The following is a 459,904-nucleotide window of genomic DNA, read 5'->3' as shown; positions in this document are numbered from 1 at the left end:
GGTTGGCGCGGACTTCGATTTCGATTTCACGCTCGTCCAGATCACCTTCACGCAATTTCTTGCGGAATGTGTCGCGTGTAGCAGGGCTTGCATTGGCACCGACCAGCGCATCCAGAACGCGCTCTTCCGCCAGAACATGCGCTTTTGCTTCCACGTCTTTGCGGCTCTGCTCGCGGACCAGTGCGATAGCGGATTCCACCAGATCGCGGATGATCTGTTCTACATCACGACCGACGTAGCCGACCTCTGTGAACTTGGTAGCTTCAACTTTTGTGAAAGGAGCATTCGCAAGTTTAGCCAGACGGCGGGAGATCTCAGTCTTACCAACACCGGTTGGACCAATCATGAGAATGTTCTTTGGCTGAACTTCTTCGCGCAGTTCTTCATCCAGTTGCTGACGGCGCCATCTGTTGCGCAGCGCAATTGCTACGGCGCGTTTCGCATCATGCTGGCCGATGATGTAGCGATCAAGTTCACTAACGATTTCCCGTGGAGAGAAATTTGTCATTTTCTTACTTTCTAGTTCCGGATAGGTGGCAGATATGTAGTGAGTGTGGTTCCTGCAAGAGGGCGCATGACGATCCGTCGCGCCACGTTCCAGCCCGAACCGAGCAGCAATACAAAACTCCCAAGCAATACAAGGGAGATAGCAGTCAACTGCGATGCTGAAAAGTCAGCGGACTCCAGCAAATAGGCTAATGCAAAGCCGAGATAACTCAGCGCTGCAACCAGCATTGCACGGCGATCAATGACAAGGGCAACCGCGCCAAATGCCAGCACAACAGCGATAGAGACCACTGCGTAGGTTTCTGTCAGCTCCTCAAAATACATGCCGCTTAGGATTGAGTGCACGATGAGTGGAGCTGCAAGCAGATGAAGCCAGAAGGCTTTGTCCGTATTAAGCGTTTCGCGCCGTGTGTCCTTGGTATCGAAATACATGGCACAGGCGAAAGCGAACAGGCCGCAGACCAGAGATACCCATGAGAGGTAATCTAGGATTTGCGTGTCAGTCACATAGGTCAGAACACCAACGATCATGCCCATGATCCCAGCGACAATCACCGTCAGCGTGATGGGCACTTTGAAGCGCCAGTAGAATAGTGACGCACCGCCGAGAGCGAAGATTGAACTCAGGATAACCTGAATAGCTTCAGACTCATCGTTCAAAACAGAGGGCGTAAACAGGCCAAAGCCAACAAGGGCGATGGCACCGCCGAAAATTCCCGTCAGCAGAATGGATGGCAGAGCGAGTTTTTTGATCTTGGTGAACCACTCAGCCAGCACCCATGAGATGATTGCTCCAGCACCGGCAACAGCAGCAGTTGGCAGGCCGCCTTGTGTCAAAGGTTCGCCCAGGCCAATGCCATAGCCAGCGAAGACAATCAGAATTCCGAGGCTGATGAAGATGTCATGAAAGCCACGTGTGAAACGGACCTCTTCGGGATCATGCGTGTTTTCCTGATCCTGCTGCTTTTGAATATTAGCGGCCTGAAGAGATAAATAGGAGACGAGCTTATCAGCTTGATCTGCGCTGATAATTCCTGCGGAGACGGCTCCGGTAAGGGATGCTCTTGATATCATCAGATCCTCGTCAAATCCAAATGGGACGTAAAGACTTCAAGTATCCTCGGCTTAGCAATTTAAGCTGATCTAAAAGTGTCCTGAAAAACGGGCTGGAGATCCCAAATCACTGACCTCCAGCTGGTTCTTTTACAACGCTTACTCTTCGTCGAGTATTTCGACTGTGACGTTGCTGTTTGTGTAGACGCAGATGTCTGCTGCGATTGTCATGGACTTGCGGCAAATCTCTTCTGCGGTCAGATCCATATCAACCAGCGCACGAGCTGCAGACAGGGCGAAGTTTCCGCCGGAGCCGATGCCCATAACGCCGTTTTCTGGCTCAAGTACGTCACCGGTACCTGTCAGCACTAGAGAGTGCTTTTTGTCGGCAACCAGCATCATAGCTTCCAGACGGCGCAGGTAGCGGTCTGTCCGCCAATCCTTTGCCATTTCCACGCAAGCGCGCATCAGCTGGTCCGGGTATTGTTCCAGCTTTGCTTCAAGGCGCTCAAACAGCGTGAATGCATCAGCAGTGGCACCAGCAAAGCCTGCAATGACTTTGCCGCCAGCCAGTGGGCGGACCTTACGAGCAGTGCCTTTAATAACCGTTGATCCAAGAGATACCTGACCATCTCCAGCAATTACGACTTTGCCGCCTTTGCGCACGGTCAAGATGGTTGTGCCGTGCCACTGTTCAGGTTCACTCATTCATTTTTCTCCAGAGTTCAATTGGCAGTGGAGCAAACTCCCGCGCAACTCATTTTCAAATTTGTGTCTGCGGTATTATGTATGTAGTCCTTTGCGCATTGCCAATGCGACAAGCCAAAAAAACTCAGTTATCCTGTAGCTTTACGTGGCTCGCCTCGCTCACGAAGCGTTCAATAAGCTTATGCAATCGCTTGATCTGGTGGTCTTTTGTGAGGTCACCATTCTCATCAAAGGATTTGCCGGCAAAGTTTATTGAGATCATATCGGGCAGAACCAAACACCCCAAAGAGACCTCCATGATCGTTCTGAGATGCATTAGTCCGCGCAAAGAGCCATGCGCTCCGGGGGAAGCACCACCAACCGCATAAACGGATGTATGAAAGAGCTGGAGCGGCTCTTCTTCCGGCAGCTGGATGCGGCTGATCCAGTCGAGAGTGTTTTTGAGCAGTGGGGTGATGGAGGAGTTGTATTCAGGGCTGGCAATGAAAATGCCATGGTGGGTTTCGATCAGCTTCCTCAGCTTGAAGGCGTTCTCGGGGATACCGGTTTCGTCTTCCAGATCACCGTCGTAGATGGGGAGAGGATAGTCAGCGAGGCTGATTGTTGTAACGTCTGCATTTGCGATTGTCAGATGCTTTGCCACCAGTGCAGCCAACATCTTGTTGTAGGACCCTTTACGGGTTGAACCTGAAAACACCAGTATCTTTGGCTTCATAGGGCTATCCTCACGACAGGGCTCAGCACTCTCGCGCTTAAGAGTGGGAAGATCTCGGGTAAATCCGGCACGCAGAATACCCCATACTACCCAAGCGTAAGGTTTATGGAAGACATGTGTTTTTAGGTGTTTGCCCGCTTAAAGCGCTCTATCTGAAAATCAAAAGGGCTTGCGATAGATCCAGACCCGCGCAGGCGGAATGTTCTTCACGATCCATCCGGTTTTCGACCAGCTGAACATCTTGGATTTCAGCGAAACCGGAGAGGCCAGAGAGTAGGAAAACTGAATGAACGGTGCACCCGGTCTCATCAACGCAAAGGCATCACGGATGCACTTCAAGCGGAACTCCATAGGACGAGAGATCAACGGAAGGCTGGAGACAACAGCACAAAGCGAGTTGGGCTCAATGTGCCCCAGACTCGGATGCATGTTGTAGGCGTCACCCTGTACAACATTCAGGCCTTCAAATTTTTCGCTGAGATGCTCGCAGAAGTCGGGGCTGTACTCCAGGCAGGTCAGGCGTTCTTTGGAAATGCCAGCTTCCAGAATAGCCTTCGTCACCGGGCCTGTACCAGGACCGAGTTCTAAAACCGGATTTTGAGATTGGACGGGAACGAACTCTGCCATTCTCTGTGCGAGAACGGGACCGGAGGGAGCGACTGCTCCGGTCGTGAGTGGTGCTTCCACCCACGCCCGAAGAAACTTGGAAGGTTCACGAAATTTGTTCAAGGCGTTTTCAGCCCGGGACCGCGTTTCGTGAAACATTCAACTCTCCGTAGCAACAACAAAGGGTACTACTGAGATATTACTGCTTGATGGCCTTTTAAAGTCCTAAGCTTTGAAATTTTCCAAAAAATCTTTGGCCTTCGCGAAAAAGCCCGTAGATTCAGGATGGTTTTCACCAGAAGATTCACCTTCAAATTCTGAGAGAAGCTCTTTCTGCCTCTTCGTAAGGTTTGTTGGTGTCTCAACGGCAACCTGGATATACATGTCGCCCTTCTGGCTAGACCGCATAACCGGCATGCCTTTACCACGCAGACGGAACTGTTTGCCGGTCTGAGTGCTTTCAGGGACCTTTACGCGAGCCGTGTTGCCATCCAGTGCCGGAACTTCAAACTGACCACCCAGAGCAGCGGTTGTCATAGAAATCGGCACGCGGCAGAAGATGTCTGCGCCATCGCGCTGGAAGAACTCGTGCGGACGGATGGACAGGAAGATGTAGAGATCGCCAGCTGGACCGCCGCGAGCACCTGCTTCACCCTCACCTGACAAGCGAATACGAGTGCCATCCTCGATGCCTGATGGAATGTTGACAGAGAGCGTGCGCTCTTTTGTCGTCCGGCCTGTACCGCCACAGCTGTCACATGGATCGGTGATGATCTCACCACGGCCCTGACAGGTTGGGCAGGTGCGTTCCATGGTGAAGAAGCCCTGAGCCGCTCTTACGCGTCCTGCACCGCCACAGGTTGGGCAGGTGGACGGACGGGTTCCGGATTTTGCACCAGAGCCGCTGCACGGTTCACATGTTACGGAAGTTGGAACCTCGATCTCGACGGACTTGCCTTCGTAGGCTTCCTCAAGAGAGATTTCCAGATTGTAGCGCAGGTCAGCACCGCGTTCACGACCGGAACCGCGACGGCCACCGCCACCACCGAAGAACTCATCAAAAATGTCTGCCATGGAAGAAGCAAAGTCGCCCGGACCTGCTCCACCGCCACCACCAAAGCCGCCGTTTTCAAAGGCTGCATGGCCAAATCGATCGTAGGCTGCGCGCTTTTGCGGGTCTTTCAGGGTTTCGTAAGCTTCGCTTACTTCCTTAAAGTTTGCTTCCGCTTCATCATCACCAGGATTGCGGTCCGGGTGGTATTTCATCGCAAGTTTGCGATAAGCGCTCTTAAGTGCCTTTTCGTCGACCTCCCGTGCTACCCCCAGCACCTCGTAGTAGTCGCGTTTAGACATTATGAAATAAGCTCCAAAGACGTGATGTCTATCTGCGTTTTGAAGCCTCAGGAGAACGTCAGCTCAGTCTGAGGTAACTGGTGGCAGTCGAAGCCATTCTTGCCTTACAGCGAATTCACTCGCGGACTGCACTCTTCTTCAAAACAAAACTGTTTACTGTTCAGCTGGTCAATCTGGTGCAGCTTCAAGCACAGCGCACACATTCCCAGCACCCCATATGTAGGAAGCAGTTCCTTCGAATGCAATTGCACCCCAAAGGTTCTGTTTAACTCAAATCTTCCATACAGTCGGGAAATACTTCAATAAAGTTCACCTCGCAAGCCCGTTGGAGCTTGCGAGGTGAAAGTATTAGTTAGCTGGACTTTTTGTCGTCGTCGCGAACTTCTTCGAAGTCTGCATCAACAACATCGTCAACTGGCTTTGGCTCGCCATCGTCTTCAGCGCCTTCGCCAGCTTCTTCAGCTGCCTGAGCGTCTTTGTACATAGCTTCGCCAAGCTTCATGGAAGCTTCTGCAAGAGCCTGTGTCTTCGCCTGAATGTCTTCGAGGTCTTCACCTTCGAGAGCCTGCTTCAGAGCTGCCAGAGCGCTTTCGATTGCAGACTTGTCTTCTTCAGAGACCTTATCGCCGTACTCTTTCAGAGACTTCTCAGTGGAGTGGTGCAGAGCTTCACCCTGGTTTTTCGCTTCAACCAGTTCCTTACGCTTCTTGTCTTCTTCAGCGTGGGACTCAGCGTCTTTCACCATCTGCTCGATGTCGTTGTCGGACAGACCACCAGATGCCTGAATGCGGATCTGCTGTTCTTTACCGGTGCCCTTATCCTTAGCGGATACGTTCACAATACCGTTGGCGTCGATGTCGAAGGTAACTTCAACCTGTGGCACACCGCGTGGTGCTGGTGGGATACCAACCAGATCGAACTGACCGAGGATCTTGTTGTCCGCAGCCATTTCACGCTCACCCTGGAAGACGCGGATGGTCACTGCAGTCTGATTGTCTTCAGCTGTAGAGAACACCTGGCCCTTCTTGGTAGGGATTGTGGTGTTGCGGTCGATCAGACGTGTGAACACGCCACCAAGGGTTTCGATGCCGAGGGACAGAGGCGTAACGTCGAGAAGCAGAACGTCTTTAACGTCGCCCTGCAGAACGCCAGCCTGAATTGCCGCACCCATTGCAACAACTTCGTCCGGGTTCACGCCTTTGTGCGGCTCTTTACCGAAGAACTGCTTAACAACTTCCTGAACCTTAGGCATACGGGTCATACCACCGACGAGAACGATTTCGTCGATTTCACCAGCTGCCAGACCTGCGTCTTTCAGAGCTGCTTTCATTGGGTTCACGGTACGCTGTACCAGATCGTCAACGAGCTGCTCGAACTTCGCACGGGTCAGTTTCAGGGTAAGGTGCTTAGGACCGGTTGCGTCTGCTGTGATGAACGGCAGGTTGATTTCGGTCTGGGAAGAAGAAGACAGCTCGATCTTTGCTTTTTCAGCAGCTTCTTTCAAGCGCTGCAGAGCCAGCTTGTCGTTCTTCAGGTCAATGCCCTGTTCTTTTTTGAATTCGTCTGCGAGGTAATCAACCAGACGCATGTCGAAGTCTTCACCACCGAGGAAGGTGTCACCGTTGGTGGACTTCACTTCAAATACGCCGTCACCGATTTCCAGGATGGAAACGTCGAAGGTACCACCACCAAGGTCGTAAACTGCGATGGTCTTACCATCGTTTTTGTCCATGCCGTATGCAAGGGCAGCAGCAGTTGGTTCGTTGATGATACGCAGAACTTCAAGACCAGCGATCTTACCGGCATCTTTGGTTGCCTGGCGCTGAGCGTCGTTGAAGTATGCAGGAACGGTGATAACTGCCTGGGTGACGGTTTCACCAAGGAAGCTTTCAGCGGTTTCTTTCATCTTCTGCAGGATGAAAGCAGAAATCTGGGATGGGGAGAACTTCTCACCCTCAGCTTCAACCCATGCGTCGCCGTTGTCGGCTTTTACGATTTCGTATGGGACGAGCTTTTTATCTTTTGCAACAGTCGGATCATCAAAACGACGACCGATGAGGCGCTTAACAGCAAACAGGGTGTCTGTTGGGTTGGTTACAGCCTGACGCTTCGCTGGCTGGCCTACAAGGCGCTCACCATCATCAGTAAAAGCAACCATAGAAGGGGTAGTACGCGCACCTTCTGCGTTTTCAATTACCTTGGCGTCTTTGCCGTCCATTACAGATACGCACGAATTTGTCGTGCCGAGGTCGATACCGATGACCTTTGCCATGTTTTTCACTCTCCTTTCGGCAGACCGCCCGAACCCCGAAGGCCTTCGGATAATGTCGGATCAGCTTCCAACCGGTCCCCAATACATTGCACTTGCGTGAGTTGTCGCAAACACGCAAGAAAACTTCAATTGGCTATATAAGAGGGGTCCCTTGCCCCTGCAAGGGACAGGACCCGATATATCGACACAAGACCTATCCGAAGCCTTTTTCTGAGTTAAGAAACCGAAATTTTCTTTGGAAAACCACCCAGAAACACCTCTATTGCATCCCGCTTTTCTGCGTTACCCCCATTTCTAAGAGGGTGTTTGTGGATAGAGTTCTTCGAGAGAGACTGAGTTCCCATTTTCCTGGACGATGCGCACGTGCTCCCGTGAAAGCTGTCTTGCAGCATCTACGCCGCATGCGTGAGCGATCATGTCCACTTCCATACGCACGCTATGGCAGTAGGCAGCAACGCGGTGGCTTTTCTCGGTGGGATCGAGGCCAGCCTGCAGCGCTTCGTTGTGAGTGGTGATGCCGGTTGGGCATGTATTCTTATTGCACCGCATGGCCTGAATGCAGCCCAATGAAAACAGGAAGCCGCGTGCTGTTACGGTGAAGTCGGCTCCTGCACACAAAGCCAGAGCGACAGCTGAGGGGGTGATGCGTTTGCCTGAGACGATGATGCGGATACGGTCCCGCAGGTCATGTTTTCTCAGAACATGGTCCACAATCGGCAGGGATTCGGAGATACGCAGGCCTACGTTGTCCATGAGCGGCATTGGTGCTGCGCCTGTGCCGCCATCTGCAGAGTCGATGGTGATAAAATCAGGAGCGTGCTCAATACCGCGGTGGTTGATTTCGTGGCAAAGTTCTTCGATCCAGTGAGCTGACCCAATTACCGTCTTAAAGCCAACTGGCTTCTTTGCGATAGCTCGGACTCTGCTGATGAAGTCAAGTAGCTCACCAGTGTTGCTGATCTCAGGGTGACGATTTGGAGAGTGAGAGGGCTGGCCGACTTTGATGCCCCGGATTTCAGCGATTTCTGGAGTTACCTTGCCGCCGGGAAGAAGTCCGCCCTTGCCGGGCTTGGCCCCTTGCGCCAACTTGATTTCGACCATCTTGACCTGTGCATGGTCCGTGATCGCTTTCAGCTTATCTTCATTGAGCGTGCTGTCTTCATTTCGGCAGCCGTACTTTGCTGTGCCGATCTGAAAGACGATGTCTGCACCACCCTCAAGATGATAAGGGGAAAGACCGCCCTCGCCTGTGTTCATCCAGCAATTTGCCATCTTGGCACCTCGGGAGAGAGCGAGGACTGCTGGGCGGGATATCGCGCCAAAGCTCATACCAGAGATATTGAAATAGCTAGGCGGGATATAAGGGTTCTCGACGTATGGACCGATCAGGAGAGGTTCTGGCTCGTCGATTTCTTTTTCCAGCTTCGCGAAGGGAGCGTTGACGAAGAGTGCGGTGCCCGGCGTGCTCAGGTTTTTCGTTGATCCGAAGGCCATAGTGTTGCCTTCTGCCTTAGAGGCATGATCCACCCAGTTTCGCTCTGCTCGGTTGAATGGCATTTCCTCGCGATCCATCGCGAAGAAGTATTGGCGGAAGAACTCACCCAGATACGAAAAGAGCGCTCGGAAACGACCAACGACGGGGAAGTTATGTCGGATCGCATCTTTATGCTGTCGTCGATCAACTACATACAGAACGACTACCGCAATGAGCGTGAGCAGAATGAGAAGAGAGACAAATGCTGCAAAAATATTCAGCACAGCTGCGAGCAACGGAGGAAGAAGGTGCATTTGTGGTTCTCCTTAACCGGGAAACCACTATTTTGAGGAATATGGGTTAAATTCACTTTCGGCAAATCTCTCCAAGTTGTCCGTTTTTATAAGCGGACTTTTCAGCAGATTAGCCGTTATGAAATGAGGTGTTCTGATGCAGTTGAGCGATGACTTTCCTAAAGGGTTCAAATACCTGCCGGGCTATTTCTCTCTTGAGGAGCAGAAAGAGCTTGTGGAAACACTCAGATACCTCGTGAAGGAAGCCCCCTTCTTCACTCCAGTGATGCCACGTACTGGGAAGCCGTTTTCTGTTCGTATGACAAACCTAGGCACTTTAGGATGGGTTTCTGATCGCAATGGCTATCGGTATCAACCTCAGCATCCTGAGAGCGGTCAGCCCTGGCCGAAGATACCTGAAGTCTTGCTGAGCTTGTGGAGGCAGGTGGGTGAGCGTGAGGTGGCACCAGAGGCGTGCCTCGTTAATTACTACGCTGCAACCGCAAAAATGGGCATGCATCAGGACCGGGATGAAAAGACGTTTAAAGCGCCGGTTGTTTCCGTCAGTCTTGGAGATGCTGCTGTGTTCCGCCTTGGTGGCGTAAAGCGTGGTGGGCCGACACAGTCACTGAAGTTGAATTCAGGAGATGTGGTGGTTTTGGGTGGAGAGTCGCGGCTTTGCCATCACGGAATTGACCGCATACTGGGTGGAAGTTCGAGCCTACTCAAAGACGGAGGCAGGTTAAACCTGACACTCCGCCGTGTCTCGCCGTTCTAGTTGGTAGATTAGGCTTCTTCCAGTGCGCCTGCCATGAAGAAGGCTTTGATTCCGTTTGATACGAAACGAATGGTACCTTCCACGATTTGGTCCTGATCCAATTCTTCGTCGTAGGGGCCTTTTGAGGCACCGGTGACAACATACAGCGCTTCAAGCGTGGCACTATGCATTAGCATCATGAGGAGCTGTGCACGAGGACCTGTCGGAATATCGCTCTCTGTGGCCTTGGCCAGTGCCTTGGTGATGCGCAGGATGATCTTAGGTGGCTCCCAAGAGTGCATGATCTTCTGGCCGGATTCAGGATCTGAGAAGACTTGCCGGATGAGGACCACGAACGGGACCAGCTTGCCTGTGTCTCTGGAGATACCCTGAACAATCAGAGGCTCCATAAAGGCTCGTGTGATTTCCTCTACATCTGGTTGGCGACCGCCAACTTCCAGAGCATCAAGGCGCTGCATGCGCATGTCGTCGATTTCACGGAGACGACGCATGAAAACAGCTCTGACGAGGTCTTCTTTACTGCCAAAATGATAGTTTACGGCAGCAACATTTGCGTCTGCTTTTTCAGTGATCATTCTCACTGAAGTTTCCGCAAGACCATGTTCAGCGAGCAAGCGTTCAGCGGCATCAAGTAACCGTTCACGGGTCCCCAGTTCAGAACTGTCTGGCACAGCGGCACCTCCAGGAAGATAGTTTTACAAATGCTTCGAGAGTTCCCCTAAGACTCTGAGTAGTCCCTTAGAAATCTCAAATACTTCTTTCAAGCTATCTTGCTTTTAGCACGTTTTACTGGGTTACAACCCGCCTACAATTCATATCATCAATTGCAATGACTATATAAATCTTAGATAAAATTATGCAGTAACTTAGTATGATCTAATTATTTCTAGATTATTGAGGAAATAGCCGGCTAACCAATAAAAAACGGGAGCGTAACAACTCCCGTTTTTCATAGTATCAACTCAGAAATTCTTAGAGATGGATGCCATAGGCAATTGCTGAGAGGGCAAGCGCAATGACCCAGAGCGCTATGCGACCGGAGCGGCTGTGCTTTGCCTCTGACTTGCCAATGGCGTCAGCTGTTGCCTCATCAAATCTCAGGCCATTGTTGGCCATCGACTCAAGCTGATTGGAAAACTTGCTCGCGCGATCTGCAATAATTGGCAGGTCACTGGCCAGACGTCCCAGAACAGTCACGCCGGTTGCGAGATCCGAAATGCGCCCCATTGGACCCAGATTGCGCTGGATCCAGCTGGTGACCACAGGGTCAGCTGTGTTCCACATATCCAGATGCGGGTTCAGCGAACGGGCAACGCCTTCTGCCAGAACCATGTTTTTCTGCAGTAAGATAAGCTGAGGCTGAGTGTGCATATTGAACATCTCAGTCACTTCAAACAGTTGGGTCAGCAGACGCGCCATGGAGATCTCACTGGCATCATGTCCGTGGATCGGCTCACCAATTGCCCGGATCGCCTGAGCGAAGATATCAACATCCTGGTCAGCCGGCACATAACCTGCTTCAAAGTGAACTTCAGCCACTCTGAGATAGTTGCGGGTGATGAAACCGTAGAGGATCTCAGCAAGGAAGCGGCGCTCTGAGAGGCCAAGGCGTCCGGTGATGCCCAGATCCACTGCGACTAGCGTTCCATCAGGTTCTACGAACAGGTTGCCCTGGTGCATATCCGCGTGGAAGAAACCATCGCGCACTGCGTGGCGCAGGAAGGTCTGGATGACCTTGTTGCCAAGCTCAGCGAGATCGTGACCGGCTTCTTCGATGCCTTCCAGGTTGGAGAGCTTTACGCCGTCAACCCACTCCATGGTGAGCACGGAGCGAGAGGTGCGTGGCCAATCTACGCTTGGAACGCGGAAATCTGTATCGTCCTTGCTGTTTTCACCCATTTCGGAAAGGGCTGCAGCTTCCATGCGCAGGTCCATTTCCAAAATAACAGCACGCTCATAGGTCTCAACAGTCGCAAGCGGACGGAGACGGCGACTTGCCGGACTGAAACGTTCTGCAAGACGTGCAGCAAGGTAGAAGCTTTTCAGATCACGTTTGAAACCGCGCTCTACGCCGGGGCGCAGGACTTTAACCGCGACTTTCTCCAGCTCACCATCACGATTTCTGAAGTACGCTGGGTGCACCTGAGCGATAGACGCTGCTGCAACCGGCTCACCAAACTCTTCGAAATGATCTTCAACGGTTTTGCCGAGCTGCTCTTCTACCGTTTTACGCGCATATTCGGTGAGGAATGGCGGTACATTGTCTTGCAGAGCAGAAAGTTCTTTAGCGGCTTCCTTACCTACTACATCCGGACGTGTTGCGAGGAACTGGCCCAGTTTGATGTAAGAAGGGCCGAGGCGGTTCAATGCATCGGTCAGGCGGGCAGCTGCATCTTTCTTCTCAATTCCACGGCGCTCAACCATACGAGCCATGCCGATGGCAAGGCGCGGTCCGGGAGGCAGGTCCGGTAGAGAGACAAGTCCAAACACACCTTCGCGGGCCATGACATAACCCGCGAAAATCAGACGCATAAATGGCACAATATTAGCGATCATAACTGGTTAGATTTTCCAGCCGGAGTGAAGTGCAGCGATACCGCCGGTGTAGTTTCGATAGGTGACACGCTCAAAACCTGCATCACGTATCATCTGCGCAAAACGTTCCTGATTTGGAAACTTGCGGATAGATTCTACGAGATAGCTGTAGGGGTCGCCATCACCTGTCACTGCCTGCCCGATTTTTGGAATGGCATGGAAGGAAAACAGGTCATAGACCTTATCCAGCGCAGGCACATCTACTTGAGAGAACTCAAGGCACATGAAGCGACCGCCACGCTTGAGTACGCGGTGAGCTTCTTTCAGCGCTTTGTCGATTTGCGGGACGTTACGGATACCGAAAGCGATTGTATAAGCATCGAAATGCTTGTCCGGGAAAGGCAGCTCTTCTGCGTTGCCCTGAATGAACTCGATGTTTTCAGAAAGACCAGCTGCGCTTGCACGGTCTTTGCCGACGCCCAGCATGGAGCCATTGATATCGCAGACGGTTGATTTGATAGTCCGGTTGGAACGCTCAACTACGCGTGTTGCAATGTCTCCAGTACCGCCAGCCACATCCAGATGTCGCCATTCACGGGCGCCATTCTTTGGTGGGTTCATGCTGGAAACCATCGCGTCTTTCCAGAGACGATGCAGTCCACCAGACATAAGGTCGTTCATCAGGTCATAGCGGGATGCCACTTTGTGGAAAACATCATCCACCAGATCCTGCTTTTCACCTTCGCGAACTGTGCGAAACCCGAAGCTTGTTGCCATTTCAGTCGGGTCTGTTACGGATGCCTGCTCAGGGGTTGAGAACTCACGCGCCATAATCAAATCACTCCATTTCGCGGGCGAACATAGTACAGCTTGTTACAAAGCGCTATTCTAGAACGCAATCTTTGCCCAGCAGCAAACCACTGTACCAACGGATATCTTATGCCTGAATTACCGGAGGTTGAAACAGTCCGCCGCGGACTAGCTCCTTTTTTTGACAATGCAACAATTTGCAGAGTTGAACAACGCCGACCTGATCTTCGCTTCCCATTCGGCGATGATTTTGTAGCACGATTGGAAAATCGTCAGGTCGTTTCCTTCAGCCGCCGTGCCAAGTATCTGCTGCTTGATCTGGATAGCGGCGACGTTCTGGTGATGCATCTTGGCATGTCCGGATCGTTTCGATGGATCGAGACTGAAGATGCAGAACCCACGCAAGCCGTTGAAATGTATCATGCAAAAGGCAAGCATCCGCAGCATGATCATGTAATCTTTCATGTTCGCCCTGCTGATCGCGAGACGATTGTGAAGATCATTTACAACGATCCGCGACGCTTTGGGTTCATGGTTCTCATTCCACGCAGTGAGTTGGCGACGCACCCTATGTTTGTCGATATGGGCATTGAGCCGCTCGGCAATGAGCTGGACGGAGCTTATCTTGCCAAGTTGTTTGAGAACCGGAAAACATCGCTGAAAGCGGCGTTGCTCAATCAGAAGTTCATCGCAGGGTTGGGTAACATTTATGTGTGTGAAGCACTCTGGAGAACGGGGTTAAGTCCTTTCAACAGCGCATCCACACTTGCGGGTAAGTCCGGCAAACCGCTCAAGAAGGCAGATGAGCTTTCCAATCACATTCGGGAAGTGCTGCAGGAGGCGATTGAATCCGGAGGTTCTTCCTTGAAGGATCACAGGCAAGCGGATGGATCTCTCGGGTACTTCCAGCACAACTTTTCGGTCTACGATCGTGAAGGGGAAGCCTGTCGAACGCCGAAGTGTTCAGGCATTATTGAACGCAAGGTTCAGAACGGGCGCTCAACCTTCTTCTGCCCTAAGTGCCAGAAATAATTATGCGAGCTGATATGTCACGCTTGAGGGAATTGCATTCCCTTGAGCAACTGTCTAGGACACAGGCATAATATTTAAGAAGCGAGTGATGAGAAAAGGATAGCCCTATGAAAATCGGTGTAGTTGGTGTTGGCGCGGTTGGAAGTACTGCTGCTTATGCCATGGCCATAAACGGTGTGGGCAACGAAATCGTTCTCGTCGATTACAACCCAAAACTCGCCATTGCTCAGGCAGAAGACATTCTTCACGCGACCCCATTCGCACGCCCTATGAGCATTATCGGTGGTGATTATAGCGACCTGAAAGATGCGGCCGTTGTTGTGATTGCAGCTGGCGTGAACCAGCAGCCGGGAGAGACCCGCATTGAGCTGCTGGCGCGAAACGCAGGTGTGTTTGCAAGCGTTATTCCGGAAGTGCTGAAGTACGCACCAAACGCGATCCTAATAATTGCGACCAATCCGGTTGATATCATGACTCAGGTTGCGACCGAGATCTCCGGCCTGCCACGCAACCGCGTTATTGGGTCCGGTACCATTTTGGATACAGCGCGCTTCCGTACGCTGCTGGGCAAGCATCTGGGAATTACGCCGACATCCGTGCATGCGGACGTTCTTGGTGAGCATGGCGACAGTGAAGTGCTGGTGTGGTCTGGCGCGAAGGCTGGTAACACGCCGCTGTTTACGTTTGCAGAACAGATCAACAAGCCAATCACACAGGAAGTGCGTGAGCGCATTGATCATGGTGTTCGTTACGCGGCTTACTCCATCATCGAAGGCAAAGGCGCGACCAACTACGGTATTGGCTCCGGCCTCTCCCGCATTGTGAAAGCCATCCTGACCAACGAGCACGCTGTGATCAGTCTTTCTATCGTCAATGAAGAGATTGTGGGCGTGAAGGATACAGCTCTTTCTGTACCACGCGTGCTGGGTGCTGATGGCATTGAAGCGACGCTCTTCCCGAGTCTGGATGAAGTGGAGCGCAGCCAGTTGCAGGCCTCCGCAGTTGCGCTGGAAACAGCTGCAAAAGAAGTGCTTTCCAAGCACCTGAAATAAGGAAGGTCCCGCAAAAGCATAATTTCGGCAGTTTTATTAGGCTTTTGCGGAATTTTCTTATTCCCACCTTGGCAAATTCCTGTTTTTCACCTATGCCACAGACCTAGTTTCTGATGCACAAGCGCATACAATCGCCAAGTTAGCTATTGGATTAGGTTTTTGCGCGTGTTTGTGCACTACTTGCAGCGCGGAGAGTATTGATGACACAGGCGGACATCGGCCTTGTAGGGCTGGGCGTCATGGGAGCTAATCTGGCTCTTAATATCGCAGACAATGGCTATAAGGTAGCGGTATTCAACCGTACTGCAGAGGGAACCCAGGCTTTCATGGAAAAGGCTGGTCACCTCAAGGATATGTTCATTCCATGCTACAGCACTGAAGAGCTGGTAGCGAACATCAAAGCCCCTCGTCCTATCATTCTGATGGTACCGGCTGGCGCACCTGTTGATCAGCAGATTTCTGTTCTGAAAGATCACCTGAAAGACGGTGACATCCTGATCGACGCAGGTAACAGCGACTTCCACGACAGCAACCGCCGCTACAAAGAACTGGCTGATACGCCATTCACCTTTGTTGGCATGGGCGTTTCGGGTGGTGCAGAAGGCGCTCGCTTTGGTCCTTCCATCATGGTTGGTGCTTCTGAAACCGCATATGCGCGCATTGAGCCGATCCTGAAAGCAATCTCAGCGAAGCACAATGATGAGCCTTGCGTTGCTCTGATGGGCCCAGAAGGTGCTGGTCACTTCGTAAAGACCCTGCACAACGGCATTGAATATGCTGACATGCAGATGATCGCCGAAGTGCACGAAGTGATGACCTCTACCTTAGGCCTGAGCATTCAGGAACAGGCAGAGATCTTCTCCAAGTGGAACGAAGGCCCTCTGGCGTCTTACCTCATCGAAATCACCGCGAATGTGATGGGTGTGGTTGACGAAGAGAGCGGCAAGCCAATTCTTGACGTAATTCTGGATACTGCTGGCCAGAAAGGCACTGGTCGTTGGTCTGCTGTTGAAGCGCACATGTTGGGTGTTCCTGCAACCGGTATTGATGCAGCTGTTGCTGCTCGTTGCCTTTCTTCTGCACGCGAACTACGCCAAGAAATTGCTGATATCTACCCGCAGTCAGATGCAATTCTGACTTGGGAAGAAAAGCAGGAAGGCATTGCAGCGTGTGAACGTGCGTTGATTGCTGGTAAGATTTCTGCTTACGCAGAAGGCTTTGCTGTACTAGCTGCAGGCGGCAAGGAAAACGGCTGGGATCTGCCGATGGGCGATATCGCTCGCATCTGGCGTCAGGGCTGCATTATCCGTTCTCGGTTCCTTGATGAGATTGCACAAGCGTACGATGAGAATCCTGAACTGAAGTCTCTGTATCTGGCCCCTGCAATTATCGAACGCATGAAAGATGCAGTTCCAGGTCTGCGCGATGTTCTGAGCCTGTGCGTCACAAACGGAGTTCCAACACCTGCTCTTTCAGCAGCTCTTGCTTCCTTCGATATGATCCGCCAGAAGCGCACTGCTGCCTATGTTATTCAGGGTCAGCGCGACTTCTTCGGTCAGCATGGCTTTGAGCGTACCGACAAAGAAGGCTCCGGCTTCCATGGCCCATGGCCTGCAGGTGGTGCGTAAGCCCTAAACAACTTAGGCATGCTAGTTATTAACTAGGCTGTGCTATGCCTGATTGAAATTTATCGCAGAAACTGGCAGGACCGCATGTGTGGCCCTGCCCGTCCTTTAAAAGGCTGGCATGTAGTTGCTACAAACCGAGCCTTTACTAATCCCGGGAACTAGACGTGACTGCCAATTCACCCAACGGAGCTGAGATTTACCGCCGTCTCATTAAAGCGATTGAGAGCCGTGAACTGAAACCCGGCAGTCGCCTGCGGGAAGCTGAACTGGCAGAGAAATTTGGCGTAAGCCGTACCCCTATCCGCGAGGGCCTGAAGCGCCTTGAGGCCCAGGGACTTGCTGTTCACGAGCCAAACCGCGGTATGGTTATTCCTAGTCTGGACCATAACCAGATCAGCGAACTTTACTATCTTCGTGAAGTCTTGGAAGGCACTGCGGGCCGCCTGGCTGCGCAGCATGCTTCCACGGCTGAGATAGAGATTCTGCAGGAGATGGTTGAGTCTGACATGCAGAACCTTGCTGACGCCGAGCGTCTGATCAAGACCAACCGTGAGTTCCACCGGCGTTTCTATCTTGCCTCACACAACCGCTATCTGGTTGAGCAGATCGATCATATGCGTTTGTCCCTGCTGCTGCTTGCAGGCACAACCCTGACGGATGATGATCGTCGGCGGTTGGCGATTGAAGAGCATGCTGAGATCGTGGATGCAATTTCCAAGCGTGACTGTGACCGTGCTGACAAAGCTGCCCGCCATCACATTGCGGAGGCACATAAGGCTCGCTTGAAGTTCTTCACTCAGCTGACCTGATCCACCCCAAAATTTGGTGTTTTGGAGCGCGTTCTGCCATCAGAGCGCGCTTTTTGTTTAAGTGAGTCGGTATAAGTACCTAGAAAACCAGCCCAAATAAGCTTCACTTTTATTAGTCTGAGATATCACATAAGTTTCATATGAACATAGTAGATGTTCATATGAACAGCATATTTGCGGATTGAAGCAGACTTTGTGATGGAAACAACGCTCACTATCAGACAGTCAGAAATTATTTCTCTCGTGCGATCCAGCGGTTTCGCGAGCGTAGACTCGTTGTCCGACCAGTTTGCCGTCACCACCCAAACGATCCGCCGGGACATCAACCGGTTGAGTGAACTGGGGCTTTTAAGGCGTGTGCATGGCGGTGTGGAAGTTCCTGCCAATCGGGGGAACATCACCTACAAAGCCAGGAAGATCCTCAATCTGGAAGCCAAAAATGCAATCGCGCATTCTGTTGCTGAGTACATCGGTGACGGCGCAACGCTTGCATTCTCCATCGGCACGACCCCAGAGATTGTTGCAGAAGCGCTTGAGACCCATGAGGGGCTGAAGGTCTTCACCAACAACATGAACGTTGCCATTGCGGCTCTTCGGAACACCTCGAGTGAGGTGACGATTGCTGGCGGGCGGTTGCGGCATGGGGATCTGGACGTTCTTGGTTCCAGTGCAGAAGGCTTTTTCAGGAGCTACAAATTCGACATCGGCATCTTTGGCGTTGCTGGCGTGGATAGTGACGGGACGCTTCTGGACTTCAATGAGGATGAAGCAGCAGCACGTCAGGCTATTTTAGCAAACTGTCGCCAGTCGTTCCTCGTTCTGGACCATTCCAAGTTTGGCCGCCTCGCCCACGTGCGTGCGGGTTTCCTGAGTGATGTCACCCGGATCTTCTGCGAAGAGACGCCACCTGCTTCAATCCTTTCAATAATTGAGAAGTCATCTGCAGAACTCGTTATCTGCAAACAGGAGCCACCTCTATGAGCAGCCTGCACCATCCAGCTCGCCTTGAACTTACGAACCTGACCAAGTCATGGGGCGATACAACGGCAGTCAACAACGTGAACCTGTCAGTGGAAGGTGGAAGCTTTACAGTTCTTTTGGGGCCCAGTGGATGCGGCAAGTCCACGACGTTGCGCTTGATTGCCGGGTTGGAAGAGGCAACTTCCGGGCAAATCATTATTGGCGGGAGAGATGTGACTTATCACTCTCCCGCCCAGCGCGACATTTCCATGGTGTTCCAGAACTATGCGCTCTTTCCGCACATCTCTGTTGCTGAGAACATTCTGTTTGGCCTGAAGGTGCGCAAGGTTGGCAGAGCGGAGCGGGATGAACGGCTAAAGAATGCAGCTGATCTTCTGGGTATCTCTCAATTGCTAGACCGGAAACCATCGCAATTGTCAGGCGGTCAGCAGCAGCGTGTGGCTCTTGGGCGTGCCATCGTCTCACAAAAACCTGTTTGTCTGATGGATGAGCCGCTTTCTAACCTTGATGCCAAGCTTCGTCAGGAGATGCGTGTTGAGCTGCGCGCTTTGCAGCAGCAACTTGGCCTGACAATGGTTTACGTAACCCACGACCAGACCGAGGCCATCACCATGGCAGATCAGGTGGTGCTGATGAACAAGGGGGAAGTTGAACAGGTGGCAACACCGAAGGTGATTTATGAGCGACCAGCCAGCGTGTTTACAGCACGCTTTATCGGAACGCCGCCCATGAACATCGTTGAGCTGGATAAGGTTCGTGCGGTGACGCCAGAGACTGCTCAATCCTTGCTGCCTGAAGCGCCAGAAGGTTGCCTGCTGGGTCTACGGCCAGAGGACATCAGATTAACTGGTGAAAACGGAGTTCCGGCTCAAGTTGTGAGCCTTGAATACATGGGAGCGGATACGCTGGCGAGTTGCTCAGTCGGCGGTGAAAAGCTGCTTGTGCGTGTGAAGGGCAGCACCGAGTTGAAACCGGGCCAGAATATTGGACTGGCTTGGGATGAAGAAATTCCTGCAAGTTTTCAGAGAGATACCGGCAAGCGTCGGGAAGAATTCAAGCCGGTCGAGGTGCAATTCGAGCCGGCTTGAAAAACGCGCATCAGCGCATTGGAGTGCCCCAAAAACTAGGGCAATTTGAGGATATAAACCTATGAAATCCATTTTCAAGTCTTTAGGTCTGGCAGCTTCTGCCGCTGCTCTATCCCTTGGTACTGCGATCAGCGCTCATGCGGTTGATCTGCAATTTTATTTCCCTGTAGCTGTTGGCGGTAAAGCTGCTCAAACCATTGAAGAGCTGACTGCGGAGTACGCAGCTGCAAATCCTGATGTGAACATTGATGCGGTTTATGCCGGTTCTTATCAGGACACTGTTTCCAAAGCGCTGACTGCTGCACGTGGCGGCAACCCTCCGCAGCTCTCTGTGATCCTGTCAGTCGACATGTTCACCCTGATCGATGAAGACGTCATCATTGCATTTGACGAGATCGCCAACACCGAAGAAGACAAGAAGTGGCTGAACAGCTTCTATCCTGCCTTCATGGAGAACTCTCAGACTGGTGGCAAGACTTACGGCATTCCGTTCCAGCGCTCCACTCCAGTTCTGTACTGGAACAAGGAAGCATTCAAGGCTGCTGGTCTGGATCCAGAAAAAGCACCTGCAACATGGGAAGAAATGGTTTCCATGGGCCAGAAGCTTGTCAAGAAAGATGCATCTGGCAACGTGACCCAGTGGGGCGTGCGTATTCCGTCTTCAGGCTTCCCATACTGGCTGTTCCAGGGGCTGACCACCGAGAACGACGTTATTCTGGCAAACTCTGACGGCAACAAAACTAACTTCGACGATCCGAAGGTTGTTGAAGCCCTTCAGTACCTTGTCGACCTTTCCGGCAAACATGGTGTGATGGCTCCTGGTATCATCGAATGGGGTGCAACACCGAAAGCCTTCTTCGAAGGCAACACCGCGATGATGTGGACCTCTACTGGCAACCTGACCAACGTGCGTAACAACGCTCCGTTCGACTTCGGCGTTGCCATGCTGCCAGCGAACAAGCGCCGTGGAGCACCTACCGGTGGCGGTAACTTCTACATCTTCAAAGACTCCAGCGATGAGCAGAAGAAAGCATCCGTGGACTTCGTGAAGTGGATCACTGCTCCAAAACAGGCAGCAAAATGGTCCATGGCTACCGGATACGTTGCTCCGTCTCCTGCTGCCTGGGAAACCGATGAGATGAAGGCCTACGCAGCTGACTTCCCACCAGCACTGGTTGCTCGTGAGCAGTTGAAGCATGCTGTTGCTGAACTTTCAACCTACCAGAACCAGCGCGTTACCCGCGTGTTCAACGACGCTTTGCATGCTGCAATCACCGGTAAGAAAACACCGGAAGAAGCTCTGAAGGGTGCACAAGCTGAAGCAGACCGTATTCTTTCCGAATATCGCTAAGCTCTTTTGATTTCTCGTGATCCAGCGAGGCGCAGCTGTTTTGTGCCTCGCTCCAGCATTTTCCAAGAGGTTGCCAGATGACCAGACGTATGCAGTGGATTTACGCATGGCTGTTGCTCACTCCAGCAATGGTTATGTTGTTCGCGTTTACCCACTTCCCGGCCATCACCACCATCATCAATAGTTTCTTCTCCACTCCGCGGGGGCGCAGGCCAGCCAAGTTTGTTGGATTGCGGAACTATGAAGAGTTGATGGCGGACCCAATCTTCTGGAAAGTGCTGGTCAATAACCTTTGGTATGCGATGGCAACCATTCCCGCGTCCATTGGAATCTCGTTGCTTATGGCTATCTGGGTGAATGACAAGCTTAAGGGGCGCAGCCTTGTTCGCATGTCATTCTTTGCACCCACGGTTTTGCCGTTGATTGCAGTGGCGAACATCTGGCTGTTTTTCTACACGCCGGGCTTTGGCCTGATCGATCAGATCCGAATGGGCGTCTTTGGGCTTCCGGAAAATTCCTGGCTGGGCCAGCAGGAAACCGTGCTGATCTGTATGATGGTGGTGACCATCTGGAAGGAAGCAGGGTTCTTCATGATCTTCTATCTCGCAGCACTTCAGGCCATTCCACCCTCCTATAAAGAAGCTGCTGATATTGAAGGGGCAAGTCGCTGGACGTTCTTCTGGAAGATCACGTGGCCTCTGCTCATGCCAACAACTTTGTTCGTATCTATCAACGCTGTTATTAACTCCTTCCGATTGGTGGATCACATCTTCACCATGACGGGCGGCGGGCCAGATAATGCCTCGTCTTTGCTGCTCTTTTATATTTACGAGGTGGCCTTCAAGTTCTGGCAGACCTCTTACGCCGCCACGCTAACCGTCGTGATGCTGGCTCTTCTCTCGATCATCGCGATCGGCCAATTCTTCTTCATGGATCGTCGGGTGCATTACAGATGAGTGACTTATCTATTTCTAAAACAGTTGAAGCTGCTCCTCCGCGCCAGTTTGATTTTGATCGAGCGCTCAACACGTTCGGCGCCTGGACGCTCGCGATCTTGTGGGCCTTGCCTTTGCTTTACGCGATCTGGACGGCCTTCCATCCAGCAGCTTATGAGGCCAACTTTGAGCTGTTTGCTCCGCTTACTCTGGAGAACTTCACCAAGGCGTGGTCAGCTGCCCCGTTTGCTCAGTACTTCCTGAACACGACCATGCTGGTGACGCTTATTCTGGTTGCTCAGTTCGTGCTCTGCACATTGGCAGCCTATGCCTTTGCACGCTTTGAGTTTCCAGGGTCCAACATCCTGTTCACACTTGTGCTTTTGCAGCTGCTGGTGATGCCGGACATCCTAATCGTCGAGAACTACAAGATGATCCGGAACCTTGGCCTGATAGACACCATTGTGGCGATTGGCCTGCCATACATGGCATCCGGCTTTGGGATCTTCCTTTTGCGGCAGACGTTTAAGACCATTCCTCGAGAGCTGGATGAAGCCGCTCGAGTGGAGGGTGCTGGTCCACTACTGGTTCTCTGGAAGGTATATGTGCCGCTGGCAATCCCGACCTACCTTGCTTACGGGCTTGTTTCTGTCAGCCACCACTGGAACAATTTCCTATGGCCGTTGATCATCACGAACTCCGTTGAGACGCGGCCAGTGACTGTTGGGCTCTCAATATTTGCAGCAGTGGATGGTGGTGTGGAATGGAGCGTGATCAATGCAGCAACGCTGATGACGTCTGGCCCGCTGCTCATCGCTTTCCTGCTGTTTCAAAGACAATTTGTGCAGAGCTTCATGCGTGCGGGGATTAAGTAGGGAATTAGTAATTCCTACCCTTCAAATTTGATTGAAATAGGTGACCTTCGAGGAGGTTCACGACAGTTTTTTGAGGGGAATAGATGAGACTTGTCGCGATAACAGCCAGTATTCTTGCAGTATTACTCGGAGTATCCGGATGCGCTGTCGTTTCAGTAGGTGGCGCTGCCGTGTCTGTTGCATCGACAGCAGTCACAACAACTGCGAAGGTTGGGACAAGTGTCGTAGGAGGAATGGTTGATCTTGCTATTCCCGACGATAACGAAGATGACGATGAATAGCCCTATTACTTCAATAGGATAGATTGTTGTTGAAGATTATTCTACGGTAACGATCTGATTACTCGCCAAAACCACACCGATCGCGCGGTGTAGCTCATTCATCTGGTCTTCATCCAGAACTTCGACGAGCTCATCGCGCGTTTCTGCATCCAATTGTTCGAGAGTAAACTGCTCAGCCGGAAGCTCGACCAGAGGCTCTGCGCTTGCAGAAACTGGCAGAATTGCGCCATCCAGACGCTCAGCTTTGACACGAGCATCTTCTAAAATGACGTGCACAAGACCACGGCGGTCATCGGGAAGATTAACCTCAGCAACAATCGCGTTGACAGTATCGCGGTCTCCGAGCAGCAAGACTGGCGGCTTGGACGTCGCAGAATTGGTCATGGACAGGGCAGTGAGCAACGCGCCCAAAAGCACTACTAGAAAATACGGCATATACTAGATTCTTACGGTCGAAACGTTAGTTCAAGCTCAGGTTATACAAGACAGAAGTATGAAGTAATAACCGCTCGAACTGGTTCATTTCTTTATATTCTTCCAATGTCTTACGCGCTAGTGCAGGATCATCCGTGATAATTCCGTCTACGCCCATGGATATGTAGCGGAGCATGGTAGACGGATTGTTAACCGTCCAAACAAAAACCTGCTTATCGGTCTCTTGTGTTCTTCTGATGAAGTTCAAAGAGGCGGAAGCGGAGGAGACGGCTACGAAGTTTCCTTTGAGTTCGGAGAAATTGCCGATAGATGTGGCGGTAAGAAGGCCGATGTTCCAGTTTGGCTCAATTTTTCGCATTCTGGTGAGGGCTGGGCGGCCTAACGACATGATTGCTATGTCGTTTTCCATGTTTGCTTCTGTGACGATGCGCGCGACCTCGTTTTCGAGATTTTCGTTGCGGCTGCGGGGATAATATTTGAGTTCAATGAGGAGAGTTGCCTTTCCCTTCACGAGCTCAAGAGCCTCACGGAGCGTTGGAACGCGCTCACCCTGGAACTCCATATCGAACCATCCGCCCACATCGAGAGACTGGATTTCCTCCAGTGTCAGATCCCAGGGGCTGGCTGGGTTGCTGATCAGGCGCATGAAGTCGCTGTCGTGGGCGATGACCACGAAGCCATCTGCAGTCTCCTGAACGTCGACCTCCACCCAGTCAGCTTTGTCTTCCAGCGCTCGTTCAATGGCCGCTATGGTGTTTTCCGGGGCGTGAGAGGAAGCGCCGCGGTGGGCGATGATCAGGACATCCTTCTGCGGCAGGTCAGCGGAGACCCAATAGGTTCCCGTCAACACCACAATGGTTCCGACAACACCAATCAGCGCAGCAAGGCGCAGAGGCGTCAGTGGGTTAGCCCATTTACTCTCCAGCTTTGGTGTGTGCGGGACCTCAGAGAATGTGTGCCCTTTTCCATCAGCTACAAACAAAGCTGCCTTGAAAAGCAACGCCATACTGCCAGACATGACCGCACTGATAAGCGTGTTGCCGACCAACAGAAGCACGACAAGGCTTCCCAAGATCGCCGCCAGTGTCTCAGGAGACTGCTCTCCAAAGGAGATGGCATAGGAGCCAACAAGTTCCAGAGAGATCAGGAACAGCGCATGGATGGCGATATCGATCAGCAACCAAAGAGAAACTGCACCTGCAAAGACCGGACGAAGGCCACGTGAAAGGAAGCGAGCTCGTGCAAAAGCAGAGCCGACAGGATGATCTCTCAGCACCACCAGCGGCAAAGACAAACCCCAGACGAGGATTGCATAGAGTGGCATAACTATAACCAGAGCTACGCCAATTCCTATGAAGAAGGCAGCCATCCAGAACTCAACGGGTTGAAACTGGAGGTAATAGTTGATGTCGTGCTCTTGCAAAAAGATCAGCACGCTCAAGGCGATAATGGCCAGTCCGGGAACCATGGCCATCACCAGTCGCTGCGTCAGTCGCCATGTAAACATGCCAAGACGCGGGAACATGCTGAGTGTTGAGAACAGAGCATAACGTGCAGCTGGGAACGCGCTTTCCTGCCTATCTAACACTGCCAGCATGGCCACCTGCTCCAGCAGAGCCATGGCAATGAAGACCACGACAAAGACGAAAGCGCCGAACAGGCCTATGGGTGACAGGAAGAAGGAAGCGATTTCAAAGTCAGCCAGAACCGCATTGCCTGACAGGCCAATAACGAAGTTACCGAGACCAGCGACGATGGGTGTGATTGCAACCGCGCCGATGAAAACAAAGGCGTAGTGGACCAGCAGCAAACGGAACGCGTTTGCTTTCCAACCATGGAATATCAATTGTGCAAGCGTGTGTAATCGCGCCGCCATAGCCTGTTCTTATCGTTGTTGGTGCAGACAGACTGACTGATTAATGCCAATTTCCTGAAATGTACCTGAAGAAGGTTCCGTAAGAGCGTATGGCTGAAGCGAAGTCAAGATATGCCAAACAAACGGTAACAACTGAGCAGGGGATTCGCGTATTTTCCCGATATTATCCCATTTATTTATGCGAATGATTTGCAACTGCAAAAGTGCGGAAAAGCTTTTAATGACAATAAGTTGCAACTAAAACTCATATTTAGAAAAAGTCTAAACTACTGAAAGTGCTTGTTTTTAAACTTGACAACAAAAGTCAGGAATATGAAATAGCCGCAGTTTCTCGCGCTTTAAAGCGTGAATACGTTTGCTAACTGAATTCGTGCAGCCTGGATTTTCCAAGCTTAGCGTGAGGCGAGTTCACTGCACATTTAAGGGGATTACAATGAGCTTTATCCGTGGCGCTTTGCTCGGTACAGTCGCACTCGGCAGCCTTTCCACTGTTGCTGTCGCTGCAACTCCTTCTGACGTTCTTGCAACCTACGGCGACATTGCCCAGGCAGCGTTTGAAGACTCTCTGACAACTGCAAAGACCTTGCAAGGTGCGATCGACACACTTGTCGCAGAGCCAACTGAAGACAACTTGAAGGCCGCACGCCGCGCATGGATTGCAGCTCGTAACCCATACCAGCAGACTGAAGTTTACCGTTTTGGTAACGCGATCGTTGATGACTGGGAAGGCAAGGTCAACGCATGGCCGCTGGACGAAGGTCTGATCGACTACGTTGATGGCGCTTACGGCAATGAGTCCGAAGAGAACCCATACTACGCTGCAAACATCATCGCGAACGCGAAAGTGACCGTTGCTGGCGAAGAAATCGACGCAACTGAAATCACCCCAGCACTGCTTGCTGATCAGCTTCAGGAAGCTGGTGAAGTGGAAGCAAACGTTGCGACCGGTTACCACGCAATTGAGTTCCTGCTGTGGGGACAAGATTTGAACGGAACGGGGAAAGGTGCTGGCAACCGTCCTGCTTCTGACTTCGACACAGCAAACTGCACCGGCGGCAACTGTGAGCGCCGCGTACAGTACCTTCAGGCAGCAACCAAGCTACTTATCACCGATCTGGAAGAGATGGTTGCAGCATGGCAGGCTGACGGCGCAGCACGTAAAGATCTGGCTGACAAAGGCGAAGCTGCAGGCATTGCTACCATCCTGACCGGCATGGGTTCCCTTTCTTACGGCGAGCTGGCTGGTGAGCGCATGAAGCTCGGCCTGATGCTGAACGATCCTGAAGAAGAGCATGACTGCTTCTCTGACAACACCCACATGTCTCACTACAACGACGTGGTTGGCATCAACAACGTATTCCAGGGCAAGTACACCCGCGTTGACGGTTCTGTTGTTGAGGGCGCTTCCCTTAAGGACCTGCTTGCAAAGGCAGATTCTGCAGTTTCCGCTGAACTGGAAGGCAAGCTGAACGCGTCTCTCGGCACCTTTACAGCTATGAAGACCCGCGCAGAAACCACTGAATCCTACGACCAGATGATCGGCGAAGGAAACACAGAAGGTAATGCTGTTGTGCAGGCTGCGGTTGATAGCCTTGTTGACCAGACTGCTTCTATCCAGCGTGCTGTTCAGGTTCTGAAACTGGAAAAGATTGCGTTCGAAGGCTCCGACAGCCTCGACAATCCTTCTGCAGTATTCGAATAAGAAATCCAGTCCCGCATGAGCCAACTCATGCGGGACTTATCCCCCTCGCCTTCTGTTTGCGTTGATATTTGCGTTGGTTTGCGTGTTTTGGCGTTTTTGTGAAGGCCTATGTAATACAGGCACCCAATATGCCAGGAATGGTTCCAGCCACACTTCGCCGCCGTGCCGGAGTGATAGCCACTACCGCCGCCGCTTTTACCAGCATCCTTATCCCTTCTGCTTCTGCTGTTGATCTGGACCAACGAACCGACCTTAGTGCCGGGGATAAAGCAAAAGTCAGCCGCGTTTTGAAGGCGCCGACTGATTTCTCTAAAGCTGAAAACTTTGAATTGATGCAGGCGGGGAAAACGACGACCCGGAAGCCGCTCAATCGTGCTGTCTTTACTTTCCCAAGTGCTAATCTGCCTTTTGAGAAGCATCAGGACTTCCGTCTTGGAGAAAGTCTCTTCCAGAAGTTTTGGGTCTCTACCCCAAGTTCCACACGTGCCTCTGATGGTCTGGGCCCGCTGTTTAACGCGCGCGCCTGCGAGAGCTGTCATCCGAAAGCCGGACGTGGCCGCCCACCGATTGATGACGAACGCCCGGTTTCCATCTTCATGCGCCTCTCAGTTGCCCCTTCCACGCCGGAAGAGCGGGCTCTGATCGAGAGCGGTGAAGTTCCTCTCCTTCCCGAACCAACCTATGGCGGCCAATTGCAGAACTTTGGCGTGCCGGGTGTGCCTGGTGAAGGCGAAATGAAAATTACCTACGAAGAGATCAAAGTGGATCTCTCCGACGGCGAAGTCGCTTCCCTGCGCAAACCGAGCTACTCTATCGAGAACCTTGCTTACGGTCCGATGTCTGAGCATGCGCTGATTTCTGCGCGCGTTGCGCCGCCGATGATTGGCCTTGGCCTACTGGAAGCGATTGCAGAAACTGACATCACCTCTCAAGCTGATCCAGATGATGCTGACAATGACGGCATTTCTGGCCGCGTCAGCTGGGTGAACCCGGCAGACCCTGACACCAAGCAGATTGGCCGCTTTGGCTGGAAGGCAATCAATGCCACGGTCGAATCCCAGTCTTCAGGCGCGTTTGTGGGCGACATCGGCATTTCAACTCCGTATGATCCGCGCAACTACGGCGATTGCACCGAAGCGCAGACTGTTTGCTTTGAGCAAGCTCATGGCGAGCAAGAACACCTTGGTGTTTCCGAGGCTCCAGACCCTGTACTGGATCTGGTCACCTTCTACTCCCAGAACCTTGCGGTGCCAGCCCGCCGTGACGTGAGTGATGCGCAAGTGCTTGCTGGTAAGAAGGTATTTTATGAGGCAGGCTGTGCAAGCTGCCACACACCAAAATATGTCACCAGCCGCACTGCGGAGAATCCAGAACATCAGTTCCAGCTGATCTGGCCTTATACAGACCTGCTGTTGCACGATATGGGCGAAGGTTTGTCTGATGGTCGTCCAACAGGTTCCGCGAGCGGAAATGAATGGAAAACACCGCCGCTTTGGGGTATTGGACTGACTGAAACTGTCAATAATCACAGGTTCTTCCTGCACGATGGACGTGCACGCGGTTTGCTGGAAGCGGTGCTGTGGCACGGTGGTGAAGCAGAAGCTGCCAAAACACGTGTGGTTGAAATGCCTGCTAAGGATCGAGCCAATCTGATCCGGTTCCTGGAGTCTCTTTGATGCAGTTTAAGCGCGCTGTCACTTTTAGTCTGGCCCTCGCCGCGATTACCGCAGTATCCAGCCCTTCTTTTGCGGCAGATACTCCGGACTATGCTCAGTTTACACGCTCCAGCGTTGAACAGTACATCCGGCCAGCAGCCCAACAGCTCGTCAGCGCGCTTACTGATCTTGAGAAAAGCACAGGCGATCTTTGCACCACACCCAATGCAGACAACTCTGCGGCCTTCAATGAAGCCTTCAGCAAATCCGTTGCTGCACTGGCAGGTGTTGATTTTCTGAGATTTGGCCCGATGGCGCAGGACAACCTTGCTCAACGGCTTGCCTTTTTGCCAGACAGCCGCGGTGTTGTGCGCCGGCAGATCAATAAAGTGGTCGCCAAGCAGGATCCGACAGTCCGTGAGCCTGCCGCGCTCTCCGTAAAAAGTGTCGCCTTGCAGGGCCTGACGGCGCTGGAGCGCATCTCCTACGCCAGTGATGGTTCTCTAACCCTTGGCACCGGCAAAGACGCTGTCTTCCTTTGTGACTATGCCGAGAGCATCAGCATCAATCTGGTGGGTGCCGGACTGGAGCTGGAAGCGGAATGGGCCTCTCCCGATGGGTTCTCTGAGGTTCTGCTGAACCCAAGCAAAGACGGCGGCGTGGTGCACACCCACAAAGAAGCTGCGGAGATGGTGTTCAACTCCATCACCACGGGTCTGATTGTCGACAAAGATCAGTATCTGCTTGTTGTGCTTGGCAAGACCGAGAAAAAAGCCAACCCGAAGAAGGCGCCTTTTGCCCGCAGTGGCAATGCAGTGACTTATCTCTCCGCAAGCCTTGCTGGTCTGCAAGGTGCTTTAAATGCAGGTGGCTATGCCAAGGTTCTGGAAGATGAGCAGGACTGGGTGGACAGCTCTCTCAACTTTGAATTTTCCAATGCTCAGCGCGTGCTTGCCAACTTGCCGAAGCCGCTGCAGGACACAGGCAAAGAGCCTGAAGTTCGTGAACAGCTGCGCTACCTGATCACCATCATCGATGGCATCAAGGTGGTGATGGCAGAAGATCTTGCTGGCTACCTTGGCCTTGCCGGAGGCTTCAATGCGCTTGATGGCGACTAACCCCCTTGCTCTGAGCCGACGGCAGTTTCTGACAGGTCTGGCGGCCTCTGGCGTTGCGCTCAGCGCCAGCAGCTCTCTGTCCTTTGCCAATGGTCTGCCATTTGCGGAAACAGAAGACCTGCAGTTGTTTGCCAGTGCCCTGCGCACGCCAACTGGCAGCTACGCGCTGGCTGTGTTCAGTGAAGACGGCGAGATCCTCTATCAAACCGCCCTGCCGGATCGTGGTCATGCCATCTCCTTTGATCACAACAGTATGCGCCTGCTCTCCTTTGCGCGTCGTCCCGAGAACTTTGCGGTGCTTGCGGACCTGACAGGTGCGCGGGAGCCTCTCGTGTTCACATCTCCCGAGGGCCGGCACTTTTACGGGCACGGCGTGTTCTCGCCTGACGGTCGCCTGGCGTATGCGCCTGAGAACGACTTTGAGAATGTGCGCGGTGTGATCGGTGTCTATGATCTTTCCGGAGACCAGCCAAAGCGGATTGGTGAGTTTGAAAGCTATGGCGTTGGTCCACATGACTTGCTGATGTCGCCTGATGGCTCCCAGCTTGTTGTTGCCAATGGCGGGATTGAAACCCACCCTGATAAGGGGCGCGAGAAACTCAATCTGGACAGCATGCAGCCAAACGTGGCTTTCATTGACACCGCGACCGGTGAGCTGCTTGCCAAGCAGGCGTTGGGTTCTGACCTGCATCAGCTTTCCCTGCGCCACATGAGCTTTGACGGCAATGGGGACGTTTGGGTTGGTGGTCAGTTCCAAGGCGCAAAGGATGCGACACCTCCATTGATGGTGCATCTGGGGCTTGATAAGGCAGCCACTGCACTGGAGATGCCTCTGGAGATCACACAAGGCCTGCAGAACTACGTTGGCAGCGTGGAGATGAACCGAACCGGCGATGTGATCGCCGCCTCCTGCCCACGCGGTGGCAAGATCCTCTACTGGGATGTAGCGGAGCGTTCGTTCATTGGCTTCCACCAGGTTGCCGATGGCTGCGGTGTGGCTCCGCTGGACGAGGAAAGCTTTGCAATTACTGACGGAAACGGTGCCATCAGCTTTGGTGGAACCGACGATGATGTGGCCCAGATTATCAGCCAAAGCGCAGGCATCAGCTGGGATAACCACCTGACACCACTGGGTATCTTGCGGGAGGGATAGGTTCTCCCGCGCCTTTCCACATTTTCGAGGGTTGTTGTAATTGGCGCATTGCAGCGCGGCCTAGGATCGGGTAAAGACTACAGCACCTCAAGGGCCCTTGCGCCCGATACAGGCACCCGTAGCTCAGTTGGATAGAGCGCTGCCCTCCGAAGGCAGAGGCCAGAGGTTCGAATCCTCTCGGGTGCGCCATATTTTTCAATAACTTAGATAGACTTGTGTGACTGTGGATTTCAGCAAAGGAACCACATAGTAACCACTCGAGCTACTCTGACGACATCATCCACGATGGCAATGATAATTGTTGCTCTTTATAAAGAGAATCTCATATCAAGAAGTTGTTCTTTTTATTTATGAGTAAACATCGATGCTGACTTGGAAAAAACTTCTTTGCGATGAAAGATTTGGCGACATCTATAAAAAGCAGTCTATTGGGACAGTTCAAAACAAACCAGATCTTTTAAGCGACCACCAGTTTAGGCTACCGCAGGAAAGAGATCATGACCGCGTTCTATTCTGCTCACCATTCCGGCGCCTTGGAGACAAAACACAAGTCTTTCCTTTAGAAAGTATCGAAAGTGTACGTACTCGATTGACACATTCTTATGAGGTTGCAAACCTTGCTCGTTCAATCGGTTCCGAAATTGCTATTAAGTTTAGAGACCAATTTAAAGCTGAGGGACTGGACGTTGAAGATATCAATCGACAACTACCAGCAATTTTGGCAGCTGTCGGCCTAGCTCACGACATTGGAAACCCGCCATTTGGGCATCAGGGTGAGAACGCGATACGTGCTTGGTTTGCGCGCAATCAAGACAACTTATTTGCGTCCGAAGGAGACTGTGAGAAAGCTAAAGACATAAACTCTCTAACCAAACAGCATAAAAAGGACTTTCTACATTTCGAGGGTAATGCTCAAGGCCTTCGAGTTTTATCAAAGCTACTCGTTTTAGGGGATGACCTAGGATTAAACTTAACCTTGGGTACTCTCTCATCGCTGATGAAGTACATTGGCCCCTCTAACGAGTTGGATAAGGATGTGAAGTCCCGAAAGAAGGTTGGATACTTCACCGCAGAGGCAAAGCTTGTCAAGCAAGTGAGAAAGCACACGGGATTGAGCGGCAATACTCGACATCCACTTGCCTTAATAATGGAAGCATGTGACGACATTGCTTATTCAGTGATCGACGTTGAAGATTCTATTAAAAAGAGCCTAGTATCATTTAACGACTTAGTTGAATGGTTAGAAAGATACAATCAAAAACTTGCCACAGACCTCAACACTCCCAAAGATGCCCGCTCCGCAGATCCTATCATTACTTATCTTTGCGAATCTGCAAAAAAAGCTCACGAAGATCTGGCGACACATAACCTCCAACCGTCTGAACTCAATGAAGTTGCAACACAGCGATTTAGAGTTAACGCAATACACATAATGGTCTGTGCTGTTGTTGATGCATTCGAGCAAAATTATGAAAGCATAATGGGGGATCGTTTCAACAGCGATCTAACAAGCTGCTCACAAGCCAGTCACTTGTATGAAGCCTTGAAAGGTTTCGCAGCTCAAAACGCCTTTAGTAACAAATCTGTACTTCAATTGGAGTTGAATGGGTACAATGTAATTAACGAACTCATGGATTTTCTATGGATGGGCATCAGCCAGCGAGAAGATTACAATGAACTTGGTAGTCGTCGTTCAAATCCATTTGCGAGTTACGTGTACAGCCGTATTTCAAAGAATTACAAGCGGTTATTTGAAGGCACTGTAAAACAATACCATCAAGGCGAAGATCTCCCTGTACGATACCGGGAAATGCTATTATTAACAGACATGATATCGGGTATGACAGATCGTTTTTGCATGGATCTGCACAGTGAATTGAAACAGCACTATGTCGAAATGCAACCAACAGCAAGCTAGTAAGCTAAAATCAAAAATTGAGTACTTTTTGTCGGCTGGCAGGCGTAGAGACCGGCAGCCGGCATTGGACACAATCACCAAGCTTCAGAAGGTTGGCGACTTGGCAATCGTTGGAGGAATGTTGCGGGACATAACTCTTGCTGGAAATCGAGCATTTTCTTCCGATATTGATCTAGTCATCAACCCCAAAGATCCAGAAGAATTTCATGATTTGGCGCGCCAGCTAAAAGGTAAACGCAACAGGTTTGGCGGGTATGCATTTGACACTGGCATATGGTCGGTCGAAGTCTGGTCATTACCCGAAACTTGGGCACATATCCATCAACATAGCTGTATTGAAACTTTTGACGATTTGCGCAAGGCAACTTTTTTTGATTGCGACGCTATAATTTACAACATTGAAAACAAAGAATTATATGTTTCTGACGATTACTTTCAGCGCTTGAGCGACCGAGTGATTAACGTCAACTTGGAGCAGAACCCAAACATAATTGGCAATATCGTTCGAGCATTCAGATACGCCTACAATAAAGATATGCGCTGGGAGCGCGACTTATCCCTTTTTATTGCCGAGAGTTTTAATAGAGTTAGCTGGACTGACTTACTCGGATACGAACGCCGCTCCTTTAGAACAAACTACATCAGCTCAATAAGTCAGGCTGACTTTTTTCTAAACATAGAAAACTATCTTGCCTCCAATGAAGCACGTTTTTTTGATCCGTTCGCAAAGTTCAAGCAGCAAAAACAATACGAGCTCTTTTAGTAAAACTATCTGAAACAGCATTCACTTAGCTTCTGCATTCTCGGATATCGATGGCATTGTTTCTGTTTCTGCATTCCGAATAAACTTTCGTATCCGCTCAACCTCAATAAAATATTTGGTAATTTGATTTTCCTCTGTTTCACCAAATGAATCTGGGCGGTCCATCAAACGCCGATAAGTGTCATAAAACTCAGATTCACCCAACCTAAAAGCTTTCATTCCTTCTGCAACTTTTAGTCCTCGATGAAAGCTCAACGCTAGAGCCACATGCGATGAGATAGCGACGAGTAACCATTTAGAAGAAGTATCGCTTTCTAAGGGGATAACAGCTCCTAACAACGGAACAGCCCAGCCAGAAATTATCGTCCAGTAGACACAATAGTAATGAAACTTGGTATAAGCGACCGCACGCCTTTTCCAGAATCCCAAAGTTCCTTGAATTCTACTATAGTGTTCAGATAACTTTCGCCTCCCTTCATCTGTGAACGCACCTGTTTTATCAAATGAAATACCTCCCGGGTTCAATTTGACAGGTGCGAGTATTGCACGAAGTGTAGACCAAAGGCTGATGATAGCTAAAGCGCAATAAATAACAGTTGCTACAAGCCAATAGTCCATCAATTAACATCCCAATACTGCAATCAAAGTGCAAAAACTCAATTCAACAAAGCATCATATAGCATAACCTAAAGCAGTAAACTGCTCCATCTAACTAACTGCAAAATAATCACTTTACAAAATAAGTGTATGCATGTTTTTTCCGGCTTTGGAAGTAAAGCTGAGAGCTTAGCACCACAAAAAGCAAAAACATACGAGCATTTACATAGTAAATGCGTAACTCCATCAGATTTTAAATGAGCAAAATTCACTTATATTCAGAATTCATATGTCCCTTGTCCTGAGAGGCTTCTCAGGATGTTGTCGTAGGCCCTCAATGTGTTAATGGAACGTTAAAGCTTGATTTAAAGTCATTTCGTTTATTAGGGGGCAAATATGCTGGAGATCACCCAAGAAACACGTTCTGAGCAGACGGATTGCGGTATCTCGTTCGACGTTAAAATCTCCAGCGTTGTAAATTATGCGAGTTGGCAGAACTCAGTTCCCCTCCTCTCTTTCGTCGAACTGCATAACTCCGCAGATCACGCACAGAACAATCTGACGCTAGAGCTAAGCTTCACTCCGTCATTCGCTAAGGCCAAGAGCTGGAAGATTGATCGCTTACCCGCTGACGAGACACTCAGCCTTTCAAATCTTGAGGTGACTTTAGACCCAGATTACCTGCAAGGACTGGATGAAGCTGAAAAAGGAGTTGCCGTATTCCAGCTACGAAATGCTGATGGGGATCTTGTCACTGAGCACAGAAAAGAATTGCGGTTACTAGCTCGCGACGAATGGGGCGGTTTTGCAGGCATGGCAAGCATTGTGGCTGCGTTTGTTATGCCAAACGATCCAGCAATCGCTCAGATTCAACGCGATGCTGGAGAGGTTCTTGCTAAATACGGATATTCACCAGCTCTGGACGGATATCAGAGTAAGGACCCTAAACGAGTTTACATGCTGGGCGCTGCACTCTGGTCAGCGGTGGCGGGTATGGGCTTGCTTTACGCTGAGCCGCCCAAGAGTTTTGAGGTTCACGGGCAAAAAGTTCGGCGCCCATCAACTATCCGAGAACAGGGCCTAGCCACATGTTTTGATAGCACGCTCTTCTTTGCATCTGCTCTCGAGGCAATTGGTCTGAATCCTGTTGTGCTTATCACTGAGGGTCATAGTTATTGCGGTTTCTGGCTCAGAGAGACAACGCTTCCGTCGCTCATTGAGCAAGATCCGACTGAAATCAGAAAAGCACTTGCTGCACGCGAGCTTATTGTTTTCGAAACGACTGGGATTACTCATCGCCCAGCTGATCAATTTGAAAAAGCAATTGCAATCGCCAAGAGCTACACGAACGAAGAAAACGAAGCCAAGTTCGTGGGCGCGATTGATATTGCCCGCGCAAGAGCATCTCAAATCCGCCCCATGGCCTCACACCAAGCGGTAACCTCAGAAAATCACAGTGAGGCTCCAGAGTTTGAAGCAACAACTCTGCCATTGCCCAAAGCCCCTAGTTTCGAAGCACTGCCAACAGACGAGGCTGAAGAATCTCCGAGTACTCCAAAGGATAGGATCGCACGCTGGCAAAACAAGCTGCTTGATCTGTCGTTGAGAAACCGCCTGTTGAACTTTAAGCCGACTAAGCAAACGGTACCATTTTTATGCACTGACGTTCCTCTGCTGGAAGACCGCCTCGCTGAGAGGAAGAAAATTCGTGTCATCTCATTGCCGGAAGAGAACCCTCATGGGGAGCGCGATGAGGATCTACATCTCAAAAAGACCGGACAAGATCTGGATCAAGAGTTTGCGGCACAAGCAATCGCGAGAAATGAACTTCCTTCGACACTTGAGAAGCGGGAACTGGACAAACGCCTTACGGAGCTCTTCAGGCGTGCAAAAAATGATCTGAACGAGGGCGGCTCCAACACCTTGTTCCTTGCTGTTGGTTTCCTGCGCTGGAAGAAGTCAGCTGATGACGAAAAGGCCTATAAAGCACCGTTACTGCTTATCCCGGTCAAACTCACGCGTAAGAGTGCTGCATCCCGCTTCAACTTGGAGCACCATGAGGACGAAGTGCGCTTTAACGCAACTCTGATGGAGTTCCTCAAGAAGGACTACAATCTCTCTCTTCCAGCATTCGATACAAAGTTGCCAACCGATGAGAGCGGCATTGACGTTCCTTACGTATTTGAGATGGTTCGGAAAGCAGTGCGTGACGTGCCGGGCTTTGAAGTTGTCGATGAGACGGCACTCTCAACCTTCTCTTTTGCAAAGTTCCTTATGTGGAAGGATCTCGTTGAGCGTACTGATGATCTGCGCAAGAACCGCGTCGTAAAGCACTTAATTGACAATCCAGACAAAGCTTTTGAGCCGGGTGTTTCAACTGCTTTCCCTTCTGAACGCGATATCGACGTAAAATACGATCCCAAGGACATCATCACCCCTCTTCCTGCCGACTCCTCTCAGTTAAGTGCAGTCATGGCTGCTGTAGAAGGTCAGGACTTTATCCTTGTCGGTCCTCCAGGTACGGGCAAAAGCCAGACCATCACAAACATGATCGCTCAGTGTTTGGCTAATAACAAAAGCGTCTTGTTTGTTGCTGAAAAGACTGCAGCTCTGGATGTTGTGTATCGTCGCTTGCGAGAACATGGATTGGGTGAGTTTTGCTTGGAGCTGCATTCAAACAAAGCAGAACGCAAGCAGTTTCTGGCACAACTCAAAAGTTCATGGGAGCAAGGTACAAAGCCAGATACGGGCGAATGGGTACGCATCAATGAGCAGCTTAAGGTTCGTCGAGATCATCTTAACGACTACATTAATGCCCTTCATACGCCTTCTGCCTGTGGCCTTACTGTGTTTGATGCTCTGGGATTAGCCGTCAAACATGCCAATGATTACACTCCTAAGCTCAATTGGGATAACAACAAGACCATTGGAAAGGAAACGCTAGCGCAGCTTCAGGACACTGTAAGCGAAATCGCCAGCGTGCACCGCGAAGTGCAACCAATCCCCGCTCTTAACCTTATTAAGCATCAAGATTGGTCTGTACGCTGGCAAAATGACTTACTGGATGTAATCTCAGCAACTGCGAATGTGACATCCAAATTTCTAGAACAATTAGATGCCTTCAATCAACTTGTTGATTTCAAGGCAACGGCACAACTTAGTCTGCAGGATATAGAAAATATTTGCTCATTTTCAGAGCAAGTTTTATCAACTCAAAACACTCCATTGAGTATCGTGTTCGAAGAGCACTTTGATGAGATCAAGGCGTCTGCATCTAAGTTGATCCATCAACTAGATGCCTTCAATCAACTTGTTGATTTTAAAGCAAGTGACACTCTCATCTTGCAGAATATTGAAGAGATCTGCTCGCTGGCAGAATTAATTCAATCAACACAAAATATGAAACTGGATCAGGTCTTTGAAGCGCGCTTCAATAAGCTCAAGGCGTCTGTATCCAGTTTTCTCTATCAATTGACGGCCTTCAATCGTCTCTCAAACTTTACAGCAAATGACACCCTCATCTTACGCGATATTGAGGAAATTTGCTCGCTAGCAGAGCTAGTCCAATCAGCTCAGAGAAAGCAGTCAGGTGTTGTATTTGAAGAGCGTTTTGATGAAATCAAAGCAGCTGTAAGCGATCTTCTTAGTCAACTGGATACCTTCAATCAGCTTAGTGATTTTAAAGCTAGTGACACCTTAAGCTTGCAAGATATTGAAGAAGTTTGTGCGTTTGCCGAGCTGGTTCAATCAACAAAGGAAACGCAGTTAGGCGTTGTATTTGAAGAGCGCTTTGACGAGATTAAGGCAACCTCTCAAAACCTAGAAAAAGATGTAATCCGGTTTAGGACAGCAGAGGCACAACTAAGTGCATCGTATGATGAAGCAACAATCTTGCGATTACCGGTAGACTCTCTGGACCACAATTGGCGTGAAGCTTGTTCTAAAATGTGGCCGTTCTCCGCTTTTGCAAAAGGCAAAATAAGAAAACTGCTACAAACCTATACTAAAAATGGTAGCGCAAATCCCGAAACTGAAATTTTTCAGCTACGAGAGATGCAAGATGCATTGAATGCAATTCAAAAACAGGATGATCAACGTTTCTACCCAAATTGGGATGGAACGCAGACAGATGTTGAAAAATTCAGCTCTTACTTTGACTTAGCTGAGAAAGTCAAAGCCGTATTCGTTCATATCGATCATCTCAGCAACTCAACCATCTTCAAGAATAAGCAGTTACGTTCTTGCTTAGAGGGTGGAGAGTTCAATCATCCGTTGCGTTTACAATCCCAAAAGTTGCTCAAAGCAAAAGAACATTTTCATGTTAAGTTTGCGCAACTCTGTGACTTTACAAGTTCGCTCGCGAAACAAAGAGATAGGCGCTCCCTACCTAAATGGGAAGCTACGCAAACAGATATTGACCAACTTCGCTCATATTTTGACTTAGCTGAGGAAAGCACAAAGGCCTTCCGACATATCAATCACCTGAGCAATACCACAGTCTTCGAAAGCGAAGAACTCCGCACTAGCCTATCTGAGGGAAGTGCTGATGATCCGTTACGGTTACAGGCAGCAAAATTGATTGAAGCTGCGAAGCTCTTCCGTGACGGGTTAGGCCGTTTTTGCCACGCAGCAGGTTCTAACAAAGATCATTTTGAAGGGACTGCAATCTTACATAGATTGCAGGATGATCTCCAAGTCTTGACCGACAATTCAAAACAGCTTCAAGTCTGGACCGAATGGCAGAAAGTCAAAACAACTGCTGAAAATCAAGACCTCACGCCATTTATTGAGGCCATTGAGAACCAACTCATTCCTCATGAAGACTTAGAGAAGCGTTTTACGGTTGCTTTTGCAAACTGGTGGCTCCCAGAAGCCATCGATAACACTCATGTTCTTCGCAGTTTTAAGCGCTTCAAGCATGAAGAGATGCTGCAGCAGTTCCGAAAACTGGATGACCAAGCGCGAGCTACTGCGGCATACAAAGTACAATCTGCCCTAAACCATAAGCTGCCATCACAGCATGCTGTTCCCAAGAGCTCAGAACTTGGAACACTTCGTCACCAGATGAACTTGAAACGCCCGAGCAAATCTATTCGTGACGTAATCTCAGCTATGCCTGGGACATTCAGCAAGTTGGCTCCCTGCCTTCTTATGTCTCCACTGTCAATTTCGCAGTATCTTCCTGCAGGCCAATCCCAGTTTGATGTGGTGATTTTCGATGAAGCTTCCCAGATCACGACATGGGATGCTGTTGGCGCAATCGCACGTGGTACACAAACGATCATTGTGGGGGATCCTAAGCAGCTGCCTCCAACCAACTTCTTTGGTCGCTCAGAACAAGATGATGATGAAGAGCTAGAAGCTTACGAGAAGGATCTGGAAAGTATCCTTGAAGAGGCAAAAGCCTCTGGTTTGCCTAACTTGCAACTGAACTGGCACTACCGCAGTCGCCACGAGTCCCTCATCGCATTCTCCAACTGGCACTACTACGAAAACAGGCTGATTACATTCCCATCACCTGTCGTGGCAGACCGTGCTGTCAAACTCGTTCACACGCCGGACGCAGTTTATGATCGAGGCAAGAGCAGAACCAATAAGCTAGAAGCCCAGAATATCGTCAAAGAAGCGGTTAAACGCCTGCGCAAATGGATTGATCTGCCGGAAGAAGATCGCCCTACACTTGGCGTAATAACCTTCAACCAACAGCAACAAAGTTTGATTCAGGACTTGTTTGACGCTGAGTTGCGTAATCATCCTGAGTTGGAATGGTTCTTTGCTGATGAACGTATTGAACCAGTTATCGTCCGCAACCTTGAGAACGTTCAGGGTGATGAACGCGATGTAATGATGTTCTCAATTACGTTTGCACCTGACCTTGCTGGCAAGATGTCCATGTCGTTTGGCGCGATCAATAAAGATGGCGGGGAACGCAGATTAAACGTTGCTGTAACCCGCGCACGCGAAGAACTACTCATTTTCAGTACGGTTACGGCAGATGCTATTGATACATCTCGGACGAAAGCCCTCGGCGTTAAGCATCTTAAGGAGTTCCTGAGCTTTGCTGAAAAAGGCACGATTGCACTAGCAGCTTCAGACGATGGTTCTGTAGGAGGCTATGATAGCCCATTCGAAGAAGCTGTTTCCGAAGCACTACAGATGCGAGGCTGGACAATCGTTCCGCAGGTCGGAGTGTCAGGCTTCAGAGTAGATTTAGGCATTGTACACCCAGATAAACCGGGAGCGTTTATTGCTGGTGTAGAATGCGATGGAGCAACATACCATAGTTCAGCAACGGCACGGGATCGCGATAAAGTACGCGAGCAGGTACTGCGCAATCTAGGTTGGGAAATCCTTCGTATTTGGTCTCCTGATTGGTGGTACGACTCTCAACATGTAGCAGACGAGATCCATCAAAAGCTTCGAGACCTGTTAGCCGATAGCCGTGCGGCAGATAAATTGAGGGAAGAGCAAGCAGCAGAGGCTGCAAAGCTTGAAGAAGAGAGCTTGGCTTTTGAAGCTCAACTTGATGAAAGCATTCCAGAGACATCTCTTGAAGAGGTCAAGGAAACGGCAAAGGCTGATAAGAATGAGCCAGTACAGAACACTCCATTGCGCGGTAATCACTCTGTAACTTCAGCATCAGATGTGCCATCACCAACATCAAAGCCATATGAGTGGACAGACCTTTCTGGCCTTTCACCGGATCCAGACAAATTTCATGACTCTGAATATGCTCCAACACTGTCGGAGATGATCAGAAAAATTGTATCGGATGAAGGGCCAATCAAAGATACAGCATTGGCGCAGCGCATTACCAAAGCGCATGGTTGGAGTAGAACTGGTGCTGTGTTGCGGCGTGAAATTGAGAAGCACTTTGCGAACTTTGACCTTCACGAGGAAACAACAGGTACCTTCGTTTGGGAAAAAGATAGCAAAACGCAACTCATTGGCTTCAGGCCAGCAGTCAACAAAGATTACAGGCGCTCTGTAACGGATATTCCAATTGCTGAAATCGCCGGTCTCATTGATGAGCAGCCCCATTTGCTCCGAGAAGAGGACCCGGTCAATGCAATTGCCCGAGCAATGGGTTATGACCGCGTCGCTGCAGCCATTCGAGCAAGAGTCGCGGAAGCAATTGATTACTTTCGAGCACGCTCTGAGTAACTAAGCCCAAGAGATCAAATCAATGGGCGGATCTATTTCTGCCCATTGAAAACCAAACTACGTTTGATTTGATAGCCAATCATGTGCCTGCGCGCCTTTTTGCAAAAGGAATGCAACACGACGCGCAATTTCAAGCTCTGACATCTTCTTTCCGTGAATATCAAGCCCGGTTACTTCCGTTTGCAGGGCACCCCCGTCCTTTCCAGTGACTTCGCTTTTTATCTTTTGACCATAACGGGAAGGGCAATGCTTCTCTGCAATCCACTGGCGCGTTTGTATGCGTAAGCGCGACCGCTGAACGTTCTCTGCATTGAAAGCCAATGTGGTTTCATTTTTGGTAATGCGCTCTACCCAGTCATTGCGAGCATCATCGGCAATCTCCAACATCTCATCAACGAGGCTATCAGCAGCAAAACTGCGAGCCGTCTCATACGCAAACTGGAACTCAGGATGAGTTTTAAGCCAACTGTAGACAGTTTTCCGAGTCGGCATGGCCTCATCTTCGCAAATGGAGCGAAGGCTCTCAGCTGCGCTTAAACGCTCACAGATCGCGTCTGCAATACTATCACTATAGTCGCTTAATCGGCCCTTTGGAGAATGCTCGCTTGCCGGTTTAGAAATGCATCGTGATTTCGTTCTACTTTGTGCCAGCGCTTCCTTCATTGCGATATCAAAATCAGGATGGGCTTTTCGCCATTTATAGATGCTCGCAACGCTCGGCATCGAACCAAGGCGCGCAATTGCCTTGAGTGACGTACCTTTGGAAACGAGATCACAAATCCGCCGCGCTTTGGCTTTTGAAAACCGGATGAAACCTCGTTTTTGCCTCGTCTTATTGCTCATCTCTTTGCCTTGCATTTCAACTTCAATCATCGGCATAATTACGTAGGGTAACATTGAGTTTCAGCGTAATAAAGGGGAAGACAATGCGTCCAAACACCATTCGATATGTGGAGACCGTGAAGCGGGCATCAGGCGCTGTGTTGTATTACGCACGTCGATATCGTGGCGGCCCTCGAGTTCGTCTTCCTGACGACCCAGAAAGCCAAGAGTTCCTGATGGCGTATGGAGCTGCAATGGCTAAACTCAGTCAGGTGATCTCACCAGTGCCACGAAAGACTATGAACTCCCATTCTATCGGATGGCTGATCCGCACTTACATGGACAGCAGCCAATTCAATCGTCTTGCGTCCTCAACTCAGAAATACCAACGCTACGCCTTCAAGCGTATTAGCGCCCTTTACGAGCACACGCGATTTAGCAAGCTCACAAGCAAGCAAATCAAGCTTGATATGGAAGCATTTCAAACAACACCGGAAGCAGCGAATGCGTTCTTAAAAACCCTAAAAAGCCTCATCAAATGGGCCATTCATATTGAGTACGTGGATGTGGACCCAACTATCGGGGTGCATTACTTCCCCAAAAACCGTGAAGGCTTCCATACATGGCAACCAGACGAAATGCAGGCTTTCGAGAAAGCGTTTCCAATTGGAACTCCTGAGCGTCTCGCATATGAGCTGCTTGCTTGTACCGGCGCGAGGGTTGGCGATGTCATCCGTTTGGGGCCTACCAACATCCATGAAGGCAGTCTCAGATACGTTACTCAGAAAACTCAGGTCTGTGTCCGTCTGCCGATTGTGGCCTCACTTCAACAAGCTCTGGAAACAGGCCCTGTTGGGCAAGACACCTTCCTACAACTTCCTAAGAAGTGTGAGCCATTTCCAGATTCCAAAGCGTTCTCGCGCTTTTTCAAGAAAGCCTGTAAAGCCGCTGACGTTCCTGGCACTCCACATGGTCTTCGCAAAGCTGCAGCAGTCCGCCTCGCACATGGAGGGGCGACCACCAACCAAATCTGTGCAGCTCTTGGTTGGAAAACCGTGCAAATGGCCGAGCTCTATACAAAAGCGATGGACCGAGAAACGATCGGCCTTCATGTTGGCCATCTGCTAGCGCGAAATCCGATGCTCCAATAGCTTTGCGAAAGTTCCCATCAAAGAACGTAACTGCTTCAGATCACTGACAGAACGCCCAGCGCCTAAAACGACAGAATAATTTCGCTTACCCGTTTCCAGCATCCATACATACACACACCTCCCTAAGGGGAGGTGTGTGTATGTATGTACTACGGTCTCGACCATGCGCGCCCATCTCGAACGACAACAAGTTCCTTATGCGACAAAGCTTCAACAGCTCTATTAAATGCATTTCTTCTAGCAGTCCGCTGATCGCTCTTCGACAAATCTGAAGTATTCGCAGCATTGAACCACACATCAAGAGGGATTGTTTCTTCCCCCGTATTAGCCAACTCGGTGAGCAACGCATTCCTTACCACCGATTGCACGCGGGATAGTCCAGATGTCCGATCGGTTTTGTCCAGTGTGTTAGGCGCTACGTCGACGATACAGGACGACAGTCCAGCATCAACATCTATAGAGATGGGCTTGATGCAAAACGGTATTGCCTCGCTTATTGGACCATCCTTCTGTTTCTCCAACTGAGCTTGCAGCCGATCTCCGTTTTTCTCAACCAGAATAACCGTATCAGCCGCAGCCTTAAGAGAGGTGACACCACGCATGCCCTTGGACTTATCTTTACCTGAGTGATGAACAACCATTACATGGAATCCAAAGCCTTGGGTAAAAATGGACGCGGCTTGCAAGAAAGCGGCCATATCGACAGGTTGAGAATCTACGCCCCCGTTGAGCATTCCAGACAACGTGTCTAAGACTACAACAACTTTAGATATCCCTCGCTCTGCCGCCATCTCCCTGATATCAATTGCCAGTTCCGAAATGCGGCCCATATTCTCCCGCATATCCAATCTTTTAGGAATCAGTCCAAAGGGCAGGTCCTCTAAGTCAGGGTGGGACAACCGCCATGCTGCAATACGATTTTGGATCGCGGGATACCCTTCAGCTGCAATGTAAAACACACCACATTGTTTAGTTTCTCTCCCAAACCAGTCTAGCTCTGCAGCTATTCTCAACACGACATCCAAGGCGAAAAATGTCTTCCCAACACCTGACTCACCATAAATTACAGACAGTTCGCCAGCCCGCAAAACTCCCTCGACGATATCGTGCTCAGATCCTACGATTTCCTCTTTTCCAAACCAAACGATCTGATATCCCGTTTTAGGCAGTTTATCGGGCAACCGTGCACTCAGGTTCTGCTTATCATTATCCTTCATGGAAAACTCCAATTCTCCGCACGCTACCACTGCTTGGCAGCCATTTGTCTTAAGCTCCTAAGGGATCTTAAAAATTGCTGTCGGAAGTTGAACGATGCCTGTTCGCATCAATCCACTCATGAAGATCACGTTTCAGATAAATGATACGCCGCCCTAATTTCGCATAGACAGGCCCTTCACCGGACAGTCTCCACTTAGCCAATGAGCCGCAAGTCACTCCTAGCAACTCGCTTGTCTGTTGAGCGGTAAGGAACTCATTTTCTAGATCAATTGTCATCTATTCAACTCCTTTGAGATCCATCGTGATCAACCCAAAGGAAGCCATAGAAGCCTGAGCTAGTCAGGGGACAATCAACGGCATTGTTTGTCCCTTGACCTGAACTTTTGGCGTTACATGCCGCCTGATAGCTCTTTATATTTGACCTTCCACAGCATCACGGAAGCGTTGGAGAGATCGCTGTGAATGCTTAAAAGCCTATCCAAATCAATCCCATTCAAGTCAACATTTGGGACATCTCGCTCAAGGACACAATCAGCACCAGAGCGAAAGACATCACCGGAAACTTGCCCTGCAATTATTGCGTACTCAAACAATTGCGCGTTGTCTTTGTTCTTGGATAACCGTTTTTTCCATTTCTTTAGCGTTTCGGGTTCTAACCCCAGTTTCTCAGCAACTTCATCTACCGCCTTTGTGATCGAAGTTCCCTTTCCATGCTGAAACATGGCGAGACAAACGGCTTTAATTCGACATTCCTGAAGATCGTAAGGAGTATTGGAGTGAAGTTTATTGTGAGGCTGGAAGAGAGGCTCTACCTGCCCAACCTCCAACGCAGAAATGCCACGAAAAAGATCTTTCCAGTAGGGCACCTCCCCTCGCAAGTCAGCCCTAACCACAGCAAGGCACACCTTCTGTTCTAACTTTTCTGAGAGCGCCAACATTTTTCTAGAGGGCACCTCAAACCCTGCGCTAATCGCATATCGCCAAAGAATTTTTGCTGAATCAGGATCAACGAAATTCACGCTATGGAAGTAGAGAGTACCAACAGCCTCATACATTTGAGCCGGTATTAAGCCACAAGGAGGATACGCCTTTTTCAGAAAACTGCGGAGGCCTGCGTTGTGGTTCAATATAACCTTGCCAGCAATAACAAAATGGGCCCCCTGAATTGTGAGCCTTACCAATCGCGCTATTAGACCCAAACGCCGCAAAGCCAACTGATGGGCAGTTTCCGCATCTGTAATACCGGCACGCTGAGAACTCATTTGCTCCAATTCAGAAAGAATTTGAGCCAACTCACGCTCCATGGGGTATTCCACAAACTCCAGTTCTTTCATTTCCCCTCCCAGCTATAGTGTCACTTCCTCTTCATCGCGTCAGACAGCGCAAGGCCGACGTCATCGCTGACAGCCTTGATTGGGTCTTCGTGCAAATGTGCGTATCGTTGTGTTGTTGCTGAATCTCGATGGCCTAGAAGCGCGCCTATCATTGGCAAGCTAGCGCCGCGTGAAATTGCTAAACTTGCAAAACTGTGACGCAAATCATGAAGGCGGACTTCGTTGAAGCCAAGTTTCTCACGAAGCTTACGCCACACTTTTGGAGCTCCCTGATAATATCCCTCCCCTCGTTGGGCGGGAAATACATAGGGGCACCCTTTCAACTTTGGGATTCCTTCAATAATTTCGCAGGCCGCAGCATTGATGCGGATGTTCTTCTGACCAGTTTTAGAATCTTCCAAGCGCAGATAACCAAGCCGCAGATCTACCTCAGACCATTTCAGTTGCTCAATTTCACCACGTCTTGCGCCGGTGAAAATCAATAACTGTATTATCGCAACTGCCGACGCGTTCGCTCCATCTGCAGCCATGACATCCAGCTCTTTGCCCAGGACAATCAGTTCATCTTCGGAAAGGTATAGCTCGTTCTTTTTGTCGGCGTACCGCTTAACGCCGTGTACTGGATTTTCAGCAACCAGTCCTTTTTCGATGGCATAGCTATAAATCCCCCCTAGCAGACCAACACTACGCGTTGCTGCACCTTTGCCACCAGTTACGATTGCCCGTACCTTACCCCGTCGCTCAATGTCTGGAATGCGCCCTTCTGCAATGTCTTGCATAAACCGTTTCACATCGGCTTTGGTAAGCAGGTCAACTCGTTTGTTTCCTATGAGGGGCTTGATGTGACGCTCTATGCGCCCTTTATCCGTTGCCAGCGTACTAACCTTTTTGGTGCCGGTACCGTGTAGCAGATAGTCTGCACAGAGTTGGGAGACTGTTAACTGCCTGTTGTCTACCTGTTTCTGTTTAGCTGGATCTTCCCCATTTGCGGCCTTACCCAGAATACGCTGAGCTTCCCGCCGAGCCTGATCCGGCGTCCATGTTCCATGAGGGCCAATTGTGTATCTGCGCGTCGGCGCACTGCGACCAGTACCGTGCCGATACTTGCACACGTAGGTTTTTCGCCCTCCCTTGGCAACTTTCAATCCGAACCCCTTCAGCTCGGCATCCCAAATGAAATAATCCTTCTCTTGAGGGGTAGCCCGATCGATTGTTGTTTTTGTGAGCTTAACAGCCATTTGCCCTCGTAAGTTTTGACGGTTATTGGCAACAAGGTAACCACATAGTAACCACCAAAACAAGAAACGAGAGGAATCGAACGAAACTGATATATGTCTATATCTATTGTTTTCAATTGGTTATGAATATAAAAGAACCGAAATAAATTCAAACACGCCCTAGTTCCGCACCCTCCGAAGGCAGAGGCCAGAGGTTCGAATCCTCTCGGGTGCGCCACTCTCTCATAAAATTTGAAGTTTGTTACGCAAGTCAGAAGGCTTGCTTGTGATTTTCCGCGCGTGTGCCTCGTGTGTGGTATTGGCTTTGATTTCTGAATGCCCGCTACATCGAACGCTGCCCAAAAGGAAAGCGGGCGGTGTTGGGTACCGCCCGCTTTGTAAACTTAGTCGCTGAAATCAGCTCTTAGAAGTGAACTGATTTGGAGTCCAGTGGCTTCTGGAGTGGTGGGGCGAATTTGGTGAGGTTGATGCCGTCTACCGCTGCCTTGTATTCGTCCATGCTTGGTGTTCTGCCCAGAATTGCGGAAAGAACAACAACCGGAGTGGACGCCAGCAGAGATTCACCCTTCTTCTCAGCAGTATCTTCTACCACACGGCCCTGGAACAGGCGGGTAGAGGTTGCCAGAACGGTGTCACCTTTTGCAGCCTTTTCCTGGTTACCCATGCAAAGGTTACAGCCAGGACGCTCCAGGTACATGATGTTTTCGTATTCGGTACGAGCTTTTGCTTTTGGCATCAGATCGTCGAACTCGAAACCGGAGTACTTCTGCAGGATCTCCCAGTCGCCCTCTTCCTTCAACTCATCAATGATGTTGTAGGTTGGCGCAGCAACAACGAGTGGAGCCTTGAACTCGACCTTACCGCCGCTCTTCTCAAGGTTCTTGAGCATCTGAGCAACGATCTTCATGTCGCCCTTGTGAACCATACAGGAGCCAACGAAGCCCAGATCAACCTTCTTGTCGCCACCGTAGTAGGAAACAGGACGGATGGTGTCGTGGGTGTAACGCTTGGAAACGTCGTCGTTGTTCACGTCCGGGTCAGCGATCATTGGCTCATCGATCTGGTCCAGATCAACAACAACTTCAGCGAAGTACTTCGCGTTGTCATCCGGGGTCAGAGCAGATTTCTCACCAGACTTGATCTCAGCAATACGCTTGTCCGCTTTCGCGATCAGACCAGCCAGAACCTTCGCATCATTGTCCATGCCTTTGTCGATCATGATCTGGATGCGGTGCTTGGCCAGCTCAAGAGAACCGATCAGGGTTTCATCGTTGGAGATACAAATAGAGGCTTTTGCCTTCATTTCTGCAGTCCAGTCGGTGAATGTGAAGGCCTGGTCAGCCAGCAGAGTTCCGATGTGCACTTCGATGATGCGGCCCTGGAACACGTTGTCGCCGTGCTGCTTAAGCATCTGCGCCTGTGTTGCGTGCACAACATCACGGAAGTCCATGTGATCCTTCATGGTACCTTTGAAGGTCACCTTTACGGATTCTGGGATCGGCATGGTTGCTTCACCGGTTGCCAGTGCCAGAGCAACGGTACCGGAGTCTGCACCAAATGCCACGCCTTTGGACATTCGGGTATGGCTGTCGCCGCCGATGATGATGTCCCAGTCGTCCACGGTGATGTCGTTCAGCACCTTATGGATCACGTCTGTCATGGAGTGATAGACGCCCTTAGGATCGCGCGCGGTGATCAGGCCGAACTTGTTCATGAACTTCATGAGTTTAGGAATGTTGGCCTGCGCCTTCAGATCCCAAACAGAAGCAGTGTGACAGCCAGACTGGTACGCACCATCAACCGTTGGAGAGATGACGGTTGCCGCCATGGACTCCAGCTCCTGAGAGGTCATCAGACCAGTGGTGTCCTGGGAACCAACGATGTTCACCTTCACGCGAACGTCGGAACCAGCGTGCAGAGTTGCGCCCGGAGTGGTGCCAACTGCGTTGCGGTTGAAGATCTTCTCAACAGCGGTCAGGCCCTGACCTTCAACGGAGATCTCTTTGGACGGTGCGAAAGCGGACTTCAGCTCAATGCCGAGTGTTTCAGATGCAAATGTCTGCAGCTTTTTACCGAACACAACAGCGTAGGAGCCGCCTGCTTTCATGAACTCAACTTTTTGAGGTGTGAAAGCAGAAGAAATATCGACCAGCTCTTTGTCGCCGTCATACAGCTTCTTGGTCTTGCTGTTGATGGTCAGAACCTTACCAGTCTCAACAGAGTAAGCCTGCTCAAGAACCGGATCGCCATTTTCATCCAGCACTGCATTGCCGTCAGCATCCAGCTTCTTGACCCAGTTTTTCAGGTCAAGACCGATACCGCCGGTCACGCCAACAGTGGTCAGGAAGATTGGAGAAATGCCGTTGGTGCCTGCAACAACAGGTGCGATGTTCACGAAAGGAACGTATGGGCTTGCCTGCTTACCCGCCCACAGCGCAACGTTGTTTACGCCGGACATACGGGAGGAACCAACACCCATGGTGCCTTTTTCAGCAATCAGCATCACGCGAGCATCAGGGTTTGCTTTCTGCAGTTCCTGAATTTCCGCCTGTGCTTCAGGTGAAATCATGCACTTGCCGTGCAGTTCACGGTCAGAACGGGAGTGCGCCTGATTGCCTGGAGAAAGAAGGTCGGTGGAGATATCGCCTTCACCAGCGATGAAGGTAACAACCTTGATCTCTTCTTCTACTTCAGGAAGCTTGGTGAAGAACTCAGCCTTCGCGTAGCTTTCCAGAATGTCTTTCGCAACAGCGTTGCCTGCTTTAAACGCAGCAGCAAGACGATCCGTGTCAGCGTCGTACAGGAACACCTGAGTTTTCAGAACGTCTGCAGCCTGAGCAGCGATTGCAGCGTCATCACCCAGTGCCAGATCGAGCAGAACCTCAACAGAAGGACCGCCCTTCATGTGAGAAAGCAGCTCGAATGCAAATGCAGGCGTAATCTCTTCTACAACAGAGCCACCGAGAATGATCTCTTTCAAGAACGCAGCCTTCACACCAGCAGCGCTCGTGGTGCCTGGCAGCGTGTTGTAAATGAAGAACTTGAGCGACTCTGCTCTGTGTTCGTTCTTAAGATCTTTAATTTGCGCGATGATTTCACCAACAAGGGCACCATCTTCAATCGGCTTCGGGTTCAGTCCCTCACCTTTACGCGTTTCAATCTCATTCAGGTAGTCTGTGTACAAGCTCATGATTATCCTGGCGATTTAGTGTTAGATGTAGCTTGAACGCCGGGTCACAGAATCTTCTGTCAAACCGGGGCAAGTTTGTTGTATGCGGATGTATACCAAACAATACAAACTTGCAAGATTTTTCCGAGTAAAGAAAGAGAGAAGAGCTGCCAGCGCCATTTGCAAGACTACCGGTTTCGCTAGGCTTAGGAATGATTGTTTCTACGTATAGCCTCAATCCGCCAAAATCATGTCTGCGGCTTTTTCGGCTATCATGACGACTGGGGCATGGGTGTTGCCGGAGGGGAGGGTTGGCATAATGGAGGCGTCTGCTATGCGGAGGCCTTGGAGGCCGTGGACTTTCAGGTCTGAGCTAACCACCGCATTTTCGTCTGAGCCCATTTTGGCGGTGCCGACGGGGTGGAAGATGGTTGTGCCGACATCGCCTGCAGCTTCAATCAGTTCCTCATCGCTTTCATAGGCCAGACCGGGTTTGATTTCGGTGGCTTTGTAGTGCTGCATAGTTTTGGTGGCCATGAGTTTTCTGGCATGACGGATTGAATCTATGGCGACTTGTTTGTCTTCCTGTGCGCTCAGGTAGTTTGGTGCGATAACGGGGGCATCGCGGTAGTCTGCGGATTGGATGGAGACTGTTCCGCGGCTTTCCGGGCGGAGATTGCAGACTGATACTGTGATGGCCGGGAATGGATGCAGGGGATCACCGAACTTTTCGAGGCTGAGTGGCTGGACGTGGTACTCGATGTTTGGCGTTGCGTAGCGCTCTGAAGACTTGGTGAAGATGCCGAGCTGGCTTGGAGCCATGGCCATTGGACCGGAGCGCGTGAGCGCATACTCGGCCGCGATTTTGGCCTTACCCCAGAACGTGCGTTGCATCTCGTTGAGGGTTTTCGCTCCCTGTATCTTGAAGATTGTGCGCAGTTGCAAGTGGTCTTGCAGGTTTGCGCCGACACCTTGCAGCTCGTGCAGCACCTCTATGCCATGGGATTTGAGCAGGTCAGCCGGGCCGATGCCTGAAAGCTGGAGCAGTTGCGGAGAGCCAATGGCGCCCGCAGAGAGGATGACCTCTTTGCCTGCCTGAACAGTCATCGGTTTTCCTTTGACGGTCAGGTTCAACCCAGTAACACACGTTCCCTCCAGCAGCAGATTTTCTGCCTGCGCGTGGGTGACGATGGTGAGATTGCTGCGGTTTTTGACTGGAGTGAGGAAGGCACGGGCGGCGCTCCAGCGGAGGCCACTTTTCTGGTTGACCTCGAAGTAGGACGTTCCTTCATTTTTGCCGTCATTGAGATCATCCGCAGCGGGAATTCCAAGTTCTGCAGCCGCATCCTGCACTGCGTTGAGGATGTCCCAGTTGAGGCGTTGTTTTTCGACGCGCAGTTCACCGCCCTGATGGTGAAGAGCGTTGTTGCGGAAGGCGTGGTCCTCTGACTTTTTGAAATACGGCAGCACATCATCCCAGCCCCAACCGGCATTGCCGAGCTGGGCCCAGTGGTCATAATCAGCGGACTGGCCGCGCATGTAGATCATGCCATTGATGGATGAACAGCCGCCTAGGACTTTGCCACGTGGGTAGGCGAGAGATCTGCCGTTGAGGCCCTTTTCTGCGGCGGTGCTGAAGCACCAGTCCGTTCTTGGGTTGCCGATGCAATAGAGGTAGCCAACGGGTATGTGGATCCAGTGATAGAGGTCCGAGCCTCCCGCTTCCAACAGCAGTACCTTGTTGACCGGGTTGGCACTGAGGCGATTGGCCAGCACGCAACCAGCTGAACCTGCACCAATGACGATGTAATCGTAGGTTCCAAGAGACGGACGGATGGGCATCATGCCAGCTCCTCTTCTTCCAATGGCAGGCTAAAGCGCTGGCTTAACTTGCAGAACTTAGCGTAGCGACGATCCATGAGGTCGCGAAGTTCTTCTCGTGGCGTGTAATGGCGGGTTTGGCGGGTCATGGCCTCGACACCAGCCTCAAACTCATAGAACACCCCTGCCCCAACACCTGCTGCGATGGCCGCGCCCAGCGCTCCGGTTTCCTGACATTCGGAGATCGACAGAGGAATGTTGAGCGTATCGGCAAAAATCTGCGGCCAGATCTGGCTTCTGGAACCGCCTCCGGAAAGCACTGCGGTTTCAAAGCTTGCGCCAGCGGCTTTGAGTTGTTCGATATGGCGGCGATGTTCGAAGGCAACGCCTTCATAAAGCGCGTAGAGCATATCAGCGTGAGAATGCCAGCCAGCAACACCGATGAAGCTGGCGCGGGCTCTCGGTTCCGGGCCAGAGCCATAAAGAAACGGCAAGACGAATGGCAGGTCCTCAGATGGCGTCACGCTCTGGACCATCTCGTTGCACAGCGCAAACGCGTCTGCGCCTTCCAGAGCTGGGTTTACGTGTTCAATGAACTCGCGGACATACCATTCCAGATTAGCTGCGGAAGTGGCACTGGCTTCGATCTCCATAACCTTGCTTTGCCCAAAGCTAGAGGCCATGAAGACACGCGGATCGTACAACGGCTTTTCGGTGATGATCTGGTTGATGCTCCAGGTGCCTGCGACGATGGAGGCTTCCCCCTGCTTCACCACGCCAGAGCCCAACGCGCTGGCGATGACGTCGAATAGGCCAGCGACAACGGGGGTTCCTTCAGCAAGTCCGGTTGCTTTCGCGGCTTGGGCTGAGACTTTGCCAGCGCATTCTTCAGGTGCCAGCAGTTCTGGCAAGTGCTCCATGGCATCTGAAAGGCCGTAGAGGCTCATTAGCTCGGCATCATAGGCATTGGTTTGCATGTTGAGCAGGCCGCAGCCGCTCATGTCGGAGATATCGCTGACACGCTTGCCGGAGAGTTGATGGAGGATGAAGTCCTTGCAGAGAAACACCGTGCCGATTTGGGCATAGGTTTCAGGATTATGATCCTTCACCCAGCGCAGCAGGGTTGGGGTTTGAGATACCCATGGCTTTTGCAGACAAATGTTGTAGAGCAGGTCGCCTTTGCCTTCTGCTGTGTAGCGCTCCACCGTTTCAATGGCGCGGGTGTCCAGAGACTGGACGGCCAGCAGTGGCTGTTCTTGTTTATCCAGCAGGTACAAACCGTTGCCATGGCCCGCACAGCCGATACCGATGATCTCACTGGCAGAAATGCCTGCCTCGGCGATCACTTTAGAGATGACCGAGGCAGCGTTGGACCAGAGCTCTCCCAGATCTCGGAGAACATGACCGGGCGCTGGGCTAGAGGATACGCCATCCCGCCCGGCCATGGATACAATCCTGCCCGATAAATCAAACAGGACTGCCTTAATAACCGTGTTACCGGCATCAAGCCCGAGTAGATAAGAGCCCATGGTTCCCCCCAATTCCCAATTATGCAGCTTCGAAGGCTGACTGATAGATCGCCCAGGCTTCTGCTGCATCGACATCCTGATGGATCATCGCCATGAGAGCCTGAACCACGCCGCGTGGATTGTCATGCTGATAAATATTACGACCGTACACCATGCCGTGCGCCCCTTGACGCATCAAGCGGGATGATTTTTCAAAGACTTTCAGCAGGTCTTCCTTGCCTCCACCACGCACCAGAACAGGGCAGCGGGCCGCTTCCACCACGCGGTGGAAGTCATCAGGATCATCGGTTGGATCGGCTTTGACGATATCTGCGCCCATCTCACGCGCCAGACGAACCAGCGTGACGATCTTATCGGCGTTGCCGTCCACCAGATAGCCGCCGCGCTCGCTGTTTGGCTGCATGACGAGCGGTTCGATCATCAGCGGCATGCCATACTTTTCGCAGGCGTTGGTGAGGCGAGAGATGTTTTGGACGCATTGCTTAAACAGGTCCGGCTCATCCGGCAGCATGAACAGGTTCACGACCACACAGGCAGCATCCATGCGCAGGGCTGTGAGGATTGGTTCTTCCTCGTTCTGCATCAGCGCCCACATGTGGCGGTGGCGTTCTGCATTGTAAGGGTTGCCCATGTCGACGCGCATCACCAATGCTGGCTTGTTCTTGCCATCGATGGTTTGCAGCAAATCGGACTGTCCGTAGTTCATCTGGATGGCATCCGGGCCGGCATCCACCAGCGCTTTTACAACCCCGCCCATGTCTTCCAAACCATCCATGAAGGTTGGTTCGTTACAGACACCATGGTCAATGGCGACGTCCAGACATTTGCCGCCGGAGAACAGGCGGTTCATTCGCACTTTTTTGCTAAGGTACATTGGAAGTCTCCATTTCAATATGATCTTCAATGAGTTGTTTCATGCCGTGATAGGCACTGAGGTAATTTCGGGTTTCGGTGGTATGGTCTTGCCGCAAGTTCTCATCCCATCCACGCTGACTGGCGAAGATCCGGGAGATGTCTTCCAACGTGTCGGTGGTGAGCGTGCCTGAGATAGCAAGGGTGGTTCTGCGCAAGACCAGATCGAGCATGTTGGCGACATGTTCGGCATTGATGAGATGCGCGATCTCCGCATGGGTATAGGTTTCGGCATCTGCCAGCGGCTGGTCTGGCTGGTCTGCACAGGCGAAGGCAACGTCGCGGGCTTTGGTACCGTATCGCTCCAGCAAGGTTTTGAGACGCTGCTGCGAGGCGCCTGTTTCCGACATAACGGCCTGATACCAGCGCCGTCTTTGCGCTTCTGTTTGCGGGTAGGCGGCACCTCCGCCGATGCGGGCATCCAACGTGGAGTGGGTGCGCTTCATGCCGAGGTCTGCCAGCACTGCGTCTGCCACTTGCTCACCGAATGCGCGGAAGGTGGTCCATTTACCGCCGACCATGCAGCGTACCGGGGCTGAACCTCCGGCCAGTGGGCCGAGGTCTACGCAGGAGTGATCCCGGGAGATCTGGCCGTTGATAGCAGAGTTGCTGTGGGGCAGAGGGCGGACACCGGCGAAGGTGAAGCGGATTTGCTCGGGGGCTATCTTGATGTCTGGGAAGATGCCTTCCAGCGATTTGAGGATGTAGTCCTGCTCTTCCTGTGTGCAGATCATACCGGTTGGGTTTTCGACGCGGATGTCTGTGGACCCGACAAGCACAAGGCCCTGATAGGTAAAGAGGATACAGACTCGGCCTTCTTCGTTTTCGAAGTAGACCATATGATCGCCAATGGCTTTGCGCAGTTCCTCATTGTCGATCATGAGATGCGAGCCTTTGGTGCCGCCGATCAGGCGCTTCCTGAGTGACGATGCCTCATCTGTGAGGGCATCATTGGTGAAATCGATCCAGGCGCCTGTGGCGTTGATGATCGCCTTAGGCTTCACGATCGTTTGCTGGCCGCTCAGTTCATCGTTGAGGATGATCTCACCGTCGCCTCTGCCTGTTGCATGGGTATAGTTGAGGGCCAGTGTTGCTGGGTTTTCGGCAAGGGTTTGTTCAATGATTTCAAAGCCAAGGCGCTCGGGCTGGGTTACCGATGCATCGTAATAGGTTGCGCTGCAGAGGGTTTCCGGGCGGTATTGCGGGAACTTCTGTCTGGTGGCTGCCTTACCGAAGAACTGGTGGCTGGGCATGACTTTGTTCTTGCGCGTGAAAAGATCATAGAACGTCAGGCCAGCTTTGATCATCAGGGCACCACGGCGCGGTTGAGACTGGCTCAGGCGGAAAAAGCGTAGAGTGCTGCCGATGACACCGTCGAAGTAGCTGGAAATGGGGATCGATGTCGGCAAGGGCTTCACGTAGTGCGGAGCGTTGGCGAGCAACGCGTTGCGTTCCATGAGAGATTCCTGCACCAGACGGAACTCGCCATTTTCCAGATAGCGCAGGCCGCCATGAACCATGCGGGAAAGGGCTGCACTGGCGCCACTGCAATAGTCCGCCGCATCAACGAGGATGACGTTTGCACCAGCCAGCCCGAGCTCGCGAAACACGCTTATGCCATTGATGCCTGCGCCAATTACAAGCACATCTGGCGCGGTGTTTTGTTTTAAACGCCCCCAAATATCGTCCCGTTCCATATGCCGCAAATTATGGGCCATAGCCAAAGCACTCCCGTTGCCGGACCATCTCATCGACGGTCCAGCCTGACCTCACTACCCCGAGGTCGCTGTTATTCCTTGAAATCCGAGCGGGTTTTAGTTGTCGTCAAACCCGGAGAGATGACGATCAATTGCCTGAGAAATCATGGCAATTTCATCTCCTGCCAACTGCAAAGTCCCTGCATGAGCGTTCTCGGTTGCCTGCTTCACATTGCGCGCGCCGCACAGAGCGTAGGTGATGCCCGGTTGGGCGAGTGTCCATGCAATCACGGTCTGTGCGATTGAGATGTCATGGGCTTTCGCGACTGGCTCGATCTCTTTGGTGAAGTTCTGGATTTTGATACGGTTCTCAACGCTGAAGCGCGGGTTCTGGAGGCGCTGGTCGTCGCCTTCGAACACGCGGTCCGGTCCGACTTTACCTGAGAGCAAGCCGAGTGCGAGTGAGGAGTAGCTGAGTGTTGTCACGTTATGCTGTTTGCAGAGCGGCAGCAGGGTTTGCTCTATGCCTCTGTCGAGCATGGAATAGCATTCCTGTATGGCATCCAGCTGCCCAGCGGCAACGTATTCCTGCAAATCCTCAGGCGATGCATTGGAAATGCCGATTGCACGGATCTTGCCTTGCTGTTTGAGGGTGAGCAGAGCGTCCATTGTCTCGGCAATTGGCGTTGTGCTGTCCTGCCAGTGGGTGATGAACAGGTCGATATAGTCTGTCTGTAAACGGCGCAGGCTTTGCTCTGCTTCGTAGATGATGGAGTCCTTGCCCAGATAGCGGTAAACAGGTTTGCCTTCCTCATCAAAGAAATGAGTGCCTTTGTCTGTATGCCAGACGAGGCCGCATTTGGTTGCCAGCACCACTTCATCCCGGCGGCCCTTGATAGCCTCACCGACGAGCTTTTCGGAGCGACCCAGGCCGTAAGCCGGCGCGGTATCGATCAGGCTGACGCCTGCATCCAGTGAGGCGCGCACTGCCTCAATGGAGGCTTTGTCATCACCACCTCCCCACATCCAGCCGCCCATGGCCCAGGTGCCAAGGCCGATGACAGAGGCATCGATGCCGGACTTGCCCATCGGGCGCAGTTCCATTTTGCTCTTTGTTGCTAAAGTGGTCATTTCTCGGCCTCGTTCATTGTCTGCAAAACTGTGCGACAGGTATTTTCGTCTGTCACCAGAGCGTTGATGTAGTCGCCTTTCAGGATTGTGCGGATCGGCAGCACCTTTTGCTTTCCTGCTGCAACGCCAATGGTGAAAGGTATTTTTCTGAGTTCATCCAGTGTCAGGCTCACCAGCTGGTCATTGAGGGCATAGCCACAGGCCTGACCGCCTTCTTCAATAAGGTGAGCGAGTAACTCGCCAGTGGCACCGCTTTGCAAAATGGCTTTGCGATCTGCCTGACTGGTCGGGTGCAGGCTGTAGTAGCTGGAGTCTTTGGTCAGAATTGAGCCAATGCCAACGACTGCGATTGTTGCTCTACGCGCCATTTCCAGAACGAACTCATTTTGACGCATTTCCTTAAGCATATCGCGCTGCAGCGTGCTTTCGGCGAAGATCGGCGCGTGCAGCTGGTAGCTACGCCCGCCCAGCGCTTCGGCCATTTGGGCGGTGACGTGGTTTACATCGATAAAGTGGTTGCCCTGCAAGCAGCCGGTGGCTGGAACCACGACCACATTGTAGGTTTTCTCGGGTTTCAGCGCAGCGACAAAGGCGGACATGCTCTTGCCGCCGGAGACCGTGACTATGTCGCCGTCCTTGAGTTTTGAAAGGAACAACTTGGCAGCAGCTTCGGCAACGGATGCAAGGTTGACGTCGTCCTGCTCTGAGATTGTTGCCGCGACAACGGCGCTGTCCAACCCACCAAGGCCCGCGATTTCGTGCTCCAGATCGAACAGGGAGCGGAAGGGGGAGCGGATTTGGATATCCACCATGCCCATTGTGCGGCCCTGTTTGATCATGCGGTTGACCTTTGGATGTGAGACGCCAATCAACTTGGCAATCTCGGCCTGGCTCTTGCCTTCGATGAAGTGCATGACGAGGACTTTGTAGATTTGCCGTGTGGCGTCCAGTTCGCTCTGATCTATCTTTGTCAGCATAGCTACCTCACGCGCGCTTCTTGTGAAGGATATGATCAAGCGCGACTGCCACCAGCAGAATGCAGCCACGGATCAAGTCCTGCCAATAGACAGATACGTCCAGCAAGATGAGGGAGCTTGAGACCACAGAGAGCAGAACCACGCCAAGGATTGCACCGAGGATGGTGCCTGAGCCACCATTGAGGCTGGCACCACCGATAACGGCTGCTGCGATGATGTTGAGCTCCATGCCGACGCCGAAGTTTGGTGTCGCAGCTCCAAAGCGAGCCATGTAGATGACACCGGCAACGCCTGCGAGAGTGGCACACAGGACGGTGACCCAGAACTTCACCTTGTCCGTACGGATGCCGGAGTAAGCGGCAGCTTTCTCATTGGAGCCGGTGTAGAACACCTTGCGGAACAGGGTTGCCTTGCGGAGCAGGATGTCGAAGGCGAGCACGATGGCGAAGAAGATGAGGATCACCACCGGGATACCTGAAACCGTGCCCTGCCCGAGGAACTTGAACTCTGCCGGGAGCGTGTAGAGTGACAGCGGGGTGCCCTGAGTGATGACCAGACAGATACCGCGCACAATCACCATGAAGGCCAGCGAAGCTATGAAGTGGTGAAGGCCTATCTTGGTAACACACAGGCCCATGAGCATGCCGATGCCTGCACAGAGGACAACGGCAACACCGCTTGCCAGCCATGGGTCCATCCCCATCAGAAACAGCTTGCCGCCAACAACCATTGCAAAGCAGACGACCGAACCGACAGAAAGGTCGATGCCTCCTACGATGAGCAGGATTGTCATACCGACAACCACAATGCCTTCTACGGAGAAGGAGAGCAGCATGGCTTTGATGTTGGCCCAGGTGAGAAAGTAGGGCGAGGCGAAGCTCATCACGATGCAAAGAGTGATGATGATGGCGAGAAGACCTGCTTCACGCATGTTCTTGAAGTGTCCGAGCCGGAGCGCTGGGCTTTTGAGTACCTGCTGCTCACCTGCTGTTGTTGCTGTCTCTGTCATACTTAAATCTTTCAATTAACTGACGAATGGGGATCAGGCGGCGTTTTTGCTGGCGTGAAGGCCAGACGCCAGTTCCATGATGCGTTCTTCGGTCATTTCATCTGGCCCAACTTCACCGCTGAGCTCGCCTTCGCAGATCACGAGAATGCGGTCACACAGGCCAATCAGCTCGGGGAGTTCTGAGGAAACAACCACAAGGCCGATGCCTTCCTCTGCCAGCCTGCGGAGCAGGGCGTGGATCTCTACTTTTGCGCCCACATCAATGCCTCGTGTGGGTTCATCCATGAGGATGATTTTCGGGTTTACCGAGAGCATCTTGGCAATGGCCACTTTCTGCTGGTTTCCGCCACTGAGGGAGGAAACCGGCAGGTCCAATCCGCCATGTTTGAGATTGAGGCGTTCGCCCAGTGTCTTCGCCTGCTCCAGCTCTGCCTTGCGGTCCAAAACGCCTGTTGCAGTTGAGACCTGATCTACGTCCAGAGCCGAAACGTTCTGTGCGATCGAAAGATCGAGGAAGACCCCCTCTCCTTTGCGGTCTTCGGAGAGGTAGACGATGCCTTTTTTGATACTCTCCTGATAGGAGTTGATGCGGAAGGTTTCACCACCCAGTTCCACTACACCAGAGTCGTGATGATAGAGGCCGCAGATGCCCTGCAGGATTTCGCTTCTGCCAGAGCCGATCAGGCCGCCGATGCCGAGGATTTCGCCGGGGCGCAGGTCAAAACTGATGTTTCGGAAGCGTTCCGGGTCCGTCAGGTCTTTCACCCTTAGCAAAGGCGTTGCGGTAATATCGATATCTTCGGCCTTGGGTGGGTAGAGATCGCCCAGATCACGACCGACCAGTTTGCCGATCAAGTCATCCGGGGCGATATCAGCCACATTATCGGTGCAGATGTACTTGCCATCACGCAGGACGGTGACACGATCACATTGCTCGAAGATTTCCGCCATGCGGTGGCTGATGTAGATGATGCTGATGCCATCTTCTTTCAGCTTCTGCATGATTTTGAAGAGGGCGACGGCTTCTGTTTCCGTCAGTGCTGCAGTCGGCTCGTCGAGAATGAGGATTTCGCAGTCCAGGGTCAGTGCCTTGGCAATCTCGACGATCTGTTGGTTGGAGATAGAGATCTTCTCCACGTTTACAGCTGGATCAATCGGAGACAGGCGCGCGAGGATTTCGGCGGCTTTCTTCTTCAAACCAGCATAATCCATAAAGAGCGAGCGGCGGGCGTTTGTGGCTGCCATGAAGATGTTTTCGGCAACGGACACATCCGGGCACAGCGCAATTTCCTGATGAACCAGCCCAATGCCGCGCTTTTGCGCATCAGCGGGGCCGTCAATGGTGACTTTCTTGCCGCGCAGGATGATCTCGCCGTTGCTGGGCTGCAGGATGCCATCAATGATGTTCATCATGGTGGACTTGCCTGCTCCGTTTTCACCTGCAAGAGCGTGGATTTCGCCCTTACGCAGTTCAAACGAGACGCCTTGCAACGCTTTGACCGCTCCGAATGATTTGCTGATGTTGCGCAGTTCCAGAATTGGCTGCTCGCTCATATTCCCCTCCCCGATCCAGCTCTGTTGTTGAACTGGTGTGAAGCCTCACACTCCGGTATCGCAATGAGCGTGAGGCTTCCTTTCAGGCTTACTCGTTGATGCCTTTGGTGCCGCGACGCTTCAGGTACTTGTCCCAGTAGAAGTCATCGGCATTGGCGGCTGTCACAATAGAGAAGCCGTTGTCGAGGTAAGGCACACCCATTGGGTTGAAGCCTGCGGACTTGTAGTCGTTCATCGGATCGATGAGGTCGCTATGGTTTGCGAGCCACAGCATCATGAAGCCCATGTAGCCCTGAACGCCCTGGTTCGGGTTCACTGCACCGAACACTTCGCCTGCTTTGATGAGGTCCAGCATCTTCGCGTTCACATCAGCATGCATGATCTTGATCTTGCCGCCGAGCTCTTTGGCTGCCTGAGCCGCACCCAAAGCAGAGTTTGCTTCTGGCATGAAGATCGCTCCAAGATCAGGGTGAGCCTGCGCCATGGACTGCACGGCGTTGTAAGCTTTGGTTGGGTCCTGATTGGAAGCTGCGCGAGAGGCGAGCTTCATGTCAGGCCACTTTTCATCCATACGAGCGATAAAGCTCTTTACGCGGATGTCGTGGTTGTCCTGGCCTGGGTTTTCCAAAACAGCGTATTTGCCTTTGCCACCCATTGCCTCAGCAACTGCATCAGCGGCGTACTTGCCTTCGCTGACGTTGTTTGAGGTGATGTAGGAAACACGCTTGGAGTTTGGAGAGTCCGCAGCAAACGTCACAACCGGAATTCCCATTTCCGTTGCGCGGTTGATTGGCTCGATGAACGGGTCAGAGTTCATTGGGTGCAGCAAAATGCCTGCTGGCTGCTTTGCCAGAGCCTGCTCAAAGCTGGCGAGCTGTTTGTTGACGTCATATTCCGGTGTGCCGGTGTAGACGGTTTTACAGCCCATCTGCTGTGCCGCTTGCTTGAACATTTCATAGACCGGGAACCAGTACTCAACACCGGAAACCATCACGTTCATTACGTAGGTTTCGCCTTCTTCACACTGGAATGGATTGTCCTGTCCTGCGGTTGCTGGTGCTGTTGCCCCAAGAACAGCAGCCAGACCAAGTCCGGCAATAAACTTTTTCATATTCCCCTCCCAAAAGGTAGAAAGCTAAATGCATAGCCATCTAAATGATTAGTATTCCGCACCAGACCAGAATAATCAGGACCAGTTCCTCCAGCGGAACGCGAACAAAAATCAGTTCGTGAAGAAAAAATGGCGAAGACAATAAAGAGGGTCAACATATTTCCAGCAGTGAAATATATTTCTTATCTAATCGTCGATAATTTATTAGAGGAATACTGCTCATCTATTATTAGAGACAACTATGCATGGAGAACGATTTTATCTTGATGCGTAGCGCGCGTTACTTATTGAAATGAATAAGGAATTTTATCTGTAGTATCACGTAGAGCTCGGAGATAAAGAGCGTCGCACAGATGCACAATTTTGAGGTGAGGTTTGTGCCTCTGCACCTCTGGCTGAGGAGGTGCAGAGAGTCTAACTGAAAGCCAATCCAGAGCTGATCAGCCTTTGAGTGGTTAGGCGGGTTCGGTGATTTTTTGTTTTGTGTAGTCGGACAGGCGATTCACGAAGGTGCCTAGATCGCGCTGGAGATTGTCGAAGTTCGGGTATTTTTCAAGCGTCACTTCGCTCATGTAGAGGCCGCGGCTGACTTCGATCTGGAGGGAGTGCCAGCCTTGTTGTGGGCGGCCTGTGTGGATGACCAGTTCAGCGCCTTTGTAGGGTTCGTTGATCTTCACTTCATATCCAAGATCGACCAGAATATCCTTCGCCGTGTTGATGTACTCCGGATCGCAGGTTGCGCCTTCCCGGTCGCTTAAGGTGATGTCAGGACGTTTTTCGCCAGCGCCCGTTTCGTGCATCACTGTCGAGACTGCCTGCATGCTGTGGCAGTCCAGATGATAGGCTACGCCGAAGCGGGTGTGGGCTTGTTCCATGAGGTGTGTGAGGGCGTCGTAGTAGGGCGTGTAATAGGCATCTATGCGGTTTTCGATCTCTGCTGCCGTCAGCTCTCGGTCGTAAAGAGGGCCACTGTTGGGCGGGGCTTCTGTCCAGATGAGGCCTTTGCCCAGATCGCTGCGGAAGTCCGGCTTTGCTTCTCTTGTCCAGCCTTTGATGATGGCTGGATCGATGTTGTCCGCACGACGGTTGGGGTCGATGTAGATGCGTGGAAACAGAGCCTCGAGGTAAACACCGCCGGTTTCAGCGGCTTTTTCGAAGAGTTCGTGGACGTATCTGTCTTCTGCGCATTTGTAGCGGCTGGCTGGGACGCATGGGCGGAAGTCGGCTGGATAGATCTCTCCGGAATGAGGAGAGTCCACCACCAGAGGGCTTGTCAGCTCCGTTGGGCGATGGATTTTCAGCACATTTTCAATGGATTGGGGCAATGTATCTCTCTCAAATAGCTTGGGGGTGCGCGTCAGCCGTCGTTCAGGTGACAGGCAGAGACATGGCCGGGAGCAATTTCCCTCAGGGCTGGTTGGCTCTCACCGCAGCGTTTGGTGGCAAATGGGCAGCGCGGATGGAAATGACATCCGCTTGGTGGTGCCAGGGGTGATGGGATCTCGCCTTTGTTTGGTTCATACACCTGCTTGCGGGCATCAATACGTGGGACTTCACGCAGCAAAGCCTGCGTGTATGGATGGTTGGGTTTGGCGAAGAGTTCATCTGTTTTTGCAATCTCAACCACACGGCCCAGATACATGATCACCACGCGATCCGAGAGGTGTTCCACCACACCAAGATCATGACTGATGAACAGGTAGGTGAGGCCGAGCTCCGCGCGCAAGTCCATGAAAAGATTAATGACCTGCGCCTGAATGGACACATCGAGCGCAGCGATGGACTCGTCACACACGAGGAACTCAGGGTTAACCGCCAAAGCACGGGCAATGCCGATACGTTGACGCTGTCCGCCGGAGAACTGGTGCGAATAGCGGGTTTTGAAATCCGGATCGAGCCCCACACGGAGGAGCATCTGGTCTACGTAATCGGACAGCTCAGCTTTTGAGACAAGGCCATGGACGCGAGGCGCTTCGCCGATGATGTCACTCACCCGTTTGCGTGGGTTGAGGGAGGACATGGGGTCCTGGAAGATCATCTGCACCTTGAGCTGGGCGTTTTTGGCATCGGCTCCAGAAAGTTGTTTGACGTTGTCTCCGTGGAAATGAACAGTGCCATCACTGGCTTCATGAATGCCTGCCACGACACGGCCCAGAGTGGACTTTCCGCAGCCGCTTTCGCCAACAAGGCCAACCACTTCGCCCGGTGCAATGCTGAGCGAGACATCATCCACCGCATGAACCACTTGCTCCTTGAGGTTGGAGCCGAAGAAGCGGAGTGTTTTTTCGGCAAGGTCCAGCTTTTTGGTGAAGCGTTTGGAGACGCCCTGCAACTCGATGACTGGTGTTTCCAGAAGCGTCATGCCATTTCCTCCTGCTTTACAGGATGGAAGCAACGCACGTGCCTTTCCTCTCCCAATTGCGTGATCTCCGGTGCTGCGACCAGACAATCACTCTGCTTTGCCGGACAGCGACTGGCGAAGGCGCAGCCTGCGGGTAGGTTGAGCAATGACGGTGTCATGCCGGGGATTTGATAAAGCTTCGCTCCGCGTTTATTGCGGCTCGGAACGGACTCAATCAGGCCCTTGGTGTAAGGGTGCAGCGGGGCATCCAGCACTTCATCGATGCTGCCCTGCTCTACAATCCGCCCAGCGTACATAACTGCGATCCTGTCCGCCAAACCGCTGATAACAGCCAGATCATGCGTGACCCAGATGAGGGACATGCCGGTTTCGGAACACAGCTTGCGGACCTCATAGAGGATTTGCGCCTGAATGGTGACATCGAGCGCGGTTGTTGGTTCATCAGCGATGATCAGGTCCGGCTCGTGCAGCAGTGCAATGGCGATGGCAACGCGCTGGCGCATGCCGCCGGAGAACTGGTGCGGGTAGGCGGTGAGACGTTCATCAGGTGAGGCGATGCCGACGCGGAGGAGCGCTTCGCGGCAGCGTTCTCTGGCTGCTTGTTTGGAGATGTCCTCATGGGCCTGAATGGCCTCAATCATCTGCGTGTCGATGCGCAGGACTGGGTTGAGGGTCATCATGGGGTCTTGAAAGATCATTGCGATCTTCTTGCCCCGCAGCTCGCGCCACTGTTTTTCGTCTTTTCTGGCCAGATCATCTCCGTTGAGGAGGATCGAGCCGCCGACCACCCTGCCCGGTTCATCCACCAGACCAATCAACGAGAACCCGGTGACGGTTTTACCGGAGCCACTTTCGCCGACGAGGCCAAGGATCTCGCCGGAATTGACGGAAAAACTGACATCATCAACGGCTTTGACCACACCTGCTTTGGTGAAGAAGTGGGTTTTGAGGTTTTTGACTGTGAGTGTGTTTGGCGTGTTCATTGTTGTCCTCACTTCCTCAGTCGCGGGTTGAGGACATCGCGCAGCTGATCTCCCACCAGATTGATGGAAACCACGGTGACGAGCAGGGCTATGCCGGGGAAGAACGAGATCCAGTATTTGCCGCTGATCACATACTCAAAGCCATTGGCGATGAGCAGGCCGAGGGATGGTTCTGTCTGCGGCAGGCCAACGCCAAGGAACGACAGAGTTGCTTCCAGCGCAATGGCGTGGGCGGTCTGTACGGTTCCCACCACGATAAGTGGTGGCAAGCAGTTGGGCATGATGTGCAAGAAGAGCACGCGGGCATGGCTGAGGCCAAGGCACGTGACAGCTTCCACGTATTCCTTGCCGCGCTCGACCAGAGCGGTTCCCCTCACCGTTCGGGCGTAATAGGCCCATTGCGCGACGACCAGAGCGAGGATGATTTTATCGACTCCCTTGCCCAGCAAAGCCAGCAGCATCAAAGCAACCAGAGAGGCTGGGAAGGAGAGTTGCAGGTCCACAATGCGCATGATGAAGGTTTCGGTGCGCCCTCCGGCATAAGCTGCGATCAAGCCAACGGACATGCCGATGATGAGCGCGATGATGCCACTGGTGACGCCGACAGAGAGTGAGATGCGCAGGCCGTAGAGGATGGCGGAGAAGAGATCGCGCCCTGCCCCATCTGTGCCCAGCCAGAAGGTATAGCCGTCGAAGCTTTCAGCACCGGGTTCCATGCGCGCATCCAGAACGCTGACTTGCGCCAGATCGTATGGGTTTTGCGGGGTGATCCATGGTGCGAACAGTGCCGCCATGATGATCGTGAAAAGGAGAAGCGCTGCGACGACAGCGACTTTGCTTTCAACAAACTCTGAAAGGAAACGGCCCATAGGCGTTTCGCCTGAAAAGAGCTTCTTTCGCGGCGGTTTGAGGCTTGTTTCTATGGTCATGGTCACCCCTTAGCTTGTCGCATCCTGAAGCCGCACGCGCGGGTCCAAAATGGAATAGAGGATGTCAACAATCAGGTTGATGACGACGAAGAGCACCACGATGATCATCAGATAAGCCACGATGATTGGCCGATCGAGCTGCTGAATGGCATCGATGAGCAGCTTGCCCATGCCGGGCCACGCGAAGATGGTTTCCGTCACCACAGAAAAGGCGATGAGGGAGCCGAACTCAAGACCGAGGACAGTGACCACCGGGATCATGATGTTCTTGAACAGGTGCACCATGACAATGCGGTTGGCGGACAGGCCTTTGGCGCGGGCGAACTTGATGAAGTCCATATGCATGACTTCCCTCACCCCTGCCCGCGTCAGGCGGATAACCAGCGAGATCTTCAGGAGCGCGAGGTTTATTGCGGGAAGGACGATGTGTGAGAAGCCATCGGCCGTCAGGAACGACACCTGCAAACCGAGAACTGAGATGGTCTCTCCACGTCCTGTGGCGGGCACCCAGTCGAGCATCACTGCGAAGAGCATGATCATCATGATGCCAACCCAGAATGTGGGCAGCGAGAAGCCCAGAATTGAGCCGCTCATGATGAGGCGTGAGGAAATGGCGTTGGGGCGCAGGCCTGCGTAAAGGCCCAGCGGGATGCCGATGACAATCGCCATGAGGAGCGCCATAAAGGCGAGCTCCAGCGTGGCGGGCATGCGTTCTATGATGAGTTTCAGGGCTGACTCACCGAAGACAAAGGAGGTGCCTAAGTCGCCTTTAAACGCGTTGCTGACAAAAACCATGTATTGCTGCCACACGGGCTTATCGAGGCCGAAGTCGCGGATAACGCGCTCAATCTCGGCCTGATCCGCATCCGGTGCGACCAGCATATCGATGGGATCACCCACCACATTCACGCCAAAGAACACAATGACGGACATAGCAATCATGACTATACCACTTTGCATCAGGCGTCTGAGAATGAAGACAGACATGTCTCTAAATCTTTCGCAGGTAAAGCCAACCCATTGAAATTACAGGGGTGTCAATCTGGCTTCAGATAAGAAAAAGGCCGGCATGGAACCTAAGCCGGCCTTTTGATTGCGTGCGATTACTCAGCGGATACGCCCCAGGACAGGGTGTATTCATCCGTGCGTGGCAGGTACTGGAGGCCCTTGCGGGTCGCCCATGTGTTCACCTGATAGTGCAGCGGAATGATCGCCTGATCGTTGATGGCGATCTCAGTTGCTTTGGCCAGCAAGTCCTGACGCTTTTCATCATCAACGGTGGCCAGAGCTTCCTCAATCATGGCGTCTACTTCAGCATTGGAGTAGCGACCACGGTTGGAGGAGCCAAAGCCCTTGTCCTTGTCGTAGGTATGGATGAGAGAGCGCAGCGGAGACGATGCTTCACCGGAGCCAGCGCCCCACCCTACGAGAACCATTGAGAATTCTGGCGTGTTGTTTGGACCACCGCGAGATGCACGTTTAAAGTAAACAGAGCGCGGCATGGTTTCTACATCGGTTTTGATACCGACGCGGTTGAGCATCTGTGCGATGGCTTCCACGATCTTGGCATCGTTGATGTAGCGGTCATTCGGGCCGTGTATGCGCAGCTCAAAGCCATCACCAACGCCTGCAGCGGCCAGAAGCTCTTTTGCACCCTTTGCATCATATTCAACCGGCTTCAGGTTTTCGCTAACACCGAAGAACCCATCTGGCAGAAGCTGGCCTGCTTTGACAGCAACACCTTCCATCACGCGCTCAACGATCAGATCACGGCTGATTGCCTTGGAGATCGCCTCACGAACGCGCTGATCTTTCAGCGGGTTTTTAATGGCTCCACCACCCATGGCTTTTACGAATGGGCTGTCATCACGATCATGATCCAGATGCAGATAGATGACGCGGTTGGACGGGCCTTGCCACAGAGAGACTTTGTCGTTGCCGCTAAGCACTTCAATGTCTGTTGTTGGGACACCGTTGATCAGGTCAACATCACCCGCCAGCAAAGCCGCCACGCGAGATGGGCCGGATTTGATTGGCTTGAAGGTTACCTTATCCCACTTCGGTTTTGCGCCCCAGTAGTCAGCATTTGCTTCCAGCACAATGCGGTCGCCCGGCACATACTCAGCAAACTTATATGGGCCTGAACCGACGGTCGCTGTACCGGCGTTGTACATCTCGGTTGTTGCATCTGTGCCTGCTTCTACAGAGATGATGCTGACCGTTGAAATGTCATTCGGAACAAGCGGATAAGGCTTTTCGGTCGTGATATGGATTGTGTAGTCATCAATCTTTTTGACCGTTTTGCCTTTGGTGTATGTGGCAAAACTGGATGGTGAGTTTGGCACATTTGGTGCGCGCTCAAATGAGAACACCACGTCATCCGCATTGAACGGATTGCCATCATGGAACACCACGCCTTCACGCAGTTTCAACTCCCATGTGGTGGCGTTGATTGGCTTCCAGCTGGTTGCCAAACCGGGCTGTAGCTGCTGTTTCTCGTTTTGGTGAATAAGGCGGTCGAACATATGATAAGCGATCATATTGTTCGGGCCCAGATTGTGGTAGTGCGGGTCAATCGCGCTTGGCTCTGAAGACAAGCCGATGGTCAGATCTTCAGCTGAAGCCACTCCACCCAAAAGCAACATGGCACTTGCTGTTCCAGCAAGCCATTTCTGCAGCTTAATCATTGCTGCTCTCCCCTCGAAATTATCGTTCCCTCTGGCGATTAAAATTCATTCGCCCAGTAACAATGCCGCTGCTTCTTTATTGGATGTGTCTTCGCCACAAGGGCAAATCACCGGTAGAGCTTCGCGGTTGACTTAAACCGTAGTATGTGTTTTCAACATTGTCATTCAAAAATTTATAATCAAAACGCATAGAACTATGTCCGATACCCCTACCCGTCCACGCTTGAGCCTTCGAGAGTTTGAAGTTTTACGCGCCGTGATCAGCGTTCGGAAAACAACTGCAGCCGCTGCCCGCCTTGGTATTTCGCAGCCAGCGGTGAGCCGCGCGATCAAGCATCTGGAAGAGCGACTGGGCAAGACGCTGTTTAATCGCGACAGCGGACGACTGGTGCCGACCTCTGATGCACTGGCGCTGAATGAGAAGCTTGAGCCGGTGTTTGAGATGTTAGCGGGCATTGAAAACGAGACATTCGTTTCTCAGCACAGCAGTAAACCGCTGCGTCTTGCGGCACCTCCAACAATCTCACACCGCTTCCTGCTTGGTGTGATTGCGGAGTTCATCAAGGCTTATCCGGGGCAGAAGGTGGAGCTGGAGATTGGGACATCCTCTGATGTGCGCAATCATGTGGCTGAAGGGCATGCGGACCTTGGGATTACGGATGGGCTTTCCAAGCATGCCGGATTGACGCTGGAACCGCTGCGCTCTGCCATTGCACATGCGGTTTTGCATCGGGACCATCCCCTTGCCAGCAAAGCGTTTATTGAGCCCGAGGACTTTGACGGGCAGGATTTCGTCGCCCTCACCCGCCGGTTTCCGGTGCGCGCTATTTTGGAGCGCATGTTTGCGGAACGGGGAATTCGGCCTAATATTGTTGCCGAATCTTCTACCGCCGTCTCCGTGAGTGAGCTGGTGCATGCAGGTGTTGGTGTCAGCGTCCTCAACCCGTTTCCTGTGGCGCGAAACCATCCAGAAACGCTGGTTTTTCTACCGTTTAAGCCGCGTATTTCCTACCTCAACGCCTTCATATTGCCTGCAACGACACCCAGCACTCCAATCGCCAGAAAATTCATTGAGTTCACGCGCGCCTTCGAGATTGAGGACCCATATTCAACACCAGCCTAGATGCATTTTCGGGCTGGTGTGACCTATACTTTTCAAGGACCATTGCCATGATTATTGAAAGTACAGCTTACCCTATCGAAATCGATTTTCCCGATATCCTGCCCTACAAAGTCGGAAACACCGGCGTGGACTGGATCACGACATTCGACTCCGGCGCTGCCGGGCCACATGTGATGATTTCAGCTCTGGTGCATGGTAACGAACCATGTGGCGCCGTTGCTCTGGACTGGTTGTTCAAGCAGGAAGTTCGCCCTATTCGCGGCAAACTGAGCTTCGCTTTCATGAACGTGGCAGCCTACAACGCCTTTGACCGCAATGACCCAACCGCATCACGCTATCTGGATCAGGATTTCAACCGCGTCTGGCAATCAGCTTCCCTCGATGGCCCGGAGGTAACACGCGAGCTGGAACGGGCGCGCGAAGTGCGGCCTGTGATTGAGAGTGTTGATTATCTGCTGGACCTGCACAGCATGCAGCACAAAAACCCACCTTTAATGCTGGCGGGTGATCAGGAAAAAGGACGGGCGCTCGCCAAACAAGTTGCTGATCCTGAATGGATTATTTGCGACTCTGGGCATGCAGAAGGCAAGCGACTGCGTGATTATGACGGGTTCTCTGAGCCCTCTAGCCCAAAAGCTGCATTACTGCTGGAAGCTGGACAACATTGGGAAGCAGCAGCAGGCCCTCGCGCGATTGCAGCGAGCATCCGTTTCCTGCGTGCAACAGAGTGCGTACCAGCTGACTTTGGTGAAGCGTTTTTGGAGGAACAGCAGCCATTAGTGCCGCAAAAGACTATAGAAATCGTCGCGCCTGTTACGGTTCAAAGTGAAAACTTCCGCTTCAACGAAGATTATCGCGGAATGGAAGTGATCGCCAAGCAAGGCACGGTGCTTGCGATGGATGGCGATACGCCTGTTGTCACACCACACGACAACTGCGTCTTGATTATGCCAAGCCGTCGTCTACAGGTTGGAAAGACAGCGGTTCGTTTGGGTAAGCTGTTGGATTAAAATAGACTTTGGCTGGGGCATCACCCCAGCCTTTTTGACTTAAGCGTTCAGTTCAGCAGTTTCTGAGCAGATGTTTTTCAAGCTTTTCCATTGCCATTCTGGCAGCACCGGATCCCTTTTGGCATCCGGATTGACGGCCTGATTGAGCGTGTCAACGCGCTCTTTCGTTGGCGGGTGGCTGGAGAGGAAACCAAGAGCTTCTGTCAGCGCGTTGTCATGCTCATGCTCTTTCGAGATTTTCTCCAGGAAGCTCGCCAATCCTGTCGGATCAACGCCTGCATTTTCCAGCATCTGAACCGCGAATAAGTCTGCCTCGCGTTCCATATCCCTAGAGTAAGAGCTGTCCAGCATCGCTTCACCCACACTGGCGACAATACTGCCACCGGTGAAGTCTCCGATGAACATGGAAAAGACAATACCGGTTCCAGCCACGTTGATGAGCTGTTGCATGGAATGGCGGTATTTAACGTGGCCAAGCTCGTGCGCCAGCACTGCAGCGAGTTCATCTGGACTATCAACCACTTCCAGTGTCTTTGAGAGGATCGTAATCCGACCGCCGGGCAGCGCGAAGGCGTTGGGTATCTTGCTCTCAACAACAGTCATTACCGGATCAAATGGCAGGTCCATGCCGTTTGTGAGGCGCTTTGCCATTTGCTCAAGCGCGGCTTGTCCTGAAGAGGCTTTGCAGATTTTCTCTTCGCTGAACGCGGGGATCAGTGTTTCTTCCACGTTCTTGCCGAGCTTTTCTTCCCAAGATTTGGGGACGTTATGGACGGCGTATTTAGAGAAGGCGGGCAAGAAGTAGATCAACGCCACGGCAATCAAAGCGATAGAGGCCAGACTGCCGAACACTATTTTCTTGGTGTTCTCTCGCTTTGGAAGACCTGCCACCAAGCGGATTTTGCGCTCGACGGTTTTAGCGAGTTCGTCTTCAGTGATCTTGATGTAAGCGGTGCTTCGGGGGGTGTTTTGCTCTACCAGCATAACCGTTGGAGAGGTCCAGTCGCAAAGCAGTTTCGCGGCAGACCAACGCACATACTCCTGATCACCTGCCAGATCTGTGAGGACCATTTCATCATAGTCGAACCAGATCTGGCAACTGCGTACAGCTGCGGATGTACCGTCGAAAAACTCTGCAGTTCCAAGCAATTGCTTCATGGTCAAACCACTTCAAACCCAGCATCAAGCGTATCGGCCAGCCCCATACCAACGGCATTCTCCAGATCACCAGAGGCGATGGCATCTTTAACGCTGTGGGCATTAAACACGACAATGCTGCTCATCTTCCATTCAAACATCATGACCTGCAACACCATCATGTTCGCGAAGAGAAGAACGCCGTAGTAGAGGGCAAAGACTGGCAGGAACGTGATGCTAAACATGGAGCTTTCAAAGCCTTCCAAACCTTGATCCAAGCCTGAAGATGCCATGCTGAACGCAGCAATGCCCGCAATAGCACCAACAATTGAAACGCCAACGCCAACAATCACAGCATGGATAATATAGGCCCCATAATACTTCGAAGCACTGATATTGCTTTCAAAGCTGGTGTCACCAATCTTGGTTGAGCGCACCTGGAGCCGGAAAATTGCGGCGAATGCGACCGGCCAAAGTACCATTGAAAGTAGGAATGCTACAGGCAAAAAGGCGAGGGCTTTCCCTTGAGTAAAGACCGCTGCCAACAACAAGATAGCCGCTGGGAAGAAAAAGATCACATAGACGATTAATAGCGCCTGAAAGTAATCTTTTGCCGTCGCAGAGTAGCTGAACTGCTGATTGCCGAAGTAGCTAACCTCCGTCAGCATTCTGTCTAGTTTGGCCTGACGCCATGGGAAAGCAATACCCAGAGTAATGACAGAGAGGATCGTCCAGAACAGCCAGGCACCTACGTAACGCCATGCGGAGCCTTGCATGTGGAAGCGGATGCCGCGCCAGCTGGTGCGGGTCAGAAGATATCTGCGGCGGCGGAAGAGGGCGTAAGGCGTGAGAAGGAAGCCAACGACGAACATGATGGCGAAACCAACCAGCGTTGCTATTGGACCCATGAATTGTAGGCCAAAGCCGAGTGCATAGAACGGGATCAGGATCGCCAACGCAATCAGGAAGCCGATAAACAGTTCTTTCCCTGTGCCATGGTAGCGAAGATGATCACCCTCAACGTGGGTTGCCGACCACAAAGAGCGACGCAGGCCTGTCATGGCCCAAAAGCGGTAGATGCCCAAGGTGACGACCGTCAGAGCCACCCATTTGATGACACGGCCAAAGAATGAGCCCCCAGAGAAAAGGACATAACTGCGCTTGGTTTCAGGCGGAGTTGCTGTTGCAATATCAATTGTCATTGCGTGATCCAAAATGAATTAAGAAAACGTCTTTCTCTGTAGTTCCACTCGTCAAATTATGCAAACACGTGAAAGTTGAGTGAGCAACATTATTCTAATTTGGCCTCACGGCCAGGAATACATGAGAAATTCTTAGTCTAACAAAACAGGCGCACCTTTGGGGGTGCGCCTGTTTGGAATCGATGATTTGGGTTTGCTTAGACGAAGCAGTCCATGATTTCTTGTTCGCGGATGATGCCGACGGGGCGGTCGCCGCGGAAAACTGCGATTGGGCCAGCGTGTTTGCGCTTCATTTCAATCACATCGCGGATCATCTGCTTGGCAGTGCATCTCGGCATATCGTCAACGCTTACGATGATGTCTGCGCTTGCATCTGACAGATTAGTCATGATGTCTTCTGCGTGCAGAACGTTGAGTGGGTTCATGTGGGCCACGAAAGACTCAACGTATTCATCGACCGGGTTCTTCACGATCTCCTGCGGCGTGCCAATCTGCACCACATGACCACCTTCCATGATGGCAATGCGGTTGCCGATTTTGGCGGCTTCATCGAGGTCGTGGCTCACAAACACGATGGTTCTGTGCAGCTTTTCTTGGAGGTCCAGCAGCTCATCCTGCAAGTGACTGCGGATGAGAGGATCCAGAGCGGAGAATGGTTCATCCATCAGCAGGATTGGTGCATCGGTGGCAAAGGCTCGGGCCAGACCAACACGCTGCTGCATGCCGCCGGAAAGCTCATGCACGTATTTGTCGCCCCAGCCGCCGAGGCCGACGAGTTCCAGCTGCTCCTCAACGCGTTCAAGACGCTGAGATTTCGGGATACCGGAGAGTTCCAGACCAAAGCCAACGTTGTCGCGCACGGTGCGCCATGGCAACAAGCCGAACTGCTGGAACACCATAGCAACGCGCTCGCGGCGCAGTTTGCGCAGACGTGCAGCAGAGCAGGTGGTTGGGTTGACCTGTTCGCCATCATCCGCCACCAGAATTTCACCGCGGCAAACCTTATTGAGGCCGTTGATGGCGCGGAGCAGGGTGGATTTGCCGGAACCGGACAGGCCCATCAGAACGAGAAGTTCGCCCTGCTGGATATCGAAGGTCGCGTTGGCAACACCAACCAGCTGGCCAGTTTCTTCCTGAATTTCTGCGCGGGTTTTACCAGCATCAATCAGGGGCAGGGCCACGTCTGGCTTATCACCGAAGACGATGGACAGGTTTTTGAAGGAAACAACAGGATTGGTCATTACTTGCCGCCCTTATCTTCTGAGCTTTTGAAGAAGCGGTCCAGCACGATAGCAACCAGAACGATTGCAATGCCGACTTCAAACCCTTTTGCGATGTTCACTGTGTTCAGCGCACGCAATGTTGGAACGCCAAGGCCATCCGCGCCAACTAGGGCAGCGATCACGACCATGGACAGGGACAACATGATGGTTTGCGTCAGGCCTGCCATGATGTTTGGCAGGGCGTATGGCAGCTCGATCTTGAAGAGCTTTTGCCAGTAGGTGGCCCCAAAGGCTTCACCGGCTTCCAGCAGGTGCTTTGGAGTGGAAGCAACGCCGATCTGGGTCAGGCGGATTGAAGCTGGCAGAGCGAAAACGACGGTAGAGATCAGACCCGGAACCACACCCAGACCAAACAGGATAAGGGCAGGGATCAGGTACACGAATGTCGGGATTGTCTGCATCAAGTCCAGCACAGGACGCACCCAGGAGAAGAACTTTGGATGGTGTGCGGAGTAAACGCCGACAGGAATACCAATCAACATACAGATGAATGTGGAGCTGAGGATCAGCGCCAGTGTTTCTGTGGTTTCATCCCAGTAGCCCTGATTGATGATGAGCAGCAAGCTCAGAGCAACAAACACGGAGAACATGACGGACCTTCTGACCACAAAGGCCAGACCGGTGGCAATAACGACAATGCCGAGCGGGTGAGGGGCTTGCAAAAGCCATAGTACACTGTCGATCAGCCATTCAATTGCAACAGAAATTGCATCGAAAAAGCCACTTGCGTTGTCAGTGAGCCAGTCAACGTACCACTTGGCCCATTTGCCAATGGGTAGTTTATGCTCTGTTAGCCACTCCACGGGAAACCTCAGATTTTGTTATTGTATATCAACGCGTTAACGTAATTCAAATCAATCGGGCGAGATGCAAAAAGCTTGATACCGACACGCAGCCTGCCCCAGTTGCGCATTGATTATTCCGGTTGTCGGAAGGCTCCGGAAAAACGCGCTAAGAGGCGGAGTGCGAGTTTATCGCATCCGCCTCTCAAATTATGCTCGGTAATGACGCTTAGAGGCCGAACGCAGCCTTTGCAGCAGCTAGGCCGTCTTTACCGTCGAAGGTGGTTACGCCATTCAGCCATTTATCAAGAGACTCTGGGTTCTTCTTGATCCATGCCTTTGCAGCATCAGTTGGCTCTTCACCATCGTTCAGGATCGCATTCATGATCTCATTTTCCATCTCAAGAGAGAAGGTGAGGTTCTGAAGGAACTTGCCCATGTTCGCGCACTCTGCAGAGTAACCTGCGCGGGTGTTGGTGAGAACGTCTGCACCACCGAAGTTTGGACCAAAGAACTCATCACCACCGGTGAGGTACTTCAGCTCAAAGTTGGAGTTCATTGGGTGCGGAGCCCAGCCGAGGAAGACGATGTCCTGATCCTTACGGGTCTTACGAGCGACCTGAGACAGCATGCCAGCTTCAGATGATTCGACGAGTTCGAATCCCTTCAGGCCGAATGCGTTTTTCTCGATCATATCAAGGATAAGACGGTTACCATCGTTGCCTGCTTCGATGCCGTAAATCTCGCCATCAAGGTCACCAGAGAATTTTGCGATGTCGGCAAAGTCCTTCAGACCCTTGTCGTAGGTATACTTAGGAACAGCCAAAGTATACTTGGCGCCAGTCAGGTTGGTTTGAACAGTATCAACGGTGCCAGCTTCACGATATTTCGCGATATCAGCTTCCATTGTTGGCATCCAGTTGCCAAGGAATACATCGATATCATTATTTGCGAGAGACGCGTAAGTTACTGGCACGGAAAGTACTTTTACGTCTGTTTCGTAACCGATTGCATCCAGAACAGAAGTTGCTGTTGCGGTGGTTGCGGTGATGTCTGTCCAGCCCACGTCGGAGAAGCGTACGGTTTTACAGGCTTCCGCTTCTGCGGCGAGAGCTGACCCAGTGATCAGTAATAGTACTGAAGCAGAAGTAGAAAGTTTCTTTACCAAGCTACTAGCAACACTCATGTAAATCTCCCCAATTTCGGTATTTATTTAATAGAGCCGTAGAATTGTGTAGAAAACATGTCCCAAACACTCTTCAGCCGATAATTAAATTTTCAAATTCCTTCGTTCACCTAAGCTAATAAAGACCCGATGGACTAAAGGCAACCTCTCCACCAGATATTAATTACGATAAATCGGAGTGCAATACTTTTCAAAAGCTCCAAAATGTTCTAAGAACTATTTTTATTGATTGAACGTTCAATAAAAATAATCTTGGAGTGAGTGCGGCGCGCATGCCTAAAGTCGGAATGGAAGAGGAACGCAAAACCTCGATCATCATGGGGACGATCAAAGCGATCCATGAAAAGGGGTATGCTGCGACCACAATGGCGGATATCGCCAAGAATGCTGGCGTCTCGACAGGACTGCCGCATCACTATTTCGGCTCGAAAGCAGCTGTGTTCAACGCGACCATGAGCTTCCTGCTGAAGGATCTGAGCAAGCAATCACGAAGCCGCCTGCTGAAAGCGAAGACGCCTATGGAGCGGATCGATGCGATCATCCATACCAACTTCAGCGATGAGCAGTTTCAGCCTTCGGTTATCTCGGCCTGGTTTGCGTTTTACGTGGTGGCGCGCACCGAGCCTGCAACGCGTCGCTTGCTGCAAGTTTATCATCGACGGCTGATTTCGAACCTCACCGCCGAGTACCATCGCGTTACGGATCGTCAGACGGCAATTACCGCAGCTGAGGGCACTGCTGCGATGATTGATGGGCTGTGGCTGCAATGCGTGCTGACGACCAACCGGCCTGACGGATCACCAGCAACGATGCTGGTTCAGGACTACGTGAAGAAATGTTTCGACAGCTTTGAAACGACAGATACCCCACAATAAAAACTGGAATACGGCTTATAGCCCAAGAGAATACAATGACTGCAGATTTCATTATTGTAGGCGCTGGCTCTGCTGGTTGCGCCCTGGCAAACCGTCTTTCTGATAATCCCCAAAACAAGGTGGTTTTGCTGGAATTTGGCGGCACGGATATCGGTCCGTTCATCCAGATGCCTGCTGCTTTGTCTTATCCGATGAACATGTCCCGTTACGACTGGGGCTATGAGAGTGCGCCTGAGCCGCATCTGGACGGACGTCGGCTTGCGCTGCCACGCGGTAAGGTGATTGGCGGCTCTTCCTCCATCAACGGCATGGTGTATGTGCGCGGTAATGCCTGCGACTTTGACGCCTGGGAAGAGATGGGTGCGAAAGGCTGGGGCTATCAAGATGTTCTGCCTTACTTCGAGCGTCTTGAAAATGCGACCTCTGGTGATGAAGGATGGCGCGGCCGGTCTGGTCCGTTGCACGTTTCTCGCGGATCGCTGTGGAGCCCGCTTTACGAAGCCTTTGTGAAGGCTGGTGAAGAAGCTGGTTATGCGCGTACTGAGGATTACAACGGTTATCGCCAGGAAGGCTTTGGCGAGATGGAAATGACGGTGCATGATGGCCGTCGCTGGTCCGCTTCCAACGCCTATCTCTGGCCGATCAAAGGGCGTGAAAACCTTGAGATCATCTCCGGCGCACATGTGAACCGTGTTCTCATGGAAGGTAAGCGTGCTGTTGGTGTTGAGTACATGCGTGGCGGACAGCTGCATCAGCTGAAATGCACCCGCGAAGTGATTGTTTCTGCCTCTTCCATCAACTCACCGAAGCTGCTGATGCATTCCGGCATTGGTGACGCGGCGGCTCTCTCTGCGCTGGGTATTGATGTGGTTGCTGACCGCAAAGGCGTTGGCGCGAATTTGCAGGACCATCTGGAGCTTTACATCCAGCAGGCCTGTACGCAGCCGATTACGCTTTACAAGCACTGGAACCTGCTCTCAAAAGGGGTGATTGGCGCACAATGGCAGCTGATCAAGTCTGGTCTGGGCACTTCAAATCACTTTGAAACCTGTGGCTTCATTCGCTCCAAGGCGGGTGTGAAGTATCCTGACATTCAGTTCCACTTCCTGCCATTTGCGGTTCGCTATGACGGACAAGCAGCGGCTGAAGGCCATGGCTATCAGGTTCATGTTGGGCCAATGCGCTCCAAGTCTCGCGGTGCAGTGACTTTGCAGTCTGCTGATCCGATGGAGAAGCCAAACGTGCTGTTCAACTACATGAGCCATGAAGAGGATTGGGAAGACTTCCGTGCTTGTATCCGCCTGACCCGTGAGCTCTTTGCGCAACATGCGTTTGACCCATTCCGCGGCAAAGAAATTCAGCCGGGCAGCGACGTTGAGACAGACGAACAGCTGAACGGGTTCATCAAGGAGCACGTTGAAAGCGCGTTCCATCCATGCGGCACCTGTAAGATGGGTGACGCGACCGACGAAACTGCTGTGGTAGATAGCGAATGTCGTGTGATTGGCGTTGACGGTTTGCGCGTTGCGGATAGCTCCATCTTCCCGCAGATTACGAACGGAAACCTCAACGCGCCTTCCATCATGGTTGGTGAGAAGGCAGCTGACCATATTCTTGGAAAAGGTATGCTTCCTGCCAGTGACAAGCAGGCGTGGGTACACCCGAACTGGCAGAACGAACAACGTTAAGTGTTGGATTAAGAAATGACGAAAACAGATACTCTGACAAATGCATCCCTGCGTGCGCAGCCTAGTGGATCTCACTTCATCGGCGGCACTTACGTTGAAGATACAATGGGTGAGGAGATCCTGAGCCTTTACCCAGCAACGCAGGAGGTGATTGCGCGCGTTCATTCCGCAACACCTGCAATCATCACCAAAGCGGTTGCTTCTGCCCGCACCGGTTTTGCTATCTGGCGCTCCATGGCACCTGCTGAGCGCTCCCGCGTTCTGCGCAAGGCTGCTGATTTGATGCGTGAGCGGAACCGCGAGCTTTCCGAGCTGGAAACCCTTGATACCGGCAAGCCACTGCAGGAAACACTGGTTGCTGACGCTGCTTCTGGTGCGGAAGCGCTGGAATACTTTGCGAGCGTTGCTGCGACTTCCAACGGCGAGCACATCGACCTTGGTGGGTCTTATGCACTGACAAAGCGCGAGCCACTGGGCATCTGCCTTGGCATTGGCGCGTGGAACTATCCGATCCAGATTGCAGCGTGGAAAGCAGCGCCAGCTTTGGCTGCCGGTAATGCGATGATCTTCAAGCCATCTGAAGTGACCTGCCTGTCTGCGCTGAAGCTTGCTGAGATCTTCCGTGAAGCTGGTTTGCCTGATGGTGTGTTCAACGTGGTACAGGCAGACCGCGAGGCAGCGGCAGCTCTCGTGGCACATCCTGAAATCGCGAAGGTTTCCCTGACCGGTTCTGTACCAACAGGCATGAAGGTTGCTGAAAAGGCGGCTTCTCAGTTGAAGCATATGAGCCTTGAGCTGGGCGGCAAATCTCCGATCGTGATTTTTGAAGATAGTGACATCGACAATGCTGTTGCTGCGGCGATGAATGCTAACTTCTATTCCACCGGCCAGATCTGCTCCAACGGCACACGCGTGTTCGTTCATTCTTCCATTAAAGAAGAGTTCCTGAAGCGCCTGAAAGAACGTACTGAGAAGATCCTGATTGGTGATCCACTCAACGAAGACACGCAGCTTGGCCCGCTTGTTTCCAAAGCTCAGCTGGAAAAAGTGATGGATTACATCGCGATTGGCCAGAGCGAAGGTGCTGTGCTGTATGCTGGTGGTGGTCGTCCGCAGGTGGATGGTCTGGGCCGCGGCTTGTTTGTGGAGCCAACCATCTTCACCGAGGTGAAAGACGACATGCGCATCGCGTGTGAAGAGATCTTTGGCCCTGTGATGTGTGTGCTGGACTTTGATGATGAAGCTGATGTGATCCGTCGCGCTAACAATACCGAGTTTGGTTTGGCAGCTGCTGTGTTCACCAAGGACATCCAGCGTGCTTACCGTGTGATTGATCAGTTGGAAGCAGGTACTTGCTGGATCAACAACTACAATCTGACCCCGGTTGAGATGCCATTTGGTGGCTTCAAGCATTCCGGTATTGGTCGTGAGAACGGTCAATGGGCGCTGGATCAATACTCTCAGGTGAAGAGCATCTATGTTGAGATGGGTGATGTTGAGGCTGGCTGGTAAGCAGCCTCAAGCATCTTCTTGAAAAAGCAGAATAGGGGAACTTGCCCCTATTCTCTCATAGCGTGGGCGATCTGATCGACCATTGGCTTCATGATGTACGAGATCACCGTGCGGTTCTCTGTCTGAATGAATGCCTCAACCGGCATACCTGGCACCAGGTTCTTGCCGCCCAACTTATCCATTTCATCCTCAGAGATGGTCAACTCGGCCATATAGAAGCTGAGACCGGTTTTGGGATCTTCCAGCAAGTCAGGTGAGATGGTTTTCACAGCTGCCGTCAGCTCCGGCGTTGTGCGCTGGTCAAAGCTTGGCAGGCGGACAGTTGCTTCCTGATTTGGAGTAAGCTGGTCCACATCAATTGGCTGAACCTGCGCTTCAATCACGAGCACATCTTCTCGTGGCACGATTTGCATCACCACTTCACCGGGAGCGATCACACCGCCGATGGTGTGAATGGTGAGGTCATGCACTGTGCCAGATTGCGGTGACTTGATTTCCATACGCATTAACTGGTCCTGAGCTGCGATCTTTTTCTCTTCAAGCTGAGCGATTTCCGCCCGTACCTGCTGAAGCTGTTCCAACGTCTTGGTCATGACGTCTTCTTCGATCTGCATGATCTGGATATTGCGTTCTGCGATGGCTTCTTCAGTCTTAGCAATCTGAGCAATGAAGTCGCCGTATTCACCCTGAAGCTTGGTTTTTTCACGCTTCAGAGCCGTCACACGGGACTCAGTGACCAGCTTCTTGGCGAGCAACTTGTGCAGGTCTTCCAGCTCACCATCGATCAGGCCAATTTCGATTTCCTTGGCATCTCGTTGCTGAGACAGACCATCAATCTGCTTTTTGTACTGCTCAATCTGCGCCCGCATCTGGTCCTGACGACCGCGTAGGTTCTTGGTCTTTGCCACCATCATGCGGCGCTGACCTTCTTGTATGGTGTTCAGAACCTGTGAATGCGCATCGTCAGCAGCCCGTGACGGGAACAGGATTTCCTCTTCACCGTCCCGTTCTGCAATCAAGCGGGCTTCCTGAGAGTAGAGGTTGTCCAGCTGCTTCGTGACGACAGCAAGATTTGCTCTGGTCACCGTATCATCAAGACGAAGCAGAGTGTCGCCAGCATCTACGGTGTCGCCGTCCGTCACCATGATGGAGCGAACAATGCCGCCTTCCATGTGCTGAACGTTCTTGGTGTTGGTTTCAACAACGATGGTGCCGGGAGCGATGATCGCGCCGCGGATTTCCATCAGGCCTCCCCAGAGGCCGACGCCTCCAACGAGAATAACGACCAAAAGACCAGCGCAGATCAGGTGGAACCGGATGCTGCCTTTCAGCTGTTTGTCGCTTTCAGAATGGTTATGCATCACGCTGCTCCCTGTTTCTGCGGAGCCTTAGCTGGTTGTTTCGGTTTTACCTGCGGAGTCTGTACCGGGGTGACGAGTTGCTTCATCACTTCATCGCGCGGCCCAAACGCTGCCTGACGGCCCTCGTTCAGCACGAGCACCTTATCGACTGCTGCAATTGCGCTTGGGCGGTGAGCAATGACAATGACGATCTTGCCGCGACCACGCATGAGCTTGATCGCATGGGTCAGGCACGCTTCACCTTCGGAATCGAGGTTGGAGTTCGGCTCATCCAGCACGATCAGGAATGGCTCGCCGTACATGGCACGAGCAAGTGCGATCCGCTGGCGTTGTCCGCCGGAGAGGGCATAGCCGCCGGTGCCGATGACGGTGTTGTAACCATCAGGCAGGCCGGTGATGAACTCATGCACGCTGGCAATTTTCGCAGCTTCGATGACATCATCCGGGTTCGCATCTTCCTTGAAGCGGGAGATGTTTTCCGCGACTGTTCCGTCAAACAGCTGAATGTCCTGAGGCAGGAAGCCGATGAACTGGCCGATACGGTCGGACGACCATTGGTCCAGCTCGGAACCATCGAAGCGGATGGAGCCCGTGAGGGCGTTGGTGATGCCCACGATAGAACGAGACAGGGTGGATTTACCGGAACCAGATTTACCGATCACGCCCAGACCCTCACCTGCTGCGAGGCTGAATGAGATGCCTTGCACGATTGGTTGGCGGATACCAACAGGACCGCATGCCACGCCATCCAAATCGATCTTCTGGTGAGGGAGAGGCAGTTCCATCACATTGTTGGCATCGGTCTTGTTTTCAATCACACGGCGCAAACGTGCCAGACCCTGACGGGCAGCGAGGAAACCTTTCCATTGGGAAACAGCCTGCTCAACCGGAGCCAACGCACGGGAGGACATAATTGAAGACGCAATCATCACACCGGAGGTGACTTCCTGCTGAATAACAAGCCAAGCACCCATGCCGAGCATGGCGGACTGGAGCACGAAGCGGAAGGTTTTAACTGCCGTTGCGAAGAACGCTGCTCTGTCGCCTGCTTTGCGCTGTTTGATCAGGTAGGCATCATTTCCCTGATGCCATCTGTTCTTCATGGTTTCCATCATGCCCATGGCCTGAATGACTTCAGCATTGGCACGGCTGGCTTCCACGATAGCGGAGCGGCGGTTGGTTTCAGCGGCAGCTTCACTGGATGGCCGGCGGGAGGAGAACTCGTTCAGTCCTACCAGCGCGCAGATCACCAGCGCACCACCGATTGCCATCATGCCCAGATATGGGTGGAACAGATACACGATCGCGAAGTAGAGCGGCATCCAGGGCAAGTCAAAGATGGCGGAAGGGCCGGGGCCGGAGAGGAAGCTGCGCACCTGATCCAGATCCTGTACCGGGCGCATCTTGGAGCCTTTCGGGCCAAGGATAAGTGGCAAGCTTGTTGAGATTTCGTAGGAGACGCCAGAGAGCTGAGCGTCAACACGCTGTCCGAGGCGTGAAAGAACACGACTGCGGAGCGTTTCCAAAATGCCATAGAAAAGAAAGAGGACGCCTACAAGTGTTGCCAGAACGAGCAGTGTTGGCACTGATCCACTTGCGAGGACGCGGTCATAGACCTGCAGCATAAAAAGGGGGCCAGTCAGCATCAAAATATTCAACAGCATGCTGACGCCGCCGATTCCAAGCAGTGCGGACCTTAGAGATCTGAATGCATGGGTGATTACAGATTCTTTTTGTCGTTGGCTGCCGGGCATAAGCTTTCTCCCAATTGTCTTCGGGGATTAAAGCAAGAAACCCCCTCCCGGTTTTCGCCGGGAGGGAGCAGTTCGCTAGGTTACTTTGTTGATCAGATCAGGTTGTCGTCCTGATTGATCGAGTGGATCTGATCCACAACACCGCCGTCTTCCGTTACGATGGTATTGAAGTCATCTGCCTCAAAGTTTGCCTCTGTCAGATCATCAGCACTGATGCCGTTCAGGGTGTAGGTGTGACCACCATTGTCCAGAACTTCGATCACAACATTGTTGTTCTCTTCAGTGATCTGAACCTGAGATGCGTTCAGGTTGCCGAAATCGATGGTGTCGGTTGCAGGGTCGAAGTTCGTGATGACTTCTTCTGCTGCCCAATCCCAATTGATTTCTACGGTATCGCCACCGATTGCACCGTTGCCGTTGTTGGCTGCAGCTGCGAGAGCTGGTTCCGGAGCATCCTGTGTTTCGCGAGGACCTTCTTCCTGTTCAGCTTCTTCAGCCGGTGCTGCAACTGCATCATCGTCTCTGCTGCTGGAAGCGGCTGCTTCTTCAGGAGCGGATGGAGCTTCAGGTGCTTCTGGAATGTAGGTTGTGTCTACATTTTCAGCTTCAGACTGAGTTCCTACATCTGCCAGATTTTCGGCATTTGCGAGGAAGTCCTCAATCTTGGCCTGAGCGGCTGCATCATTTGCGAGGATGCTGTTTGCTGTCAGGTCTGCGACAACAATACCAACCAGAAGCAGGGACCGTCCGCCATTACCTGGCAGGGTAAAGAGGACGCCATCGTCAGTCTGTTCAACTTCGAACTGACCGCCGCCAATCCAACCGATGTTCACGGTATCCTGGGCTGGGTTGAAGTCCTGTACCTCTTCCTGCTTGCCCCACTGCCAATCCAGTGTGAACTCGCGAGGAGAACCATCACCCGGATCAACTGGGTCAACCGGATCGACTGGATCCACAGGATCCGGATCTGGAGTTGGATCTGGATCAGGGGTCGGATCTGGGTCTGGGGTTGGATCTGGATCCGGAGTTGGATCAACCGGAGGCTGAGTGCTGCCACCAGCAAGCAGATCGCGGATTTCCTGCAGGGTAGAAGGATCTTTGATGTCGAAGTTATCGGCATTCAGATCTTCAAGGAACACACCTTCCAGCAGGAGGGTCTGACCGCCATTGGATGGCAGGGAAATCACCAGACCGTCTTCGCTTTCAGTGAAGCTGATCTGATCTGAACTGATCCAGCCAATGCTGATCTTATGTTCTGCAGGGTTGAAGTCGGTGATAACGCTGTTCTCACCCCAAGCCCAAGTGAACACAACCACACCGTCGCCAGGAACCTGACCTGGAGTACCTGTGCCCGGGTCAACTGGGTCGACCGGATCGACTGGGTCAACAGGATCAACTGGGTCCGGATCCGGATCAGTTGGATCAACCGGATCGACTGGGTCAGTTGGACCGAAGTCGCCTGGTCTTGTCTGGTGACCGTCTGTAGTGTCGCCTGCTGGTGCCTCTGGGGTCAGAAGACCTTCACGGCTAACAAGGGTCACGTCATTTTGGTCGAAACCGAATGGCACTTCGAGGTTATCTTCCATGACCTGGTCGAAGTGGAACTCAAGCTGACCTGGAACCAGATCATCAAGAGAGATGCCTTCGAAGAGGAAGCTCTGACCACTTGGCAGAGTAGAAATCAGCAGACCGTCGTCGGTTTCTTCAACACTCAGACGCTCACGTGTACCGTAGTACAGGAAGCTGATTTTCATAGTGGCTGGGTCAAAGTCAGAGATAACTTCGTGTACGCCGTACTCGTGGGACCGGATGTAGACTGTGTCGTCTTCGCGTGGACCCACGCCTTGTTCCCAAGAGACCACACCGCCCAGATCCTGACGCAGGTGTTCGTTCCCGACGATTCCGAAGTCTGAGATGTCGACATCCTGATAGGTCACTCCCTGAACGATCTGTGCCGCGGAGCTCCATGGGCTATCGATGACGATTTCACCAGAAGGTGCCTTGGTTACGATTAGGCCGTGCACAGATGTGCCGCCGAAGTCCAGCTCATCCGTGGCCGGATTGAAGCCAACAATATCGTCCGCGTTGGTATCTGCGCGGAACTTGGAGCCGCCTTCGTCTGTTGTGCCAGTTACGGTAGGAGGGTTGGAGCCGTCATTGTCATAGACAAGTTCGTATCCGCCGCCCTGGCCCGGATTTGGCTGTTCTACTGTCTCACCGATTGCGGAGACAACTTCGTTAAACGCAGACTGTTCTGCGACAGAGAAGTTCGCCAATGACAGATCGGAGAGCGTTACACCCTGGAAGATGGTGGTGGAGAGGATGTTGCCGAGTTCATCGGTAATCACGATGCGGACAGTTTGTCCAAGTGCATCACCACTTTCTTCGAAGATCTCGAACTGCTCACCGGTTACACCCTGCAGGATGTGGATCATGTCGGTTGATGGATCAAAGTCCGGAACAACCTGAGATTCACTGTCCAGACCAAGCATGTACATGTCGCCGGTGTGGCCGCCGTGACCGTCGTCGCCATCACCTGGATGACCACCATGACCGTCATCTCCGTCACCCGGATCAACTGGATCTACTGGGTCGACAGGATCAACCGGATCGACTGGGTCAACAGGGTCCACCGGATCAACTGGATCGGTTGGATCCACTGGCTGGGAGTTGCCGCCAACAAGATCTCTGATGAGCTCTGCTGCAGATGCATCCTGAATGGAGAAGTTAGCCATAGTCAGGTCGGCGAGGGAAACTCCGGCCAAGAGCAAGGTCTGACCACCATTGGAAGGGATAGAGAAGAGAACGCCATCGGCAGTCTCAGTCACATTAAGCTGATCGGAGCTGATCCAGTCCACGAAGATCACGCCATCTTCGGTGTCAAAGTCGTTCACGACTTCCTGTTCACCGTAGGACCATGTGACCACCACGTCTGCATCTTCCTTTGGCACGCCAACGCCTGGCAGAGAGCCGTTCAGGCCTTCATCACCAGTCAGACGGTCCTGGAAGTAGTCGATCGCTTCGTCAACAGATGGGCTCTCAAAGCCACCAAACTGTTCAACATACTGAAGAATGGATGTGCCGTACTCATCCTGAGAAACGTTGCCACCCTGCAGGAGAGCAAGGGTGCCGTACGCACCACGCAGGTGAGCGGCAGCCAGAATACCGGTTAGTGTGAGGGTTACGCTAACCTCTTGGCCGTTCTGCTCGTATGTGAATTCCTGTCCAATAAAGTCATCCAGTGTCTGACCACTGTTGGACAGTCCGTTTTCGATAATCTGAAGATTGTAGCCAAACGCTTCCTGAATGGCGACTTCCTGCTTTTCAGCAGTCATGAAATCTTCAAGTGAGGTTACGCCGTTCTTGCCGGTCCACTGGCCATCCCATGTGTTGGTGGCCGCGCCGTTGCCGTAGAAGACGTCATCATCATAATAGCCCAGGTCAATAAGCAGGGCTTCACCAAACTGGTATCCGACAAACCCAAGTGAGTTCATGGAGCGATAAGACATTGCGCTCCACTGGTCGTCGTTCAGATCCCCCCAACTGTCATACTCTGGAAAGAAGTCTTGCACCGGACCGCCTGCCCATTCGTTGAGCTGCCAATCCTGAATTCTGCCGTCGTTGTATCTTTCGCGATCCCAACCGGATTCGAAAGCCCGCAATGCGTCACGGAATTCGTCATATGTGCCACGATAGTCCATTGTATTCCCTCAGTTTTTATTGAGAGATTCCAGACGACTCCGAAATAAGAGGAGCTAGCCGAATTGCTAAAGTCCAGACGGCTCATTGAGCCTCTCTCGTTAAAAACGAACGCTGATGCGATCTGACTGCAATTTTTGTTCTTTGCGTTTCCAACAGCCGCATAGTTTGCAGTACCGGTGATCGCTTCCGCGTTCGACGAGGGTGATTTTTCTGGAAATTGGGGCCAAATTTCGAAAGAAAAATGGAGTATTTATTACGGACGAATTTAAAAAAATCGCCTCGATTCAATGTTTTACATCACAGAATACCGCTTTCAGATTCTCACGATTCTGTTTTCGTCCAGTATTTCCGTGGTTTAACGATTCTGGAGATTTAGAAAGAGCTTTGGTATTTTATTGGCGTTTGGGCTGCCTTATTTGCCTTATTTGGCTTGTATTACTTTAGGATATGTACCTACACATTCTTGTGTATTATGCGGATATCACATGTACTCCACATGCGATCTGGGGACCGACTCAAACTGTCTGAGCAATCCCTAAAATTCTACCCGCATACATTGATGATTTTAGCAATGTTGATTTGCTCCCAAAATAAGAGTGGCGACTAGCTTATTCTGGGAGGAAGCTATGGCCACTATCGCTCTAAGCATGGCTTTGGCTCTGTGCTTTTTATCTGCTGCACTGCTGTTTCTGGCTGTAAGGAACAGGTGGACCGCACGCTCCAGGGTGCTGAAGCGCAAAGCGCCAATCAAAGGCGAGTTTGCACTCCATCCTCTCAATCTCATTAAAGAGGAAAAAGAGAAGATTGAGGGCGAACGCCTGAAGCGACGGGATGATCTCTAAGAGAAGTGCGTGGGTTCGCTGCCGGTAGGGCTGAAGATGGACTGCATCACTACTGTAAACATGCAGGCCGAACTGTCTTTGCTCAGGATGGGCGCAGCTCTGACCATGACTTGCCGAGATTCTGGCCTTTCGCCAGATGACCCCACTTGGTTTCCAGCATGCGATCATCAAGCTGGTAGACCGAGCGGAGCAGGTCGGTTGTCACCACATCCTGCGGTGTGCCATGAGCGACCAGATTGCCATGATTGAGCACGAAGATCTTATCTGCATAAACACAGGCCAGATCGATATCATGCAGAACGGCGATAACACCGCCGCCTTCATTGGCATACTTGCGGCCTGTTTCCAGCACATCGATCTGGTGCTTCAGATCGAGGCTGGCGGTCGGTTCATCCAGAAACAAGTAATTGGCCCGGCCTTCCTGTCGAGGCTCCCATACCTGACAGAGCACACGTGCCAGATGAACGCGCTGCTTTTCGCCGCCTGAAAGCTCCTGATAGTACCTGTGCAGGTAAGAGCTGAGACCAACCCGGTCGAGCGCTTCCAGCACGCGCGGGCGCAACTGCTTAGCAGAGAGGCCATGTGTGCCGGAGACGAGCCCCAGCATCACCACTTCTTCAACTGAGAACGGGAAAGAAAGCTGCGAGCTTTGCGGCAGGACGGCTCTGCGGCTTGCCAGCTCGACCGCCGGGACAGACAGGATCGAGGTGCCGTCCAGCATCACAGTGCCAGTGGTTGGCGTCAGATCGGCCGTCAAGCACTTCAGAAGTGTCGATTTGCCTGCGCCGTTAGGGCCGATGATGACGGTCAGCTCTCGCGGACAGCTGCGGAAGTAGACATCTCGCAGAAGCTTCTTTGGGCCTGCATGGACGGTGATGTTGATCGCTTCAAGCATCTGCATTCCTCAGAGTTGGACCTGGTTCTTGCGACCAAGCAGGATGGAGAGGAACACCGGTGCACCGATCACTGCGGTGATAATGCCGATTGGCAGCTCTGCGGGCGCAACGACGGTTCTTGCGACAACATCCGCTGCAACGAGCAGAGATGCTCCAAGCAAAGCGCAAGATGGAAGGAGGAAGCGGTGGTCTGGTCCAATTACCAGTCTTAAGACGTGGGGCACAACGATCCCAACAAAGCCAATTGCACCAGCCGCCGCAACTGAAGCTCCGGTTGCTCCGGCAACCAGAATAATGATTAAGCGCTTGAGGTGCTGCGTGTTGAAGCCCAGATGGAAGGCTTCAGCCTCACCCAACAGAAACGCATTCAAACCTTTTGCGATAAACGGAAGGGAAATCAGGACAGCAAGCGCGAATGGCAGCGTGGACCACACTCGTGGCCACGTAGAGCTGCCCAGTCCGCCCATGCCCCAGAAGGTCAGGTCCCGCAGCTCTGCGTCTGTACTACCGAAAACAAGGAAACCGGTGACTGCGCCAGCCAATGCGCCAAGGGCAATGCCTGCGAGCAGCATGGTGGCGATGGAGGTTTGGCCACGTCGGGTGGCAACCTTGTAGAGCAGGGCGGTTGTCGCCGCACCGCCGATAAAAGCACCCCATGGCAGGAGATAGACGGAGTAGTCGTCCAGAAACCAAGCAGGCAGACCGGAAGAGAGGGTGATTACACAAACTGCAGCGAGGCCTGCACCGGATGATACGCCGACCAAGCCGGGATCGGCGAGGGGGTTGCGGAACAGGCCTTGCATCATAGCCCCGGAAGCCGCGAGAGAGGCACCGACAAGACAGCCAAGCAACGTTCTTGGCATGCGAATGTCCATCAGCACCACTTTATCTCTTAAGGTGAGCGCGGTTTCATCGCCCAGAAGCCAATAATCGATCGCGCCGAAGATATGTGAGACTGACACCTCTGTTGGTCCAACAGCCAGCGAGACAAAGCAAACCACCAGCAGCAGGGCCGTCAAAGCGCGGAGAGCATAGTGCTGGCAGAATTCTCTGCTTGTTCTTGCGTGGGTTACTGGTGACTTGAACGCCTCAGACAGTGTCATCTCACTCATAGCCGCCTCGCCTTAGGATTTCGGGGTGGTCTTTGCCGCGATTTTCACGAAGCGGTCACTCAGATCACGGATCGCTTCTGCTGTGCGTGGGCCAAAGCCGAGCAGGTAGACGCCATCCATGACAATGAGATTGCCGTTCAGACCTGCTGGGGTGAGATTGAAACCCGGCTCTTTCAGGATTTTGGACTGACCGCTGGAGCCTGGACGGGACATCATCATTATGACATCTGGAGCAGCTGCGATGAGCGCTTCCTTGGACACTGGTTTGTAACCACGCAGGTTGGCAAACACGTTAGTTGCGCCAGCGAGGCCAATAACAGCGTGAGCACCGGTTTCTCGCCCGGCTACAAGTGGCTTGCCGCCCCCTTCAGAAATAACAAAGACGACTTTGAGTGGCTTGGCCTGCTTCTGCGCATACGCCAGAGCGCCGTCCAGATCCGCTTTGACTTTGGCTTTGAGTGCTTTGGTTTCCTCTGGAAGCTGCAATGCGTTGCCGACGACATCAATTTTTTCAAGGATGCCTTCCGGAGAATAGACCTCTTTTACTTCTGTCAGTTTGATGGAAGCTGCTTTCAGGACATCCACCGCGGTTTGCGGTCCTGAGCCTTCCATCATCAGAATGTGGGTCGGATTAGAGGCCAGCACGCCCTCTGCACTCAAGGCACGCATGTAGCCAACGTTCGGAAGTTTTTGCGCTTCAGGTGGGTAAAGACTTGTTGTGTCGACCGCGACGATCCTGTCCTGCGCTTCCAGAGCGTAGACGATTTCTGTCACGGATGAGCCAATCGAGATGATGCGCTGATCTTTTTGGAGATCTTCAGCTTGGACCTGACCAATGAACATGCCGAAAAACAGGCTGAGAAGCGCTGCGGCTGCATAAGGAAGCATAAGAGAAAACGATTTGAGAGCTCTGGTTAGAAGACACATAGCTGCACCCATTTGCGAGGAGGTATTTCATTCCTGCGGGCATGAGTGGCTTTTGGCTTCCCAAATTCGCCCGTCTAGTAAAGCGCTATCTTTTAAAATAACATGAGTGGAATACTCATATTTATAATGGGGGTCAATGTCAAAAATGAAAGTGATCAGGAAGTCAGGTGAATATACGAAATAATACTTGACTATTAAATTCATATTTTCATACATACCCGGATTGACAGCCTCCATGGGCGTGTCGTTAAGACCATTTTGCCAGCCAAGCGGTTTAATTCGCTAGCCAGCCTCCGCATGCCCTTCTTAATCCTGTAGTGGTATGTGTTTAGAGTGTGGCTCTGAAGACCTGAAAATTTGCTGGGCCTTTAACAGGAAAGGCTCATGTACTAATTGGCTAAGGAGTTCCGGCGTGTACATCGCAATGAACCGTTTCCGCGTGGTGCGGGGCAAAGAAGAAGAGTTTGAAACCGTTTGGAAAAACCGTGAGCGTCATCTGAGCTCTGTTCCTGGTTACATTGAGTTTCGGATGCTCAAGGGTGAAACCGTGGAAGACCATACGCTTTACGCCTCCCACACCCTTTGGGATTCCTACGAGAATTTTCAGGCCTGGACCAAGTCCGAGGCCTTCGCGTCTGCTCATAAAGGCGCTGGCACCCGCATGAATTTCTATCTGGGCGGCCCACACTTTGAAGGCTTTGAAGTCATCCTGACCGAGACCCGCGAAGTCGCTTAAAGCCTTCCTGATTGGGAGCTACAACCTGCTGTAGCTTCCTTTCACCCCCTCCTAAGGATCAATTGCGCTTATATATTTTGTGTGCAAACTATTTGCATGCAAAGTATATGGAGTGCTGGTGATGCGCCTTGATAATTGCATCTTTTATCTGCTTTCCCGAAGCGCCAGAAGCGGCGCGCGTTTTTATAAGAAACAGCTGGAAGAGCTCGGCCTTACGCCGGTTCAATCCATAGTTTTGCAAGCATTGGCAGTTCAGGACGGTTGCACCACGTCTCAGCTTGGCAAAGCGGCTGAGCTCGATAATGCCACGCTGACCGGTGTTTTGGATCGACTTTGCCCTGCCGGATATCTGGAGCGGAAAGCCAGCCCGGACGACCGGCGCACTCAGCACATTTTCCTCACTGAGCGCGGGCAGGAGATTGCCGAAGTTCTCGATAGTTTAACCGAAGAGGCAAACGCCAGGTTCCTTGCGGAGCTGAGTGATCGTGAGAGGGACGACCTCAAGGCGCTGCTGGCGCGGCTTTGATTTCAGAAATTTTCAATAGGACGGATTGGAAAGATGGACGTAAAAGTGATGTCAGGACTGGAGTTCCTGAAAGCCATGCAAAAAGCGGGCAATCGTCCGCCCATGGCAGAAACCATGAATGTAGACATTGATTGCATTGAGGACGGCCTTGTTCGCTTCAAATGCATACCGACCAATGATCACCTAAACCCCGGTGGCACTGTGCATGGTGGTTATGCAGCGACAGCGCTGGATTCTGTGCTTTCCCTAGCCGTGCAGACCAAACTCAAAGACGCTTTCAGTTTTCGCGGCACGTCAGAACTCAACGTCAAGTTCATACGTCCCATTAAGGTAGGGCAGGTTCTTTACGCGGAAGGCCGTGTTGTCAGCATGACGCGGCAGACCGGCATCTCAGCCGGCGAAATCCTCGATGAAGACGGCAAAATCTTTGCTTACGCATCTGGAACTGTGATGATCAAACCGGAATCTTGATCAAACAGTTCTGGTTAGGAGCACATAATCGCCTCTATGTGCTCCTTCCTTTGTGGACAAATTAGCTGGCTAAATTAATTTATTTCCGGTAGCTTCTTTTAGTGTTCCGCTGGTTGAAACTCTTCAAAACTGCCAATAAATTGGAACATATAGCTCTGTAGCTACAATTTTTTATTCGATTAAATTCGGGCCACATCAAAGCGCGCAACAATACGCCCTCCCCCTAAGGAACTATATTTAACAATTGCACATAACATAGTTTACACGCTATACGTGCTTATGGTGTTCCTGTGATGAGAAATCCGAAGCTATTTGCCCGAATTGAGCTCTCGGAGTCGTCCTCATCCAAAAAAAAGCGCTTCTGTCATGCTGCACACGATCTCGGACCGTTCCCTCATTTCTCGTTTTGGAATTTCTCCTTGGTCATCTTCCAGCAATCGTAAAAGTGACGCTGTCTATCATTACCTGGAAGAACAGATCATCGTTGGTGCCCTGAAGCCCGGTGAAGCAATCGCCGAGCAGCAGGTAGCAGATGCCTGTGACTGCGCGCAGGGAACTGTACGTGAGGCTATGTTGAAGCTGCAGCAATCCGGCCTTGTGGTGCGCCACGATTATAAAGGTACGCGGGTTGCCGGTATCAGCCGCGCGGAAGCTGTCGAGATCGTCAAGATCCGCATGCAACTGGAAGAGCAGGCTGGGCGGATGATCGCCTCTAACATTTCCAGTGAGACACGGGATCGGCTCTTTGAAATTCTGGATGCCATGTGTCAGGCCGCAGATGCCAACGAGGTGTTTCTCTGCAGCGCTTATGACCGGCTGTTCCATGCCACGCTATTCAGTCAGGCTAATTTGCGTGGGCTGGAGCCAATTCTGGAGCGGTGTGCGCTTCACATGCATCGTGTAACGCTCTCTCATCGGGACATCCCGCTGTGCGGTACGGATATCCATGAGAAGCACATCACAATCATCGAGACCCACTGCAACGGCACCCCGGAAGAGGCTGCCAACGCTGCTCGAGGGCACGTGAGCTTCCTGTTTGATCGCTGGATGTCCGAGCACACCTTCCTTAGCCTTTCCGTTTAAGGCTCTCCATCACAACAGAGATTTGGCGCGCTTGCCATGCGTGCATGAAAAAAGCCGGAGTGCTGATGCATCCGGCTTTTCTGATTTCTTACGCTGTCTTGCGTTGCTTAAACGTCGAGGTTCGCAACGGACAGAGCGTTGGTCTGAATGAAGTCACGGCGTGGCTCAACTTCATCGCCCATCAGCTTGGTGAAGATGTCGTCAGCCGCGTCAGCTTCCTTGATCTTAACCTGCAGCAGGGAGCGAACATTCGGGTCTAGTGTGGTTTCCCAAAGCTGCTCTGGGTTCATCTCGCCCAGACCCTTATAGCGCTGCATGGAGATGCCTTTGCGGCCCTGCGCATATACAGCTTCCAGAAGTGCCTGAGGGCCGCGGATTTCGACGGACTTGTCTTTGCGAACCAGAGAAGCTGCCTTGTGGTAGACCTCATCCAGATGCTTGAAGTAGCTGTCGAGACGGCGCGCATCAGCGGAACCGAGCAGAGCTGCGTCGATGGTGGTGACTTCTTTCACGCCGCGCACGACACGGCTGAAGATGAGATCACCCTCTTCAGTTGCTTCACCTTCCCAACCACGCTCAAACTCGTCAGCCAGAATGTCCAGACGACGTGCGATGTAAGCAGCAGCTTCCTGCGCTTTTTCGTGGTTGTGCAGGTTGTCGGAGTTCAGCGCGCCAGCGATGGCTGCCTGCTCAACAACTGCTTTGTCGTAGCGGGAATGCAGGCCGTTGAGGATATCGGAAACCTCACGGGCTTCCTCAACAACTGAACGCAGATCTTCACCCAGACGAACTTCACCGTTTGCGAGTGCAAGGGAGGTTTCGTCCAGACCACTGCCGATCAGGTATTCTTCAAAGGCTGCCTCATCTTTCAGGTACTGCTCGGACTTGCCGCGCGTTACCTTGTAGAGTGGTGGTTGCGCAATGTAGACGTAACCGTTTTCGATCAGGTCTGGCATCTGACGGAACAGGAAGGTCAACAGCAGCGTACGAATGTGCGCACCGTCGACGTCCGCATCGGTCATGATGATGATTTTGTGGTAGCGGAGCTTTTCGAGGTTGAACTCCTCGTTACCGATACCGGTTCCCAGCGCAGTGATCAGCGTGCCGATTTCCTGCGAGGAGATCATCTTGTCGAAACGTGCGCGTTCGACGTTCAGGATCTTACCCTTCAGCGGCAGCACAGCCTGGTTGGATCTGTCACGGCCCTGTTTGGCAGAGCCACCCGCGGAATCACCCTCCACTATGAAGAGTTCAGCTTTAGAAGCGTCGCGCTCCTGACAGTCGGCCAACTTACCCGGTAGGGAGGCGATATCCAGCGCGCCTTTGCGGCGGGTCAGCTCGCGTGCTTTACGCGCCGCTTCGCGGGCACTCGCAGCTTCCACCACTTTGGAGACGATGGACTTTGCCGGAGCAGGGTTTTCTTCCAACCATGTGGAGAGCGCTTCACCAACGAGGTTCTCAACCACCGGACGGACTTCTGAGGAAACCAGCTTGTCTTTGGTCTGGGAGGAGAACTTTGGATCCGGAACTTTCACGGAAAGCACGCAGGACAGGCCTTCGCGGCAGTCTTCACCGGTTGGGCTCACCTTCTCACGCTTCAACAGGCCGGAAGTGTCTGCGTAGCCGGTCAACTGACGGGTCAGTGCGGCGCGGAAACCTGCGAGGTGAGTACCACCATCGCGCTGCGGGATGTTGTTTGTGAAGCACAGAACGTTTTCGTGGTAGCTGGAGTTCCACCACATCGCCACTTCAACAGTGATGCCGTCTTTTTCGGCCATCATGGTGACTGGTTCTTCGATGAGCGGATGCTTTGCACGGTCCAGATAACGAACGAATGCTTCCAGACCGCCTTCGTAGTAGAGCTCTTCAACGTGAGGCTCGACGCCACGGTTATCGGTCAGAATGATACGAGCACCGGAGTTCAGGAACGCCAGCTCGCGCAGGCGGTGTTCCAGAGTGTCGTAGTCAAATTCGGTTTTGGTGAAGGTTTCCGGAGACGGGGTGAAGGTCACCTCGGTACCAGACTTACCCGGTGCGTCACCAACGACTTCCAGAGGACCTGCAGACTCGCCGTGATGGAAGCGAATGAAGTGCTCTTTGTCATTGCGGTAGATGCGCAGGTCCAGAGTGGTGGACAGTGCGTTCACCACAGAAACACCCACACCGTGCAGACCGCCGGATACCTTGTAGGAGTTGCTGTCAAACTTACCACCAGCGTGGAGCTGGGTCATAATAACTTCGGCTGCGGAAATGCCTTCTTCCGGGTGAATATCAACCGGGATACCGCGTCCGTTATCGGTCACCGTGACAGAGCCATCAGCATTCAGCGTTACGGTCACATAGTCGGCATGACCAGCCAGCGCTTCATCGATGGAGTTGTCGACAACCTCATAGACCATATGGTGCAGGCCGGATCCATCATCGGTATCACCGATATACATGCCAGGACGCTTACGTACAGCATCCAGGCCTTTCAGCACTTTAATGGAATCTGCACCGTATTCACCTGCGCCATTTGCCTGCTCAGGTCCGCCATTTTCAGGGGTCGACGTTTCGCTCATTCGAATCACTTCACACAACGGTTTTCATTGAAGTTCATGTTATAATTGGTTGGGCAAATGGTTCAAGCAATCAGGGAGTTTAAGCGCTCGTAAACCAAGGGAAATATTGCATAATCACTGTTTTTATGGGGGGATAATTTCCTTAGCGTGCATCGCTGCGTTTTGCATTCGCGAACGACACGCCAAGATTTGGGTGGAGCGCCTCTGATTTTCGGAAAATTGAAGCTAGTTTCTGGTGTTTTTTCTAGCGTGCAATCATCAGCGCTGCGATGCACAGAAGACCCAATGCTGCCAGTCGGTTAATCAGATACATGGTCTTTTCAGAGCTGAGCAGTTCTCTGAATTTCACAGCCAGAAATGAGTAGACACCGTTGATGGTGAGCAGCACGACGGACAGCACCAAGGCCAACTCAACAAAACCCAGCAGGTTCATCTCTTCAACGCTCACCAAATTTGGCATGAGCGCGAGATAGAACATGATCGCTTTGGGGTTGGAGAGGTTGAACAGCAGCCCAGCAAACAAGGAGGTTCTGGCTGATGTTTGTGGCGTTGCCGGAGCTTCCCGTTCTTCGGAAGGCATTGCGTTGGCGCTCTTCCAGATGCCCCAGGCGATATAGGTGAGATAGGCTGCTCCAAGCCATTGCAGGACAATGAAAGCGCCGGTGAAGCTGCTTGCGATAGCGGCCAGACCCAATGCGGCCATGGAGAACCACAGCAAATCACCGCTCAGCAACCCGAAGCAGAACAGCATGGCTCCGCTGCTGCCAAAGCTCATGGCGCGGGCGATGATCGCAAAGACGGCGGGGCCGGGGATGACAGCAAGAGTGAAAAGCGTGCCGGCAAACAGGGCAAGGCTCGTTACATCCATAGAAGTGCAGCAGTTCTTTCCTGAAGACGAACATCTTCAGTATACGGCGCCGTGCGCTTTCGCAAGCGCTGTTCCTGAGCTGATGCGTTAGCGGGTTACCATGGTTGCTGCTACGCCAACCATCACCATGCTGGACCCTCTGTTGAGGCGCTTAAATGCGCGCTGCGAGGACATGAGTTTCTTTGCGGAAACGGCCAGATACGCATAGATGCCAAAGACGATAAACAGCACGCAGGCCATTGTCGCGGCGAGTTCCCAATAGGCCAGTAACCCGATTTTATCCATGGGCACGATGTTCGGCATCAGCGCCATATAGAAGATCACCACCTTAGGATTGGAGAGGTTCATAGACAGGCCAGCCAGCAAAGCAGCCAGACGGGATGTTGCTTTTACTGCTGCATCCCCCTCCTGCGTTGGGGTGACACCTTTGGAGTTCCACATGCCCCAAGCGACATAAAGCAGATAAGCCGCACCAAGCCATTTGAGGACAACAAACACAATGGCGTAGTTGGTTGCGATGGCGGCAAGGCCCATAATCGCCAGCGTAAACCAGAAGAGATCGCCGCAGATCATGCCAACCACAAACATCGGCGTACCGCGCATACCCTGACCGAAGATACGGGCCAGCAGGGCCGCAATGCCGGGGCCGGGGGTGATGGCTGCAGCAAACAGGGTTCCTGCAAAAAACAAAAGAACTGCCAGTTCCATCTTATTGCTCTTCTTACTTCGCGACGATTGCAGCAGCGGCGCCAAACATTGCAACGCTCGCGCTCTTATTCAATCTGACAACGGCTTTTTCTGAGGTCAGGAGGCTTCGTGCCCGTACGGTCACTCCAATATAGATCGCGAAGACCACTGACAATACGGTAAGCGTGACGAACATCAGCTCCACCAGCCCGATGGTGGTGATGGTTTCCATCGGCACCACGCTTGGCATCAGCGCTGCATAAAACAGCAGACCTTTGGGATTGGAAAGCGTAATCAACATACCAGAGACCAGCGTTTTCGCACTGCCCCTGGTGTTTTGTGGCGTTGCTGCTAGCTCATCCATCTGGCGCGTTTGCAAGCCGCTGGCGCGCCAGAGTTTCCAGGCCAGAAAGAGCAGATAAGCAGCGCCTGCGTATTTGACCACGGTGAACGCTAGAACGTAGGTGCTTGCGAGTTTCGCCAGACCGAGGATTGCCAGAATAAACAGGCACATACTACCAATCAGCATACCAGAGACAAACGTGAGCGTGCCTTGCAGACCAAACCCGAGCGTGCGTGACACCAGTGCGGTGATGGCAGGGCCCGGAGTGATGGCAACAACAAACAGGGTTGCCCCGAAAACGAGAAGAATTTGCAAGTCCATGGGGATCACATTGCTCTGAAACAGAAGGTTTGAAGCACTTTGTGTTTCTTGCCCGAAAAGTAATCTCCACCTTCCGAGAACACCGCTTCAGAATAAACACAGGGAAATTAGGCTGACAAGCGAGATAAAAGGACATTGCCTTTAAGTGAGCTCAACCAAACCCATCAGCTCAGCTTAATGCCACCGCCTTCGACTTCAAAAATCTGCGCTGCGCTTGGCAGGTCTTTGAAGAGGTTTTGGTCGGTGCCGGTCATGAAGACCTGTCCGCCGAGCACTTCCAGACGCGTGAAGAGAGCCTCGCGGCGGCCCGGATCAAGGTGAGCAGCTACTTCATCCAGCAGCAGGATTGGGGTCATGCCAGAGATGGATGAGGTGAGGTCTGCATGTGCCAGAACCAGGCCGATCAGCAGGGCTTTTTGCTCGCCAGTCGAGGCTTGAGCTGCTGGCATCTGTTTTTCGCTGTGTACCACATAGAGATCTGACCGGTGCGGGCCGTCCAAAGTGCGGCCTGCAGCGCGATCACGGAAGCGGCCTTCCACCAACAGCTCGCGGTAGCAGTCTTCGCGATCCGAGGCGCTCATGCCAATGGTGGCTGTTTCGAAAGCACCTTGCAGATGGATTTCTGCAGACGGGAAGGGAAGGCCGAGCTGTTTTTGGGTTTCCAGCGTTTTGGCCAGCAAGCTCACAGTTTCACTACGTGCCAGAGCAACAGCGGTGCCCAGTTCGGCAACCTGTGCTTCGATGGCATCGAGGAACTCAGGTGTTCCTCCTTCAGAAAGCAAGCGGTTTCGCTGGCGCAGAGCTTTTTCAAAGCTGGCAACCATTCGGCCATGAGATGGATTGAGCGAAAGCACCAAGCGATCGAGAAACTTGCGGCGATCAGAGGCGGAACCGGTGAACAGTCCATCCATGGATGGCACCAGCCACAGCACGCGGAGGTATTCCAGCAAGGCTTCCGAGGAGCGTGCTTCTTCGCCATCAATGCGGACGCGGCGACCCGGTTCACCAGCTGTCAGGCCGGTGCCTATGCGCGTTTCACCATACTCGCCATCCAAGACGGCGCTTACTGCCCAGCCACCGCCCCCATCAGCGCGTGCGATATCGCCAAGCGTCGCGCGGCGGAGGCCACGACCTGCGGACAGAAAGGAGATTGCTTCGAGGATGTTGGTTTTGCCTGCGCCGTTGTCGCCTACGAAAGCGATCATTCGGCTGTTCAACTCAACGCTTGCTGCGCTGTAGTTTCGAAAATCCGTTAGCGCGAGGCGAGAAAGCGCCACAGGCACTGGATCCGACATTCAGGCTCTCTTTGGTTCAATAAGTTTCGCAGATGCTGTTTTCCGAAATTCGAAAGGCATTTTTTCGGGAACGCATACCAAGAAAAGAAATGCCCCCGGCTGTGGTAGCCGAGGGCGAAAGATTTATACGCGCATTGGCATCAGAACGTAGATCGCTTCGTCGCTGCCTTCATCGCGGATCAGGGTCGGAGAACCGGAGTCTGCGAGAGTGAAGAGCGCGGTGTCTGCTTCCAGCTGCGCTGCGATATCCAGCAGGTACTTGGAGTTAAAGCCGATCTCGAATTCTTCGTTGTCGTACTCAACTGCAACTTCTTCAGTCGCGGTACCGGAATCCGGGTTGGTCACGGTCAGGACGATCTTGCCTTCGCTGAGCGCCATCTTCACGGCACGGCCACGGTCGGATGCGATGGTGGACACGCGGTCGACAGCTTCTTTGAAGACGTCACGGTCAACGCGCAGTTCCTTGTCGTTTCCTTTCGGAATAACGCGCTCATAATCCGGGAAGGTGCCGTCGATCAGCTTGGAGGTGAGGATGATGTCACCAATGGTGAAGCGGATCTTGGTCTCGGAAATCTCGACCTTGATTTCAACTTCAGGATCGTCCAGCAGCTTCTGAATTTCGCCAACGGTTTTGCGCGGTACGATGATGCCCGGCATGCCGTCAGAACCTTCTGGCGCCTCAAGCTCAGCCTGAGCGAGGCGGTGACCATCAGTTGCAACTGCGCGGAAACGCAGGCCTTCACCGATGTCCAGAGAATGCATGTAGATACCGTTGAGGTAGTAGCGGGTTTCTTCCGTAGAGATCGCGAACTGAGTGCTGTCGATCAACTTGCGGATGCCACCAGCGGTCATGGTGAAGCTGTGGGAGAACTCACCAGCAGTCAGATCAGGGAAGTCGGTGACTGGCAGGATCTGCAGCGCAAAGCGGGAACGGCCTGCGCGGATTTCCATGGTGCTGTCATCACCGGAGGTTTCCAGAACAACCTGAGAGCCATCTGGCAGTTTACGCACGATCTCGTAGATCATGTGTGCCGGAACGGTGGTCGCGCCAGGTGTTTCCACCATTGCTGCGATGCTTTCCACGACCTCAAGATCCAAGTCGGTTGCTTTCAGTTTCAGGTTGCCACCTTCAGCCTGCAGCATAACGTTGGAGAGGATCGGAATGGTGTTCCGCCGTTCAACCACACGGTGTACGTGGGTCAGAGACTTCAAAAGCTCGGTCCGCTCAAGTGTCACTTTCATGCGAAACGTCCATTCTTCTGGGCGGAGCTGCGTGCCGGTGCAGCGCACTCCGCGAATTACTAATACAAAATGCTCAGAGCTTGCCGCATTCAATCAAACAGAATGCGCTCCAGCGCCCATGCAAACCCCGCTGTGTCTGCACTGCCCCATTACGTCGAGTTTGACCTCCTGCGGGGTCGTTCAAACTGCACGTTTAGCTCTCAAAATGCAAGAGGGGCGCTGCAAGCAGCGCCCCAATAATCACCAAAATCCTGCACGGAGTCCATATACTCCTATGTAGGGAACGCGAATTAGAGCACGTCACGTTCATTTGCATTCACGTATCGCGCTCAAATTTTCTTTCTGAGCGAATTCTTGTCATTTGATTGAAAACAATCAAATGGAACGCGCTTAGGCGTCCAGCATGCGTTTCAGCAGCTCCAGCTCCTGAGCCAGACCATTGTCTGCCTTGGAGAGCTCTTCGATTTTACGAACTGCGTGAAGCACTGTTGTGTGGTCACGGTTGCCGAAGCGACGACCGATCTCTGGCAGAGACCGTGGGGTCATCATCTTGGCGAGATACATTGCTATCTGACGCGGACGCACGATGGTGCGGGTACGGCGTGCAGAAAGCAGATCTGCTTTTGTGACGTTATAATGTTTGGAAACGACGCGCTGAATGTCTTCGATTTTGACGCGACGTGGCTCAGCTGCACGGATGAGATCACGCAGAGTGATTTCAGCCATTTCCAGAGTTACCGGAGAATTGGTCAGCTGATTGTGTGCAACGAGACGGTTCAGAGCGCCTTCAAGGTCACGACCGGAGGAGGTGACGTTGCGCGCTACGTAGTCCAAAACAGCGTCCGGTACAGTGAAGTTCGGGTATGAGCGCTGCTGAGCGCGCATACGGTCTTCGATGATGGCGCGACGGAGCTGGAAATCTGGCTCGGAGATATTTACGACCAGACCACCTGCCAGGCGGGAGCGAACGCGATCATCCAGGCTTTCCAATTCAGCCGGAGCGCGGTCAGCTGCAACAACAACCTGACGAGCACCATCAATCAATGCATTAAGAGTGTGGCAGAACTCCTGCTGCACCTGCTTGCCGTGAAGGAACTGCATGTCATCGATCAGAAGAAGATCGATAGAACGCAAAGTTTCCTTAAAGGACATTGCAGACTGTGCCTGAAGCGCTGCAACAAAGCGGTACATGAAATGCTCTGCAGTGAGATACAGAACGCGGCGACCAGCCATGCGGGCCTGATTTGCAATCGCCTGCATCAGGTGGGTCTTACCAAGACCTACAGAAGCATGGAGGTAAAGTGGGTTAAAGGTTACAACACCGCCGCCAGCAACCTGCTTAGCTGCAGCAAGAGCGAGAACGTTGGATTCACCTTCAACAAAACTATCGAAGACGTATTTTGGATCGAGGGAAGCACCTTCGAGCACGTCTTTGGAGGAGAGGTCGGAACGACCAGCCCGGCCACCCATCATAGCAGGTGCTGGGGATGCGGCGCGCAGACCAACAGGATCATTTACCTGAATTGGGCGCATATCAGCTGCCTTGCCACCCAGTGCTGGGCGTGCAGCTGGCTTAGCCGCTGCTGGACGTGGACGAACAGCACCACGTACGGTGAGTTCGATCTTATGAATGTCGTCGCATTCATTTTTCCAAAGTCCCATCAGACGCTCTGAATAATGAGACTGGATCCATTGCTTTAGAAACCGAGTAGGAACGGACAGACGGACGGTGCCGTTGTTGTGCCCTTCCATATCAACGCGTGCAAACCAGCTGGTGAATACGTCTTCACCAAGTTCCGCACGTAGACGCTTCTTAACGCGATCCCATTGCTCCGGCCCTGGAGCTTCCTGAACGTGCATGCTCGCCTCCTTGCAGCCGTTGGGTATTCCGCCACAGATACCCAACCTTTAAATCAAATTTGCTCATTTTGAGCTTTGTTGTACCAGACGCTTTTTATTTCGTTGTCATTAGACAAAAACATCACATCGGTGCGACGCCAACGCACCGTTGCTGAATTCTAATATTTCTTGGGAGCTATCCTTGGCTCCACGGAAGGCCTTGCGCCTTCCACCCAGAAACCGAGCCTCGATGACCTTCAGCATCATGACCGCCTTCAAAGCCATCTGCCACGTTGTAGCAGTTTGTATAGCCAAGGGCTGTCATTGCAATCGCTGCGGCCTTACTTCGTACTCCAGAGCGGCACAAAAAGTAGATTGCAGCGTTTTGGTCAAGTCCTTTTTGCGCCAGAAGGTCAGAAAGTTGACTCGCAAAGCCCTCGTGAGGGCCGTTGGACGGGAAACCCTGCCATTCAGCGAGGATGACTTCCTTACCCAACATGGAAAGATCAGGTATGCCTACAAAGGTCCATTCAGCGTTGGTTCTCACATCTACAAGAGTTGCAGAACTATCAGCTTTCAGGCTCTCGAAAACATCCGTTACGTTTCGATCGCCTGCATAGGCCTCATGCATAGATACTTCCATTTACTAACCTAGACGCATTCCGTTAACTCACCCAAATGAGTGGGCCACTATAAAAAGACTCAAAATCGAATTTCAAGAAAAATCAAAAGGGGGAAGCAATAAAAGCAGCAAAATGACGCAACAACTCTAGTAGCCTAGATTGCAATTACTATAAAATGCAACGCCTAGACTTTACGCCTTCTGACCAGCTTTGCCCGACCCTGGTTCGATTCTTCTAACTTGTATGCTGGGATCGGGTAGCAACCCGACTTCTTCTTGACCATACACAGCCGATTTTGGTCCCGCAATAGCGGAAAGTTTACAAAACGCAAATGCCCTTTCTGTGACGCAAGGTCAAGCCCATATGTCGTCAACGGCTAAGTTCGGCAAAAAGCAGTGAACTCAACAACTTTCTTCATATGCACTTGGTTAATGGCGGGCGGCTAAGGCGAATAAAAAAAATTATCCGGCCGTCACTTGACTCGCCAAGAATCTGCTCTTTTCAGCTGCGACAATTTTAACCTAGAGCTAACCTATTGTTTTTTAAGGATTTTCCTTGACAGGCTCCGAGACTATTCCACAGGCTATTCGCCGCGAAAATGCCCCAGTTTTATCCTAGGGTAAGCTTATCCAGCTAACAAAAAAGCCCGGCCATACGACCGGGCTTTTTTAGTCCAAAAAACTTGGATTAGGCGCCGAGTGCCTTAATACGAGCATTCAGACGGGATACCTTGCGAGACGCAGTGTTCGCATGGATAACGCCTTTAGTAGATGCACGCATGATTTCAGGCTGTGCAACTTTGAATGCTTCGTTAGCAGCTGTCTGGTCACCCGCGACAATTGCTTCTTCCACTTTACGTACGAAAGTACGTACGCGGCTACGGCGAGCCTTATTAGTGGCCGTCTGGCGGGCAATTTTACGTGCCGCCTTCTTGGCCGAAGGAGTGTTGGCCATGGGCTCTGTCCTGATCTGTCAGTAAGAACTGTTTTCAAATCGCGAACGAGGCCGCCCAGAGCCGCCCCGGTCAAACGAATTCAGTGACGAACAAAATCCGCCACCGGTTGTGGAGCGCTTATAGTTGGGAGTCTTAGCCTCGTCAATGAAAAAAGGTGTAGACCTGCCCAAAATCGGCTTATCCGTCTTCGAATTCAGGTTTTCTCTTTTCGATGAAGGCCTTCATACCTTCTTTTTGATCGCTGGTTGCAAACATAGAATGGAACAAGCGACGCTCAAAACGAATACCTTCTGCAAGGGTTACTTCGTAAGAACGGTTTACACTTTCCTTCGTCATCATAACAATTGGAGTCGAGAAACTTGCAATCTTTTCAGCAGCTTTGAGTGCTTCTTCGACCAGATCGTCATTTGCAACAACGCGAGAGACAAGGCCGGACCGCTCAGCTTCAGCTGCATCCATCATACGGCCTGTCAAGCACATTTCCATTGCTTTGGACTTGCCAACAAGCCTTGTTAATCTCTGTGTACCACCTGCACCTGGCATAACGCCAAGTTTGATCTCTGGCTGGCCAAACTGAGCAGATTCCGCTGCCAGAATGAAATCACACATCATAGCAAGCTCACAGCCACCGCCCAGCGCGAAGCCTGCAACAGCTGCGATGATCGGCTTACGCTTCTGCGCGATCTGGTCCCAGCTGGTGATGAAGTCCATCAGATAGGTCTGCGGATAGTCGTACTCAGCCATCACTTTAATGTCAGCGCCCGCAGCAAATGCTTTTTCGGAGCCGGTGATGACGGTCGCGCCAATTTCAGGATCGCGATCAAACACGTTCAGCGCTTCATCAAGCTCAGCGATCAGATCGCTGTTCAGCGCATTCAATACTTTCGGGCGGTTTAGCGTAATCAGGCCAACCTTGCCGCGTGTCTCAACCAGAATATTCTCGTAGGACATATGTCCCTCCCAATAAAATCAACTTGGATTTCTGCCCTAACATTGAAGAGTGATGGCTTAGCGGCAAGGTAGCCGTTTGTCTTAGTTCTATCAGGCGGTGGCGTTCGCCCGCTCCGGGAACAGCCCTGCAAGCCCTTCTTTGCTTGCCGCGCAGACACCGCGTTCGGTGATCAGAGCAGTGACGTACTTGGATGGCGTTACGTCGAAAGCAAAGTTGGAGAGTGGAGTTTCCGGTGGGCAGATGCGCACCTTCTCGACGTCACCAGCAGCTGTTTCACCGCTGATCCATGCAACTTCCTCACCGCCACGTTCTTCGATCGGGATTTCCTTCAGACCGTCTGCGACCGTCCAGTCGATGGTGGAGGAAGGGAGTGCCACGTAGAACGGTACGCCGTTGTCGTGGGCGGCGAGCGCTTTGAGGTAGGTGCCGATCTTGTTGCAGACGTCTCCGTGTGCGGTGGTTCTGTCGGTGCCGACGATGCAAAGGTCCACCATGCCGTGCTGCATAAGGTGGCCACCAGCGTTGTCGACCAGCAGTGTGTGCGGCACACCGTGCTCACCCAGCTCCCAAGCGGTGAGGCCAGCGCCCTGATTGCGTGGGCGGGTTTCATCGACCCAAACATGGACTTTCAGGCCTTTGTTATGGGCGTGATAAATCGGAGAGGTCGCGGTACCCCAGTCTACAGTGGCCAGCCAACCGGCGTTGCAGTGGGTCAGGATGTTGATGGTGTCGCCCGGGTTCTTCTGCGCGGCGATCTCCTCGATGAGCTTGAGACCGTGTTTGCCGATAGACGCATTGCAGGCTACATCTTCATCGGAGATCTCAACGGCACGCTGCCACGCTGCGTCTGCGCGTTGCTCCAGTGGTAGTTGAGAAAGGCGGCTGCGCATGTCGTTCAGCGCCCAGCGCAGGTTGATTGCTGTGGGGCGGGTGGCGTGCAGCACCTCCCATGCATTGTCCAGCGACGCATCGCTTGGGTCTCTTGCCATTTCCAGCGCCACGCCAAAGGCAGCTGTTGCACCAATTAGCGGCGCACCGCGGACCCACATATCTTTGATGGAGACGGCTGCGTCTTCCAGAGTGCGTAGCTCGACCTCAACAAAACGATGGGGGAGGCGCGTCTGGTCGATGATCCCGACTGTTTTACCAGCTTCCAGCGGCCAAATAGAACGGTATGCCTTACCATGAACCTTCATCGCGACGTCTCCTACCCATGTGAGCGATATGTGCGTCAGATTATCGGATTTTTCGAAGGCTCCATCTGCAATTTATCGCGTCCGGTTTCTTTTCCTCATAAAGTTCTTCAGGTGACCGGTTCCGCTTCGTCGATTTAGATGAAACCCCTTCATCTCCTCTTTAACCATAATGCGCTACGCTGATCTTCCGTGTCTGTTTACACTTCAACTATGCCGGGTTGATGAAAGAGGCTCTCAATGGCTCCGCAAGATACTGATATTCGCATTATGGACGAGGATGGCATTCTGACCATGTTGGATTGGGCCGCATCTGAAGGCTGGAATCCGGGTGAAGATGATGCTCCTTCCTATTATGCGGCGGATCCTGAAGGGTATCTGGGCTGTTATCTGAACAATCAGCTGGTTTCGATGGTCTCTGCGGTGAAGTACGGCGAGGCCTTTGGCTTTCTCGGCTTTTACATTTGCCACCCTGAGTTTCGCAGGCAAGGTCTGGGTGCATTGATATGGAATGCAGCCATGCGACGTCTGGAAGGGCGGACCATTGGTCTTGATGGGGTGGTTGAGGAACAGGACAACTATGCCAAGTCCGGCTTCAAACTCGTTCACCAGAACATGCGGTATTGCGGCCTTTCCAACATCACCATGCCGATGGACCAGCGCATCTCCATTATCGGCAAGGGCATTCTGCCCAGTATCATCGAGTATGACCGCAACTACTTCCCCGCAGAGCGCGCTGCCTTTCTGGAACGGTGGCTGGAGCCCATGAACCCGATGCGGCGCGGTGTTTATCTGGTTGAGAACGGAAGTGTGCAGGGTTACGGCGTTATCCGCGCGGCGCGAGATGGCTTCCGCATTGGCCCAATGGCAGCTGAAACGCCTGAAGGCGCAGATCTCATCTTCCGCGCATTGGCTGGCAGTGCAAAAGGCCAGATGATCAACATCGACCTGCCCTTACCCAACGACCAAGCCGTAGAACTGGCAGAACGCTACGAACTATCGCCCGTGTTCGCTACCGCCAGAATGTATAAGGGACAAGACCCCAACCTGCCACTGGACAAAATCTATAGCTTTGCGAGTTATGAGTTGGGGTAGGGAGCCACAAGCGAAGCAGCTCCACTAAAATTTCTGAGTGCGTTTCCAAACGCAGATTTTGGCATTTTTCTCGTCATTCAGCCGACAACCGAGACAGACCTCACTGAGGCAGCGTCCAGCACCACATCTCATATAGACCCCTGTTTATTGCGGCAGCAGTGTCTCCCGGTCTACCTGCTGTTCCTGAGCTTCTTCTTGTAGCCAGGCCTTGAAGGACTTTACGACCGGGCGCAGGGTACGGTTTTCGGGGTAGACGAAGTGGTAGGCTGAGGAGAGTTTCAGGCTGATGTCGAAGAGGCGGACCAGCGTGCCGGCGGCGAGTTCTTCTTCGATAAAGAATTTTGGCACCAGTGCCACGCCTAAGCCTGATGCTGCGGCCTGTGAGATCATGGTGAACTGATCAAAGCGCGGGCCCTGGAAGGCGCCATCTGTTTCGACACCGGCCAGAGAGAACCACTTTTGCCATGCATCCGGGCGTGTTGACTGGTGCAATCGCATGACATCCACCAGATCCTCTGGCTTCCGCAGGCTGTGCCTGTCACGAAATGCTCTGGAAGCGACCGGAATAACCTCTTCCTGAAACAGCGGCTCTGCAATGGCACCGGCCCAGACGGGTTCGCCATAATGAATGGCTCCGTCGAATGGCTCTACCGAGAAATCAAAGGGACGCAGGCGGACGGAGAGGTTGAAGCTGGCTTCCGGGTAGCGCTCGTGGAAGCGCGGGAGGCGGCGGGCGAGCCAGCGGGTGCCGAAAGTTGGGAGCACGGCGACGTTGAGCACATCCTCACTACCTGCAAAGGACATCACCTGACGGGTGGCGCTGGTCATCTTTTCCAGCGTGCCGCGGATGTCGTGCAGGTAAATGCGACCGGCATCCGTCAGAACAATGCGTTGGCGAATCCGTTTGAACAGCTCCACGCCCAAGCGGCCTTCCAAGAGGCGCACCTGTTTGCTCACTGCACCTTGTGTCAGGAACAGTTCTTCTGCGGCGCGGGTGAAACTGCCATGGCGCGCAGCGCTTTCAAAAGCAATCAAACAATCAATCGGGGGGATAAAACCACGCTTCATCCTGACCTCTCATGATGCCGTGGACAGCTCGAAACTCCTGAAATCGCGAGGTTAGGCACAGCCAACACGATTAAATTTCGTTCTATCTGGCATCATCTCCTTCATAAAACAGAATCTCAAATAGGCCGGCACCCATTATTATCCTACTGATTTTAAGCAGTTTTCTTCCTGACGCAAGATCCAGACGAAATTATCAGTCATTCCATATGCGAATGAATAATGGAAAAGACGTAGCTTTTACCGATGGTCCGGACAAGAGACACTCTGTTCAAATAACGAATTTAGCATCTCTCACAGTTTGGGGACTTCAATGACCGTAGGTCTGGATACCGTGAAATTCGCAGAAGAAACAATTGAACTCATGGAGCGTATGGGTGTTGCCCGCTCTGCTTTGGAAGGTGGCACACTGGCTGCAATCTCTCCAAACACCGGTGAAACACTGGCCATGATCAAAGAAGACAGCGTTGAGGAAACCTCCGCTGCGATTGGTCGTGCGCATGACGCTTTCAAAGAGTGGCGCAAGCTGCCTGCACCGCGCCGCGGTGAGCTGGTTCGCCTGCTGGGTGAAGAGCTTCGCACCTACAAAGACGACCTTGGCAAGCTGGTGAGCCTGGAAGCAGGTAAGATCACCTCTGAAGGTCTGGGTGAAGTTCAGGAAATGATCGACATCTGCGACTTCGCAGTTGGACTTTCCCGTCAGCTTTACGGCCTGACCATCGCGACCGAGCGTCCGGGTCACCGTATGATGGAAACCTGGCATCCATCTGGCGTTGTTGGCGTGATCTCCGCGTTCAATTTCCCGGTTGCAGTCTGGTCCTGGAACGCAGCACTGGCGTTTGTTTGTGGTGACTCCGTGGTCTGGAAACCATCTGAAAAGTCTCCTCTGACAGCAATGGCTGTTCAGGCGCTTTACGAGCGTGCCGCTGCCAAGTTTGGTGATGATGCACCAAAAGGCCTGCTGGAAGTCATTCAGGGTGGTCGTGAAATCGGTGAAACTCTGGTTGATGACAAGCGCGTCCCAGTTATCTCCGCAACCGGCTCCACCCGCATGGGTCGCCAGGTTGGCCCGCGTGTTGCACAGCGCTTCGGCAAGTCCATCCTTGAGCTGGGCGGCAACAACGCAGCGATCGTGACCCCATCTGCTGATCTGGATCTGACCCTGCGCGGCGTTGCGTTTGCGGCTATGGGCACCTGCGGTCAACGCTGCACCACACTGCGTCGTCTGATCACCCATGATAGCGTGTATGACGCGCTGATCCCGCGCCTGATCAAAGCATACTCCTCCGTCAAGATTGGCATCCCAACCCAAGACGGCACTCTGATCGGTCCGCTCATCGACAAAGACGCATTCGACAACATGCAGAAGTCTCTGGAAGCAGCGAAAGCGGCTGGTGGCACCGTGCATGGTGGTCAGCGCGTGATGGCTGACGAATATCCGGATGCTTACTACGTTCAGCCAGCGATCGTTGAGATGCCAGGTCAGGTTGGTCCTGTTCTGGAAGAGACCTTTGCTCCGATCCTTTACGTCATTCGCTACACCGACTTTGATGATGCGATTGAAATTCAGAACGGTGTTGGTGCTGGTCTGTCTTCTTCCGTCTTCACCAAAGACATGGGTGAAGCTGAGACCTTCGTTTCTGTTGTTGGCTCTGATTGCGGCATTGCAAACGTCAACATCGGTCCGTCCGGCGCTGAAATTGGCGGCGCATTCGGCGGTGAGAAGGAAACTGGTGGTGGCCGTGAAGCTGGCTCTGATGCCTGGAAGGCATACATGCGCCGCGCAACCAACACCATCAACTACTCCGGCGCTCTCCCATTGGCGCAGGGTGTGAAGTTTGACGTTGAATAAGGAATTTTGAGAATGAGTAGTGATCCAACAGGCGGAGGCGTCTTCAATTGGGAAGACCCGTTCCTGATGCGCGACCAGCTGAATGAAGACGAAGTCCTCATCATGGAAAGCGCGCGTGCGTACGCTCAGGAAAAGCTTCTGCCACGCGTGATGGAAGCTTACCGCGAAGAGAAAACTGATCGCTCCATCTTTAACGAGATGGGCGAGCAGGGCCTCCTCGGCGTAACTCTTCCTGAGCAATATGGTGGCTCTGCTGCTTCCTATGTGGCTTACGGTCTGGTTGCGCGTGAAGTTGAGCGCATCGACAGCGGCTACCGCTCCATGATGAGCGTGCAGTCCTCGCTGGTGATGTACCCAATCTACGCTTACGGCTCTGAAGAGCAGCGCATGAAGTATCTGCCGAAGCTTGCTTCTGGTGAATACGTTGGCTGTTTCGGTCTAACTGAGCCAGATGCAGGATCTGACCCGGCTGGCATGCGCACCCGCGCTGTGAAGACCGAGAGCGGATACCGCATCACTGGTTCCAAGATGTGGATCTCCAACTCCCCAATCGCAGACGTGTTTGTGGTTTGGGCGAAGTCTGAAGCGCATGACAACCAGATCCGCGGTTTCGTTCTTGAAAAGGGTATGGAAGGTCTTTCCGCTCCTAAGATCGAGGGCAAGCTGTCTCTGCGTGCTTCCATCACTGGTGAAATCGTGATGGACAACGTGGAAGTGGGTGAAGACGCTCTGCTGCCTAACGTTTCTGGTCTGAAAGGCCCGTTCGGCTGTCTGAACCGCGCTCGCTACGGCATCTCCTGGGGTGCGCTGGGCGCTGCGGAAGACTGCTGGATGCGCGCTCGCCAGTACGGCATGGACCGTAAGCAGTTCAACCGCCCACTGGCACAGACACAGCTGTTCCAGAAGAAGCTGGCAGACATGCAGACCGAGATTTCACTCGGCCTTCAGGCTTCGCTGCGTGTTGGTCGTCTGTTTGACGAAGGCCGCGTTGCTCCAGAGATGATTTCCATCGTGAAGCGCAACAACTGCGGTAAGGCACTGGATATCGCTCGTCAGGCACGTGACATGCACGGTGGTAACGGCATCTCTGAGGAGTTCATGGTGATGCGCCATGCTCAGAACCTTGAGACCGTCAATACTTACGAAGGTACGCATGACGTTCATGCCCTTATTCTGGGTCGTGCGCAGACTGGCCTTCAGGCTTTCTTTTAAGCCCTGATCTACAGCGCATTCCTGAGAAAGCTGGGAGGCATCTTTCAGGAATACGCTTAAACTCTTGGGAGGCGTTTCGTCTCTCTTTTAGGCCGACGCTCGCGAATACCCGCCTAAATATTTCGGGCGTCGGTTCTTACTTTCTCCATTTCTCAGTATTCAGGTGTAACTATGGCGATAGCTTCAGTTGATGTTGCTATTATTGGGGGGGCTGTCATCGGATCATCGGTGGCGTACCATCTTGCACAGCGCGACGATTTCAAAGGTAGCATTGCGGTCTTTGAGAAAGATCCATCCTATCAACATTGTGCTTCGGCGCTTTCTGCCGCTTCTATTCGCCAACAGTTCTCCTCTGCTGTGAACATCGATATATCGCTCTATGGCATAGATTTCCTGCGCAATATTGGCGATCTTCTGGAAGTTGACGGCGATAAGCCGCGGATTGATCTGGTTGAAGGCGGCTATCTGTTCCTCGCCACACCGGATAAGCGCAGCATTCTGGAAGAAAACCACGCGCTTCAGCAGAAAATGGGTGCGGACATTGGTTTTCTGGAAGCTGATGCGCTGAAAGCCAAGTTTCCATGGCTCAATACCTCTGATCTTTCCGCAGGCTGTCATGGTCTCTCCGGCGAAGGCTGGTTTGACGGATATGGGCTGATGCAGGCGTTCCGCCGCAAAGCGCGCTCCCTGAACGTGCCTTATGAGCCATATCAGGTGGTTCACCTTGAAAAGATCATGGGCGGCAGCTGGATTCTGACGCTCTCCAACGGCGAGCAGGTGGAAGCTGGCGTGGTGGTGAATGCGGCCGGAGCTTCCGGCGGCACGCAGATCTGTCTGGAAGCCGGATTTGACGCGCCGGTTCACTCCAAAAAGCGGATGATCTTTACTTTTGAATGCCGCGATGAGGTTCCGGGTCTGCCGTTGCTGATTGATCCGAATGGAACTTATGTACGCCCTGAGGGCACCGGCTTTATCTGTGGCAGTTCACCGGATGAAGAGCAGGACCCGGATTGCTATGACTACGAGGTGGACTACTCCTTCTTCGAGGAGCATCTGTGGCCGACACTGGCAAACCGTGTTCCTGCGTTCGAAGCCATCAAACCCGGCGCGGCGTGGGCGGGGCATTATGATGTTAACCTGTTCGACCACAACGCCTTCATGGGTCCCGTGCCCGGCATCGAGGACTTCTACATCGCACTAGGCTTTTCCGGCCACGGACTGCAACAAAGCCCTGCCGTGGGACGCGCACTTGCAGAGCATATCGTGACGGGCGGTTATGAAACGCTGGACCTTTCTGAACTCGGCGTTGAACGTCTGGCTGCCAACAAGCCGCTGATTGAGCGGAACGTGGTTTAACTGGAAGTGGCCTGCTGAGGTGGGCCACTGAGTTTGCTGCGGTTTTGGATGATCAGGTCGGCCAGGAAGTCTGCCATGACGCGCATTCGCGGGGAGTGGGCGAGGTCGGAGTGCATGACCAGATAGATTGGTTGTTCAACACCGATATCCGCATTCACGCAGACAAGACCAGCATCCGATGCAAGGAAATGCGGTAGGACGGCGAGGCCGAGACCGGCTTGTGTCGCTGCGACTTGCGTTGCCAGTGATGATGTCAGAACAGCGGGTTGTCGGCCTTTGAGGGCTCGTTCAATCCATTTTGCGTTCACCAGATGCGAGAGCGCTTCGCACCAGGAAATGAAGTCATCCTGCTCATAATTCTCCTTATCAGCCCATTTAGCTCGCTTGAGCGCATAGTCTTTGCTGGCGTAGAGGCCAAAGCCGAGTGTTCCGAGGCGGCGGAGGGTGACATTGCCGCTCTCTGGTTTCACCATGCGAATGGCAAGATCTGCATCTCGTCGGTGCAAGTTGACTGAGCTTACGTCGGTCAGGATTTCAATGTGCAGCTCCGGGTAGTTTGCACGAAACTCTGGCAATGCGGGCAGGATCAGGTGGGTGGCGAGGTTTTCTGCAGTTGCGAGGCGGAGTTTGCCGGAGATGCCTGCCTGTGCTTTTGCGCCGGAAGCGAATGCTGTGGCGGCGGCTTCCAGCGTTTCAGCTTTTGCCAGCAGATCGCGGCCATCCTCGGTGAGTTGGTAGCCGGACTGGTGCCTGATAAACAGCGGAATTTTCAGCGTTTCTTCGAGGCGATCAATCTTTCTTGAGAGTGTCGCGACACCGATGCTTAAGCGATGAGCGGCAGCGCTGAGCGTCCCAGTTCTGGCAACAGCCAGAAAGGCTTTGGTGTCATCCCAAACAAGATCACGCAGGATTCCATTTCCATTTTTGGAAATCTGCTTTCCAGTTTTGCTCGTATTTTCCATTTTTGAAACATGGCAAGTAATCAGCAGCAACACAAGGAAGATGCTGATGAAAACTCGCCAACTCGGTTCCAAACTCAATGTTTCCATGCTCGGCCTGGGCTGCATGGGAATGAGTGAGTTCTATGGCTCACATGATGACAGCGTATCCTTGCGCGTGATGGCGCGAGCGGTTGAGCTGGGCATCGACTTTTTCGATACAGCAGACATGTACGGCCCTCATCATAATGAGGAGCTGATTGGTCGCTTTTTGAAGGAAACCAAGACGCCGCTGAAAATCGCGACGAAGTTTGGCATCAATCGCAAACCCGGTGAGTACAAGCGAACGATCGAGAATAGCCGGCAATATGCAAGACAGGCTTGTGAAGCTTCTCTGAAGCGTCTGGGGCTTGATTACATCGACCTTTACTACGTTCATCGCGTGAACCCGGAGCAGCCCGTTGAGGATGTGATGAAAGAGCTTTCGTTGCTGGTGGAGGAAGGTAAGATCGGCAATATCGGGCTTTGTGAAGTTAGTGAAAAGACGCTTCGCCGGGCTCATGCCGTTCATCCGATTTCAGCGGTGCAGACAGAGTATTCTCTTTGGTCTCGTGATGTGGAAGAGGCGATCCTGCCGACTTGCCGCGAGCTTGGGATTGGCTTTGTGCCTTACTCGCCCCTGGGCAGAGGCTTTCTGACAGGCAGTTTCAACTCTGGTACGCAGTTTGAAGAAGGTGACTTCCGCGCAAACCTACCGAGGTTCTCCAAAGAAGCGCTGCAGGTGAATGAGGGGATCACCAAGGTTATTGTAGAGGCTGCCGCTCAGAAGCAATGTACGCCTGCGCAGCTCTCTCTGGCTTGGTTGATGGCGAAGGGAGACGATATTGTGCCTATTCCGGGAACGAAGAGATTGCGCTATCTGGAAGAGAACATTGCAGCGACCGAGATTGCGCTTTCTTCAGAGGATGTTGAGACGCTGGAAGCCAAGCTTGCTCTCATTTCAGTTGTCGGCGAACGGTACACACCTGAAGGTATGAAAGGGCTGAATGCCTAGGCAGGCTCATTGAAAGCTGGAAAAACTTATCCCCCTTGGCAAAAGATGGCCCCATACTAATCCTATGCCCACGTGACGGGCAGCTGGCGGACCGTCCGTCAGCATGTCGTGGGCTGGGTGGGGCTGTCAGGAGAGGTAACGCATCTTCTGGCGGTCCGGTGGCACCGATTTTCAGGCGTGACTGCATGGTCTGAGAGGAAGGGCCCAAGCCTGAAGGGCATCACGCAGTGGCATTTGCTGGTCAGAGCAGCACATGCCAAGGGTAGCGGACCTGCTTGCATACGGAAACTTATCTGAGCAAAGCCGCTATCCTTCCGGGAAACCGGCTATCGTGTCTTTCAGGATAAGAGGCGATGTTGGCCATACCAAAATGCCCGGGCAAGGCGCGTAGCCAATGCCGAAGACTCTATTACTAACTCAATGCGCAGGTATTGCCTGCCGCCTTGCCCCTCCCGATTTTCGGGAAATCTAGCTTCACCACTGCATGGGATGCCATGTGGTGCTGTTGGTGTTTATTTTCCCGCTCCAGTGCCATTCAGAACAGCAAAACGCTGCATTTTCCTTCAGTCTGACGAGTAGAGGCAAAGCCCCTGCATGACCAGTTGACCACGTGAAGGAGGGTGGACCATGTCATCTTCAGTTGGTTTGGACACGACACGTATTCATCCGCAGATCTCTTCGGGCGATCTTCAGAGCATCAAAGGCGCATCTGACCGGGAGCATATTGGCAATCCGGCGACGCGGCTCTGGGACAAGGTTGTCGACTGGTTTTGCGGCACTGATCGCGTCAATGCGAAGAAGCTGGTGTTTGATCTGTACTCCCCCAGCGTGACAGATCAGAACAAGGTTAAAGCCTTTGAGCAGCTGCGTGAGATGGCTGGCGCGAACTTTCAGGAGAACTTCAAGGTCTATGACGGTCCGCGTTTTCAGAGCTACAGCGTGTTGGATTTCAAACTGGAGTTTGATGTGCGCAGCCCGGATCCAGACAATGTGGAAGGCACCCTGAAAAACGACATCATGATGGAAGGTGTCAGAATACCTGAGCAGCAAGGCCGCCAGTTTCTGGAGGACTTTAAACGCCGTCAGGAGCGCACGTTCACCTTCGATTCCAAACCAATCGATGACATGAGCTTCTTCGATCAGTTTTCACCGCAGGAGCGTGCCACCGTCTTCGCGGTGTGTCATCAAGGGTTATTTCCGCTGTTATCTGGTCCCGTGATGTGCATGTCAAATCATCAGGAGATGCGGTTTGATATCAGCAAGCCGGGGCCGGATGATTTGCGGATTCAGGCTTACATGGAAAAAGACATTGCTGCGGACGTTGAAAGCGCTGACTACGAACAGATGCAGCAGCAGGTCACGGAGTATGAAGGCGTGAAAAAATCGCTGAAGATTGAAGCGGTGATCGACGTCTGGCGCGGTGGACGGGAGGTTGATCTGGTTTCCGCTGAAGTCCTGTCACAAAACAGCGTGTGACAGGACGTGATTTAACAAAGGCGGGCAAAGAGAGCTGGCTTAGATCTCTTTGTCCTTGTCCTTCTTCTTCATCGCTTTTTCGAGGGCGTTCACGGTGGTTCTGAGCACCTGAATGCGAGCGTAGCGCTTGTCCTCGGAGGAGATCAGCGTCCACGGGGCGTAACGGGTTGAGGTGCGGTCCACCATGTCGCCGGCTGCGATGGCGTATTCGTTCCATTTGAGGCGATTGCGCCAGTCTTCCTCGGTGATCTTGTAGTTCTTGTAGGCGGTTTCTTCGCGAGCCTTGAAGCGGCGCAGTTGCTCTTCTTCAGAGATCGCGAGCCAGAACTTGCAGAGGATGAAGCCGGAATCTGTCAGCTCTTTCTCGAAAGCATTGATTTCGTTGTAGGCGCGCATCCAGTCAGCTTCAGAGCAGAAGCCCTCGACGCGCTCAACCAGCACACGCTCATACCAGGAGCGGTCGAAGATGGCGCTGTGGCCCTTCTTCGGCAGGCGACGCCAGAAACGCCAGAGGTATGGATGCAGCTTTTCTTCCACAGAAGGTGCTGCGATTGGGTGCACCTTGTAGTTCCGCGGGTCCATGGAGCGTGTGAGGCGGCGAATGGAGCCCCCTTTGCCAGCTGCGTCATTGCCCTGGAAGACAGAGATAAAGCCGAACTTTTTGAAGCGCTTGCGGTCTGTCAGGTACGCCATCTTGTCCTGCAGCTCTTCAAGCTCTTCCTTGTACTCCTCCTTGGAGATGGTCGCGGACAGATCAATCGCATCCACCGCATTGGCCTGAGACAGGGTGGTGACAACGGCAGGGGCTGAAACCGGTTTGCCGTTGCCGCTTTCCAGCTTCTTCTTCATGGACTGGGCGATGGTTTCTGCCAGTGCAAGGTCACGAACATCTGGATCCTGTGACGGGATCACGAACCACGGCGCGTAGCCGGTGCTGGTTTGCAAAGAAGCTTTTTCACCTGCGGTCTGAGCTGCGCGATAATGTTCAGCACCGGACCATTCCTCAATGAAGTTGCGGCCTTTTTTGCCTTTAGCTTCGATATCATGCAGGCGCTCCTGCTGCTCTGCCTTGGGCAGGGTGAACCAGAACTTGAGAAGGAGAATGTTCTCGTAGGCGAGCATTTTTTCGAAGCGGTTGATGGCAGACAGCTGGCGTTCCAGCTCTGCGTCATCAATCTTGCCCATAACCGCATCACGCAGAGGTTCCTGATACCAGGAGCCAAACACAATGGAGGTTTCACCGCGTGCAGGCAGATCCCGCCAGTAACGCCAGTAGTTTGGTCGGGCGCTTTCAGACTCGCTGCGCTCTTCATGATAAGCGTTGCAGAACAGGTAACGCGTATCCATCCACTCGTATAAACGGGAGATTGCCGCGCCTTTACCCGAGCCGTCTACACCAGCGAGCAGAATGATCGTTGCGAAAGCTTTGTTCTCTCTCAGCTTATGCTGAACTTCCAACAATTCCTCACGGAGTTCAGGCAGTCTTTTCTGAAGCAGCTCTTTACTGACTGTCTGAGGAATGTTTGCAGACTGAAACATGCAAGTGACCTTCGCATCTGGGGCATGGCGTAAAATGTTATTTTTGCTCATTCGGCTTTGGGCCAAGAATAGCCATTCTGTATTATTGCTTAAAGAGCTAAACGATGTTTTTCGTCACCAGAATTAACGTATGGGTCTGATTAGTGGGACTATTATGCTTTTTGCAGGGAATAGGGCTTGTTATTTCCCTTTCAAAGGGCCAGATGCCTGCATATAAATGTAACAGAATGCGCACCATATTTTGGTCACCTTGGCACGATGTATACATTTTCAGTGGTCACCCAGCGATCTAAGTAATTTAAGAAAGAGCTAGAGACTTTTCAGTGAACGTCGATTTCGTCACCACATTCCTCAACCACATTGTTGATTTCATTGCAGCAAATCCGGCTTTTGCTGGCCTTATCTGTTTTATCGTCGCAATGGGTGAAGCGCTCTTTCTGATCGGGCTGGTGTTTCCGAGCACGGTTGTTCTGGTGGGGGCTGGTACGCTTATCGGCCTTGGTGAACTGCCATTTCTGAGTATCTTTTTATGGACGACTGCAGGCGCCGTAACGGGCGACGCGTTTTCCTACTGGTTTGGTTACTTTTACAAAGACAAAGTACGGGGAATCTGGCCTTTGAGCCGTTATCCGGACTGGCTGAAGCGCGGTGAAGATTACTTTGCCAAACACGGCGGCAAGAGCATCTTTATTGGCCGTTTTGTGCCGGGTGTGAAATCTGTTGTGCCGGGCATTGCCGGTATGGCGGACATGAGTTTTGGCCGCTTTACCTTCTTCAACGTAACCTCTGCGTTTGCCTGGGCTGCACTGCATCTGGTGCCGGGCGTGATGGCTGGTTCCGCACTGTTTGCGATTGGTGAGATCAACACCCGCCTCGCCATTATCCTTGGCGGATTGCTGCTGGTTCTTCTGATCGCCGTGGCGATTATCCGCTGGCTGATCATGTTTATTCTGCCGATTGTTGGTGGTTCGCATCAGGCAATCGTCAACTGGTTTGGCCGTCGTCCTGACCGCTTTAGCCAATGGGTTGCGCGGACATACGATCCTGAGAACCCACGCAGTGTGGGCATGCTGGTCTCTGCGTTCTTCCTGCTGGTGACGCTGCCGGGCTTTATCTGGTTTACCGGTGCAGTCGCTCCGGGCATGCCGATGGCGCGAGCGGACCTTGCAATCAGTAACTTCTTCCAGATCGCGCGGACGCCAATCATCGATAAGATTATGGTCATGATCACCATGATGGGTGATGGCACGGTGACTGCGACCGTTACGCTCGCCGTGGGCATTTATCTGTTTGGCCGCAAAGCATGGCGCCGCGCAACGGGCTTTGTGATTGCAATTGTCAGCTCCTCGATCTTCGTGGTCATCACCAAGGCGTTGATTGGCCGGGATCGTCCGATTGAGCTGTATTCCGGCGCTGATGCGTTCTCATTCCCATCCGGGCACGCCACCATCAATACGGTTCTGATTGGCGTGATCGCTGTTCTGGTGGCCCATGAACGCTCTCGTCTGAGCAAGACGATCATCTATTCTGTTGCAGCAACCTTCGCGATCCTGATCGGGTTCTCACGGGTTTATCTGGGCGCGCACTGGCTTTCAGATGTGCTGGCAGGCCTGCTGTTTGGCTCTGGTACCGTATTTTTCTTCTCGTTCGTCTTTGGGCACATTCACAATGAGAAGGTGGGCAGAACGGCTCTGACAATCATATCGCTGTGCGCATTGGCGATCGCCTCCACGTGGCACATCAGCCAGAACTATTCGACGGCAGCTGAGGCCTATGAGCCGCGCAGCGAGTCCGTTGTGATCCAGAAATCCAGCTGGCGCATGCAGGATTGGCGCTTGCTGCCTGCCAAGCGTGTTTCCATTACAGGTGAGCTGGAAGAGCCGATTACGCTGCAGTGGTCCGGCACGCCGGAACAGCTGGAGCAGGAGCTGACCAAGCTTGGTTGGCGGAAAGCACCGGAATGGTCCTTCCCGACAGCGACCGGATACCTGAAAGGGGAAACCCCAGCAGGCGAGCTGCCACCAGTACCGCATACCAATGCCGGATTCCTGCCTGCGCTGACGATGGTTTACGAAAGCGATCAGGACCACCGGCAGGTGTTCTGGCTTTGGGAAACACGCTTCAAGCTCTCCGATGTAAACGGAGACATTTCCCATCTGTATATTGGTGGCGCGCTGGACGAAGAAACCGTCCGCCTGTTTGGTGAGTTCTCAGGTCTGAAGTCCGAGGATGAAATTCCGGTAGATCTTCATATGTTCAACCAGCTACCAAATGCAGAAGAGAAACGCAGGTGGGACGGTAGCTCTGTGGTTATCGCGGGGCCTTAAGGCAGGCCCTGCTATGCTTCTTCCTGAGGAGCGCAGTAAAGACCGTAAAGAGTTTGCAGAACGGATTCCACTTCGGCGCTGGCCAGAGAATAATAGATTGTCTGAGCACTGCGACGGGTGGAGACCAGATTGCTGGCACGCATCTTGGCAAGATGTTGTGAAAGTGCGGACTGGCTTAGATTCACAGCTTCTGCAAGTTCACCTACAGTACATTCGCTCTGAACAAGTCGACACAACACCATCAGGCGCTTGGGATGCGCCATGTTAGCAAGAAGCCGGGCAGCTTCCTCAGCGTTTTCTTCTAAGTCTTCAAAATTTGCATCAATCAAAGCTCGAACCCTAATCTTTAATGTTATTAGCAGCAGGCCAGTTTTAGGATAATGGCCATAAAAGCAGCATCATTTTTCTTGGTACCCATACATAAAGAAGAACATGAAACATGCAAGTAGCTGGACTGCTCTAACCGGAATTGTCGCCCTTTTCTTATCAGGACAACCAGAATATTATGCTCCCCGGCAATAATTCTAGCATAATGTGGCGGGTCTATGTTAATAGCCCGATCAAACCACGCCCCAGAGACTATTCCAGTAAAATTAACTGATACAGCGTGCTGCTGTGCTGGATTTCTCGAAGGCAAACTTCTTCAAGCTTGTTTCACGCATCTGCTTAATTGAGGAACGGATTTCACGTTTCAGAGGACTGCGGGAAGCACATGACGAAATCAGCAGAACCGGAAACGGATACTCTGCTTATCTGAGAGATCACCGTTGACCGATTTTGACAAACTTGGTGTTGCAAAACCATTTCAGATCGCCCTGAAATCTAAAGGCTATAGCGAGCCAACACCTATTCAGGAAAACGCAATTCCCTACATTCTGGATGGTAAGGACCTGCTTGGCCTTGCTCAGACCGGAACGGGTAAAACCGCCGCTTTCGCAGTGCCGCTTCTTCAGCGCTTGCTTGAGAGCCGGTATCGCGCGGCGCCGAAGAGCGTGCGCAGCCTTATTCTGACGCCTACCCGCGAGCTGGCGGACCAGATTACAAAGAACATCAAGGCCTATGCGGGCCGCACCAAGATGTACACCAGCTGTGTTGTGGGCGGTGTGCCGTTTCCTCCGCAGTTCCGCGCGTTGCAGCGTGGTCTGGATGTGCTGGTGGCAACGCCGGGCCGTTTGCTGGACCTGCACCGCAAGAACGGTGTCAGCTTTGATGAGTTGGAAATCTTCGTTCTGGATGAAGCAGACCAGATGCTGGATTTGGGCTTTATCGCAGAGCTGGAAGAGATCGCTTATCTGCTGCCAAAGAAGCGTCAGACCCTGTTCTTCTCCGCGACCATGCCGCGTGAGATCCGCGATCTGTCAGAACGCTTTTTGACCAACCCGGTTGAGGTGACCACCGCTCCACCAGCGACCACGGTTGAGACTGTGACACAGCAGATTGCGCATCTGGAGAAAGATGCCAAGTTCCCGCTGCTGAAAGAGCTTCTGGAGAAGGACGAGTGCGAGCGCGCACTGGTGTTTACTCTGACCAAGAAGGGCAGTGCCCGCCTTGCGGCCCGCCTGAATGCAGATGGAGTGCCTGCTGAGGCGATCCATGGCGACATGTCTCAGGCAGAACGCCAGAAGACGCTGGACAAGTTCAAGCGAGGTAAGCTGAAGACCCTTGTGGCGACCGATGTTGCAGCTCGCGGGATTGATGTTTCCGACATTTCCCACGTGATCAACTTCGACATGCCGAACGCGACGGAGAACTACGTTCACCGTATTGGCCGTACAGCGCGTGCGGGCAAGAGCGGAACGGCAATCACCTTCTGCTTACCGGAAGATCGCGGCATGCTGCGTGCCATTCAGAAGCTGATTGGCAAGAAGATCGCGGAGATGGATGGTTTCACCTTCTTCCCGTCTGACCGTGAGCCGAAAAGCGCGCGCAGCAATGCGCAGGTGGCTGGTAAGCGTGCGAAGGGCAGTGGTCCACGTAAAGGGCCGGGCAGTGGCAAGTTTGCGCAGAAGCCGAAAGGCAAACCTGCTGGCAAAAAGTCTCCTCCTCGTCGTTCACCGAGCAAGTCTTCCGACAACGCATCTGCTCCGGCTGGTGACACCGGTGGTTACCTGAAGCGTAAGAAGTCCTAAGCCCATCCGCTGATGCTGGACTTAGCTGAGCGACCAGGTGTGTCTTCACGCGGGTTGGAGGTGAAACTCCAATCCGGTGGCCGCAGCGGTGTGCTGGTGGTGGTGTTCTCGCAAGTTCGCATTCCTTCCGGCAAGTTCGGACTGGAGCGACTGTTTGCCAAGACACAGCATGCCTGCGTTTTTCTGAATGATACCGCTTCACAATGGTACCTTGATGCGGAGCGAGAGATTGATCAGGCAATCGACCTTACTATCGCTCAGGAGCAACCTGAACGGATCATCTATTACGGCGCTTCCATGGGGGCTTATGGAGTGCTGATCACGGGGTTACGTCGGCAGGATGGCGAGATCTATGCCTTTTCGCCTGAGCTGGAACTGGGCACAACAGGCACGCAGAGCGCTGAGTATCTAGCGCGGCCTGCACCGGAAAAGCTGGAGTTGCTGGATCGCTTAGCAGGAGATCTGAAGCATCCGGTGCATCTGCTGTTCGGGATGTTTGATTGGGTCGATACCTGCGGTTACCTCGCGGTTCAACGCTTTGCCAAGAACGGAAACCTGAACTGTTACGGGATTGCAGGGCCACACGCGCTGCATGACCAGCTTTATTCGCTCAACACCATCCGCCAGCTGATCAAAACATTCCAGCGGAACCTGGCTGAGCTTCTTGCGGATAAGAACCTGCTGTATTCGCAAAGCCTTACAGATTGCGAGACATTTGCTCGGCTGGGACATGCGTTGGCCTGTGGTGAGGCTCCTTCTTTGGAAGCCTCAGAGGCATTGCGGAGCAATCCGGGATATGGGGTGCTTGAGGCAGAGCGGCTTGCTTTACATGGGAAGCCTCATGAAGGAGCGGATCTGCTTCGGGAGTGGCATAATACCCTTCACGAAGATGCGGTGATGAGGACGGCTCCCAAGCGCTGGCGGAAGATGTTTTTGATGCGAGCTGCGGAGCTGTATCTGCAAGCCGGACAAGCATCGGAAGCTCGTGATGTTATGGCAGACTGCATCAGGTTGTTCCCGCTTGACGAGAACATGCGAGAATTAGCAGGTCAGTTGAATATCGCAGTGCCTGCCCCTTACTAAAGATCCCTCTAATCTCCGATTGAATTTGTCTGACAGCTTGCTAATATCACAAAGAACAAAGTGGGAACGATTTCATGGAATTTGTGAAGGGCTCAAATCGCGTTCAACTTGATGATCCTCTGGTCGATGGTCGTCAGTCTGATCGCGCATTGAAAATCCAGCGTGGGGTGCAGCGATATTTGCGCGTTCTGGGTCATACGAGCCTTCCTGAAGTCACGCTTGCATCGGGACGGCGGGCTGATCTGGTGGTGCTTGGCAAGAAGTCAGAGATCTGGATTATCGAGATCAAGTCATCCATTGAGGACTTCAAAACCGACAACAAGTGGCATGAGTATCGCGATTACTGCGATCGCCTGTTCTTTGCGACCAGCCCTGATGTTCCGCAGGAGATCTTTCCGGAGGAGACCGGGTTCATTCTGGCGGATGATTACATGGCTGAGATTATCCGCGAAGCGCCGGAGCACAAGCTTTCAGCGGCCACCCGCAAAGCCGTGATTTTGCGATTTGCGCAAGCTGCTGCAAACCGACTGCATGATTTGACTGATCCAAACCAGAGAAACCTGCGGCGGGGATAAGCTGGGGAAGAAATTCAGCAAGCCTCTGTGTTTCAATGAGTTTTTCAGCGAACACACTACGAGAAGTTGCAGGCCTTACATACTCACCAGAATGTTCAGGTTTCCGTTTAGGGAAAGGCTCACTAACATCAGACAATAAAACAGCTCGCCGCATTCAGGCGAGTGCGAAGCTCTTGTTTTGAGGCGTGTTCTCAACTGAGAACCGGGAGAACTTCTCAGGAGTACGCCAAAGACAACTTTTGCTGCTGCATTTTCGAAGGAGGAGAGGGCTTTCGGAAGTGTGTATTTGTTTCTGGGGAGGGGCACAATGGATTTTGATTATGTGATTGTTGGAGGTGGCTCGGCGGGATGCGTGCTAGCAGCTCGCCTTTCTGAAGACCCTTCAATTTCTGTTTGCCTGCTGGAGGCTGGTGGAGAGGGCAAATCCGTTCTGGTGCGCGCGCCGCTTGGTATCGCGGCAATGGTTTCGGCAAAGCCGTTTGCGATCAACAACTGGGCCTTCGATTCTGTTCCGCAGACCGAGCTGAATGACCGCACGACATTCCATCCGCGCGGCAAGGCGCTGGGCGGTTCCAGCGCGATCAATGCGCAGCTTTATATTCGCGGCCAAAAAGAAGACTACGACGGCTGGGTCGAGAAAGGCGCAGACGGCTGGTCATTTGATGAGGTACTGCCTTACTTCAAAAAGTCGGAGAGCAACCAACGTGGTGAAAGCTCCATGCATGGGGCTAACGGACCTTTGCAGGTCTCTGAGCAACGCTCTCCTCTGCCAATCTCTCACGCCTTTCTTGCCGCCGCCGAAGGGCGGCAAATCAAACGGAACAACGACTTTAACAGCGGTGATCAGGAAGGCGTTGGGCTTTATCAGGTCACGCAGTTCCATCAAGACGACAAGAAAGGCGAACGCTGCTCAGCGGCTGCGGCCTATCTTCATCCTGTCATGGATCGGCCAAACCTGACCGTTATCACGCATGCTCGCAGCACGCGGGTGTTGTTTGAGGGTAAGAAGGCCGTTGGTGTTGAGTACAAGCAGAAACGCAAGTTGGCGGTGGTCAAGGCGAAGCGGGAAACGATTGTTTCTGCAGGCGCTTTCCAATCTCCTCAGCTGCTAATGCTTTCTGGCATTGGGCCTGCTGATGAGCTGGCGAAACACAACATTCCGGTGCTGCATGATCTGCCGGGTGTTGGCAAGAACCTGCAGGACCATCTGGATTACACCATCAGCTATCGCTCCAACAAAACGGATATGCTGGGGTTGGGGCTGAAGCCGGGTATTCAGCTGTTCAAGGAGATTATGCGCTGGCGGAAAGATGGATCGGGCATGATTGCCTCACCTGCGGCAGAAGGTGGCGCCTTCCTGAAAACCAGCCCTGAACTGGATCGCCCGGATGTTCAGCTGCATTTTGTCATTTCCATCATCGATGATCATGGCCGCAAGCTCTATGGCGGTTATGGATTTGGCTGTCACGTTTGCGTTTTGCGTCCGAAATCAACGGGTGAAGTGGGGCTGAACTCAGCTGATCCTATGGATGCACCACGGATCGATCCGAAGTATCTGGCGGATCAGGAAGATCTGGATGTTCTGGTAAAGGGTATTCGCATGACGCGGGATATCCTGGAAGGGCCCGAGCTCTCTGAGTATCGGGAGGATATGATCCACGATTTTGGTCGCGACGAGCACAGCATCAAACAAGCAGTGCGGGAGCGGGCCGAGACAATCTATCATCCGGTTGGCACTTGCAAGATGGGCACGGACGAGATGTCCGTGGTTGGGCCTGACCTTAAAGTGCATGGGGTTGAAGGGCTTCGCGTGATTGATGCTTCTGTCATGCCTTCCCTGATCTCCGGCAACACCAATGCGCCAACAATCATGATTGCCGAGAAGGCATCCGACATGATCCTGGGCAAACAGCCGCTTGGTGCTGAGCGCGAAACCGAGCAGGTGTCTGCCTAAACAACAAAAGGCCGGTACGATTGCACCGGCCTTTTAAAAATCATTTCAGTCGCAGGGCTCTCAGGAAAGCTCTGCGATTTTCTGGACGAGCTGGCGGGCCACTTCGTCCTTACCCATTTTCGGCCAATCCTCGACGCCGCCATGTGTCACAAGCCGCACCGTATTGTTGTCACCACCCATCACATTATTCTCGGGGCTGACATCGTTTGCTACAATCATATCTGCGCCTTTACGCTCTAGCTTTCCGCGCGCGTTGGCGATGAGATCATTTGTTTCGGCAGCAAAACCAACAACCAGTTTCGGGCGTTTGTCTTGTAGGTGACCTACTGTTTTCAGGATATCCGGATTTTCAACCAGGTTGAGCGCTGGTGGTAATCCGCTGCCGTCCTTCTTTATTTTCTGGTTGCTGTCATGTGCCACGCGCCAGTCAGCAACGGCAGCTGCCATAATCGCGATGTCAGCGGGGAGGGCGCATTCTACAGCGGCCAGCATGGCGTTTGCGGATTCAACGCGGATGGTTTCCACGCCCTTCGGGTCCGCCAGAATTGTAGGCCCGGAAACCAGTGTCACCTGTGCCCCGGCTTCGGCAGCGGCTTCGGCAATGGCGTAGCCTTGTTTGCCGGAGGAGCGGTTGGCAATGTAACGTACCGGATCAATGGGCTCATGCGTTGGGCCAGCGGTGATGACGATACGCTTACCCTTCAAAGGCAGGGATTTGGGAGAAAGGAGGTCTTCAATCGCAGCTACAATTTCCAGCGGCTCTGACATGCGGCCATAGCCAGCCTCGCCTTTTTCCGCCATTTCGCCCGCGTTCGGTCCAACGAAGTGAAGGCCATCAGCTTTCAGTTGTGCCACGTTTCGCTGGGTTGCCGGGTGGCTCCACATTTTGGAGTTCATGGCAGGAGCAACGAGAACCGGCTTGTCGTTTGCCAAAAGCACACAGGATGCCAAATCATCTGCCAGTCCGTGAGCCATCTTGGCCATGATGTTTGCAGTGGCAGGAGCAACAACGACGAGGTCAGCTTCGCGAGAAAGGCGAATGTGGCCCACATCATGCTCCGCTTCGCGATCAAACAGTTCGGTGAACACGGTGTCGCCGGTCAAGGCGCCAACTGCGAGAGGTGTGATGAACTGAGAGCCGCCATTGGTGAGAACCGCACGAACCTTTGCGCCACGCTCCTGAAGGCGGCGGATCAGATCCAGCGATTTATAGGCCGCAATTCCGCCTGTGATGATGAGAAGAATACGCTTGTCTGAAAGCATTATTAAAACCACCTTTTGCGCGGGCGTAGACCCACCAACTCATTTCCTGAGCTAGTTCTATCCGTTTTCCCTACGGATTTCATTAGTTTCCTAAAGGCTATTCGTCCCATTGGGTAAATCGCGGTGGCGCAGATCCGGGATCAGAGCCTGAACTTATCCGGATGGGGCCAGATTTCCTGTTCGGGCCTGTAAAATTGCATCAGTTCAATGAGGTTTCGACCGTCTTGAATGAAGGCAACCCAGACACCCTCTGCCGGGCTTTGCGGGGGCAGAATAACGTTTTTGCCCTTCAGGGCTTCATGCAGGTCATCAACCACATAGGCAACGTGGGGCGTTGTTTTGATTACATCGGGAAGGGGATTGTCATCGTCAAAGTTCATCCACTCGATGGCGTAGGGGCCATCAAAATAGCCGGTGGCTGTCAGCTTCAATTTTTCATTGTGGTCCGCTTCCGGCAGCTTTTCGCTGGTTGGGATGCCAACATGGTGAAAGCGTAGTTCCTGCATCGCTGTGTGCCCTTGTTCGGCATGAGACAAAACCAGCCTAAGCCAGAGTAATCACCGTAGGGCCAACAGGACCAGCACAATTAGAAGGATCTGAAAATGCCAATAAAAAAAGCCCCGCTCTGATGAGCGAGGCTCTTTAACATCAGATTTTGCGAGGCTTAGAACTGGCCTGCAAAGCTGCGCGGTGCCGGAGCAATTGGCTCAGCTTCGCGTTTGCCGGTCACAGCGTAAACAGCCAAACCCCGATTGTTCAGGCCATCCTGCTGGAAGCGGAAGATGCCATCAATGCCAAGGAAGCCATCACGGTTGGTCAACACACGGTCAGAGAAGCGATCTGGCCCAGCGGAACGCACCAGCCCAGCGGCCAGAATGGTTGCATCATATGCCAGCGACGCATTGCGCGGTGGCTGAGAACCATAGGTTTCGCGGTAACGGGTTGCGAGACGCTCGAAGCTCTGGTTATCCGGACCCGGGAACCAGCTGCCGACCATGACTGGAGACTGAAGGATTTCTGGCGTGTTCCACTGACCACTGCCGATCATCTTCACTTCGCCAAGGTTGGCGCCCATCTCGGTCATCACCTGCACCACGAACGGAGGAACACCGCCACCTTCAGGCACAAACAGAGTGTCCACCTGAGAAATGGAGCGGCTCAGGCTGGCAACGCGGGCACGAATATCTTCCGCATTGCCTGGAATGTAGCGCTCAATGGTGATGATGCGGCCATTCGTTTGCCCAACTGCCTGACGGAAGGCTGCTTCAGCAACTGCTCCGTAGGCATTGTTTGGAAGCAAGGCTGAGTAGGAGCGACGTTCCTGCTCTGCTGCGTAAGAAACGATGCGGTTTACGTCAGAAACCGGCAGATAGCTGAGCAGATATGTACCCGGCTTGGCTGCGTTGGTATCAGAGGAGAATGCAACGATTGGAACACCAGAACGACGTGCAACTGCTGTTGCACCCTGAACAGCTGGCGCGAAGACAGGGCCGATCAGCAGCTCAGCACCTTCGCTGATTGCCTGCTGTGCCGCGATGCTTGCGCCTTCAGCGGTGCCGCCGGTGTCTTTTACGAGGAGCTGAATGTCAGCGCCCTGAAAATCTTCTAGTGCCAGCTTGGCAGAATTTTCAAAGAGGGTTGCCACAGAAGCAGCGGACTGGCCTTCGCCTGAGTACGGCAGAAGCAAACCAACACGTACTGAACCGTTGCCGATAGCACGACCAGAGACCAATTGCGGCTGCCCGTTCGGGTTTAAATCAGGCTGAAGAGGAGTGTTCACCGATGAGAAGTTAGGTGAATTAACACAGCCAGCCAACAGGACCGAGATGCCAAGTGCAGCCCCTGTCACAAGTTTGCGGAAGCTCATTCCACGCAGTGTGGCTGATCCTAAGCTCATGGATGCCCCATCTATTCCGAAGGCCGTAAAATCAATCCTTCGTTTAACAAGGAATGAAATCCGGCAATTTACATTTAGAGTTGGCGACATGCCCGCATGCACTCAGCTCTAATCGATTGTTTTGCGCCGTCCCTATCCAAAAACCGGTTCCCACTTTTCGGGGAGAGGCTGTCATTTGGTTTATTTCTACAGATCCACCGCAGTTAATACAGCCTCAACCCAAGGAAATCCGCGATTTTTTTAAGGATTCTGTCAAAAACTCCCCGTTGTAATTAGTCATTTTGCGGTTTGTTGGTTAGATGTGCACTCTCTACTGTGCAAAACTTGCTCCATTCTGGAGCTTTCATGAGGCGACCATGGATCATTCCGAAGCTGCATCTGAGCGGAAATACTACATAGGCGAGCATTCGCTGAACGCTAAACGGATTGAACCGGGCCTGCACATCGTCTCGACGCCAATAGGCAATCTGCAAGACATCACCATTCGCGCGCTGGAAACCCTTGCAGCCTGCGATCTTATTGCCTGTGAAGATACCCGTGTGACGGGTGTTTTGCTGCAACGTTACGGCATCCGCACGCAGATGATGACTTATCACGAGCACAACGCCCAGAAGCAGCGTCCGAAGATTATGGAAGCGCTTGAGGCGGGCCGTGCGGTGGCTCTGGTTTCTGATGCCGGGACACCATTAATCTCTGATCCGGGCTTCCGTCTTGTGGGTGACGTGGTTGAGCAGGGGCACAAAGTAATTCCCATCCCTGGTGCCTCTGCCATGCTAAGTGGTCTGGTTGGCGCCGGTCTCCCGTCTGATACGATTTTGTTCGCCGGTTTTTTGCCAAACAAGACCCACGGCAGAAAGAAGCGTCTTGAGGAGCTGAAGGATATTCCGGCAACGCTGGTGTTTTATGAAAGCCCACACAGAGTTGGGGCATCGCTTGCTGACATGAATGAAATTCTCGGGAAGCGACAGGCCGTTGTGGCACGAGAGCTGACTAAGCGATTTGAGACCTTTCAGCGAGGAACCCTTGCAGAACTGAGTGATTTCTTCTCGGGGGATCGCCCCAAGGGAGAAATTGTTATCCTTGTCTCACCACCTGAAGAGCAGGAACTGACCGAGGTTGATGCAGACGCGCTGCTGCTGGAGGCATTGAAAGAAATGCCAGTGAGCGCAGCGGCGAAGAAAGTCTCCAAAGCAACCGGGGTGGATCGAAAAACGATTTATGCCCGTGCGATGGAGCTGAAAAATGCAGGATCCGCAGAAGACACCGAGAGCGACTAAGAGCAATCTTCTCAAGAAGCAAGCGGCTTACCGCAAAGGGCTACAAGCGGAGCTGAAGGCCGAGATGCTGCTTCGTCAGGCGGGCTGGCAGATTCTGGAAAGACGCTACAAAACCAAGCAGGGCGAGATAGATCTGATTGCCGAACAGGACCAGACAATCGTGTTTGTGGAGGTGAAGGCACGGCGGGGTGTGGATGATGGCTTATATGCAATCACGCAACGCTCTCAACGACGGATCGCCAATGCCGCGCGGGAATGGGTTTCTCACCACCATGAAGTGGTGGGAAAAACCTTGAGATTTGATGCGGTTATTCTGCCAAAGCACGGGGAAGCCCAGCATTTTCCTAATCTTTTCGAAGCTGAAATTTTTTAGGAAACAAATATTTTATCGCAAAAATGTAGACAAATTGCTTTCTGACCCACATATCTGCGGCTAACATCCATTATTATTTACGTGGATTTCTACCCCTGCGTTATTTTAGGAGTGCCTATGCCCCAAGCAGCTACTTCTGGTGCCAAGCGGCCGCTTAAAGTCGCGGTTCAGATGGACCACATCTCCACCATCAACATTGCAGGCGACAGTGCTTTTGCCCTGATGCTGGAAGCGCAGGATCGTGGTTACGAACTGTATCATTACACTCCGGAGCGGCTGGCGCTTTGGGGTGAAAAGGTGATGTGCCGCGTTGAACCAGTGACGGTGCGCGATGAAGCTGGCAACCACTTCAGCTTTGGTGAACCACAGCGCGTTGATATGTCCGAAATGGACGTGGTGCTGATGCGTCAGGATCCTCCGTTCGATCTGGCTTACATTGCAGCAACCCACATTCTCGAGAAGCTCTCGAAGACAACGCTTGTGGTGAACGATCCGATTTCCGTGCGCAATGCGCCTGAAAAGCTGTTTGTGACCCAGTTCGCTGATCTGATGCCGCCAACACTGATCACCCATGATCGCGAAGAAATCGATGCATTCCGCGAAGAACATGGCGATATCGTCATGAAACCGCTGTTTGGCCATGGCGGTGCTGCGGTGTTCCGCGTGACACAAGACGATCTGAACTATGGGTCCCTCTACGATTTCTTCTCCGTGACTTTCCGCGAGCCATGGGTCATTCAGAAATTCCTGCCAAATGTAAAGCACGGTGATAAGCGCATTCTGCTGGTGGATGGTGAGTTTGCAGGTGCAGTGAACCGTGTGCCTGCTGAAGGCGATCTGCGCTCCAATATGGTTCGTGGTGGCTCTCCGAAGGACAGCGATCTGACAGAGCGAGAAAGAGAAATCTGTGCTCGCCTTGGGCCAACGCTGAAGGAGCAGGGCCTCATCCTCGTTGGTATCGACGTGATTGACGGAAACCTCACCGAGATCAACGTGACAGCACCGACGGGTATTCGCGCCATTCAGAAACTTGGCGGCCCTGATGTAGCGGCCCGGGTTTGGGATGTGCTGGAAAGAAAGCTGGAAAGCTAAACAAGATCAAGGCTCTGTTTCACGACAGGGCCTTTTCATTTTTATTGGATCAGCCGTTTCTTTAACTCAAGAAATTACCTGAAGCTTTTAAAGGAAGCTTTCGTATTTCTGAGTATTCAAGGCTTGTGTGTTTCCCCTTCGTTCCTGCTTAATTACTGCAATTCTGATAAATTGTGGCTGCAGGAGTGTCTGGTGTTTTCTCGCATCTCTACCGTTTCCTTTCAGGGCGTCGATGCTGCCAATGTTGATGTGCAGGTGCAGATCAGCCCCGGCTCTGTCTACTTCACTCTCGTTGGACTGCCAGATAAAGCAATTGCAGAAAGCAAGGAACGGGTACGCTCCGCACTCATTGCCTCGGGATTGGCGCTACCAGCCAAGCGCGTGACGGTGAACCTTGCGCCGGCAGACCTTCCCAAGGAAGGCTCCCACTACGACCTGCCGATTGCTCTGGGACTTCTGGTGGCCATGGGAGCTCTGCCTGCTGAGGCGGTAGAAGGCTTTGTTGTTATTGGCGAACTTGCGCTGGATGGCAGTATCTCCCACGTCAACGGGGCTCTGCCAGCCGCAATCGCAGCTGTTGCCAATGAGAAGGGATTGATTTGTCCGGCAAGTTGCGGATCAGAGGCTGCATGGGCCGATGAAAACCTGAAGATCATCGCAGCAAACTCACTGGTTCAGCTTTATCGTGCTCTCAAAGGGGAGATTACACTATCCGATCCGAAACCGCGCAGTTCACCACTTGCCGCTGGTTCTTTGGACCTTGCAGATATTCGTGGGCAAGAGACTGCAAAACGTGCTTTGGAGATTGCTGCCGCAGGCTCTCATAACTTGCTGATGGTTGGGCCCCCAGGTTCCGGGAAAACCTTATTGGCCAGTAGATTGCCTTCGTTGCTCCCACCGCTTTCTGCTCGTGAGCTGCTGGAAGTTTCTATGATCGCTTCGATTTCAGGAGAGCTGGAAGATGGCGCTTTAAGCAATCAACGCCCTTTCAGAGCCCCACATCATTCAGCTTCCATGGCTTCTCTGGTGGGTGGAGGGATAAAAGCCAAGCCCGGTGAAGTCTCGTTGGCTCACAACGGCGTTCTGTTTTTGGATGAGCTGCCGGAGTTTGACAGCTCCGTTCTGGATAGCCTTCGGCAACCAATCGAGAACGGAGTGGCAACGATAGTGCGCGCTAACTACCGCGTCAGCTACCCATCTAAAGTTCAGGTGGTTGCAGCAATGAATCCATGTCGTTGCGGTTATGCTGGCGAGCCCGGGCATACCTGCCGACGAGGAGATAAATGCGCCAGTTCCTATCAGTCACGCGTATCTGGACCTTTCCTTGACCGCATGGATTTGCAGCTGCACGTGCCAGCAGTTTCAGCAAAGGACCTGATCAGTCCAACAACTTCGGAAAGCTCCGAGACTGTGGGCCAGCGCGTGGCAAGAGCGCGAGCAATTCAGCAGGCACGTTATGCATCGCTGGGACTGGACATAACGGTAAACGCTCATGCAAGTGCACGGATCATCGAACAGATTGTTGCACTTGATAATGGCAGTAAGGAGTTGATTGAGCAGGCTTCCATTCAGTTTGGACTGTCTGCGAGAGGCTATCATCGCGTTTTAAAACTCTCTCGCACAATCGCAGATATGGATGGCTCGGATAAGGTGCAAAGGATTCACCTAGCTGAAGCGCTGAGTTTCAAGCGCTCTTCGGCCTATTTGGCGGCAGCATAATCTGTTATATCCTACCAATTGAATTTTACTGATTTTCCGAAATAATTCGGCTGGAGCAAAAGCAGTGTTGAAGCGGAGACTAAAAACCGAGGAGAGCACCCACGTTGTTACTCAGGCTCGCGTGTCTCTTATCAAGCAAACAGAAGTCTCAGAGCAGTCCTCGTTTATTCTCAAGAGCCTTTCCATCTTCGTTGGCGTTGTTTGTCTTGCAATCGCGCTGCTTCTGACGGATTGGCGCTCTGCGCAAAGCCTTTATGTGGTGCTGCTTGCCTTTGGTGCCGGCGCTGTTCTGTTCCGCCGTTTTCCTGCCAGTGATGTGATTGCACAAAGCTGGAAAGCTGCCCAAATCCAAAGTGAGGTGGAGCAGCTGGAAGATCCTTCTGAACTGGCAAGTGATGCGGATTGGCAGTTGCGTGAAGCCGATGATCGGCACCGTTCCATTCTGGATGCGCTGGGCGCTATTGTTATCCGCTGTGACAGCAGCGGTCTTGCGCTCTCCATCAACGATGCTGGGAAGCGGAACTTTCCTGCTGGATTTGGCATTGAAGTGGGCAAAGCCATTCACTTGCCATATGCAGAAGACTTCACGCCAGAACTTGAAGAAAGCGCCGCAGGAACAACGGAAGATGTTGCCTTGCGCACGAAGCACGGTACTCGTTGGTATTCGCTGCTGCGTTTGAGCATTCGTGACGGCAGCGGTGGTGCTCCGATTATCCAATGGATCCTCACGGATGTGACAGACCGGCGACACGCAGAGCAAAAGCTACGTGCAGACCGGGACCATGCCGCAAATGCCAGTGAAGCTAAATCTCGGTTTCTCGCAATGGTTAGTCATGAAATCCGAACGCCGCTCAATGGCGTGCTGGGCATGGCCGATTTGCTTGACGACACTTCAACAACTGCCGAGCAGCAGAACTACATCAACGCTATCAGAACATCTGGCTCAACGCTTCTGATGCTGATTGATGAGGTCCTTGATTACTCAAAGATCGAGGCCGGAAAACTGGAATTGGAGACCGGAACGATAGAACTGACGCCGTTGATCGAGCGTGTGGTGGAACTGTTGTCTCCCAAGGCTCATGCCAAAGGGCTTCAGATCGGTTCTTACATCGCACCGGAAGTCCCGGAGACGATCCAGAGCGATCCAGCACGGCTTCAGCAGGTGCTCTACAATCTGGTCGGCAACGCAATCAAGTTCACGGAGCAGGGCGGTGTTTCACTGGTCTTGCAGGTGTCGCAGGATTCCGCTGGCAATCATATTTTGGAGTTTGCAGTAAAAGACACTGGCCCTGGAATGGATGACGTGACTGCAGCGCGCATCTTCCGGGAGTTTGAACAAGGTGAATATGGACGCGACCGCAAGTTTGATGGTGCCGGATTGGGACTGGCGATTTCCAAGAGACTTGCAGAGTTGATGGGCAGCTCGCTGACTGTTCAAAGTCAGCTCGGATGTGGTTCGACGTTCCTTCTTGAAATGCCACTCGATCAGATTGTCGATGAGGCTATTGAAGAACATTCAGAGCACATTGCAATCCTGACCAGTAATCATATTGAAGTTGATCTGGTTCAGAGAACTCTGATCAGCAACGGTTTTGTTCATACCCGAGTGCTTGATCCAGAAGATTTAGAAGCAAATCTGCTTAGAGCACAGCTTGATCGCCTGTTGGTTGGCGAAGAGTATGTTGAGCGTATTCGCGACTTCTACCAGCAGCATTCTACTCATGCTCCTGAGATCATCGTGTTCATCAAACCTCAGGAACGAGCTCGCATTGCCGATATCAAAACTGGCGAGTTTTCTGGCTACCTGACACGTCCTGTACGCCGCGCATCTTTGTTGCGCGTCATTGCGCTTGGTCTCGAAGTTGAAGAAACGGATGAGCAAAGCAGTGCGCTTCCAGAGGAGATCAAGCAGACGACAGAACCGCAAGAGCGCGTGCCTCATCTCAATGTTCTTGTGGCAGAAGACAATCCGATCAACTGGATGCTGGTCAAGGCGCTACTAAGCAAACTGGGGCACCACGCGGAGCTCGCTGAAGATGGGCATAGGGCTGTCACTCTCAGCACAACCGGAACATTTGATGTGGTTCTGATGGATCTGCACATGCCAGGCCTTGATGGACTGGAAGCGATTTCCCAAATTAGAGGCAGAGAGGATAGTTCTGCGGATCAGGTTCCAATTTATGTTGTTTCAGCAGATGTTATGCCGGAGGCAAAAGAAGAGGCCCTAAAAGCTGGTGCAGATGGATTTTTGAGCAAACCCCTAAAAAAGCAGGATCTCGAAGCTGTGCTAAAGCGGTATGCTAAGGGGTAACTTGGTATATTTAGCCTGTTCAATATCAAGAGGCGGTTGTTATACTCAGGTTAACTGTGGTGACAGCATGGTTTAGCAGATATGGGCACGCTTAAGCGGATAAATGTTGGTGTTATGTCACTCAACTGTCCTAAAACGAGCTTATATCAGAGATTGACTACCCAAAATTGACATGGGTTACTCGATTGGTGCAAATTCAGAAAGGCGTTCTCATTATTGCAATGTTTTTTAAACACCTAAGCAATATGAGATATTTATAGTATGGCTGGATCTGGACATCTTTCCCCGATGAAAGTCCTAAGAAAAATCACACCGAACAAGCTTGCAGGGCGACCTGCGCCGCGGTGGATCCCACAGGCAATGCTGGGAAAAATGCCGGAGGCAGGACAAAGCCTCGGTAAGATTGGACCGCTTGAAGTTCGCCTTTCCAATGGCGCTAAAGAACTCAAGATGTCTCAGCGTTTGCGCTACGAAGTGTTTTACGAAGAGATGTCTGCGATTGCAGATGCTCAAACACAGCTGAGCCGCCTTGATCGCGACAGTTACGACGAGATCTGCGATCATTTGCTGGTAGTGGATCACAACAGTCAGGTTCGTAATAAACCGTTCTCCAAACTGAAGCCCCAGATTGTTGGCACATATCGCCTTCTCCGTCAGGAACTGGCTGAGTTGAACGGCGGTTTCTATACGGCTGGCGAGTTTGATATTCAGGGCATCTTGGATCGTCACAGCGACCTGAATTTCATGGAGCTTGGTCGCTCCTGTGTTCTGAAGCCTTATCGCACCAAGAAGACCGTTGAACTGCTATGGCATGGCATCTGGTCTTATGTGTTGATGCATAATGTAGATGTGATGATTGGTTGTGCTTCGATTGAGGGCACCGATCCTGATCTGCTTGCAGAACAGCTTTCCTTCCTGCATCATTTTGCCGGAGCTCCAGAAGAGTGGCGAGTTTCAGCACTTCCTGACCAGTATGTGGACATGAACCGCATTCCTAAAGATCAGGTAGATCAACGAGCTGCGCTGCGTTCATTACCGCCGCTCATCAAGGGTTATCTGCGCCTTGGTGCCTTTATCGGTGATGGTGCTGTGATTGACCACCAGTTTGGCACGACTGATGTGCTGATTATTATGCCGGTTTCCAAGCTGAACTCGCGTTACGTGAATTACTATGGCGAGGATGCTAGTCGTTATTCCAGCTAGGTTCTCAAAAGCGTCCCATTCAATGAAGGGCGGGTTTCCGCCCTTATTGTTTGCGTCAATATCGATATACGCTCTGCAGTTTTGGTCACTGATCCTCGCAATTCGCGTGAATGGTTTAACGCAGAATTAAGCCTGTTTCCCTAAAATCGTTCGTGTTTTGTATCCAGGTTACAGTCTCCCTCCCAAGCAGTCTGTGGCCTGTGTTTGTTCAGGCATGCTCGGTCTTATCTGATCGCCATCGCCTGAGATAAGTGATTAGTATCGGGGTGATTTGGAGTTATGGCGACTGGCCAAAATGGAAATGGCAGAAAACGGAGGCCTGTGCGCCCCGGGCAACGCCCTTCCGGCAGACCACCTCAGCAACCCGGTGCCGGTCAGCCTAAACGTCCCCCACAATCACAGCGTCCTCGTTTGCAAGGCGTAGCACTGCGGCCTGAAGACGACGAGGATTACATCCGCCGTCCAAACAGGGTTGCGGCTACGAACAAACAGGCGTCCCCGCGACCACGTCCTACACCACAATCTCCCTCAGCACCGAGCAGAAAACCTGCGACGCTGAGGCCACGACAAACACAAAACACCGCCACCAAGCGGCCTGCGAAGAAGCCGAGCCAAAAGGCGAAGCAGCAGACATTAGCAGCACTGGATGCCGCAACATCCTCTGGAAAGCCCAAAGGCCAAAGTAAGTTCCGGCGGTTTATGTGGAAGTCACTGCGCTTCTGCATGTACTGGAGCGTAGTGCTTGGCATCTGGGGCATCGTTGTTGTCGGCGGTATTCTTGCTTATTACGCGGCGCATTTGCCGCCAGCCTCGGAGTGGGCTGTGCCGCAGCGGCCACCAAATGTGCGCATTGTTTCTGCAAATGGCACTTTGATCGCAAACCGTGGAGACACGGGGGGGGAGGCCGTTCGGCTGGAGCAACTGCCGAAGTACTTGCCTGATGCTGTGATGGCGATTGAAGACCGGCGGTTCAAGTATCATTTTGGGATCGATCCAATTGGTCTCGCCCGTGCAGCATTTGTGAACTACACCAGCGGGCGAACCGTTCAGGGTGGGTCCACTCTCACACAGCAGCTGGCTAAGAACCTGTTTTTGAAGCCAGAACGCACCATGCAGCGTAAAATGCAAGAAGTGGTGATGGCACTGTGGCTGGAGTGGAACTACAGCAAAGAAGAAATTCTGGAGATGTACCTGAACCGAGTTTATCTCGGCGCTGGTGCTTATGGTGTCGATGCGGCGGCTCGGGTTTACTTTGGTAAATCAGCACGACTGATCAATCTAGCCGAGGCTGCGACCATTGCAGGACTGCTGAAGGCACCGAGTAAGTATGCTCCAACGCGTAACGCGCAGTTGGCTGAAGGGCGCGCGCAGGTGGTGATTGCCGCTATGCATAGCGCGGGTTTCATCACGGCAGATGACGCGAAAAATGCCCTGTTTAATCCGGCACATGTGGTCACCAGCCACAACAGCAGCAGTGGCAATTATGTTGCTGATTATGTGATGGAGCTCTTGCCGGGCTATGTGGGGTCTATCGGTGAAGACATCATCGTCGACACGACGATAGACTGGGACATGCAGCAGGCGGCAGAAACAGCGCTTACCTCACGTATTGCGGAGTCGCGCCAAGAGTTTAACGTGACCCAGGGGGCTGTGGTTACGCTCAATCGCAGTGGTGCAATCCGCGCTCTGGTAGGCGGGGTTGATTATCGGAAGAGCCAGTTCAACCGTGCGGTTTATGCGCGCCGACAGCCTGGCTCTGCCTTTAAGCCGTTTGTTTATCTGGCAGCGCTGGAACGCGGGCTTGGGCCGAATACCATTCGCCGTGATGCGCGCGTGACGTATCGCGGCTGGACCCCGAAGAACTACACCAAGCGCTATTATGGTGATGTGACACTGACACAGGCACTGGCATTTTCCATCAATACGGTTGCTGCCAAACTGGCACATGAGGTCGGGCCTGCAAATGTGGCGCGAACTGCGCGGCGCTTGGGCATTACTTCCTCTTTGAAGTCTAATCCATCGATTGCACTAGGTACCTCTGAGGTTACTCCATTGGAGATTGCAGCAGCTTATGTGCCATTTTCCAATGGCGGATATGGTGTGGTTCCGCATGTGGTTCGGCAGATCCGCAACGAGAAGGGTGAAGTGCTTTACCGGCGTTCTGGTGATGGGACAGGGCGTGTTGTTCGGGGTGATAAGCTCAGCGAAATCAACAGTATGATGGCGCAAACCATTTATGGCGGCACAGGTAAGCGGGCATTGTTGGCGGGGCGTCCTGCTGGCGGCAAAACCGGTACCACTCAAGGTTATAAAGACGCCTGGTTCATTGGTTACACGAGTTCACTGACCACTGCTGTCTGGCTTGGAAATGACAACAACAAGCCGATGAAGAAGGTGAGTGGAGGGACGCTACCGGCAGAGATCTGGGCATGGATAATGGAAACGCAGCATCAGAACATTCCGATTGCACGGTTGCCGGGCGTGCCGATCAACCTTGCGGAGACATCTCCATTGCAGAAGCCGGGTACAGCACCTGCTCGGCGTCAGCCAACCTTTGTGACTGCTCCTCAGCAGCCACAGCCGCCGCGGCCAGCTGTGCAGGCTACAACTGCTCCACCTCGGCAAAACAACAACAGCGCCAGCCCTTTGGATCTTCTTGGAAGACTATTCGGAGGTGGGTAGAGTTACTCTTGCCCGTACAAGTGTAGCTGCGAGCCGTGCTCTTTGAGCCAGCGTTGGGCTTGCTTGGTGTGAGGAGCCAGTTCCTCACAAATGCGCCAGAACTCCGGTGAATGATCCAGCTTTACAAGATGGGCGACCTCATGAGCCGCCACGTATTCCAGAATATCCGGCGGAGCCATCACAAGGCGCCATGAGAAGGACAGCTTGCCATCGTGGGAGCATGAGCCCCAGCGGCTTTTGGTGTCTCGTAGTGTGATGCTGTGATAGTTGCGGCCGAGCTGTTTGGTGAAGTGCCGTACATGGCCTTCAATATCATCCTTGGCCAGTTTACGCAGGAAGTCTTTGGTTTTGCGGTGGAAGCTTTGCGTTTCACCGGGCAGAAGCAGCAGCGGCTCTTCGGTTTCCTCTTCCATTTCAAGCTGGGCCAGACCGCGCAATTTGCCTGAGGAGCGCAGGGTATGCAGCACGCCTCTGATCGGGATACGGGCATGTTCTTCAAACTTTATGGAGTCCGGGCGGGAGCCTAATCGCTGCTTGAGCCAATCCACTTGCCGATTGGCGAAGTCCTGCGCTGTTTTCAGGTTGCCTCGGGCTGGGACGGTAATAACCGGGGTTGGGTCTCCCGGTGGAATTCTGAGGATGTAGCGCTTTGCTCTTGAGTTTCGTTTCAGGCGGATCTGCAGGGACTTATGGCCCAGATCCACCTCAATAAACTCCGGTAAAACCTTTGTCGCAAAGAACCCCATGTCACCTCAAAAATTGCACTGATTGCTCTCGTTATTACAGAGAAAAGGGTGATTTGAAAGTCAACCAGTGCCATTTACTTTAGTGCGCTGAAGTCTTGCAACACAGTTCAAACGCAGAAAAGGGTGCCCTGCCAAGACAGAGCACCGGATGCTTGTTATGAACCTTTAAGACCCATTAGATTGCTTCACCTGCTGAAGGTTCGCTTGGGCGGTTGTGACGGTTTCTCATGAACCGGTCGAATTCTTCCTGATCTTTAGCCCGACGCAGGTCGTTCATGTAATCATCGAATTCCTGACGCATGCTGTCGAGCTTTCTGCGCTCTTCTTCCAGGCGGTTCAGTTCTTTTTCACGGTAGTCGTCAAAAGCAGCGTTACCGCTGCGGGTCGCAGTTTGCATATTATCCATCGCATTTTTCAGATTGCTACGATTCCACTGGCATTTAGCTTCACGCTTCCAGCCATTAAAGTTGTCGCCCCACAAGATGTAGGCAAGCATAGCAAGACCAAGAGGCCAGAAAACTACGAATCCCAGAACCATAAGTGCAATACTTAGAGGATTCCAGGAGGGTTTTATTGCATTTACATTCATTAAAATCACCCCTTCTCAAATCAACAGACTTGAGATGGGGTGGTTCTATTTTCTTTTCAAGATATAGAATGAAATTTTATTAGACGATTGGTTATATTCACTTACATTCAATTAGAATGCACTGAATCATTGAGGCGACGCGCCTGCTCAACCCAATTGTCGCGAACCATGCGGCCACGGATGTCCAGACGGTCATCCAAAGCGGCTGCCTGATCTTCTGTCAGGTTTGCAATCTGCCAGTAATGGAATATGCCAGCGCCGTTCAGCGCACGCTCCAGTTTCGGCCCAACACCGCTGATCAGCTGCAAATCGTCGGCGGCACCTTTTGGCTCAGCCAGCAGGATTTCGCGCAGAGGATCTCCCGCAAACTTCTCAGAGGGGTTATCGCGAAGCGCTTTTTTAGCAGCACGTTTAGTGGCTTGCTCTGCACGAACATTTATCGGATTGTCCTGAATGAACTTTACGATGCGCGGTGCAATTTCGGAGCGGTACTTTGAACCGTTGAAGACCCCGTAGTGACCCACACCCGGTTGGATGTAGTGTAAGCGGCGACTGGACGGAATGTTTTCGGCCAGTTTTTGCGCGGCCTGCGTTTGGCCAACGCCGGAAATATCGTCGTTTTCACCCTCAACGGTGAAGAGTGCGGTGCCGGTGATCTTTTTCGGATCGACCATCTTGCCACGATGCATCATCTCGCCCTTAGGCAGAGAATGTTCGATAAAGACGGTCTCGACTGTCTGAAGATAAAATTCAGAGGTCAGATCCATGACAGCAAGATACTCATCATAAAAATCACGGTGCTTTTCAGCGCTGTCGCCATCACCTTCAATCAGGTGCTGGAAGAAATCACGGTGAGCGACCATGTGGCGGTCCAAATTCATGCTCATGAAGCCGGAGAGCTGCAAGAAGCCCGGATAAACCTGGCGAGTGAACCCTTTGTGCGGGAAGGGTACTTCCATGATGACATTGCGCTTGAACCAGTCGATGCCCTTTTCGACGGCCAGATCATTCACGGCAGTTGGCGCTTCGCGGGTGTCGATTGGACCACCCATCAGCGTCATGGTTGCCGGAGCGCATTTATCTCCATTTTCTTCCATCAAAGAGACGGCAGCATATACTGGGACTGATGGCTGACACACAGCAAGAACGTGCGTGTTTGGCCCCAGATAATGCAGCATTTGCATGATGTATTCGATGTAGTCGTCCAGATCGAAGCGGCCATCCGCTATAGGCACCTGACGGGCATCTTCCCAATCTGTGATGTAAACATCCAGATTTGGCAGAAGAGCCTCAACAGTACCACGCAGCAGTGTCGCGTAGTGACCGGACATAGGGGAGACGATCAGGATTTTCGGGTCGTCTTTTCTGCTTTTCGGCAGATCCCGCTTGAAGTGCAGCAGGTCACAAAACGGTTTGGACCAGATGACTTCCTCAGTGATGTCGACTTCTTCGCCATCAACAACCGTGGTGTAAAGCTCAAACTCCGGCTTGCCATAGCGGCGGGTCACACGTTCCAGCATCTCACAGGATGCGGCGACTGTGCGGCCAACTTGCGTGTGCGCCATCGGGTTCAGCGGATTTTGAAAATACAACCGTGTCATATCCGCTGCAGCCCGGACAGGGGACATCGCTGCATGGTTCATTTCATACAAATGGTAGAACAGCACAGAATGTTTCCTCCCCAGACGTTCGCTTCAGCCAACTCTCGTTCATGTAGTTTTTTGATTTCCGCAGCACGAATACACTTTAGCCCGAAGTGCTGCACCGCAAAAGTATAGGCAGCCCTATACCTTTTCAGCAACATAGACTCATGGAGAAATACAAACCAACCTTAACTTGCATTGAAGATCAATAGGTTCTTCACCGCTGCCAAAGTGGTTGTAAGTGTAACCGACCATGTTGCATTGCACAATATGTAAAATAATACCCCAATCGAATCGAGTAATTCGAATGCAATTATTTCACTAAGTTGAAATTGCTAATGAAATTTATTTGGTAATGCTAATCGGAAGCTAGCTCAGCAATTACGGCATTCAGTAGAGGAAAGCCTGTTTGCGTTGCACGCAGGCGGGTGTTGCTCACCCATTCCACCATTCCGTTTTCCTGCAAGTTGAGCAGGCGTTGCGGATTAAACTGACGACCAGAGAGCTGTTCATAACGGGGCACGTCGATGCCTTCATGCAATCGCATACCCATCAGCAATAGCTCATCACCTTGCTCATCACGAACAAGTCTATCTTCAGAAATAGCGCCGTGGCCTTTGGTTTCAACCAGCCCCAGCCATGTTTCCGGATGCTTTTCGGTGGACGTGGCCAGTTTGGTGCCGTCCTCCAACGTCAAACGACCATGAGCACCTGGACCAACGCCGACATAGTCACCATAGCGCCAGTAAATTAGGTTATGCAGGCACTGAGCATCAGGCGCGGCGTGGTTGGACACCTCGTAGGCCGGCAAACCGCGGGCAGCAGTGATTTCCTGTGTCAGGTCAAACATGTCTGCGGCCAGATCAGGGTCCAGCATTTCCAGTTTTCCAGCTGCGTAGAGGCGCTGGAACATGGTGCCGCTTTCGATGGTGAGCTGATACATGGACAGGTGGTCAGCTGCCAGATCGATGGCGCGATTGAGCTCCTGCTCCCATGCCTTCAAAGTTTGGTTTGGGCGGGCGTAGATCAGGTCAAATGAAATACGCGGGAATGTTTTGCGCGCAATTTCAACGGCTTGAATCGCTTCCGAAACAGAATGCTGACGTCCAAGGATCTTCAGTTCCTTGTCATCCAACGCCTGAATACCGACGGACAGGCGGTTTACACCAGCGGATCTGTAACCTGCAAAGCGGGTCGCTTCCACACTGGTTGGATTGGCTTCCATGGAGATTTCAGCTGTATCCGGCAGATGCCAGAGGCGGGCGACCTCATTGAGAATGGTCTCAACGATTTTTGGCTCCATGAGAGAAGGCGTGCCGCCGCCAAAGAAGATGGAGTCGACCGTGCGGCCCGGCACCATCTCCGCATAGCGTGCCAGCTCTGTTGCCAGAGCTTTGGCATAATGCTCCTGTGAGACCGGCTGATGGCGTACGTGGGAGTTGAAGTCGCAATACGGGCATTTTGCCAGACAAAATGGCCAATGCACGTAAATCCCAAAGCCGCCAGCCGGTGACACAGTCATTCTTTTTCCTTTGCACTTGCCAAAGATTTTTCTGTACGAGTTCTTATCCGAAAACCGGAAGCCACTTTTCGGGAACGCGCATTACGCCGGCAAGCACTCTTTCTGAAACTTAACAAAGGCGCGGGCGCGATGAGACAGGGCCTCGCCTTCCTTCGTTGTGTGTTTTTCTTGTTTGTCCATTTCGCCGAAGGTTCTGTCGAACCTTTCTGGTACGAACATTGGATCGTAGCCGAAACCTTCCAGACCGCGTGGTGGCCAGGCCAGCTCGCCGTGGATTTCACCGCGATAGAACTGGGTATGACCATCCGGCCAAGCCATGCACAGCACAGCCACGAAGTAAGCGGTGCGATCTGTTGCGCCAGTTTCTGTCAGCTTGTCCTGCACAGACTGCATGGCAACACCAAAGTCTTTGCCCGGTCCTGCCCAGCGTGCGGAATAGATGCCCGGATCGCCGTTCAGGCCGTTTACACAAAAACCGCTGTCATCTGCAAGAGCTGGCAGGCCTGTAACCGTTGCTGCAGCCAGAGCTTTGATTGCCGCGTTTGCTTCGAAGGTATCGCCATCTTCAACCGGCTCTGGCAGGTTCAGATCACCAGCAGAGAGAACCTCGAAGCCGTGCGGGGCAAGCATGTCCTGAATTTCGCGCAGTTTGCCTTTGTTGTGGCTGGCAAGCACGAGCTTGCCAGGTTCCAGGCGGCGACTTTCTGTTGTTTCTGCCTGCATTAGAGCACCGTCAGCTTCTGCAGCTCAACCAGTTTAGAAATGGACTGTTTTGCAAGGCTCATGAGCTGGCCGAGTTCTTCTTCAGAGAATGGCTCACCTTCAGCAGTGCCCTGAATTTCAACGATGCCGCCCTTGCCAGTCATGACGAAGTTCGCATCTGTGTCAGCGGAAGAGTCTTCTGCGTAGTCCAGATCAGCAACCGGAGTGCCTTCGTAAATGCCGCAGGAGATCGCTGCGATGTGGTCTTTCAGAACCTTATCGGTCTTGACCATGTCGCGCGCTTCCATCCACTTCAGGCAATCATGCAGAGCAACCCATGCGCCGGTGATAGACGCGGTGCGGGTGCCGCCGTCTGCCTGAATGACATCGCAGTCAACAGTGATCTGACGCTCACCCAGCGCACCCAGATCAACAACAGCGCGCAGAGAGCGGCCGATGAGACGCTGGATTTCCTGAGTACGGCCAGATTGCTTGCCTGCGGAGGACTCGCGGCGCATACGATCATGTGTTGCGCGTGGCAGCATGCCGTACTCTGCAGTAACCCAGCCACGGTTCTGACCACGGAGCCACGGCGGAACGCGCTCTTCCAAACTTGCTGTACACAGAACGTGGGTATCGCCGAATTTGATCAGGCAAGAGCCTTCGGCATGCTTTGCAACACCGCGCTCCAGGCTGACTGGACGCATTTCTTCAGGTGTACGTTTGGATGGACGGTTCAAGGTAAGCTCCCTCGGGTTGCTTAATAGCTATAATCTCACAAATGGTATTGCGGATCTTTTAGCTGCGGATTGCCGCAAGCGCAAAGGCTGGTTTTGGTTTGGGAGCTGATTTTCTGCTAAAATTGCGTTTTGGCTGTTCAATTGTCCTGTGCTAGGGATTGAAGGAGGCCTTTGCCCGAAACCTGCTGTTGATGTGGAGTACCGATACCGTGACGAGCGTTCCTCCTTCTGTCCCTCTTGAGGATCTTGATGAGCGTTCCCGCGAGATCTTCAGGCGTATCGTCGAGAACTACCTTGATACCGGTGAACCGCTTGGCTCCCGCAATCTTGCACGCGGCCTTTCCCAGCCCCTTTCTCCGGCCTCCATTCGCAACGTGATGGCAGACCTGGAGCATCACGGACTGCTCTATTCCCCGCATACCAGCGCAGGCCGCCTGCCAACACAGTCGGGATTGCGCCTGTTCGTGGATGGCTTCCTTGAAGTGGGTGACCTGACTAAGGAAGAACGCCAGCAGATTGCTGTTCAGGTGAAGGCCAAGGGTGGAGATAAAACACCGGAACAGGTGCTGACGGAAGCCAGCCAGATGCTCTCTGGCCTTAGCCGTGGGGCAGGAGTTGTTCTTTCTAACAAGACCGACACAACGCTTCGCCACATCGAGTTTGTGCAGATTGAGCCGCTGAAAGCGCTCGTCGTGCTGGTGAGCGAGGATGGATCGGTTGAAAACCGCGTTGTTGATCTGCCCGCTGGCCTGCCGCCTTCTGCTCTGACAGAAGCTTCTAACTATCTGAACTCCATCATCCGAAACCGTACCCTTGCCGAGGCGCAATCTGAGCTTGTTCGGCAGCGAAACGAATTTCAGGCAGAGCTGGATACACTCACCTCTAAGGTGGTGGATGCAGGTGTTGCTGTTTGGGGTGGAGACAAGAATGATCCCGGTACGCTTATCGTGCGGGGACGCTCCAACCTGCTGGAAAACGTGGGCGCGAAGGAAGATCTGGAGCGCATTCGTCTGTTATTTGATGACCTTGAAAACAAGAGCGAGCTGATCCGGTTGCTGGATCTTGCCAAGGGCGGTGAAGGCGTACGTATTTTTATCGGCTCGGAAAACAAGCTGTTCTCGCTTTCCGGTTCTTCCTTGATCGTTTCCCCATACCGCGATAGTGAACAGCGCGTTGTGGGCGTTCTTGGTGTTATCGGGCCGACTCGTCTCAACTATGCGCGTGTCATTCCCATGGTGGATTACACAGCCCGACTGGTGAGCCGCCTGCTCGGCTAAACTATTGGAGTCCCACTTGCTTTCCCTTACAGCTTCTGAACTGGAACGTTACGCTCGTCATATCGTCCTGCGCGATGTTGGCGGCCCAGGACAACAAAAACTAAAAGCTGCGCGTGTTCTGGTGATTGGAGCAGGGGGACTTGGAGCTCCGGTTCTGCAATACCTTGCAGCGGCGGGTGTTGGCACCATCGGCATTGTTGATGATGATGTTGTGTCCCTCTCCAACCTTCAGCGTCAGATCATCCATGATACTGAGAAACTGGGAGAGCCAAAGGTTGCCAGTGCTGCTGAAGCGATTGCTCGCCTGAACCCGAATGTGCGCGTCGTTCCGCATCCAACCCGCATCAACGGACAAAACGCCATGGCGCTCATCAATGACTACCATATCGTCGTTGATGGCTCTGATAACTTTGCCACCCGCTACCTCGTTTCAGATGCGTGTTTTTATGCTGGACGGCCTTTAGTTACTGCTGCTGTGGGCCAGTTTGACGGATCCGTTACGCTGCTGAAGCCCTTCGTGCAGGATGAGGATGGCAACTACATTAACCCAACCTACCGCTGCCTTTTCCCGAAACGCCCTGAAGCTGGTTCCATCCCAACCTGTACTGAAGCAGGTGTGTTGGGTGCCTTGACCGGGCTTGTCGGTACGCTTCAGGCTCTTGAGGTGATTAAAGAGATTGTTGGGTTTGGAGAAGGCCTGATCGGGCGCATGTTGCTGGCTGATACCCTGAGCATGCATTTTGAGACCATCAAATACAAACGCGCCAAGAAAAACCCACTTAACGGCGACAATCCAAAGACCTGGACCGAGATGCTGGAAACGGAGCACGGCTAAATAGCTCTCATCACGGCTTAAAGCGCCCCTCACTTTTCAGCGATACGCTGTAAAAAGAAAGCGGCGGAGAATTGCTTCCCCGCCGTCTCCAGCCCTCCGCCACAAAGGGCCTGGCCTCATTCAGGCAAATCTGTCTCACCAGCATTGCCAGACACACCGCACTCACAGCGCGCCGAAAAGAGGCTTAGAATGTTTTCGCCAAGCTAAGCTTGAAGGAACGGCCTTTGCCTTCAGATGAGCTCAAGTGAGATTGGAACTTCTTATCAAAGATGTTTGTCACACTTGCTCGTACTTCAGCACCTGCAAATGCGCCTTCCTGAGGCTTCCAGCTCAAGTTGGCCTGATGCAGAGCGTATCCTGGAGTTTTGTTGTTTGGATCTTCCGTGCGATTTTGCGGAGCATAGACATCTACACGCCAGGATGCATCCAAGCTCCACGGCTGGTACTTGTAACCGACGCGCAAGAAGCCGTTATCTGCGGCAACGCTTTCAAGATACTTGTCTTTATCGCCAGAGGTATCATTACCACGTGTAATTGTGGAGCCGAAGCTGCCGTACCAGTTTGGAGAGTCATAGGCTGCTTCCAGCTCCAAACCGCGAAGGAGTGCTTCTTCAGTGATAACTGTCCGGGCAAAGGTTCCATCAAACACCGTAGAAATGTGGTTCTCAATAATGTTGTAGAACCCTGTTGCTTTAAAGCGGATCGCATCATCTTGCTGCAGCGTATCATCAAACGAGAACGTGAAGCCTGCTTCAAAGTTATTGGATTTTTCCAAATCCAGATGTTGCAGCTTACCGTCAACAATGTTGCCATTGCTGAATGTTTCATCCACGGTCGGCAGGCGTTCTGTGTGGGCGATTGAGCCGAATACACCAAACCAATCATTGACCTTATAAAGCGCTGCAATCTTTGGTGAATATGCAAACTTCTTCAGCTCTTCATCACTGGCGACACCATCACCTGGCTTAAGGCGCGTATAGTCAATGCGCATGCCTGGTGTCAGCGTGAGCTTTTCTCCAACGATGATCTCAGCTTGACCGAATATGCCAGCAAGCTCGGTTCTTCCTTCCGGGTGAGACCCTGAACCCGGCTGAACAACACCGCCTGATCTGTAACGTGGGTTCAGACGCTCTCTGTTCAAGTACTCACCACCATATGTGAAGTAAGTTTCGATATTTTCTGAAAGATCAAAGCGAGACGTGTTCTGCAGGTTGGCCTGCCACGTCGTGTAGCTGTACTTTGCCCGGTCACCGAAATAGATATTTCCGGGATGTTTTTGATCAACTTCAGTATCAGAATAAGAGATCTGAGCTTCGATATCTAACAGGTCATTGCCATAAAAGGTGTTCTCGTAAGCAAGTACCGCAGTTTGGTCATCGACGATGCGATCTGTCAGACCGAAGGCATCGCTGTAGGTGAGCTGATCGTATGGCAGGTTTTCACCATCAGCATACAGGCGCTGATAACTGGCTTCAATCTTCTGATCTCGGTTTGTGCCAAAAGTATAGCCCAACTTCGCCAGGCCTGATAGCGAGGTGATGTCACCGTTCTCAAGTTCCTTGCCTTTTGCAGCATCGTAATTGCCGGACTTACGATACTGAAAGTTGGCCAGAAACTCGAGATCCTCTGTCGGTTTCACAGCCGTAATGATAGAAGCAAGTGGTGAGTTACCATTGGATTCCCAAGAAGTTTTGGCGCGAACCGCATATTTGTCATCACCCGCAAGAAAATCACTCGCATCCTTTGTTTCAAGGGCGATCACACCAGCAATTGCTCCTGCACCATACAGAGTAGAAGAAGCCGGGCCGCGAAGCACCTCAACTCGCTTCATCAGCTCGGGGTCAGTGAAGAGAGATCCCATCCGGTACTGTTCAAAGTACTTTTTGACGCCATCGACCTGAATGATAATTCTGCTTTCATCTGCAGCAAAAGCGCCACCAATGCCGCGAATATTGAAGCCTTGCCCGAACGTTGCATCAGGATTGGTAACAGACACGCCAGGTAAAGCATCAATGATTTCACCCAGCGTTGAAGCCTGAGCAGCGTCAATTTCTTCCTGACCCACAGCAGACACGGATTGCGGCGTATCAATTGCCACCTTCTCCTTGCCTGCATTTACGATGATTTCATCCAACATTGTTGCTGGGCTCTCAATTTCAGCCGATTGTGTGGCTTCCTGCGCTGAAACAGCTGCAGAAATCAGGGCGAGCGAGAGGGTCGTGCTGGCCAGAAGGGCCGCACGGGAGTAGCGCGAATTAGACATGATCGCCTCAGTCTGAATTTGTATGGGAGTGGCTGGCTGAGACGCTGCTTTAGCTAGCTTGAGTCTGCATTTTGCAAACGTTGTTTCTAGCTGTGTTTTATAAATATGAGTATAATAGTCAAGTTTTAATTGAGGGGTTTTCCCTAGCTGGGGATTGAATGAGCAAATGTAATAGGCCCTGCTCACATCTTTTCAAACGTGAGCAGGACTGAATTATACTGGAAATTCTGTCGGTTAATCGGTCTCTTCACGCCCGCAGGTGCCGATGATCCAGCAGACAGCTGCTCCGACTAAAGCGCCAACGATTGGGGCAAACCAGAACATCCAGAGCTGCTCGAGAGCCCAACCACCGTTGACGATAGCTGTTGCGGTGGAGCGAGCCGGGTTCAAGGATGCGCCGGAAATCGGGATTGCGATGATGTGCATGCAGGCCAGCATGAGGCCGATGGCGAGCGGTGCAAGAGCTGCAGGCGCTTTCTTCGACGTCGCGCCGATGATCACGATCAGGAACATAGCCGTCACGGTAATTTCCGTAATTGCCACTGCGATTTCAGAGAAGCCGCCGTTGGAGTGTTCTCCATAGCCGTTAGAGGCGAAGCCTGGAGGATCACCGGGGCCGTGGGCGAGAATGGTCCAGAACACGAAGGCGGCGGCTGTACCACCGATAACCTGGGCGATGATGTAGGGAATTACATCTGCGGTTGGGAACCGCTTGGCGGCCCAGAGGCCGATGGTCACCGATGGATTGAAATGAGCACCTGAGACATTGCCAAAAGCGTAGGCCATACAAACAACTGAAAGACCAACAGCGAAAGCCACACCCAGCAGGCCAGATCCGCCATACCATTCAACCGGTGCGTAGGAAACCAATGCCCCGCCGCACACCGCGGAGACCAGAGCAAAGGTTCCTACAAATTCTGCGCCAAGTTTCCTCAACATGACACTTCTCCTCATATTGTTCTGAGGGTGGTATCACAGTGAGATTGCCAACTTACGTTTACGGTAACCTGCAATCTAATGATTGCCTTAAGCAAGCATTGCTAGATCTTTAGGTGAAACAAGGACGCTCATGACGCCGTAAAACTCTTTCTCTTCAGTGCCTTAAGTCTGAGTTTGCGGCTCTTCCATACCATGACTGGCGTGCCACTTGGTGATCTTGCGCGCACTGAAAAATCCGAGAACACCGAAAACAGCAAAGCTGGAGAAGAGCCAGAAGGCTGAATTGGCGATGCCTGCAGTGCCAACCGTACTGTTAAAGCCGGTTGAGTTGGCAATGAGGCCAGCGAGCGCTGTTCCGAATGCGACTGCGAAGGTCTGCACGGTTGCGAGTGCGGAGGCTGCATTTTCCTTGTCGTCATCCGGCGTCAAGTGAAGCGCGAATACGCCCAGATGTGGCCAGCCGATACCAATGCCGGCACCGATGCAGATGAGAGCGAGGGTGATTACCATCAGCGCCATCAGGTTTCCTGCAGTGCCAATCGGCAGAATAACGGCCAGTGTCATCAAGCCAATGGCCATGAGAACAGGGCCGATGTTCACGACGCGGCGCATGGCCTGATCTGTAAAGCGGGCGCTATAGACCTCCATGGACGCCCACCCAATTGAAACCGTTGCTGCAATGTATCCAGCCCATAACGGAGAAACAGCGAACAGCTTCTGAAGATAGAACGGCATGAAGAATTCCGTGTTCACGCAGAGGATCAAGAGCGCCATACTGGCAAACACAAAGAACAACGGCGAGCCCCACTCCAAGGCTCCTTTGGGAAAAAGCCGAGTGGCTGCCTTCTTCTCACGTTTCATCAGGGTGAGGATCATTGCGATGGAAAGAGCGAAGCCGAGAACGCTCCAGATGATGCCTTCAAACACGCTGGTTATGGAGAGCACGAGGACGGAACCTGCAAGTAGCGCCAATTGACCAAGCGGGATTGGGTGCTCTGAGCTACCGTTTTCCTGATGTTTTGGCAAAAGGGCGAGCGTGGCCATGATGTAAAGGATCGTCACCGGAACCAGCACACCAAAACCTGCACGCCAGACACCAAGCTCAGCAAAAATGCCGCCAATGGCGGGGCCGAACAGGGTTGTGATACCCCATGTGCCGGAAAGAAGCGCGAAGGCCCGGGACCAGAGGCGCTCTGGATACATGAATGCGATCATGGAATAACAGAGGGTGAAGATGAGACCGCCGCCAGCCCCCTGAACAGACCGCCCCAGAAGCATTACACCCATATTGGGGGCGATAGCTGCCAGTGCGCTGCCTGTCATAAACACAACAGCTGCCAGAAAGAACGAATGCCGGGCGCCAATGCGTTGCAGCACCTTGCCTGCCACGGCAGCGCTAAGGATTGCAGCGAGAATGAAGAGGCTGGTGTTCCAAGCATAATAGTCCAGCCCGCCGATATCTGCGGTGATGGAGGGGAGCATGGTTGCGGAGATGTAGGTGTTCACAGCGTGCAGCGCGATCCCACCAGAAAGGACCAATGAAGCAATAGCTTGCTTGCCCGTAAATAGTTCAGCCCAACTGCTGTTGGCGCTTGCGCCCGGTTCCTGCATTTCAGTTCCTTTCAAGAACGATCAAACCAGCGGATTCTTGTGTTTTTTGCTGGTGTTTTGGGGCGTTCTAGCTCCTCAAGTTAAGTTGAGGTCAAGGACAAATTTCGAGAAATCTTATCAGTTTTTGAAGCAGAAATGCAGATCACTCAGGATTTGGCACAACTCGCGGACAAGCGCCTCAATACCTCGTTTTGTATCTCGGCGGTGGCTTTGAGGGAGTGTCAGGCGCTGAGCTTTTTCGCGATTTCGGCGACGTGTTTCCCTTGATAACGAGCCATGTTCAGCTCTTTTTCCTTTGGCTTCAGCGCCCCGTCTCCCCCGGCAATAGTTCCTGCTCCGTAAGGCGAACCACCCAGCACCTCCGAAATATCCGAGATTTCTGGGCAGGTGTAGGGCAATCCGACGATGACCATTCCCTGATGGGCGAGGGTGGTCCAGAACGAGCTGATGGTTGTTTCGTTGCCTGAGCCGGTTCCGGTGGATGTAAACACGCTGCCAACCTTGCCTGCCAGTTTGCCCTGAACCCATAGGCCGCCAGTCTGATCCAGAAAGCTGCGCATCTGAGATGCCATGTTGCCGAAGCGGGTTGGGGTGCCAAAGATGATGGCATCATAATCAGCGAGCTCATTTGGCTCAGCGATTGGAGCTGGTTGATCCAGTTTGAAGTTGTGTGCCCGCGCGACATCTTCCGGCGTCAATTCTGGCACACGTTTGATGGTTGCCGTTGCTCCAACCGCTTCAACACCCTCAGCCATCGCGTTGGCGAGCGTTTCGATATGCCCGTAGGTGGAATAGTACAGGATCAGAACTTTGGTCATGCGTGCTCCTACAGGAAACGATAGCTGAGTAGCTGGTCATCAAGTCCTGCAACACTACAAAAACCGTAGTTTGATCCTATCCAGAGATTATGGGGCTATGAGATCGCCTTGGGCCGTCAGCTCTCTAAAGAACCTTTGAGATTTCCTCGGCAACGATGAGGCCGGATTTGTGGGCGCCAGCGATGGTGGACCAATCATCATCACTCATGGCCTCACCTGCGAACCAGATGCGGTCGGCTATGTTTTCGCGCATCTCATCTCTTGCCCAGAACCCACCAGGCTTGGCTGCAGCATAGGAGCCGTAGGTGTAAGGATCGTGCAGCCAGTCGTAGCTGTTGGACTCTACGATGTATTTTTCGATGTGGTTGCCAAACATCCGTTTCAGTTCTGAAACGACAAAGTCATAGGCTGCGTTGTTGCCTGCTTCGAGCAGGTGTTTGGCGAAGTCTCCGCCCATATCGAAATAGCAAAGATCTGTGCCGCCTGCGTTGGTGAGCGCACCGAAGGCTTTGGGAGAGCCGTCAACTTCTTCATCCACTTTGTAGTTGAAGTAGGCATCAGCTCCGGTGCCGAAGATGTTTTTGCTCATCTGCAGACCCACATGGAAATAGTGGCCCATTGGAAGCTCTTGAATTGCTTCCTGTTTTCTTACCGGAAGCGGAGGATCGAACTCAATATCTCCAGAGGCCAGCACACCTGTTGAGACGGTGACGACAACCGCCTTTGCTGTGATGGTGCCTTCGCTGGTTTCGACAGTCACACCTTGCCCACCCCAACGGATTTTCTCTGCTGTTACATCGGTTTGTACAGCAACATCACGCGCTGAATGCTGAAACAGGGTGCCGATGCCTTGTCTGCAATAAAAGTCGCTGCCGCCTGCTGCGGTGTACCAATCCACGCAGGAGAAGCTGTCGAGATCCTTGGCGATTTCGTAGGCACCGATGAGGAAGTCCACGGTCAGGCCCCAATCTCCCAGATCCGGAATGACGGAAGCGGGAGAGACGTCCAGTTCATCGCGGCCAGCACGCCACATGGCACGGAGGGCTTTGCGCTGTGCTTGAAAAAACGCTGCTTGTTCAGAGTCATTTATCGGGCGATCACCGACATACATGAGGGTTTCATCAGGTGCGCGGTAGATATCAAAGCCGTTGGCGAGGCCATAATCTGCAAAGGGGTTGTTTTCCCGGTTGTGAAGGCGAGAGGCGCCCATATCGAAGGGAACACCGAAACTCTCGTTATCAGTCAGAATTCTTCCGCCGATACGACCCGATGCCTCTATGGTGATGACGGAGTAGCCACGGCTCTTCAATGCCCGAGCGGTAGAGATGCCAGCGGCACCAGCTCCGATGACCACCACATCCGTATCCGTAGCCTGAGCGCGCCCGATGAAGAGGGGAGCAGCGGAAAAGGCAGCGGCGGAGAGCAGGAGCTGTCGTCTGGAGATCTCTGTCATGTTCAACTCAGATTAAGAGGGATCGTGATCCTGAGAGGGATTAAACACAGCACATATAGGCAGGCAAGTGAACGTTGCGTGATCGTTTTTACCTGGGTGACAGAGTGCTTGCTTTTGGTGATTCACGATGGTGACCATTGCGCACCAGAAACGATGTGCTGAACCGCAATAGTTAGCCAGCTTCAGGAATATTCATAGAGCTGCTGAAGAGAACTAAGTGGTTGCAATTTACCGCTAATGCACGTGCAATATTTTTGCGAATTTATTGCCAAAATAGGAGAAATATCGCGGATAAACGGGCTAGACTTACAGGATAAAACCCTTACCGTAACGGCATAACAGAGAGATTATGCATAAGAAATACATTTGAAATCTCTTAAGTACGCCATGGTTGGGGGAGGCTCTCATGAAGCGTTGTTTATCTGTGTTGCCCGCACTTTCGCTTGCGCTCATTCCATTGAGTGCGGCACAGGCTGAGGGAGAGAAGGCCGTTACGGTTGAGGATGCGAAAGCATTCATCGAGTCTTCAGAAAAAGCCATTCAGGAGATTGGAGAGGAAGCTGGCCGCATTGCGTGGGTGAATGCCAACTTCATCACTTATGACACCAACTGGCTGAACGCTTTGATGTCTGAGCGGACCACGAAACTTTACGTTTCACTCGCCAACCAGACAAAGCAGTTTGATGGGCTTGCTCTTCCGCCAGACCTTGCCCGCAAGATGAAGCTTTTGAAGCTGAATCTGACACTGCCTGCGCCTGAAAACGACCCTGCCAAGATCAAGAAGCTTGCTCAGATCAATACCGAGATGGAAACCATCTATGGCACCGGCAAGTATGAGATTGATGGTGAGGCGCTGTCTCTTTCCAAGTTGAGCCGCATCATGGCAACCAGCCGTGATTACGACAAACTGCTGGAGGTCTGGAAAGGCTGGCGCACTGTTTCTCCGCCCATGAAGGACATGTATGCGGAGATGGTTGGCATCGCCAATCAGGGTTCTAGCGAGCTTGGCTTCAAAGACACCGGCTCTATGTGGCGGTCCAAATACGATATGGATCCAGATGATTTCCGGCAGGATGTTGATCGCCTGTGGGGTGAGGTGAAGCCGCTTTACGACAGCCTTCATTGTTATGTGCGCGGCAAGCTGGTGGATCATTACGGTGCCGATAAAGTGCCTGCGGATGGGCCAATCCCTGCGCATCTGCTGGGTAATATGTGGGCGCAATCCTGGGGCAACATCTATCCGCTGGTTGCGGCGGAAGGGGACGATCAGGGGTATGACCTGACCAAACTTCTGGAAGAGCAGAACTATACGCCGCTGAAGATGGTGCAGACGGCAGAAGGATTCTTCACCTCACTTGGCTTTGATCCGCTGCCTGAGACATTTTACGAGCGCTCCTTGATCACCGAGCCGCGTGATCGGGATGTGCAGTGCCATGCATCCGCCTGGAACGTGGATGGTAAAGAAGACCTGCGCATCAAGATGTGCACTGAGGTGACGGGAGAGGACTTCAACACCGTTCACCATGAGCTGGGGCACAACTTCTACCAGCGTGCCTATAACCACCAGTCGCCCATGTATCAGGATGACCCGAATGACGGGTTCCATGAAGCAATTGGTGATATGGTGAGCCTTTCCATCACGCCTAAGTATCTGAAACAGATCGGCCTTCTGCCTCTGGATGCTTCAGAGGAGGTGAACACCAACATTCTGATGGCGCAGGCGCTGGATAAGATCGCGTTTCTTCCGTTTGGCCTGCTGGTGGATCAGTGGCGCTGGAAGGTGTTCAACGGTGAGCTGACACCAGACACCTACAATGAGGGTTGGTGGGAGCTTCGTGAGAAATATCAAGGTGTTGCTGCACCGGTTGAGCGTGCGGCGGATGCGTTTGATCCGGGTGCCAAGTACCACATTCCAAACAATGTGCCGTACACCCGTTATTTCCTCGCGCATATCTTCCAGTTCCAGTTCTACCGTGAGGCCTGCCGCATTGCCGGGTGGGAAGGGCCGCTGGCGGCCTGTTCCATCTATGGCAACAAGGAAGTTGGCAAGAAATTCAATGCGATGCTGGAAACGGGCTCCGCTCTGCCGTGGCAGGACAGTCTGGAAGCCTTCACCGGTAGCCGTGAGGCCGATGCGACCGCTATTCTTGAGTATTTTGCTCCGCTCAAAGCCTATCTGGATGAGCAGAACAAAGGCAAATCCTGCGGCTGGTAGACCAGCAAGGTAATCCTGCCGGCCTTGATGCCCTACAAGTCCGCCGGATATTATCAAACCCCGTCTTTCATGGCGGGGTTTGTTTTGTTTTGAGGGAACGGAGGCTTTGGATATGAGCGAGGTACAGAACATAACTGTTCAGGTTAGACCACTTGCTGTTTCGGATATGCCTTTGCTGCATGGATGGCTCAACCAGCCCCATCTGCGGCCCTTTTATGAGCGAGAACCAAGCACACTTGAACAAGTGGCAGAGCGCTATGTCTGCCGCGTTTCCGGTGACCACCCAACCCATTGCTTGATTGCAGAGCAAGAGGGCACTCCTTTTGGATATCTGCAATGGTATCTCAACCAAAGTTTTCCTGATTACGGTCGCGATACAATCGGCCTGACCGCTGGCGTTAGCTTTGATTACTACATCGGTAATCCTGCCGTTCTCGGCCAGCGCTTGGGGTCTGCCATGCTAACTGCAGCGATTGATCACGTTAAGCCGCTCGTCAGCCCTGAAGACAGGCTGTTTTGCGTTGGCCACAGACCAGAAAACACCTCCGCCATCCGCTGCTCCCAACTCGCTGGCTTTCGTTATCTCAAAAATTTCATCGAAGAAGAGCTTCCGCATCAGCTGTATGTGCGGGATGAGAGATAGCGCGACAAAGCCTACTTAAAGTTGCAGATCGAACATGATAATCTTGATTCAAACATTGTTTGATTTGAGTTTTTTATGGGTGTGAATGATTGGACTGACGAGGAGAATGATCTTCTTGTTGCTGACTATTTTGAAATGTTGAAGTTGGAACTTCAGGGGCGGAGCTTCAACAAAGCTGCTCGGAGAAGAGAACTAGCGCGTTCTATTCCTCGTTCAGAAAAATCCATTGAGTTTAAACAGCAGAACGTTAGCGCTGTGTTGGATGCGCGTAAGCATCCATGGGTTACAGGTCTACGCCCAGCTAAGAACTATCAGCGGTCACTTGAAGATGCAGTCCAGCGCCATTTCGATGCCCGAGGGCAGGGAAGCTTACAGGGACTTCCAGAAACACGACTTGAGCTTGATGAAGAGGTAGAGGGATACATTGCTCCGCCTCCGTCTCAAGCTGCCACGATTGAGCTGACAAAACCTCGCAGTGCGGTTCGCCGGGCGCAGAAGCTGGATTATGCGGAACGGGATGCAAACAATCGGAAGCTTGGTCAGCAAGGCGAAGCCTATGTGTTTCAGTTGGAAAAGCAACGACTTCAGGCCGCTGGAAGGCCAGATCTCGCGGAAAAAATCTGTTGGGTTTCTCGAGAAGAAGGCGATGGGCTAGGTTATGACATCCGGTCTTATGAGCCTGATGGATCTGAGCGGCTTATTGAGGTGAAAACCACGAATGGCAATCGTGAGACCCCGTTTTACCTTTCTGAGAATGAGTTGAGGCTCTCCGAGGATGAGCCGGAGCGGTTTGTGCTTGTTCGCGTCTATAACTTCTCAGAGGGATCATCGTTCTTTGAGTTGAGGTCTCCATTGGAGCAGGGCGTTTCGTTGAAGCCTGCGATTTATAAAGCAATCCCTAAGTAAGAGAGGCATCGGGGTGCCTCTCTTATAACCAACACCAGTCTTTTCGGCCTATGGATCCCGGCTCGATGGCCGGGATGACACTGGCGAGTGAGGTGCTGGGTTGTTGGAAGATTCTTGGTTGCGGGCAGCAGGTTTTCTAGAAAACGCGTGAGGTTTGCTGGGTCCCGCATCAAGTGCGGGATGACGGTGGTGGGATATGGGCTGTTGTCACTCTCTGACGTCATCCCGGACGAGCGGAGCGGTGATCCGGGATCCAGAGCAGCACGGAACAGCCTTGATAGCCGGGCTGATGAATTGGTTTCGAAGGGATACCGACGCAAAAGCGGCTGAGTTTGAGGGGATGGCCTATGGATCCCGGCTCAGAGGCCGGGATGACGCCGGTGGGTGAGGCGCTGGGGTGTTGAAAGGTTCTTGGTTGCGGGCAGCGGGTTTTCTGGAGAATGCGTGAGGTTTGCTGGGTCCCGCATCGAGTGCGGGATGACGCCGAGGGGTGTGGCTTGGCGGTTTAGGCGCCGTGGTCGGTTGAGAGTGCTGGTGGGGGCTTTGTGAGGGCGGCTTAGGGAGGCCCGGGGTGGTGGTTTGTTGACCCGGGGCTCACTGATCGCAGGGGCTAATGCCTTGCTCCAAAGGAAAAAGAGGCGCTAGTGCGCCTCTTCCCAGTTGTCTGCGGCTTCTGCTTCCACCTTGAGGGGGACGGAGAGCTGGAGGGCTGGTTCTGTAGCTTTTTCCATGGTGGCGATGACGAGTTTTTTGGTCTCTTCCACCTGATCCTCAGGCAGTTCAAAGATCAATTCATCGTGCACCTGCAGCAGCATTTGCGCGTCCATATTTGCCGTTTCCAGAACCTCATCCATACGCACCATAGCGCGGCGGATGATATCTGCCGCTGAACCCTGAATTGGGGCGTTGATGGCTGCGCGCTCGTAGAACTGGCGCATGTTCGGGTTCTTGGTGTTTACATCCGGATAGTGGGCGCGGCGGCCAAAGATGGTTTCGACGTAACCATTTGCATGGACGAACTTTTTGGTTTCTTCCATGTAGTCTTTGATGCCCGGGAAGCGTTCAAAATACGTTTTGATGTAGTCGCCCGCTTCACCGCGTGCGATGCCCAGCTGGTTGGCGAGGCCGAACGCGGAAATGCCGTAGATGATGCCGAAGTTGATCGCTTTGGCGCGGCGGCGGACCATTGGGTCCATGCCTTCAATCGGCACACCAAACATCTCGCTTGCTGTCATGGCGTGAATGTCGAGCCCATCAGCAAATGCCTGTTTGAGCTGCGGAATATCGGCCATGTGAGCGAGAACGCGCAGTTCGATCTGGCTGTAATCGGCAGAAATGAGCTTCTTGCCCTTTTCCGCGATAAACGCCTGACGGATTTTGCGACCCTCAGAGGTTCTGATCGGGATGTTCTGGATGTTTGGTTCAGAAGAGGACAAACGGCCCGTGGAGGTGGACGCCAGCGAGAACGAGGTGTGGACGCGGCCCGTCTCCTGATTGATGAAGCTTGGCAGTGCGTCGGTGTAGGTGGATTTCAGCTTGCTCAGCTGGCGCCACTCGACGATTTTGCTTGGCAGCTCATGGCCCTGGGCGGCCAGATCATCCAGCACGGAGGCGGAGGTGGACCAAGCGCCAGTCTTGGTTTTTTTGCCGCCAGGCAGGCCCATTTTGCCGAACAGGATTTCACCCAGCTGCTTTGGCGAACCGACGTTGAAGATTTCGCCTGCGACGTCGTGGATTTCACTTTCCAGACGCGCTGCGCCTTGGGCGAACTCACCGGAGAGCAGGGAGAGCATCTGACGGTCGATGGAGATGCCGCGGCGCTCCATTTTGGCCAGCGTTGCCACCATTGGGCGTTCCAGACGCTCATAGACCACTGTCATTTCCTCAGCGGCGAGGCGTGGTTTGAGGATTTTCCAGAGGCGCAGGGTAACGTCTGCATCTTCCGCCGCGTAGGCGGTGGCTTTGTCCAGTGGCACCTTATCGAAGGAGATCTGCGATTTGCCGGAGCCGCAGACTTCCTTGAACGGGATTGGCGTGTGGTTGAGCCAGCGCTGGGAGAGCTCGTCCATGCCATTGCCGCCCATGCCCGCATCAAGCGCGTAGGAGAGCAGCATGGTGTCATCAAACGGCGCCATTTCCACGCCGTAGCGCTTGAGCACGAGCCAGTCGTACTTCATGTTCTGCGCGATTTTGAGGACTGCCGGATCTTCCAGCATTGGCTTGAGCAGGGCGATGGCTTCGTTAAGCGGGATCTGGCCTTCCAGTAGAGCGCCGCCGCCGAGGAGATCGCCTTCGCCGTCCACGTGGGCCAGCGGGATGTAGCAGGCCTTGCCCGGCGTGCATGAGAGGGAGACGCCGACGAGGCCAGCTTCCATGGCGTTGAGGGCATCCGTCTCGGTGTCCACAGCCACGTAGCCCACTTCATAGGCTTCCGCTATCCACTCTTTGAGGCGCTCGACGGTGGAAACTGTTTCGTAAGCGGAATTATCTATAGGAAGCGCAGATATTTCAGCTGCAACTTTCTCTGCCAGAGGGGCGGCGGTCCATGCTTTACCCTCAAGTTCTCCCGCAGAATCCTCAGCTTGTTCTGCCGGTTTTGCAGTGCTTTCCCAACCCTCGATGACAACGTCCGCAGCTTCGATGTTTTCCAGCACGGCGCCGGTTTTATCTGCCACTTTCTTGGTGAGGCTGGTGAAGCCCATGGCTTTGAGGAAGCCGACGGCCTGCGCGCCATCAACGTCGCAAACGGAGAAGTCTTCAACCGGCGTTTCTACCGGCACGGCTTCTTCCAGCTGTACAAGGCGCTTGGAGATGCGAGCCTGTTCAGCGAACTCGATAAGGTTCTCGCGGCGCTTCTTCTGCTTGATGGTTTCGGCTTGTTCCAGAAGGGTATCCAGATCACCGAACTCATTGATGAGCAGAGCAGCGGTTTTCAGGCCAATGCCTGGAACGCCCGGCACGTTATCGACGCTATCGCCTGCCAGCGACTGCACTTCGACGACCTTTTCCGGACCAACGCCAAACTTCTCGAAAACCTCAGGCTTGCCGATGATCTTGTTCTTCATGGTATCGACCATGCCGATCTTATCGGTGACGAGCTGCATCAGGTCTTTATCGCCGGAGACGATGGTGACGCGAGCGCCTTGTGCCTCTGCCTGACGGGCATAGGTGGCGATCAGATCGTCGGCCTCATAGCCCTGCTGCTCAATGGCAGGCACGCCGAATGCGCGCGTTGCCTGACGGATCAGGCCAAACTGCGGGCGCAGGTCTTCTGGCGGCGGCGGGCGGTGGGCTTTGTATTCCGGGTAGAAATCGTTGCGGAAGGTTTTGCCGGACTTATCGAAAATCACGGCGAAGTGTGTTGGCTCGTCGCCTTCTTCCTTGGTCGGGCCTTCCTGCATCATCTTCCAGAGCATGTTGCAGAAGCCGGAAACCGCGCCAACGGGCAGTCCGTCGGGCTTGCGAGTAAGCGGCGGCAGCGCGTGATATGCGCGGAAAATGAAGGTAGAGCCATCGATCAGGATGAGGTGATCGTTCTCTGTGAGAGCTGGGGCAATGGATTGTGTCGACATGAGCGGGATCATGCCCGTCAATTGCGCACAAAGAAAGGGCTATTAACCCTTTTTCAATGATGTTTTAGCGGAGGGTGGGGTTGGAGCAGTCTCTGGCTACCTGGCTCTCACCTTCCACCTCACAAAAATGAAGTTACTCTCACTCATCCTGCGGTTCTAACAGCTCTAATGCTTCCAGAATTGCTGAGCGATTATCCTTTGTGGCTGTGTTTGGTAGTCCACCCTCAATAGAGAGCATTGCCAGGCCGTGCACGGCTCCCCATGCAAGCAGGGATTTCGCTGGGATTTCAGCATGTTTTTCATCTTCACCAGCACCGTTCAGCAATAAGCGCGTCATGCGGGCCTCTGCTTCGACTAAATCCACATCGGTCTCATCCAGCAATGCCGTGCGGAACATTGTTTTGAATTTGGCAGGTTCAGAAAGAGCAAAGTCCAGATAGGCCCGCCCCTTAGCGGAAAATGCCGAGAGCCCCGCACTGCGCGCTTCAGTGGCCGCCGTTTCCATATGCTCCGCCATTCCGCGGTGTGCGCGGACAGCAACTGCCGTCATCACAGCCCGTTTGTCTTTAAAGTGCCTGAAAGCTGCAGCAGAGGAGACACCTGCATGCTTGGCTGCAGCCCGTAAACTTACACCCTCAGGCCCCTTTTCAGGCAACTGAGCTTCGACAGCATCCAGAAGCGCCTCACGCAGTCCTCCGTGATGATATTCTGATGTGCCCGGAGTTTGTTTTTCTTGCCTCGATGTTACCATTGATAACTTTCCACTTGACCAGATAACCTCAACCAATGTTACCATTGATAACATATTTAAAGTCTGGAGAATTACTCATGAATTCTGTTTTAATTTCCGGTGCCTCCAAAGGGCTGGGTGCCGCGATGCTAAAAGCTTTTACAGTAAACGGGTGGCAAGCGATTGGTACATCTCGCCATGGAGGTACCCTAGAAGAACTTGATGTGTGCGACGAAGATTCTGTGATTGCACTTCGCAACCGCATCAACCTTGTCCCCGATTGTTTGATATTGAATGCGGGTTCTGGCATCGCTGGCCCTATCGAAATGACAGCTGCTTCCGAAGCTGCTCGACAGATCGATACCAACTTACTCGGCGTTGATAGAATGGTACGCGCCTTTCTTCCTGATATGCGAAAAAGGCGTTCAGGAACGATTGTGATTATTGGCTCTATAGCATCACGGCTCCCAATTCCTTTTCAAGCACTTTACAGCGCATCCAAAGCCGCGATTGCGAATTATGCGGCGGCCTTATCTATGGAGGTCGCCCCTTTCGGGCTCCACGTTATGCTGGTGGAACCGGGAGATCATCAAACTGACTTTGGTGCAGCGAGACGGCGAAGTCCATCCGACAACGACCCCTATGAGCCTTCCACAACACGTGCGATTAACAGCATGGCGAAAAGCGAAGAAAGCGGAAATGACCCGGAGCGATTTGCAGATTTGGTTGTTCGTGCTTGCATGTCAGACAAGCCTCCACACCGTCTTACAATTACGACGCCTACAGAGCGTATGCTTTTGATTTTATCAGCAATTTTGCCCCGACGAATGATGTTGAAGGCTACACGAAGAGCGTTCTGTCAGGCGTAAAAGTCCAAAACAGAGGATGGGGCATCCTCGCAGTTGGGCATTGGGTCAGACTGACAAGTACAGCGAGCAAAGAGGGCGCTAACCCGCGATTTTCCTCACGGCTTTTCGCCGGGGCGGATGGGTTCGGTGGGCTCGGTGTAAGGCATGAATCCGGTGCGGTTGTTGCGGATGGTGGGTTTGTATTTGCCTTCCGGGCAGATGAAGATGAGTTCATCCTGAATGCGCACTTGCTGGCATTCGTCGCTGAGGTCATAGACGAAGCCGCTGTTATCGCCGCTGAAGTAGTAATCGTTGGTGGCGGGTTCGTTGCCGTTCTCAGATTTTTGCGCGCCGAGGACGGATTTGTTGCAAAGATCGCGGATCTTGTCGCGGTATTGGGAAGTGCCCAGATCCGTCTTGCCCTCGCGCTTCATAAAGTCTTCTTCACACTCAACGACCTCAGCAGGCGTGGCCTGTTTGGGTGGAGGTGGGGTTTCCTGAGCCTGAGCTGCAGAGAAGCTGAAGCCGGAGAGAAGGGCCAGCATGGCCAGCGTTCTGGAGGCCTGACCGAAGAGATGGGTGGTGGAGCAACTCATCTTGAGTTCCCTCCGTTTTCTACTGCTGAAAGGGCGGGCAGGCTGAAGCGTTCTGCACCTTCTGGTGCCAGGAACCTGAAGTCTTCCGGCTGCAACTGGGGATCAAGGTTCCATCCCCGATATGACAGGTGCGTTTGAGGCAGCCCGCCGATTTCCTTATAGGTGATAATAAGATAGCCGGGCAGGCCGGTGTCTTCGTAGACCCATAGCTGCCAATCTACTTCGTCGTTAAAGAAGGCGAGATGATGGGCGACGCCTTCTGGCAGGACTTCGCGGCCCACATAGACGGAGCGGGTTGTCAGCTCATCGACCATCTTATCCAGTTCCGGGTTGACCAGATCTATGCCAGGCAGGGTGAGCTGGAAGTCATTACGCAGGACTTCGATCAACTCTGAGGCGGTGCCGTTGAAGTCGCCCTGCGTGTAGATGTTCCGCGTTTTGTCGAAGTAGGTGATGATGCCGTCGTCGAGGTAGATTTCGCTGACCCCGTTCGGGCGCGGGAGATCGATTTTAAGGTCACCCTGACCAAGGATGTTGACCGTGTATTCGAAGACGAAGTTGAGTGGCACCATGTCTTTGAAGATACGCTCTTCACTGGCATAGACCGTGAACGTCATCTGCTTGATATCTTGAAACTTCTCGATGGTCTCGTGGAGGATTTGCCGGGCTTTGTCCTCTTTTTGCGCAACAGCCGGGAAGGGGCGCAGCTCCAGCCAGCCAATGGCGATCAAAATGAGAAGTAGCGGCAGAACCCTGAGAGCCCCGAGTTTCATGGATGTGTCTTCCCTGATCTTGTCACGCGAATAGCTGTTTCACGGGAAACACTAAGCAAAGACCGGAAAGACCTTCTGAACCCAACCGCTAAAATTGGCCGTGCTGCGGCTTGATAGGAAAAGCCCCCGACAGCAGATGCTTCGAGGGCTCACAAAATCAGCATTTAGCACTGCGCTCAGGTTGGTGAGGGTGCAGGGCTTTTGGCGCGTGGCATTTCTGCGATGTAGGCCCATGCTGGTCGTTTGAACAGGAACTGGCCGTATCCGAGTTTATTGATCAGCCAGAACAGGATCATTGGTGCAATGGTCGCCGTGCAGGTGACGATCAGCGAGATCAGGCCAGCATCTTCAATAATGCCCAGCTTCAGCAGGATGGTACGGGACACGGCCATTGGGAAGAAGAAGGAAAGATAGATCACGATGGAGTTCTTGCCCATGTAGCGGAGCAGATCCAGCGCTTTGACCTTGGACAGAAGCGCTGAGACGGTGATCACCGCTAGTGCGCCCAGTCCACCGAGTGCCAGAGACGCAAAGGGCAGATCGGCGTAGCCGTAGCCGACGAAGAGGCCATTGACCACGGCCCAGACGAAGACAAAGGCCAGGCCTTTCATGGTGTTCTCGCGCACCCAATCAGCAATCACGAAGATCTTTTGCGCGAACACATAGCCTGCGAAGAAGAACACGAAGCGGGAGGCGGTTTCGTCAATCAGCACGGAACCGGTGTGCACCTGGCTGATCTGAAGGCCCGCAGCGACCAGCATGGTCACCTGCCATGGCACTTTTAGCGAATGCAGCAGCTTGGTGATGACGAAGAAGACCGGTAGAGCGTAGATGAACCATAGAGTTCCAAAGGGCTGCACAAAGGCGAGTGCGTAGTGCATCAACACGCCATCCCAGCCGAACTCGGCAGCAAAGGACGGTGCCTTCATTCCAAATTGGATGGTGAGCCAGAGAATGTAGAAGTAGAAGAAGTGGACCACTTTGCGGTCCAGATACAGGCGCCAGTCCCGGTCGAGTGTCAGGGCGAGGAAGAGGCCGGAGATCATGAAAAAGTCCGGCATACGGAAGGGTTTAGCGAAAGCAACGATGTCACCCATGAAGCCCATTTCGCCAATGGCGCTACCAACCCCAAGGGTTGAATGCATCATCACCACGAGAAAGATACAGAAGCCTTTCGCGTAGTCGACCCAATCCACTCGACTGGAGGTTTGATGCGCCGCCATGTAATCCCGCCCACAAATACACTAATTAATTCGTGCAATTATAAGTTTTAAGGGTCGTGAATACTAGCGTGGTTCTCTTCAACTTTATTTGTTGGTTACCGGCAGGGTCTTTGAGAGGGCACGAGGAGTTGTTTCGGGGTGACTGGCCGCCTCTTCACCTAAGGTAATGTTAGTTTTTATGTGCCTAGGATGCATATACTTCGAGTAGATATTCTGGAGATGCAATTGCTTAGTTATTTTAAGGCGTTATGCGCTCTACTGGTGCTTGTGGTGGCCTCGGGTTCTGCTGGTGCGCAAGAGGCGAAGAGCCCGGTGGACGTACTCAAGAAAGTCTGGAATGGGCCTGAGTTTGACGCCGATGATTTTGCGCCGGAGGTCTACAAGAAGATCCCAAAAGAGCTGCTGGTTTCCATTCTTTCAGAACAGCGCTCGATTTATGGTCCTGCAGTTGATGTGGCGCCAACGCAAGATCCGCATAAGTTTCTCGTTGAGACGAAATCCTACACAATCCCAACGCTTTTGAAGCAGAACAAGGATGGCCAACTGACGGGCCTGCTGTTTCGGTTTGCGCTGGTGAAGGACGTGAAGCATGAAGACTTGCTGGACCACATGAAGCAGCAAGCGCCTAAACAGAGCTTTTTGCTGATGCAGAACGACAAGGTGCATGCGGAGCATAACAGTGATGACCGGCTCGCCGTCGGATCTGCCTTCAAGCTTTATGTGTTGGACCAGCTGGCACAGCGGGTAAGAGATGGAGACCTGAGCTGGCAGGAGAAAATCACACTTGAACAACGGCATATCTCGTATCCGGGTGGAACGATGCAGAACGAGCCGGTTGGCAAGAAGTTCGTTTTGTTGGATGTGGCCCGCAATATGATCGAGATCTCCGACAACACCGCCACCGACTTGCTGATGGATCTGGTGGGACAGGAAAATGTGATGCTGCCGGGAGAAACCTCACCGGCGCTGACCACGCAGCAGCTGTTTCACTTAAAAGCCGATGAGAAAACCGCAGAGGCTTATCGTCAGGCCGGACCAGAAGAACGGGCGCGCATTCTTGCGGCATTGCCTGCTCAGCTGCCCCCAATCAACAAGGTTTCCGTGCCTTTGACGGAAGGTATCGAGTGGTACATTTCCAATCGCGAGCTTTGCAAGATCGTGAGGAAAGTGAAGGATATCAAAGGGATTTTCGTGAACCCGGGCGTTGCAGAGCCGGATAACTGGGTGGCCTACGCTTATAAGGGCGGTAGCGAGATCGGCGTACTCAACATGACGTATGCGCTGGAAGATGACGACGGCAACAGCTGGTGTTTTTCAACCACGTGGAATGATGAGCAGGAGCTGAATATTACTTATCTGCTGGCGTTGGTCGCGACACTGTTGGAGAGCCCGGCCTCTGTTCAGGCGGCTCTCCAGTAAGCTTTGCTGATTAGCGACGCTTGTCGTCATCACCAGACCATGGGCTGATCTGGTCCGGATCATTTGAGCGAGGGCGGGACGGGGTGTCCTCTTCACCGTGACGAGAGGAGCTCCACTCGTCTTCATTCAGGTCTACAGTTCCATCCTGACGGCGGTAGCCCGGATTGACGTGAATGTTCTGCACCTTCACGTGACGCGCCAGATAGTTGCCGATGACCTCACGCACTGGCGGGATAAACAGCAGAAGGCCGATCGCATCTGTAAAGAAGCCTGGGATCAACAACATGAGGCCTGCAAAGACGATCATGGCGCCATGCATCATCTCGTGACTTGGAACCCGGCCAGCATCCATTTCGGCCCGCATGCGCATGAGCAAAGACAGACCTTGCTGGCGCAGCATATACGTGCCGGCAGCTGCGGAAGCTACAGTCAGCAGGATGGTTGGGATTGCGCCGATGACACTTCCGACTTCAATAAAGAGATAGATCTCAATAGTTGGCAGCAGAATGAAACAGGCAAGAATGATAAGTCCGAGTGGCATAGCGTCCGCGTTGGTTCAGGTCTATTGTGTTTGTTGATCACCTCAATTTGAAGTGATCTTTCATATAGTGGGTTGTTTCTGCAGAATTGCAATGACTGATTTAAGCTTATACTTGCGTGTTAAGACCTTAAAAAGGCGTTGGGATGAACACGAAATAGCTGGATGTTGCTGATAGAAACCTTAAATTAGTGACAGAGCCTGTAAAAATGAGTTAGAGCACCTTATCTAGATATCTAAAGCATTTGATCATCGGCGCCTGGCAGCCAACGAGTAAAGGACCGGTCGGTACTCGGAATGAACGAAATATTCGACGTCTACAACATCATCTTCCTTATTGCGGCAGTTGTTATTTTCCTGCGGTTACGCTCCGTTTTGGGCAATCGCACCGGTAACGAGCGTCAACCTTTTGACCCGTATTCTGCCCAGCAAAAACAAGACTCTCAAAAGACTCAGGCACCTGAGAATGAGGACAATGTTATTCCTCTTCCAGGCAGTGAACATGTTCACCATGACCCTGAGCGCGCTGAGCGTGAAGCTCGCGAACAGATTGAGGCCGAGATCGACAAAGTTGCCAAGAAGGGCACTGATCTGAACCACGGCCTGCGTGAAATCTGGAAAGCTGAGCCGTCTTTCAATCCAAAAGAGTTCGTTGAGGGTGCCCGTGGCGCTTACGAGATCATTCTGATGTCGTTTGCTCAGGGTGATCGCCGTACGCTCAAAGACCTGCTTTCTCTAGAGGTGTTCACCGGTTTCTCCGCAGCGATTGATGACCGTGAAAGCCGCAATGAGCGTGTTGAGTCCACCTTCGTGGGCATTGACAAGGCTGACATCGTGGAAGCTGTGTTCAACCAGAAAGATAGCCTTGCTGAAGTGACTGTTCGCTTCAAGAGCCAGCTGATCACCGCGACACGGGATTCTGAAAACCGTATCGTAGATGGTGACCCAACAGCGGTGAGCGAGCTGACCGACATCTGGACCTTCGCTCGTGTGACTGGCGTGAACGATCCAAACTGGAAACTGGTTGCAACTGAATCTGCATGACGTTTTCTTTCTCTCGCGGCGTAGTGAGGTTCATTATGACTCTCACCGTCGCGGCGGGGATAAGTTCTGCTGCTACAGCTACCCTAGGAAATGACCATAGGACCATGCGAAGCGCGAAGCTCTCCGGGCCACTTGATCCCAACGAAATCGAAGGATGGGCTGCAGATGATCACTCTGCGGCCCTTTCCGCATTTGTAGCGCATTGTGAAGGAAGCGAGGGCCGAACGCTGCCGACCAAAGCGTTTGGCATTAGCGACGCAAAATTACGCGCTATCTGCGCAAAATCGCGCAAAATCAACGCAAACGACGGACGAGAAGCAAAAGCCTTTCTGGAACAGTACTTTACGTTCCGCCGCGTTGAGGACGACGGATTTGTGACCGGCTATTATATGCCAGAGCTGGAAGGCTCGCTTGTTCGCACTGGCGAATATGTTGTCCCCCTTCACGGTTATCCGAAGAACCTGAAAGTGATGCCAACGCGCGGGGATGTTATGGATGGCGCACTGGATGGAATGGGCCTTGAAGTGCTTTGGGTGAAAGACCTGATAGATGCATTTTTTACAGCTGTTCAGGGTTCTGCGCGGGTTCGCCTGACCAATGGCGAGCTGCGCCGCTTGGCGTTTGCCGGCAAGTCCGGCCATGATTACACCGCGATTGGCCGTGTCCTCATTGAGCGGGGCGAAATCACCCGCGAAAACATGGGCATGGATGCGCTTCGGGCATGGTTATCCGCGAACCCATCTCAGCAAAAAGACGTGTTCCGGCACAATAAATCCTACATCTTCTTTGAGTTACAATCTCCGGAAAACGTTGAGGTTGCTGCCATTGGAGGTGCAGGAACAGCGCTTACGGACCTGAGATCACTGGCAATTGATGATGATCTGCACACATATGGCAGTTTAATTTTTGTCTCTAGTGAGTTAAGGACCTACGACAAATCAGGTGATCGCTTCGCCAAGCTGATGGTTGCCCAGGACACCGGGTCAGCTATCAAAGGCCCGGCGCGCGGCGATATCTATGTTGGAAGTGGTGCAGAGGCAGGTGCGATTGCCGGGAATATCCGTCACCGTGCGGAATTCTATCTCCTTGTTCCAAAAGAATAAATGATCGTGGACGGATCGGATAGATGACGAATGGTGATCGCACAAAGCGAGCCAAGACAAAGCAGCTGACGGAAGCAGATAAGCGCTTGTGGAACAGGGTGAAAGCCACTCTGACTCCGTGGCATCAAGAGCGCCTTTCCGACCTGCTGGAAGACACAACGCAGCTTTCCGAACCAGATCAACCACTTATCAACGCACAGACCGCTGAAGCACCTCAGCCGGAGCTGAAGCCGCAACTTGTCTCTCCGCCGAAGCCACAGGCGAAAAAGTCGCGTGGTTACAAAGGGAAGACGGCTCCAGACTACACTCCACCGACGCCGGTTGTACCACCAATTCCTCCACTTTCGCCGCTGAACAAGAAAGAGCGCAAGAAAGTTGTTCGCGGAGGGAAGGGCTATATCGATGCGCGGATCGACCTTCATGGTCTGACGCAATATCAGGCGCACCAACGCTTAACCTCGTTCATCTATCAATCGCAAGCCATGGGCTATTCACTGGTGCTGGTGATCACCGGTAAGGGGCTGGATAACTCACATAGTCCATACGGTGACGATCGTGGTGTTCTGCGCAGAATGGTGCCGCAGTGGCTTTCTCTTCCTGATATGCGCAGCTGTGTGGTAGGCTTCGACCAAGCTCACGTTTCGCATGGGGGCAGCGGTGCGCTTTACGTTCGCATCCGCAAGCGCAAGAAATAGCTTAGGAATTTCAGCAGGATGACACCTTTTGGAGCCAAGGTTAGGGAGCTGCGGGCAAAGCAGAACATTACCCTTAAGGAGATGGCGGAGGCCCTTTCAGTTTCCTCAGCCTACCTGAGCGCGCTTGAACACGGCAAGCGCGGTACCCCAACCTGGTACATGGTTCAGCGCATCATCACTTACTTCAATGTGATCTGGGATGAAGCTGAGGAACTTCAACGGCTTGCGGAACTTTCCAACCCGAAGATCACCATCGATACAGGTGGCCTAACACCTCGGGCGACCGAGCTGACCAACATGCTGGCTTCCAAGATCAATGGTCTTTCCGAAGAATCCCTTGAGCATCTCATTCACCAGTTAAGAGTGGTTAGCTCTCGCGACAATATCTAAAGCAGTTCGTATTTAGCTGACGAAAATGAACTGCTTTAGGATTCGCTTTTTGCGTATCTTTGTCCAAAAACCGATGCCCACTTTTCGGAGATACGCTGTAGTCTAAGCAGGCAAAGCTCTGTAAAGTCAGTGTGCTGACTTTTGAAGTGGACTGCTGATATGACGCCTGAAGAACTCAAAGTGGATCAACTGGTTGATCCCAAATCGCTTCTCAACGAACTGAACAAGCTGGTTGAAAAGTACGATGGCGACGGCAGCAGCTTTAAGCTGCGCAGTGAAGTTCTGACCAAACTGAAATCCACTCACAAAGAAGCCCGCAAGGAAATCGAAAAACTCCTGATGGATGACGGGCAGGGACGCCGTTGTTCTGAGCGCCTCTCCTGCGTGCAGGATATGATCATTCAGGTGATCTATGATTTTGCGGTTACACATGTCTATCCCGTTGAAAATCCAACGAAGTCCGAACGCATCAGTGTGATCGCCGTTGGTGGTTATGGTCGTGGAACATTGGCGCCGCACTCAGATGTGGACCTGCTTTTCCTCTGGCCATACAAGCAAACGCCCTGGGGTGATCAGGTCGTTGAGTTCATCCTCTACATGCTCTGGGACATGGGCCTGAAAGTCGGCCACTCAACCCGCAATCTTGATGAGACCATCAAGCAGTGCCGGGAAGATATGACCGTGCGAACAGCCATTCTGGAAGCGCGGTATGTGTGGGGTGATCTTGAGTTATTTCAAGAGCTTACCAAGCGCTTCGATAAGGAAATCGTTTCAGGTTCCGGGCCGGAGTTCATCGCAGCCAAGCTGGCTGAAAGGGATGATCGGCATGAGCGGCATGGTGCTTCGCGCTATCTGGTGGAGCCGAATGTCAAAGAAGGTAAGGGCGGGATGCGTGATCTGAACACGCTGTTCTGGATCGCCAAGTATTTCTATCGTGTTCCCAATGGCTTAGGTTTGGTTGAGAAGGGTGTCTTCTCCCGGCGGGTATTGAATCGGTTCCGAAAGAGTCAGGACTTTCTCTGGGCTGTGCGCTGTCATCTGCATTTTCTCACGAACCGGCCTGAAGAGCGCTTAAGCTTTGATGTGCAACGAGAAATCGCTGACCGGCTCGGCTATATGGACCACCCCGGCATGCGTGCTGTTGAGCGGTTCATGAAGCATTACTTCCTTGTGGCAAAGGACGTTGGTGATCTGACCCGGATTTTCGCTGCGGCACTGGAGGAGCAGCATGTGAAGTCTGCTCCGAGTATCTCGCGGTTTTTGGGGAGTTTTGTACCGGGCAGCAAGCATAAACGGCGATCTATCAAGGGTACCAGGGACTTCCTCGTCGAGAATGGACGTATCGTTGCGGCGAAAGAGGATATCTTTGAAAAAGACCCGGTCAATCTGATCCGTGTTTTCTATCTGATCGACAAAACCAATCTGGATATGCATCCGGAATTGCTGAAATTAGTTCGTCGATCCCGCCGTTTGATCAATGCTGACTTCCGCAAGAATGAACAGGCGAACAGGCTGTTCCTGAAAATCCTGACCAGTCGCAGCGATCCGGAAACCGTTCTGCGCGCGATGAACGAGTCATCCATTCTCGGACAGTTCCTGCCGGAGTTCCGGAAGGTCGTGGCGATGATGCAGTTCAACATGTATCACCACTACACCGTTGACGAACATCTCATCCGATCCATCGGTGTGCTTTCTGAAATTGAGCGCGGGATGGGCGGGGATAGTCATCCTTTGGCGACAGACCTGATCAAATCGGTTCACAGCCGAAAAGTTCTTTATGTTGCAATGCTTTTGCATGATGTGGCGAAGGGGCGGCCTGAGGATCACTCCATTGCTGGAGCGAAGATAGCGCGCAAGATTTGCCCGCGTCTGGGGCTTTCTCCCGCAGAAACCGATACGGTGGCCTGGCTCATTGAACAGCATCTGGAGATGAGCACCGTCGCACAGTCTCGCGACTTGAGTGATCCTAAAACCATCAAGGATTTCTGCCGCAAAGTGCAGAGTCTAGAGCGCTTACAGCTGCTGCTGATTTTGACCGTTGCAGACATCCGGGCTGTAGGTCCCAATGTGTTCAATGGCTGGAAAGGGCAGCTGCTGCGGACGCTCTATTATGAGAGCGAGACTATTCTCAGCGGTGGTCATGGTCGCATGAGTCAGCAGCAACGTGTTGATTTTGCTAAACAAGAGCTGGCTGAGAAGCTGGAAGGTTGGTCCGATGAGGAGCTTGATAACTACCTCAACCGTCACTATCCGGCTTATTGGCTGCGCGTTGATCTGAAGAGTAAGATCAACCATGCCAACCTGATCCGAATGACGGATGCGGAAGAAGAGCATCTGGCGACTGCTGTAAAGCCGCATGCCTTTGAAGGTGTTACAGAAATTACCGTTCTGGCGCCTGATCACCCGCGGCTTCTTTCCACGATCGCGCAGGCCTGTTTCGCAGCTGGTGCCAACATTGTGGATGCGCATATCGACACCACGAAGGACGGCCTCGCGCTAGATACGATCTATATCAGTCGTGAGCTGCCGGAAGATGATGATGAGTATCGTCGCGGGGAGCGGATTTGCTGTCTGATCAAAGAGGCATTGCGTGGAACTGCACCGGTACCGGAAGTGAAGGGGTTGGCAAAAAAGCCGAATGCACGAAGTAAGGCATTTTCCCTGCAAACGACTGTTTTGGTTAGCAATTCATGGTCTGAAAACTACACGGTTCTTGAAGTGACCGGTCTTGATCGGCCTGGTTTGCTTTCTGACCTGACCACCGAGATTTCCGCATTGAACCTTAACATTGCCAGCGCACATGTTGGAACGTTTGGGGAGAAGGCGGTGGACGTATTTTATGTGACGGATCTGACCGGCCAGAAAGTTCACAATGTGGGCCGTCAGGAATCTATTCGCGATAGACTTAAAAATGCATTTGACGGTAAAAAGCCACAAAAAGCACCTATGAGCTCACGCCGTAGACCGCAAAAACTTACAGGTAAGTAATTTTATATGAGCCTTTTCAAGAGCTTCGCCACGGTTGGTGGCGCGACGATGCTAAGCCGCCTTTGCGGCTTCGGGCGAGACGTGATGTTGGCTGCCTTTGTGGGCACCGGCCCCGTTGCGGATGCTTTTGTAGTGGCTTTTCGGTTGCCGAACCTGTTCCGCCGTTTGTTCGCGGAAGGTGCATTCAATTCAGCCTTCATACCGCTGTTTGGCCGCTCTGTTGAGGAGGATGGCGAGCACGGCGCACGGCAGTTTGCGGGTGAAATCGCAGCAGCTCTGTTCTGGACGCTGGTTGTTATCCTCGCGCTGGCCGAAGTGTTTATGCCATTGCTCGTGCATCTGCTGGCACCGGGCTACTATTCTGATCCGGCAAAGTTTGACCTCACCGTTTTGATGTCACGGATTGCTTTTCCGTATTTGCTGTTTATGTCATTGCTCGCTTTTATCAGCGGAATTCTCAATACATTTCAGCGATTTCTGGCTGCTGCGATGGCGCCCGTCATGCTCAATGTGGTGATGATGGCGGTGTTGGCTGGCATCGGGTTTTATGGCATGGAGCCGAACCAGACCACCGGTGTGTTGCTGGTGGTTGGTGTTGCAGTTGCTGGCGTTGTTCAGCTGGCTGTTGTTGCCATTGGCATGAAGCGGCTTGGGTTCAGCGTTCCGATTATGCGGCCGCGTTGGACACCCGGTGTTAAGCGCCTGTTGGTGCTGGGAGTTCCCGGTGTGATTGCCGGGGGGATTACCCAGATTAACATTACGGTCGGCACAATCATCGCATCGCTGGAAAGCAGTGCCAATTCATACCTTTACTACGCGGACCGGATCTATCAGCTGCCTCTTGGTGTGGTGGGCATTGCGATTGGCGTGGTGCTGTTACCAAGCCTGACGCGCCAGTTGCGCTCTGGGCAGGAAGAGCTGGTTTATCATACGCAAAACCGATCCATGGAGTTTGCTCTTGCGCTGACGCTTCCGGCTGCTGTTGCGCTCGTGATTATTCCCGACACTGTGATCGCAGTGCTGTTCCAACGTGGTCAGTTTACTGATGCGGCTGTTGAGCAAACAGCTCTGGCGTTGATGGCATTTTCCGTTGGTTTGCCAGCATTTGTGCTGAACAAGGTGCTGTCTCCGGGCTTCTTTGCACGGGAAGACACCAAGACACCGATGTACTTTGCTGCCGTGGGTATGGTGGTGAACGTTGCCCTGTCGATCCTGCTGTTCCCTGCCTTCAAGCACGTCGGCATTGCAATCGGCACGACGGCTGCAGGGTGGGTCAACACCAGCTTGCTGGCGTTTGTACTTTGGCGGCGTGGTCATTTCGTCATCGACAGCGCATTGATGAAGAGAATTCCTCTATTGGGTTTTGCCAGCGCGTTGATGGGCATTGTGGTTTATGGCGGCACGCTTGTTCTTGAACCGCTATCAGCCTCCAACCTGTTTGTGGTACGCGCCAGTGAGCTTATCATTCTGGTCGCTATCGGACTGGTTTCCTTTGGAATTCTGGTACAGCTGACCGGCACTGTAGATTTTCGCGCACAATTGCAGAAATTGCGGCGATAACGGCTTTCCGGCTTTGTAAAGCACTTGCGCATACGCAAAAGCGCAGTCATAACCACCGGGCTTACTCTGCGCGGGCTGTCCTAGTTTGTTTGTCACCCATTCAATCTATGCTCGCGCAACCCACTGGCCCTTCCAACAGGCCCAAGCCTAGGGATATTTGTTATGACGGCGTTTCAGCCTCGCGTTTTCTCCGGTGTACAACCAACCGGAAACCTCCACCTCGGTAACTACCTTGGTGCGATTGTCCGCTTTGTTCCGCTTCAGGACCAGATGCCGACTATCTTCTCCATCGTTGACATGCACGCGATCACAGTCTGGCAGGATCCTGCCGAGCTGACGCAGCAGACCCGCGAAGTAACAGCTGCTTACCTCGCAGCCGGTGTTGATCCGAAGAAGTCGATCATCTTTAACCAGAGTCAGGTGAAAGAACATGCTGAACTGGCATGGATCTTCAACTGTATTGCTCGTATGGGCTGGCTGAAGCGTATGACACAGTTCAAGGACAAAGCAGGGAAGAACGCGGAAAACGCTTCCGTTGGTCTGTTTGCTTATCCAAACCTGATGGCAGCAGACATTCTGGCTTACCGTGCAACCCACGTTCCGGTTGGCGATGACCAGAAGCAGCACCTTGAGCTGACCCGAGATATCGCGCAGAAGTTCAACAACGACTTTGCAGAGCGCATCAAAGAGCTGGGTCTGGGTGTTCCAAACCCTGAGCCTTCTCACGAAGCACCAGATGAGCTGTACTTCCCGATCACCGAGCCGATGATTACCGGTCCTGCGACCCGTATCATGAGCCTGCGTGACGGCAACAAGAAGATGTCTAAATCTGATCCTTCTGATCTTTCCCGCATCAACCTGACTGATGATCAGGACACCATTGCGAAGAAGATCAGAAAAGCAAAGACAGACCCTGAGGCTCTTCCAAGTGAAGTGGATGGTCTGGAAGGTCGTGCGGAAGCTGACAACCTTGTTGGCATTTACGCGGCTCTTGCTGGCAAGTCCAAAGCAGAGGTTCTGGGCGAGTTCGGCGGTCAGCAATTCTCAGCGTTCAAGCCTGCTCTTTCTGAGCTAGCGGTTGAGAAACTGGCGCCAATGAACAACGAAATGCGCCGGATCATGGACGATCCTGCAAGCGTTGATGCTGTTCTTCGTGATGGTGCTGAGCGCGCTGCGGAAATCGCAGAGCCAGTGCTGCACGATGTACGCCGCATTGTTGGCTTCCTTGAAAGCCGCCGCACCTAATTTGCGTTTAGTTTCAAGATGAAAGCAGTTCATATTTGAACTGCTTTCATTTTTTACTCTCACGTATCTTTATCCGAAAACCGGTTTCCACTTTTCGGAGATACGCTGTCAGAAAGCCGCAGATCATCTGCGGCTTTTTTGTTTTCCGGAGTGTTGTGACGGCTTCTACTGGCGCACTCACAAGATCAGAAAAGGCAATAGTTTGATTGACGTAATGGTTAATCGCCGCCTTCACGAGTCTATATCGCTGGATATTCTCTGGAGCTGTTGTCTATTTCTCATAAAAATCGCCAGAAACGCATTCTATTTGCGCTGTGTTTATTGACATGGGGCTAGTTGCACCCCTACATCCTTGCTGATTGATTGGTGGGGCTTGCCCCAATACATCAGATGGTCGGATGAATGATTGAAACTCGTATTGATCGACGCTTCGCAAAGCTCAAGGCTGAAGGTCGTCCTGCACTCGTAACTTTTATTACGGCTGGAGACCCGGACCTCGCCACCTCACAAGCTATTCTGGATGCTCTTCCGGAAGCAGGCAGTGATGTTATCGAGCTTGGCATGCCGTTTTCCGACCCGATGGCTGAAGGTGTTCCAATCCAGCTGGCGACTCAGCGCTCTCTGGCGCATGGTCACACCATGGACAAGACCCTTCAGATGGTGCGTGAGTTCCGTAAAAAGGACAATGACACCCCAATCGTTCTGATGGGTTATTACAACCCGATCTATGTACGCGGCAGCGCAGCGTTTGTGAAAGAAGCGCGCGAAGCTGGCGTTGATGGCCTGATTGTTGTTGATGTGCCTGCTGAGGCAGATGATGAACTCTGCATTCCGGCAATTGAGGGCGGTGTAAACTTCATTCGCCTGACCACACCAACAACTGACGACAAGCGCCTGCCAACCGTTCTGGCGAACACCTCTGGATTCGTTTATTACGTGTCCGTTACCGGTGTTACCGGATCTGCTGCTGCAGACACAACCGCCGTTGCACAGGCGGTTACACGAATTAAATCCCACACAGACCTTCCTGTAGCCGTTGGCTTCGGCATTAAAACTGCTGAGCAGGCTGAGGAAATTGGCAAACACGCTGATGGTGTGGTAGTTGGCTCCATCCTTGTTGAGGCAATTCGCAAGAGCCTTGATGAGAATGGTAAAGCCACAAATCAGACACAAGCTGCTGTTACCGACCTTGTGAGCTCACTACGTGTGGGTGTAGAAAAAGCTCGGAAATAAGTATTGCTTTACGTATGGCCCGTTTAATGGCCATTAAAAATCGAAAACGAAATTAAAGACAGGCGGCTGCCCGTGAACTGGATTAACAACGTCGTACGGCCGAAAATCCGCAGCTTTCTCGAAAAGCGCGAAGTACCGGAAAACCTTTGGATCAAGTGCCCTGAAACAGGCGAGATGGTGTTCCATCGCGACCTTGAGGCAAACCAGTGGGTCGTGCCGAACTCCAACTTCCACATGCGCATCTCCAGCAAGAAGCGCCTGGAGTATTTCTTCGACAAAGGTGAGTACACCAAGATCGAAACTCCGGAAGTTACTGTCGATCCTCTCAAGTTCCGCGATCAGCGCAAATATGTTGACCGCCTGAAGGACGCCAAAGCCAAGACCGACATGACCGACTCTGTTGTGGTCGCGAACGGTAAGGTGAACGGCTATGACATGACCACTGCAGTGCAGGATTTCGCCTTCATGGGTGGTTCTCTAGGCATGGCAGCTGGTGAAGCTATCATCCGCGGCATGGAATATGCTGTTGAGCATAAAACACCTTTCGTCATGTTTGCTGCATCTGGTGGTGCGCGCATGCAGGAAGGCATTCTCTCCCTGATGCAGCTGCCGCGCACAACTGTGACCGTGCAGATGCTTCGTGAGGCTGGCTTGCCTTACATCGTGGTGCTGACCAACCCGACAACCGGTGGTGTAACAGCTTCCTACGCGATGCTGGGTGATGTACACATTGCCGAACCAAATGCTCTGATCGGATTTGCTGGACAGCGTGTGATTGAGCAGACCATTCGTGAGAAGCTTCCTGAAGGCTTCCAGCGCTCTGAATATCTGCGTGATCACGGCATGGTCGACATGGTTGTGCACCGTCACGAGCTGAAAGAAACCATATCCAACCTATGTAACCTGCTGATGAAGCGTGACGCTCAGTTGCCAGTGCTTGATGAAAAGCCAGCAGAGCCAGAAGCAGGTACTGAGGTTGCAGCGACTTCCTAAATCCTTACGGGTTATGGACTTACGACTTGTTTTGAAAAGTCCGGCATACTGTGCCGGGCTTTTTCTTTATTGAATTCCCAGCAGGTGCAGAGCCTATGAACAAGATCGATATTGCCCTTAATCGCTTGATGAAACTTCATCCGGACGAGATTGATTTGTCCCTTGATCGCATGCATCGGGTTCTCAAGGCGCTGGGAAACCCAGAGAAGCGCATTCCACCGACTTTCCATGTGGCAGGTACCAACGGCAAAGGCTCTACTGGTGCGTCCATTCGTGCGCTTCTGGAGGCGCAGGGCAAGACGGTTCATGTCTACTCTTCCCCGCATCTGGTTCGCTTTAACGAGCGCGTTCGGCTGGGAGCAACAGGTCGGTTTGTTGAAGATGAACCACTGCTGGAAGCGATTAAGCGGGTGGAGAAGGCCAATGATGGTCATGAGCTAACGTTCTTTGAAGCAACGACCGCTGTTGCGTTCTGCCTGTTTGCTGACAATCCGGCTGATTATCTGGTTCTGGAGGTTGGTCTTGGTGGTGTTCTGGATGCCACCAACGTCATTGAAAAGCCGCTGGTCAGCATCATTACTCCAGTTTCCAAAGATCACGAGAACTTTCTGGGTGACAGCCTTGAAGGCATTGCGTTGGAAAAGGCCGGTATTATCAAACCGGGTTGTCCGGTTGTGGTTGGGCCTCAGGCAGATACTATTCGGGATGTGATTGAGAACAAGGCGGGCAGGGTGCGTGCGCCGATCTGGTTCCAGGGGCAGGAGTTTTCTGCCTGGGAAGAGGGCGGGCGGCTTGTCTATCAGGACGAGTTTGGCCTGCTGGACCTTTCTCCGCCAAAGCTTGCTGGGTTCCATCAGCTTTCCAACTCAGGTCTTGCTTTGGCTGCTTTGCGCGCTGCGGGCTTGCTGGAGAGTGAAGAGGTGCGGGCGGCCTGTGATAAAGCGCTGCGGTCGATCAACTGGCCAGCACGGATGCAGCCGCTTTATGAAGGCAAGCTGTTTGAGAGACTGCCGGAGAACACAGAGATCTGGGTGGATGGGGGACACAACCCCGGCGCTGCGAAGGTGATCTCGGCGTTTCTTGCGGACCTGACTGACAAGGCCTCGCGCCCGACCTTTCTGGTGATGGGCATGATGAATACTAAGGATCCGGAAGGTTTCTTTCAGCAGTTTGAAGGACTGGCGAAGCATGTGATGTGCGTGCCGCTGACGACCACGGCTGCGGGACGTTTTCCAGAAGAACTGGCCGAGATTGCACAGGCTGCAGGTCTGTCTGCCTCGTCTCATGAGACGCTGGAAGATGCAATCTCTGAGGTTGTCGGGCGGTCATTGGATGAGGAAGAGGCGCCGCGCATTCTGTTTGGCGGCTCACTTTATCTTGCTGGTGAAGTGCTGGATAAAAACGGCACGCCGCCAGAGTAACACTTATTCGATTCAGACTCGAAATAAATCATAGAGTGCTCTTTAGCGAAATTTCAAATAGCATAATTCGTGATACTAAACTGCTTCATCACGAAAGCACAGCGGCACTAAATCGAAACCCGACAAGTTCCAATCTGAAACCGAGCTATCCTGTAAGATCAGTTGCGTCCATCCGCTGTTAACATATGGCACACCCCTTTTAATCTGGCTCCACATCAGCTTGCCAAATGGCAATAAATCCGGGTGATCGCAAGTTTGCATGGTATGCAGCCATATCTTGGCAGCGGCGGCGTCCAAAAGCATACCTTGATCTTGCAGGCGTTTTGTCTTTCTTAGCATCTCATTTGTTCGATCTTTAGGTGCCGCTTTTTTGAACGTTACCGGATCAATTATGAGGCCACGTGCCATTTCTAGCGAGTACTTGTTCCGCATGGCAGTCGCAATACAAAGTAGCTGCCCCATATCTTCAGACTCAAATTCTGTTAAGATATCGATGGTCACACGAATATCATCGAGAGTTCGCTGTGTATCGGATTTCAATAAGGTCTTAAAAAAACTCAACATTTCATTTTGACTCCATTAAAGCAGTCCAACTCATTCCTCAAATGTAGCATCAACAGAATTGAACCAATATTCATTGGGTTTCTGTCAGCAGTCAATACGAAGCAGCTTACAAAAAAGGGAGGCCAATGCCTCCCTTAACTTGTTTCGGACTGTTGCCAGAACTTACGCTTCCAGACCTTCGAACAGAGCCGTGGAGAGGTAGCGTTCTGCGAAGCTTGGGATGATGATGACGATGTTTTTGCCAGCCATCTCATCACGCTTGCCAACTTCTATTGCTGCTTTCAGTGCTGCTCCAGAAGAGATGCCGACCGGAACACCTTCCGTCTTCGCAACTTCACGGGAGAGTGCGAAGGAGTCTTCGTTGGAAACGGTGACCACTTCATCATAAACAGCCGTGTCGAGTACGCCCGGTACGAAGCCAGCGCCGATGCCCTGAATTTTATGCGGACCTGGCTGACCACCAGACAGGAGCGGGCTGTCGGCAGGTTCAACAGCAACCACGTGAAGCGCTGGATTACGCTCTTTCAGGACTTGAGAGGTACCGGTGATGGTACCGCCGGTGCCGATGCCGGATACGAACACATCAACGTTACCGTCAGTGTCGTTCCAGATTTCTTCCGCAGTGGTGTTGCGGTGAATCTCAGGGTTGGCCGGGTTTTCAAACTGCTGTGGGATCACGGCATCCGGGATCTCTTGCAGGAGCTCTTCAGCGCGTGCAACAGCACCTTTCATACCCTTTGGACCTTCAGTCAGGTCGATCTCAGCGCCGAGAAGCTTCAGCATCTTGCGGCGTTCGATGGACATGGTCTCTGGCATCACGAGGATCAGGCGGTAGCCTTTCGCAGCTGCGACGAATGCCAGCGCGATACCGGTGTTACCTGATGTTGGCTCGATCAGAGTGGTTTTGCCAGGAATGATTTTGCCTGCCGTTTCCATCGCCTCAACCATTGCAACTCCGATGCGATCTTTCACGCTGGAGATTGGGTTGAAGAACTCAAGTTTGGCCAACAGGTTGCCTTTTACGCCGTGAGCTTTCGCCAAGCGATCCAGACGTACGATTGGTGTGTTTCCGATAGTCTCAGTGATGGAAGAGTAAATTTTTCCACGACCCGGCTTGGAAGTGCTCATCGAAATCCCCTTTATACAATTATCCAGTGAGATTGAGCCCTGTCCCCCCGTCAGAATCCCGAAGGCGGGCTCATCAAAATCCTCACTGAAATGTAGGAAGTGTATCGAGGGTTTTCGAGGTTTCAAAAACCCCGAAAACTGCCAGATGTAGAAACAAGAGATAAATATTCCGCATTTCTTAGAATTCGTTTCTAGTTGATTGCGGAATTAGTATCGTCTTTTGCAGGGATCGAACGTGGCTTGAAACACGCAGCCTTTAAACTGCGGTTTCATCCAGAGATTTGAGGCCCAGAAGCGCTGGCAATTCAGACATGTGACCGAAGGTGATCGCGCCAAGCGCTTTAGCTTGCTCGATGTCTGCATTTGCATCGCCGGTGTAGTTGAAGACGCGCATTCCTGCGGCTTTTGCGGCCTTGATGCCTGCGATACTATCTTCAATCACCACGCATTGCTCTGGCTTATAGCCCATGCCTTTAGCGGCGTAGAGGAAGATATCCGGCGCGGGTTTGCCCATCTTGCAGTCTTGCGCGGAGTAGAGGACATCCTTGAAGGTCTCCCAAAGACCAGAGGAACCAAGGGTCATCTGCATCTTTTCGTAGCGGCCTGAGGAGCCAACACAGAACCGAATACCTTCTGCCTTCAGGTGTGCGACCACATCCAGAATACCCGGAATTGGCTCAATGCCAGCTTCAAATGCGAGCAGATCGGCTTTGCGCACCTGTGCAGCCCAATCATCGGGAAGTTTTTTGCCGCTCAGGCGTTCGGCTTCTTCCTTGATGGTGTCCATCGCGGTGCCGGTGAAGCGGTGGTGACAATCCAAAGGCGAGAAATCGAGGCCGATTTCCTTCATGAAGCCGGAGAGGACCTCATTCGCTATGGTTTCGGTGTCGACGAGAACGCCATCACAATCGAAAATCACCAATTCCGGCTTCATATTACTTCCCTGTATTCCTTTAGAGGCCTGAAGAACCAAATCCGCCAGCGCCACGCTCGGTGGTTTCCAGCTCTTTCACTTCTTCGATCTGCACCTGAGTCACTGGCGCAACAACCATCTGCGCGATACGCATGCCGCGCTCAATCACAAAAGCTTCCTCACCCAAATTGATGAGAATAACCTTCACTTCGCCGCGATAGTCCGCATCAACGGTGCCGGGCGTGTTCAAAACGGTCACGCCATGCTTGGCAGCAAGACCGGAACGAGGGCGAACCTGACCTTCATGGCCAGATGGCAGCGCGATAGAAAGGCCTGTTGGCACCATGGCGCGCTGGCCCGGTTGCAGCGTAATTGCCTCTTCATTGGCAGCCTGCAGATCCAGCCCGGCAGCTTCTGCGCTTTGGTAAGCAGGAAGCTCCAATCCTTCGCTATGGGGAAGGCGCGTAATTTTCAGTGTTCGTGTCATGAAGAGGCCCATTGATAAAAAGCTCCTCTATCTAGCAGGTGTTTCATGCTTCTTCCAGAGGTCGCGTGAAATTCCGTTGGGCTGACTGAATGGATAATGCTTGTTTTAGTGAACAGTCCTATCAGCCTTACTGAGATTGGTTAGGTTTCATTGATGTAATACACTGCAAGAAACAGGATATTCATCAACAAACCGAAACAAAAAGCGTTTCACATGAAACAATCGCCTCTCTTTTTACCACATGGAGCACCAGATCTCGCAATAAGACCTGAGCTGGAAGCTCATCAGTTTCTCAAAAACCTAGAGAAATCAGAAGGTAAGCCAAAGGCTCTACTGGTCATTTCACCTCATTGGCAAACAGAACGGTTGAGCATCAATGCTGCCGGGCCGCTGAAGACCATTCACGATTTCCGAGGTTTCTCACGCCAACTCTATGAGATGCAGTACGAAGCGACTGCTGAGAGCTGGTTTGTTTCCCGCGTGCATGAGGCCATCACGCGCTATGGCCTGAATGTGCGTGAAGATGACACGTGGGGATTGGATCACGGCGCCTGGGTGCCTTTGTCTCTGGCATTTCCTGACGTGGGTGTGCCCGTAGTTCAGGTATCCCTGCCGTACTCCTATGGCAGCGAAGAAAGCTTCAATCTTGGGCGGGCTTTGGCTCCGTTGGCGGAAGAGGGCATCCTTGTCATCGGTAGTGGCGCGCTAACGCATAACTTCTCTGAGGTTAGCGGCAGCGGTGACGCGCCGAACTGGGCTCTGGAGTTTGACCACTGGATCACTGAGCTGGTCGAACAAGGGGAGACCTGCGCTCTGCTTTCCTCCGGCAATCACAAATACTATCAGAAGGCCTTGCCAACCGATGAGCACTTCCTTCCGCTTCTGGTGGCCTATGGCGCTGCGGGCGAGCATGCCTATGGCGAAAAACTGCATGAGAGCTTCACTTACCGCTCCATCAGCATGAGTGCATTTCGGTTTCGTAACAGGTAGCTGCGCAGAGATTGCGTAAAGTGCATCTCTCGGCGTCATCCCGTGCGAAACGCAGCGCAGACCCGGGACCCATCAGTGATTGACTGAGGCCTTAGTGAATTAGCAAGGCAAGAGAGTATGGATCCCGGCTCGATGGCCGGGATGACACCGAGGAGTGAGGCGGGTTGCCCAAAAACTTATCCTCCTGCCTTCAGAGTGTGTCCATGCTAAACCCATGCCTACGTAACGGGCTGCTGGCGGAGCGACCGTCAGTTTGTCGTAGGCTGGGCGGGGCTATCGGAAGAGGTAACGCAGCTTTCGGTGGTCCGGTGAACCGAACTTCAAACGTGGCCGCATGGTTTGAGGGGAAGGGCCCAGGAATATAGGGTATCACGCGGTGACGGACGCTGATGTACCTGCAGGGACAACCTGCTTTTACTGATGTGTCTGTCAAAGACGGAGGAACTGTTCGGGCATGGAAACGTGTTTGGATAAGCCACCATCTTTCCGGGAAACCGGCTATCGTGCCTTATAGGCAAAAGAGGCGACGTTGTTCATCCCAAGAAAGCCCGGGCAAGGCGAGTAGCCAATGCCGAAGAAACTAACTTAACAAACAGCGCAGGTATTGCCTGCCGCCTTGCTCACCCCGATTATCGGGTTTCACATGAAAACACCGCCGGAAATCTCCAGCGGTGCTAAAGCTGTTTGTGCTTTTCAAGCCCGAAATTAATTCGAGCTCAGCTCTTTCTGCTTTTGCTTAAGCGCGTAGAGCGCCTCCAGCGCCTGACGTGGTGTCATATCATCCGGATCAAAGCTATCCAGCAGTTCCACCAGTTCATTGGACACAAAACTCTCTTCTTCTTCCGGCTCCGGAATGGTTTCCAGCGGTTGGGAGAAAGAGGCAAAGAGCGGGAGGTCATCCAACAGCTTCTCAGAAGGCTTGTTGGTGTCTTGCTCTTCCAGCTGTTTCAGGATCTTTTGCGCACGGCTGACAACGGTTTTCGGCAGGCCAGCAAGCTTTGCCACCTGAATACCGTAGGACCGGTCTGCGGCGCCCTCGACGATCTCATGGAGGAAGACAACATCGCCCTTCCACTCTTTCACACGAACGGTTGCGTTGTTGAGACGCTCCAAACGCTGCGAAAGCGCTGTGATTTCATGATAGTGGGTCGCGAAGAGTGAGCGGGACCGGTTGGTTTCATGTAGATGCTCAATGGCCGCCCAAGCGATGGAAAGACCGTCAAACGTTGCCGTTCCGCGGCCGATTTCGTCAAGAATAACAAGCGAACGGTCGGTTGCCTGATTGAGGATCGCAGCGGTTTCCACCATCTCAACCATGAAGGTTGAGCGGCCTCTTGCAAGGTCATCAGCTGCACCAACACGAGAAAACAGGCGGTCCACCACGCCGATGTGCGCATTCGTTGCAGGAACGAAACTACCCATCTGCGCCAGCACAGCAATCAGAGCGTTCTGGCGCAAGAAGGTGGATTTACCGGCCATGTTAGGACCGGTAATCAGCCAGATCTGGCCGTTTTCGTAGTTTTCCTGCGGGCCAAGGTTGGCATTGTTGGCCACAAACGGTTCGCCGGATTTGCGCAGAGCTTGCTCAACAACAGGATGACGGCCACCTTCGATGGTGAAGGCCAGTGAGCCATCAACGGTTGGGCGAGAGTAATTTTCCGCCTCTGCCAGAACGGCTAGCGAGGTGGACACATCCAGAATAGCCAGCGCTTCTGCAGCGGCTTTGATGAGACCACCTGCAGCAACGACGGCTTTAGTCAGCTCGTTGAAGATTTCCAGCTCGATTGCCAGAGCGCGTTCACCAGCACTAGCGATCTTGCTTTCCAGATCCGCCAGCTCGGTGGTGGTGAAGCGCATAGCGCCGGCCATAGTTTGGCGATGGATAAAGCGGGCAGGGTCATCCTTCATCGGATCACACTGCGCAGTCGGCGCTTCCATAAACCAGCCAAGCACGTTGTTGTGTTTGATCTTCAGGGAGCGGATGCCAAGCTCTTCTGCCAGATCAGCCTGCATCTGGGCGATAACCTTACGGCTTTGATCACGCAGAGCTTTGAGCTCATCAAGGTCCGGATTGTAACCCGGCGCGACGAAGCCACCATCACGCTTGAGGAGCGGCGGCTCTTCAGCAATTGCGATGCCAAGCTTTTCGCCCAGAGCATGCGGCGCCTGTTCCAACTTTTGCACGGCAAAGCCGACTTCCTGCGGATAAGCACCACCGGATGCGAGCAAGCCAGCGATTTCACGTGCAGACTTCATCGCAAACGCGATGGACTGCAGATCACGCGGGCCACCACGGTCCACAGCAAGACGGGACAGGGCGCGGGACATATCCGGCGCGGACTTCAGCAGGCCGCGAATATCTTCGCGTTGCATGGTGTCCGATGCGAAGAACGCGATGGTATCCTGACGGTGACGGATTTGTTCCGGATCCGTAAGGGGACCAGCCAGACGGCTTGCCAACAGGCGGGAACCTGCCCCAGTGACGGTTTTGTCGATGGCAGACAGCAGGCTGCCACGACGCTCGCCAGAAAGCGTGCGGGTCAGTTCCAAGTTGGCACGGGTTGCCGGGTCGATCAGCAACTGGCCAGCCGCAGCTTCCTTCACTGGCGGATCCAGAGGAGGGCGCTCTCCCAGCTGGGTCTTGTCGATATAAGCCAGAATACCACTGGCGGCGATCAACTCAGCACGGGTGTAGTTGGCGAAACCATCCAGCGTGCCCACGGAGAAGTAGGTGGAGAGACGATCCTGAGCATTTGCGCCATCAAAGAACGTGCGCGGAACAGGAGAAAGGGCAGCGCCAAGTCCTTCGACTGTCGCTCGCAACTCTGTTTCCTGCAGCAGTGCATCTGCCAGCACCAGTTCGGAAGGGTCAATACGCGCCAAATCAGCAGCAAGGCGCACATCATCACTCTCGGCCACTCGGAACATGCCGGTGGACATGTCGATCCAGGCGAGGCCGTAAAGATTGCCGTCTGCCGCACTGCCGCCTTTGACGCGGGCAAGGGAAGCGAGGAAGTTGTTGCGCTTTGCATCCAGCAGACGATCTTCGGTGATCGTACCCGGGGTTACAAGACGCACCACATCGCGGCGAACAACAGATTTGGAACCACGTTTCTTGGCTTCTGCCGGGTCTTCCGTCTGCTCACAGACAGAAACACGGTGGCCAAGGCCAATCAGCTTTTGCAGATAGTCGTCAGCAGCATGCACAGGAACGCCACACATCGGAATATCGTCACCATTGTGCTTGCCGCGCTTGGTGAGCGTAATTCCGAGGGACTGAGATGCGATCTCCGCATCCTCAAAGAACAGCTCGTAAAAGTCGCCCATTCTGTAGAACAGGAGGCTATCCGGATTGGCTGTCTTGATCTCAATATATTGCGCCATCATGGGTGTGACGCGGCCTTTTGCTGGGGAAGGCTTTTCAATATCTGCTGTAGTCATGGCGCAGACACTAGCAAATGGTTCTATGTGTTTCACCCGTGTCCGTTTAGTTCACAGCTTGAGAACGCGAATTTACGGGGATAATGTCGTCCAGTGATATTTGAAAAGAACACTGCGCTTGAGGGTGAGGAATTTTTCGCATGCCAACCACTGATAAAACAGCAAGCTCGCAGGTCAGCTTTACTGACCAAGACGCGTTAGCCTTCCATAATGAAGGAAAACCGGGCAAGCTTGAAATTTCGCCAACCAAGCCAATGGCTACTCAGCGCGATCTGAGCCTGGCCTACTCCCCGGGCGTTGCTGTTCCTGTGCTGGCAATCGCAGAAGACCCAAGCCGGGCTTACGATTACACCACCAAAGGCAACATGGTTGCCGTTATCTCCAACGGTACCGCAATTCTTGGCCTTGGTAATCTTGGCGCATTGGCCTCAAAGCCAGTGATGGAAGGTAAGTCTGTCCTCTTCAAGCGCTTTGCGGACGTGGATTCCATCGACCTTGAGGTGGATACTCAGAACGTTGAAGAGTTCATCGATTCCGTTAAGCACCTCGGCCCTTCTTTTGGTGGTATCAACCTTGAGGACATCAAGGCACCGGATTGTTTTATCATCGAGCAGCGCCTTCGTGAGATCATGGATATTCCAGTGTTCCACGATGATCAGCACGGCACCGCTATTATTGCAGCAGCTGGCCTGATCAACGCGGTTCACATGACGGATCGCGACATTAAAGACGTGAAGGTTGTCTGTAATGGCGCGGGCGCGGCGGGTATCGCGTGTATTGAACTGGTGAAAGCGATGGGCGTTCCACATGAGAACGTTCTTCTTTGCGATACAAAGGGCGTGATTTATCAGGGTCGTGAAGCTGGCATGAACCAGTGGAAGAGCGCTCATGCTGTAAAGACCGACAAGCGCACGCTTGAAGACGCGCTGGATGGGGCAGACGTGTTCTTTGGTGTGTCCGTTAAGGGTGCACTGACGCCTGACATGGTCAAGTCCATGGCGCCGAACCCAATCATCTTTGCGATGGCGAACCCTGACCCGGAGATTACACCGGAAGAAGCCAAGGAAGTGCGTCCTGATGCGATTGTTGCAACCGGACGCTCTGATTATCCGAACCAGGTAAACAACGTTCTCGGCTTCCCTTACATCTTCCGTGGCGCGTTAGATGTTCATGCGACAACCATCAATGACGAGATGAAGATTGCATGTGCGCAGGCACTGGCAGAGCTGGCTCGTGAGGATGTTCCTGATGAAGTTGCAGCAGCTTATCGCGGTAGCCGTCCTCGTTTCGGTCCCGAATACATCATCCCGGTACCGTTTGATCCGCGCCTGATTTCTCGCATTCCGCAGGCTGTTGCGCAAGCGGCGATGGATAGCGGTGTGGCGCGTCGCCCGATCGTGGACATGGATGCTTATGGCGCTCAACTTCAGGGTCGTCGAGATCCGATTGCAGGTACGCTGCAGCGGATTATCTCCAAGGTTCGCCAGAACCCGAAACGGATTGTTTTCGCGGAAGGTGAAGAACCGGCGGTTATTCGTGCGGCCTCTGCCTTTGTTGCTCAAGGGTTGGGTGAAGCGATCCTTGTTGGTCGTGAGGATGAGATCCGCGCAAACGCGACATCTGCCGGTATTGATGTGAACCGTCCGGGTATTCGTCTGGACAGTGCACGTTCCTCCACCCGCAACGCAGATTATGCCGAGTACCTGTACTCTCGTCTGCAGCGCAAAGGCTATCTGCAGCGCGACTGCCAGCGCCTCGTCAACAATGACCGTAACTATTGGGCAGCCATTATGGTTGCGCGAGGGGACGCAGATGGTGTCGTAACGGGTACGACACGAAACTATTCCGTTGCGCTGGAAACCATCAGTCGCTGTATCGACACCAAGCCCGGGCACCGTGTGATTGGTGTATCGCTTGTTGTGACACCGGGTAAAACCGTTCTGGTGGCTGATACCGCTGTTCACGATATGCCAACTTCTGAGGAACTCGCGGATATTGCGGAAGAGGCAGCGCACGTTGCTCGCCGTCTAGGTTCTGAACCGCGTGTGGCTATGCTGGCATACTCCACATTCGGCCATCCTAAGGGCGAGCGAACAGAGCGCCTTCAGGAAGCAGTGAAGATCCTTGATCGCCGCCGGGTGGACTTTGAGTATGATGGTGAAATGGGCGCAGATATCGCGCTCAACATGGAGAAGATGGCGGCATATCCATTCTGCCGTCTGAATGGTCCGGCGAACGTGTTGATCATGCCAGCATTCCACTCTGCTTCCATCGCAACAAAGCTGCTGGAAGAGCTTGGTGGCTCAACGCTTATTGGACCACTGCTGGTGGGTATGGATAAGCCGGTTCAAATTGTGCCTATGGGTGCAAAGGACAGTGAGATCTTCAACATGGCAGCTATTGCAGCCTACAATATCACCTAGGTCTGACGGAATTGTGAGATCAAGAAAAGCGTCGCTGCTGCGGCGCTTTTTTATTCCCTAAGCAACTGAATGTTCTACACTTCCTGTAAATCACAATTTTAGAAATTACATCTCTTTAAAAATTCGCCTGAAGACTTCAAATCTCTCTTCACCGTGCCCCCAAATGCATGCGAGCTGGCTCCATATTTATAGATATTGTTGGCCCAACAAGAATAGCCTCAGGAAAAGGCTGAAGTTGGGAGTCGATCTATGGCTAAGGGTACGCTCGAAGTTGCTGAATACCAATGGGCACAGAAGTTTTACAAACACAACTCATGGCCATTTGATGAGTATGACGGCGACCCGACACCTGCTTCGATTGAGGCTCACTGCAAAAGTCGTTCTGCTCAATACAAAGCGGAACTTACAAGCTACAAAGCACTAAAACATACCCTAGAGTCAGATGCTCAAGTTCAGACGTTTGATAGTCTTTGTGATCAAACTCAAAGTCGTATGAAAAACGCAGATGATCTTTTGCAGGCAGGCAACTTTCTTGATGCGGACAGCACGCTCGATGACATCGCAGCACTCGTTGATGGTGTTGGAATTTTGGTAGGAAAGAGTAGGGCTACAGAGCAGCAGAAAAACGGTGTTGATGGTAAGCAAAACGCTGAAAACGCAGCACCGCATGTTGATCCACTTCAAGCTTTGCAACAACGAGCAACGGAATTTTCTGCAAAGTTGAAAGGCTACAAGGCTGAGCGGAAGATCCTCGTTTCAAAAGACCAGAAGACCTCATTTGATCAACTCTTCAAGCAAGCTGCGTCGACAATGACATACGTCACCAGTCTGGTAAAAAACGGCGATGTGGCAGGTGCTGACCAGCGGCTGTTTGATGCTGAAGCACAGTTACAAGGCGTGCAGCAAGTGCTTGAAATGCAGAAGCAGACTGTTCGCGAAACCGAGAGTATCAAAACGGTGATTAAAGACGCTAATACCCGTCTTTCAGAGGCCAATGGACTTCGCAAGACCATTAAATCCCCTCAAGAGCAAAAAGCATTCGCAGATTCTTCAAAGCAAGCAAAAGGGCAAATTAAGAAGATTGAAGGCTCACTCAAACGACATGAACTTGATGCCTGCCAGGCTGAGTTGAAAGTTCTCGGTAATCTGGTTGAGAAAGCAGAAAGTTACGTCAAATTTATTCCCGTTGATCCGAGCCTTAGCAGGGAATTGAAAACGACACGGATTGAAATCCAGTCTTGCTATCAGCAGGTAAATGAAGTTCCTGATAAAGCTCTCAAACGGGATTTTGAAAAGAACTATCAAGTTGCAATCAACTTACTTGCAGAAACAGAGGATCTAATTGAAGGGAATGGACGTTCTTCTGAGGAGGCAATTACAGCCAACTTAGCTACGCTCAAGAACTTGACCGAAACGCTGATAGATTGCGTGGTTAGCGCAAAAGAAGCGGCAGAAAAACAAGCAGCTAATCCAACTCAAGGAAAACGGTCAAGTCCTGACTCAGCCACAAAAAATGCAGCCCAGAATGCGTTAAACAAAGCCCTTGCTGGCTGCATGGGATCTTTGGATGAGGCTCAAGCAAACCTCAATGAAGTTTTGAAGGCAGGAGCTGAAATAAAAGACTCAGCTCTTGCAAGCAGCTTTGCCCAATATAGCAGCGCAGCTCAGACCTATATAACCGAAGGGCTGCAGTACGTTGCGGATAAAAAACTGCAAGAAGCACGGGGCAAACTTGCTACCTGTGAGGATGCAATTAAATCAATGATTGCGTTCTTGGAATCTGCGCACTCGACACCTGAAAACCAAGATGAAGTTTCTACTGATCATCAGCAAGAATCCAAGGTCTCTGAAATTGAGCTAGACACTTTCCAGGCTGGTGACGATGAACAGAAAGCTGCCTTGGCAGATTGTAAAAGGCTACTGGACCAACTCGCAGCCCGTCGAGCCAGTGCTGTAGCACAAAAGCCTCAATTTCAGCAGGAATTTCAACACGATGAATTTCTGACATTCAAAGTCATTTCCGAGGAGTTTGAGAGTCAGATTGATGCACTGATTGCCAGCGGTAATGCAGCGGATGCGAAATCAAGATTACAAGACTTTGAGAATGTCGTCCAAAGTTTGGAAGACAGTGCTCAGAATGCCTTCTCATCTGCTACTCAGCCCGAAGGAAAACAAGGCAGACAACCCGAACTTGATCCGGTTCTGGAAGCTTCGTTGAATACTTGCCAGGCCCAACTGCAAAAGTTGATCGGGCGCTACAACAAAGCCATGGTAGGAAACCCTCAATTACCTGATCAGTCTCTTCAAAATACATTTTTGACTTACCAAATGGTGTGGGAGCAGCTCAGTAGCCAAGCAGAGCATTTGATACAAGAAAATCGTCTTAAAGATGCTGAAAACAGGCTATCTGAGCTCGAAAGTGTAGTCGCAAACATCGAGGATTTTGCGAAACAGGGAGCACAGCCAAATGAACAAAGCCAACCCCCTGAGATTGCCCAAGTCAGCAAAACGCGTGAAGACTATCTGAAGCAGTATGAGTCTTTGGACGCTAGCAAGAGCGTGTTCTTGCGACAAGAATTATTGATTAAAGACCCAGAACTGCTGGCTGAGTTTCAAACTATTAAAGTTCTGTTTGAATTCGCAATGCCAGAAGCAAAAAGATGCATCAATGCAGACCAGTTGGATGGGCTATCAATTGTAATGGCATCTCTTGAAGAACACAGAGATCAGTTAAATACCATTCTAAATCGTGCGCGAGTACAAAACGCAGAAGCACTTGCGAAACGCAAACAGGAGCAAGAAGCAGCTAAGCAGGCCCGACTTGATGCTGCCCCCGCTGTTTCCTTTAAGGATACAGAGAAGCTCGCCTCGAAGCTTTCAGCAATGCGCAAATACGTGAAAGACTCAGCTAAGTTGAAGATCTTTGATGAGCAAGCAAACTTTGTCAGGTTGTCGATTGCACAGTTAAAAGAAATGGCAAAAACGGGCCAGACTAGCCAGATTGATGAGATCCTCAAAGCTCTGGGCCGAGCAAAGGCAGAGCTGCAAATGCTTGCGGATGAAAACCGCCAGATTCAGGTCAAATATTCCAATCGTGCACCGGGCATCCGCAATAATGTAGATGCACGCAAAAAGCCGAGTGGTGAAAATCCGCAGTTTTTCTGTGAGGTGCAGGAAGGGCAGTTTTGCTTGAAACACGCCATTAATGCCTGCCTCGGCTTCCAAGCAACGGACAAAAATGATTTGCTGGATGCAAGCCTCGTCAATCACCTGAAAGCTTATGAAAGCAAGACCGATGAAGAGTTCTTGCGGTACGCATCAGGTGTTCTTAAACGCAAAGTAAAAACTCTGCGACAAGAGCATCAGAAGGACCCCAAAAAGCTCGCTCGCGAGGTTGCGACAGAAGAATATAAGAAACTCTACAAGACTGACCCTCTTCAGGATATCAGCAACAAAGGCAGCATCGCAGATGTGGGGCTAGAGTTATTGAAGGCACAGCAGCAAAAACTTGGCCTGCCAGACCCGCAAATTACTTACATTGAACACACAAAAACACCCGCAGAAGAAGATATTGCCCGTGAGTTACTCAGTCATGTTGTCAACTCTGGTGAAGACCGGTTCGTGATTAATATCGGCGGCCATTATGTAGCTTTCCGTCAAGTGGAAGAGGGGGACTGGTATTTAGTGAACAGCACCAGTTCTGCAGCAACGAAGATGGACCCGGTTGAATACTGCCTCAACCATATAAAGTCTTCGGGAACACGCTTGCCAGTTATCCATTTTGAGAAACAGGTAGCGCTATAACTCGGGATTCTTAAAGAGTGAACAGTTCAATGAATTGCATTCTACTGTTCACTCTATCATTTAAACGCGGCGCATGTAGCCTTTGTAGACCCAGCCTATTTGTTCGGAGGTTTGTGGGTCACGGATGCCAAGCCAGTTGCCTTTGCAGTCGACGATGTTGATTGCCTGGTTGGAAATGAGGCGGCCAACGACATTGTAGTTGGTTCCGGGACCGGTACGAAGGTTAAGCACGCCTGATTTCAGAGGCTTAACTGCATAGGTACCTGCACATCCCTGATTAAATCCAATGGGCACTTGCGGTTGGTGCTGGTAAACTGTTTGCGCGGAGGGGCTGCTTGCAAAGGCAACGAGCGCGCCACATATACCAAGAGTCATTAGACTACCGCGATAAACTCCAGATTTTCTCATTGGTCCTGTCCGTTTCAGGTTCCATATAATGACCAGAACAGGGTGACAAACCCTGATTATTTTGGTCTAACGGTCATTCTGGTATTGCTTGAACACGGTGCAAATATGGTCTCTTCCGCTACGATAAAAATCTGCGGCATCTCTACAAAGGAAACTGCGGACGCGGTTACGAAAGAACAAGTCGATATGATCGGATTTGTCTTTTTTCCGAAAAGTCCGCGTTATGTTTCCATCGCGCAGGCGAAAGAGCTGGCAGACCATGTGCGTGGCAAAACGAAGATTGTCGCGCTTACCGTGAATATGGATAATGCGGGACTGAAGGAAATCGTCGACAACATAGCGCCGGATGTTCTGCAACTGCATGGCAGTGAGAGCCCTGAGCGCTGCGCGGAAGTGCGTGAAACCTTTGGTGTTCCCGTCATGAAGGCCTTCGGCATCTCCACCGCAGAAGACGTTGAGGCACTTAAGCCCTATATTCCGCAGGTAGACAGATTTCTGCTTGATGCGAAGCCACCAAAAAATTCCGAAATTCCGGGAGGAAATGGTGTCAGCTTTGATTGGAAACTGCTACAAGGCCTAGAACTTGGAAAGCCTATCATGCTTTCTGGTGGCCTAAGCCCTGAAAACGTCCGTGAAGCCCTGGCTATCTCCGGTGTGAGTGATGTCGATGTGTCTTCCGGCGTAGAACGCGAGAAGGGCGTTAAAGACATCGAGTTGATTGAGGCTTTTGTGCGTGAAGTGCGCAGCGTTGCCGAGTGAATTTGGGAAGAGTTAATGAACCAGCAAGCCAACACATTGCGTTCCGGTCCGGATGATCGCGGCCACTTTGGTGATTTTGGGGGTCGTTTCGTCGCTGAAACGCTCATGCCTTTGATCCTGGATCTGGAAAAGGCTTACAACGAAGCTAAGGCTGATCCGGCATATGCGGCAGAGCTGAAAAACCTGAACACCCATTATACCGGTCGCCCATCTGCGCTGTATTTTGCTGAACGCCTGACTGAAGAGCTGGGCGGCGCAAAGATCTACTTCAAGCGCGATGAGCTGAACCACACCGGATCGCACAAGATCAACAACTGTATTGGCCAGATCCTACTGGCTAAGCGTATGGGCAAAACCCGCATTATTGCTGAGACCGGTGCCGGTCAGCATGGTGTGGCAACTGCTACAGTTTGCGCGCGTTTTGGTCTGCCTTGCGTGGTTTACATGGGGGCAACAGACGTTGAGCGTCAGAAGCCAAACGTATTCCGCATGAAGCTTCTGGGCGCTGAAATTGTTCCCGTTACTGCTGGAGCGGGTACACTGAAAGATGCGATGAACGAAGCGCTGCGTGATTGGGTGACCAACGTGGAAGACACGTATTACCTGATCGGTACAGCTGCTGGTCCGCATCCTTATCCAGAAATGGTTCGTGACTTCCAGTCAGTGATTGGTGAAGAGACCAAAAAGCAGCTTATGGAAGTGGAAGGCAGACTTCCTGATGCACTTGTCGCTGCTGTTGGTGGTGGTTCCAACGCGATTGGCCTGTTCCATCCATTCCTTGATGATCCTTCCGTTGAAATTTACGGCGTTGAAGCTGGTGGTAAAGGTCTGGAAGGTGAGGAACACTGCGCATCTTTGAATGCGGGTAAGCCGGGCGTTTTGCATGGCAATCGCACTTACCTGCTGCAGGATGATGACGGTCAGATCCTTGAAGGACACTCCGTTTCTGCTGGTCTGGACTATCCAGGCATTGGCCCTGAGCACTCCTGGCTGAAAGATACTGGCCGTGTGAACTACGTTCCTGCGACTGACACAGAAGCTCTGGATGCATTCCAGATGCTGACCCGTGTTGAAGGCATCATTCCGGCTCTGGAACCAAGCCACGCGCTGGCTCAGGTTATCAAGATGGCGCCGCAGATGGACAAAGACCAAATCATCGTTATGAACCTTTGTGGTCGCGGTGATAAGGACGTCTTCACCGTCGGTAAGCTCCTCGGCTTTGACCTGTAAGTTCTTATGATTTCATGATAAAAGGCGAGCCAAGTGCTCGCCTTTTTTATTCGTACCGTTTGAATCGGATGTGAAACGATCAGCCTGTTGCGGCTAGTCCATCAAGAACGCCAGAGACACCGGCTTCCCAGCCAAGAATGGCGCGCTTGCGGGTGATGCCCCAGTGGTAGCCGCACATATTCCCCTTCGCACCGAGCACACGGTGGCATGGGACAACGAAGGACAACGGGTTCTTGCCAACGGCTGTGCCCACTGCACGAGAGGCTTTTGGGTTACCGAGGTTGCTGGCGATTTCCGAGTAGGTGGTGGCTTTACCCATCGGGATCTTCAGGAGTGTTTGCCAGACGCGGATTTCAAAGTCCGTTCCGATGAAGACAACGCGAAGTGGTTGATCTTCTTTCCATTTATTCGGCTCAAAGATGCGCGAAACATAAGGCGCGGTGAGCTGTTGGTTTTCCTCAAACTCAGCTGCGGGCCAACGCTCACACATATCTGAGAGAGCTTTTGCCTCTTCACCAGCATCTGCAAAAGCGAGGCCTGCCAGACCGCGCTCAGTGACCATCAGGAGTACGAGGCCAAACGGGCAGGGGTGGAAGCCCCAACTGATCTTCACCCCGGCTCCACGGCGCTTATAATCACCGGGTGTCATAGCTTCATGGGTTACAAACAGATCGTGGAGGCGTGCTGGACCAGAAAGACCAACTTCAAGAGAGGCTTCGAGAATGCTTGCTGAATCTTGCAGGAGACCGCGGGCGTGATCGATGGTGATTGCCTGCAGAAACTGTTTTGGAGTGATGCCGGCCCATCTTGAGAACACACGTTGGAGCTGAATTGGTTGCAGGCCAACACTATGTGCGAGTTCTTCCAAGGATGGCTGTTCTCTCCAGTTTTCCGAGATGCCCTGAAGGGTTTTTTGAACGACGCGGTAGTCTTCAAGAGCAGAACTGTCTTCTACAAACGCACCATCTGCGAGATTTGCTGCTTTAAACATCTTAGGTCTCGGCTCTTAAGCTTTCTTCGCGCATCTTATCCGAAAACCGGTGTCCGCTTTTCGGCAATACGCAAAAGATTTCATTCTGATTGCGTGAAATCTAGATGATCCTTAGCGGAAGAGCCACCCGAAACGCGAGTATGCCTTTGCTTTAAGCGTTATCGAAGCCCCGGTGTCGTGCCGAATGGAGAGCTTGTGAGAAGGCTGCGGCGAAACTGGTTCTGTCATCCGGATTCAGGAATGAGCCAACGATGAGGAACAGCTGGTCAGAACGTACCAGAATGCGTGTCACGCCAACATCATCGTCCCGCTCAATATGGAGTTTCATGTGAAACGGGTTGAGCACGTACTCTTGCACTTCGCCTTTATAGGTGACGTGCTTAAGCCTGACTTCCAACGGGGAAACGCTGATTTCTTCATAGGTTTCAGCGGTTGCGAAGTTGTGCCGGAAGGCAAGCCAGAGGAATAAGATGGGTAGGGAAAGCAGAATTGGTGCGGGCCAGAGGCCCATGAGGACCAGAACAATCGAGTAAAAAGCCACAATCAGGCCTGCGCACCAGAGAACGATGTTCACGCCTCGGCGAGATAGTGAGCGGTGCGGGGTTAGAACAGCCTGAAAGAAAGGGGGATAAGGCTCCCGCTTTTGAAGATCATGGGGCATTGGTGCTATTTCGCACTCTGTTTCATTGCTACTCTTTATCTCTTCAGAGTATAGAGCTTTCAGAGCCTACGCAAAGTCACTTATTTCCTTCGAGAGTCCTATGGTTGACGCCACCAAAACAAAGAAGGTTGCATCTTCTTCCAGTACACGCAAAAAGCCGATTTCCCGATCAAGGTATTCTAAAGCCGAGATTTACGAGATCTTTGCGACCTTCGAAAAAGACAACCCGGAACCGGAAGGAGAGCTCAACCATTCCAATGAGTTCACACTGTTGGTGGCCGTTGTACTGTCAGCTCAGGCGACTGATGCTGGCGTGAACAAGGCGACGAAGCATCTGTTCCAGATTGCAGATACGCCTGAGAAGATGGTTGCACTTGGTGAGGACAAGATCCGCGAAGAAATCCGGACTATTGGGCTTTACAAGAACAAGGCGAAAAACACGTTCCTGCTCTCGCAAATGCTGATTGAGCAGCATGGTGGGCAGGTTCCTCAGACACGTGAAGAGCTGGAAGCATTACCGGGCGTTGGCCGGAAAACCGCAAATGTTGTGCTGAATATTGCTTTTGGGCAGCCAACAATCGCGGTTGATACACATCTTTTCAGAATTGCGAACAGGCTCGGCCTTGCCCCCGGCAAAACACCGCTGGATGTCGAGAAAAAACTCGAGAAGGTGATACCGCAGGACTTCATGCAGCATGCGCATCACTGGCTCATTTTGCACGGCCGTTACATCTGTAAGGCACGCAAACCGGCTTGTGACCGCTGCATCATCTATGACCTTTGCAAGAGCAAAGAGAAAATTTTGAAAAATGCTGCCTGACTAAAAGCAGAAGCGCTTAGTGCGTCTGCTTTTTGCGAAGGCGAACAACAACTTCCACGCGGGAAATTTCCATTCCTTCAGGTGGTACTGGCAAGTTGTCCAATGTCAGGCCACTGTCCGGAATATCAATCACACGGTTTTCATCTTCCAGGAAGAAGTGGTGGTGCTCAGAGGTGTTGGTGTCGAAGTAAGTCTTTGTTCCTTCAACAGCAACTTCGCGCAGCAAACCAACTTCGGTGAACTGATGAAGTGTGTTGTAAACTGTTGCCAGGGAAACAGGCACGTTTGCGAGGATAGCTTCTTCGTGAAGGACTTCCGCCGAAATGTGGCGATTACCCTGAGAATAAAGAAGCTCAGCCAGAGCAACGCGCTGACGTGTAGGGCGTAGACCTGCGTCTCTTAGCATCCCTGTTACATCTTGATGATCGTTAGCAATCTGCGAGCTCATTTTTTCCTACTTTAGTTCTTTAGGGTGCTGATGTTTTAACACCTACGCACCAATTCTACCAGCATTAGATTAAAAGCAACCTATTGACCTGCACCCAAGCACTCTCAATATAAGGGAACATAACCCTTGATACATCAAGCTAAAAACAAGCAGGAATAACCGGACTGCTTATAACAATAATAAGAATAGTATAAGTTTAACACAACTGCGTACATTGAGCACACGCAAACTCACATACATCGCTCTTTCGATCTTCGGGTTCGTGTGTTAGGAAGGCCCGAACAGTTAATACTTAGAACCATCGTTACGTTTAGGTAAGGTGAACCCTACGTTTTCTGGCCTAACACAAACGACAAATTATGCGGGAATAGAATGCACGAGAAGCGTTCAAGCTACGATAAAGAAGCTCTGCTGGCCTGTGGTCGCGGTGAGCTGTTTGGCCAAGGCAATGCACAGCTGCCACTTCCTCCTATGCTGATGTTTGATCGCATCACTGAGATTTCCGAGGAAGGTGGAGAGCACGGCAAAGGTGTAATCCGTTCAGAATTCGACATTAATCCAGATCTCTGGTTCTTTGAATGTCACTTCCAGGGTGATCCTGTAATGCCTGGCTGTCTCGGCTTGGACGCTCTGTGGCAGATGACAGGCTTCTACCTTGGCTGGTTGGGCGAGCCTGGTCGTGGTCGTGCGCTTTCTACCGGTGAAGTAAAGTTCACAGGTCAGGTTACTCCTGACGTAAAAATGCTGGAATTTGGCGTTGATATGAAGCGCGTTATGCGCTCCCGCCTGAAACTGGCAATCGCTGATGGCTGGGTGAAAGCTGACGGTGAGACTATCTTTGTTGCGAAAGACCTGCGCGTTGGTCTGTTTCAAGACGAAGCAAAATAAGTAATCAAATTATGCGAGGGTTTGTCATGCGGAATGACGAACCCTTTTTTGGAATTTGGTCCGTTTGGACCGCTTAGCCCACGGGAGACCTTAGATGAGGCGTGTGGTTGTTACTGGTATGGGTATTGTTTCTCCTCTTGGCAACAATGCTGAAGAGGTCAAGCAAAGCCTTTACGAAGGTAAATCAGGCATTGTTGCTGCTGAAGACTATGAGAAGCTCGGCTTCCGCTGTCAGGTTCACGGTGCCCCTAACCTGGATCCTTTAGAAGCACTTGGTCGCCGTACTGCTCGTTTTATGGGCGCAGGCGCTGCATGGAACTACATGGCCATGGAGCAGGCGATTGAGGATGCGGGTCTTTCCGAAGATCTGGTCACCAATGAACGCACTGGCCTGATCATGGGCTCTGGTGGTCCTTCTACCAAAGCGATCGTTGAAGCTGCGGATATCACTCGTGAAAAAGGTCCACGTCGTATCGGGCCAACCGCAGTTCCGAAAGCTATGAGCTCCACGAACTCCGCTACACTTGCAACTCCGTTCAAGATTCACGGCGTCAACTACTCCATTTCCGCAGCTTGTGCGACGACCAATATCTGTATTGGTAATGCTTTCGAGCTGATCCAATGGGGTAAACAGGACGTGGTTTTTGCTGGCGGTGGTGAAGAACTGGATTGGACACTCTCCAACCTGTTCGACGCGATGGGCGCAATGTCTTCCAAGTACAACGACACTCCTTCTACGGCTTCTCGTCCATACGACAAGAACCGTGATGGCTTTGTTATTGCAGGTGGCGGCGGTGTTCTGGTTCTTGAAGAACTTGAGCATGCAAAAGCACGTGGCGCGAAAATCTATGCAGAAATCGTAGGTTACGGCCAGACCTCTGATGGTCACGACATGGTTGCACCAAGCGGTGAAGGCGCAGCGCGCTGCATGAAGATTGCGTTGAAGGACGTTGATTGTGACGTTGATTACATCAACCCACACGCAACTTCCACACCTGTTGGTGACATCAAAGAAATCGAAGCAATCCGCGCCGTATTCGGTGACAAGGTTCCGCCAATTTCTGCGACTAAAGCGCTTTCTGGTCACTCACTGGGTGCTGCTGGCGTTCATGAAGCGATCTATTCTCTACTTATGATGGAAGGCAATTTCATTGCTGCTTCTGCGCATATTGAAGAATTGGATCCGGATTTTGAGGATATGCCAATCGTAAGAGAGCGCGTAGATAATGCAGAGCTAAACTGCGTTCTGTCTAACGGCTTTGGCTTTGGCGGTACCAACGCAACTGTCGTGTTTAAGCGCTACAAAGACTAAGTTTGAGGTGCTGGGCTTGCTCAGCTCCTTTGATTTCGATTACAGGAGTTTTCTATGAGCAAGCTTATGCAAGGCAAGCGTGGTCTGATTATGGGCGTTGCCAATGACCACAGCATTGCCTGGAGCATTGCCAAAGCTCTTGCAGAACAAGGTGCTGAAATGGCCTTCACCTATCAAGGTGATGCCTTTGCCCGACGCGTAAAGCCGCTGGCCGACAGTATTGGCTGCGATCTGCTTGTTCCATGTGATGTGGAAGATATTGATAGCGTGGATAACGTCTTCGCTCAGCTCAAGGAAAAATGGGGGACCATTGATTTCCTTGTGCACGCAATCGCGTTCTCAGACAAATCTGAGCTGCGAGGACGTTATGCCGATACCTCCCGCGATAACTTTGCCCGCACCATGCAGATCTCCTGTTTCTCATTTACAGAGATTGCAAAGCGTGCAGCGGAGTTGATGCCGAACGGTGGCTCCATGCTGACTCTGACCTATGGCGGCGCAACCAGTGTTATGCCGAATTACAACGTCATGGGCGTTGCTAAAGCGGCTCTGGAAGCTTCTGTACGCTATCTGGCGATGGACTTTGGCGATCAGGGCATTCGCGTGAACGCGATCTCTGCAGGGCCGGTTCGTACGCTTGCTGGTGCTGGGGTGTCGGATGCTCGTTTGATGTTTAACTTCCAGCAGAATAACTCTCCACTGAAGCAAACAGTCACGAGCAAGCAGCTTGGTGGTTCCGCACTTTATCTGCTTTCAGAAATGTCTGGTGGGGTGACTGGTGAAGTTCACTTTGTGGATTCCGGTTACAACATCGTTTCCATGCCACGTCTGGAAGAGCTGAAAACAGCTGAAAAGATGAACCGGGAAAAAGAGACGGTCTAAGCATCTCCTGATTAGTCAAATAGATATCAAAAAAGCCTCTGAGGAAACTCAGAGGCTTTTTCTTTGATTAGCTTAACTGGCGAGATCAATTATTGATCGTTTCGTTTTTGTAGACACCGAACAATCTGCTTTGATCCACCCAGCCTTCGAATTCCTTACCGGAGATGCGGCAGTAGCCGTCTGTGCATTCAACAACACCTGCCAGTACAAGCGGTTCAAGGAACGCAACGATCTCTTCATTTGGGCCAGGGCGCTTGCGAAGAGGGGTGGTTTCCACGGTATTTACCAGCCATGGCGTTACCAGCGCGGAGCGGTAACCGGTCAGAAGGGTTTTGAACACCCAGCCTTCTTTGCCTTCCCAATCGCGAATGCGGCGCCAGTCGTCGTACTCCTGTACAACTTCAACCGGCAGCCTGCTGCGAACAAAAGTCCAACCAATGTCGTGTTTTCTGCTTGGGCCGTTGCGGACGTTTACACGGTCTGATTTGAGGCTCACGAAACGTGGAACAGGAAGACCAGACACGCCAGAACCCGCAGACTGCGCCTGAGCAGTAATTACGGATGGGGAAACAAAGAGGAATAATAGAAAAGCAGCTGCAAGGGCACCAAGAGCACGAAAACTTTTATTTTTCATAGCGATACCAAAACTTCCCGTAGGCTAATCCGTAATTTTCACTAAAATCGAGACACAAGTATCATACCTTAGATCTCGCGATTTCCGATAGTGGCTGCTATTAGATGTAGACGTGTTTGACAAGTCTTGTTTTCACCGGAACATTTGGTAATGAAACTTTGACAGCCTCTAAGACCTTTGAGTCATTGACTCATATGGTGAATAAGGCAGGGTTAAAAAACTTCAAATTTTTGACAGAAGGCGGGGACGATGCCAAAAAAGAAGCCTATTGTGGTTGTGACGCGGAAGCTGCCGGATGTTGTTGAAACCCGCATGCGCGAGCTTTTCGACACACGCCTGAATGAGCATGACAAGCCATTTACCCAAGCTGAGCTCGTAGAAGCCGTCAAAATTGCTGATGTACTCGTCCCCACCGTTACAGATCGCATTGACGCTTCGGTTTTGGCTCAGGCTGGCCCTAATCTGAAAATGATCGCCAACTTCGGCAATGGCGTCGACAATATCGACGTGATCTCCGCAAATAATCGCGGCATTGCTGTGACCAACACTGCTGGTGTGATGACTGAAGACACCGCAGACATGACCATGGCGCTTATTCTTGCTGTTCCTCGTCGCCTTTCTGAAGGCATGAAGAAGATTGAGAACAAGGAATGGGATGGCTGGTCTCCGACCTGGATGCTTGGTCGCCGTATCTGGGGCAAGCGCCTCGGTATTATCGGCATGGGCAGGATCGGTCAGGCGGTCGCCAGACGCGCAAAAGCGTTTGGTATGTCTATCCATTACCACAACCGAATTCGCGAGCCACTGGAGCTTGAAGAGCAGCTGGAGGCCACTTTCTGGGAGAGCCTCGACCAGATGCTTGCGCGTATGGATGTTGTTTCCATCCATTGTCCGCATACACCGGGCACTTACCACCTGCTTTCTGCACGTCGTCTGAAGCTGATGAAGCCGGATGCGTATATCGTGAACACTGCTCGTGGTGAGATTGTTGATGAGAATGCGCTGATCCGTCAGATCGAAGCGGGTGAGCTTGCAGGGGCGGCGCTGGACGTGTTTGAACATGAACCAGCAATCAATCCGAAGCTGGTTGCTTCCGACAAGGTTGTCGTACTGCCTCACATGGGGTCTGCGACCATTGAAGGGCGTATTGATATGGGTGAGAAGGTTATCATCAATATCAAAGCCTTCATGGACGGGCACCGTCCACCGGATCGCGTTCTGCCATCTATGCTCTGATAAGATATTGAAGCGCTTCAGATTTCTGGAGCGCTTATTGCTTGTGCCTTACTTCAGATACTTGTTCCATGCAGGGTCGGTTTTCATACCTGCGATGAACTTGGCATGAGCTTCGATCTCTTCCTCTGACAGGGCAGGGGAGAGGGGAACCGGGCGCTGTTTGGCGGCGATGCGTTGCTTTGGCTGATCATCGCCGATGTTGTCGAGGTCGATTGCCTCGTCATCAGGCATCAGGCCGAGGTTTTTCTGCTTACCGCCGTTCATCTCCAAATAAACTTCAGCCAGCAGTTCGGCATCGAGAAGCGCGCCGTGGTAGACACGCTTGGAGTTATCTATGCCGTATCGGGAACAGAGTGCATCGAGGGATACGGAGCCGGTTGGGAACTTGCGCCGTGCCAGTTTGAGCGTATCCAACACCTGAGTGTTTGAAATCTTTGGCTTATTACAGCGGGCGAGCTCCATGTTGATGAAGCCCATATCAAACGGTGCGTTGTGAATGACGAGGCGGGCATCACCAACAAAATCAAGAAATTCATCCGCAACATCAGCAAAAACAGGCTTGTCTGAGAGGAACTCAGCGGAAAGACCGTGGATGCGAAAGGCTTCTTCCGGCATGTCGCGCTGCGGATTGACGTAGAGGTGGCAGGTGCGGCCAGTCGGGATAAAGTTGATGAGCTCCACTCCACCGATTTCAACCAGCCTGTCACCATCAAGCGGATTCAGGCCTGTGGTTTCCGTATCGAAGGAGATTTCGCGCATAATTACACCGTTCTAGAAGCGATGGAGGACACAGCCCGCATGATGGCACCCACTGCGCGACGGGCTGGTTCGATACCCCGGCCAGTGTCGACAATAAAGTGCGCTCTTTTGCGTTTTTCTGCGTCGTTAAGTTGTTTCGCGTTGATAGCCTCAAATTTCTCTTCTGTCATGCCTGCTCTTTCAAGAACACGCTTGCGCTGCACATCATGTGGTGCAGAAACCACGACAACAGCATCGACGGTCTTGTGTTTGCCGACTTCGAAGAGGAGAGGGACATCGAGAACGACGACCTTGCGGCGATCTTTTTTGGCTTGCTCTAGAAACGCGGTTTCAACTTCCTGAACGAGCGGGTGGATGAGGCTTTCGAGGAGCATCATCTTGGCTTTGTCGTTCAGAACGATCTTGCCAAGGGCTTCCCGGTCGATCCGGCCATCTTTCACGGTGCCTGGAAAAGCCTTGCCGACAGGCTCTACGGCTTTGCCGGCGTAAAGTGCATGTACGGCGGCGTCTGCATCGTAAACAGCTGCTCCTGCCTCTGCGAAGAGCTTTGAGGTGGTTGATTTCCCCATTCCAATTGAGCCGGTCAGACCGAGAATAACCATTCAGGCAAGTCCCATTTCTTTCAGTATGATCTCACGAAGTTCATCGGTGACTTCCGGGCGAACTCCGAACCATTTTTCAAATCCCGGTACTGCCTGATGAAGCAACATACCCAGACCATCTACAGTCGGGTTTCCACGTTCCGCAGAGTCCCGAAGCAGTTTTGTTTGTAACGGAGAGTAAACTATATCCGTCACAACTGCTGATTTCGACAGGTTATCAAGATCAACATTTAGTTCTGGCTGTCCAGTCATACCAAGTGAGGTCGTGTTCACCAGAAGATCGACTTCTCCAAACTTTTCCCCCAGAGTATCCCACGCGATTGCGATGGTATTTGGACCAAAATGATCGGCTAGTTTCTGGGCTTTCTCCAAGGTTCTGTTGGCAATATACACTTCTGTGTATCCTCTGGAGAGCAGCGCCCAGATAATCGCCCGGGAAGCACCACCAGCCCCCAGAACAATGGCTTTGTTCCCATTGTTATCCCAGTTCGGCAGCATCTGATCGAGATTGCCCAGGAACCCAAGCCCATCGGTGTTTGAACCGTTGAGAACGCCTGCTTCATCCAGCCAAAGTGTGTTGACCGCGCCAATCATTTTGGCTGCATCATCAAGTTTTTCAGCGGAGTTGTAGGCATGTTCCTTGTTGGGAATGGTCACGTTGCAGCCGACAAAGCCGTGCTCCGCCAAAGAGCCGTAGAAGCCTTCGGCAGTCTCTGGAGGAACGTCCTGTGCAATGTAACTGCCCTCAATACCATGCTGCTTGAGCCAGTAGCCGTGGATCAAAGGAGATTTGGAGTGACCGATTGGGTGGCCTGTGACTGCCGCGTTCCTCATTTCTTCAGCACCTCGATGTCACGAAGGAAGGACAGTAGGCTGAGGAGAGGGAGGCCGAGCACTGTGAAGTAGTCGCCTTCAATCTTTTCAAAGAGCTGAACGCCTTCTGCTTCCAGCTGATAAGCGCCAACGCTGGAGAGGATTTCGGTTCCGGTCTGCTCGATGTACCAATCCAGAAAATCAGCGGAAAGCTCACGTACATGCAGGATCGCTGTTGAAATGCCTTCCCAAACAACTTCGCCGTCTTTCACCACACAGGCTGCAGAGTGGAGGGCGTGGCTTTTGCCTGAAAAGCTTTCCAATTGTTTGCGAGCCGCTTTCAGGTCTTCCGGCTTAACAAGGCGTTTCCCTTCAAAAGCCAGGATCTGGTCTGCTCCGACTACGTAAGCACCGTGATTTCGTGCAGAAACTTCTTTCGCTTTCGCAACGGACAATTTGGCTGCAATGGTCTCTGGATCCACACCAGTGGAAAGCAATGGCTCTTCAATCTGACGCTCATCAACGTTAGCCGGGATACGATCAAAGATCAGGCCTGCATTTTCCAAGAGAGTCGCGCGAATTTTACTTCCGCTCGCTAATACCAGTCGAGTCATACTCTGCTTTCTCAATCTGAGGATTTCTTGTGCTGTTTATTGGGATAAAGCGCGATGCTTCTCAATATTCTTCTGTCTCTTTTTGCTCATTTTTATGCTTTCGGAGCAAATCCATGATCTCTGCGGCCGTTTCTTCAATAGAACGGCGAGTTACATCGATCAGAGGCCAGCCATTTTCAGCGCACAACCGTTTCGACATCGCAATCTCCTTGGCGATTGATTTACGATCGACGTAGGTGTCGTTATCTGTTTTGGCATCGAGGGAAAGAATACGGTTCTGACGAATATCCCGAATTCGTTCTGCGGTGGCCATCAGGCCAACCACAAGGGGTTTTCTGGCTTTCAGAAGCTGGCGGGGAGGGCGCATGTTGGGAATAAGCGGAATATTGGCCGCTTTGATGCCTCGGTTTGCCAGATAGATGGATGTGGGCGTCTTTGAGGTTCGGCTGATGCCGACGAGAATGACGTCTGCTTCTTCCAAAACCCCAGCAATTTGGCCGTCATCGTGCAACATGGTGTAGTTCATAGCTTCCATCCGCTGGAAGTATTCCTCATCCATCACGTGCTGACCGCCAACGCGCCATGTTTCGGTGACGTTCAGATAGCTATGGAAGACCTGATAGACGGGTTTGAGAACATTCACGCATGGCAGGCCAAGATCCTGACATTTACGCTCCAAGCGGCGGGCATAGGATTGTTCCACAAGTGTGTAGAGTACGATTCCGGGAGCAGATTCAATCTCTTCGAGGACTCTACTCAACTGTTTGTCATGACGGATCAGCGGATAAACGTGCTCAATAGGCTGAATATTCTCATATTGCGCGGTCGCAGCACGCACAATTGTCATCAAAGTTTCGCCCGTTGAATCCGAAACCATGTGTAAATGGAAATAGTTAGAGTGGTTACCCAAGGTATCATCCTCAACATTCCTGAGAGATCAGGGATAACTACCCAAATCTCACTGTGCTTCCAAATTAATGCCCGTTGACCCTAATCCGTCAACAATTCCATATTTTGAGAATACTGATTTCGAAACGACTTGGATAAACGGGATTGCACATTGCCCACGCAAAAGATTCACAGCACAGCTTACGGGATAAACTGTGATCTGTGGTTATTTTCCAGATTGTAACCCATTGAATCTTTAGAAAAAACAATTTGTTTTCGACTCCTGTTGAGAGTCTTGGTTGAATTTGATCTTTGACTTTTCCTATTTGGGTTTTCTCAGTTAGGAATTGTGGAACGAAATTGATCCCTGCTATTCACTCACTAATAGAAATAGAAACTTCCTCTAAAGAGGATTCTTTTTAAGCAGGCTTGGGAAAAAGAGGCGATTTATGGAATCTCATGAAAGAGCGGTAATGCGCGTTTTGGCAGGCGAGAAACTTGAACGCCCACCAATCTGGATGATGCGTCAAGCAGGCCGCTATTTGCCTGAGTACAGAGCCGAGCGCGCAAAGGCTCCGAACTTTCTGGACTTCTGTTACAACACCGATCTTGCAACAGAGGTTACTCTCCAACCAATTCGCCGGTATGGCTTTGATGCTGCCATCCTATTTTCTGACATCTTCGTTGTTCCAGATGCGCTTGGCTACCCTGTAAATTTTGAGGAGGGTCGAGGACCAGTTCTCGAACCACTTTCTATCGAACAGGTTGAAAAGCTTGATCAAGCTAGGACGATGGAGCATTTGGCTCCTGTTATCGCCACAGTCGAGCGCCTGAGAGCGGAGCTACCGACCGAAACCACCCTTCTGGGCTTCTGCGGAGCCCCGTGGACGGTTGCTTGCTATTCTGTGGCAGGTCACACCACTCAGGACCAAGTTGCCGCTCGTATCGGCTCCTATAAGGATCCTGCGCTGCTTACTGCTTTCATTGATCAGCTCGTCGAAGCTTCCATCACTTATCTGGTGGCTCAGTTGGATGGCGGTGCTGATGCGCTGCAGATCTTTGACACCTGGGCAGGTGTTCTGGATGACATCGGATTTGAGCAGTGGTCTGTTGGCCCGACCCGCAAGATCGTTGATGGTGTGAAGGCTCAGCGTCCGAACGCAAAGATCATTGGTTTCCCGAAAGCATCAGCTGCTCGTTTGAAGCGTTATGTTGAAGGCACTGGCGTTGATGCGGTTGGTCTGGACTGGACTGTTCCGGCTGAAGTTGCTCAAGAGATCCAGAAAATTGTGCCTGTTCAGGGAAATATGGATCCAATGCGTCTTGTTGCCGGTGGACGTGCGCTTGAAACTGGAATAGATCACGCTCTCGAAGTTCTTGGTAATGGTCCGCACATCTTTAACCTTGGTCATGGCGTTGTTCCGCAAACTCCGCCAGAACATGTTGCTGAGATGGTAAAGCGGGTTAAAGGCCTGTAAGCAGCACTGAAGAATTAGAGGCGCGGATTATGGAAGATGCATATTCCTGGGCGAAGTCCCTACACATTATTTCTGTGATCGCCTGGATGGCGGGTTTGTTCTACCTGCCGCGCCTTTTTGTTTATCACACGACCGCTGAGATCGGTTCTGATAAGAGCGAGACCTTCAAAATCATGGAGCGCCGGTTGCTTAAAGCGATCATGGCTCCTTCCATGATGGCCACATGGATTTTCGGATTGTGGCTGGTTTATCTGCTCGATGCGTATTTTGATCTTTGGTTTATGCTGAAGTTTTCGCTCGTAATACTGATGACGATATATCACGTGATGCTTTCGCGTCATGTCACCAAGTTTGCGCAGGATCAAAATAAGAATAGTGAACGCTACTTTAGAATTATTAATGAAATACCGACACTATTAATGGTTGCAATTGTGTTCCTAGTGATATTTAAACCCTAGGTGATCCGAACTTTCGGAAACTAATATTGAAAAATTAGGAGAATTAGTGGGCAATAAGCACTTGCCGAATTGAATTCGATTAGTTATTGTCCCCGCAACTTCACGATGCAGCTTGAGTGATCACTGATCTCCTGGTGATTATCGAAGGTCGATTAAATTCGAATCCAGGTGAGCTGCAATTCCCCCCTAACGTTTAGAGTTCGAAAGTTCTTCAGCCTGATAAGCTAAAGCAAGTCTAGAACCCTTAGTAAAGACGATCCCTATTGATGCGGGAAATGAAACTCAGAGACCTTAAATCCAAAACCCCAACTGAACTCCTCGCATTCGCTGAGGAGCATGAAGTTGAAAATGCAAGCACCATGCGTAAACAGGAGCTTCTGTTTGCCATTCTTAAAAGACTTGCAGAACAAGATATTGAAATCATCGGCGAAGGTGTCGTAGAGGTCCTCCAAGATGGATTTGGATTCCTCCGTTCACCAGATGCAAACTACTTGCCGGGTCCCGATGATATTTACGTTTCTCCTTCACAGATCCGACGCTTTTCTCTGCGTACCGGTGATACTGTAGAAGGTCAGATCCGTAGTCCTAAAGAAGGTGAGCGTTACTTCGCCCTTCTGAAGGTCAACAAAATCAACTTTGAAGACCCTGAAAAGGCGCGTCACAAAGTTCATTTTGACAACCTCACACCGCTTTACCCTGATGAACGTTTCAATCTTGAGATTGAAAACAACACATCAAAAGATATCTCTGCTCGCATCATTGATCTGGTTGCGCCGCTTGGTAAAGGTCAGCGCGCACTGATTACTGCGCCGCCTCGTACCGGTAAGACAGTATTCCTGCAGAATATCGCGAACTCCATTACTACCAATCACCCAGAGTGTTACCTGATCGTTCTTCTGATCGACGAACGCCCGGAAGAGGTGACGGATATGCAGCGCACCGTGAATGGTGAAGTTGTGTCTTCTACCTTTGATGAGCCAGCTTCGCGTCACGTTCAGGTTGCTGAAATGGTGATTGAGAAGGCAAAACGTCTGACCGAACATGGTCGTGATGTTGTGATCCTTCTGGACTCCATTACGCGTCTTGGCCGCGCTTACAACACTGTTGTGCCTTCCTCCGGTAAGGTTCTGACTGGTGGTGTTGATGCAAACGCCCTGCAGCGTCCTAAGCGCTTCTTCGGTGCTGCCCGTAACATTGAAGAGGGTGGCTCTCTGACCATCATCGCAACGGCTCTGATCGATACCGGCAGCCGTATGGATGAGGTTATCTTCGAAGAATTTAAAGGTACTGGTAACTCCGAAATTATCCTGGATCGTAAGATCTCTGATAAGCGCGTGTTCCCAGCAGTTGATATTCAGCGCTCCGGTACTCGTAAGGAAGAACTTCTTGTTCCTGCTGATAAGCTCAAGAAGACTTTCGTTCTGCGTCGTATTCTCAGCCAGATGGGTACTGTTGATGCCGTTGAGTTCCTGCTCGACAAGCTGCGTCAGACAAAGTCCAACGATGATTTCTTCGACTCCATGAACACATAAGTTCATTGGAAACCGAATTTATCGGCCCCGCTCGCCAATTCGGTGAGCGGGGCTTTTTTCGTTTTGAAATCAGTGTATTTGAATAAAATTATCTACCAGCGAACTGCTGCAACTTCGGGGAAGGGTACGAAGCTTAACATCTGCTGCAAATGAGATTTTTGTTCTCAATGAGATACGCCATTCATTTGAGAACCTCGATAGCCAGGTTAGATGAGACCCATATGAAACTAACAGCTTTAGATAAATGTCCGCGTATTGAAACTGATCGACTTGTTTTGCGTAAGTGGGAGCCGCGGGACTTGGACGGTCTTTATCGTCTTAATACCGATCCAAAGGTTGGAGAGTTTTTCCGAACCTTAAACTCACCGGAAGAAACGCCTTTTCTGCTGGAAGTCCATTTGCTGAAGCAACAGAAAGACGGTTTCTGTTTTCCTGTGATCGAAGATAAGGCTACAGGGGCTTTTCTTGGATTTTGTGGGTTTAACGTTCCTTTGTACCAAGAGCCTCTGTTTTTTGAGCCATGTATTGAAATGGGCTGGTGTCTTATCCCTGAAGCTTGGGGGAAGGGAATTGCAGTAGAAGCGGCTAATATCTGGCTTAAATTCGGGTTCGAAACACTGCAATTTGAAGAAGTTGTCTCCTTTACTGTTGTTCAAAATCTCCGATCGCGGCGCGTCATGGAGAAGCTTGGAATGATCCATGATCCAGCTGAAGACTTTGACTTTCCCGGTGTTGAGACTGATGATCCCTTATGTCGGCATGCTTTGTACCGGCTTTCTAAAGAGCAATATTTTAGGCATTTAAATGACACAGATATTGATAGAGAGGTGCCCGCAGGCTGAGACTGAGAGGCTTGTTCTGCGGAAGTGGGAGGAGCGGGATCTGGATGGGTTGATCCGCATGAATGGGGATCCGAGGGTGATGGAGTTTTTTCCATCGCTGCATTCTCCGGAGGAAGCTCGTCGGTATCTTGAGATTAGTATTCAGCAGCAAGAGAAGCATGGGTTTTGCTTTCCCGTGGTGGAAGATAAAGAGACGGGTGCCTTCCTTGGGTTCTGTGGTCTTAATGTTCCGGGCTACAGTGATCCTCTTCCATGTGGGCCTTGTGTTGAGATTGGCTGGCGACTTATCCCTGAGGTGTGGGGAAAGGGCATTGCCGTTGAAGCGGCAAGGTTCTGGCTTGGATTCGGATTCGAAACACTTCAGCTAGATGAAATCGTCGCCATCGTTGTCGTTCAAAATCATAAGTCGCGACGGGTGATGGAGAAGCTTGGCATGAAACATGATCCTGCTGAGGACTTCGATTTTCCCAATGTGCCCGTTGATGATCCCTTGTGCCGGCATGCGCTTTATCGGATTTCTGCAGAACAGTTTCTGACGCAAGCCAATGGTTGAGGGTGAGATTGACTGTTGTCCGCGCCTTACAACAGAGCGACTTGTTTTGCGGAAATGGGAAAAGCGCGATCTGGATGGCGTGGCTGAGATGAATGCTGATCTGCGGGTGATGGAGTTTTACCCGTCGGTGCTGTCTTATGCAGAGAGCGAGAGTATGCTGGCGCGTTATATGGATGCGCAGCAACGGGATGGGTTTTGCTTTTCGGTTATCTCTGAAAAGGGGAGTGAACGCTTTCTGGGATATTGCGGATTGAAGGTCCCCGGGTACCAGGATCACCTCTCATTTGGTCCTTGCGTTGAAATTGGTTGGCGGCTTCTGCACAGTGCGTGGGGAAAAGGGATCGCGACAGAAGCCGCACAAACGTGGCTTGGATTCGGACTCGAAACTCTTCAGCTCAATGAGATTGTCAGCTTCACTCCCATACAGAACCATCGCTCTGAGAAGGTAATGCAGCGTCTTGGGATGGAGCGCGTTGGAGAGTTTGAACATCCTATGCTTGAGGATGGGCACAGGCTCAAAAGGCAAGTGCTCTACAAAATGACAGGGCAACGGTACTTGAGGCAGGGCCATGATTGAAGATGTCATCGACAAATCTCCACGCATCGAGACGGAGCGTTTGGTGTTGCGGAAGTGGGAGTCTCGGGATCTGGAGGGGCTCATCGAGATGAACGCAGATCCGAAGGTCATGGAGTTCTTTCCTGCAGTGATGTCCAGGCAGGACAGTGAGCGGATGTTTGAGCGTCTCTTATTCAAGCAGGAGAAGTTTGGCTTTGGTACGCCTGTGGTTGAGGAGAAGGTCACAGGGAGGTTTCTGGGACTGTGTGGGCTTGGAGTGCCAACCTATCCAGAACCGCTGCCCTTCGACCCCTGTGTAGAGATTGGATGGCGTTTGATACCTGATGCATGGGGGAGGGGAGTTGCTCAGGAAGCAGCAAGGATCTGGCTTAGATTCGGATTCGAAACTCTCCAACTCAATGAAGTTGTAAGCTTCACTTCCCGCATCAACTGGCGCTCTGAAAAAGTTATGCAGAGGCTGGGCATGTTGCGGGATGCTTTAGGGGACTTTGATCACCCGCTGATCGAGGACGGGCATCCATTGAAGCCGCATGTTTTGTATCGCCTTTCAAAGGATCAGTTCCGGGAGCAGGCACATGGTTGAGACACTGATAGATAAATGTCCGCGTGTTGAAACCAAGCGCCTTGTTCTTCGCAAATGGGAAATGAGTGATCTGGATGAGTTGATCAAGCTGAACACTGATCCGAGAGTTTTGGAGTTCTTCCGCAAAACTCCGAGTGCTGAAGAAAGTGAGAGTGCTTTAAAGCGTGCTCTTCAAAGGCAGGAAGAAGATGGGTTTTGTTTTCCCGTTGTTGAGGATAAACAGACTGGTGCCTTCCTCGGCTTCTGTGGTTTAGCCATCCCTGCTTATGGCGGACCGTTGCCATTTGATCCTTGTGTCGAGATTGGTTGGCAGCTGATCCCGGAGACATGGGGGAAGGGGATTGCAGTTGAAGCGGCAAATTTCTGGTTTGGATTCGGGTTCGAAACTCTTCAGCTAGATGAAGTTGTGGCATTCACTGTTGTTCAAAATCACAAGTCACGGCGTGTGATGGAGAAGCTTGGTATGGGTTATGATCCAGCCGGGGATTTTGATTTTCCGGGTGTGCCTGTTGAGCATCCGTTATGCCGACATGTTTTGTATCGGCTTTCAAAGAAGATGTATTTGGAACGTGAAAATGGTTGAGACATTAATTGATAAGTGCCCACGCATTGAGACTGAGCGACTTGTGTTGCGGAAGTGGGAAGAGCGGGATCTGGACGGATTGGTCGAGATGAACTCTGATCCACGTGTGATGGAATTCTTCCCGGATGTGATGTCTCGCGATGAGAGTGCTCATATGCTTGAGCGTTTGATGGCTAAGCAGGATGAGTTGGGGTTCGCATGTCCAGTTGTAGAAGACCGAGCATCAGAACGGTTTCTTGGTTTTTGTGGTTTGAACATCCCAACCTATCCAAAGCCGCTTCCGTTTGATCCATGCGTTGAGATGGGCTGGCGACTAATCCCTGATGCATGGGGGAAGGGCGTGGCGCAGGAAGCTGCAAAGATCTGGCTTGGATTCGGATTCGAAACTCTTGAGGCTGATGAAATTGTTGCTTTCACTACCGAGACGAACTGGCGGTCACAAAAGCTGATGCAGCGTCTGGGTATGGAGAGAAACCCTGCTGATGATTTTGATCATCCAATGCTGGAGGAGGGACACCCTTTGCTACGACATGTGCTTTATCGCTTGAACAAGGATCGTTTTGAAAGCGTATCCAAGAGCTGGAGTGATGGGAAAGCTTAAACAGGCTTCCTGTGAAATCTGTGATGTTTCACGTGAATCACCCATACTTTCAGAAGTCTAAATAGCAACGCTGACTCACGTGAAACTGTGAGTCAGCGTTTAACTTATCTGCAGATTAAATCTGATCCTTCACCTGTTCAGGTGTTGTAGCCGGCAGAGAGCATCCTTTTTCAGAGCAGATGAAGACGGTGGTTTCATCTGTGTTCCAGGATGAGTTTTCCAACTCTACAGGTTTGGATGAACCTGCTGGGATGACATCCACATAGAGGGTAGGATCAGCTTGTGAGTGCAGGGCCTGCATCATTGGATTCGAGTCCGAACCGGTTCCCAGAACAACAAGTGCTTTCTTGAAGCGGGTACGTGCATCAAGTGCTGTGAGCAGAGAGGCTGTGCCGAAGATGTTGTTTGGAACATCCGCCGCAAATGCGTTCAAAGTTCCATCCGCAACATCGCGGGAAGATGCGTCACCTGCCAGAATCCAATGCTCTGAGAAGGCGAGGGCGGCCACCGCGTTGTAGTTTGGTGTTGCTTCATGCGTGGTACGGACGGAGGATGAGATCATCAGCATCCTTGTCTGTCATGTAGAAGCCTCCATTGGAGTGAGCAAAGCGCTCCTTCAAGATGCTCAGGAACTCTTCGGCTTGCTTCAGATAATTCTGCTTCTCGGAACGATTCGGTTCCGATCTGTACAAGGCGAGCGCTGCTCTTGCGGCCCATGCGTAGTCAGAGGCGAAGCCGACTTCCAGTCGCTGGCCTTGTCGCCAGGAATGGCTGAGCTTTCCATCCACGAACATATGCTCTGTGATGAAGGCGAAAGCGGCCTTGGCAGAAGTGCGCATAGATTCACGTGAAACAAGAGCATTTGCTTTTACCAGCGCACAGATGAGCATGGCGTTCCAGTCGGCCAACACCTTGTCGTCTTTGTGAGGTGGAATGCGTGTTGCTCTGTGTTCAAGCAGGATCGCTCTGCACGTTGCCAGAGCTTCCTCTTCAGCAGAGTTGAGCAGAGCAGGGGAGTGACGTCGGTTGAGGATGACCTTGCCTTCCCAGTTGCCATCGGGTGTGACGTCATAGGTGGTGATGAACAGATCGAAGTGTTCTGCTGGGAGGAGACTCTTCAGTTCGTCATAGCTCCAGACATAGTACTTGCCTTCAACGCCTTCGCTGTCTGCATCCATGGAAGAGGCAAAGCCACCTTCAGGCAACTTCATGTCCCGCTCAAGCCAATCGACCGTTTCTTGGATTCGGATGTGAAACAGTTCATCGCCCGTTTCCTGATAGGCCCAGCTCAGGTGCTCGATGAACTGTGCATTGTCGTAGAGCATCTTTTCAAAATGAGGGACCAGCCAAATAGAGTCGACTGCGTAACGAGCCAGACCACCTCCCACATGATCATAGATACCGCCCTGAGAAATGGCAGCTGTGGTTTTCAAAAACTGGTCACGCATGAAGGTGTTCTTCTGCGCTTTGGAGGTTCTGAAGATGAGCTCCTGAACGGAGGCCTGAGGGAACTTTGGTGCACCCTTCATGCCGCCTTCAACATCGTCTTGCATGTTGAAGAGTTGCTTGCCAGCGGCTGTGATCAGGAAGCTTGAAAGAGGGGAGGCCTCCGATGGTGGTTTGTTGAGAGCCTGACTGATGGCCTGTCGGTTCTCTTCAATGGTATCCCGATCAGCGATGAAGCTTTGGGAGATGGCAGTCAGAATATCCTTGAAAGCAGGAGAGCCATGTCGTGCTTCATTCGGGAAATAGGTGCCACCCCAGAATGGGTCGCCTTCCGGAGTGAGGAACATGGTCAGCGGCCAACCACCCTGTTGACCAAGCATATGAAGAGCCTGCATATAGATCTGGTCGATGTCAGGGCGTTCTTCGCGGTCTACCTTGATGTTGACGAAATGCTCATTCATGAGAGCGGCTGTTGCTTCATCCTCAAAACTTTCATGAGCCATCACATGGCACCAATGGCAGGCGGAGTAGCCAACAGACAGCAGAATTGGCTTGTTTGTTTTTTGTGCTTCTTCCAGTGCTTCCTTGCTCCATTCCCACCAGTGGACAGGGTTGTTTTGGTGTTGAAGAAGGTAAGGGCTTGAAGCGTTCGTTAAGCGATTTCTGCTCATAAAGAGGTGATCCTGAGTTCAAGGTATTGCTTGGCGAATAGGGTAGGTTTAACGCAGTCACTGCGTGATAACATAGCGAATTAAGAACCGGACGTGGAATGAATACACAACAGGAAACCATCTATGCAGTTTCTAGCGGCGCACTTCCTTCAGGTGTTGCTGTTATCCGTTTATCAGGTCCTCAGTCCGGGCCAATCCTGAGAAAGCTGATTAAGGGCAAATTCCCTGTTTCACGTGAATCATGCCTTAAGAAATTATGGGACCCTGTAGATGGTTCTGTTCTCGATCATGCGTTGATTTTGTGGTTCGAAGGACCGGGCAGTTTCACCGGTGAAGACACCGTTGAACTGCATTGCCATGGTGGCCGTGCTGTTGTGGCGGCGGTGCTGCGGGCGCTTTCTACCTTTGAAAAGACACGTCCGGCAGAGCAAGGTGAGTTCACACGCCGGGCCTTTCATAATAACAAACTCGACCTGACTGAGGTTGAAGGTCTTGCTGATCTGATTGATGCAGAGACCGATGCGCAGCGTCGGCAGGCTCAGCGTCAGATGGATGGGGCGCTTGGTGACCTCTACTCGCAGTGGCGCGAAACGCTGATCCGCAGCCGTGCGATGATTGAGGCTGAGCTCGACTTCTCCGATGAAGACGATATTCCAGATTCTGTTGCCGATGAAATCTGGGTGGAGCTGGCGAAGCTTCGGGACCAGATTGTTGCCCACCTTTCCGATGCGCGGAGGGGGGAGCGTCTGCGTTCTGGTCTGCAGGTTGTTCTGCTTGGGCCACCTAATGCGGGCAAGTCCAGTTTGATGAACAAGCTGGCTCAGCGTGATGTAGCGATCGTTACGCCTGAGGCTGGCACCACACGTGATGTGCTGGAGGTGCATCTGGATCTGGGTGGTTATCCGGTGACATTGATTGATACCGCGGGCATTCGTGAGAGTGCTGGCATGATCGAGAAAGAGGGTATTCGCCGTGCTCTCGTTCATGCTGAAAAGGCTGACCTCATTCTCTGGACCCATGCTCCCAATGTGGAAGCAGAGGAGTTGCCGGAGAGCTTGCTGCAGAGTGGCGCGGAGATCTGGCGTCTTAATACCAAGAGTGATCTCGGCCCGATTGCTGATCATGACTCCTTCGAAACGACAGAAGAGATCAACGTTTCTGTTCGCGAAGAGGGTGGCATGAACACACTGCTATCAAGCCTCGAGTCGTTTGCGGAACGAAATATCGGACTTATCGAAAACCCGCTTATCACCCGTGAACGTCATCGTTCTCATCTCACCCAGTGCGTGGAAGATCTGGATCGTGGCATTCAGGCAGAAGGTTTTCCGATTGAGCTGAGGGGAGAAGACCTGCGCCGGGCGGCGGATCAGCTGGGTCGTATCACAGGTCGAATCGACGTTGAGGACTTGCTGGATGTCATCTTCCGAGACTTCTGCGTAGGTAAATAAAAGATGTAGAATGCCCATGTTTCACGTGAAACATTTATTGGGAATCGTGAGTCAGTGGGGAAAAATACGTGAGTCCCGTGGATAACTAATGCTGCGGCATTGGCGACTCACTGCGCTGTTTTCTTTGACCCAGCGCGTGACCTGTTGTATCAAGTCTCCAAGAAAATAGGTAGTTGCCCTTCTAATTCCCCCAAGTTTTATCTGCGGCCTTCATATGGTCCAGAGGCTCACAGAGAGTGTGGCTTGTGCTTTCTCTGTATTTGGATGGGCGAAATGCAGGACCGAAATGTCTGATAATTTTGATCTTGAGTTTGACGTTGTCGTAATTGGCGGCGGCCATGCAGGCTGTGAAGCTGCAGCCGCGGCTGCGCGCATGGGTGCACATACCGCGCTCATTACGCATCGCTTCGACACCATTGGTGTGATGTCTTGTAACCCGGCCATCGGTGGTTTGGGGAAGGGGCACCTGGTGCGAGAGATCGATGCACTGGACGGTTTGATGGGCCGCGTTGCTGATGCCTCTGGTATCCAGTTCCGCATGCTCAACCGTCGTAAAGGTCCAGCTGTGCAGGGGCCGCGTTCTCAGGCAGACCGCAAGCTCTACCGTGAAGCGATGCAGGCTGAGATCAAGGCGATTGCTAATCTGGAAGTGGTTGAAGGTGAGGCTGACAAGCTGATCCGCGAGGGCGATATCCTGAAAGGTGTTGTGCTTGGTGATGGCCGTCAGGTTTCTGCTAAGGCTGTTGTTATCACGACCGGTACGTTCCTGCGTGGTCTGATCCATATTGGTGACAAGCAGATTCCGGCAGGTCGTGACGGGGAAGCTCCTGCGCTTGGACTGTCAGTGTCTCTGGAAGAGATCGGTTTGCGCCTCGGTCGATTGAAGACCGGTACACCAGCTCGTCTGGATGGTCGCACGATCAACTGGGACATTCTGCAAGAGCAGCCAGGTGATGAAGAGCCTATTCCATTCTCCACGCTGACTGACGAAATCCAGATCCGTCAGGTGCCGTGTTACATCACGCGGACCACACCTGAGACGCACAAGATCATTCGCGATAACATCAAGCGCTCAGCGATGTACTCCGGTGAGATCAAGGGTAGGGGCCCTCGATATTGTCCGTCCATCGAAGATAAGATCGTTCGCTTTGGTGATCGTGATGGCCACCAGGTCTTCCTTGAGCCGGAAGGGCTCGATGATCCGACCGTCTATCCAAACGGGATTTCTACCTCTCTGCCGGAAGATGTGCAGATCGAGTTCCTGCGAACCATTCCTGGGCTGGAGAAGGTTGAGTACTTCAAGCCGGCTTATGCGATAGAGTATGACCACATCGATCCGACTGAGCTGACCAACACGCTTGAGGTGAAAAAGCAGAAGGGCCTTTACCTCGCGGGTCAGATCAACGGTACAACGGGTTATGAAGAGGCTGGAGCACAAGGTTTGCTTGCTGGTCTTAACGCCGCCAGAACCGCTCAGGATGGCGCTCCGGTGACTGTTGGACGTGCTGATGGGTACATCGGTGTGATGGTGGATGACCTCATCACACGGGGCGTTTCTGAGCCGTATCGCATGTTCACATCCCGCGCGGAGTATCGTCTCACACTACGTGCAGACAATGCTGACCAACGCCTCACACCGTTTGGTATTGAGTGGGGATGTATTGGCGAGAACCGTCGAGTCGCTTTCGAAACGAAGATGGAAAAACTGCGGAAAACAAAGGATTTGATGCAGTCCGTCAAAATTACACCCAACGAGGGTCGTAAGAAGGGGTTGCCGATAAATCAGGATGGCGTGAAGCGCTCTGCCTTTGATTTGTTGGCGTATCCAAACATCACTCTTAAAGACCTCATGGGGATCTTTGATGAGCTGAAGGATCTTGATCTCAAGGTTGCCGAGCAGGTTTCAATTGACGCGATGTACGCGGTTTATCTGGAACGGCAGGCAGCTGACATTGAGGCTCTGAAACGGGACGAAGACCTGGTTATTCCTGAATGGATTGACTATGCGGCTTTGACCGGACTTTCCAACGAAGTACGCCAGAAGCTTGAAGCTGTGCGTCCTTCTACCATCGGGCAGGCTTCGCGCATGGACGGGATTACTCCTGCTGCGCTGACTTTGCTGCTTGCGTATATTCGCCGCTCAGGCAAAAACATTGCTGGTGCTGTTTAGTATGTCATTCGAAAAAAGGGCTGATTACAGCCAGATTACACCTGTCATGCGTATGTATGAGGATGTTTCACGTGAAACGTTTGAACGTCTAAGTATCTATGTAGACCTTGTTGGCAAGTGGCAGCCAGCACAGAATCTGATCGCGCCTTCCACCATGAATGACATCTGGATGCGCCATGTGGCCGATTCTATTCAGATTCAGCGCAGTTTGCCGGATGCACGCTCTTGGATTGATTTCGGAAGTGGTGCAGGTTTTCCAGGTCTTGTGACAGCCATGCTGCTGAAGCAGGAAGGGGACGATGGCATCGTGCATATGGTTGAGAGCAACCAGCGCAAGGCTGCGTTCCTTCGCACTGTGGCGCGCGAAGCAGGCTGTAACGTCAAAGTTCATGCGGGTAGAATCGAAGCCGTTACGAAAGGCTGGGAAGCTCCAATTGAGGGCGTTTCTGCTCGTGCTTTGGCTTCTTTGCAGGTTCTTTGCGGGTTTTCTTCGCAATTTGTGCAGCGTGGAGCGACGGCTGTTTTCCACAAAGGCCAAGATTTTCGCCGCGAAATTGAAGAAGCATCTGCCGACTGGTCAATTGATCTGGTAGAAAAAGTAAGTCTAGTAGATCCGCTAAGTCGCGTTTTGGTCCTTACGAAAATTGACCCGAAAACCGCTAACTAGGGTGCTGTCGGATGAGCTTACTGCCGCAATCTCCTCGCGTCTTGACTATCGCTAACCAGAAGGGTGGCGTAGGCAAAACGACAACAGCCATTAATCTTGGCACCGCACTTGCCGCTATTGGCGAGCGTGTCCTGATTATTGACCTTGATCCGCAAGGCAATGCCTCGACTGGTCTTGGTATTGATCGTGTCGATCGCGAGTATTCCACCTATGATGTTTTGAGCGGAGATTCCACGCTTGAGCAGACTGTTCTTGAAACAGCTGTTCCGCGCTTATGGATCGCTCCATCAACGATGGATTTGCTTGGGGTAGAGCTGGAGATTTCATCCGCACCTGATCGTACATTCCGTCTTCGCAACGCGATTTCTGGTATGGCACAGGCTGCTGAAATGGGTAGAGCGCAGGGTTATTCCTACGTGTTGGTGGATTGTCCACCATCTCTAAACCTGTTAACTATCAATGCCTTGGCAGCATCTCACAGCATTTTGGTGCCATTGCAGTGCGAGTTCTTTGCTCTGGAAGGTCTCAGCCAGCTGCTGAGCACTGTTGAGCAGGTGAAGCAGTCGCTGAACCCAGAGCTGAGCATCCACGGTATTGTGCTGACCATGTATGACAGCCGTAACAACCTCTCCAGTCAGGTTGTGCAGGACGTGCGTGAAACCATGGGTGATGCGGTTTATGAAACTGTGATCCCACGGAACGTTCGTGTTTCTGAGGCTCCATCTTATGGTAAGCCAGCTTTGCTTTATGATTTGAAGTGTTCCGGCTCGCAGGCTTATTTACGACTCGCTTCCGAAATTATTCAGCGTGAGCGTGACATGCGGATGGCGGCTGCCTGATCTGGCTGTCGCTTCTTAAAGACAAGAATTTTGTTATTTGACCCGCAACCGTGCGGGAAGGGGCTGCCGACTCCGACGCTCCAAGAATGTGAATAGGTGGAATTGAAATGGCGAAAACTGAGGAAGCAGGGCGAACCAATAAGCGACTAGGGCGCGGCCTTGCAACGCTGTTGGGTGACGTAAACTCAGAGCCAGTTGTCTCCACACCAGAACGTAACCGTGATGTGCGCAAGGTGCCGATTGAGTACCTGCAGCCAAACCCACGTAACCCTCGGAAATCATTTGTAGAAGATGATCTCAATAACCTGACCGAATCCGTTCGTGAGAAGGGGATTGTGCAGCCAATTCTGGTGCGTCCTCGTCCGAACAAGCCGGGTCATTTTGAGATTATTGCTGGTGAACGTCGTTGGCGTGCTGCACAGAAAGCTGGTCTCCATGAGGCACCTGTTGTTATCCGTGAGGTGACTGATCAGGAAGCGCTTGAGCTTGCGATCATCGAGAATGTTCAGCGTGCAGATCTGAATCCGATTGAAGAAGCGCTGGGTTATGATCAGCTGATCGAAGAGTTCTCTTACAGCCAGGTCGAACTCTCCAAGGTGATTGGTAAAAGCCGTAGCCATGTGGCGAACACGCTGCGTCTGTTGAAGCTGCCAAACTCTGTGAAGGATTATCTAGCGGAAGGCCTTCTCACCGCTGGTCATGCGCGTGCGCTGATCACCGCAGAAGATCCTGCTGCGCTTGCTGAGCTTATCGTGGAGAAGGGGCTCACTGTTCGTGATGCAGAACGTCTGGCTCAGAACCCGGATCTGTTCCAGAAAAAGGAAGCTGCTCCGAAGCCTGAAAAGGATGCGGATACACGGGCTCTGGAGAAGCGTCTGACAGACGGTTTGGGTCTTAAGGTGGCTATCGCTCACAAGACCGAAAAGGGCACTGGTGAGCTTAAGATCAAGTACAAGAACGTTGAGCAGCTTGACGAAGTCTGTCGCTTGCTGGGCATTCAGAACTAACTGATCTAACATTTATAGCGTATTCTCGTCCGAAAACCGGAACCGCTTTTCGGGAATACGCCGCAGAATTAACAAAAGGCCGCGTCTCTTAACTGAGGCGCGGCCTTTTTGGATTCGGATATGAAACTGAATTAGATTCGGAAGAGAAACAAACTACAAGCAGCAGGAACCTGACTTAGGCTGACAGCAGTTTCTGGATACGTGCGCTGACTTCTGCTCTCTTCTTTTCTGCCATAGTACGGCGGCCGAACATCAGAGCGAGGCAGATGAAGTACCAGCGGAACACCCAATAGGTGAGAATTAGGAGACTTGGGAGGCCTATAACGAGGTTCACGGCAGAACCTGCGGTCGGGAAGTTCTCCATCATATAGCCGAGCACAAGCCCGAGGCTGATCAGAGGCGGGAAGATCCAGACCCACAGAGAAGCTGCTCCAAAGAGGGAAAGCTGAGGACGGAGAAGGGCGAAGTTGATGGCCCAGAGTTCATGCTGGGTGAACTTCAGGGCGACCCATAGCACGTATGATTTAAGCATGACGTTTTAGCCTGCGATTTCGCTTGGTGCGAATATTGTTGTTCTTGAGAGGAAGGTGGCATTCCACCTTCCCGGTGTTTATTAACGGCGACGATTTGAGGCCTTTGCAACCTGAGCAATTGCCAGCAGCGTGTGTGAGACGATTGCGGTTGAGAGGTTTGCATTAAAGCGTGCTTCTTTGACCGCGTCATTGAGACGGATCAGCGCGCGTTCAAGGAAATCCTCATTCCAGATCTCAACCTGCCGGACAATCTTTGAGCGGCGCTTCCAGAAGATTGGTGGGCGGATGCCACCGATAACATCTTCTACAGCAATGCGTTGATTGGCTTTTAAGCGACACAGGTGGAGCATCTGAAAATGTCTGAGGGCTTGAGAGGCAATGACGCCTACGTCCATCCCTGAGGCTGACAGGCGCTCCAGGCCATGATCCAGTGTGACGGTGTCACCCAAAGCTGCCGCATCGATCAACTCATCCATAGCGAAGGCGGATGCATCACCGATGATCTCTTCAACATGGTGTACCTCAATGCGATTGTCATTCATCGCGTAAAGGCAGAGTTTTTTGAGCTCACCACGGCTGGCGATGCGGTCTGCGCCCAACAAAGTGTGAAGCGCCATACGGGCTTCCTTGCTGATTTGCAGGCCCGCTGAGAGGGTTTCTTCATCAATCAGACGATCTACATCGCGCGCAGTGTCAGCGAAGCAGGGGATCGCCACAGCGGTTTTGCTGGCTTCTATCTTCTTGCGCAGGCCTGAGGTCTTTTTCAGATCTCCGGCTTCGATGACGATGAAGGCCGTGAAGTCGTTGTTTTTCAGAAGAGGTTCGACTGCAGGAAGCACGCTCTTGGTGCCGTTTTCACGCACCCAGATTGTCCGCCGGCCACCAAAGAGAGGAATGGTGAGGGCTTCGTCTACAAGGCGGCTTGGATCTGCAGCGATGTCAGCAGCGTCGAGTTTGACTTGCGAGAATGGATCATCATTCTCAGCTGCTGCTTTTGAGATGAGGGCTTGAGCCCGCTCGTTCACCAACCCGGTGTCTGGTCCATAAACAAGGATGAGGTTTACAGAGTCTGGCGGGTTGGCGATGTACCGGTCAATTTCAGCAGCTTTGAGGGCTACCATAGTGGTCCTATTCTAAAGGCTCGACTGGATGCGTTGCGAAGAAGCTTGCGATGCGGGTGTTGATGTCTGCAGCGACAACCTTGGCAGCGCGGTCTTCAGCGTCTCTTTCCGCTCTCAGGTTTGCAAAGCGCTGACTGGAGAAGTCAAAGGATGCAGAAGCAAAAGAGCGACCAGTGTAGAGCGTGCGATCGCTCTGGATGTCAGAGAGAACGAAGCTGGTGTTGATGGTGATGTTGTATGCGGTTGGCACGTCGGCCAGCTGCTCAACACCCACCTCAGCGCGGCGTCTGTCTGTCAGGATTTCCAGGCGGTACTTCGGAGGCAATGCGTCGCCACCACGGGTGAATGCGAAAATCAGCTGATTACGCAGCACCTGGTTGATGCGCTTGATGGATCCTGAATCTCCATAGGAAGGAAAGTTCAGAGAAACTGCCGCCATTTGCGCCTGGACGGTCTGAGTCTGTTCCGTGCCATCGCTGGTGAGCGTTGGGCTTACCCCGTAAAGCGGGCGGAACTGGCAGCCAGAAAGAAGAAGGGCGCCTGCAACAATTGTTGCCCCGCCGAGTAGAACCCGGCGGGAAGGGCGACCTGATTTAGCAGGGCGATCAAACAACGACATTTACAATCCTCTGAGGTACCACGATGATTTTACGTGGGGCCTTGCCGTCCAGAGCCTTCTGAACAGCCTCATGAGCCAGAGTAGCTTCTTCTACCTGCTCTTTGGAAGAGTCTCTTGCTACAGAAAGCTCACCTTTTTTCTTGCCGTTGATTTGAATCGGAAGCGTAATGGTGTTTTCTACCAGCAGATCTTCTTCCAGAACCGGCCAGTTTGATGTGGATACCAGTCCTTCGTTGCCGAGCATGGACCAGCATTCCTCAGAAAGGTGAGGTGTGATTGGTTCCATGAGCTGCAGAATGAAGCCAGCTGCTTCGCGCAGAGCAAAAGCCATATCCGGTTTGCTGAGGTCTGCCTGAAGCGCCTTGCTGATTGCGTTGGTGAACTCATAAAGACGAGCAACAGCGCGGTTGAAGCCGAGGCCGTCAAAGTCCTTGGTGATCGCAGCCAGAGTTTTGTGAGAGACGCGGCGCAGAGCAACTGCTTCGTCGCTGAACTCAGCAGGACGGGCAGTGTTTGCGTCAGTCTTCTCAGCGACTTCGCCGATGATACGCCATACGCGTTGTACGTGACGCCATGCGCCGATTACGCCATCTTCAGTCCAGATGATGTCACGCTCTGGTGGGCTGTCGGAGAGCACGAAGAGACGTGCAGTGTCAGCGCCGTAGGTGTCGATGATGTCGGTTGGGTCAACAACGTTCTTCTTCGACTTGGACATCTTCTCGATGGAACCGATGGTGACTGGAGCGCCGGTTTCTGCATGAACCGCTTTTCTGTCGCCTTCGGTGCTGATGATGTTGATCTCAGCTGGAGTGACCCATTTGCCATCTGCGTCTTTGTAGGTCTCGTGGTTCACCATGCCCTGCGTAAAGAGGCCTTTGAATGGCTCTTTCACGTCCAGATGCTTGGTGATCTGCATTGCACGAGCAAAGAAGCGGGAGTAGAGCAGGTGCAGGATCGCATGCTCAATGCCGCCGATGTACTGATCTACTGGCAGCCATTCGGAAGCAACCTTTGGATCGGTTGGGTTGCTGTTTTTCGGATCGGTGAAGCGTGCGAAGTACCAGGAAGAATCCACGAAGGTGTCCATGGTATCGGTTTCACGCTGAGCGTCCTTGCCACAGCATGGGCATTTCACATCACGCCATGTTGGGTGACGATCCAGCGGGTTGCCCGGACGGTCGAAAGTGACATCTTCCGGCAGAACGATTGGCAGGCTTTCTTTTGGCGCAGGCTGAACACCACAGTCATCGCAGTGGATGACAGGGATCGGACAACCCCAGTAACGCTGACGGGAAATGCCCCAGTCGCGCAGACGGTAGTTGGTCTCGCGGTGAGCCTGTTGCTTGCCTTTAACTTCCTGCGCTTCCAGCTTGTCAGAAACAGCATTCTTCGCATCTTCGATGGACATGCCGTTCATGAAGTCAGAGTTAAAGATGGAACCTTCGCCGGTGTAAGCCTCTGTGCCAACTTCGAAAGTTGCTGCATCTTCGCCTGCTGGCAGCACAACTGCTTTCACTGGCAGTTTGTACTTGTGAGCGAAGTCCAGATCGCGCTGATCGTGTGCAGGACATGCGAAGATCGCGCCTGTGCCGTAGTCCATCAGGATGAAGTTTGCCACGTAAACTGGCAGCTCCCAAGACGGATCCAGCGGGTGCTTCACGCGCAGGCCAGTGTCGAAGCCGAGCTTTTCTGCGGTTTCAATTGCTTCAGCTGTGGTGCCGATACGGCGACATTCAGCAATGAACTCCTGCAGTTCTGCGTTGTCTTCAGCCAGTTTCTGCGTGATCGGGTGATCTGGAGATAGACCCATGAAGGACGCGCCATACAGCGTATCCGGGCGGGTGGTGAAGATCTCCAGAGTTTCGTCGCCGGTTGGAGCGGTTTCGGTGAACTCGAAGTTGACCTTCAGACCAACTGACTTGCCGATCCAGTTCTTCTGCATGAGACGAACTTTTTCAGGCCATTCGGTCAGTGTGTCGATTGCTTCCAACAGCTCTTCAGAATGATCAGAGATCTTGAAGAACCACTGGGTCAGGTCTTTCTGCTCAACAACTGCGCCGGAGCGCCAGCCTTTGCCGTCAATCACCTGTTCGTTTGCCAGAACGGTCATATCGACCGGATCCCAGTTTACCTTTGCGTTTTTGCGGTAAACCAAGCCAGCTTCCAGGAAGTCCAGGAACAGCGCCTGCTGCTGTGCGTAATAACTTTCATCGCAGGTTGCGAATTCGCGGCTCCAGTCAAAAGACAGGCCGATTGTCTTCAGCTGACCGCGCATGGCTGCGATGTTGTCGTAAGTCCAGCCCTTTGGATGCACCTTCTTTTCAGCCGCTGCGTTTTCTGCAGGCATGCCGAATGCATCCCAGCCCATTGGGTGCAGAACGTTGAAGCCGCGTGCGCGTTTGAAACGTGCAACCACGTCACCCATGGAATAGTTGCGGACGTGCCCCATGTGTAGACGACCGGATGGGTAAGGGAACATCTCTAGTACATAGTACTTCTCGCGCGGATCATCGTTGTCCGTCTCGAAGATCTTCTTTTCGTCCCATACTTTTTGCCAGCGCGCTTCCGTAGCGCGTGCATTATACCTATCCGTAGCCATTTATTCCGCCGTGTGTTTGATTTTTGCCTTGAACAAGCAAATTAGGTTTGCTCGGACTGTCACCAGAAATTGCCAGTTTGGTCAAGCGGTAGACAGAGGAAAAACCGAGAAGATTTGTCAGAAATTTCTCAATGAAGTGCAACTACTCTTGCTTTTGGACCTTAGGGAGCGCATTTCATGTCTCGAATATGGATTTTTCGCTGGAGTTAGGAATGAGCGACGCTGCTGCACTTCGCCTTAAAGAGGTCAAGGAAAACATCGGGAAAGCAGAGAAGGATGCTGAGCGTCCAAATGGTTCTGTTACTTTGATTGCAGTTTCAAAAACCTTTGAAGCTTCAGCGATTAAGCCGGTTCTGGAAGCTGGTCAGCGCGTGTTTGGTGAAAACCGTGTGCAGGAAGCTATGGGCAAATGGCCGGGACTTCGTGAAGAGTTTGAAGGTGTTGAGTTGCATCTGATTGGCCCACTGCAATCCAACAAGGCCAAAGAAGCTATTCAGACCTTTGACGTGATCCATACTGTGGATCGCGATAAAATCGCTAAAGCGCTGAAAGCTGAGATGGATAAGCAAGGCAAGACGCCAAAGCTGTTCATTCAGGTTAATACCGGGGAAGAAGACCAGAAGGCTGGCATTCCTCCAAAGGAAGCGGATGCGTTTATCGCGAAATGCCGTGATGAATATGGGCTGGAGATTGAAGGTTTGATGTGCATTCCACCCGTTGATGAAGCGCCGGGCATGCATTTCGCGTTGCTTGAGAAAATCGCAAAGCGGAACAGCCTTGAGAAGCTCTCCATGGGTATGTCTTCCGACTACCCAATCGCTGTGCAACATGGCGCGACACACGTGCGTGTTGGTTCCGCCGTGTTTGGTGCGCGCGATTATTCGCAGTAAGCTTTTCAGAGAGTTTTGAGTTTTGGAACGGGCGAGGGACTTCTCGCCCGTTTTGCTTTTTGGCTTAGAGCAGTTGGTCGCTCAGCCATTTTACCGTGGTGGAGACCACGAGGTCGTTGTTCTGCGGGCTGATTATATCGCCTGCGATGACGTGGTTGTTGTCATCTCCTGAGCTTTCAATGAGCAGACGCTGTTTTGGGGCGCCCCATTTGTCATAGGCGACATTGGTCAGCGCTGCGTCGATGGTCTCGTCTTTCTCGCTGTAGATGAACAGAGCAGGGATGCTGGCCTTCGCCGGGTCTTGCTCCTGCAGAACAGAGATCGCGGTTGCCATTGGCAGCAGGGCTACGCTTGGATAGCTGATGGTCCAGCCCATTTGCTCTTCCTTGGAAGGGGCTTTGGAGGATGAACGGGTTTTGCCAATGATCAGAGGTACATAGTGCCGCGCATATGGCATATCGAGCAGGAAGCCGCCTGCAGCTTTGACGCCGAAGTTTGGTGAGACGAACACCATTGCGGCGATGTCATCTTTCAGCGGATGGTCTTGCATAGCCAGCCATGCTGCTAGTGAGCCGCCTGTTGAGGTGGACATGATGATTGTCTTTTCACCAATGCGGCGCCCAATCTCAACGGCCTCTGCCAGATCATTGATCCAGTCGTTCAATGTGGCCTCTGCCATTGCATTGCCGGAGCGTCCGTGACCAGTCAGGCGGGTGTAGAAGAGGTTGGCACCCATCTCGTTGGCAACGCGATCCGGAACCGGGCGGATCTCATGTTTGCTGGCGGAAAAGCCATGGATGTAAATGATGGAAAGCGGTGTTTTGCTGTTCTTCTCGCCATTGAACCAGATGATTTCTTTGGCGGTGTCAGCACGGATATCCTGAAATTTGGCTTCGTTGTCTGACAGATACAATTCGAGATCGTCACCCATAATTTCGGGCTTGAAGGTGATCTCTGTATCGCGTGGTTCTCTTGGGCCTACCATGAAGGCAATAGTGCCACCGACGAGCAAAATCAGCACTACAAAAATAAAATAACGAAATAGCATATGGGGTGCCTTTGTTCCTTAACGGCACCAGCATATTCCAGCTTGGGTTGAAATATCAAATCAGAGCACTTTGAAGGTGTTACTGCGAGTAGATTGTGGGCACGCCCAGAGAACCCAGCCATTCGATGATACCGTTGGAAACCAGCAGATTATTTTCGGGATTGGTGATGTCGCCTGCGATGACATGATGGTTGCCCGAAGATTCTGTGATGAGAAGGCGATGCTTTGGAGCGCCCCAGTTATCAAAGAATCTGGCTGTGGCTTTCTCATATGAAGTTTCATCGCGAATATCGTAGATGAACATAGTGGGAATGGTCGCGTTTGCAGCATCCAGACTGCCGACCAGCTTGACTGTTTCAGCTAGTGGAAGCAGGGCGGTTGATGGGTAGGCGTTGGTCCACGCGTAGATCTCTTCAAAGTTGGCATTAGGGTCCGCGACACGGTACTTGCCTACAATGATGGGTGTGTAGAACTCTGCGAGAGGATATGTGAGCAGTGAGGTTCCAGCCGCCGCTAGCTCAAAGACCGGAGAGACCAGCACGATGGCTTCAATGTCCTCCTTGAGAGCGTGGTCTGTCAGATCCGTCCAGGCGGACAGTGTGCCGCCGAAGGAGGTGCTGATGATGATGACTTTGTTGCCAATGGCCTTTGCGATTGCCAGAGCTTCTGCCAGCGCATTGAAGTAGTCATCAACTCCTGGCTCTCCCATTGTCGCTGGAGTGCGGGCGTGGCCGGGCAGGCGTGTGTAATAGAGGTTGGCCTGAATGGAACTGGCGACCAGATCCGGGACAGGTCTGATTTCGTCTTTACTGGCGGAGAAGCCATGAATGTAGACGACGGCGTAGTCGGTTTTAGCTTTGGTATCCGGATTCTGCCAGATGATTTGCTTCTCCAGACCCGGCTTAATATCCTTAAACCGGCTTTCCACCCGCGCGATGTAGGCTTCCGGGTCTTCGCCAATGTCGCTTGGGTTGAAGGTTATGGAGGGAGAAACGTAGGTGTTGGTCCAGTAGACCAGAAACCCGGCGATCAGGATGATAAGAGACAACAAAAACAGATACTTATTTCGGAACAGCATCGTTACATCGCCTCTTTTTTCGCTGATTGAGTGCCAGCCTGACCGGAAACGGAGTGTGTCTGTCAGTTTTCCTTGTTATCCAAGCTTATACAATCTCTAGGAAATGGCAGTTTTGCTTGACTCGGCACCTGCTTTCTCGTAGATACCCGAATTAACTCCTTCGATTTGAATTTTGGAGCCACTGACTGGGACCCGCAAAGGTATAAAGAGATCCCAGAAGTCAACACCCGACAGCGCGATGCGCCCTCGGGTGATTTTTTGCTATGTGCACTTGGTTTGGCATGGCAAATTGGCTGCGGTGACACCAAATTCATTGAGGAACGAGTGTACAGCACCTAGGATTTTTCTTCAGGTGCTTGTGCCGAAACGAGATTTTAAAGGAACGACATGTTCGATAATCTGTCAGATCGCCTAGGCGGTATTCTAGATAAGCTCACAAAACGTGGTGCGCTTTCTGAATCCGATGTTAGTGAAGCGCTGCGCGAAGTTCGCCGCGCGCTCATCGAGGCTGATGTGGCGCTGCCGATCGTGCGTTCTTTTGTCGACAAGGTGAAGCACCGCGCTGTTGGTGCTGAGGTTGTTAAGTCCATTAAGCCGGGTCAGATGGTCGTTAAGATCGTACATGACCAGTTGGTGGAAATGCTGGGTGAGGAATCTCATCCGATCGACCTGAATGCACCGGCTCCGGTTTGCATCATGATGGTTGGTCTGCAGGGGGCAGGTAAAACCACCGCAACCGGCAAGATTGCACGTCGTCTGACACAGCGCGACAAGCGCAAGGTTTTGATGGCTTCTCTTGATACGCGCCGTCCGGCAGCGCAGGAGCAGCTGAAAGTTCTGGGTGAACAGAACGAAATTGACACACTTCCTATCATTGAAGGACAGCAGCCAGTTGATATCGCCAAGCGCGCGCTGAACGCAGCGAAGCTTGGTGGTTATGACGTTGTCATGCTCGATACCGCAGGTCGCGGCCACATTGATGAGCCTCTTATGGTGGAGATGGAGCAGATCAAAGCTGCGTCCAACCCGCATGAAGTTCTGCTTGTTGCCGATGCTCTGACTGGCCAGGACGCTGTTAATCTGGCGAAGAGCTTTGATGAGCGTTGCTCCATCACAGGTATCATGCTGACCCGTATGGATGGTGATGGTCGCGGTGGTGCGGCTCTTTCCATGCGTGCTGTGACCGGCAAGCCGATCAAGCTGATTGGTACCGGTGAAAAATCTGACGCTCTTGAAGACTTCCATCCAAAGCGTATTGCTGATCGCATCCTCGGCATGGGTGACATTGTCTCCCTTGTTGAAAAGGCTGCTGAAGCGATTGATGCGGAAAAAGCCGCAGAGATGGCTCGGAAGATGCAGAAGGGTCACTTTGACCTGAACGATCTTTCTGAACAGCTGAAGCAGATGGAAAAGATGGGCGGAATGTCCGGCATGATGGGCATGCTTCCGGGTGTTGGCAAAATGAAGAAGCAGCTTGCTGCGGCCAACCTTGATGAGAACATGTTCAAGCGCCAGATGGCGATCATCTCTTCCATGACTGCGCAGGAACGTGCGAAGCCGGATCTTCTGAAAGCAAGCCGTAAGAAGCGTATTGCTGCAGGTTCTGGTGTACAGGTTGCTGAAGTTAATAAGCTTTTGAAAATGCACCGCCAGATGGCCGACATGATGAAGGCCATGGGTAAGGGCAAAGGCAAGGGTATGCTTGGCAAGATGATGGGCGCCATGGGTGGCGGCATGCCAGGCATGGGCGGCGGAATGCCGAACATTGACCCTAAAGCGCTGGAGCAGATGGCTAAGTCTGGTCAGCTGCCAGGCGGCATGGAACTGCCTAAAGGATTACCGGGTGGTGGGCTTCCCGGGGGATTGCCAGGTGCTGGCGGCCCTAAATTGCCCGGTCTTGGTGGAGCGCCTGGTTTGCCAGGGCTTGGCAAGGGGAAAAAGTAATTGAGCGAGATCGATAAGACAGAAGAAGCCAAGGTGATCCTTGGTGGACTTCGTTCCAGCATCGACAACATTGACGCTGCTCTGGTGCACATGTTGGCTGAACGGTTTCGCTGCACACAGGCTGTTGGGGAGCTGAAAGCGACCCATGGTCTTCCACCGGCTGACCCGGCCCGTGAAAAACTTCAGATTGAGCGTCTGCGTCGCTTAGCGGCAGAAGCCAATCTTGATCCTGACTTTGCTGAAAAGTTCCTGAACTTCATCGTGAAGGAAGTCATTCGGCATCATGAAGCTATTGCTGCTGAACACAGCACAGACTGAATACCTAGGAGTAACTAAACAATGGCTACAAAAATTCGCCTGGCACGCGGTGGTGCTAAAAAGCGTCCTTTCTACCGCATCGTTATCGCAGACGTTCGTTCCCCACGTGACGGCCGTTTCATTGAAGTTGTAGGTCGCTACAACCCAATGCTGCCAAAAGACGCTGAAAACCGCGTTGAGCTGAACGAAGAGCGCATCAAGCACTGGCTCGGTCACGGCGCGAAGCCAACCGACCGCGTACACCGCTTCCTGGACGCTGCTGGCCTGCTGAAGCGTGAGCCACGCAACAACCCTAACAAAGCAAAACTCGGCAAGAAAGCTCAGGAGCGTCTTGACGAGAAACTTGCTGCAGAAGCTGAAGCAAAAGCAGCTGCTGAAGAAGCAGCGGCAGAAGCAGCAGAAGCTTCCGAATAAGATAAGCATACCCGATCTGATAAGGAGACGCCGGCTATGGCAAACACGCCTGAAGACCGCATTCTAATGGCTCAGATCGGGGCTGCTCACGGCATACGTGGAGAAGTGCGGGTCAAACCATTTGGTGATGACCCGCTTTCTTTTGGCGATTACGGCAAGCTGGAAAGCGAAGACGGTAGTCGCAAATTTAAAGTGAAGCGGGCACGCGTGCAGAAAAACGTGGTGGTGACCAAGTTTGAAGGCGTGAATGACCGTAATGAAGCTGAAGCTCTGAATGGGTTGAAGCTTTACATTCCTCGTGAGCGTCTTCCTGAAACGGAAGATGAGGATGAATTCTACCACTCTGACCTTATCGGCCTGAAGGCGCTTGATGAGAACAAAGAGCAGATTGGTACAGTTCTGGCTCTTCTGGACTTTGGTGCTGGGGATCTCATCGAAATCGCACCTAAGAGCGGCAAATCTCTACTGTTCCCGTTCACCAAAGCAGTTGTTCCTGTCATCAACCTTAAAGAAGGCTTCGTGGAAGTTCATGCTCCAGAAGGCTTTTACGAGGAAGGTGAGAAAGAGCCGGAAGACGGTTCCACACCGGACTAACTAGCGTTTAAAATCTGATTTCATAAATTGACGCTGAGCTAGTGTTTCAACATGCTAGCTTAATAGCTGTTGCATGTTTTCGGATACCTCGATGTATACTATCCTTCTTTCGATAATTTTCGCGATTGCGTCCTTCTTTCTGATGATGACTGGTGTTTTCTGGATAAACGCCTGGGCCTCTAAAACGAAGAGTGATTTTACTTCTAATCTTCGTCAGTCGCTCCGTTGCTTTTCATATGTCTTAGTGCTTGGCCTCTGTTTCGCTGGAGTAGTATTTGTGTTTGGAGACACAAGCAAAACCTATCAAAGTACTACTGCTGAAATCTCTATTTTGAATTAGAGGGTTGTCGATGCTATCCGTTTTTGAAACTGCACAAGCAATCGCTACAATAGTGCTCTTATCACTTGTTGTTTATAGCTGTTATCGCATGCTAGCAGCGAGTGGTGATGATGAATTTCTACGCTGGCGAACTCGGATGTGGAAGCTCGCGATTATCACCGCAATAACGTTTTGCATATTTGCTGTTTTGGCCCTGCTCATTCTTCCTGTCTGAAGTTTTGTTTGCTTTTTTTCCAAGACGAATTGAGTTAATGCAGACGCGATAAGTAGAACAATAGCAGGACCACCATGAGCTTTCGTGCATCCATTTTGACGCTGTATCCCGAGATGTTTCCGGGAAATCTGGGTATGAGCATGTCCGGGCGTGCGATGGAGCGTGGGGATTGGTCTCTGGATGCGAAGAACATTCGCGACTATGCGACCGATAAACATCGCTCCGTTGATGATACGCCAGCGGGCGGTGGAGCCGGTATGGTTCTGCGTCCGGATATTCTTGGCAAAGCGATTGATGATGTGACGGAAGAGGGCGATACCCGTCCACGTCTGCTCATGAGCCCGCGGGGCAAGCCGTTTACTCAGGCAAAAGCGCGTGAGTTGGCTGATGGGCCGGGTGTTATTATCGTCTGTGGTCGCTTTGAGGGTGTGGACGAGCGTGTGATTGAAGGTCGTCAGCTCGAAGAAGTCTCCATTGGCGACTACATCCTTTCTGGCGGCGAAGTGGCTGCTCATGTGGTTCTGGACAGTATTGTGCGCCTGATCCCTGGTGTAATGGGCAATAAAGAGAGCGGTGAAACCGAGAGCTTTGAGAATGGCTTATTGGAACATCCGCATTACACGCGCCCGGTAGAATTTGAAGGCCGAGAGATTCCTGCTGTTCTTAAAAGCGGCAATCATAAACTGATTGATCAGTGGCGTTTGGAGATCTCTGAAAAGATTACTGAAGAACGTCGCCCAGACCTCTGGCAGGAATACTTAAAAAATATCCGTGGATAGGCTGTTTTCTACACTTTTTTCATGACAAACATAGAAAAATCGGCTAAACCCGCGCCGACTGGAGTGGATTCTGTCTGGCGTTTACCGTTAGGGTCTTAGTTCCACTTCACTTCCCGGCATAATGCCAAGGTTTGGTGAATACGTACCGGTGGCTGGACCATTAGGGACGCTCTGACCAATTGTATAATGGAAGAAACTGCCATGAATATCATTGAGCAGCTCAACGCCGAAGAAATGGCGCGCATCGAAGAGAAGCGTACGCTTCCTGAGTTCTCTCCAGGTGACACCGTACGTGTTCTCGTACGCGTTACTGAAGGTACTCGTACTCGTGTGCAGGCTTATGAAGGCGTTTGCATCGCACGCTCCGGCGGCGGCATCAACGAAAGCTTCACCGTTCGTAAGATCTCTTACGGCGAAGGTGTAGAGCGTGTATTCCCAATCTACAGCCCAATGGTTGAAGGTGTGGAAGTAGTACGTCGCGGTAAAGTCCGTCGTGCGAAGCTTTACTACCTGCGTGAGCGTCGCGGTAAATCCGCACGTATCGTTGAAGCAACTAACGTACGCGCAAAGCGCCTTAACGAAGAAGCTCGTGCTGCTGCTGCTGAAGCAAAAGCTGCAAAAGCTGCTGAAAAGGCTGCTGAAGCTAAAGGTGCTGAAGAGTAAGATTTACTCTCGGACCTTACTGGTTTCAAAAACCCCGCTGAGAAATCGGCGGGGTTTTTTGCATTTAAGGCTGGGTCTTTTGCTCTGTTGCTCTTGGGTTTTGTTGTTTGATTGGTTTTGGGTTCAGTCGCTTGCGGTGTCATCCCGGGCGAAGCGCTGCGTAGACCCGGGATCCATAACCCCGGTGCCGGAGAATGATCGAAGGCCTCAGTTAAATAGTAAGGCTTGGGAGTATGGATCCCGGCTCGATGGCCGGGATGACACAGAGGGCAATGGTGGCGGGTCGCAAAAAACTTATCCCCCTGGCTTGAAACCATGCCCATACTAAAGCCATGCCTGCGCATTCGGGCGGCTGGCGGAGCGTCCGTCGGTACGGTGTGGGCAGGGCGGGGCTATCTGAAGACTTAACGCATCTTCAGGCGGGTCCGTGGAGGTTCCCCTTTCGCCAACAGTGTTGAGGGATAGCGGATGTCCGGCCAAACCAACGGGCGCCAACACTGAGCGTTGAGGCTTTCCAACAGCTGCAACGCTTCCAAGTGTCTTTTGGAGCTTGGCTTTAGCCTCCTGCAAAAACGTCCGGGCAAGGCGTGTAGTCGATGCCGAAGAATTAGTTTCAATAAGTAGCGCAGGTATTGCCTGCCGCCTTGCTCATCCCGCTTATCGGGAACTCCAGCTCCACCACTGCATGGGATGCCATGTGGTGCTATTGGTGTTTCTAATAGTGTTCAACCAACCGTTTGCAGAGAACTTCACGTAGTTTTTGGGGAGGCAGTCGAGGTGTCTGTCAGAATACAATTAATCAACGTGGGTTAAGCTGGTTTTGGTTGATGGCTGAGCAGGGGATTTGAAACAGAATGGTGATTGCACTCATCATCCTTTTCGTCGTGTTACTCGGCATCTATGCCGTTTTCGTTGAGCCTTGGCTCCCTCCCAAAATCACGCGGCATAAAGTTGTTGTCTCTCCTGATGCTCTTGGCCAGAAACCTTTGCGGATTGCTGTGCTGACTGATCTGCATGCCTGCTGGCCATGGATGCGGCCAGAACGGATTAAGCGCATCGTTGAGCGTGCGAACAGTCTGGAGCCTGATCTCATTACGCTTTTGGGCGATTTTCACACCGCTATGCATCCTCCCTTTGCAAGGCGGTTGGCAGCAGCTGCTGACTGGGCGCAGCCTATGGAGCGTTTAAAAGCCCCTCTGGGGGTGTTTGGTGTGCTGGGCAATCACGATTGGCTGGAAGGTGGTGAGGAAGCCAGAGAGGCGCTGGAAGCCTCCGGTGTGACTGTTCTTGAGAATAAGGCACAGCGCGTGTCGACACGTGGGAACTCCCATGTCTGGATTATCGGACTGGATGATCAGTATGGAGAAGCTTGTCAGCTGCATGGCAAAGGCCGGCGGGATGATCTTGAGGTGGCCTTAAGTCAGGTTGAAGATGACATGGCCCCGCGGATTCTGTTGGCTCATGAGCCAGATATCTTCCTGGAAGCTAAGAAATCCGTAGATTTGACATTGAGTGGGCATACGCATGGGGGGCAGGTTCGCTTGCCGTTTATTGGCGCTTTGACAATACCATCGCGTCTGGACCGGAAGTACGCGAAGGGCGCTTTTGAGGAAAATGGAAGCACTCTCATTGTGAGCAGTGGTCTGGGATGTTCTGGACTTCCCATTCGATTTATGTGCCCACCGGAACTTTTGCTCATAGAAATATATGCTTAGATTGCAATGTATTGCGGCGATGTGGTGGACCCTTTGAAGGCCTTCAATTTGCTATGATTACCTCCTGGTCTTGAGAGAATCTCAAGGCAAAGAAGCTTGATATTTTGGCGATCTGAGAGGATTAATAGAGCCAGTATAGCGGAGGCTTCTGTTGTGACGCCTTTGCATTTTCAAGATTTATGCGGCCGCAGAGAGCTGCAGGTAAAAAGTGAATGATCCTGTTTTCGCGGATCTTGAGCGCTTGGTAGGTGCGATCAGAACTGCGAGAAAAACAAGGATCAATCGTTTCCAGGAGACAAGCGCAATGTCGCAGGCCAAAACTCTTTACGATAAGATCTGGGACCACCACGTGGTCAGCACGCAAGAAGACGGTACTTGCCTGCTTTACATTGACCGCCACCTGGTACACGAAGTTACAAGCCCGCAGGCGTTTGAAGGCCTACGTATGGCTGGCCGTCAGGTTCGTCACCCTAAGCGCACATTGGCTGTTGTTGACCACAACGTTCCAACCACTGACCGTTCCAAGGGCATTGATGATCCTGAGAGCGCGCTGCAGGTTCAGACGCTGGCAGACAACGCTGCTGAGTTTGGCGTTGAGTACTACTCTGAGCTCGACCAGCGTCAGGGCGTCGTGCACATCGTTGGCCCGGAGCAGGGCTTTACACTGCCAGGTATGACCATCGTTTGTGGTGACAGTCATACGTCCACACACGGTGCATTCGGCTCCCTTGCTCACGGTATCGGTACTTCTGAAGTGGAGCATGTTCTGGCGACCCAAACGCTGATCCAGAAGAAGGCGAAAAACCTGCGTGTGACTGTAAATGGTCAGCTGCCTGAAGGTGTTACTGCGAAAGATATCGTTCTGGCGATCATCGGCGAGCTGGGCACTGCTGGTGGTACTGGCTACGTGATCGAGTATGCTGGTGAAGCAATCCGTGGTCTTTCCATGGAAGGTCGCATGACCGTTTGTAACATGTCCATCGAAGCTGGCGCACGTGCTGGTCTGATTGCTCCGGATGAAAAGACCTATGAATACCTGAAGGGTCGTCCGAAGTCTCCTAAAGGCGCTGCATGGGAGCAGGCTGTTTCTTACTGGGAAACTCTGTTCACTGACGAGAGTGCTGAGTTCGATAAGGAAATCGTTCTGGACGCAGCGAACCTGCCTCCAATCGTGACCTGGGGCTCTTCTCCTGAAGACGTTGCATCAGTGACTGGCGTTGTTCCAAACCCAGCTGACATTGAAGACGAAACCCGTCGTGCTTCTAAAGAGCGTGCTCTGGAGTACATGGGCGTTGAAGCTGGCCAGAAGATCACCGACATCAAGATTGATCGTGTGTTCGTTGGTTCCTGTACCAATGGCCGTATCGAAGACCTGCGCGAAGCAGCAGAGGTTGTTAAGGGCAAGAAGGTTGCTGACACCGTGAGCGCGATGATCGTGCCGGGTTCCGGTCTGGTGAAAGCACAGGCAGAAGCGGAAGGTCTGGATGAGATCTTCAAGGACGCAGGCTTTGAATGGCGTGAACCGGGTTGTTCCATGTGTCTGGCGATGAACGCTGACAAGCTGAAGCCGGGTGAGCGTTGTGCTTCCACATCCAACCGAAACTTCGAAGGTCGTCAGGGCTTCAAGGGCCGTACACACCTTGTTTCTCCAGGCATGGCTGCCGCAGCAGCGATCGCAGGTCACTTTGTTGACGTACGCGACTGGAAGTAATCACTGCTAAGAATTCAAAGAGAAGCGGGAGTAGGTGACTATTCCCGCTTTTTTTATTTGCAGGATTGGCTGCGACCTGATGGAATTTGCCGAGCTAAGACGCTGATTTGGTTATGATCTGTCTGAGTGGCTAGGTGCCGCGTTTTGATTTCCTTAGGGTAAGAGGCAGTGTCAGACTTCACATAGCTGTCATTTGGAGCCTACAATATCACAGCATCTCAAGATGATTTCCGTTTGGTACTCTAAGCCAGACGAAACTCCGGAGTATGTTGTGAACGCAGTCGTTTCAGAAGGCGCTTTCCCGGCGCTTGTGTTGAATGCAGATTATCGACCTCTCTCTTACTATCCCTTGTCTCTCTGGGGATGGCAGGAAGCGGTGAAGGCTGTGTTTTTGGACCGGGTGAATATTGTCTCAGAGTATGATCAGGTTGTCCGAAGCCCAAGCTTCGAGTTCCAGCTCCCAAGCGTTGTGGCGCTCAAGTCATTTGTTGAGACTGAGAGAAATCCGGCCTTTACGCGGTTTAACGTGTTTCTGAGAGATAAGTTCCAGTGCCAGTATTGCGGATCTGAGAGAGATTTGACGTTCGATCACCTTATTCCGCGTAGCAAAGGCGGGCTGACCACGTGGGATAATGTCATAACAGCCTGTTCGCCCTGTAACCTACGGAAAGCGAATAAATCCTGGCAGGAAATGAACATGCGCCCTGTGCAAATGCCATTCATCCCACGCGTTCAGGACCTGCATAACAACGGTCGCCTCTTCCCACCAAACTACCTCCACGAAAGCTGGCTGGATTTCCTTTACTGGGACAGCGAACTGGAACCGTGATTGCAGTTAATGGTTTGTTAGCCATCTGCCTCAAAACTTTCGATAAAGTTGAGTGATTAATACCCGCGATACCTCCCTTAGATTATGCTAGGCATAATTACATGGGCGTCGATGGTGGGCATCACGATGGGTTACTTCAAGCAATTCTCCGATCTATTTAAGAAGTTCAATCGCTCCGAAGATGGAATGGTTGCAGTGCTCGTGGCCGTTCTTATGGTTCTGATGATCGTTTTTGCCGGAATGGCCATTGATTTTGGTATGGGCTTCAACACTCGAAGAGCAGTTAACCAAGCCTTGGATGCGGCTGTATTGGCTGTGGCTAATAAGCTTTCGACGACTGATATGAGTAAAGCCGAAGTTCAAGCAATGATTGAAGAGTACTTTGAAGCGAACATCAAAGACTCTATTGGCGAAGATGTTGAAGTAACAAAACCTATAGTTAAATATGAGATTGGTGGAGATACTATTTCCGCTAGTGCGTCAGCAAAGCTAAGTAATAGCTTTTCTCCAATGATCGGGCTCTTAACAGGTGGGAGTAGTGATGAAACCAGCGATCTCGCAGTTGGTAGTAGCTCAACTGCAAGATTCCCAAGAAGCAATGTAGAGGTTTCAGTAATTGTCGATGTAACCGGATCGATGAGATCGCACATTGGTGCGCTTAAAAAGAGCTTCAACTAGTTTGCTTAATGCTCTACTGCCTGAGGATACTGACATTGCAAAGAGTCGCATCCGTGTCTCTTTTATTCCGTATAGCAATGGTGTGAAGCTAGATAATACACTTGCAGAAAAAGCAACGTTTGATGTTAGCTATTATGGTTGTGTTCATGAACGCATCATGAACCAAGCTACTACCGAAGTTCCTCATGATTTCGAAGACGATGAAGGTAACACAGATTATATTGGGTCTGGCTATAGTTACTGTCCTCGAAATGCAAAGATAGTTCCTCTCACAGCCGATAGGACTAAGATTGAGAGTTCGATTAGACAGCTGTCAGCAGGAGGGGGTACTGCAGGTCAAATCGGGATTGCTTGGGGCTGGTACACCATCTCTCCAAGATGGTCGAGTTTTTGGCCGACAAACAGCAAGCCTCTTTCATATGACACACCTAATATTCGAAAATATGCAGTGTTTATGACTGATGGCGATTTCAACGTGCATTATCGCGATAATTATAACTATGATCGTGTCGAGCGTGCACGTGAAGAAAAAATTGCTGAGAAAAAGCGTAATGGCACTTGGACGGAAGGTCCCAATCCTGACGGTTCAAACAAGTTTACAAGGGATGAGCATGAGTTTTTCGCCAATAAGATAGATTGGAGGTACTCATCATCATATGGAGAGTACGGCACTTCATCTGCTAGAGCGAAAGAAATTTGTAAGAATATGAAGGACAAAAATATCACTGTATATTCTGTTCATTTCGGAAGCTCTTATGCCGCCAAGCGAGTGATGGAGTCTTGTGCAACAAGCAGCAGTACTTTCTATAAAGCTGACAATGAGAGTGAGTTGATCCAAGCGTTTGAAAAGATTGCAAACGATATTAAAAATATCTATCTGTCTCAGTAAAGTTTGATGCTCATTCAGCAACGAAAAACCCCGCCAGTTCGGCGGGGTTTTGTGTTTTCAGTCTGCTATCTGACTAACTTATACCGTTTCAGCTCGGTTTTGGCGGTTGTCGATTAGGTCGCCAACTACGGTTGGGTCGGCGAGGGTTGAGGTGTCGCCGAGATTTTCGAAGCTGTCCTCTGCGATTTTGCGGAGGATGCGGCGCATGATTTTACCGCTGCGGGTCTTCGGCAGGCCAGGGGCGAACTGAATGAGGTCAGGGGATGCAATTGGGCCGATTTCGGCGCGAACGTGCTTCACCAGTTTCTTCTTCAGTTCTTCAGATGGCTCAAGGCCTTCCATGAGGGTTACATAAGCATAGATACCCTGACCCTTCACGTCGTGTGGGTAGCCCACTACAGCGGCTTCTGAGACGTCTGGGTGAGCGACGAGAGCGCTTTCTACTTCCGCGGTGCCCATACGGTGGCCGGAAACGTTGATTACGTCATCCACGCGGCCTGTGATCCAATAGTAACCGTCTTCGTCACGGCGGCAGCCGTCACCTGTGAAGTACAGGCCTTTGTAGGTTGCGAAGTAGGTCTGGACGAAGCGCTCGTGATCTCCGTAGACCGTACGCATCTGGCCTGGCCAGCTGTCTGTGATGACGAGGTTACCTTCGGTGGCGCCTTCCTGGAAGTTGCCTTCTGCATCAACGATTGCAGGTTGGATTCCAAAGAATGGTCGGGTTGCAGAGCCTGGTTTGAGGTCTGTTGCACCCGGCAGTGGTGTGATGAGGATGCCGCCGGTTTCTGTCTGCCACCATGTGTCCACGATTGGGCAGCGCTGTTCGCCAACCACGTTGTGATACCACATCCATGCTTCCGGATTGATCGGTTCACCGACAGAGCCAAGAATACGGAGCGATTTGCGGGAGGTGTTGGTGACGTGCTCATCACCTGCACCCATCAGTGCACGAATTGCAGTTGGGGCAGTGTAGAAGATGTTGACGTTGTGCTTGTCACAAACTTCCCAGAAGCGACCTGCAGTTGGGTAGGTTGGCACACCTTCGAACATCAGGGTTGTGGCGCCGTTTGCGAGTGGGCCGTAGAGGATGTAGCTGTGGCCTGTGACCCAGCCAACGTCAGCTGTACACCAGTAGACTTCGCCCGGATGATAGTCGAAGACGTATTGGTGCGTCATGGATGCGTAGACGAGGTAACCGCCTGAGGTGTGCATGACGCCTTTTGGCTGGCCTGTGGAGCCGGAAGTGTAGAGGATGAAGAGTGGGTCTTCAGCATTCATTTCTGCTGGTGGGCAGTCTGCGGAGACTTTCTCGATCTCTTCATGGTACCAAAGGTCACGGCCTTCAGTCATGTTGATGTTGCCACCGGTGCGTTTCACGACGAACACTTTGTCGACGTTTCCGCATTTCTCGATCGCGCGGTCGGTGTTTTCTTTAAGCGGCACGGTTCTGCCACCGCGAACGCCTTCGTCAGCGGTGATCACGAAGCGAGAGGAACAGTCTTCGATACGGCCTGCGAGGCTGTCTGGTGAGAAGCCGCCGAATACAACGGAATGCACGGCGCCGATACGGGCGCAAGCGAGCATTGCGTAGGCTGCTTCAGGGATCATTGGCATGTAGACGGTGACGCGATCACCTTTTTTGACTCCATTGGCCAGCAAGACGTTTGCGAAGCGGTTTACGGCGTCAGAAAGCTGCTTGTAGGTGATGGTTTTGCTTTGATCCGGCTCATCACCCTCCCAGATGATTGCAGGCTGATCGCCGCGTTCTGCCAGATGACGATCAATACAGTTTGCTGCTACGTTCAGCGTGCCGTCTTCAAACCATTTGATGGAAACATTGTGATAGTCGTAGGAGGTGTTTTTGACGGTTTTGTAGGGCTTGATCCAATCAATCCGCTTTCCGTGCTCCCCCCAGAATCCGTCGGGATCTTCAACGGACTTGTTGTACATCTCCAAGTACTGCTCGTTGTTGAGCAGGGCGTTTTCGGCAATCTCAGCCGGTACTGGATACACATCACCAGTCATGGTCAATCTCCCCATTTCCTCCACGGGTAATCACATACCCAACTCCTGTGGCGTATTATGGGCAGCTGCCGTTGGGGCGTCTAGCGCTTATGCTTCGAACTTTCGTAGGTCCCGTTCTCTCTAGGTTCGTTTGACCTACGAAAATTCAGCAATAGGCGATTAGTCGAAGTGATGTTTTAGCCGGAAATCAGAGCGTAAACAGCGCCTTGAACCATGAGAACGCCAAGCCAATGGCCAGCGTCAATAAAGGTCAGCATCCATGAAGCGCGTTGAAACTTGTGATTGACGATAAGGCCAGTCAGAACAAACCCGCCCCAAATCACGATGGCTGCAGTGATGCCGCTGATGATGGTGACTGATCCTGAATAAACGAGAATTCCGGCCAGTACGAAGGCCATGATCATTTCGCAGAGAAATGTGACGACGTAGGTAGATGGTGACATCTGAACATCTTCTTCAGAGATGCCGACAGCTTTCATCCATGAATATGAAAGTACATAGTACCAAATAGAACCGAAAATATATGAGGCGATTCCGGCGGCAAGCACACCCGGTAAGTAAATTCCTTCAATCATATCAATACACCCTGTATAAGATATGGTGTGCACATGATTTAGTATTTCTTATCTGAGAAATGTATTGAAAATATCTGGAGGCATCAAGGGCTAGTGACTTGAATTAGCCTTTGAATGCTTTGGGAGAGGGGGGTGAGATCCACCCTCCGTTTTGCGATAGTCAGAGTTGAGCAAGGGCTTTTTCATTAGCTTTTGCCAGAGCTGGTCGCGCCAAAACTCTTGAGAAATAGTCGCTTACTGGGCCTTCTGGCCACTCAAACTTGGAAACTTTGGCCCAGAATGCGCAGTGTCCGATGATGATGTCGGAAATGGTGAAGGTGTCTCCCATCGCCCATGTCTTACCTTTCAAACGGGCTTCAAGATGCTTCATCGATCTTGCCCACTCGAAACGACAGGCTGGTTTGATGTCGGGGACGCGCTGATCTTCCGGGTGAATGAATGAGTGTTTTGCAGCCATCCAGAGGATTGAATCCATCTCATCCAGTGCAAAGTTTGTGAAACTGTCTTGCTGGGCGCGTTCCAGAGTTCCAGCTGGGAAGGAAAGGCCTGAATGTTTGTCTGCCAGATATGTGCAGATGGCTGTTGAATCGTAAATGGTTTCATCGCCGACGATCAGGGCAGGAATTTTGCCTGAAGGATTTACGGCATAAACATTTTCATGGTGCGGTTTACTTGGAACGACCTCGTAAGGCAGATCCAGTTCTTCCAAGAGCCATAAAACCCGCATGGTTCTTGATTGCGGGTGTCCAATAACTTTGTACATGAAATCCTCCTCATTTCCCTGATCATCGGCGGGCTTTGACGAAAAGGGAAGCCTCGTTGTTTGAGACTTGAGGATAAAGGCGGATGATTTGAACGGAAAAGCAGTTAATCCGGACAGTTGATTGACAGTTAGGCTGAAATTTATGGCTTTCCTCTCGCTCTGCATAGGTTACCCCTCACAACTGAAGGGGTGATTGCTACAGTGTCTCTTTGATAGCCTGATTTCATAAAATAACCATCAGAAGAAATTCCTCTGAAATGTTTGGAAATGGCGGTCTTTTGCTGATAATGTCACCCCCAATATTTCAGGAGAGACACCTAATTCTATTCCCGGTGTCTGGTGACATAGTTTTTATTGTTTACCGTTACGGTGTTGCCCATCGATAGCTTGGGCTGTTCATGGAATTCAATTGGCAACGAAGCTATCGACGTCAGCGATGCAAAGGGTGCTTGCTGCAAATACTGGTAGGCGTGGAGCGACAATATCGTGAAATTTTCAGTTTATTGGATTGCGCAGAAGGTTCGATTTTTTGCTGTTTTCGCGGTAGCTCTGGGCTCAGTGCTCTCAACGGCTCGTGCTGATATTGCTGCTTGGTTGCTGATGGATGCCGATAATGGCCAAGTGCTTGAGCATAATGCCGCTTTCGATCGCTGGTATCCTGCTTCTCTCACCAAAATGATGACTGCTTATTTGGCTTTTCAGCATATCTCCCGAGGGGATATGGCGATGAGTGATATGGTGATGGTCTCTCAAAATGCACTCAATCAGCCGCCGAGTAAGATGGGCTTCAAAGTAGGAACTACAATCACGCTTGATAATGCGTTGAAGATGATCCTTGTGAAGTCTGCCAATGATATAGCTGTTGCTGTAGCTGAGCGGGTTGGTGGGACTGAAGAGAACTTCATTGCCATGATGAATGCCAACGCACGACGCATGGGCATGTCGCACACCAACTTTGTGAACCCACATGGTTTGCCGGACAATCGTCAGGTCACCACTGCGCGGGATATGGCTATTCTTGCGCGAGAGCTTTGGAACAAGTTTCCGCAGTATCGCTCTTACATGAGCCATCCGGGAATTCGCTTTGGACGCAGAACGTTTCGGTCTGGGAACAGAGATTTTCTGCTGCGGACAGCTGGCGCGAACGGTATGAAAACCGGCTATATCTGTAACTCCGGCTTCAATGTTGCGACCTCGGCCACGCGGAATGGCAGGACCGTTATTGCGATTGTTTTGGGGGCAGCTTCCAGTCTGGAACGGTCAGCTTTTGCCAAGAAGCTAATTGATACCGGTTTTAAGAAGACCGTTGGAACGAACATTGGAGTCTTCCGGGGTAGCGGTAAACAAGCCCCGCCTAAAGACAGATATTGCAAGCGTAATGCCAAACCAACGGCTCAGCAGTTGGTGGATCGATTTGGCAGTAATCGTGGTTCTGCAAGCATGATGGCCTATGCGGATGCCGGCAGCCCGAGCCCGAAAGGAAAATCCATTCGTCTTTCGAAGAAGAAGGTGAACTGGGGTTTGGTATTTGAAGAGATTTTGGGGCCTCAGCTGAAATCTTATGCGCCGGTGACTGTTCGTATTGGCAATGAGCACCCTGTTGTTGCGCTTAAGAAAATGGGCAATGCAGTACCTATGCCGACGCCGAAGCCAGGATCAAAGGGTAGTTTGGAGAGGCAGCCGATTGGCGGTATTCAGCAGCCTGTTTTGAATGTGCCAGTGGGTAAGGGGGCTTCGCTGCAGCCATTAAAGTCCAGCTCTAAACGAGATTTGTTTGGCAGCCCGGGTGGGCTCTATGCTAATACGCCTGTCTTCGGTAAAACGCAGTAACCGTAGCTACAGGCAGTGCAGAATTATGGCTAGTACCAAAGAGAGGCGGAGTCCGCCAACACCAATCCCAATGAGCGTCATTACCGGCTTTTTGGGAGCAGGCAAAACAACGCTTCTGAACCGTATTCTCAAAGAGCCAGTTCTGGAGAACACTGCCGTTATTATCAATGAGTTTGGTGAGATCGGGCTGGACCATCTGCTGGTCGATACCATTGATGATGGCATCATTGAACTTTCATCCGGTTGTTTGTGCTGCACTATTCGTGGTGATCTCATCAACACACTGGAAGATATTCTACGCCGTATTGATAATGGCCGGATGAAGAAAATCGACCGTGTGATTATTGAAACCACCGGTCTGGCTGATCCTGCGCCGGTGCTTCATACTGTAATGCTGCATCCTTATCTCGTTATGCGATATCGCCTTGATGGGGTAGTAACGCTTGTGGATTCGGTCAATGGTCTTGATACCATTCACTCTCACGAAGAGGCGGTGAAGCAGGTTGCTGTTGCAGATCGTATTGTTCTCACCAAGACTGATTTAGAAGAGCCTTCTGACGGGTTGATAGCAGAGCTGAAGCATCTGAATCCGGGTGCAACTATGCTGAAAGCGCAGGATGGGTCTGCAACTGCGGCAGCCCTCGTCAATTGTGGTCTTTACAATCCTGAGACCAAGATCCCTGATGTGCAGAAGTGGTTGAAAGAAGAAGCTTATAAGGAAGAGCATAGCTCTCACGGTCATCACCATCATCATGGTGACGGATACGATCATGACCACCATCATGATCCGAACCGTCATGGCAAGGATGTGCGTGCGTTTACGCTGGAAACGGATCGTGCTGTTTCGAATGCGGCGCTGGAGATGTTTCTGGATCTACTTCGTTCTGCGCATGGCCCTAAGTTGTTGCGTGTTAAAGGAATTATAAAGACCGTAGAGCATCCGGAACAGCCTTTGGTGATCCATGGGGTGCAGCATGTGTTTCATCCACCTGCACGGCTTGCTGAGTGGCCTGACGCGGATCATAGAACGCGTCTTGTGTTCATCACTAAGGGCTTGTCTGAGGGCTTTGTAAAGAAGATGTTTGATGCCTTCACAGGTGGTGTGGCCGCAGATACGCCGGACCAGACTGCGATGATGGACAATCCACTTTCTATTGGCGGGTTCAGCGGCACGTTTAAATAAGCTGCTGATTTGACCTAATAAAAAAGCCCGCTCACTTAGCGGGCTTTTGTGTTTCTATCGTGCGCTTTTAGCGGGTCGGGACCGGCACTTCACCGCGGTAGTCGTAGAAACCACGCTGGGTTTTGCGACCGAGCCAGCCAGCCTCAACGTACTTCACCAGAAGCGGGCATGGGCGGTACTTGGTGTCTGCCAGGCCTTCGTAGAGCACCTGCATGATGGAGAGGCAGGTGTCGAGGCCAATAAAGTCAGCCAGCTGCAGTGGACCCATTGGGTGATTTGCACCCAGACGCATTGCTGTGTCGATTGCTTCAACAGAGCCAACACCTTCATAGAGGGTGTAGATCGCTTCGTTGATCATTGGCAGCAGAATACGGTTCACCATGAATGCTGGGAAGTCTTCTGAAACTGCAATGGTCTTGTTCAGGCCAAGGGTGTAGCCCTTGGAAATTTCAAAGGTTTCATCGCTTGTTGCAATACCGCGTACGAGCTCTACGAGTTCCATCACTGGAACTGGGTTCATGAAGTGGATGCCGATGAACTTTTCCGGACGATCTGTTGCGGATGCAAGACGCGTGATGGAAATGGAAGAGGTGTTTGAACCAAGAATAGCATCTGGTTTCAGAACCGGACAAACGCTCTGATAAACCTTGCGTTTGATTTGCTCGTTCTCGCTCACCGCTTCAACCACGAGATCTGCATCGCTAAGAGCGGAGACATCTTCAGAGGTTTTGATGCGGGTGAGAGCAAGGTCACGCTCTTCTTCTGTGATGGTACCCTTAGAGATCTGACGGGCCATATTGCCGTTGATGCTGGCAAGACCATTGTCGATACGATCCTGATCGATATCGTGAAGGATTACATCATAACCAGCCAAAGCACTAACGTGTGCGATGCCATTGCCCATTTGACCGGCGCCAATTACACCGACTTTCTTTACTTCGACCACCATTGTCAGATCCAAATTCTTACAAGCACTCTCTAAACGTGCTTTGACGTTCTCGTAACAACATACATCGCAAGTCTTGCTTCAAACAGCAAGAACCCCAGAATGAAATATTAACATCCCGGGGTTCCTGAAAAGCTAATCAAATATGATTAGAGGGCTTTTTCCAGTTCAGGAAGAGCCTCGAACAAGTCTGCGACCAGTCCATAATCAGCAACCTGGAAGATTGGTGCTTCTTCGTCTTTGTTGATTGCGACGATGATCTTGGAATCTTTCATACCTGCGAGGTGCTGAATTGCACCGGAGATGCCACAGGCAATGTAAAGATCAGGTGCGACGACCTTACCGGTCTGACCAACCTGCCAATCGTTTGGTGCGTAACCAGCATCAACAGCAGCGCGGGATGCGCCGATTGCTGCGCCGAGCTTGTCAGCAACTGGAGTGATGACTTCGTTGAACTTCTCTTCAGAACCGAGAGCACGACCACCGGAGATGATGATCTTAGCACCAGCCAGTTCAGGACGATCAGAAGCAGCGATTTCTTCACCAACGAAGGAGGAGATTGCCGGATCAGCGGAAGCTGCAGCAGCTTCAACCGGTGCTGAACCACCTTCAGCAGTTGCAGCGAAGGATGCTGTACGAACAGTCAGAACCTTCTTTGCATCAGCAGACTGTACAGTCTGGATCGCGTTGCCTGCGTAGATTGGACGCTTGAAAGTGTCCGCAGCTTCAACAGCGATGATGTCAGAGATCTGCATTACGTCGAGCTTTGCAGCAACGCGTGGCAGAGTGTTCTTGCCATTGGTTGTCGCAGCAGAAACGATTGCATCGTAGTCACCTGCGAGAGCAACAATCAGATCGCCAACTGGTTCAGCAAGCTGATGCTCGTAAGCTGCATCGTCAGCGACGAGAACTTTAGCAACGCCGGACAGTTTGGAAGCAGCTTCAGCTGCTGCGCCACAGTCTTTACCAGCAACGAGGATGTGAACGTCGCCGCCCATTTCAGCAGCTGCAGTCAGCGCTTTAGCGGTTGCTTCGTTCAATGCAGAATTTGAATGTTCAGCCACAAGAAGCGTGGTCATATTACTAACTCCTTTGACCTGACTTAGAGAACGCCAGCTTCGTTTTTGAGCTTGTCGACCAGCTCTTCAACGGAACCTACTTTGACGCCTGCCTTACGTGCTTCAGGTTCAGCAGTGTTCAGAACCTTTAGGCGAGGGGTTGCGTCTACACCGAAGTCTGCGAGAGTTTTCTCAGCAATCGGCTTCTTCTTTGCCTTCATGATGTTTGGCAGAGAAGCGTAGCGAGGCTCGTTCAGACGCAGATCGGTGGTTACGATTGCTGGCATGTTCAGCTTAACAGTCTGCAGGCCGCCGTCGATTTCGCGGGTGACGTCTACAGTGTTGTCGCCCAGGTCAACCTTGGATGCGAAGGTGCCCTGTGCCCAGCCCAGAAGTGCAGCAAGCATCTGACCAGTCTGGTTGCAGTCATCATCGATGGCCTGCTTGCCGAGGATGGCGAGGCCTGGCTCTTCTTCCTCAACGATGCCTTTGAGAACCTTTGCGACTGCAAGCGGCTCAACTGTGTCGTCAGTCTGAACCAAAATACCACGGTCGGCGCCCATTGCGAGGCCGGTGCGGATGGTTTCTGTTGCCTGCTTAGGGCCGATGGAAACAACAATGATCTCAGTTGCTTTGCCGGCTTCTTTTAGTCGGAGTGCCTCTTCAACGGCGATTTCGTCGAATGGGTTCATGGACATTTTGACGTTTGCCAGTTCAACGCCAGAGCCGTCCGCCTTCACGCGAACTTTTACGTTATAGTCAACGACCCGTTTTACGGGCACGAGAATTTTCATGTTCCTAGAACCTCCACTAGAAAAACAGGGGAGTTTGCGTCGTAACCTAGTTGTTCAGACACTCTTTCCGCCGGGCTACCAGAGCCAAAAGGGAATGCATATTGCATTGCAATTGCGGCGACCGTAATGAGCTATTTTGGGGCTGTCAACGATCGCCTAGGGTAAATAGGTATTGGGTTTCAACCAATGTATAAGGCCTAGTGGCCTTAAGATGAAGATAGTTGTCCATAAGTGTTGATAGTTTACCTATTCGTCAAGCACCTTTGGTCGATTTTTTAATCAAAAAATCGCTATCTGTTTTTGCCTGCCACCCACAAAACATCGCCTTCTCCCTTCAAATTTGCGTAGCGAGACGCAACAAAGAAGAGGTCAGAGAGGCGATTGAGGTATTGCAGGGCTTGCTTGTTGACCTTCTCTTTTTGGTAGAGCGCGGCAACAAGGCGTTCTGCACGGCGAGACACTGTTCTGGCCTGATGCAGGTATGTCGCCAGTGGTGTTCCACCCGGTAAGACGAATGACTTCAATGGGGTAAGCTCAACATTCATCTGGTCAATTGCGTCTTCAAGAGCGCTGACCTGATTTTCTGTAATGCGCAGCGGCTCGTATCCGAGGTCTTCGCCGGTATCCGGGGTTGCCAGATCGGCGCCGAGATCGAACAGGTCGTTCTGTATGCGGCCGAGCAGTTCGTCCAGCACGGGCATCTCTTTGGATGCATGCAGGCGAACAATGCCGACAATAGAGTTGGTTTCGTCAACGGTTCCATAGGCTTCGATACGCAGATCGTGCTTTTGTCTGCGCTCGCCGCTGCCCAGAGCAGTGGTGCCGTCATCGCCAGTCTTTGTATAGATCTTATTGAGGGTGACCATTTTCTACCGTTTCAAACCAAAAAATCAGGATGTGCTTGCCAGATAAACAGAGAGCATAATCAATATGATAGCCGCAAACTGCAGCAGAACGCGATATCTCATCAGCTTTTGCGAGCGATTAGGATCTCCGCCGCGCATCATGTTCCAGAGGCCGAGAGCGAGGACCAGAGCGACGGCGAGAAGGGCAATAGGAACCAGAGTGGCAACAATACCGCTCATTAAAATCTCCAATCATTGAACACCTCTGTTGAGGCGTCGGATTAATTCAGAACCACAATAGAGACATTAAGGATGGCTGCAAAGCTAACCCAAAGGAGATAGGGCAGATATAGCCATGCTGCAAAGATTTGCGCTCTATAAAACAGGCGGAAAGTGAAAAAACTTAGCGCGAGCAAGATGATAAGGACAACGAGACCTAAAGTGGGGTTTTGCTGCCCAAAGAACGCCCAGGACCAAATTCCGTTTAAAAACAACAGAATAACGAAAGTTATCTGAAGGCTTGTTTTTGCCGGTTTCCGGGCTGCATCATTGGTACCAGTCTGTTGAAACTCAGTGGCCAGCCAGATGCTGATAGCAAGAAGTGTGTAAAGAACAGACCAAACCGGCGCGAAAAGCCAGTCTGGCGGATTGAAGGATGGCTTGGTGAGGGAGGCATACCACTCCGGAATGGCCGGTGCGGTGACAATGCCGCCGTAAGCTGCTGTGGCGTAACACAAAAGCCCCCATCCAACGAGACGACTCCAGACAACTCTGTTCTTTAACTTGGCTTTTGTGGTGTCGCTTAAGGGCACGGATATTCCTTTTGAAAGGTTTTGTGCGAAATTGCGTTTTTTACGCTTATTTCCGCGGTGGTTTGCGTTGTTACGTCAGCGGGCAGCATAACGATGTATTAGGTGCTCTACACAGCTTGCATTTTTCTAAAATATCACGCTAGATATTTATATTAGTCGTTTCTCTCTCTTCAAAGCTTTCCCCATGACACAACAAGCAGTGCTCGGTGCGCGCGATGTGAATCTTATTCGCGGCGTCTTCTTTCTTCAACCTATAGCGCTTGGCGCCTGGTTTCCACGTATCGCAGAAATTCAGCAAAGACTTCAGGTGAGCGAAGGGGAGTTTGCGCTGGCTCTGGTTGGTATGCCGGTGGGCCTTCTGATCATGCTGATGTTTGCTGGTCGGTTGACTGAGAAGTTTGGTGCACGTCAGCTTCTGATCATTGGCTTGTTTGCATTCATCTGCCTGATGCCGCTACCGACTTATGCGAGTTCCATTCTGGAGCTCTTCGTGTATTTGGCAGTTGTTGGCAGTTCGCTGGCGTTTGTTGAGCTCTGCATGAACGTGATTGCGGATAAGACGGAGCGGAAGAGTGGGCAGCTGATTATGTCTGGCTGTCATGGCTTGTGGAGCTTGGGCGTGTTGGTGGGTAGCCTGATCAGCTCCGGTTTCTCCTGGGTTGGCTATGGGCCGTCTGAGAGCATCCTGATGGTGAGCGGGATGGCGTTGCTGCCTGCGCTGTTTACTTCCTGCAGTCTGACAGAAGGGCGGGAGCCTGATGTCGCTGAAAAGTCCGAGGATGGCTTCCAGATGCCAAGTGGCGCGCTGGTTGCTGTGTGCTTCTTTGCGTTTGGCATCACCATGACCGAAGGTGCGATTGCGGATTGGTCTGCGATTTATGTGACTGATCTGTTTGATCTTTCTGCAGGATACGCGGGTATTGCCTACAGCACCTTTGCGATGATGCTGACCTTTGGCCGTCTGACGGGAGACTGGTTGCGGTCCCGTGTTGAGGTTCAGGTTGCCGCCGCAGGCATTGTTGTTCTCGCGCTCATTGGTGTTGGTATTCTGGTGTTTTCACCGAACTATGCTGTGTCTCTGCTTGGTTTTGGTCTGGTTGGCCTTGGGGTTTCCGGTGGCTTCCCACTGGCAGTGACCGCTGCTGCTGAAAAGCCGGGCCGTTCTGCTGCCGCCAATGTGGGCCTGATGACTCAGATCGCGCTTGGAGGCTTCCTTGTTGGTCCGCTCGTCATCGGTTATGCGGCTGATCATCTTGGCATTCAGGGTGGCTTCATGCTGATGCTTCCTGCACTTGTGCTGAGCCTGTTTATGAGCCGGTCACTTATTAAGCGTGGGTGAGGGGGACGAGATGCAAGCGATGGAGGTTAGGTTCCGAAGTATCCCTGCAAAGCTCACCTATCAGCTTCGTCAGCAGGTGCTTTGGCCCGATTCACCGATTGAGCGTGTCATGGTACCGGAAGATCATCAGGCTCTTCATATCGGTGCCTTTGAAGAGGAGAACCTGATTGGCGTCGGGTCTTTCTTCTTCGATCTCCCGTCCGTGAGACTGCGAAAACTGGCCGTGCTATCAGAAAAACAAGGGTGCGGCATCGGAAGCAACCTCATCCGCTTCGCAGCAAGCCAACCCGAGCTGCAAAAGGCAGATTACATCTGGTGCGACGCAAGAAAAGACGCCGCTTCATTCTACCAACGCCTCGGTTTCCAGATTGAAGGAGATACCTTCGAGAAATTTGGTGTAAGTTACCTACGCGCCCGCGCCAAGATTGCTGAGCTGACTGGGGAAGCGGCGCTTTGTTTTTAGATTTAATTCAATTGATTACATGTCGTTTAATGAACTGAAATTCCAAGCATCATGGCGTGAGTATCAAGAGCGTGTTCTTGCTGAGTTGGATACTCACCTGGATGATGACCATTTGCATGTTGTTGCTGCACCGGGATCAGGCAAAACTGTTCTTGGCTTAGAAGTTATGAGGCGGATAGGACAGCCTGCTATTATTCTCGCTCCAACAATAACTATCCGCAATCAATGGATAGACCGTCTGACATCAATGTTCTTGCCTGACAGTGCTGAGAAACCAAGTTGGATTTCTAAGGATATCAGGAACCCTGGGTTTCTGACTGTTATTACCTATCAAGCGCTTCACGCTGCATTTTCAAACCAAGACATTGATGAAGAGCTTCAGGATGTTGAAGATGAAGCAGATGATAAACCGCAGATCAAACGCTCCAAGTCTGTTGATGTAAACGCTCTTCTTGCCGCACAAAACATTCAGGTTCTGGTGCTTGATGAAGCACATCATTTGCGGAATGAATGGTGGAAGGCGCTAATCAAGCTCAAAGGAGCTTTATCTAAACCAAAGATAGTCTCGCTAACAGCTTCTCCTCCCTATGATGTGGACTACAGGGAATGGCAAAAATATGAGGAACTGTGCGGTCCAATCGATGCAGAAATCTCCGTTCCTGAACTAGTTAAGCGTGGCGATCTATGCCCCCATCAGGATTATGTCTATTTTGCTCTGCCAACACAGAATGAAGCTCGCAAATTGTGGGAGTTCAAGCGAGGTATCTCCGAGTTTTATCGGAAGCTTGTAACCAGCAAACGCTTTCTGGAAGCAATCTCTATGCACCCTTGGGTGCGCGATACGGATCAATGTGTAGACGATATTCTGGAAGAACCGCAGTACTTCTCATCCATTATCATTTTCCTGAATGCGATCGGTTTTCCACCTCCTGATGCTGCCTTGCAGATTTTGGGTGCACAGAGTTCCGATATCCCTGAGTTCGATCATGTTTGGCTGGAAGTGTTGCTCACGAACGTTCTTTACACGCACGCTGATGATTTTTCAGAATACGAAGATCTGTTGGCCGGAATGCGCCGAGAACTGAAGAGCTTAGGTGCTATTGAGCGCAAGAAGATCAGGATCAGCAACACCAAGGAAATTAAGAAGCTGCTTGCCTCAAGTATGGGCAAGATGGAAGGCATAGAAAAGATCACACGAGCGGAAGCGGACAGTCTTGGGAATGATCTGCGATTGGTTATTCTGGCGGACTATATTCGGGCTGCTGAACTTCCATCCAGCGCTGAAACTATTCGTCCGATTAAGAAAATCGGAGTTGTTCCGATTTTTGAGTACCTGCGGCGTGAGGGAATTTCCAAGATCAAGCTTGGTGTGTTGACTGGGTCCCTGATCATTATCCCGAAAAGTGCCGCCTCAATATTGGAGAGAGTGGCACAGGAAAGTCATATAGATCCTACACATATCCGGTTTTCTGAGTTAGCCCATGATACGGCTTTCGTTCAGGTGCATATTTCAAGCGAACAGAAACAGCGCATCGTCCACTTGATAACAGAGGTGTTCAACGCTGGTGGAATAACGACGCTTGTGGGCACACAAGCCTTGCTAGGTGAGGGATGGGATGCACCCTCAGTTAATGCGCTCATACTTGCCAGCTTTGTCGGATCATTCATGCTCTCTACTCAGATGAGAGGGCGAGCAATTCGTATTGATCCGAAACAACCAAACAAAACTGCAAATATCTGGCACCTTGCTTCAGTTGATCTGAAAAGTTTGAGGGAGCAGCTCAATCTGAGCGACGAAGATAAAGAAACGTCCAAGCAATACGCTCCAGACCCGTTTGATGATCTGTCACAAGATCTGGGAGAAGACATAAATCTCTTAAAGAGACGATTTCGTGCCTTTGAAGGGGTGACTTACAGTGAGCCCCCGGTGATTGAAAATGGGGTACGGCGGCTCGACCTTGCGAAGGTAAAATGGCGCGCCGGTTCAGTCGATGAGCTTAATCAGCTAATGCTAAGTAGGGCGGCGGCGAGAGCATCCCTTCATGACAAATGGAAGGCAGCGCTTGTTGGGTCGAGTCCACGCCCTGAAATGCGTGAGAATGTAGTCACAAACTCTGGGCCTGAAGGCTTTATGCTTCTGAATACCCTAAGGTTTCTGCTGTTTTCAACGTTTTGGATTGTTATATTCTTGATAGCTCAAATCTTGGCGGGGTATCGAGATGGGATGAGCTTGCCAGTGATGCTTATCGTAGGTGCATTACTATTAGCCTATTATATTGGTCCTGAGCTTATGAAGGCTCTTCGCCTCACAGTTCGAAATGGAACAATTGAGAACTCTGTTGAGCAGGTAGGGCAGAGTGTGTTGGAGACCTTGAGGTTCATGGGCGTCGTGAGGACCAACCCCAAACACCTACGTTTTCAATCAGTTCAGAAAGGCTCAGGGATTGTATATTGTCGGCTGGAGGGAGCCACCACATCGGAAACCCGCCAGTTTCTAGAGGCAATGCAGGAGGTTCTGGGCCCGTCAGATAATCCGCGCTATTTGCTTGTTCGCCCATCCAGACTTTTCGGCCTTTCCCGAACGGATTATCATCCGGTCCCCAAGCTGATCGGGCAATCAAAAAAGAATGCCGAGTATTTTGCGCAGAGGTGGGAGCACAACGTGGGTCGTTCGGACCTTGTTTACACTCGCAGTTCTGAGGGACGCCACGTGCTTCTAAAAGCACGAATGAAATCCTTTGCTTCCGGCTTTCAAAAGAAAACAGATCGACGAAGTGTTTGGGAGTAGTTGCTCTTACTCCTCCGTCTTTTTCTTAGTTGCGGTTTAAGTGGGCACGACGTGAAGGAATTTGAACCTTATTGGTGCTTTGGTTGGGTCTGATTGAGTGTTGGATTTGAGCTGCTTCATGAGTTTTTTTGCTTTGCGTTCGGCATGTTCGATCTCATTTGCATTCAGGCGATCTGCTGCTTCTTTTTGGGCCTTGAGTGCAGGTTTGCTGCCGTTCTCTGCTGCGATGTAAAACCAGATATAGGCGCGCTCAATGTTTTGCTTAACTCCGCTGCCTTTGTAAAAAGCAAGACCGATGCGATACTGGGCTTCTAAATAGCCCCGTTCTGCGGCATGCAAGACCCATTTTGCAGCTTCAACTTCGTCCTGTGGTACGCCCAGACCGATGGCGTAAACTCTCCCTAAGGTGAACTGTGCTTTGGCATGGTTTTGCGTTGCGGCGAGGTAATACCAGTTTGCTGCTTCAGTGTGGTTTTGCTCTACACCAACTCCATCTTCGTAGGCTCTCCCGATCCGATATTGAGCCTCTGCATGGCCTTGATTAGCGGCGAGACGGACCCACCTTGCAGCTGTGGCTTCGTCCTGCTCTACCCCTTGTCCAGTGGCATAAAGGAACCCGAGGTTATACTGTGCGTCTGGGTGGCCTTGCTTTGCGGCGAAGTGGTACCAAGCTACGGCTTCTACCAGGTCTTGGGATATTCCTGTCCCATTGGCGTACATAACTGCGAGATTAAACTGCGCATCAGCCACCCCTTGCTCAGCCGCGCGAATATACCACTTCAGAGCTTCGCTGTAGTCCTGATCTACGCCTAAGCCGATTTCATAGATACGTCCGAGATTAAACTGAGCGTTGGCATGCCCTTGCTCTGCGGCCAGGCGAAACTTTTCTGCAGCTTTGGGGTGGTTCTGCGGGGTTCCTATGCCGTTGGTGAAGGTGCGACCCAGACTATAATGGAACCCGGCGAGGTGTTTCTCTGCAGCTTTACGATAGTCCTTCGCGATATCGGCGTAGTGCTGCTTAAGGTCTTCGCCAAGATTGGAAATTTGGTCCAGACTTCGGTGTGCACCCATATTCCCTTGTGAGGCTGCTAGAACGTACCATTCTTTGGCTTTTTCGTAATCTCGTGATACTCCTCTTCCGTCGGCATATATATGGCCCAGCTCAAGTTGGGCGTCAGCGTTTCCCTGTTTTGCTGCTTTGAGATACCATTTTTCAGCTTCCTGATAGTCTTGTTGGACACCTTGTCCATTAGCGTACATGTAGCCAAGTTCCAGCTGTGCTCCGCTATGGCCATTTGATGCGGCGCGACGGTACCATTTTTCAGCTTCACTATAGTCTTTTGGTACACCTTTTCCGTCGTGATACAGGAGTGCAAGTCTATATTGGGCCGAGGCATAACCTTGTTTGGCCTTATGCAAAGTCCACATTGCGACTTTGTCATCGCTTTGCGGTCCTATTAGTCCTTTATTGAAGAGGTACTCCAACTCACTTAGTGCTTTTGGATGTCCTTTGTCAGCTGCGAGCTGATACCACTTTTCGGCTTCTTTGAAGCTTTGCGGGACACCTCGTCCTTTGTGATACAAGTTGGCAATGCGGTATTGAGCGGCGACGTGACCTTGCTCAGCAGCTGAGCGAAACCATTTTGCTGCCTTGGCATAGTCCTGAGGGACACCTTGTGCCTCTTCGTAGATAATTCCAAGTTTGTATTGGGAGTGAAAGTCACCTTGCTCGGCGGATGCCGAGATGGTTTTGAAGTCCTCTGCATAGGCCGGGAGAATGGCTTGGCCGGGCAATAAGATGACCAAAGTTGCTAGAGCTAACTTCAACTGCCGCAATTGCATACTTCCCCCCGAATCTGCGTGGCTTAAACAATAGCAGAAATTACAATTTTAGGATTTGATAATAGCTGCCGGTTCAGGGGGGAATGAAGAGCAGGCGAGGAGTTTCATTCCTCCGACTTAGCTGAGCTTCTTAAGATTACGTCTACCAGTGATGTTGGCAGGATGCGGCGGAGGAAGGCCATGATGTAGGTTGGGGTGGTGACGTAGTAGCGGGCCTTTGCCTTTGGGGCTTCGATGGCGTGAGTGAGTTTTTTGACTACGGCATCGGGTTGGAGCTTGAACTTTGTGGTGCCGCCTTTGGCGAGCATGGTGAGGCGGCGGTTGTAGCTTTCGCGGAAATGAGAGGCGTTTTTAGCGTCCTCGCCGATCTCCTTGAAGAACATTTTAACAGCGGTTTTGGAGAACTCAGATTGAATCGGACCCGGTTCGATCAAGGAAACCTGTATGCCTGAGCCATGCAGTTCCAGCCGCAATGTATCGGTGTAACCTTCCAGTGCGAACTTGGTGGCGTTGTAGGCGCCGCGGTAGTCCATTGCGACGAGACCAAGAATGGAAGAGCATTGTACGATGCGGCCATGGCCTTGTTTGCGCATCATCGGAATGACGAGGCGTGTCAGCTCGTGCCAGCCGAAGAAGTTGGTTTCAAACTGTCGGCGCAGGGCATCTGTTGGAAGATCCTCAACCGCGCCGGGAAGGCCATAGGCGCCGTTGTTGAAGAGGGCATCCAGGCGATCTCCTGTGATTTCCAGAATTGACTCAACGGCGGATTGAATAGATTCGGTATCGCAATAATCCAGATGGAAGGCGTCAAAGCCTTCTGAGCGCAGGCGTTCTGCGTCCTCGGGTTTGCGACAGGTGGGAAAGACCTGCCATCCTCTGTCTCTCAAAATGTGCGCGGCGGCATAGCCAATGCCGGTGGAACATCCGGTGATGAGGATGGAGCGTTTGTCTTTCACGTGTGCGACCTAAAACAGGATTAAAGCGGATTGCCGAGGAGCAGTTTTGGGGAAGGGCCGGCCATGCCTGCTGCTTCGCCGATGAAGTGCTTTTTCAGGAATGGCATCCGCTCAACAAGACCGAGGCCGAGATCGCGGACAGCGCGGACCGGATCGATGTTGTTGGAGAACAGGCGGTTCAGCACATCGGTGGTCATGCCCATCTGCCATGTGTCGAAGCGGCGCCAGCTCTGGTAGCGTTCCAGAATGTGTGCTGCACCGATATCGAGGCCGAGACGGTGGGCGTCTACAAGCACCTCTGAAAGCGCTGCAACGTCCTTGAAGCCGAAGTTGAGGCCCTGGCCTGCAATTGGGTGGATGCCGTGGGCAGCGTCGCCTGCCAATGCGAAGCGGTTGGTGACGAAGGAGCGGGCCAGCACGAGGTTGAGTGGGAAGGCCTGACGTGGGCCGTCCAGTTTGATTTCACCCAGATGATGACCGAAACGGCGTTCCAGTTCGATCTCGAAGGTGAACTCATCGCCATTGACCAGACGGTTGGCTTCGTTGGTTTTTTCGGTCCAGACGATAGAAGAGCGGTTGCCCTTCAGCGGCAGGATCGCGAATGGGCCGGATGGTAGGAAGTGTTCTTCCGCGCGGCCATTGTGGGGGCGTTCATGAGCGACGGTGGTGACGATGCCACTCTGATTGTAGCTCCAGCGGTTGCAGTGGATGCCTGCCAGGTCACGGAGTTTGGAGCGCACACCATCTGCTGCCACGATGAGGCGGGACTGGATGGTTTTGCCGCTGCCGAGTGTGATGTTGACGTGGGCAGGTTCAACGGCGAAGTCTTTGACGCTGTCTGGCGCGAAGATGTGAACACCAGCATCTGTGGCTGCATCATGCAATGCGCCGACCATGTGGTTGTTCTGCACCATGTGAGCGAATGGTTCGCCTTCATCAACGTCACCTGCAAAGGTCAGGAACACAGGGCGCACGCTGTCGTGCAGCTTGCTGTCTGTGACGATCATTTCGGTGATTGGTTGCGCTTCGTCCTCCAGCTTATACCAGATGCCGAGCTGATCGAGCATGCGAACGGCACCTGCCGCGATAGCGGAAGAGCGTGGATCGTTCTCAATTGCAGAGCGTGGACGAAGATCGACGAGGGCGACTTTCATGGAAGGTTCTGACTGCTTCAAAGCAAGTGCAAGCGAGAGGCCAACATAACCGCCGCCGCCAATGGTGACGTCATAAAGCTCTTCAGTGGCGGTTTGCTTCTTGCTCATAGAACTGTTTCCTGTAATCGTTTGCCCGATAACCATTAGGTTAGCCCAATTGATCGTTGACACTATCGATATAGCGCCACACTACTCACATGCAATCGAAATCACTACAAAAATAGGTTTGTCTGCAATGACGAAGGCTGTTGAAAATCTACTGGACCTTTTGGATCTGGAGAAATTAGAGGAAAATCTGTTTCGCGGGACAAGTCCACAAAGCGGCTGGCAGCGCGTTTTTGGTGGACAGGTGATTGGTCAGGCCCTCGTTGCAGCCTCCCGAACGGTTGGCGCAGAGCGGCAGGCAAATTCGCTGCACGGGTATTTTCTGCGTCCGGGCGATCCGAAGGTGCCGATCATTTATGAGGTGGACCGTATTCGCGATGGTGGCAGCTTCACCACGCGGCGCGTTGTGGCGATCCAGCATGGCCATGCGATCTTCTCCATGTCCGCTTCCTTCCAGCGTGTTGAGACGGGTATGGAGCATCAGATTGAGATGCCGGATGTGCCGATGCCGGAAGATCTGATGCCGATCTCTGAAATCTCCGATGAGCTGATCTCCAAGGCACCGGAGCCAGTGCAGAAGTACTGGAAGCGCGAACGCCCGATTGAGTTGCGTCCGTTGGATCTGGGGCAGTATTTCTCTCGCAAGAAGCAAGAACCGGTGCAGCATGTTTGGGTTCGTGCGGCCTCTAAGCTGCCGGATGATCCGCGTATTCACCAGTGCGTGCTGGCGTATGCTTCGGATATGACACTGTTGGATACGGCGCTGTTCCCGCATGGCATCAACGTGTTTGTGCCAAATTTGCAGGTGGCGAGTTTGGATCACGCTATGTGGTTCCACAGCGACTTCCGCTTTGATGAGTGGCTGCTTTACACGCAGGACAGCCCACGCTCAGCTGGTGGCCGTGGTTTCAGTCGTGGCAGCCTTTATACGCGGGATGGTGTTCTGGTGGCTTCCGCCGTTCAGGAAGGCCTGATGCGGATGAGAGATCGTCCGGTGCCGGGTAAGGGGTAAGATCAAAGATATTGCTCGGTGCAAAGGCTATTCTGAGGTTGCAGCAATCTGTTTGTTTCTTTGATTTTCAAGATAACGGGGTGTGAGCATGTTTAAGCCCAATAGCGTTATTCTCTATGTCGATGACGTTGAGAAAAGCACCGAGTTTTATACGGACGTTCTGCAAAGTGGCCCGATTGAGAGGTTTCAGGAGTTCTCTCTGTTTTCTTTGGGGGACGATGTCACTCTCGGGCTGCAATCCGCGCAAGGGATTGATCCGAAACCTCAACCATCCTTTGGAGGGTTCGAGCTGTCACTGAGTGATGTGAGCCGGGAAGAGGTAGATCAGGTTTATAGCCTTTGGAAAGAGAAGGGTATTCCGATCGTTCTGGAGCCCACTGATCTGGATTTTGGCTACACGTTTGTTGCAACCGATCCTGATGGGCATCGGTTGCGGGTCTGCGCGACTGATACGACGAACGTGACTTAGTATCTCTAACCGAAAAGCGATATCTGCCTTTTGGCGATAGGCAATTGAGCCTGCTTCAGAGAGTTTGAGGCAGGCTCTTCTGTTTTTAATTCGCTTGAGCAGTTTTGTGTTCTTTTTGCCCGGCCAGTGCAGCATTGACCAAGGTGAAGGCTTCTGGGGCTGCCCAGTCCGCTGGGCCAAACATGGTGCCGATTTCGCAGCCGTCTTCACCGATCATGATTGTGCTTGGCAGACCCGGTGCTTTGCCTTTGGTGCGCAGGTCGTTGAAGGTCTTCATGGTGTGGTCTGAGAAGTAAGCCAGATCCTTTACGCCGATATCATTCAGGAACTTCAGCGGTTTTGGATTGTTCTCACCGCGGTCCATGTTCACAGCGATAACGTTGAACTCTTCGCTGCCGGCTTCACGCTGCAGTTTGTCCAGGTGAGGCATTTCTTTGCGGCAAGGGGCGCACCATGTGGCCCAGAGGTTGAGCAGTTTGGTGCCCTTCAGATCCGCCATGGTGATGAGGTTGCCGTCTGCATCGTTGAATTTCAGCTCAGACAGATTCAGAGGCTTCTCAGCAGGCAGAAAAGCGGCGACTTCGCCTGTGGTCAAACCCTTGAGATTTTTTGCGGTATTCATTGAAGAAGAGCAGGCGAGGGCTTGTGGATCCTCACTTTTTTGCTGATTAAGCGCCCATACAGCTCCGCCTACGACGACAAATCCAGCTAATGCTGCAATAAGCCCTTTTCCGAGGCCGAACTTTCCGGTAACTGTCAGTTTCTTCATATTAAACCCAAATCATAATGAGGCTAGACATGAGCAACCGCATGTGGGGGGGCCGTTTTGCGGAAGGGCCAGATGCAATCATGGAAGAGATCAATGCTTCCATCGATTTTGATCGTAAGCTCTACCGACAAGACATAGCCGGATCCAAGGCTCATGTTAGCATGTTGGCTGCACAGGGCATCGTTAGCGCAGAAGATGCCGAAAAGATAGCTCAGGGTCTAGACACAATTCTGTCAGAGATCGAGGAAGGCACCTTTACCTTCTCTCGTGCGCTTGAAGACATTCACATGAATATCGAAGCGCGTCTGGCAGAACTGATTGGCCCGACCGCTGGCCGTCTTCATACAGCTCGTTCACGTAACGACCAAGTTGCCACAGATTTCCGTCTTTGGGTACGCGACTCTTTGGACGATCTTGAGGCACAGGTGACAGACCTGATGCAGGCGCTCGCTGAAAAGGCTGAAGAGCACGCTGCCGTTGTGATGCCGGGCTTCACTCACTTGCAGTCTGCGCAGCCGGTGACATTTGGCCATCACCTGATGGCTTATGTTGAAATGTTTGCTCGTGACCGCTCCCGCCTGCAGGATGCGCGTGCACGTATGAACGAGAGCCCGCTGGGCTGTGCGGCGCTGGCTGGTACATCCTTCCCGATCGACCGTGAGATGACTGCTGCTTCTCTGGGTTTTGACCGCCCAACAGCGAACTCTCTGGATGGTGTTTCTGACCGTGACTTCGCGATTGAAGCGCTGGCGGATGCTTCCATCTGTGCGATGCACCTGTCTCGTCTGGCAGAAGAAATCGTGATCTGGTGTTCTGCTCAGTTCGGTTTCATCAAGCTTTCCGACAAGTTCTCGACCGGTTCTTCCATCATGCCTCAGAAGAAGAACCCGGATGCGGCTGAGCTGATCCGTGCGAAAACTGGCCGCATTTATGGTGCGCTGAACTCTCTTCTCGTGATGATGAAGGGTTTGCCGCTGACCTACTCCAAGGACATGCAGGAAGACAAAGAGCAGGCGTTTGACGCTCTGCCAAACCTGTCTCTGGCGCTGGCAGCCATGACCGGCATGATGCGTGACCTTGAGCCGAATGTGAAAACGCTGAAGAAAGCGGCTGGTTCTGGCTACTCCACCGCGACGGATCTGGCTGACTGGTGTGTGCGTGTGGTTGGCATGCCATTCCGCGACGCTCACCATGTGACTGGTGCACTTGTTAAGATGGCTGTCGATAAGGGCGTGGACCTGCATCGCCTGACATTGGAAGAGATGCAGAGCGTTGAACCGAAGATCACTGACGATGTCTACAGCGTTCTTTCCGTTGATAAATCTGTTCGCAGCCGTGTCTCTTACGGCGGCACCAGCCCGGTGAATGTGCGCAAGCAATCCCGCCGTTGGCTGAAGCAGCTTGAGCGTGAGCAGAAGACGGAAAAGTAAGTCTGTTCCATGGATGATCTTGCAGTCACCGTTGTTACGGTGCAGAAATAAAACTTAGAGTGGGCTCGGGTTCGTCCGAGTCAGTCATTAGGTCGAATTTCTGGTTTGGTAAGATCATCCAGATTGGAGCAGAGAAAACATGAGCTCGCAAGGCATGAAAGACATTACAAAAAGCCGTAGTTCCAAACTTTTGATTGGCCTCACAATTGTTGCACTCGGTCTGAGTGTTTCCGCTTGTGGGCGTAAAGGCAGTTTGGAAACGCCAAGCCAAGCTCGGGCGACTGCAGATGGTGCACCGCCACCCCTGAATGATGCTCCTGCGCCGCAGATTCCGGATGAGAAGGACGAAAGTCTGTTTCTTGATCCGCTGATCGGTGCGGACGAAGATGATCCAGACTTCAATTTTTAGACTGGTTCGCTAAGCCCGTCTGGGCAGAGCCAGCGCAGAGGACCTACATTGCATTACTTTGAGTTCAAGGATGGCGTGCTTCACGCTGAAGACGTTGCGCTGACTGAAATTGCAGCGGAAGTTGGAACCCCATTTTACTGCTACTCCCGCGCAACCTTTGAGCGTCACTTCAAGGTTTTTGACGGTGCGTTTGATGGAATAGATCATCTGACCTGTTATGCAATGAAGGCGAATTCCAACATCGCCATTCTGACGGTGCTGGCAAAGCTTGGTGCTGGTGCGGACGTTGTTTCTGAAGGGGAACTGCGCCGTGCGCTGAAAGCGGGCATTCCTGCGAACAAGATTGTGTTTTCTGGCGTTGGCAAGACCCGTCAGGAAATGCGCTTTGCGCTGGAAGCGGGCATCCTGTGCTTCAACGTGGAATCTGAGCCTGAGCTGAAGCGTCTTTCTGAAGTTGCTTCTGAGATGGGCAAGGTTGCGCCAATTTCCCTGCGCATCAATCCGGATGTTGACGCGAAGACCCATGCCAAGATCTCTACCGGTCTGGCTGCGAACAAGTTTGGCATTGCTTGGGACCGTGCGCGCGCTGTTTACAATGAAGCTGCGCAGCTGCCGGGCCTGAAAGTGACCGGTATGGACATGCATATCGGTTCTCAGATCACTGAGTTAGGTCCGTTTGATGATGCTTTGGAACGTCTTGGTGTGCTGATTGGCATGCTGAAGGAAGATGGCATTGAGATTGAGCACCTTGATGTGGGGGGTGGTCTTGGTATTCCTTACGGAGGCGGAATTGAAGCGCCGCTGCCAACCGAATACGCAAAGATCGTTCGTAAACACATTGAGCGCCTTGGCGTTACGCTGATTACCGAACCTGGCCGCCTGATCGCAGGAAACGCCGGTATTCTCGTAACCGAAACGATCTACCGCAAAGAAGGTGAAGCGAAGAATTTCGTTATCGTGGATGCTGCGATGAACGATCTGATCCGCCCAACTCTTTATGAGGCACACCATGACATTGGTGCAGTGAGCGAAGAACGCCAGAATGGTGAGCAGATGCTGGCGGATGTTGTTGGGCCAGTTTGTGAAACCGGTGACTACATTGCTCGTGACCGGGAATTGCCGAAGTTTGAGGAAGGTGATCTTCTGGCGGTTTATTCCTGCGGTGCTTATGGTGCGACCCAATCTGGCACGTACAACACGCGTCTTCTGGTGCCTGAAGTTCTGGTTGATGGCGACAAGTTTGCGATCATCCGTCAGCGCCCGAGCTACGATGAGTTACTAAATCAAGACGTTGTGCCGAACTGGGTTGAAAAGGCTTAACTCTGTTTGAAAGCCCCTTAGGTTTGCCAGATTGCTGATCTACGTTAATCGCCGTATGCTTAAAAGAAAAAGCAGGCGGCGGTTAGCGAGGCCTATGTGACCCATCAGAATGAGAATGGCGGCAATAAAAACCTAAAGAATGCCATAGCTTCAGCAAGTGAATTGCGAGAGCATAAGAAGCATTATGGCGATGGCTCCGTGGCATCCGGCCTGTGGCAGTCCCTGTTTTCTCAAAGATTACCCTATCGATTGAAAAGGCTGGCTTTTAAAGCGCGGCTTTATTTGTTTTGGGAGCGGTTCTGGCCTGCCATTCAGATGCCGCTTATTGTTGCCTGTCTGTATGTGGCTGTCAGCTTCTTAGGGCTGTGGCAGCTGCTTGGGTTTTATGGCTCTGCTTTTGTTTCCATCCTGTTTCTCGCTGTTTTCATCTGGAGTTGCTACCCGCTTTTACGTCTCAGACTGCCCAGTGAGGCGGAGGGATTGCGCAAGGTTGAGCTTGCCAGTGATCTGCCGCACCGACCTTTGCTCTCCTACAAAGATGAGCAGGCAACCGGGATGGATGACGAGGAAGCGCTGGCGCTTTGGTCTGCCCATCAAAAGCGGCTGCGTGAGCGATTGAAGAACCTGCGCGTTGGAGGTGTTAATCCGCGTGGCTTTACCAAAGATCCTTACGCTCTGCGGGTTTTTGCCGTTATGTTACTGGTGGTTGGCTATTCTGTTTCGGATGCGAACCGTTGGTCCAGCCTGTTGGCGCCGTTCCAGTCTCAGGGCGTGGGCAGCGTTCTGCCTGCGCGTATCGATGCGTGGGTGACGCCGCCGGCTTATACGGGTGAAGCGCCTGTGTTCCTAAGTGGGGATGCCAATCAGCTGAGGGATTCCCGAGACGCACTTTCCATTGCCAGTGGCAGTGAGGTGCTGGTTCGGGCGCAGGGAACGGGCGATTTCTCGGTTATCTATTTCTCCTCTCGTGGTCATGAAGTTTTGGAACCGGAACGGGTGCAATCCGGTGCTGGTGAAGGTTCTGAAGAGCTGACAACGACGGAATGGCGCTTTCCGCTGAACTCCAGTGGACGTCTGCAGATTTTGCAGGATGACTCGCCGACTTACTCCTGGAAGATCGCCATTCGTCCGGATTTGCCACCGCGCATTCGGTTGTTTGATGATCCCGAAGAACAGCTTTCCGGCAGTTTGAAGCTGACCTATCTGGTGCAGGATGATTACCGCGTGGTCTCTGCCGAAGCGATCATGGAGAAGGTTCAGCGCGGAGATGATGAAGCGCAGGGCCGTTCTCTTGTAGAGGCGCCGCGGTTCAATCTGAGCCTGCCGCCTAAAGATTCTAAGATGGCGGTTGGGCAGACTTTTCAGGATCTGACAGCGCATCCGTGGGCCGGGTCTGAAGTGGCGCTTGTGTTGGTTGCCCGGGATGAGGCTGAACAGGAAGGCCGTTCGCAGCCGGTTTACATCAAGCTGCCGGAGCGCCGGTTCAACAAGCCGTTGGCCCGTGCTGTTGTTGAGCAGCGCCGAAATCTGGCAATGAACGTTGAGAGCTACCCTCAGGTGGTGGATGCGCTGGACATGCTGATGATCGCGCCGGAGCGTTTCATCGATGATGCAGGTTCTTATCTGCCGTTGCGCTTCGCCTATGCCGAGTTGGTTGCCGCCAAGACGGATGAGCATCTGACGGACATGCTGGACGTGCTTTGGAATGTGGCGCTGACTATTGAGGATGGAGGCTTATCTGCCGCTGAGCGGGCTTTGCGTGAGGCGCAGGAAGCACTGCGGCGGGCTCTGGAGCAGGGTGCTTCGGAGCAGGAAATTGCTGAGCTGATGAATGATTTGCGCAAGGCGCTGGATGATTACCTGAAATCCATGGCTCAACAGATGCGCGAGAACCCGCAGCAGCTTGGCCAGATGCCAATGGATGAGAACTCCCAGCAGATTACGCCTCGCGATCTGGATGATATGCTGCGACGCATGGAAGAGCTGGCGAAAACTGGCTCTTTGGAAGCGGCGCGCGAGCTGCTGGCGCAAATGCAGCAGATGCTGGAGAACATGCAGAACGCGCAGCAGCAACAACAGGCCCCGAGCCAACAGCAGCAGGAGATGTTGCAGGCGCTGGAAGATCTTGGCGAGATGATCCAGAAGCAGCGCAATCTGATGGATGAGACGCATCGGTTTGATCCGGATAGCCAGCAGCGTCGGCCCGGTCAGCGCAATGAGCAGCAGAACAAGCGTGGTCAGGGTGGTGAGATGACCAATGAGGAGGCGCAGCAAGCCTTCCGTGATTTGCAGCAACAGCAGCGCAACCTTTCTGATGACCTGCAGAAACTGCTCGATAAGATGGCCAATAGTGGTGCCAAGCCGAGCAAGGATCTGGATAGCGCTGGCAACTCCATGGAGGATGCCGGAGAGGCGCTGGGAGCTCAACAGGCTGAAGAGGCTGTTTCTGAGCAGAGTCAGGCTCTGGAATCCCTGCGCAAAGGCGCTCAGCAGCTTGCAGAGCAGCTTGCCGGACAATCTGGTGGACGAGGGCAGGCAACCAACTCTCCGCTTAACGAAGACCCGCTGGGGCGTATGCGCCGTGTAGAAGGGCCAGAGTTTGGCAGTCAGGTGAAGGTGCCTGATGAGATTGAGGTTCAGCGGGCGCGGCGTATTCTGGAAGAACTGCGTCGTCGGCTTTCTGATCCTGACCGCCCGCAGCTTGAGCTGGAGTATCTGGAACGGCTGATGAAACGCTACTGATCGGCGGCTTCGGGATGCTTTAATGAATGCTTAGAAAACTGGATTGACCTCGATGCTGGTCCTTCTGGTTTTCTTTGCCATTTGGCGGCTCCTTCATTGTGGTGCCCGCTTTAGTTCCTATACTTCGCTCCATGAGCACAGACCCATGCAAACCTGAAGTTCTGGCGCACATCATCGAAGACGTGATGGACGACTGCATCCGGGTGTTTGTGCTCAAGGGGCTGGAAGCTTGCTCCATGGAGGACTTCTATCAGGCGTGCGGTCCGCATCGGGCCTATGTGGAGGAGCATTTCACCACCAAGCATGACTTTTGTGCAGCGATGCTGATGTGGTGGCTTAACAGCGTGTTTGCTGAGCTTAAGAGCACCATCTCCCTGCATTCCAACCTGCGTGCTGCTGTTGAGGCGGTGCTTTATGAGTTCATCGATATCTGCATAAACCATCGCGAAAGCAGACATGCTGACAAGTTCTGCGTGCTGGACAACATGACGTTGTTTGACGAGGAGCTGCTGGCCAAGTTCGCGATGTATTATCAGGAAGGCGTAAAGCACTTCCGGCTGAAGTTCGTTGATTTGAAAAGCGAGCTGAGAGACCCTGATGACATCGAAAAGCTGCTGATTTTCTACGTGATGATCATTGAAGGGCTCTACGTGCTCGTGCGCCGTGGCTTCTCCCGCGAGATGCTCTTCGAATACGCTGACATGAGCCTGCATACACTCGAGTTTTATGAGAAGCGACCAACGGACCTGAGTTAAGCGGGGACGGTTTTTCCCAATAGCTGTTGTGCAAGTGCCAGTGCTGGGTCGTTGCCTTGCTGGATATCTTCTGCGGTGGGCATGACTGGGTGGTCTGGCTGGATACCGATGCCTTCGAACTGGGTGCCGTCTGGAAAGGCTGTTCGTTTAGTAGAGACCATTAGTTGAGTGTGGGGCAAAGGGGCTTCGAAGCAGGGCTGGCCGGTTGAGCCTGCGGAGGCTTCACCGATTATTGTTGCGCGGCCGGAATGTTTGAGTGGGATCAACAGATCCTCAGTTGCTGAGCAGCTGCTAATATCAATCAAAACAATCAGTTGTCCTTGGAAGGGCTCGGGATCGACCGGGATGGTTTCACCGTTTGTGAACTGCTTCATGGTCGTGGTTTGGGCGTTGGGCTGTTTGTGGTGTGCAGAGAGTTTGCCGTTTTGGAATGCAGCCAAGCTTTGCTGTGCTTTCTGTAGTGCTGTGAACTGAGGTGTGTGTTCCTGCCAGATCGGGATTGGCTCAAGGCAAAGCTTCTTCATCAGCCTCATAGGTGTATCTCCACCACCATTGCCGCGCAGGTCGAGGATCAGAGGCGAGTGGTTGTCGAGCTGTTTGAGGAAGGTTAAGGCCTGCTCTTCAAACTCCGGCTTTGCGAAGCTGCCGATTATCAGGCGTGGATGCTCGGCTGTGGTGTCGAGCTTAGCCTTGTTCTGGTGCAGGGACGGATTTGTTGCGCCTTTGCGGGAGACCAGCAGTTTTCTGCCATCAGCAAGGGTGAGATCAAGCTGATCTGGAAAGAGAAAGCTGTACCCCCGCAAGAGATTATAGGTGGCCGCTTCTGGTTTTGAAGCACTGACGAACTTTGTGTAGTGCAAGAAGAACTCATCTGCAGGGAGTGCGTTGACCTCTTTGATCACATCTCCGAGGTGCAGATCTGCTCTTATGGTGCTGTAAACTGTCCAGACCAGATTATGAGGTTCTGCTGCTGAAACTGGCAGAGGGCGGGCCCAGAAGCCAAAGCTGGCGTTCTTTTGAAGTGTGTGATCAATGAAGAGGGTGTGGGCGTTTTGCAAGCGGGCCAGATAGCCTTGGGTTGCTAGTTGGAAATCCCGTCGGTCCTGCGCTTCTTCCAAGGCGTTGAGGTAGTCAAAATAGAGATTAGCGTTGCACAGGTCCGGAACGTTTTCCCAATGCGCAAAACAGCTTTCAATGGCCTGATAAATCCGGCTTGCCGCGTAGTGCTTCAAGGCATGTGAGATCGGCGCTGTCGGGTCATCCAATGCTTTTAGAGCCTGGGACAACATTGGAGGCTCTGCACTATTTTCTGATGCATCTTCCATGGAAAAGCTCGCCCAAAATCAGAGATAAAGTATGCAGATAGAAGATCAGGAAACCGCAGATTTGTACAGCTTTTGGCCTCAAATCTAAGCCCAGATACACAAAACGCGATCGCTCGGGGGAGGGATCGCGTTTCAGAAACTTTATTGGGCTCTTTATCCGAAAACCGGATGACGCTTTTCAGCGCTATGCAAAAGCGGATTGCGGAGAGCTTTCTTCCTCGCCTGCCAAAGCTGTGGTGACGGCTTTTCTAACCTCTACCAATGAGAATGGTTTGGTCAGAACGTCCTTCACGCACTTGCCGACTTCTTCTGAGCGTTCACGCTGGTCTGCGTAACCGGTCATCAAAAGGATTGGCAGGCCTGGATAGCGAGCGCTGCTTTGCATAGCAAGTTCGATCCCATCCATCTCCGGCATTCTGATGTCGGAGAGCAGAAGGTCAAACTTGCCCTGCTGTTGCAGCAGCACAAGAGCGGCTTCGGCGCCATCTTCCACGGCTGTCACTTTGTGCCCATCCAGCTCCAATGCACGTTTTACAAAGGCGCGGACCGCATCATCGTCTTCCGTCAGAAGTATGTGAGCCATTATAGCCCCCCTCGTTTAGTCGTCACCTTCCTGCGGCACGTAGCCGATGAATGGCAACTGTCTCCATGCATGCCCCATGTCCATGCCATAGCCGACAACGAATTTGTCCGGGCAATCGAAGCCCGTGTAATCCGATTGGATATCGGCTTTTCTGTGACCAGGCTTGTCCAGGAATGCAGCTATCCGGACAGACTTGGCTCCACGTTCGGCGATCATGTCGCGTGCAAACTTGAGTGTGCGACCAGATTCGAGAATGTCATCGATCAAAATGACGTCGCGTCCGGTTACATCGCTTTGGATATCGCGGAGGACTTTGATCTCTCCTGACGACACCGTCCCACTTCCATAACTTGAAAGGTGTAAAAATTCCATTTCCGGAACGGAACCTACTCTGTGCAAAGCACGAGCAAGGTCAGCTGCAAAAATGAAGCTCCCTTTCAAGACTGCTACGAGGAGGAGATTGTGAGGTTTGTCCTGTGCGATAGCTTCTGCGATCGCTTTTACGCGGCCGGCAATAGCTTCTTCATCAAACAGCACGCGGATTTCCGGGTTACCGGTCATCTAATGCTCGCTCTTTTCTTTTGGCGCTCAACAAAGCGCAATTGAATGTCGGCGGCTCGCTCTGGCGGATTATTCAACCGAGCTCTGAACCGTGTTTTATCGCCTGGTGCAAGCCAGTCTTCTCTTGGCTCAACAATCCAGGAGTGTATCTCTTGCGTGTCCTGAGAGCGTAAAGCCAGCTTGATCGCCGGAATATACGTCTCGCTTCTTGTAATATTCTCTACAGAGCCTTCCACAACAAGCACGACAGAGCCGTCCTCTACCTCACGGAAGGTTCTCAGATCCTTAAATACAAGACCACGCAGATTTACGGTCATACCAGCCAACTGGTAAAGACCAGCCAAATCGGGGAAGGTTCTTACTACAGATTCACGGTATTGCACCGCTGCAAAACAGAGTGCGAGTGAAGCAGCAAGAAGGCTCGCTCCCAGCAGGCCTTTCGCGCTTATAACACCTGATTTGCGGGATGACTTGGTTTTTTTTCTAGATCTTCTGTTGGGCTTATGGGATTTGCCCTCAGATTTCTTCTTGTCTTCTGTTTTGTCCTTGTCAGAACCTGCTGGATCTTCAGAGGCTTCATAGGAACTGCTGGCACCAGCTGCGGAGTTTTCGCTGGTGTCCTCACCCTTAGAACCATTTGAATCTGAAGAGTCTTCTTTGGGTTTTACGGCAAGATCTTCTTCAGAGAATGCTTCGTGACGTTCCGCTTTCTCTCCGATACCGGCCCAATCAGTTTCATCAAACTCTTCGGAAAAGGAGGGTTCTTTGCGGTCGTCATCGGGTGTTGAATTGTTGTGTACTTCGCTCTGTGCGCTCAGGGCTTGGGCCCAGTCGTTTGCTGTTTCTTCCTCGCGTGAGACATGCCAGATGTGGTTGCAGCTGGCGCATTTTACTTTGCGGCCAGTGTCTCCAACCTTGTCAGCGGGGATTTCATAGGCAGTATTACATTGAGGGCAGATAATTTTCATCGAGCGTGGTCCAAAGCGATTTGCCATTAATATGGATTGGCTAAACCGCTTAAATCCTTCATTTTCTAGCGTATTCTCACAACAGAGCAGGTTGGGGAATACGTCTCAGAGCCACCAGATATGCAATATACTCACAAGTACTCAAAAGGGCAGGCTTTGACTAGCCTAAATACAGGGGCTTGGAGCCGGATTGAGTGCCTAAACTAATTCTCTTGAACCTATCAGGGCATTTATATGCTTAATGAAGTGTTAATTTATTCAAGGGATATCCAAAGGAACAGGCTCGCATAAATTTGCAGGGGTAATCTCACTCTAAAATTGAACGCGAGAAAATTATTTTTTAGAGTGATTTGCACGAGTTTAGCCTCATTGTAATGATAAGGCGGAACCTCACGTCTGCTAGGGGAATTTTCGGTGATACGCTTTGAGAATGTGGGACTTCGGTATGGAATGGGCCCTGAAGTGCTTCGGGATTTGACCTTTTCCATTGAGCCGCAATCTTTTCAGTTTCTCACCGGTCCTTCAGGTGCTGGCAAAACCAGTTTGCTGCGTTTGCTGTTTCTCTCCATGCGCCCCACACGTGGGCTGATCTCCGTTTTTGGTAAGGACACCACCAAAATCACCAAGTCTGAGCTGCCGTCTATGCGTCGCCGGATTGGTGTGGTGTTTCAGGATTTCCGCTTGCTGGACCATCTGACCACCTACGAAAACGTGGCGCTGCCGCATCGTGTGGCTGGGAAGTCCGAGGCGGAGTATCGTCCTGACGTGATTGATCTGCTGAAGTGGGTGGGGCTGGGTGATCGTATGCATGTGCTACCACCGGTGCTTTCTGGTGGTGAAAAGCAACGTGCAGCGATTGCGCGAGCGTTGATTACGCGGCCTGAAGTTCTGCTGGCGGATGAGCCGACAGGTAACGTGGATCCTCCACTTGCGCGTCGTTTGCTGCGTTTGTTCATTGAGTTGAACCGTCTTGGCACCTCCGTGGTGATCGCGACCCACGATTTCCACTTGCTGGAGCAGGTGGAAGCTCGACATCTTATTCTCAACGACGGGCGGTTGGCTGTTCATGACTGATACTCAGCAAAGACGAGAGCCGCCTATGTCAGGTCCGAAGCGAGCGCCAGCCGGGCAGAAGAGACCCGGACCGCCGCGCAAAGGGCCGCCGAAAGGTAAAGGCAAGGGTGGGCGACCTGTTAAGAAGAAAGCTGCTGTTGCCAAACCTTCTGTGCTGAGGTTTCGATCCAGAGAAAAGCCAGCTCCTATTGTTCCTCCGCAGGCAATTTCCGGTCAGGCGCTTATGCTCGTTGTGGCGATCATGAGCTTCTTGGCGTGTCTGACGGTTGGTTTTGTGGCCATCGTCAATGATGCAGCCAATGACTGGACCAATGATCTTGTGCGTGAGGTGACGGTGCAGATTCGCCCTGCTGATGGCGTGAACATGCTGCAGGAGATTGATCGCACGTTGGCGTTGGTCCGTGAGTTTCCGGGGGTCGGGGAAGCGCGTGCGCTCTCTGATGAGGAAACCAAAGGATTGCTTCAACCGTGGCTGGGTGCTGGGTTGGAGCTGGAGGAACTGCCGGTTCCGCGATTGGTTCTGGTTGAGATCAATGATCCTGAACTGCTTGATCTGGCAGAGATGAAAGCGCAGATAGAGCAAGATATCCGGGCTGCGTCTGTTGATGACCACCGTGTCTGGAACCGCCAGCTCTCTGCAATGGCGAATACTGCGGTTCTGGTGGGCTTTGGTATTCTGGTGCTTGTGCTGTTTTCTATGGTGCTCTCTGTCATCTTTGCGACGCAGGCAGCGATGTCTGGCAATAAGGATGTGGTTGAAGTTCTGCACTTTGTTGGGGCAGAGGTCAGCTTTATTGCTTCTGAATTCCAGCGACACTTCCTGTGGCTTGGTCTTAAGGGCGGAATTATTGGCGGCACGATTGCGGCTGTCAGCTTCCTGATCATCGGTTTCTTTGGAAGTTCCGATGTGACCTCAGTGAGCGGAAACCAGGTGCAGGCGCTGTTTGGATCGGCTCAGGTGGGCACGATTGGTTATCTTGGTGTTGTTGCCGTTGTGGCTCTGGTGGCGGTGTTGACTGCGCTCACATCCCGTCTCGCTGTCCACAGACATTTGGCAAATATGGATTAAGCGCCGTTTTCTTCCCATTTTCGCCAGTTCTGATATGTAGTCAGGAAATTATTCGTTCAGGTTTGTGGCTATAAGCATGTAGCCACATCATGGAGCATTCTTTGAATACGCGCGATACTGCGGCCAATTTTAAAGCACCCGGTGAGCAAGAACCGGTATCAGCCAGCGCTGGAAAGCGTTCTGGCCGGAAGTCGTTTGTGCGGCGCGCAGTCCGTTTCTTCTTTCTGTTGTTTCTGATTTGCTCCGTTGCATTTGCTGCAGGCTTCCTGTGGTTTGTGGAAGTTTTGCAGCCTGCTGTTCAGGCTGTTGTGCCGAAACATGCGGATGGCATTGTTGTTTTGACGGGTGGTCGTGACCGGATTTCGCAGAGTCTGGATCTTTTGGAGACTGGCAGCGCGAAGCGGCTTTTGATCTCTGGTGTGCATCCGTCGACGAGTGCGAAGCAGATTGCTCGGCTTAATTCCAAGCGTATGTGGCTGTTTGATTGTTGCGTTGATCTGGACCGGAAAGCGCTCAATACGATCGGAAATGCCGAGGAAACGGCGAGCTGGGTCAGAAAAAATCAGTTCAACTCGCTGCTGGTGGTGACCAGCGCCTATCACATGCCTAGAGCATTGGCAGAATTGCAGGTTCGCCTGCCAGAAGCTGATCTTTATCCAAGTCCTGTCTACCACAAAGAGCTGGATTTGGAGCGTTGGTACGAAAGTTCTTCGATAACAAAGCTTCTCCTACGCGAATATGTGAAGTATATCCTCGTTCGGCTGCGGGTTGAGCTGGATACTGTCTTTCCGGTAAAACACTCCTCTTAACTTCGTAAAGTAAACTCTGAATTCGCTTTGGCGGGGGCCATGCGGATATGGTTGTGAAGGTATTATGATCGTCCTGCGTTCTATTCTCTTCAACGTGCTGTTTTACATCAGCACCTTGATCATCATGCTGGCATGTATGTTCCTGTTTGTGCTTCCTGTGCGGTATTGCTGGTGGCTTATTCCGTTCTGGGCGCGCACAGAGAAGTTCTTGCTGCGTTGGGTTGCGGGGGTGAAGTCTGAAGTGAAGGGATTGGAGAACATCCCTGACACAGGCTGTATCATTGTTTCCAAGCACCAATCTGCCTGGGAAACTTTTGCGCTTGCAGAGTATTACCGTCAGCCAACTTATATTCTGAAGAAGGAACTGCGCTACGTCCCGTTCTTCGGTTGGTACCTGATGAAGTTCCGTCAGATCCCGGTTGATCGTGGTAAGAAGGGCAAAGCGCTCTCAGAGATGTCCAAGAAGGCTGCTGAGGCGATTGCTGAAGGCCGGAACATCGTCATCTATCCAGAAGGTACGCGCCGCCCTGCAGGGGCTGAGCCGCAGTACAAGTACGGCATTGTGCACCTTTACAAGACGCTGAACTGTCCGATTGTTCCAGTTGCGCTTAACTCTGGTGTGTATTGGCCGCGTCGCCGGTTCTTCCGTTTCCCGGGTACGATCACCGGTGAGTTTCTTGAGCCGATCCAGCCGGGTTTGCAGCCGGATGAGTTCTTCAAAACTTTGCAGGAACGCATCGAAGGTGCTTCGGATCGTTTGCTGGATGAGGCTGAAAAAGCGACACCAGATAACATCATCATCAAAGAAGCCCGTGCACGACAGGCAGAATATAAGAAAAATAAAGATTTTGCGTGGAAATCAGATGTTTCAAAGGAAGAAGGCCGCCTTTGCCTTAAAGGCGGCTTCTTTTTTGACAATGCTCTGGCTCAACTTGTAATATGTTCGCAGTTTGTTCTATAAAGTACTATGGGAAGTAGCAGGAGAAATCAGGAGAGTGCGTTGCAGTACTCGTTGTTTGATGATCACTTGCCGAGTGGAACGTCTCCACGGGTGTCAGAAGAGTTAGGAGCGGGCAGTCAGTTCAAGTACTGGTCTGGCGCCTCTGGCCATCGTTACCTCTTTACCCGGATCTCTCCGGAAGAGGTTGCTGACTACGCAGAGAACCTGGTTCTGATCACAGACAAGAAGAGCGAAGCGGTTCTTTGGCTTGGCCACCAGGGTATGTCGAATGACAAGACCCCGATGCCAGCGCTGAAACCTTCGCAGGATGCATACGTACATCTTTTGGCAGAAGACAGCGCGGAGAGGGATCGCGCTCATAATGATCTGCGTACGGGGATCTTTTCTTATATCAAGCCGGAAGACGAATAGTCCGATCCGCGCTTTATAAAGAAAGCTGCCGTGCCAGCCATTCAACGTTCTGGTCTTTAATACCCATTTCCTTCATGTGCGCGTGAGTGTTGAGTACATACTCCGGATTTGCGCCAGACTGCCCCACAGCCCCCTTTACAATCTGCAATTGGTCTTCTAGCGGTAACGCACCTGCATATTGCTCGTGTTTCTGATCGGCGACGAATGTCACGGCGCGGACTTTGGTGCCGTCTTCATCCAGCAAGCGGATGCGGCGGTGGGTTTCCAGATACACCATGGTCTGCTGTTCACGCTCGCGGAGGTATTCCAGTGTGTGATGCCAGTTTTCTGGCGCGACCCGAAATGCCATGCCGATGCAGGCACCGCCTTTATCCAGCCCAAATACCAGTCCAGGGTTGTCTTGAGTCCCACGATGAACCCACGAATACACACAGAGAGATCTATGGACACCATGCAAAATTGCCGGGACAGCTTGCTCATATGTAAAGCCAGGACGCCAAATTAGTGAGCCGTAGCCAAATATCCATAAATCTCGCATAACTATTTTCTCGTAGAATTCTTTGAGTGACACGCCTATCAGGCTCGTAATCAGCATGCAACTCACAGCGACGTGTGAGGGTAACGGAGAGTAGATGACTGAACCAAAAGTATCCCGGCCTCCAAGAAAGTCGGCGTATTTCGTTTTGGCGATCCTAGTCGCCTTGATTATTGGCGGCTGGTCCGCCTATTGGGCAGTTGGACGCGGTATTGTTTCGGACGTTATTCGCAATGGTGTGAAGGTTGCTGAAGCAGATGGTGGAAGCCTTGAGTGTGGCAACCAGCAGCTGGGTGGCTACCCGTTCCGCTTTGAGTTGACCTGTACTCCGTTCCGCATGGACAAGAACGGAGAATGGTACTTTATCAATGAGTTACGCGGTGTTGCGTTGGCCTACAACCCAACTCATGTGATCTTTGAAGCTACTGGCCCGGCAGAGGCGACTTTTGGTCAGGCTGGTCCGGCATACTCCGCGCATTGGAAAACGGCACAGGCAAGCGTAATTGCAAAAGACAGCAAACCTGCGAAACTAGATGCTGTCTTTAAAGAGCCAAAGCTGACTTACACCATTGGTGATCAGTCCGTTGAGTTCGATGCGGAACTGACTGAAGCGCATATGCGCCGCGTGGAAGGCAATGAAGATGCGCTGGACCTATCACTACTGGTGACTGGTCTGACAGCGGGTCAGGTGTCTGACGAGGTGCCGCTTGATATCAGCCTTGTGATGCAGTTGCCGGAGGGTTCCAAGCTTCTGGACGGCAAAGTTCGCAATATTGCTGATTTGATGGTTGATGAAGAGCTAAAGGTCAACGTTTCCAATCTGTATCTGAAAAGCGGTGAGTTTTCCGTCAAGACAGGTGGTGATCTGGTGATTGACCGTCAGGGCCGTTTGAACGGCACGCTGCCTTTGGTGATTACCGGCATTCATCAGTTGGAAGATGTGTTGCGCCCACTGTTCCCGCAGGGTTCCAAGACGCTTGAATCACTGCAGAAGACTGCGATGAGTATTGGGCAGGGAAGTGCGGTGAATGGTGTTCCGACACTCAAGATCCCAGTGACCATTGAGAACGGGCGGGCCCGTATCGCCTTCTTTGATCTGGGGCCAGTGCCTCAGCTGATCATAAAAGAAAGCGGCTCGTAAGAGCCGCTTTTGGTTTAAGCAAGTGCCAGACGGTCAATCGGGACAATGAAGCTGTCTTTGTCGTCTGGTTCTGCCAGATTTTCAAAGAGGCTGTTGTCGACCTTGTTCTTGTTTGGCACGAGCCAGCGAACATGAAGCCAGTCGCGCTCTTTACCGATCTTGGAGATCTGCTCTACCAGTGTGCGGCCAATGCCTTTGTGGCGGTGGTCCGGCATCACGTAGATATCATCCAGCTGGCCGATGCGCAGGCCGGAAATCAGATCTGGAATATCGAAGAAAGCGGCAAATCCGACCAGCGTGTCCTCTTCAAATGCACCGATGATCTCGATTGACTTGTCTTCGATCAGACGCTCTGCGAAGACTTCGTCAGGACGACGTGGAGCTCCGCGCTTCAAAGCTTGTGCATTCTCTGCGATGAGAGGGGCCAAGTCTGGCGCATCAGCGGGTGTTAAGGCTCTGTAAGAAAGGTCAGCCATTATACCTCTTCCCGTTCCTTCGTTTGATTTTGCGTTATAGAGTGACCCCAAAAATCCCTTAAAATCAAGGTGCGAAAGTCTTATAGGACCGCGAAATTTGTGGGATGCTTCTTTCCAGTGGCTGGCTCATTGGGAGAGTGCTGGTTGTCTCTGCATCTCTGCGTTGCCGCAAAAGCTGATGTTGCTGGGCAGCATAAGGCGAATTGCAGCCAAAGGCCTAGTGTTTGGCGGTTCAAAACTCGCAATTAGCCCGAATGGTGAGTAGTTAAGGCGGATTGCTGGTTCTAAACTCTGCTTTGATTTTGCAACGCAACAGGAAGTGCCATGTCTAGCTCAGAGCAAGCTCACACCATCAGACCGCGTCGTAGTGCGCTTTACATGCCAGGTTCAAATGCACGGGCATTGGAGAAGGCCAAAGGGCTGGATGTGGATGTGCTTCTGCTGGATTTGGAAGATGCTGTTGCACCAGATGCCAAAGAGATGGCACGCGTGCAGGTGTGTGAGGCTGTTGCCGGTGGTGGATATGGCCATCGCGAGCTTGTTATCCGCATCAATGGCATGAAAACCCCATGGGGTCATGACGATCTGAAAGCGGCTGTTGCTGCCAAGCCGGATGCTGTGCTTTTGCCGAAGGTGGAGAGCCTTGCTGACATTCAGCCGGTTGCGGATTATCTGGCAGAGCAGGGCGCTGAGAGCGTTCGCATCTGGGCCATGCTGGAAACGCCGGGGGCAATCCTGAATGCCTCTGAGATCGCGGAAGCGGCGAAAGATCCGCATAACCGTCTCGACGTGTTCATCATCGGCACCAACGATCTGAGCAAAGAGAGTGGTGCGAAGATCCTTCCAGGCCGTGCAGCGTTGATGCCTTGGTTGATGACATTCCTGGCGACCGCTCGCGTTGGTGGGGCTGACATTCTGGATGGTGTTTACAACAACTTCTCTGATCTTGAGGGCTTTGCGGAAGAATGTCAGCAAGGCGCAGACATGGGATTGGATGGCAAGACGCTGATCCATCCGAAACAGCTGCCTGCTTGTAACTCTGCGTTTGCGCCGAGTTCTGAAGAGGTTGCGTGGGCAAAGAAGATAATTGCCGAGTTTGAACTGCCTGAGAACCAGGACAAGGGTGCTGTGCAGGTGGACGGTAAGATGGTTGAGCGTCTGCATGCGGATATTGGTCGGAAAACCGTCGCGATTGCGGAAGCTATCAAGCGGCACGTGAACGCGTAATTTTGAACAGTGCGCGTGTTTAAAGCTCTGGCTTCTGTCTGGTGTGGCTGATAGGTTCCGCCAAGATTTAAAGAACCTAAGGGAATGGATATGCGCCTTTACCGCCTCATCACCGAACCGGATTCCGCGAAGTTTTGTCACCGCGTGACCGAAGCGCTCAATAAAGGTTGGGAGCTGCAAGGTTCTCCAACCATGACCTACGATGCCACCAGAGGCGTCACCATTTGCGGTCAGGCTGTAGTCAAGCATGTTGATGGTGAAAAGTATACGCCAGAGACTAAGCTCGGCGCTTGGTAAGCCAACAAGTTTCAAGGCCTGCAGAGATGCAGGCCTTTTTGTTATGGGCTTGCTTTGTTAGCCAAAGTTTCCTGAGGGGGCATGCAGCAGTGAGAGAAACTCCTGCCGCATTGTAGTGTTGGTTTTAAAATCTCCCTCAAAGTACCGAGTGACCATTGATACGCCAGGCTTGCGAATGCCTCTCGTGGTCATGCACATGTGCGCTGCTTCCACGATAACAGCGACACCGCGGGGCTGAAGAGCCTCCCAGATGGCGTCTCCGATTTGAGCGGTGAGTGTTTCCTGAATTTGCAGGCGTTTGGAGTAGGCCTCTACAACACGTGCGAGTTTGCTGATGCCCACAACGCGTCCTGCGGGCAGATAGGCAACGTGGGCCTTGCCGATGATCGGCACAATGTGGTGTTCGCAGTGGGATTCCAGACGCATGTTACGCAGGACGATGAGATCATCGTAGCCGTCCGTTTCCTCGAAGGTTTGTGTCAGCAGTTGCTTGGGATCGGTTTCATATCCGGCAAAGAAGTCCTCGTAGGCGCGTGCAACGCGGGCAGGGGTATCAAGTAGCCCCTCGCGCTCCGGATCATCGCCTGACCATTCAATCAGCGTTTTGACAGCGGCTTCGGCGTCTTCTCTTGTTGGTCGTTTGCGAGCCTGTTCTTTGGTCAGTGTTTCGCTCAGCAGCATACTTATGGTTCCTGATGGATGGAGGTATGCTGACATTATTGTAATAGTATAACATTACAATCAAGCTGATTGTTGGATCATGGCTTCCAGTACACCCCGATAAATGGCGCGGACACGGTGGTGATGCTCAGGAGAGGCCTGCCAGAAGTTGGTGAGGCCGGGACCTGCGTTGAGTTCAAGCACATGAGCTGGAGCGTCGTTGATACTCAGATCCTCGCAGAGAATATCGACACCGGCATACCGCAGGCCACAGACGCGCGCTGCTTCCACCGCCAGATCTTTGAAGCTTTGTGAAGCGATATCGGTGACGTCAACAGCTTCGCCGCCGGTTGAAAGGTTGGCATTGGAGAGGAGCTGGAGGAGTTCGCTGTCTCTCAGAGTACTGGTCAGATCATAGCCAGCTTCCTGAATGGCTTTGAGAATGCGTGGATCGTCGCTTTCTACCTTGTACCCACCGCTACGGGTGGTGAGGGTTTTGATCTTCTCTGACAAAAGCTCTGCGATGGTTTGGGTGCCGTCTCCAATAATGGAGAGTGGGCGACGTTCGATGATTGCCAGAATGGTTCCATCGAGTACGATAACTCGGTAATCGCGGCCTGAGACAGCTTCCTGCACCAACATGCGATCATTGGTTTGTAGGGCGGCTGTGAGGCGTGTGTTCAGCTCTGCTTCATTTGAGATCTTTTGCACTCCAACACCTTGCGTGCCTTCGTTGGGCTTGATGAAGAGCGGATAGTCGAGGGCCTCAGCTATTGCAGGGGCTTTGGTGAGTGTGTTCAGACTTTGCGCTACATGTGGATTTGCGCTGCTCAGCAGCCGGATGGCTTTGCCTGAGTGGATCAACTTGAAGTCCGGGGTTGGCAGGTCCGCATCTTGGAGCAGGCGGCCACAGAAGTCTTTGTCTTTGGCGGCCTCTCCAGCGGCGTAGCTGTTAAGTGCGAAGGCGCCGCCTTTAATCGGAAAGCGTTTGCCGTCTTCCGTTTCAATGTAGCCGAAATAGAAGAACTCGCTGTCGAGGGCGAGTTTGATGCCCTTCTCCTGGCACAGCTCTGCAAGCAGGCGTGGGGCTAGAGGGAGGTTCGGCTGGTCGGGTGAAACCGGGATAAACTGCATTCACATACTCAAGCTAATAAAAAAGGAGCGCCGAAGCACTCCTCTTCATACATCAGAATTTGGATCAACGCTTTAGTTGTTGCCGCGTCGCTGACGGGAATTTGCGATGTAGTCGATCTTGAACAGATCCGGGTTGGTTGCGCCGTTTTCGACCACATCGTAGATGGCAACAGAGGTGTCGTACCCCTGTGCATCACGTACGGTCCACTGCTTCAGTTTGTAGTCGCGCGCATCGAAGATCAGCGTCAGGCGGCCAGAAGTGAAGCGGGTTTTGTCGTCGATGGTGATTGTGATGAGGTCTGGCTCAACAACCACGTTGGTGACGTTTGCATCTGTTTTCAGGTCGATTTTATCAGCCAGCAGGAAGCGCAGCGGGGTCTGAGACAGTGGCCAGATGTCCTGCGTCTGCAACTTACGGTCCTTCACGGAGACCATGCTGCCGTCAGCAATGATGTCGAGCGTGGACGGCTTGTTGTAGTAGAAGCGGACTTTACCCGGACGGCTGATGAAGAACTGGCCTTCAACGCGGCCACCTGTTGGGCCGAACTGTACGAACTTGCCGTGCATGTTGCGAACGGAGTTGAAATACTTGCTCACCGCGTCAATGGCTTGCACGTTGGTGAGTGCGACTGGTTGAGCCTGCTGGGTTGTTTGAGCGGCGGAGTGTTCCGCTGTCAGTGGGACAGAACCAATAAAAAGCGCTGCAGCAATTGCGAGGCTTTTGCCAATCCTACCAAAAGAGATCGCCTGAGATGCAATCATAAATAAAACTCCGCTGTCAAAACTCGTAGAACAACCGTAAGGCGAGTTGATTAACTCTTCTCTAAATCTTCAGCCGGCGGTTGTTTGTGAACCCTCATTTTGAGAGGCTATCGTTACCATAAGGCGAAGATGGGGCATATGCCCCAAATTCCATAAATTTGCCTTGTGATCTCCGAAAAGGCTGATCAACTTTTCGGGATTGCTCTCAATCAGAACTGCTCATCATTGTCCGGAAGCAGGATTTCGCGCTTACCGGCGTGGTTTGCTGGGCTGATCATGCCTTCCTGTTCCATCCGCTCAATGAGAGATGCAGCGCGGTTGTAGCCGATTGAGAGGCGACGCTGGATGTAAGAGGTGGAGGCCTTGCGGTCTCTGGCGACGATGGCCACCGCCTGATCGAACAGGTCGTTGGTTGCGTTGCCGGAACCCTGTGTCAGTGCATCGTAACCACCAGCTTCTTCGGTTTCTTCTGTCACGTCGGAAAGATAGGTTGGTGTGCCCTGTTCCTTCAGGTGCTTTACGATGTCTTCCACTTCATCATCTGAAACGAATGGGCCGTGAACGCGCTGGGTTTTACCACCAGCAGCCATGTAGAGCATGTCACCCATGCCGAGCAGCTGCTCTGCGCCCATTTCGCCGAGGATCGTGCGGCTGTCGATTTTGGACGTTACCTGGAACGAGATACGGGTTGGGAAGTTTGCCTTGATGGTACCGGTGATCACGTCCACGGATGGACGCTGGGTTGCCATGATCAGGTGGATACCAGCAGCACGGGCCATCTGTGCCAGACGCTGGATTGCGCCTTCGATGTCCTTACCGGCAACCATCATGAGGTCAGCCATCTCATCGACGATCACGACGATGTACGGCATTTTCTCCATTGGCAGTTCTTCTTCTTCGAAGATTGGCTCGCCAGTGTTTTTATCGAAGCCGGTCTGAACTGTACGGGTGAAGCTCTCGCCCTTCTTCATGGCCTGCTCAACACGGGTGTTGTACCCGTCGATGTTTCGCACGCCCATTTTGGACATTTTCTTGTAGCGATCTTCCATCTCACGAACGGTCCACTTCAGAGCCACAACGGCTTTGTTTGGATCAGTCACAACTGGAGTGAGAAGGTGTGGGATGCCGTCGTAGATGGACAGTTCAAGCATCTTAGGATCGATCATGATCATCTTACACTGCTCAGGGGTGAGCCTGTAGAGCAGGGAGAGGATCATCGTGTTTACAGAGACGGACTTACCAGAGCCGGTTGTACCAGCCACGAGCAGGTGAGGCATACGGGCAAGGTCGGCGATGACGGCTTCACCATTAATGGTTTTGCCGAGAGACATGGCCAGTTTCGCCTTGGACTCATCAAAGTCCTCAGAATCCAGCAGTTCGCGAAGATAAACGGTTTCGCGTTTGGCATTCGGCAGCTCGATACCGATTGCGTTCTTGCCCGGAATAACGGCCACGCGTGCAGAGATCGCGCTCATGGAGCGGGCGATGTCGTCTGCCAGACCGATCACGCGGGAGGACTTGATACCCGGTGCTGGTTCCAGCTCGTAAAGGGTAACAACAGGGCCAGGACGGACTGCGATGATTTCACCGCGTACACCGAAGTCGCCCAGAACACCTTCCAGAATGCGGGCGTTTTGCTCCAGTGCATCTTTGCTTAGGCGCTGCTTGCCATCTGCCTGCGGTTCTGCCAGCAGCTCAATGCTTGGTAGTTCAAACGGTTTCTGTTTGACGATCGCAGTAGACTGTTTTTCCTGCGCAAATGGGCGTGGAACCATGCGGCCCGGTGCAGGGCGTGGCGCCTGTGGCTGCGGAACCGGCTGCATTTGCGGCTCAGGTTCGTCCGGGCTGGCGATGCCAATTGGCCCGACTGGAGCTTCTGGCTGAGGTCCACGGTGGAGGTCTTCGTCCTCGTAGTACTCGTCAGGTCCGAGTTCGTAGCCTTGCTCGTCATAAGCAGGCTGGCCAGCTGGTGCGGCTTCCCACTGCTCTTCAGGGTAAGGCTCATTCTGCGGTGCGTATTGCTGTGTGTTGTCGTATTGCGGATCAAACTGCACATCATCGCGCGCAGGCTGAGCTTCCTGCTGATAATAATCGTTGAGGCCGTCGTCTTCGTCCGGCATCAGCTTCGCTGCCACCTTGCGTCTCAGACGGGAAACCAGCCCGCCTTTTTGCTCAGGCTCTTCTTCGTAGGCTTCCTGTTCTTCCCACTGCTGTGGTGCTTGTGGGTCGTACTGGTCGTCCTCGTAGTATTCCTGTTGCTGTTGTGGCTGGTTTGGATCGTGCGGTGCCTGAGCGTATTCCTCTTCTTCCTGCCAGTTCTGTTCAGCAGCAGGTTTGCGCTTGAAGAGCGTCCGCTGGATTGCGCTGGTTGCCATCAGCTTCCAGTGGCTGAGGGCACCAATAACTGCGTAATAGCGGTTGTTTTCGCCTTCGTAGTCGTCCTCGGAATCCTCAGAGAATGGAAGAGCTTCGTGCGGTGTGTACTCGTCTTCAACCGCTTCGTCTTCTGCGATCTCTTTTGGAGAAGACTCTTTGCCGATCAGTCCAGCAGCATGTGCCAGCAGAGCAATGGACGGCAGGCCGAGTCCAACTGCACCGGTGAGGGTGCGCAAGCCCGTTGAGAGCTCAGGCAGAATTGCGGATGGGATGGAGAACACCCAGTCACCAAGGAAGCCGCCAAGACCAGTTGGTAGTGGCCAGCTTGTTGGGACTGGAATTGCCGCCAGTCCACCCGCGAACAGCACTGTTCCGACAAACCATGTCAGGAAGCGTTTGCGGGTGACGCCGGAGGTGTATTTGAGCGACAGGCGCCAGCCCCAAATGAAGATGGGCACCAAGAACACGGCTGTTGCCAGCCCGATGGTCTGCATCAAAACATCAGCAACAATGGCACCAGTTTGACCCAAAGCGTTGTTGATCTCCGCATTGGTTGCGTGATTCAAGCTTGGGTCGGCTGTGGACCATGTTGCTAGTGCTGCCGCCACGCAGATGCCGATGACAAGGATCACCGCACCGCCAATGACGATCAGATTGCTTTTGATAAAGCGCTTTATCGGGCTCTCTGTATCAGCCAGTGAAACAGAGTTTGCTTTTGGTCGTTGCATTGCAGCAGCCTGACGCATTCAATTACTCCAGAGAGTCCAAAATTCTTCGGAACGCTTCCTTGCTGGTTTCCAAAGATTCAACGAGGGCGAGGCGGATGTATTTGTCACCGGGGTTGGTACCGTCCGGCATGTCTGAGGCGATGTAAGCACCCGGGAGAGCTTTGACGCCGGTTTCACGCCACAACTTTTCAGCGACTTCGGCACCAGAACCCCAGCGGGATACGTCTAGCCAGAGGAAGAAGCCGCCATCTTTGCGTACGGAACCAAAGAGAGGTGCGAGCATGTCTTCAGCTGCATCGTACTTTTCATTGTAGAGGCGGCGGTTTTCGATCACGTGCTCTTCATCGCCAAATGCGCGCACGGCCAGTGCCTGAACAGGCATTGGCACCTGAGGGGCAGCAACATTGCGGAAATCAGTGAAGAACTGGATGAACTCAGGATCTCCAGCAGCAAAGCCGCAGCGTGCGCCCGGCAGGTTGGAGCGCTTGGAGAGGGAGTTGAAGGTCACCACGTTTTTCAGTGTGCCATCAATCGCTTCAGCTGCTTCCAGGATGCCGGTTGGTGGTGTTTCGCGGTAAATCTCGGAATAGCATTCATCCGCGAAGAGCATGAAGTTGTGTTTGCGTGCCAGCTTGATGAGCTTTTGCCAGTACTCCATTGGTGCGACAGTACCCTGAGGGTTCGCAGGAGAGGCAAAATAGAACGCGACAGTGCGGTCCAGCAGATCCGGATCAATTGCATCCAGATCAGGCAGAACTCCGTCAGCTGGTTCTGGCAAAAGAATTTCGTCTGCGCCCGCAATATGAGCGCCAGCACCGTAGGACTGGTAGAACGGGTTCGGCAAAATAACAGCCGGTTTGCCGTCTTTTTTCAGATAGTCGCGTGCGGAGACGCAGCCGAATACGAGGCCTTCGCGAGATCCGTTGAGCGGAATAATGCTCTTATCCGGATTGAAGGCATCGGACAGGCTGAAGCGGTTTTTGAGCCACTTGCCGACAGCTGCGCGGAATTCATCTGTGCCACGGATAGCAGGGTACTTGCGGAAGCCATCCTTGTTTTCTTCAAGTACTTCAATGACGTAGCTAGGAGGTTCATGACGCGGTTCGCCGATGGTCATGATGATTGGATCCAGACCCGGTTCGATGCCAGCGAGCTGTTGATTCAGCCGCTGAAACGGGTTTCCTCCGCTAGATTTTTTTTCAACTTCTTTCGTGGACACAAGAATTCTCGCAGGAATGATTTACAACAATTGCTCAGAGCACCAAAACTCTAGTGTTTTTTGGTAAATTGGCTGTTAACCAATTTACTGTGCGCTAAGCTGAATAGGTGTTTCTTCTGGGGTTTGTCATCTGATTTTTTAGAAGTGTGGGTTTTGATGTGCTGGCTGAGTTAGGATCGAACTTGGGCCGGGATTTGTCGAAATGGCGCAAACCACAGAAAACATTGAAGCAAGCCATATCCATCTGGATTCTTCGTTTGTTGTTGTTTTCTCCAAATCCAAAGGCATGCGCAGGTTCACACTAGCAGAGCTACGTGACTATGAGCTGGAGCCCGATGAATTTTATTGGGCTTATCTGCAACGGGTCGCCGCTCAGAACAGAGAGTTTCTTGAAGAGGCGGGGTTAGAACACAGCGATATTGATGAGTTGCTTGCACGAGAGGTGCGCCCGCATTGTCATGTGCGTTCGAAAGGGGTGTTTATCGCGATCAACTCCTTCAATGAGTTGCCCAGTCAGGAAAGCGGCGACATGGAATATGCCCATGTTTGGGTTGATGAACGCAGGATCATCTGTGTCTGGCATGAGCCGCTGGAGGTGTTTTGCAGTCTGGTTGAAAGCTTCAATAAGCGCGTACCGCCTGAAAGTACTGCGGAATTTTGGGCGCGATTGGTTCTGGCTATTGCTGAGCGCGCAGAAGACATGGTTGAGGAACTTCAAGACCGGATTGATCATTTGGAAGATGTGGTTTTGGAAACTGGTGATCATCCGTGGGAGAGTGAGTTGGCCCGGGTGAGGCGGTTCGCCACAATCGTTCGCCGTAGCATGCTGGCGTTTCTGGATACCATTCGAAACTTTGAAATTGAGAATTTCAGCTGGGTTAATCGCGTGAATAAACGACGCGTGCGTGAAGCGGGTGATCGTGCTCTTAGAATTGCTGAAGAGATGGATGCTATCCGTGAACGTGCTGAAATTGTTCACGACCAGATTATGTTCAAACGCTCTGAGACAACCAATCGTTCCATGTTGATGATGGCAGCGATTGCTGTTGTGTTCCTGCCGCTCAGCTTCATTACGGGATTGCTGGGCATTAACGTTGCGGGCATTCCCGGAAGCCATGACCCTGTTGCATTTACAGTGGTCACGGCACTGCTGGTTCTTATCGGACTGGTTCTGTTTATGATCGTCCGATGGTTTAAGATGTTTTAGAAATCGCTGGTGATGCCTTTAACTTCCCAATCGCTGTAGCGGGCAGGATCCAGACCACCGCGGCCGTTGAGTTCTTTTGGCATTGCTTTTTGTGCAGCGTCGATTTCAGCGCGGCGTTCTTCAGCTTCTTTCAGAGCGCGCTGTGCTGCCGGGGGCAGGTCTTCGAACCGGCGTTTTTTTGGTGCTTCTTCGACCTGTTCAGACATATCAACTTCTTGTGCTTTGAAGTTTTCGACGGCTGATTTGTTCTCTTTTTCCATTTCAATCCCCGTTGGCTGATGCCGCTTATCGCTTCTGTAAGCTTGCGTTTGCCATTTGGAGCTACCACTTAAGCAGGTAGTGGTAGTTTCACAATGATCGCGTAGGCTTAGATATAGGCGCGAGAGCCTGTGTTTTGCAATGGGCACTGCGTTCATTGATAGACGACTGCCGAAATTGGCGAATTAGAGAACAGATTGGAGCGTTGAAACCATGAACTATGTACGGACCGGCATGCTGCTTGCGGCGATGACCGCTTTGTTTATGGGTATTGGCTTCATGATTGGCGGCCAAACCGGCATGCTGATTGCGCTTCTGATTGCCGGTGGCATGAACATCTTCTCCTACTGGAATTCGGATCGCATGGTTTTGGCCATGCACCATGCGCAGGAGGTGGATGAGCGGCAGGCACCGGAGCTTTATGGTATGGTTCGTACCATGGCGGCACGTGCTGAACTGCCGATGCCGAAGGTTTATGTGATCAACAACCCGCAGCCAAATGCGTTTGCAACGGGTCGAAACCCTGAAAATGCGGCGGTGGCCGCGACAACTGGTTTGCTGAACAGCCTGACAAAAGAAGAAGTGGCTGGCGTGATGGCGCACGAGCTGGCGCACGTGAAAAACCGTGACACGCTGATCATGACGATCACAGCGACGATTGCCGGTGCGATCTCCATGCTGGCTAACTTTACGTTCTTCTTTGGCGGAAACCGTAATAACCCGCTTGGTCTGATTGGCTCGATCCTGATGATGTTCCTGGCGCCGATGGCGGCTGCTTTGGTTCAGATGGCGATTTCCAGAACGCGTGAGTATGCAGCTGACCGTATGGGTGCACAGATCTGTGGTAACCCGCTGTGGCTTGCTTCTGCTCTGCACAAGATTGCAGGTGGTGCGGCACGTGTGGTGAATGAGGATGCAGAACATAACCCGGCAACGGCGCACATGTTCATCATCAATCCGCTCTCAGGCCAGAACATGGACAACCTGTTCTCCACCCACCCGAACACGGATAACCGTATCGCTGCGCTTCGTGAAATGGCTTCAGAAGGTGGTTTTTCTGATATGCGGAGTGCTGGTGGCGGTCATTTTGGTGTTCGTGAAACATCCAATGCGCAGCCGCAGCGTGATGCCCGTCGTCCAAGTGGTCCATGGGGTTCTGCTGGTAACACCGGACAGCGCCGGGGTGGTGAGCAGTCTGGCCGCGATGAACCTCGCAAGCCTAAGGGGCCTTGGGGTTAAGCCAGAAGGCCAAAAAGCAAGAGAAAACTGCGAATGCGGGGTGTCTTCCGCATTTGCTTTGTTGATTGTGCCGTGTTTACCTGAATAACTATTCGAGCTTCCCAAATTGTCTTTGCAATATTAAAGGTTCTGTGGTTAGCCGAGCGGGATTTGACAGTTCTCCTATGGTGACAATTGGCAGTAATCCGCCAAAACTTCTAGTGGAACCAGATGGTCCACTCCGGTTTCTGACAGAAGCCTTTCACGCAAGAATGCATCTTTACAAGAATAGCTGGCGCCGAGGATCTGGCGACACATTCTGGAATACATGGATCAACGATGAGCGCAGAGCGTAAGAACACATCTTCTCAGGACAAAAACTCCAAGTTCAAGGGGAGAAAGCGTTCTGGAGCACCGAAGACTCCAAAAGGTAATGACCAAGCTTCTGAAGCAGATAGCGTAGAGGGCACTTTCAAAGATCCCGGTTATGCAGCGCGTAAAGCAGCGACGGACCTTTTAGGTAAAGTGCTCAGCAAGCGTATGCCGCTGGACGGTGAGCTTGATCTGAATAATGGCCATCCGGGCTACAAGCGTCTTGAGCCGAATGATCGGGCACTTGTTCGTGCGATTATCGGTACAGCGCTGCGTCGTCGTGGTCAGATTCAGGATGTGATTGATCGCTTCCTTGATCGCCCAATCCCTGAGAAAACCGGTCGTGTTCTCGATATTCTCCATGTTGCTATGGCGCAGCTGTTCTTTATGTCTGTGCCTGATCATGCAGCCGTATCCCTCGCAGTGACGCTGGCAGGTCGTGATGGACGTGCGAAACCATACAAGAACCTTGTCAATGCGGTTCTGCGCCGGGCAACACGTGAAGGTGCTGCTATCATTGCAGAGCAGGATGCTGAGAAGCTGAATGCGCCTGAGTGGATGTTTGCGCGTTGGTGTGAAGTTTACGGTGAAGAGGCCGCGCGCGCGATGTCCGCTGCGCATATGACTGAACCGTATCTGGACCTGACAGTGCCTGCTGATCGTGAAGCGTGGGCAGAAAAGCTGGGCGGTGAAGCGCAGCTTGGCTACTCTGTGCGCCTTCAGCCAGATGGACCAATTGAAAAGCTTGAGGGTTTTGACGACGGTAAATGGTGGGTTCAGGATGCTGCGGCAGCTGTTCCTGCTCGTTTGCTGGGCGACATCAAAGGCAAAGTGGTTGCTGATCTATGTGCTGCACCGGGCGGTAAAACCATGCAGCTGGCAGCAGCTGGCGCAGATGTTACCGCTGTCGATATCTCAGCGCGTCGTTTGCAGCGTCTCACGCAGAATCTGAAGCGCGTTGGTTTGGAAGCTGAGACTGAAGTCTCTGATCTTCGTGAATTTGTGCCGATTGATCTGTTTGATGCGATCCTTCTTGATGCGCCGTGTTCTGCCACCGGAACCATTCGCCGCCACCCTGATGTGGCTTGGCTGAAGCGTGAAGATGATGTGCTCAAGCTGGCTGATCTGCAGTACGAACTGCTTGAGAAAGCATTGGGTTGGCTGAAACCGGGCGGTACGCTGGTTTACTGCACCTGTTCACTCGAACAGGAAGAGGGTGAGCTGCAGATTCAACGTTTGCTGCTGGAGCATCCAGAGGTGCAGCGTGTGCCTGTGACGGCAGAGGAACTCGGCGGTGTTGCCGAGGCGATCAACTCCCAAGGTGACTTCCGTGCGATGCCGGGTCAGAACCCATCTTCTGGCAAAACATCCGGTGGACTGGACGGCTTCTTCGCTGCTCGTTTGCGCATCTCGTAAAAAGAGCTGGTGGAATGTCACTAAGGATTTGCGCAAATTGAGCATGGTTAACGAGATTTAAAGAGCTTGGGCGCAAACCATTTATTAAGTTTGGTTTAGAGCGTGCGGTTGCAAAACGCATTTATAGATCACGCTCTAAATCTTTGTTTTTACGCGTTTCCTTATTTGAAAGCCTATGGTTTTCGAGGACACGCTATAGCGGAGAGCTGAAGGGGTATGACGGGCGCAACAGTGTCCGAAAGGCTCAGAATCCTTAGCCTTTTGACACAAAACATGGCTCAAAACAGCCTGAACTGGGCACGTGGGGGATCAATGTTCCGCATGTTCTCGTTCGGGAGTGCGCCATCGCGTCTTCTTATTGCTCCTCAGGATCTTCGCACTGCAGACGCTACGAATGCCGCTGATATCTATGCCGGACGCTTCCTGTTTGCAGGGCATCTGGTTGAGGTTGGCGGTCAGTCTCCGTTTGATGTAGAGCCTCCGAATCTGCAATGGGCGAAAGCTCTGCATGGATTTTCCTGGCTCCGTCATTTGCGTGCTGCTGAAACCAATATGGCACAGCAAAATGCCCGTGCTTTGGTTGAAGACTGGATCAAGACCTGTGGTCGCTGGCATGACATTGGCTGGAAGCAGGAAGTTGTTGCTCGCCGTGTTCTAAGTTGGATGGCGCAATCTCCGTTGTTGCTGACCGGATGCGAAGCTGATTTCTATCGTGCCTTCATGCGTTCGCTGTTCCGGCAGGTGCGATTCCTTCGCAAGACCATGAACAAAGCGCCAGATGGCCTGCCACGTTTAACTGTAGCTATGGCAAACGCGTGTGCGACTGTTTCCATGGACGGGCAGGGGCGACACATCAAGCAGGCGTTGAAGCGGCTTGATCAGGAGCTGAAACGACAGATCCTTCCGGATGGTGGACATATCTCCCGGCATCCTGGTGCTATCATCGAGATCCTTGTTGATCTGTTGCCGATCCGCCAGGCACTCGTGATGCAAGGACAAACGGTTTCTCCGGTGATGATGGAATCCATCGACCGCATGATGCCGATGATCCGTTTCTTCCGTCATGGTGATGGTTCTTTCGCCCACTTTAACGGCATGGCCTCCACGCCGGGTGATGTGGTGGCAACGATCCTTGCTTATGATGATGCTCGTGGAACGCCTCCAGTGAGTGCACCTCATTCTGGCTATCAACGCTTGACTGGTGGTGACAGTCTGGTGGTGATGGATGTTGGTGCTCCGCCACCGACACGCTTTTCTAACAGTACACATGCTGGCTGTTTGTCTTTCGAGTTCTCCTCAAAGCGCAACCGCATTGTGGTGAACTGTGGTGTCTCTACGCGTGAGCAGGTTGCGTGGAAGATGGTGGCACGTTCTACGGCTGCTCATTCCACTGCCGGCATTGGTGATGCTTCCTCTTGCCGTTTCCTGACATCATCGCGTTTCGATAAGGTGCTGGGAAATCCGGTTCTATCCGGCCCGAAAGATGTTTCTGCTGAGCGGCAGGATACGGATCTTTCTGACCGTGTGATTGCGAGCCATGATGGGTATGTTGATCGCTACGGGATTAATCACGAACGTGATCTGACGCTTTCACGCGATGGTACGGTTCTGGACGGTATTGATCGCTTCAAACCAACATCTGACAAGGCCGAGGAAGAGACGGTGACCATTCGGTTCCATCTTCATCCGCAGGTCACTTGCACCATGTTGCCGATGGGTGATGCTGCTGTTTTGCAGTGTGCAGATGGCGAGGCGTGGGAGTTTACAGCTGAAGGGCTGGAGTTCTCCGTTGAAGAATCAATCTATCTGTCTGACGTGTTCGGTCATCGCCAGACACAGCAGATTGTGATTTCGCTTAGTGTGAAAGAAGCACAGAGCGTGACGTGGATGTTGAGAAAGACAGCATCTGCGAAGGGACGGCGGAAGACCTAACGTCATTTATTCTCCTGCCCTTTAGGGGATGTAAACTGCTCCTAAAGGTTACCCGTCAAACCCGGCTTGCACCCTATTAAATGGGTTCCCACGGCTGTGAATAAGTGTTATTTGGCGGGCGTCAAAACCCTTCCATTTTCTCTAAGAGAGTAGGCTTTTACCCATGGCCGTTGTCTCCAAAGGCGTTCCGATACCTGAACTCGTATCGGTTAAGCGTGCGCTTCTTTCTGTCTCCGATAAAACTGGTCTTGTTGAGTTTGCAAAAGCTCTCTCCGAACGTGGTGTTGAACTGATCTCAACAGGTGGAACTCGCAAAACCATCGCTGAGGCTGGCCTCCCAGTTAAAGATATTTCAGAGGTTACTGGTTTTCCTGAAATTATGGATGGCCGCGTTAAGACGCTGCATCCTATGGTTCATGGCGGCCTGCTGAGCATTCGTGATGATGCTGAGCACGTTGCTGCGATGGGCGAGCATGGCATTACCGGTATCGACCTTCTTTGTGTGAACCTTTACCCATTTGAAGACACTGTCGCTTCTGGTGCTGATTACGCAAATGGTGTCGAAAACATCGACATTGGCGGCCCGGCGATGACCCGTGCAGCGGCTAAGAACCATGCATATGTGACCACTGTCGTTGATCCAGCTGACTACGCTGCTGTGATTGTAGCGATGGATACGCATAACGGTCAGTCTCCAATTGCACTTCGTAAGAAGCTTGCGCAGAAGGCATTTGCCCGTACCGCTGCTTATGACGCTGCCGTTTCCAACTGGATGGCAGAGCAGATTGATGAAGCTGCGCCTGATTATCGCGCGATTGGTGGCAAGCTGAACGAAGTGATGCGTTATGGTGAGAACCCGCATCAGGCAGCTGGTTTCTATGTAACCGGTGAGCAGCGCCCAGGTGTTGCAACTGCTCGTCAGGTGCAGGGTAAGCAGCTTTCTTATAACAACATCAATGATACGGATGCCGCGTTTGAGCTGGTTTCCGAGTTTGATCCTGCACGTACAGCGGCTGTTGCTATCATCAAACACGCAAACCCTTGTGGTGTCGCTGAAGCGCCTACTCTGAAAGAAGCCTATGAGAAGGCACTGGCTTGTGATCCGATTTCTGCATTTGGTGGCATTGTTGCTCTGAACGGAACTCTGGATGCAGATGCTGCGGCTGAGATCACCAAGATCTTCACTGAGGTGATTATCGCTCCTGATGCGACAGAAGAAGCGATTGCGCTGGTTGCCAAGAAGAAGAACCTGCGTCTGCTTCTGACCGGTGGTCTTTCTGATCCACGCGCCAAAGGTCTCTATGTGAAGACTGTTTCCGGCGGCTTGTTGGTTCAGGATCGCGACAGCGGTGTTGTTGATGATCTGGATCTGAAAGTGGTGACCAAGCGCGCACCATCCGAGCAGGAACTGGCTGATCTGAAAATGGCCTTCCGAGTTGGCAAGCATGTGAAATCCAATGCGATCGTTTACGTGAAAGACGGCGCAACAGTCGGTATCGGCGCAGGGCAGATGAGCCGCGTGGATAGCGCTCGCATTGCAGCACGCAAAGCTGAGGATGCGGCTGAAGCAGCTGGCCTTGCTGAGCCTCTTACCAAAGGCTGTGTGGTTGCGTCTGATGCGTTCTTCCCGTTCGCTGATGGTCTTCTGTCTGCAGCTGAAGCTGGTGCGACGGCTGTCATTCAGCCGGGTGGTTCCATGCGTGATGATGAAGTGATCAAAGCCGCTGATGAAGCAGGTCTGGCGATGGTCGTCACCGGAATGCGCCACTTCCGCCACTAACAGGCGACATAATCTGATTGCTCTGAGCCTTCGCAGGTAATGCTTGCGAGGGCTTTTTTATTGGCCGGTTGGTTTTAATGAATGCCGAAAGGCAATGCTTAGTTGTGTTGGTTATGGTGGAGGGAAAGAAAACAAGGCGCTCAAGCGTCGTTAACTGCGCATGGTACAGATGCTGCAAGATCAGGGTTTCCTTCCAAGATTTCAACGTGCCATTGCTTCTGATAAGTGGGCAGAGTTCATTACGGACTATTTTGTTTGGCTCCTTGCCGGGTATTTCATTGCTCAGACACTCGTTCGTTACATTGCTTCGCCCGTCTTGGGCTTGGATGAGGCGGAGCAGATTATTGCGGCGCAGAGTTTTCAGCTTGGGTATGGGCCGCAGCCGCCGCTTTATACGTGGTTGACGATCATTTTCTTTTCGGTGTTTGGCAAAGGACTTTTTGCGACGGCGTTGCTGAAGAACTCCTTGTTGTTCCTTGGATATCTGGGCGTTTGGCTGACTGCCCGGAAAGTCTCGGACAAGACGTTGGCAGCGATTGGGACGGCGGCGTTGCTGTTTTTACCGCAGATCTCCTGGGAGTCACAGCGAGCGTTGAGCCATTCGGTTTTGATGTTCGCCTGTTCAGCGTGGACCGTTTATCTTTTCATTTCCTGCATTCAAAAGCCGAGTTGGTGGCGGGCTGTTGTGTTTGGAGTGGTGATCGCGGCTGGGGCGCTTTCCAAATACAATTACCTTTTCCTGTTTGCAGCTTTGATTGCGGCGGGGTTTTGCATTGAGCAAGGCCGGTGCTTTCTTTGCTCCAAATACATTGCCGTTTCTGCTGGCGTTGCTTTGATCCTGCTGGTTCCGCCGGTATTTTGGATGTTTGATAATCAGGATCTGATTTATGCGCGCGTTCATAAGTTCGGGATTGATAAGGTTGAGCGGCATTTCCTGACTGGGTTTTTCTCTCTGATTAATGCGGCGCTTCAGTTTGTTATTGTTGCTGTGGTTCTGTTCTTCTGTGCATGGGCGACGAGTTTTTATTGGAAGGATGAGGAGCAGCATGATCAGTATGTGAACGAACCTCTCCGGAAACTGCTGACGCTTGTGGTGGTGTTTGGGCTGATTATTGCTGCGGTCTCTGTGATTGCCAGTGGGGCGACTAATGTGAAGGACAGGTGGCTTCAGCCGATCCTGTTTCTGGCACCGCTCGTTGCTTCACTGTGGTTGTTTGCGGATGTTTCCATGCGACAGGCAAAGATTGTGCTGGGAACAGCCTGTATTCTGGCTGGGGTGATCGTTGTGCTTATTCCTTTCAACTTTGCCTATGGCAGCTTCAAGAAGCCGAGTGCGCATTCGCTGCCGTCGCAGGCTATTGTTGATACGCTTGCGCAGTATGGTGTGCGCAGTGTGCTTACGACCTCGCACAGTATTGCCGGTAACATTGGAGATCTGAAACCCAACTGGGCGGTGACTATTCCTGAGTACTCCGGCATCGATATCAACTATGCCTATCCTGTTGCGGTGTTGTGGAAGGGGCATACGAAGGCTGTGCCGGACAATATGAAGGCGCTATATGAAAAGTTGAAGGGGAAGCCACTTCCTTCCAGTGAGATCCATATAGAAGCAGCGCCTTATCATCACTGGTCCAAGTATCCGTTCGATTATAGCTACATCATTGTGGAGGGGAGTGATCAGGCCTCCCTGAAGTGATGCCATTTTGCGTTCAGGTTCTCCCAGTTTTGAGAATGGGTAGGTTCTCCCAAAATTGCTAGGCTCTTGCTGGCGATTTGAGATCAGGGAGATTGGTCCGTGATATTCGATGAGATTACCGTTGAGCCTGCCAGAGAAGCAGATGCCCATCGCTTGGGGGAACTTGTCTTTGCGATGGAGAGTGAGCTTTGGCCTGATGATGAGCTGGATGTGAGGGAGTTCCGCAGTACGGCGGAGGATATTCTGACCGATGATGGTTCCCGCTACTGGGCTTATCTGGCCAGATCCCATGGGGAGCTGCTGGGGTTGATTACGCTGGCGGAGAAGAAGGCCATTTATGCTGGTGGGCGCTTTGGTGAGATCGTTGAATTTTACGTTGTGCCCTCTGGCAGGTGTGCCGGTGTTGGCAAGTGCCTGTTGCAGCATGCGGTGTTGAAGGGGCAGGAGATGGACTGGCCTTACTTAGAAGTGGGGGCGCCGCATCAGCCAGCCTGGAAGACCACTCTGAGTTTTTATCTTAATAACGAATTCAGAGAAATTGGGCCGCGGCTGGAAAGAGAAATTTAGGTGCGATTGCGAGTTCTTTTCGTTTAGGGCTGTTTCCCTCAATTCAACAACAGAATGTCCAGAATGGGCTTTTAGGCTGGCGGCAACTTTTGTTTGTTTGGCCAGGAGAAGCCTATGTGTTGGATGTGCAATGAAAAAGCGGGTCTGGTTGGATCACCGGAGCGTCGCAAGTTCCTGAAAACGGCAGGTGTATTTGGTGCTGCCCTGGCAACGGGTGGTGTTGGTGCCGTTTCTTCTGCCGGGGCGCAGGAACCGCCTATCCCTAAAAACGAGATTGGTGGTGATGATGCGCTTAAGCGTCTGATGGATGGTAACAAGCGCTACGTTGAAGGGAATATCTCTCCCGCTGATTTCCAAAGCACACGTGCCGCATTGGCCGCTGGGCAGAACCCGTTTGCGGCGATCCTTGGGTGTGCAGATTCCCGCGTGGCGCCGGAGCTGGCGTTTGATACGGGGCGCGGAGATCTCTTTGTTGTGCGCGTAGCCGGTAATGTTGTGACGCCGGAAGGGCTTGCCAGCCTTGAATTCTGTGTTGATGTGCTGGGCACGCAGCTGATTATGGTGCTGGGCCACGAGAAGTGTGGTGCGGTGAAAGCGGCGATTTCCTCCGTGCAGAGTGGCAACCAGTTCCCCGGACATATCCAGACACTTGTTGAGCTTCTTCGTCCTCCTGTGCAGCAGGCGCAGGCGGAGAAGGGAGATATCCTCGTCAACGCGATCAAGGCGAATGTGCAGTGGGGGACGACCGCTTTGCAGCAGGCATCACCCATATTGGACAAGCACTTCAAGGCGGGGACGCTGAAGGTTGTTGGCGGGGTGTATGACCTTGATACGGGCAAGGTAACGCTGGTGACATAAGAGGATCGCAGATGGTTGTTCCCATAGTCAGGGTATCTGAAGCAAAGGATCTTCCGGCTTTGCTGGAGCTTGAGGCTCATTACATGGCAGAGTTGGAACCGCAGAACTTTGAGCGGTGGAAGGCATGTGAGGCCGTGCACCGCAAGCGGATGGAAGAGGTTCTGGCGCGTACTTTTGCGGCTGAAATGGCCGATGAGATCAGAGGCTATTGCTATTGGGGGCTCCAGAACGATGGCGCTCATATCTTCAACGTGTATGTGCATCCGGATTTTCGCCGCTACGGACTGGCGAAGTATCTGCTTGAACGTACGGAGGAAGATATCCGGAAAAAGGGCTTCAGCCATTGGACGTTCAATCCCATCAGGACGCATCCGGCGAAGGTGTTCATTGAGCAGCTTGGTTATAAGCTTTTGCGGGAAGATGCGGACCGGCTTCACATGATGAAGGGAAAGGCAGCGGCGTGAGGCGCGCTTCATCCCGTTCTGCAAGCAGTTTTAGCACCGCTGGAAATTTCCGGCGGTGTTTTCACGTGAAACTCCCGGTACGGGGAGGGCAAGGCGAACAGGCGGTGCCTGCGCTACTTATTTAAAATAGAGTCTTCGGCATCGGCTAGTCGCCTTGCCCGGGCATTTTGGTATGGCCAACATCGCCTCTTATCCTGAAAGACACGATAGCCGGTTTCCCGGAAGGACAATGGCTGTATCTGAGCAGGTTTCCTTGCTCTGATAGGTCCATTGCCCCTGACATTTATCTCTCTGACCGACAAATGCCACTGCGTGATGCCCTTCAGGCTTGGGCCCTTCCTCTCAGGCCATGCAGTCACGCCTGAAAATCGGTGCCACCGGACCTTTGCAAGATGCGTTACCCCTCACAAAAGCCCCACCCAGCCCACGACACGCCGACGGACGGCCCGCCAGCTGCCCGTTACGTGGGCATGCAATGAGTATGGGGCCATCTTTCGCCAAGGGGGATAAGTTTTTAGATGCTCCGTTGCCTGACGAGGTGCGCTGGCAACGGGGCAGAGACGTTAAGCCCACACTTGGGTATTGCGGTTGATGAACTCTTTCAGGCCTTCTGGTTTGCTTCCTGTTGCAGCTTCCACGCCGTTTGTAAGGGCTGCGTTTTGTCCGGCACGGACCGAGATGTAGACTTGTTGGAAGAAGGCGATAGCTGTGTCCGCAAAGCCTGCTGCTTTCAATCCCTGAGCGAACTGTTCCTCTGAGATGTTTTCGTAAGCCACGGGTTTGCCGAGTGCTGTGCTCAACTCCTTTGCGACTTCGCTGTAGTTTGGTGCTTCGCTGCCGGTGATGTCGAAGGCTTTGTTGGCGTTTTGTGAGTTGAGCAGGGCTGCGATGCTAACGGCTGCAACATCTTTTGCGGAAATGAAGTTGATGCGACCATCACCTGCCGGGGTATAGAGCTTTCCAATGGCGATTGTCTGGGCGTCTGCCTTGGTGAAGTTGTCGTAGAAAAAGCTTGGGCGGACGATGGTGTAATCCACTCCGCTGGTGATCAAAGCTTGTTCCACGAGGAAGAGCGGGGCTTGCGGGATGTGATTGATGCCCATGCCGGTGATCAGCACGATTTGCTTCACACCACTTGCCTTTGCCGCTTCAATTGCAGGGATCATGACCTGATCCGCTTCCATATCTACCGGGCGTGGGATCATCACAACTCGGTCTGCCCGCTTAAAACTGGTGAACGTTTCGGGGCGGGCGTAGTCAAACTCAACGGCTTCATAGGGGGTATCTGGTTTGGGCTGGCGACTGCCGCCGAGAACTTTGACAGGCTTTTCTGCAAGCTGGCTGATGATTTCGGTGGCCAGAGTGCCTGTTGCGCCGGTGATGAAGATTGTTTCCATGAGAGTGCTCCTTGTGTTGTTCAGAGCAATATGGTGTGGATTTTGTTTCCTTATTAGGAGCTGTATTTGATATATATTGTTCCGAAAAAAGGATCGGTAATTTGAAAAATGAGCTCAAACATATCCGGCGGCTTGCTGTCTTTGCCTGTGTGGTGGAGCAGGGCTCATTTGCGGCAGCGGGGCGCAAGCTGAACATGGGGCGTGCCAAGGTGAGCGAGCAGGTGGCTTTGCTTGAGGAGGCGCTGGGCGTGCGGGTGTTGCATCGCTCCACCCGTAAGCTGAGTTTGACGACGGATGGCGAGCGGTTGTTGCCGCATGCGCAAGGATTGTTGCAGCTTTCGCAGGATGCGCTTGCCTCTGTTGAGCAAGGAGCGGAGGAGCTTTCCGGCACGTTGCGGGTGACGTGCACGCAGGATTTTATGCAGCGGGTGCTTTCGCGGTTTCTCAAAGGCTTTGTGCGGCGGTATCCGGCTTTAAAGCTTGAGTTGCTGGTGGATGATCAAAAGCTGGACCTGATTGAAGATGAAGTGGATGTGGCACTGCGCATTGGCATTCCTGCCGATTCAGCCATGATTGGACGGGTTTTATGTGATGTTGAGTTTCAGCTTTATGCCTCCTGTGATTATTTGAGTGAGCATGGACGCCCAGCTTTGGTGAGTGACCTGAAAAATCACCGTGGCATTGATACGCTGGATGTTGCACTCAACTCGCTTTCTCTGTCAGACCAGACGGGCCTGCGCAGGCCGATTTCGCTGCAGGCAATGTGCCGGACCAACTCGCCATCGGGTATTTTGTCTATGGTTGAGATTGGCTCGGGGATTGGGCTTTTGCCTTTGTATCTTGTGCGGGATGCCTTGGAACGGGGAACGGTTGAGCGGGTTTTACCGGACTGGAGCTTTGGTTCTGCCAAGCTTTATCTGCTCTACCCTTCCAAGAAGCAACTGGCGCGGCGGAGCCGTGTGTTTATGGATGAGTTTCGCAAATGGCTGTTGGAGACGAAGGAGGGGCGCTCTTTCTTCTTCACGGATTGAAGCGGCGGATAAGAGGGTGTGTGTTTTGCAAAGGTCAAGTGATGGGCGGTTTGCTGGGTGTATGACTGGGGCTTGCAGAATGCAGTGGTGAGGTGCCGGGATGTGTACCCTCCGGATTACAGAGAGGTGTTTTCGTTGAAACTTTCGTATCTGACCCTCGGCCTTCTCGGGGGCGCTTTTATGGTTGCCAGTGGTGCGCAAGCGCAGGGAACCATCACCCATTACCAGAGTGAGGGAAACCTTGAGGTGACCCATAATGTGGGCTGTATGGCGCGCGAAGAGACCAAGACGAGCTACACACCGGCAGACCTTTATCAATCCATCTTTGCCTGCATTGAGAAAGAGCAATACCAGAATGCCGTTGATCTTTATGTGATGGCGTTTGCGCGTGGGTATTTTGATATGCTGCGGGTGAAGGACAAGAGCGCGCATCAGGCGATCTCCGTTCTGCGACTGGTGACCTTTCAGAAGCTGAGCAAGGAACAGAGCGAAGCCTTTGGCAAAGCGCTGGAGGCGTACAGCAAGGATGGCATCAGCGGCGCTTGCAGTTTCTTGCAGGCCTCAGGCGCGCCGGACTATTACCCCAAATACATGGTGGCCCATGGCATGGGTGGCTTTAAGAAAGAGGGTGGCGACGGGTTGGTGACACCGTTTGACGCCAATGACGCATGGCAGGTTTCCCTCGCCAAAACAGGCATCTGTTCTGCCAAGTAGGCTGAGGTGCCAACTGCGGATTGTGTTTGATTTTTCCTCCTCTTGAGCGTGCTTGAGGGGGAAAGGTGCCTTTGATATTAGCCAGAGCTGGTTTGTAGGCTTTATCCTAGCTCTGGTGATAATAGTGAAGCAAAAACAATATATTACGACGCTTGTGCTGGCTTTTGTTGCTGCATTGGCAATTCAGAATGCGCAGGCTGATGGCAATCGCGTTACTCGTGAATGCCAGGAATTGTCAGAAATTACGCCGGATGTTGAGCTGCCGATGATTGCAGCTGCAGTTTCTGAGTGTGCCAATCACAGTGATCCTTCGCGCAAACTATCAATTTTTCTGAGTGGGCTGATCAAGGTGCAGTTTGATACGCGCCGCGTTGAAGGCACGTCGCTTGGTTCTGCGACCATGTTCTATCAAATGCTTACTTTCCTGAAAATGACTGAGGCTGAGAAAGAGCAGTTCAAGCGCGATGGGAAAGAGTTTGCTGAAGAGGCGCGCGTATTGGCATGTGCTGAGATGCGTCGTCAGGGGCCTCCAACTTATCATCCGTCTTGGTTTGTAAATGTTGCGCAACAGAAGTCGCAGCATGAACAAGCTGGCAAACTTAAAGAGATTGATGCCGCGGCGGAGTGGGATGCTGTGCTGACGCTGTTCTGTTCTGCCAAGTAGATGCTGGCCTGCGGGGGGATGGTATGTTCCGCAGACCAGCAGGGCGCCGTGGCGAGGGTGCGGGGTGTAGCTGCGTTCTCGCTTCCGGCACCGGAGCGGATGGCGTACTGCCAAATGCTCAGGGGCCAGCACGGCTCCACGTGGGCAGGTTCCCTTGCTTTGTGGAGCGCTGGGCGGGCTTAATCAGGAAGCGGAATGTTTATATTTACCGGCTGCGGATGAGCGACCCGCTCTAAAGTTCCGCAGCTTTTTTGTAGTGCTTCCAGTCGGTCGCGGAAGGCATGATGCAGAGTGAACAAAGCATCGCGTTCGCTGCTGTGCTGCAGTCTCTCAGTCAGCAGTAAGTGCTGGATGTAGCTGAGATTTTGCAGGTCTGAGACAGCGATGATGACTTCGTCTATTTCGTTTTGGAAAGTGTTTGTGGTGCCACAGGCACATGCGGAGTCGGTCATTCTCAATCCCTTTGTCTTTACAGGGTTGAACAACCGCGCGACAGCTAGACTTTCTAGGGCCCACTGGCGAGCGGGAGGCTAGAAACCTGTAAGACAGACAGGCGAGTTTATTCCCCTCCGAAGAAGGTATTGTATTCACCGCCCTCCCGCTCATAGCAAAGGGTTTGCGCGCTACCTATAAAGCAGGCACAAAAAATCCGCTAGTTAACGGGAGCGGTAACCGCTGTCTTATAGGAGGTTTCTAGGCCTCACGTATGAATGTGGAATGAAAACCTGAGGTTGTCAAATTGTCGGTTTTGACGAGGGTGTGGATGGAAATAGATTAGAAAATCTCTGTGATTTGAGTTGTTTTTGAGAAGTCATATCGAGATATGGAAGATAACCTGTTGGATAAGAAGAGTTTTAGTAAAAGTACTCTAAATTTGATTTTAGCACTCAATATGAGGTGGTACTCAAGTTAAAGCATGATTTATTTTGTTTTATTCGGTGTTTTTTTAATCGCCTTAATGATCAAAACCTCTGTTAGAGAGTTTTTGAAAGATATTATATTGTTTTCATGGAGATATATTGGGCGTATTAAGTGGCTTAGATATTATAAGGGCCCGATAATTACTTTTCTTACCGTTGCAACAGTTGTTATTGGTATTGTTTCCGAATTTAACGAAGAAACTTTGATTGCTTGGTGGGTATCTATACCTCTCACGGTGATCTTCGGTGCTTTAATTATAGTTGTAGAATTTTCAGTATCATCTCAGACACCAAGTATTGAAAGCATCTACATCAATAAAGAAAAATCACTCACAACTAAGTACGAAAATCTTCTTTTTACCGAGAGGCAAGAATCTCTCAAGGACACGCTTCGGGAGATCAGTGCAGATTTGCAACTAGATAGTGGTGATCGAGTGAGTGTGTATCAGCTAGAGGTAGAAGAGGTGAATGATAACAGATACTTTGTATGTGCAGGCCGTTTTTCGCGGCATCCTGAAAATGGAAGATTAAAGCCAGATAAAAAATACGCTTTTGATAAAGGAGTTTTATCAAAAGTTTGGCAGAGTACAGATGCCGATGGCGAATACAGAGATTCAAAGATACCTTGTTCACGTAGAAGCAAGGCTGCATATTATAAGTATATGGATGCAAACTACGGATTAAGTCGCCCCGACCTTGATGATATCCGAATGAAATCAAGGGATTTTTATGCTTTCACGTTGCGTGATACCAAAGAAGAAGCGCGCGCTGTGTTCGTCTATGAAAGTGTAAACGAGAACCGTTTTGAAGAATATTCTTCTGATACTCTTCAAGATCCGGTGCGGATTCCAGGAATTATCGATAAGTTAGATAAGCTGAAACTCGGTAGTTCTAGAAATCATAGTGAAGCTGGAAAGGTAGGTTTCTAATGGCTCAAATTAGAGATATCTTAGCTTACATCTGCAAGTTTTACCCTCATAAGGAAGAGCTTTCAAAAGCACGTGTTACCAAATTGATATACTTGGCAGATTGGAAGCATATGCTGATTCGAAAAAAGCAAATTAGTGAGATCAAGTGGTTGTTTAATCACTATGGCCCTTATGTTTCAGATGTGACAGATACAGCCTTATCAGATGATCTGTTTGAAGTAATTTCTGATATTAATCATCACGGAGCAACCAAAGAAGTTATCGCACTTAAGAATGCTAATTATAAACCTAGACTTTCCAATAGTGAACGAGAGGCAATTCAGTTCACATTAGATAAGACATCTAGTTTGTATTGGAATGACTTTATTGATTTGGTTTATTCAACTTATCCAATTCAACAATCAGAACGATATGATACGTTGGATCTCTCGCTGTTAGCATCAGAATATCAAAAAAAAAGGCAGTTAGAGCTGACTTGATATGGCAGTGTTAACTTGGGCTAGTGTTGTTATTGATCTTGTCCAAGTAATTATAAACACGTGGCTTTTTATTTTTTTAGATATTTTTATCCGGAAAAAAGTTTCCAATTTTCGGATAGAGGCCTTTGCTAGCGAATAAATTGCTGCAGGATGAGAAGTGCTCCGCCGATGGTCCAGGTATCGAAGATGAGCATCGGCCATTTTGCTGTGAGGGGGATCAGGAGCAACGGAAGCGGGCCTTGGGTTCTTTGTAGAAGCAGGGTGCGGGTACGCCAGCCAGACCATAGGGCAACCAAACCAGCAGGGACGAAGAAGGCCAACTCGTTTGTGATCGCCAAACCTGCAATGCATGGCATTACCGCAAAGATTGATAGGCGCGCGTGGTAAAATAACTTCGTGTCTGCTTTCAAGCTTGGGTACACGTAGGCCGGCGGTAAGCCGAACGATATCTGCCACGTGAAGACCATGTAGGCAGTTGATGAAATAAAGAACCAGAAATACAAATCAGCAATAACCATAGACTTATGCAGCACCAACATTGACGCTGGCCTGTCTACTGCAAAAGCAGGAAGCGCGAAAGTGGCGAGTTCGTAATTGTCGATGCGACAGCGCCCGCCGTCTTCCCGCACTTGATGCGGGATCCAGTGGGGTGGTGGCTGAGAGCTGAGAAGGTGGCTCTAGGTCCCGCATCGCGCTGCGCTTGTGCGGGATGACATCAGAGGTGGGTGCTTGTGCCGGATGACGTCGGAGGGGGATTGCTTGTGTGAGATGACCTCGGTGGAGGTGGTGGGCTCTGAAAGTGGAGCTGCTAAAGAAAAACGGGCCTTGGAGGGCCCGTTTTGTGGTTGTGGGGGACTGAATAGTCTGCTTGTTGAGGTGTCTTAGCCGGAGACCAAGTTTCTCAGGACGTAGTGCAGGATGCCGCCGGCTTTGATGTACTCGAGTTCGTCCTCGGTATCGATGCGGCAGAGGGCTTCGATGGTTTTGGTTTCGCCATTGGCGAATTCGACCTGAATGTCGACCATCTGGCGGGGCTTGAGGTCTGCCACGCCTTTGATGGTGACCTTTTCCGTGCCATCGATGCCGTGGGACTGCCAGCTTTCTCCATCCTTAAACGTGAAGGGCAGGACGCCCATGCCGACGAGGTTGGAGCGGTGGATGCGCTCGAAGCTTTGAGCGATCACAGCGCGCACGCCGAGCAATTTGGTGCCTTTTGCCGCCCAGTCGCGGGAGGAGCCGGTGCCGTATTCCTTGCCAGCAAACACCACAAGCGGGGTGCCAGCGGCTTTGTATTCCATGCAAGCGTCGTAGATCCAGCGTTGCTCGCCGTCCTTGGTGGTGTAGCCACCTTCCACGCCCGGCACCATCTGGTTTTTGATGCGGATGTTGCCGAAGGTGCCGCGCATCATAACTTCGTGGTTGCCACGGCGGGAGCCGTAGGAGTTGAAGTCTTTGCGCTCAACGCCGTGGGAGGTCAGGTACTGGCCTGCCGGGCTGTCTGCCTTAATCGCCCCTGCCGGGGAGATGTGGTCGGTGGTGATGGAATCCAGGAACAAGCCCATGACGGCCGCGCCCTCAATATCGGTGAGGGGTGTTGGCTCCATGGTCATGCCTTCAAAGTAAGGCGGGTTCTGCACGTAGGTGGAAGCTGGTGGCCAACCGTAGGTCATGCCGCCTTCCACCTTGATGTTCTGCCAGTGCTCGTCGCCCTTGAACACATCGCCGTACCGCTCTTCAAACATCTCTTCTGTGATGGAGGAGCGGATGAGGTCGGTGATCTCTTCCGTGGTTGGCCACAGGTCCTTCAGGTAGACGGGGTTGCCGTCCTGATCCTTGCCGAGTGGGTCTTTGGCCACGTTGATGTTGAGCGAGCCTGCGATGGCATAAGCGACAACCAGTGGCGGGGAGGCCAGATAGTTGGCGCGCACATCCGGGTTCACGCGGCCCTCGAAGTTGCGGTTGCCGGAGAGGACGGAGCAGGCCACGAGGTCGTTGTCACTGATGGACTTGGAGATTTCCGGCGGCAGAGGGCCTGAGTTACCAATACAGGTGGTGCAGCCGTAGCCGGTGAGGTTGAAGCCAAGCGCGTCGAGATCTTCCTGAACGCCAGCTTTCTCCAGATAATCCGTCACCACCTGAGAGCCGGGTGCCAGTGAGGTTTTCACCCAAGGCTTCACATGCAGGCCCTTGGCGCGGGCCTTGCGGGCCACCAAGCCAGCGCCGATGAGCACGGACGGGTTGGAGGTGTTGGTGCACGAGGTGATCGCAGCGATGACGACATCACCGTTGCCAAGGTCATGGTCGCGGCCTTCCACCGGTGCGCGGCGCGTTTCTTCGCCTGCCTTCTTGAACTCCTCCGCCATGGTTTTGGCAAAGCCTTCCGCCGCATCAGCAAGGGAGATACGATCCTGCGGACGTTTTGGACCGGCGATGGATGGCACAACGGTGGAGATGTCCAGCTCCAGCGTGTCGGTGAAGGTTGGCTCCGTATGGGTGTCGCGGTACATGCCTTGCGCCTTGGAGTAGGCTTCCACCAGAGCGATGCGGTCTTTGTCGCGGCCTGTGGCGTTCAGATAGCGGAGCGTGTCGTCGTCCACGGGGAAGAAGCCACAGGTGGCGCCGTATTCAGGTGCCATGTTGGCGATGGTGGCGGCGTCTTCCAGAGACATGTTGTCGAGGCCGGGGCCGTAGAATTCCACGAACTTGCCGACAACGCCTTTCTTGCGCAGCATCTCAACCACGGTGAGCACAAGGTCGGTGGCGGTGATGCCATCCTGCAGCTCGCCGGTGAGTTTGAAGCCGATGACTTCCGGGATCAGCATGGAGATTGGCTGGCCGAGCATGGCCGCTTCCGCCTCAATGCCGCCTACGCCCCAACCAAGCACGGCGAGGCCGTTGACCATGGTGGTGTGGGAATCAGTGCCGACGAGGGTATCCGGATAAGCGATGGTTTCGCCGTCTTCTTCCTTCGTCCAGACGGTCTGGGCGAGGTACTCAAGGTTCACCTGGTGACAGATGCCGGTGCCAGGAGGTACGGCGCGGAAGTTATCAAACGCGGACTGGCCCCAGCGTAGGAACTCATAACGCTCATTGTTGCGCTCGTACTCGCGTTCCACGTTAAGGGCGAAGGCGGAGGTGGTGCCGAAATAGTCGACCATCACAGAGTGGTCGATGACGAGATCAACGGGAACCAGCGGGTTCACCTTTTTCGGATCACCGCCGAGGCTGACGGCAGCATCGCGCATGGCGGCAAGGTCAACAACGGCTGGCACGCCGGTGAAGTCCTGCATGAGAACGCGGGCAGGGCGGTAGGCGATTTCGTGGGTGGAGGTGCGGGTGGTCAGCCATTCTGCAACGGCCTTGATGTCATCCGCAGTCACCGTGCGGCCATCTTCAAAGCGCAGCAGGTTCTCCAGAACGACTTTCAATGAGAATGGAAGCTTGGAAACGCCAGTCAGGCCGTTCTTTTCTGCTTCAGGAATGGAAAAATAAGTGTAGGTCTTGCCGCCGACTTGCAGCGTTTGCTTGGCCTTAAAACTGTCTAGAGATTGTGTCATTCGGCGATCTCCTTATTTCGTTTCCCGCTCAGAACCGGAAACTAAGCTTTGAACTGACGAACCTCTCCAGTTCCTCCCGGAGTTTTGTGGCTCGCCGTCATGGCGTTGGCTTGATCATTTAACAAATGCATTAAAAGCGCTTCTTGAAATTCAATCAGCTTATAGTTGTCGACCCTATAGCGTCTTTCTGACGCAGGTTCCAGCTGAACCGCAGCGGAAGGCTAATAATTTACCATGGGTGAGGTTAGGCCGGAGTAGGGCGCCCGATCAAGCGGGATGGGGTTTGTATGAATTATATTATATACAGATGTATACAATATGTCCATTCTATGTTTCCGGCCCTGTGTGGTTTTAAAGGCTCGGAAGGGGATCGCTGTTAGGATGCGTTTGCTTCGCACGAGAATAACTGCCGGGTATGGCGTAAAAGTGCGCAGAGAACAGCTGAAAACAACAGGAAGGCGATTCCTATGAAATCTGCAGTTTTGGTTGGTACGTGTTGTCTGGTTCTGGGTGGATTTGCGGCTGGTGCGCTGGCTCAGGACAACGGAAATGCATATTCTGATGTTGAGGTTCTGCTTGATAAGAGCGAAACGACGATCACGAAGCAGCCGTTGGTTTACCCGGAAGGACGGCAGGCGCAGGTGACCTCACTGGTCATTACACTGGCACCGGGTGAGGCTGTTAAAGAGCATATGCACCCTATTCCTCTTTACGGATATATACTTGATGGTGAGCTGACGATCACCTATGAGAAAGAGGCTCCTCTGACCTTCAAAAAGGGCGAGGCGTTTATTGAGGCCGTCAACACCTGGCACTTCGGCAAAAATACCGGAACGGTGCCAACGCGAATCCTAGCCGTGTTTATGGGAGCAAAGGATTTGCCGAATGTGATACGGCCTCCTGAATAAAGTGGTTTGCGCAAAGACGGGATCATGCAAACTGCTTTAATTCTTTGTTGGAGCGTATCTTATCCGGAAATCGGATCCACTTTTCGGGATACGCCGTCAGTTTGGTAAGCAGTGAGAGCTGCTGTAGTGGTTTCGGGCGCGATGAACCAATTGAAGTTAGTCTGCCAGGGCGTTGCATGTGATCGTGGTGGCCGCAGAGTATTGAACCACGTCGACTTTGAAGTTGGCTCCAGTGAAGCTCTGATTGTGCAAGGCCCCAACGGTGTCGGTAAATCCAGTCTGCTGCGCGTGATCGCCGGACTGGTGGCAAAAGCGCATGGTTCGCTTGAGCTGGAAGGTGGCATGGCTGAGCGCTCTGTTGCCGAACACTCCCATTACTTTGGGCACCTTGATGCGTTGAAGCCGCTGCAGACTGTGCTGGAGAACCTCAGCTTCTGGCGTAACTTCTTTGAGCCTGCCGACTTTGGCGATGGCAAAGTGCGTGAGAGCATGAGCGAGATGGAAGCGCTAGAGACCCTGGGTATCGCGCATACGGCCAGCTTGCCTGCTGGTTATCTCAGTGCTGGACAACGCCGCCGCCTTTCCGTGGCGCGCTTGCTGGTGGTTCCACGCCCAATCTGGCTGCTTGATGAGCCAACATCCGCGCTCGATAAGGCTTCTGAAGAAGTATTGCTTGGTCTGATTGCAGATCACATTAACGCTGGCGGTGTTGTGATTGCCGCGACCCACCTGCCTCTGAACCTGCCAAACACCAAGTTCCTCAACCTGTCGCCAGTGACGACAGAGAGCGAGCATATGTTTGCGGGTGAGGATCTGGACGACTATTTCGACGAAGACGAGCAGGACGAGGGCTGATCATGAACTGGATGAAGTGTCTTTTTGTCCGCGAATATCAATTGGCGAACCGCGTTGGCGGTGGTGCGTTGATTGGCGTTCTGTTCTTTCTGGCCGTTGTGACGATCTTTCCGTTTGGTGTTGGCCCGGACATGATCCTGCTGTCGCGCATTGGTGCTGCGATCCTCTGGATTGGTGCTTTGCTGGCGACGCTTTTGGGGCTTGATCGTCTGTTTCAGGCTGACCGTGAAGATGGCTCCCTTGAGCTGCTGGTGATGTCAGGCCGTTCGCTGGAGCTGGTTGTGCTAATCAAGTGTGCGGCGCACTGGGCGGCGACGGGTCTTCCGCTGGTGTTGGCAACGCCGGTTCTTTCTTTGTTCGTGGGTCTCGACTTCCAGAGCATTGTTCTGGTGACGCTGACCTTGCTTGTTGGTGCGCCTGCTCTCACCCTTGTGGGTGCAGTTGGTGCTGGTGTTACTGTTTCCATGCGGCGGGGTGGGGTGCTGCTCTCCATTCTGGTTATTCCGCTGGCAATTCCAATTCTGATCTTTGGTGTGAGTGCCGCGACAGCGGGAGCGATCGACTCCAATAACTTCCTCGTTCCGTTCCTGTTTTTGTGTGCTCTGACACTTTTTGGTCTTGTTGTTGGACCTCTTGCAGCAGCTGCAGCGCTTCGCGTTTCAGGCGACTGATGGATGCGGCTATATGGCCGCTGAAATTCCCTGAAGCGTTAAGTCTATGTAAAATCGTCTAAAATGGGTGAATTCCCGAAGAAGTGAAGTGTCAAATTGCGCGTAATCAATGACCTTGATAGGTCCGTGACACTATGTACACATTGATGCTTCGTCATTCTCAGTTTAGAACGGCTCTATGACCTTATACGATCTTGCAAACCCAACCCGGTTCCTGAAGCTTGTGAAAGTTCTGCTTCCATGGCTTATCGTTGCGACGGTCGCTGCACTTGCAGTTGGCTTGTACTTCGCGTTTTTTGTTGCGCCTGAAGATTACCAGCAAGGCCAGACAGTGCGCATTATGTTCGTGCACGTGCCTGCTGCCCAGCTTGCATTGATGTGTTATGCGATGATGGCGTTGTCTTCGATTGGCTCTCTGGTCTGGAAGCACCCGCTGGCTGATGTTTCGGCCAAAGCTTCCGCTCCAATCGGTGCTGCATTTACCTTTCTGGCGCTGTTTTCCGGCGCGATCTGGGGTAAGCCGATGTGGGGTACTTTCTGGGTCTGGGACGCAAGACTGACCTCCTTCCTGGTGTTGTTCATCATGTACCTGGGCATCATTGCACTGTGGAAGGCGATTGAAGATCCTATCAAGGCTGCAAAAGTGAATGCGATCATCACGCTGGTTGGTGTGATCAACGTGGTCATTATCAAGTTTTCCGTTGAATGGTGGAACACGCTGCACCAGCCGCCGAGCATTATCCGCAGCGGTGGTCCTGCTATTCACTCTTCCATTCTCATTCCACTTGGATTGATGGCTCTGGCCTTTGTGCTTCTGTTTGTAACTTTGCATCTGATGAGCATGCGTAACGAGATTATGCGCCGTCGGATCAGAGCGATGCGAATGCGTGCAGCTTCTGTTGCACCGGCTGCATCCAGCAGCACAGTGACTAAAGCAGCTCCAGCAGGTGCGAGGTAAGGATCATGGACTTTTCAGAGTTTGGTCGTCACGCTGAATATGTGATTGCTGCCTATGCAATGGCTGCGCTGGTCATCGGTATCCTGATTGTTTGGGTGCGTATGGACAAAACCCAACTGGAAAAAGAGATGCAGGCACTGGAAGCAAGTGGCATTCGTCGCCGTTCTTCCCGTCGTCCTGGTCCTTCCGTCAGTCAGGTGGTTTCCTCCTCAGCAGACGATAAGAGTGAGAGCTAACAGGAATGAGTAGTGAAATAGACGAAGAGAAGAAGTCAGGCATTTCTCCGCTTTTTCTTCTTCCGCTGATTGTTTTTGGTGCTCTTGCGGTTCTGATGGGTTTCATGATGCTCTCTGGTCATGACTCCAAAGAGTTGCCATCTGCCCTGATTGACAAGCCTGCACCTGAGTTTGATCTGCCGCCCGTGAATGGGCTGGAGCGTGACGGCAAGCAGGTTCCTGGGTTCAAGCGTAGTGATCTGCTTGGTCAGGTGACCGTTGTGAACATCTTCGCATCCTGGTGTGCGCCTTGCCGTGCTGAACACAAATACTTGATGGATCTGGCCAAGGACGATCGTTATGAGATCGCTGGCCTGAACTACAAGGACACGGACGTGAAGGCGAACCGGTTCCTCGCAGAGCTTGGCAACCCTTATGACCGCGTTGGGTTTGACACTGGCCGCGCAGGCATTGAATGGGGCGTTTACGGGGTTCCTGAGACTTTTATCGTCGATGAGAAGGCTCAGATCCGCTACAAATTTGTTGGCCCATTGAGTGAGGCCAGCTATCGGGACGTCTTCCTGCCAGAGCTTGAAAAAGTGCTGAATGAATCCAAATAATACCAGCGCCCCTGATTCCTTGGGTTTTCAGGGGCTCACTGGGATGTGATTCTACAGTTATCTGGTTATTGTTTAGGTTAGCGCTGCATCAGCGATGACTTAAACAATTGCGAAGGGCCGAAATGCGGTGGTTTTCTTTAAATAGATTGACGGGTGTTGTTCTCGCAGCAGGGCTGGGTCTTGCGACTTCACTCTCTGCGCAGGCACAAACTCCAAAGGCCGTGGTTGAGTTGTTCACCAGCCAGGGCTGTTCGTCATGTCCACCTGCAGACCAATTTCTGGAAGAGCTTGTTGCTGACCAGAAAGACGTTGTGACACTTTCCTATCACGTTGATTACTGGGATTACTTCGGTTGGAAGGACACGCTTGGTTCGCCTGTGTTCACCCAGCGCCAGAAGGATTATGCCAAGAGCCGCGGTGATGCGCAGATCTATACGCCTCAGGTTGTCGTGAATGGCCGTGGGCATATGGTTGGCAGTGATCGTCGCTCCGTCAAAAATGCTATCCGCAAGTCCTCCGGTATGACCGTGCAGGTGGAAGCGATGCTGGATGACAGTGCGCTCGAAGTTCAGCTCTCTGGCTCCCTGAAAGAGCCGGGCAAGAAGGCGGACGTTTATCTTCTTGGTATCGACAAGGAAGCTGTGGTTGAAATCCAGCGCGGTGAAAACGCTGGTACGACGCAGACCTACAAGAACGTTGTGCGCAGCATTATGCCGATTGGCATGTGGTCTGGTGCAGCTGAAGTGTTCCGTCTGCCACGCACTGCGCTGAAGATGTTCGACTCCAAGAACTGGGCTGTTCTGGTTCAGACGAACTCCGGCGAAATGCCGGGTGAAATCATCGGTGCCGCTTTTTACGACAAGTAGAAATAGCCAATATTCTGCAAGTGATTTTCATTTGCAAACATTGCGTGCAAATAAGCATAAAAACTGGCTATTTGAGCGCGTTCCATTGTTTAATATGCCACTGAAACCTGATAGAGGACGATAACTTTCTAAGCAGTCGTCGAGTTTGAATTAGGGTGGATGTGGCACATGGACCAGAGCATGCGCTTTGCGCTGGGCAGCATCGTCATTGGCATATTGGTATTTGCGCTCAAATACTTTGCCTTTGTGATGACGGGCTCCATTGCGTTCTATTCCGACGCCCTTGAAACCTCCATCAATATCGCGAGTGCTTCTGCTGCTGCCGGTGCTTTGTATCTGGCGCGCAAACCTGCTGATCAGAACCACCCTTACGGCCACTATAAAGCAGAGTATTTTGCTGCTGTTCTGGAAGGGGTGCTGATTGTTCTGGCAGCTATCCTCATTCTGCGCAAAGCCTATATGGGTTTGACTGAGCCGTATGATCTTGATGTGAACATTCAGGGTATTGGCTTGAACCTGCTGTCTTCCGTGATCAATTGTGTCTGGGCGATTGCTCTGATGCGGATTGGTAAGGCGCATCGCTCTCCGGCTTTGCAGGCGGATGCGCGGCACATCATGACCGATGTCTATACATCCCTTGGCGTGCTGGTTGGTATCGCGGCTGTGTGGGTGACGGGCTGGCAGATGTTTGACCCGATCCTTGCTGGTATCGTTGCAGTCAACATCATGTGGTCTGGCTGGAAGCTGGTGCGTGAATCTGTCGGAGGTCTGATGGATGAGGCTGCTCCAGAAGAGGAGCAGGAAGAAATCCGCGCATTGATCTCCAAGTTTGGTGATGGTGCGCTGGAAGCTCATGATCTGCGGACGCGCCATGCAGGCCACGTGACTTTCATTGATTTTCATCTGGTGGTGCCGGGTGAAATGAGCGTTCTGGATGCTCATGCGATTTGCGATCGCATTGAGGAAGGCATCGCAGAAAAAATGCCTGGTGCACGTGTGACGATCCACGTGGAACCGGAAAATCATGCCAAGCATTCAGGAATTGTGGTTTTATAGGCACTTACAGAGCTTGAAACCTGATCTGCGTAGTTTTACGGTGTCACCTTAATTCCTATGGGGATTGGGTCTGATGGCGTCTGCCGTTTTTCAGAGATGATCTCCCGGTGCAGTTTGCCTGTTTCCAGGGCCACACAGGCTGCCTTTCGTTTGGTTGCGTGATCCTTCGCTTTTGCTGTGGTTCGGGGCTGCGCTGTGTTTCAGAGATAATTATGCCCCGCTCTCATTACCTCGATCATCTTATCCTGCTTATCGGTGTGTTCGTTATTGTCGGGCCGGTGCTGATCATTGCATTTTCCTCGACACACTCTGGCGCAACACTTGGACAGGATGGACTGCAGTTCCTTCCGGGTCCGTATGGCGTTGAGGTTTACAGCAAGGCTTTGTTTGAGGGGCGTGGGTTTTCGAGGGGAGTGACGGGCCTGACCATGGCGCTGAACTCTCTGTATCTGGCAGCTGGGTTTGCGTTGGCTAAGGTCGGCATCTCGCTGCTTGCGGCCTATGCGCTGGTGTATTTCCGCGTTCGCTTCGGCACGTTCTTCTTCTGGGTGATCTTGTGCAGCTTGCTGCTACCGTTGGAATCCCGGTTTCTGCCAACTTATGCAGTGACCAGTCAGCTGGGGCTGGTGAACTCCTATCCGGGTCTGATGCTGCCTTTGCTTGCGTCAGCTGTTGGAACGTTCTTCTTCCGACAGTTTTTCCTTGGTGTGCCGACAGAGCTTTCTGAGGCTGCGCGGATTGATGGGGCAGGGCCGATCAAGTTTCTGAAGGACATTCTGGTTCCTGCTTCTGCGCCCATGATTGCAGCGCTCGGCCTGCTGATGTTTGTGCAAGGTTGGAACCAGTATCTGTGGCCGGTGATGGTTTCCAGCGAAGAGACCAGGATGACACTGGTGCAGGGGTTGAGCCTGATTGGTCGCACTAGCCCGCAAGGGTTGGCGCTGGCCGTGCTTGCTATGTTGCCACCAATCCTGCTGGTGGTTTTCTGCCAGAAAGCCTTTGTGAAAGGGCTGACGGACGGACGTCAGTAGGCTCTCAGAAGCCTCAAAGAAACCACAATACCTGTCTTCGTTGAAACAGCGCCTCTTGGTAGGGCTGATATCCATGTGAGGATTACAGAGGTCTGCCTGCTCAATGGCAGATGTGCTCATGGAAGAAGGGTTTGGTATGATGTTGCGTGGTTTGAAGGCGTTTGCTGTTGTTGCTTCACTTGGCTTTGCTGGACTGGCGGCTCCAAATGCAGCTTATGCATGGGGTGAGCTGAGCTGCTCAGAGCTGAATGCGACCATTATCGACATCGATGATATCTCTGATGAGGTTTTCTTTGAAGGCGGAGTTCGGGCTGGTTCCAACGTTGATGGTGCTCTTGGCCATCTGATCGATGTGGGACGCTTGCTTGCTGAGCTGGAAGATGACGGCAAGCTCGATCGCGCGGTTGATCGTCTGGAAGATGCCTGGATTGATGAGGACTGGAACGGGTATTCGTTCGCTCTGGATGATATCGCCGATCGCCTCGACTATTTTTACGACCGCGACTGTTAAGCGATATCCTGATGAAGTCCGGCCTCGTGCCGGGCTTTTTGTTTGTGGTGCCGGAGCCTCAGGAGGCTGCGCTGAAATAGTCTTCTCTCAGAAGGGCGGTGCCGTCAGGTTGCAAGACCCAGAGTTCCTTGGAGATGTTGCCGTGGGCTTTGTTCATCTTCCAATCGGAAGAGAGGATGGCAGAGCTTTCGCCTGAAGCGACGATTTTGGGGTTGAGGTATTCGACCTCTGAGAAACCTTCCCGAATGAGCATTTGCCAGAACTCGAGAATCTCGGCTCGGCCATGGTAGGTGCCAAAGGGTTTGGCCTCCATAACAGCGTTGGCTTCGTAGCAGTTGGCGCAGCCTTGAGCATCACCCGCATTGAACGCGTTTTGCCACTGTTGACTGGCTTCTTTCACTGCTGCTTCCAATTCACTGTTCATCGTCGGACTCCAAAGCTCGGGCGTTTGCGCCTCTTTGTTTGGACGTAGGATGAAGAGCGAATCTTGATTAGAAATGGACGTATAGGGCATTCCTGAAAGTACCACCTATGAAAGGTGAAGTCCGTCTTTCAAATGTGGTAGGCGGATTTGAACCGACTAGTAAGCTGGGGTATCAACTTTCCTAAGCTTTTGGGTTGCTTTGATTTTGTAGTGTTTAGCGTTTGAGCACAGAGCTATCTGTTGAAGGAAAATGATAGGCTGGCAATTGCGCTTAAAGAAAAAGCCCGGCGGTGGTTGCCGGGCTTTGTGATTTCATCTTTCAGTTCTGGGAGGGGGATTTGATCCTCCCAGATTTGCCAAGATTCAGAGGCGCTGAGAGCCGGTGCCGAACTCAGGATAGGCTTCGACGCCGATCTCTGCTTTGTCGAGACCCATGGCTTCGTCTTCCTCGGTCACGCGCAGGCCAACTAGCATCTGGATTGCGTACCAGACAATGGTGGAGGCAACGAAGGTGAAGATGCCGATGGCTGCTACACCGATGAACTGGGTGACGTAAGATGCGTCTGAGTTGGACAGTGGCACGATTAGCGTTCCCCAGATGCCGGAAAGCAGGTGAACCGGGATTGCGCCAACCACGTCGTCGATCTTCAGTTTGTCGAGCATTGGCACTGCGAAGACAACAATGGCACCCCCAACACCACCGATGAGAACGGACTGGAGCACGCTTGGCGCCAGTGGTTCTGCGGTGATGGAAACGAGGCCAGCCAGTGCGCCGTTGAGAGCCATGGTGACGTCGACCTTCTTATAGAGAGCCTGTGTCAGAGCAATCGTTACGACCACACCACCTGCAGCAGCCATGTTGGTGTTGGCGAAAATGCGGGAGATGTCTGTGACGTCGCCAATGGTGCCCATTGCCAGCTGAGAAGCGCCGTTGAAGCCGAACCAGCCGAGCCACAGGATGAAGGTGCCAAGTGTTGCCAGCGGCATGGAAGAGCCTGGCATTACGAAGACCTGACCGTTTTTACCGTACTTGCCTTTACGCGCACCCAGGATGATCGCGCCAGACAGGGCCGCCCAGCCACCAACGGAGTGGACGAGGGTTGAACCAGCAAAGTCAGCAAAGCCCATTTCGGAGAGCCAGCCAGCGCCCCACTGCCAGGAGCCGGTGATTGGGTAGAGCACGCCGGTGAGGACAACAACGAAGATCAGGAAGGCCCAAAGCTTGATGCGCTCTGCCATGGTGCCGGATACGATGGAGGCTGTGGTTGCGCAGAAGACCATCTGAAAGAACCAGTCGGAGGCCGTTGAATAGCCTGTATCCAGAGCGTCACCGCCTACAGGGTCAAAAGAGTATGGCCCGATGGACCCCATGAAGCCACCGTCGACGCCGGTGTACATGAGGTTGTAGCCGGTGATCCAGAACATCAGGCCAGCGATGGAGTACAGCGCGATGTTTTTGAGGCACTGCATGGAGACATTTTTGGTGCGGACGAGGCCTGCTTCAAGCATGGCGAAGCCAGCTGCCATCCACATCACCAGAAAGCCGCCGATCAGGAAGAGCAGAGTGTTGAAGATGTAAGCTGTGTCGACAGCAAGAGCGTATTTTTCTTCTGCCATGACTGGGCCGGCGGAGAGTGCCAGCAGCGAACTTGCGGCAACAAGGGTGGAGGTGCGTTTCATATTCTCTATCCCCTTCACTTGATTATATTGCTTCTGCGTCTGCTTCGCCGGTGCGAATGCGGACGACTTGATCAATGGAGTAGACGAAGATTTTGCCATCACCGATCTGGCCAGTCTGAGCTGCGTTTCCGATGGCTTCGACAACTTTGTCTGCCATGTCGGACGCAACTGCGACTTCGACCTTTAGTTTTGGGAGGAAGGTGACGGCGTATTCTGTGCCGCGGTAGATTTCTGTGTGGCCCTTTTGGCGGCCATAGCCTTTGACTTCGGTGACTGTGAGCCCCTGAATGCCCAGAGTGGTGAGTGCGTCGCGCACCTCATCCAGTTTAAAGGGCTTGATGATTGCCATAACGATTTTCATGTCAGATTCCCGTTCCCCTCTTTCATGGAGTGTGCCGCAAAGAGTTCTGGAGACCTCTTTGGGGCCGGGAAAATGCCAGTTATCTGGTCCTTCTCAGTATGCCCGGCCGGCACGCTTGCCCTTCCTCTTTCAAGGAGCGTGCCAGTTTTGGAAAATATCGATTTTTACGTAGAATTCGGGCGTGAGAGGCTTTGGAATAATCTTGAAAATTCAGCGGCTTGATTGAAATTAATTTTTCTCGATGAAGAGTGGCACGGGTGGACATGCGCAGAAAGTAGCTGTCACTAAAATAGGCAGAGCCATAAATTGACTCTGCCTATTTTGTAATCATTGTAAATGCGTGTCTAATTTTTAATCAGGTCGTTTATGCCCTGAATCCACCCGATGCCAGGAACTCAATTTCTTCCGGTGTTGAGGTGCGACCAAGCACTTCGTTGCGGTGTGGGAAACGGCCAAAGCGGCGGATGACGTCCATGTGGATCAGCGCGTAATGATAGGTGTCCTGATCACCCAGACCGCGGAACAGATCCACACTCAGATCCTGCATGTCCATTTCTTCTGAATGCTCGAAAGGCAGGAAGAAGAACATACGATAGCCCATCGGGAAGGCGGTATGGAAGTTCTTGTTGAGGGAATCCAGGGCAACTTTGACGGCCTTCGGATCGGAAGCGAATGCTTTGGGTGAGCCGCGATAGATGTTGCGCGGGAACTGGTCGAGCAGCAAAAGGAGAGCCAGCGTGCCGTGTGGGGTTTGTGTCCAGTCGTCGTAATCTCCGTGATTGGCAGCCTCTACGTCGGCTTCAAACTTCTCGCGGATTTCCTTATCGAATGCTTCGCCGCCGTTGAACCATTTGGGGCCGCCTGCGGTCCACCAGAAATCCAGAATTTCGAGTGCTTTACTGGTCTCTGATTTTCCGTCGAGTTCCATTAGTGCCATGCTTCACTCCCCAATATTTGCTTTACTGTTGCGCAAAGTTCCGTTAGCCCAGCAACAAACACAGTGGCACATTCAAGTACCTGGTGGAACATTGGTGGACGATTCAAACATTCTGGACCTGAGAGGTCTTAACTGCCCATTGCCGGTGATGAAGACGCGCAAGCACCTTAAGCGGATGGCGAAGGGGGATCAGCTTGTGGTGAAAGCCACGGATCCAATGTCTGCAATCGATATTCCACATATGTGCCAGGAAGACGGCCATGTGTTGATTGAGAGTAAGATGGTAGGTGACGTGCGTCAGTTCAAGATTGAATGCTGATTGCGCTCTACTCTTGCGGGGCTAGGCCTCGAACAGCTTGTCCAGTTTGCGGGCGAGCTTGAAATCCAATTCCGTGAGCCCACCTGCATCATGGGTGGTAAGTAACACTTCCACTTTGTTGTAGGTATTCGTCCATGTAGGGTGATGGTTCAGCTTTTCTGCCAGAATTGCGGCGCTGGACATGAAGCCAAACGCGCGTGCAAAGGACCGGAAGGTGAAGGTGCGCTCAATGGAGTTGCCATCTTCGGACAAGGTCCAATGCGGTAATTCTGCAAGGGCGAATTCTTTTGCGGTAGAGGACAGCAGCTCGGGCACAAGACCACCTTTGGTTTTGTTGCAAGGGGTGTCTCAGATTTAGTAGGTTTTTCTGACTCGCAAAATCCATGGATATTTGGGTAGACCCGCGCGAAATTCTGGAGCAAAGATTTCGGCTGGGATAAATATTCAGGCAGTCAGATTTGGAGGGAGCAGTGGTCTTGTTGCAGCGTCGTGTACTGTTTGTGTGTCTTGGCAATATTTGTCGAAGCCCGTTGGCAGAGGGCGTTTTCCGTCATCATGTGAAGCAGGCTGGGTTGGAAGAGCAGATCTATGTGGATTCTGCTGGAACCGCGAGTTGGCACACTGGCAAGAAGCCGGATATCCGCAGCATCCAGACAGCGCAGAAGCATGGCGTTGATATTTCCAATCAGGAAGCGCGCCAGCTGGAAGATGAGGACTTTGAGAAGTTCCACTACATCATCGCGATGGATGCCAGCAACCTATCCAACATTCAGGCCAAAGCGCCTTATCTGCACACAGCGAATATTCGCTTGCTGCTGCAGGATGAACAGAAGGATGTGCCGGATCCATATTACGGTGCGAATGAAGGGTTTGATGAGGTGTATGATCTGGTGCGGGACGGCACCTACAATCTGCTTCAGGAAATCCGTGAGGAGATGGAGCCGACAGAAATCTAGGTTTCTCTTCAGGTCATATAGAAAAGCTCCGCAGGCGGTTGCGGAGCTTTTTTCGTTTTGGGCTGCTTATTTGAACTTGCGGAAGAAGCTCTTTGTGCCGCGTGCGCACCAGCATGCTGCACTGCCGATCTTAGTGCGTAGCCAGTTGCCGCCGTTGGTGAACGAGGTTTCCAGATTATTCGGCTGCGCCCAGTTTGGGGTGCGCTGGTAGAGGTAGTGATAGACACCAATGATCACGAGCATGGTGATGCCCCAGGAGAGCAGGGTGTCTGAGAAATAGTGTCCGCCGAAGGCTACGCGGTTGGCTGAAAGAACGAAGACCAATGCGCCGATTGCTGTTGCCAGTGGAGTGCGCCAGGCTTTTGGGGCGATGAAGACCAGCGAGAACAGCCAGATAGAAGCTGACGCCTCACCGGATACAAAAGAGCAGTTACTATCACAATGGTTAGTAGGCTGCCATACGCCGATGAATGGCAGGTCTCCGCCAAAGATGTCCGTTTGCCGTGGGCGTGGGCGGCCCCACAGGTTCTTGAAGAACGCGTTGACGACAAGGCCTGGGCCGAGGATGAGCGTGGACACCACGAAAATCGGGTGCCTCAGATCCATTAGGGCTTTGATTTTGGGGAAGGCCAGCTTGATCAGCATTACCAGCAGCGACAGGCCCGCGACCCACTGAAAGAGATAGACGCCGAAGTAACGTACGCTGCGCCAGAACGGATCTTTAGAGACTGGGAAACTGCCTTCGCCGTTGTAGAAGAAGTTGGAAGCCCAGACATCCAGCCCCGGGAAGATCAGAAATATCGCAGAGACGATAAGAATGTAGGTCAGGACTGCTGTGAAAGGTCGTTCACGGCAGAAATTGATGGTCTTCTTAAAGAATGAAGTCTTTGGGCCGTCTTGTACCACGGGAATTCCTGAGTTCTCTCTTGTGAGTTACAAGGCGGTATACTTGTTTTTGAGCGTTGCGCCAATGTGCTGCCTTGAAATTCCATTGGTGCTCAGCAAGATTACGTCTCGCATCGCCAAACTCCCATATAGGGGCCTGTGAGATAATTACAAATTGCATCCATTGCCATAGGCTGTAGCTTAACGGTCTGTTGGATCAGAAAGAGAAAGAATGCCTCGGCTCGCGTTTTATTATGAATTTGCCAGCCCATACTCCTACCTGACTGCAGCGCGTATTGAGCAGCTTGCGAAGGACAGGGGGATTGAGGTGGATTGGCGCCCGATTTTGCTGGGTCCGATCTTCCGCAGACAAGGATTTGAGAGCTCTCCCTTTGTCGCGAACCAGAAGAAGGGCGCTTACATGTGGCGGGATGTGGCGCGCATTGCTGCCAATCTCGGATTGCCATGGAAGAAGCCGCGTATCTTTCCGCAGCATAGTTTGCTGGCTTCACGCATCGCATTTGCCGGGCGTAAGGAGCCTTGGATCGGGGCGTTTACCCGGGCTGTGTTCCATATGGCTTTTGCGCTGGATGAAGACATCTCCAAGCCCGAGCTGATGATTGCGTTGCTGCGGGAACTGGATCTAGATGCAGATAAGATCATGCGGCAGGCAGAAACCACGGAAGTGAAGATCGGTTTGCGGGCTGCGGTCGCGGAAGCTGAGGCTCTTGGTGTGTTTGGGGCGCCGAGCATGATCACTGAGAAGGGTGAGCTTTATTGGGGCAACGACCGGCTTGATGAAGCGCTGGATGCCTCTTTCGTGCGGATCGGCTAATCGTTGCTGTGAAGCGTGCTTTCCAACAGGCTGTAGAGTGCTGATGGGTTTATGGGTTTTTCCAGAATTTGCGCGAAGCCTTGTTTGAAGAGGGCTGGGCGGTCTTCCGGTGCAATGCTGGCGGTGATTGCAAAGCAAGCTTTTGCTCTGGTGTAACCGTTTGTTTGCATCTGAGTGAGGGTTTCGGCGCCGTTCATTTCTGGCATGTTCAGATCGAGAAAGATGAGATCTGACGGTGTTTCTTCCTGCATCTTCAGCGCTTGTTTGCCGCTGTCAGCAGTGCGCACCATCAGGCCGAATGAAGAGAAGATGGCTGCCAGCAGTTCCCGGTTCGGCTCATTGTCATCCACGACCAGCACAGACCCGGATAGCGCTGAGCGGGTGATGTTCTGCGAGGCAGGGGCCTGCTGCCTGTTCTTTTCAACTTCCTGAATAGGCAAGATGAGTTCGAAGCTGGCTTCATGTTCGGAGTTTGTAATGAGCCGCAGGTCGCCACCATTTTCACAAGCCAGATGCCGTGCGCTCCAGAGGCCGAGGCCATGACCGTCGGACTTCCGTTTCGGTGTGGGAGCAGCATCCAGATGAGAGGCTTGTTCAGAAGAAAGACCCGGGCCAGCGTCTTTGAGTGTGACCACAATGTTGGGTTCGTGGTTTGAGAACTTGATGTGAGCGCTGAGAGTGATGGTGCCGGTGTTGCTGTAGAGGATAGCGTTATCAACCAGCACTGCCAGAATGCGTTGCAACTCATCTGAGTGCGTTTGATAGGCCGACATGGCATCACGAGACCAGCGATGGATGAGCGTGTGCCCTGAGCTTTCTGCCTGTGGTGAAAACAGATCCACGATGTAGGTGAGCTGTTCCAGAAGTGGTTTGGCTTCCGGCTCAATTGGATGTGTAGCTGTTTGGTATGTCTCTGGCTCTGTATGCGTTTGCAGGATGATGCCTGTCAGCTCTTCCAGAGAGCCAATGGCTTTCTGCAGGGTGTTGAGGTGATGGTACTGCTGATCGCTGAGCGGCTCCTGGGCAATCAGGTCAGAAGCCGCTTTCATGGCGGACAGCGGTGTTTTCAGGTCGTGCACCAGTCTCGCAATATCCTGCTTTGGGGCCGGTTTGGGCGCAGGCATGAGATAACTCCTTGATCAATCCTCGAAGAAGAGCCTAAAACACTGACGGTAAAAGTTCGCCCAGTTCTGGCAAGGATCCACCGAGATTTTGTTGTTTGATGCCTGCAAGCCTTTCTGCTTGCGCTCTGGGATAGTGCTGTAAGGTGGAAAGAGAGCGGACACGGAATGCTGTTTAGTACGCTGCAAGTGGTGTTTCCCATTTTTGCGACAGTGGGTGTGGGCTATGGCTTTGGCTACATTGGCCTGCTGAGCAAGCAGGTTGGCGATAACCTGAGTACCTTCTGCATCACCGTGCTCATTCCGGTTCTGATCTTCCGCACACTTGCAACAGCTGATCTCGACGGGTTGAGCCCTTGGGCGCTGTGGGGCACCTATTACACCGCGCTTACGACCAGTGCTGTGCTGGGCGGCTACATGGTGCGCAAGGTGTTTGGGCGAGAAGCCAGGGCTGCCTGCATTGGCGGGTTCTCCGCGGCATTCTCCAATATGTCTCTGGTTGGCATTCCGGTGATCACCTCTGCTTTTGGGCAGGAGGCACTGGTTCCGATTTCCCTGATCATCTCAATCCACGCACCGTCTGTAACGCTGGTGTTTGTGCTGGCTATGGAGCGGGCCGTGGTGGTGGATGGCTATCAGGAGGCGCGGCCTTTCAAAGATGTGATGCACTCGCTGTTCAACACGCTGATCAAGAGCCCGCTGGTAATTGCTATTCTGCTGGGGGTTGGCTGGAACTTCTCAGGCTATGATCTGCCGGTGTTGCTGGATGGCGTGTTGCATCCGCTGGCAAAAGCAGCGAGCCCGGTTGCGCTGTTTTCGGTTGGCATGACGCTGCTGAACTACGGGGTGCGGGGTAACATTGCCATTGGCAGTGTGTTGAGTGTTTTGAAGATTGTGCTGATGCCAGCAATGGTCTTAGTTCTGGGGGCTTATGTGTTTCCGCTTTCACCGCTTTGGGTGGCTGTGGCGACTTTGGCGGCAGCGTGCCCGACAGGTGTTGTGGCGTATCTTTATGCCAGCCAGTTTGGAACCGGACATGCGATGAGTGCAAACTCCATCAGCCTGACAACCATTTTCTCAATAATCACAATGAGCTTCTGGCTTTGGATCTTAAACTTTCTGGGCTACTAAGAGGGGCTTGCCATCTCTTTCGAGTTTCCCATGATTGTTCAGGTCTTCTTTGTCGTCTTTCCGATCTTTGCCCTTGTTGGCATTGGCTATGTTGTTGCCAGTGTTGGGTATATGGACCGTGGTCTTGGCGATATTCTCAGCAAGTTCTGTGTGAACCTGCTGATCCCGATCCTGCTGTTTCGTAGTCTTGGCTCTGCAAACCTCAACGGTATCTCTCCATGGGGGTATTGGGCTACTTACTACGGGTCCATGATCGTGGTTGCCTTTCTCGGTGGCTTGCTGGTTCGCGTTGGGTTTGGGCGTGAGGCACGTGCGGCGGTGATTGCCGGGCTGACGGCATCATTCTCCAACACCGTGCTTGTCGGCATTCCCTTGATTGATGCGGTTTATGGGTCTGAAGGCACACTGCTGATTTCGTTGCTCATCGTGTTCCACGCCCCGCTGACTGCGCTCACATCCTCAATTTTGATGGAACGAGCTGTGGTGATTGATGGACACAAGGCACCGCGCTCCAAGCAAGAGCTATTGATTGCTGTCGGCAAGGGATTGCTGGCGAATCCGATCCTTTATGGGGTTGTGTGTGGGTTGCTCTGGAATGTGTCGGGTTTGGACATACCAAAGCTAGCAGACGATGTTTTGGCCCCATTGGCGAAAGCTGCCTCACCAGTTGCGCTGGTTGCTGTGGGGATGAGCATGGTGAACTATGGCATCCGCGGTAATCTGGCAATTGGCGGCGTTCTGGCGATTATCAAATCGATCCTGATGCCGTTTGTGGTGTTTGTTGTTGCCGCTCATGTGATTGGGTTGCCGTCCGTCTGGGTGGGCGTTGCGACGCTGATCGCAGCGTGTCCGACCGGCGTGTTTTCCTTCATCATAGCCAACCAGTTCGGCACCGGCCACGCCATGTCCACCAACGGCATTGCCATCACCACCGCCATCTCCGTTTTCACAGTCAGCTTCTGGCTTTGGTTCATTCAGGTGCAGGGGTATTGAGCTTAAAGCCCTAATTTCTCTCTGATCTGTGCTGGTGTGGTGTCGCTGGCTCTTAGTTCGCGGAGGGAGGTGTCTTTGGCGGATTTGGCGAGTTTGCGGCCTGTTTTGTCGAGGATGAGGTCGTGGTGCTCGTAGTGAGGTTCTGGCAAGTCCAGTAGGGTTTGCAGCAGGCGGTGGACGCTGGTGGCGTGGTAAAGGTCTTTGCCGCGTAAGACATGGGTGATGCCTTGTAGGGCATCGTCCACGACCACTGACAGGTGATAGCTGGTTGGCGTGTCTTTACGGGCCAGCACCACATCGCCCCATGCGGCGGGCTCTGCCTGTATTGCTCCGTGATGTGCCTCATCCCAGGTGAGAGATGTGCCTGCCAGCCCTATGGCTTTGGCCATGTTGAGGCGCAGGGCGTAGGGGGCATCCGAGTTTTGCAGGTCTTCTTGCTCTTGTTTAGAGAGGACGCTGTTGTCTCCGGGATAAAGCGGGGCACCGTCAGGGTCTCTTGGCCATGGGGTGGCTGAAGCGTCTTTTTCTGCAACGAAGCGTTTGATCTGGGCGCGGGTGAGGTAGGCCTTGTAAACGAGGCCCATGCTCTGCAGCTTCTCCAGCGCCTTGGCGTACTTGCCGAAATGTTCTGATTGCTTGCGGACTGGTGTTTCCCAATGCAGGCCGAGCCATTTCAGGTCTTCCAGCATATCTTCCTGCAGCTGTGGTGTGCAGCGGACGGTGTCGATATCCTCGATGCGCAGCAGGAACCTTCCGCCGTTTTGCTTTGCGGCTTCATCGTTGAGGATAGCCGAATAGGCGTGGCCGAGATGGAGGTGGCCGTTGGGAGAAGGAGCAAAGCGATAGACAGGCAAGTTCATTTGCGAAATGGTTCTACTTGGAATATGGAAAGCCTGTTTTAGAGCATCTTTGCCGACTTGAGGAGGGGGCGTTGAAACCCATAGATACGCTTGAGGATATTGAGCGGGAGTTGGCGTCCCTTGTGCAGCTGGATGAGCGGTTGGTTCGCGTGGTGGACATTGCGGGTGAGGTGCCTTTGCGCCGCCGGTCTGCGGACTTTGCGGGGCTTTGCAATATTGTTGTGGCGCAGCTGCTTTCTGTCGCCGCTGCCGCCAGCATCTGGGCTCGGCTGGAAGCGCTGGTAGTGCCGTTTGAGCCGGACGTGCTGCTTTCCAAGAGTGATGAAGAGCTGTTGGGTGTTGGCCTCTCCAATGCCAAGTTGCGCACGCTGAAGGCGATAGCTGAAGAGCTGAAGGCTGGGCTGTGCCTGAGCGAAGCGGTGGACTGGCCGGGTGAGGTGGCGCACAAGCGGCTTTGTGAGATCAAAGGCATTGGGCCATGGTCTGCCGATATCTTCCTGCTGTTTTGCGCTGGGCATCCGGATGTGTTTCCGGTTGGAGATGTGGCGTTGCAAGCCGCTGTGCAGCATGCGTTTGATCTGGAAGAGCGCCCCAAAGGAAAGGTGCTTGCCGAAATTGCCGAGGCGTGGTCTCCTCACCGTGGGACAGCAGCGCGATTGTTCTGGTCCTATTACCGTGTGATGAAAGAAGGGCGTGAGACCCTGCCGGTTTAAGGAGATACCTATGCCTCATGATCTTGAGTGCATTCGTCTGGAGCCTAGCCATGCGCCGGTTCGTAAGCTGGTGGTGTTGCTGCACGGCTATGGCGGGGATGCGGGTGATATGGAGCCGACGGCGCAGGTGTTGCGTGATGCTCTGCCGGAAACCGCTGTGGTGTGCCTGAATGGCCCGGAACCCTGCGCGCATTGGGTGGAAGGACGGCAATGGTTCGCTGCTTCTGAGTTTGATGCACGGGAGGTCTGGATTGGGGTGCAGGCTGCTGCGCCATTGATCAACCGGGTGCTGGATGCTGAGCTGGAGCATTATGGCTTGCTGGAGCGGGATATGGTTTTGGGTGGTTTCTCTCAAGGGGCTATGGTTGCGCTGCATGTTGGGCCACGTCGGTTTTCTGAAGCGGCTGGATTGCTGAGTTTTTCGGGTGTTCTGGGTGGGCCGGCGCATCTGGTGGAGCAGATGGTGGTTCGGCCTCCGGTGATGCTGCTGCATGGCAGTGAGGATGACGTGGTGCCTGCGGCTTATCTGGGTGCTGCGGAGGATGCTTTGGCTCATGCCGGGTTTGATGTGGAAGCGCATCAGCTGGCTGGGCTGGATCATTCCATCAACGGTGAGGCGCAGGCGATGGCGCTGAAGTTTTTGAAAGAGCGGTTTGGAATTTCGGCGCAGTCGGCTATCTAAAAGAACAGATGCCAGAGGAGGGGTGTGATGTTGCAAAGTAAGCGAGCGAAGCAGTTTCAGAGTTTTCTGGATGAACGTGGTCTTGGCCTGAAGGTGGTTGAGCTGCCGGACTCCTCCCGCTCTGCTGCGGAAGCGGCGCAGGCGCTGGGCTGCGCGCAGGAGCAGATCGTCAAATCGCTGGTGTTTCAGAAGCTTGATAGTGAAGAAGCTATTCTGGTGCTGGCAAGCGGGACCAACCGCGTGAATGAAGAGGCAATTTCAGCGTTTGTTGGTGGACCTATCGGGCGGCCTGATGCGAAGTTCGTGAGGAACGTCACCGGCTTCTCCATCGGCGGCATTCCTCCGCTGGGCCATAAACAGCAGCTGACGGTGTACGTGGATGAGGATCTGTTGGGCTTTGATGAAGTGTGGGCAGCTGCGGGCACGCCGAATGCTGTGTTCATGATGCCCGGAAATCTGCCGGACATTGTGGGAGAGCATCAGGTTATCTGCGTGAAGTAACTGGCTACATTCGGTCTTCGATCGGCCAATGAGTGTAAGCGAGGATCCAGAGGAAGATCAGGTTGACCAGGGGAACGAAGGCCAGAATGGTCCAGACCCTTGAAAAGCCGAGTCGGTTCAGGATCCTTGCCAGTGGAACGGCAACAACGAGTATCCAGACAATCATAATGACGACCTGCCAGAGGGCGAAGCCTTCCATCATCATTTCATGATCCATAAAGTGACCTCCTGTCCGTCTGCTTCGGTATCGACTATCCGTTTGATGGTCTCAAAGGTCAAAGAAAATACTTATTGATTACAAATGCTTATGATTAATTCATGGGCATTTTTTAGGGGAAGTGGGAGTGTAATATACTTTCATACTAATAAGTGCTTCAAACAGCAGACATTAGCCGACACGAGATATCTACGAAAAAAGTGGCATACGGGCCGAAGCGCATATGCTCTTTGCAATAGTTTTCATAAGATTCATGATAGTCTATGATTTTCAGTTTGGATTCCGGTCCACTGAACAGAGGTTACATAGCGCAGTCGAAATACTATTCTTAGGTCATAACTGGGGCCATATGCTAAACAGCCATTTGCGAGACGAGTTAACTCTAAGTCTAGATAAATATGACAAATCATTAGATCAAATCAGAAAATGTGCAGCTGCTTATGAGCAGCGATGTGCAGAGCTAATTGTATTGATCTCAAACAGTCCAGACCTAGATAGTGCTGAGCAATATTTTGACAGTCTGTACGATATTCAAAGTCAACTATCTGGTGTTGTTTTTGGACGAAGCATCGAGCTTGGGGCTAAACTTTCTGTGCTCGTTCGGGAGTTTGACCGGTTGCACGACCCATATATCCGAGACTATTGGTACAAGCAGTTCCGAGGCGGAGAAAAGTGGCCAATGCTACCTGAAGGCATACCGCCTCTTAGTTGAAATTTGCGAAGGTTCACTTTGTACGCAAGCCTTGGCTAACATAAAACTCTACTACTCTCCTTGCATAATGAGGAAACGATGAGCACTGCGCTGATTATTATCGACGTTCAAAAACTGCTGTTTGATGTGGAACCTCAGCCGTTTGAACGGACTGAGACGATTACGCGCATCAACAGCCTGAGTGCGAAAGCGCGTAAAGCAGGTGTTCCGGTCATCGTTATTCAGCATGAGCGGGAAAATCATCCGTTGGCTTATGGCGCTGAAGGCTGGAAGCTGCCGGAGGATCTGGTTGTGGCTGAAAGTGATCTTAAGGTGCGCAAAACTGCGCCGGATTCCTTTTACAAAACCAACCTGAAGGATTTGCTGGATGAGTGCGGCATTACGGATCTGACGATCTGTGGGTTTGCCTCAGAGTTTTGCGTGGATACTACGTTCCGCCGTGCGGCTTCTCTTGGCTATAATCTGCGGCTGGTGAGTGATGCGCACACCACGCACGACAAAGACCATGCCACAGGCAAGCAGATCAGAGAGCATCACAACAACACGCTGATCTATCTTGGTGGGTATGAGGGCAGTATTGCTGCTCTGCCAGAAACTGAGGTTGAGTTTGTGCAGGTTGAGACTGCTTAACTCTCGCGATCTGCGATGTAGCGGGCCAACGTCTTCAGGGTGTTGGCCTTTGCACCGTATGGCGCCAGCAGTTCATCTGCTTCGCTGATCAGGCGTGAAAGTTCCTGCCGGGTGTGGCTTTCACCAAGCAGGCTGACGAGGGTTGCCTTGCCAGCTTCAGCATCTTTACCCGTTGCTTTACCAACCACTTCAGCATCGCCGGTCAGGTCCAGCAGGTCATCTGCCAGCTGGAAAGCCAGACCAATGATTTCACCAAAGCGGGTGAGGCGGGCGATGTCATCCTCAGAGGCATTCGCCAGAATTGCGCCTGCGCGGCAGGCATAGCGGATGAGAGCACCAGTTTTCATGGCCTGAAGCTGGCGGATCTCTGCTTCGGTTCTGTCGCGGTGTTCTGAGGCAAGATCAAGCATCTGGCCGCCTGCCATGCCGCCAATGCCAGAAGCACGTGCCAGTTCCTGAGAGAGGCGCAGGCGGATTGCCGCGTCCGGGTGGACCTGCTCATCTGCGATGAAATCAAATGCGATGGTGAGCAGCGCGTCGCCTGCCAGAATTGCGGTGGCTTCATCGAACGCTTTGTGCGTTGTCGGGCGGCCACGGCGCAGATCATCATCATCCATTGCCGGCAGATCATCATGGGCGAGTGAGTAGCAGTGAATGCATTCCAGCGCAGAGGCGGCAACCAGTGTGCCTTCATCCTCATGACCAAACAGGCGGGCTACCTCGACCATAAGAACAGGGCGCAGGCGCTTGCCACCGGACAGGGCTGCGTAGTTCATCGCTTCCAGAAGACGTTTTGGGCGGGCTACTTCCTGAGGAAGGACTTTCTCTCCCAGAAGAGAGGTGAGCTTTTCTTCAAGAGACTGAGCGGTTTCGGTGATGACCGATTTCAAAGCAACAGACACAGAACCCCATCCTAAACGAGCAATAAAGTACAGCAAAATTGAAAGCGCTTACCAACGCGGCAGATATTAATTTGTTCGTTTGTCCTGAAAACTGCCAAAGGTCAAGCAAAATGGCGAGTTTACGTAAGGACTCTGCAGTTTTTCATCCTTTGAATATTGGGGTGAGATTTCCTGCGGAGTTGCTTTGTGACGGTTTTTTTCATTAGGTTAAATCCAAAGTTACCTAAGGTCATATAATAAGAGCCTCGCAACAAGGCGCCCTAAAAAGTCAGCATAAGAGATGATAGGGGAATAGAAATGCGTGCACTCTCGAAGATTTTGTCGAGTTTTGTCCAAAAAGGGCAACTTACAATTTATGACGCAAAGGATCGTAAGTTTGTGTTTGGCAGCGAAGGCAGCGGTCCCGTAGCTGCTTTGCGTTTTCACAGCAAGAAGCTTCCCTATACGCTTCTGATTGATCCTGAACTGAAAGCCGCCGAAGCTTATATGGATGGCTTAATTACCATGGAGCCGGGTCACACTTTGAATGATCTGGTCGCCGTGTTCATGGCGAATGATGGCCTGCTTACAGAGCATCCCATTCAACGAATTCTCACCTTTATGAAAGATGGGCATACACGCCGACGTCTCGGCCTGAACCTGAAGAAGAACAAGGCTCAGGTGCGCCATCACTATGATCTTTCGACCGACCTCTATCGTCTGTTCCTTGATGACGGGCTCAATTATAGCTGTGCTTATTACCGGACGCCGGAAGATACGCTTGAGGAAGCCCAACAGGCCAAGCTGGATCATATTGTTGCCAAGCTGGATCTGAAGCCGGGCATGACTGTGCTGGAAATCGGTGGCGGCTGGGGCTCTCTGGCCATTCGCATGGCGCAAGCTGGCGCGCAGGTGACATCTCTTAATGTTTCTACCGAGCAGATCAAAATTGCTGAAGAACGGGTGAAAGCTGCAGGCCTTGAAGGCAAGGTCGAGTTTGTCTGTCTGGATTACAACGAGTTTGAGGGCGAGTTTGACCGCGTTGTTTCCGTTGGCATGATGGAGCATGTGGGTCACGGCAATCTGGGTGCCTACTTCACCAAGGTCAGAGATTGTCTGAAGCAGGATGGCTATGCGGTCATCCACTCGATTGGTCGCAGTGGGCCTCCGGGTGTGACGGGTCCATTCCTCACCAAGTACATCTTCCCCGGCGGGTATTGTCCAGCACTTTCCGAAACATTTGCAGATATTGAAAAAACGGGCCTTTGGGTTTGTGACAATGAGATCCTGCGGCTTCATTACTATTACACGCTGCGGGATTGGCGTCTGAACTTCGAGCGCAATCGTGACAAGATCAAAGAACTGTATGATGAGCGCTTCTGCAAAATGTGGGAGTTCTATCTGTCAGGTTGCGAAATGAACTTCCTGCATGGTCGGTTGATGGTGTTCCAGCTCATCCTCTCCAAGGAGCGGGATGCTGTGCCGATCATTCGAGACTTCATTGGAGACAATGAGCAGGCGATGATCTCTCATAGGGATGATCGTAGAAAATCTGCTTAAGCTGCGATGCTTTCAAGAGCTGGCCCCGGAAGAAGTTTCGGGGTTTCTTGGGTTGGATCATTGCTCCTGCTGAAATCATTGGCTACTTTCCGCATGTTTTAAATGCATGGGTGAAAGCAGGTCATTGGTGTTTGATGATATTCCATTGCCTTCGCAAAGGCGGCGAGAAGGCATTTTCAACTTTTCCGAACCGGGTAAATCCACGGCCTATGCCATTCTGTTTGCGCTTTTGCTTGGGCAGTTTGCAGCGCATCGGTTTTATCTGCGCAAGCTGGGCAGTGCCGTTGTCATCAACTGCCTGAACATCACGGCTGTCCTGATCCTCATCCCACTTCTGCTGGGGCTGGAGGGGCGTGATCTGATTACAAGCCTCACCACTGGAGAATGGATCGGCTTCGGCGTTGCCATTGGGATGGCAATGATCGCGAACATATGGGTGTTCGTGGATCTGATTGTGCTGATCGTGCTGCTTGTGCGAGAGAGCTTTTAAGGTTGTAAGACCTGATGCTTTTGCTTGGGTAGAAGTTTCAGCTGGTAGATTGATGCCCTAAATATCGAGAGGTGTGTTGATCGATAAGGCGTGCCAGCCTTTGGGTGTGACTGAAGCACAGCTGAGGTGGTCATGAGCGATCGAAGCGCAATCTCGCCTGCCAACAGAGGCTTTTTCTATCTCAAGAATCCGCATAAGTCTGCGGGTATGACAGTATTCCTCTCCCTTTTTCTGGGTGGCTTCGGGCTGCATCGGTTTTATCTGGGCAAGCCGCTCAGCGGCGCTGTGATGCTTATTCTTTCTTTGATTACGCTTGCTTTGATTGCCACTGGCCTCAACCAACTCGAAACACTGGAGCCGAATGGGATGCTAGCGGTTGTCAGCGGGGCTCTGGGATTTGGGATGATTGTGTCTGCCTGGGCGCTGGTTGATCTGCTGATTATTCTGGTGGGTGTGTTCAGTACGCCGTCCGACCATGATGAGGTTCACTAGGGTTTTGGCAAAGAAAAAGCCGAAGCTGGGGGGCTTCGGCTGAGCTCATAGAGCGAGTTTGGTATCGCCCGTCATTCGGGGCACGAACAATCCTGGGAGGGGATCAGACCGGGCGACACACTTAGGAGAGGCGCTTGTGATTATTCAGCTGCTTCCAATTCCAGTTCTGATGCTTCAAGGGCGACTGCAGCAGATTGGATGATTGATGCGAAACGAACAGCTGTTTGAACCATCTCGGCAGTTACTCCGGCTTTGCGCAGGATAGCTTCATGGCTATCAATGCACATGCCACAGCCGTTGATGGCGGAAACAGCAAGCGACCACAATTCAAAATCAACTTTGTCTACGCCAGGCTTACCAATCACGTTCATGCGCAGTTTGGCAGGCATTGTGCCGTACTGGTCATTCGAGGAGAGGTGTACGAAGCGGTAGTAGACGTTGTTCATGCTCATGATTGATACAGCAGCTTTGGCAGCGCTCATCGCTTCTGGGGACAGGTGCGGAGCAGCTTCTGCGATCAGGGCCTTCTTTACGTCGTTGTTGCGGGTGGCGATGGCGCAAGCAACGATCAGGCCGTACTTCTGTTGAGCAGTCAGAGATTCATCAGTTGCCATAGAACCAAGATTCAAACGTACGTCTTTAGCGAAGTCGCCAAGGCGGGATTTCAAGGTATCGATGGACATGATGCTTCTCCTAATGATTTTGGCAATGGGCCACGTGCAAAGTGATGTTTTGACTTATTTGGCGCGTATTCTTTTCCGAAGTCTGTTTTTATGTTTTTCGGGAATACGTTAGAGAAGCCGGAGCCTGCGATTTTTCGCTTTATGTGCTCCGGCCCTGATCCTTCCGGAATTAAGCTGCGATTACGTCGCCGCCTACTTCACGGTTACAAGGGCAGAGTTCGTCGGTCTGCAGAGCGTCGAGAACACGCAGGGTGTCTTTCGGGTTACGGCCAACGTTCAGGTTGGTTGCGTAAACGTGCTGGATGGTGTTCTCGTTGTCGACGATGAAGGTGTAGCGGTAAGCAACGCCTTCTGGAGCGCGAACGCCGAGGCCGTCGATCAGGGAACCGTTGGTGTCAGCGAATGCCCAGATTGGCAGCTTGTCGAGATCTGGATGATCACGGCGCCATGCCAGCTTACAGAATTCGTTGTCGGAGGAACCGCCGAGAACAACTGCGTCACGGTCTTCGAACTCACCAGCGAGGCGAGCGAATTCAGCGATTTCAGTTGGGCAAACGAAAGTGAAGTCTTTTGGGTAGAAGAAGATTACTTTCCACTTACCTTCGAAGCTCTTTTCAGTGATTGCTTCAAATGCGCTTTCGCCGTTTTCTTCGTGGTTGTTGAAACCAGGCTTAACGCCAACTACTTCAAATTCTGGAAGCTTTTCGCCGATACCGAGCATGGTACTCTCCTAAATATGGAATGACGCCAGAGCGCGTCGATTAGTGATTCTCATGAAGACCTAGAAAAACACGTCTTCGTTGGGGTCTTTATGCAACTCTTGATTTGATCGGTCAAAACGATAATAACGAAGAAGTCGATCGATTTTTTCGATGGGCATGCTAAGTTTTCTCGGGATTGGCCGAATTCCGCCAAAACTTAGAGAAATTCTAATCTACAGGCTTTGATCTGTGTCATCTGGTCGCACGATGTTACCCACATTAAAACAGCTTCAGTACTTCAAAACGCTGGCCAAACACCTGTCTTTTTCAAAGGCAGCGGAGGCTTGTTTCATTACGCAATCAACGCTTTCTGCCTCAATCAAGCAGTTGGAAGGCATTCTTGGATGTGAGCTGCTGGATCGCTCCGGGCGCACGCTGGTGCTGACCGAGGCAGGCGAGAGCGTGCTGGAGAAGGCGTCGCTGCTTTTGCGGGATGCGGAGGATCTCGTTCAGGGTGTGCAGGCGCAGAACAAGCCGTTGTGTGGTCGGTTTCGGCTTGGCGTGATCCCGTCGGTTGCTCCGTTCCTGTTGCCGCGGTTTTTGCCTCAGCTGCGGGAGCTCTATCCTGAGTTGCAGTTGTTCCTGCGCGAGGACATCTCCCGCAATCTGATGATTGCTTTGCGGGAAGGGCGTATTGATGCGGCGCTGATGGCACTGCCCTATGACACTACGGGGTTTGAATCTGCGGAGATCGGAAGCGATGCTTTCTATCTGGCTGTGCCGGGTGCGCATCCGCTGGCGGGCCTGCGTGACGTGCTGATGGAAGATCTTGCGAATGAGGTGTTGTTGCTGCTGGAAGATGGCCACTGTTTGCGAAACCATGTGCTTGCCGCAGCGGGAGGACGCATGTTGACCGCGAATGAGGATGTACAAGCCACATCTTTATCAACACTTGTGCAAATGGTGGATAACGGTATTGGCGTCACTTTGGTGCCACGTATTGCAGTAGATGCAGATATCGACCGCGGGACCTCTTTGAAGCTGATCAAGATTGCCGATCCCAAAGCGCGCCGGACGATTGGAATGGTCTGGAGGCGCAAATCTTCTTTTGAAGGAAATGCAAAATTACTTTGCAAGGCTCTGGAACGCTTTATGGTTGAAACTCAAAGAGACGTCTCGGTTCCTCAAGATGTATCGGAGAAGAGTGCTTGAAGAAAGCGCGATCAAAGGAGAAACCAGAGCCATTCAAGCGCAGAATAAAGCGTTGGGCGCTCCGTACTTTAGGAGTGCTGGTGGCTTTGCCAGTGGTGCTGACACTGCTGTATACGGTGGTTCCTCCTTACTCCAGTCTCATGCTGCTTCGTACTGTGACTGGACAGCCCGTTTGGCGTGAATGGGTTCCTCTGGAAGAAATTTCCGTTAATTTACAACGATCTGTGGTTGTGTCAGAGGATGCTACCTTCTGCAAACACGGCGGCGTGGACTGGTCTGCGGTGCGTGGGCAGGTGGGCAAACTGTTTGAGGGCAAACGCCCGCGCGGTGCCAGCACGATCACCATGCAGGTTGCAAAAAACCTGTTTCTCTGGAACGATCGGGATTATGTGCGCAAGGTGCTGGAGGTTCCGCTGGCCATGCTGCTCGACACGGTGTTGTCGAAGCGGCGGGTGCTGGAGATCTATCTTAACGTAGCTGAATGGGGTCCGGGGATTTTTGGAGCAGAAACTGCATCGCGAACTTTCTTTGGGAAAAGTGCTGCAAAACTTTCTGCGACTCAGGCCTCTTTGCTGGCGACAGCGCTTCCGAATCCGATTGCCAGAAATCCCGCAAAACCTAGCTCTGGACATCGCAGGCTGGCCGGTATAAACCGTAGCCGAGCTCAGGTGGCCGGCGATGTACTTAGCTGTATTTCGGCGACGGAGAGGTAGTGCGAAATTATTTTCGTTTTATGACTGGCAAATCCTTCGGTTTGCCTGTATAACCCCCGCCATTCTGACAGATTGTGTATTTCGCACGTTGACGCCGCGCTTGAGTGGCGCGTGCGTATGTGACGAGAGAGAGAGCTACGATGGCTGTTCCTAAGAAAAAGGTTACGCGTATGAAGCGCGGCTTCCGCCGTTCTGCTGACGCTCTGGCACAACCAACATACGTGGAAGACAAGGATTCCGGCGAACTGCGTCGCCCGCACCATGTTGACCTGAAAACTGGTATGTACCGGGGTCGTCAGATCCTTCAGGCTAAAGACGACGTCTAAGACTGAAGCGATCATCGCGATTTAAAGATCAGGCCGTCCCTTGGGGCGGCTTTTTCTTTTTGTGGTGTCTCATCAAATACAAAAAAGGCCGCTCTGTGAAAGGGCGGCCTTTTTGCTTTGGAGTTAGCGTTGGCTTTCAAAGGCCAGTCTTGCGGCGAGGCCTGCAAAGACCGCCCCCAAAACATAGTTTGCCAGAAACTTAAGCTTTCCATTGCCCCCCAGCGTTCGCATCATATGATTTGCGGTGACAATGACTGTTCCATTGATGAAGAAACCGACTGTGTTCAGGACCGTTGCGAGGATCATAATCTGTATCGCGACGTTTCCAGTTTCTGGTTTCACAAATTGAGGGAACAACGCCAGAATAAAGATAACCATCTTCGGATTAAGCAGATTGGTTAGAAGACCCTGACGGAACATTTGAACGGATGATTGCGTCTTACTTTCGAGAGGAGTGCTGGCACTCTCTGGCTTTGCGGTGAATGCTTTCCAGGCAAGAAACAGCAAATAGGCAGCGCCAACGAACCGGACAGTGTCGTAAGCAATGGGAATGGTGAGGAAGAGCTGAGAAAGGCCCAATGCTGCTGCCAGCGCATGGATGTAGGTCCCAGTGGCTATTCCCGCAAAGGTAGCTAGTCCAGCTCGTCTGCCTTGTGCTGCGCTGCGAGAAGCAATCAGCAGCATGTCTGGGCCGGGCGTTGCGGTAAGAGCAAAAGAAGCTGCTGCGAACAGAAGCAGCGTTGAAAGATCTGGCATCGCGAATCCACCCAGTTGGTATGCAAACGAGGGGTCTTATCGGATTTACCTGATTGCAGCAATTATGTTGGAGCTGGTCAGGATGTTTCAAACAAAAAACCGCCCCATGGAGAGGCGGTTTTGTAATTTTCATACTTTGAGAGCGGGAGGGCTCTCCAGCTGCCGTTTTAGCCGTTGGCGACGTATTGGGCGCCGTTGATGGTCATGACGGAGCCGGTGACGAAGGCTGCGGCGGAGGAGGCGAGGTAGCAGACCATGCCTGCGATCTCTTCTGCCTTGCCGAGACGGCCAACCGGGATCTGACCAATAATGCTTTCCAGAACCTTCTCAGGCACAGCTGCCACCATGTCAGTGTCGATGTAGCCTGGGCAGATGCAGTTCACTGTGATGCCCTTGCGCGCGGTTTCCTGCGCCAGTGCTTTGGTGAAGCCGATCACGCCTGCTTTTGCTGCGGAATAGTTGGTCTGGCCGATCTGGCCTTTCTGTCCATTGATGGAAGAAATGTTGATGATGCGGCCTGCGCCACGCTCGCGCATACCATCCAGAACCGGACGGCTCATGGTGAACATGGAGTCCAGATTGGTTTTCATCACTGCGGACCACTGGTCGTAATCCATTTTGTGGAACCAGCCATCACGGGTGATGCCCGCGTTGTTTACAAGAACCTCGACCGGGCCGAGTTCTTCTGTCACCTGAGCAATACCTGCTTCACAGGCTTTAGGGTCCGCTACATCCCATTTGAAAACACTGATGCCGGTTTCTGCGCTGAATTTTTCAGCTGCTTCCGTGTTGCCTGCATAAGTTGCTGCAACTGTGTAACCTGCATCCTTCAACCCTTTGGAAATTGCTGCGCCGATGCCACGCGTTCCTCCGGTTACAATCGCTACCCTGCTCATCGATATACTCCCCGCCTTAGGAATAAAATATTGGAACCCACCTCTACAGGTAATAATAATGACGGAGCAAAGACAACTCCGTCATTAGTTAGGGAATTGACTTGAACTTTACGCAGGGACCATAAAGCTCAATTATTCCAATTGGGTGACATTACTACCAATGTTGAGGTTATTTTCTCTCAACACACAGTGCGATACCCATGCCACCACCAATGCAAAGAGTTGCAAGGCCCTTTTTCTTCTCTTCACGCTTCATTTCGTGTAGCAGAGTAACAAGTACACGTGCGCCGGATGCTCCGATAGGATGACCCAGAGCTATTGCGCCGCCGTTGACGTTGAGCTTGTCTGAGTCGATTCCCAGCTCCTGACCAACTGCCAGTGCCTGTGCAGCGAATGCTTCGTTTGCTTCCACCAGATCCAGGTCTTCAATGGACCAGCCAGCTTTTTCGAGTGCCTTCTTGGAAGCTGGGATTGGGCCGAGACCCATGTATGCAGGATCAACACCAGCGGTTGCCCAGGACTTGATGGTTGCCAGCGGGGTGAGGCCACGCTTTTCAGCTGCTTCTGCGCTCATCAGAACCAGAGCTGCTGCACCATCGTTGATGCCGGATGCGTTTGCTGCTGTTACGGTACCTTCCTTTTTGAATGCCGGACGCAGTTTCTGCATGGATTCAATGTTGGCGCCTACGCGGATATATTCATCATCTTCCACCACACGCTCAGCTCTGCGCTCTTTCACGGTGATTGGAGTGATTTCGTCTTTGAACTTGCCAGCCTTCAGCGCAGCTTCTGCTTTGTTCTGAGATGAAACAGCGAACTCGTCCTGTGCTTCGCGGGTGATCTGGTACTTTTCTGCGATGTTTTCTGCAGTGATACCCATGTGATAGCCTTGGAACGCGTCGATCAGGCCGTCTTTGAGCATGGTGTCGGTCATGGAATAGTCGCCCATTTTCACACCCGCCCGCAGGCTCTGGCAGTGTGGGGACAGGGTCATGTTTTCCTGACCACCTGCAACGATGATGTCTGCATCGCCGGACTGGATCTGCTGCATGCCCATGGCAACTGCGCGCAGGCCTGAGCCACAAACCTGGTTGATAACGATTGCAGTCGAATCATCTGCCATGCCAGCGTTGAGTGCTGCCTGACGAGCCGGGTTCTGACCAAGACCAGACGTGAGCACATGACCGAAGATCACTTCGTTGACGTCGTTTGCTTCCACTTTTGCCTGATCAAGAGCTGACTTGATAACTGCGGTGCCAAGATCCTGAGCAGGGGTGTTGGCGAAGGAACCGTTGAAGGACCCGATTGGGGTACGTGTTGCGCTTACAATTACAACATCATTAGGCGAGGTCATGAGCAATTCTCCAATATTTGTGCAATGCGGGACTTCTTGTTCTCACGCAAATCACCAGGGCGGGCAGCCATGCTGGTGCATTGCAGCATAAGACGTCCTTCGAACTCGTAGAATACCTAATGGGCAGACTATTCAATTTGTAGGGGGTAAAGCCAGATGAATTCGATAAATCCAATTAAGACCATAGTTCACCTATGAAACTGCTGGCGTGAAAGGTGGGATATGGCTTACTCTGCGGCTTACTAGTTAATCCCGTATGTAAAAAATATGGGATAAGGGGGGAGCTGGTTGGAGCAAATTGGGATAGTGTTCCTGATCAGCCGTAATAGCGCATTGAGGTACTCAAATCTGATGGCTAAGACAAGCGAAGCCACTATCATCAAGAAGTACGCCAACAGGCGGCTCTATAATACTGGAACCAGCACTTATGTGACTCTTGAGGATCTGGCGGTGATGGTGAAGGATGAAGAGGACTTCGTCGTCATCGACGCCAAGTCGGGGGATGATATCACTCGTTCCGTGCTGACGCAGATTATCTTTGAGCAGGAAAGCAAGGGCCAGAACCTGCTGCCGATCACTTTCTTGCGGCAGCTGATCCGCTTTTATGGCGACAGTATGCAGAACCTGGTGCCAAGCTATCTGGAATTTTCCATGTCTTCGCTTACTCGTGAGCAGGAGAAGCTGCGCAGTCAGATGAGCCAGAACTTTGGTAGTTCTGCTTTTGAAGTGCTGGAAGATCAGGTGAAGCGCAATGCGGATATGTTTGATCGTGCGATGAAGATGTTTCTGCCGTTTGACGGGACGGCGGGCGCAGAAGGTGCAGCACAGCAGAAGGCTCCTGAACCAGAGACAGCGCCGAAACCGGCTGAACCTCAGCCAAGCAGTGGCGATATCTCTGACCTAAAAGAGCAGCTGGCAGAAATGCAGAAGCAGATTGCAGCTCTTGCAGAGGCCAAAAAAGACGCCTGATCTGCTGATATCATTGCAAGATTACAGAAGCCGGAGGATCCCCTTCGGCTTTTTTAGTAGATCCATGGGAACAGGCGGCAGCGGACATTTTCTGAGTAGGTGGTGTAGCCGTCGACATTTTCGGCGAGGGCTTTTTCTTCATGTCTCATCAAGGGTAGGAAACCGAGGATGACCAGTGGGATGGCCAGCAGGGCGAAGAGCTTTGAGCCCAGTATCATGGAAAGCCCTGCGATGCAGAACATGATGCCGAGATACATGGGGTGGCGGACCAGCGCGTAAGGGCCGCAACTGTCAAAGCATTGCTGTTTGTTGATCTCGATATGAGGTGTGGGCTGTGCGAACGGGCTTTTGCTGAACGTCCAGACGATAAGCGCGACACCACAGAGGAAGAGGAACAGGCCTCTCAGGATTGGCTTCACATCTCCTGTTTGCGGCAAGATCTGCCAGACGTGGGCATCTAAGGCTGCGAGGAAGAAGTAGATGAAGACGGCGCCGAAGAGAATGCCAGTGGCGCGTTTGTCTGCTCTGAGCTTTTTGGTGGGCAGTGTGGTGCGTTCTTTGAACAGCCACGGATTGATGCGAGCGAGCCAAAGGCCGACGCCGACCTGAGCGAAGTAGACCAGCGCCACAATCATCCAGCCACGTGGCCAAGCCAGGGTTGAGCCTGCGAAGGCGATGGATGGGATGATCGCCAGTGCTACGAAGATGGCCAGCACCGCTGAGCTTATTATCAAACGCAGGTACAGATTTCTCTCCAACTTGGTTTGCGTGTGTCGCAACAGTTGCAAGCTTAAGGAGAGAAATCGTCTTTGAGGCGAACTGATTGCTCGGCTGCTGAATACCCGGTTAGTGGGATATTTCTAATTTGCAGAACAAGACTAGTTGATCAGGCCCAGAGTGCGGATGTAGCTGGCAAAAGCTGGTTCTGTGGTGAACTGATACGCTGTGAGGCCAGCTTCGCGGGCGCCTTCCACGTTGTCGAGGCGATCATCCACGAAGAGGCTTTCTTCCGGTTGGAAGCCATACTTTTCGCAAACTGTCAGGTAGATGTTCGGGTCTGGCTTGCGGGTGCCGAATTCTGCTGAAGCGTGGCCACGGTCGCCGAAGATTGGCTCCAGTGCCGGCGCGACTTCGTAGAGCGCGTCTTTCAGCATCATGCCGTTGTTGGTCAGCAGAGCGACTTCGTGGTTCTGCTTGATGGCCTCGACGTGAGAAAGCATATCCGGCCACTCGGTCATCATATCGCGACGGATTTTGACCCACGTTTCACGTGAAATAGGATGGCCCAGAAGCTTTTGATACTGCGAAAGATATTCCTCTGGGGTGTTAGGTGTGCCTGCCTCGGCTGCGTTTTCTTCCGGTCCTTTGAAGACGATGGCGTCAATCTCGTGCGCCGGTTTGCCTGTCATTTGTGAGAGGACGCCGAGGCGGTAAGGGTGATCGTAATCGTAGAGGACATTGTCCATATCAAAAATAACAAAGCGAATGGGCATGGGAACCAACCTGAAAAGAAGTGAACCTAAGAGCGTGGGCAGTTGCCGGGGCAATATAATCCAGCAACTGCGGTAATGTTGTGTCAGCCTGCGTCGGCGGTGAAGCCTGCTGCTTCGATGCCTGCAATGGCTGATGCTTCGTCATTCTCGGAGGTGTCTCCAGTGATGCCAACTGCGCCGAGGATGTCACCTTCAGCATTGCGCACCAGCACGCCGCCCGGGACTGGCACAATGCCGCCACCTGCTACGCCGTTGAGGGCCTGCACAAAGTGAGGGCGGCTCTGGGCGTTTTCGTTGAGCCAACGGGACCCTGCACCAACGGCAACTGCACCGTAGGCTTTGCCCATTGCGATTTGTGGACGCAAAATGGATGAACCATCCTGACGTTCGAGAGCAACCAGATGGCCGCCAGCATCCAGTACAGCGACGGTGAGAGGTTTGAGGCCAAGCTCACTTCCTTTTGTCTGCGCTGCGGAGATGATTGTGCGGGCATGCTCAAGATTGAATTGCGTCATAAGTATTTCCTGATAGTTTTTGCTGAATCACCCTGTTTTAGCAGAGGATGATGATGCGGGGTATTCTTCGTTGGAGGAGCGGAAATACTCTGCCAAAATACAAAGAGGGATTTTTCGTGTTTAGAGATTTTCATGCTCCAGGTCGCTCTGCTGTTTATGCTCCGCATGCAATGGCAGCGACATCCCATCCATTGGCTACCAATGCAGCACTCGAAATTTTAAGGGAGGGCGGTACCGCTGCTGATGCGGCGGTTGCTGCGATGGCTGTTTATGCGGTGGCTGAGCCGCATATGACGGGTATTGGCGGAGATTGCTTTGCCATTGTCGCGCAGCCGGATGGAACGCTGTCGGGCATGAACTCTTCCGGACGTGCTCCTAAAAACGTAAGCGCTGACAAACTGATAGCGGATGGTCTGCTGGATATTGAGCCACATTCTGTCCATGCCATCACCGTCCCTGGCGCTCTGCGTGGCTGGGAGAAGATGCTCAAGGATCATGGCAAGTTTTCCTTTGAGCAAGTGCTTCAGCGGGCCATTGGCTATGCACGTGATGGATATGCCGTCAGCCCACGTGCAGCCTTTGACTGGAAAGAGGCGGTTGATTTTCTCAAGCGTGATGAGGGTGCGACGGAGCTGTTCCTGAAGGATGGCCGTGCCCCTGTTGCTGGTGAGGTGATGCGGAATCCGCAGCTGGCAGAAACGCTGGAAGCTGTTGCCAAAGGTGGTGCCGATGCGTTCTATCATGGGACGATTGCTGAAGAGATTGCAGCGGTTGTCCAGTCCAAGGGCGGATATCTGACAGCTGAAGACCTTGTTGCGCATGAAGCTGTTGATCTGACGCCGGTGACAACGGACTACCGTGGTGTGACGGTTGCTGAGTTGCCGCCGAACGGCCAGGGTATCATCGCGCTTGTTATGCTGGAGTTGATGAAGCGGTTTGACTGGGCTGATCTGGACCCTATGGGGCCAGAGCGCTTCCACCTTCAGATGGAGATTGCCAAGCTTGCTTACTCAGGCCGGGATCGTTTTCTGGCTGATCCGGAGTTCATGGAGCATGATCCGCAGGCCTTCCTTGATCCTGATTACATTGATGGTTTGGCAAAACTCATCCGCACGGATGCTGTCTTGCCTCGTCAGCCAGAAGACGTGCTCTCGCCAAAGTCCGATACGGTTTATCTGAGTGTGGTTGATGAGAATGGTCTGGCCGTTTCCTTCATCAACTCCATCTATCACGGGTTTGGTTCTGGCATTGCTGCGCCAAAGTCTGGCGTGCTGCTTCAAAACCGTGGGGCGTGTTTCACGTTGGAAGCGGACCATCCTAACCAGATTGCTGGCGGCAAGCGGCCAATGCACACCATCATTCCGGCCATGGCGCTAAAAGATGGACTGCCTTACATGAGCTTTGGTGTGATGGGGGGCGGCTATCAGCCATGCGGTCATGTGCACGTGCTTTCCAACCATCTGGACTACGGTATGAACATGCAGGAAGCGATTGATTGTCCGCGTATGTTCATCGACGAGAAGTCCCTGTCATTGCAGGCAGAAACCAGTGTTCCGACAGAAACTGTCGAAGCCCTGAAAGCGCTGGGTCATGAGGTGGCTATTGTAGCTTCTCCAATCGGCGGCGGTCAGGCTATCATGTTCGACCGCGCTAACGGCGGCGGTCTGATTGGTGGCTCGGATCCCCGCAAAGACGGCTGTGCACTGGGCTATTAAGCGCTGGTGTTTGATTGGGGGTAGGCAGTAATGGCACCCTGTGGTGTCATCCCGGGCGGAGCGTAGCGTAGACCCGGGACCCATACCCCTGGTATCAGTGATTGGCTGAGGCCTTAGTGAACTAGCAAGGCAAGAGGGTATGGGTCCCGGCTCGGGGGCCGGGATGACACCGTGGGGCAAGTTCCGGGTTGCAAAAAAACTTATCCCCCTCTCTCGAAACCATGCCCATACTAATCGTATGCCTACGTAACGGGCTACTGGCGGAGCGACCGTCAGTGTGTCGTAGGCTGGGCGGGGCTATCGGAAGAGGTAACGCAGCTTTCGGTGGTCCGGTGAACCGAACTTCAAACGTGGCCGCATGGTTTGAGGGGAAGGGCCCAGGAATATAGGGTATCACGCGGTGACGGACGCTGATGTACCTGCAGGGACAACCTGCTTTTACTGATGTGTCTGTCAAAGACGGAGGAACTGTTTGGGCAGGGAAACCTGACTGGATAAGCCACCATCTTTCCGGGAAACCGGCTATCGTGCCTTATAGGCAAAAGAGGCGACGTTGTTCATCCCAAGAAAGCCCGGGCAAGGCGTGTAGCCAATGCCGAAGACTCATTACTAACAAACAGCGCAGGTATTGTCTGCCGCCTTGCTCATCCCGACTAACGGGAACTCTAGCTCCACCACTGCATGGGATGTCATGTGGTGCTGTTGGTGTTTGTGAAGAGGTGTCAGCTTACGCGTTGTATTCGATGATGCGGCCTTCGCCGATGAGGCGGGGGGCTTTTTCGGTGGTGGTGTAGCTGATGGCGCCTTCTTGGGGTTCTACGCGGCGGCGTTCGCGCAGGTGGGCGGCGTTTTCCTTGATACCGATGAGGTGGGCGAGGAACGCGGAGTTGCAGCGGAAGACGTTGATGCGCTTTGGCAGATCGTAGAACTGTGCGTCGTTATCGTGGGGCGTGTGTGTGCTGGTAACATCTTCGGCGGTTTGCAGCTCTTTGCCTGCTTTGCCGTAGGTGTTTCGTCTTGAGACGCTTTCTGCCCGCTGCTCGGTGATTTTGGCGTGACGGCGGGAACCGATGTCGCGATAGCGACGATCAGCGTCTGTTCCAGTGTTAATCGCTTTTCCAGTGCGGGTGACACGCATGACTTTACTCCCCCGACTGTCTCAAAATGAGACGAATGCCGTTTCCTGACATTCACATCGCAAGGCGCGTGCCAACGTTTAAGTTTTTATTAGGATTTTAATTATCTGGCTGCAGATAAACGGGTGAGGAGGGCTGAAAGCTTTATAACAGCAGTGGGTTATAGTTGATCGACCTGATCTTCAGGTCCGCTCACCAGAAGGGTCACACCGTCTTCTGTGAAAGTGCGTTCGAGGATTTCCAGCTGTAGCAGAATGACCTGGCGTTCCAGTTCGGCACTGCTGGCAAAGCTTGCGGAGACTGAGCGGGTTTTGGTGCGCAGCCATGGCACAAGTTCAGCTTCCTGAATGGCGAGGTTTGCGGCGCCGGAGTAGGCCCGTGCCAGACCGCCGGTGCCCAACTTGGTACCGCCGAAGTAGCGCACGATGATGACGCCTACATCTACCAGATCTGCGCCGATGAGAGTTTTCAGCGTCGGCATGCCGGAGGTACCGGCAGGTTCGCCATCGTCTTTGCCGCCTTCATCAATGCGGCCTTCGGGAAGCATGCGGCGGAAGGCGGTGACGTGGTGATTGGCTTTTTTGTGCTCATCCCGTAGCTGCGCGAGGCGCTCAGCAAAGTCAGCATGCGGAAGCAGAAAGGCGAGGAAGCGAGACTTCTTCTCCTCCAGCTCTGCATAAAACTCGCGCTCTACGGTGAAGAGAGGCATGGATCTTATGCCTCTTCCGTCTGTGTGGCTCTGAAGTGCTTGGAGAGCTTGAGAGCTTGGCCCTGATAGTTGGAGCCGATGCCTTCACCATAGAGGGTTTCCGGCACTTCCTGCATGTGTTCATAGACGAGACGGCCAACGGTCTGGCCATGTTCGACGATGAAAGGCACGTCGTGGGAGCGGACTTCCAGAACGGCGCGAGAGCCGGTGCCGCCTACGGTGGAGTGACCAAAGCCGGGATCGAAGAAGCCTGCGTAGTGGACGCGGAACTCGCCGACGAGTGGATCAAACGGCACCATCTCCGCAGCGTAGTTTGGCGGGACGTGAACAGCTTCCTGCGAGACGAGGATGTAGAACTCGTTTGGATCAAGGATCAGCGTTGCGTCACCGCGATTGTAGATTGGCTCCCAGAAGTCTGCCGGGTCCTGTGCGTCCTTGCGGTCGACATCGATCACGCCGGTGTGGCGTTTGGCGCGGTAGCCGATGAGGCTGTCTTTGCCGTTGCCTTTCAGGTCGATGGAGACCTGAACGCCGTTGCTGATGGCGTGCTCATCATTGCCGCCGGAGACAAGGGTGTGCTCCTTGTGGATGTGCAGCAGGTGCTCATCCGGAATGAAGCCACCGCCATTGCGGAAGCGGATCTGGCACAACCGGGAGCCTTCGCGGACCAGAACCGGGAAGGTCTTTGGCGAAATCTCTGCGTAGAGCGGGCCGTTGTATCCTGCCTCAACGCGGTCGAAGGCTTTGCCTTGATCGGTGATGACACGTGTGAAGACGTCGATGCGGCCCGTGGAACTCTTTGGGTTTGCTGTAGCCGACAGGTCGTCTGGCAGGTTGAGAGCTTCCTGAAGCTGGACGATGTAAACGCAGTTGGTTTCTAGCACGGCGCTTTTGCTGAGGTCGATTTCGTGCAGGATCAGCTTGTCCAGCTTCTCTTCAACCCTGGCATCCGGGCCGGGCAGGAAGGAGGCACGGACACGCCATGCTTTTGCGCCCAATCGCAGGTCGAGGCTTGCTGGCTGAATCTGGTCCCCGTCAGGCGCTCTGTCTGCTTTAATTGCATTGTTGGCAAACATAGCTTCAATCGCTTTTGCCGGAAGAATGCCTGTCATTGTTGGTCCCGCCCCACTCGTACTCAAATCGTTCTGACACTGATTAACGTAAGTTTGATCCTACGCCAAGTCTGCAACCAGAGCTGATTGATTGACCCTATGGAATTTTCGCGGTAAAACCGCTGCCTATTCCGTGGTGATTTGGTCGACCGGCTTGCAACCACGTTAAACAAGTAGCTAAAGGGTCGGGTTCTTGTATAGACCTCGGCCCGCGCCGGGGTTTTTTAATGAAGGGGTAGAGCAATATCTCTTCGGGCAGGAATGAGCGATGACAGACGCAAAGAACTGGAAGCCAGCAACTCGGCTTGTTCATGGAGGCACAACGCGCTCCAGCTTTGGTGAAACATCCGAAGCTATCTTCCTTACACAAGGGTATGTTTACGACAGCTCAGAAGCGGCAGAAGCACGCTTTCTTGGCGAAAATCCGGGCTATATCTATTCCCGGTATGCAAACCCGACTGTTGGAATGTTCGAGCAGCGAATGTGCGAGCTGGAAGGCGCTGAGGCTGCTCGCGGCACTGCTTCCGGTATGGCGGCTGTTAATTCTGCGATCATGGCCTGCGTGAAAGCTGGCGATCACGTGATTGCACCAAAGGCGCTGTTTGGCTCCTGCCGCTACATCATCGAAAAGCTGCTGCCTCGCTACGGTGTAGAATCCACACTGATTGATGGCACCGACATTGAGCAATGGAAAGCTGCGGTTCGTCCAAACACGACAGCAGCGTTTCTTGAGAGCCCAACCAACCCGACGCTTGAAGTGATCGATATTCCAGCTGTGGCGGATATTGTTCACGAAGCGGGTGGACGGCTTATTGTAGACAACGTGTTCGCGACTGCTATCTGGCAGAGCCCATTGGAGTTGGGCGCGGATGTGGTGATCTATTCTGCGACCAAGCACATTGATGGCCAAGGACGATGTCTGGGTGGTATCGTGCTTTCTGATGAGAAGTGGATCGTGGAAGAATTCCATGACCCGTTCAAGCATACCGGTCCTGCAATGAGCCCGTTCAATGCATGGGTTTTGCTGAAAGGTCTGGAGACGCTGTCTCTGCGCGTGGAGCGTCAGACTGCGACAGCCGGTAAACTGGCGGAGTTCCTTGCGGATCATTCCGCGGTGTCTCGTCTGATCTATCCGGGCCGTGCGGATCACCCGCAGGCAGATATTGTGGCGAAGCAGATGCGTGGTGGGTCCACCATGCTGGCGTTTGATCTGGCAGGCGGTAAGGAGGCTGCGTTCAAGTTCTCCAACGCGCTGGATATTGTCAGCCTTTCCAACAACCTGGGTGATGCGAAGAGCCTGATTACCCATCCGGCAACCACAACGCACCAGAGTGTAGCGGAAGATGCGCGCCTGGAGCTGGGCATTACAGACAAGACGCTTCGTCTTTCTGTTGGTCTGGAAGATCCAGATGATCTGCTGGAAGATGTTGCTCGTGCGCTGGAAAGCTTAAAGGGCTAACAGACCGCTTAAGAGCAAATTTTGCTTCTGAACTTAGAAAGGGCGCCTGAACTGGTGCCCTTTTTTGCTTTTGGTGTTTGGGTGCTGTGCCTCTGCCTGCGAGAGAACCATGCTCAACTCCGTTGTCGTGTTTGTTGTCATGCTGCTTGGAATGCTGGTGCTGTTCTCGTATCGCGTTCGGGTCTCGGAGAAATGGCAGGCAACCGTCACACCGCTGGCTTCGATTATCGGGAGTGGTTTTTTGGTCTCTGTGCCGATTATCGCCAAGGAGATTGGACACTGGGCGATTATCGGCATCAGCGGGCTTATTCTGGCGGCGTACTGCGTGGGAGCGGTGATCCGGTTCAACATTCTGTATACCGAGCAGATTGTGGAGCAGCAGCAACAGGAAGGGCGTATTCGACTGACCACGTCTCTGGAGAAGCTTTCACAGCTAACTCTGGCGTTCGCCTATTTCATCTCGATTGCCTACTACCTTGTGCTGCTTGGGAACTTTCTGCTCAAGGGCTTTGGGTATGAACATCGGGAGATAGCCAACTGGATCGGGACTGTGCTGACGGTCTTCATCGGGCTGGTGGGCTTCTCCGGTGGTTTGCATCTGGTGGAGCGGGTGGAGAAATATGCGGTTTCTCTGAACCTGACGGTGATCTTCGGTCTGCTGGTGGGGCTGCTGTTTTACAATGGTGAGCTTGCTTTCAGTGGAGAATGGGAAGTGAAGGATGGTCTGAAGTCTGTTGGGCTGGAGAAGATTCAGATTATGCTGGGGCTGCTGATTGTGGTGCAAGGGTTTGAGACCTCGAAGTTCATCGGTGATGAGTACTCACCCAAGATGCGTGCTGAAACGATGAGGAATGCGCAGCTGTACTCCGCCGTGATTTACCTCTGCTTCTTTGCGCTGCTGACTGTGCTGTTTCCGCTGCTGAAGAATGATGAGAGTGTTTCTGGCATCATCACGTTGGTGGGGCATGTGGCGATTGTGTTGCCGTTGCTGCTGACACTGGGAGCGGTTGCCAGCCAGTTTGGAGCTTCTGTTGCGGATTCCATTGGCTCAGCTGGATTGCTGGAGGATGTAACCAACAGGCGGGTGAAGATAAGACATGCCTATCCGTTTATCACCTTCGTATCTGTTACCCTCATCTGGAGTACTGATATTCTGCATATCATCACTCTGTCTTCCAGAGCCTTTGCGTTGTTCTATATGCTTCAATGCTGTGTGGCTCTGACAGCGCTTTGGCAACTGAAAGGGATGCGAAACCGGGTAGGGATGTTCTGGTTTACAGGTGCAACAGGTTTGTTGTGCGCTCTGGTGGTTCTCTTCGGTATTCCGTCTGGAGCTTGAAGACTAACTGTTGCCTGAGGCGACGACCACGTCTCTTCGTGCACCGGACAAGGTGATGATGAAGCCTGCAATGACATCCAGAAACGTGATGGTCATGAGCAGGAGGAAGAGTGGGGTGGCGGCTTCCTGAACGGAGAGGAACTCAATGAGATAGGCCACAAGGATGAGCAGAGATAAGCTATGATCGACCAGAGAGAGCGTGCTGGTGCGGGTGGCCTTGATGATCTCGATGAAAAGCAGAATGAGAGAAGCTGCGAGCAGGACGGTTGCTACGTCCAGCGGAACCACAAGGCCTGATGGGAGTGGGATGTTGATGAGGACAGCCGCCCACGGCGTAACATTGTAGCCTTGGTCGAGCACTGGCTCCAGATCTTCAAACCACCGAAAAGCCACTGCGTTGTACAGCAGGAATGGAATGAGCGTGAGTGGAATAGTCCTCATGTGGTTGTCCCCGGATGAGCTGGAAGCGGTATCCTATCCGAAAAGATTAACACTAATGCTGGGTGTCTGTGATGCCCTGAAACCGGGAGGGGTAACGCTTCGAGTGGTTTGAACTCTAGTGCCTTCATTTTCAGCAGGGTTCTAGGGAATAGGACGCGTGAGATTGTGAATGGTGAGGGGGCGGCGTACTCGCTCCGTCATGCGGCGTTCAATGGGGCTTAAGGTGTTGTAGTTATCGACTGCGATCCCGTTCCAGTACTTTACCAGAGGCAGGCCGACGCGGAGTTGAAAGACGCCAAGGGGATAGTTGATGTCGCTGTGATATCGGATTTGCCCAACAAAGGTGGTTTTCAGGCCGGGTACTCCGAACCAGCCAGCCCGGGAGATTTCAAAGCGCCCTTGTGCTCCGCTGATCTCTTCCACGTTGTTGGCCGTCCTGTAAAAGCCACCTGCGTAGATGCGTAAGCCAAAGCCTAAGTCCTCGGTTCCGGGCAGGTCGTAGCCGATTTCTCCGGAGAGATTGAGAAGTGGAACACTCTCTCGTTGTTCTGTGCTCCCGGGCTTTGGTTCCAGAATGCGAACCTTGCTTGTTGGGAACTGGGCGTTAAAGCGGGCTTCATAGCCGTGAGCGAGAAACTCTATGCCTGTGGTGATCGCAGATTCCGGGCCGCGTTTGTAATCTTCCTTGTAGTTCATGAAGATGTAGGTACTGCCGATCAGATTGGGGCTTACGAAGTGGCGTAGGCCACCACCAGCACTCAGGAGATAAACTGCTTCAGATGAGTTGCCCACGCGGACATCAGCGAAGGCCATGCCCTGACTGTCCTGAAAAACGGGGGTGATGACTTCAGCAGCACCAGAGGTGTTGTTCCGGTCTGTCTCAAACAGGCCGATGAGGCGTGGCTGGTACTTGCCTTGCGGATTGAAGGTGAAGCGGTCGTCCAGATCAGAAAGAGATTGAGCCATGCTAGCGGAAGTGGGCATTGCCAACAGGCAGAACAGAACACGCAGTAAAGTTCGAGAGAGTTGGCTCATTTGCTCTCATGAAGCTGACGAAGAAGCGAAACCTGACAGCAGTATTAGGGCTTGCTGGTGTTTCTGATAGCCCTGCCATCCAACGGGCTATCCTTGCCAAGCTTTGAGATATTGAAGGTCTGAGCAGCCTGCAAACAGGGCGCAGCGTTCCAGCTCTGCCTGCAGCCGCTGCTGGCGGCCTTTGCCCATACGCATGCCGGCTTCAGGCCAGAAGCGCTTTACTGCAAGTGCATTGGAAGCTTTCTCGCGTTTCATATCGATCCGGCCAATCAGTTTGTCCCCCTCCATCACCGGGAAGACATAATAGCCGTATTGTCTCTTTGGTTCCGGAACGAAGATTTCAATGCGGTAATTGAAGTTAAAGAGGAACTCAGCGCGTTTGCGATCTCTCAGGGCCGGATCAAATGGGCTGAGGATGCGTACGCGTTGTGAAGGGGCATCGAGCGATGCAAGCTCATCTTCGATTTGTGGGCGCGCCAGACAGAGTTTGGGTTTGCCATCATTGGCTGCTTCAATTTCAACGGAGATCAGCTCACCCCGTTGCCGGGCGTGCTCGCACCATGCTTTCACGTCGGCAAGGTCGAGCTTGTCCCAATAGGCGGCGATTTCGCTGGGCGTTGCGAATCCGAGGCGGTCGATTGCAGAGTTGCAGGCCCACTCGATGGTTTCAGCTTTTGACGGTTTGGAGGCGCGATGCTGAGAAGGAATAACGCGCTCGGTAAGGTCATAGAGTTTCTGGAAGTTTTCGCGGCGAGAAACAGAGGTCTGTCCGGTACGCCAGAGGTACTCAAGGGCTGTCTTAGATGGGTTCCACTCCCACCAACCGCCTTTACTGCGTTTTTCATCCTTGCCGACATCTGAGGTGCCAGCGGGACCGTTTTTCTCAATATGGCGCAGGATAAGGTTGAGCTTTTCCTGATACTCCGCACCGCGCCAGACCTTCCAGCGTGACTGGAGGCTCTCTGCACTCTTCTGGAAGCGGTAGTTCCAATAAGGGAAGAACTCGGTGGGAATGATTGAAGCATCGTGTGTCCAGTGTTCAAAGAGGCTTCTGTCGGTCTCAAGGAGTTTCTTCAGATGCTTGGGGCGATAACTCTGACGACGTGACCAGAGGATCATGTGGTGGGCACGTTCAACCGTGTTGATGCTGTCCACCTGCACGAAGCCGATCCGGTGAATGAGGTTGAGGAGATCACTGCCTTTTGAGGAGCCTGTCGGCGTTTCCAGAAGGGCGTGTTTGCTCAGAAACAAGCGGCGCGCAGCGACGTTATCAACTTTTAAAACTAACTGCGCTTCCATAGTCATCAGCTTCTCCTGCTTCGTCTGATGTGCGTAGGCTAGGAGAGCAAACGCCTTGCCGCAAGCAACTAGCAGCAGATAGTTGTGGGTTTGTTCCTATTATGTTCTCTGAGTGGAGGTTGTATTGGACTTTGCAGAAAAACAGCGGGGTGTGTTTCAGCGGATGATTGTTGGTGCTTTGGTGACTGCAATCGTTCTGTTGTTCGGTGCGCTTCTTAATCCATTTGGCTTTGCCGTGGATTGGAATGCCTCTGAGCGGCTTTGGGTCGCTGCCGTCTCAATCCTCTCGCCAGCCTTGTTGCTGATGGTCTCTATAGGCCGTCTGGCAATGCGTCGGTTTTATCATGCTGACGATATCGATGGTGGTGGGCTGACCCATGGCAGTGAAGAAGCCAAGATGCTGCAGAGCATCCTTCAAAACACGCTGGAGCAAGCCGTTTTAGCTGGGTTTGTCTATATAGCCTGGGTGGCCATCATGCCGGGCTCTACTATGTCCGTACCGCTTCTGGCTGCATTGCTCTTTGCATTGGGGCGCGTTTTGTTTTTAGCCAGTTACGAAAAAGGCGCTCCATGGCGTGGAACGGGTTTTGCGCTGACGTTTTATCCTACAATCTTCATGCTGGTGGTGGTGCTGATTACGCTGATGGCGGGTGTATGATGGCGTAAAGATAGGCATTTTAAAGTCGACTATTAGTTAGACTTTGAAATCTGTCCCTTCTATTCTGACTTTAAGCACTGCATTCACAGTGGGTATGCATCAAGCAATCTTTTCTTGCTTGAAGGAGGCTGATAATATTTTAGTGTAATGACAGAATTTAAGTAAACTTACTGCATAAAATGATGCAGTTTTTGCAGGCAAAATTGAATGAGCTACGAAATTTACTGTGATGAAACTATGCCTGATCTACTGCAATCGCAAAAATCGCAATTTCGGTTTTTGCTGATTGGAGGGCTTTGGGTAGCTTCAGATCATCGTGAAAGAATAAAATTAGATGTAACGGGTTTAAGAAAAAAATATAGTGTTTGGGGTGAAATGAAATGGAGAAAAATATCTCCAGCAAACAGAGATTTTTATTTTGAGCTAGTAAATCTATTTCATTCCTATAATAGTAATATTAGATTTCGTTGTATAGTAATTGATAGCTCAAAGGTTGACGCAGAACTATTTCATGATGGCGATGATGAGCTTGGGTTTTATAAATTTTACTATCAATTGATACATCATTGGATACTGCGCAGAGAAAAATATTCAATCTTTTGTGACTTGAAAACCAATAAATCTAATCGGCGATTAGTGGATTTGAGGACTTGTTTGGTCAATGCAAATAAAGAATCTGAGATCGCAAACGTACAATCATTGCGCTCAAAAGAGGTTGTGTTGCTTCAGCTTGTTGATGTTTTGTTGGGTGCTGTTCAAAGTAGATACAATAATTCTGAAATAACAGGAGTGGCTAAAAATGAGATTGCTACTCGTATAGAAGAATTATTTTTTTGTAAGCGGAAAATTTGTGCATCTCCTTGGTGGGAGCAAAAGTTTAATGTGTTTCAACTCAATATGAGAGGTGGCTAAGTTGTCTCCACCTCTGTTGAAGTTAAGCGATGAAAGTGAATATCGTTCACATTACGAGAGCAGTCTATGTCAAGGTGAAATTACTACCCATGATGGTATTCGCGTCTATTTTAAAAAGAATAGATTTGAGCACGCATTTTTTGAGAGTAGTAATCGGAATGGGCAAAAAGATAGTTTTTCACTGATTCGCGCAGAACGAATGGATTGGATAACAGCAACGCTGCAAGATCCCAATGCTGATTGGTATCAAGGCTATGATAGCAAAAGTGGTAAATACAATCCTAAAAGACGTGTGGCTATAGCTTATGGGGACTTTGTAGTCATCATCTCTATATCAATGAAAAGAAATGGTTCTCCGAAAGCTAATTTTATTACTTGCTATAATGCAGATAATAGCATTTCTAAAATTAGAACATCGCCAAGGTGGACAGCTGCATCATTGGGGATTGTAACTACTTAATGATTGCGGACGCTGATTTGCTACGCTGGCTCAGCGTCCGAAGCCTCGATTGATTCGGAGCCGATAGGCATCGAATTCTCCATCACGATAGCTCTAATTTCTTAAATGTCAAGTTACCTTATTCGCTGTTTTAAAAGAAGAACCCTTTTTCAGTTTTAAAGTTGACTCACCTTTTCGGATGTTTGTCAGGCTTTCTACTTAGCATGTGTGCGCCGATGTAGAACATTGAGGTGGGTGATAACAGATGTATCTGATTGCCGTCTTTGCAACTCAGCCTCTACCATGTCCGTACCATCTCTGGCTGCATTGCTCTTTGCATTAGGGTGCATTTTGTTTTCGTCAGTTATGATAAAGGCGCTCCATGGCGTGGAACGGGCTTTGCGCTGACGTTCTATCCCACAATCTTTATGCTGGTGGTGGTGCTGATCACGTTGATGGCAGGGCTTTGAGCCCCGCCTTTTGATTGGGCTATGTTGTTTTATAGCGAGCGATGACGAAGTACCCAGGAACAGGGGTTTCCTGTTCGTTGCGCAAGTTGATCTGGCTGAACTCTACGGGCGTGAACCCAAATCGCTTCAGCACGTTACGCAGGTAATGTTCTGTATGAGAGAAGCGGTGGGTATCACTCATGTGAAAATCATGCGCTTCCTCTGTGTGCTCCAGCAGTGCTTCTGCGGAGAACACAAAGATACCGTCTTCTTCTATGTTACGCTTGATACCTTCAAAGACTTCTTCAAGTGCACCGAAGTAGGGAAACAGCTCTGCCGCGACGACCAAGTCCCATTTATCCGCGTGATTTTGATAGAGAAACGCGTTGATTTCGCTCAGATGATACTCATCGTAGATGTGCTTGTCTTGTGCAAGCTTGAGCATTTCCTTCGATATATCGACACCCGTTTTGTGAGAAACTTGCTCTTGTAGGGCTTCTGCGGCGAGGCCGGTTCCGCAGCCTAGATCGAGGAGGCGCTTGAAGGGGCCAAGATTATTGGACTGAAGTGACTGATGTATTTTGTGCGGGACACTGTACTTCAAGATCTCCATGAGCTTGAGGTCAAAGAGCTCCGCTTTTTGATCAAATAAGGCTGAGACATAATCGGCTGGTAAACTCTCAGATGTTGCAGCCTGCGTGTCATAAAGAGAGAGTTCTGGTTCTTGCTCTGAAACCTCTCCTGAGTTTTGCTCCAACCTTTTCAGCAGATGGTCTGCGGCAGCGTTGAACTCCTTGCTCCCTTTCAGATCAAGTGCCTGATCGTACAGTTTGAAGTGGCGGAGGATATCTTCGAGTGGATTGGTTTGTTCTTCGTTCTTATCGTTATCCATGACTGCCAGTATCCTTAGCGTTGAATACTAGGATAATTGAGCCATGAAAAAATTAAGGAACGGTGAGTCATTCTGTTAGCAGCAAAAAGGATGCAGCTATAGTAATTATCTGATTTTTATGAGTTATATCTGTGCAGATGCAGAAAACCCGCAGTGTCTCCACTGCGGGTTGGTAACCTGTCGTAAAGCCTAAGAGCTTTTACCCTTTCAGGCGTCTGTCAGTTCTTTTGCTTTGTTCATCTGGTCACGCTTTGCAAGCGTACGCAAACGCAGAGCGTTGAGGCGGATAAAGCCTGCAGCGTCTTTCTGGTCGTAAGCGCCGTGGTCGTCTTCGAAGGTCACCAGCTCTTCTGAGTAGAGAGAGTAAGGGGACGCACGACCAACAACGATCACGTTGCCTTTGTAGAGCTTCAGCTTAACCGTACCGGTCACAAACTCCTGAGACTTGTCGATCATCGCCTGAAGCATTTCGCGCTCAGGGGAGAACCAGAAGCCGTTGTAGATCAGCTTTGCATAGCGTGGCATCAACTCGTCTTTGAGGTGAGCTGCGTCACGGTCCAGTGTGATGGATTCCATCGCACGGTGTGCTGACAGGAGGATGGTGCCGCCTGGTGTTTCGTAGATGCCACGAGACTTCATGCCGACGAAGCGGTTTTCTACCAGATCGAGACGACCGATGCCGTTGTCACGGCCAAGGTCGTTCAGCTTGGCAAACAGAGTTGCCGGAGACATGTGTACGCCATTGATGGAGCACGCATCGCCTTTTTCAAAGCCGATTTCGATCTCGGTGACTTCGTCCGGCGCGTTGATTGGATCAACGGTGCGCTGGAAGACGTAGTCTGGTGCTTCTTCATTCGGATCTTCCAGAACTTTACCTTCGGAAGAGGAATGCAGCATGTTTGCGTCAACGGAGAATGGAGCTTCGCCGCGCTTGTCCTTTGGTACCGGGATCTGATGCTGTTCTGCGAACTCGATCAGGTCGGTACGGGACTTTAGAGTCCAGTCACGCCAAGGTGCGATCACCTTGATGTCTGGGTTCAGTGCGTAGCAAGCAAGCTCAAAGCGTACCTGGTCGTTGCCTTTACCGGTTGCGCCATGTGCAACTGCGTCAGCGCCAGTTTCTTCAGCGATCTCGATGAGACGCTTGGAAATGAGCGGACGTGCGATAGAGGTACCGAGGAGGTAAACGCCTTCGTAAACTGCGTTGGCCCGGAACATCGGGAAAACGAAGTCCCGAATGAATTCTTCGCGGAGATCATCAATGTAGATTTCTCGAATACCAAGCAGTTCAGCTTTTCGTCGTGCTGGTTCCAACTCTTCACCCTGACCTAAGTCAGCAGTGAAAGTTACAACTTCGCAGCCGTATTCCGCCTGCAACCACTTGAGAATAATCGAGGTGTCGAGCCCGCCAGAATAGGCAAGCACAACTTTTTTGATGTCGCCTTGGGCCATAGATTAGTTTCCAAATGTGTGTTCGGGCGCATAAAAGCGCCTACGCTGGGCAATCTACCGAGCAGAGCGCGCAACGCAAGTGGTGATTCAGGATTGAGTGATGAGTTATTAATCGGGATAGTTGAGCTACTTACAGGTGTCTTGAGTAGTGCTGTGGGTGAAAGCTACTGCTCAGCTCAATAGTCAGGTAGGTAAGATTTTGAAAACGCGAGGATAATGATCTCTACGACATGTCCTGATACTCAAAAATCTGCACGTTTTGGGTGCGTATAAGGTCTTGCTAAACTGCATTATCTCTCAACTGTTTCTGCGGAAAAACCGTAGAGTTTATGCGCAGAAAATTTTAACGGGTGTTCGTTGTTAACCAACAAGTGCCTGTATCTACGAGGATTTCCCGGCAGGACTTATGCGTCTTTTGTCTAAACTTGTGCGAGGTTCTCTTTGAGTTTTGGTCAAGCTTAGTCGTGGGAAGCAGGCTCGATTCGATGATTTGGGCTCAAGGATTCCAGTCGGGTGGGGCGAGTTCGAAGCCGTCAAACAGGAAGCCGGGGGCAACGGTGCAGCCGACCAGTGTCCACTCGCCGAGGCTTTGTGCGGACTGCCATGCTTCACGTGGAACAATGCCTTGAGGGCGTTGGCCATTTAGCACATCCACGCCGAGTATGATGTCTGTTTGCTCGCCTTGTGCGGTGCTGATGGAGAGCTTGAGAGGAGCGCCGCCGTAGTAGTGCCAAGTCTCAATTGCATCGATGCGGTGCCAGTGAGATCTCTGACCCTTCTTGAGCAGATAGTAAATCGCGGTTGAGTATCCGCGACCTTCCGGGCCTTCTGTATCGCGGAAGGTTTCGGTGTAATAGCCACCTTCCGGATGCTCTTTCATCTGCAGTTCGGCGATGATCTCTTCGGCTGTTGTTGTCGTAATTTGGTCCAATGACATCAGAAGTTATCCTTGCGACGGCGGATTTCGGCAAAGATGTCAGCAGGTTCTGCGTTGACCATATTGAGGTTCTTCTGAACTTCTGGGTCGCGAACGCGCAGGAACGGGTTTGTTGAAAGCTCGGCTGCCATGGAAGTTGGCAGGGTCGGACGTCCGACTTCGCGAAGGGCTTCGATGCGTTTGGTGCGTTCCTGCAGAGCCTGGTTGTTGGGATCAATTGTCAGTGCGAACTTAGCGTTTGAAAGCGTGTATTCGTGGCCGCAGTAAATTGTTGTCTCTGGTGGAAGCGTATTTGCCAGATGGCTGAGGGAGGCCCACATCATTTCGGCATCCCCTTCAAATACCCGGCCACAGCCGAGGGCGAAGAGGGTGTCGCCGGTGTGGGCGATGCCTGCTTCCTGGAACCACCAGGAGATATGATCAAGTGTATGGCCCGGTGTGCCGATAGCTTTGACGGCGATTGGACCGATGAGGATGTCATCACCGTCTTCCACGAAACGGGTCATGGTTGTGATGTGTTGGCGAGAGCGTTCTGGTCCGGTGACCTTGGCTCCGGTCTTTTCAACGAGTTCCGCAAGGCCGCCGACGTGATCCCAGTGGTGGTGGGTGATCAGGATGTCGGTGAGATTCCAGCCCGTTTCTTCAAGAACCTGTAAGTAGGGGGCTGCTTCGGGAACGTCGATTGCAACAGTGCAGCCGCTGTCTGGGTGGTGGACGAGAACGCCGAAATTATCTTTCAGACAAACAAACTGCCGAACTTCAACTTCAATCATCAACCAGCTCCCAAGCGCACAATAAATCCTAGTGGGATCATGGGAGGACACGCTGTCAAATTCAACTGCAAACTCACAAAACTCTGGGAGTGGTTGATTTAAGCTTGCAAATCATCTTGAAGAAGCGTTGCGTCCGGGCCTTTGGCACCCCATGATAAGAATAGGCAACGCGCGGAGAACCAGTTGTATCTTGATGTTACTCACTTAAAAGAGTTCTACGATCTGCCACTCGGACGAATGCTCCGGGTGTTGGTGGGAAGCCGCGTGAAAATGCTGTGGCCGGAAATGCGTGGTCAGAGCTTGCTGGGGATTGGTTATGCTGCTCCGTATCTGCGGCCCTATCTGAAAAAGACCAATCGTGTGTTTGCCGGCATGCCCGCTGCCCAAGGTGTGGTGAAGTGGCCGCGGGAAGTGGAAGTGCCGAACAAGGCCTTCCTTATGGAAGATGGGCAACTGCCGTTTCCGGATTCCTGCATCGACCGCATTTTGCTTGTGCACTCGCTAGAGATGGCAGGGCAGCCGGGTGCGTTGCTGGATGAGGTCTATCGAGTTTTATCGCCCGGTGGCCGGGTGATTGTGATTGTGCCTAACCGCCGTGGGGCGTGGGCGCGGTCTGAAGTGTCTCCGTTTGGTTATGGACGGCCTTACTCACGGCCTCAGCTGGATAACTTCCTGAGTAATCATCATCTTTCGGTTGTTTCGCGGGAGGAAGCCTTGTTCGTCCCTCCGACGAACTCAAAGCTAGTGCTGAAGAATGCGCGCAGCTTTGAGCGTTTAGGTGCTGTGGCCTGGCCTGCTTTTGCCGGACTTTTAGTGACGGAAGCCGAGAAGCAGATTTATCGTGGTATTCCGCTCAAAGCGAGCCATGTGACGCGGGTCCTACGTCCGGTGTTTCTGCCAAATGGCAAGACAGCAGGGGCTCAGGCGCGCTCTAGCTGCGAATAATGCATAAAGCCCGGCCCAGAAATGTGCCTGACGTTGCTCCAATTACAGATGCAAAGAGAGTTAAGAATATCGGGCTCACATAAAGGTCAGGGTTTGCTATCTGTGTTGCACTGCCAATGTAGTTGATTATGAATTGGGTCATGAGGACAGAGAAAGTGAACCATTCGCCTGCAAGTGTGACCTGATCTCCGTCTCTCGCAATTATCCAGCGCTTTTGCAGTTGGAAAGTTGCCCCAGCTATGAGTGCATACAATATAAAAAATGCAGACCAGCTGAGAGAAGGGTTTGGCAGGGCAATAATTCCATTGATTGTTATAAGACCGAAGAAAGGCAGTAGATACGCTGAGTTAGCCGAGATCGTTCGTTGCTTCGAAGATTTTATGCCCCAATAAACCAAAAGAGCGAGTAGGGGCCAAACCCACAAAGGTGCACCAGTAACAAAATGCAGCATGACGCCCCCCAATTGATCTCTGGTTACTTAAAGCAGCCTGCCATTAATCCGGCTCACTTAAATTGCTGTAATCTTTTGCTTGTTGCAATCCTTATCCGAAAACCGGTTTCCACTTTCCGGCAATAAGATTTACTCAATTATTTCCGTTCCAGTAGGAAGACGGCCTGGTCTCCGATCAGGTTCCAGACCCACCATGGCGCGTTGAAGGCTATTCGCTTGCCTCTGGCGTCCAGTGCCTCCGCCTTGATGACTTTGGCGTGGACTTCTTCTGAAAGTGCCACGAAGTCGCGGATGGTGCAGAAGTGGATGTTTGGGGTGTCGTACCACTGATACGGCAGGTAGTCCGTCACCGGCATTCTGCCTTTGAAGAGCAGCTGCATGCGGTTGCGCCAGTGGCCGAAGTTCGGGAAGGATACGACGACTTTCTTGCCGATACGCAGAAGCTGTTCAAGAACCTGTTTCGGATCCATGGTGGCCTGCAGCGTATGGCTCAGGATGGCGTAGTCGAAAGCGTCATCCGGATATGCGGAAAGGTCTTTGTCCGCATCGCCCTGAACAACGGAGAGGCCACGTGCCACTGCTTCGTTCACACCCTTTTGCGAGGTGTCGAAGCCACGTCCATCGACACCGCGGGTGTTGATCAGCAGTTCAAGCAGGTTGCCTGTACCGCAGCCGATATCCAGTACGCGAGAGCCCGGTGCTACAAAATCGCAGAGAATTCGGTGGTCGCCGCGTACATCGCTCAAATCAAGTTTTGTCATAATAGATCTGCTTTCTGATGAAGCTGGTTGTTCAAGACTACGGTCAATCACCATTGCCGGGGGCAGGGATGCCTCTGGCTTTGGCAGCTCCGGTCAGGAAGCCACGCATTGTTTTGAACAGTTCAGGTTCATCAAGAAGGAATGCATCGTGTCCGCGAGAGCTTTCGATCTCGACGAAGGAGACGTTTGCTCCGGCTGCGTTGAGGGCGCGTACAATATCCTTGCTCTCCGAGGTTGGGAAAAGCCAGTCGGTGGTGAAGGACATGACGCAGAAACGTGTGTCGCTGTGCAAGAACGCGTTGGCCAGCTTGCCACCATGTGCTGCTGCGAGGTCGAAGTAGTCCATCGCGCGGGTCACATAGAGGTATGAGTTTGCATCAAAGCGATCCACGAAGGTCATACCCTGGTGGCGCAGATAGCTCTCGATCTGGAAGTCCGCATCAAAGCCAAAGGTGATGGCGGAGCGGTCTTGCAGATTGCGACCAAACTTGTTGTGCAGGCTCTCGTCAGACATGTAGGTGATGTGCGCTGCCATACGCGCAACGGACAAGCCCTTCAAAGGACGTTTGCCTTCTTTGGCGTACTGGCCGTGGCACCAGTCCGGATCTGCCATGACAGCCTGACGACCGACTTCGTGGAAAGCGATGTTCTGACTGGAATGGCGTGGGCCAGTTGCAATTGGAACAGCTGCGAACACCTTTTCCGGATAAGCAGAAGCCCATTGTAGCACCTGCATGCCACCCATGGAGCCGCCGACCACTGCAAACAGGGTTTCAATGCCGAGTGCTTCAACCAGTTTTGCCTGAGAGCGCACCATGTCACCGATTGTGACGACGGGAAGGTCCAGCCCGTAGACTTCATCAGTTTCCGGATTGGTACATGCAGGGCCTGTGGTGCCGAGGCAGCCTCCGAGCACGTTCGCGCAAATGACGAAGTACTTGTCAGTGTCTACTGGTTGGCCCGGACCAACCATCATGGACCACCAGCCGGGCTTGCCTGTTACCGGATTTTCGGAGGCAACGTACTGGTCGCCGGTGAGGGCGTGGCAGACGAGGATGGCGTTGGTTTTGTCAGCGTTGAGCTCGCCATATGTTTCGTAGGCGATCTGCCAAGGTGCAAGTTCTGTGCCTTCATCCAGTCGAAGAGGATTTTCAGGTCCAAATCGCATGAGCTTGCTGGCAGGCATATCCATCTGCTCCGCTGCAACACTGGCTTGTGTTGAGGGCGAGGTAATCGGAGTTTTCTCCGGCTGTGCGCTGGCAGTCTCAGTCATGTTTTCTTCCAAGGTACGTGAAAGCGAATTGGGTGTTCCTCTAAGGGATTGCAAGAGAGTTTTTGCTAGGTGTCTATTGGCAGTGTGTCAACGTTTTCTTTTGCTTTCATCCGCGTTGTTTCCTATGAATTTACATAGGTTCTGTTCAATAATTCGAGTGGGTTAGTGCAATGTCTGGGTCTTCATCAGTTGCGGATACTAAAATGAGCTTGTCTCAAGTCCGCGATAAACTGGATGAAGTTGATGACAAACTCCATATCCTGCTCATGGAACGCGCAGACCTGATTGAGCATATTGTTGCGGCAAAAGCTGAACAAGGTTCTATGCATGCTGTTTTTCGTCCGTCTCGTGAAGCAGACATTATGCGGCGGCTGGTTGAGAACCACCGGGGTGTTCTGCCAATTATGTCATTGGAACATATCTGGCGTGAGATAATCTCTTCGCTGACCAAAGCCCAGACAACTTATCGTGTTCATCTTGATGGAAGCGCAGATCGAGTCGCCATGAGTGAGCTGGCACGGTTCTATTTTGGATATGCGGTTGAGCAGCGGCGCGAGATCGACCCTTCTGCTGTGCTTGCAGAGGTTGATTATTCACAGGTCGATCTGGGTGTGATTGCGCTGGATGAGCGTGCGGAAACTCCTTGGTGGCGTGGTCTGGGGTTGCGTGAGGATGGTTCAAACGGCCCATCAATTATTGCACGACTCCCGTTTCTGGTGGTTCAGGATCGTCCGGCAGATTTGCCAGCTGTTGTTGTTGCTGCGCAGACCGCAGAGACGGAGAAGCCGGATATCTGCGTTTACGATGTGTGCTGGACCAGAGCTATACCGGGCTCATTGATGCACAAAGGTATAGAAGTGTTGAGTTTTTATCGCAGTTTTGAGGGCGTAGATGCGCTATTAGCTGTTCCGGGGAATATATCCGAGCAAGAGCTGGCGACTTTCTTTGAAATTGCTGAGGCGACGCCGGATAAACTTAGATATGTCGGTGGATACCCCGCGCCGCTTGACCTAGATGATGAATTTGATAGTGAAGCAGACGCAGTCCGTTAAACTGCGTGTTTTTTGAATGAAGGAATGAGTTGATGGAAGAGCAGGTAGTACGCCCTGTCCCTCGTGCTGGTGTGTTGGCGATTGATCCGTATGTACCCGGTAAGGCGAAGGCAAACGGTGGGCATAAACTGCATAAGCTCTCTTCCAATGAATCTCCTTTAGGTGCGAGCCCGAAAGCATTGGAAGCGTATCGTACCATCTCTGAGCTTCAGTTTTACCCTGATGGCAGTGCCGGTGAGCTGCGCACTGCGATTGGTGAGGTCTATGGACTGAACCCAGATCACATCATTTGCGGGTGTGGTTCTGATGAAGTGCTGAGCCTGCTGGCCTATGCTTATCTGGGTGAAGGTGATGAAGCTATTTATACCACGCATGGCTTCCTTGTTTATAAGATTGCGATCCACGCTGCGGGTGCAACGCCTGTTATTGCGCCAGAAAAAGATCTGACCACAGATGTGGACGCTATTCTGGAGCGCGTGACTGAGAAGACCAAAATGGTCTTTGTAGCGAACCCGAACAATCCTACCGGCACTTACATTCCGTTTGACGAAGTGAAGCGCTTGCATGCCGGACTGCCAAAGGACTGCATTCTGGTTCTTGATGCAGCGTATGCTGAGTATGTTCGTCGTAACGATTACCAGTCCGGTATTGAGCTGGTTGCGAACTCCGAGAACGTGGTGATGACACGGACGTTCTCCAAGGCTTACGGTTTGCCAGCGCTGCGTGTTGGCTGGGCGTATGGTCCTGAGCACATTATTGATGCGCTGAACCGTATTCGTGGTCCTTTCAACATGAATGCTGCTGCGATTGCGGCTGGTGCTGCTGCTGTGCGGGACCAGGCTTTCATTGAGCAGGCAGTTAGCCACAATAACGAATGGTTGCCGTGGGTAGTTAACGAACTGACCAAACTAGGTCTTGACGTAACGCCAAGTGTCGGCAATTTCATTTTGATCCATTTCCCTGAAGAACAGGGCAAACGGGCTGTCGATGCTGATGCCTTCCTGCTGGAACGCGGGTGTGTGCTGCGGCAGGTGAAAGCCTATGGATTTGATAATGCGCTACGCATGTCAATCGGCAGTGAGGAAGCGAACAAGGATGTTGTTGCTGCTCTCACTGAATTTCTGAAGTAGTTCTAATAGAAGGTCTCCATGTCTGAACCCTTGTTTGGCCGGGTCGCACTGATTGGTATCGGTCTGATCGGCTCCTCTCTTTCGCATGTCATGCGCCGCGAAAAGCTGGCGGGTGAAATTGTTGTATCCACGCGCTCAGAAGTCACTCTGAAGCGTGCGGAAGAGTTGAAGCTTGGGGACCGATATTATCTGGACGCAGCAGAAGCCGTAAAAGGGGCAGACCTTGTCATCGTTTGTGTACCGGTTGGTGCATGTGGAGCCGTCGCGAAAACCATTGCGCCGCATCTGGCGAATGGTGCGATCGTGACGGATGTGGGTTCTGTTAAGGCCTCCGTTATTTCTGCGATGCAGCCGCATCTGCCGGATAATGTGCATTTTGTTCCGGGCCACCCGATTGCAGGTACTGAGTATTCTGGTCCTGATGCGGGCTTTGCCTCTCTCTTTGAGAGCCGCTGGTGCATTCTGACGCCTGTGCCGAACTGTGATCAGGGTGCTACAGAGCGCCTGACTGCGTTCTGGGAAGCGTGTGGCTCTCAGGTCGAGACCATGGATGCTGAGCACCATGATCTGGTGCTGGCTGTTGTGTCTCACCTTCCGCACATCATCGCTTACAACATTGTTGGAACGGCAGATGATCTGGAGACTGTGACCAAGTCTGAGGTGATCAAGTACTCCGCTTCTGGTTTCCGTGACTTCACCCGTCTGGCGTCTTCTGATCCGACCATGTGGCGGGATGTTTGCCTGAACAACAAAGAGGCTATTCTGGAGATGCTTTCTCGCTTCTCCGAGGACTTGTCTGCCTTGCAACGTGCGATCCGCTGGAGTGATGGGGATGCACTGTTCAAGCTGTTCACCCGCACCAAAGGCATTCGCCATCAGCTGGTTGAAGCTGGTCAGGAATCTGCGGCTCCGAACTTTGGTCGTGAGAACGAGCAGGGCGAGCCAGCAGAGTAAGCGTTTACTAATATTGTAAAACTCACTGAAAAGCAGGGCTGTGTGTCCTGCTTTTTTTGTTTGCACAAGGGTTCTTAATGCAGACGTAAACTCTTTGTTTAGCTTAAAGAATATCGCGAGGTCACAGTTAGTATTGCTCACCGTCTCTTTCCTGAAAACTAAAGAAAGCAGAATGGAACAAGGAGAGTAGACGTGCCTTACAATATTATCGCTACGAATACTTATGGTGTGATAGATGCTGATAACTTTGAGAACACCAGCTTTCTCACAGGTGGACAGGGATCTTGTCTGGTTGTTTATGTGTTGAACAAAGATGCCAACGGAAAGCCTATTGCTGCTGCGATGGCTCATATTCTCTCGGCAAATCTGAATAGCGCTAAGATGGTCAAGAATCCGAATGGGACAACAAGAAGGGAGTATTCTCCTGTTTCGAAGGATACCTGTCGTGAGCGACTGGGAGGGTTTTGGAGTAATCACCTGCATGACGCTCGGAAAGATAACGTCTTTATCTTCACCGGGCAGGAGCCAATTGAAACAACAAAAGAAGCCGTTAAAGCGGTTCAGGCGGCAATTAGTGATAATCCCGGTTTGCCGAGGGAAGTTGTGAAGCTCAATACTTCTCACTATGGCGTTGCTCCTGCGAATGGAAGTATCATTGAAAATAATATTCCTGCCTGGATGTTTGTCAGGACTAGGTTGATTCAGCTGGCTGGTACAGAAAAACCGTTGGTTACTGCTATCATGGATAAAGGAGTTTCTGGGAACACTCTGGTTGAGAATGCTGATTTTGATAGTAATATGAGAAGCTTGGAGCTGTAGTTCGCTGATTTGTGACCGTTCTCCTCTTTTTAAATGATAATAAGATTTGCTAGATTTCTTAATCTTCGTGAATGCATTGGTTTACCGAGGTTGCAAGGCATACTTTGCGTCTAGTGAGTTGCTGAATACTCTGAGCGTGAATAGAGCGCTTTCAGGAGTTTTCATCTGATGAAACTGAATGGATTGGCAGCCGTTGTTGCTGCTGGTTTTGCTGTTGCAAGTTTTGCTGCGATGGCTTCGAAAGAGGATCAGGTTCCTGCTGGTCCAACTGCTGTTGCTGTTATGAAAGACGCAGATGGCAAGCAGGTTGGCCGAGTGGTGTTGACAGAAACGCCGAGCCACATCCTTCACATCACTGCTTCGTTTGATGGGCTTCCTCCTGGGGTGCACGGCTTCCATGTGCACGAGACCGGCCTTTGTGAGCCAACCTTCTCAGCTGCTGGTGGACACTTTGCGCCGGAAGGGAATGAGCATGGCGTTGGCGTTGCTGGTGGGCCGCATGCGGGTGATTTGCCGAACCTGCATGTGCCGGAAAACGGGAAGCTGGTGGTGGAGTACTTTACGGAGAGGCTCGACCTTGCGCCTGATGATCCGGACAGTCTGATTGGCGGACCGGGAAGGGCGCTGATTGTGCATGCGGACCCTGATGACTATCACAGTCAGCCAACGGGTGATGCGGGTGGACGGATTGCCTGTGGGGTGATTGTGCCTGTGACGCAAAATGCAGATGGTTTCCAGAGCTATCCTGAAGAGCCAGTGAGCGACACCAAGTAGTTTTAGCACCGCATGGAAATCCATGCAGTGTTGGTGCTGAAAGTTCCCGTTTAAACGGGTGGAGCAAGGCGAACAGGCTCTGCCTGCGCTACTTGTTAAATGTGTTTCTTCGGCATTGGCTGTTCGCCTCGCCCGGGCCTTTTCTCATGAACACGCGGGCTCCCTCTCGAACAGACGCGACAGGCACGTGCTGTGCCTTTGACAGTTTCCTGTCACCACCGGACGCCCTCCGGAACGACCCCAAGCTCCCTACTACCACTGTGGTCTCAATAGGGTATGGCGCTTCACCGGACCTCCCGACACGATACGTTACCTCGTGTCAGTAGCCCAACCCCACCCACGCCACGGAGCGGACGGTCCACTCCTGCCCGAATGCGTGGGCACGAGATCAAGCTTAAGGAGGTTTTCGGCAAGGGGGATAAGTTTTTTAGAGAGGGGCTGCGAAAGGCGTGTTCCTGGCGTTTTATGGGATCGTTAGCCGGGGTTTGATGACACATACAGGAGTATGTTACCGTTAAGGTAAGTTGCTCGTGTGTGTTGGGAGTGCTGCGGGCAATTGAGTTTGGTTGGGGAGGGCCATCTCAATGGAGTTTTTTGATCCGATTTCGTATGCGGTGCCGTTTTTTATTATTCTGATGATTGCTGAAGGCGTGGCTTTGAAGCTGCGCGGTATTGATGGGTATGACGTCAAAGACACGTTTTTCAGTCTGGCGATGGGGATTGGGAGCCTTGTCGTAAAAATCGTGTTTGGGGCGGCTGTTTCTTATGCGGCGCATAGCTGGGTTTATAGTCATCGCCTTATTGAAAACGTGCCGGTCAACTGGTGGACCATCCTGATCTGCTTTGTGCTGTATGATCTAGCCTATTATTGGCAGCACCGGTTTGGGCATGAGTATCGCTGGTTCTGGGCGAGCCATGTGAACCACCATTCTTCGCAGCGTTACAATCTCTCGACTGCTTTACGGCAGACTTGGACGGGAACCATTGCGCTAACCTTCATCTTTGGCTTGCCGATTGCATTGTTTGGCTTTCCGCCGGAGATGATCTTCTTCGTTGCAGCGTGGAACCTGCTTTATCAGTTCTGGATTCATACAGAACTGGTGGATCGCATGGGGCCACTGGAATGGATCTTCAATACGCCCAGCCATCACCGTGTGCATCATGCGACGAACCCGCGATATCTGGACTCCAATTACGCAGGGACGTTGATCATCTGGGACCGGATGTTTGGCACGTTCAGCCCGGAAGTCGCTGAAGACCCGCCGCGGTATGGGATTGGCAAGAACCTTGAAACCAACAACCTGCTGATCGTTGCGTTCCATGAGTGGATTGCGATGGTGAAGGACCTGAAGACCGCGCGCTCTTTGAGAGATGTTTATGGCTACATGTTCCGCACGCCGGGCTGGACGCCCGATGGGTCTCGTATGACCACGAAGAAGGCAAAAGCGAACTGGAAGCGAAAACAGGAGCGTTTGAAGGCGCAGGAAGACGGGTTGTCGACCGGTGAGGGTGATCCGGCTGCCAAAGCCGTTGAGCCAGCTGAGTGAGCGTTTGAAGCGCAACAAAAAAGGGAGAGCCGAGGCCCTCCCTTTGGAAATCTAATTGCGAGCTGATTAGCTTGCTTTTGCAGCACGCTCAGCGCGTTTGCGCTCATGCGGGCAGAGCAGCGCTTTACGCAGACGGATGGATTCTGGAGTAACTTCCACCAGTTCATCCTCTGAGATGTAAGAGAGCGCGCCTTCAAGGCTCAGCTTCATTGGGGTGGTCAGCTTAACCGCATCGTCCTTACCAGCAGACCGGATGTTGGTGAGCTGCTTGCCCTTCAGAACGTTCACTTCAAGGTCGTTGCCGCGGGTGTGCTCACCTACGATCATGCCCTGATACACCTTGGTGCCCGGATCGATCATCATTGGACCGCGATCTTCCAGGTTGAACAGCGCGTATGCAACTGCTTCGCCCTGACCGTTGGACAGCAGAACGCCGGTGTGGCGACCCTGGATCTGACCTTTGTACGGTGCGTATTCGTGGAACACGCGGTTGAAGATTGCAGAACCACGTGTGTCAGACATCAGTTCTGCCTGATAACCGATGAGGCCACGGGTTGGTGCGTTGAACACGAGACGTGTACGACCACCGCCGGACGGACGCATTTCAAGCAGTTCAGCTTTGCGCTCGGTCAGCTTCTGAACAACAGCACCGGAGAACTCGTCATCAACGTCGATGATAACTTCTTCGATTGGCTCAAGGCGGTTGCCTGCTTCATCTTCCTGATAAACAACGCGTGGACGACCAACGCAAAGCTCGAAGCCTTCACGACGCATGTTTTCAATCAGGATTGCGAGCAGAAGTTCGCCGCGGCCAGAAACGATGAATGCATCTGGTTCGTCTGTTTCTTCAACGCGCAGTGCAACGTTACCTTCAGCTTCCTTCAGCAGACGCTCGCGGATAACGCGGGACTGAACCTTGGAGCCTTCGGTGCCAGCCAGAGGACCATCGTTCACGCGGAACATCATGGACAGGGTTGGCGGATCGATTGGCTGTGCCTGAATTGGCTCAGTGACCTGCGGGTCAACAATGGTGTCAGCAACAGTTGCCTTTGTGAGGCCTGCTACGGAAACGATGTCGCCTGCTTCACCTTCGTCAATTGCCTGACGCTCAAGGCCACGGAATGCGAGAACCTTGGAAATACGACCGGTTTCGATCAGCTTGCCATCACGGGACAGGGCTTTAACAGCCATGTTTGGTTTCGCAACGCCGGAAGCGATGCGGCCTGTGAGGATGCGACCGAGGAACGGATCGGATTCGATGGTGGTTGCCAGGAGGCGGAATTCACCTTCTTCAGCCTGTGGCTCGGACACTTTGTCGAGGATCATATCGAACAGTGGAGCCATGGAGTCCTGAGGACCTGCTGGTTCAAGTGACATCCATTCCTGCTTTGCAGAACCGTAGACGACTGGGAAGTCGAGCTGCTCTTCGTTTGCATCCAGAGATGCGAAGAGGTCGAACACTTCGTCCAGCACTTCGTCAGCACGCTGCTCAGGCTTGTCGATCTTGTTGATCGCGACGATTGGCTTGAGGCCAAGCTTCAGTGCTTTACCAAGTACGAACTTGGTCTGCGGCATTGGGCCTTCAGCTGCGTCAACGAGCAGGACAACACCGTCAACCATGTGAAGGATACGCTCAACTTCACCGCCGAAGTCGGCGTGGCCTGGGGTGTCAACGATGTTGATGCGGGTGTCTTTCCATACAAGCGAAGTGTTCTTCGCCAGAATGGTGATGCCGCGCTCACGCTCGATATCGTTGGAGTCCATCATGCGTTCTTCGGTGCGCTGGTTGTCGCGGAAGACGCCGGACTGCTTCAACAGGACGTCGATCAGGGTTGTCTTGCCGTGGTCAACGTGGGCGATGATCGCAATATTGCGAAGTTTCATGGAGGCTCCGTCTGGCCATAGGAAGTCGCGGCGTGTGGGAGGATCATGAGGTGCCCGATCCACGCCATTCCTTCAATCTGGTTTTTCTCTAATGAAAGATGCGCTCTTCTATCCTATTTTTGTGTCATTTCAAACCATCTCGCCAAAAAACTGCTAAGTATTTAGTCGAGCACGCTTTTTTCTAGGTCAGATTGGCTGGTTCGATAGATTTTGCCGGAAAAAGAACGCAATTCAGCTTCTGATAAGCTGACAAGTTCTCACCGAGGCATCAAAAAATGAGGTTTATTGCGGCTTTCGGCGCAAAAGTGTGCCAGATCACTTACTCTTCATTGAGGAAGTTGTAATCGTCGATAGAAAGCAGGCCGGATTTTCTCACCAATCTTGAGCGCACATCGATCTCAGCAAGGTCATACGCGTGCATCCATTGGCACTCATCCGGGCAACGGCCTACGATATCGAAGCTCTTGCCTGCAGGAATATAGAATTCTTCGAAGGGCTCTAAATTGATAAACTGACCATTGATCCCTATAGACATGCCAGGTGTCAGGGCGACGAAAATCTCTTCTGCCTCCGCAAACAGATTTCTCCAGATCCGTCCGGGCGTGTCAATTTGGTGGTGAAATGCGTATCCACGTTCGCGAAAGCTTGCTTGAAGCTCCTGTTTCTGTTGTTCAAGGTTAGACAGTTCAGGTAAAAGCAAGCAGTGCTCCTTTAATTTAGACCTTCGGCTAACTAATAAATTATGGGTCGGGACCATCAGTAGACAGTCGCTTGACTACAAAAAGGAATATGGCAATCTAATACCATTCAATATCGCAATATTGGGTATTGCAATCCCCAATATTTACACCAACTTATTCGTGGTGGGTGATTATAAGACAATAGAATACCCCCTGTGCGCGTAATCCCAAAAGTTGTTGGAAAACCAATGCAATTTGCAACCCAACAGTGGTTAGAAGAATGGTTTGCCCCTCTCGCCCCAAGCGAGGGCGTGAGTGCAACCAGACATGAATGTGTAGAAGTGATTCGCATGACAACCGCGACAAAGCCTCGCGCTGTTATGTATTCACCAAGCATTCGTATCGTTTTTCAGGGTCTGGTCAGAGGCCATTTGGGTAGCCAGAGTTTCCTTTATTCCCAGCAGAGCTATGCGGCACTTGTGTCTCCGATTCCACTTGAGATCGAGATCGTCGAAGCTTCGCCGGAGAAACCTCTCTACGCGGTCAATTTAGCGATTGATATCAACGTATTGGCAGAACTGATGCTGCTGATTGAGCAAGAGCCACTCGAGTTTGAGTATGGCGAAATGCTTGGTCGTCCAGCGCACCTTTCTGAAGAAGCGTTGTTTTCCGTTTGTCGTCTGATGCAGACGCTAAATAGCGAAGAACAAACGAAAATTCTCGCTGATGGATATTATCGAGAGTTTTTGTATCACGTGCTCAAGTCCGAGTACGGTGCAAGCCTGCGCGTGCTTTTCCAGAACAGTGAGAAGTCCCAGGGTATTGCGCGAGTTCTTCAAGTTTTGCACGAGGATTTCTCAACAAATCTGAGCGTGGACCAAATGGCGAAGATGGCATGCATGAGCATTTCTGCTTTCCATGCCGGCTTTAAGGGCGCAACTGGCCTGTCTCCGCTGCAGTATGTGAAATCGATCCGCCTGCATAAGGCGCGCTCCATGATGCTGAGCCAGAACATGAGTGCGAGTCAGGCTGCTTACCGGGTTGGCTATGCAAGCCCGTCTCAGTTCAGCCGCGAGTTCAAACGCTTCTTCGGCAGCTCTCCAACGCAGGAAGCAGCGAAGTTTCGCGTTGTGGGCTAAGGCTTGGCGTCATTGCTCTTTGATTTTGAACAGGTGCCCGGTGGATAATCGGGCACCTGTTTTTCGTTGTGCGTTCTAAGCAATTTCCCTAGAGTTGCCGCTCAACACGTGATTTTCAAGAAAACTGGTGAAGCGCATTCGGGTTAGCAACGTGCCTTGCCTTGGGGTTCGGGAATGAAAAAGGCAACGGGTACACCCACAGAGCTGCAGCTTTCTGCAGGACGGACTGCGGTTTTCGGGGCATTGCTGGTTACAATCGGTCCGCTTTCCATGGCGCTGTATACGCCTGCCTTGCCGACGTTGGCTGAGGTGTTTGGAACAACGGAAGCCGTCGCCAAGCTTACGCTTACGGTTTACTTCGCTGGCTTTACGCTCGCTCAGCTGCTCTGCGGGCCGCTCTCGGATGCGTTTGGGCGGCGACCAATTATTCTCGGGTTCTTCAGTTGTTATCTGTTGGGCAGTCTTCTTGCCTGGTTGGCTCCTAACATTGAGATGCTGTTGCTGGGGCGATTGATTCAGGGGATTGGCGCATCCAGCGGAATTGCTGTGGCGCGGGCGATTGTTCGGGACCAGTTCTCCGGTGAGGCAGGGGCGCGGATTATGAACCTGCTGGCGGTGATGCTTGGTATTGGGCCCGCGATCTCGCCCACCATTGGCGCTTTGACGCTGAGTGCGTTTGGCTGGCAAGCGATCTTTGTTTTGATGGTGGCGTATGCCGGTTTCATCCTGTTGCTGACGCTGACTATTTTGCCGGAGACGAACGCCTATCGGGATGCCCGCCTTATTCGTCCGAAGCAGATCCTTGCGTCTTATTGGAGGCTGCTGCGCTCCTTTGAGTTTATGCAGCCCTCGCTGATCCTCGGGTTCACGATCGGGGTGATCTATACGCTCTCCACGGTGCTGCCGTTTGTTTTGATTGAGCGGATTGGCCTGACGCCCTTGCAGTTTGGCATGGGGATGGTTCTGCAGTCGGGCTCGTTCTTCATGGGCGGAGTGGTGACGCGGCTGCTGCTTCGGCGGTTCAGCACAGAAGCGCTGCTTGCGCCTGCTTTGATCTGTTGCGGTTTGGGTGGTCTGGCGTTGTTTGTTGTCACTCAGCTTGAATATCTGAGTTTTCTGAGCATCATGGTCCCGATTGGGGTGTTTGCTTTTGGGGCGTCCATGGCGATGCCTGCGCTTTCCATGCGGGGGATGGAGCCGTTTCCTGAGATTGCCGGTGCTGCTTCCGCTCTGATGGGTTTCATTCAGATGGCGGGCGGGTTCTTTGGCAGCCTTGTCACGGCGGTTGTGGTGCCTGATCCTGTGACAGCGCTTGGTGTTGTTATGCCGGGAATGGCCTTCATCGCGCTGTTCTTGCTGGTGTTGCCGGTTAAGAAACGAAGCGTGGAAGAGCCGGTCAGTTCGTAACTGGCTGAATTTATGAGATGATTATGAACCAGCTGATCGCCGAATATTGCTCGGCCAACACTTTGCTCATTCCGGAATCGCTTCATGATATGGCCGATGCGCGTTTGATCATGTCGGATGGGAAGGCCTCTGTTTTTCATAAGTTTATCCGCGAGGACATGCGGGATATCGAGTTCTTTACGAGCACACCTTGTCTGGCTTTCGTGATCTCAGGGCGGGAGAGTTTTTCATCAGCTGAACATGAAGAGTTTGTTTTGAATGATGGTGAGATGCTCTTCATGGGGCGCGATCTTCATATGATTTCGGACTTCACCAATGAAGATGGGCCTTTGGAGGCTGTCCTTTTTTTCTTTGATACTGCTGTTATTGCAGAGTTCTTGAGGCGCAAGCGCATCACAGAGGGTGATAAGGCAGCAGCGCATCAGCCGTTCAAAGTTGCGGCCAATGCTTCCATAAGCGAGTACGTGGCGGGCCTGAAGTCTATCTATAAAGATCTCAATAAGGCACCTTCGGATCTGGTACGCATGAAACTGCTTGAACTGCTGTATCTGGTGGATTTGCTAGGGCATGAGCAACGTTTGCTCAGTTTTTTGATCGGGGCAAGCGCTGCCGGGAAACGGCGAAACATCAAGCATCTGATGCGGCACGGGAACGCCTACAATCTCTCAGTGAAAGACTTTGCCAGATTATCGGGGCGGTCAGTTTCCAGCTTTAACCGAGACTTCAAACGGCTCAATGGTGTGACGCCGAGCAAGTGGTTGCTGGATACTCGTTTAGAAAAAGCACGGGAGCTTGTTTTTGAGGGTAAGCTTAGCGTGACAGAGATTGCGATGCAGATTGGCTTTGCGAACACCTCTCATTTCATCAAAGCTTTCAAAGGGCGTTATGATGAGACGCCGAAGCAGGCGCGGCTGTCCTACCAAGATAGTTTTGCCGGATAATTCGTGAGCTGAAAACGGCATTTTTGGTGTTTTGCGCGTATAGGCGAACGAGATAGATGGATAATTTCTCCTTGTTTTTAAAGGAGAAAAACATGTCTATCACTGTTACATTGCAAATGAAGGTTAAAGAGGCGCGCTATGCGGAGCTGCAGCAATTTCTGCAGGCCAACCTTCCCAATGTACGCGGGTTTTCCGGCGCTCTGAGCGTTGGTGTTTTTTATAATGCTGAGCAGCAGGATTTGATGCTCTTTGAAGAATGGCTGTCTAAAGAACACCACCAAGCCTACATTCAGTTCATCTCAGAGAACGGCGTCATGAGCCAGTTGCTCTCCTTCATGCAAGATGCGCCGGTGATCACCTATTACGGGCGTGAAGTTCTGTAAAAAGCACTGAACTGAGTGGTGGGGTAACGATCACTCTTCGCTTTTGCTGGCAAACGATTGGTCTGAGGATGGTGAACTGTTCTCGGATCTCTCGATTTTTGCTGGAAACGGATGCAGCGGGAGGCTATGAGGGACCAGAAAGTGGGAGGGACCCTTATGGCAGAGTTTGATCATCGAGTGCTGGAAAGCTCTCAGCGGCCGCTTGTCATGGGCATCTTGAACGTGACCCCGGATAGCTTTTCTGATGGTGGGCAGTTCGATGCGCCCGCTGCTGCGCTTGCGCATGCGATTGAGATGATCGCCGAAGGGGCGGATATCATCGATGTTGGCGGCGAAAGCACGCGGCCCGGTGCGACTGTGGTTGAAGAGCTGGATGAGCTGGAGCGGGTTCTGCCGGTGCTGGATCTCATCAAAGAGCTGCCGGTTCTGATTTCCATCGACACCTATAAGGCCAAGGTTGCAGCAGCGGCCTGCAAGGCTGGCGCGCATATCGTCAATGATGTTTGGGGCTTGCAGAAAGACCCTGACATGGCTGGTGTGGTGGCGGATGCTGGTGTGCCTGTCATTATGATGCATAACCGCACCGAGGTTGATGAGCAGCTGGACATCATGGCTGACATCGAGCGCTTCTTCGAAAAATCACTCAAGCTGGCCACAGATGCTGGCATTCCGGAAGAGTATCAGATCCTCGATCCGGGCTTTGGCTTTGGCAAAACCCTTCAGCAGAACTATCAGATCCTGAACCGGCTTTCTGAGCTTCGTAAGTTTAACCGCCCAATCCTTGCGGGGGCATCTCGCAAACGTATGATTGGATATGTGTTGAATAATGAAGCGCCAGAGCGTATGGCTGGATCGCTTGCAGTCCACACGCTTTCGCTACAACACGGAGCGCAAATTCTGCGAGTGCATGATGTGAAGCCGCATGCTGATGCTGTGCGGATCTTCCAAGCAATGAAAGAACTAGGCAGCAGCCAATAATGACACAAGAAAAGATTGTTGCAGCACTTGGTTTGGGCTCAAATCTTGGCGATACCAAAGCGAATATCGACGGTGCAGTGGCCGCATTGAATGCTGTCGAGGGAATATCTGTTTTAAAAAAGTCGTCCGACTATCGCACACCGCCGTGGGGGCCTGTGCCGCAGGATGACTACCGCAACTGTTGCATTACCGTGGAGACGGTTCTGTCTCCGCGTGACCTGCTGAATGCGGGTCTGGATATCGAAAAGCAGCTTGGCCGTGTGCGTGATGTGCGCTGGGGGCCGCGGACGATCGATATCGACCTGCTCATCTATGATCACGCAAGCGTTGAGGAAGAGGGACTTCAGGTTCCACACCCACGCATGGGCGAGCGTGCGTTCGTGCTTATTCCGCTGACCGAGATCTGGCCGGAAGCACCTTTGCTGGATGGACGCACGGCAGCTGAAGCGCTGGAAACCTGCGCTGATAAGGAAGGCATCTACAAGCTGTAGATGCCGTAAAGCAGTTCTTGGTTTCGTTGAAACACATGAACTGCTTTAGGCTTTGACTTTGCATATCTTTATTCGAAAACCGGTTTCCACTTTTCGGCGATACGCTGTGACCTGCTTAAGCCGTCTTCATTCTGGCGACCAGATTATCCTTCAGCACGAACTGATGATAGAGCGCTGCGATGACGTGCAGGCCGAATGAAGCGAGTAAGATCGGGGCTGCTGTCCCATGGATTGCAGCTGGCGGGATGGTGATGTTTTCTGGCCATGCTTGCCAGTCTCCTGCCATTGCAAGTTCCATCAGGCCTGCAAACAGTGACATGCTCATGCCGGAGATGACCAGTGCCAATGGTGCGAGGTAGAGCAGCAGGTGAACCAGCTTTGACAGGCTGATCATCACAATACCCCAATCCGGATCTGGTTTTGGCCGTACGTGTTTGATGAGCAGCACGATGCGGTAGATCAGAAACAACCCTGTGAGAGCTCCAAGGCCTGCATGGGCCATGAAGATGTTGAGCTTTTCAGGTGAGACAGCCGTTCCTTCAAGGACTTTGCCCAGAATGAAAACAGCAATGATGGTGGCGGCAAACAGCCAGTGCAGGATGATTGTCGGGCGACTATATTTTTGTGGCGAAGACATTAGAATTACCTTTGGCGATAGGAATGGATTGATTTTAGTTTACATGTAAATTAGATGTCAATAATATAATAGAAGCAATAATTTCAGGAATTCGATGACCGAGACGATTTCATATCTGCCGTCCATGGGCAGATTGCTCAACACATTGTCAGAAGCGGCTTGTAGCTTGGCTGAAGACTACCTGCGCCCTCATGACCTTTCTCTGGCACAATGGGTGGTGCTTTCTGCGCTGTGGCGTCGTGACGGACTGAGTGTTTCGGAGCTTTCCGATTACTCTGGCAAGAAAACCGCTGCGCTTTCGCGTTTGCTTGATCGGATGGAGAGCAAAGGGTTGGTGAGCCGGTCGACGGTTGAGGATGATAAGCGCTCGGTGAAAATCCATTTGACGGAAAAAGGGCAGGGGCTCTCTCACCTCATTGATATGTACAGGCATGTGAACGGGATTTTGCTGGCTGACCTGACTGAGGACGAGCAGAAGCTGTTGCTTCCGATGCTGGAACGCATGCTGGAGAGTGTTCAGACAAAACATGGAAAGCCATGAGATCTGAAGCCTTAGGTGCTCGGGTTTATCAAAACCGATCGTGTCTTCGAAAAGAAAATTCATAGAAATCGCATTTTTGCCCTTGAAGCTACAGCGACTAGAGGTCTTATCTTCTCTTGCAATGATGAAATTGCATGGAGCTGATCATGTCCAACGCGGAAGATCGAAGCCAAAACATCTCTCCAGAAGAGTTAGAGAACCAAGCCACTAAAAGTTGCTGCTCCAGTCAGGCTGAGCAGCCTACAAAGGCAGAGAGTTCTTGCTGTTCTGGAAAAGGTGATGCGCAAGAGCAAGAAAGCTCTTGTTGTTCTTCCAAGAATGAAGCCCCCGTGGATGATTGCTGTGGTTCTGCCAAGGAACATGAGGCAAAGCATGTCCACACACACACTGGATGTGGCTGTGCCAGCAAAAATGAAGTTGCTATCCCCGATGTAACCAACTGGAAAGGTGCGCGTTCGTTTCGCGTTGAAGGACTGTGCTGTGCGGAGGAGATGGGTATTCTTCGCCGCGTGGTAGGGCCCGTTGTTGGCGACCCTGAGTATCTGGCGTTTGATGTGCTGAACGGGAAGATGATTGTTTCTCCTGTCGCCCGTGATGTCACAGACGAGCAGATTATGAAGGCGGTTGATAGCACGGGGATGAAAGCCGTTCTGTTTATTGAGCAGGAAGCGGCTGACGCGCGGGCAAAACAACATCGCCGATTGGGCACTTTTACCATTGCCAGTGGTCTGTTCTGGGCGGCTGCCATTATTGTTCAGGCAACTCTGTTCTTCTCAAGCACAAGTTCCACAGACGTGTTCAGTGTCTTTGACTCCGTTCCTTCCGGGCCGGTTGAAGTGCTGTATATGCTGGCCATTGTTGCAGGTCTGCGTCTGGTTGCTCCAAAGGGCTGGTATGCGCTGAGGACTTTGCGACCTGATATGAACCTACTGATGCTGGTGGCCGTTGCTGGCGCGATTGGCATCGGAGAGTGGTTTGAAGGGGCGACGGTTGCCTTCCTGTTTTCTCTCTCACTTTATCTGGAAAGCTGGAGTGTTGGGCGCGCTCGCAAGGCTGTGGCCGCGCTTATGGATATTGCACCAACTGTCGTGCGCTTGCTCAAGCCCGATGGCGGCGAAGAGGAAGTTGCCGCCAACAGCGTGAAGCCGGGTGCACTGTTTGTTGTACGTGGCGGTGACCGCATTCCGCTGGATGGCGTGGTGCGCAAAGGTGTTGGCAGTGTCGATCAGGCTCCGATTACGGGTGAAAGCGTCCCCGTGATGAAAGAGGCCGGTGATGATGTTTATGCCGGTACCATCAATGGTGAAGGCAGCTTTGAGGTAGAGGCGACCAAGGGCGCTGATGACACCATGCTGGCCCGTATCATCCGTATGGTGAGCGAAGCGCAGGCACGTCGCGCTGCTGCTGAGCAGTGGGTTGAGAAGTTTGCTCGTGTTTATACGCCAGCTGTGATGGTTCTGGCTGTGTTGCTGGCTGTTATTCCGCCGTTGCTGTTTGGTGCGGCCTGGATGGACTGGTTCTATCGCGCGTTGGTTCTGCTGGTCATTGCCTGCCCCTGTGCGCTGGTGATCTCCACGCCTGTCTCCATTGTTGCTGGTTTAACCTCTGCCGCTCGCAATGGCGTGCTGATCAAAGGCGGTGTGTTCCTTGAACTGCCTGCTCGCTTGAAAGCGCTGGCTTTTGACAAGACCGGGACCATCACCAATGGTCTGCCAACAGTGACAGATGTTTACCCGCTGTCCGGCCATAGCGTGGAAGAGCTTCTCGTACGAGCAGCTTCTTTGGAAGCCCGCAGTTCCCACCCTTTGGCAGAAGCGATCCTGACACGTGCGAAGGAAGATGGCGTTGCGTATCAGCCTGCTGAGAATGTTGAACTGTTACCGGGGCGTGGCCTTTCCGGTCAGCGTAATGGCAAGAGCTATTGGCTCGGGTCTCGCCGGTTCCTGAATGAAAAAGACTTCGACATTGGCGAAGCAGATGCCAAAGCACGTGAGCTGGAAGCTGAAGGCAAGACCGTGGTTGCGGTTGGCACCGATGCCCACGTCTGTGGTCTGATCGCGCTGGCTGATACTGTTCGTGACACTGCCGAGGAGCTGGTTTCTCAGCTACATAAAGCTGGCGTTGAGAAGCTGGTTATGCTGACGGGTGACAACAAGGCGACGGCGGAGCGGGTTGCGGCTTCAGTTGGGATCGACGAGGTACGCGCTGAGTTGCTGCCGGAGGATAAGGTTGCCGCTGTTGAGCAGCTCTCTCATGAATATGAGACTGTGGCGATGATCGGTGATGGTGTCAACGATGCACCTGCGATGGCCCGGGCGAGCTTTGGTGTGGCGATGGGCGCGATTGGCTCAGATGCCGCGATTGAGACGGCTGACATCGCGTTGATGAAAGATGACCTTTCCCGTCTGCCGTGGCTCATCCACCATTCAAAGCGGACGCTTCAGATCATCCACCAGAACATCGCTTTTGCGTTTGTCGTGAAAGGCCTGCTGGTGATCCTGACCGCCCTCGGCTTCGCCAGCCTCTGGGCAGCGATCCTCGGGGATGTGGGGGCTACGCTGATCGTGGTGACCAACGCCCTACGATTGCTGAAAGATCGCGCAGAGTAGCAAAAGAAAAGCCGAGACGAATGCCTCGGCTTTTTCGTGTTTTTTACTTCACGTAGAGAGCGGTTTCGGTCGCAAGCTGAATGTTTTTGTTGCGGGCCGCACCCATGATCAGGAACCAGTCGATCAGCGTCCAGATGCCGAGTGCACCGAGAGTGATAAGCTTCAGGATGCCAAGGCCGATCTGACCGGTGTAGAAACGGTCGATGCCGAGACTTCCGAGGAACAGGCCAAGTACGAGAGCCACGGTTGGGTTCTTTTCTTTACCTGCAAACATCACGTCAAAATCAGACTGCTTGTCTTCAGCAACATTGTCTCTGATCGTTTTCAACTGCATAAAGTAATTTGCTTTGTTCATAACTCACCTTTCAATTGCACAGGCGTGCGGGTGCAAATTCTTGATTGAAGAAGTTAGCTTTATATCTATTAAATTGCACTCTGCAAGGCTTATGTGGGTGTCTTTTTATATGTTGAACCACTTAGTTTTCGGAGTGGGTTTTGCCATGATGACGACTGCCCCAAAGTGAGGGAAAGCCTCTCCTAACGAGATGTGTCTGAAGAATGCGGCTTGCTAATTCGCCAATCTCCAGAAGCTCTGCCTGCAATGATCCAGTAGATGAAGCCGGCGATAAAACCTGCTGATGCTGCTACGGATGAGCCGGGGCGGAAACCTTCAGAAGGGGGTGTTGGCGTTGCTGTTCCGGGAGTGGAGTAGGTGATGATGCTGCCTGCTTCGTTTGAGGCGTAGAACAAGTCCGCGGGGAGAGTGCCGCCGATGCCCCAGAGGACGAGGGCGATGAGGCCACCTGCGGAAACATGGTAGATCACGCCTCGCCATTTCATCAGTTCAGCAAAGCCGATGGCGAAACCGCTTGGGATGAGCGACAGAGCTCCAATCACGCTCGCGGAGATAATCGTGCTCCACGTGATCGCGATGAGCTGAATGATGTCGGCCTCAGGTCCTCCATGCACGCTCAGGGTTCTAAAGAAGCCCCAGGACAAAAACAGACCGGCTGCGATGATTGCCAATGAGAAGCCTAAGGCGATACGGAGCAGCTGAAAAAAGAGCTTGGTTCCGTCGATCATTGTGCAATCCTTTATATCTGTGTCTGATGTGGTGGTCTTCTGCTTTTCAAGAATACACCAATAGCTATTGAGCAAATGAGGATTTCAATTGCAAATGTCCAGTGCAGGATGAAGCTCCAGATATAATTCTCGTAGATAGCCGGGATCTTGATGAGTTCCACTTGGAGTTTGGAGAATGGAGCAAGCCAGAAGACAGGTGCTGCAACACTGTCCAGCGCCATGTGTAGCAGGCCGCCGATGCTTATTCCGAACAAAGCAACACCCGAGCGGGATTTTCTCGACAACAGGATGGCTGATAGCGCAAGGAGCGTGAGCCAGGTTATTGGCCAATGAGAAAGGTAGTGCCTGTGATGGGTGCTCTGGCTGTCTACAAGATAGAAGTAGAGCATGTCAGCATCAGGGAGAATGCCGCCGATTGAGGTCCAAAGGACGAGTTGCCGGGACTTCAGATTCAGCCGTTTCGTAGCTGCCTTTCCCAGTAGGTAGCCAGCAGGCAAGTGAGCAATAAACATGATTGGGGCCAATAGGATATGAGAGTGGCCAGAACCATTCATCATGACTATGGCGAGAGTTAGCAGTGCTCACATGTTTGCTCTGTGCTTTGCAATCAACCGATCACATTACCCGTTCTCCGTCCTCGTCAGCAGCATGGCGACGCTGATGAAGTGGAAGTCGTAGAGGTGAGGGGCTTCGCGGACGCGGTGTTCGCCGCGGGCGTAGATGCTGTCGAGGAGCTCGGTGGTGTTTGGGAGGTGTGAAAGGGCTGCTCTCAGGGGAGCTTCGGTGAAAGCTCGATAGAAGTTCACCATTTGCCGAGCGTAGGCGGAGGCATCGTTGTCTTGCTCGTATTGCTCTACGAAGGGAACCGGTGTTTCGTAGCATTCTGCTTTGTCGATGGTGAACAGGTGAGACAGTGTCCCACTCTCAGGTTTTACGGGCGCTGTGAGCTGTTCCAGGCTGCGTATGTAGACAGGATGATAGTAGCGCTCATAGGTGTCTTGAGAGATTGAGCCGTTGGCGACGTGATCGAGCAGAGACAGGTTGAATAAGTTTACGATCCCGTCTGCGGTTGAGACATGTTCATTTCTGCCGACAGTTTGCAGCAGGAGTTTGCCGCCTGGCTCGAGTTCGTTTGCTCGTGCTGTGAGAAATGTTTCCAAATCATGGGCGGCTTGTTTCTCGCAGACTTCCTTATCTTTTGCTGAGATAGAACCACTCTCAGTTGAGAGGCTTGGGCCGTTGGGCATCACGTAGTCGGGCAGGCGTTCCAGCGGGCGTTCTGAGAGGAACACCGTTGCATTGAAAGATGTTGCCAGATGCACAGAGCCGGGAGGTAGCAACTGGTTGAACATAGAACCGCCGACGATGCCGCCAAAGACAGTTGGATCAGTGTAGGGAGGCTGAGTGCGATTACCGATGGCGTCGAGCAGGGTGGAGTAATCGTTGCTGGGCAGATCGCTATGGATTGCCTGAACTGGATTGGTGCCATGCTGTCTTGTGGCTTCAGTGAGCTGAGCCATGATCTGCATGGAATTAGCTCCCTCAGAACATCCGTAATCGATAAATCGGAGTGGTGATCCGTTTGTTGGTATTGGCAGGTTGCCGACGGCTTCGTGTAGCCATGGGTACACATAGGCGATGGTGGCTTGCTGCGTGGCGGAGTTCTTATTGTAGAACCCTTTGGCCTTCATGCCAGTGGTTGTGGCGTTCTTTTGAGAGGGATGTGCTTTGTCTGTCATGGGGGTGATGTCCAGTTATCGCATCTGTCCTGACGGCCACGATATCTGAAGTCCGTGCACATGGAGTGAACGCAAAGAAAAAGGCCGGCGCTTATCTCAAGCACCGGCCTTTCGAGTAATTATTGCTGAGCTTTGGTTAGGCGTCGCCCTGGGTCTGCGCTTTTTCAAGAGCTTCACGCTCTGATTTACGGAGACGCTCAGAAGCGGACTTCAGCTGGCCACAGGCAGCGAAAATATCGCGGCCACGTGGGGTACGGATTGGAGAAGCGTAGCCTGCGCGGTTCACAACATCTGCGAATTCTTCGATCTGCTCCCAATCAGAACACTCATATGGAGAGCCCGGCCATGGGTTGAACGGCAGCAGGTTGATCTTTGCCGGAATGCCTTTGAGCAGCTGTACCAGTTTCTTCGCATCTTCAAGGCTGTCGTTGACGCCTTTCAGCATCACGTATTCGAAGGTGATGCGCTTTGCGTTGGACAGGCCCGGATAGTCACGGCATGCCTGAAGCAGCGTTTCCAGATTGTACTTCTTGTTGATTGGAACAAGTACGTTACGGAGCTCGTCATTCACTGCGTGCAGGGAGATTGCCAGCATACAGCCGATTTCGTCACCGGTGCGTGCAATTTCTGGAGTTACGCCAGATGTTGACAGAGTGATGCGGCGCTTGGAAAGGGACAGGCCATCACCGTCTGAAGCGATCAGAAGCGCTTTCTTGACGTTCTCGAAATTGTAGAGCGGCTCGCCCATGCCCATCATCACGATATTGGTGATGCGGCGGCGATTGGATGTGGACGCGTCCAGACCACCTTCCGGTGCATCTGCATCCGGGAAGTCATTTAGACGATCCTTTGCGAGCATTAGCTGTGCGAGGATCTCTTCAGCGGTCAGGTTGCGAACCATTTTCTGCGTGCCAGTGTGGCAGAAGGTGCAGGTGAGGGTACAGCCAACCTGAGAGGAGATGCAGAGCGTTCCGCGGTCTTCTTCCGGGATGTAGACTGTTTCTACCTCAACCGGTTTACCAGCACCGCGAGACGGGAAGCGGAACAGCCATTTGCGGGTGCCGTCGACGGAGATCTGTTCGGTGACGATTTCCGGACGGGCGATGGTGAATGCGAAGTCCAGTTTGGTGCGCAGGTCTTTGGAAACGTTGCTCATCTTGCTGAAATCAGAGATGCCGCGAACGTAGAGCCAGTGCCACAGCTGGTTCACGCGCATGCGGATCTGACGGTCTGGGACACCTACTGCAGCAAGGGCATTGCCCAACTCTTCCCGGCTGAGGCCGATAAGGGATGGCTTTTCTTCCTGCACCGGATCTGTTGCAGGAGTTGATTTTACTGCGCTGGTCGCCGCCGGATCAGCGGATTTGTGCGCGATGTCTAACGATACCGCCATGGTCATTCACCAGTTGTTCTTAGATGCTCGGCTTTAAGCTTATGTTCTTTGCGTATTCAATCCCGAAGAATGTGCCTCACTCTTCAGCAATACGGTTTAGCAGGAAAAAGCGGGATATGAGCGCCCATTGCTCGCTGCTAAAAATGCGAAGAGGCGGTCGCCAGCAGCAACCGCCTACGTATTCGGCACGCTTATAGCCGAAATCGCGTAGTTTGAAAATCCCAGATCTCAAATTGCGTGGCGGCAAGCTGGCGCAGGCAAGAGATCTCTATGCTTTCAAACAATTCTGAGTGTCAGCGCCTTACTGGCAGGCGCTGGTAGCATCCCTTACAGCAGCAGTGATGCCGCTCAAGGAAAACTTGTAGGAAGTTTTGGTGCCGCGAGCGGACTCGCCAGAAATAGACATGGAACTGCCTGCTTTCATAGCGTCAACCAAACGCTTCTCTTCCGCAGCGTTCTGAACCCATGCGCCGTCACCTTTGGTGAACATGGTGAACTGCTGACCATCAACATTGGTCGTGACCAGAGAGCCTTCTTTAAATGGATAACCCACTATAAAGCTTGGCTCATTGGATACGCCTTCACTTGGACGGGTAGAAACGAAGAAGAAGACTTCACCGTGGTTTCTATCTGTCGGCAGTGATTGTGTTGGTGCGGAAATAGCATAACACACCTTACCACCGCTCTGGGTGTTGAAGGTGTAGGTTGCCCAATCCTTGTTTTCTTTCAAGAGGGCAGGAGACTGCGCATTTGCAGTCGCGCCCGAGATACCAAGAGCCATTAAGGCAGTTATCAGGATACGTGCTTGCATCTTCTCCAAACCGCGTTGCGTACGACAAAATCTGAGATTCTGTGCGAAAACCCATAAAACTTAATGTTAGGGTTACTTTAAAGATGGTTACAAAAGGGTTGATACCCTGTTTTTACAGAGGCAAAAAATTATTTGCCTTTGAACCGCTCCATGAATGCTGGCAACAGAAATCTGGCGGGAGTGTGGCATGCACAGCCATAATATCAAGCGTAAAGCCACTAATGAATTTCCGTTTTAAGTGACGGAAGACAGTAGATATGCAAGTTGATTATTTGCTGTATTTAACGCGCTAGTAAATAAGCGCTAATTGCCTTTAAAAGTTCAGATTTTCCGATGTCTTTTCAAATTAATTGGCAGCATTTCACCCAGTAAAAAATATGGGCGCCTTTCCACATAGTGTTCACAGATTGAGAGAAAATGCGAAGCAAAGAGCCGTTAAGAATTACGAATTTGTAATGTGGAGAGGCTGTGTCGGGCCAAGCGCGAAAATTTAAAAATTTACGCAAGGCATTTGCCATGGTGAGAATTAAAGGTTGCCATTCGAGAATGCATATCAGAAATGGCAACCTGATCTCGAATCACTCAAGAGTTGCTATCGAAGCCCGGAACTTTTCGACCGGTTCGGAAGATCGGAGCGCCATGAACGTGTTCCAGTAGCGGGTCTTTAGGTGCCCCAGCGGTTATAGAGCGTTCGGCGTATTTTCCGTGCGCCATGTAGCGATCATACAAAACCAGAGCAGCAGCGACGCCAACGTTCAAACAGAACTTGGTTGGGATTTTGACGATGTAGTCACAGCGTTCCTGCATCTCTTTGGAGAGGGAGCCGCGCTCAGGGCCAAGGATGTAAGCTGCTTGTAGAGGATGACCGAAGCTTGGCAGCTCAATCGCATCGTCGGTGAGTTCGACACCAACGAGTTTACAGCCGCGTGGGAACTGCATTTCATCAACCGAGTTCCAGGCGAAGTATGGCAGGTGGTCCGGGCTTTTGGAGGTGTCGGCCTTCATGGCTGATCCAAGCCCTTTGATGTGCGCATCAACTGTAAAAAAGTAACTTGCTCCGAATGCATGACCTGTACGCATCAGCGTGCCAACATTCATGGATTTGGAAAGCCCTTCAGAGCCAATAGCAAAATAACCGCGCATGCCCAGTTGTTCTCGTTGTTGATGTTGTGCGCTTCATACCTCCAAGTACGGTGTTCCTGCAAGCCTGCGGGTGGCCTTGAGTGTTTTAATCATAAAGTGACACCAATGGCGGTTTTGAGGTTTGGTGATTGCGCGTGTAATTTTGCGGGTAAGAGAGAGGGCTGTATTTCATGAAAGCTGTTATCTGCGAAAAACTTGGTGGGCCGAGTGATCTGGTTGTTCGGGAACTGGAAGATCCGAGTGCAGGGCCGGGAGAGGTGCTGGTTCGTGTGAAGGCAGCGGCACTCAATTATTTTGATACGCTGATCATTCAAGGCAAATACCAGTTCAAGCCTGAGCTTCCGTTTTCTCCATCAGGTGAGATGGCCGGTATCGTTGAAGCCGTGGGTGAAGGTGTGACCCGCTTCAAGGTTGGGGATCGTGTGGCGTCCTATGCGAAATGGGGGGCAGCGCGTGAGCTGTATGTTGCTCCTGAGGATGAAGTGGTTCTGGTGCCTGAAGCCGTTTCGCTCAAGCATGCCGCTGGTCTTTTGATCACGTATGGTACGGCGATCCATGGGCTGCGAAGTAGGGCGCATTTGCAGCCGGGCGAAAGTGTTGCAGTGCTGGGTGCTTCTGGTGGGGCCGGGCAAGCGGCTGTTGAAGTTGCCAAGCTGATGGGTGGCCGCGTGATCGCCTGTGCTTCTTCTGAAGATAAGCTGGCCCATGCAAAAGCTTGTGGTGCTGATGAGCTAGTTGATTACTCCCAAGGTGGATTGAAGCAGAAGCTGAAAGATCTGACAGACGGCAAAGGGCTTGAGGTCGTTTATGATGTGATCGGCGGTGACTATGCGGATGATGCTTTGCGGGCCACTGGCTGGCGCGGGCGTTATTTGGTTGTTGGGTTTGCGTCTGGCACTATTCAGAGGATCCCGGCAAATCTGGCGCTGCTGAAGGGCTGTGACATCCTCGGTGTGTTTTGGGGAGATGCGGTGGTTCGGGAACCTGAGGAGCATCACAAAGATTGTGAGCAGCTGTTCCAATGGGTGGCTGAGGGCAAGTTGAAGCCGCATATCCACGCGGAGTATCCGTTTGAGGATATCGCTCTTGGTCTGGAGGAGATTTCCAGTCGCAGAGCCAAGGGCAAAGTTCTGCTTATTCCGTAAAGCGCAGATACAGAAAAAGCGGGAGGTTGCTCCCGCTTCTTACTCACATCGTATTGAGTGTTGGAAGATTACGCTTCCAAAACAGCCATGACTGGGGCGTGGTCGGATGGTTTTTCCCAGCCGCGGGCATCACGCATGATCTGGACGTCTTTGGTGTGCTGCGCTGTTTCCGGTGTCATCCAGACGTGATCAAGGCGGCGGCCTTTATCTGATGCGGACCAGTCTTTGGCACGGTAGCTCCACCAAGTGTAGATCTTCTGATCCATCGGCATGTGCTTGCGCATGGTGTCGACGTAGTTGCCAGCTTCACGCACGTCTTCAAGGCGCTGACATTCCAACGGAGTATGGGACACGACTTTGATGAGCTGCTTGTGGGACCATACGTCGTTTTCGTAAGGCGCGATGTTCAGATCGCCAACAACGATGGACTGGCCGTCGAAGCCCTTAAACCAGCTTTCCATCTCATCAAGGAACTTGAGCTTGTGGGCGAACTTGTCGTTGACCTCTGGGTCCGGCACATCACCGCCAGCAGGGACGTAGAAGTTATGGATGCGGACTTTGCCGCCATTGAATGCAACATCTGCTGCGATGTGGCGGGTGTCGCCCATTTCGCAGAACTCTTTGCGTTCAACGTTTTCCAGCGGAACGCGTGAGAGCAGAGCAACGCCATGGTAACCCTTTTGACCGTGCACCTCTACATGGCGGTAACCCAGTTTGTTGATCGCGGCTGTCGGGAAGCTGCCATCCGGGCATTTTGTTTCCTGCAGGCACAACACATCCGGGGCGTGGTCCAGTAACATTTTCTCGACGATCGGAAGACGGAGACGGACTGAGTTAATGTTCCACGTTACAATTTTGAGGCGCTTCGTCATGGGGGCGTTCTTACCTGCTTTGGAGAATCATGGCCTAAACCTAAGGGTTAGGCGCGGTTCTGGCCAGAAAAACTGATATGAACTGTGAGTTTGTTCACGTTATATTCTTCAAGGCAAGACATAAATTGCTTCTAAAACCCGATGTTTTGTCAGGGCACGTTGTTAGCCCCTTGGTGGCACTCTTCTCTTAATTATGCTGGCTGTAAGTTTTGGCCAGCCTGCAGTTAGGATCAGGGTCAAATGAAATACGCAATGTTCGTAGGCTGTTGTCTTGCAGCGGGTATGGTGGCTCAATCTGTGAGTGCCAGCAGTTTGTCGACACGCTCGGGTTCCGTTGATTATCCGGGATTCCGGCAGGTTCAGTTCAGTGAACGCAGCAACATCATCCCACCCATCAAACCTCTGGACCGGCCCGTTGAGCCGGGTGATAGCCTGAGGCCAGGGCAGGCGCAGCCGTATCTGCCGACGGATCGAGGTGCTGATCATCCGTCATTCAATCCACCTCCTGGTGCTTATCCTGCGGGTTCTGCGCGTCCGGGCTCATTGCCACCACCAATACCGGGGCCATCTGGTCCGTTGCCTCCCGCTCCGCCGATAACTGGTTTGCCGCCTGCTGGTGGCGCACCCACTGGACCGGGATTTGGAGGGCCTTCATATGGAGGTCCGGCTTATGGCCGTTGATTGTTCAGAACAACAGGAAGGGGTCATCATGAAGATTATAGCCTGGGTGCTGGCTGGCCTCGTTCTTCTGGCCGTTATCATCTATTCCAACGCTGCCTTTGCGCAGAGTGGTCATGCTGGTTACACGACAACTGGTGTGAACATGAGAACTGGGCCGGGAACCAAGTATCCTGTGATTACGACCATTCCGGCAGGTGGTGTGGTATTTATCAACTACTGCACCAAGAACGGCTCATGGTGTGACCTAACCTTCCGTGGTGCTCCGGGGTGGGTTTCTGCGCGGTATATCCGTTATGGCGTAGAGGGACCGCATTACTCACGTACCCTTCCATATGTTGCGCCTTATGTGGGGCTGCCGTTTATCTATCGGCGGTATCCGATCTATCCACGCTATCCGCATTGGCGCCCTTACCCACACCCACGGCGTGAGATCCCGGCTTATCCGTTGCAGCCATCACGGCCAATTGAAGTGCCAGCTGTTCCTTTAACGCCAGCGCAACCGATCGCTCCGCCAGTCACGCCGTCTATTCCACTGACGCCAGCGCAACCAATCGCGCCGCCATCTGTACCGGCAACACCGTTATCGCCTGCTCAATGAGGAAAAGCTCACGAGGTGTCTCGTGAGCTTTTGTTTTTAGAGCTTATGCTGCCAGCTGGTTTCCACATAGGCGAAGGCATCACCATCTCTACGGATGTGGCCAAGGCCGGGGAAGTCGTGGTGGATGCCAATTACCGGGGTTCTGTCGGCTGAGACGCGATCCAATATTGTTCTGCGCGTTTTTCGGGCCATGTCCTGATCGATGTCGAAGGCGATTGTCCAATCAGGATTGGCGAACTGGAGAGCTGAGGAGTGGATTGTATCGCCCCAGATCAGCACTTCCTCATTGTTGGAGTGAATGCGGATGCCCATGTGGCCCGGTGTATGGCCGGGCAGCAGAACGGCGTCCAGCCCTTTGATGAATTCACCGTCCTTGCTGATGAGTGTTTTGTTGTTGTCGTAAGGTTTTGAAGCGTTCTGTGCGAGGTCTACGAAATTCTGTAGGTCTTTGGGGAAGCGTGCGCGTGTGTTTTCGTCGTTCCAGAAGGTGTGTTCAATCTCATGGACAATGAACTCTGCGTTGGGGAAGAGTTTTTCTCCTGATTTGGAGACAAGACCACCGATATGGTCGATGTGCAGGTGGGTCAGAACGACTGCGTCCACATCAGCGGCATCATATCCGGCGTTCTTCAGGTTTTGGTGGAAGCGGCCCAGAGTTGGGCCCATCAGGTCTGCGGTGCCGGTATCGACAACGACAAGATGTTCCCCCGTATTAATGAGATATCCGTTTACAGAGATAGACATGTCCCCTGTATTGGGGCTACGAAAGTTCTGCTTTAGAGTTTCTTCCGCTACCTTCTGGTCAAATCCCACGACCAATGACGGATCTAATCCCAAGTGTCCGTCAAGAATTGCCGTTACTTCAATGTCTCCTACCGAGAAACGATAGATGCCAGGAACTTGTGCGCCAATTTTGGGTGCTGCTGCCAATGCGATGCTCGACATTGCAGGGGCAATTGCGCCTGCGCCTGCAACAGAGGCGGCTGCGGATAAAAAAGATCGGCGTGAAAGTGTCATGAAAGGCTCCTCATCTACAAGCGATGGGAGCAATATTGTTGGGTTGATGCTGGAAGTGCAGAGGGCCAAGCCTTATCTTGGATATAAGCAGTGCTTATGGGGCAGATCATGGATCTTCTGAATTTACTGGAGAGTTTTGTTCGCGTTATCGACAGTGGATCGCTGAGTGGTGGTGCGCGTCAACGCCATATCAGCCAGCCTGCCATGAGCCAGCAGTTGAACTTGCTGGAAGCGCAGGTGGGGCAGGAGCTGGTTTTTCGAACGAACAAGGGTGTGAAGCCAACAGTGGCGGGTAAGATCGTTTATGAGCATGCCCAGAAGATGCTGCGCCAGAGTGCTCTGATGTTTGAGGCTGTTCAGGAACAGGTGGCTGCCGAGAGCGGATCGCTGGTTGTTTCTGTTTCTCAACCGATGGGTGGCGATATCATTACACCGCTCATTTTTGATCTGCGAAAGCAGTATCCTGATCTTACGGTCTCAATCAGGATGGAAGACCAGTTTATTGATGTGGTCGAGGATGGCATTGATCTGGCCATTCGCACTGGCGCAACGGGGGATACCTCCGGCGTTTCCCGAAAGATTGCGATTGTTGAGACCTGTTTGGCGGCAAGCCCGGATTATCTTGCCAAGCATGGTGTGCCGCGAACTCCAGAGGCTCTCTCTGCACTCAATTACATCCAGTATCGAAACGAGAAACTTGTCGATTCACTCGACCTTTTCAGGCATGGCAAGCGGCATGAGGTGCGTGTGAACTCCGAGTTTGTCGCTGGGCATCCGCAGGTGATGGTGCAGGCGCTTTTGAACTCCGTTGGTTTTACGCGCATGCCATTGTTTATGATGCAGGATTATGAGGAAACCGGCCAATTGCAGCGGTTGCTTCCAGATTATCAATGCGAGGAAAAGCCGGTCTATCTCGTTTATCCTTCCCGCGAAGCGATGACACGGAAGGCAGAGATTTTTATTGAGGCGATGATAGAGCGGTTCAAGGATGCGGCTGGCATCCGGTTGGTTGGGCAAAAGCCTGTGCAGCTTGCCCAACCTGCGTGATTACATTGGGGTCAGACGGTTTCGTTGACCTGTTCATCCACAATGCGGACGATGTCTGACATGATCTCTGTCAGGTGGAAGTCCTTTGGTGTGTAAACGGCTGCAACACCTGCTTTTTTCAGCTCTTCCGCATCTTCAGAAGGAATGATGCCGCCCAGGATGATCGGGATGTCTTCCAGTCCGTTTTCCTTCATCTTGTCGAGCACATCATGAACCAGTGCCAGATGTGAACCGGACAGGATGGACAGGCCAATGACATGGACGCCTTCTTCCAGAGCAGCGTTGACGATTTGTGCTGGCGTGAGGCGGATGCCCTCATAGACAACTTCCATGCCGCAATCACGAGCGCGGACCGCGATTTGCTCAGCACCGTTTGAGTGGCCGTCCAGACCCGGTTTACCAACAAGGAACTTGAGACGACGGCCCAGCTTTTCTGAGAGAGCAGAGACTTTCTGCTGAACGTCTGCGAGGTTTTCGTTGTCATCAGGAGCTGCTTTGCCAACGCCGGTTGGTGCACGGTATTCGCCGAAGACTTCGCGCAGGGCTGCGCCCCATTCACCTGTGGTTGCTCCAGCTTTAGCTGCTTTGATGGAGGCTTCCATGATGTTGTCGTCGGATGAAGCAGCAGCGCGCAGCTCCTGAAGTGCGGCCTGAACCGCGTTGTCATCACGCTCTTCACGCCATGCCTGAATGCGCTGGATTGCTTCTTCTTCTACATGTTCAGGCACAGTGAGGATGCCGCCGTCTTCATCTGAGGCAAGTGGTGAAGGTTCGGTTTCAGTCCATTTGTTGACGCCGACAACGATCTGGTCACCAGACTCGATGCCTGCCAGACGTTTGGAGTTGGACTCCACAAGCTTTTGTTTCATGTAGCTGGACTCGACAGCTGCAACAGCTCCGCCCATCTCTGCAATGCGCGCGAGTTCTTCTCGGGCTTGTTCTTTGAGCAGTTCAACTTTGGCTTCAATCTCTTTGGAGCCGTCAAAGATGTCTGCATATTCCAGCAGGTCGGTCTCGTAGGCCATGATCTGCTGCATGCGCAGGGACCATTGCTGGTCGAATGGGCGTGGCAGGCCGAGGGCTTCGTTCCATGCCGGCAGCTGGACAGCGCGGGCACGGGCATTCTTGGAAAGCACAACGGCGAGCATCTCCACGAGGATGCGGTAGACGTTGTTTTCCGGCTGCTGCTCTGTCAGGCCCAGTGAGTTGACCTGAACGCCATAGCGGAAGCGGCGGTAACGCTCTTCTTCAACGCCGTAGCGTTCGCGGCAGATTTCGTCCCAAAGTTCTGTAAACGCGCGCATTTTGCACATCTCAGTGATGAAGCGCATGCCTGCGTTCACGAAGAAGGAGATGCGGCCCACGAGCTTAGGGAAATCGCTTTCGGACACCACACCAGAGGCACGCACGTTATCCAGAATGGCGATTGCTGTGGCGAGGGCGAAGGAGAGTTCCTGTACTGGTGTCGCTCCTGCTTCCTGCAGGTGGTAGGAACACACGTTCATCGGGTTCCATTTGGGCATATTCGTGTATGTCCATGAAATCACATCGGTTGTGAGACGCATGGACGGGGCAGGCGGGAAGACGTAAGTGCCGCGGGAGAGATACTCCTTGATCAGATCATTCTGCGTGGTGCCTGCAAGCAAGGAGCGGTCTGCGCCCTGTTCATCCGCGGCAGCAGCATAGAGCGCCAGTAGCCAAGGCGCTGTCGCATTGATCGTCATGGAGGTGTTCATGCGCTCCAACGGGATCTCATTGAAGAGCGTGCGCATGTCGCCTAGGTGCGAGACTGGTACGCCTACTTTACCGACTTCACCGCGTGAAAGCGGGTGGTCTGGGTCGTAGCCTGTCTGTGTCGGCAGATCGAACGCGACAGAGAGGCCCGTCTGCCCTTTCGCCAGGTTTGTGCGGTAGAGCCGGTTGCTGTCTGCAGCGTTTGAGTGTCCTGCGTATGTGCGGAACATCCACGGACGGTCTTTAATTGCACCTTTAGGTGAACCGGTACTCATAGTCTATTGCCTCCCTGATCCTGTCAGCATTTTATAAGGGACAAGATCTCTATTCTGCCCACACCTTTGCATAGGTTCTAGTGGTTGGTGCAATGCAACATTAGAAGAAGTATTCTTCGCAAGTTAAGCAATAGTTGTATATATTTTGTGAGTTCTTTGTAATGATAATTCCCAAATAGCCGGTATTGACAGGTTGTATTGTTTTGCGTTGCAGCAAATAGTGGATTGGAAGCGTTAGCAGAAGGACATGCTTTCACTCTCATGAGGGAAGGGCGCAACGCAAACTTGGAGGAGAATATCATGAGTTCCGTTGCACGGGTTGTCGAAGCTGGGTCAGAGGGAGGCTCTGAGTTCAAGGACCTTTATGAGATTGGTGAAATTCCACCGCTGGGACATGTTCCAAAGAACATGTGGGCGTGGGCCATTCGCCAGGATCGCCATGGTTCCCCTGATACAGCAATGGTCAAAGAAGTGGTGCCAACATGGGAGTTGGACAGCCACGAAGTACTCATTCTGGTGATGGCTGCTGGCGTGAACTACAACGGCGTTTGGGCTGCTCTTGGTGAGCCGATTTCTCCGTTGAACGTTCACAAAACGCCGTATCACATTGCGGGATCTGATGCTTCTGGCATCGTGTGGGCCGTTGGTTCCAAGGTAACGCGCTGGAAAGTCGGCGATGAAGTTGTTGTTCACTGTAACCAGGACAACGGCGACGATGAGGAATGTAACGGTGGTGATCCAATGTTCTCCAGCTCCCAGCGGATCTGGGGCTATGAGACGCCTGATGGATCATTCGCGCAGTTTGCACGCGTTCAGTCTCAGCAGTTGATGCATCGTCCGAAGCATCTGACCTGGGAAGAAAGTGCTTGTTATACGCTGACACTGGCGACTGCTTTCCGCATGTTGTTTGGCCATGCGCCGCATGAGCTGAAGCCGGGCCAGAACGTACTGGTTTGGGGTGCTTCCGGTGGTCTTGGTGTGTTTGCTGTGCAGCTGATTGCAGCTGCAGGAGCAAATGCGATCGGGGTGATATCGGATGAGAGCAAGCGCGAGTATGTGATGTCGCTTGGCGCTAAGGCCGTCATCAACCGAAAAGACTTCAATTGCTGGGGCCAGTTGCCGAAGGTGAACTCGCCTGAGTTTGATACCTGGACGAAGGAAGCCCGTAAGTTTGGTAAGGCCATCTGGGAAATTACCGGCAAGGGTAACGACGTGGATATGGTGTTTGAGCACCCTGGTGAGGCGACCTTCCCAGTTTCTGCATTGGTGGTGAAGCGTGGCGGCATGGTGGTGTTCTGTGCGGGTACGACCGGCTTTAACATCACCTTTGATGCGCGCTACGTGTGGATGCGCCAAAAGCGTATTCAGGGCTCTCACTTCGCGCACCTGAAGCAGGCGAGTGAGGCGAACAAGTTCGTGATTGATCGCCGTATCGACCCTTGCATGAGTGAAGTATTCTCATGGGAGCAGATTCCGCAGGCTCATATGAAAATGTGGAAGAACCAGCACGCCCCAGGAAACATGTCGGTTTTGGTATGTTCCCCTAAGACTGGATTGCGTTCTCTTGAGGATGTTATGGAAGCCACTCAAAGCTAAGCAGGCTTAACAAAGGAAGTTGGGGTGTGCGTGCCGCCAACTTCCTTTTTCTTATAAGTTTCTCTCTTATATTTTTTTATTGAATGATCATTCAATATTAGCAAATCCGCGTAGAATTTCTCTATGTTTTTCTTTTTGTAATTTGCGCGATTGAACGGTTCTATTCAGAGCCGTTTTTTTATTTGGATTTACTGTGAAATTACCTGAATTTTCCGTGGGAATTTTCTGTAAAAGAAAGTTTAAAATAGTTGTTTTGCTTCGGTAAATTTTTTTTCTCTTATTTTGCGTTTTAATTGGTGGTAGTAAGGCGTTATATAAGGTTTATAACTTCATATTCGTTGTATTTATAAAGTATTTCTTTTTTGATTTATTTTGCAAAAATATCTTGAGCAGATGTCTAAGTTGACAGGAATTTGAATATATCTATTTTTAATCGTGCAGTTGATGTGCTCAACCTAGCGTGTCCTGCAATTGCTGAGTTTTTGACTTAGCATTACGGCCAGAACGACAAGCTGTCTTTGGCGGCTTTTCTCTCTGACCGAACAAAAAATATGTTTTGGTTGTTTGGAGGCATCCGTGTTGAATTTTAAATCTGCTCTCGCTGCGTGCGTAGTTGCACTACCTTTTGCTGTGTCATCAGCAGAAGCTGCAGATCCTGTTTGTGAACTGGACCGTCCTATTGTTTTTGCTGGTTTGGACTGGGACTCCAATGCGTTTCATAACTCCGTTGCTCAGTTCATCGCTGAGAAGGGGTACGGTTGCCAGACTGACGTAATTCCAGGCTCCACCATTCCGCTTCTGAACGGTATGGCACGCGGCGATATCGACGTGACCATGGAAATCTGGCCAGACAACGTAACTGAAGCACTTGCTGAAGGTCAGGCGAAGAAGCAGTTTGTTGATCTTGGCGTGAACTTCCCGGATGCAACGCAGGCATGGTTTGTGCCGAAGTATCTGGTCGAGGGTGATGATGCGCCTGCAAAGGGCCTGAAGTCCGTTGCTGATCTTCCAAAGTTTAAAGACGTGTTCTCTGATCCTGAAGAGCCAGAGAAGGGCCGCTTCTACAACTGTATTGCTGGTTGGGGCTGTGAGGTCATCAACTCCAAGAAGCTGAATGCTTACAAGCTGAACGATACTTTCGTGAACTTCCGTCCGGGTACAGGTGCTGCGCTGGCTGCCGCGATTGAATCCAACATCCGCCGTAAGAAGCCGATCCTGTTCTACTACTGGGGTCCAACCTGGGTGATGGGTAAGGTTGCTGACGATCTGATCCAGCTGGAAGAGCCTGCCTACAACAAGGAAGTCTGGGATGAGCTCTCTGCTGAGACTGATCCATCCAAGGTGACCAAAGCTGTTGCGTACCCGCTTTCTGCTACGCACGTCTTTGTAAACACCGAGTTCCATACGAAAGCGCCTAAACTGGTTGAGTTCCTGACTGCTTATGAGACCACCAGTAACGACGTTTCCAAGGCACTTGCCTACATGCAGGACACCGGTGGCACCACTGACGATGCTGCAGTTGAGTTCCTGAAAAACAACGAAGAAATCTGGACAGGCTGGGTTCCGGCTGATGTCGCTGAGCGTGTGAAATCTGCTCTGTAATTTCAAAGAGACCTGAGTGCTTTTTGAGAATTAGCGAATAAGAAAACGATCACGGGACCAGGTTCCGTGATCCTTGCTAAGAATAAGAGGATCACATGGCTTTCGACGTGTTTCCCAACTTTGGGAAGCCTATCCGAACTTCCACAAACGATCTGGTTGACTTTCTCGTCGTGAACTACGGCGATGGATTTGAAGCCTTTTCCAACTCCATCCTGTTTTTGCTGGTGAGGCTGGAGCGGCTCCTGCGTGGGGCTGACCCGGTTATCATTCTGGTGTGCATCGGGCTGATCACCTTTGCCGCTAGCCGCCGTTGGGGGCTTAGCGCGGTGATGGTGGCTGCGATGTGGTTTATTGGTACGCTCGGCCTTTGGGAAAAGGCGATGCAGACAGTAGCAATTCTGCTGGTTGCTGTGTTTATTTCCGTAATTATCGGCGTGCCGCTTGGTGTTATCTCCGCCCGTTCAAACCGTTTCAGAGCTTTGCTCAATCCGGTGCTGGATCTTATGCAGACGATCCCGAGCTTTGTTTATCTCATTCCGGCGGCGATGTTGTTTGGTTTGGGTAAGGTTCCAGCAATTCTGGCGACCGTTATCTATGCCGCTCCGCCGCTTATCCGCCTGACTGATCTTGGCATTCGCTATGTTGATGCAGAGGTTGTTGAGGCGAGCCGGGCCTTTGGTGCCACGCGTTGGCAGATCCTGAAGGGTGTTCAGATCCCACTTGCGCTCCCATCCATCATGCAGGGCATTAACCAGACTATGATGATGGCGTTGGCTATGGTCGTGATTGCGTCCATGATTGGTGCACGTGGCGTCGGTGAAACCGTTCTGCTTGGATTGCAGCGCAATGATGCAGGGCAGGGTTTGCTCGGTGGCTTGGCAATTGTTGTTCTTGCTGTTGTGTTCGACCGTATCACACAGTCTGCCGGACAACGGATGCAGGCGCATCGCAAGGTAACAGGGTGAGGCGCTGACATGGCATTGATCGAAGTACAAAACATTACCAAGATTTTTGGTAGCGCTCCCGATAGAGAGCTTGCCAAAGTCAAAGATGGTATGGGCAAGGATCAGCTGCTTGCTGAAACTGGCCACACACTTGGTTTGCATGACGTGTCTCTCAGCATTGAGAAGGGCGAGATCTTTGTGATCATGGGCCTTTCCGGTTCTGGTAAGTCCACGCTCATCCGCCACTTCAACCGCCTGATTGAGCCTACTGACGGGCACATTCTGGTTGATGGCATGGATGTCATGGGCCTTTCCATGAAAGAGCTGGAAGACTTCCGCCGCCATCGCATGTCCATGGTATTCCAGCGCTTTGGCCTGATGCCACACCGTACTGTGGTGCAGAACGTGGCTTATGGTCTGGAAGTGCAGGGCATTGCGAAAGCTGATCGTGAGAAGACTGCTCGTGAATGGATTGAGACGGTAGGGCTTGCTGGTTTTGAAGATCAGTATCCAAGCCAGCTTTCTGGGGGCATGCAGCAACGTGTGGGCCTTGCCCGTGCACTTGCCACTGATGCTGACATTTTGCTGATGGATGAGGCGTTCTCCGCGCTAGATCCGTTGATCCGCTCTCAGATGCAGGACCAGTTGGTTGAGCTTCAGGAGAAGCTTCATAAGACCATCGTGTTCATCACGCATGACCTGGATGAAGCGCTGCGTATTGGTGACAAGATTGCGATCCTGAAAGATGGGGTCTTGTCTCAGGTTGGTACGCCGCCTGAAATTCTGCTTGAGCCTGCCGATGATTATGTGCGTGCGTTTGTTCGTGATGTGAACCGTGCCCGGGTGCTGACAGTCGATACCGTTATGCAGCCGCCAGCCTTGCGCATTACCCATGACAACATGGAAAAAGCACTGGCTGATATGCGTCGCCATGATGAAGACTTCGGCTATGTGATTGAGAACAAAGAGTTCCGCGGTATCGTTACGCAGGAAGCCCTCGCTGAGGAAGTTGCTAAACCTGGTGATAGTCCATCTCTTTATGCCTTTGCTGATGACAGCAATGCAGTGGAGTTGGAAAGCACTTTGGAAGAAGCATTACCAACCACTCTGGAAGCGGATTATCCGGTTCCTGTTGTGTGCGAGGATGGACGCCTCATGGGTGTTCTGAGCCCTGAAGAGATGGGCAGTGTGCTGACGCCGCCAGAAGAGCATTCTGAGGAAGCGGATGACGGCACTGAAGAGAAAGTCAAGGATGAGCAGGCGGAAGCGCCAGCCAAGCCTCATGCTTTGAAAGAAGCTTCCTAAGCATTCTCTCTTTTTGTTTTAAAAGGTCGGGTTCGCCCGGCCTTTTTTATTCACTTATGCGTGTGTTTTTAGTTTGAGCTTGGTTTGCCTTATTTAGTAGGTAGTGTGGCTCTGAGATTCGAATTTTGCCGAAAAGTGATTTTGCATGAAGATGTTTCGTGGTGCGGGCATTGCTCTCTTTCTTGCCGTTGGTGTGACGCTTTCTGGTTGTGTCAGTACCGAAGAAACGCCTAGCTACTATCAAAATCTGGAGAGCCATTCTGCCCAGATTGATGCCAGTACCGTAGCTTCCATGATCTCCAGCTATCGCTCGCAAAAAGATCTTCCTCCTGTCACTGTTGATCCTGAGTTGATGCGAATTGCGCAGGCTCAGGCTGATGGCATGGCCCGTACTGAGGACGTGAATGCGGCCCGTAAGGGTGATCTGAAGCTTTCTGTTTTGATGAAAAATGCCGGGCTGGGTGATGAGCATGCGGTCAATAACCTGAGTGCAGGTTATCGCAGATGGGCAGAGGCTTTTTCTGGTTGGCGTGACTCTCCAAAGCATAATGCGGTGATGTTGGATGCGGAGGGAACTCGCATTGGTATTGCGACCGCTTATGCTCCGCGCTCAAAGTACAAGGTTTTCTGGAGCTTGGTTGTCGCCGGACCGCGTTAACCTCCTTTCGGGTTCTTGCTAAAAGAACGACCAAAGGCCAGTTTCTCATTGTGCGCTGCAGCGGTACACTCTCCTCACTATTTATTTTGGGCCTAGAGGAATTCTGGTGTGCTGCCACCACTGACTTCATACGAGGAATTGCGCGCGGCGTTTCGTTGGAACGTTCCTGCGCGCTACAACATTGCTCAGGATGCGTGTGATCGTTGGGCTGATGTTGAGCCAGATCGCACCGCTTTGCTGCATGTGCTGCCTTCTGGCGATGTGGAAGAGTGGAGTTATGGCCGTCTTAAAAGAAACTCCTGTCAGCTTGCAAATGCGCTCAAGTCTCTAGGCGTCGCTTCGCAGGATCGTGTGGCTTTGTTGCTGCCACAGGCCCCTGAAACAGCTGTCTCTCATCTTGCCATTTATCGACTTGGCGCGATTGCTGTGCCGCTTGCTGCCTTGTTTGGGCCAGAAGCGCTGCGGTATCGGTTAGAGAATGCTGGTGCGAAGGTGGTGATCACCAATAAGGCTGGGCTTGAAAAGCTCTCTGCGCTTCGTGAGCAACTGCCGTTTCTTGAGCACGTGCTCTGCGTTGATGGAGCTGGTGACGGTGCTCTTGAGTTCTGGAGCTTGTTAGAGCGAGGTTCTGATCAGTTTGAGGGCTGTGCGACAAGTCCTGATGATCCTGCATTGATGATCTATACCTCAGGCACGACCGGACAGCCGAAAGGTGCTCTGCTCGCTCATCGTGTGCTGCTGGGACACCTTCCGGGCATCCAGATGGCCCATGAAATGCTGCCGCAGTCTGGTGACTTGTTCTGGACGCCTGCTGACTGGGCGTGGGCTGGTGGCTTGTTGAATGCCCTTCTGCCCTCATTGAAGTTTGGGGTGCCTGTTTTAACGGCGCGGATCGATAAATTTGATCCGGAAGGTGCCTTTGACCTGATGGTGCGTCACGGTGTTCGCAATGCGTTTATTCCGCCGACGGCCTTAAAGATGATGCGCAGTGTGGATCATCGTAAGTACTCAGATAAGCTTCAATTGCGTTCGGTATGCTCGGCTGGTGAAGCTTTGGGGCGCGAGGCGTTTGTCTGGTGTCAGGAAGCTCTTGGTGTCTCTCCAAACGAGATGTATGGCCAGACGGAATGCAATCTCGTTCTTGGTTCCGGAGCTGGATTAGGCGTGTCTCGTGCTGGCGCGATCGGCAAGCCGGTGCCGGGGCATGAGGTTGCTGTCATTCGCCCGGATGGTTCGATTTGTGAGCCTGAAGAGCAGGGTGAGATCGCGGTTCGCCGTGGTACACCGGTGATGTTCCTCGGCTATTGGCAGCGCCCAGATGCGGATGAGACGAAGTTTCTGGGTGACTGGATGCTGACAGGTGATCAGGGCGTCGTTGATGCTGACGGCTATTTCCACTTTGTCGGGCGCAATGATGATGTGATCACTTCTGCGGGATACCGTATTGGACCGACAGAGATTGAAGACTGCCTGATCAAACATGAGGCTGTTGGACTAGCCGCTGTGGTGGGCAAGCCGGATCCTGTGCGCACCGAGATCGTGAAGGCCTATGTTGTGCTGAAAGACGGTTATGAGCCGAGCGAGGGCTTGGTGGATGATATTCGTCAGTATGTGCGTGTGAGCCTTTCTGCCCACGAGTATCCGCGCGAGATTGAGTTTGTCTCCGAGATGCCTTTGACGACCAGCGGTAAGGTTATTCGCCGGATTTTGCGCAGCAGAGCGCAGGAAGAAGCTGAGTTGGTTGAAGGCTAGCGTTTATTTGCGGCCCAGCAGCTTCTTTAGTTTGCTCTTCAATGCTTGTTTTATGCGAGCACCAGTTTCTGCTTCCCACATTGCAAAGCGGGCCAGTGGGCCTTTGCCAATGAGGAGAGTGGTGTAGGCGAACCTTGCCGTCCAGGCTTTGTTGGCCATTTGGTTGTCTGGTGTCGAAAGGGAGTCTGCACCTGAGAAATCCGGGTCCTCTAGGAGCTTCTGTGTGCTGTAATAGATGAGTAGTTGCCCGGGAGAGAACTTGGCGAGGTTCTCGTCGAACGTTGTTTTCCAGCCAAAGATGCGGCCTTGTTCGCGAAGCAGGATGTTAGTCGCGATTAGCTTGTCATCCAGATGCAGCTGACCAATGCGAATGCCATCAGATTTGCCTGAGTTTATGACCATCTCGCGCGTGAAGGCTGCGTCAGGTTCTCTGGAGAGCAGGGCCGTGCCTTGCTTGCCTTTCCATCCTGCTGCTTCCAGCTTGAGGAACTCTTCAAGACCTCTTTGAGTATCCTCTGTAGTTTCCAGCATGGAGAAGGAGAGTGTGCCTTGCTTTTCCAGTCGACGTTGGTTTTTAAAAACACCCTTCCATGAAGAGCGTTTTTTCAAAGCATCAAATGCGGTTTGTCCTTCAGGACCAGCAGGCTGGAATGCGCGGGTTTCCTGAGTAGCAACGTGTTGCTGCCAGTCGTGCATGCTCAGGGTGCTCTGCAGCTGCTTATAGGTAGCGCCCTTTGTTCCATGGAACGGCAGCAGCAGTGTTTTTGCTGGGCTTAGGTTACAGGTTGCCTCAAGTAAATTGCCCAGGATTGCTGGTGTTGCTTCTTCGGAGAGAAGCAGAGTGCCCAGTGGGCCATAATCTCCAGCCAGCGTACTGGGTAGTTTGAAGAGCAGGCCGCGCCTAACCATCATGATCGGCAGAGCTGCAAGGGCTTTGGTGCCGGAAGGGTCCAGCGCCAACAGCAGCTTGATAGAGTGGTTTGCCTTATGTTTGTTGAAGGCCGTTACGAAGCTTCTGGAGAAGAACGGGTTGGGCTCCAGCGCATGTTGGGAGAGGTTTTGCCACAGATGGTCTGCGGCTTTGTCCTTGCCGGGTATCAGCAGTTTGATGGTCGCGCTATCCTGCTTCATTGACTGGGTTTTCCCGTCTCTTCAATGGCAAAATGAATGTGTGCAGGCCCAAAAGTCTGTAGGCGCTGCGGTAAAGAACACATGCTTCAAAAATGATGACCAGGGTGGTTGCCAGAGCAGCCCCGTAAAGGCCTAGCACCGGAATGAGTGCAGAGTTGAGAATGAAGTTCACAACGAAGACTGTGGCATAGATCTTAGCGCAGGTGTTTTGATGACCTGAGAGGGTCAACAATGCATCTACGGGGCCGACAGCTGCACGAGCAAGCACTCCGATAATGAGAATGTAGAGAATTGGTGTGCCTTGGGCGAAATCCTCACCAAACAAGGAGAGGAGGAATGGCCCGACAATCATGATGAAACCAGCCATCAGCAGTGTTGGCCAGAAGGTCATTTTGGCAGCGCTGCCTACAAAGTCTTTGAGACCAGCCCTGTCGTTGGAATGGTAGAGCCGCGCCATGCGTGGAGCGCTGGCTGCGCGGACGGCATAATAAACAAAATGCATCAATGCGAGGGTGCGGGATGCAGCAAAGTAGATGCCGACCTGATCCGGAGATAGCCAGAGGCCGATCAGGATTACATCGGAGCTGGTGATAAGCTGAAAGAAGCCATCTACCGCTAGCATCGGCACGGACACCAGCAGCCACGATTTAATCTGCAACTTGCGTGGGGCAGGGTGGCGGACTTTATGCAGGGATACTTCCATCATGATTGTCTGGACAAAGGTGATGGTCCAGACAGCTGCGATGGTGACAATGCAAGCTGTTACCGCAGTTGGTGGGTAATCCATCCAGAGTGCAATCAGCATAAAGGCCAGCACCAGCAAAGGGCGTCCAATGAAGTCTGGCACCATGGCTTTGAGTTGCCAATCTTGCGCTCTGGCAATGCCTTCCAACATGCCTGTGTAGGTGTGCATGGGCAGGCAGATGGCGATCAGATAAAGCGGCAGGATGTAACTGTTGCTGATGAAGTCAGAGAAGAGCCAGGCAATCGCAACGCCAATGACAGCGATGGTTGTTGAGCTGAGCAGAACAAGGAAGCGGGCGCTAAAGAGCAGGCCGTTGAGGAGTTCGTATTGCTTCTTTTCCAGATACTCCGGGATGAACCGGAGGAGAGAGACTGAGAAGCCAAGCCCTGAAAAGACGCTCAGAATGATCACAACCGTCCAGACAACAATGAAGATGCCGTACTCTGAAGCTCCCATCCAGCGGGCCAGAATGACCTGCATGATGTAGGCAAGTGCAGCACTGGCGACACGCAGTGCAAAGACGAGTAAGGCAGACCGCTGTGCTCCTCCAGCTTCGCCTTTGCTGAAGAGAGTACTGAGTATTTTGTCCAGAATCGGCAGCAGTTTTGCTTGGGTGCTATGGGGTAAAAGCACCGCTGCCCATTTGAGGAGGAGTTCTTGCACGCGATATGCCCTAATTATTTCTGGTCAATTATTACTAGTATGAAAATTAATATTTTCAGAATGTGAAGTGTTGGGATTGCTGCCTCGATCTGTCTCCAAATGAAAACAGAGGCTTAGCTGAAGTCGTAGCACTGTGAAATTTTTATGCTGATATCTCGATGGTTTTTGGTGCTTGACTCTTGCGCAATTTGGCGGAATCAATATGAGAACATATAGAGAACAAAATGAAGTTGCCGAGAGTGATATGAACGCGAAAACATCGCAAATTGCAGAGCTGCGCCACCGCCTGGCGGTGTTAGAGGGACGCCTCCCCTCAGCAGTTCAGCTTGCGCCGGTCCCTGCGTCCGCCCAAACTGAGCAGGGACCGGCTCCTCTTGGCGAGGTGCAATGTACGCGCGCATCAGAAAGCAATGAACTCTCTTCAAAGATTGTGCTTGGTGTCTCTAAGCTAGACAGATTATTTGCCAGAGATGGTCTTAACTGTGCATCGCTCCATGAGTTTTATGCCAGTGAGATGCGCCTTTCAGGTGCATTGTCTGGGTTCTTATGCGCACTTTTGAGCTTAATAAGTAAGCAGCGAACTGGTGCGGTACTTTGGGTTACAGACAGAACTGTGCAGCAAGAAACCGGAATTCCTTACCCTCCAGGCTTGGCGCAGTTTGGTGTAGATCCAGCGCGAATTGTTTTCGTTCAACCTAATAAAACTGAAGAGGTTTTATGGGCGATGGAGGAAGGTGCACAGTGCTCTACGCTTTGTGCTGTTGTGGGGGAAATTGCTGGTTCTTTTCGGAATTTTGATCTGACGGTTACACGGAGATTGGTTTTACGTGCAGAGCAATCGGGTGTGCCGGTGCTTCTTGCGCGTCATGGTGCGCAGGCACATCCGAGTGCTGCTTTAAGTCGTTGGCGTATTGCACCCAAAACTTCACGCTTTTCAGGGGCAGTTCGTGCACGAAGGTTCATGCCCTCTCGTGCTTTTGTTGGTAATCCAGGATGGCGGGTGACCTTGGAGAAAAACAGAGATGGCCGACCAGGCTTCTGTGACTTGGAGTGGAACCATGCAAAACGCTGTTTCAAAGAAGCACCAACGCATTCTATGCCTATGGTTCGCCGAACTGGCAACGGATCGAGTTTGCCGGAGAGAACTGGGCAAGTCGTGGCTTTGCGAGCATACCGTTAAGCCGATCATAGTTTATCGCAAAGTTAAAAATGCCTACCGTTTAAGCTGCGTCAATGGTGCGGCAAAAGAAGAGGGTCTATCTCCAGGAGAGGCTCTGAGTGATGCACGGGCGCGCGTACCAGATGTGCAATCTGAAGAGGATATTCCAGAAGCTAATGAATCCTTATTGGCTGCATTAGCTGATTGGTGCGACCGTTATACGCCACTTGTTGCTGTTGTTGGTGATGACACTTTATTGCTGGATATCTCTGGCTGTGCTCATCTTTTCGGCGGTGAGAAGGCAATGCTCGATGACTGCCTCAATCGTCTTAAACTGCAAGGCTTTCACGTGTCTGGGGCAGTTGCTGATACTGTTGGCGCTGCATGGGCTATCGCTAGAAGTGATGGTGGTGTTATTGCCCCCAGAGAACAACGTGATGCTTTGGAGCCGTTAAGCATTGAGTTATTGAGGGTTGAAGAGAATATTGTAACTTCCCTCATGCGTGTTGGTCTCACAGAGATTGGTGATCTGCTAGACAGGCCACGTGCCCCCTTGGCAAACCGGTTTGGTGAGGATCTTGTTAGGCGATTGGATCAGGCCTTGGGAATGGAGGGAGAACCGATTTCTCCCAGGCTTTATACGCCTGCTCTTGTTGTCGAAAGGCGCTTTTTTGAGCCAATTGCACGAGAGGATGATGTTGCTGCTGTTATTCAGTCCCTCTCAGAAAACTTACAGAAAGAGCTCGAGAAACGCCAGGAAGGCGGCAGGGCCTTTGAGTTGGTGTTGTTTCGGGTTGACGGAGTTGTAAATCGCCTTGCAGTAGGGACCAGTGGTCCAATACGTGCACCCAATCTTGTTTTGCAGCTTTTCAGAGAGAGACTGAAAACAGTTGGTGACGAGCTAGATGCTGGTTTTGGTTATGACTTAATTCGTTTGGCGGTGCTTGAGGCACAGTGTTGTTCTGCTGCCCAATTGAATCTGGAAGGTAATAGTCATCATGAAGATGATTTAGCTGAGCTGGTCGATCGTCTAGGTGCGCGTTTGGGCTTGGCTCAAGTCAGTCGATTCCTGCCATGTGATGAGCATTTACCTGAAGTGCAAAGTGCATTGGTACCTGCCGCTACCGTTCGTGAAAACGCTCTTTATTGGGCTGACGTTGATGGTGATCGAGAAGAGGAAGCTCCCTTGGAGCATCCCTTAAGAATGTTACCACGTGGAGAGCCTGTCGAAGCTGTGGCGATGGTACCTGAAGGGCCTCCATTACGGTTTCGTTGGCGAAAGGCATCTTACGAGATTTCCTCGAGCGAGGGGCCGCAAAGAATTGCTCCTCCCTGGTGGCGCAGTGCAGCAGGTGTTCGTGATTATTACCGTGTAGAGGACCGGGAAGGCAGACGTTTCTGGCTCTATCGGGAAGGCTTGTATGGGGGGCAAAATGAAGTGCCTCGCTGGTATCTGCAAGGCTTGTATGCCTGATATATGCGGACCTGAGTCACGGCTTGAAAAAGCACACTTCAAATGGAGCTACCATGAGATCGCCTTTGATGCGCGGCTCCGGTTATGCGGAGCTTTGCTGCGCAACTAACTTCTCATTTCTGCGGGGCGCTTCGCAGCCGGAGGAGATTGTTTTTACAGCGAAAAATCTTGGTTTAAGTGGACTGGGTGTCTGTGATCGCAATTCGCTTGCTGGCGTTGTGCGTGCTCATGTTGCTGCTGATACTGCAGAGCTGCGTATGGTGACTGGAGTGCGACTCTGCTTCGTCGATGGTTCTCCTGAAATTCTGTGTTGGCCCATTGATCGGGAAGCTTATGGTCGTCTGACAAGATTGCTTACAATTGGTAATCGCCGGGCCCCTAAAGGAGAGTGTCATTTGCGTCTTGAAGACCTATTGGCACAGGGACCAGGATTTGTTGTAGCTCCAATTGCGAACCGCTTGGAAAATAGAACTAACCTCTCAGCACTCAAAACGACATTAGAAGCATTGCTTGCAGTATTCGGACAGCAGGTGCGTCTGGCTGTTGCCTTGACGTATGGAGCTAGTGATAGGCGCTTCCTGCTGCAAATGATGGAGTTGGCGGATGCATGTGGGCTCAACATTCTGGCTGTAAATGACGTGCTCTATCATGAAGCGGCGCGGCGTCCATTGCAGGATATTGTGAGCTGCATTCGTCTGCATGAAACACTTGAAAGTGCTGGGCGTAAGCTAGAGGCTAATGCTGAGCGGTACCTGAAAACTTATGAGGAGATGGAGCAGTTATTTCATGATTGCCCTGAGGCATTGACTGAATCCTTGAGAATTCTGGATGAGATAAATTTTAGCCTTTCAGAATTGCGATATGACTATCCTCAGGAGGAAATAGCGTCGGGTTTATCTCCTCAACAAGAACTTGCTCGATTGGCGGAAGAAGGGGCGCAGATCAGATATCCTGAAGGGGTTCCTGAAAGTGTAAGAGAGTCGATCGCCTATGAGCTGAACTTAATTGAAGAGTTGGACTACGCTCCATACTTTTTGACAGTGTATGACATTGTTAGGTTTGCGCGATCCAGAAACATTTTGTGCCAAGGGCGTGGATCCGCAGCGAACTCTGTTGTTTGCTTTTGCATTGGCATTACAGAGGTTGACCCTAAACGAGCTGGTTTGCTGTTTGAGCGCTTTATCTCTCCTGAACGTAAAGAGCCTCCCGATATTGATGTCGATTTTGAACATGAGCGGCGGGAAGAGGTTATTCAGTATATCTATCAGAAATACGGAAGAGAGCGGGCAGGGCTCGCTGCGACAGTCATCACCTATCGATCTCGTTCCGCCCTGCGGGAAGTTGCCAAGGTGTTTGGCCTGTCAGAGGATGCCGCGGGGGCTTTGTCGGGAACGATTTGGGGACGTTCTTCTCGAGGTGGGAATGCGGAGCAGGTACGAGAGGCCGGTTTAGATCCTCAGGAAGCCGTGGTTGCTCAAGTTCTTAAGTATGCCAAGGAATTGATTGGCTTTCCTCGCCATCTCTCTCAGCATGTCGGTGGCTTTGTCATTACTCAGGGGCGATTGGATGAGGTCGTGCCGGTGATGAATGCTGCGATGGAAGACCGTACTACGATTGAGTGGGACAAAGATGATCTGGAGTCTCTTGGGCTTTTGAAGATTGATGTGCTTGCTCTCGGGATGTTGACGGCTATTCGTAAGGCTTTGGAATTATTAAGAAAAGACTATGATCGTGACTTGACGATTGCGAGTTTACCAGCGGAAGAAGCTGAAGTTTACGATATGATTTGCCGGGCTGACACGCTAGGGGTGTTTCAGATTGAGAGCCGTGCTCAAATGAGCATGTTGCCGAGGTTAAGACCGCGTTCTTTTTATGATCTGGTGATTGAAGTTGCGATTGTGCGGCCTGGCCCTATTCAGGGTGACATGGTGCATCCGTATTTGCGGCGTCGGCAAAAGAAAGAAGCGGTCAACTTTCCTAAAGAAGAACTTCGAGATGTGCTGGGTAAGACACTTGGAGTTCCGTTGTTTCAAGAACAGGCGATGAAGATTGCTATCGTAGCCGCCGGATTTACTCCCGGTGAGGCTGATCGTTTACGGCGTGCTATGGCGACTTTCCGCCGTGTTGGAACCATCAAGACGTTTCAAGACAAAATGGTTAATGGGATGGTTGATCGTGGATATGAAAAAGAGTTTGCAGAACGATGCTTTAAGCAGATTGAGGGGTTTGGGGAATATGGGTTCCCGGAAAGCCATGCAGCGAGTTTTGCTCTGCTGGTTTATGCCTCTTGCTGGCTAAAGGCACGGTATCCTGATGTGTTTTGTGCTGCCATGCTTAATTCTCAACCTCTGGGATTTTATGCCCCTGCGCAACTGGTGAGGGATGCGCGGGAGCACGGTGTTGATGTTCGGGAAGTGGATATCAATCTCTCCAGTTGGGATGCTGTATTGGAGCCTGATGCGCAGGCGTGGCGGCGCTTGCATCCTCGGCATAAGGAAATGCAGGGCACGATTAAATCTGACCATGCTGTACGGCTGGGATTCAGGAGTGTCAAAGGTTTAGCTGAAGCTGATATGGAAAAACTCGTTGCTGTGCGTGGTCGTGGGTATGACTCTGTTCGCGACCTCTGGCTGAGAACGGGATTGTCACGTTCTGTTATTGCCAAGCTTGCAGAAGCTGATGCGTTTCGGTCACTTGGTTTGGATCGGCGAGCAGCATTGTGGGCTGCACAAGGCTTGGAGGCTGGTGGGGCGGCTGAAAGACTACCTCTTTTTGATCAAGCTAACTTGCATGAATTGCGGCCAGAACCAGATGTTCACTTGCCTCCAATGTTGCCTGGCGAGCATGTTATGGCAGACTATCAAAGCTTAACGCTTTCTCTGAAAGGTCACCCTGTTGGGTTCGTGCGAAAGTCTCTCGCGCAGTCTTGCGTTATTTTGTGCGATGATTTGAAAGATTTGCGTGCTGGACGCAAAGTTTCGGTGGCTGGGCTTGTTCTTGTGAGGCAGAGGCCGGGATCTGCGAAGGGAGTGATTTTCATGACGCTGGAAGACGAGAGCGGTATTGCGAACGTGATCGTCTGGCCAAAATGTTTTGAAAAATATCGTGCGCTGGTACTTGGCACCCGTTTTATCAAGGTAACAGGGCGGCTTCAGAGTGCTGAAGGTGTCATCCATGTGGTCGCCGAGCATTTGGAAGACATGACAGATCTGCTTGGGCAGTTGTCAGTTGCTGAGTTTGCAGATGCCGGTTTGGCTCATGCAGATGAAGTGCGTCGTCCTGTTATTGAGTTAGCTGCGAAAATCCAGCCTGGGCGGGGATTAGCGAAGTTGGTGCAGGACGTTCCGGAAGTGGCAAAAGATTATGCTGACCTCGCCCAAAAGGCGCGTCATAGTTTGCCGCGAGGGCGAAACTTCCACTAGCGATTTATCCCCTCCAGTTCGGGATGGGTTATTTTGTAATACAGGTTGTTCTCTTGAGCGGCGTCTGAAGGATAGCCTGTTGTGGTTCAGGAGTAGAGATTCCATGGCTTATGATGAGGAACTTAGTGATCGGCTTCAGGTGGAGTTGGAGGGGATCATGGGGATTTCGGAGAAGCGGATGATGGGTGGTCTTTGCTTCTTTCTGGATGGGAACATGCTGGCTGGGGCACACCGGATTAAGAGTGAAGAGCCTCGCTTCATGTTTCGGGTTGGCAAAGACAATGAAGCAGAGGCTCTCGGGCGTGAAGGGGCCGAGATTGTGGAGCTTGGTGGTCGGCGAATGGGTGGACTGGTGTTTGTTGCGGCTGAGGTGTGTGATCAGGTGGCGCTTCGGGAGTGGATTTCTTTAAGTATGAGCTTTGTGGCTGGTTTGCCTGCTAAGGAGTTAAAAGGGTAGGTGCTGCGATCGTAGCCTGTTTTATGAACCATCGATTTTGATTTGTTGCTTGGTGTGGTCGGGGGCCGTTCGCAGGGAACTTTCGGACTTGAGGCTGAAGAAAGTTATGTTAGCGCGTGCATTTCAGTGATTTGGAGTGATGTGTTCAGCATTGGCAATTTGCCAGCTTATTTTGATGTTTAATGGCGTGGGTCTTTGCAGATTTGTGCGTCACCTTTGAGTACTTTTTTTATTTCGGTGAACGCGCGTTTCATTGTGGTGCCTTTGACCCATCCAACAGTTGCCAATCGCAAGCCAGGATTTTTTGGATGTTTGCCTGCGACGATCTTAACTGCCCAAAATCGGCGGCCTCCAAAACCTGTCTCGACAAGTTTGTAGGCACGGAACTGAAGGTACTGAGTTTCTGTAAGTTCTTTGTGAGAAAAGTTTTGTAGTAATTCTATGCATTCATGATTAGGTTTACTTATTAGAGCGAGTGAGCCGTCGTTTAAATGTAATTCTTTAGTAGACTCGTAGATTTCACATCCTGATCCTACTGTATTCGGTGTGCTTTGTATTAATGATCTCCACTTCATGAATTCCATTCTATTAGCGTGAATCACGTTCATTTATAAGATGTCCGGTGTGTGTTTGTATTTGTGCGTCATACACATAGAATCTGATATTTTGAAATAGTTTTTTTTCGAATTTTAATAAGATTGGATGCAGTGGAGCTGGTGCGAACCTTGTAGCGATTCTGCTAAGTCGTTACGCAAAGGTATGTTTATCGGAAAAAGAAGGGTGCTGAGGCGTGCAACCTAAAGGTGTGGGAAACTCATAGCTGGCTTAGGAAATGCACTCTGAAATGAGCTGAAATGGGCAGGGTAGGCCTGATTAAGCGAGGATTACCCTCGGTCATGCCTTCCACTTTGGGCCTAGTTTTGGAATTTCAGTTGGTGCTGGGAGAGGCATTGGCTGATGGGAGCCAGCTATCTGCATCAAGTAAAACGAAGACCTTGTTTTAGAGTGGGTCTTCGTCAGAAATTGCGTCTATAGAATGAGAAAAGTGCCTTTAGAGGCGAGCACCTTCTTCTAAAGGTTCAACGTAGTACCAGCGACCTTTGCGTTTTTTGAAGAGGCTGAGTTCTCGCTGCTCTCCAAACTGCCCATGGGCCAGACATTTAGCGCAGAACAAGACACTGCCTTTAGCGTCATCTGCCTGTCCCTTTTCGGTTGCCAGAATATCGAGGCCAACCCATTGGGTTTGTTGGGCATATTCGGCAATTTCGATAGGGTTGAAGGCTTTCTGATAGCGCGGCCAGAGTGTTTCTTTCAGGTAATCAACGTTCTGTGTCGCATAAGCGCTGTAACGGGAGCGCATTAGTTGCTCTGCGGTTTCAGGCATGGCTTTGCCTTCTAAAAAGGGCTGACAGCAGACTTCGAAGTCTTTTCCTGATTGGCACGGGCAGGGCGTTGTCATCAATTACCATCCTTTAGAACATGCTCGAGAGCTTGATGGCGCAGGTAAACGCTAAATCCTACGTCTGGTCAAGAAGGGCAAACAAGCTCCTCCGAGAGTGATTAAAGTTCGTGCTACTGGTTCAACGCTCCTACAGCGTCTTTTGCATAAGCTTGCCGCGTAAAGCCTTCTGTACGGTAGGATTGCAATGCAAAGAGGACGCATTTTGATTGTTGGAGCAGGGCCCAGTGGGCTGACTGCTGCAATTGAGTTGAAGCGGCGTGGGTTCACGCCCCGCATCATTGATAAGAACTCGCGTCCTCATGCACAGTCCCGCGCACTCGCGATTAACCCCAGGACAATGCAAATTCTGAAGCCTTCTGGTGTGACTGACAGGTTGCTGGAGAAGGGTTGGCGGATGAACCATGTCCATTTTCGTGGGCCGAGTGATGAGCTTCTGGAAGTTGACCTTTCTGAGTTGGGTGGGCCTTTCAACTTCATGCTGGCTCTGCCTCAGTATGAGACCGAGACTATTTTAGAACGGCATTTGACTGAGCAAGGCGTTCCGGTTGAGCGGGAATGTGAGTTGCTGCGGTTGGAGCAGCAAGATGACAAGGTTACTGCTGTGCTTGAAACCAGCAGCGGTAAAGAGGAAATGCTTCATCCGCCAATGGTGATTGGTGCTGATGGGGCTCACTCTGTTGTGCGCTCACAGATGGGATTAACCTTCTCAGGTAGCTCCTACCCGCAGGATTGGGGGCTGGCAGATGTGGAGCTAGAGCCGACGCTTTCCATGGATGGGCCGACTATGTTTGACCGGTCGCCGAATATCTTTGGGGTCATCCCGTTTTCTGCAACGCGGGCGAGGATTGTTGCGGATCATGTTGATCCGTTGGAGAACATGCCACCGATCCTGAAGGTCAATAAGGTCAACTGGAAATCAACCTTCCGCATCTCGCACAGGCTGGTGAACCTATACCAGAAAGGCCGCGTGTTTCTGGTTGGGGATGCAGCGCATGTGCACTCACCATTTGGTGGGCGAGGGATGAACTTAGGGATCGAGGATGCTGCGTGGCTTGCTTGGCAGGTTTCTACCGGTCTTACGCATCAATATATGTTGGATCGGAGGCCAGTTGCTGCAGAAGTTTTGAAGACGGTGGATTCTGGGACGCGGTTTTTGGCTTCCAACAATACTGCTATTCGCCTTTTCCGGCAGAAGTTCATGCCTGTGTTAGGACGGACGAATTATTTTCAATCGCAGTTCATGAACATTATGTCTGCTGAGAACACGCCATTCCCTCCCTGGCTGGAAGAGGAAGAAACCGTGTAACGTTTTGTATGGAAAGAGAAGTCCAGATAACAAAAAACCGCCTTGCGGCGGTTCTTTTGTTTTTTTGGAGCGGGCGAGGCGATTCGAACGCCCGACCCTAACCTTGGCAAGGTTATGCTCTACCCCTGAGCTACGCCCGCATATCCAAAAAATTCCAACTTCGCGAAAACTCAGCTTCTTAGAGAAACTGGAGCGGGCGATGAGATTCGAACTCACGACCCTAACCTTGGCAAGGTTATGCTCTACCCCTGAGCTACGCCCGCATTCTGTTTCGCTAGGACCGTTTGTTGCGGCCCCGTCGGTGAGGTGGGAGCTATATGACAAAAGCTCGGGGTGAATGCAACAAGGAATTTGAAATTCATTGTGGGATTTCCAAGTGCTTGTGGACGTAACTGTTGTTGAGCTGATCTTGTAATGTGTTTAAATACAATAGCTTATATGAAATTATAAGGTGTTTTTCCTGTTGTGGAAATAATTGCATCTGCGCAAAATAACCTATGTGATTTTGTCGGAAACTGAAGCGATGAGCTGCAAAAAAGAAATTAGTTCTCTCATATATCTCAATGGGATCAGGAAATTTTTTGTCCAATCGGAAAAATCACCTGTGAGATCATGGCTAAGAAAACTGTAGCTGATTGGAGGAGATCACATTTTGTAAGTGGGGGCAGTATGTCGCACATACAGATTTGTATACTTGCTGAGAACTTTTTCAGCGATCCAGTGCTGCCCTTAGGAAACGCAAGTTGCAGGTTTTGAGAGTACTCAATCAGAATACTATATTAGAGTTATTCTAAGTCCAAAGAGAGATGAATTGCGCATGCTGTATGATTAGATATTCCTAATATTGAAGTATTTATGAGTATATATTCAATTCATATTTTGAATATTTTTTATAAGTCTAAATATTGGATCGTCTTAGGTAACGTTATGCGGGGTTTTTAGTTTTGAAAATCCTATAGTAAATGTCAAGCGGTTGTATCAATGTGCTTTTGTTTATAGCGATTCTAAAATCCATTATCTCGTGATGATGGAGGAATTCATGCGAGCCATAATTAAGACATTGATTGGCGCATCTGTTCTCAGCTTGGCTGCTCAGGGAGGAGCCTTGGCTCAGTCTGAGTTGTTGGAAGAGGCGCGCACTTACTTCAAGCCGATCCCGCACGCTGTACCTGCTGTAAAAGGCAACACAATCACCCGCGAAAAAATCGATCTGGGGCGCAAGCTGTTTTTTGATCCGCGGCTATCGCTCTCTGGTTTGTTGTCGTGCAACAGTTGTCACAACCTTGGCATGGGTGGGGATGACAATCTGGAAACATCCATCGGCCATGGATGGCAGAAGGGGCCGCGCAATGCGCCTACCGTTCTGAATGCTGTGTTCAACCTTGCTCAGTTCTGGGATGGTCGTGCTGAAGACCTGAAGGAGCAGGCAAAAGGCCCTGTGCAGGCTGGTGTTGAAATGGCCAGTACGCCAGAGCGGGTTGAAGCTGTGCTGAACAGTATGCCTGGCTACACCGAGCAGTTTGCAAGAGCATTCCCCGGTGAAGAAAAAGCGACGAACTTCGACAATATGGCGAAGGCTATCGAAGCTTATGAGGCAACTCTGATCACGCCTGCGTCCAAGTTTGACCTGTTCCTTGAGGGCAATGAAAACGCGCTCAGTGCTCAGGAAAAGCAGGGACTTCAGGCATTTATGGACACCGGCTGTGCCGCTTGTCATGGCGGCGTGAACATTGGTGGTGAAGGGTACTATCCATTCGGCGTGGTTGAGAAACCTGGTGCTGATGTTCTGCCTGTAAACGACAAAGGCCGCTTTGCTGTCACTCAAACCGCTGAGGAAGAGTACGTTTTCCGTGCATCTCCACTGCGTAACATCGAGCTGACGGCCCCTTATTTCCATTCCGGTAAAGTTTGGGATCTGAAACAGGCCGTTGCCATTATGGCAAGTTCTCAGCTGGGTGCTGAACTGACTGATGAAGATATTGATGCGATCACTGCATTCCTGAAGACCCTTACAGGTGAGCAGCCGGTTGTTGAGTATCCGATCCTTCCGGTTCGGACAGATTCTACACCACTCCCTGATCCGTCTGTCATGACGGCTCACTAAGCAAACTATTCGCCCCCGGTTTGCGAAAGGCAGGCAGTTCTTATGGACTGCTTGCCTTTTTTTATGGGTGCCTTAAAACGGTGCAGCATTTATGTGGCAAACACTTGGTTTATCTCAGAGACTTGGGGGAGGTTCTTCTACATGCCAGCAAGCCGTTCGCAACTGATGTCCTTTTTGGAAGAGCTGAACATTCCGGTTTCTACCATTGATCATGAACCGGTTTTCACGGTTGCTGAGTCTGCTGACTTGCATGACCGTATTCCCGGTGGGCACACCAAAAACCTCTTTCTGAAAGACAAGAAGGGGAATCTCTTTTTGGTTGTTGCGCTCCATGATGCTACGATTGATCTGAAGAAGATCTCCAGCATCATTGGTGCATCTGGTCGCGTTTCTTTTGGTAAGGCTGATCTGTTGGAAGAGGTTCTGGGTGTAACGCCGGGATCTGTGACGCCGTTTTCTCTGATCAATGATCGTGAGGCACAGCGGGTTTCTGTTGTGTTTGACGCGGACATGATGGAGCAGGAAGTTCTGAACTTCCATCCTCTGCTGAACAACGCTTCGACAGCGATTTCAGCAGATGGGTTGATGGCTTTTGCAAAGGCGTGTGGGCATGATGCCAAAGTGCTTGCGGTGTCTGCAGAGGCGCAGAAAGTCACTGAAGATCTATAAAAACTGAGTGATCGCCAATTGTAATTGGTCTCGTCTAAGACCATTTTAGGCAGCAGTTAAAGATTTTGATATGCGGAGCGCTGATAAAAGCAGCTCCCAGTTCAGGTAAAGGGTCAAGATAATGAGTGGATCCGGTTATTCCGTAGGTGGCAGCTTTGGAGGCTCCCTTGGTGGTGGATATGGCGGTGGTTACCAGACCAACACACAGGCTGGTGCGGCTTCCCCATCCGCTGCTCCTGCAGCTGCGGCTGACTTGATTGTAGATACGACCACTCAGACCTTTGTGCAGGATGTAATCGAGGGCTCCCGTAATCAGGTTGTTCTCGTTGATTTCTGGGCACCTTGGTGTGGTCCGTGTAAACAGCTTACTCCGACGCTTGAGAAAGTGGTCAAGGAAGCCAATGGCGCTGTTAAGCTGGTGAAGATGAACATCGAAGAGTACCCGGAAGTTGCGGGTCAGATGGGTGTTCAGTCGATCCCGGCTGTGTTTGCGTTTAAAGGTGGCCAGCCTGTTGATGGCTTCATGGGCGCGCAGACTGAGGGTGAAGTTAAAAAGTTCCTCGACCGTATCGGCGTGAAGATTGGTCCAAGCGATCTGGAAGTGATGCTTGAGAAGGCTGATGAGCTTCGTGATGCGGAAGGCTATCCGGAAGCTGCGCAGCTTTACGGTGGCGCGCTTTCCATTGATGCTGGCAACGTGCATGCACTGAGCGGCCTTGCTATGTGTTATCTCGCTCTTGGTGAGAAGGAACATGCCAAGCAGATGCTCGACATGGTTCCAGAAGACAAACAGGATTCTCAGCAGTTTATTGCGGCTAAGGCTGCGCTGGAACTGGCTGAACAGTCTGAAGGACTGGACGACCTTGCTGAGCTGCGTGAGCGCGTGGAAGCAAATGCAGATGATCATCAGGCCCGTTTTGACCTTGCGCTTGCATTGAGTGGTAAGGGTGACAAAACCGGTGCTGTTGATGAGCTGATTGAAATTATTCGCCGTGACCGCGAGTGGAATGAAGATGGTGCACGCAGGCAGTTGCTGCAGTTTTTTGAGGCCTGGGGCTTCAAAGATGCAGGTGCTGTTTACGGTCGCCGTAAACTCTCCTCAATTTTATTCTCGTAATCTTGGCCTAATGATAAGAGCGGAGAGCACTTAAGTGGCCTCGATGACTGTTGGAAATGCGACCTACGCAGGTCTGGATGACCTGCCGCAGGTTGTACCGTTGTTTGTTTTGCCGGGAGCTATCTTGCTCCCGCGCTCCCATATGCCTCTCAATGTTTTTGAGCCGCGCTACACCGCGATGATCGACAGTGCTTTGCGCACTGATCGGATGATTGGTGTGATTCAGCCGCAGTTTGATACAAGCGATGAAGAGTTGGCCGGACGGCCAAAGCTTTGCACCGTTGGCTGTATGGGGCGTATTACCGGTTTCCAGGAGAGTGGCGATGGCCGCTATCTGATTACGCTTTCCGGTGTTTCCCGCTTTGAGCTTCGTGGTGAGTTGGAAGAACGTGCGCCGTTCCGTCGTGGGCATGTGGATCCGACCCGATTTGCCAGTGATCTGAAGACAGGTCTTGGTGAAGACGATGTGGATCGTGAGCTGCTGCTTTCAACGCTCAAGGAGTATTTGAGCGTGAATGATCTGGAAGCGGATTGGGATAGCGTGAATTCTGCTTCGACAGAGGTATTGGTCAATGCGCTGTGCATGATGAGTCCTTATGGACCTAAAGAGAAGCAGGCTCTGTTGGAGACAGAGAATCTGAAAGTGCGTGCGGATACGCTGATTGCGCTGGCTGAAGTGGAGCTGGCACGTGGCAACGGTGGTGCAGGCAGCACTCTTCAGTGATGCAGGTAATGATAAGAGATGAATGAGGGCTCTATGAGCGAATTTGAAGCGCCGCAGCTGGACCGACGCCTTCTGGAGTTGTTGGTCTGCCCTGTTACGAAGACAACGCTTGAGTACAACGCTGAGAACCAGGAGTTGATTTCTCGCGCTGCTAAGCTGGCTTATCCAATTCGGAACGGCATTCCGATCATGTTGGAAGAAGAAGCGCGCAAGCTGGAAGACTAAATGCATTAAAGGCTAGGAGAGATGATCTTCTAGCCTTTTTGCCAGATCCTGTGGTTCACCCAGAACACGCAGAGTTTTTATGCGGGCCGTGGAGCCTGCAATCACTTCAGCTGAAGATTTTGGAACAGAGAGTGCTTTTGCAAATAGGGCTGCAACGGCTTTGTTGGCTGCGCCCTTTTCCGGCACTGCGCGAACTCTCGCCAAAACAAGCGGCCGTCCGTCAGACTGTGCGCCGATTTTCTCAATCTGATCTTTGGAGGATTTGGGGGTGAGGCGGACGGTAATGAGAATTCCGTCAGCCTGCAGTTTCCAAGGGCGTTCGTCTGCCACTACTTAGAATACGTAGGGGTAGATGTAGAGGCCGATGACGCGCTCGATAAGGAAGATGCCGAGCAGCAGCACAATCGGTGAAAGGTCCAGTCCACCCATTGCAGGCAGGAGCCGGCGGATCGGTCGTAGGAGCGGCTCTGTCAGATTGTAGAGCGTCTGTCCGATCATTGCGATGAACTGATTGTGCGAGTTCACCACGTTGAACGCGTAGAGCCACGAGAAGATCACGTTTGCAATAATGACCCACGTGTAAAGATTTAAGATGATGAAAACGACATCAAGAATAGCGCGCATGGACTGGTTAAACTCCAAGTTTGCGGAGATGAACTTTCTAATTTGCTTCCTTTAAGACAGAGCTCAGGAAACAGAGTTGTTCTTCATGTAACTTTGAACTGAGGCACCTGCAAGATCCAGTATGCCTCATTTTTCTATATTTAGAGCTAATTTCCGCAATGAGCCCGTGAAAAAATGCCAATTGCCGGTAGCGGTATGCCTCTGAAATGGAGGGGGAAACCGCTACCGGGCTATAATGATTTGCTTTAGCCAAAGTGGAAGGCAGGCTTGAAGCTCTCTGGCAGGTGGATTGGTTTGCCCTGTTCCGGGAACATTTCCTGCATCAAGCAAGCTGCGATGCGGTGGGAGATGGCATAGGAAATTTTGAAGCCACCGGTTGCCACCCATGTTTTCTCAGTGCCTGGAATGAGGCCAACCAATGGATCACGTTTTTTGCATTTTGGACGGATACCGGCCCACCGGGTGATGATGGGAGCGCCTTTCAGAGAAGGGCAGAAGCCAACTGCTTTTTTGAACATGGTCTGGATGTCTGCTTCTACAGGCTCTTTGCTTGTCCACTCCTGCTCAGAGGTGGAGCCGATTGCGACAGTTCCATTGGCGTGGGAGACAACGTAGATACCATCATCGTAGATTACCGGCAGAGGCTTTTCAGCTTTGTATTCCAGCAGAAGGGATTGTCCTTTTACGCCCATGCCGATGGTTTTGCCTGCCATTTCGCTGAGCGGCCCAAATCCTTCATAGCCTGCGGAATGAACGACGCGATCTGCTGTTAGAGTCTCGCCATTGCCGAGGGAGACTGTGCCGGTGGTCTCATCGAAGCTGAGGAACTTAGTGTGTTCCATGATATCGATACGGGTTTCGAGGAAAGCTTTGAGGCCAGCTGAAACGAGGCGTGGATTGGCGCGTGCCGCCAGAGTATCCCAGATGATGCCAAGCGGTGCTGCTTCCGGTGTGAGCCACTCGCTGAATGGTGTTTCTTTCACAACGTTGAAGGTGAAGCCGGTTTCATCGCTTCTCCAGCGCTGCTTGCTTTCTTCAACGCGGGAGAGGGCATGTTCGAGCTTGTGTTCGGTGTAGAGTGGGATCAATCGGCCTGCACGGCTGTAGCCGACGGACATGCCTGTGGCTTCTTCAAGCTCTGCTACGATATCGGAGAGTTCGATCAGGGCGTCCAGTTGAAACTGCTTTTTTTCGTTCCATTGACTAGGAACGTGAGGCATCAAAGCACCGACGAGACCGGCACTTGCACCCGAAGCAATCGTGTTCTTTTCCAGAAGTGCGACTTTCAAGCCTTTTCCGAGTGCGGCTTTAGCGACGCTGAGTCCGAAAATTCCCCCACCAACAACAACTATATCGTAGGTCATGTTTTTTATTTCCCAGGTTGGGGTATAAGCCCAACCGATTTGTACGTTAGAGATTTGGCTTAGACATATGACAGAGCGCCCAAAATTGGAATGGGATGATGCGAATGTGCCGTATGCGTCGCAGTTTGGAGATACTTATTACTCCAAAGCCGGTGGATTAGGCGAAACGCGCTACGTATTTCTGCAGGGTAACAAGCTTCCAGAACGCTGGAAGGGTGCCCCGTCATTTACCATTGCTGAGTTGGGATTTGGAACCGGACTGAATTTTCTGGCCACTCTGGAGCTTTTGTTGAGCTTGCCCGAGGCGGAGCGGACGAAGCTGACTTATGTTTCGTTTGAGCTCTATCCGATGGATGCGGCAGAGATTGACAAAGCGCTTTCTCAATGGCCTGAGCTTAAAACTCTCAAAGACAAGCTGCTGGCCGCGTGGAACCCTCAGCCGGGTTGGAATCCGATTACCATCGATGGGGTGCGGTTGCTGCTGGGTGTTGGTGATGCGCGCGAGTTGCTGCCTACGCTGTCATTCCCGGTGGATGCCTGGTTCCTGGATGGGTTCAATCCAGCACGGAACCCTGAGCTTTGGGGCCGAGATCTAATGTTGGCTGTTGGTGAGAAAACTGCTGTTGGCGGCACGTTCGGCACCTACACAGCTGCCGGATGGGTGCGCCGGAATTTGCAGACTGCGGGCTTTGATGTTGAGCGCATCAAAGGCTATGGCACCAAACGCCAGATGATGGTGGGGCAGAAACCTGCCGCCACCGAAGCCTGATTGATCAGCATTCTGGCAGGTTGACTGCCAGACCGCCTTTACTGGTTTCTTTGTACTTGTCGTTCATTTCAACGCCGGTCTGGCGCATGGCTTCTACGCAGTTGTCGAGTGGCATGTAGTGAGAGCCGTCGCCGCGCAGTGCCAGTGAGGCCGCTGAAACTGCTTTGATGGCCCCAAGGCCATTGCGCTCAATGCATGGAACCTGAACGAGGCCTCCAACTGGATCACAGGTCATGCCAAGGTGATGCTCCAGCGCGATTTCAGCAGCGTTTTCAATCTGCTCATTTGTGCCGCCAAGAGCTGCGCAGAGACCTGCTGCTGCCATAGCTGCCGCTGAGCCGACTTCGCCCTGACAACCAACTTCTGCGCCGGAAATAGACGCGTTGTGTTTGATGATGCCGCCGACTGCTGCTGCGGTGAGCAGGAAGGTTTTGATACCTTCGTCGTTGCTGCCTGGGCAATGCTCGCGATAATATTTGACGGTTGCCGGGATTACGCCTGCTGCACCGTTTGTTGGTGCGGTGACAACTTTGCCGCCTGCTGCGTTTTCTTCATTTACGGCCATGGCGTAAACGGAGAGCCAGTCGTTGGCGACGTGAGGCATGCTCATGTTGTTGCCGCGTTCATCTTCCAACTGCTGCTTGATAGCTGCTGCACGGCGTTTCACAGTCAGGCCACCCGGTAGCTCGCCTTCCGTGTTGAGGCCGCGCTCCATGCAGCCGTCCATAACTTCCCAGATCTGCCAGAGCTTGCTGTCCAGCTCTTGTGGGTCGAGCGAAGTGATCTCGTTGGCGCGCTTCATCTGAGCGATGGTCTTGCCGGATTTCTGACCCATCTCCAGCATTTCTTTTGCTGTAGCAAACGGATAAGGCATGCCTTTGATTTCATCGGGAGCGTCATTGCCAGCCGCTTCCGCTGCTTTCATGCGGTCAAGCTCTTCTTCCGTCAGAACGAAACCACCGCCGATGGAGTAGAAGGTTTCCTGCAGGTGGAGGCGATCCTGAGCATCGTACGCTTCGATCACCATGCCATTTGCGTGGCCGGGCAGGTTCTTTTCGAAGTCAAAGATCACGTCTTTGTCCGGATCGAAGTCCAGCTCGGGTAGGTCTGGCAGATGGACTTTCTTTTCCTTGGCGATCTTCTTCTCAAGGGCTTCAGCCTCATCCGGATCCAATGTTTCCGGGGTGCAGCCTGCCAATCCTAGTACAACGGCTCTGTCGGTCGCATGGCCTTTGCCGGTCCATGCCAGGGAACCGTGAAGAGTGCAGCGGAGGCGCTTTGGTGCGCCGGCACCGGGCCATATCCGTCGACCGTCTCTCAGTTCATCCAGAAAACGTGCAGCGGCAGTCATCGGGCCCATGGTATGGGATGATGACGGACCAATGCCGATCTTGAAAATTTCAAAGACGCTGAGAAACATGTGTTTGGCACCTTTCAAATGGCTGGGGGCTTTGTTTTTGTTTCGTGTTGGATAGAGAAACAGCCACTATCACTGAATTTTCTAGGAATAATCGGCAAAGGCTCTGAAACCAAGCGGATTATTTTTCCCGATATTTGAAATTGACGTTGCGTTTGTCTAGAAGCCTAGGAAAATATCTGCAAAGATCGTGTGCCTGTTGATTCAACTGGGCTTTTTATCGGGGTGTTTACTGAAGATATTGAAGAAAATACGCTAGCTTCACGTGGAATTGATGACCATGTTTTACTCACCCAATGTGAAAAGGGATGAAAAAACTGTCTCTGGTTCATTTTTGTGGTGCCTATGCGCAACAGTCTGTAGAAAACTCCTGAAACTACAGGTCTGCAAATCGGGGCAAAACGTATATCATAGGTGGTAATTGTTTCTTCCGATCAAGGCTGCACCTATGACCGCCTCATTTCGTATTCTTGCAGGCTTAGCGCTTGCTTCCGTTTCCAGTCACGCGCTGGCAGAAGATAATTTCACGCCGGGCGACCTGACTGACGAGCAAGCCAGCAAGAGATACGTAATGGATATCGGCGTTGCTGGATTTGTTAATCCAAAATATGACGGCGCCGATGAATACATCATCTACCCGTTGCCGTTGATTGCGTTCTCTAGATTTTATCTGCCGGGATTTGGTCAGGTGAAGGAAGGGGAAACGCAGGGTGTCTTTATCTACCCGTCCTTTGGCTTTGTAGGCGAACGTAATCCTTCAGATTCCAGATCTTTGGCTGGCACGAGCCGTGTGCCTTGGGCCGGTGAAGTTGGTCTTGGTGGTGGTTTCCGCCATGATTGGTTCCGTGCCTTTATTGAGGTCCGCCACGGCTTTAACGGTCACCGCGGATTTGTTGGTCGTGCCGGTATTGATGTGATCACTGAGGTTACTGATCGACTGACGTTTGTGTTTGGTCCGCGTGTTGATGCTGCGGATGGTTCTTACATGAACACATACTTCAGTGTTCCAGCTGGTGGGCCTTCCGGCCCTTATACCGCTGAAGGTGGTTTCAAGAGCATTGGTGGTGTTGTTCGTGCAAGTTATGCGCTTACCGACACAATTGGCCTGCACTTGCAGGGTGGATATGATCGTTTGATTGGTGAGGCTGCGGATAGCCCGATCACGCAGAACGACAATATGTGGTCCGTTGGTTTTGGCGCCACCTATCGCTTTGCCTGGGACATGTTCTAGAGCGATTAGCGCTTACAGATCGATTTATGAAAGAAGCCCGGATCCAGTTCCGGGCTTTTGTTTTTGCTGCTTGTGGTGAGTTTTCATCTAGCTAACTAAAAATAAAACACTGCTTGAAGTGAAGCTGGGTGTATATTCATGAAAATATAAGCATGCATGAAGTATTGATATTGAGAGTTGTATTACCCTATTATTGAAGTATCAGCTTTGTCGCCGTCGGTAATAATCCCCTTAGAATAACTTAATGAAAGACTCAGGTTAGGGCTCGTGTTAGTTCACGATGAGTATTGCGTTGAGTGAGGGGGCTTCAGTATGCGTACAATAATTACTATTTCTGGACTGCTGTTTATTTGCTTACTTCTTATGGTTCCAGCGAAGGCTTCGTCTTCCAAAGTGCTGGCCAAAATTGATATCTCCGAACAGACCATGCGGATTTTTGTCGATGGGAAGGTGCGCCATTCATGGCCAGTGTCGACTGCGCGGCGTGGGTACAGGACGCCCGTGGGAACCTTTAAGCCAACCCGGATGCACAAGCGTTATTTCTCTCGGAAATACAACGGTGCGCCGATGCCTTACTCAGTGTTCTTCTACAAGGGATATGCCATTCATGGGACGGATGTGGTCAAGCGTTTGGGAGCGCCTGCATCGCATGGCTGTGTTCGGTTGCACCCGAAAAATGCGAAGAGGCTGTTCAGTTTGATTCAGGCGAATGGGCCTTCAAACGCCAAGATTGTAATCGTGAAATAGTGAACACGCTTTACGTGCAACGCGGATCGTGGTGTGATATCCGTCGAATAAGGCCCTTTGCCCTTGCTAGAGCGAGGGTTCCTTACTAAATCAAGGGCTAAGAGATGTGCTTGAAGGCTTGTGAGCGGAAGAAGCAAGTCGGGTCGCAAACGCCTGCTTCTCCCGCCGTAGCGCTGAATACGCATAACTCAACAATCAGCGTGTCTTTCCTAACGCCAAAATCTTGCCAAAAGGTTGGCACGCTGATTTTTTTGAAAGAGTTTTTTAGGGATAAAACGATTTTTTTCGAATAGGCCTGTGTGTAGCGTGGATGCATTGGCCAAAGAAAAAGAGGGCTTTGAAAGAACGCTCAAAAACCCTCTCTATATTCTCTAAAGCTGATTACGCAGTACCTTGATATCAGCTGGTTATTTAAGAGCAAAAGCTGTGCCAGTTTTGCGAGAAATATTTGGCACAAGATCTGGGGTGACTGCGTCGTTTCCATCCAAAATGCAGGTTAATTTTACAGCTTGATTACCTTTGCCGCTTCGCAATTTGCAACGCGGTTTGGGAGTGTTAACCATTGCGTTTACGCTCAGTTAAACTCGTGATCGAGGCTGAGCGTGCTTTGTTTGCCGATATGGTCGTAGTTATCGTGAGCCCATTTTTTAGCTGCCTGCCTGCCGATGTCGTGGAGCAATTCCACAAATTCCCATTGTGGATTTAATTTTGATGAGGCACCAAACGGGGCTAAATCCTTTGTTGCTTCGATGCGATGCATAAACACGCGGGTGTATTGGTCCGTGTCCAGACGACCTTCCTGAATCAGTCGGGTCACAAACTCGATCGCACGCAGCTCGCGTAATAAGGTGGAGTTGAATGTGATCTCGTTCAGGCGCTCCGAGATTTCCTGGGCGGTGTGTGGCAGTTCGTTTCTTTCAACCGGATTGATCTGGATGAGCAGAACGTCCGTGTGTCCACCTTGCTTGAACAGAGGGAAGAGCGGTGGGTTGCCCATGAAACCACCATCCCAATATGCCTCGTCTCCAATTTCGACGGCCTGATACATGTGAGGCAGGGCAGAGGAGGCCATAACAGCGTCGAGTGTCAGCTCTTCATTAGCGAAGATTTTGATCTTACCTGTGCGCACATTGGTGGCGGCGACGTAGACGTCCACTTCTTTACAGCTACGAACACGTTCGAAGTTGATCTGCTGTTCGACGAGGTCTCGGAGCGGATTGTAGTTCATGGGATTGAGTTGGTACGGCGAGACAACACGTGAAGCGAGATCCCAGGCAAGATACATGGGGGAGTTGTCCAAGCTCCAGTTTCCCATGAACACATCCAGCGGGTTACGCTGGAACGGGCTGGTTTCACCCGCGGCGCTGACAGACTTCCAGAAGCGGGTGAGGGCTTTGCGAGCACCCTCCTGACCACCTTCTACGAGGCCATCTGCCATTACAACGGCGTTCATGGCTCCGGCGCTGGTGCCCGAAATGCCGATGATTTCCCAGTCTTCGTTTTCCAGGAGCCAATCCAGAACACCCCAGGTGAAGGCGCCATGGGCTCCTCCACCTTGTAAGGCCAGATTGATTTTCTTCCGTTCTTTCTTCGCAGTCTTCCGAGGCGTTGCCATATGGACCTCCGTGGGTCGCCAGATTAGAACAGCTGGGAAATCGTAGGTTTGGTTATTGAGCTGTCCAGCCACCATCGATTGGCAACAATGTGCCAGTGATTGAAGCTGCCGTATCAGAGCACAAGAACACGGCAAGACCAGCAACCTGATCTACTGTTACGAACTCTTTGGTTGGCTGAGCGGCCAGCAGGACTTCCTTTTTCACCTGCTCCTCAGTCATATTGCGTGCTTTCATAGTGTCTGGGATCTGCTTTTCGACGAGAGGGGTCCAGACATAGCCCGGGCAGATGGCATTCACTGTGATGTTGTTTTCTGCCACTTCCAGCGCAACTGTTTTGGTCAGACCTGCGATGCCGTGTTTGGCTGAGACGTAAGCTGCCTTGAACGGAGACGCGACGAGAGCATGTGCGGAGGCGGTGTTGATGATACGGCCCCAGCCTGCTTCGCGCATGTAAGGCACTGCCGTGCGGATGGTGTGGAATGCGGAAGACAGGTTGATCGCGATGATGGCGTCCCATTTTTCGACCGGGAAATGTTCAATCGCTTCAACGTGCTGAATACCTGCGTTGTTGACGAGAACATCGACAGAGCCAAGGGTTTTGTGGGCCTCGTGGATCATGGCGTGAATTTCGTCAGGTTTGGTCATATCTGCTGAAGAGTAAACGCATTTCACGCCGAAATCGGACTCGATACCTGCGCGCTCTTTCTCGATTGCGTCCGCGTCCCCAAAGCCGTTGATCATGATGTTGGCGCCTTGCTCCGCCATTGCACGGGCATAGGCAAGGCCGATGCCGGAAGTGGAGCCAGTGATTACAGCGGTTTTCCCTGAGAGCATTTTGAGTCTCCTGACCAAATGTATTGAAAAATGAGTTGGTGTGAGCTTGCGCCACTTTTTAGTCTGGTTGCATTAGCAAAAAGCATAGTTATCTAGCGTGCAGTGCAAAAAGGTCAGAAGTGACCGCCAATCTGTCTTTTGTCCTTAATGTAAGGTTAGAGATGCGTGCGTTGCGTCAAAAGCTCTCTGGCATTTTGTGTTTCCCAATGATGCTGAGGACCTAGCATCATTCTGAAGAGAGGTTTACTGTGAAATCTTGGGGAGCATGATGGTGTCTGAAGATGACATCAAACTGAGTTGAGAGTGCGCTAAAAAGTTGACAGGGCGGGCTGCATGCTGCACTTGCTTGCCTAAAGATTTATCCCAGTGGAATGATCATGACTAACAAGAGCCAAACCTATATTTCTTCCCCGTTTCCGCGCCGTCGTTCTGTGGCTGTCGACGTTGGCGGGGTGATTGTTGGCGGTGAAGCGCCTGTTGTTGTTCAGTCCATGACGAATACCGATACTGCAGACGTGGATTCCACTGTCGCGCAGGTGTCCGCATTGGCGCGTGCTGGCTCGGAGTTGGTGCGTATTACGGTTGACCGTGATGAAGCTGCTGCTGCTGTGCCGCGCATTAAAGAGCGTTTGCAGCGTATTGGCGTCAATGTTCCGCTGGTTGGTGACTTCCATTACATAGGGCACAAGCTACTCGCAGATCATCCTGATTGTGCTGAGGCGCTCGACAAGTACCGGATCAATCCGGGGAACGTTGGTTTCAAAACCAAGAAGGACAAGCAGTTCGGTCAGATCATCGAAATGGCGATGAAGCACGATAAGCCTGTGCGCATCGGCGTGAACTGGGGCTCCCTTGATCAGGAGCTGCTGACCCATCTGATGGACAAGAACCAGGAGGAAGGCTCTCCGCTGACTGCGCAGGAAGTGATGCGCGAAGCGATTTGCCAGTCTGGTTTGCTATCTGCTCAACGTGCTGAAGAGCTGGGACTTGGGCGAGACAAGATCATCTTGTCTGCGAAGGTATCTCAGGTTCAGGATCTAATTGCTGTTTACACCGATCTGGCACAGCGCTGTGATTATGCGCTTCACCTTGGCCTGACTGAAGCTGGCATGGGAACGAAGGGCATTGTGGCTTCATCTGCCTCCATGGGCATTCTGCTGCAGCAGGGCATTGGTGATACTATTCGTATTTCTTTGACGCCAGAGCCGGGTGGAGATCGTACCCGTGAGGTTCAGGTTTCTCAGGAATTGTTGCAGACTATGGGCTTCCGCAACTTTGTGCCGATTGTTGCGGCATGTCCAGGCTGTGGTCGTACAACTTCCACCGTCTTCCAGGAGTTGGCGCAGGACATTCAGGAGCATATTCGCGAGAGCATGCCGAAGTGGCGTGAGCAGTATCCGGGTGTTGAAGAGCTCAACGTTGCGGTTATGGGCTGTATCGTGAATGGTCCGGGTGAATCCAAGCACGCTGACATTGGTATTTCCCTGCCGGGTACGGGTGAAACACCTGCTGCACCTGTGTTTGTTGACGGTGTTAAAACTGTTACCCTGCGTGGGCCGAACATCGCTAATGAGTTTAAAGCGATGGTTCTGGATTATATCGAGAAGCGCTATGGTACCGGCGTTTCTTCAGAACACGAGATTTCCTAGATGTCGCTTGAGCGGTTTGTCAAAAAAGTAGAGCACAAAATCAGAGACAATGCCCCGAAGGAAAAACCTTCGGTTCTGGTGATCTCCTCGCAGGTCGTCAGTGGTTGTGTTGGCACGCGTAGCGCTGTGTTTGCACTGGAGCGCATGGGCTTTAATGTCTGGATGTTGCCTACTATTTTGCTGCCCTGGCATCCGGGACAAGGTGCAGGTGAGCGGATTTCTGCCAGTGAAGAAGCGTTTACGCAGATCGCCCAGCAGATTTGTGCCAGTGACCGGCTAAGCTCCGTTAAGGGTGTCATCTCTGGTTATATGGCAAACGTCGCTCAGGTCGCTGAGGTGGCGAAGATCGTGGAAGAGGTGAAGAGCCGCAACGATGATGCGGTTTATCTCTGCGATCCGGTGATCGGTGATAAGGGTGGGCTTTATGTTGCTGAGCCTATCGCTGAAGCTATTCGCGATCAGCTGTTGCCTTTGGCAGATGTTATTACGCCGAACCGCTATGAGCTTGCGTGGCTGAGTGGGTTTGGTACCGAGATGGAAAATGAAGCTGTTGCGGCAGCGCGTACGCTGCAAGTGGAGCGGACGATTGTGACGTCTTCTCCTGCGATCCGGCGTAATTCCATTTCCAACTTGTTGGTTGGCCCGCGCGGAAGTCTGGCGATTGAGCATGCAGAAGTGCAGGGCGCTCCGCATGGGACTGGCGATTTGCTGGCAGCGCTTTATCTGGCGCGCAGTTTGAGTGGCCAGAGTGATGAAGAGGCGCTGAAGAAAGCGACTGCTTCAACATTTGAGCTGGTTGCTCGCTCTGTAAAAGTCGGTTCGGACGATTTGCTTTATTCTGAGCATCAGGATCCACTGATCCAGCCTATGGCTTTGGTGAATAGTCGCCGCGTGGTTGAGGCGCCTGAGCGTGCCTGAGACAACTCAATCTACGCCAGCCTGTGTGGCTGGTGTTGATGGTTGCAAAGCCGGGTGGATTGCTGTTTTCCGGTGGGTTGGTTCTGACAGACCTTCTGAAGTGAAAATCTTCCCGCATTTTGCTGATTTGCTGGCTTCAGAGTTTAAGCCTCAAAAGATAGCAGTCGATATGCCGATTGGACTGCCTGGGCAGATTGGCAGTGTTGGGCGTGGACCGGAGAAGGCGGTTCGTCCACTTCTTGGGATGCGGCAGTCGACGGTGTTTTCCATTCCCGCACGAGCTGCGATTTACTGCGAAGATTATCGCGAGGCATGTTCAGCTGCCTTGGCGCATTCCACACCGCCGAAGAAGGTCTCCAAACAGGCATTCCATATCTTTCCGAAAATCCGCGAGATTGATCAGCTGATGACACCTGAGCTGGAAGAGCGGGTGTTTGAGGTTCATCCCGAGGTGGCCTTCTGGCGTTTGAACGGTCAGGAACCGATTGCGATCCCTAAGAAGGTCAAGGGGAGCAGCTATCCTGCGGGCTTAGATGCACGGCGGGACTTGCTTGTGCAGTATGACTATACCGCCAGCTTTCTGGATCAGAAGCCACCTAAAGGGGTTGCGCGGGATGATCTTATGGATGCTGCTGTTAATGCAGTGATTGCAGAGCGGTTGTTGACTGGGCAAGCGGAGCCATTTCCCACTGACTTCGGGCGTGATGAGCGCGGGTTGCGGATGGCCATCTGGGCTTAAGTTTCGTCGGGTTCCCGGCTTGCGAGGACATCGAGGCGCGGTTCTTTACCAACGCGTTTGAAGCTCTTGAAACCTTGTTCCTCCAACAGGTTTTTGAGCATGTTGGGATCAGCCCACCGAACATCTCTTTCATAGAAGATTGCCTGAACTTGCGGGAAGAAGTTCGTCTTGATGAGTTCTTTGACGACGGTTTCTTCGTGGCCTTCTGCGTTCAGCTTAACCACCACATCAACGTCATCTGTCACCATCTCATTGAGTTGCTGCGCTGATACGGTTTCGATCTCCTCTGTTTTGTCAGAGGAGTGCACTGTGCTTTGGCTGAGTGAGGCGCCGCCGCTGTGGGTTTTGCTGAGGAAGATCCGAGCTTGTCCGGCATGGTCAGATACGGCTGCCTGCACTGCCTTAATGCGAGAGGTGGCAAGGTTGAGTTCGATGTTCTGTTCCAACAGCTGAAACGTGGTGGCAACAGGTTCAAAGGCTAAGACTTGCTGGCATTTGGTGTTTTGAGCGGCAAGCAGGCTGAAGAGGCCCTGATTGGCACCGATGTCCAGCATGATGAAAGGCTTTTCGTAGTCTACCAAATAGCTGGAGAGGAATGTGCCGTAACCGCCTTCGCAGCACATGCGGAAGGTTGCATCGAAGACGTTGGGGGTGAGTTCAACGCCATATCTGGTCAGGATGCCGGAGGAGAGGCCAAGCCGGACACCCCACGACATGGGGATGTACTTGATGTAATAGCCCAGAAGACCGCGCAGGTGGCGGCGTTCGTTGATGTACTCTTTGCTGTGGTACTTGCCAAAGAAGGTTTTTGAGCCTGGCATCTGCCTAACCTGACTTGTTGATCTTCATTGAGATCAGCGTACATGAGCCAGGCTAGGTTTCGATTAACGCCGCGTCACAATTGCGGTTTGATGCGTGGGGCAGGGGCTGCCGGGAACGGATCCTTGACCTCTGCAACAACCTTGTTCTCTTCACCAATACGGCTATTTGAGAACAGGGATGTGAAGTAGTTGAAGGCACGCTCTGTTTCAGATGCTTTCTTTGGAGCCGGGGATGGCTCTTCTGCTGCAAGTGCCAGAACTTTTGCGGCTTCAACATTCACAGGTGTTGCATTTGGTGCTTCTGCCTTTGCAACATCGGTTGTGGAGGTGCCACCAAAGAATGCTGCAATCTTCTCTTTGCGGCGTTTGCTGTTTTCCATTGCGATCTGGATTTCAGCTGTCTCACGCGCGTCTCTGGCCTGCTTTTCAGCAACTGCGACTGCGATGTGTTCAGGCACTGTGTAAGTCGGGCAGGCTGCGCGGGAATTGAACTTGGTGCCACGACGGTCTGCTTTCGCGTTGAAGACATACTTCTTATCGCAGACTTCAATGGCTGGTGGGCGTTTCGTGACCTCAAAGTGGTCGTAACCACGTTTCAACATGCGCCAGAACTCGTAGTGCTCGGAACTTGCGTTCTTTGCCATGTTTTCTGGTGTCATGCGGAACGGGAATGCCTGCACCTGAAACTTTCTCTGACCACCCAGGAAGCTGTCGCGGCCAAGAGCGTAGATATCGGCGATTTGCTCATCAGTCATGGCGTAACAGCCACGAGAAGAGCAGGCACCATGGACCATCAGGTTTGAGCCAGTGCGATCGTGTGCGCGGTCAAACTTGTTTGGGAAGCCAAGGTTGAATGACAGATAGTAAGAAGAGAACGGGTTCATCAGGCCCGGAGTGACTTCATAGAAGCCTTCAGGGGCCTGTCGGTCACCTTCTTTGAATTTCGGGCCGAGTTTACCAGACCATTTGCAGATATCGAATGTTTCAAGCAGTGCATACTCGCCAGATTTGGTCTGCTTCCAGACTTCCAGCTCGGACTCTTGCTTGAACAGTCGCACCATGATTGGAGACTTGAGCTCCATGTCCTTGGACTTCATGCGGTTGGAAAGGCTTTTGCTGACAGGCTGCTGGTGCTTTTCAGCGCCAAACTCTGTTCCCTGACAAGCGGCTAGCGTTAGTGCCAGCGCAAGCGCTGCGGCGCGCTTTACGTTCTTGCCAGACTCTCCCTGAAACACTTTAATCATGTGCTTGACCCACCATGCTGGGGCTAGTTTGCCCGAACCCCAATCTCGACTCTACACTTAGACTATCTGGGTTAAGGTTGATCGAATCTTACCACAGATCATTCTCTCTGAGATTGAGGGGTATTCCCCAAGATGCACTTTCCCCCGAGTTTGATTGGATCAAACAAAAAAGGCATCAGATGTATATCTGATGCCTTTTATAAAAAATTTAGTGGATACCCACAATAAATCGTAGGTTCGAATCAGCCGAGTTCACGACCTATGCGTAAGAACTTCTCCCGACGCTGCTTCTTAAGGTCGTCTGCAGACTGACCAGCCATCTTGCTCAGGGCGTTCTCAATGCTGGATCCTGCGCGATCGATAACGATCTCTTTTGCGCGGTGTGCACCACCGATTGGTTCCTTGATGATCTCGTCGATGATGCGGAAGCCGGAGAGGTCTTCTGCGGTGATCTTCATGTTGGTGGCTGCGTCCTGTGCCCGGGTGCTGTCGCGCCACAGAATGGATGCGCCTGCTTCCGGAGAAATCACAGAGTAGATGGAGTGTTCCAGCATTGCCACGTGGTTGGTGGTGGCGATTGCGATCGCGCCGCCGGAGCCGCCTTCACCGATGACGATGGAGATGTTTGGAACGCCAAGGCCGAGACACATATCGGTAGAGCGAGCAATTGCTTCTGCCTGGCCGCGCTCTTCAGCGCCGATGCCTGGGTATGCACCTGCGGTGTCTACGAAAGAGACAACAGGGATGTTGAAGCGATCAGCCAGTTCCATGATACGGACGGCTTTGCGGTAACCTTCCGGACGAGCCATGCCGAAGTTGTGCTTCAGGCGGCTTTCGGTGTCGTTACCTTTTTCTTGGCCAAGAATTGCAACGGACTGACCGCGGAAGCGACCAAAGCCTGCAATAATTGCGCAATCCTCGGAGAATTTGCGGTCACCAGCAAGAGGTGTGAAGTCTGTGATCAGAGCGTTGATGTAGTCCAGTGAATGTGGACGGTCTGGGTGGCGGGCCACCAGAGTTTTCTGCCAAGGCGTCAAGCGAGAGTAGATGTCGCTGAGTGCCTGATCTGCTTTTTCCTGGAGACGGGCAATCTCGTCTTCCACATCAACCGCTTCCCCACCTTCAGCCAGGATCTTCAATTCCTGTACTTTGCCTTCAAGGTCAGCAACTGGTTTTTCGAATTCGAGGTAACTGCGCATATTGGATATTCACTCGTAACAATCAGCGGGCTTGACCCGCCGACTAAAAGGCGTTGGACCGCGCTATAATTTTGGCGCGACACTGGCGACAGCTGGGTCATCTGTCAAGGCTTTGCAGCACAAATGTGGGTGTTTGAACCCCTTCAAACAAGAAGATCTTGGATTAAAGTGCAAATCCTAGCGGGAAGCTGTTTTTTTGCGGAGTCCTGACGTTTGCGGCATGTTCAGCTTTGAAGCCTCCAGAACGAGTGTGCCCGTCGCAGTTGGAATAGAGACCTTATAAGGAATGAGAACGCGGGTGTTTCCAATCGGCGCCAGCCATGTCTCAATATTGGCGTTGTTGGCCAGATACTGAACAGACTTTCTTTCCGGGCGGTGTCCGGCAATTGGCTCCCAGCGTGCAGAGCAGACAACGACAGGGCCGTTGTATCCGTTGCCTGAGACCTCACGTACTTCCTTGAACTTCATATTGATGTTGAAGCGTGCCCAGCCATCATAGATTGGCAGTTTGCGATTACATACTGATGGATCAAGCACTTTAGAGCGGGACGGCGCGCGAACGATCGCTGCGCTCAATGGGTCCATCGCATTGAGTTTGTGCTGGCCGGTAACCTTAACGCGGGTCTTGGAAGGTTTGTACTTCGGAGTGACCTGAGTAGTGCGGACGTGACCAGAGCCCTGACCGAGATTTACATAGAAGTCTCGGTTAGATGCGTGGGAGGCCATGGTGTAGGTGCTTGGCAGAATTTTGCCGCCCTTCATCCAGCCTGTGGCCTGCGCTCCACCTTTGCCTGTGGAGAAGAGAGTTCCGATGCCTGCTGGCTCCATGCCGACTTTTGCGGAGTAGGCGTTGTCTCTGAGGATGAGTGAGAAAGACCCTTTTCCCACAGTGAAACCTGCATAAGAAATATTGTAGACACCGCCGAGGCGTTCTGTTTTCCCCAAAGCAGCTGTGGATAGTGTGCCAAATGAAAGTGCTGCGACGGCTATTACGCTCGATTTGCCTGCAAAACTGCAAATCTTAGAAACTGATACTCGCACGATACTGTACCTCCGCAGCCGCAGACATTGGCGCCTGACAGCCTGAGAACTCAGGAAACTGAACAAAAAATTCAAAGTCATTGAAATATGAAACTACCTAAACATGGTAACACGGTGGTTAAGAGATGTGAGTTTGTTCGAGTTTTGATTGAAATATGGGCTTCGAACAGGCAAATAGGCAGCAAAGCCTTGACGAATTCTGCTGTACTAATTATAGCAAGCCAACTTTTCCGTACAGGGCCGGAGGTGGTTCCGCGTGACTATGTCGTCCGCGACCTGCCGGTTTTAACAGAATGCGCCCAAAAATGAGGGCGCCTACAAATTAAAAGGGTGACCCTCATGGCACGCCGCTGCGAACTTACCGGTAAAGACGTGATGACCGGCAACAACGTGTCTCACGCAAACAACAAGAGCCGTCGTCGGTTCTTGCCAAACCTCTGCAACGTTTCTCTGATGAGCGATACTCTCGGCGAAACCTACAAGCTGCGCATCTCTGCACACGCTCTTCGTTCTGTTGAGCACCGTGGTGGTCTGGACGCATTCTTGATGAAAGCTGCAGAAGCTGAGCTTTCTCCAAAAGCACGTCTGCTGCGCACCGAAATCAAGCGTCGTCAGGCAGCTGCTTAATCACATCATTCTTGAAAGGGATTGAGCGTGACTAAGTCGAATACTGCTCGACCACTGGCTCTTGCCATTATGGCAATGACCGCAGTGGTCGTCGCTTCGAACTACCTCGTTCAATTTCCTGTTCAGGGAATGCTCGGGGCTGTTAATCTGGCAGACCTGCTTACATGGGGTGCTTTCACATATCCGGTGGCATTCCTTGTAACTGATTTGATTAACCGACAGTTTGGTCCTGCTGCTGCGCGCAAAGTCGTGTATGCGGGCTTCGCTGTTGCTGTTGCTCTCTCTATCGTTCTGGCAACACCGCGCATTGCAATTGCATCAGGAAGTGCATTCCTGATTGCTCAGTTGCTTGACGTGACTGTGTTCCATCGTCTTCGTGATGGTCGCTGGTGGAAGGCTCCTGTAGTCTCTTCCACGCTTGGCACTATGCTAGATACCGCGCTGTTCTTTAGCCTTGCTTTTGCTACACAGTTTGCGTTTCTGGGTTATCACGATGCGTTTGCGGTTGAGGTCGCGCCATTGTTTGGTGTGTTCGCTCTGGAAGTTCCTCGTTGGGTTTCCTGGGCAGTTGGCGACTTCAGCGTGAAGATCCTCGTAGCGATGAGCATGCTTGTTCCTTACCGCATCGCTTTGGGAGTAATCGGCGCGGTACCTGCTCCGCAGCGCGGATAAGCTGATCGTTTTAAAAGAATTTAAGAAGGCATCGGATTGGTTCCGGTGCCTTTTTTGTTTTCAGGGGGGCATTCAAGCCAACTTACCTTGGCTTGGACTTGGGCTTAGGAACGATCTTCGCTTCTTTGGGCGCGCGTTCAAACGGTTCTCTGAAAGGGTCATTGTCTGTCAGAACAAAGCGCAGCAGGACTGTGCGTTGCAGGAATGATCTGTTGTCATCTGACATGAGGGAGAGAACAGTTTCTCCGAAGGCGTTCTTGTGAACGCTCAGAGCCTCCATGTTGTCAATCTGATAGCTGAAATCAGCGGTCAGGAGCGTCTTTCCTGTATGGAGGTGGTTCGGCCTCAGGTTAGAGCCATCCAGTTGCCTGATGCGCATCCCAAGGCCTTCTGAGAGGTTGAACAGGCGCTCAAGGATCAACAGGTCGCCGTTGGGCAGGAATGCTGCGTCCGTGACATCGTAGTTGCCTTGCTTTTTAATCCAGAACTTGCCTTCCTTAGGGCCGCCGATGATCCATGCGGGTCTGTGGTGATCCAGCGACTTTCCACGTTCAGCGATGGTGATAATCGATCCTGATAAAGGAGAGTTTGGCGGGCCAACTGCGACGGACTCAAGGCTTTTGTTTCTGGCAAGGCCTCTGATCTCTTTCGGGATCAGCAGATGTTTCGCGCGCTCTTCGCCTGTTTTCAGGTTCAGAGGATACGTCATGATGCCGCCCTTGCCTTCGTGACTAACGAAGATGCGAGGTGCGCTGGCGGAGCCGCCAATGCTCAGGCCTTCTGTATCAGCTCTGGAGGTCTTTTTGAGTTTTCTGCCCTTGCTGTCCAGCAAAGTAGCTGTTTCAGCGTTGAGGAGCTTTATAGGCTTTCCTCGGGATGATTGTGAGAGCTGGCCACGCAGCCAGTGCCCACGATCAGACACAGCGATGATGTCTGTACCGTTGTTGAGTGTCAGTAGGCCGGAGTAGCCGCCAAAACGTCCATTGGAGCTGCTCAGCTCAAGCCCGCCCAGAAACAGGAGAGGGCCGTATTGCTCTGATTGGCCACCGGAGAACTTGAAGCGTTTGATCTCCTTGGAGCGGATTTTCATTGGCTGAAAACCGCTTTGCTGGGCTTCACTCTCGCTAAAAGGCAAAGAAGCAGCGGCTGCAGTTGTTGCTGCGGCCGCTGCTCCTGTCAAAAATATACGTCGAGATAGCTTCATCGGCGTCCGCGACGTCTGCCGTGATCTTGGCTGCTGTGCTCATCGAACAGGTCAGCAAGCTGATCTGTCATTGCGCCTGCCAGCTCTTCAGCGTCCACGATTGTGACTGCACGTTTGTAATAGCGGGTCACGTCGTGGCCAATGCCGATTGCGATCAGTTCGACTGGAGATCTGTTTTCAATCTCGGCGATCACATTGCGCAGGTGCTTTTCCAGATAGTTGCCTGGGTTCACAGAGAGTGTGCAGTCATCTACCGGTGCGCCGTCTGAGATCATCATCAGGATACGGCGACGTTCCGGACGTGCAAGCAAACGCTTGTGTGCCCAATCCAGAGCTTCACCGTCGATGTTTTCCTTCAGAAGGCCCTCGCGCATCATCAGGCCCAGATTGCGCTTGGCGCGGCGCCAAGGAGCATCTGCGGACTTGTAGATGATGTGGCGCAGGTCGTTCAAGCGGCCCGGGTTGGATGGTTTGCCATCCTTGAGCCAAGCCTCACGGGACTGACCACCTTTCCATGCCTTCGTGGTGAAGCCAAGGATCTCCACTTTCACACCGCAACGTTCCAGTGTACGCGCCAGAATATCTGCGCACGTGGCTGCAACGGTGATCGGGCGACCACGCATGGAACCGGAGTTATCCAGCACCAGTGTCACCACGGTATCACGGAACTCGGTGTCATTTTCCCATTTGAACGCAAGTGGTTGCAATGGGTCGATCACGACGCGATGGAGACGGGCACTGTCGATGATGCCTTCTTCCAGATCGAAGTCCCAGGACCGGCTCTGCTGCGCCATGAGCTTACGCTGCAGGCGGTTTGCCAGACGTGAGACAGCACCAGACAAGGATGCCAGCTGCTTATCTAGGAAACCACGGAGACGATCCAGCTCTTCCTGATCGCAGAGATCTTCGGCGGCGATGATTTCATCGAATGCCTGTGTGAAGACGCGGTACTCGTCAGCAGAAGGCTGGTTGGAGAACGGATGATCCCGGCGTTCCTGTTCGCCCGGCTCTTCAGCCTGATCGGACATATCCTCTTCGGAAATGTCCTGCATCTCGCTGTCGACGCCTTCGGTTTCGCCGCTTTCCTGCTCTTCGCCGGAAAGCTCCATCTCTTCAGGGGCGCCTTCCTGATCACCCTGATCTTCCTGCATGTCACCGGACGTATCGGAGCGATCTTCCTGATCCTGCTGGCTTTCGTCGTTGTTCTCGTCGTCGTCCTCTGGCTCTTCGCCGAGCTCATCGGCCATGTCGAGGGAAGTGAGGAGATCGCGCATCTGCTTGGCAAATGCGATCTGATCATCCATGCGAGTAACGAGTTTGTTTAGCTCGTGATCCGCCTTTTCCTCAACGAACGGACGCCAGAGATCGACCATACGCTGAGCGCTTTTCGGCACCTCGCGTCCTGTCAGGCGTTCGCGCACCAGCAGAGCGATCGCATCCTGCATCGGCGCTTCGTCTTTGGCGGTGATTTCAGCGAAGTTGCCTTTGAAGTAGCGATCTTCGAGCATGGCGTCGATGTTGTCGCCAGCGCCCGGCATGCGGACAGCGCCAAGAGCTTCAACGCGTGCCTGCTCGACTGCGTTAAAGATGGCGCGTGCGTTTTCGCCCTGAGGGACGTGCTTGGAGTGCACTGCCGGATCGTGACAAGCAAGGCGCAACGCCATGGAATCGCCGAGACCACGGGTGATCGCGACTTCTTCCTTTGTCATCGTACGGGATGGCTCCGGCAGGCGTACGCGCCCGCTGGTCATGCCCGGTTTATCCGGTGAGAAAACAACCTCCAGCTCAGGTTCGCCTGCGATGGCTCTGACTGTAGAGCCCATCGCTTGCTTGAATGGCTGGCTGGCAGGTTTGTTCTTACTAGAGGAGTTGCTGGTACCTGCCATATAACTCCCCTTAGCTCATGACGATGTTTGCCGCTGATTCAGGAAGGTCTTCCCCGAAACAACGCTGGTAGAACTCAGAAACCAGCGCTTGCTCGGTATCGTCACACTTGTTCAGGAAGGTCAGGCGGAAGGCAAAGCCGATATCGCCAAAGATTTCAGCGTTTTCTGACCATGTGATCACTGTACGCGGGCTCATCACGGTAGACAGTTCCCCGTTGATGAAGGCGCTGCGGGTCATGTCTGCCACGCGGACCATCTTGGAAACGATGGAACGGCCTTCTGCGCCGCTGTAGTGCGGAGACTTCGCCAGAACGATCTCTACCTCGTTGTCGTGAGGCAGGTAGTTCAGGGTGGTCACGATAGACCAGCGGTCCATCTGGCCCTGGTTGATCTGCTGTGTACCGTGGTAGAGGCCGGATGTATCGCCAAGGCCGACAGTGTTTGCTGTTGCGAACAGGCGGAAAGCTGGGTGAGGGTGGATCACACGGTTCTGGTCGAGAAGGGTCAAACGACCGGAAACCTCAAGAACGCGCTGGATCACGAACATCACGTCCGGGCGGCCTGCATCGTATTCGTCGAAGACGAGAGCAACGTTGTTCTGCAGCGCCCATGGCAGGATGCCGTCTTTGAACTCGGTTACGGTGTGGCCGTCTTTTACGACGATGGCGTCTTTACCAACCAGGTCGATACGAGAGACATGGCTATCGAGGTTTACGCGCACACAAGGCCAGTTAAGGCGGGCAGCGACCTGCTCGATGTGGGTTGATTTACCAGTACCGTGGTAACCGGAGACCATCACGCGACGGTTTCTTGCGAAACCTGCCAGAATTGCGAGAGTTGTCGCTTTATCAAAGAGGTAGTCCGGATCAACTTCAGGGACGTGCTCATTTGGTTCAGCGAATGCTTTCACTTCCATGTCGCTGTCGATGCCAAAGACTTCACGTACAGAAATAGTTTCGGTCGGCAGGGTTTGAGCGGTCTGCATCGTATCTATCATTTTTCCTCCGCGGCCCCACGTCGAAATCGGGGTAATGAAAATCTAGAAAATCATAAGAGATCTGGGAACTAGTCGAACGGATGACCTAGCAGTAACCGGATTTCTTGAGCACGTTGTAGGCCTGAATAATCTCGCGTAGGCGGTCTTCCGAGGAGCGGTCTCCGCCGTTGGCATCAGGGTGATGAATCTTTACCAGCTCTTTATAGCGGGTTTTTATCTCGGCGCCACGGGCAGTTACCCTAAGGTTCAAAGTTTCAAATGACCTTTTCTCAAGTGCCAGCACCTTACGTTGCGGCTCTTGTGGTTGGCGGCGGCCTCCGGCGGCTCCGGCAAAGAAGTCGTGCGGGTCGTTGACGTTGTCTCCACCAATGCTGGAACGGCTGCCATCGCGGGCGTTGGCGGCGTCTGCTTTGGAGTTAACACCCATTTTCCAGGTTGGACGGTGTCCGGTCATGCCCTCGCGCTGATACTGGCGAACGCTGTCGTCATCCATTCCAGAAAAGTAATTATATGATTTGTTGTAGGCCTTTACGTGGTCTACGCAGAAGTGAAAGTATTGGCCTTCCCGGTCGCGACCTTTCGGTGCTTTGTGGGTGCCAGGCTTGTTACAGCCGTCCCATTCGCACTTAGGCCCGTCGGTGTTCTGAGTGCGGTCTTTATTTGACTTAACGCGAATGCTGTCGAAAATGGAGGAAGTTTGCTTCATTTTTCGGTTTTCAGTTGCCTTGCGATTGGAACAGCACCTGCTTTAAAGCAGGTAGCCGGTATAAATAGAAAAAAGTGACCCTGTTAGGCAAGGCCTTGACGACGGTTTCCTTCGTGAGAGATACAGAAAACATGAGCACAAGAGACATCATGATCACTAAACTGGAAGCCGCGTTCAAGCCGCAGCTTCTTGAAGTCACCGACGAATCCGAGAGTCACCGCGGCCATGGCGGCTGGCGCGAAGGGGGACAAACCCACTTCCGGATCAAGATCATATCCACAGCCTTTGAGGGTATGTCCCGCGTCGCTATGCATCGTGCAGTAAACGATTGCGTGGCTGAGGAGATCGCCGGAGGCATTCATGCGCTCGCCATTGAGGCCAAATCTCACTAAGTCATATTTGGTATATTGGCGGCACTAAATCAATGCGGCAAATGGCTAGTACGTTGTAGACATTAGCCTTTCACGCGTTTGCGTTGTTATGTGCGTTGATTTGAGCGCTTTGCGTTATTTCTGCGTTTTTTATTGAACCGCAGAGACAGAAATGGGCCCCGCAGGGCCCATTTTATTTGGATGCTTTCTTCGCGTCCTGAAGTGGGTTGAGCGCCATCATGCGCAGGCGCGTGATACGGTTCTTTTCCCGGCTCAGAACTGTGAAGCGGAAGCCGTGGAAGGTGAAGATCTGACGCTCTTCAGGGATCATCTTGGCTTCGTGAATAACCAGACCAGCGATTGTGGTTGCTTCATCGTCTGGAAGGTTCCAGTCGGTTGCGCGGTTGAGATCTCGAATCGGGACTGAGCCTTCGACGATGACGGAACCGTCTGCCTGAGGCTTGAGGCCTGGCAGTTCGATGTCGTGTTCATCTGCGATTTCACCGACGATCTCTTCCAGAATGTCTTCCAGCGTGACCAGGCCCATCACTTCACCGTACTCGTCTACCACGAGAGCGAAGTGAGTTTTGCGCTTCAGGAAGGCGTTGAGCTGGTTCTGAAGGCTGGTGGTGTCCGGTACGAACCACAGCGGGCTCATGACCTTGTCCAACTCAAACCGCGCCATGTCGCCTTTGAGGTTTGCGATTGCGCGCAGAACGTCTTTGGCGTGGAGCAAGCCGACCATGTTGTCCGGATCATCGCGCCACAGCGGGATACGGGTGAACGGGCTGGCCAGCACTTCTTCCACCAGCTCTTCCGGTGGCAGGTCAGCGTTGAGCGCGAACAGCTTGGTGCGGTGAACCATGACGTCGGAGACTTCAAGTTCCGCCAGATCCAGCAGGCCACCGATACGGTCTTTGTCCGCTTTGATCAGTCCGCCTTCTTTGTGCTGAAGGTCCAGCGTGCCGCGCAGCTCTTCATGAGCGGACAGCACTGCGGTGGACTCATCAATGCGAATGCCGAAAATGCGCAGAACGAGGCGAACAATCACCTCGATTGCAGCAACAATCGGACCGAAGACAACGACCAGAACACGCACGACCGGAGCCACGTTGAGTGCGAATTTTTCTGCGTTGGCGATGGCCCATGTTTTTGGCAGCACTTCTGAAAAGATCAGAACCATCAGGGTCATGACCAATGTGGCGTAAGCTACACCTGCGTCACCGAAGAGTTTCAGGAACAGGGAGGTTGCCAGTGCGGAGGCCAGAATATTGACCAGGTTGTTGCCAAGCAGCAGAGCGCCGATGAGGCGCTCTCTGAACTCGATCAGTCCTGCAACAATGGACGCTCTTTTATTCCCGGATTTGACCAGCGCATGCATGCGTGCGCGTGATGCAGCTGTCAGGGCCGTTTCCGACCCGGAAAAAAAGCCCGATAGGACGAGCAAAATTGCAATTGCGACAACGGAAGCCCAAAAAGCGTAGTCCGTCATTTGCCGAGTTTCTCCTCAAGAAACGCGCGGAGGGGTTCCGCGCTTACAGTTTTATCGACATAGGAAGTGCCGATCCCTTTTGTAAGGATAAAAGTGAGCTGACCGCGACTTACTTTTTTGTCCTGTGCGATTAGGTCCATAAAAGTATCAATTGGCGGTAACTGCCCAGGGATTTGATCAATGCGGGTTGGCAGGCCAACAGCTTCCATGTGCGCGATGACACGTTTGGTGTCTTCTGCCGGGCACAGGCCAAGCTGCTCAGAAAACTCATGGGCCAGTACCATGCCGATGGAAACGCCTTCTCCGTGCACCAGTCGTTCAGTCTCATAGGCGACAGCACCTTCCAGCGAGTGGCCGAAGGTGTGGCCGAGATTGAGCAGTGCCCGGTTGCCGGATTCCAGTTCGTCCGCTGCAACAACAGCTGCTTTGGCACGGCAGGAATGTGCGACTGCCTGATCTCGCTCAGGCCCACCAGAGAAGATGCCTTCCCAGTTGTTCTCCAGCCATTCGAAGAACTCCGGATCATTGATCAGGCCGTATTTGGCCACTTCTGCGTAGCCTGCGCGGAAATCACGTGGGCTCAGAGTATCCAGAACGGACGTGTCCGCCAGCACCAGAGCGGGCTGGTGGAAGACGCCAAGCAGGTTTTTGCCATGGCGGGAGTTGATGCCGGTTTTGCCGCCAACGGAGCTGTCGACCTGCGCGAGCAGGGTGGTTGGGATCTGCACAAACTTCATGCCACGGCGGACAACGCCGGAGACGAAGCCGGAGAGATCGCCCACAACACCGCCGCCTAAGGCGACAACGGCATCGCCGCGCTCAAGACGCAGAGCGAGGATGTCATCACAGAGGCGCTCGAAGATTTCGAAGCGTTTGGTTTTTTCACCCGCTGGTACAACAAGAGTGCTGTACTCAACACCTGCCGCCTGAAAGCTTTCTTCCAGCGTTTTGAGGTGGAGCTTCTTTACGGTCTCATCCGTGATGATGACTGTTTTGGAGCCGGGGAGGCGATTGGAGATTTCTTCTCCGGCGCGTTCAAGCAGATTGCGGCCAATGAGGATTGGATAGCTACGGTCGCCGAGTTCAACATTGACGACTGTGGCTTTATTCTCTTCTGTCACTTTCCAACCTCATTATTATCGGATGCCTCATTGGTCAGAGGCGGTAGTCCTTTTTCCAGAGCGATCAGGATTTCTTCCATCACAGCTTCATGGGTCACATCGCGTGACCAGATTGTCATGTCCGCTTCTTCGTAGATCGGATAGCGCTCATCCATCAGCTTTTGCATGGTTGCCTCAGGATCCGCGGTTTGCAGCAATGGCCGGGTTGGGCGCTTGCGCACGCGGGTCATGATGACAGGCAGCTCGGCCTTCATCCAGATGGAGATGCCCTTTTCTTTGATGCGGGAGCGTGTTTCTTCATTGATGAAGGCACCGCCACCTGTTGCGAGGACTTGTGGCCCTTCGTCCAGCAGACGGGCGATGACACGCTTTTCACCTTGCCGAAAATAGCTTTCACCGTGTTCAGCGAATATCTCTGAGATAGAACGATCTGCCGCTTTTTCAATCTCTGTATCTGCATCAACGAAGTTGAGAGAGAGATATTGTGCCAGACGGCGCCCCACGGTGGATTTGCCACATCCCATAATGCCAACAAGTACAATCGGCTTATTGCCCAGGCGCTTCAAAATATTCTGCTGCCGTTGACGTTTTTTGTCTGACTTTGTGTCGTTTGCAGTCACGCCACGCCCTCGCCGATTCATCTACTCTTACTTACGCTTTGACATTATCACACAGTGTCCTGTCAAGGTTCTAGGCTAAGTGTGTTTGATAGGATTTAACGGCTACTTTTCTACAGAATGTGCGGGGTGTGGGCCATGCACTGAGAGGATATCGCGAAATAGGCGGTACACGAAGTGCCTTTGGGTTGAACCTGTACAGTGAAACGGTCTATTTTTGATTGTAAAGTATACTGCTACACCCCACCTCTTTCGGGGTGACTTGAAGCATGAGAGTGAAATGCTTCAAAACCTTATCGTGTCGCGTAGCTTTATCCGAAAATCGGCGACCACTTTTCGGAGATGCGCGGTCAAGTTATACGGGAGCATCCGGTTCTGCCATGCCAACATTGACGCGATTGCTGTCTATCATAGGTTTGATCGTTACGGGCGCTGTGCTGAGCATGTACCTGCTCGTCAGCTATGTTGAGCCGGAGCCACGCGAAATCATTGTTGAAATTCAAAAGGAAGGCTTCGAATAGGCTTTTTATGCGTCGAACTCTTGAGACTGAACGCTTTTTTGAAATGCTAAGCGTTGAGCGCGTCAGTGCGTTCAACACGCTGGAAAGCTACCGAACCGATCTGGAAGATTTTGATAGTTTCCTGACAACGCAAGGTGTTGATCTGCTGGCTGTGCAGGTGACGGATGTGCGTGCCTACCTCTCTGATCTGACAGATCGTGGGTTTGCAGCGTCCTCTCAGGCGCGTCGTCTTTCTGCTCTGCGCCAGTTCTATCAGTTCTGTTATGCAGAGGATATTCGGGATGATGATCCGACGCGAACCGTTGCTTCTCCGCGAAAAGCCTCGGCTTTGCCGAATGTTCTGAGTGAGGAAGAGGTGGATCGGCTGATTGGTAAGGCTGAAGAGTTAGCTAATATCACGCATGATAGTGACGCTAAGCAGATCAGAGCTGCGCGCATCTACACTTTGCTGGAAGTTCTTTACGCCACAGGGCTTCGTGTTTCGGAGCTTGTTTCTCTGCCAGTTTCTGCTGCGATCCGTGATAGTCGTTTGATCACCGTGAAAGGCAAGGGTGGGAAGGAGCGTGCTGTTCCGCTGTCGCCCCGGGCGCAATCTGCCATGGTTGAGTATGTGCGTTTGCGTGCTGCGGTTGGTGCGTATGCGGACAGTGTGTGGCTGTTTCCGTCCCATGGTGAGAGCGGGCATTTTACGCGGCAGGCGTTTGGGCGTGATCTGAAGGCGCTTGCGTTGGAAGCGGACATTGACCGCAACAAGGTTTCTCCGCACGTGCTGCGCCATGCCTTTGCGTCGCATCTGTTGCAGAACGGTGCTGACCTTCGCGTGGTGCAACAACTGCTCGGCCACGCAGACATCTCCACCACCCAGATCTACACCCACGTCCTAGAAGAGCGCTTGCAAAAGCTGGTAGAAGATCACCACCCGCTGGCGTGAGTACGTCAGTGAACACGCGCGTGTAGCGTTGGTTGAAAGCTGCTGAAATTTTTGGGAAGAGAAGAGTGGTGCCCCTGGCCAGACTCGAACTGGCACTTCCGAAGAAATCGGATTTTGAATCCGACGCGTCTACCAGTTCCGCCACAGGGGCAACGGTTGGTAAGGGCGAAATATATCGAGATAGGGTATGGCGTCAATATTTTGATTCAGCTAACCACAGCATTTGTGTTCCTGTAATCATATATATTTACGGGGGATAAAAAGGGCGAGGCCACATTTCCAGCCATATTACTGTGATTGCTGCTGTTGATTGGGGTAGGAGTCCAGCGTGGGGCCGTTATTGAATGTTACCGCACGGTGAAATGAACTGTATTCTTCGATTGAATGATTGATTGTTTGGAGCACTGCTGACTTATGCTGCGTCGCCTTTATGACTGGACCCTTTCTCTTGCTGCCGGACCGCGTGCCCCTCATGCGCTGAGCGCAGTTGCTTTTGCTGAGAGCTCTGTCTTTCCACTGCCGCCGGATCTGCTGCTTATTCCGATGTGTGTGAGCAAGCGTCAGCGGGCATGGTTTTATGCCGGGCTGTGCACTATTGCTTCCGTGCTGGGTGGTTTGCTGGGCTATCTGATTGGTGCCGTGCTGTTTGAGGAAGTGGCTAAGCCCATCCTCGCGTTCTACGGTTACATGGATAAGTTCGACCAGTTTGCGCAGATCTTTGATGACTGGGGCTGGTGGTTTGTGTTTATCGCTGGTTTGACGCCATTTCCGTACAAAGTAATTACTATTGCGAGTGGCGTTTTTGCTCTGAATCTTCCAGTGTTCATCGTGGCGAGCATCATCTCGCGCGGTATCCGCTTCTTTGTGGTTGCAGGACTGCTGTACCTGTTTGGCCCGGCTATTCGGGATTTCATCGAGAAGCGGCTTGCGCTGGTGTTCACTGTGTTTGTGGTGCTGCTGCTGGGTGGCTTCGCTCTGATAAAGTTTATCTAGGCCGCTGGCGTTTTTGTGAGACGCAACAGCCGCCTTGTTCGTTGTGATCGTGCGGGTTTGCCGGAGACAGAGGGTTTCCGGAATCTCGCCGGAGAGGTTAACTGGAAATGCTAGGACGCTTTTTTGCGCTGCTTCTGAAAGACCCGCTCACCTCTGGTGCTGCGCTGGTGACACTGGGAAGTGCCACTGCATTGGCAACTGCATGGGGTTTTGAGCTTATTGGCGGCTTCAAGCCATGCCCGCTGTGTCTCATTCAGCGTAACCCTTATTACGCTGGTCTGGTGCTGGGTATTCTGGCGCTGATCTTCACCCGTACCGAGAAGCTGCGTTGGGTTTCCGTGCTGGCGCTGCTGGGGGCTACTGGTGGCTTCCTGTATGGCGGCGGTGTTGGCTTCTACCAGGCTGGCGCGGAGTGGGAACTTTGGCTTGGCCCGAATGACTGTGCCGCTGGCGGCAGCATGGAGCTGGGATCTGCTGCGAACATGCTGCAGAGCCTTGCAACCACCAAAGTGGTGAGCTGCTCTGTTGCTCAGTTCCGCATCTTCGGCCTGTCGTTTGCTGGCCTGAACGTGATCTACGCGACTGCCATGAGCATCATTGCCGTGTGCGGTTTGGTGCTGCCACGCAAGCAGTAAGCTTCAGCGTTCTGATGATATGAAAAAAGCCCGGGGCTCTACGCAACCCCGGGCTTTTTTGTAGGTCTCAAAGGAGAAAGGCTTAGCCTTCTTCTTTACCGTAGCGCTCGATGCTTTCTACGATGAGGCGCTTTGCCTCTTCAGCACCGTGAATGCCGGTGATCTTCACCCACTTGTTCGGCTCCAGATCTTTGTAGTGCTCGAAGAAGTGCTCGATCTGCTTGATGGTGATTTCAGGCAGGTCTTCGATGGTGTGTACGGACTCGTAACGGCGGGTCAGCTTGCTGCTTGGGACAGCAATGATCTTTTCATCCTGGCCGGACTCGTCTTCCATGATCAGAACGCCGATCGGACGGCAGCTCATGACAGCGCCTGGAACGATTGGACGCTGGTTCACAACAACAACGTCGATTGGGTCGCCATCACCGCACAGGGTGTGTGGAACGAAGCCGTAGTTGCCTGGGTAACGCATAGGGGTGTAGAGGAAGCGATCGACGTACATTGCGCCGGATTCTTTTTCCATCTCGTATTTGATCGGCTCACCGCCAACCGGAACTTCAATAATTACATTGATGTCCTCAGGCGGGTTCTTACCGACGGGAATACGATCGATACGCATTTATGTATACTCCAATTTCATTTGCTGCCTGTATTACAGGGGCACCGGCGTCTTGCAAGATATATTTCGCTGTTGAGCTTGCGTAATTCGTCCAAGTAATTTCTGACGAATAACTCTGGGATAAGTGGGTGCTTAATGTTGAAGAATTTTCAGTTCCTCATTGTTGCCATGACCGGAATTTTTATGTGCAGTCAGGCTTGGGCTGAGAGTGTTTATTCCACCCTTGATTTGAACGAGACCTGCGAGCTTCAGGAAGTGCCCTCTGATACTGTGGAAGGCTCTGCCGTGTGGATGTGTCAGGGGTATAACGGTATCCCCGTGTATGTGGCTGAAGGCGACCTGCGGTTCTTCGTCAGTTTTGGTGATACGGCGCAGGACGAGCCCGCGGCCACGCAGGGCCTGAGCCCGTGGAACCGGCTCGGCACCACTATCGAGTGGGTGCTGGAGGGCGGCGAGCCTGTGGCGACCATTTTGCGGTGGCATACGGACATTCCGGCGGATGTTGCTGGTGCTGAAAAAGCGGATGCGGATGGGTTTTATCGCGGGCAGGTGCTGGTGATCACGCAGCTGGGGCAGGGCAAGACTTGCCACATCGGCTATGTGGATGCGCGCTCTGCCAAGGATGCGAACAAGCTGGCGCGCGATGCTGCCGGGCTTCTGGCGGGCATATGGGATTGTACAAGCCAGCCGAAACTACTTGGAGGTGGTGGTCTTTCTCTCGGCCTCACTGATTAAGACCCAGCGATTTCTCGCAGCAATAAGTTGTAGGGGGAAGCGGTTCGGTTCTCCTTCAGCACTGTGACGAGTGGGTCAATGGGGGGTAGGGGTGAGAGTCATCACCACAGCTCCACAGAACCGAACCTGCTTGGGCAACAACGATAATTTGGCTGGCATTCATGGCTCCTCAATGACCCAATTGGGGCGAAATAGAGAAACTACTGTGACAATTTTAGCGTGTACTCCTAATTCTGAGGGGTACCTTTGCCGGGCAACAAAAAGTGCCTGACTTGCGTTCTTTCAGGCTTTGCCGCAGGATGGACGGATTATGTGGTAAAATGGGGTTGTTGATGGCTTGAAGTGTGTCGCGGATTTCCAAAATCACGCTGCGTGCTCAACCAGATTGCCCCGGTGCAAACGCGGATGAGGGAGCTGAGCTTCGTCTTTCCAGCGGGTGCCTGACCACAGGATCTGAACGCGGGAGGCCTTCATGAGTGAAGGGGATGATATTGCAATAGTGTCGGGGAGCGTTCGCTCTCTTGATGGTGGCTCAAACAGCACTGCCGTTAAACGAAAACCGAACCTCCCGAAACCGATAGTTGCTTTTCATCGAACGGAACTCGATCAGATCCTCAGGCTGTACGGGCGCATGGTTGCCAGTGGTGAGTGGCGCGATTACGCCATCGGCCACGGAACAGACAAGGCGATCTTCGCCATCTTCCGCCGTTCCAGCGAAATGCCGCTTTACCGAATTGAAAAAGACCCCAAACTTGCCCGCAAACAAGGCGCCTACTGTGTTGTTGGCGCTGGCGGCATGATCCTCAAACGTGGCCACGATCTGGCCAACGTGCTCAAAGTGCTCGAGAAGAAAAAGCATCTGCGTGTGGTGGAGTGATCTGGCGGTTCTGCTGCCTGAGGATGCTGGTGTCGCCGGTGAGCAGTTGCTGATGTGAAGCGCGAAAGGCGTGAAGCGATGGGTTGGTCTCGATTTGCATTGCTTCTCCTTGTCCTCGTGGATGTTATGGGGCAAGGGATGATCTTTCCGATCGTTAATACCCTCGTGATGGTGCCGGGCAGTACCTTTGTTCCCCGTGGAGATTCCCTAGCTATCCGGGAGATTGATTTCAGCCTTCTGACGGCGGCGTTCTATATCAGCTGGTTTTTTGGCGGTGCCTATATCTCCAAGCTTTCAGACTATATCGGGCGCAAGAAGGCCATTCTTGTTTGCTTGTTTGGCGCTTTGTTCGGATACGGGCTGGCTGTTGTTGCGCTGCTTTGGTCCAATCTGGCTTTGCTGGTGCTGGCGCGTGCGATCACTGGTTTCTCTGCTGGCAATCAGCCAATTGCGCAGGCTGCGCTCGTTGATCTCAGCACCACGAGTGCCGAGAGAAACCGGAATATGGGGTATGTGACGGCGGCCATTGCCCTTGGTTTGATCATCGGGCCGCTGTTTGCAGGTACGCTCAGTGACCCCTCGATTATGGGCAGTTATGCGTCGCTGGAACTACCCTTTTACGCAGCGCTGGTGCTGATCCTGATCAACATTGCTCTGATCATCATTTTCTTTGAGGAGACAAACCAGACACGGCGCAAGATAGATTTTGGCCTGTCGGAGGTGTTTCTCGTTCTTTGGCGAGCCCATTCACGGCCAACAATCCTGAAGTTGTGTGCTGTGTTTCTCTTTGTCGAGGTGGGGCTGAGTGCCTTTTACATCTACCTCAACAACTACATGGTGCTGCGCTTTGGGTTCGATACCCTGCAGAACAGCATTCTCATGATCATATTCGGATCGGTTCTGGCGCTTGTCAGTTCGCTTTTGGTGGGGCCAATCTCTCAGCGATTTTCGAAGGTGGCGACTATTGTTGTGAGCGTGACTGTGATGGGTGTCGGGCTGCTGGTCTTTACCGTGAATGACGTGGCGTGGCTGTCTTATTTCCTGACAGTGCCCATCGTTGCGGCCTTTGCACTGACCTTGCCGCTTATGTTTTCTCTGTTTTCTGCCGCCGTTGATGAGAGCGAACAGGGCTGGATTATGGGGATCACCATTTCAAGCTCAACAGGCGGCCAGTTCATCCTTGCCATTGCCGGCGCCTCGTTGATGACAGCCAACATTCACGGCGTGTTCATCGCCGGCATCACCTGCTTCGCCATCGCGCTGGGCCTCATCTTCCTCCTCTGGCGCCAACCAGATATTCGCGCTTTGGATTATGGGTAGGCGCTGATTTCTGCCAGTTAGCATTTGCTGGAGTGGAAGTTTCTTCGCTGTCTTTGACGAGTGGCTCGTTTGACAGCGAAGACCAGATTGTATTTGAGCAGCCTAAGAGGCTGACGTCATGAACTGACTGTTGGCTCTTTTGAAACCCGCTCAAGGGCTTCTGAGAAGGCTTGCCAGAGTTCTTCTACTGGCTCGCACCCCACGGACAAACGGATAAAGGCGGGGTCTACTGCATCTCCCCAGCGGGCGCGGCGTTCTGCTGAGCTGTGCACTCCGCCAAAGGAAGTGGCAGGGCGCAGGAGTGCACATGAGTTGATGAACTCTTCAGCCTGAGCTTCAGTTTCGAGTGTGAAGGAGATCAGGAAGCCAAAACGCATTTGTTGGGTTTTGGCCAATGCGTGGGCTGGGTCGGTTTCAAGGCCCGGGAAGCGGATGGATTTGACAGCAGGATGCTTTGCAAGGCGTTCTGCAAGTAGGGCCGCAGAATTGCACATCCGATCATACCGCACATCCAGCGTTTCCAGACCACGATGCAGCAGCCATGCTTCTTGTGGGCCGGGAATGCAGCCGGAAAACTTGCGCCACTCTTCGACAGCAGTGAAGATCTCAGCATTTCGAGTGGCGACATGGCCCATCAGCGCGTCTGAATGACCGGCCATGGATTTGGTGTCTGAGGAAACAACGATATCGACCCCGTAATCCAGTGGACGCTGGCCAAGCGGCGTCAGGGTTGTGTTGTCACAGATTGTGATGCCACCTGCATCGCGTACGGCAGATGCTATTGCTGACATATCCAGTAGGTCGAGGCCCGGATTTGAGGGCGTTTCCAGAAACACAACGCTAAACCCATCAAAGCCGCCTTCCGTGAATTCCGCGGTGGTCCGCTCAACGACCTCAACGCCAAACTTTGCCAGAAACTGGCTGGAGAGGATGCGGGTCACATAGTAGCCGTCTGCCGGGACGAGCAATCGATCACCTGCTTTGAGCGTCGCAAAGAGGGCTGCTGAAATTGCTGCCATGCCGGATGGAAAGCAAAGACAAGGCGCTGCTTCGAGATGGGCAAGAGCATGTTCCAGCTGGGTCCATGTTGGGTTGCTGACACGACCGTAGTTTGGGAAGTCTTCGGGTAATCCTGGAAGATGGTACATGGAGCTCTGCACCAGAGGTAACGCAATCGGCTCACCTTTAGACAGGTTCTGACCGCGCAGATGCAGGAACTCGCCCATGTTTGGTGAAGTGCGTTGTGTCATGCGGAATCTCCCATTGGATCGTATCAGCGCGCGTTCCGCACCGAGATGTTGTTTATGCTGGCCTTTATGAGGGGGGCTCAACGGTCATTACAGTGATGGTAATGTACGCGTTACAGAGTTGTCTATCTTCCTATCAAATAGGAGAAAGCATCCCTTTGATGAGCGGCCTATTTTCAGCTTAACACGTTGGTTTTCTCAATAGGCAGCTCGCTCAATCACGAGATACTGAACGTTATGCCAAAGCGTTCTTCAGCCGTGTTGTAGCGATGAGTTTGGGGAGGCGCCAGATGATGGGGATGGAGACGAGGACGGCAAGGAGGATGTAGTAGACGGGGGCGTAATCCCTGCCGGTCTGATTGACCAGATAGGTGGCAACGATTGGGGTGGTACCGCCAAAGAGGGCCATGCTCAGATTATAGCCCAGAGCAACAACACTACAACGCAAGTGGTCCGGAGCCATGAGGGTGAGGGCTGTTATGGAGAGTGCCCAGCCGACAGTGCTTGTCAGGGTGAGGCCGAACTGACCGAGAAAGACTGAGGCCGTGTCTGGGCGGAGCATGAGCCACCAGCATGGGCCTGCCAGAATGAACGTCGCGACAGCTCCTGCCAGAAAGGCGGGCCGTAAGCCGAAGCGGTCAGCAGCAAGTCCGCATACAGGAATGAACAGAGCCATCACGACCAGATTAAGCGTTGTGACGTTAAGCGCTGCTGATGAGCCAAAGTTTGGATCAGCGCTCAGATACGACACCGCATAGACATAGATAACGAAATAGATCACCGCTGTTGGGATGAGCAGCAAGATCATCTGCCCGATCAAAGCCGAATGATCTCGCAGGCTTTGCCAGACTGGTGAGCCTTGATCTGACTGGTTTTTGACCAGCACAGTGTCAGTTATGTGCCGCCTGATGATTGCGCTGAAGAGGGCTACCAGTGTGCCGAATGCAAAAGCCACGCGCCATCCCCAGTCCGCCATCTGATCTGCGGTGAGCAGGAGGCTGATGCCAGCGGGGACTGCTGAGCCGATGAGGCAACCGGAGATCATGGCGCAGGCGATCCATGCGCCTGTGAGCGCTCGGCGTTCCGGTTCTGCCTGTTCAACCAGCAGGACGCCGGAAGCGGTGTATTCTCCGGCCACGGCTATGCCTTGGATGATCCTGATTAGGACGAGAAGAACTGCTGCGGTGATGCCGATCTGATGAAATGTGGGTAGCAGTGCAATGGCGAGGGAGCCTCCGCCCATCAACAGGACAGAGGTCATCATGGCGGCCTTTCTGCCGATGCGATCTCCGATATGACCGAATATGACACTGCCGATCGGTCGTGCGGCATAGCCGACAGCCAGCACGGCGAATGTGGAGAGGACGGAGGCAACCCGGTTTTCTAATGGGAAGAACTGGGTGGCCAGTGTGGCGGTGAGAAAGCCGTAGACGGTGAAGTCGTACCACTCCAGAACATTGCCACTCGCTGCTGCGATGATTGAGCGGGGTGGCAGTCTCTGTTGTGATCCGGACATTCAACAACCCTTTGCCGAGATAGCTCTGCTCCTTGAGGGGCGAGCTCGTTACACAACACTGCTTAGCAGCATTCCCTTACGGAAAAGGTATCGTGGTGTTTGGCCTGCCTTACTTTGCCAGCATGGGGTAGGTGAAGAACAGGATGTGGGTGAGGTTGACGAGGAAGTGGACGGCGATTGCGGCTTCTACACGACCTGATTTCCAGAAGGAGGCTCCGTAGAAGAGGCCGGCAACGAAGGAGAAGGCTGCGTATGGCAGGCCGCCTTCCAAATGGTAGTAGGCGAAGTGCAGGGAGGAGATTACCAAGGCGGCAGTACCTGCCCAGAAGCTGCGGCCCAGCTTCTCCATGATCTGGCCCATGATGAACTGTCGGAAGAACGCCTCTTCTGCCACGCAGGTGAACAGCAAGTTGGCGAACATCCAGACTGGCAGGAAGGACACGAGTTTCGGATCAAACACCACCAGTCCGGCGGCGTAGGTTGTGCCGATGAGGACGGCTGCTGTTGGGATGAAGAACAGCAGTGTAATGCGCAGACTGCGGAACCATTCCTTTGCTGAGCGCAGGCGCGGGGCGGCGAAGAGGAACAGCAGGAAGCCGAGTGCGGCCTTATCGAAATTCAGATACAGCGAGTATGGCACGGCATCCGGGCTGGTCTTCACATCAGAGAGAACCTGCAGATTGTGAAAGCCGGGGGCTTCGTGCTTCATGACGAGATGGCCTGCCAGCAGCAACAGGGCGACCATCACATAGTAGAGCCAGACAGGGTGTTTTTGCTTGAAGAGGAAGGCACTGACCACGGCCCAGCTGAGGACGAGCAGCAGGCCTGTTGTGTTTAGTATGCCTGCGATCACCGCTAAAATCAGAGAGAGCGCGAATAAAGCAAGTGGCACCCGTGGTTGGGTGATGAAGGGGACGCTTGCGATGGCAAGGCCGAGAATAAGATAGGCACTCAATGAAAGCGGCATGATGAAACTTTTGGGTGTCGCAATAAGCAGAAAATGAGTTGCTTTAGAGAGTGAGGTAAAGCTGCCGCTAAGTCAAATGTGCAGAAGGCATCACCCGGTTGAGGTTGATGAGGCTGTGTACCGGGAGATGCTGAGGTGTTTGGTTTGGTTATGATCTGGCGTGTTAAACCAAAATTTCTTCTTTCAGGCTGCTGACGAACCCAACCGTATCGTTGAACTCAGCCTCTGGCAGGCTGAAGGATTCCAGTGTGGCTTTGAGGTGACCGAGGAAGGCCTCCCAGTCAGCTTCCGTGATGCCCATGCCTTTGTGGGTGAGGACCATGTCGCGGCCGGTGTAATAGAGAGGTCCGCCTGCGCTGTTGGCGAGATAATCAATCAGCAGCTGCTTTTCGCGTGCGATCCCATCTTCACCGCGGTTCTGCCAGAACCGTGCGAGGAGGTCATCACTTTGAAGGCGAGGGAGCAGGTTGT

418 protein-coding genes, 4 tRNA genes, 1 pseudogene and 1 riboswitch (2 of these 424 cut by a window edge) are annotated in these 459,904 nt (G+C 52.2%); of the genes and pseudogenes, 217 read left to right on the top strand and 206 right to left on the bottom strand.

Annotated features, from left to right (window positions below; translation table 11 throughout):
* The 8 genes from hslU to PSE_RS02350 all read right to left on the bottom strand — a co-directional run.
* Positions 1 to 508, bottom strand: the start of a protein-coding gene (gene hslU / locus PSE_RS02385) for an ATP-dependent protease ATPase subunit HslU (protein ID WP_014283411.1). 797 nt of this gene lie to the left of the window's left edge; the window shows 508 of its 1,305 coding nt (coding positions 1-508); its start codon is at positions 506 to 508; its stop codon lies beyond the left edge, outside the window.
* An 11-nt stretch (positions 509 to 519) separates the two neighbouring features.
* A complete protein-coding gene (locus PSE_RS02380) occupies positions 520 to 1,581 on the bottom strand; it encodes a hypothetical protein (RefSeq protein ID WP_014283410.1) in 1,062 nt (353 codons plus the stop codon).
* A gap of 138 nt (positions 1,582 to 1,719) precedes the next feature.
* A complete protein-coding gene (gene hslV / locus PSE_RS02375) occupies positions 1,720 to 2,268 on the bottom strand; it encodes an ATP-dependent protease subunit HslV (protein WP_014283409.1) in 549 nt (182 codons plus the stop codon).
* Between the two features lie 124 nt (positions 2,269 to 2,392).
* Positions 2,393 to 2,983 carry an NADPH-dependent FMN reductase gene (locus tag PSE_RS02370; RefSeq protein ID WP_014283408.1) on the bottom strand — a complete coding sequence of 197 codons (591 nt, stop codon included), beginning with the start codon at positions 2,981 to 2,983 and terminating at the stop codon, positions 2,393 to 2,395.
* 159 nt (positions 2,984 to 3,142) lie between these two features.
* Complete coding sequence (locus PSE_RS02365; RefSeq protein ID WP_208608903.1) at positions 3,143 to 3,748, bottom strand: class I SAM-dependent methyltransferase; 606 nt, start codon at positions 3,746 to 3,748, stop codon at positions 3,143 to 3,145.
* A 66-nt stretch (positions 3,749 to 3,814) separates the two neighbouring features.
* Entirely contained in the window at positions 3,815 to 4,942 is a 1,128-nt protein-coding gene (gene dnaJ / locus PSE_RS02360) for a molecular chaperone DnaJ (RefSeq protein ID WP_008548319.1), read from the bottom strand.
* Positions 4,943 to 5,294: 352 nt separating this feature from the next.
* Complete coding sequence (gene dnaK, locus PSE_RS02355) at positions 5,295 to 7,265, bottom strand: molecular chaperone DnaK (protein WP_256377904.1); 1,971 nt, start codon at positions 7,263 to 7,265, stop codon at positions 5,295 to 5,297.
* A gap of 243 nt (positions 7,266 to 7,508) precedes the next feature.
* A complete protein-coding gene (locus PSE_RS02350; RefSeq protein WP_014283405.1) occupies positions 7,509 to 9,002 on the bottom strand; it encodes an FMN-binding glutamate synthase family protein in 1,494 nt (497 codons plus the stop codon).
* A 136-nt stretch (positions 9,003 to 9,138) separates the two neighbouring features.
* Here PSE_RS02350 and PSE_RS02345 point away from each other — a divergent pair, with 136 nt between their 5' ends.
* Positions 9,139 to 9,759, top strand: a complete 621-nt coding sequence (locus PSE_RS02345; RefSeq protein ID WP_014283404.1) for an alpha-ketoglutarate-dependent dioxygenase AlkB — start codon at positions 9,139 to 9,141, stop codon at positions 9,757 to 9,759.
* Between the two features lie 8 nt (positions 9,760 to 9,767).
* Here the strand turns inward: PSE_RS02345 and PSE_RS02340 are convergent, their stop codons facing one another.
* The 3 genes from PSE_RS02340 to ubiE all read right to left on the bottom strand — a co-directional run bounded on the left by PSE_RS02340 (position 9,768) and on the right by ubiE (position 13,125).
* Positions 9,768 to 10,430 carry a TetR/AcrR family transcriptional regulator gene (locus PSE_RS02340; RefSeq protein WP_014283403.1) on the bottom strand — a complete coding sequence of 221 codons (663 nt, stop codon included), beginning with the start codon at positions 10,428 to 10,430 and terminating at the stop codon, positions 9,768 to 9,770.
* A 301-nt stretch (positions 10,431 to 10,731) separates the two neighbouring features.
* Positions 10,732 to 12,315, bottom strand: coding sequence for a 2-polyprenylphenol 6-hydroxylase (ubiB, locus tag PSE_RS02335; protein WP_008548250.1), 1,584 nt, complete (start codon positions 12,313 to 12,315; stop codon positions 10,732 to 10,734).
* Between the two features lie 6 nt (positions 12,316 to 12,321).
* On the bottom strand, positions 12,322 to 13,125 hold the full coding sequence (gene ubiE / locus PSE_RS02330; protein WP_014283402.1) for a bifunctional demethylmenaquinone methyltransferase/2-methoxy-6-polyprenyl-1,4-benzoquinol methylase UbiE: 804 nt from the start codon (positions 13,123 to 13,125) through the stop codon (positions 12,322 to 12,324).
* Between the two features lie 108 nt (positions 13,126 to 13,233).
* Between ubiE and mutM the strand changes: the two genes are divergently transcribed.
* The 9 genes from mutM to PSE_RS02285 all read left to right on the top strand — a co-directional run bounded on the left by mutM (position 13,234) and on the right by PSE_RS02285 (position 22,855).
* Positions 13,234 to 14,136 (top strand): bifunctional DNA-formamidopyrimidine glycosylase/DNA-(apurinic or apyrimidinic site) lyase, encoded by a 903-nt coding sequence (gene mutM / locus PSE_RS02325; RefSeq protein ID WP_014283401.1) that lies wholly within the window; start codon positions 13,234 to 13,236, stop codon positions 14,134 to 14,136.
* 107 nt (positions 14,137 to 14,243) lie between these two features.
* Complete coding sequence (locus PSE_RS02320) at positions 14,244 to 15,188, top strand: L-lactate dehydrogenase (RefSeq protein WP_008548488.1); 945 nt, start codon at positions 14,244 to 14,246, stop codon at positions 15,186 to 15,188.
* A gap of 200 nt (positions 15,189 to 15,388) precedes the next feature.
* A complete protein-coding gene (gene gndA / locus PSE_RS02315; protein WP_008548725.1) occupies positions 15,389 to 16,816 on the top strand; it encodes an NADP-dependent phosphogluconate dehydrogenase in 1,428 nt (475 codons plus the stop codon).
* A gap of 164 nt (positions 16,817 to 16,980) precedes the next feature.
* Positions 16,981 to 17,625, top strand: a complete 645-nt coding sequence (locus PSE_RS02310) for a GntR family transcriptional regulator (protein WP_008548547.1) — start codon at positions 16,981 to 16,983, stop codon at positions 17,623 to 17,625.
* A 198-nt stretch (positions 17,626 to 17,823) separates the two neighbouring features.
* Positions 17,824 to 18,606 (top strand): DeoR/GlpR family DNA-binding transcription regulator, encoded by a 783-nt coding sequence (locus tag PSE_RS02305; RefSeq protein WP_208982213.1) that lies wholly within the window; start codon positions 17,824 to 17,826, stop codon positions 18,604 to 18,606.
* Positions 18,603 to 19,694, top strand: coding sequence for an ABC transporter ATP-binding protein (locus PSE_RS02300; RefSeq protein WP_014283400.1), 1,092 nt, complete (start codon positions 18,603 to 18,605; stop codon positions 19,692 to 19,694). Before PSE_RS02305 ends, PSE_RS02300 begins: the two co-directional genes overlap by 4 nt.
* A 61-nt stretch (positions 19,695 to 19,755) precedes the next feature.
* The gene (locus PSE_RS02295) at positions 19,756 to 21,045 is read left to right on the top strand and encodes an ABC transporter substrate-binding protein (RefSeq protein ID WP_014283399.1); all 1,290 of its coding nucleotides are present in this window, start codon (positions 19,756 to 19,758) and stop codon (positions 21,043 to 21,045) included.
* 77 nt (positions 21,046 to 21,122) lie between these two features.
* Positions 21,123 to 22,001: a carbohydrate ABC transporter permease gene (locus PSE_RS02290; protein ID WP_041767847.1), complete on the top strand. Its 879-nt coding sequence runs from the start codon at positions 21,123 to 21,125 to the stop codon at positions 21,999 to 22,001.
* Entirely contained in the window at positions 21,998 to 22,855 is an 858-nt protein-coding gene (locus PSE_RS02285) for a carbohydrate ABC transporter permease (protein ID WP_014283397.1), read from the top strand. Before PSE_RS02290 ends, PSE_RS02285 begins: the two co-directional genes overlap by 4 nt.
* Positions 22,856 to 23,172: 317 nt before the next feature.
* Here the strand turns inward: PSE_RS02285 and PSE_RS02275 are convergent, their stop codons facing one another.
* Together PSE_RS02275 and PSE_RS02270 are read right to left on the bottom strand one after the other, a co-directional pair.
* Positions 23,173 to 23,571 (bottom strand): hypothetical protein, encoded by a 399-nt coding sequence (locus PSE_RS02275; RefSeq protein WP_041767842.1) that lies wholly within the window; start codon positions 23,569 to 23,571, stop codon positions 23,173 to 23,175.
* Between the two features lie 25 nt (positions 23,572 to 23,596).
* Positions 23,597 to 25,447, bottom strand: coding sequence for a glycerophosphodiester phosphodiesterase (locus PSE_RS02270; protein ID WP_041767840.1), 1,851 nt, complete (start codon positions 25,445 to 25,447; stop codon positions 23,597 to 23,599).
* Between the two features lie 433 nt (positions 25,448 to 25,880).
* Between PSE_RS02270 and PSE_RS02265 the strand changes: the two genes are divergently transcribed.
* From PSE_RS02265 to PSE_RS26600, 7 genes are all read left to right on the top strand, one after another.
* Positions 25,881 to 27,149 (top strand): imelysin family protein, encoded by a 1,269-nt coding sequence (locus PSE_RS02265; RefSeq protein WP_014283393.1) that lies wholly within the window; start codon positions 25,881 to 25,883, stop codon positions 27,147 to 27,149.
* Positions 27,150 to 27,277: 128 nt separating this feature from the next.
* A complete protein-coding gene (locus tag PSE_RS02260) occupies positions 27,278 to 28,825 on the top strand; it encodes a di-heme oxidoredictase family protein (protein ID WP_051125864.1) in 1,548 nt (515 codons plus the stop codon).
* Entirely contained in the window at positions 28,825 to 29,922 is a 1,098-nt protein-coding gene (locus PSE_RS02255; RefSeq protein WP_014283391.1) for an imelysin family protein, read from the top strand. Before PSE_RS02260 ends, PSE_RS02255 begins: the two co-directional genes overlap by 1 nt.
* A complete protein-coding gene (locus tag PSE_RS02250; protein ID WP_014283390.1) occupies positions 29,912 to 31,075 on the top strand; it encodes a DUF1513 domain-containing protein in 1,164 nt (387 codons plus the stop codon). Before PSE_RS02255 ends, PSE_RS02250 begins: the two co-directional genes overlap by 11 nt.
* A 112-nt stretch (positions 31,076 to 31,187) precedes the next feature.
* A tRNA-Arg gene (locus tag PSE_RS02245) sits at positions 31,188 to 31,264 on the top strand.
* A 175-nt stretch (positions 31,265 to 31,439) separates the two neighbouring features.
* The gene (dgt, locus tag PSE_RS02240; RefSeq protein WP_014283389.1) at positions 31,440 to 32,993 is read left to right on the top strand and encodes a dGTP triphosphohydrolase; all 1,554 of its coding nucleotides are present in this window, start codon (positions 31,440 to 31,442) and stop codon (positions 32,991 to 32,993) included.
* 64 nt (positions 32,994 to 33,057) lie between these two features.
* The gene (locus PSE_RS26600) at positions 33,058 to 33,756 is read left to right on the top strand and encodes a hypothetical protein (protein WP_148266073.1); all 699 of its coding nucleotides are present in this window, start codon (positions 33,058 to 33,060) and stop codon (positions 33,754 to 33,756) included.
* A 21-nt stretch (positions 33,757 to 33,777) separates the two neighbouring features.
* Here PSE_RS26600 and PSE_RS02230 read toward each other — a convergent pair whose 3' ends face one another.
* The gene (locus tag PSE_RS02230; protein WP_041767838.1) at positions 33,778 to 34,374 is read right to left on the bottom strand and encodes a hypothetical protein; all 597 of its coding nucleotides are present in this window, start codon (positions 34,372 to 34,374) and stop codon (positions 33,778 to 33,780) included.
* A gap of 375 nt (positions 34,375 to 34,749) precedes the next feature.
* Here PSE_RS02230 and PSE_RS26595 point away from each other — a divergent pair, with 375 nt between their 5' ends.
* The gene (locus tag PSE_RS26595) at positions 34,750 to 41,517 is read left to right on the top strand and encodes a DUF3320 domain-containing protein (RefSeq protein WP_014283386.1); all 6,768 of its coding nucleotides are present in this window, start codon (positions 34,750 to 34,752) and stop codon (positions 41,515 to 41,517) included.
* A gap of 57 nt (positions 41,518 to 41,574) precedes the next feature.
* Here the strand turns inward: PSE_RS26595 and PSE_RS02220 are convergent, their stop codons facing one another.
* Entirely contained in the window at positions 41,575 to 42,390 is an 816-nt protein-coding gene (locus PSE_RS02220; protein ID WP_244421338.1) for a hypothetical protein, read from the bottom strand.
* A 53-nt stretch (positions 42,391 to 42,443) separates the two neighbouring features.
* Here PSE_RS02220 and PSE_RS02215 point away from each other — a divergent pair, with 53 nt between their 5' ends.
* Positions 42,444 to 43,490, top strand: coding sequence for a tyrosine-type recombinase/integrase (locus PSE_RS02215; RefSeq protein ID WP_014283384.1), 1,047 nt, complete (start codon positions 42,444 to 42,446; stop codon positions 43,488 to 43,490).
* 149 nt (positions 43,491 to 43,639) lie between these two features.
* Here the strand turns inward: PSE_RS02215 and PSE_RS02210 are convergent, their stop codons facing one another.
* The 20 genes from PSE_RS02210 to PSE_RS02115 all read right to left on the bottom strand — a co-directional run bounded on the left by PSE_RS02210 (position 43,640) and on the right by PSE_RS02115 (position 69,151).
* Complete coding sequence (locus PSE_RS02210; RefSeq protein ID WP_041767837.1) at positions 43,640 to 44,707, bottom strand: AAA family ATPase; 1,068 nt, start codon at positions 44,705 to 44,707, stop codon at positions 43,640 to 43,642.
* Between the two features lie 67 nt (positions 44,708 to 44,774).
* Positions 44,775 to 44,984, bottom strand: a complete 210-nt coding sequence (locus tag PSE_RS26865) for an AlpA family transcriptional regulator (RefSeq protein WP_041767835.1) — start codon at positions 44,982 to 44,984, stop codon at positions 44,775 to 44,777.
* A gap of 113 nt (positions 44,985 to 45,097) precedes the next feature.
* Positions 45,098 to 46,042, bottom strand: coding sequence for a hypothetical protein (locus PSE_RS02200; RefSeq protein WP_014283381.1), 945 nt, complete (start codon positions 46,040 to 46,042; stop codon positions 45,098 to 45,100).
* Between the two features lie 20 nt (positions 46,043 to 46,062).
* Positions 46,063 to 47,280, bottom strand: coding sequence for a site-specific integrase (locus PSE_RS02195; protein ID WP_014283380.1), 1,218 nt, complete (start codon positions 47,278 to 47,280; stop codon positions 46,063 to 46,065).
* A gap of 403 nt (positions 47,281 to 47,683) precedes the next feature.
* Positions 47,684 to 50,470: a bifunctional aconitate hydratase 2/2-methylisocitrate dehydratase gene (locus PSE_RS02190; RefSeq protein WP_014283379.1), complete on the bottom strand. Its 2,787-nt coding sequence runs from the start codon at positions 50,468 to 50,470 to the stop codon at positions 47,684 to 47,686.
* Positions 50,471 to 50,683: 213 nt separating this feature from the next.
* The gene (locus PSE_RS02185) at positions 50,684 to 52,294 is read right to left on the bottom strand and encodes a GMC family oxidoreductase (protein WP_014283378.1); all 1,611 of its coding nucleotides are present in this window, start codon (positions 52,292 to 52,294) and stop codon (positions 50,684 to 50,686) included.
* A complete protein-coding gene (locus tag PSE_RS02180; protein WP_083841536.1) occupies positions 52,291 to 53,799 on the bottom strand; it encodes an FGGY-family carbohydrate kinase in 1,509 nt (502 codons plus the stop codon). The genes PSE_RS02185 and PSE_RS02180 overlap by 4 nt, the downstream gene beginning before the upstream one ends.
* 19 nt (positions 53,800 to 53,818) lie before the next feature.
* Positions 53,819 to 54,673 (bottom strand): class I fructose-bisphosphate aldolase, encoded by an 855-nt coding sequence (locus PSE_RS02175; protein WP_086003605.1) that lies wholly within the window; start codon positions 54,671 to 54,673, stop codon positions 53,819 to 53,821.
* On the bottom strand, positions 54,663 to 56,429 hold the full coding sequence (locus PSE_RS02170) for a glycerol-3-phosphate dehydrogenase/oxidase (RefSeq protein ID WP_051125863.1): 1,767 nt from the start codon (positions 56,427 to 56,429) through the stop codon (positions 54,663 to 54,665). The genes PSE_RS02175 and PSE_RS02170 overlap by 11 nt, the downstream gene beginning before the upstream one ends.
* A 96-nt stretch (positions 56,430 to 56,525) precedes the next feature.
* Positions 56,526 to 57,539: an aldo/keto reductase gene (locus PSE_RS02165; RefSeq protein ID WP_014283374.1), complete on the bottom strand. Its 1,014-nt coding sequence runs from the start codon at positions 57,537 to 57,539 to the stop codon at positions 56,526 to 56,528.
* Positions 57,536 to 58,516 (bottom strand): sugar-binding transcriptional regulator, encoded by a 981-nt coding sequence (locus tag PSE_RS02160; RefSeq protein ID WP_014283373.1) that lies wholly within the window; start codon positions 58,514 to 58,516, stop codon positions 57,536 to 57,538. Before PSE_RS02160 ends, PSE_RS02165 begins: the two co-directional genes overlap by 4 nt.
* A gap of 7 nt (positions 58,517 to 58,523) precedes the next feature.
* Positions 58,524 to 59,525 (bottom strand): ABC transporter permease, encoded by a 1,002-nt coding sequence (locus PSE_RS02155; RefSeq protein WP_014283372.1) that lies wholly within the window; start codon positions 59,523 to 59,525, stop codon positions 58,524 to 58,526.
* Between the two features lie 33 nt (positions 59,526 to 59,558).
* A complete protein-coding gene (locus PSE_RS02150; RefSeq protein WP_014283371.1) occupies positions 59,559 to 61,079 on the bottom strand; it encodes a sugar ABC transporter ATP-binding protein in 1,521 nt (506 codons plus the stop codon).
* Between the two features lie 88 nt (positions 61,080 to 61,167).
* Positions 61,168 to 62,190: a substrate-binding domain-containing protein gene (locus PSE_RS02145; protein ID WP_014283370.1), complete on the bottom strand. Its 1,023-nt coding sequence runs from the start codon at positions 62,188 to 62,190 to the stop codon at positions 61,168 to 61,170.
* Between the two features lie 455 nt (positions 62,191 to 62,645).
* On the bottom strand, positions 62,646 to 63,515 hold the full coding sequence (locus tag PSE_RS02140; RefSeq protein WP_208998068.1) for an N-formylglutamate amidohydrolase: 870 nt from the start codon (positions 63,513 to 63,515) through the stop codon (positions 62,646 to 62,648).
* A gap of 32 nt (positions 63,516 to 63,547) precedes the next feature.
* Positions 63,548 to 64,552 carry an ABC transporter ATP-binding protein gene (locus PSE_RS02135; protein ID WP_014283368.1) on the bottom strand — a complete coding sequence of 335 codons (1,005 nt, stop codon included), beginning with the start codon at positions 64,550 to 64,552 and terminating at the stop codon, positions 63,548 to 63,550.
* Positions 64,549 to 65,535, bottom strand: a complete 987-nt coding sequence (locus PSE_RS02130; RefSeq protein ID WP_014283367.1) for an ABC transporter ATP-binding protein — start codon at positions 65,533 to 65,535, stop codon at positions 64,549 to 64,551. The genes PSE_RS02135 and PSE_RS02130 overlap by 4 nt, the downstream gene beginning before the upstream one ends.
* Before the next feature lie 8 nt (positions 65,536 to 65,543).
* Positions 65,544 to 66,464 (bottom strand): ABC transporter permease, encoded by a 921-nt coding sequence (locus PSE_RS02125; protein ID WP_041767833.1) that lies wholly within the window; start codon positions 66,462 to 66,464, stop codon positions 65,544 to 65,546.
* 9 nt (positions 66,465 to 66,473) lie between these two features.
* A complete protein-coding gene (locus PSE_RS02120) occupies positions 66,474 to 67,451 on the bottom strand; it encodes an ABC transporter permease (protein ID WP_014283365.1) in 978 nt (325 codons plus the stop codon).
* 116 nt (positions 67,452 to 67,567) lie between these two features.
* Positions 67,568 to 69,151: an ABC transporter substrate-binding protein gene (locus PSE_RS02115; protein WP_014283364.1), complete on the bottom strand. Its 1,584-nt coding sequence runs from the start codon at positions 69,149 to 69,151 to the stop codon at positions 67,568 to 67,570.
* 196 nt (positions 69,152 to 69,347) lie between these two features.
* On the opposite strand from PSE_RS02115, the gene PSE_RS02110 reads away from it, so the two are divergent.
* Both PSE_RS02110 and PSE_RS02105 read left to right on the top strand, forming a co-directional pair.
* Entirely contained in the window at positions 69,348 to 70,274 is a 927-nt protein-coding gene (locus PSE_RS02110; protein ID WP_008550144.1) for a LysR family transcriptional regulator, read from the top strand.
* Between the two features lie 47 nt (positions 70,275 to 70,321).
* On the top strand, positions 70,322 to 71,284 hold the full coding sequence (locus PSE_RS02105; RefSeq protein WP_014283363.1) for a M14 family metallopeptidase: 963 nt from the start codon (positions 70,322 to 70,324) through the stop codon (positions 71,282 to 71,284).
* A 39-nt stretch (positions 71,285 to 71,323) separates the two neighbouring features.
* Here PSE_RS02105 and PSE_RS26590 read toward each other — a convergent pair whose 3' ends face one another.
* The 5 genes from PSE_RS26590 to PSE_RS02080 form a co-directional block, all read right to left on the bottom strand.
* The gene (locus tag PSE_RS26590; protein ID WP_014283362.1) at positions 71,324 to 72,442 is read right to left on the bottom strand and encodes a M48 family metallopeptidase; all 1,119 of its coding nucleotides are present in this window, start codon (positions 72,440 to 72,442) and stop codon (positions 71,324 to 71,326) included.
* A gap of 2 nt (positions 72,443 to 72,444) precedes the next feature.
* The gene (locus PSE_RS02095) at positions 72,445 to 73,623 is read right to left on the bottom strand and encodes a DUF898 family protein (RefSeq protein ID WP_014283361.1); all 1,179 of its coding nucleotides are present in this window, start codon (positions 73,621 to 73,623) and stop codon (positions 72,445 to 72,447) included.
* Positions 73,624 to 73,820: 197 nt separating this feature from the next.
* Positions 73,821 to 74,864: a choline ABC transporter ATP-binding protein gene (gene choV / locus PSE_RS02090; RefSeq protein ID WP_014283360.1), complete on the bottom strand. Its 1,044-nt coding sequence runs from the start codon at positions 74,862 to 74,864 to the stop codon at positions 73,821 to 73,823.
* A complete protein-coding gene (gene choW / locus PSE_RS02085) occupies positions 74,864 to 75,709 on the bottom strand; it encodes a choline ABC transporter permease subunit (RefSeq protein WP_008550561.1) in 846 nt (281 codons plus the stop codon). The genes choV and choW overlap by 1 nt, the downstream gene beginning before the upstream one ends.
* Before the next feature lie 208 nt (positions 75,710 to 75,917).
* On the bottom strand, positions 75,918 to 76,874 hold the full coding sequence (locus tag PSE_RS02080; protein ID WP_041767832.1) for a choline ABC transporter substrate-binding protein: 957 nt from the start codon (positions 76,872 to 76,874) through the stop codon (positions 75,918 to 75,920).
* Positions 76,875 to 77,146: 272 nt separating this feature from the next.
* Here PSE_RS02080 and betI point away from each other — a divergent pair, with 272 nt between their 5' ends.
* The 3 genes from betI to betB are packed head-to-tail and all read left to right on the top strand — an operon-like array spanning position 77,147 to position 80,949.
* On the top strand, positions 77,147 to 77,749 hold the full coding sequence (gene betI / locus PSE_RS02075) for a transcriptional regulator BetI (RefSeq protein WP_037037182.1): 603 nt from the start codon (positions 77,147 to 77,149) through the stop codon (positions 77,747 to 77,749).
* 35 nt (positions 77,750 to 77,784) lie between these two features.
* On the top strand, positions 77,785 to 79,437 hold the full coding sequence (gene betA / locus PSE_RS02070; RefSeq protein ID WP_014283357.1) for a choline dehydrogenase: 1,653 nt from the start codon (positions 77,785 to 77,787) through the stop codon (positions 79,435 to 79,437).
* Positions 79,438 to 79,485: 48 nt separating this feature from the next.
* Positions 79,486 to 80,949, top strand: coding sequence for a betaine-aldehyde dehydrogenase (gene betB, locus PSE_RS02065; RefSeq protein WP_174519198.1), 1,464 nt, complete (start codon positions 79,486 to 79,488; stop codon positions 80,947 to 80,949).
* Positions 80,950 to 80,996: 47 nt separating this feature from the next.
* On the opposite strand, the gene PSE_RS02060 is transcribed toward betB, so the two are convergent.
* The 3 genes from PSE_RS02060 to PSE_RS02050 form a co-directional block, all read right to left on the bottom strand.
* On the bottom strand, positions 80,997 to 82,310 hold the full coding sequence (locus PSE_RS02060) for an HlyD family type I secretion periplasmic adaptor subunit (RefSeq protein ID WP_008550662.1): 1,314 nt from the start codon (positions 82,308 to 82,310) through the stop codon (positions 80,997 to 80,999).
* Positions 82,310 to 84,064 carry a type I secretion system permease/ATPase gene (locus PSE_RS02055; RefSeq protein ID WP_008550481.1) on the bottom strand — a complete coding sequence of 585 codons (1,755 nt, stop codon included), beginning with the start codon at positions 84,062 to 84,064 and terminating at the stop codon, positions 82,310 to 82,312. Before PSE_RS02055 ends, PSE_RS02060 begins: the two co-directional genes overlap by 1 nt.
* A 92-nt stretch (positions 84,065 to 84,156) precedes the next feature.
* Positions 84,157 to 87,765, bottom strand: coding sequence for a hypothetical protein (locus tag PSE_RS02050; RefSeq protein WP_014283354.1), 3,609 nt, complete (start codon positions 87,763 to 87,765; stop codon positions 84,157 to 84,159).
* A gap of 627 nt (positions 87,766 to 88,392) precedes the next feature.
* On the opposite strand from PSE_RS02050, the gene PSE_RS02045 reads away from it, so the two are divergent.
* Positions 88,393 to 88,608, top strand: coding sequence for a hypothetical protein (locus PSE_RS02045; RefSeq protein ID WP_041767830.1), 216 nt, complete (start codon positions 88,393 to 88,395; stop codon positions 88,606 to 88,608).
* Positions 88,609 to 88,690: 82 nt separating this feature from the next.
* Here the strand turns inward: PSE_RS02045 and PSE_RS02040 are convergent, their stop codons facing one another.
* From PSE_RS02040 to PSE_RS02030, 3 genes are read right to left on the bottom strand one after another with little or no spacing between them, the layout of a single operon-like run.
* On the bottom strand, positions 88,691 to 89,503 hold the full coding sequence (locus PSE_RS02040; protein WP_041767829.1) for a heme ABC transporter ATP-binding protein: 813 nt from the start codon (positions 89,501 to 89,503) through the stop codon (positions 88,691 to 88,693).
* A 9-nt stretch (positions 89,504 to 89,512) separates the two neighbouring features.
* Entirely contained in the window at positions 89,513 to 90,616 is a 1,104-nt protein-coding gene (locus PSE_RS02035; protein WP_014283351.1) for an iron ABC transporter permease, read from the bottom strand.
* Positions 90,617 to 90,628: 12 nt separating this feature from the next.
* On the bottom strand, positions 90,629 to 91,543 hold the full coding sequence (locus tag PSE_RS02030) for a hemin ABC transporter substrate-binding protein (RefSeq protein WP_208998067.1): 915 nt from the start codon (positions 91,541 to 91,543) through the stop codon (positions 90,629 to 90,631).
* A gap of 412 nt (positions 91,544 to 91,955) precedes the next feature.
* On the opposite strand from PSE_RS02030, the gene PSE_RS02020 reads away from it, so the two are divergent.
* The 4 genes from PSE_RS02020 (at position 91,956) to PSE_RS02005 (ending at position 94,359) form a co-directional block, all read left to right on the top strand.
* Positions 91,956 to 92,279 carry an antibiotic biosynthesis monooxygenase gene (locus PSE_RS02020; RefSeq protein ID WP_014283349.1) on the top strand — a complete coding sequence of 108 codons (324 nt, stop codon included), beginning with the start codon at positions 91,956 to 91,958 and terminating at the stop codon, positions 92,277 to 92,279.
* Positions 92,280 to 92,400: 121 nt separating this feature from the next.
* Positions 92,401 to 92,805, top strand: a complete 405-nt coding sequence (locus PSE_RS02015) for a MarR family winged helix-turn-helix transcriptional regulator (RefSeq protein WP_041768840.1) — start codon at positions 92,401 to 92,403, stop codon at positions 92,803 to 92,805.
* A gap of 33 nt (positions 92,806 to 92,838) precedes the next feature.
* Positions 92,839 to 93,276: a PaaI family thioesterase gene (locus PSE_RS02010; protein WP_014283347.1), complete on the top strand. Its 438-nt coding sequence runs from the start codon at positions 92,839 to 92,841 to the stop codon at positions 93,274 to 93,276.
* 366 nt (positions 93,277 to 93,642) lie between these two features.
* Entirely contained in the window at positions 93,643 to 94,359 is a 717-nt protein-coding gene (locus PSE_RS02005; RefSeq protein ID WP_014283346.1) for a GntR family transcriptional regulator, read from the top strand.
* Between the two features lie 107 nt (positions 94,360 to 94,466).
* On the opposite strand, the gene gyrB is transcribed toward PSE_RS02005, so the two are convergent.
* From gyrB to mtnA, 11 genes are all read right to left on the bottom strand, one after another.
* Positions 94,467 to 96,920: a DNA topoisomerase (ATP-hydrolyzing) subunit B gene (gene gyrB, locus PSE_RS02000; protein WP_014283345.1), complete on the bottom strand. Its 2,454-nt coding sequence runs from the start codon at positions 96,918 to 96,920 to the stop codon at positions 94,467 to 94,469.
* Positions 96,921 to 97,164: 244 nt separating this feature from the next.
* Positions 97,165 to 97,788: a LysE family translocator gene (locus tag PSE_RS01995; protein WP_014283344.1), complete on the bottom strand. Its 624-nt coding sequence runs from the start codon at positions 97,786 to 97,788 to the stop codon at positions 97,165 to 97,167.
* A gap of 87 nt (positions 97,789 to 97,875) precedes the next feature.
* Positions 97,876 to 98,496 (bottom strand): LysE family translocator, encoded by a 621-nt coding sequence (locus tag PSE_RS01990; protein ID WP_014283343.1) that lies wholly within the window; start codon positions 98,494 to 98,496, stop codon positions 97,876 to 97,878.
* 13 nt (positions 98,497 to 98,509) lie between these two features.
* Positions 98,510 to 99,139, bottom strand: a complete 630-nt coding sequence (locus PSE_RS01985) for a LysE family translocator (RefSeq protein WP_014283342.1) — start codon at positions 99,137 to 99,139, stop codon at positions 98,510 to 98,512.
* A 164-nt stretch (positions 99,140 to 99,303) separates the two neighbouring features.
* On the bottom strand, positions 99,304 to 100,434 hold the full coding sequence (recF, locus tag PSE_RS01980; RefSeq protein WP_041767825.1) for a DNA replication/repair protein RecF: 1,131 nt from the start codon (positions 100,432 to 100,434) through the stop codon (positions 99,304 to 99,306).
* Positions 100,435 to 100,557: 123 nt separating this feature from the next.
* Positions 100,558 to 101,676: a DNA polymerase III subunit beta gene (gene dnaN / locus PSE_RS01975; protein ID WP_008550340.1), complete on the bottom strand. Its 1,119-nt coding sequence runs from the start codon at positions 101,674 to 101,676 to the stop codon at positions 100,558 to 100,560.
* Positions 101,677 to 102,066: 390 nt separating this feature from the next.
* Positions 102,067 to 103,536 carry a chromosomal replication initiator protein DnaA gene (gene dnaA / locus PSE_RS01970; RefSeq protein WP_014283340.1) on the bottom strand — a complete coding sequence of 490 codons (1,470 nt, stop codon included), beginning with the start codon at positions 103,534 to 103,536 and terminating at the stop codon, positions 102,067 to 102,069.
* Between the two features lie 175 nt (positions 103,537 to 103,711).
* Positions 103,712 to 104,146 carry a rhodanese-like domain-containing protein gene (locus tag PSE_RS01965; RefSeq protein WP_008550732.1) on the bottom strand — a complete coding sequence of 145 codons (435 nt, stop codon included), beginning with the start codon at positions 104,144 to 104,146 and terminating at the stop codon, positions 103,712 to 103,714.
* Positions 104,147 to 104,825: 679 nt separating this feature from the next.
* On the bottom strand, positions 104,826 to 105,092 hold the full coding sequence (gene rpsT / locus PSE_RS01960; protein WP_037037191.1) for a 30S ribosomal protein S20: 267 nt from the start codon (positions 105,090 to 105,092) through the stop codon (positions 104,826 to 104,828).
* Positions 105,093 to 105,270: 178 nt separating this feature from the next.
* Complete coding sequence (locus PSE_RS01955; protein WP_008550441.1) at positions 105,271 to 106,044, bottom strand: enoyl-CoA hydratase; 774 nt, start codon at positions 106,042 to 106,044, stop codon at positions 105,271 to 105,273.
* Between the two features lie 90 nt (positions 106,045 to 106,134).
* Positions 106,135 to 107,241: an S-methyl-5-thioribose-1-phosphate isomerase gene (gene mtnA / locus PSE_RS01950; RefSeq protein WP_014283339.1), complete on the bottom strand. Its 1,107-nt coding sequence runs from the start codon at positions 107,239 to 107,241 to the stop codon at positions 106,135 to 106,137.
* A 237-nt stretch (positions 107,242 to 107,478) separates the two neighbouring features.
* Between mtnA and PSE_RS01945 the strand changes: the two genes are divergently transcribed.
* Entirely contained in the window at positions 107,479 to 108,333 is an 855-nt protein-coding gene (locus PSE_RS01945; RefSeq protein WP_014283337.1) for a GNAT family N-acetyltransferase, read from the top strand.
* A 144-nt stretch (positions 108,334 to 108,477) separates the two neighbouring features.
* Here PSE_RS01945 and PSE_RS01940 read toward each other — a convergent pair whose 3' ends face one another.
* Positions 108,478 to 109,401 carry a LysR substrate-binding domain-containing protein gene (locus PSE_RS01940; protein ID WP_014283336.1) on the bottom strand — a complete coding sequence of 308 codons (924 nt, stop codon included), beginning with the start codon at positions 109,399 to 109,401 and terminating at the stop codon, positions 108,478 to 108,480.
* Positions 109,402 to 109,711: 310 nt separating this feature from the next.
* Here PSE_RS01940 and PSE_RS01935 point away from each other — a divergent pair, with 310 nt between their 5' ends.
* The 3 genes from PSE_RS01935 (at position 109,712) to PSE_RS01925 (ending at position 113,818) form a co-directional block, all read left to right on the top strand.
* Positions 109,712 to 111,250 carry an aldehyde dehydrogenase family protein gene (locus PSE_RS01935; protein WP_014283335.1) on the top strand — a complete coding sequence of 513 codons (1,539 nt, stop codon included), beginning with the start codon at positions 109,712 to 109,714 and terminating at the stop codon, positions 111,248 to 111,250.
* Positions 111,251 to 111,262: 12 nt separating this feature from the next.
* Complete coding sequence (locus PSE_RS01930; RefSeq protein WP_008550412.1) at positions 111,263 to 112,462, top strand: acyl-CoA dehydrogenase; 1,200 nt, start codon at positions 111,263 to 111,265, stop codon at positions 112,460 to 112,462.
* A gap of 171 nt (positions 112,463 to 112,633) precedes the next feature.
* Positions 112,634 to 113,818 (top strand): FAD-binding oxidoreductase, encoded by a 1,185-nt coding sequence (locus tag PSE_RS01925; protein WP_014283334.1) that lies wholly within the window; start codon positions 112,634 to 112,636, stop codon positions 113,816 to 113,818.
* Here the strand turns inward: PSE_RS01925 and PSE_RS01920 are convergent.
* Entirely contained in the window at positions 113,815 to 114,780 is a 966-nt protein-coding gene (locus PSE_RS01920) for a LysR family transcriptional regulator (RefSeq protein WP_041768839.1), read from the bottom strand. The genes PSE_RS01925 and PSE_RS01920 overlap by 4 nt on opposite strands.
* A gap of 46 nt (positions 114,781 to 114,826) precedes the next feature.
* Here PSE_RS01920 and PSE_RS01915 point away from each other — a divergent pair, with 46 nt between their 5' ends.
* The gene (locus PSE_RS01915) at positions 114,827 to 115,810 is read left to right on the top strand and encodes an aldo/keto reductase (RefSeq protein WP_041767822.1); all 984 of its coding nucleotides are present in this window, start codon (positions 114,827 to 114,829) and stop codon (positions 115,808 to 115,810) included.
* Positions 115,811 to 116,437: 627 nt separating this feature from the next.
* Positions 116,438 to 117,286, top strand: coding sequence for a hypothetical protein (locus PSE_RS01910; RefSeq protein ID WP_014283330.1), 849 nt, complete (start codon positions 116,438 to 116,440; stop codon positions 117,284 to 117,286).
* Positions 117,287 to 117,325: 39 nt separating this feature from the next.
* Here PSE_RS01910 and pap read toward each other — a convergent pair whose 3' ends face one another.
* The gene (pap, locus tag PSE_RS01905) at positions 117,326 to 118,825 is read right to left on the bottom strand and encodes a polyphosphate:AMP phosphotransferase (protein ID WP_014283329.1); all 1,500 of its coding nucleotides are present in this window, start codon (positions 118,823 to 118,825) and stop codon (positions 117,326 to 117,328) included.
* Positions 118,826 to 119,148: 323 nt separating this feature from the next.
* On the opposite strand from pap, the gene PSE_RS01900 reads away from it, so the two are divergent.
* Positions 119,149 to 121,152: a bifunctional DedA family/phosphatase PAP2 family protein gene (locus PSE_RS01900; protein WP_014283328.1), complete on the top strand. Its 2,004-nt coding sequence runs from the start codon at positions 119,149 to 119,151 to the stop codon at positions 121,150 to 121,152.
* A gap of 11 nt (positions 121,153 to 121,163) precedes the next feature.
* Here PSE_RS01900 and PSE_RS01895 read toward each other — a convergent pair whose 3' ends face one another.
* Complete coding sequence (locus PSE_RS01895; protein ID WP_008550373.1) at positions 121,164 to 121,481, bottom strand: helix-turn-helix transcriptional regulator; 318 nt, start codon at positions 121,479 to 121,481, stop codon at positions 121,164 to 121,166.
* 438 nt (positions 121,482 to 121,919) lie between these two features.
* Here PSE_RS01895 and PSE_RS01890 point away from each other — a divergent pair, with 438 nt between their 5' ends.
* The 4 genes from PSE_RS01890 to PSE_RS01875 all read left to right on the top strand — a co-directional run bounded on the left by PSE_RS01890 (position 121,920) and on the right by PSE_RS01875 (position 126,893).
* On the top strand, positions 121,920 to 123,281 hold the full coding sequence (locus tag PSE_RS01890) for a DEAD/DEAH box helicase (protein WP_014283326.1): 1,362 nt from the start codon (positions 121,920 to 121,922) through the stop codon (positions 123,279 to 123,281).
* A gap of 12 nt (positions 123,282 to 123,293) precedes the next feature.
* Positions 123,294 to 124,364: a hypothetical protein gene (locus PSE_RS01885; protein ID WP_014283325.1), complete on the top strand. Its 1,071-nt coding sequence runs from the start codon at positions 123,294 to 123,296 to the stop codon at positions 124,362 to 124,364.
* 74 nt (positions 124,365 to 124,438) lie between these two features.
* Complete coding sequence (locus PSE_RS01880; protein ID WP_014283324.1) at positions 124,439 to 124,939, top strand: MmcB family DNA repair protein; 501 nt, start codon at positions 124,439 to 124,441, stop codon at positions 124,937 to 124,939.
* A 307-nt stretch (positions 124,940 to 125,246) separates the two neighbouring features.
* Positions 125,247 to 126,893, top strand: a complete 1,647-nt coding sequence (locus PSE_RS01875) for a GMC family oxidoreductase (protein WP_014283323.1) — start codon at positions 125,247 to 125,249, stop codon at positions 126,891 to 126,893.
* A gap of 60 nt (positions 126,894 to 126,953) precedes the next feature.
* On the opposite strand, the gene coaBC is transcribed toward PSE_RS01875, so the two are convergent.
* From coaBC to PSE_RS01860, 3 genes are all read right to left on the bottom strand, one after another.
* Positions 126,954 to 128,156 carry a bifunctional phosphopantothenoylcysteine decarboxylase/phosphopantothenate--cysteine ligase CoaBC gene (coaBC, locus tag PSE_RS01870; RefSeq protein WP_014283322.1) on the bottom strand — a complete coding sequence of 401 codons (1,203 nt, stop codon included), beginning with the start codon at positions 128,154 to 128,156 and terminating at the stop codon, positions 126,954 to 126,956.
* 140 nt (positions 128,157 to 128,296) lie between these two features.
* Positions 128,297 to 128,662 (bottom strand): hypothetical protein, encoded by a 366-nt coding sequence (locus PSE_RS01865; protein WP_014283321.1) that lies wholly within the window; start codon positions 128,660 to 128,662, stop codon positions 128,297 to 128,299.
* A gap of 158 nt (positions 128,663 to 128,820) precedes the next feature.
* Positions 128,821 to 130,053, bottom strand: a complete 1,233-nt coding sequence (locus PSE_RS01860; RefSeq protein ID WP_051125862.1) for a penicillin-binding protein activator — start codon at positions 130,051 to 130,053, stop codon at positions 128,821 to 128,823.
* 356 nt (positions 130,054 to 130,409) lie between these two features.
* On the opposite strand from PSE_RS01860, the gene rsmI reads away from it, so the two are divergent.
* The 7 genes from rsmI (at position 130,410) to PSE_RS01825 (ending at position 140,710) form a co-directional block, all read left to right on the top strand.
* On the top strand, positions 130,410 to 131,330 hold the full coding sequence (rsmI, locus tag PSE_RS01855) for a 16S rRNA (cytidine(1402)-2'-O)-methyltransferase (protein WP_041767821.1): 921 nt from the start codon (positions 130,410 to 130,412) through the stop codon (positions 131,328 to 131,330).
* Positions 131,296 to 131,703 (top strand): YraN family protein, encoded by a 408-nt coding sequence (locus PSE_RS01850; protein WP_008550364.1) that lies wholly within the window; start codon positions 131,296 to 131,298, stop codon positions 131,701 to 131,703. Before rsmI ends, PSE_RS01850 begins: the two co-directional genes overlap by 35 nt.
* Before the next feature lie 117 nt (positions 131,704 to 131,820).
* Positions 131,821 to 132,795 carry a glutathione synthase gene (gene gshB, locus PSE_RS01845; protein WP_083841535.1) on the top strand — a complete coding sequence of 325 codons (975 nt, stop codon included), beginning with the start codon at positions 131,821 to 131,823 and terminating at the stop codon, positions 132,793 to 132,795.
* Between the two features lie 192 nt (positions 132,796 to 132,987).
* The gene (locus tag PSE_RS01840; RefSeq protein WP_041767819.1) at positions 132,988 to 134,514 is read left to right on the top strand and encodes a YifB family Mg chelatase-like AAA ATPase; all 1,527 of its coding nucleotides are present in this window, start codon (positions 132,988 to 132,990) and stop codon (positions 134,512 to 134,514) included.
* 64 nt (positions 134,515 to 134,578) lie between these two features.
* Positions 134,579 to 136,825 carry a PAS domain-containing hybrid sensor histidine kinase/response regulator gene (locus tag PSE_RS01835; protein WP_208998066.1) on the top strand — a complete coding sequence of 749 codons (2,247 nt, stop codon included), beginning with the start codon at positions 134,579 to 134,581 and terminating at the stop codon, positions 136,823 to 136,825.
* A 261-nt stretch (positions 136,826 to 137,086) separates the two neighbouring features.
* Positions 137,087 to 138,028, top strand: coding sequence for a GNAT family N-acyltransferase (locus PSE_RS01830; protein WP_128647431.1), 942 nt, complete (start codon positions 137,087 to 137,089; stop codon positions 138,026 to 138,028).
* 699 nt (positions 138,029 to 138,727) lie between these two features.
* A complete protein-coding gene (locus PSE_RS01825; RefSeq protein WP_014283311.1) occupies positions 138,728 to 140,710 on the top strand; it encodes a transglycosylase domain-containing protein in 1,983 nt (660 codons plus the stop codon).
* A 2-nt stretch (positions 140,711 to 140,712) separates the two neighbouring features.
* Here PSE_RS01825 and PSE_RS01820 read toward each other — a convergent pair whose 3' ends face one another.
* The 6 genes from PSE_RS01820 to rph form a co-directional block, all read right to left on the bottom strand.
* The gene (locus tag PSE_RS01820) at positions 140,713 to 141,456 is read right to left on the bottom strand and encodes a M48 family metallopeptidase (RefSeq protein WP_014283310.1); all 744 of its coding nucleotides are present in this window, start codon (positions 141,454 to 141,456) and stop codon (positions 140,713 to 140,715) included.
* A gap of 175 nt (positions 141,457 to 141,631) precedes the next feature.
* On the bottom strand, positions 141,632 to 142,045 hold the full coding sequence (locus PSE_RS01815; protein WP_041767818.1) for a DUF2852 domain-containing protein: 414 nt from the start codon (positions 142,043 to 142,045) through the stop codon (positions 141,632 to 141,634).
* Positions 142,046 to 142,152: 107 nt separating this feature from the next.
* Entirely contained in the window at positions 142,153 to 143,673 is a 1,521-nt protein-coding gene (phaZ, locus tag PSE_RS01810) for a polyhydroxyalkanoate depolymerase (protein ID WP_051125972.1), read from the bottom strand.
* 373 nt (positions 143,674 to 144,046) lie between these two features.
* A complete protein-coding gene (gene hemW, locus PSE_RS01805; protein ID WP_041767815.1) occupies positions 144,047 to 145,210 on the bottom strand; it encodes a radical SAM family heme chaperone HemW in 1,164 nt (387 codons plus the stop codon).
* A gap of 81 nt (positions 145,211 to 145,291) precedes the next feature.
* Complete coding sequence (rdgB, locus tag PSE_RS01800) at positions 145,292 to 145,933, bottom strand: RdgB/HAM1 family non-canonical purine NTP pyrophosphatase (RefSeq protein ID WP_014283305.1); 642 nt, start codon at positions 145,931 to 145,933, stop codon at positions 145,292 to 145,294.
* A complete protein-coding gene (gene rph, locus PSE_RS01795) occupies positions 145,933 to 146,652 on the bottom strand; it encodes a ribonuclease PH (RefSeq protein ID WP_014283304.1) in 720 nt (239 codons plus the stop codon). The genes rdgB and rph overlap by 1 nt, the downstream gene beginning before the upstream one ends.
* A gap of 191 nt (positions 146,653 to 146,843) precedes the next feature.
* On the opposite strand from rph, the gene hrcA reads away from it, so the two are divergent.
* Both hrcA and PSE_RS01785 read left to right on the top strand, forming a co-directional pair.
* Positions 146,844 to 147,929 carry a heat-inducible transcriptional repressor HrcA gene (gene hrcA, locus PSE_RS01790; RefSeq protein ID WP_051125860.1) on the top strand — a complete coding sequence of 362 codons (1,086 nt, stop codon included), beginning with the start codon at positions 146,844 to 146,846 and terminating at the stop codon, positions 147,927 to 147,929.
* A 16-nt stretch (positions 147,930 to 147,945) separates the two neighbouring features.
* Entirely contained in the window at positions 147,946 to 148,764 is an 819-nt protein-coding gene (locus PSE_RS01785; protein ID WP_014283302.1) for a molybdopterin-synthase adenylyltransferase MoeB, read from the top strand.
* Positions 148,765 to 148,948: 184 nt separating this feature from the next.
* Here the strand turns inward: PSE_RS01785 and PSE_RS01780 are convergent, their stop codons facing one another.
* The 5 genes from PSE_RS01780 to PSE_RS01760 form a co-directional block, all read right to left on the bottom strand.
* On the bottom strand, positions 148,949 to 151,027 hold the full coding sequence (locus tag PSE_RS01780) for a TonB-dependent receptor domain-containing protein (RefSeq protein WP_014283301.1): 2,079 nt from the start codon (positions 151,025 to 151,027) through the stop codon (positions 148,949 to 148,951).
* Positions 151,028 to 151,261: 234 nt separating this feature from the next.
* On the bottom strand, positions 151,262 to 151,966 hold the full coding sequence (gene aqpZ, locus PSE_RS01775) for an aquaporin Z (protein ID WP_014283300.1): 705 nt from the start codon (positions 151,964 to 151,966) through the stop codon (positions 151,262 to 151,264).
* Between the two features lie 162 nt (positions 151,967 to 152,128).
* A complete protein-coding gene (locus PSE_RS01770) occupies positions 152,129 to 153,577 on the bottom strand; it encodes an MFS transporter (RefSeq protein WP_014283299.1) in 1,449 nt (482 codons plus the stop codon).
* A 221-nt stretch (positions 153,578 to 153,798) separates the two neighbouring features.
* On the bottom strand, positions 153,799 to 154,395 hold the full coding sequence (gene wrbA, locus PSE_RS01765; protein ID WP_008550216.1) for an NAD(P)H:quinone oxidoreductase: 597 nt from the start codon (positions 154,393 to 154,395) through the stop codon (positions 153,799 to 153,801).
* A gap of 124 nt (positions 154,396 to 154,519) precedes the next feature.
* Positions 154,520 to 155,848 (bottom strand): NAD(P)/FAD-dependent oxidoreductase, encoded by a 1,329-nt coding sequence (locus PSE_RS01760; RefSeq protein WP_014283298.1) that lies wholly within the window; start codon positions 155,846 to 155,848, stop codon positions 154,520 to 154,522.
* A gap of 406 nt (positions 155,849 to 156,254) precedes the next feature.
* On the opposite strand from PSE_RS01760, the gene PSE_RS01755 reads away from it, so the two are divergent.
* The 3 genes from PSE_RS01755 to PSE_RS01745 all read left to right on the top strand — a co-directional run bounded on the left by PSE_RS01755 (position 156,255) and on the right by PSE_RS01745 (position 159,612).
* Complete coding sequence (locus PSE_RS01755) at positions 156,255 to 158,063, top strand: M2 family metallopeptidase (protein WP_041767812.1); 1,809 nt, start codon at positions 156,255 to 156,257, stop codon at positions 158,061 to 158,063.
* Positions 158,064 to 158,175: 112 nt separating this feature from the next.
* Entirely contained in the window at positions 158,176 to 158,706 is a 531-nt protein-coding gene (locus PSE_RS01750; RefSeq protein WP_014283296.1) for a GNAT family N-acetyltransferase, read from the top strand.
* A 75-nt stretch (positions 158,707 to 158,781) separates the two neighbouring features.
* Positions 158,782 to 159,612, top strand: a complete 831-nt coding sequence (locus tag PSE_RS01745) for a protein NO VEIN domain-containing protein (protein WP_014283295.1) — start codon at positions 158,782 to 158,784, stop codon at positions 159,610 to 159,612.
* A 641-nt stretch (positions 159,613 to 160,253) separates the two neighbouring features.
* On the opposite strand, the gene polA is transcribed toward PSE_RS01745, so the two are convergent.
* Positions 160,254 to 163,196 (bottom strand): DNA polymerase I, encoded by a 2,943-nt coding sequence (gene polA, locus PSE_RS01740; protein WP_014283293.1) that lies wholly within the window; start codon positions 163,194 to 163,196, stop codon positions 160,254 to 160,256.
* Positions 163,197 to 163,323: 127 nt separating this feature from the next.
* Positions 163,324 to 163,935: a TetR/AcrR family transcriptional regulator gene (locus PSE_RS01735; protein ID WP_208998065.1), complete on the bottom strand. Its 612-nt coding sequence runs from the start codon at positions 163,933 to 163,935 to the stop codon at positions 163,324 to 163,326.
* Positions 163,936 to 164,012: 77 nt separating this feature from the next.
* Between PSE_RS01735 and PSE_RS01730 the strand changes: the two genes are divergently transcribed.
* The gene (locus PSE_RS01730; RefSeq protein ID WP_041767810.1) at positions 164,013 to 164,783 is read left to right on the top strand and encodes an SDR family NAD(P)-dependent oxidoreductase; all 771 of its coding nucleotides are present in this window, start codon (positions 164,013 to 164,015) and stop codon (positions 164,781 to 164,783) included.
* Between the two features lie 95 nt (positions 164,784 to 164,878).
* Here PSE_RS01730 and PSE_RS01725 read toward each other — a convergent pair whose 3' ends face one another.
* From PSE_RS01725 to PSE_RS01715, 3 genes are all read right to left on the bottom strand, one after another.
* The gene (locus PSE_RS01725; protein ID WP_014283290.1) at positions 164,879 to 165,358 is read right to left on the bottom strand and encodes a hypothetical protein; all 480 of its coding nucleotides are present in this window, start codon (positions 165,356 to 165,358) and stop codon (positions 164,879 to 164,881) included.
* Entirely contained in the window at positions 165,355 to 166,131 is a 777-nt protein-coding gene (locus PSE_RS01720; protein WP_014283289.1) for a DUF2092 domain-containing protein, read from the bottom strand. The genes PSE_RS01725 and PSE_RS01720 overlap by 4 nt, the downstream gene beginning before the upstream one ends.
* A 176-nt stretch (positions 166,132 to 166,307) precedes the next feature.
* Positions 166,308 to 167,354 (bottom strand): acyltransferase family protein, encoded by a 1,047-nt coding sequence (locus PSE_RS01715; RefSeq protein ID WP_008550509.1) that lies wholly within the window; start codon positions 167,352 to 167,354, stop codon positions 166,308 to 166,310.
* Between the two features lie 225 nt (positions 167,355 to 167,579).
* On the opposite strand from PSE_RS01715, the gene PSE_RS01710 reads away from it, so the two are divergent.
* Positions 167,580 to 168,773 (top strand): serine hydrolase, encoded by a 1,194-nt coding sequence (locus PSE_RS01710; RefSeq protein WP_208998064.1) that lies wholly within the window; start codon positions 167,580 to 167,582, stop codon positions 168,771 to 168,773.
* 10 nt (positions 168,774 to 168,783) lie between these two features.
* Here the strand turns inward: PSE_RS01710 and PSE_RS01705 are convergent, their stop codons facing one another.
* Positions 168,784 to 169,314, bottom strand: a complete 531-nt coding sequence (locus PSE_RS01705) for an FxsA family protein (RefSeq protein WP_014283286.1) — start codon at positions 169,312 to 169,314, stop codon at positions 168,784 to 168,786.
* A 294-nt stretch (positions 169,315 to 169,608) separates the two neighbouring features.
* Here PSE_RS01705 and PSE_RS01700 point away from each other — a divergent pair, with 294 nt between their 5' ends.
* The 10 genes from PSE_RS01700 to PSE_RS01655 all read left to right on the top strand — a co-directional run bounded on the left by PSE_RS01700 (position 169,609) and on the right by PSE_RS01655 (position 181,983).
* On the top strand, positions 169,609 to 170,355 hold the full coding sequence (locus tag PSE_RS01700) for a Tim44/TimA family putative adaptor protein (protein ID WP_014283285.1): 747 nt from the start codon (positions 169,609 to 169,611) through the stop codon (positions 170,353 to 170,355).
* Positions 170,356 to 170,459: 104 nt separating this feature from the next.
* A complete protein-coding gene (locus PSE_RS01695) occupies positions 170,460 to 171,458 on the top strand; it encodes a murein transglycosylase A (RefSeq protein WP_014283284.1) in 999 nt (332 codons plus the stop codon).
* A gap of 23 nt (positions 171,459 to 171,481) precedes the next feature.
* Positions 171,482 to 172,153, top strand: a complete 672-nt coding sequence (locus tag PSE_RS01690) for a Smr/MutS family protein (protein WP_014283283.1) — start codon at positions 171,482 to 171,484, stop codon at positions 172,151 to 172,153.
* Between the two features lie 18 nt (positions 172,154 to 172,171).
* Complete coding sequence (locus PSE_RS01685) at positions 172,172 to 172,543, top strand: helix-turn-helix domain-containing protein (RefSeq protein WP_008550300.1); 372 nt, start codon at positions 172,172 to 172,174, stop codon at positions 172,541 to 172,543.
* Between the two features lie 159 nt (positions 172,544 to 172,702).
* Entirely contained in the window at positions 172,703 to 175,531 is a 2,829-nt protein-coding gene (locus PSE_RS01680) for a [protein-PII] uridylyltransferase (protein WP_014283282.1), read from the top strand.
* A gap of 6 nt (positions 175,532 to 175,537) precedes the next feature.
* Positions 175,538 to 177,091 carry a murein biosynthesis integral membrane protein MurJ gene (gene murJ, locus PSE_RS01675; protein ID WP_014283281.1) on the top strand — a complete coding sequence of 518 codons (1,554 nt, stop codon included), beginning with the start codon at positions 175,538 to 175,540 and terminating at the stop codon, positions 177,089 to 177,091.
* A 162-nt stretch (positions 177,092 to 177,253) separates the two neighbouring features.
* Complete coding sequence (trpS, locus tag PSE_RS01670; protein ID WP_014283280.1) at positions 177,254 to 178,336, top strand: tryptophan--tRNA ligase; 1,083 nt, start codon at positions 177,254 to 177,256, stop codon at positions 178,334 to 178,336.
* 402 nt (positions 178,337 to 178,738) lie between these two features.
* Positions 178,739 to 179,569, top strand: coding sequence for a tryptophan synthase subunit alpha (gene trpA / locus PSE_RS01665; protein WP_008550722.1), 831 nt, complete (start codon positions 178,739 to 178,741; stop codon positions 179,567 to 179,569).
* 72 nt (positions 179,570 to 179,641) lie between these two features.
* The gene (gene accD, locus PSE_RS01660; protein WP_014283279.1) at positions 179,642 to 180,562 is read left to right on the top strand and encodes an acetyl-CoA carboxylase, carboxyltransferase subunit beta; all 921 of its coding nucleotides are present in this window, start codon (positions 179,642 to 179,644) and stop codon (positions 180,560 to 180,562) included.
* Positions 180,563 to 180,657: 95 nt separating this feature from the next.
* Positions 180,658 to 181,983 (top strand): folylpolyglutamate synthase/dihydrofolate synthase family protein, encoded by a 1,326-nt coding sequence (locus PSE_RS01655; RefSeq protein WP_208998063.1) that lies wholly within the window; start codon positions 180,658 to 180,660, stop codon positions 181,981 to 181,983.
* Between the two features lie 75 nt (positions 181,984 to 182,058).
* On the opposite strand, the gene PSE_RS01650 is transcribed toward PSE_RS01655, so the two are convergent.
* The 4 genes from PSE_RS01650 to dut all read right to left on the bottom strand — a co-directional run bounded on the left by PSE_RS01650 (position 182,059) and on the right by dut (position 185,087).
* Positions 182,059 to 182,547, bottom strand: coding sequence for a hypothetical protein (locus PSE_RS01650; RefSeq protein WP_041767808.1), 489 nt, complete (start codon positions 182,545 to 182,547; stop codon positions 182,059 to 182,061).
* A 162-nt stretch (positions 182,548 to 182,709) separates the two neighbouring features.
* Positions 182,710 to 183,675 (bottom strand): cysteine synthase A, encoded by a 966-nt coding sequence (gene cysK, locus PSE_RS01645; RefSeq protein ID WP_014283276.1) that lies wholly within the window; start codon positions 183,673 to 183,675, stop codon positions 182,710 to 182,712.
* Positions 183,676 to 183,931: 256 nt separating this feature from the next.
* Positions 183,932 to 184,609 carry an HAD family phosphatase gene (locus PSE_RS01640; RefSeq protein WP_014283275.1) on the bottom strand — a complete coding sequence of 226 codons (678 nt, stop codon included), beginning with the start codon at positions 184,607 to 184,609 and terminating at the stop codon, positions 183,932 to 183,934.
* 19 nt (positions 184,610 to 184,628) lie between these two features.
* Positions 184,629 to 185,087: a dUTP diphosphatase gene (dut, locus tag PSE_RS01635; RefSeq protein ID WP_014283274.1), complete on the bottom strand. Its 459-nt coding sequence runs from the start codon at positions 185,085 to 185,087 to the stop codon at positions 184,629 to 184,631.
* A gap of 201 nt (positions 185,088 to 185,288) precedes the next feature.
* On the opposite strand from dut, the gene PSE_RS01630 reads away from it, so the two are divergent.
* Entirely contained in the window at positions 185,289 to 186,065 is a 777-nt protein-coding gene (locus PSE_RS01630; RefSeq protein WP_014283273.1) for a class III extradiol ring-cleavage dioxygenase, read from the top strand.
* A 705-nt stretch (positions 186,066 to 186,770) separates the two neighbouring features.
* Here the strand turns inward: PSE_RS01630 and mutS are convergent.
* Complete coding sequence (gene mutS, locus PSE_RS01625) at positions 186,771 to 189,506, bottom strand: DNA mismatch repair protein MutS (protein WP_014283271.1); 2,736 nt, start codon at positions 189,504 to 189,506, stop codon at positions 186,771 to 186,773.
* A gap of 140 nt (positions 189,507 to 189,646) precedes the next feature.
* Here mutS and PSE_RS01620 point away from each other — a divergent pair, with 140 nt between their 5' ends.
* On the top strand, positions 189,647 to 191,929 hold the full coding sequence (locus PSE_RS01620; protein WP_014283270.1) for an NADP-dependent malic enzyme: 2,283 nt from the start codon (positions 189,647 to 189,649) through the stop codon (positions 191,927 to 191,929).
* Between the two features lie 249 nt (positions 191,930 to 192,178).
* On the top strand, positions 192,179 to 195,733 hold the full coding sequence (locus tag PSE_RS01615; protein ID WP_014283269.1) for a hypothetical protein: 3,555 nt from the start codon (positions 192,179 to 192,181) through the stop codon (positions 195,731 to 195,733).
* Between the two features lie 60 nt (positions 195,734 to 195,793).
* Here the strand turns inward: PSE_RS01615 and PSE_RS27280 are convergent, their stop codons facing one another.
* Positions 195,794 to 195,964, bottom strand: coding sequence for an SH3 domain-containing protein (locus tag PSE_RS27280; protein ID WP_008550568.1), 171 nt, complete (start codon positions 195,962 to 195,964; stop codon positions 195,794 to 195,796).
* A 219-nt stretch (positions 195,965 to 196,183) separates the two neighbouring features.
* Between PSE_RS27280 and PSE_RS01605 the strand changes: the two genes are divergently transcribed.
* On the top strand, positions 196,184 to 196,900 hold the full coding sequence (locus tag PSE_RS01605) for a phosphoribosylanthranilate isomerase (RefSeq protein WP_008550692.1): 717 nt from the start codon (positions 196,184 to 196,186) through the stop codon (positions 196,898 to 196,900).
* Between the two features lie 15 nt (positions 196,901 to 196,915).
* Positions 196,916 to 198,130 carry a tryptophan synthase subunit beta gene (trpB, locus tag PSE_RS01600; protein ID WP_014283267.1) on the top strand — a complete coding sequence of 405 codons (1,215 nt, stop codon included), beginning with the start codon at positions 196,916 to 196,918 and terminating at the stop codon, positions 198,128 to 198,130.
* Positions 198,131 to 198,209: 79 nt separating this feature from the next.
* Here the strand turns inward: trpB and PSE_RS01595 are convergent, their stop codons facing one another.
* A complete protein-coding gene (locus tag PSE_RS01595; RefSeq protein ID WP_014283266.1) occupies positions 198,210 to 199,121 on the bottom strand; it encodes a bifunctional helix-turn-helix domain-containing protein/methylated-DNA--[protein]-cysteine S-methyltransferase in 912 nt (303 codons plus the stop codon).
* Positions 199,122 to 199,272: 151 nt separating this feature from the next.
* Entirely contained in the window at positions 199,273 to 199,782 is a 510-nt protein-coding gene (locus PSE_RS01590) for a DUF2244 domain-containing protein (protein ID WP_208608890.1), read from the bottom strand.
* A 100-nt stretch (positions 199,783 to 199,882) separates the two neighbouring features.
* On the opposite strand from PSE_RS01590, the gene nth reads away from it, so the two are divergent.
* Complete coding sequence (gene nth / locus PSE_RS01585) at positions 199,883 to 200,602, top strand: endonuclease III (RefSeq protein WP_014283264.1); 720 nt, start codon at positions 199,883 to 199,885, stop codon at positions 200,600 to 200,602.
* Between the two features lie 16 nt (positions 200,603 to 200,618).
* Here the strand turns inward: nth and irrA are convergent, their stop codons facing one another.
* Complete coding sequence (gene irrA / locus PSE_RS01580) at positions 200,619 to 201,050, bottom strand: iron response transcriptional regulator IrrA (RefSeq protein WP_008550507.1); 432 nt, start codon at positions 201,048 to 201,050, stop codon at positions 200,619 to 200,621.
* 372 nt (positions 201,051 to 201,422) lie between these two features.
* Here irrA and fabA point away from each other — a divergent pair, with 372 nt between their 5' ends.
* The 3 genes from fabA (at position 201,423) to fabI (ending at position 204,132) form a co-directional block, all read left to right on the top strand.
* The gene (gene fabA, locus PSE_RS01575; protein ID WP_008550291.1) at positions 201,423 to 201,938 is read left to right on the top strand and encodes a 3-hydroxyacyl-[acyl-carrier-protein] dehydratase FabA; all 516 of its coding nucleotides are present in this window, start codon (positions 201,423 to 201,425) and stop codon (positions 201,936 to 201,938) included.
* A 94-nt stretch (positions 201,939 to 202,032) separates the two neighbouring features.
* Entirely contained in the window at positions 202,033 to 203,250 is a 1,218-nt protein-coding gene (gene fabB / locus PSE_RS01570) for a beta-ketoacyl-ACP synthase I (protein WP_041767806.1), read from the top strand.
* A 54-nt stretch (positions 203,251 to 203,304) separates the two neighbouring features.
* A complete protein-coding gene (fabI, locus tag PSE_RS01565) occupies positions 203,305 to 204,132 on the top strand; it encodes an enoyl-ACP reductase FabI (protein ID WP_008550674.1) in 828 nt (275 codons plus the stop codon).
* A gap of 85 nt (positions 204,133 to 204,217) precedes the next feature.
* Here fabI and PSE_RS01560 read toward each other — a convergent pair whose 3' ends face one another.
* Positions 204,218 to 204,766: an SH3 domain-containing protein gene (locus PSE_RS01560; RefSeq protein WP_008550430.1), complete on the bottom strand. Its 549-nt coding sequence runs from the start codon at positions 204,764 to 204,766 to the stop codon at positions 204,218 to 204,220.
* 249 nt (positions 204,767 to 205,015) lie between these two features.
* Between PSE_RS01560 and PSE_RS01555 the strand changes: the two genes are divergently transcribed.
* Complete coding sequence (locus PSE_RS01555) at positions 205,016 to 206,002, top strand: D-glycerate dehydrogenase (protein WP_008550212.1); 987 nt, start codon at positions 205,016 to 205,018, stop codon at positions 206,000 to 206,002.
* A 48-nt stretch (positions 206,003 to 206,050) separates the two neighbouring features.
* Here PSE_RS01555 and dnaQ read toward each other — a convergent pair whose 3' ends face one another.
* The 5 genes from dnaQ to PSE_RS01530 all read right to left on the bottom strand — a co-directional run bounded on the left by dnaQ (position 206,051) and on the right by PSE_RS01530 (position 209,700).
* Positions 206,051 to 206,761, bottom strand: a complete 711-nt coding sequence (dnaQ, locus tag PSE_RS01550; RefSeq protein ID WP_008550235.1) for a DNA polymerase III subunit epsilon — start codon at positions 206,759 to 206,761, stop codon at positions 206,051 to 206,053.
* Between the two features lie 2 nt (positions 206,762 to 206,763).
* A complete protein-coding gene (coaE, locus tag PSE_RS01545; RefSeq protein ID WP_014283261.1) occupies positions 206,764 to 207,363 on the bottom strand; it encodes a dephospho-CoA kinase in 600 nt (199 codons plus the stop codon).
* Entirely contained in the window at positions 207,364 to 208,197 is an 834-nt protein-coding gene (locus tag PSE_RS01540) for a shikimate dehydrogenase (RefSeq protein ID WP_014283260.1), read from the bottom strand.
* Positions 208,194 to 208,790 carry a Maf family protein gene (locus tag PSE_RS01535; RefSeq protein WP_041767804.1) on the bottom strand — a complete coding sequence of 199 codons (597 nt, stop codon included), beginning with the start codon at positions 208,788 to 208,790 and terminating at the stop codon, positions 208,194 to 208,196. The genes PSE_RS01540 and PSE_RS01535 overlap by 4 nt, the downstream gene beginning before the upstream one ends.
* Before the next feature lie 61 nt (positions 208,791 to 208,851).
* On the bottom strand, positions 208,852 to 209,700 hold the full coding sequence (locus tag PSE_RS01530) for a pyruvate, water dikinase regulatory protein (protein WP_075698400.1): 849 nt from the start codon (positions 209,698 to 209,700) through the stop codon (positions 208,852 to 208,854).
* 427 nt (positions 209,701 to 210,127) lie between these two features.
* On the opposite strand from PSE_RS01530, the gene hemE reads away from it, so the two are divergent.
* From hemE to PSE_RS01485, 9 genes are all read left to right on the top strand, one after another.
* On the top strand, positions 210,128 to 211,156 hold the full coding sequence (gene hemE / locus PSE_RS01525) for a uroporphyrinogen decarboxylase (protein ID WP_041767802.1): 1,029 nt from the start codon (positions 210,128 to 210,130) through the stop codon (positions 211,154 to 211,156).
* Between the two features lie 29 nt (positions 211,157 to 211,185).
* Positions 211,186 to 211,614 carry a protoporphyrinogen oxidase HemJ gene (gene hemJ, locus PSE_RS01520; protein ID WP_008550558.1) on the top strand — a complete coding sequence of 143 codons (429 nt, stop codon included), beginning with the start codon at positions 211,186 to 211,188 and terminating at the stop codon, positions 211,612 to 211,614.
* A gap of 266 nt (positions 211,615 to 211,880) precedes the next feature.
* Positions 211,881 to 213,146 (top strand): transcription termination factor Rho, encoded by a 1,266-nt coding sequence (gene rho, locus PSE_RS01515; RefSeq protein ID WP_014283257.1) that lies wholly within the window; start codon positions 211,881 to 211,883, stop codon positions 213,144 to 213,146.
* 221 nt (positions 213,147 to 213,367) lie between these two features.
* Complete coding sequence (locus PSE_RS01510; protein ID WP_051125859.1) at positions 213,368 to 213,988, top strand: GNAT family N-acetyltransferase; 621 nt, start codon at positions 213,368 to 213,370, stop codon at positions 213,986 to 213,988.
* Positions 213,951 to 214,541: a GNAT family N-acetyltransferase gene (locus PSE_RS01505; RefSeq protein ID WP_041767801.1), complete on the top strand. Its 591-nt coding sequence runs from the start codon at positions 213,951 to 213,953 to the stop codon at positions 214,539 to 214,541. The genes PSE_RS01510 and PSE_RS01505 overlap by 38 nt, the downstream gene beginning before the upstream one ends.
* Positions 214,534 to 215,118: a GNAT family N-acetyltransferase gene (locus PSE_RS01500; protein WP_014283254.1), complete on the top strand. Its 585-nt coding sequence runs from the start codon at positions 214,534 to 214,536 to the stop codon at positions 215,116 to 215,118. Before PSE_RS01505 ends, PSE_RS01500 begins: the two co-directional genes overlap by 8 nt.
* Entirely contained in the window at positions 215,111 to 215,701 is a 591-nt protein-coding gene (locus PSE_RS01495; RefSeq protein ID WP_014283253.1) for a GNAT family N-acetyltransferase, read from the top strand. The genes PSE_RS01500 and PSE_RS01495 overlap by 8 nt, the downstream gene beginning before the upstream one ends.
* A complete protein-coding gene (locus tag PSE_RS01490; protein ID WP_014283252.1) occupies positions 215,694 to 216,284 on the top strand; it encodes a GNAT family N-acetyltransferase in 591 nt (196 codons plus the stop codon). The genes PSE_RS01495 and PSE_RS01490 overlap by 8 nt, the downstream gene beginning before the upstream one ends.
* Positions 216,277 to 216,885 carry a GNAT family N-acetyltransferase gene (locus PSE_RS01485; protein ID WP_014283251.1) on the top strand — a complete coding sequence of 203 codons (609 nt, stop codon included), beginning with the start codon at positions 216,277 to 216,279 and terminating at the stop codon, positions 216,883 to 216,885. Before PSE_RS01490 ends, PSE_RS01485 begins: the two co-directional genes overlap by 8 nt.
* A 115-nt stretch (positions 216,886 to 217,000) precedes the next feature.
* Here PSE_RS01485 and PSE_RS27415 read toward each other — a convergent pair whose 3' ends face one another.
* Together PSE_RS27415 and PSE_RS01480 are read right to left on the bottom strand one after the other, a co-directional pair.
* Complete coding sequence (locus PSE_RS27415) at positions 217,001 to 217,447, bottom strand: hypothetical protein (protein ID WP_083841534.1); 447 nt, start codon at positions 217,445 to 217,447, stop codon at positions 217,001 to 217,003.
* Positions 217,416 to 219,002: a thioredoxin domain-containing protein gene (locus PSE_RS01480; protein ID WP_014283249.1), complete on the bottom strand. Its 1,587-nt coding sequence runs from the start codon at positions 219,000 to 219,002 to the stop codon at positions 217,416 to 217,418. The genes PSE_RS27415 and PSE_RS01480 overlap by 32 nt, the downstream gene beginning before the upstream one ends.
* A 98-nt stretch (positions 219,003 to 219,100) precedes the next feature.
* Between PSE_RS01480 and mnmE the strand changes: the two genes are divergently transcribed.
* From mnmE to PSE_RS01455, 5 genes are all read left to right on the top strand, one after another.
* Complete coding sequence (mnmE, locus tag PSE_RS01475) at positions 219,101 to 220,450, top strand: tRNA uridine-5-carboxymethylaminomethyl(34) synthesis GTPase MnmE (protein WP_041767800.1); 1,350 nt, start codon at positions 219,101 to 219,103, stop codon at positions 220,448 to 220,450.
* A 286-nt stretch (positions 220,451 to 220,736) separates the two neighbouring features.
* Positions 220,737 to 222,620 carry a tRNA uridine-5-carboxymethylaminomethyl(34) synthesis enzyme MnmG gene (mnmG, locus tag PSE_RS01470; RefSeq protein WP_014283247.1) on the top strand — a complete coding sequence of 628 codons (1,884 nt, stop codon included), beginning with the start codon at positions 220,737 to 220,739 and terminating at the stop codon, positions 222,618 to 222,620.
* 1 nt (position 222,621) lies between these two features.
* The gene (rsmG, locus tag PSE_RS01465) at positions 222,622 to 223,287 is read left to right on the top strand and encodes a 16S rRNA (guanine(527)-N(7))-methyltransferase RsmG (protein WP_244421333.1); all 666 of its coding nucleotides are present in this window, start codon (positions 222,622 to 222,624) and stop codon (positions 223,285 to 223,287) included.
* An 11-nt stretch (positions 223,288 to 223,298) separates the two neighbouring features.
* Positions 223,299 to 224,126, top strand: a complete 828-nt coding sequence (locus PSE_RS01460) for a ParA family protein (RefSeq protein WP_008550276.1) — start codon at positions 223,299 to 223,301, stop codon at positions 224,124 to 224,126.
* A 107-nt stretch (positions 224,127 to 224,233) separates the two neighbouring features.
* Positions 224,234 to 225,133, top strand: coding sequence for a ParB/RepB/Spo0J family partition protein (locus tag PSE_RS01455; protein ID WP_008550316.1), 900 nt, complete (start codon positions 224,234 to 224,236; stop codon positions 225,131 to 225,133).
* Positions 225,134 to 225,308: 175 nt separating this feature from the next.
* Here the strand turns inward: PSE_RS01455 and PSE_RS01450 are convergent, their stop codons facing one another.
* The 4 genes from PSE_RS01450 to leuS form a co-directional block, all read right to left on the bottom strand.
* Positions 225,309 to 225,665: a hypothetical protein gene (locus PSE_RS01450; RefSeq protein WP_041767798.1), complete on the bottom strand. Its 357-nt coding sequence runs from the start codon at positions 225,663 to 225,665 to the stop codon at positions 225,309 to 225,311.
* An 81-nt stretch (positions 225,666 to 225,746) separates the two neighbouring features.
* A complete protein-coding gene (holA, locus tag PSE_RS01445) occupies positions 225,747 to 226,787 on the bottom strand; it encodes a DNA polymerase III subunit delta (RefSeq protein WP_014283243.1) in 1,041 nt (346 codons plus the stop codon).
* A 7-nt stretch (positions 226,788 to 226,794) separates the two neighbouring features.
* Positions 226,795 to 227,406: an LPS assembly lipoprotein LptE gene (lptE, locus tag PSE_RS01440; protein ID WP_014283242.1), complete on the bottom strand. Its 612-nt coding sequence runs from the start codon at positions 227,404 to 227,406 to the stop codon at positions 226,795 to 226,797.
* Positions 227,393 to 230,005, bottom strand: coding sequence for a leucine--tRNA ligase (leuS, locus tag PSE_RS01435; protein ID WP_014283241.1), 2,613 nt, complete (start codon positions 230,003 to 230,005; stop codon positions 227,393 to 227,395). Before leuS ends, lptE begins: the two co-directional genes overlap by 14 nt.
* Before the next feature lie 212 nt (positions 230,006 to 230,217).
* Here leuS and PSE_RS01430 point away from each other — a divergent pair, with 212 nt between their 5' ends.
* Complete coding sequence (locus PSE_RS01430; protein WP_041767796.1) at positions 230,218 to 230,895, top strand: YggS family pyridoxal phosphate-dependent enzyme; 678 nt, start codon at positions 230,218 to 230,220, stop codon at positions 230,893 to 230,895.
* A gap of 64 nt (positions 230,896 to 230,959) precedes the next feature.
* Here the strand turns inward: PSE_RS01430 and PSE_RS01425 are convergent, their stop codons facing one another.
* Both PSE_RS01425 and PSE_RS01420 read right to left on the bottom strand, forming a co-directional pair.
* Positions 230,960 to 231,943, bottom strand: coding sequence for a carboxylesterase (locus PSE_RS01425; protein WP_041767795.1), 984 nt, complete (start codon positions 231,941 to 231,943; stop codon positions 230,960 to 230,962).
* A 79-nt stretch (positions 231,944 to 232,022) separates the two neighbouring features.
* Complete coding sequence (locus PSE_RS01420) at positions 232,023 to 233,021, bottom strand: carboxylesterase (protein WP_014283238.1); 999 nt, start codon at positions 233,019 to 233,021, stop codon at positions 232,023 to 232,025.
* A gap of 387 nt (positions 233,022 to 233,408) precedes the next feature.
* Here PSE_RS01420 and ffh point away from each other — a divergent pair, with 387 nt between their 5' ends.
* From ffh to PSE_RS01365, 11 genes are all read left to right on the top strand, one after another.
* Positions 233,409 to 234,965, top strand: coding sequence for a signal recognition particle protein (gene ffh, locus PSE_RS01415; protein ID WP_014283237.1), 1,557 nt, complete (start codon positions 233,409 to 233,411; stop codon positions 234,963 to 234,965).
* Entirely contained in the window at positions 234,966 to 235,283 is a 318-nt protein-coding gene (locus PSE_RS01410) for a chorismate mutase (protein WP_014283236.1), read from the top strand.
* Positions 235,284 to 235,304: 21 nt separating this feature from the next.
* Entirely contained in the window at positions 235,305 to 235,697 is a 393-nt protein-coding gene (gene rpsP, locus PSE_RS01405; RefSeq protein WP_008550428.1) for a 30S ribosomal protein S16, read from the top strand.
* A gap of 36 nt (positions 235,698 to 235,733) precedes the next feature.
* Entirely contained in the window at positions 235,734 to 236,291 is a 558-nt protein-coding gene (gene rimM, locus PSE_RS01400; protein ID WP_014283235.1) for a ribosome maturation factor RimM, read from the top strand.
* 628 nt (positions 236,292 to 236,919) lie between these two features.
* Positions 236,920 to 237,624 (top strand): tRNA (guanosine(37)-N1)-methyltransferase TrmD, encoded by a 705-nt coding sequence (gene trmD / locus PSE_RS01395; protein ID WP_014283234.1) that lies wholly within the window; start codon positions 236,920 to 236,922, stop codon positions 237,622 to 237,624.
* A gap of 201 nt (positions 237,625 to 237,825) precedes the next feature.
* Complete coding sequence (rplS, locus tag PSE_RS01390) at positions 237,826 to 238,287, top strand: 50S ribosomal protein L19 (RefSeq protein ID WP_041767793.1); 462 nt, start codon at positions 237,826 to 237,828, stop codon at positions 238,285 to 238,287.
* A gap of 854 nt (positions 238,288 to 239,141) precedes the next feature.
* A complete protein-coding gene (locus PSE_RS01385; RefSeq protein WP_014283232.1) occupies positions 239,142 to 240,002 on the top strand; it encodes a metallophosphoesterase in 861 nt (286 codons plus the stop codon).
* Between the two features lie 304 nt (positions 240,003 to 240,306).
* Positions 240,307 to 241,713, top strand: a complete 1,407-nt coding sequence (gene leuC, locus PSE_RS01380) for a 3-isopropylmalate dehydratase large subunit (RefSeq protein WP_014283231.1) — start codon at positions 240,307 to 240,309, stop codon at positions 241,711 to 241,713.
* Between the two features lie 223 nt (positions 241,714 to 241,936).
* A complete protein-coding gene (locus PSE_RS01375; protein ID WP_014283230.1) occupies positions 241,937 to 242,542 on the top strand; it encodes an HNH endonuclease in 606 nt (201 codons plus the stop codon).
* A gap of 126 nt (positions 242,543 to 242,668) precedes the next feature.
* Positions 242,669 to 243,220, top strand: a complete 552-nt coding sequence (locus PSE_RS01370; protein WP_158309173.1) for a pilus assembly protein TadG-related protein — start codon at positions 242,669 to 242,671, stop codon at positions 243,218 to 243,220.
* Positions 243,192 to 244,109 carry a hypothetical protein gene (locus PSE_RS01365; RefSeq protein WP_148266071.1) on the top strand — a complete coding sequence of 306 codons (918 nt, stop codon included), beginning with the start codon at positions 243,192 to 243,194 and terminating at the stop codon, positions 244,107 to 244,109. The genes PSE_RS01370 and PSE_RS01365 overlap by 29 nt, the downstream gene beginning before the upstream one ends.
* A 78-nt stretch (positions 244,110 to 244,187) precedes the next feature.
* Here PSE_RS01365 and acs read toward each other — a convergent pair whose 3' ends face one another.
* From acs to PSE_RS01350, 3 genes are all read right to left on the bottom strand, one after another.
* Entirely contained in the window at positions 244,188 to 246,137 is a 1,950-nt protein-coding gene (gene acs / locus PSE_RS01360; RefSeq protein ID WP_041767790.1) for an acetate--CoA ligase, read from the bottom strand.
* Between the two features lie 176 nt (positions 246,138 to 246,313).
* Positions 246,314 to 246,712: a DUF1761 domain-containing protein gene (locus tag PSE_RS01355; RefSeq protein ID WP_083416806.1), complete on the bottom strand. Its 399-nt coding sequence runs from the start codon at positions 246,710 to 246,712 to the stop codon at positions 246,314 to 246,316.
* 160 nt (positions 246,713 to 246,872) lie between these two features.
* The gene (locus tag PSE_RS01350; protein WP_014283226.1) at positions 246,873 to 247,475 is read right to left on the bottom strand and encodes a glutathione S-transferase family protein; all 603 of its coding nucleotides are present in this window, start codon (positions 247,473 to 247,475) and stop codon (positions 246,873 to 246,875) included.
* Between the two features lie 486 nt (positions 247,476 to 247,961).
* On the opposite strand from PSE_RS01350, the gene PSE_RS01345 reads away from it, so the two are divergent.
* Positions 247,962 to 249,305, top strand: a complete 1,344-nt coding sequence (locus PSE_RS01345; protein WP_014283225.1) for a D-alanyl-D-alanine carboxypeptidase family protein — start codon at positions 247,962 to 247,964, stop codon at positions 249,303 to 249,305.
* Between the two features lie 70 nt (positions 249,306 to 249,375).
* Positions 249,376 to 250,488, top strand: coding sequence for a GTP-binding protein (locus PSE_RS01340; RefSeq protein WP_014283224.1), 1,113 nt, complete (start codon positions 249,376 to 249,378; stop codon positions 250,486 to 250,488).
* A gap of 67 nt (positions 250,489 to 250,555) precedes the next feature.
* On the opposite strand, the gene PSE_RS01335 is transcribed toward PSE_RS01340, so the two are convergent.
* The 6 genes from PSE_RS01335 to PSE_RS01310 all read right to left on the bottom strand — a co-directional run bounded on the left by PSE_RS01335 (position 250,556) and on the right by PSE_RS01310 (position 254,943).
* Positions 250,556 to 251,437: a 3-hydroxybutyryl-CoA dehydrogenase gene (locus PSE_RS01335; protein WP_041768832.1), complete on the bottom strand. Its 882-nt coding sequence runs from the start codon at positions 251,435 to 251,437 to the stop codon at positions 250,556 to 250,558.
* 146 nt (positions 251,438 to 251,583) lie between these two features.
* Entirely contained in the window at positions 251,584 to 252,513 is a 930-nt protein-coding gene (locus PSE_RS01330; protein ID WP_014283222.1) for an electron transfer flavoprotein subunit alpha/FixB family protein, read from the bottom strand.
* Between the two features lie 23 nt (positions 252,514 to 252,536).
* Positions 252,537 to 253,286 (bottom strand): electron transfer flavoprotein subunit beta/FixA family protein, encoded by a 750-nt coding sequence (locus tag PSE_RS01325; RefSeq protein WP_014283221.1) that lies wholly within the window; start codon positions 253,284 to 253,286, stop codon positions 252,537 to 252,539.
* A 290-nt stretch (positions 253,287 to 253,576) separates the two neighbouring features.
* On the bottom strand, positions 253,577 to 254,152 hold the full coding sequence (locus PSE_RS01320) for a cob(I)yrinic acid a,c-diamide adenosyltransferase (RefSeq protein ID WP_014283220.1): 576 nt from the start codon (positions 254,150 to 254,152) through the stop codon (positions 253,577 to 253,579).
* Positions 254,153 to 254,176: 24 nt separating this feature from the next.
* The gene (locus PSE_RS01315; protein ID WP_014283219.1) at positions 254,177 to 254,371 is read right to left on the bottom strand and encodes a twin transmembrane helix small protein; all 195 of its coding nucleotides are present in this window, start codon (positions 254,369 to 254,371) and stop codon (positions 254,177 to 254,179) included.
* Positions 254,372 to 254,412: 41 nt separating this feature from the next.
* Positions 254,413 to 254,943 carry a TspO/MBR family protein gene (locus PSE_RS01310; RefSeq protein WP_208998062.1) on the bottom strand — a complete coding sequence of 177 codons (531 nt, stop codon included), beginning with the start codon at positions 254,941 to 254,943 and terminating at the stop codon, positions 254,413 to 254,415.
* A gap of 184 nt (positions 254,944 to 255,127) precedes the next feature.
* Between PSE_RS01310 and PSE_RS01305 the strand changes: the two genes are divergently transcribed.
* Genes PSE_RS01305 through PSE_RS01295 form a run of 3 tightly spaced genes read left to right on the top strand, consistent with a single transcriptional unit; the run spans position 255,128 to position 259,533 of the window.
* Positions 255,128 to 256,282 (top strand): MFS transporter, encoded by a 1,155-nt coding sequence (locus PSE_RS01305; RefSeq protein ID WP_014283217.1) that lies wholly within the window; start codon positions 255,128 to 255,130, stop codon positions 256,280 to 256,282.
* Between the two features lie 10 nt (positions 256,283 to 256,292).
* On the top strand, positions 256,293 to 256,745 hold the full coding sequence (locus tag PSE_RS01300) for a GNAT family N-acetyltransferase (protein WP_208998061.1): 453 nt from the start codon (positions 256,293 to 256,295) through the stop codon (positions 256,743 to 256,745).
* A 19-nt stretch (positions 256,746 to 256,764) separates the two neighbouring features.
* Positions 256,765 to 259,533 (top strand): DEAD/DEAH box helicase family protein, encoded by a 2,769-nt coding sequence (locus PSE_RS01295; RefSeq protein ID WP_014283215.1) that lies wholly within the window; start codon positions 256,765 to 256,767, stop codon positions 259,531 to 259,533.
* Positions 259,534 to 259,569: 36 nt separating this feature from the next.
* On the opposite strand, the gene PSE_RS01290 is transcribed toward PSE_RS01295, so the two are convergent.
* From PSE_RS01290 to PSE_RS01280, 3 genes are all read right to left on the bottom strand, one after another.
* On the bottom strand, positions 259,570 to 261,375 hold the full coding sequence (locus PSE_RS01290) for an SEL1-like repeat protein (protein WP_014283214.1): 1,806 nt from the start codon (positions 261,373 to 261,375) through the stop codon (positions 259,570 to 259,572).
* A 104-nt stretch (positions 261,376 to 261,479) separates the two neighbouring features.
* Positions 261,480 to 262,331 carry an SDR family oxidoreductase gene (locus tag PSE_RS01285; RefSeq protein ID WP_014283213.1) on the bottom strand — a complete coding sequence of 284 codons (852 nt, stop codon included), beginning with the start codon at positions 262,329 to 262,331 and terminating at the stop codon, positions 261,480 to 261,482.
* Positions 262,332 to 262,351: 20 nt separating this feature from the next.
* Positions 262,352 to 263,593: a ubiquinone biosynthesis hydroxylase gene (locus PSE_RS01280; protein WP_014283212.1), complete on the bottom strand. Its 1,242-nt coding sequence runs from the start codon at positions 263,591 to 263,593 to the stop codon at positions 262,352 to 262,354.
* Between the two features lie 127 nt (positions 263,594 to 263,720).
* Here PSE_RS01280 and tesB point away from each other — a divergent pair, with 127 nt between their 5' ends.
* Positions 263,721 to 264,602 (top strand): acyl-CoA thioesterase II, encoded by an 882-nt coding sequence (gene tesB / locus PSE_RS01275; RefSeq protein ID WP_008550619.1) that lies wholly within the window; start codon positions 263,721 to 263,723, stop codon positions 264,600 to 264,602.
* A gap of 88 nt (positions 264,603 to 264,690) precedes the next feature.
* Positions 264,691 to 265,071, top strand: coding sequence for a VOC family protein (locus tag PSE_RS01270; RefSeq protein WP_014283211.1), 381 nt, complete (start codon positions 264,691 to 264,693; stop codon positions 265,069 to 265,071).
* A gap of 85 nt (positions 265,072 to 265,156) precedes the next feature.
* Here PSE_RS01270 and PSE_RS01265 read toward each other — a convergent pair whose 3' ends face one another.
* Positions 265,157 to 265,840: a TlpA disulfide reductase family protein gene (locus PSE_RS01265; RefSeq protein WP_014283210.1), complete on the bottom strand. Its 684-nt coding sequence runs from the start codon at positions 265,838 to 265,840 to the stop codon at positions 265,157 to 265,159.
* A 29-nt stretch (positions 265,841 to 265,869) separates the two neighbouring features.
* Between PSE_RS01265 and argH the strand changes: the two genes are divergently transcribed.
* The 5 genes from argH (at position 265,870) to PSE_RS01240 (ending at position 272,496) form a co-directional block, all read left to right on the top strand.
* Positions 265,870 to 267,270, top strand: a complete 1,401-nt coding sequence (gene argH, locus PSE_RS01260) for an argininosuccinate lyase (protein WP_014283209.1) — start codon at positions 265,870 to 265,872, stop codon at positions 267,268 to 267,270.
* A 139-nt stretch (positions 267,271 to 267,409) separates the two neighbouring features.
* Complete coding sequence (locus PSE_RS01255) at positions 267,410 to 267,679, top strand: lipoprotein (protein WP_008550189.1); 270 nt, start codon at positions 267,410 to 267,412, stop codon at positions 267,677 to 267,679.
* Between the two features lie 48 nt (positions 267,680 to 267,727).
* Positions 267,728 to 268,999: a diaminopimelate decarboxylase gene (lysA, locus tag PSE_RS01250; RefSeq protein WP_014283208.1), complete on the top strand. Its 1,272-nt coding sequence runs from the start codon at positions 267,728 to 267,730 to the stop codon at positions 268,997 to 268,999.
* 96 nt (positions 269,000 to 269,095) lie between these two features.
* Complete coding sequence (locus tag PSE_RS01245; protein WP_014283207.1) at positions 269,096 to 271,741, top strand: TIGR02302 family protein; 2,646 nt, start codon at positions 269,096 to 269,098, stop codon at positions 271,739 to 271,741.
* Between the two features lie 131 nt (positions 271,742 to 271,872).
* Entirely contained in the window at positions 271,873 to 272,496 is a 624-nt protein-coding gene (locus PSE_RS01240; protein ID WP_051125857.1) for a TetR/AcrR family transcriptional regulator, read from the top strand.
* On the opposite strand, the gene PSE_RS01235 is transcribed toward PSE_RS01240, so the two are convergent.
* The 4 genes from PSE_RS01235 to PSE_RS01220 all read right to left on the bottom strand — a co-directional run bounded on the left by PSE_RS01235 (position 272,493) and on the right by PSE_RS01220 (position 275,933).
* The gene (locus PSE_RS01235; protein WP_014283205.1) at positions 272,493 to 273,821 is read right to left on the bottom strand and encodes a S41 family peptidase; all 1,329 of its coding nucleotides are present in this window, start codon (positions 273,819 to 273,821) and stop codon (positions 272,493 to 272,495) included. The genes PSE_RS01240 and PSE_RS01235 overlap by 4 nt on opposite strands.
* A 184-nt stretch (positions 273,822 to 274,005) precedes the next feature.
* Positions 274,006 to 274,404, bottom strand: a complete 399-nt coding sequence (locus PSE_RS01230; RefSeq protein WP_008550372.1) for a response regulator — start codon at positions 274,402 to 274,404, stop codon at positions 274,006 to 274,008.
* A 15-nt stretch (positions 274,405 to 274,419) separates the two neighbouring features.
* Positions 274,420 to 274,965, bottom strand: coding sequence for a hypoxanthine phosphoribosyltransferase (hpt, locus tag PSE_RS01225; protein ID WP_014283204.1), 546 nt, complete (start codon positions 274,963 to 274,965; stop codon positions 274,420 to 274,422).
* Positions 274,962 to 275,933, bottom strand: a complete 972-nt coding sequence (locus tag PSE_RS01220) for a zinc-ribbon domain-containing protein (RefSeq protein WP_158309172.1) — start codon at positions 275,931 to 275,933, stop codon at positions 274,962 to 274,964. The genes hpt and PSE_RS01220 overlap by 4 nt, the downstream gene beginning before the upstream one ends.
* Before the next feature lie 414 nt (positions 275,934 to 276,347).
* On the opposite strand from PSE_RS01220, the gene ftsE reads away from it, so the two are divergent.
* The 5 genes from ftsE (at position 276,348) to PSE_RS01195 (ending at position 280,257) form a co-directional block, all read left to right on the top strand.
* Complete coding sequence (gene ftsE, locus PSE_RS01215; protein ID WP_041767788.1) at positions 276,348 to 277,007, top strand: cell division ATP-binding protein FtsE; 660 nt, start codon at positions 276,348 to 276,350, stop codon at positions 277,005 to 277,007.
* A gap of 25 nt (positions 277,008 to 277,032) precedes the next feature.
* Positions 277,033 to 278,076, top strand: coding sequence for an ABC transporter permease (locus PSE_RS01210; protein WP_014283201.1), 1,044 nt, complete (start codon positions 277,033 to 277,035; stop codon positions 278,074 to 278,076).
* Positions 278,077 to 278,177: 101 nt separating this feature from the next.
* Positions 278,178 to 278,885, top strand: a complete 708-nt coding sequence (locus PSE_RS01205; RefSeq protein ID WP_208998060.1) for a YdcF family protein — start codon at positions 278,178 to 278,180, stop codon at positions 278,883 to 278,885.
* A 64-nt stretch (positions 278,886 to 278,949) separates the two neighbouring features.
* A complete protein-coding gene (locus PSE_RS01200) occupies positions 278,950 to 279,846 on the top strand; it encodes a 1-acyl-sn-glycerol-3-phosphate acyltransferase (RefSeq protein WP_014283199.1) in 897 nt (298 codons plus the stop codon).
* Between the two features lie 39 nt (positions 279,847 to 279,885).
* Positions 279,886 to 280,257 carry a hypothetical protein gene (locus PSE_RS01195; protein ID WP_208608887.1) on the top strand — a complete coding sequence of 124 codons (372 nt, stop codon included), beginning with the start codon at positions 279,886 to 279,888 and terminating at the stop codon, positions 280,255 to 280,257.
* Positions 280,258 to 280,270: 13 nt separating this feature from the next.
* On the opposite strand, the gene PSE_RS26855 is transcribed toward PSE_RS01195, so the two are convergent.
* The gene (locus PSE_RS26855; RefSeq protein WP_083416914.1) at positions 280,271 to 280,795 is read right to left on the bottom strand and encodes a gamma-glutamylcyclotransferase; all 525 of its coding nucleotides are present in this window, start codon (positions 280,793 to 280,795) and stop codon (positions 280,271 to 280,273) included.
* Between the two features lie 94 nt (positions 280,796 to 280,889).
* On the opposite strand from PSE_RS26855, the gene PSE_RS01185 reads away from it, so the two are divergent.
* Positions 280,890 to 281,933 carry a DUF2125 domain-containing protein gene (locus PSE_RS01185; RefSeq protein WP_051125856.1) on the top strand — a complete coding sequence of 348 codons (1,044 nt, stop codon included), beginning with the start codon at positions 280,890 to 280,892 and terminating at the stop codon, positions 281,931 to 281,933.
* Positions 281,934 to 281,947: 14 nt separating this feature from the next.
* On the opposite strand, the gene PSE_RS01180 is transcribed toward PSE_RS01185, so the two are convergent.
* Entirely contained in the window at positions 281,948 to 282,409 is a 462-nt protein-coding gene (locus PSE_RS01180) for a GNAT family N-acetyltransferase (RefSeq protein ID WP_008550746.1), read from the bottom strand.
* Between the two features lie 324 nt (positions 282,410 to 282,733).
* On the opposite strand from PSE_RS01180, the gene PSE_RS01175 reads away from it, so the two are divergent.
* Together PSE_RS01175 and PSE_RS01170 are read left to right on the top strand one after the other, a co-directional pair.
* Complete coding sequence (locus tag PSE_RS01175) at positions 282,734 to 283,636, top strand: CoA ester lyase (protein WP_041767786.1); 903 nt, start codon at positions 282,734 to 282,736, stop codon at positions 283,634 to 283,636.
* 90 nt (positions 283,637 to 283,726) lie between these two features.
* Positions 283,727 to 283,933, top strand: a complete 207-nt coding sequence (locus PSE_RS01170; protein ID WP_008550451.1) for a DUF1737 domain-containing protein — start codon at positions 283,727 to 283,729, stop codon at positions 283,931 to 283,933.
* A 57-nt stretch (positions 283,934 to 283,990) separates the two neighbouring features.
* Here PSE_RS01170 and folE read toward each other — a convergent pair whose 3' ends face one another.
* From folE to PSE_RS01145, 5 genes are all read right to left on the bottom strand, one after another.
* Entirely contained in the window at positions 283,991 to 284,614 is a 624-nt protein-coding gene (folE, locus tag PSE_RS01165) for a GTP cyclohydrolase I FolE (RefSeq protein WP_014283194.1), read from the bottom strand.
* 60 nt (positions 284,615 to 284,674) lie between these two features.
* Complete coding sequence (locus PSE_RS01160) at positions 284,675 to 285,727, bottom strand: cyanophycin synthetase (RefSeq protein WP_014283193.1); 1,053 nt, start codon at positions 285,725 to 285,727, stop codon at positions 284,675 to 284,677.
* A gap of 72 nt (positions 285,728 to 285,799) precedes the next feature.
* Complete coding sequence (locus PSE_RS01155; protein WP_008550309.1) at positions 285,800 to 286,489, bottom strand: outer-membrane lipoprotein carrier protein LolA; 690 nt, start codon at positions 286,487 to 286,489, stop codon at positions 285,800 to 285,802.
* A gap of 209 nt (positions 286,490 to 286,698) precedes the next feature.
* Positions 286,699 to 289,611 (bottom strand): DNA translocase FtsK, encoded by a 2,913-nt coding sequence (locus PSE_RS01150; protein WP_014283192.1) that lies wholly within the window; start codon positions 289,609 to 289,611, stop codon positions 286,699 to 286,701.
* A 4-nt stretch (positions 289,612 to 289,615) separates the two neighbouring features.
* On the bottom strand, positions 289,616 to 290,812 hold the full coding sequence (locus tag PSE_RS01145; protein ID WP_014283191.1) for an aminotransferase class I/II-fold pyridoxal phosphate-dependent enzyme: 1,197 nt from the start codon (positions 290,810 to 290,812) through the stop codon (positions 289,616 to 289,618).
* 202 nt (positions 290,813 to 291,014) lie between these two features.
* Between PSE_RS01145 and PSE_RS01140 the strand changes: the two genes are divergently transcribed.
* On the top strand, positions 291,015 to 292,019 hold the full coding sequence (locus tag PSE_RS01140) for a CorA family divalent cation transporter (protein ID WP_014283190.1): 1,005 nt from the start codon (positions 291,015 to 291,017) through the stop codon (positions 292,017 to 292,019).
* Here PSE_RS01140 and PSE_RS01135 read toward each other — a convergent pair.
* On the bottom strand, positions 292,016 to 292,225 hold the full coding sequence (locus tag PSE_RS01135) for a DUF1674 domain-containing protein (RefSeq protein WP_193384394.1): 210 nt from the start codon (positions 292,223 to 292,225) through the stop codon (positions 292,016 to 292,018). The genes PSE_RS01140 and PSE_RS01135 overlap by 4 nt on opposite strands.
* A 265-nt stretch (positions 292,226 to 292,490) precedes the next feature.
* On the opposite strand from PSE_RS01135, the gene htpX reads away from it, so the two are divergent.
* The 8 genes from htpX to PSE_RS01095 all read left to right on the top strand — a co-directional run bounded on the left by htpX (position 292,491) and on the right by PSE_RS01095 (position 302,580).
* Positions 292,491 to 293,516 carry a zinc metalloprotease HtpX gene (gene htpX, locus PSE_RS01130; RefSeq protein ID WP_014283188.1) on the top strand — a complete coding sequence of 342 codons (1,026 nt, stop codon included), beginning with the start codon at positions 292,491 to 292,493 and terminating at the stop codon, positions 293,514 to 293,516.
* 318 nt (positions 293,517 to 293,834) lie between these two features.
* A complete protein-coding gene (rsmB, locus tag PSE_RS01125; RefSeq protein ID WP_014283187.1) occupies positions 293,835 to 295,283 on the top strand; it encodes a 16S rRNA (cytosine(967)-C(5))-methyltransferase RsmB in 1,449 nt (482 codons plus the stop codon).
* 273 nt (positions 295,284 to 295,556) lie between these two features.
* Positions 295,557 to 297,215: a heparinase II/III family protein gene (locus tag PSE_RS01120; RefSeq protein WP_014283186.1), complete on the top strand. Its 1,659-nt coding sequence runs from the start codon at positions 295,557 to 295,559 to the stop codon at positions 297,213 to 297,215.
* A 163-nt stretch (positions 297,216 to 297,378) separates the two neighbouring features.
* Entirely contained in the window at positions 297,379 to 298,995 is a 1,617-nt protein-coding gene (purH, locus tag PSE_RS01115; protein WP_014283185.1) for a bifunctional phosphoribosylaminoimidazolecarboxamide formyltransferase/IMP cyclohydrolase, read from the top strand.
* A gap of 169 nt (positions 298,996 to 299,164) precedes the next feature.
* A complete protein-coding gene (locus PSE_RS01110; protein WP_014283184.1) occupies positions 299,165 to 300,691 on the top strand; it encodes a glycosyltransferase family 39 protein in 1,527 nt (508 codons plus the stop codon).
* Between the two features lie 99 nt (positions 300,692 to 300,790).
* Complete coding sequence (locus tag PSE_RS01105; protein WP_014283183.1) at positions 300,791 to 301,258, top strand: GNAT family N-acetyltransferase; 468 nt, start codon at positions 300,791 to 300,793, stop codon at positions 301,256 to 301,258.
* Between the two features lie 114 nt (positions 301,259 to 301,372).
* A complete protein-coding gene (locus PSE_RS01100; protein WP_235861646.1) occupies positions 301,373 to 302,116 on the top strand; it encodes a carbonic anhydrase in 744 nt (247 codons plus the stop codon).
* Between the two features lie 11 nt (positions 302,117 to 302,127).
* A complete protein-coding gene (locus PSE_RS01095; protein ID WP_008550120.1) occupies positions 302,128 to 302,580 on the top strand; it encodes a GNAT family N-acetyltransferase in 453 nt (150 codons plus the stop codon).
* Between the two features lie 563 nt (positions 302,581 to 303,143).
* Here PSE_RS01095 and PSE_RS01090 read toward each other — a convergent pair.
* Complete coding sequence (locus PSE_RS01090) at positions 303,144 to 303,977, bottom strand: NAD(P)H-binding protein (RefSeq protein ID WP_014283182.1); 834 nt, start codon at positions 303,975 to 303,977, stop codon at positions 303,144 to 303,146.
* Between the two features lie 101 nt (positions 303,978 to 304,078).
* Between PSE_RS01090 and PSE_RS01085 the strand changes: the two genes are divergently transcribed.
* From PSE_RS01085 to PSE_RS27275, 3 genes are all read left to right on the top strand, one after another.
* Positions 304,079 to 305,008 (top strand): LysR family transcriptional regulator, encoded by a 930-nt coding sequence (locus tag PSE_RS01085; RefSeq protein ID WP_014283181.1) that lies wholly within the window; start codon positions 304,079 to 304,081, stop codon positions 305,006 to 305,008.
* Between the two features lie 135 nt (positions 305,009 to 305,143).
* Positions 305,144 to 305,722, top strand: a complete 579-nt coding sequence (locus PSE_RS01080) for a hypothetical protein (protein ID WP_208998059.1) — start codon at positions 305,144 to 305,146, stop codon at positions 305,720 to 305,722.
* A gap of 124 nt (positions 305,723 to 305,846) precedes the next feature.
* The gene (locus PSE_RS27275; RefSeq protein WP_014283179.1) at positions 305,847 to 306,386 is read left to right on the top strand and encodes a hypothetical protein; all 540 of its coding nucleotides are present in this window, start codon (positions 305,847 to 305,849) and stop codon (positions 306,384 to 306,386) included.
* A 179-nt stretch (positions 306,387 to 306,565) separates the two neighbouring features.
* Here the strand turns inward: PSE_RS27275 and PSE_RS01065 are convergent, their stop codons facing one another.
* The gene (locus PSE_RS01065; protein ID WP_014283178.1) at positions 306,566 to 306,838 is read right to left on the bottom strand and encodes a hypothetical protein; all 273 of its coding nucleotides are present in this window, start codon (positions 306,836 to 306,838) and stop codon (positions 306,566 to 306,568) included.
* A gap of 464 nt (positions 306,839 to 307,302) precedes the next feature.
* On the opposite strand from PSE_RS01065, the gene PSE_RS01060 reads away from it, so the two are divergent.
* Both PSE_RS01060 and PSE_RS01055 read left to right on the top strand, forming a co-directional pair.
* Positions 307,303 to 308,235, top strand: coding sequence for a hypothetical protein (locus PSE_RS01060; protein ID WP_014283177.1), 933 nt, complete (start codon positions 307,303 to 307,305; stop codon positions 308,233 to 308,235).
* Positions 308,235 to 308,714: a Panacea domain-containing protein gene (locus PSE_RS01055; protein ID WP_041767780.1), complete on the top strand. Its 480-nt coding sequence runs from the start codon at positions 308,235 to 308,237 to the stop codon at positions 308,712 to 308,714. The genes PSE_RS01060 and PSE_RS01055 overlap by 1 nt, the downstream gene beginning before the upstream one ends.
* A gap of 128 nt (positions 308,715 to 308,842) precedes the next feature.
* Here PSE_RS01055 and PSE_RS01050 read toward each other — a convergent pair whose 3' ends face one another.
* Together PSE_RS01050 and acnA are read right to left on the bottom strand one after the other, a co-directional pair.
* Positions 308,843 to 309,343, bottom strand: a complete 501-nt coding sequence (locus PSE_RS01050) for a hypothetical protein (RefSeq protein ID WP_148266069.1) — start codon at positions 309,341 to 309,343, stop codon at positions 308,843 to 308,845.
* Between the two features lie 252 nt (positions 309,344 to 309,595).
* Entirely contained in the window at positions 309,596 to 312,271 is a 2,676-nt protein-coding gene (gene acnA, locus PSE_RS01045; protein WP_014283175.1) for an aconitate hydratase AcnA, read from the bottom strand.
* Positions 312,272 to 312,738: 467 nt separating this feature from the next.
* On the opposite strand from acnA, the gene PSE_RS01040 reads away from it, so the two are divergent.
* From PSE_RS01040 to PSE_RS00995, 10 genes are all read left to right on the top strand, one after another.
* A complete protein-coding gene (locus PSE_RS01040; RefSeq protein ID WP_008550446.1) occupies positions 312,739 to 313,179 on the top strand; it encodes a cupin domain-containing protein in 441 nt (146 codons plus the stop codon).
* A gap of 150 nt (positions 313,180 to 313,329) precedes the next feature.
* The gene (ccmA, locus tag PSE_RS01035) at positions 313,330 to 314,034 is read left to right on the top strand and encodes a heme ABC exporter ATP-binding protein CcmA (protein WP_083793269.1); all 705 of its coding nucleotides are present in this window, start codon (positions 313,330 to 313,332) and stop codon (positions 314,032 to 314,034) included.
* Positions 314,035 to 314,045: 11 nt separating this feature from the next.
* Entirely contained in the window at positions 314,046 to 314,705 is a 660-nt protein-coding gene (gene ccmB / locus PSE_RS01030) for a heme exporter protein CcmB (protein ID WP_037037391.1), read from the top strand.
* Positions 314,706 to 314,883: 178 nt separating this feature from the next.
* Positions 314,884 to 315,663 carry a heme ABC transporter permease gene (locus tag PSE_RS01025; RefSeq protein ID WP_008550314.1) on the top strand — a complete coding sequence of 260 codons (780 nt, stop codon included), beginning with the start codon at positions 314,884 to 314,886 and terminating at the stop codon, positions 315,661 to 315,663.
* A gap of 5 nt (positions 315,664 to 315,668) precedes the next feature.
* Entirely contained in the window at positions 315,669 to 315,899 is a 231-nt protein-coding gene (gene ccmD / locus PSE_RS01020; RefSeq protein WP_008550536.1) for a heme exporter protein CcmD, read from the top strand.
* A gap of 5 nt (positions 315,900 to 315,904) precedes the next feature.
* Positions 315,905 to 316,498, top strand: coding sequence for a DsbE family thiol:disulfide interchange protein (locus PSE_RS01015; protein ID WP_008550575.1), 594 nt, complete (start codon positions 315,905 to 315,907; stop codon positions 316,496 to 316,498).
* A 122-nt stretch (positions 316,499 to 316,620) separates the two neighbouring features.
* Positions 316,621 to 317,364 carry a thioredoxin family protein gene (locus tag PSE_RS01010; protein ID WP_008550708.1) on the top strand — a complete coding sequence of 248 codons (744 nt, stop codon included), beginning with the start codon at positions 316,621 to 316,623 and terminating at the stop codon, positions 317,362 to 317,364.
* Positions 317,365 to 317,532: 168 nt separating this feature from the next.
* On the top strand, positions 317,533 to 318,420 hold the full coding sequence (locus PSE_RS01005) for a cation diffusion facilitator family transporter (RefSeq protein WP_014283172.1): 888 nt from the start codon (positions 317,533 to 317,535) through the stop codon (positions 318,418 to 318,420).
* Positions 318,421 to 318,632: 212 nt separating this feature from the next.
* Entirely contained in the window at positions 318,633 to 319,451 is an 819-nt protein-coding gene (locus PSE_RS01000) for a carbohydrate ABC transporter permease (protein WP_014283171.1), read from the top strand.
* Positions 319,452 to 319,554: 103 nt separating this feature from the next.
* On the top strand, positions 319,555 to 319,962 hold the full coding sequence (locus PSE_RS00995; protein ID WP_014283170.1) for a hypothetical protein: 408 nt from the start codon (positions 319,555 to 319,557) through the stop codon (positions 319,960 to 319,962).
* A gap of 58 nt (positions 319,963 to 320,020) precedes the next feature.
* Here the strand turns inward: PSE_RS00995 and PSE_RS00990 are convergent, their stop codons facing one another.
* The 4 genes from PSE_RS00990 to PSE_RS00975 all read right to left on the bottom strand — a co-directional run bounded on the left by PSE_RS00990 (position 320,021) and on the right by PSE_RS00975 (position 323,364).
* Positions 320,021 to 320,386: a nuclear transport factor 2 family protein gene (locus PSE_RS00990; RefSeq protein WP_008550341.1), complete on the bottom strand. Its 366-nt coding sequence runs from the start codon at positions 320,384 to 320,386 to the stop codon at positions 320,021 to 320,023.
* Positions 320,387 to 320,749: 363 nt separating this feature from the next.
* Entirely contained in the window at positions 320,750 to 322,066 is a 1,317-nt protein-coding gene (locus tag PSE_RS00985) for an ammonium transporter (RefSeq protein ID WP_014283169.1), read from the bottom strand.
* 22 nt (positions 322,067 to 322,088) lie between these two features.
* On the bottom strand, positions 322,089 to 322,427 hold the full coding sequence (locus PSE_RS00980; protein ID WP_014283168.1) for a P-II family nitrogen regulator: 339 nt from the start codon (positions 322,425 to 322,427) through the stop codon (positions 322,089 to 322,091).
* A 364-nt stretch (positions 322,428 to 322,791) separates the two neighbouring features.
* Complete coding sequence (locus tag PSE_RS00975; protein ID WP_051125855.1) at positions 322,792 to 323,364, bottom strand: DUF924 family protein; 573 nt, start codon at positions 323,362 to 323,364, stop codon at positions 322,792 to 322,794.
* Positions 323,365 to 323,458: 94 nt separating this feature from the next.
* Here PSE_RS00975 and PSE_RS27600 point away from each other — a divergent pair, with 94 nt between their 5' ends.
* Complete coding sequence (locus PSE_RS27600; protein WP_014283166.1) at positions 323,459 to 323,683, top strand: sulfurtransferase TusA family protein; 225 nt, start codon at positions 323,459 to 323,461, stop codon at positions 323,681 to 323,683.
* 21 nt (positions 323,684 to 323,704) lie between these two features.
* On the opposite strand, the gene PSE_RS00965 is transcribed toward PSE_RS27600, so the two are convergent.
* Positions 323,705 to 323,998: a 4a-hydroxytetrahydrobiopterin dehydratase gene (locus tag PSE_RS00965; RefSeq protein WP_014283165.1), complete on the bottom strand. Its 294-nt coding sequence runs from the start codon at positions 323,996 to 323,998 to the stop codon at positions 323,705 to 323,707.
* Between the two features lie 155 nt (positions 323,999 to 324,153).
* Between PSE_RS00965 and PSE_RS00960 the strand changes: the two genes are divergently transcribed.
* Positions 324,154 to 324,639, top strand: coding sequence for a low molecular weight protein-tyrosine-phosphatase (locus tag PSE_RS00960; RefSeq protein WP_041767775.1), 486 nt, complete (start codon positions 324,154 to 324,156; stop codon positions 324,637 to 324,639).
* Positions 324,640 to 324,705: 66 nt separating this feature from the next.
* On the opposite strand, the gene PSE_RS00955 is transcribed toward PSE_RS00960, so the two are convergent.
* Entirely contained in the window at positions 324,706 to 325,545 is an 840-nt protein-coding gene (locus PSE_RS00955; protein WP_014283163.1) for a phosphatase PAP2 family protein, read from the bottom strand.
* A gap of 211 nt (positions 325,546 to 325,756) precedes the next feature.
* On the opposite strand from PSE_RS00955, the gene PSE_RS00950 reads away from it, so the two are divergent.
* Complete coding sequence (locus PSE_RS00950; protein WP_014283162.1) at positions 325,757 to 326,359, top strand: 2-hydroxychromene-2-carboxylate isomerase; 603 nt, start codon at positions 325,757 to 325,759, stop codon at positions 326,357 to 326,359.
* On the opposite strand, the gene PSE_RS00945 is transcribed toward PSE_RS00950, so the two are convergent.
* The gene (locus PSE_RS00945) at positions 326,356 to 327,483 is read right to left on the bottom strand and encodes a hybrid sensor histidine kinase/response regulator (RefSeq protein ID WP_014283161.1); all 1,128 of its coding nucleotides are present in this window, start codon (positions 327,481 to 327,483) and stop codon (positions 326,356 to 326,358) included. The two genes, PSE_RS00950 and PSE_RS00945, sit on opposite strands and share 4 nt — an antisense overlap.
* Before the next feature lie 165 nt (positions 327,484 to 327,648).
* On the opposite strand from PSE_RS00945, the gene PSE_RS00940 reads away from it, so the two are divergent.
* A complete protein-coding gene (locus tag PSE_RS00940) occupies positions 327,649 to 328,611 on the top strand; it encodes an AEC family transporter (RefSeq protein ID WP_014283160.1) in 963 nt (320 codons plus the stop codon).
* A 30-nt stretch (positions 328,612 to 328,641) separates the two neighbouring features.
* A complete protein-coding gene (locus tag PSE_RS00935) occupies positions 328,642 to 329,604 on the top strand; it encodes an AEC family transporter (protein ID WP_014283159.1) in 963 nt (320 codons plus the stop codon).
* Between the two features lie 2 nt (positions 329,605 to 329,606).
* Here PSE_RS00935 and gluQRS read toward each other — a convergent pair whose 3' ends face one another.
* Positions 329,607 to 330,464: a tRNA glutamyl-Q(34) synthetase GluQRS gene (gene gluQRS / locus PSE_RS00930; protein WP_014283158.1), complete on the bottom strand. Its 858-nt coding sequence runs from the start codon at positions 330,462 to 330,464 to the stop codon at positions 329,607 to 329,609.
* Between the two features lie 71 nt (positions 330,465 to 330,535).
* Between gluQRS and PSE_RS00925 the strand changes: the two genes are divergently transcribed.
* From PSE_RS00925 to PSE_RS00915, 3 genes are read left to right on the top strand one after another with little or no spacing between them, the layout of a single operon-like run.
* Positions 330,536 to 331,177 carry a DNA-3-methyladenine glycosylase gene (locus PSE_RS00925; RefSeq protein WP_008550690.1) on the top strand — a complete coding sequence of 214 codons (642 nt, stop codon included), beginning with the start codon at positions 330,536 to 330,538 and terminating at the stop codon, positions 331,175 to 331,177.
* Positions 331,178 to 331,187: 10 nt separating this feature from the next.
* Positions 331,188 to 331,859 (top strand): alpha/beta hydrolase, encoded by a 672-nt coding sequence (locus tag PSE_RS00920; protein ID WP_014283157.1) that lies wholly within the window; start codon positions 331,188 to 331,190, stop codon positions 331,857 to 331,859.
* Positions 331,860 to 331,886: 27 nt separating this feature from the next.
* Positions 331,887 to 332,360 (top strand): YbaK/EbsC family protein, encoded by a 474-nt coding sequence (locus PSE_RS00915; RefSeq protein ID WP_014283156.1) that lies wholly within the window; start codon positions 331,887 to 331,889, stop codon positions 332,358 to 332,360.
* 4 nt (positions 332,361 to 332,364) lie between these two features.
* Here PSE_RS00915 and PSE_RS00910 read toward each other — a convergent pair whose 3' ends face one another.
* Positions 332,365 to 332,577 carry a hypothetical protein gene (locus PSE_RS00910; protein ID WP_014283155.1) on the bottom strand — a complete coding sequence of 71 codons (213 nt, stop codon included), beginning with the start codon at positions 332,575 to 332,577 and terminating at the stop codon, positions 332,365 to 332,367.
* A 790-nt stretch (positions 332,578 to 333,367) separates the two neighbouring features.
* On the opposite strand from PSE_RS00910, the gene PSE_RS00900 reads away from it, so the two are divergent.
* Positions 333,368 to 333,919: a cysteine hydrolase family protein gene (locus PSE_RS00900; protein WP_014283154.1), complete on the top strand. Its 552-nt coding sequence runs from the start codon at positions 333,368 to 333,370 to the stop codon at positions 333,917 to 333,919.
* On the opposite strand, the gene PSE_RS00895 is transcribed toward PSE_RS00900, so the two are convergent.
* Positions 333,916 to 334,821 carry a polyprenyl synthetase family protein gene (locus PSE_RS00895; RefSeq protein WP_014283153.1) on the bottom strand — a complete coding sequence of 302 codons (906 nt, stop codon included), beginning with the start codon at positions 334,819 to 334,821 and terminating at the stop codon, positions 333,916 to 333,918. The two genes, PSE_RS00900 and PSE_RS00895, sit on opposite strands and share 4 nt — an antisense overlap.
* A gap of 297 nt (positions 334,822 to 335,118) precedes the next feature.
* Between PSE_RS00895 and PSE_RS00890 the strand changes: the two genes are divergently transcribed.
* The 3 genes from PSE_RS00890 to PSE_RS00880 all read left to right on the top strand — a co-directional run bounded on the left by PSE_RS00890 (position 335,119) and on the right by PSE_RS00880 (position 337,342).
* A complete protein-coding gene (locus tag PSE_RS00890; protein WP_041767771.1) occupies positions 335,119 to 336,360 on the top strand; it encodes a cyclopropane-fatty-acyl-phospholipid synthase family protein in 1,242 nt (413 codons plus the stop codon).
* A gap of 127 nt (positions 336,361 to 336,487) precedes the next feature.
* Positions 336,488 to 336,850 carry an NINE protein gene (locus tag PSE_RS00885; RefSeq protein ID WP_148266067.1) on the top strand — a complete coding sequence of 121 codons (363 nt, stop codon included), beginning with the start codon at positions 336,488 to 336,490 and terminating at the stop codon, positions 336,848 to 336,850.
* Between the two features lie 132 nt (positions 336,851 to 336,982).
* Entirely contained in the window at positions 336,983 to 337,342 is a 360-nt protein-coding gene (locus tag PSE_RS00880; RefSeq protein ID WP_041767770.1) for a TM2 domain-containing protein, read from the top strand.
* Between the two features lie 140 nt (positions 337,343 to 337,482).
* Here the strand turns inward: PSE_RS00880 and PSE_RS00875 are convergent, their stop codons facing one another.
* A complete protein-coding gene (locus PSE_RS00875; protein ID WP_014283149.1) occupies positions 337,483 to 338,025 on the bottom strand; it encodes a carboxymuconolactone decarboxylase family protein in 543 nt (180 codons plus the stop codon).
* 169 nt (positions 338,026 to 338,194) lie between these two features.
* Positions 338,195 to 338,746, bottom strand: coding sequence for a peroxiredoxin (locus PSE_RS00870; protein ID WP_014283148.1), 552 nt, complete (start codon positions 338,744 to 338,746; stop codon positions 338,195 to 338,197).
* A 247-nt stretch (positions 338,747 to 338,993) separates the two neighbouring features.
* Between PSE_RS00870 and PSE_RS00865 the strand changes: the two genes are divergently transcribed.
* The 3 genes from PSE_RS00865 to rpmF all read left to right on the top strand — a co-directional run bounded on the left by PSE_RS00865 (position 338,994) and on the right by rpmF (position 340,977).
* Complete coding sequence (locus PSE_RS00865; protein WP_014283147.1) at positions 338,994 to 339,938, top strand: hydrogen peroxide-inducible genes activator; 945 nt, start codon at positions 338,994 to 338,996, stop codon at positions 339,936 to 339,938.
* Positions 339,935 to 340,651, top strand: coding sequence for a monofunctional biosynthetic peptidoglycan transglycosylase (gene mtgA, locus PSE_RS00860; RefSeq protein WP_014283146.1), 717 nt, complete (start codon positions 339,935 to 339,937; stop codon positions 340,649 to 340,651). Before PSE_RS00865 ends, mtgA begins: the two co-directional genes overlap by 4 nt.
* Positions 340,652 to 340,791: 140 nt before the next feature.
* Complete coding sequence (gene rpmF, locus PSE_RS00855; protein WP_008550278.1) at positions 340,792 to 340,977, top strand: 50S ribosomal protein L32; 186 nt, start codon at positions 340,792 to 340,794, stop codon at positions 340,975 to 340,977.
* A 123-nt stretch (positions 340,978 to 341,100) separates the two neighbouring features.
* Here rpmF and PSE_RS00850 read toward each other — a convergent pair whose 3' ends face one another.
* The 3 genes from PSE_RS00850 to PSE_RS00840 all read right to left on the bottom strand — a co-directional run bounded on the left by PSE_RS00850 (position 341,101) and on the right by PSE_RS00840 (position 343,983).
* Positions 341,101 to 341,733: a LysE family translocator gene (locus PSE_RS00850; RefSeq protein WP_014283145.1), complete on the bottom strand. Its 633-nt coding sequence runs from the start codon at positions 341,731 to 341,733 to the stop codon at positions 341,101 to 341,103.
* Positions 341,734 to 341,900: 167 nt separating this feature from the next.
* Complete coding sequence (gene phbB, locus PSE_RS00845; RefSeq protein WP_008550593.1) at positions 341,901 to 342,629, bottom strand: acetoacetyl-CoA reductase; 729 nt, start codon at positions 342,627 to 342,629, stop codon at positions 341,901 to 341,903.
* A gap of 169 nt (positions 342,630 to 342,798) precedes the next feature.
* Positions 342,799 to 343,983, bottom strand: a complete 1,185-nt coding sequence (locus PSE_RS00840; RefSeq protein ID WP_008550599.1) for an acetyl-CoA C-acetyltransferase — start codon at positions 343,981 to 343,983, stop codon at positions 342,799 to 342,801.
* Between the two features lie 351 nt (positions 343,984 to 344,334).
* Between PSE_RS00840 and phaR the strand changes: the two genes are divergently transcribed.
* Positions 344,335 to 344,952 carry a polyhydroxyalkanoate synthesis repressor PhaR gene (phaR, locus tag PSE_RS00835; RefSeq protein WP_193384384.1) on the top strand — a complete coding sequence of 206 codons (618 nt, stop codon included), beginning with the start codon at positions 344,335 to 344,337 and terminating at the stop codon, positions 344,950 to 344,952.
* A gap of 53 nt (positions 344,953 to 345,005) precedes the next feature.
* Here phaR and PSE_RS00830 read toward each other — a convergent pair whose 3' ends face one another.
* The 3 genes from PSE_RS00830 to PSE_RS00820 all read right to left on the bottom strand — a co-directional run bounded on the left by PSE_RS00830 (position 345,006) and on the right by PSE_RS00820 (position 346,960).
* On the bottom strand, positions 345,006 to 345,710 hold the full coding sequence (locus tag PSE_RS00830; RefSeq protein WP_208998058.1) for an isoprenylcysteine carboxylmethyltransferase family protein: 705 nt from the start codon (positions 345,708 to 345,710) through the stop codon (positions 345,006 to 345,008).
* Positions 345,711 to 345,830: 120 nt separating this feature from the next.
* Complete coding sequence (locus tag PSE_RS00825) at positions 345,831 to 346,445, bottom strand: HAD family phosphatase (RefSeq protein ID WP_014283142.1); 615 nt, start codon at positions 346,443 to 346,445, stop codon at positions 345,831 to 345,833.
* 83 nt (positions 346,446 to 346,528) lie between these two features.
* On the bottom strand, positions 346,529 to 346,960 hold the full coding sequence (locus tag PSE_RS00820; protein WP_008550174.1) for a heme-binding protein: 432 nt from the start codon (positions 346,958 to 346,960) through the stop codon (positions 346,529 to 346,531).
* Between the two features lie 47 nt (positions 346,961 to 347,007).
* Between PSE_RS00820 and ggt the strand changes: the two genes are divergently transcribed.
* Positions 347,008 to 348,675 (top strand): gamma-glutamyltransferase, encoded by a 1,668-nt coding sequence (gene ggt / locus PSE_RS00815; protein ID WP_014283141.1) that lies wholly within the window; start codon positions 347,008 to 347,010, stop codon positions 348,673 to 348,675.
* A gap of 727 nt (positions 348,676 to 349,402) precedes the next feature.
* On the opposite strand, the gene PSE_RS00810 is transcribed toward ggt, so the two are convergent.
* The 3 genes from PSE_RS00810 to PSE_RS00800 form a co-directional block, all read right to left on the bottom strand.
* Complete coding sequence (locus PSE_RS00810) at positions 349,403 to 349,813, bottom strand: hypothetical protein (RefSeq protein WP_014283140.1); 411 nt, start codon at positions 349,811 to 349,813, stop codon at positions 349,403 to 349,405.
* Between the two features lie 158 nt (positions 349,814 to 349,971).
* A complete protein-coding gene (locus PSE_RS00805) occupies positions 349,972 to 350,520 on the bottom strand; it encodes a YigZ family protein (protein WP_014283139.1) in 549 nt (182 codons plus the stop codon).
* Positions 350,521 to 350,525: 5 nt separating this feature from the next.
* Positions 350,526 to 351,632: a 2'-deoxycytidine 5'-triphosphate deaminase gene (locus tag PSE_RS00800; RefSeq protein WP_014283138.1), complete on the bottom strand. Its 1,107-nt coding sequence runs from the start codon at positions 351,630 to 351,632 to the stop codon at positions 350,526 to 350,528.
* 123 nt (positions 351,633 to 351,755) lie between these two features.
* Positions 351,756 to 351,833: riboswitch (SAM riboswitch) on the top strand.
* A 67-nt stretch (positions 351,834 to 351,900) separates the two neighbouring features.
* Between PSE_RS00800 and PSE_RS00795 the strand changes: the two genes are divergently transcribed.
* Both PSE_RS00795 and PSE_RS00790 read left to right on the top strand, forming a co-directional pair.
* Complete coding sequence (locus tag PSE_RS00795) at positions 351,901 to 353,091, top strand: O-succinylhomoserine sulfhydrylase (RefSeq protein ID WP_014283137.1); 1,191 nt, start codon at positions 351,901 to 351,903, stop codon at positions 353,089 to 353,091.
* Between the two features lie 109 nt (positions 353,092 to 353,200).
* Entirely contained in the window at positions 353,201 to 354,430 is a 1,230-nt protein-coding gene (locus tag PSE_RS00790) for a hypothetical protein (RefSeq protein WP_014283136.1), read from the top strand.
* A gap of 3 nt (positions 354,431 to 354,433) precedes the next feature.
* Here PSE_RS00790 and PSE_RS00785 read toward each other — a convergent pair whose 3' ends face one another.
* The 3 genes from PSE_RS00785 to PSE_RS00775 form a co-directional block, all read right to left on the bottom strand.
* Complete coding sequence (locus PSE_RS00785) at positions 354,434 to 354,871, bottom strand: hypothetical protein (protein WP_014283135.1); 438 nt, start codon at positions 354,869 to 354,871, stop codon at positions 354,434 to 354,436.
* A gap of 141 nt (positions 354,872 to 355,012) precedes the next feature.
* Complete coding sequence (locus PSE_RS00780) at positions 355,013 to 355,906, bottom strand: hypothetical protein (protein ID WP_208998057.1); 894 nt, start codon at positions 355,904 to 355,906, stop codon at positions 355,013 to 355,015.
* 87 nt (positions 355,907 to 355,993) lie between these two features.
* The gene (locus PSE_RS00775) at positions 355,994 to 357,205 is read right to left on the bottom strand and encodes a winged helix-turn-helix domain-containing protein (protein ID WP_014283131.1); all 1,212 of its coding nucleotides are present in this window, start codon (positions 357,203 to 357,205) and stop codon (positions 355,994 to 355,996) included.
* Between the two features lie 124 nt (positions 357,206 to 357,329).
* On the opposite strand from PSE_RS00775, the gene PSE_RS00770 reads away from it, so the two are divergent.
* The 3 genes from PSE_RS00770 (at position 357,330) to PSE_RS26850 (ending at position 359,235) form a co-directional block, all read left to right on the top strand.
* A complete protein-coding gene (locus PSE_RS00770; protein ID WP_148266064.1) occupies positions 357,330 to 357,863 on the top strand; it encodes an MAPEG family protein in 534 nt (177 codons plus the stop codon).
* A 207-nt stretch (positions 357,864 to 358,070) separates the two neighbouring features.
* On the top strand, positions 358,071 to 358,775 hold the full coding sequence (locus PSE_RS00765) for a DUF3800 domain-containing protein (protein ID WP_041767768.1): 705 nt from the start codon (positions 358,071 to 358,073) through the stop codon (positions 358,773 to 358,775).
* Between the two features lies 1 nt (position 358,776).
* Positions 358,777 to 359,235 (top strand): hypothetical protein, encoded by a 459-nt coding sequence (locus PSE_RS26850; RefSeq protein ID WP_083841533.1) that lies wholly within the window; start codon positions 358,777 to 358,779, stop codon positions 359,233 to 359,235.
* Between the two features lie 468 nt (positions 359,236 to 359,703).
* On the opposite strand, the gene PSE_RS00755 is transcribed toward PSE_RS26850, so the two are convergent.
* The 4 genes from PSE_RS00755 to gloB form a co-directional block, all read right to left on the bottom strand.
* Positions 359,704 to 360,555, bottom strand: coding sequence for a class I SAM-dependent methyltransferase (locus tag PSE_RS00755; protein WP_014283126.1), 852 nt, complete (start codon positions 360,553 to 360,555; stop codon positions 359,704 to 359,706).
* A 207-nt stretch (positions 360,556 to 360,762) separates the two neighbouring features.
* Positions 360,763 to 362,007: an argininosuccinate synthase gene (locus tag PSE_RS00750; RefSeq protein WP_008550711.1), complete on the bottom strand. Its 1,245-nt coding sequence runs from the start codon at positions 362,005 to 362,007 to the stop codon at positions 360,763 to 360,765.
* Between the two features lie 496 nt (positions 362,008 to 362,503).
* Positions 362,504 to 362,944, bottom strand: coding sequence for a cupin domain-containing protein (locus PSE_RS00745; protein WP_014283125.1), 441 nt, complete (start codon positions 362,942 to 362,944; stop codon positions 362,504 to 362,506).
* Complete coding sequence (gloB, locus tag PSE_RS00740; RefSeq protein WP_208608950.1) at positions 362,944 to 363,714, bottom strand: hydroxyacylglutathione hydrolase; 771 nt, start codon at positions 363,712 to 363,714, stop codon at positions 362,944 to 362,946. The genes PSE_RS00745 and gloB overlap by 1 nt, the downstream gene beginning before the upstream one ends.
* Before the next feature lie 186 nt (positions 363,715 to 363,900).
* Between gloB and PSE_RS00735 the strand changes: the two genes are divergently transcribed.
* Positions 363,901 to 364,662 carry a class I SAM-dependent methyltransferase gene (locus tag PSE_RS00735; RefSeq protein ID WP_041767764.1) on the top strand — a complete coding sequence of 254 codons (762 nt, stop codon included), beginning with the start codon at positions 363,901 to 363,903 and terminating at the stop codon, positions 364,660 to 364,662.
* Here PSE_RS00735 and PSE_RS00730 read toward each other — a convergent pair.
* The 3 genes from PSE_RS00730 to PSE_RS00720 form a co-directional block, all read right to left on the bottom strand.
* The gene (locus PSE_RS00730) at positions 364,649 to 365,113 is read right to left on the bottom strand and encodes a hypothetical protein (RefSeq protein ID WP_041767762.1); all 465 of its coding nucleotides are present in this window, start codon (positions 365,111 to 365,113) and stop codon (positions 364,649 to 364,651) included. The genes PSE_RS00735 and PSE_RS00730 overlap by 14 nt on opposite strands.
* 137 nt (positions 365,114 to 365,250) lie before the next feature.
* Positions 365,251 to 365,874 carry a methionine biosynthesis protein MetW gene (gene metW, locus PSE_RS00725; protein ID WP_014283123.1) on the bottom strand — a complete coding sequence of 208 codons (624 nt, stop codon included), beginning with the start codon at positions 365,872 to 365,874 and terminating at the stop codon, positions 365,251 to 365,253.
* Positions 365,875 to 365,917: 43 nt separating this feature from the next.
* Entirely contained in the window at positions 365,918 to 367,159 is a 1,242-nt protein-coding gene (locus tag PSE_RS00720; protein WP_014283122.1) for a homoserine O-acetyltransferase, read from the bottom strand.
* Positions 367,160 to 367,350: 191 nt separating this feature from the next.
* Between PSE_RS00720 and PSE_RS00715 the strand changes: the two genes are divergently transcribed.
* The 6 genes from PSE_RS00715 (at position 367,351) to PSE_RS00690 (ending at position 373,423) form a co-directional block, all read left to right on the top strand.
* The gene (locus PSE_RS00715) at positions 367,351 to 368,199 is read left to right on the top strand and encodes a chorismate mutase (protein WP_014283121.1); all 849 of its coding nucleotides are present in this window, start codon (positions 367,351 to 367,353) and stop codon (positions 368,197 to 368,199) included.
* A gap of 32 nt (positions 368,200 to 368,231) precedes the next feature.
* Positions 368,232 to 369,329, top strand: a complete 1,098-nt coding sequence (gene hisC, locus PSE_RS00710; protein ID WP_014283120.1) for a histidinol-phosphate transaminase — start codon at positions 368,232 to 368,234, stop codon at positions 369,327 to 369,329.
* Between the two features lie 18 nt (positions 369,330 to 369,347).
* On the top strand, positions 369,348 to 370,283 hold the full coding sequence (locus tag PSE_RS00705) for a prephenate/arogenate dehydrogenase family protein (RefSeq protein WP_014283119.1): 936 nt from the start codon (positions 369,348 to 369,350) through the stop codon (positions 370,281 to 370,283).
* Between the two features lie 192 nt (positions 370,284 to 370,475).
* A complete protein-coding gene (locus PSE_RS00700) occupies positions 370,476 to 371,102 on the top strand; it encodes a hypothetical protein (protein WP_041767760.1) in 627 nt (208 codons plus the stop codon).
* 168 nt (positions 371,103 to 371,270) lie between these two features.
* A complete protein-coding gene (locus PSE_RS00695; protein WP_014283117.1) occupies positions 371,271 to 371,876 on the top strand; it encodes a superoxide dismutase family protein in 606 nt (201 codons plus the stop codon).
* Between the two features lie 584 nt (positions 371,877 to 372,460).
* On the top strand, positions 372,461 to 373,423 hold the full coding sequence (locus tag PSE_RS00690) for a sterol desaturase family protein (RefSeq protein WP_014283116.1): 963 nt from the start codon (positions 372,461 to 372,463) through the stop codon (positions 373,421 to 373,423).
* 66 nt (positions 373,424 to 373,489) lie between these two features.
* Here PSE_RS00690 and typA read toward each other — a convergent pair whose 3' ends face one another.
* Positions 373,490 to 375,307: a translational GTPase TypA gene (typA, locus tag PSE_RS00685; protein WP_008550498.1), complete on the bottom strand. Its 1,818-nt coding sequence runs from the start codon at positions 375,305 to 375,307 to the stop codon at positions 373,490 to 373,492.
* A gap of 319 nt (positions 375,308 to 375,626) precedes the next feature.
* Entirely contained in the window at positions 375,627 to 376,007 is a 381-nt protein-coding gene (locus tag PSE_RS00680; protein WP_008550598.1) for a hypothetical protein, read from the bottom strand.
* 291 nt (positions 376,008 to 376,298) lie between these two features.
* On the opposite strand from PSE_RS00680, the gene PSE_RS00675 reads away from it, so the two are divergent.
* The 6 genes from PSE_RS00675 to folK all read left to right on the top strand — a co-directional run bounded on the left by PSE_RS00675 (position 376,299) and on the right by folK (position 381,326).
* Positions 376,299 to 377,126 (top strand): AraC family transcriptional regulator N-terminal domain-containing protein, encoded by an 828-nt coding sequence (locus PSE_RS00675; RefSeq protein WP_371256337.1) that lies wholly within the window; start codon positions 376,299 to 376,301, stop codon positions 377,124 to 377,126.
* A gap of 174 nt (positions 377,127 to 377,300) precedes the next feature.
* On the top strand, positions 377,301 to 378,533 hold the full coding sequence (locus PSE_RS00670) for a multidrug effflux MFS transporter (RefSeq protein ID WP_014283111.1): 1,233 nt from the start codon (positions 377,301 to 377,303) through the stop codon (positions 378,531 to 378,533).
* A gap of 23 nt (positions 378,534 to 378,556) precedes the next feature.
* Entirely contained in the window at positions 378,557 to 379,474 is a 918-nt protein-coding gene (locus tag PSE_RS00665; protein WP_208998056.1) for a helix-turn-helix transcriptional regulator, read from the top strand.
* 92 nt (positions 379,475 to 379,566) lie between these two features.
* Positions 379,567 to 379,857 (top strand): putative quinol monooxygenase, encoded by a 291-nt coding sequence (locus PSE_RS00660; protein ID WP_041767759.1) that lies wholly within the window; start codon positions 379,567 to 379,569, stop codon positions 379,855 to 379,857.
* Between the two features lie 156 nt (positions 379,858 to 380,013).
* Positions 380,014 to 380,835 carry a dihydropteroate synthase gene (gene folP / locus PSE_RS00655; RefSeq protein WP_014283108.1) on the top strand — a complete coding sequence of 274 codons (822 nt, stop codon included), beginning with the start codon at positions 380,014 to 380,016 and terminating at the stop codon, positions 380,833 to 380,835.
* Entirely contained in the window at positions 380,835 to 381,326 is a 492-nt protein-coding gene (gene folK, locus PSE_RS00650) for a 2-amino-4-hydroxy-6-hydroxymethyldihydropteridine diphosphokinase (protein WP_014283107.1), read from the top strand. Before folP ends, folK begins: the two co-directional genes overlap by 1 nt.
* Before the next feature lie 115 nt (positions 381,327 to 381,441).
* Here the strand turns inward: folK and PSE_RS00645 are convergent, their stop codons facing one another.
* Positions 381,442 to 381,963: a cytochrome b gene (locus PSE_RS00645; RefSeq protein ID WP_014283106.1), complete on the bottom strand. Its 522-nt coding sequence runs from the start codon at positions 381,961 to 381,963 to the stop codon at positions 381,442 to 381,444.
* A 94-nt stretch (positions 381,964 to 382,057) separates the two neighbouring features.
* Here PSE_RS00645 and PSE_RS00640 point away from each other — a divergent pair, with 94 nt between their 5' ends.
* Together PSE_RS00640 and PSE_RS00635 are read left to right on the top strand one after the other, a co-directional pair.
* Positions 382,058 to 382,504: a MarR family winged helix-turn-helix transcriptional regulator gene (locus tag PSE_RS00640; RefSeq protein ID WP_014283105.1), complete on the top strand. Its 447-nt coding sequence runs from the start codon at positions 382,058 to 382,060 to the stop codon at positions 382,502 to 382,504.
* Positions 382,505 to 382,650: 146 nt separating this feature from the next.
* Positions 382,651 to 385,113, top strand: coding sequence for a cation-translocating P-type ATPase (locus tag PSE_RS00635; RefSeq protein WP_208998055.1), 2,463 nt, complete (start codon positions 382,651 to 382,653; stop codon positions 385,111 to 385,113).
* Between the two features lie 43 nt (positions 385,114 to 385,156).
* On the opposite strand, the gene PSE_RS00630 is transcribed toward PSE_RS00635, so the two are convergent.
* From PSE_RS00630 to PSE_RS00600, 7 genes are all read right to left on the bottom strand, one after another.
* Positions 385,157 to 385,468 carry a TM2 domain-containing protein gene (locus tag PSE_RS00630; RefSeq protein ID WP_014283103.1) on the bottom strand — a complete coding sequence of 104 codons (312 nt, stop codon included), beginning with the start codon at positions 385,466 to 385,468 and terminating at the stop codon, positions 385,157 to 385,159.
* A gap of 182 nt (positions 385,469 to 385,650) precedes the next feature.
* The gene (locus tag PSE_RS00625; RefSeq protein ID WP_014283102.1) at positions 385,651 to 386,196 is read right to left on the bottom strand and encodes a hypothetical protein; all 546 of its coding nucleotides are present in this window, start codon (positions 386,194 to 386,196) and stop codon (positions 385,651 to 385,653) included.
* Between the two features lie 11 nt (positions 386,197 to 386,207).
* Positions 386,208 to 386,708 carry a metal-dependent hydrolase gene (locus PSE_RS00620; protein ID WP_041768824.1) on the bottom strand — a complete coding sequence of 167 codons (501 nt, stop codon included), beginning with the start codon at positions 386,706 to 386,708 and terminating at the stop codon, positions 386,208 to 386,210.
* A gap of 108 nt (positions 386,709 to 386,816) precedes the next feature.
* A complete protein-coding gene (locus PSE_RS00615; protein WP_014283100.1) occupies positions 386,817 to 387,935 on the bottom strand; it encodes a hypothetical protein in 1,119 nt (372 codons plus the stop codon).
* 136 nt (positions 387,936 to 388,071) lie between these two features.
* Entirely contained in the window at positions 388,072 to 389,328 is a 1,257-nt protein-coding gene (gene rlmN, locus PSE_RS00610) for a 23S rRNA (adenine(2503)-C(2))-methyltransferase RlmN (RefSeq protein ID WP_041768823.1), read from the bottom strand.
* Between the two features lie 301 nt (positions 389,329 to 389,629).
* Positions 389,630 to 390,109, bottom strand: coding sequence for an invasion associated locus B family protein (locus PSE_RS00605; protein WP_008550537.1), 480 nt, complete (start codon positions 390,107 to 390,109; stop codon positions 389,630 to 389,632).
* Positions 390,110 to 390,721: 612 nt separating this feature from the next.
* Positions 390,722 to 391,282, bottom strand: coding sequence for an RNA methyltransferase (locus PSE_RS00600; RefSeq protein ID WP_014283098.1), 561 nt, complete (start codon positions 391,280 to 391,282; stop codon positions 390,722 to 390,724).
* A 170-nt stretch (positions 391,283 to 391,452) separates the two neighbouring features.
* On the opposite strand from PSE_RS00600, the gene PSE_RS00595 reads away from it, so the two are divergent.
* Positions 391,453 to 392,427, top strand: a complete 975-nt coding sequence (locus PSE_RS00595; protein ID WP_014283097.1) for an NADPH:quinone oxidoreductase family protein — start codon at positions 391,453 to 391,455, stop codon at positions 392,425 to 392,427.
* Positions 392,428 to 392,495: 68 nt separating this feature from the next.
* On the opposite strand, the gene xth is transcribed toward PSE_RS00595, so the two are convergent.
* Positions 392,496 to 393,299 (bottom strand): exodeoxyribonuclease III, encoded by an 804-nt coding sequence (gene xth, locus PSE_RS00590; RefSeq protein ID WP_193384383.1) that lies wholly within the window; start codon positions 393,297 to 393,299, stop codon positions 392,496 to 392,498.
* Between the two features lie 240 nt (positions 393,300 to 393,539).
* Between xth and PSE_RS27160 the strand changes: the two genes are divergently transcribed.
* Complete coding sequence (locus PSE_RS27160; protein WP_148266062.1) at positions 393,540 to 393,980, top strand: hypothetical protein; 441 nt, start codon at positions 393,540 to 393,542, stop codon at positions 393,978 to 393,980.
* Between the two features lie 28 nt (positions 393,981 to 394,008).
* Positions 394,009 to 394,578: an SH3 domain-containing protein gene (locus PSE_RS00585; RefSeq protein ID WP_208990317.1), complete on the top strand. Its 570-nt coding sequence runs from the start codon at positions 394,009 to 394,011 to the stop codon at positions 394,576 to 394,578.
* A gap of 36 nt (positions 394,579 to 394,614) precedes the next feature.
* On the opposite strand, the gene PSE_RS00580 is transcribed toward PSE_RS00585, so the two are convergent.
* Positions 394,615 to 395,595: an MBL fold metallo-hydrolase gene (locus PSE_RS00580; protein WP_014283093.1), complete on the bottom strand. Its 981-nt coding sequence runs from the start codon at positions 395,593 to 395,595 to the stop codon at positions 394,615 to 394,617.
* A gap of 108 nt (positions 395,596 to 395,703) precedes the next feature.
* Between PSE_RS00580 and PSE_RS00575 the strand changes: the two genes are divergently transcribed.
* Complete coding sequence (locus PSE_RS00575) at positions 395,704 to 396,642, top strand: LysR family transcriptional regulator (protein WP_208998054.1); 939 nt, start codon at positions 395,704 to 395,706, stop codon at positions 396,640 to 396,642.
* Positions 396,643 to 396,653: 11 nt separating this feature from the next.
* Here PSE_RS00575 and PSE_RS00570 read toward each other — a convergent pair whose 3' ends face one another.
* The gene (locus PSE_RS00570; RefSeq protein WP_014283091.1) at positions 396,654 to 398,651 is read right to left on the bottom strand and encodes a protein meaA; all 1,998 of its coding nucleotides are present in this window, start codon (positions 398,649 to 398,651) and stop codon (positions 396,654 to 396,656) included.
* 300 nt (positions 398,652 to 398,951) lie between these two features.
* On the opposite strand from PSE_RS00570, the gene ccrA reads away from it, so the two are divergent.
* From ccrA to PSE_RS00540, 6 genes and pseudogenes are all read left to right on the top strand, one after another.
* Positions 398,952 to 400,247, top strand: coding sequence for a crotonyl-CoA carboxylase/reductase (gene ccrA / locus PSE_RS00565; RefSeq protein ID WP_041767757.1), 1,296 nt, complete (start codon positions 398,952 to 398,954; stop codon positions 400,245 to 400,247).
* A 576-nt stretch (positions 400,248 to 400,823) separates the two neighbouring features.
* A complete protein-coding gene (locus PSE_RS00560) occupies positions 400,824 to 401,849 on the top strand; it encodes an ABC transporter substrate-binding protein (RefSeq protein ID WP_008550338.1) in 1,026 nt (341 codons plus the stop codon).
* Between the two features lie 107 nt (positions 401,850 to 401,956).
* The gene (locus tag PSE_RS00555) at positions 401,957 to 402,814 is read left to right on the top strand and encodes a proline/glycine betaine ABC transporter permease (RefSeq protein WP_083416910.1); all 858 of its coding nucleotides are present in this window, start codon (positions 401,957 to 401,959) and stop codon (positions 402,812 to 402,814) included.
* Between the two features lie 9 nt (positions 402,815 to 402,823).
* Positions 402,824 to 403,963 (top strand): annotated as a pseudogene (locus PSE_RS00550) (glycine betaine/L-proline ABC transporter ATP-binding protein); the annotation flags it as partial.
* Positions 403,964 to 404,243: 280 nt separating this feature from the next.
* Positions 404,244 to 404,756, top strand: a complete 513-nt coding sequence (locus PSE_RS00545) for a CAP domain-containing protein (RefSeq protein ID WP_014283086.1) — start codon at positions 404,244 to 404,246, stop codon at positions 404,754 to 404,756.
* Positions 404,757 to 404,864: 108 nt separating this feature from the next.
* The gene (locus PSE_RS00540) at positions 404,865 to 406,508 is read left to right on the top strand and encodes an AMP-binding protein (RefSeq protein WP_014283085.1); all 1,644 of its coding nucleotides are present in this window, start codon (positions 404,865 to 404,867) and stop codon (positions 406,506 to 406,508) included.
* A gap of 3 nt (positions 406,509 to 406,511) precedes the next feature.
* Here the strand turns inward: PSE_RS00540 and PSE_RS00535 are convergent, their stop codons facing one another.
* A complete protein-coding gene (locus PSE_RS00535; RefSeq protein WP_014283084.1) occupies positions 406,512 to 407,639 on the bottom strand; it encodes a GNAT family N-acetyltransferase in 1,128 nt (375 codons plus the stop codon).
* A complete protein-coding gene (locus tag PSE_RS00530) occupies positions 407,626 to 409,047 on the bottom strand; it encodes a lipopolysaccharide biosynthesis protein (protein WP_014283083.1) in 1,422 nt (473 codons plus the stop codon). The genes PSE_RS00535 and PSE_RS00530 overlap by 14 nt, the downstream gene beginning before the upstream one ends.
* A 202-nt stretch (positions 409,048 to 409,249) precedes the next feature.
* Between PSE_RS00530 and PSE_RS27595 the strand changes: the two genes are divergently transcribed.
* The 4 genes from PSE_RS27595 to PSE_RS00515 all read left to right on the top strand — a co-directional run bounded on the left by PSE_RS27595 (position 409,250) and on the right by PSE_RS00515 (position 415,559).
* Positions 409,250 to 410,227 (top strand): ImuA family protein, encoded by a 978-nt coding sequence (locus tag PSE_RS27595; protein ID WP_014283082.1) that lies wholly within the window; start codon positions 409,250 to 409,252, stop codon positions 410,225 to 410,227.
* Positions 410,139 to 411,680, top strand: a complete 1,542-nt coding sequence (locus tag PSE_RS00525) for a DNA polymerase Y family protein (protein ID WP_244421395.1) — start codon at positions 410,139 to 410,141, stop codon at positions 411,678 to 411,680. The genes PSE_RS27595 and PSE_RS00525 overlap by 89 nt, the downstream gene beginning before the upstream one ends.
* Positions 411,681 to 411,748: 68 nt before the next feature.
* Positions 411,749 to 415,102 carry an error-prone DNA polymerase gene (locus PSE_RS00520; RefSeq protein ID WP_014283080.1) on the top strand — a complete coding sequence of 1,118 codons (3,354 nt, stop codon included), beginning with the start codon at positions 411,749 to 411,751 and terminating at the stop codon, positions 415,100 to 415,102.
* 103 nt (positions 415,103 to 415,205) lie between these two features.
* Positions 415,206 to 415,559: a TfoX/Sxy family protein gene (locus tag PSE_RS00515; RefSeq protein ID WP_014283079.1), complete on the top strand. Its 354-nt coding sequence runs from the start codon at positions 415,206 to 415,208 to the stop codon at positions 415,557 to 415,559.
* Positions 415,560 to 415,738: 179 nt separating this feature from the next.
* Here the strand turns inward: PSE_RS00515 and PSE_RS00510 are convergent, their stop codons facing one another.
* Complete coding sequence (locus PSE_RS00510) at positions 415,739 to 416,134, bottom strand: hypothetical protein (RefSeq protein WP_128647530.1); 396 nt, start codon at positions 416,132 to 416,134, stop codon at positions 415,739 to 415,741.
* Between the two features lie 476 nt (positions 416,135 to 416,610).
* A complete protein-coding gene (locus tag PSE_RS00505) occupies positions 416,611 to 417,018 on the bottom strand; it encodes a YchJ family protein (RefSeq protein WP_041767754.1) in 408 nt (135 codons plus the stop codon).
* A gap of 205 nt (positions 417,019 to 417,223) precedes the next feature.
* Between PSE_RS00505 and PSE_RS00500 the strand changes: the two genes are divergently transcribed.
* Positions 417,224 to 418,327 (top strand): NAD(P)/FAD-dependent oxidoreductase, encoded by a 1,104-nt coding sequence (locus tag PSE_RS00500; protein ID WP_148266060.1) that lies wholly within the window; start codon positions 417,224 to 417,226, stop codon positions 418,325 to 418,327.
* A gap of 65 nt (positions 418,328 to 418,392) precedes the next feature.
* Here PSE_RS00500 and PSE_RS00495 read toward each other — a convergent pair.
* Together PSE_RS00495 and PSE_RS00490 are read right to left on the bottom strand one after the other, a co-directional pair.
* Positions 418,393 to 418,467 (bottom strand) — tRNA-Gly (locus PSE_RS00495).
* 48 nt (positions 418,468 to 418,515) lie between these two features.
* Positions 418,516 to 418,590 (bottom strand) — tRNA-Gly (locus tag PSE_RS00490).
* Positions 418,591 to 419,366: 776 nt separating this feature from the next.
* Here PSE_RS00490 and PSE_RS00485 point away from each other — a divergent pair.
* The 5 genes from PSE_RS00485 to PSE_RS00465 all read left to right on the top strand — a co-directional run bounded on the left by PSE_RS00485 (position 419,367) and on the right by PSE_RS00465 (position 423,166).
* The gene (locus PSE_RS00485) at positions 419,367 to 420,431 is read left to right on the top strand and encodes a cytochrome-c peroxidase (RefSeq protein WP_041767752.1); all 1,065 of its coding nucleotides are present in this window, start codon (positions 419,367 to 419,369) and stop codon (positions 420,429 to 420,431) included.
* A gap of 141 nt (positions 420,432 to 420,572) precedes the next feature.
* The gene (locus PSE_RS00480) at positions 420,573 to 421,100 is read left to right on the top strand and encodes a prolyl-tRNA synthetase associated domain-containing protein (protein WP_041767751.1); all 528 of its coding nucleotides are present in this window, start codon (positions 420,573 to 420,575) and stop codon (positions 421,098 to 421,100) included.
* Between the two features lie 121 nt (positions 421,101 to 421,221).
* Positions 421,222 to 422,217 carry a thioredoxin gene (gene trxA / locus PSE_RS00475; protein ID WP_014283073.1) on the top strand — a complete coding sequence of 332 codons (996 nt, stop codon included), beginning with the start codon at positions 421,222 to 421,224 and terminating at the stop codon, positions 422,215 to 422,217.
* 43 nt (positions 422,218 to 422,260) lie between these two features.
* A complete protein-coding gene (locus PSE_RS00470; protein WP_008550327.1) occupies positions 422,261 to 422,941 on the top strand; it encodes an LON peptidase substrate-binding domain-containing protein in 681 nt (226 codons plus the stop codon).
* Positions 422,942 to 422,974: 33 nt separating this feature from the next.
* Positions 422,975 to 423,166: a Trm112 family protein gene (locus PSE_RS00465; protein WP_008550557.1), complete on the top strand. Its 192-nt coding sequence runs from the start codon at positions 422,975 to 422,977 to the stop codon at positions 423,164 to 423,166.
* A gap of 12 nt (positions 423,167 to 423,178) precedes the next feature.
* On the opposite strand, the gene PSE_RS00460 is transcribed toward PSE_RS00465, so the two are convergent.
* The 3 genes from PSE_RS00460 to PSE_RS00450 form a co-directional block, all read right to left on the bottom strand.
* On the bottom strand, positions 423,179 to 423,496 hold the full coding sequence (locus tag PSE_RS00460; protein ID WP_014283072.1) for a DUF167 family protein: 318 nt from the start codon (positions 423,494 to 423,496) through the stop codon (positions 423,179 to 423,181).
* Positions 423,497 to 423,499: 3 nt separating this feature from the next.
* Complete coding sequence (locus tag PSE_RS00455) at positions 423,500 to 423,790, bottom strand: YggT family protein (protein ID WP_041767749.1); 291 nt, start codon at positions 423,788 to 423,790, stop codon at positions 423,500 to 423,502.
* Positions 423,791 to 424,035: 245 nt separating this feature from the next.
* Positions 424,036 to 425,154 (bottom strand): FAD-binding oxidoreductase, encoded by a 1,119-nt coding sequence (locus PSE_RS00450; protein ID WP_014283070.1) that lies wholly within the window; start codon positions 425,152 to 425,154, stop codon positions 424,036 to 424,038.
* Between the two features lie 67 nt (positions 425,155 to 425,221).
* On the opposite strand from PSE_RS00450, the gene mnmD reads away from it, so the two are divergent.
* Positions 425,222 to 425,923, top strand: coding sequence for a tRNA (5-methylaminomethyl-2-thiouridine)(34)-methyltransferase MnmD (mnmD, locus tag PSE_RS00445; protein ID WP_014283069.1), 702 nt, complete (start codon positions 425,222 to 425,224; stop codon positions 425,921 to 425,923).
* Between the two features lie 4 nt (positions 425,924 to 425,927).
* On the opposite strand, the gene PSE_RS00440 is transcribed toward mnmD, so the two are convergent.
* Positions 425,928 to 427,343, bottom strand: coding sequence for an L-serine ammonia-lyase (locus tag PSE_RS00440; RefSeq protein ID WP_014283068.1), 1,416 nt, complete (start codon positions 427,341 to 427,343; stop codon positions 425,928 to 425,930).
* 445 nt (positions 427,344 to 427,788) lie between these two features.
* Between PSE_RS00440 and PSE_RS00435 the strand changes: the two genes are divergently transcribed.
* Positions 427,789 to 428,571, top strand: coding sequence for a MipA/OmpV family protein (locus PSE_RS00435; protein ID WP_014283067.1), 783 nt, complete (start codon positions 427,789 to 427,791; stop codon positions 428,569 to 428,571).
* 312 nt (positions 428,572 to 428,883) lie between these two features.
* Positions 428,884 to 429,318, top strand: coding sequence for a L,D-transpeptidase (locus PSE_RS00430; protein ID WP_041767748.1), 435 nt, complete (start codon positions 428,884 to 428,886; stop codon positions 429,316 to 429,318).
* 574 nt (positions 429,319 to 429,892) lie between these two features.
* Here PSE_RS00430 and PSE_RS00425 read toward each other — a convergent pair.
* Together PSE_RS00425 and PSE_RS00420 are read right to left on the bottom strand one after the other, a co-directional pair.
* Complete coding sequence (locus PSE_RS00425) at positions 429,893 to 430,933, bottom strand: patatin-like phospholipase family protein (protein ID WP_014283064.1); 1,041 nt, start codon at positions 430,931 to 430,933, stop codon at positions 429,893 to 429,895.
* 52 nt (positions 430,934 to 430,985) lie between these two features.
* Positions 430,986 to 431,768: a 3-hydroxybutyrate dehydrogenase gene (locus PSE_RS00420; protein ID WP_014283063.1), complete on the bottom strand. Its 783-nt coding sequence runs from the start codon at positions 431,766 to 431,768 to the stop codon at positions 430,986 to 430,988.
* Positions 431,769 to 432,139: 371 nt separating this feature from the next.
* Between PSE_RS00420 and ispG the strand changes: the two genes are divergently transcribed.
* From ispG to PSE_RS00405, 3 genes are read left to right on the top strand one after another with little or no spacing between them, the layout of a single operon-like run.
* On the top strand, positions 432,140 to 433,417 hold the full coding sequence (gene ispG / locus PSE_RS00415; RefSeq protein WP_014283062.1) for a flavodoxin-dependent (E)-4-hydroxy-3-methylbut-2-enyl-diphosphate synthase: 1,278 nt from the start codon (positions 432,140 to 432,142) through the stop codon (positions 433,415 to 433,417).
* Positions 433,418 to 434,335, top strand: coding sequence for a pyridoxal kinase (gene pdxY / locus PSE_RS00410; RefSeq protein ID WP_014283061.1), 918 nt, complete (start codon positions 433,418 to 433,420; stop codon positions 434,333 to 434,335).
* Positions 434,328 to 435,074, top strand: coding sequence for a DUF429 domain-containing protein (locus tag PSE_RS00405; RefSeq protein ID WP_014283060.1), 747 nt, complete (start codon positions 434,328 to 434,330; stop codon positions 435,072 to 435,074). The genes pdxY and PSE_RS00405 overlap by 8 nt, the downstream gene beginning before the upstream one ends.
* Here the strand turns inward: PSE_RS00405 and PSE_RS00400 are convergent.
* The 4 genes from PSE_RS00400 to PSE_RS00385 all read right to left on the bottom strand — a co-directional run bounded on the left by PSE_RS00400 (position 435,071) and on the right by PSE_RS00385 (position 439,379).
* Complete coding sequence (locus tag PSE_RS00400; protein WP_014283059.1) at positions 435,071 to 435,895, bottom strand: FkbM family methyltransferase; 825 nt, start codon at positions 435,893 to 435,895, stop codon at positions 435,071 to 435,073. The genes PSE_RS00405 and PSE_RS00400 overlap by 4 nt on opposite strands.
* A 74-nt stretch (positions 435,896 to 435,969) precedes the next feature.
* Positions 435,970 to 437,139 (bottom strand): murein L,D-transpeptidase family protein, encoded by a 1,170-nt coding sequence (locus tag PSE_RS00395; protein ID WP_014283058.1) that lies wholly within the window; start codon positions 437,137 to 437,139, stop codon positions 435,970 to 435,972.
* 242 nt (positions 437,140 to 437,381) lie between these two features.
* Entirely contained in the window at positions 437,382 to 438,338 is a 957-nt protein-coding gene (locus PSE_RS00390) for an acetyl-CoA carboxylase carboxyltransferase subunit alpha (RefSeq protein ID WP_008550517.1), read from the bottom strand.
* Between the two features lie 177 nt (positions 438,339 to 438,515).
* A complete protein-coding gene (locus tag PSE_RS00385; RefSeq protein ID WP_083841532.1) occupies positions 438,516 to 439,379 on the bottom strand; it encodes a DUF3108 domain-containing protein in 864 nt (287 codons plus the stop codon).
* A 339-nt stretch (positions 439,380 to 439,718) separates the two neighbouring features.
* Here PSE_RS00385 and rpmB point away from each other — a divergent pair, with 339 nt between their 5' ends.
* Both rpmB and PSE_RS00375 read left to right on the top strand, forming a co-directional pair.
* Positions 439,719 to 440,006: a 50S ribosomal protein L28 gene (gene rpmB / locus PSE_RS00380; RefSeq protein WP_008550259.1), complete on the top strand. Its 288-nt coding sequence runs from the start codon at positions 439,719 to 439,721 to the stop codon at positions 440,004 to 440,006.
* A 69-nt stretch (positions 440,007 to 440,075) separates the two neighbouring features.
* On the top strand, positions 440,076 to 440,678 hold the full coding sequence (locus PSE_RS00375; RefSeq protein WP_008550233.1) for a VUT family protein: 603 nt from the start codon (positions 440,076 to 440,078) through the stop codon (positions 440,676 to 440,678).
* A gap of 82 nt (positions 440,679 to 440,760) precedes the next feature.
* Here PSE_RS00375 and PSE_RS00370 read toward each other — a convergent pair whose 3' ends face one another.
* From PSE_RS00370 to PSE_RS00355, 4 genes are all read right to left on the bottom strand, one after another.
* Complete coding sequence (locus tag PSE_RS00370; protein WP_014283054.1) at positions 440,761 to 441,858, bottom strand: esterase-like activity of phytase family protein; 1,098 nt, start codon at positions 441,856 to 441,858, stop codon at positions 440,761 to 440,763.
* Between the two features lie 20 nt (positions 441,859 to 441,878).
* Complete coding sequence (gene cobT, locus PSE_RS00365) at positions 441,879 to 443,768, bottom strand: cobaltochelatase subunit CobT (RefSeq protein WP_008550628.1); 1,890 nt, start codon at positions 443,766 to 443,768, stop codon at positions 441,879 to 441,881.
* Positions 443,769 to 443,778: 10 nt separating this feature from the next.
* Entirely contained in the window at positions 443,779 to 444,765 is a 987-nt protein-coding gene (cobS, locus tag PSE_RS00360) for a cobaltochelatase subunit CobS (RefSeq protein WP_041767744.1), read from the bottom strand.
* Positions 444,766 to 444,850: 85 nt separating this feature from the next.
* Entirely contained in the window at positions 444,851 to 445,471 is a 621-nt protein-coding gene (locus tag PSE_RS00355; RefSeq protein ID WP_014283052.1) for a J domain-containing protein, read from the bottom strand.
* A gap of 131 nt (positions 445,472 to 445,602) precedes the next feature.
* On the opposite strand from PSE_RS00355, the gene PSE_RS00350 reads away from it, so the two are divergent.
* Positions 445,603 to 445,863, top strand: coding sequence for a BolA family transcriptional regulator (locus tag PSE_RS00350; protein ID WP_041767743.1), 261 nt, complete (start codon positions 445,603 to 445,605; stop codon positions 445,861 to 445,863).
* Positions 445,864 to 446,035: 172 nt separating this feature from the next.
* Here PSE_RS00350 and PSE_RS00345 read toward each other — a convergent pair whose 3' ends face one another.
* From PSE_RS00345 to PSE_RS00335, 3 genes are read right to left on the bottom strand one after another with little or no spacing between them, the layout of a single operon-like run.
* Positions 446,036 to 447,334, bottom strand: coding sequence for an HlyC/CorC family transporter (locus PSE_RS00345; protein WP_014283050.1), 1,299 nt, complete (start codon positions 447,332 to 447,334; stop codon positions 446,036 to 446,038).
* The gene (gene aroB, locus PSE_RS00340) at positions 447,331 to 448,455 is read right to left on the bottom strand and encodes a 3-dehydroquinate synthase (RefSeq protein ID WP_014283049.1); all 1,125 of its coding nucleotides are present in this window, start codon (positions 448,453 to 448,455) and stop codon (positions 447,331 to 447,333) included. The genes PSE_RS00345 and aroB overlap by 4 nt, the downstream gene beginning before the upstream one ends.
* Positions 448,452 to 449,075, bottom strand: coding sequence for a shikimate kinase (locus PSE_RS00335; RefSeq protein ID WP_014283048.1), 624 nt, complete (start codon positions 449,073 to 449,075; stop codon positions 448,452 to 448,454). The genes aroB and PSE_RS00335 overlap by 4 nt, the downstream gene beginning before the upstream one ends.
* Positions 449,076 to 449,452: 377 nt before the next feature.
* Here PSE_RS00335 and PSE_RS27355 point away from each other — a divergent pair, with 377 nt between their 5' ends.
* Together PSE_RS27355 and PSE_RS00330 are read left to right on the top strand one after the other, a co-directional pair.
* Positions 449,453 to 449,593 carry a hypothetical protein gene (locus PSE_RS27355; RefSeq protein ID WP_008550317.1) on the top strand — a complete coding sequence of 47 codons (141 nt, stop codon included), beginning with the start codon at positions 449,453 to 449,455 and terminating at the stop codon, positions 449,591 to 449,593.
* A 7-nt stretch (positions 449,594 to 449,600) separates the two neighbouring features.
* Positions 449,601 to 450,524, top strand: coding sequence for a site-specific tyrosine recombinase XerD (locus PSE_RS00330; protein ID WP_014283046.1), 924 nt, complete (start codon positions 449,601 to 449,603; stop codon positions 450,522 to 450,524).
* Positions 450,525 to 450,590: 66 nt separating this feature from the next.
* Here PSE_RS00330 and PSE_RS00325 read toward each other — a convergent pair.
* A tRNA-Leu gene (locus PSE_RS00325) sits at positions 450,591 to 450,675 on the bottom strand.
* A gap of 263 nt (positions 450,676 to 450,938) precedes the next feature.
* Here PSE_RS00325 and PSE_RS00320 point away from each other — a divergent pair.
* Together PSE_RS00320 and PSE_RS00315 are read left to right on the top strand one after the other, a co-directional pair.
* Positions 450,939 to 451,517: a YqaA family protein gene (locus PSE_RS00320; RefSeq protein WP_014283044.1), complete on the top strand. Its 579-nt coding sequence runs from the start codon at positions 450,939 to 450,941 to the stop codon at positions 451,515 to 451,517.
* A gap of 107 nt (positions 451,518 to 451,624) precedes the next feature.
* Positions 451,625 to 452,152: a disulfide bond formation protein B gene (locus tag PSE_RS00315; protein WP_008550367.1), complete on the top strand. Its 528-nt coding sequence runs from the start codon at positions 451,625 to 451,627 to the stop codon at positions 452,150 to 452,152.
* Between the two features lie 82 nt (positions 452,153 to 452,234).
* Here PSE_RS00315 and ppa read toward each other — a convergent pair whose 3' ends face one another.
* On the bottom strand, positions 452,235 to 452,771 hold the full coding sequence (ppa, locus tag PSE_RS00310) for an inorganic diphosphatase (RefSeq protein ID WP_008550487.1): 537 nt from the start codon (positions 452,769 to 452,771) through the stop codon (positions 452,235 to 452,237).
* 135 nt (positions 452,772 to 452,906) lie between these two features.
* Between ppa and PSE_RS00305 the strand changes: the two genes are divergently transcribed.
* The 3 genes from PSE_RS00305 (at position 452,907) to PSE_RS00295 (ending at position 455,703) form a co-directional block, all read left to right on the top strand.
* Entirely contained in the window at positions 452,907 to 453,506 is a 600-nt protein-coding gene (locus tag PSE_RS00305) for a hypothetical protein (RefSeq protein ID WP_014283043.1), read from the top strand.
* 472 nt (positions 453,507 to 453,978) lie between these two features.
* Positions 453,979 to 454,383 (top strand): DUF2794 domain-containing protein, encoded by a 405-nt coding sequence (locus PSE_RS00300; protein ID WP_037037327.1) that lies wholly within the window; start codon positions 453,979 to 453,981, stop codon positions 454,381 to 454,383.
* A 54-nt stretch (positions 454,384 to 454,437) separates the two neighbouring features.
* A complete protein-coding gene (locus PSE_RS00295; RefSeq protein WP_014283041.1) occupies positions 454,438 to 455,703 on the top strand; it encodes an MFS transporter in 1,266 nt (421 codons plus the stop codon).
* A gap of 116 nt (positions 455,704 to 455,819) precedes the next feature.
* Here PSE_RS00295 and PSE_RS00290 read toward each other — a convergent pair whose 3' ends face one another.
* From PSE_RS00290 to PSE_RS00275, 4 genes are all read right to left on the bottom strand, one after another.
* Positions 455,820 to 456,953 (bottom strand): cystathionine gamma-lyase, encoded by a 1,134-nt coding sequence (locus PSE_RS00290; RefSeq protein ID WP_041767741.1) that lies wholly within the window; start codon positions 456,951 to 456,953, stop codon positions 455,820 to 455,822.
* Between the two features lie 232 nt (positions 456,954 to 457,185).
* Entirely contained in the window at positions 457,186 to 458,466 is a 1,281-nt protein-coding gene (locus PSE_RS00285) for an MFS transporter (protein WP_014283039.1), read from the bottom strand.
* A gap of 109 nt (positions 458,467 to 458,575) precedes the next feature.
* Positions 458,576 to 459,433: a CPBP family intramembrane glutamic endopeptidase gene (locus PSE_RS00280; protein ID WP_014283038.1), complete on the bottom strand. Its 858-nt coding sequence runs from the start codon at positions 459,431 to 459,433 to the stop codon at positions 458,576 to 458,578.
* A gap of 163 nt (positions 459,434 to 459,596) precedes the next feature.
* Positions 459,597 to 459,904, bottom strand: the 3' portion of a protein-coding gene (locus tag PSE_RS00275) for a group 1 truncated hemoglobin (protein ID WP_014283037.1). The gene runs 61 nt beyond the window's last position; only the last 308 of its 369 coding nucleotides appear in the window; its start codon lies beyond the right edge, outside the window; the stop codon is at positions 459,597 to 459,599.

This window comes from Pseudovibrio sp. FO-BEG1, from assembly GCF_000236645.1.
Classification (GTDB): Bacteria; Pseudomonadota; Alphaproteobacteria; order Rhizobiales; family Stappiaceae; genus Pseudovibrio.
Note: the sequence above shows the minus strand (reverse complement) of the source record. Positions and strands in the feature narration are given on the sequence as shown.

What these genes read in the sequence shown, in the direction of transcription:
- hemE (WP_041767802.1), top strand. Translation starts at nt 210,128, where the DNA reads ATGGAATCTCATGAAAGAGCGGTAATGCGCGTTTTGGCAGGCGAGAAA.
- PSE_RS01700 (WP_014283285.1), top strand. Translation starts at nt 169,609, where the DNA reads ATGAACGAAATATTCGACGTCTACAACATCATCTTCCTTATTGCGGCA.
- trpB (WP_014283267.1), top strand. Translation starts at nt 196,916, where the DNA reads ATGAACCAGCAAGCCAACACATTGCGTTCCGGTCCGGATGATCGCGGC.
- PSE_RS02115 (WP_014283364.1), bottom strand. Translation starts at nt 69,151, where the DNA reads ATGATTAAGCTGCAGAAATGGCTTGCTGGAACAGCAAGTGCCATGTTG.
- PSE_RS00345 (WP_014283050.1), bottom strand. Translation starts at nt 447,334, where the DNA reads ATGACGGACTACGCTTTTTGGGCTTCCGTTGTCGCAATTGCAATTTTG.
- PSE_RS00705 (WP_014283119.1), top strand. Translation starts at nt 369,348, where the DNA reads ATGTCTGAACCCTTGTTTGGCCGGGTCGCACTGATTGGTATCGGTCTG.
- PSE_RS01595 (WP_014283266.1), bottom strand. Translation starts at nt 199,121, where the DNA reads ATGTTTAAAGCAGCAAATCTCGCAGATGGTGCGTTTGTAGAAGACAGT.
- PSE_RS01185 (WP_051125856.1), top strand. Translation starts at nt 280,890, where the DNA reads ATGACTGAACCAAAAGTATCCCGGCCTCCAAGAAAGTCGGCGTATTTC.
- PSE_RS01640 (WP_014283275.1), bottom strand. Translation starts at nt 184,609, where the DNA reads ATGAAGCCGGAATTGGTGATTTTCGATTGTGATGGCGTTCTCGTCGAC.
- PSE_RS01850 (WP_008550364.1), top strand. Translation starts at nt 131,296, where the DNA reads ATGCAGGATCCGCAGAAGACACCGAGAGCGACTAAGAGCAATCTTCTC.
- PSE_RS01375 (WP_014283230.1), top strand. Translation starts at nt 241,937, where the DNA reads ATGATTTCCGTTTGGTACTCTAAGCCAGACGAAACTCCGGAGTATGTT.
- PSE_RS02255 (WP_014283391.1), top strand. Translation starts at nt 28,825, where the DNA reads ATGCAGTTTAAGCGCGCTGTCACTTTTAGTCTGGCCCTCGCCGCGATT.
- PSE_RS01485 (WP_014283251.1), top strand. Translation starts at nt 216,277, where the DNA reads ATGGTTGAGACATTAATTGATAAGTGCCCACGCATTGAGACTGAGCGA.
- PSE_RS01880 (WP_014283324.1), top strand. Translation starts at nt 124,439, where the DNA reads ATGGAATTTGTGAAGGGCTCAAATCGCGTTCAACTTGATGATCCTCTG.
- PSE_RS01065 (WP_014283178.1), bottom strand. Translation starts at nt 306,838, where the DNA reads ATGACCGACTCCGCATGTGCCTGTGGCACCACAAACACTTTCCAAAAC.
- PSE_RS01770 (WP_014283299.1), bottom strand. Translation starts at nt 153,577, where the DNA reads ATGCAGGAACCGGGCGCAAGCGCCAACAGCAGTTGGGCTGAACTATTT.
- aqpZ (WP_014283300.1), bottom strand. Translation starts at nt 151,966, where the DNA reads ATGTTGAGGAAACTTGGCGCAGAATTTGTAGGAACCTTTGCTCTGGTC.
- PSE_RS00995 (WP_014283170.1), top strand. Translation starts at nt 319,555, where the DNA reads ATGGCAGATGTGCTCATGGAAGAAGGGTTTGGTATGATGTTGCGTGGT.
- PSE_RS00785 (WP_014283135.1), bottom strand. Translation starts at nt 354,871, where the DNA reads ATGAGGACTATTCCACTCACGCTCATTCCATTCCTGCTGTACAACGCA.
- gluQRS (WP_014283158.1), bottom strand. Translation starts at nt 330,464, where the DNA reads ATGAACTTGCCTGTCTATCGCTTTGCTCCTTCTCCCAACGGCCACCTC.
- PSE_RS01025 (WP_008550314.1), top strand. Translation starts at nt 314,884, where the DNA reads ATGACCTTATACGATCTTGCAAACCCAACCCGGTTCCTGAAGCTTGTG.
- PSE_RS01150 (WP_014283192.1), bottom strand. Translation starts at nt 289,611, where the DNA reads ATGCGTCAGGCTGCTGCAATGCAACGACCAAAAGCAAACTCTGTTTCA.
- PSE_RS00510 (WP_128647530.1), bottom strand. Translation starts at nt 416,134, where the DNA reads ATGAAGTGGAGATCATTAATACAAAGCACACCGAATACAGTAGGATCA.
- PSE_RS00635 (WP_208998055.1), top strand. Translation starts at nt 382,651, where the DNA reads ATGTCCAACGCGGAAGATCGAAGCCAAAACATCTCTCCAGAAGAGTTA.
- PSE_RS02220 (WP_244421338.1), bottom strand. Translation starts at nt 42,390, where the DNA reads ATGATTGAAGTTGAAATGCAAGGCAAAGAGATGAGCAATAAGACGAGG.
- PSE_RS02275 (WP_041767842.1), bottom strand. Translation starts at nt 23,571, where the DNA reads ATGCCGTATTTTCTAGTAGTGCTTTTGGGCGCGTTGCTCACTGCCCTG.
- PSE_RS01110 (WP_014283184.1), top strand. Translation starts at nt 299,165, where the DNA reads ATGCTGCAAGATCAGGGTTTCCTTCCAAGATTTCAACGTGCCATTGCT.
- PSE_RS00330 (WP_014283046.1), top strand. Translation starts at nt 449,601, where the DNA reads ATGCGTCGAACTCTTGAGACTGAACGCTTTTTTGAAATGCTAAGCGTT.
- cobT (WP_008550628.1), bottom strand. Translation starts at nt 443,768, where the DNA reads ATGGCAGGTACCAGCAACTCCTCTAGTAAGAACAAACCTGCCAGCCAG.
- dgt (WP_014283389.1), top strand. Translation starts at nt 31,440, where the DNA reads ATGCTGACTTGGAAAAAACTTCTTTGCGATGAAAGATTTGGCGACATC.
- PSE_RS00715 (WP_014283121.1), top strand. Translation starts at nt 367,351, where the DNA reads ATGAGCTTGTCTCAAGTCCGCGATAAACTGGATGAAGTTGATGACAAA.
- PSE_RS01875 (WP_014283323.1), top strand. Translation starts at nt 125,247, where the DNA reads ATGGATTTTGATTATGTGATTGTTGGAGGTGGCTCGGCGGGATGCGTG.
- PSE_RS02380 (WP_014283410.1), bottom strand. Translation starts at nt 1,581, where the DNA reads ATGATATCAAGAGCATCCCTTACCGGAGCCGTCTCCGCAGGAATTATC.
- ispG (WP_014283062.1), top strand. Translation starts at nt 432,140, where the DNA reads ATGATCATGACTAACAAGAGCCAAACCTATATTTCTTCCCCGTTTCCG.
- PSE_RS01755 (WP_041767812.1), top strand. Translation starts at nt 156,255, where the DNA reads ATGAAGCGTTGTTTATCTGTGTTGCCCGCACTTTCGCTTGCGCTCATT.
- hrcA (WP_051125860.1), top strand. Translation starts at nt 146,844, where the DNA reads ATGTGGAGTACCGATACCGTGACGAGCGTTCCTCCTTCTGTCCCTCTT.
- mutM (WP_014283401.1), top strand. Translation starts at nt 13,234, where the DNA reads ATGCCTGAATTACCGGAGGTTGAAACAGTCCGCCGCGGACTAGCTCCT.
- PSE_RS00395 (WP_014283058.1), bottom strand. Translation starts at nt 437,139, where the DNA reads ATGATTAAAGTGTTTCAGGGAGAGTCTGGCAAGAACGTAAAGCGCGCC.
- mtnA (WP_014283339.1), bottom strand. Translation starts at nt 107,241, where the DNA reads ATGAAGGTTCATGGTAAGGCATACCGTTCTATTTGGCCGCTGGAAGCT.
- PSE_RS02370 (WP_014283408.1), bottom strand. Translation starts at nt 2,983, where the DNA reads ATGAAGCCAAAGATACTGGTGTTTTCAGGTTCAACCCGTAAAGGGTCC.
- PSE_RS01055 (WP_041767780.1), top strand. Translation starts at nt 308,235, where the DNA reads ATGGCTCAAATTAGAGATATCTTAGCTTACATCTGCAAGTTTTACCCT.
- PSE_RS01350 (WP_014283226.1), bottom strand. Translation starts at nt 247,475, where the DNA reads ATGTACAAAGTTATTGGACACCCGCAATCAAGAACCATGCGGGTTTTA.
- PSE_RS01255 (WP_008550189.1), top strand. Translation starts at nt 267,410, where the DNA reads ATGAGCTCGCAAGGCATGAAAGACATTACAAAAAGCCGTAGTTCCAAA.
- PSE_RS01010 (WP_008550708.1), top strand. Translation starts at nt 316,621, where the DNA reads ATGCGGTGGTTTTCTTTAAATAGATTGACGGGTGTTGTTCTCGCAGCA.
- PSE_RS01160 (WP_014283193.1), bottom strand. Translation starts at nt 285,727, where the DNA reads ATGCAGTTTATCCCGGTTTCACCCGACCAGCCGAACCTCCCTCTAGCC.
- PSE_RS01460 (WP_008550276.1), top strand. Translation starts at nt 223,299, where the DNA reads ATGAGCTTACTGCCGCAATCTCCTCGCGTCTTGACTATCGCTAACCAG.
- PSE_RS00350 (WP_041767743.1), top strand. Translation starts at nt 445,603, where the DNA reads ATGAGCACAAGAGACATCATGATCACTAAACTGGAAGCCGCGTTCAAG.
- irrA (WP_008550507.1), bottom strand. Translation starts at nt 201,050, where the DNA reads ATGAGCTCGCAGATTGCTAACGATCATCAAGATGTAACAGGGATGCTA.
- pdxY (WP_014283061.1), top strand. Translation starts at nt 433,418, where the DNA reads ATGTCGCTTGAGCGGTTTGTCAAAAAAGTAGAGCACAAAATCAGAGAC.
- PSE_RS02160 (WP_014283373.1), bottom strand. Translation starts at nt 58,516, where the DNA reads ATGCTGACAAAGATAGATCAGAGCGAACTGGACGCCACACGGCAAATC.
- PSE_RS01265 (WP_014283210.1), bottom strand. Translation starts at nt 265,840, where the DNA reads ATGAAGAAACTGACAGTTACCGGAAAGTTCGGCCTCGGAAAAGGGCTT.
- rlmN (WP_041768823.1), bottom strand. Translation starts at nt 389,328, where the DNA reads ATGGCGGTATCGTTAGACATCGCGCACAAATCCGCTGATCCGGCGGCG.
- PSE_RS01280 (WP_014283212.1), bottom strand. Translation starts at nt 263,593, where the DNA reads ATGAGCAAGAAGCAAACCGCCACTGAAGAGCTTTATGACGTCACCATT.
- PSE_RS01780 (WP_014283301.1), bottom strand. Translation starts at nt 151,027, where the DNA reads ATGTCTAATTCGCGCTACTCCCGTGCGGCCCTTCTGGCCAGCACGACC.
- PSE_RS01155 (WP_008550309.1), bottom strand. Translation starts at nt 286,489, where the DNA reads ATGATTGCATCTCAGGCGATCTCTTTTGGTAGGATTGGCAAAAGCCTC.
- PSE_RS01170 (WP_008550451.1), top strand. Translation starts at nt 283,727, where the DNA reads ATGCGCCTTTACCGCCTCATCACCGAACCGGATTCCGCGAAGTTTTGT.
- folE (WP_014283194.1), bottom strand. Translation starts at nt 284,614, where the DNA reads ATGCTGCTGAGCGAAACACTGACCAAAGAACAGGCTCGCAAACGACCA.
- tesB (WP_008550619.1), top strand. Translation starts at nt 263,721, where the DNA reads ATGACGAAGGCTGTTGAAAATCTACTGGACCTTTTGGATCTGGAGAAA.
- PSE_RS01420 (WP_014283238.1), bottom strand. Translation starts at nt 233,021, where the DNA reads ATGCTGTTCCGAAATAAGTATCTGTTTTTGTTGTCTCTTATCATCCTG.
- PSE_RS01615 (WP_014283269.1), top strand. Translation starts at nt 192,179, where the DNA reads ATGGCTAAGGGTACGCTCGAAGTTGCTGAATACCAATGGGCACAGAAG.
- PSE_RS01935 (WP_014283335.1), top strand. Translation starts at nt 109,712, where the DNA reads ATGACCGTAGGTCTGGATACCGTGAAATTCGCAGAAGAAACAATTGAA.
- rimM (WP_014283235.1), top strand. Translation starts at nt 235,734, where the DNA reads ATGGCAAACACGCCTGAAGACCGCATTCTAATGGCTCAGATCGGGGCT.
- PSE_RS01100 (WP_235861646.1), top strand. Translation starts at nt 301,373, where the DNA reads ATGTGTTGGATGTGCAATGAAAAAGCGGGTCTGGTTGGATCACCGGAG.
- PSE_RS02150 (WP_014283371.1), bottom strand. Translation starts at nt 61,079, where the DNA reads ATGAGCGAGCAGCCAATTCTGGAACTGCGCAACATCAGCAAATCATTC.
- PSE_RS02175 (WP_086003605.1), bottom strand. Translation starts at nt 54,673, where the DNA reads ATGTACCTTAGCAAAAAAGTGCGAATGAACCGCCTGTTCTCCGGCGGC.
- PSE_RS00285 (WP_014283039.1), bottom strand. Translation starts at nt 458,466, where the DNA reads ATGTCCGGATCACAACAGAGACTGCCACCCCGCTCAATCATCGCAGCA.
- PSE_RS00320 (WP_014283044.1), top strand. Translation starts at nt 450,939, where the DNA reads ATGCTGCGTCGCCTTTATGACTGGACCCTTTCTCTTGCTGCCGGACCG.
- fabA (WP_008550291.1), top strand. Translation starts at nt 201,423, where the DNA reads ATGCACGAGAAGCGTTCAAGCTACGATAAAGAAGCTCTGCTGGCCTGT.
- PSE_RS00435 (WP_014283067.1), top strand. Translation starts at nt 427,789, where the DNA reads ATGACCGCCTCATTTCGTATTCTTGCAGGCTTAGCGCTTGCTTCCGTT.
- PSE_RS02005 (WP_014283346.1), top strand. Translation starts at nt 93,643, where the DNA reads ATGCTGCACACGATCTCGGACCGTTCCCTCATTTCTCGTTTTGGAATT.
- PSE_RS02120 (WP_014283365.1), bottom strand. Translation starts at nt 67,451, where the DNA reads ATGTCTGTCTTCATTCTCAGACGCCTGATGCAAAGTGGTATAGTCATG.
- PSE_RS01340 (WP_014283224.1), top strand. Translation starts at nt 249,376, where the DNA reads ATGAGCGTCATTACCGGCTTTTTGGGAGCAGGCAAAACAACGCTTCTG.
- PSE_RS00470 (WP_008550327.1), top strand. Translation starts at nt 422,261, where the DNA reads ATGACTGTTGGAAATGCGACCTACGCAGGTCTGGATGACCTGCCGCAG.
- phbB (WP_008550593.1), bottom strand. Translation starts at nt 342,629, where the DNA reads ATGAGCAGGGTAGCGATTGTAACCGGAGGAACGCGTGGCATCGGCGCA.
- PSE_RS01180 (WP_008550746.1), bottom strand. Translation starts at nt 282,409, where the DNA reads ATGGCTGACCTTTCTTACAGAGCCTTAACACCCGCTGATGCGCCAGAC.
- PSE_RS02215 (WP_014283384.1), top strand. Translation starts at nt 42,444, where the DNA reads ATGCGTCCAAACACCATTCGATATGTGGAGACCGTGAAGCGGGCATCA.
- PSE_RS26590 (WP_014283362.1), bottom strand. Translation starts at nt 72,442, where the DNA reads ATGAAGCAATTGCTTGGAACTGCAGAGTTTTTCGACGGTACATCCGCA.
- PSE_RS01990 (WP_014283343.1), bottom strand. Translation starts at nt 98,496, where the DNA reads ATGGAACTGGCAGTTCTTTTGTTTTTTGCAGGAACCCTGTTTGCTGCA.
- PSE_RS01140 (WP_014283190.1), top strand. Translation starts at nt 291,015, where the DNA reads ATGGCGCAAACCACAGAAAACATTGAAGCAAGCCATATCCATCTGGAT.
- PSE_RS00580 (WP_014283093.1), bottom strand. Translation starts at nt 395,595, where the DNA reads ATGACACTTTCACGCCGATCTTTTTTATCCGCAGCCGCCTCTGTTGCA.
- dnaN (WP_008550340.1), bottom strand. Translation starts at nt 101,676, where the DNA reads ATGAAAGTGACACTTGAGCGGACCGAGCTTTTGAAGTCTCTGACCCAC.
- PSE_RS00810 (WP_014283140.1), bottom strand. Translation starts at nt 349,813, where the DNA reads ATGCGTGTCACCCGCACTGGAAAAGCGATTAACACTGGAACAGACGCT.
- PSE_RS02130 (WP_014283367.1), bottom strand. Translation starts at nt 65,535, where the DNA reads ATGAACACGCCAAACACACTCACAGTCAAAAACCTCAAAACCCACTTC.
- PSE_RS00695 (WP_014283117.1), top strand. Translation starts at nt 371,271, where the DNA reads ATGAAACTGAATGGATTGGCAGCCGTTGTTGCTGCTGGTTTTGCTGTT.
- PSE_RS01480 (WP_014283249.1), bottom strand. Translation starts at nt 219,002, where the DNA reads ATGAGCAGAAATCGCTTAACGAACGCTTCAAGCCCTTACCTTCTTCAA.
- mnmD (WP_014283069.1), top strand. Translation starts at nt 425,222, where the DNA reads ATGACAGAGCGCCCAAAATTGGAATGGGATGATGCGAATGTGCCGTAT.
- argH (WP_014283209.1), top strand. Translation starts at nt 265,870, where the DNA reads ATGAGCAACCGCATGTGGGGGGGCCGTTTTGCGGAAGGGCCAGATGCA.
- lptE (WP_014283242.1), bottom strand. Translation starts at nt 227,406, where the DNA reads ATGTCGTTGTTTGATCGCCCTGCTAAATCAGGTCGCCCTTCCCGCCGG.
- PSE_RS01915 (WP_041767822.1), top strand. Translation starts at nt 114,827, where the DNA reads ATGAAAACTCGCCAACTCGGTTCCAAACTCAATGTTTCCATGCTCGGC.
- PSE_RS26855 (WP_083416914.1), bottom strand. Translation starts at nt 280,795, where the DNA reads ATGCGAGATTTATGGATATTTGGCTACGGCTCACTAATTTGGCGTCCT.
- PSE_RS00290 (WP_041767741.1), bottom strand. Translation starts at nt 456,953, where the DNA reads ATGACACAACGCACTTCACCAAACATGGGCGAGTTCCTGCATCTGCGC.
- cysK (WP_014283276.1), bottom strand. Translation starts at nt 183,675, where the DNA reads ATGAGCACTTCCAAGCCGGGTCGTGGAAAAATTTACTCTTCCATCACT.
- PSE_RS02265 (WP_014283393.1), top strand. Translation starts at nt 25,881, where the DNA reads ATGAGCTTTATCCGTGGCGCTTTGCTCGGTACAGTCGCACTCGGCAGC.
- rpmF (WP_008550278.1), top strand. Translation starts at nt 340,792, where the DNA reads ATGGCTGTTCCTAAGAAAAAGGTTACGCGTATGAAGCGCGGCTTCCGC.
- PSE_RS01690 (WP_014283283.1), top strand. Translation starts at nt 171,482, where the DNA reads ATGACGAATGGTGATCGCACAAAGCGAGCCAAGACAAAGCAGCTGACG.
- ppa (WP_008550487.1), bottom strand. Translation starts at nt 452,771, where the DNA reads ATGCGTATCGATCGTATTCCCGTCGGTAAGAACCCGCCTGAGGACATC.
- rpsP (WP_008550428.1), top strand. Translation starts at nt 235,305, where the DNA reads ATGGCTACAAAAATTCGCCTGGCACGCGGTGGTGCTAAAAAGCGTCCT.
- PSE_RS00515 (WP_014283079.1), top strand. Translation starts at nt 415,206, where the DNA reads ATGGCTTATGATGAGGAACTTAGTGATCGGCTTCAGGTGGAGTTGGAG.
- PSE_RS02040 (WP_041767829.1), bottom strand. Translation starts at nt 89,503, where the DNA reads ATGCTTGAAGCGATCAACATCACCGTCCATGCAGGCCCAAAGAAGCTT.
- dut (WP_014283274.1), bottom strand. Translation starts at nt 185,087, where the DNA reads ATGGGCCTCTTCATGACACGAACACTGAAAATTACGCGCCTTCCCCAT.
- PSE_RS01590 (WP_208608890.1), bottom strand. Translation starts at nt 199,782, where the DNA reads ATGCCCCATGATCTTCAAAAGCGGGAGCCTTATCCCCCTTTCTTTCAG.
- rsmI (WP_041767821.1), top strand. Translation starts at nt 130,410, where the DNA reads ATGGATCATTCCGAAGCTGCATCTGAGCGGAAATACTACATAGGCGAG.
- PSE_RS01455 (WP_008550316.1), top strand. Translation starts at nt 224,234, where the DNA reads ATGGCGAAAACTGAGGAAGCAGGGCGAACCAATAAGCGACTAGGGCGC.
- PSE_RS00775 (WP_014283131.1), bottom strand. Translation starts at nt 357,205, where the DNA reads ATGGAAGCGCAGTTAGTTTTAAAAGTTGATAACGTCGCTGCGCGCCGC.
- PSE_RS02250 (WP_014283390.1), top strand. Translation starts at nt 29,912, where the DNA reads ATGGCGACTAACCCCCTTGCTCTGAGCCGACGGCAGTTTCTGACAGGT.
- PSE_RS01495 (WP_014283253.1), top strand. Translation starts at nt 215,111, where the DNA reads ATGATTGAAGATGTCATCGACAAATCTCCACGCATCGAGACGGAGCGT.
- PSE_RS00880 (WP_041767770.1), top strand. Translation starts at nt 336,983, where the DNA reads ATGAGCGATCGAAGCGCAATCTCGCCTGCCAACAGAGGCTTTTTCTAT.
- PSE_RS01920 (WP_041768839.1), bottom strand. Translation starts at nt 114,780, where the DNA reads ATGGAAAATACGAGCAAAACTGGAAAGCAGATTTCCAAAAATGGAAAT.
- PSE_RS01505 (WP_041767801.1), top strand. Translation starts at nt 213,951, where the DNA reads ATGACACAGATATTGATAGAGAGGTGCCCGCAGGCTGAGACTGAGAGG.
- pap (WP_014283329.1), bottom strand. Translation starts at nt 118,825, where the DNA reads ATGTTTCAGTCTGCAAACATTCCTCAGACAGTCAGTAAAGAGCTGCTT.
- PSE_RS00280 (WP_014283038.1), bottom strand. Translation starts at nt 459,433, where the DNA reads ATGCCGCTTTCATTGAGTGCCTATCTTATTCTCGGCCTTGCCATCGCA.
- PSE_RS02300 (WP_014283400.1), top strand. Translation starts at nt 18,603, where the DNA reads ATGAGCAGCCTGCACCATCCAGCTCGCCTTGAACTTACGAACCTGACC.
- PSE_RS01865 (WP_014283321.1), bottom strand. Translation starts at nt 128,662, where the DNA reads ATGCAGGAACTACGCTTTCACCATGTTGGCATCCCAACCAGCGAAAAG.
- PSE_RS01510 (WP_051125859.1), top strand. Translation starts at nt 213,368, where the DNA reads ATGAAACTAACAGCTTTAGATAAATGTCCGCGTATTGAAACTGATCGA.
- PSE_RS01040 (WP_008550446.1), top strand. Translation starts at nt 312,739, where the DNA reads ATGAAATCTGCAGTTTTGGTTGGTACGTGTTGTCTGGTTCTGGGTGGA.
- PSE_RS00840 (WP_008550599.1), bottom strand. Translation starts at nt 343,983, where the DNA reads ATGACCTCGCCTAATGATGTTGTAATTGTAAGCGCAACACGTACCCCA.
- hpt (WP_014283204.1), bottom strand. Translation starts at nt 274,965, where the DNA reads ATGACCGGTAACCCGGAAATCCGCGTGCTGTTTGATGAAGAAGCTATT.
- PSE_RS00615 (WP_014283100.1), bottom strand. Translation starts at nt 387,935, where the DNA reads ATGACAGACAAAGCACATCCCTCTCAAAAGAACGCCACAACCACTGGC.
- PSE_RS02350 (WP_014283405.1), bottom strand. Translation starts at nt 9,002, where the DNA reads ATGCACCTTCTTCCTCCGTTGCTCGCAGCTGTGCTGAATATTTTTGCA.
- PSE_RS01200 (WP_014283199.1), top strand. Translation starts at nt 278,950, where the DNA reads ATGATCGTCCTGCGTTCTATTCTCTTCAACGTGCTGTTTTACATCAGC.
- hemW (WP_041767815.1), bottom strand. Translation starts at nt 145,210, where the DNA reads ATGACTGTGTCACCGGCTGGCGGCTTTGGGATTTACGTGCATTGGCCA.
- PSE_RS01135 (WP_193384394.1), bottom strand. Translation starts at nt 292,225, where the DNA reads ATGTCTGAACAGGTCGAAGAAGCACCAAAAAAACGCCGGTTCGAAGAC.
- recF (WP_041767825.1), bottom strand. Translation starts at nt 100,434, where the DNA reads ATGTCGGATCCAGTGCCTGTGGCGCTTTCTCGCCTCGCGCTAACGGAT.
- PSE_RS00420 (WP_014283063.1), bottom strand. Translation starts at nt 431,768, where the DNA reads ATGCTCTCAGGGAAAACCGCTGTAATCACTGGCTCCACTTCCGGCATC.
- PSE_RS02165 (WP_014283374.1), bottom strand. Translation starts at nt 57,539, where the DNA reads ATGACCACTTTAGCAACAAAGAGCAAAATGGAACTGCGCCCGATGGGC.
- PSE_RS27160 (WP_148266062.1), top strand. Translation starts at nt 393,540, where the DNA reads ATGAAATACGCAATGTTCGTAGGCTGTTGTCTTGCAGCGGGTATGGTG.
- murJ (WP_014283281.1), top strand. Translation starts at nt 175,538, where the DNA reads ATGAGCCTTTTCAAGAGCTTCGCCACGGTTGGTGGCGCGACGATGCTA.
- leuS (WP_014283241.1), bottom strand. Translation starts at nt 230,005, where the DNA reads ATGGCTACGGATAGGTATAATGCACGCGCTACGGAAGCGCGCTGGCAA.
- PSE_RS26865 (WP_041767835.1), bottom strand. Translation starts at nt 44,984, where the DNA reads ATGACAATTGATCTAGAAAATGAGTTCCTTACCGCTCAACAGACAAGC.
- PSE_RS02125 (WP_041767833.1), bottom strand. Translation starts at nt 66,464, where the DNA reads ATGACCATAGAAACAAGCCTCAAACCGCCGCGAAAGAAGCTCTTTTCA.
- PSE_RS02345 (WP_014283404.1), top strand. Translation starts at nt 9,139, where the DNA reads ATGCAGTTGAGCGATGACTTTCCTAAAGGGTTCAAATACCTGCCGGGC.
- trpA (WP_008550722.1), top strand. Translation starts at nt 178,739, where the DNA reads ATGATTGAAACTCGTATTGATCGACGCTTCGCAAAGCTCAAGGCTGAA.
- rho (WP_014283257.1), top strand. Translation starts at nt 211,881, where the DNA reads ATGCGGGAAATGAAACTCAGAGACCTTAAATCCAAAACCCCAACTGAA.
- PSE_RS01910 (WP_014283330.1), top strand. Translation starts at nt 116,438, where the DNA reads ATGTCATCTTCAGTTGGTTTGGACACGACACGTATTCATCCGCAGATC.
- PSE_RS02290 (WP_041767847.1), top strand. Translation starts at nt 21,123, where the DNA reads ATGACCAGACGTATGCAGTGGATTTACGCATGGCTGTTGCTCACTCCA.
- ffh (WP_014283237.1), top strand. Translation starts at nt 233,409, where the DNA reads ATGTTCGATAATCTGTCAGATCGCCTAGGCGGTATTCTAGATAAGCTC.
- rsmB (WP_014283187.1), top strand. Translation starts at nt 293,835, where the DNA reads ATGAGCGCAGAGCGTAAGAACACATCTTCTCAGGACAAAAACTCCAAG.
- PSE_RS00940 (WP_014283160.1), top strand. Translation starts at nt 327,649, where the DNA reads ATGCTGTTTAGTACGCTGCAAGTGGTGTTTCCCATTTTTGCGACAGTG.
- PSE_RS02110 (WP_008550144.1), top strand. Translation starts at nt 69,348, where the DNA reads ATGTCCGATACCCCTACCCGTCCACGCTTGAGCCTTCGAGAGTTTGAA.
- PSE_RS00480 (WP_041767751.1), top strand. Translation starts at nt 420,573, where the DNA reads ATGCCAGCAAGCCGTTCGCAACTGATGTCCTTTTTGGAAGAGCTGAAC.
- PSE_RS02230 (WP_041767838.1), bottom strand. Translation starts at nt 34,374, where the DNA reads ATGGACTATTGGCTTGTAGCAACTGTTATTTATTGCGCTTTAGCTATC.
- PSE_RS02030 (WP_208998067.1), bottom strand. Translation starts at nt 91,543, where the DNA reads ATGTGTCTTCTAACCAGAGCTCTCAAATCGTTTTCTCTTATGCTTCCT.
- PSE_RS01430 (WP_041767796.1), top strand. Translation starts at nt 230,218, where the DNA reads ATGAGCGACGCTGCTGCACTTCGCCTTAAAGAGGTCAAGGAAAACATC.
- PSE_RS02320 (WP_008548488.1), top strand. Translation starts at nt 14,244, where the DNA reads ATGAAAATCGGTGTAGTTGGTGTTGGCGCGGTTGGAAGTACTGCTGCT.
- PSE_RS01940 (WP_014283336.1), bottom strand. Translation starts at nt 109,401, where the DNA reads ATGAAGCGTGGTTTTATCCCCCCGATTGATTGTTTGATTGCTTTTGAA.
- dnaJ (WP_008548319.1), bottom strand. Translation starts at nt 4,942, where the DNA reads ATGTCTAAACGCGACTACTACGAGGTGCTGGGGGTAGCACGGGAGGTC.
- leuC (WP_014283231.1), top strand. Translation starts at nt 240,307, where the DNA reads ATGTCGCAGGCCAAAACTCTTTACGATAAGATCTGGGACCACCACGTG.
- PSE_RS02105 (WP_014283363.1), top strand. Translation starts at nt 70,322, where the DNA reads ATGATTATTGAAAGTACAGCTTACCCTATCGAAATCGATTTTCCCGAT.
- PSE_RS00935 (WP_014283159.1), top strand. Translation starts at nt 328,642, where the DNA reads ATGATTGTTCAGGTCTTCTTTGTCGTCTTTCCGATCTTTGCCCTTGTT.
- PSE_RS00730 (WP_041767762.1), bottom strand. Translation starts at nt 365,113, where the DNA reads ATGCTGCATTTTGTTACTGGTGCACCTTTGTGGGTTTGGCCCCTACTC.
- PSE_RS01715 (WP_008550509.1), bottom strand. Translation starts at nt 167,354, where the DNA reads ATGGCGGCGCATCAAACCTCCAGTCGAGTGGATTGGGTCGACTACGCG.
- PSE_RS00850 (WP_014283145.1), bottom strand. Translation starts at nt 341,733, where the DNA reads ATGCCAGATCTTTCAACGCTGCTTCTGTTCGCAGCAGCTTCTTTTGCT.
- PSE_RS00315 (WP_008550367.1), top strand. Translation starts at nt 451,625, where the DNA reads ATGCTAGGACGCTTTTTTGCGCTGCTTCTGAAAGACCCGCTCACCTCT.
- PSE_RS02060 (WP_008550662.1), bottom strand. Translation starts at nt 82,310, where the DNA reads ATGCATAACCATTCTGAAAGCGACAAACAGCTGAAAGGCAGCATCCGG.
- PSE_RS01955 (WP_008550441.1), bottom strand. Translation starts at nt 106,044, where the DNA reads ATGTCCTACGAGAATATTCTGGTTGAGACACGCGGCAAGGTTGGCCTG.
- PSE_RS01095 (WP_008550120.1), top strand. Translation starts at nt 302,128, where the DNA reads ATGGTTGTTCCCATAGTCAGGGTATCTGAAGCAAAGGATCTTCCGGCT.
- PSE_RS00545 (WP_014283086.1), top strand. Translation starts at nt 404,244, where the DNA reads ATGAAGATGTTTCGTGGTGCGGGCATTGCTCTCTTTCTTGCCGTTGGT.
- gyrB (WP_014283345.1), bottom strand. Translation starts at nt 96,920, where the DNA reads ATGAGCGAAACGTCGACCCCTGAAAATGGCGGACCTGAGCAGGCAAAT.
- PSE_RS00505 (WP_041767754.1), bottom strand. Translation starts at nt 417,018, where the DNA reads ATGACAACGCCCTGCCCGTGCCAATCAGGAAAAGACTTCGAAGTCTGC.
- PSE_RS02190 (WP_014283379.1), bottom strand. Translation starts at nt 50,470, where the DNA reads ATGAGCTTGTACACAGACTACCTGAATGAGATTGAAACGCGTAAAGGT.
- PSE_RS01745 (WP_014283295.1), top strand. Translation starts at nt 158,782, where the DNA reads ATGGGTGTGAATGATTGGACTGACGAGGAGAATGATCTTCTTGTTGCT.
- ubiE (WP_014283402.1), bottom strand. Translation starts at nt 13,125, where the DNA reads ATGGCGCGTGAGTTCTCAACCCCTGAGCAGGCATCCGTAACAGACCCG.
- PSE_RS01965 (WP_008550732.1), bottom strand. Translation starts at nt 104,146, where the DNA reads ATGCATGAGGCCTATGCAGGCGATCGAAACGTAACGGATGTTTTCGAG.
- PSE_RS02050 (WP_014283354.1), bottom strand. Translation starts at nt 87,765, where the DNA reads ATGGACTATCGTGGCACATATGACGAATTCCGTGACGCATTGCGGGCT.
- PSE_RS01885 (WP_014283325.1), top strand. Translation starts at nt 123,294, where the DNA reads ATGCTGGACTTAGCTGAGCGACCAGGTGTGTCTTCACGCGGGTTGGAG.
- PSE_RS01995 (WP_014283344.1), bottom strand. Translation starts at nt 97,788, where the DNA reads ATGGATGTAACGAGCCTTGCCCTGTTTGCCGGCACGCTTTTCACTCTT.
- PSE_RS01860 (WP_051125862.1), bottom strand. Translation starts at nt 130,053, where the DNA reads ATGAGCTTAGGATCAGCCACACTGCGTGGAATGAGCTTCCGCAAACTT.
- betA (WP_014283357.1), top strand. Translation starts at nt 77,785, where the DNA reads ATGACTGCAGATTTCATTATTGTAGGCGCTGGCTCTGCTGGTTGCGCC.
- PSE_RS00950 (WP_014283162.1), top strand. Translation starts at nt 325,757, where the DNA reads ATGCCTCGGCTCGCGTTTTATTATGAATTTGCCAGCCCATACTCCTAC.
- PSE_RS00790 (WP_014283136.1), top strand. Translation starts at nt 353,201, where the DNA reads ATGCTCAACTCCGTTGTCGTGTTTGTTGTCATGCTGCTTGGAATGCTG.
- PSE_RS01450 (WP_041767798.1), bottom strand. Translation starts at nt 225,665, where the DNA reads ATGCTTAAATCATACGTGCTATGGGTCGCCCTGAAGTTCACCCAGCAT.
- PSE_RS02270 (WP_041767840.1), bottom strand. Translation starts at nt 25,447, where the DNA reads ATGGCGGCGCGATTACACACGCTTGCACAATTGATATTCCATGGTTGG.
- PSE_RS01090 (WP_014283182.1), bottom strand. Translation starts at nt 303,977, where the DNA reads ATGGAAACAATCTTCATCACCGGCGCAACAGGCACTCTGGCCACCGAA.
- nth (WP_014283264.1), top strand. Translation starts at nt 199,883, where the DNA reads ATGGTTGACGCCACCAAAACAAAGAAGGTTGCATCTTCTTCCAGTACA.
- PSE_RS02210 (WP_041767837.1), bottom strand. Translation starts at nt 44,707, where the DNA reads ATGAAGGATAATGATAAGCAGAACCTGAGTGCACGGTTGCCCGATAAA.
- PSE_RS27355 (WP_008550317.1), top strand. Translation starts at nt 449,453, where the DNA reads ATGCCAACATTGACGCGATTGCTGTCTATCATAGGTTTGATCGTTACG.
- fabB (WP_041767806.1), top strand. Translation starts at nt 202,033, where the DNA reads ATGAGGCGTGTGGTTGTTACTGGTATGGGTATTGTTTCTCCTCTTGGC.
- holA (WP_014283243.1), bottom strand. Translation starts at nt 226,787, where the DNA reads ATGGTAGCCCTCAAAGCTGCTGAAATTGACCGGTACATCGCCAACCCG.
- ccmB (WP_037037391.1), top strand. Translation starts at nt 314,046, where the DNA reads ATGAAGTGTCTTTTTGTCCGCGAATATCAATTGGCGAACCGCGTTGGC.
- mutS (WP_014283271.1), bottom strand. Translation starts at nt 189,506, where the DNA reads ATGACTACAGCAGATATTGAAAAGCCTTCCCCAGCAAAAGGCCGCGTC.
- PSE_RS00900 (WP_014283154.1), top strand. Translation starts at nt 333,368, where the DNA reads ATGAGCACTGCGCTGATTATTATCGACGTTCAAAAACTGCTGTTTGAT.
- rpsT (WP_037037191.1), bottom strand. Translation starts at nt 105,092, where the DNA reads ATGGCCAACACTCCTTCGGCCAAGAAGGCGGCACGTAAAATTGCCCGC.
- PSE_RS01540 (WP_014283260.1), bottom strand. Translation starts at nt 208,197, where the DNA reads ATGAGGAACGCGGCAGTCACAGGCCACCCAATCGGTCACTCCAAATCT.
- PSE_RS00520 (WP_014283080.1), top strand. Translation starts at nt 411,749, where the DNA reads ATGCGCGGCTCCGGTTATGCGGAGCTTTGCTGCGCAACTAACTTCTCA.
- cobS (WP_041767744.1), bottom strand. Translation starts at nt 444,765, where the DNA reads ATGATAGATACGATGCAGACCGCTCAAACCCTGCCGACCGAAACTATT.
- PSE_RS00630 (WP_014283103.1), bottom strand. Translation starts at nt 385,468, where the DNA reads ATGAACAAAGCAAATTACTTTATGCAGTTGAAAACGATCAGAGACAAT.
- PSE_RS02055 (WP_008550481.1), bottom strand. Translation starts at nt 84,064, where the DNA reads ATGCCCGGCAGCCAACGACAAAAAGAATCTGTAATCACCCATGCATTC.
- mnmG (WP_014283247.1), top strand. Translation starts at nt 220,737, where the DNA reads ATGTCTGATAATTTTGATCTTGAGTTTGACGTTGTCGTAATTGGCGGC.
- purH (WP_014283185.1), top strand. Translation starts at nt 297,379, where the DNA reads ATGGCCGTTGTCTCCAAAGGCGTTCCGATACCTGAACTCGTATCGGTT.
- xth (WP_193384383.1), bottom strand. Translation starts at nt 393,299, where the DNA reads ATGACGAAGCGCCTCAAAATTGTAACGTGGAACATTAACTCAGTCCGT.
- PSE_RS01425 (WP_041767795.1), bottom strand. Translation starts at nt 231,943, where the DNA reads ATGCTATTTCGTTATTTTATTTTTGTAGTGCTGATTTTGCTCGTCGGT.
- rdgB (WP_014283305.1), bottom strand. Translation starts at nt 145,933, where the DNA reads ATGCAGGCAGAAACAACAGAAAGTCGCCGCCTGGAACCTGGCAAGCTC.
- PSE_RS00915 (WP_014283156.1), top strand. Translation starts at nt 331,887, where the DNA reads ATGTTGCAAAGTAAGCGAGCGAAGCAGTTTCAGAGTTTTCTGGATGAA.
- rsmG (WP_244421333.1), top strand. Translation starts at nt 222,622, where the DNA reads ATGTCATTCGAAAAAAGGGCTGATTACAGCCAGATTACACCTGTCATG.
- PSE_RS01830 (WP_128647431.1), top strand. Translation starts at nt 137,087, where the DNA reads ATGGCTGGATCTGGACATCTTTCCCCGATGAAAGTCCTAAGAAAAATC.
- trpS (WP_014283280.1), top strand. Translation starts at nt 177,254, where the DNA reads ATGACGGCGTTTCAGCCTCGCGTTTTCTCCGGTGTACAACCAACCGGA.
- PSE_RS01000 (WP_014283171.1), top strand. Translation starts at nt 318,633, where the DNA reads ATGCCCCGCTCTCATTACCTCGATCATCTTATCCTGCTTATCGGTGTG.
- PSE_RS00665 (WP_208998056.1), top strand. Translation starts at nt 378,557, where the DNA reads ATGAACCAGCTGATCGCCGAATATTGCTCGGCCAACACTTTGCTCATT.
- PSE_RS01750 (WP_014283296.1), top strand. Translation starts at nt 158,176, where the DNA reads ATGAGCGAGGTACAGAACATAACTGTTCAGGTTAGACCACTTGCTGTT.
- PSE_RS00890 (WP_041767771.1), top strand. Translation starts at nt 335,119, where the DNA reads ATGCGTGCACTCTCGAAGATTTTGTCGAGTTTTGTCCAAAAAGGGCAA.
- PSE_RS01925 (WP_014283334.1), top strand. Translation starts at nt 112,634, where the DNA reads ATGGCGATAGCTTCAGTTGATGTTGCTATTATTGGGGGGGCTGTCATC.
- PSE_RS01535 (WP_041767804.1), bottom strand. Translation starts at nt 208,790, where the DNA reads ATGACTCGACTGGTATTAGCGAGCGGAAGTAAAATTCGCGCGACTCTC.
- PSE_RS00300 (WP_037037327.1), top strand. Translation starts at nt 453,979, where the DNA reads ATGAGTGAAGGGGATGATATTGCAATAGTGTCGGGGAGCGTTCGCTCT.
- PSE_RS02145 (WP_014283370.1), bottom strand. Translation starts at nt 62,190, where the DNA reads ATGAAAAAGTTTATTGCCGGACTTGGTCTGGCTGCTGTTCTTGGGGCA.
- PSE_RS00750 (WP_008550711.1), bottom strand. Translation starts at nt 362,007, where the DNA reads ATGGCCCAAGGCGACATCAAAAAAGTTGTGCTTGCCTATTCTGGCGGG.
- hslV (WP_014283409.1), bottom strand. Translation starts at nt 2,268, where the DNA reads ATGAGTGAACCTGAACAGTGGCACGGCACAACCATCTTGACCGTGCGC.
- phaZ (WP_051125972.1), bottom strand. Translation starts at nt 143,673, where the DNA reads ATGTCCCCTGTCCGGGCTGCAGCGGATATGACACGGTTGTATTTTCAA.
- PSE_RS00820 (WP_008550174.1), bottom strand. Translation starts at nt 346,960, where the DNA reads ATGACGCAATTCAATCTTGAGCATGCCCGCACAATCATCTCCGCAGCG.
- PSE_RS01300 (WP_208998061.1), top strand. Translation starts at nt 256,293, where the DNA reads ATGCAAGCGATGGAGGTTAGGTTCCGAAGTATCCCTGCAAAGCTCACC.
- PSE_RS01290 (WP_014283214.1), bottom strand. Translation starts at nt 261,375, where the DNA reads ATGCAATTGCGGCAGTTGAAGTTAGCTCTAGCAACTTTGGTCATCTTA.
- PSE_RS00870 (WP_014283148.1), bottom strand. Translation starts at nt 338,746, where the DNA reads ATGCTCGGTATCGGCGAAAAGCTTCCAGAATTTGAAGTAGTTGGCGTT.
- trxA (WP_014283073.1), top strand. Translation starts at nt 421,222, where the DNA reads ATGAGTGGATCCGGTTATTCCGTAGGTGGCAGCTTTGGAGGCTCCCTT.
- PSE_RS00605 (WP_008550537.1), bottom strand. Translation starts at nt 390,109, where the DNA reads ATGGCTCTTGGTATCTCGGGCGCGACTGCAAATGCGCAGTCTCCTGCC.
- PSE_RS02305 (WP_208982213.1), top strand. Translation starts at nt 17,824, where the DNA reads ATGGAAACAACGCTCACTATCAGACAGTCAGAAATTATTTCTCTCGTG.
- PSE_RS01230 (WP_008550372.1), bottom strand. Translation starts at nt 274,404, where the DNA reads ATGGCTCACATACTTCTGACGGAAGACGATGATGCGGTCCGCGCCTTT.
- rplS (WP_041767793.1), top strand. Translation starts at nt 237,826, where the DNA reads ATGAATATCATTGAGCAGCTCAACGCCGAAGAAATGGCGCGCATCGAA.
- PSE_RS00390 (WP_008550517.1), bottom strand. Translation starts at nt 438,338, where the DNA reads ATGCGCAGTTACCTCGAATTCGAAAAACCAGTTGCTGACCTTGAAGGC.
- PSE_RS01735 (WP_208998065.1), bottom strand. Translation starts at nt 163,935, where the DNA reads ATGGTAACATCGAGGCAAGAAAAACAAACTCCGGGCACATCAGAATAT.
- PSE_RS01235 (WP_014283205.1), bottom strand. Translation starts at nt 273,821, where the DNA reads ATGGAAGATGCATCAGAAAATAGTGCAGAGCCTCCAATGTTGTCCCAG.
- PSE_RS02260 (WP_051125864.1), top strand. Translation starts at nt 27,278, where the DNA reads ATGCCAGGAATGGTTCCAGCCACACTTCGCCGCCGTGCCGGAGTGATA.
- PSE_RS00660 (WP_041767759.1), top strand. Translation starts at nt 379,567, where the DNA reads ATGTCTATCACTGTTACATTGCAAATGAAGGTTAAAGAGGCGCGCTAT.
- PSE_RS01385 (WP_014283232.1), top strand. Translation starts at nt 239,142, where the DNA reads ATGGTGATTGCACTCATCATCCTTTTCGTCGTGTTACTCGGCATCTAT.
- PSE_RS00805 (WP_014283139.1), bottom strand. Translation starts at nt 350,520, where the DNA reads ATGCCTCTCTTCACCGTAGAGCGCGAGTTTTATGCAGAGCTGGAGGAG.
- PSE_RS01705 (WP_014283286.1), bottom strand. Translation starts at nt 169,314, where the DNA reads ATGCCACTCGGACTTATCATTCTTGCCTGTTTCATTCTGCTGCCAACT.
- PSE_RS01985 (WP_014283342.1), bottom strand. Translation starts at nt 99,139, where the DNA reads ATGGACTTGCAAATTCTTCTCGTTTTCGGGGCAACCCTGTTTGTTGTT.
- dnaA (WP_014283340.1), bottom strand. Translation starts at nt 103,536, where the DNA reads ATGCACGTTCAGGAAGCTCCAGGGCCGGAGCAATGGGATCGCGTTAAG.
- coaBC (WP_014283322.1), bottom strand. Translation starts at nt 128,156, where the DNA reads ATGCTTTCAGACAAGCGTATTCTTCTCATCATCACAGGCGGAATTGCG.
- folP (WP_014283108.1), top strand. Translation starts at nt 380,014, where the DNA reads ATGGCAGAGTTTGATCATCGAGTGCTGGAAAGCTCTCAGCGGCCGCTT.
- PSE_RS01555 (WP_008550212.1), top strand. Translation starts at nt 205,016, where the DNA reads ATGCCAAAAAAGAAGCCTATTGTGGTTGTGACGCGGAAGCTGCCGGAT.
- ccrA (WP_041767757.1), top strand. Translation starts at nt 398,952, where the DNA reads ATGAGTTCCGTTGCACGGGTTGTCGAAGCTGGGTCAGAGGGAGGCTCT.
- PSE_RS02010 (WP_014283347.1), top strand. Translation starts at nt 92,839, where the DNA reads ATGGACGTAAAAGTGATGTCAGGACTGGAGTTCCTGAAAGCCATGCAA.
- PSE_RS01320 (WP_014283220.1), bottom strand. Translation starts at nt 254,152, where the DNA reads ATGGTCACCCTCAATAAGATCTATACAAAGACTGGCGATGACGGCACC.
- htpX (WP_014283188.1), top strand. Translation starts at nt 292,491, where the DNA reads ATGAACTATGTACGGACCGGCATGCTGCTTGCGGCGATGACCGCTTTG.
- PSE_RS00780 (WP_208998057.1), bottom strand. Translation starts at nt 355,906, where the DNA reads ATGAGCCAACTCTCTCGAACTTTACTGCGTGTTCTGTTCTGCCTGTTG.
- PSE_RS01370 (WP_158309173.1), top strand. Translation starts at nt 242,669, where the DNA reads ATGGGTTACTTCAAGCAATTCTCCGATCTATTTAAGAAGTTCAATCGC.
- PSE_RS01945 (WP_014283337.1), top strand. Translation starts at nt 107,479, where the DNA reads ATGGCTCCGCAAGATACTGATATTCGCATTATGGACGAGGATGGCATT.
- PSE_RS00625 (WP_014283102.1), bottom strand. Translation starts at nt 386,196, where the DNA reads ATGATCGACGGAACCAAGCTCTTTTTTCAGCTGCTCCGTATCGCCTTA.
- PSE_RS02035 (WP_014283351.1), bottom strand. Translation starts at nt 90,616, where the DNA reads ATGAGTGAGATGACACTGTCTGAGGCGTTCAAGTCACCAGTAACCCAC.
- PSE_RS00535 (WP_014283084.1), bottom strand. Translation starts at nt 407,639, where the DNA reads ATGAAGCAGGATAGCGCGACCATCAAACTGCTGATACCCGGCAAGGAC.
- PSE_RS00920 (WP_014283157.1), top strand. Translation starts at nt 331,188, where the DNA reads ATGCCTCATGATCTTGAGTGCATTCGTCTGGAGCCTAGCCATGCGCCG.
- PSE_RS02195 (WP_014283380.1), bottom strand. Translation starts at nt 47,280, where the DNA reads ATGGCTGTTAAGCTCACAAAAACAACAATCGATCGGGCTACCCCTCAA.
- phaR (WP_193384384.1), top strand. Translation starts at nt 344,335, where the DNA reads ATGGCTAAGACAAGCGAAGCCACTATCATCAAGAAGTACGCCAACAGG.
- PSE_RS02365 (WP_208608903.1), bottom strand. Translation starts at nt 3,748, where the DNA reads ATGTTTCACGAAACGCGGTCCCGGGCTGAAAACGCCTTGAACAAATTT.
- PSE_RS01060 (WP_014283177.1), top strand. Translation starts at nt 307,303, where the DNA reads ATGATTTATTTTGTTTTATTCGGTGTTTTTTTAATCGCCTTAATGATC.
- PSE_RS01210 (WP_014283201.1), top strand. Translation starts at nt 277,033, where the DNA reads ATGTCAGGTCCGAAGCGAGCGCCAGCCGGGCAGAAGAGACCCGGACCG.
- PSE_RS00585 (WP_208990317.1), top strand. Translation starts at nt 394,009, where the DNA reads ATGAAGATTATAGCCTGGGTGCTGGCTGGCCTCGTTCTTCTGGCCGTT.
- typA (WP_008550498.1), bottom strand. Translation starts at nt 375,307, where the DNA reads ATGAAACTTCGCAATATTGCGATCATCGCCCACGTTGACCACGGCAAG.
- PSE_RS01355 (WP_083416806.1), bottom strand. Translation starts at nt 246,712, where the DNA reads ATGATTGAAGGAATTTACTTACCGGGTGTGCTTGCCGCCGGAATCGCC.
- PSE_RS01815 (WP_041767818.1), bottom strand. Translation starts at nt 142,045, where the DNA reads ATGAATGTAAATGCAATAAAACCCTCCTGGAATCCTCTAAGTATTGCA.
- PSE_RS00375 (WP_008550233.1), top strand. Translation starts at nt 440,076, where the DNA reads ATGGCAATGACCGCAGTGGTCGTCGCTTCGAACTACCTCGTTCAATTT.
- polA (WP_014283293.1), bottom strand. Translation starts at nt 163,196, where the DNA reads ATGATCCCGCTCATGTCGACACAATCCATTGCCCCAGCTCTCACAGAG.
- PSE_RS01650 (WP_041767808.1), bottom strand. Translation starts at nt 182,547, where the DNA reads ATGTTGAGTTTTTTTAAGACCTTATTGAAATCCGATACACAGCGAACT.
- PSE_RS00620 (WP_041768824.1), bottom strand. Translation starts at nt 386,708, where the DNA reads ATGTTTATTGCTCACTTGCCTGCTGGCTACCTACTGGGAAAGGCAGCT.
- PSE_RS00800 (WP_014283138.1), bottom strand. Translation starts at nt 351,632, where the DNA reads ATGACAGGCATTCTTCCGGCAAAAGCGATTGAAGCTATGTTTGCCAAC.
- trmD (WP_014283234.1), top strand. Translation starts at nt 236,920, where the DNA reads ATGAGCTTTCGTGCATCCATTTTGACGCTGTATCCCGAGATGTTTCCG.
- PSE_RS00875 (WP_014283149.1), bottom strand. Translation starts at nt 338,025, where the DNA reads ATGTCCATCGATACCTTGAAATCCCGCCTTGGCGACTTCGCTAAAGAC.
- ggt (WP_014283141.1), top strand. Translation starts at nt 347,008, where the DNA reads ATGATGATGCGGGGTATTCTTCGTTGGAGGAGCGGAAATACTCTGCCA.
- PSE_RS01760 (WP_014283298.1), bottom strand. Translation starts at nt 155,848, where the DNA reads ATGACAGAGATCTCCAGACGACAGCTCCTGCTCTCCGCCGCTGCCTTT.
- PSE_RS00305 (WP_014283043.1), top strand. Translation starts at nt 452,907, where the DNA reads ATGTTGAAGAATTTTCAGTTCCTCATTGTTGCCATGACCGGAATTTTT.
- PSE_RS00425 (WP_014283064.1), bottom strand. Translation starts at nt 430,933, where the DNA reads ATGGCAACGCCTCGGAAGACTGCGAAGAAAGAACGGAAGAAAATCAAT.
- PSE_RS01295 (WP_014283215.1), top strand. Translation starts at nt 256,765, where the DNA reads ATGTCGTTTAATGAACTGAAATTCCAAGCATCATGGCGTGAGTATCAA.
- PSE_RS01820 (WP_014283310.1), bottom strand. Translation starts at nt 141,456, where the DNA reads ATGGGGTTCTTTGCGACAAAGGTTTTACCGGAGTTTATTGAGGTGGAT.
- PSE_RS01490 (WP_014283252.1), top strand. Translation starts at nt 215,694, where the DNA reads ATGGTTGAGACACTGATAGATAAATGTCCGCGTGTTGAAACCAAGCGC.
- gndA (WP_008548725.1), top strand. Translation starts at nt 15,389, where the DNA reads ATGACACAGGCGGACATCGGCCTTGTAGGGCTGGGCGTCATGGGAGCT.
- PSE_RS00980 (WP_014283168.1), bottom strand. Translation starts at nt 322,427, where the DNA reads ATGAAAATCGTTATGGCAATCATCAAGCCCTTTAAACTGGATGAGGTG.
- PSE_RS00570 (WP_014283091.1), bottom strand. Translation starts at nt 398,651, where the DNA reads ATGAGTACCGGTTCACCTAAAGGTGCAATTAAAGACCGTCCGTGGATG.
- PSE_RS01120 (WP_014283186.1), top strand. Translation starts at nt 295,557, where the DNA reads ATGGCTCAAAACAGCCTGAACTGGGCACGTGGGGGATCAATGTTCCGC.
- PSE_RS01270 (WP_014283211.1), top strand. Translation starts at nt 264,691, where the DNA reads ATGTTTAAGCCCAATAGCGTTATTCTCTATGTCGATGACGTTGAGAAA.
- PSE_RS00440 (WP_014283068.1), bottom strand. Translation starts at nt 427,343, where the DNA reads ATGTTTCTCAGCGTCTTTGAAATTTTCAAGATCGGCATTGGTCCGTCA.
- dnaQ (WP_008550235.1), bottom strand. Translation starts at nt 206,761, where the DNA reads ATGCGCGAAATCTCCTTCGATACGGAAACCACAGGCCTGAATCCGCTT.
- PSE_RS00450 (WP_014283070.1), bottom strand. Translation starts at nt 425,154, where the DNA reads ATGACCTACGATATAGTTGTTGTTGGTGGGGGAATTTTCGGACTCAGC.
- acnA (WP_014283175.1), bottom strand. Translation starts at nt 312,271, where the DNA reads ATGACACAATCTCTAGACAGTTTTAAGGCCAAGCAAACGCTGCAAGTC.
- PSE_RS00745 (WP_014283125.1), bottom strand. Translation starts at nt 362,944, where the DNA reads ATGTCATTGGACCAAATTACGACAACAACAGCCGAAGAGATCATCGCC.
- PSE_RS01005 (WP_014283172.1), top strand. Translation starts at nt 317,533, where the DNA reads ATGGACCAGAGCATGCGCTTTGCGCTGGGCAGCATCGTCATTGGCATA.
- ccmD (WP_008550536.1), top strand. Translation starts at nt 315,669, where the DNA reads ATGGACTTTTCAGAGTTTGGTCGTCACGCTGAATATGTGATTGCTGCC.
- PSE_RS01725 (WP_014283290.1), bottom strand. Translation starts at nt 165,358, where the DNA reads ATGAGTTGCTCCACCACCCATCTCTTCGGTCAGGCCTCCAGAACGCTG.
- PSE_RS26595 (WP_014283386.1), top strand. Translation starts at nt 34,750, where the DNA reads ATGCTGGAGATCACCCAAGAAACACGTTCTGAGCAGACGGATTGCGGT.
- PSE_RS00690 (WP_014283116.1), top strand. Translation starts at nt 372,461, where the DNA reads ATGGAGTTTTTTGATCCGATTTCGTATGCGGTGCCGTTTTTTATTATT.
- PSE_RS00670 (WP_014283111.1), top strand. Translation starts at nt 377,301, where the DNA reads ATGAAAAAGGCAACGGGTACACCCACAGAGCTGCAGCTTTCTGCAGGA.
- PSE_RS01695 (WP_014283284.1), top strand. Translation starts at nt 170,460, where the DNA reads ATGCGAAGCGCGAAGCTCTCCGGGCCACTTGATCCCAACGAAATCGAA.
- PSE_RS00910 (WP_014283155.1), bottom strand. Translation starts at nt 332,577, where the DNA reads ATGGATCATGAAATGATGATGGAAGGCTTCGCCCTCTGGCAGGTCGTC.
- PSE_RS02200 (WP_014283381.1), bottom strand. Translation starts at nt 46,042, where the DNA reads ATGAAAGAACTGGAGTTTGTGGAATACCCCATGGAGCGTGAGTTGGCT.
- PSE_RS00645 (WP_014283106.1), bottom strand. Translation starts at nt 381,963, where the DNA reads ATGTCTTCGCCACAAAAATATAGTCGCCCGACAATCATCCTGCACTGG.
- gshB (WP_083841535.1), top strand. Translation starts at nt 131,821, where the DNA reads ATGCCCCAAGCAGCTACTTCTGGTGCCAAGCGGCCGCTTAAAGTCGCG.
- PSE_RS01015 (WP_008550575.1), top strand. Translation starts at nt 315,905, where the DNA reads ATGAGTAGTGAAATAGACGAAGAGAAGAAGTCAGGCATTTCTCCGCTT.
- PSE_RS00755 (WP_014283126.1), bottom strand. Translation starts at nt 360,555, where the DNA reads ATGGATAACGATAAGAACGAAGAACAAACCAATCCACTCGAAGATATC.
- PSE_RS01720 (WP_014283289.1), bottom strand. Translation starts at nt 166,131, where the DNA reads ATGAAACTCGGGGCTCTCAGGGTTCTGCCGCTACTTCTCATTTTGATC.
- choV (WP_014283360.1), bottom strand. Translation starts at nt 74,864, where the DNA reads ATGACCAATCCTGTTGTTTCCTTCAAAAACCTGTCCATCGTCTTCGGT.
- ubiB (WP_008548250.1), bottom strand. Translation starts at nt 12,315, where the DNA reads ATGATCGCTAATATTGTGCCATTTATGCGTCTGATTTTCGCGGGTTAT.
- PSE_RS00485 (WP_041767752.1), top strand. Translation starts at nt 419,367, where the DNA reads ATGCGAGCCATAATTAAGACATTGATTGGCGCATCTGTTCTCAGCTTG.
- hemJ (WP_008550558.1), top strand. Translation starts at nt 211,186, where the DNA reads ATGGAAGATGCATATTCCTGGGCGAAGTCCCTACACATTATTTCTGTG.
- PSE_RS01325 (WP_014283221.1), bottom strand. Translation starts at nt 253,286, where the DNA reads ATGAAAATTCTCGTGCCCGTAAAACGGGTCGTTGACTATAACGTAAAA.
- PSE_RS02015 (WP_041768840.1), top strand. Translation starts at nt 92,401, where the DNA reads ATGCGCCTTGATAATTGCATCTTTTATCTGCTTTCCCGAAGCGCCAGA.
- PSE_RS01630 (WP_014283273.1), top strand. Translation starts at nt 185,289, where the DNA reads ATGAAACAATCGCCTCTCTTTTTACCACATGGAGCACCAGATCTCGCA.
- PSE_RS00455 (WP_041767749.1), bottom strand. Translation starts at nt 423,790, where the DNA reads ATGCGCGCTATTCTTGATGTCGTTTTCATCATCTTAAATCTTTACACG.
- metW (WP_014283123.1), bottom strand. Translation starts at nt 365,874, where the DNA reads ATGACAAAACTTGATTTGAGCGATGTACGCGGCGACCACCGAATTCTC.
- PSE_RS00355 (WP_014283052.1), bottom strand. Translation starts at nt 445,471, where the DNA reads ATGAAGCAAACTTCCTCCATTTTCGACAGCATTCGCGTTAAGTCAAAT.
- acs (WP_041767790.1), bottom strand. Translation starts at nt 246,137, where the DNA reads ATGACTGGTGATGTGTATCCAGTACCGGCTGAGATTGCCGAAAACGCC.
- mnmE (WP_041767800.1), top strand. Translation starts at nt 219,101, where the DNA reads ATGAATACACAACAGGAAACCATCTATGCAGTTTCTAGCGGCGCACTT.
- PSE_RS01500 (WP_014283254.1), top strand. Translation starts at nt 214,534, where the DNA reads ATGGTTGAGGGTGAGATTGACTGTTGTCCGCGCCTTACAACAGAGCGA.
- PSE_RS01240 (WP_051125857.1), top strand. Translation starts at nt 271,873, where the DNA reads ATGAGCACAGACCCATGCAAACCTGAAGTTCTGGCGCACATCATCGAA.
- PSE_RS27415 (WP_083841534.1), bottom strand. Translation starts at nt 217,447, where the DNA reads ATGATCTCATCCTCCGTCCGTACCACGCATGAAGCAACACCAAACTAC.
- fabI (WP_008550674.1), top strand. Translation starts at nt 203,305, where the DNA reads ATGAGCAAGCTTATGCAAGGCAAGCGTGGTCTGATTATGGGCGTTGCC.
- PSE_RS01655 (WP_208998063.1), top strand. Translation starts at nt 180,658, where the DNA reads ATGAACAAGATCGATATTGCCCTTAATCGCTTGATGAAACTTCATCCG.
- PSE_RS02155 (WP_014283372.1), bottom strand. Translation starts at nt 59,525, where the DNA reads ATGACAGAGACAGCAACAACAGCAGGTGAGCAGCAGGTACTCAAAAGC.
- PSE_RS02295 (WP_014283399.1), top strand. Translation starts at nt 19,756, where the DNA reads ATGAAATCCATTTTCAAGTCTTTAGGTCTGGCAGCTTCTGCCGCTGCT.
- hisC (WP_014283120.1), top strand. Translation starts at nt 368,232, where the DNA reads ATGGAAGAGCAGGTAGTACGCCCTGTCCCTCGTGCTGGTGTGTTGGCG.
- PSE_RS00400 (WP_014283059.1), bottom strand. Translation starts at nt 435,895, where the DNA reads ATGCCAGGCTCAAAAACCTTCTTTGGCAAGTACCACAGCAAAGAGTAC.
- PSE_RS00990 (WP_008550341.1), bottom strand. Translation starts at nt 320,386, where the DNA reads ATGAACAGTGAATTGGAAGCAGCAGTGAAAGAAGCCAGTCAACAGTGG.
- PSE_RS00430 (WP_041767748.1), top strand. Translation starts at nt 428,884, where the DNA reads ATGCGTACAATAATTACTATTTCTGGACTGCTGTTTATTTGCTTACTT.
- PSE_RS01175 (WP_041767786.1), top strand. Translation starts at nt 282,734, where the DNA reads ATGTCTAGCTCAGAGCAAGCTCACACCATCAGACCGCGTCGTAGTGCG.
- PSE_RS00985 (WP_014283169.1), bottom strand. Translation starts at nt 322,066, where the DNA reads ATGAAACGCACCTCCACCCTTGTTGCCGCAAGTTCGCTGCTGGCACTC.
- PSE_RS02045 (WP_041767830.1), top strand. Translation starts at nt 88,393, where the DNA reads ATGGCCACTATCGCTCTAAGCATGGCTTTGGCTCTGTGCTTTTTATCT.
- folK (WP_014283107.1), top strand. Translation starts at nt 380,835, where the DNA reads ATGACACAAGAAAAGATTGTTGCAGCACTTGGTTTGGGCTCAAATCTT.
- PSE_RS02180 (WP_083841536.1), bottom strand. Translation starts at nt 53,799, where the DNA reads ATGGGCTCTTATCTACTCGGGCTTGATGCCGGTAACACGGTTATTAAG.
- PSE_RS01680 (WP_014283282.1), top strand. Translation starts at nt 172,703, where the DNA reads ATGACGCCTGAAGAACTCAAAGTGGATCAACTGGTTGATCCCAAATCG.
- PSE_RS01220 (WP_158309172.1), bottom strand. Translation starts at nt 275,933, where the DNA reads ATGAAAATTATCTGCCCTCAATGTAATACTGCCTATGAAATCCCCGCT.
- PSE_RS00795 (WP_014283137.1), top strand. Translation starts at nt 351,901, where the DNA reads ATGACAGACGCAAAGAACTGGAAGCCAGCAACTCGGCTTGTTCATGGA.
- PSE_RS00765 (WP_041767768.1), top strand. Translation starts at nt 358,071, where the DNA reads ATGAGCTACGAAATTTACTGTGATGAAACTATGCCTGATCTACTGCAA.
- PSE_RS01560 (WP_008550430.1), bottom strand. Translation starts at nt 204,766, where the DNA reads ATGAAAAATAAAAGTTTTCGTGCTCTTGGTGCCCTTGCAGCTGCTTTT.
- PSE_RS01930 (WP_008550412.1), top strand. Translation starts at nt 111,263, where the DNA reads ATGAGTAGTGATCCAACAGGCGGAGGCGTCTTCAATTGGGAAGACCCG.
- PSE_RS27595 (WP_014283082.1), top strand. Translation starts at nt 409,250, where the DNA reads ATGAGAACATATAGAGAACAAAATGAAGTTGCCGAGAGTGATATGAAC.
- PSE_RS00825 (WP_014283142.1), bottom strand. Translation starts at nt 346,445, where the DNA reads ATGCCCATTCGCTTTGTTATTTTTGATATGGACAATGTCCTCTACGAT.
- PSE_RS02095 (WP_014283361.1), bottom strand. Translation starts at nt 73,623, where the DNA reads ATGACAATTGATATTGCAACAGCAACTCCGCCTGAAACCAAGCGCAGT.
- coaE (WP_014283261.1), bottom strand. Translation starts at nt 207,363, where the DNA reads ATGGTTATTCTCGGTCTGACCGGCTCAATTGGAATGGGGAAATCAACC.
- PSE_RS01730 (WP_041767810.1), top strand. Translation starts at nt 164,013, where the DNA reads ATGAATTCTGTTTTAATTTCCGGTGCCTCCAAAGGGCTGGGTGCCGCG.
- rpmB (WP_008550259.1), top strand. Translation starts at nt 439,719, where the DNA reads ATGGCACGCCGCTGCGAACTTACCGGTAAAGACGTGATGACCGGCAAC.
- PSE_RS02170 (WP_051125863.1), bottom strand. Translation starts at nt 56,429, where the DNA reads ATGGCCCATAATTTGCGGCATATGGAACGGGACGATATTTGGGGGCGT.
- PSE_RS01330 (WP_014283222.1), bottom strand. Translation starts at nt 252,513, where the DNA reads ATGACCACGCTTCTTGTGGCTGAACATTCAAATTCTGCATTGAACGAA.
- PSE_RS00975 (WP_051125855.1), bottom strand. Translation starts at nt 323,364, where the DNA reads ATGGCACTAATGGAACTCGACGGAAAATCAGAGACCAGTAAAGCACTC.
- PSE_RS00640 (WP_014283105.1), top strand. Translation starts at nt 382,058, where the DNA reads ATGACCGAGACGATTTCATATCTGCCGTCCATGGGCAGATTGCTCAAC.
- PSE_RS01620 (WP_014283270.1), top strand. Translation starts at nt 189,647, where the DNA reads ATGCCAACCACTGATAAAACAGCAAGCTCGCAGGTCAGCTTTACTGAC.
- PSE_RS00945 (WP_014283161.1), bottom strand. Translation starts at nt 327,483, where the DNA reads ATGCCTGCGCCCAAACCGGCCCCAAAGCAGGATATTGCGAGACTGGTG.
- PSE_RS02135 (WP_014283368.1), bottom strand. Translation starts at nt 64,552, where the DNA reads ATGACGCTTCTGGAAACACCAGTCATCGAGTTGCAGGGCGTCTCCAAA.
- PSE_RS02285 (WP_014283397.1), top strand. Translation starts at nt 21,998, where the DNA reads ATGAGTGACTTATCTATTTCTAAAACAGTTGAAGCTGCTCCTCCGCGC.
- PSE_RS00465 (WP_008550557.1), top strand. Translation starts at nt 422,975, where the DNA reads ATGAGCGAATTTGAAGCGCCGCAGCTGGACCGACGCCTTCTGGAGTTG.
- PSE_RS00575 (WP_208998054.1), top strand. Translation starts at nt 395,704, where the DNA reads ATGGATCTTCTGAATTTACTGGAGAGTTTTGTTCGCGTTATCGACAGT.
- wrbA (WP_008550216.1), bottom strand. Translation starts at nt 154,395, where the DNA reads ATGACCAAAGTTCTGATCCTGTACTATTCCACCTACGGGCATATCGAA.
- PSE_RS02080 (WP_041767832.1), bottom strand. Translation starts at nt 76,874, where the DNA reads ATGAGTGTTGCTAGTAGCTTGGTAAAGAAACTTTCTACTTCTGCTTCA.
- PSE_RS00600 (WP_014283098.1), bottom strand. Translation starts at nt 391,282, where the DNA reads ATGCGCGGTTATTTTGCTATTGGCTCTGAAGGGCTTTCCAAATCCATG.
- PSE_RS01335 (WP_041768832.1), bottom strand. Translation starts at nt 251,437, where the DNA reads ATGGTGGTCGAAGTAAAGAAAGTCGGTGTAATTGGCGCCGGTCAAATG.
- PSE_RS00595 (WP_014283097.1), top strand. Translation starts at nt 391,453, where the DNA reads ATGAAAGCTGTTATCTGCGAAAAACTTGGTGGGCCGAGTGATCTGGTT.
- PSE_RS01315 (WP_014283219.1), bottom strand. Translation starts at nt 254,371, where the DNA reads ATGAGCGGTATTGTTGCCACTCTGGTTCCTATTGCCCTTCTCGCCGTC.
- PSE_RS01305 (WP_014283217.1), top strand. Translation starts at nt 255,128, where the DNA reads ATGACACAACAAGCAGTGCTCGGTGCGCGCGATGTGAATCTTATTCGC.
- PSE_RS01825 (WP_014283311.1), top strand. Translation starts at nt 138,728, where the DNA reads ATGTGGAAGTCACTGCGCTTCTGCATGTACTGGAGCGTAGTGCTTGGC.
- PSE_RS02185 (WP_014283378.1), bottom strand. Translation starts at nt 52,294, where the DNA reads ATGATGCCCATCCGTCCGTCTCTTGGAACCTACGATTACATCGTCATT.
- PSE_RS00865 (WP_014283147.1), top strand. Translation starts at nt 338,994, where the DNA reads ATGTTACCCACATTAAAACAGCTTCAGTACTTCAAAACGCTGGCCAAA.
- betI (WP_037037182.1), top strand. Translation starts at nt 77,147, where the DNA reads ATGCCTAAAGTCGGAATGGAAGAGGAACGCAAAACCTCGATCATCATG.
- PSE_RS01685 (WP_008550300.1), top strand. Translation starts at nt 172,172, where the DNA reads ATGACACCTTTTGGAGCCAAGGTTAGGGAGCTGCGGGCAAAGCAGAAC.